Genomic DNA, 461,373 nt, shown 5'->3' on the forward strand with positions numbered 1-461,373 from the left:
CAGCAATCTCCATCCTGATGGGCGTGTTGATTATGAATGGCTATCCAGAATCTAGCCTTTGGCTTCCAGGAATGTTGATTGCGATTGAGTTGCTGTTGCAAGGCTGGTCATTGTTATTTATGGGCTTAGCAGCACGCTCACTTACTAAATAACATAGTAAGTAACTCAATAAATAAGCAAGTCACATAATCAAGCACAGCAGAGAAAAGAGTTTTCATCATGACAATGAAAAAAACCGATCTATATAAGAATTTGGCCTTGAAAACTGCGCAGGGAATGAAAAATGCTGCCAAGACTCCCAAGCTGGGCGCAGAAGAGAAGGCAAAGTCCAAAAAAGAGCTAGCAAGTGCCAATCCCTTGTTAGCTTCTCTGATGGGTAAGGCGAAGTCTAAGTAGTTGCTTGCTTAGGTATTTAATATGCGTCAGAGGATATTCTTTAGTTCTTGTTTTTTGACGCTTATTTTGCTTGTTGCGCAGGGCGGAGCAAATGCTCAAGTTGCCCCACCTCCAGATTACGATCAAAAGCTCAGCGATGTTGTCGTCAATGCAACACGTTCAGGTACTCCGCTTGATCAGATGTCTTTAAACACCACCATTCTGACAAAGGAAGTTTTAGAGTCCTCACCTGATCAAACGATTGATCAGGTCCTTAAGAATGTGCCCGGGGTTTTTCTAAATGATGTGCCGTACTATCAAAAAGATCCAACAGGTCAGAGCATTAACGTACGCGGTTTAGGTTATGGCCGCACTCTTGTCTTGATAGATGGTTTGCCGGCGAATGATGCTTTTTATGGAACGGTGCAGTGGAATTTGGTTCCAATGTCTTCAATTGAATCCGTAGAATTTGTACGTGGTGGCGTTTCTAGCTTATGGGGTAACTATGGCATGGGCGGCGTCATTAACATCAACACCAAGACACCCAAAAATAGCTCCCAAGATGTATCTGCCAGCTATGGATCATTTGGTACGGGGAATGTTGCAGCATCAAAAGATTTGATGGTTTCAGATGCTATGCAGATGCGCTTCTCGGCAGACTACTTCTCAAGCGAAGGGTTTCAGAACTACGCCACTATTTCACCGGGATCACCGAGCAACGTTAAGAATGGCATGGGGACAGATACCGTTAAGAATACCAATATTCGGTTGCAAAATTACTTTAAACCCACTCAAGATACGAATGCTTTTCTGAGGTTGGGCTACAGCACGATGGCCGATTTAAGTAATAACTATGCGATTGCCCCAAATTTGATTCAGATGGCGGATGTAGCGGGTGGCTCCACCACCAATCTTGATGTCGATAAAAAAGTGCAGGTCAATGTCTACTACCAGGCAACCAATTTCTATAAGCAAACCGCTAATAATTTAGCGGCGCCATCAAATAAACCATACATCAATGCCAATTACACTGATCCCTATTCCACAGTAGGTGCATCAGCGCAATATACGCATGATCTAAAGGTAGCTGGAATAGATCAATACATCGTTGGGCTTGATGCCAGAAATATTTCTGCATCGAACCAGACGAATAATCTTGCTGCATCAGGAGCTGTTAACACTGTAAGTTATGCACAGGGGCAACAAAACTTTTATGGTTTATTGGGCCAGATTAAATCTAGTGCAAGTGCAATTCCTCTTGAGGCAACTCTAGGTGCACGCGTGGATGCCTGGAACAGTCAAACCCCAACTTCATATAACGCTGGCGCCAATGGCATAAACCCTTTGTATCAAGCCATACCCAATCAGAGTAAAACGCAATTGAGTCCATCCTTGGGCTTGCTTTATAAGGCAACGTCAAATTGGGATTTTCGCGGCGCTGCTTATCAGGCCTTTCATGCGCCAAGTATGAATAACACTCTCCGCAGCTATGGCAACTCAGTGAGTGGCTATTCTTTAGCGAATCCAAATTTAACGCCCGAAACAATGACGGGCTATGAAGTTGGAACCGACTATCGATGGAAGAGTGGCTTTGCGCAATTAACCGCTTTCAATAATTACATTCAGAATGCAATTGCTAGTTACAAGATCACCAATGCAAATGTAGCTTTTGCAACTGGCCTATGTGCTGCAGCAGGTATTTCGGGTTGTGGTGCGAGTACGGGCGGCTTCACAAACGTCAGTTACTACACAAACCAGCAAAATTTATTAAGTCGCGGTATTGAGCTGCAGTATCACCATGATGTCAATGCGCAGTGGGCCTTGGACGGTGGTTATAGCTATACCAATACCATCCTGACATGGAGCGCTACAACGGACCCTACCAATACCCAGGTTGGTGGCGTACCAAGAAATATGGCCAATGCAGGGATTACTTATTACCCGGTCCCGCAAGCCAGCCTCACTACAACGGTTCGATATGTTGGTAATTCTTGGATGTCTACAGGCTCATTGCCGGTGCCAGCTTATGCGCTTGTAGGTCTTAGGGCCAATTATCAAGTAACACAGCAGGCCTCTGTTTTTGCTTCGGTAGTTAACTTATTTAACCGGCAGTACGTGACATTCAATATCGCCTCTCAAGCATCGGCTTATCAGGCTGGTATGCCTCAGGCAATTACTGTGGGTGCCCGACTTCAGTTTTAAGGAATTAATTTGTTGCGCTGCAGTAGATTGAATGGGTTAAATTAGATACACAAAAATGCTATAGCATTGCTTTATCCAAAAAATAAACAAAATCATGGGAGATTCAGAATGAAGCACAACACTCTTTACGCGCTAATGTTTGCTGCCGGTATGGCAGTTGTTAGCATTGCTGGCGCGCAGGCTCCGGCCGCTCCAGCAGCTAGCGGTATTCCGCCAACCTGGGCCCAAGGTAGAACAGCAGATGGTATGAATCCTTCATTGGCGCCTAATCCCCCTGGTATCTCTGCGATGCCTGCGGATGAAATTCCTGTTAGCAAACTGAAAGTTCCTGCTGGCTTTAAGGTAGAGCTGTGGGCATCGGGCATGCCTAATGGCCGTTCCATGACGGAGTCTCCAAGTGGCACTGTTTATGTGGGCACTCGCTTTACTGGAAATGTCTATGCGGTAGTGACAAAAGATGGCAAGCGCGAAGTGAAGACAATTGCCAAAGGCTTACATCGCCCTAATGGTGTTGCATTTGTGAACGGCTCACTTTACGTTGCCGAACTCTCGCGCATTATTCGCTATGACAATATTGAGCAGAATTTAGATAATCCGCCAGCACCGGTAGTGGTGTTCGATGCGCTTCCTAAGGATGAGCCGCATGGCTGGAAGTTTATGAAGCTCAGCCCTGATGGTCAATATCTGTATTTCCAAATTGGAACGCCTGCGAATATTGTTGTGCAACCAGTTACTCATGCCACGATCGTAAGACTGAATCTCAAAACCAATATTTTGGAAACAGTGGCATCTGGCGTACGCAATAGTGTTGGCATGGATTTTCAGCCGGGCAGCAAAGAGCTTTGGTTCACGAACAATGGACGTGACTGGGCCGCTGAAGATAAGCCAGGTGACACTTTGAATCGTTTGGTGCGTCCTAAAGGGATGAACTTCGGTTATCCGTTTTGTCATCAAGGAGACTTCTTAGATCCTGAGTTCGGCAAAGGTCGCTCATGCGAAGAGTTTGATAAGCCTGTTTATAACTTAGGCGCTCACGTAGCAGCACTAGGTATGCGTTTTTATAACGGTAAGCAATTTCCGGCAGATTACAAAGGCAATATTTTTATTGCTGAACATGGATCTTGGAATAAAACACAGCGCGTAGGCTACCAAGTTGTTCGCGTGGTATTGGATTCTAATAATAAGGTTGTTAAATCTGAACCGTTTGTTACAGGCTGGCTGGAGGGCGATAAGTTCTGGGGCCGTCCAGTAGATGTGCAAATGCTCAAAGACGGTTCTATGTTGGTATCCGATGATGAGACCGGTGCAATCTTCCGCGTGTCTTACGGTAAATGAAGTTTGTAATTAACACTAAGGCCATCCTCGGGGTGGCCTTTTTTACTATCCTGGGCTTATCACCAGTTGTCTATGCCGCCCCTCCGGATGCAGTAGCCGGAAAAGCAAAGGCACAAACTTGTTTTGCTTGCCATGGCGAAGACGGAATTTCTGTATCACCGGATATCCCTAATCTTGCTGCGCAACCACCGCTGTCTATTACTTATCAACTGATTCAATTTAGAGGGCAGCAGCGTAAGGGCGGGGCAATGGAGGCTCTTGCCGCACCACTTAGTGATCAGGATATGCGAGACATTGCTGCTTACTTTGCTAGCCTGCCTGCTCCGCCTGCAAAATCAGGCAATGCCGATCAAATTGCGAGGGGGCAGCAAATCTCCAATACACAGTATTGCAGCTCATGTCATGGCCCGCAGTTGCAAGGCCAAAAACATATTGCGCGTTTAGCCGGACAATCCAAGGAATATCTTATTGCGCAGCTAAAGAATATTCGTTCCGGAGCTCGCATCGATATGGATGGCACAATGGGAAGTGCTGCACGTGGCTTAAGCGATGAGGATATTCAAGACTTGGCTGCATATGCTGCCTCACTCAAGTAGGTCTTAACTAACCCTTTATCCAATTTTTTCATTGCAGTCAAAAAACCATTTTCTTCTCGTCGATTTTTTAAAGACCTTCGCAGCCTTAACTATCATCCTGCATCATTTCTCGAGTTATGGGCAAATTGCAGAAGATGCACGGTTATTACTCCCAGTGGCAATGACTTGGTTATTTGAGTATGGTCGTTACGCGGTGCAAATCTTTTTAGTGATGGGTGGCTATTTGGCAGCCCAATCATTGACCCGTTCGGCTGATCTGAAGAATGTCCGCAATGTATTGAAGGTAATCTTTAATCGTTACTTGCGATTGTTTGCACCCTATGTCGTAGCACTCATCCTGACGATTTTATGTGCCTGGATTGCGCGCTTTTGGGTTCAAGATGAATTTGTTGGTGAATCAGAAACTCTGGGGCAGTTTCTGGCCCATTTATTTTTTCTACAAGGCATCTTAGGTTTAGATTCGATTTCTGCAGGCGTTTGGTATGTGGCAATTGATTGGCAGCTTTATGCCATTCTGGCAATAATGTTGAGTATGTTTTCCGGTTTTCGTTCCTTGATATGGATTCTGTTGGTGCTCTGCGTAGCATCCTTACTATTTTTTAATCGCTCTGGTGCTTATGAAAACTACTTCATTTACTTTATGGGGGCTTATGGACTTGGGGTACTGGCACAGCTTTGTAAAAACTATCCCGACCCTAAGGTAAATCGATTTGCCAAAATGATGTTTGTAGGGATTGGTGTGGTTATTGTTGTTTCAAGCTTTCACCAATTTTGGCTCAGAAATATCTTGGCCTATATAGTTGCTATTGCCCTCATCCTTTGGGGAGACTCGGCCTACAAAGATCAGAAACAAGATCAGAAGCGTCCTCAACATCAGTCCAGAAAGCACAAGCTGGTAAATGTCATTCTATGGGGGAGTAGAAGATCCTACTGCGCTTTCTTAATTCATTTCTCGTTTGTATTGCTGGCAAATACGCTGTATATCGCTTGGGGAATGAGTCGCCCTCATGATGGTGTCATGGCGCTTGCCTTAATGTTGGTTGCTGTAGTGGCAAGCTGGTTGGTAGCAACCTATCTTTATCGGTGGATAGAAGTACCGGCCCGCAAGATTAAGCTTTAAAGACCCATGTCTTTAAGAACGCGGAAAATTTCACGATAAGCTTTAGGTGGTTTATTTTGCTCTTTCTCACGACGTGCATTACGAATTAAAGTGCGCATATTTTGAATATCCATATCGGGATACTGCTCAATCATTTTCGTGAAAGCTTCATCATTCGCAATCAGTCTATCGCGGTAGCTTTCTAAAAAATGTAACTTAGCTGTCTCCGCTTTACTAACGCCCTGAATCGCATCCAAGCGTTTCTGAATCGCATCTAATTCTTCGTCATCCAAAAAGCGCATGAGTTTGCCAAGGTATTGCTTATGACGACGAATTGCCTCAAAACTCTTAATCTTGTTTGTCTCAGCAATGGCAGCCTTAATTGCCTCATCCAAGGGGATGGTCTTTAAGGCATCGCTACTCAGGGCAGCCAAAACTTCCGCCAATTTCTGGCGCTCAGTCATTTGGCGCTTTAGCTCAGACTTGCTAGGCCCGTCGTCAGCTTCAACCAGCTTGGGAGTGCGATTCTTCTCATTAATATGCATATGGCTATTTTAGACGGGTATTGGGCTTTAACTATTCTTTGTCGATTTTCTGCTTCAGCAGTCTCAGATCAGCGCTAGAAAATAACTGGCTCCTACCAATGACTGAAGTAGGTTTTAATCTACCAGCCTGCACATATCTCCGCAAGGTCGGAAGTGAGATTTCTAAAAATTCTGCAGCTTCTTCTGATGAAAAAGTCGAATTTCTTAAGTGCCCAAATACCTGGTCATGCGTATAGTCAGGCTCTTGAAAGGCATTGATAGCAATTAAAGAGAAAAATTTAATGCGTTCTTTTGAGGGCATTTTTTGCACGTGAGCAAATAAATCCTCTGCTGTCATGGATTGAGTCATATTAAGCGCTCACTTTCTCTATTGAGGTGGTTTGAAGTCGTCATTTGAGTCGAATAGATTTTTTTAACTGGGTATAAAAATTTTCATGAGATCCAATTTGGCAAAACTCAATCCAGGTTATTTTTATTTCACCTGCAAAATGATCAAATTGGTAAGCCATCAAATATTCCTGCGCATTAAAGCGAAACTTGTAAACAAACACCCCCTGTAGATCCCCAAGCTTTTGTTGGCCTATCCTTGGGTTATCGCAAACCTCAGCTACTCTCATTTCGATTGCTAGCTGAAGAGGCTTAGAGGCCTTTTTTACAAATTGGGCAAAAGCTTTTTTAAACGTAGTTCTCATGATCTAATATTAGATCAAATATGATTCTATAACAAATCAACAAAAATGCCAATAAATACCTGAATTTTTGTATTGGTAAATAATAGGATCAACTTTGTTTTCAGCAGTGAATATATGACTCAAGCAATTACTTACGACTACATCATTATTGGGGCAGGCAGTGCCGGCTGTATGTTGGCTAAGCGTTTAACTGAAAATCCCAATAAGAAGGTCTTGCTGATTGAGGCTGGCAAAAACGATAACTACATCTGGATTCATATTCCGGTAGGGTATTTGTATTGCATTGATAACCCAAGAGCTGATTGGCGTTTCAAAACGGCTTCTGAAAAAGGTTTGAATGGTCGTTCCTTGCTGTATCCCCGCGGGCGCGTTTTAGGTGGATGCTCATCTATTAACGGCATGATTTATATGCGCGGTCAAGCAGGTGACTATGAGTCTTGGGTGCAAGCAACCGGCGATGAGTCTTGGTCTTGGGAAAACGCACTGAAGCGCTATAAATCATTTGAGGATTACCACAGTGCTGCTAATGAATGGCATGGCAAAGGCGGAGAGTGGACTGTTTCTAAGCAGCGCTTACGTTGGCCCATCATGGATCGATTTAAGGATGCTGCAGTTCAGGCAGGCATTCCGGCTTCAGAGGACTTCAATTGCGGTGACAACTTTGGAGTCGGTTATTTCGATGTGAGCCAACGCGCTGGTTGGCGCTTAAATACTTCCAAAGCTTTTTTAAGGGATGCTGCCAAACGTAGCAATCTCACTGTGATTACTGAAGCCATAGTGACTAAACTCAAAATTGATCCCGTCACTAAAAATTGTCTTGGGGTTGAGTATTTAAAGAGCGGGATTGCTAGTGAGGTGCTTTGTGCAATCGAGCGAGGTGGCGAAGTATTGCTAAGTGCAGGTGCAATTGGTAGCGTACAAATTCTGGAGCGCTCCGGTGTTGGTGCTGCTGCTCATCTAAATCAATTGGGTATTCCCGTGATCGCTGATCTCCCTGGGGTTGGTGAGAACCTGCAAGACCACTTACAGCTCCGAATGATTTACAAGGTGAATGGTATTAAGACTTTAAATACCAAAGCTAATACTCTTTGGGGCAAGATGATGATTGGCTTGGAGTATGTGCTTAAGCGCTCCGGACCAATGTCGATGGCGCCATCACAACTCGGTGCATTTGCATATAGCTCAACAGAACAACCGCGTGCTAATGTGGAATATCACGTACAACCTTTGTCATTAGAAAAGTTTGGTGAAGATTTGCATTCCTTTAATGCATTTACTGCGAGTGTCTGTAACTTGCGTCCCACTTCGCGCGGTAGTGTGCATATCAATTCAATTAACCCAGAAGCACCACCGGTCATTAGCCCCAATTATTTATCAACAGATGAAGACCGTAAGGTAGCAGCAGAATCTTTGCGCTTAACTCGTAAGATTGTGGAACAGGCTGCTCTGGGGCCATACACACCTGAAGAATATAAGCCGGGCATGCAATACCAAACTGATGCTGAATTAATTAAAGCAGCTGGTGATATTGGGACCACCATCTTTCATCCAGTTGGCACATGCAAGATGGGTCGTGATGATGATCCAATGGCGGTGCTTGACTCAGAGTTGCGCGTGAGGGGCATTCATCATCTTCGTGTAGTAGATGCTTCGGCGATGCCAACAATTACCTCGGGCAATACCGCCGCGCCTACGATGATGATTGCTGAGCGTGTCGCAGAATTGCTGACGAGTGCCTAAGACTTCGCAGAAGAGTTACTCGTTGCCAGCCAGTCATTTATTGCTGGCGCTCGCTATCGTGGCAGTGTGGGGCACGAACTTTGTAGTGATTAAGTTATCGCTTGATGCATTTCCACCATTTTTATTTGCCGCTCTTCGCTACACCTTCGCCTTTTTGCCTCTAGTGTTTTTTATGCCCAGACCTAAAGTGTCTTGGGTCAATTTATGTATTTACGGGTTGGCAGTTGGGGTGGGGCAGTTCGGTATCTTGTATTTTGCGATTGATGGCCGTATCTCTCCAGGGCTTGCTTCGCTAGTCATTCAGACACAGGTATTTTTTACCATCGGCTTTGCGATGTTTTTTGCCAAAGAGCGTTTGCGCACCTATCAGACGCTAGCAGTCCTCATGGCGATGACTGGTTTGGGAATTATTGCGCTGCACACTGATGCAAGTACCACCTTCCTCGGCCTAGCATTGGTGGTATTCACTGGTTTTTCTTGGGGCGTGGCAAATACTGTCAGTCGCAGGGCGGGTTCTATCAACATGCTTTCCTATGTGGTTTGGGCCAGCGCTTTTGCAATTCCACCCTTGTTTGTCATCTCCTTTCTGTTTGAGGGTGGGTGGGGGCACATGAATGCCTCATTAACCTCAGCTCCTGTAGGGGCATGGGCAGGAGTTCTTTGGCAGTCCTGGGCGAACACTATCTTTGGATACTCAGCTTGGGGCTGGTTGCTATCCAAGCATCCAGCAGCCGTAGTGGCCCCTGCGCCCCTACTGGTGCCTATCTTTGGCATGGGGGCAGCAGCTTATTTCTTGGCTGAGCCCTTGCCACTATGGAAGATCTTGGCGGCAGGGTTGGTCATTGCCGGATTGGTTATTAACCTCTTTTGGCCAAATATTGAACGGGGCCTGAAGAGGCGGCTTTCCTGAGTCTATGGGGCTAATGTAAAACCCTAATACAAGGCCCTTTTTTTGCCTTTGTATTAACAGTAAGATAACTGTTCGTTTGTGTTTTACCAATAAAAAAGTATTTATTCATTAGCAATTTTTAGTCATGGAGACTTTATGAACATTCGTCATCACATTTTTGCAGTAGCCGCTGCTGCAATGCTTACAACCGGCGCTTATGCTGCCGATATCAAACTTGGTGTTGCAGGTCCATTTACTGGTGGTTCATCCTCAATGGGTGTCAGTATGCGTGACGGTGTTCGCCTTGCTGCAAAAGAAATTAATGCTGCTGGTGGCATCAATGGCAACAAAATCGTTTTGGTTGAGCGAGATGATGAAGCGAAAAACGAGCGTGGCGTACAAATTGCACAAGAATTGATTAACAACGAAAAAGTAGTTGCTACTTTGGGTTACATCAATACTGGTGTTGCATTGGCCTCACAACGCTTCTATCAAGATGCAAAGATTCCAGTAATGAATAACGTTGCTACAGGTTCTTTGATTACTCATCAGTTCCCAAATGCCGCTGAAAACTATGTATTCCGTAATGCTGCAGCTGACAATATTCAAGCGCCAATGATCGCTAAAGAAGCGGTTGAGAAGCGTGGTTTGAAGAAGGTAGCAATTTTGGCTGACTCAACAAACTACGGTCAGTTAGGCCGCGAGGACTTAGAGAAGGCGTTGAAAGGTTACGGCGTAACTCCAGTTGCTGTTGAGAAATTCAACATTGGTGACGTTGATATGACTTCACAGTTGCTCAAAGCAAAAAATGCTGGCGCTGATGTTGTTTTGACTTACGCAATTGGACCTGAGTTGGCACAAATTGCTAACGGTATGGCAAAGTTGGGTTGGAAAAAACCAATGATTGGTAGCTGGACATTGTCTATGGCTAGCTTTATTGATACAGCTGGTAAAAATGGTGATGGCGCAACAATGCCAGAAACTTTCATTCAACAACCTGCAACAACTCCAAAGCGTAAAGCTTTCGTTGATTCTTACCTGAAAGACTTCAAGCCTAAGAATGGCATCATCGCATCCCCAGTGTCTGCTGCTCAAGGATACGATTCTGTTTATTTGTTAGCAGCCGCTATCAAGCAGGCAAACAGCACAGAGGGACCAAAGATTTTGGCAGCATTGCAAGATCTGAAGACTCCTGTTGAGGGCGTTGTGATTACTTATAACAAGCCATTCACCGCAACAGATCATGAGGCTATTAAGTCAAAAGACGTGGTTATGGGTGTGGTTGAAAGCGGCCGTGTTCAGTTCTTGAATGCTGAAGACGCAACAGCTAAAAAGAAGTAATTTAAGCTCTAGGGCAGGCAATCTAAATAATTATTTTGCACTGCAGCATTAGATAAAGCAAAACGCCGCCTACAAGCGGCGTTTTGCTTACAATGACGGATTCGTTAATAAAACAGTTTTTAGAATATTTAGGCCAATAACATGGACATGTTTGCACAAATCCTCTCGAGCGGCATAGCGGTGGGGATGATCTACGCGGTCATCGCTTTCGGCTTTCAGCTCACATTTGCCACATCTGGCACCTTGAACTTCGGTCAGGGTGAAGCGCTGATGCTAGGTGCTCTTGTAGGCTTAACCTGCGTAGATACTTTTGGTATGAACTATTGGGTAATGATTCCTGTAGTTTGTTTATTCGGAATGATCCAAGGTAGCTTTGTTGAGTTGATCGGCGTGCGTCCTGCAATCAAGATCAAATCCGAGTTTGGTTGGATTATGTCTACCATCGCGCTCGGTATTATTTTCAAGAACGTGGCTGAAAACATCTGGGGTCGTGATGCATTGCCATTCCCATCCCCGTTGCCAATGGAGCCAATGAATTTCTTAGGCGCCAATATTCTCCCGATGGAAATTTTGGTAGTAGTTGGTGCATTGGTCATGATGTTGTTGGTAGAGTTCTTTAACCGTAAAACGATTTACGGTAAGGCGGTTGTTGCTACTGCAAACGATCGTGATGCAGCTGGTCTCATGGGCATTAACACTAGCGTAGTTATTACGTTCTCTTATGCACTTTCTTCTTTGACAGCAGCGTTTGCAGGTGTATTGATTGCACCTCTAACCTTGACTGGTGCGACTATGGGCGGCGCCTTAGGTTTAAAGGCTTTTGCAGTTGCGATTATTGGCGGCTTATCTAGCGGCCTCGGAATTATTGTTGGTGGTTTGATTCTCGGTATCGTAGAAACAGCAACCGGTTTTTATATTTCTACTGGCTATAAAGATGTGCCTGGTTTGATTTTGTTATTGCTTGTGTTGGCGTACAAACCATCTGGTCTCTTCGGTAAATCTGCGATTAAGAAAGTTTAATGATGAAATTGAAGTCTCTATTACCCATATTAATTGCGATTGCTGGGCTGTTTGTATTGCCCCTATTTATCCATAATCCTTATTACATTCACTTAGTTGAAACGATTCTGATCTACACCATCTTGTTATTTGGTTTAGATATTGTGGTCGGTTATGTTGGCCAGGTTTCTTTGGGGCACGCAGCCCTTTTTGGAATCGGTTCCTATACCGCTGGTGTTTTGTATTTCCACTTTGGCTTCCCAATTTGGATCAACATTCCAGCTTCCATTATTGTGACTGCGATCTTTGGTGGAATTTTGGCTTTGCCAGCGCTGAAGGTAATCGGACCTTACTTGGCGATGGTGACCTTGGCTTTCGGTACGATCGCCCAGATTCTGATTAACGAAATGACTTGGTTGACTGAAGGTCCTTTGGGTATCAAGATTCCAAAGCCAGAGTTAATGGGCGTCCCAATGACTAAGGCTGAGTACTTCTGGTTAGTTTCTGCAGTTTTGATTATTTCCCTCATCGTAGTTGACCGTTTTGTGAAATCTCAAATCGGTCGTGCATTTGAAGCCTTGCGCGATTCCCCAATTGCTTGTGACTGTATGGGTGTATCCGTATATCGCTTTAAGGTGATTGCATTTGTGATTAGCGCTGGCTTTGCTGGTTTGGCTGGTTGCTTGTATGCCTACTCTGAGCAATATATTTCACCAAATACCTACAACAATGAATTGGCTGTTCTGTTCTTGCTCGGCATCATTATGGGCGGACGTAAGTCACGCTTAGGTGCGGTGATTGGTGCTGCCATCATTGTGTTGTTGCCAAAACTACTGGACGATATCTTCTTGTTCCGTATTGTGGCTTCGATTATTGCAATCGTAGTGGTAGCTGGTGCTGCATTGGCCTTGTCTAAGAAGGCGACTACCCCACGACGTGTTGCGGTTCCTATCGCAGGTGTAGTTGGTTTAGCTGCGTTCTCATTCTGGCTCAATAGCATCTCTGACTGGCGCCTGAGTATTTTCGGCTTCATGATTTTGTTGGTGGTTTACTACTTGCAAAACGGTATTGTTGGTTTTGCTAAGAGCTTCTACCAAACTATCGTTGGTAAAGCTAAAACCACTCGTGGCGGTGATGCTGAAGTGGTGGATGATTCCGTCAGCTTCATTAGCACTGTTGCCAATCAAAACACTGGCGCCGAGCTCCTGAAAGTGGACTCTGTATTAATGCAGTTTGGTGGCTTGAAGGCTTTGAATAATGTAGATCTAAGTATCAAGCGCGGCACTATTCACGGTTTGATCGGTCCTAACGGTTCCGGTAAGAGCACCATGATGAACGTGTTGACTGGTATTTATGTGCCTACAGCAGGTAACGTGTTGTACGCAGGTGAGAGCGTGGTTGGTAAGACTTCCTCTGACATTGCTTTGTCTGGTATTGCACGTACCTTCCAGAACGTTCAGCTCTTCGGTGAAATGACAGCGATCCAAAATATTTTGGTTGGCTTACATCACACCTTCAAATCAAACATGGTAGAGATCGCATTGCATCTGCCACGTTATAAGAAAGAAGAGGCTGAAGCACATGCTCGTGCAATGGCATTGCTCAAATTCGTTGGCTTAGATGATTTAGCGAATGAAGAAGCGCGTAACTTGCCATACGGTAAGCAGCGTTTACTGGAGATTGCTCGTGCCTTGGCATTGGACCCTGAGTTGCTCTTGTTGGATGAGCCAGCCGCAGGTTTGACAGCCCCTGACATTAAAGAGCTCTTGCGTATTATTCGTAAGATCCGCGATAGCGGTATTACCTTCATCCTGATTGAGCATCACATGGATGTGGTGATGTCAGTTTGCGATACCGTTTCTGTATTGGACTTCGGTCAGAAGATTGCAGAAGGTAAACCAGCTGAAGTTCAGGCAGACGAGAAGGTGATTCATGCCTACTTGGGTACTTAATCACTAGAACATATTGAATCGGTAAATACCATGTTATCTATTAAGAATCTTGAAGCAGGCTACGGCAAAGTCAAAGTCCTCCACGGCATCAATATTGATGTTCCTAAAGGACAGGTGATTACTTTGATTGGCTCTAACGGTGCTGGCAAAACCACCACTATGCGCGCTATCACCGGTATGATCAAACCAACGGCTGGTGAAGTCACATTAGGCGGCGAAAAAATTGACGGTTACGACTCTCATAAAATCGCTCGTTTAGGTTTGGCTCACAGCCCAGAAGGTCGCCGTGTGTTTACAACCATGTCTGTAACTGACAACTTGTTGCTTGGCGCATTTCCACGCTTTACAGGTAGCCGTCCAAAAGGCGATATTAAGAACGATCTGGAGAAGTCTCTCGAAATGTTCCCGCGCCTCAAAGAGCGTCGCAACCAGTTGGCTGGAACACTATCAGGTGGCGAGCAACAGATGCTGGCTATGGCTCGTGCTGTGATGTTGAATCCTGAGATCATTCTCTTGGATGAGCCATCAATGGGTCTCGCTCCAATCTTGGTTGAGGAAGTGTTTAAGATCATCTCTAACCTCAAGTCACAAGGCGTAACAATGTTGCTAGTTGAGCAGTTCGCTGCTGCGGCCTTGAATGTGGCTGATTACGGTTATGTACTTGAGAACGGTAAGATCGCTACTCATGGACCTGCTGCTAAGCTCAAAGATGATCCAGCTGTGAAAGCGGCTTACTTAGGTGGTGCTGGTGGCCATTAAGTAGCGCATCAAGCAGATCACTAAACTGCGAGTAATAAAAAAGCCCTTAGTAATAAGGGCTTTTTCTATTTCAGTGCCAACTTAATTGGAAATTAGCTTAATGGCCTCGCGTATCAAGAGTGCTCGGTATCCCATATAGATTGCCACCAAAGTAAATCCGAATAAAAAGAGTTTGGGGATGAGTGCGCCTTCGGCAACTAATTCACTATTAAGCAAGCCAATTGCCACTCCAAAGAAGAATAGGGCGCCCAACATCAGCACAAGCCAATTTTCATTACTAGTGACCTGCTGTGTTTGGTTGTTATAGGCGAGAACTTGAAAAGCGCCATCTTTTTGATATCCAGACACAGTGATTTGATCGCCCTCAGCAATCTGCATTGGGGCTGAAAACTTTGCTTCGATTGCTTCATCACCCAAGTTAAATTTGGAGATGAAGAAGCGTTTGTAGTAAACCGAGGAATGATCGTGCGTAGGCTTTTCGGGATTAACGTATTCAAGTAACTCATTATTGAGATTGCTAACGATCCCGGATATAGAGTTAATAGAGCTAGATAACAAAGAGCTAGGTTTGGATATCGACATCAGTAGAGCTCCTAACATGATGAATGCAAAAATATAGATAAAAGATGCCAATGGCCTTCTCATAGACTATTGACGCCTTTGAGAATTAGGCTGATAGCCACCACAAACGTTAGTATGGAAAAAATTTGCTGCAATCTAGGGCCGCTGAGTTTTTTACCAAATCCCCTGCCAATCAGTAGGCCAAGCAAGGCGCCTAATGCAAAAGGCGCTGCAATTACGAGATCAAGATTTCCGGTGATGGCTGAGAAAAGAGTGCCGCCACCCGCAATAATGGCAAGCACGCCCAATGAAGTAGCCACTATCGATTTCACTGGTAAATCGGTATAGCGCTTAAGTGCAGGAACAATTACAAAGCCTCCACCTACACCCAAGAGTCCGGATAGAAGACCTGCTAGTCCACCAGAAAACATGAGTGCTCTAGCGCAGGGAATATTCCAGGATAACTTTCCCCTGGAAGAATCAAGTAAGCATGGTGGTGGAGGCTTTCCTTCAAAATCAGGTATGCCATGAATTTCTTTATATGCTTGCCGATAAAGCCGAATGGAAACGTAGAACAGTGTGCAGCTAAAAAGAATTAACAGCGGAGCATTTGGAATGCGTTGCGATGCCCACAAGCCTATTGGAGAAAGTATCAATCCAAACATCGCCATAAATCCTGCGGCTTTATACCGAAGAATCTTATTTTTTAGTCCTAATAGGGCGCCAACCCCTGCGGAGAGTGCAATTGCTGAGAGAGAAATTGGAGCTGCTTCAGCTACCGGTAAATGCAGGATGAACACCAGCAAAGGAACTGACAGGATCCCGCCGCCAGCGCCGGTTAGGCCCATTAATAGGCCTACAAAAAGACCTAAGCAGGGGCTGATGAAGATTGAATAGTCCATTGCAATTAATTTTATATTAAGATAATATATAAATAAATATATTAATTACTCTTTTCAAGCGTAACTGCGATATTGTCAGGAAAGATTGCCATGAAATCAGATATTCAAGCCAATGTTAAGGCCTTTTTTGATCCAGAAACCTGGACTTTTACCTATGTCGTTTATGCAGGTAAGCAAAGCCCATGCATAGTGATTGATTCAGTGATGAACTATGACCCAAAATCAGGTCGAACCTTAACAAAATCTGCTGATGAAGTAATTGGTTTTATACAAAGCGAGCAATTGCAGCTAACTTGGGTTTTAGAAACCCATGCGCACGCAGACCACCTAACGGCAGCACCCTACATTCAAAGCAAGCTAGGCGGCAAGATTGTTATTGGAGATCACATCACTAGTGTTCAGAATGTTTTTAAAGGGGTCTTTAATCTAGATGATCAGTTTGCTGTTAACGGATCTCAATTTGATTATTTATTGAAAGATGGCGAATCTCTTGCATTTGGAGGCCTCTCCTTAAAAGCGCTGTATGTACCAGGACATACTCCTGCTTGTATGGCTTATGAGATTGGCAATGCCTTATTTGTTGGGGATACTCTATTTATGCCTGATGTTGGCACAGCGCGGTGCGACTTTCCTGGGGGTAGTGCTCAGACTTTATATAAGTCTATTCAGAAAGTATTAGCTTACCCTGATGAGACGAAGCTGTATATGTGCCATGACTATCCGCCTACAGATCGCCCTGCGGCCTATTGCACAACAGTTGGCGAAGAGAAAAAGTCTAATATCCATGTGCACGAGGGTATTGGTGAAGAGCAATTTGTACAAATGCGAAATAAAAGAGATGCCACCTTAGATATGCCCAATCTCATACTGCCATCGATTCAGGTCAATATTCGCGCAGGTCATCTTCCTGCGCCAGAGGCCAATGGCACATCATATTTAAAAATTCCGTTGAATGCTCTTTAATATGACTATTACAAAATCTGAACTGAAAAAAATGCAGGCTTCAGCAGCCGATGCCTGTAAGCTCATGAAAGTCTTATCCAATAGTGACCGCATGATGCTGTTATGCGAAATCGGCCAAGGTGAGAAATGCGTCAGTGAATTGGAGGATGCTTTAGATTTGCATCAACCTACTTTATCCCAGCAGCTAACAGTCCTGCGTAAGGAAAAGTTAGTAAAGACACGCAGATCAGGTAAGCAAATTTACTATTCTCTAGCTAGTGAGGTAGCCGTAGCCGTGATGAGCTTGCTCTACAAATACTATTGCAAAAGGTAATCGTTAAACCACATCAAAGTCTTTTTTTACCAAAAGGAGTTCAATATGAAATGCAATGTCGGCGGTATTGACCGGATTCTCAGAATTGCTGTAGGCGCATTATTGGTTGGCCTGGCTGCAAACGGTGTCGTGGGTTGGTGGGGTTGGCTTGGCCTCATTCCACTTGCAACAGGATTATTTCGTTTTTGCCCTGCCTATCCTTTATTGGGAATTAATTCGTGTGGAAGCGCTTCCAATAAAGACTCTTGCTGCAAGTAATCCTGAAATGGATTTAAGGGGTATGTGCTTAATGTGTATACCCTCTATTTTTGGCTACTTTAGGAATTCAACATGAACATGACCCATTACATGCAGTTATTGTCAGAGAACCAGCCTTGGAATCTCATGATCTTTATGGCGATTCCGATTGTGCTTGCTGAAACTTTAGCAATTACAGAGCTCTATATTTTATTTACCAGAAAATTTCATGGTTTTGGGTGGAGTCTTAACCGCTTCGCAGGTGCGGCGGTTGGTATTTACTTCATTGGAGTTATTGGCTATCTCTTGTTTACTGCGGTTATTCCTATCACCCAGGCAGGAGAGTGGAGAACAGTAATTGATGTGGTGGCAGTGGGGTCTTATTTAATTGGTGGATTGCCATTGATCTGGATTGCCTTGCAAGAAATGGGTTTCGTGAACAAGCAATTGGATCAAGAAGGTAAGCTCAAGATTCATGCAATCTGCGTTGCACTATTTTTAGTCTTTGGACACGTTGCGATGATTAGTGGAATGCTTGATCCGGGATTGCTTGGCTATCAGGATGGCATCCATGCGGTTGATGCACCAATGTCCTCTAGCCATGGGCACTAATGACGATGGCTATTTACACGTAGCTTAGTAAATGCGTGAAATATAAAAATGGTAAAAAATAGGAGGCCCACTATCCAGTGGGTATCTATCACTCCATCTCTTATCTCTTCAGGGCCGTAATACAGCAGAGCCCCGGAAATAAGTAGTACAGCAAGAAAACCCAGTTGACTAAAGCCGCTCCACCACTGCTTCTTGGACTTGTAGCCCGCCTTAATATGAAAGGGCAGTACTGAGCCAATAGCCAAGGTAGCTAGCATTGCCGCAATTCCATGGGCTACCAAGATACTATGCGTACCAAGAGCCGATCTTTGAATTTGGAATTGATGGCCTAGTAAGTACATCAGGCCTGTAAAGGAGCAAGTCATCAGGCCGCAAATGACAAATGTTCTTTGCCAGTTGGGCATCTTTCCAAGGCGGCTCATGCTGTAATCCTTAGTGCTTTTGCCGAGAAACGACTAAAGCAGGGGTGATGCTCATTATTGGATAAAGCCAAAACCTTAGTTAGTGCATCTGCATAAACACATTCTTTTGCAAGAATGGAGAATGATCCCGAAATCTCGGCATGAACTTCAGAACCATGCTGAGCTAGGGGGTTGATGATGTGACTCTTCTGGTTGTCTCGTTTTGCAAAGTAAAGACTACTAGTAGCAATAGCGCCATCTTTCAATGAGCCAACTTCAATTAACCCCTCAGGTATCTCGGGGTGGCGAATTTGAATGGGAAATGAGGTGCTTCCGAATACCCGCATGTCTCCACCAGCATTGACTGAACCAGATGTGATGCCCTCTGATATTAATACTCTTACTGCCATATCTACGGCAAACCCTTTAGCAATTCCACCAAGATCTAGACAAACCGGACGGTCAGACAGAATGAGGTCAGGCGCCAAGAAGTGAATATCTTCAATACCGCCGAGATCATGATTGGTGAAGGTAATGTGTTGCGGCAATAGCCCCGCAGCAACTAGGCGGTAACCGATTCCACAGTTAAATAAACCATCAGATTCAATATGAACCTCCTTTGCAATTTGGATAACTTGCGCAGTCCATGGATGAATTTCAACTGCTTCTGAGTGGGCGCGTTGATTAATTTGGCTAAGTTCACTTTGAGGGTTATGAAATCCCATAAGGTCATGAACATTTTGAATGGCTGCAAAGGCATTATCAATAGCCTCTTGCCCAACATCTTGATCTATAGAGATCTCAACAAAGGTTCCAAGGAGGGGTTTGCACCGAATCATTTTGCTTTAGATATCTGGGCTTGGGCCGCTGATGAGGAGATATTCTTCAGGGCCAAGTCATATAGAACCGTTATCCGCTTCACCCCATCAGTGAGATGCTTGCAAGATAGGGTGGCGCCGCCAATGTTCTGAATATCTTGATTGAGCTTAATAGGGTCGTTTGCTGTCTTGCCTACAAACTGTTTACGCCATTGTGCTTCTGCTACTTCATAGCCATAAGACTCAACGTATTCCAAAACTTCTATTCCAGCAACACTACCGTTGGGGTTGATGGCAACGGCATAGGTAATCATTTCATGCTTACCGACGACCTCGTCAATTACTAGCCAGCTACCATCAGATGCTTTCCAAATCCGATCCCCTTGAAAGGGGTGCCGGATGCTAGATGCGGAGCGCATCTTATCTTGTAGATCATCTGTAATGATGATGGGATTTTTTGTGAGTGTTTTGTTGGGGAAAAGAATTTTTTGTACCTGCTCAGCAGAAACATATATTTTTGCATGCGCAATGATGGGCACGCTAATCATGGCTATGCCAATAAGCGCTAAGGGGTTAGGTTTCCAGATCATCATTTCAATTTAGGTGGCAAGTAATTCGTTGGCTTCATTACATAGCGTTTGGATATCGGGGTTGATGTCTTTAAGGTTAGAGAGTGTTTCAAACATCATTAATGCTCTCTCCTTGGCTGTTTGGCATTGGGTGGCTTGAAACTTCAACAAGTGACTCAGGGCCGCAACTAATAGATTCTGTGTTTCCATAAGCTCTTTCATTTATTTTTCAGTTAAGAGGAAAACCAACTTTGACAATGAATTCATTTACTGAATGGCTATCCCAAACGCGTGCGTTAGAGCATTCCGCCTCACCGCCACCCATACAGGTTCCGCCGGCAAGTTGATAACGCCATGCGCCTGTTACCCACCAGTCCTTAGCTGCGTAGTGCATATTGGGGCCTACAAAAGTAGCTCTTTGCACTTGATTACGTAAGTTCAACTCTGAATAATCGTTATGAAAGCGCGCCTCTACGCCAGCGGACCATTTGGGAGCAAACCGATAGCTTGCGCCAACTAGGAAATCCAACATCGATTCTGGTACGTTTCCATTCTCGATAAACTTCAAGCGTTCGTTCGCAACCACAACGTTGCCTGCCAAAATCAAGCGGTCATCGATAAAATTCGATTGCAGCAATAATCTGGCTTCTAATTCATCTTTATTTCTACCCCATGTTGGCTCGAGATACAGTCCCACACCTACTGGCGAAGTGACTGGATTGGTGATGCGATAGATAGCCTCTAGAGAGCCACCTTCGATCCCACTTTTTTTATAGGCAGTCGATGGATCATGCGAGGAGGGAACTCCATACCCACCGGTACACGTTGGCGAGTCCCCGCATGCCTCAGGGTTTGTGTAATTTTGATTGGCGCTTGTGTAGTAAGAGTTGATATATCCAGCTATCTGCAAGTCATTAGTTAGTCCGTATTCCAACTCTGTTCTAGCAGTCCATGCATCGTAAGTTCCAGCCGCTTGTTGTTTATTCAGCTGCAGGCGCTGCTCAAACTCCAACTTACCCTTAGGCTGCAAATCAAGGGTGTATATCCAGCCAAATGCTCCCTCACCAGCGTGAGCAAAAGAACAATGCAGGGTGGCTACTAATAAAAGGCTAAATGCGAGAAGTCTATTAATGGTCAATTTCTTGGTCTCTTAAGGTTAATGGTTAAAAATCTAAATGAGAACGGTTCTCAATATATCATTAAATGAGAATGATTCTCAAATAGATAAATGACCATTACCAAGAAAATGGTGAAATCTTTAGGCCTATTCCGCTTTGCTTGTAAGATTCCCCCCAATGAACGCTGAGTCCTTGGAAAAATTGGTTTTAATGAAGATGCCCTTTGGGAAGCATGCGGGCCGAGCATTAGCTGATTTGCCTGGAAACTACCTGGCGTGGTTTGCTCGCGAAGGTTTCCCTAAGGGCGAGCTTGGTGAGTTATTGGAATTAATGCACACCCTAGACCACAATGGCCTACGTGGACTGTTAGCCCCAATACAAAGGGCTCATGGCTTGCAGGCCAAGTCTAAATTACTTTGAGCGAACGATCAGCGTAACGCGATTGCGTTCGTAAGTTGCGGTTGATGATTCTGGTGGACTGCTTTGCGTTAGGCTGGGTTGTAGCTTGGTTTGCGATTCTACTTGTGCTGCAATCTGCTTTGCCAAGGCTTCATTACGGTCATATTGAACTTGGATGCTTGCTACCTTGCCTGACTTGATATTGTTGATGACATCATTTAGCTTACTTGGGACATATTCATCAAAAAATACGGGATACCATCCACCAAGTAATTGCTTCTGACTCTTTATTTTTATGGGTTCTGACGCTATTAGGGATGGTTTGTTGGAATTGCGATCCACCGGCAAATGAAAATCTATCCCCGTTTTTTGTACCAACTCTGAATAAGAGATTGGTGGACTCATTCTGGCTTCATTGGTATTTTCGACCCAATAAGCCCAAGCTTCATTTTTATTGGGGTCATAAACCAGCTTATATAGATAGCTAGGAATAGTGACTTGTCCACGTCCAATGCTCCCGCTATTTCCAACCGACCCAGTAAATACGTAAACATCACCAGCAGCTCTTTTGACATAAGCTCTAGTGGGTTCCTCGACATTCTTGGCCCAGATGCCCTGATTATTCTGTCTTGCTTGGGGCATCATGTTGGCCAAAGAAAATGATTGGGCCATAGAGCGTTCATTGTTCATATCTCCAGCTGGAGCGTTATGACCTCGGTCATACCCGCTGCCACGGTAATCTGAAAGTAGAGCTCTTTCAGAGAAGGGTAGCCTAGCTTCTTCGTAGAACTGGTTGGTTCTGCGAGGGTGTGGAGCGGAAAGCCCCTCTTTATTGAGTTTCTCAACTGTATAGATCGGTTTCTTATCCCGCGGGGAGTAGTAGATCGCAAAACTATCAAAGCAAAGATCACGTCCAACTTGAGATGTGACTGGTATTTGCTGAGTTGGAAATAAATCCTTGCATTCCTCAAACGCAGCAAGAGCGTTGCAAGCAGCGGAGACCGCTACAAGGGCAAGAAGGTTGCGAAGGAATTTCATGGGTTATCAGTGTATGACCTCTGCTTTAGATTTCCTCATCTTTTTATCGTGGACTAGCTACAGAGCTAATAAGAATCGTGCCCCTCACCCTTTTTTCTAGGGGTAAGAATCTATTTTTCAACGCAAAGCCTTTGTTAAATAGCGCCTCTTAATAACTTTGGACTTGCTACTACCCCTAGAAAATCTCAGGAGTCAAAGCACTAGATGTATGGTTTTTGAAGCTAAATTTTTGGTCTAAAACGTAAAAAAGTCCTTTTTCAGCCAATTTTTTATAGAGTGAAATTAGTGTATCCTAACTTCTATAAGTGATTGATTTAATTGATTTATATATGATTTTTAGGGGGCATCTTCGGGATCTCCCGGATTTCTAGATCAATAAGTTATGGGTTTGATATTCCTTATTCTTGACTTGATATAAGAAACTTCTTAGGATGACCCATGTTTTTAAGATATTGCAATGCAGCATAAAACGATAGTCTCGTTTTTTGAGGTCTTGCAAACAATGAATGAGTAAATGTTTAACTAACAATTTGAGCGATATGCAGAACACGCAGCCAACGATGTTGACTGCCAAACAACTGCTAGCGCATGCCATGGCTCCAGTCTATCGAGTCATTAATGGCCTTCTCGTTGTTACCGTATTTATGGTCGTAGGTCTCTGGCTCTCAGGTAACGGCACCAATGCCGGTCCTTTTGACCTAGCCCGCATCCTGGTGCCTGATGAAGCTCGTCACATGGTTTGGAGCAATGGCTTTGGCATGCTCAACCAATATAAAGATTCCAATGAAGCAGTGGCTGCTCAAGTTGCCGATACTGAAATTGCTGCAGTTATCTATGGCAAATCAAAAGCGCAAGCTGCTACCGGCTTGGCAAGCGCTAAACAGCAAACAGTTGCTCTGTTAATGCCTTCTGTAGCGCAAATGCAGGTGAAGTCTATTTCTCATTTGTCTGATCGTATCCCGGTCTCGAAGATGGATCCCCAAGCTTTGGATAGTAATTTGATGGGCTCTATTCAAAATCAACGTGCTGTTGCTGACTTTTTCGAAAAGAAGTACAGCTTAGATCGCGCCAAGATTGAAGAGTATGTTTCAAACACGATCTTGATTGCTAAAGAAGTCAATATTGATCCAGTGCTTTTATTGGCAGTGATCTCAGTTGAATCTAATTTCAATCCAAACACGAAGAGCCATGCAGGTGCCGAAGGTCTCATGCAGGTAATGACTTCAGTGCACAAAGACAAGTATGCAATCTTTGGTGGAACTTCTGAAGCTGCTAAACCTGAAGTGAATATTCGGGTTGGCGCCTACATTCTTAAATACCTCATTGCTACTGCAGGCTCATTGCGTAACGGCTTGAAGTACTACGTTGGTGCTGCCAATGCTGAGGATGATGGTGGTTATGCTGACAAGGTCATGGCTGAAAGAAATCGTCTTATCGGCTTATGTCAAAATCGCTCGCCCAATCGCCTAACTCTAAATGGCAAGGATTTGCGCTCCTAAGAAGTTGGATCATTACTAAATCGCAGCATAAAAAAGCCACCCTCAGGTGGCTTTTGCTTTACTGCTATATCCGAATGCTTAGTTAACGCCGTGTAACTCCACATCAAATACCAGAGTGGCATTTGGAGGAATCACGCCGCCAGCACCGCGTGGACCATAGCCCATTTCAGAAGGGATGATCAGAGTACGTTTACCACCAATTTTCATGCCCGCTACGCCTTCGTCCCAGCCCTTAATCACATGTCCAGCGCCCAAAGGGAAGCTAAACAATTGACCGCGATCCAATGAGCTATCAAACTTCTGGCCTTTGTGGTCAGCAGCCTTCTCGTCAAAGAGCCAGCCGGTGTAATGTACGTCCACATGGTTGCCTGCGGCAGCTTCTTTACCCTCGCCTACAACGGTGTCTATTTTTTTGAGTTCACTCATGATGTTTTCCTATTTCACGCAAATTGAGCGGCTAGTATATTCTGAGCTTTGTAAATTATCTTGGTAGCCTTGATTTAGCTAAAACGTATGACAAATTATTGGACTAACTCTGCATATAGCACTCTGGAAATCAGTCCCGATCATCAGCTGTTGGTGACAGATGACTTTTTGCGGACGTATATGGAGAGGCCTGAGCTAGCGCTAGTACCTGAATCTTGCCCTGTTGAGCGCTCATTGCATCAGCGTCTGACCCAAAATCCTCGAGCTGAAGTGCTTGAAAATGATATTGCTGGAATGGCTGATGAGGATATTCAGGAGAACTATCGTGTTTGGCTGCGTTATCGGACGCGCCTATTGGCCTCAAGCTCTTTAGAAAGCTTTTATATGAGCTTGTTTAAGGGTGAAGGTGTCGATGTCCCGCCTTTATTTATTGCGCAGCTCGCACAGATTTTTATAAGACATATTCTGGGCGATCTTGCTCATCCATTAGAAGTGCGTATGGGCGAACTCTTTTTTAGAACTCAGAAAATCAGCGTTATCGAAGACGGTATCGTGATGGGTGCAGATGAAGAGGCTATTACACGCAATGCACAGGCCAGTGATACGGGCAACATCATGGATTTGCTGAAAGGCAAATCCATGACCATGCGTTCAGCCGATCTAGATGTCATTCATGAAGATAATGCAGAAACGTACTGGACTCGAAATGAAGATTTTGATTTAGCGGTCCAATTAAATTTTGGGCATGAGCCTATTAATTATTTTTGCCGTGCCTTAGAGAAGTGGGTCAAGCACTTCCTAGGTGTTAGCGTCCGCATTACACCGATGCAGCAAATTACTGACCCTAAGTGGTCGTGGCATGTTGGCTTGGATGCAGCAGCTACAGAAATATTGAATAAGCTCTATAACAAAGAGCTAGTTGAAGCTGACGAATTGCAAAAAGTAATTTGTTTATTCCGCCTGGACTTTATTGATGAGGCTGCTGTAGCCAAGACTCAGGCCGGCAAGCCGGTGTATATGGCTATTGCCATGAATGATCAACAGCAGTTGAAGTTAAAGCCCCAAAATCTATTATTTAACTTGCCGCTTGCAAAAACTTCTTAAGCTTTAGCCCGCAACATTTTGCGCTGTTGGGCGAGCCAGTAAATTGCTAGTCCGCTAACGACCACGGGAATGAGTGATCCCCAGTTGAGGATGTTCCAGCCCTGAGAGGTGATGAGGGCTCCTGAACCGAAAGAAGTGAAGGCCATCGTGCCAAAGACACAGAAGTTGATGACAGCCTGGGCTTTATCACGTTCGTTAGGTTGATATGCAGTCATTGCCAAAGAGGTGGCGCCTGTAAATAAAAAGTTCCAACCGACACCAAGCAAAAATAAAGCGATGAAGAATTGATGAAGATCCGTTCCGGTCAGCGCAATGGCAATGCAGATAAAGTTCAGCAGAACTCCGGTGCCCATAATTTTCAGGACCCCAAATCTCTGAATGAGAGATCCTGTAAAAAATCCAGGGGCAAACATACCTATGACATGCCATTCCAAAACTAATGCAGTGTCAGAAAATGGTAGCCCGCAAATTTGCATCGCCAAAGGGGTGGCAGCCATGAGAAGGTTCATGACGCCATAGCCCAATGCTGCGCCAATGATGGCAACCATGAAAGCAGGTTGTCGGAGGATGACCTTCAGAGGGCGTCCATCCGTCAGCGCATGCTGGGTCTTAAATTCTTGTGGGAAGTGAATGAACTGCATCACGAAGATACCAATGAACCCAGCGATGGATAGCGTTAGGTAGGCTCCAAGAAAAGCAGTGTCAAAGAGGTCTCGGGTCCACGATGCGAGATTGGGTCCAATAACGGCGCCAAGAATGCCGCCAGCCAAAACCCAAGAAACTGCTTTATCTCGTTGACTGACATCTGTTAACTCTGCAGCAGCGAAGCGATAGAGCTGGCCATTAGCGCTGTAATAGCCGGCAATAAACGTACCTAAGACCAATAGCCAAAAGTTCCTACTAACGGCGGCATAAGCGCACAACAGCGCTGACAGCATTGCTATGAGCAAGCCGAATTGGAAGGAAATCTTGCGCCCAAAGTAGTTTTGGGACTTGGCCACAATCGAGGTAGAAAACGCTCCGCCCACTACATAGCCCATAACGGGTAGGGTGGCCATCCAGCTTACCGGCGCTAGGCTAAGACCCACCAAGCCATTAATAGCGATAAAAGTGACATTATTGGTTAGGAATAGCCCCTGACAAATGATCAGCAGCACCAGGTTTTTATTGAGTAATGGATGCTTGCTGGTCATGCCTTGCAGTTTACGGCGAATTTATAGCCTCTGCTGCCTCGGTGGATTCCCTTAAATTGCCCCATATCGGGCGCTTTCGGGTGCAAAACCGCCATTTTTGCCAAGTCCGATGATTTAAAATAGATGTCTCGCCTCATTGGCAAAAGTGCGCTAAAAGCGACTTGCTCGGTGTGGATTTGAGGGCGACAGGGTAAAAACCTGACTCTGTAATTTTTTCAATATTGAGGAAACATTCATGGCTTCAGAGAAATCAAAGATTATTTATACGCTGACAGATGAGGCGCCGCTTTTGGCAACTTGTGCATTTCTGCCAATCATTCGTACTTTTACGGCACCTGCTGGCGTAGAGATTGTGACGAGCGACATTTCTGTTGCTGCTCGTATCTTGGCTGAGTTTTCTGATTGCCTTACCCCTGAGCAACAAGTGCCCGACAACTTAGGTGCCCTTGGCAAGATGACTTTATTGCCTGACACCAACATTATTAAGTTACCTAACATTAGCGCCTCTGTTCCTCAGCTGCTCGCAGCAATTAAAGAGTTGCAAGTTAAAGGCTACAAGATTCCAAATTTCCCTGAAGATCCAAAAACAGACGAAGAAAAGTCTATTCGCGCTCGTTACTCTAAGTGCTTGGGTAGCTCAGTGAATCCAGTATTGCGTGAAGGTAACTCTGACCGTCGTGCCCCTCCTGCAGTAAAACGTTACGCTCGTAAAAATCCACACTCCATGGGCGAGTGGAGCCAGGCCTCGCGTACACACGTATCTCATATGCATGGTGGCGACTTCTACTCTAGTGAGAAGTCAATGACTATGACTAAAGCTTGTGATGTGAAGATGGATTTAGTAACTCAGAGCGGCAAGACCATTGTCCTCAAGCCAAAAGTCTCTTTACTGGCCGGTGAAATTATCGACAGCATGAATATGAGCAAAAAAGCACTTTGCGAGTTCTATGAAAAAGAAATCGAAGATGCTTACAAGACTGGCATGATGTTGTCCTTGCACGTGAAGGCAACGATGATGAAAGTGTCTCACCCAATCGTGTTCGGTCACGCGGTGAAGATCTTCTATAAAGACGCTTTTGAAAAGCATGCCAAGTTGTTTGAAGAGCTAGGCGTCAATGCCAACAATGGTATGAGCAGCCTGTATGAAAAGATTAAAACTTTGCCAGAATCCAAGCGCGAAGAAATCATTCAAGATTTGCATGCTTGCCATGAGCATCGCCCAGCATTAGCGATGGTGGACTCTGCTAAAGGCATTACTAACCTCCATTCTCCAAGCGATGTGATCGTGGATGCTTCTATGCCTGCGATGATTCGTGTTGGCGGCAAGATGTGGGGCGCGGATGGTCGCTTGCATGACACCAAGGCCGTGATTCCAGAAAGTACATTTGCCCGCATCTATCAAGAAATGATTAATTTCTGCAAGACGCACGGTAACTTTGATCCAACAACGATGGGTACAGTGCCTAATGTGGGTTTGATGGCTCAACAGGCTGAAGAGTATGGTTCACACGATAAGACTTTTGAGATTCCTGAAGCTGGTGTAGCCCGTATTGTTGCTGACGATGGCACGGTATTGCTTGAGCAAAACGTTGAAGAGGGTGACATCTGGCGTATGTGTCAGTGTAAAGATGCGCCAATTCGTGACTGGGTGAAGTTGGCCGTGAATCGTGCGCGCCTCTCAAATACTCCGGCCGTGTTCTGGCTTGATGAGTACCGCCCACATGAAGCAGAGTTGATTAAGAAGGTGAATACCTACCTTAAAGACTATGACCTTAAAGGCGTAGATATTCAGATCATGTCTCAGACACGTGCAATGCGTTACACCTTAGAGCGTGTGATTCGTGGCAAGGACACTATTTCTGTGACCGGTAATATTTTGCGTGACTACCTCACTGACTTGTTCCCAATTATGGAATTAGGAACCAGTGCGAAGATGTTATCTATCGTGCCTTTGATGGCTGGTGGCGGCTTGTTTGAAACTGGTGCAGGCGGTTCTGCTCCTAAGCACGTTCAGCAGTTGGTTGAAGAGAACCATTTGCGCTGGGATTCACTGGGTGAGTTCTTGGCACTCGCTGTTTCTCTTGAGGATATCGGCGATAAGACTGGTAACAACAAGGTAAAAATCTTGGCACGTACTTTGGATGAAGCGACCGGTAAATTGTTAGACAACAATAAGTCACCATCACCGCGTACTGGTGAACTGGATAACCGTGGTAGCCAGTTCTACTTGGCAATGTACTGGGCCGAGGCATTGGCAGCTCAATCTGAAGATAAAGAATTGCAAGCCTTCTTTGCTCCTTTGGCTAAAACTTTAATTGAGAATGAGAAGAAAATTGCTGATGAGCTCAAGGCAGTTCAAGGTAAGCCAGCAGATATCGGCGGTTATTTTGTTGCTGATTCAGAGAAGTGCAAAGCGATAATGCGTCCTAGCACTACTTTCAATGCAGCTTTGAAGGCAGCAAGAGCGTAATAGGTATAAGCGATAAGTACCTAATTTTATCAATTAGGTTTAGCATCAAAAGGCAAACTTCCGAGTTTGCCTTTTTTATTCATACCCCCCCGTTGACATTGTTTGATTGATGGCAAAACCAAAAGACCTCGTTGAATTGAGTTATCTGAGCGAAGCAGTCTCGGATATGTCTTTTGTGGGCCTGATGCGATTGTTGGAGTCTGCACGCACCTTTAATCAGAAAAATGGAGTCACTGGCATTCTCTTATATGACAACCAGCAGTTTGGTCAAATTATGGAAGGTGAGCGAACTAGTGTGATGCGAGCTTGGAAGCGAATTCAGGAAGATAAGCGCCATCACCGTGTAGAGCTCTTGGAAATTCGTGAGATTACTGAGCGCAACTTTCCAGATTGGTTATTGCGCTTTTATGGCGGTGAAACACTTACTCGAGACTATCCTCATTTGGTTGAAATGGTGGGCGGTATGGATAAGCATAGCCTTGCTTTGATGAATAAGATGCGCAGCAGCCAAACTTAAGCAAGAAATCCCCATCGGTAGCAAAATAGGTCTATTACATTCCTTAAGGGGTTCGGTATGCGTTTTATCGATAAGACAATTCTTGCAAGCGACATCACTCCAAAAGAAGTTTTTGAAAACCGCCGCACCATCATCAAGACAGCAGCTGCAGGGGGCTTCGGAATGGCTTTGGCCCCTTGGTTTTCAAGAGAGGCGCTTGCTTCTACTCCCGAAAAATTAGCTGCAGCGCTAAATCCCGCCTTTGCGGATAAGGAAGGCCTAACCCCATATAAATTTGTCACTAGCTATAACAACTTTTACGAATTCGGTACAGATAAGGCGGATCCAGCAGCGCATGCAGAGAGCTTACAAACTCGTCCCTGGACAATATCCATTGAGGGCTTGGTAAAAAAACCAATGACGCTGGATATTGATGCCCTCCTAAAATTGGCCCCGATGGAGGAGCGTATTTATCGGATGCGTTGCGTTGAGGGTTGGTCTATGGTTATTCCTTGGGATGGTTACTCACTCTCCAAGTTAATTAGTAAGGTTGAGCCACTAGGATCGGCAAAGTATGTGGAATTTATTTCTCTAGCTGACCGCAAACAAATGCCAGGAGTCAAAAGCAACATCATCGATTGGCCTTATCGCGAAGGCTTGCGTATGGATGAGGCAATGAATCCATTGACGCTACTTACCTTTGGTTTGTATGGCGAGGTCTTGCCTAAGCAAAATGGAGCTCCAGTCCGCATTGTGGTGCCTTGGAAGTATGGTTTTAAGAGCGCCAAGTCTATTGTCAAAATTCGTTTTACAGAAGAAATGCCTAAGACTAGCTGGAATCAATTTGATGCACGTGAATATGGTTTTTATTCCAACGTGAACCCTCAGGTAGATCACCCACGCTGGAGTCAGGCGGTTGAACGTCGTATTGGCGATCCTAAAGGAATGTTTGCGCCTAAGATCAAAACCCAAATGTTTAATGGTTATGGTGAGCAAGTAGCCAGTATGTACACGGGGATGGATCTGAAGAAGTACTATTAGGAATGAGCAAAATTTATTCAGTATTTTTTAGTGCCTTCATTTTGTTGTTTGGCTTTTCTGCTTACGGGCAGGGAAGTGATATACCGGTAAAGACGATTCCATCGTTAGATGTACAGCGTTATCTAGGGACTTGGTATGAGATTGCCAAATACCCAAACTGGTTTCAGAAGAAATGCGCTAGCAATACCAAGGCGGTTTATTCGGCTAGGGCCGATGGAACTTTGAAAGTTTTAAATAGCTGCAAAACAGCTGATGGAGAGGTTTCAGAAGCTGAGGGAACGGCTCGACAGATCGGGCCTAAGGACTCTCCAAAGCTAGAGGTTCGCTTTGCACCGGCTTGGCTAGCCTTTATCCCAATGGTATGGGGTGATTATTGGGTAATTGATCTAGATTCTCAGTATCAAGTAGCGGTTGTAAGTGATCCACGTCGTGAATATCTTTGGATTCTGTCTAGAACTCCACAGATAGATAAAAAAGTCTACGAAGACACGTTACAGCGTTTGCAAGCGCAGCAGTTTGATACGCGGAAACTAGAGATCACTTCTCAAGCAAAGTAACTAAGGTATGACAACGCATTTATTACCGCCTGGCATTGAAGTATTTGAAAGAGGTTGGCTCTCAGCCAATAATATCCTGCACTTTAGTGATAATGATGTTGCTTTGGTGGACTCTGGATACTGTGCCCACCAAAATCTCACCGTAGATTTGGTTCGTAACGCTCTAAAAAAACATCAATTACCAAAGCTCAATAAGCTTGTGAATACCCATCTGCATTCGGATCATTGCGGTGGTAATGCAGCCTTAGCAACAGCATTCAATAGCGAAATATATATTCCTGCCGCTGAAGAGATTGCTGTTAAAAACTGGGATAGCACCTTATTGAGCTATGACAACCTAGGGCAAGAATGTCCACAGTTTGCTCATCACGCAGTATTAATTCCAGGCGAGGAGATCTTGCTGGGGAAATATATTTGGAAGATATTAGCTGCCCCTGGACATGATCCCCATTCGATCATGTTGTATCAGGCTGATCATCGCATCTTAATTTCAGCTGATGCATTGTGGGAAGAAGGCTTCGGAGTCATTTTTCCTGAGCTATGGGGTGAGGCTGGGTTTGAAGAGGTAGCGCAGACTTTGGATTTAATTGAAACAATCCCCGTGGATCTGGTAATCCCGGGGCATGGCGCACCATTTATCGATGTCGCAAAATCGCTGGCTACTGCACGCTCAAGATTAGATTATTTGGCATCCGATCCTGACCGCAATGCACGCCATGGCGCTAAAGTATTGTTGAAATATCGCTTATTAGAGTGGCGTAGTCGTGATCTTGCACAAGTAAATGATTGGATTGCTAATACTCCTGCACTTATCAGCGCAGCAAAACTACTCAATATGGATATGAATGAGTTTATTCAGTGGCTACCTAAAGCACTCGTGAAATCAGGTGCAGCAAAGCTAGAGGGGGGAACCTTGGTTGATCTTGCTTGAGATGCGTTCATAGGCTCTAAAATAGGGGCAAGGGAAAATTGCTCGACGGCCCACACTAAAGTGGCGTGCATGCATAAGCAGGCAAATGTCAGTAAGCGCAGGAATCCCACATAGGCATTAATATTAAATTACAAACCACCATTCACTAAAGATTTGAAGAGGAAGTATGAAACATACCGTATTAGTTACTGGCGCTACCGCAGGATTTGGAGAGGCAACTGCTCGCCGCTTTTTGGCCAATGGTCACCAAGTTGTTGCTGTTGGTAGAAGAGCTGAGCGTTTAGAGGCTTTAAAAAATTCCTTGCCAGCTGAGCAGCAGAAAAAACTACTCACGATGGTGGTGGATGTTTGCGACAGTGCTCAAGTCGATGCTCTGGCTAGTGCGCTGCCAGCAGAATTTTCTAAGGTATCTGTTTTGGTGAATAATGCCGGCCTTGCTTTGGGTTTAGAGCCAGCTCATAAAGCATTTTTGAGTGATTGGGATCAAATGATTGATACCAACATTAAAGGACTTGTTCATATGAGCCGCGCTTTCCTTCCAGGCATGGTAGAGCGCAAGTGTGGTCATGTCATTAATTTGGGCTCTGTAGCTGCAAACTACCCTTACCCGGGCGGTAATGTTTATGGCGGTACCAAAGCATTTGTTAAGCAATTTAGTTTAAATTTACGCGCCGATCTCATTGGTACTCCCGTGCGCGTGACATGCATTGAGCCTGGTATGTGTGCTGGCACTGAGTTCTCGAATGTTCGCTTTAAAGGTGATGACGAGAAAGCGGAGAAGGTTTATACCGGCGTTCAGGCTTTAAGTGCTGATGATGTGGCTGAAACTATTTATTGGTCAGCTACCTTGCCAAGCCATATCAACATCAATGTCCTTGAGGTAATGCCAGTCCAGCAAGCCTTTAATGCATTTAATGTGCATCGCGGTGAGTTTTAAGTCTTGGATTTATTCCACTGATAAAACTTAGGGTACACACGCATTACTACGGGGCCATCAAAGTCCCAAGATTTGCAGGTGCCTAAGTACAGCGGCGGTTTATCACTATCCGGATTAAAGAAGGCGCCTGGAACAGATTGATAAGCTGCCGTAGCAAGGCTGACGAGAAGCTCACGTAGATGAGTGCAGCCTTTGATGCCGCCAAGGTGAGTATCTATCGTTTTGCGCCAGCCTTTGCCTATCTGTGACCCAATCAAACCATCCATTGGTGGAATAGCGGTTGTGCATTCTGCATGAGGTTGCCCATCCATCACGGCTTCAATATCTTTGATGACAAATTCTTTATCAAGCGTGACTCGCACCCACATGTCATGAAAAGCTTCGCCCGGCTGCCAAGTTTTTGCGCTCGTTTGAAAAGGGTTCGTTTTGAAGTCTTTAAGGTGCCCTTCGATATCCCAAAGACCGTCGTCTCTTGCATACCCTTGAAAAGTAATTTCTCTAGTATGTAAAAGGGATCGTGGTTTTGGGGTGGAGAGCATCGTAATAGCGTCTATAAATGGCGGGAATACCCAATCATAATGAATTGTAGAAAATACCCTCAACTCAACGTAATTAGCCTCTGTAGTATCCTTTGCAGCATATGGCAAAACCGATCTCCCTAGAAAAAATACTTTTTAGCCAAGGCTTTGGTACTCGTCGCTACTGTAGTGATTTGGTCTACGCTGAGCTCGTAAAGGTAAACGGCGTATTGGCTGAGGATCCAGAAGAAAGAATTTCGACAGAAAATCTGATGCTCAATGTAGAGGGTAAGGACTGGGAATATCACGAGAAGGCTTATCTTGCCTTTAACAAGCCAGCCAATTACGAGTGCTCACATAAAACAACGCACCATCCTAGTGTTTATAGTTTGTTGCCGAGTCCTTTTGTAGAAAGAGGCTTGCAATGCGTAGGTCGCCTTGACTATGACACCACTGGATTGCTTTTGATTTCGGATGACGGTCAGTTCATCCATAAGATGACAACTCCCAAGAAAAATATTGGTAAGGTTTATGAGATCACGACACCCGAGCCCATTACTCAAAAACAAATCGATCACTTAATGAATGGCGTTGTGCTTGATGATGATCCTAAGCCTTGCTTTGCAACAGCGTGCCAACAAATTTCTGATCATGTGCTCGCTATGACGATAGTCGAAGGCCGATATCACCAGGTGAAGCGAATGATGGTTGCTGTTGGTAATCATGTTGACAAATTGCATCGTACTAAGATTGGTGCTTATCAAATGCCTGCTGATCTAGCTGAGGGTGAATGGCGTTGGCTCTATCCAGAGGATTTAAAGCATCTCTCACAAAGCGTTCCCACTTAAAGGTAATCCGTCTGAATGGTTGATAACTTCAATTTAGAGCAAGAAATACCCTTGTGGTCACTTGATAGCAGTGGCAAAAGGATTGTGCGGGAGTTTGCTTTTACAGACTTCAAGCAAGCATTTGAATTTATGACGCTCTGTGCGCAATATGCCGAAGAAATTGACCATCATCCTGATTGGTCAAACTCTTGGAATAAGGTGATGGTGGAATTGACCACCCATTCGGCTGGGACTTTAACTAAATTAGATATTCAGTTGGCAAAGGCAATGGATGCCTTTGCTTCCCAGGTTAAGCTCGGCTAATTAGTGCTCATCGCCTTCGTGTTCTTCCTCATTCATGCTCATGAGGATGGTGGCCAATAAACCATAGACCACTTCAGTGGAGATCATTCCATCTTCATCCAAATCATCAATTAAGTCGTTTAGGCGGTCCTCGGTTGGCTCGTTGAGCAAGGTCATCGCACACTCGCACCCATAGTCAAAATCTTCGTCGTTCTGGGTTTGGTTTTCTTCGGTCATATTTATCCTTAATTGGGTACTTAGGATAGCAAATTACAGCGCAATTCGATAGGGTTTTGCCCTAGGCCAAGACATTTATGTGCGAGCGCAAAAAGTCCAGAATGATTTATAGTCTTTTGAAAAGAAAAACCATAGGAGACAGCGTGCAATTAGATATTAATGGCCAGGTTCAAAATATTGACGTTGAGCCAAATATGCCCTTGTTATGGGCCATCCGAGAAGTGGTGGGGCTTACCGGCACCAAGTATGGCTGTGGTGTAGCGCAATGTGGCGCTTGTACTGTCTACCTCAATGGCGAGCCAGTGCGTTCTTGCTCTATTCCGGTGTCTGCAGTTGGTAAGGCCAAAATTACCACTATTGAGGCACTCTCTAAAAATAATACGCATCCAGTGCAGCAAGCCTGGATTGCACTGGATGTTCCTCAGTGCGGTTATTGTCAGTCTGGTCAAATTATGGCCGCTGCAGCACTGTTAAAGCGAAACCCAAAACCTACCGATGTTGATATTGATAACGCAATGGGAAATCTTTGCCGTTGCGGAACCTATCAAAAGATTCGGGATGGCATTCATGTGGCTTCTGGTCAAAAGAAATTAGTAGATGTTTTGGCCGAGTACAACGCTACTCCTGCGACTCGTGGTTAAGGAGAAAAACATGACAACAAAAAATCAAACTCCTATTTTAGAAAATGCTTTACGCCGTGACTTCATTATTAAGGGCACTATGCTGGGTGGTGGACTTATGCTGGGCATAGGTGCATTGCCTGATGCAGCATTTGCTCAGGCTGGCGCTAAGTATGATCCAAACACACCGCTACAAGCCGGTGAGGCTGAGGTAAATGCCTGGGTTAGCATTAAGCCAGACGATACCGTCTATATCAGAATTGCCCGATCAGAGATGGGTCAAGGGACGCGTACAGGCCTTGCCCAATTGGTTACCGAAGAGCTCGAGTGCAATTGGAAAAAAGTCAAAACACAGTCAGCTACTCCGGGCCAAAGTTTAGCGCGCAAGCGTGTTTGGGGTGAGCACGGTACAGGCGGTAGTCGTGGTATTCGGATCTCTGAAGACTATGTACGTCGTGGTGCAGCAGCAGCGCGCATCATGCTCATGCAGGCAGCCGCTAATCAATGGAATGTTCCTGTTTCAGAATTAATCGTGGATAAGGGTGTTATCACTCATACGGCAACAGGTCGTAAAACAACTTACGGAAAAGTAGCTGAGTTAGCTTCAACCTTAAATCCACCGGATCCTAAATCAATCACTTTGAGAGACCCAAGAAATTGGAAAGTGGCTGGACAACCTTATGCACGTATCGATACCGCCAATAAGGTCAATGGATCAAAAGTCTATGGCGTTGATTTGCAGCTCCCCGGAATGCTTTGCGCATCCGTAAAAGCGTGCCCAGTCTTTGGTGGCAAATTGGTGAGCTATGACGAAGCCAAGATCAAAGACATGCGCGGAGTGAAGAGCGTAGTCAAGATTGATGACAGCACTCTTGCGGTAGTGGCTGATACTTGGTGGCATGCAAACACCGCCCTGAATGCGCTACCAATCGTTTGGGATGAGGGTAAGGCTGCTAGCGTCTCACAAGATGGCATTAATAAAATGCTGCGGGATGGTCTAGATGAGCAGGGAGATTTCTGGCAGCGTAAGGAAGGGGATGCGCCTGCCGCTATTAATAGCGCCTCTAAGAAAGTTGAGGCTATTTATTACACACCTTATCGTGCCCACGTCACGATGGAGCCTATGAATGCCACCGTCAAGATCACAGGTGATCGTGCGGAGGCTTGGGTTCCAACACAAAATGGTGAAGGCTCACATGCAGCTTTATCTGAGGCGACTGGATTCCCACTCGCAAATTGCGAAGTATATAAATTAGATTCTGGTTGTGGCCTGGGTCGTCGCGGATCAACACAAGACTTCACTACATTTGCGGCTAAAGTGGCGCAAAAATTTCCGGGCGTACCCGTGAAAGTCATTTGGAGTCGTGAAGAAGATATGACTCATGATTACTATCATCCAATAGCGATGGCAAAGATGACTGCTGGTATAGATGGCTCTGGTAATTTGACAGGCATGCATATTAAGGTTGCGGGTCAATCTATTAATGCCACCTTGGCACCACAGGCTATTAAAAATGGTAAAGATGAACGTCAGCTCCAAGGCTTTTATGAGAAGGGTCCAGATGCTCAACTTGGTTATACCTTCCCGACACTCTTAACTGAGTATGTGATGAAGAATACCCATGTGCCCGTTGGCCCATGGCGTGGCGTGAATACCAATCAAAACGGCATCTTCATGGAATGCTTCATGGATGAGTGCGCTAAGGCGGCCGGCAAGGATCCTGTGAAATTCAGACAGGCACTCATGCAAAGCCATCCAAAACATTTGGGTGTTCTGAATGCTGCCGCCAAGAAGGCGGATTGGGATAAACCATTGCCAGCAGGAACGTATCGAGGTGTTGCTCAGTTCATGGGCTATGCCAGTTACTCTGCATGCGTAGCGGAAGTTACTGTGCAAAATAATGTAGTTAAAGTCACGCGCTTAGTATTTGCCTTAAATTCTGGTCATGTGGTTAACCCATACTTAACACGTGAACAAATTGAAGGTTCTGTGGCGATGGCATTGGGTGCAATCTTCTTGCCGGAGATCTCTGTCGAAAACGGCCGCATTAAACAGCAGAATTTGGATACTTATCCGCTTCTGAAACTGTCTGCGACACCAAGAATTGAAACAGTCTTGGTTCCGAGCTTTGATTTTTGGGGTGGGGTTGGTGAGCCAACCATCTGCGTAGTTGGCCCAGCTGTTGCAAACGCAATCTCTGCTGCAATCGGCAGACCGGTGCGGAACTTCCCACTCAGCAAGGAAGGTTTGAGCTTGGCTTAAGTTGTAACCTGATTGAAATTGATTAAACGACCCCATTGGTTCTAAATGAATGGGGTCGTTTAATATGTCTTATGAAGTTTATTAAGACCGCCGTCTTTCTCTTATCCCTCGCGCCACTAGCTCGCTTGATTTGGCTTGGTGCTTATGAGGGTTTAGGTGCCAACCCCATTGAATTTATCACCCGCTCAACGGGTACTTGGGCACTGGTCTTTCTCTGCATTACGCTAGCCATGACCCCCTTGCGCTTGTTAACGGGTATGACTACATGGATCAAGCTGCGTCGAATGTTGGGGCTCTTTTGCTTCTTCTACGCTGCTATTCATTTTTCAATCTGGTTCTGGTTGGATCAGAATCTAGATCTTCAATCCATGTGGAATGATGTCATTAAGCGACCCTTTATTACAATGGGCTTTTTGAGTTTGGTGCTGCTGACCCCCTTGGCCTTAACATCCAATCAATGGGCAGTCCGCCAGCTCGGTAGGCGTTGGAATTTATTACATAAGCTTGTGTACGTGATCGCATGTACTGCAATCGTTCACTATTGGTGGCATAAAGCAGGCAAGAATGATTTAGGAACAGTCTCCGTTTATGGAGTCGTTATTTTTCTATTGCTGATCTGCCGCATTCCAGCCATTAGAAATTTTCTTCAGAATATCCGAAGCAAATCTACTTAGAACTCGACGGTATAACGCGCGATCAGGCGACGTGTTTCGACAAATCCATTCTTGATTTCCATGTCACGACCATACTGGAGACTAATTCTGCCAAATGGGTAATACGCTAATGCGCTCAATAAGAAGCGTTGAGTATTCATAACATTATTTTGATAGGTATTACCAATCGTGGTGGCGCCGCCTGCTACATAAAAGTATGAGGCACCTAATGTGTAGGTCTGATTGATCTTGTAGATTGGACCCAGCTGCGTAGTCGTTAGTGGCTTCTGATTGAGGGAGGTATTATTTGCGGAAAAGCACGCTGCAGCGCACTGACTATTGCCTCCGAACCACATCGTATCAACGGCAATCATGCCATCCAGATTCTCAATAATCGGTTGTTGATAGCCCATCTGAATATCGGATCTATAGCGGTTCTCACTAACGTTAAAAGCTTGCTGGCTGTTATAGCTTCCAGTAGGAGCTGTTAAGTAAGCGGCCAAACCAAGGTACCTCCTCTTTTCCCTATCTGCATAGGGCCAGAATGCGGTCGCAAATGTGAGATCTCCAGCGCCAGTGCTTGGTGCGTAACTTGCCAATGACCCTGCTGGTTTAATCGTGCCATAAGGGATTTGAATGTAGGAGATAGCAGGTAGATCTTTCACTGCATAACTTGTGCTGATGCGGGCAATGGCGCTTTGAGTGCCAATATCTGGGCTGCCAAATGGTTTAGTAGAAACGGCTGCACCATTCCTATAAAAAGTACCATTCTCTGTATTTAGGTAACTGATCATGGCGTGGCTCTTGCCTGGTAATGGCGCCACAATATCATTAGGTTGCAAATCAATAGCGAAGGCAGCCGACGGTAGATTCAAAAGAGTAAGTGCGATGAAGCGACGTAAATTCATGCAAGTATTGTAATTAATATAAAAAGAATAGGTATCACGTACTACCCTACAATGGATCTCATGAAAACCTTCTTCTCAAAGTTAAGTCCACTTTTATTATTGGTGGGCCTTTCGGCTTGTACTAAAGCCCCTCCCCAGCCCCCTGGATCGACAACGTACTCCCCGTATACCTCGCAGCAGATCAAAGAGTTTAATAGCCAGACTCTTTCTCCGGTAGAGGGGCCATTTGGTCCAGTGGATCCAAGAGCAGAGGATCTTCGTATAGCCAAAGAGCGCACATTGGATTCAAAATTTTATAATCAGCCAGAGGGTGAAGAAGAGGCGGAGGCAATAGAGACTCAATCTGCCGATCCTTATCAAGCCACAAAACCTATTATTACTTTCTAGGCAGGTATTTAGCTGATCGTTAGTTCTGGAATAGAGTTCAGCTGTAGTAATTCTTGTGCTTCTTCAGGCGTGGCATTAAGCCAAGCGTTAAAAAGTTCGGGGCGCAATGGAACTACTGCACGTTTTTCATCCTCGGGTTTATGCATGCGCCGCATTACGGGGTGATCACTAGCATCGATAGTGAGCATAGAAAAAGAAACGATAAGCTCACCAGTTTCAGGTTCAGTCCAGGTATCCCAGATTGATGCAATCGCCATAGGTTCTTGATTGGCTTGTTGGATAGCAGTACGCACCGCTTTGCCTGATTCATAACAGGGCTCATAAAAAGCATCGGCTAAAGCAAGGGCGTAATGTCGACTTTTCCAGGCATGTTTATAAGAAGGCTTCTGCGCAACCGTTTCCGCTCTAGCGTTATACGTTTTTCTTCCGAAGGTTTCCTCTTTGGCCCAGGATGGCAATAAACCAAAACGAGCCAAACCAATGGCGGTGCGGTCAGTATTGTGGCTTTTGAGAACAATAGGCCCTGGGTAGGTCGGAAACACATCATGAGCATTTGAAGCCGGAAGAACCAGATCAAAATGGGTCTTAACCCAATCAGCATTGACGGTAGTGAGGTATTGAACGCACATGGCTTGATTTTACTGCTGCTTATGACTATTTAAGCTTGGCCTGCTGGTAACATTGAGGTTAATTTTTAGAAAGATACGTTCCTTATGAAACCTTTTGCTTCTGTATTTAATCCAATGGTAGTGCGCTTTATTGCTGCTGGCTTGTTGACGGGTGCGCTTGTAGGCGGCTCCTATGCACAACAAAGTGGTTTGCCAATTAATGCTGCAGCATCTGTTAACGGCGCCATCATTACTAATGACATGGTTGAGCAAGGAATTAAGGTTGCTATTTCTCAGGGGCAAAAAGATTCTCCAGAACTACGCAAAATGGTGATTGAGAAGTATGTTGAAGTGCTATTACTTTCACAGCAAGCAGAGAAAGATGGCTTGGCTAATTCTGAGAAAGCCAATACGCAACTCATGATGATTCGTCAAAATTATCTGGCAGATCTTGAGTTATCAACTTATATGGCTAAAAACCCAATCACCGATGCGGATATCCAAGCTGAATACAACAAAGAGATTTCTTCATTGGGTCCACAAGGCATGATTACTGAATATAAGGTGAGTGATATTGCAGTGGCCAGTGAGGCGGATGCGCAAGCTGCATTAGCACGCATTAAAAAGGGCGAGTCATTTGATAAGGTTGCCAAGAGCGTTTCATTGGCTCCGAACAAAGTTCAAGGTGGAGCTGTAGGATGGGTTCAGGCTGGCCAGGTAGGTCCTCAATTAGCCTCTGCCTTAGCCTCGCTATCTAAAGGCCAAGTTACTGCCCCGATCCAGATGCAGCAAGGCTGGTACCTCATGAAGTTGGAAGATAAAAAATCGAGCAAGCCGCCATCATTTGAGCAGGCAAAGCAGGCTATTCGTGCTGGAATGACGCAAAGAAAGCAATTTGAATTTTTAAGTCAGATTGCAAAAGATGCAAAGATTGTAGTTCAGTAAAAAGTAACTGCAAGACTATGCTGTAGAAAAAGGACTCCTCGGAGTCCTTTTTATTTGCGCTCTAAAGTAATAAAGCTAAAGGTGATATCGCCTTCGGAGCCAGGGGTGCGCTCAATCTCTTTCCAGGAGGATTCATTGGGCACCTCAAAGAAAGTATCGCCGCCTTCAATATCTAAATCGATTTCGGTAATGTAGAGACGATCCGCTTTATCAAAGGCTTGCTTAAATAGTTGTTCACCACCGATAACAAAAACACGCGGGAATTCACTCAAGCTCCTTAAGGCTTCATCAAGAGAGCCGACTAATTCGCCACCAGTAGCTTGATAGTTTGCATTGCGGCTCACAACGATATTGCGACGTCCAGGAAGAGGGCGTCCAATGGATTCCCAGGTCTTGCGACCCATGATGACAGGAAAGCCCATAGTGACGCGCTTGAAAAACTGTAAATCAGCCGATATTTTCCAAGGCATTTGGTTATCGCGGCCGATGACGTGATTGCGCGAGCGCGCAACAATCATGGAGATGGCAGGTTGAGTCATAAGTACGATTCTTAAATAGCTACAGGAGCTTTAATGTGGGGATGAGATTCGTAACCAACGATTTCGAAGTCTTCAAACTCATAATCAAATATTGAATCAGGTTTACGCAAAATATTAAGCTTTGGTAGTGGGAAAAAGTTCCGTGATAACTGAAGCTCTACTTGCTCCAAATGATTGCTATATAAATGACAATCGCCACCAGTCCAAATAAAATCACCGACCTCAAGATTGCATTGTTGCGCCATCATATGCGTTAACAATGCATAGCTTGCAATATTAAAAGGAACGCCCAAGAAAATATCAGCGCTGCGTTGATAAAGTTGGCAGGACAACTTGCCATCAGCTACATAAAACTGAAAGAAGGCGTGGCATGGTGCTAAAGCCATGCGTGGAATATCTGCAACGTTCCAGGCGGACACAATAATTCGGCGTGAGTCCGGATTTTTCTTGATAGTTTCAACTACTTCTGAGATTTGATCGATGTGCTGACCGTTAGGAGCAGGCCACGAGCGCCACTGATAGCCATAGATCGGACCTAAATCGCCATCAGCTGCGGCCCATTCATTCCAAATAGAAACACCACGCTCTTTAAGCCAGTTATTGTTAGTGCTGCCCTTGAGAAACCAGAGCAATTCGTAAATGATCGATTTGAGATGCAATTTTTTCGTGGTTACCATCGGAAACCCGTCGGCCAAGTTAAAGCGCATCTGGTGCCCAAATACTGAGACTGTGCCAGTTCCAGTCCTGTCAGACTTTTGAACCCCCTTGGCGAGGACTTCTTTCATGAGATCGTGATATTGATGCATATATATTGGCTAAAAATGGTTATTTAATAACGAATTAGAGATAGCTTACTCGAATGTGGGCGACTTCACTCCCAGGACCTTGTGAAGCTTGGGGGAGGTGGTCGTATATTGCAATTGAATCTGCTTTTCAGGGTGCAGGTACTCGGCGGCTGCAAAGGCGGCCAGCGCGGCCTCATGAAATCCAGATAGGATGAGTTTTTTCTTGCCTGGATAAACATTGATGTCGCCAACTGCATAAATTCCGGGGGTGCTGGTTTGGAATTTAGCGGTATCTACGCAAATTTGTTTGCGATCAATATTCAGACCCCATTCAGCAATAGGCCCTAGCTTTGGAGAGAGTCCATAAAACACTAAAAGGTCATCTAAGGGAATCCGTTTAGATTCACCATCAATATTAGTGAATGTAATTTCGGTAAGTAGATCATCCGTTGCTTCGTAACCGGTCACTTGTCCAATCAGAAGCTCCATCTGATGATTGGCGCAAAGCTCACGCATTCTGGCAATAGACTTTGGTGCTGCTTTGAACTCATCGCGACGATGAATCAAAGTGACGCTAGCTGTAATCTCTGCAAAATGAATTGCCCAATCTAAAGCTGCATCACCGCCCCCGCAAATGACAATTCTTTTGCCAGCAAATTGCTCGGGATTTTTAACGTGGTAGAAAAGATGTTTGCCCACCAGGGCTTCTATGCCTTCAAGGTTGATGGTGCGTGGCTGGAATGCCCCAACACCACCAGCAATAAAGACGGTTCTACTTAAAAAGTGATTGTCTTGTGAGGTGCTAATCAGAAAGCGGCCATCGGCTTGGGGCTCAAGCCTGCTAACCTCTTGACCAAGATGAAACTGGGCGCCAAAAGGTTCAATTTGCTTTAATAAATTATTGGTGAGTTCACGCCCAGTACAAACAGGGATCGCGGGAATATCGTAGATCGGTTTATCTGGATAAAGCTCGATGCATTGACCACCAACTTCTGGAAGTGAATCAATCACATGCACTTTAATTTCTAGCAAGCCTAATTCAAAGACTTGAAAGAGACCCACTGGGCCGGCGCCAATGATGACGGCATCGGATTCTATGGGTGAGTGTGACACGAATTTAATTAGCTAGAAATTACTTTACTAACTGGTCGAGTTTATTTTTAACATCTTTCCACTCTTCAGCATCTGGAAGTGCTGCTTTGGACTTGGTAATAGAAGTCCATGAAGGAGAAAGATCGGCATTCAATTTAATAAAAGCTTGTTGATCACCAGGTACGTCATCTTCAGCATAAATAGCATTGACTGGGCACTCAGGTACGCAAACTGCGCAGTCAATGCACTCGTCTGGATCAATCACTAAAAAATTAGGGCCTTCGCGAAAGCAGTCAACTGGGCAAACATCAACGCAGTCGGTATATTTGCAGCGGATACAAGCTTCGGTAACAACGTAAGTCATGGTGGATTTGTTTCATGAGCCCCAAAAAGCTGGGTGCTAAGTTATAAAAGCTCAATTTTAGCCGAAATAGCCTATTTTTCAGGCAAAACCCTTTATTTACTTAAGGTAAAGTTCCCACTATGAATACACAGTCCAATACCCAGGCAGGGATGCAAAAACCCAAAATTTTGGTGGCAAGAGCCATTTTTCCAGAGGCTTTAGCCAAACTAGAAGAATCCTTCGAGGTTCGATCTAATCAAGAGGATCGGATTTTTAGTCCCGAAGAGCTGCAAAAAGAACTCTCTGGTGTTGTAGGGGCTTTAGTGGCGGGCAGCGAAAGAATTGATGCGAATGCCTTGGCCCATGCCAAGGATTTGAAGGTGATAGCCAATATCTCTGTGGGATATAACAATTTTGATGTGCCAGCAATCACTGCTGCTGGTGTGATGGCAACCAATACACCAGATGTTTTGACGGATACAACGGCAGACTTTGGATTCGCATTGCTGATGGCAACAGCAAGACGAATTACCGAATCCGAACATTGGGTGCGTGCAGGCCAATGGGATAAGTGGTCGATTGTGAATAATCCCCTTGGGATGGATTTGCATCACAGCACTGTAGGCATTATTGGTATGGGCCGTATTGGTCAGGGCATTGCTAAACGTGCTTTAGGTTTTGGTATGAATGTGATTTATCACAATCGCAGTCACTTATCAGATGCTGATGAAAAAGCATGTGATGCGACATATGTTTCTAAAGAAGAATTACTGCGCACTGCAGATCATGTTGTCTTAGTATTGCCCTATAGCGCTGAGAGTCATCATACGATTGGCGCAAAAGAAATTGCCCTTATGAAACCGACGGCAACCCTGATAAACATTGCCCGTGGTGGTATTGTGGATGATACGGCACTAGCTCAAGCCCTCAAGGATAAAAAGATCTTTGCTGCTGGCTTAGACGTCTTTGAGGGTGAGCCTAAGGTGCACCCTGAGTTATTGAAATTGAGTAATGTAGTACTTGCTCCGCATATTGCTAGCGCTACAGAAAAAACACGTAGAGCAATGGTGGATTTAGCAGTAGATAATTTGCGCGCAGCACTTGAGGGTAAAAAACCGCCCAGCCTTATTAATGTAGAAATGTTTAAGGGCTAGTAGAGTTCATTGGGTTACGTAGGTAGTAAAAAATAAAGCCGAGCAATGCTCGGCTTTATTGCTTGAAGCGTAGCTTCGAATAAATACCAATTACTCAGCGTCAATTTCTTCTGGAAGTTCCCGCATTGCTAATTCAATACCGCCAAATTTTCCAGCAACCCAGTTATAGACTTTGCAGGCAATCCACAATAATCCAAAGCCAAGTAACGCATTGAGAATAAGTGCCGACAGCACAGTGAATCCAGGGATGGCGCCGTCACGTATGAAGGCCACAAATAGCGCCAATAAAACGATTGGAACAGAGAAGCAGAGGTAAACCAAAACTAAGGTTTTGGCGGTATGCATTGGGTCGAGAAAGACGAGTTCTTTTTTGGTGAGTTTCATGATGACGCAATCTTAAAGCAGTCCATCAAAAAGCGCTATATCTACCCAGTCTCCTGCAGCAACATTTCCTTGTTCGTGACCTAGGATGACAAAGCAATTGGCCTCACTCATTGAGCGCAAGATTCCCGCACCTTGGCTGCCAGTGAGTCTGACCGTTGGTTTGCCATCAGGGCTGCGTCCTAGGATAGCGCGTTGAAATTCTGTGCGACCTGGCTTTTTCCGGATAGGCGCTTCGGCAATGGCTTGGGTAAGAGGCGGTTCAGTTTGATTGGCGCCATTCAGCTGCAGAAGGGCTGCTCGGACAAATTGGTAAAAAGTCACCATGACTGCCACTGGGTTTCCTGGTAAACCAAAGAAAAGCGTTTTGCGAGTAGACGACTTTCCGGCTACGGGCTTAAGGACTCCAAAGGCCATGGGCCGGCCAGGACGCATGGCAATTTTCCAAAAACCGACATCACCCAACTCTTGCATGATCTGTTTCGTGAAATCTGCTTCGCCAACAGATACACCACCAGAAGAAATCAATACATCCGCCTTATTTGCTGCTTCAATAAATGCCTGCTTCAAAGAGGTGGGATCATCGCGCACAATACCGCAGTCAATGATGTCCAGATTTAAGCGGTTAAGTAAACCAGTCAGGCTGTAGCGATTGCTGTCATAAATGCTGCCCGCATCCAATGTTTGGCCTAGCGAACGCAACTCATCACCTGAAGACAGAATGGCAACCTTGAGCTTGCGCTTGACTGGCAATGAGGCAATGCCAAGTGAAGCAGCTAAACCGAGATCAGAGGGGCGTAGTAAACGACCAGCCGCAATTGCAGGTCTACTCTTTTGCAGATCTTCACCACGCAAACGCCTGTTCTCACCGGGCTTTAATTGATCCTGCTTGAATTCAATGGTGAATTCATCTTTTGCAGTTGTAAATTCTTGTGGAATAACGGTATCGCACCCAGTCGGCATTAGCGCACCAGTCATGATCTTCAGGCATTCTCCTAGACCAATACTGCCTTCATAAGGCTTGCCAGCCAGCGCAGTACCAGTAACTCGTAATTCAATAATGGCACTCTTGGTATTGAGACATTCGCCGTTAAATGCAAAGCCATCCATTGCAGAATTGTCTGCAGCTGGTACATCGATTGGTGAAAGTAGATCTGCTGCCAAGATTCGATTGATCGCTTGATCTAGTGCAACAGTTTCAATATCTGCAGGATCATTAATCGCTGCCGATTCTTGAATGAGGTCGTTGACCAGTCCTGCAATTGCCTTGCGTGCATCATCTACATGAAGTGATGAGGTTAAAAGAATAGGTTGGTTTGGTGAATGACTCATGCAGATACTTCTTCAAGAGACTTGAGTTCTTCAGGTGTATTCACATTCGCGAAAACTTGCGGGTCTTCAAAAATCACGGTACTGCTATGTAACTCTTTAAACCAGCGATCAATTTTGAGGTCGCCCTTCAGTAGAAAGTTCGCGAGAGAGTCTTGTAAGTTGGTACGCATTAAGCAAAACACTGGCTGTGCCCATACTTTGCCATCAGTTTCTCTGCTAGAGGCATACACCAGTTGAAAGTCATCTCGCTCCATCTCTGCACTCAATGCTTGGGCAAGATTATTCGGCAGCAAAGGGGAGTCACAGGGTGAGGTAAGAAGGTAAGGAGTTTTGCAAGCCTTTAGACCTACAGAGAACCCCGCCAAGGGGCCAGAAAAATCTGGCGTCTCGTCCATGATGACGGGGTATCCGTAGCCCGCATACTTTGTAATGTTGCGGTTGGCATTAATGATGATGGATTGTGTCTGAGTCTTTAGCTTGGCAATAGTCGACTCAATCAGCGGCTTGTTATGAAAAGAAATTAAGCCTTTATCGATGCCACCCATACGCTGGGCGCGACCGCCGGCAAGAATGAGTCCAGTAATGTCTTTAGTCAAAATCATTAGCCACCAATATAAGACATTTCAACCTTGCGATTACCAGAAGATAGGTTGGCGGTATGAGAGCCGCGAATCTCAGAATAGTGATCATCGCGAGTGGACCAGGTATTCATGACAGCATTGGCAATTTCTAAATTACTTTTTCCTGAGCGTAATAAAGTTTTGAAATCAAATCCTTCATTTGCAAAAAGGCAGAGATACATTTGCCCATCAGTAGAGATACGTGCTCTAGAGCATTCGTGACAGAAGGTTTGGGTAACGCTAGAGATCACGCCAATCTCGCCTGAGCCATCCACATAACGCCAGCGCTGAGCAACTTCGCCAGCATAGTTGGCCTCTACGGGCTCGAGTGGATACACTTCATTAATACGGGCAATGACTTCTCTGGACGGAAGAACTTGCTCCATATTCCAACCATTCGAACTACCCACATCCATGAATTCAATAAAGCGCAGAATGATGCCGCTACCTTTGAAGTGTTTGGCCATCGAAATAATCTCATGATCATTGGTGCCTTTTTTAACCACCATATTGACTTTAATATTCTCAAAGCCAACCTCTTGCGCCGCGGCAATTCCATCGAGCACATCTGCTACCGGGAAGTCGACATCATTCATCTTTTTAAAGATAGCGTCGTCTAGGCCATCCAGACTGACTGTCAAGCGATGCAGACCAGCCGCTTTTAGTGCAGCAGCTTTTTTGCGTAGAATGCTGCCGTTAGTCGTTAATGTCAAATCAAGTGGCTTACCTTCGGCTGTCTCAATTTTTGCCAACATCTCAATCAGTACTTCTAAATTCTTGCGGAGCAAAGGCTCCCCACCGGTCAGCCTAATTTTTTCAACGCCTAATGTAGCGAAGATAGAAGTAAGGCGAGTAATTTCCTCAAAGCTTAATAACTCTTTGTGAGCTAAGTAGGGATAGTTTTGATCGAACACTTCTTTGGGCATGCAATAGTTGCAGCGGAAGTTGCAGCGATCCGTTACGGAGATGCGAAGATCTCTTAGGGTACGTCCGCGGACATCTTTAGTGTGACTATGGGGCGTGATCAGTTGCGCGCCAATAGATGGCGACAGGCCTTTGCCTTCGTCAATACGGATGGGGATTACCTTTGGGTTTACTTTTTCAACCATGATCTCAATTATGGCTGTGAAACGGGGTTTCTGCCAAACCGCCAAATATCCTTTTGGGATAAATGGCGGTCTGGAGAAAAAGCTTAAATAAGCGTTAAACCGTTTTTTCTTGGCCGCCGGTTTCGACTAAAACCATTGGACCATCATGAAGGCTTGCTGCTGGTTTAGGCGCTCTGCCCAAGTTATGAGCAACAGGCTCTGCCTGAATCTGGCTTTGCGCTTCAGCATGCTTTGAAGAGTCAGTAGCAACCCAGATCATGCCAGCCGATTGCACAACGCTATGCAAAGGTGTTTCCTCAAGTGCTTGGAAAGCAACTTTAGGAAGTTCTGGTGCAGGCTTTGCAATCACTTCCAACTTCGCAGCCGCTACAGCAACAGGTGCTGGAGTAGATGCTGGTGCAGAAGTGGGCGCTGGAGCCGCAGCGGAATTTTGCGCAGGGCGATTGGATTGACGTGGAGGACGTGGTGCGCGCTCTTGTCTTTCTTGTTTCTCTGCAACAGGTTTTGCATTGCCAAAGCTATTGACGATATTCTGAATCGGCATTGAAGAAGATGCGCCGCCCATTCCAACTGGAGGGCCCGTAAATGGACTTGCAGACGCTGTAGTTGCCGGTGCATTAGTTGATGCACTAGCTGCGTCATTGCCGCCTTCAGTTCGCTCGCCGCGTTGACCGCGACCACGACCACGACGGTTGCGACCACGACCGCGACGCTCTTCACCATCTGCAGCTGGAGTAGTTTCACTACCAGGAGCCGCTTCAGTTGCAGGCGTTACTGCCGCTGGGTTAGCTTGACGTTCTGGTTTAGGACCATTTTGATTGCCCTGGTTACGGTTGCCGTTACGGTTGGTACGGTTGCGATTATTGCCCGTGCCTTCTGCTGGAGTGCCTTCAGCCGCATTTGCTGCTGGGCGCTCGGTGCGCTCAGTACGCTCGCCGCGACGGTTGCGACCGCGATTGCGATCGTTACCATTGCGCCCTTGATTGCGACCGCGTGGGTTACTTGGCGCTGGTTTCTCTTCAACTGCTGGTGCTGAACCAAATAGGCTCTTAATAAATCCAAAGAATCCACCAGTGCTTTCTGCTTTCGCTACTTTTTCAGTGCGTGCAGGACGTGGTTGGCTAATTGGCGCAGGCTGTGTTGGTGTAATACCTTTAACAGCAGCTTCAGGACGCACTTTTACATCAGCATCTTTTTTGCTTACTGTTGTGTCTGTCTCGAGTTCACGAGCAGCTTCTTCCGCCATCACATAGCTAGCTTTTTGATCATCAAGACGTGGATCGTCATGACGCAAGCGCTCTAGTTTGTAATGTGGAGTTTCTAAGTGCTTATTAGGAACCATCAAGACATTGACTTTGAAGCGAGTCTCGATCTTGATGACTTCAGCGCGTTTTTCATTCAAGAGGAAGGCAGCCACTTCGACTGGCACCTGAGTATGAATTGCTGCTGTGTTTTCCTTCATTGCTTCTTCTTGGATGATGCGCAGAACTTGCAAAGCAGAAGATTCAGTATCGCGAATGTGGCCAGTGCCGTTACAACGTGGGCAGGTTACATGGCTACCTTCAGATAATGCAGGGCGCAAGCGCTGACGAGACATTTCCATCAAACCAAACTTGGAGATCTTGCCCATTTGAACGCGAGCGCGGTCATGACGCAGGGCATCACGTAAGCGATTCTCAACGTCTTTCTGAGCTTTGCTGGACTCCATGTCAATGAAGTCGATCACGATCAAACCACCCAAGTCACGTAAACGTGCTTGACGAGCGATTTCATCAGCGGCTTCTAAGTTGGTGCGAGTCGCTGTCTCTTCAATATCAGAGCCACGGGTTGCGCGTGCCGAGTTAACGTCCACAGAAACCAAAGCTTCGGTGTGGTCGATCACGATTGCGCCGCCAGATGGCAATGGCACAGTGCGTGAGTACGCAGTTTCAATTTGATGCTCAATCTGGAAACGAGAGAACAAAGGCACGTCATCTTGGTAACGCTTCACGCGTGGCAAGTTGTCAGGCATCACTACAGACATAAATGCTGCAGCTTGTTCATAGATGTCATCGGTATCGATGAGGATCTCACCAATATCAGGCTGGAAGTAATCGCGAATTGCGCGGATTACCAAGCTGGATTCGAGGTAGATCAGTAATGGAGCGGAGTTGCCTTTTGCGGCTTCATCAATCGCTGTCCACAACTGCATGAGATAGCTTAAATCCCATTGCAATTCAGTAGCGTCGCGACCAATACCGGCTGTGCGAGCAATAATGCTCATGCCATCTGGTACTTGTAATTGGGACATTGCTTCACGGAGTTCTTGACGGTCTTCACCTTCAATACGGCGAGAAACGCCGCCTCCACGGGGGTTATTTGGCATTAATACCAAATAACGGCCTGCTAAGGAGACAAAAGAGGTGAGGGCAGCGCCTTTTTGGCCGCGCTCTTCTTTTTCTACCTGAACAATGATTTCTTGGCCTTCGCGCAAAGCATCCTTGATGGAAGCATTGCGAACGTCAATACCTTCTTTGAAGTAAGTGCGGGCTACTTCCTTGAATGGCAAGAAGCCATGACGTTCTTCGCCGTAATTGACAAAGCAAGCTTCGAGCGAGGGCTCAATGCGAGTAATAACACCTTTGTAAATATTGCCTTTGCGTTGTTCACGACCGGCAGCTTCGATATCGATATCAATGAGTTTTTGACCATCAACGATGGCAACTCGCAACTCTTCTTGTTGAGTTGCATTAAACAACATGCGTTTCATAACACTCTCCTATGGGGGAGGGCGTCGTTGCGCGCTGCGTTAGGGGACAAGTTAGATGCCGCTTGGAACTAAGCCCAAGGCGGTATATGAGTGTGGATCATGCAAATCTAAGCATTTTTTGCCTAGCTCACCCAGTTAACGGTTGGTTAAATCGGTGCCACACTTGACGATCGCCGCAGAGACCTCCTTTAGGCCATCAATGCAGGCGCGCGCCTGAAAACTGTCTTCTAATCGCGGGTCGCGGCATACGGCACACCAACCCTGCGCCTCATTACAACGGGGGAGGGGCAACCCCGGGAGTCTTTTAAAGGGCGACTCCAAGCTCCACGATTCAAACCTGACTTCAGGTTAGTCTCGGACCAATAAATTGGCTAGAGCGTTGATTATACGGCACAAGTTGCGTGACAATGGGGTATTGTTGAGTCCCTTGTCGTCCCTCGCCGGGGTCACAAGAGAGATAAATCATGAAATCCGAACCTATTTCCAAGCCTTTACAGGTAAAAACGCCCAATACTTCAGCGCCTGCTGCAGTGCACCTTCAGACCATTGGTCCAGAAGAGGCTGGCCAACGCTTAGATAATTACCTATTGCGCTGGGCTAAAGGGGTTCCTAAAAGCCACGTTTACCGAATTATTCGTTCTGGAGAGGTCCGGGTTAATAAAAAGCGGGCCGAGCCAACCACCCGTCTTATTGAGGGGGATGTGGTGCGCCTTCCCCCTGTGCGGATTGCCGAGCCAGCCCAAATGGCGGCAGTCAATTCTGCCCAAACCAAGTCACGGGCCCATGGCTACTCCGACAAAATGCCCATCCTTTTTGAGGATGAAGCCCTCTTAATAGTAAACAAGCCAACGGGTTTGGCTGTACATGGTGGCTCAGGAATCGCCCTTGGAGTCATTGAGACTCTGCGGATTACTCGTCCTGAACTCAAATTTCTGGAACTGGTTCATCGCCTAGATCGAGACACCTCAGGAGTTTTGCTACTGGCTAAAAAGCGAAGTGCTTTAGTGGAGTTGCATCGCCAAATTCGTGAAGGTCAAACCGATAAGCGGTATTTCTTGCTTGCACATGGTGAAATTGTTCAGGGCGCGCAAACAATGCAGCTTAAATATCCTTTGCATAAATATCTTCTCCCGAATGGCGAGCGTCGCGTGAAAGTCGATCCAGATGGGTTGCCAAGCCATACCGCACTAAGAGTGACTAAAACACTTAAGCGTGAGGATGCCACTATTACTTTGGCTGAAGCGCAACTGAAGACGGGGCGCACACATCAGATTCGGGTGCATTTACTAAAGTTAGGCCACGCGATTTTGGGTGACGATAAGTATGGCTTTGAGGATCTAGATAAAGCTATTAAATCAAAGCGCTTATATTTGCACGCTCATCTGGCGGGTTTCACTCATCCCCGCACCGGTGAGAAGATGCGGATTGAATCACCATTGCCCGCAGAATTTATCGCCATGATGAAAACCTTTGAGCAGTAAAAAATAAGAATCAAGTAGAAACAAGACAATGCCTCAAACGAATAAATCGAATCGACCGTACGACCTCATTGTTTGGGATTGGGATGGAACTATTATGGATTCCACGCCGACAATCGTGCATTGCATTCAGCAAGCCTGCCGCGACTTGGGTTTTAAGGCGCCAGATGACACCTTGGCAAGTTCAGTCATTGGTTTGGGAATTCAGGATTCATTGCGCAGGGCGGTACCTTGGGTTGAGCCGATTCATTTTCAAAAGCTCACCGAGCGCTTTCGCTACCACTACTTAGCAAAAGATCATGAGCTCGATTTATTTGTTGGGATCAGAGAGCTTTTACAAGAACTGCATGACCAACAGTTCCTATTGGGTGTTGCTACAGGTAAATCTCGTGTGGGATTGGATCGCTCGCTCAAGCATCATCAAATTGGGCACCTCTTTCATGAGACGCGCACAGCAGATGAATCTTTCTCCAAGCCACATCCAGGTATGTTGCTGGAGTTGTCAGATGTGACCCAAGTGCCGACTCGCCGCATGCTGATGATTGGTGATACAACACATGATTTGGATATGGCAGCCAATGCTGGCGTGGATGCAGTAGCGGTGACTTATGGCGCCCATCCCCCGAGTACGCTGAAGGAATCGCCATCATTGGTGCATGTTGATGATGTAGTGCAACTTTCCCAATGGCTTAAAAGTAATTTGTAATCTGATTAGCAACGCTAAGGAATTGATAGATGGAAAATAATCCAAACCCTAATTGGGAGCGCCAAGCTCTCGAGCATCTTCTCCTAGAGAATTTGAAGGAGACTCGTAAGGCACGTCGCTGGAAAGCGGTATTGCGCGTACTTACTCTGTTGGTATTGGTAGGCGCTCTCTTATCAATATTTGATTTTCATCTGCCAGGCAAAGGTATTGGGGTTGAAAAACATACCGCCTTAGTCACTCTCGAAGGGGAAATTTCCTCCAGCTCGATGGCTAATGCCATGGATATCAATTCTTCGTTGCTATCAGCATTTGAGAATGAGAATAGCGCTGGTGTTGTATTACGCATCAACAGCCCTGGAGGATCTCCAGTGCAAGCTGGCATGATTAATGATGAGATTCATCGCTTGCGCACACTCTATCCAAAGAAACCCTTTTATGTTGTAGTGGAAGATATTTGCGCATCAGGTGGTTACTACGTTGCGGTGGCTGCGGATCAAATCTTGGTTGATAAAGCTAGCCTAGTGGGATCCATTGGCGTGATCATGGAAGGCTTTGGGTTTACGGGTTTAATGGATAAGTTGGGCGTTACGCGTCGCATGATTACCTCAGGCTCTAACAAGGGCATGATGGATCCATTCAGCAAAGAAAATCCAAAGCAAGTAGAGATGGTCAAAACCATGATTGATGAGATTCATCAGCAATTTATTGCGGTGGTGAAAGAGGGTCGTGGCGATCGTTTAAAAGATGTACCAGATTTATTTTCTGGACGCATCTGGAACGGTGAACAAGCCGTCAAGATTGGTTTGGCTGATGGTTATGGCACGGTTGACACAGTCGCGCGCGATATCTTTAAAGCGCCTGATATTCTGGACTACACCATGAAAGAAAACTTTGCCGAGCGGGTTGCTAAGCGCTTTGGTGCAGAGGCTGGTGCTGCTGCTGGTAAAGCTTTAGTGAAGACGCCTGATCTCAAGTAAATAAAAAAACAAAACTAGAGTAGCAACAAATTTAGGCCAATAGTAGAAATACTGTTGGCCTATTTTGTAATGAGGCACAAGCGGCTTCATTCGGGTAGCGTTTGCGCCAATCCGCAATCGATAGTGTTGTGATCATTTCCGATGGCAGACTAAGGTCTACTCCAAGACAGAGCAAGCTTTGTGGCGCTAGTGAGTTGATGCAAGCCATCAGCATCGCGGTATTGCGATAGGGTGTCTCAATCCAAATTTGCGTTTGTTGTAATTTGCGAGACTCCACTTCTAATTGCTTTAGCTTGGCTGTGCGCTCATGAGTGTCATGCGGTAAGTAGCCCTGAAATGCAAAGCGTTGACCATTCAGTCCGCTTGCCATCAAGCCCAGCAAAATAGAACTAGGTCCAACCAGCGGTTTTACTTTGGCGCCCAGCTTGTGTGCGGCTAATACCAATTCTGCGCCTGGATCTGCAACACCAGGGACTCCTGCCTCAGACATTAAGCCCATATCATTGCCGGCGAGCAAAGGCTTGAGTAAATCAGCAGGTTTCACCGCATCACCGTATTTGGCATTGCGGGCGGCTCCACGCCATTCACTCATTTGCATTTCTTGAATAGTGCACACCAATGGGGAAACAGAATCGATTGCTTTTAATAGCGCCCGCGCTGTCTTGGCATCTTCAACAATCCAGTGTTTTAGCTTGGCTGATTGCGTAATCGTTTCGGATGGAAGCACCCAAGGCAATTGCTCAACGCGACCATCATCACCCAAGGTATTGGGAATTAAATATAGAGTGCCGAGTTTGCTCATAGAGAACTTCTTTTATTTTTTATTACTTAGTTTTTTGATGGAATTACAAAACCGGCATCACGCAGTAAGCCTGTTAATGCAATGAGCGGTAAACCAATTAAAGCGGTTGGATCATCACTCTTGATTGACTCTAGCAGGCTGATGCCAAGACCTTCCGACTTAGCGCTACCAGCGCAATCGTAAGGTTCCTCAGTAAGTAAATAGGCCTCTAGAACGTTATCTGGCAGTTTACGAAAGGTCACTTCGGTTGGAATGCAAACGGTAGTCTGGGTGTCGCCCCTCATCAAACACAGCGCTGTTTGAAAAGTCACTACTTGACCGCGCATAAGTTGTAGCTGTGCCAATGCTCTTTCAAAATTACCGGGCTTACCAATCGCTGCACCACACAGATCGGCAACTTGATCGGAGCCAATTACCCAAGCATCTGGGTATTGTTTAGCAACTGCTGCTGCTTTAGCTTGAGCAAGTCGAAGTGCTAAATCGAGTGTGCTTTCTCCGGTGAGTGGTGTCTCATCTACATTTGGTGAAATGACTTCAAAAGGAATGCGTAGACGCTCTAAAAGCTCACGGCGATATTTGGATGTAGATCCTAGGATAAGGGGTGGGTTTTGGAAACTACTCATTCTGTTCTGTGCTTTCTGGTGCGGCTTCATTTAGACTGATGACATGAATCGTAATCAAGTTTTACCTCAAGTCGAGCTATCTGCCGAGCCAAGTGCCTTAAAAAGGGTAGATTTTTGTGCCCCTCAATCTTATGAAGGCGCTGGTTTTTTAAGTATGTCAGATATGCCAAGATTGGCTGAGGAGGCTTCAACAGTCAATCCAGCTGATGGCTTCAATTGGTCAGTGAGGACCCATTTTGAGGATTCCCCAGGCAGTGAGCCCCACCAAATTCTGGAATTGGGCCTAAAAGGACGTCTGCACCTGGTCTGTCAGCGCTGTTTACAAGATTGCGCAGTGGATTTGGACGAAAAGCGTCGATTTGTTCTGGTTCTGACGGATTCTGAGGCTGATGAATACCCGGTTGAGGATGAAGAGCAAGAGCCTTTGGTGGTAAATCAGCATTTCAACCTTCTGGAAACCATTGAGGATGAGGTTTTGTTGTCACTGCCCCTTATTCCAAAGCATCCTGATGGGTTTTGTGAGCCCCATGCCTCTACCTTTGCGGATGAGGGTGAAGAAGGGGTGTCAAATGAGCGCGAAAATCCCTTTAACATATTGAAAAATATGAAGAAAAACTGAATTTAGGGGTCTTGTATCAGATGTTGTTTTGAGTACCTTTTGTCAATAAATCAAGCATTTAGGCGCATTTCCATGCTAGAATATCGCCTTGCTTAGGAGTTCAATATGGCCGTTCAACAAAACAAAAAATCACCTTCCAAACGTGGCATGCACCGTGCGCACGACTTCTTGACCGCACCTGCTACGGCTGTTGAAGCCACAACTGGTGAGGCTCATTTGCGCCACCACATTTCACCTAACGGCTACTATCGTGGTCGTAAAGTTGTTAAAACCAAAAACGACTAATTTTTTAGTCTAAACAGATAGAAGCGGCTCCAGTAAAAGCCGCTTTTTTCTTGGATAAATCAATTGCAGCAATCAATGAGCTTATGAGCGTTACTCTCGCTATTGATGCCATGGGCGGAGATCATGGAGTCGTCGTGACGGTTCCAGCTGCCTGCGATTTTTTAGAAAAACATTCTGATGTGAGGATTGCCCTTGTCGGCGATCCCGATTTAATCAAGCAAGCCTTGAGTAAATCTCCTAAAGCTCCTATGGAGCGCATTCATATTATTCCCGCTAGTGAAGTTGTCTTGATGGATGATCCTATCGAGGTTGCCTTACGTCGCAAAAAAGATTCTTCCATGCGTGTTGCCATCGAACAAGTGAAAGAGGGTACTGCTGATGCCGTGATCTCTTCTGGCAATACTGGCGCGCTCATGGCGATTTCTCGCTATATCCTGAAAACACTTGATGGCGTTGATCGTCCTGCGATTGCTGCCGCTATTCCCAATGAACTTGGGCTCGGCACAACCATGTTAGATCTTGGGGCTAATGCCGACTGTGAGCCTATGCACTTAGTCCAGTTTGCCGAAATGGCTAACGTGATGGTGCAAGTGGTGGATGGCAAACAAAACCCCTCAATTGGCCTTCTTAATATTGGCGAAGAAGTGATCAAGGGTAATCAGGTAGTGAAGCAAACTGGCGAACTACTTCGTCAAACCGCTTTAAATTTTTACGGCAACGTAGAAGGCAATGATATTTTCAAAGGCACTACGGATATTGTGGTGTGCGATGGTTTTGTTGGTAACGCTGTCCTGAAAGGCAGCGAAGGTTTGGCAAAAATGATGAGCGGATTGATTCGCCAAGAATTTAATCGCTCATGGCTTACCAAGTTAATGGCAATTTGCGCTATGGTGCCATTGCTGAGAGTTCGTAAGCGCGTTGACCATCGTCGTTATAACGGCGCGGTATTGTTAGGTTTGCGTGGTTGTGTGATTAAGAGTCATGGTTCTGCTGATCGCTTTGCCTTTGGCTTTGCTTTAGATCGCGCCTATGAAGCAGCTAAGAACCGCATGGTAGAGCGTATTGCTGCAGCATTTGTGGTGGAGACAAAAGAATGAGTATTTTCGCAAGAGTAGCCGGCACTGGAAGTTATCTTCCCGAGTTGCGCCTAACCAACCAGGATTTAGTTGAGCGTCTTGCCAAAACTGGCTTAGAGACCAGCGATGAGTGGATTAAAACGCGTAGTGGTATTTCTGCACGCCATTTTGCGGCTGAGAATGAACTTACTAGCGATCTAGCGGTGAAGGCTTCACAAGCTGCATTAGATAGCGCAGGCATTACCTCTGAAGATTTAGATCTGATTATTTTGGCTACGTCTACGCCAGACCATTTAGGTGGCTTTCCAAGTACGGCCTGTGTAGTGCAAGACAAATTGGGCGCACATACTGCTTGCGCAGCTTTTGACGTGCAGGCAGTTTGCGCCGGCTTTACCTATGCACTCGCCATTGCAGATGCGTTTATTCGTTCTGGTTCATACAAAAAAGTATTGGTGATTGGTGCTGAGACCTTCTCACGCATTCTCAATTTTCAAGATCGCGGAACTTGTGTATTGTTTGGTGATGGTGCTGGAGCTGTCGTACTAGAGGCCTCTAAAGAGGCTGGTATTTTGTCTACAGCACTTCATGCTGATGGTAGTCAGCGCGACATTTTGTGTGTTCCTGGGCGCGCTGGTAATGGGGAAGTGCATGGCTCTCCATTCATGACCATGGATGGTCCAGCGGTTTTCAAGTTGGCCGTGAAGGTCTTGGAACAAGTGGCTCACGAAGCACTTGAAAAAGCCAATCTCAAGGCCGAGCAAATTGATTGGTTAGTGCCGCATCAAGCCAATATTCGCATCATGGAAGGCACAGCCAAGAAAATGGGCATGTCGATGGATAAGGTCATTGTTACCGTGCATGAGCATGGCAATACCTCTGCCGCTTCCATTCCATTGGCATTAGATTCTGGTGTGCGCTCTGGGCAGATCAAGCGTGGTCAACATCTTTTATTAGAAGGTGTTGGCGGTGGCTTTGCTTGGGGCGCGGTTGCCATTAAATACTAAGAACAGTTCACCTTTTATTTACCCATCTCTTTAATTTCTTTTATTAGCGAATTAATCACATGACATTTGCATTCGTATTCCCAGGTCAAGGTTCTCAATCTGTCGGCATGCTCAACTCTATTTCTGAGCGTCCAGAGGTGCGTGCAACATTGCAAGAGGCTTCCGAAGCCCTGGGTGAAGATATTGCAAAGCTGATTGCTGAAGGCCCTGCAGAGGCTTTGTCATTAACTACCAACACGCAACCCGTGATGTTGACTGCTGGTGTGGCTTTTTATCGAGCCTGGTTGGCTGCGGGTGGTCCCGCTCCTACGGTGATGGCTGGTCATAGTCTTGGTGAGTACTCTGCATTGGTGGCTTCTGGCGTAATTGCTTTTAAGGATGCAGTGCCCTTAGTGCGTTTCCGTGCTGAAGCGATGCAAAGTGCGGTACCTGTTGGCACTGGTGGCATGGCAGCTATTTTGGGTTTGGATGATGCAACAGTAATTCAGGTTTGTGCTGAAGCGAGTGCAGTATCTGGTGGCGTTGTAGAGGCCGTGAATTTCAATGCCCCTGGTCAAGTGGTGATTGCAGGTGCTAGTGATGCTGTTACTAAAGCATGTGAGTTGTTGAAAGCCGCTGGCGCAAAACGCGCATTGCCATTGCCGGTGTCCGCACCGTTCCACTCCTCTTTATTGCAACCCGCTTCCGAGAAACTCAAGGGCTACTTGGCGAATATTGAATTTAAAGTTCCTAGCATTTCTGTTATCAATAACGTGGATGTTGAAATCTTGAATGACCCAGCAGCTATTAAAGATGCATTGGTGCGTCAGGCTGCTAAACCGGTGCGTTGGCAAGAAACTATTCAGGCCATGGCTGGGCAAGGCGTTACTCAAGTAGTGGAGTGTGGACCTGGCAAAGTATTGGCAGGCCTTACTAAGCGCATTAATGATCAAGTTACCGGCGTGCCAGTATTTGACGAAGCTAGCTTGAATGAAGTGCTGGCTAGCTTGAAATAAAATCAAGATACATAAAATATAGAAAATAGCGGAAGACAAATATGAATCTCGACTTAAGCGGACAAATTGCCTTAGTAACTGGTGCCTCACGTGGCATCGGTCAAGCAATTGCAGATGAGTTAGTGAAGTGTGGCGCCAAGGTGATTGGTACTGCTACATCCGAGAGTGGCGCAAAAGCCATTGATGATCGCTTGAACACCTCGGGCGGTGCAGGCAAAGTATTAAATGTCACCGCACCAAATGCGTGTGAAGAAATCATTGATTTGATTGTGAAAGAATACGGTGGCATCAATATTTTGGTGAATAACGCTGGCATTACTCGCGATAACTTGTCCATGCGCATGAAGTCTGAAGAGTGGACTGATGTGATTGACACCAACTTAAGCTCTGTATTCCGTCTTTCTCAAGCGGTGATGCGTCCAATGATGAAGGCTCGCAGTGGCCGCATTATCAATATCACTTCTATTGTTGGTCATATGGGTAACCCTGGCCAGGCAAATTACGCTGCTGCTAAAGCAGGCGTTTCAGGGATGACTCGTGCCTTAGCCCGTGAAATCGGCAGCCGTAATATCACCGTGAATTGTGTTGCTCCTGGATTTATTGATACCGATATGACCCGCGCTTTGAGCGAAGAGCAACAAAATGCCCTAAAAGTGAACATTCCTTTAGCGCGTTTAGGTAGCCCTGAAGATGTAGCCCAGGCAGTGGCGTTTTTGGCCTCTCCAGCAGCTGGTTACATTACGGGTAATACCCTACACGTCAATGGCGGACTCTATTTAGCCTAACGGCAAAGCAAGGATTTGGTCATTTTTAGGCGAATTTGCTAATTCGGTCCGCCAAACTGATAAAATCCTCTCATCGTTTTTTACAACCCCTGGGGAAATTAATGGACAACATCGAACAACGCGTTAAGAAAATCGTCGCTGAGCAATTAGGCGTCGCAGAAGGAGATATCAAGAATGAATCTTCTTTCGTGAACGACTTGGGCGCTGACTCTCTTGACACTGTTGAGCTGGTTATGGCTTTGGAAGATGAATTCGGAATCGAAATTCCTGATGAGGAAGCTGAAAAGATCACTACAGTTCAGCTCGCAATCGACTTCGCCACATCAAAAGCTCAGGGTTAATTCCCTAGCCTAGGTATTATTGTGTCAGCATCAAATGGCCGACGCCGGGTAGTAGTCACCGGCCTTGGCCTCATCTCACCTGTTGGTAATTCAGTTGATATAGCTTGGTCTAATTTGCTCGCGGGCAAATCTGGCATTGCTACCATCACGAAGTTTGACCACACTCCGCTTAGCGTTCATTTCGCTGGAGAGGTGAAAGATTTCAATGTTGAAGAATATGTTTCCGCCAAAGAGGCGCGCCATATGGATACGTTTATCCATTACGGTATTGCTGCTGGTACACAAGCTATTCGAGACAGCGGTTTAGAGATTACTGAACAAAACGCCGAGCGCGTTGGCGTCATGGTTGGTTCCGGTATTGGCGGCCTGCCGATGATTGAGGAAACAGGCGCTGAGCTATTGGCTCGCGGTCCTCGTCGCATCTCACCATTCTTTGTGCCAGGTTCAATCATCAACATGATTTCTGGCCACCTCAGTATCTTGTTTGGTCTCAAGGGTCCAAACGTTGCTGCGGTAACAGCATGTACAACCGGTTTGCACAGCATCGGTTTGGCAGCGCGCTTAATTCAGTATGGTGATGCGGATGTCATGGTTGCTGGCGGTGCTGAATCAACCATCTCTGCATTAGGTGTTGGCGGCTTTGCTTCAGCAAGAGCACTTTCTACTCGCAATGATGATCCTGCAACTGCATCACGTCCATGGGACAGAGATCGCGATGGTTTTGTTCTTGGCGAAGGTGCTGGCGTCATAGTGCTTGAAGAGTATGAGCATGCCAAAGCACGCGGCGCAAAAATCTACTGCGAATTACTTGGCTTTGGTATGAGTGGTGATGCGTATCACATGACTGCTCCAAATATGGATGGCCCACGTCGTTGCATGCTCAATGCAATGCGTGATGCGGGCTTAAATGCTGATCAGATTCAATACATTAATGCTCACGGCACTTCTACACCGTTGGGTGATAAGAACGAAACTGGTGCTATTAAGGCTGCTCTTGGCGACCACGCTAAGAAGACCTTGATTAATTCCACCAAGTCCATGACCGGCCACCTTTTGGGCGGCGCTGGGGGTCTGGAGTCTGTTTTCACGATTTTGGCTCTTCATAACCAAAAATCGCCACCTACTATCAATATCTTCAATCAAGACCCTGAGTGTGATTTGGACTACTGCGCCAATACCGCTAGGGATGTGAAGATCGACCATGCAGTCAAAAACAATTTTGGCTTTGGGGGTACTAACGGTACCTTGATTTTTGGCAAACTGACCTAATATTCTTAATATCTTCATTGTTGGTTTTTACCAAGTAGGTCTATAGCATTATGAAAAAGTACTTAATTGCGCTCATGGCTATTTTTAGTCTTGGGCAACTCTCGCTCATTTCAACAGCTTCTGCTCAAAATCCACGGGTGACCATTCCTGATTTTGCGGATTTGGTTGAACGTGCGAGTCCTGCAGTTGTGAATATTCGTACGACTGAAAAAGTGGTGGTGCAGCAAGCTCAAGGTGGCATACCTGGAATGCCTGAAGATCAAGCTGAATTCTTCCGCCGTTTCTTTGGCGTGCCTATTCCTGGAATGCCAAGCGGCCCTAAGCAGGCACAACCAAATCCTAGCAAACCACAAGAAGCAGATCGTGGTGTGGGCTCTGGTTTCATTATTGAATCCAATGGATTGATTTTGACCAACGCACACGTTGTTGAAGGTGCCACCACTATCTATGTGACTCTGACTGATAAGCGGGAATTCAAAGCCAAGTTACTGGGTATGGATAAGCGTACTGACGTAGCGGTAGTCAAAATTGAGGCGCGTGATTTACCAAAGTTGCCTTTGGGTGATTCATCCAGGGTGCGAGTGGGCGAATGGGTGCTGGCAATTGGCTCTCCATTTGGTCTTGAGAACACGGTCACTGCTGGCATTGTCTCGGCAAAGAGTCGCGACACTGGCGACTATCTACCCTTTATCCAGACGGACGTTGCGGTGAACCCAGGTAACTCTGGTGGCCCACTTTTAAATACTGCTGGCCAAGCGATCGGTATCAACTCTCAAATCTTTAGTCGCTCTGGCGGCTACATGGGGATTTCATTTGCGATTCCGATCGATGAAGCGATGCGTGTTGCAGATCAATTGCGCACTAACGGCAAGATGACCCGTGGTCGCATTGGTGTTGCTTTGGGTGAGATGACAAAAGAAGTGGCTGAGAGCTTAGGTTTAGGAAAGCCTCGTGGCGCATATGTGCGTAACGTTGAACCAGGCGGTCCTGCAGCTGTAGGCGGTATTGAAGCGGGCGATGTGATTCTGAGTTTCAATGGCAAAGATATTTCTAAATCAACCGACTTACCCAGAGTAGTTGGCGAAACTAAGCCAGGCACTTCCGTGCCATTGCAAGTTTGGCGCAAGGGTGGGACCCGTGACCTAACCGTCACCGTTACGGATGCTGAGTCTACTCAGGCAGCCAATAAGAAGCCAGATGCACCTACGGCGAATAGCAATAGCGCCAATACTCTAGGAGTTGCTGTCAGTGAGCTCTCGGATGCCAAAAAGAAGGACTTGAATATCAAAGGCGGGGTGGAGGTGACTGGTTTGGGGGATGGCCCTTTAGCTAGAGCCGGAATTCGGCCGGGAGACGTCATTATTCGGGTTGCAGACGCTGATATCACGAGTGTTAAGCAGTTTGAGGCTCTGGTGAAGGGTTTGGACACCAATAGGGCTGTTCCAGTCTTTATCCGCCGCGCTGACAGCACTTTGGTGGTCCCTGTCAGACCTAAATAACCCTATTTTGGGCCTAAAAATGGGGTTTGGTGCCTTTTTGGCGCCACCCATTACAATCACTTTAAGACGACTTTTTGCAGCGCATCATCGTGGTGCGTTCTGACAAGGCGTTTTTTGAATGACCTATTAAGACGCTATGGATTTAATCCGCAATTTTTCTATCATCGCCCATATCGATCACGGCAAATCGACGCTTGCTGATCGCATTATCCAACTTTGTGGCGGCCTCTCCGATCGCGAAATGGAAGCCCAAGTTCTCGACTCAATGGATATTGAGCGTGAGCGCGGCATCACTATTAAGGCTCAAACCGCAGCTTTAAATTACAAAGCTAAAGACGGCAAGATTTACAACATCAATCTCATTGATACCCCGGGGCACGTTGACTTCTCTTACGAGGTAAGTCGTTCCTTGTCTGCCTGTGAAGGTGCACTCCTGGTGGTGGATGCTAGTCAAGGTGTTGAGGCGCAAACGGTTGCAAACTGTTACATGGCTCTGGAGTTGGGCGTTGAGGTTGTGCCAGTCCTCAATAAGATCGACTTACCCCAAGCAGATCCAGAGCGCGCTAAAAAAGAAATTGAAGACGTGATTGGTATTGATGCGTCTGAGGCTATCACTTGCTCAGCCAAAACTGGCTTGGGCGTAGCAGATGTTATCGAGGAAATGATTGCTAGGGTGCCTCCGCCAAAGGGCAATGCAACGGATCCGTTACAAGCCTTGATTATTGACTCCTGGTTTGATAACTACGTAGGTGTTGTCATGTTGGTGCGGGTTGTAAACGGCACCTTAAAGCCAAAAGAAAAAATTACATTAATGGCTAATGGTTCAAGCCATTTAGTCGAGCATGTAGGCGTGTTTAGTCCGAAGTCAGTAGATCGTCCAGAGTTATCTGCAGGTCAAGTGGGCTTTGTGATCGCTGGCATTAAAGAATTAAAAGCCGCCAAAGTAGGCGACACCGTTACACATACTCCTGGACAGCAAGGCAGAGTTCCTGCTGCCGAACCGCTACCTGGCTTTAAAGAGGTGAAGCCCCAAGTTTTTGCTGGCTTATATCCAGTAGAGGCTAGTGAGTACGATCAGTTGCGTGAGTCTCTTGAAAAGCTCAAGCTAAATGACGCTTCACTCTTGTATGAGCCAGAGGTATCTCAGGCTTTAGGTTTTGGATTCCGTTGTGGCTTCTTAGGTTTGCTCCATATGGAGATCGTACAAGAGCGTTTAGAACGCCAGTACGGCATGAATCTCATTACGACCGCCCCAACAGTGGTGTATCAAGTAGAGCAATCTGACGGCACACTCATGATGGTGGACAACCCATCCAAGATGCCTGAGGCCAGCAAGATCAACACCATTCTTGAGCCGATTGTGACGGTCAATTTATACATGCCACAAGAGTATGTAGGGGCAATGATTACCTTATGCGTAGGTAAGCGTGGCATTCAGATGGATATGAATTACTTAGGTCGTCAGGTCAAACTCACATATGAGTTACCGATGGCTGAGATTGTTTTGGACTTCTTTGACAAAATGAAATCCATCTCGCGCGGTTATGCCTCTATGGACTACGAGTTCAAAGAATATCGCCCGGCAGACGTGGTTAAGGTCGACATCCTCATTAATAGTGAGCGTGTTGATGCCCTCTCTGTGATTGTTCATAGAAGCAATAGTCAGCATCGTGGGCGCGAAGTGGTTGCCAAGATGCGCGGCATTATTCCTCGTCAAATGTTTGATGTAGCCATTCAGGCGGCAATCGGTAGCAATATCGTTGCGCGTGAAAACGTCAAAGCTTTGCGTAAAAACGTTTTGGCTAAATGCTACGGCGGGGATATCTCTCGTAAGCGTAAGTTATTAGAGAAGCAAAAAGAAGGCAAGAAACGTATGAAGCAAGTAGGTAACGTGGAAATTCCACAAGAAGCCTTCTTGGCTATTTTGCAGGTGGAGGATTAATGAACTTTGCCTTAGTTCTCTTCATCTTGGTGATTCTTTCTGGAATTGCTTGGGTTGCAGATAAATTGCACTTTGCCCCGCAAAGACGTTTGGCCGGTAATGACCGTATGCCTTTGTGGCTTGAGTACACAGCGGGCTTCTTCCCTGTAATTTGTGCGGTATTTGTATTGCGCTCCTTTATTGCCGAGCCTTTCAAGATTCCTTCTGGCTCAATGATTCCAACATTACAAATCGGCGATTTCATTTTGGTAAATAAATTCACCTATGGAATTCGTTTGCCAGTGCTTAATCAAAAAGTGGTAGATTTGGGCACCCCTAAGCGTGGTGATGTGGTTGTGTTTCGCTACCCGCGTGATGAGTCGGTTGACTACATTAAGCGCGTAGTCGCATTGCCAGGCGATGAAATCACGTATGAAAATAAGCGTCTGATCATTAATGGGCAGCCTCTGCAATACAGTGGCGGCGAGCCTTATCTCGATCCTGAGAATATGCGTTATGCGAAGCGCTTCACGGAAACTTTCCCAGCAGATTTGGGTGGCAATCGTCATGACATTCTCAATGATCCTGATCGTCCAGCTAGCGTATTCCCGACTGAGCGTTTCCCGGGTTCTGAGTTCTGTCAGTACCAACAGTCTGGCGTGACTTGCAAGGTGCCTCCAGGACATTATTTTGCAATGGGCGATAACCGTGACAATAGCGCGGACTCACGTTACTGGGGTTTTGTCCCGGATAAAAATATTGTGGGTAAAGCCTTCTTCGTTTGGCTGAACCTCGGTAATCTTGGCCGTATAGGCGGATTCGAGTAAACATCATGAATGCGCGCGCCGTTATCGAAACTGGACCGCTGCAAGAGCGCCTTGGCTATACCTTCAAGAAGCCGGAGCTACTAAATCAAGCGTTGACTCATCGCAGTCATAGCAAGAAAAATAATGAGCGACTTGAGTTTCTCGGCGACTCTATTCTCAATTGCGTTGTTGCTGAAATGCTCTATGAACGTTATTCCGACTTAGATGAGGGTGACCTCTCTCGCGTACGCGCAAATTTAGTTAAGCAACAGGCTTTATACGAAATCGCACAGACTTTATCCCTATCGGATTACTTGCGTTTAGGTGAAGGTGAATTGAAGAGTGGTGGCTTTCGTCGTCCCTCAATTCTGGCTGACACCTTAGAAGCAGTAACTGGCGCGATCTTTATGGATGGTGGTTTTGAAGCGGCTAAGGCAAGCTTACGTAAGCTGTACTCCATTATCTTGGCAAACGTTGATCCTAAAACCTTAGGCAAAGACGACAAAACCTTATTGCAAGAGTGCCTACAAGGGTATCAATTGCCATTGCCCACTTATAACGTGACTGGTACTACTGGGGCTGCACATAACCAGCAGTTTGAGGTGGAATGCTTGATCCCAAGTCATAAAGTGGCAGTCAAAGGTGAGGGTGCCTCGCGCCGTGCTGCTGAGCAAGCAGCAGCAAAGTTGGCCTTGATTGCTATGCTCAAGGCTTTGCCGCAAGAATCTCGTAAACCCAAGAAGACTCGGTCGGCTAAAAAGAAGGCAGCCAAAAAAGAAGTGACCGAAGAGCAGTTCAATCTTAAGCTGAAGGGCTAATCGTGTTTAGATGCGGCACCATCGCCATTGTTGGGCGTCCTAATATGGGTAAATCAACTCTTCTGAATGCATTAGTCGGTCAGAAGATTAGCATTACCTCCCGTAAGGCTCAAACAACACGTCATCGCATTCTAGGAATTCAGAATCGTGAAGAAGCGCAGTTCATCTTTATCGATACGCCAGGCTTTCAGACACGTTTAATGAACACCTTAAACAAAGCGCTAAACCGAACTGTCACTACTGCTTTGCAAGACGTCAACGTCGCTTGTTTTGTAGTGGAGGCCGGTTACTTTGGAGAGGATGACAAGAAGGTATTGAAGTTGTTGCCAGATGACTTGCCGGTTGTCTTGGTTCTGAATAAATTAGACCTGTTTAATAGTCGTTTTCAAACTCCATCAGAGCGAGATCAAGCTTTGCTCAGCTTTATTAAAGACATGGCTCGCCCTTGGTGTGAACTGGGTGGCCATGAAGACCAGAAGTGTGAGTTTGCTGAGATCGTACCGATGAGCGCCAAGAGTCCTGGCGATATTGAAAGATTGTTAGATGTCCTTGAGGGCTACCTGCCTGAGGCTGAGGCTGTTTATGATGGTGACACCATCACGGATCGCAGTGAGCGCTTCTTAGCGGCTGAGATTCTGCGTGAAAAAGTATTCCGCTTTACTGGGGAAGAGTTGCCTTACACCAGCACTGTAGTAATCGACCAGTTCAAGATGGATGGCAAGATGCGTCGCATTGCGGCAACCATTTTGGTTGATCGCGACAGTCATAAAGCAATGATCATTGGGCAAAAGGGTGAGCGTCTCAAGAAGATTTCTACTGATGCTCGCATCGATATGGAAAAGCTCTTTGATGGCAAAGTCTTTTTAGAGACCTGGGTCAAGGTGAAGCGCGGCTGGGCAGATGATCGTGCTGAACTACGGGCACAAGGGTTGGAATAAGTTCTGATGGCCTCGATTCGCATTGCTGACGAGCCTGCTTTTGTATTGCATAGCATTCCCTATAAAGAGACCAGCTTAATTCTGGATGTCTTTACCCGGCAATATGGTCGTATGGCTTTGATTGCTAAGGGCGCTAAGCGTCCGCACTCAACTCTAAGACCTGTATTACAACGCTTTCAACCGCTACTCGTTTCTTGGAGCGGCAAATCAGAATTGCGTACTCTAACAAAGTCCGAGTGGGTGGGGGGTACGCCCTCCTTGGTTGGTGATGCTTTGCTCTGCGGCTTCTACCTCAATGAATTGCTGGTCAAATTCTTGGCGCGTGAAGATGATTATGAAAAACTCTACGATCGCTATGCCCAAACTATCAATGCCTTGTCTAATCTGGAGTTTGAATCTAAGGGTTTAGAAGAAATTCTGCGACCATTTGAGTTATCACTCCTGCAGGAGACGGGTTATGCAGCAGCCTTGGATTGCTGCGTTGAGACCAATGAAGCACCCTTAGCTCAAGAACAATACGTCTATCAACCAGAGCGGGGTATACGTCCTGTTCAGGTAGATGATCCTGGGCACTGGCCCGTTCTTACTGGAAAATCCCTTTTAGCGATTGCGGTGGGGGATTTTTCTGATCCCGAGACGCTGTCCGAAAGTAAGCAATTAATGCGCTTTCTGCTGGGCCTGCATTTACAGGATCAGATCTTAACGACTCGCCAGATTTTGATTGATTTGAAGAAAATCTAGTAATCTACAGAGATGAACAGTCCGCAAGCTATTGAATTAGGTATCAATATCGATCACGTAGCCACCTTACGTAATGCACGAGGCACGGTCTACCCTGATCCACTTAGAGCGGCAGCCTTGGCTGAAGAAGCTGGCGCTGATTTAATCACACTGCATTTGCGTGAAGATCGTCGACATATTAAAGATGCGGATTTACTAGCACTACGCCCACTCATTAAAACGCGCATAAATCTAGAGTGTGCAGTCACCCCTGAGATGATTGATATTGCATGCAAGGTAAAACCGCACGACGTCTGTTTAGTCCCAGAGAAACGTGAAGAGGTTACAACTGAGGGTGGTTTGGATGTAGTGGGTCACTTTGATGCAGTTAAAGCTGCTACCAAGAAATTAGTTGATGCTGGCATTCGGGTGTCTTTATTTATTGACCCAGAAGAAAAGCAAATACAGGCGGCCAAAGAAGTTGGTGCAACTGTAGTGGAATTGCATACCGGTCGTTACGCAGATTTATCTGGAGCTGATCAGGCGGTAGAGCTTGAGCGTATTCGTAAAGCGGCGATATTTGGAAAAAGTATTGGCCTGAGAGTCAATGCAGGCCATGGTTTGCATGAGGGCAATGTCAAACCAGTAGCAGCTATTGTTGAATTATCCGAGCTTAATATTGGCCACGCCATTGTTGCTGAGGCTTTGTTCAAGGGATGGCAAAAAGCAATCATTGATATGAAAGCGCTGATTGCCCAAGGCAGAGCCAGTGCTTAAGAGCTAACAACAAAACCATTTACATCACATGATCATTGGTATCGGCACAGACATTCTGCAGATTGACCGCTTACAAGCGGCTTACGATCGCACTAATGGTCGCCTAGCTGAAAAAATTCTAGGTCCCGATGAAATGTTGGTATTCAAACACCGCCTTGCCAGAAATCACAAGCGTGGGATTGCGTTCTTGGCTACCCGTTTTGCTGCCAAGGAGGCTTTCTCAAAAGCGATTGGACTTGGCATGAGAATGCCCATGACATGGCGCTCACTCCAAACCTTAAATGAGCCGAGCGGCAAACCAGTGACTAGCTATTTGGGTGCCTTGGCACAATTTATGCAAGAAAAAAATTGGGAAGCTCACGTCACGGTGAGTGATGAACAAGATATGGCAATTGCGCATGTCATCGTTACTCAAAAGTAAATAAAAAAATAGTTGAAATAGAGGAAAAAATGAGTAAGTCAACCATGGCACCGGGCCCAATCACCTTAGATGTAGTCGGTCTGGAATTAACCCCCGAGGATCGTCGTCGCATCCTGCATCCTCTGACTGGGGGTGTGATTTTATTTGGCCGAAACTTTGCCAATCGTCAGCAACTTACCAAATTAACGGCTGCCATTAAGGCACTGCGCCCTGATGTCCTGATATCTATTGATCATGAGGGCGGTCGCGTTCAACGCGCTAAGACTGATGGCTTTACCCATCTTCCAGCAATGCGTCAGTTAGGTCAATTGTGGAGTGCCAAAAATAAATCAACTCATGCTGCAGAGTCTGCTGCTATAGCGATGGCTGCTGCAACAGCTTGCGGATATGTGCTTGCTACTGAACTGCGTGCTTGTGGAGTTGACTTCAGTTTTACCCCAGTGCTCGATTTAGATTTTGGCCGAAGTGGCGTGATTGGCGATCGATCTTTTAGCCGCGATCCACAAATCGTTTTTGCTTTGGCAAAAAGTCTGAATGAGGGTTTACGTCTTGCTGGTATGGCCAATTGTGGCAAACACTTTCCAGGACATGGTTGGGCTGAGGCTGATTCTCACGTGGCCATTCCGGTAGATGAGCGTCCTTTAAAAGAAATCTTGAATGATGATGCCAAGCCGTATGAGTGGTTAGATCTAAGCTTGGCTTCTGTGATGCCGGCACACGTGATTTATCCAGAGGTAGATAAGAATCCAGCGGGATTTTCTAAGATTTGGCTTCACTCCATTCTGCGTCAAGAATTGGGTTTTGAAGGGGTGATCTTTAGTGACGATCTATCTATGGAAGGTGCAAGTGTTGCAGGATCAGTAGTGAAGGGTGCAGAAATGGCGCTAGAAGCTGGTTGCGATGCGGTACTCATTTGTAATCGCCCAGACCTTGCAGACCAGCTATTAAGTAAGCTAAAGGTGTCTAAAACCAAGCTAGAAGCGTCAAAAGCGCGTTTAAATAAGTTAATGCCCACTGCGCTTGCATTAAGTTGGAAAGAATTACAAAATGAGGCGGAGTATCAGCATGCTAAAGGCTTGCTAGAGCAGTTGAACTTAATTTAACAATAATTTATTTGGAGACGAAATATGAAGAAAACTGTATTTGCATTGTCTTTATTAACGACATCTACGCTTGCGTTTAGTGCTGGAGATACGGCCTGGGGTTATCAAGGAAAAGATGGCCCTGATAACTGGGGTAATCTCAGCCAAGAATTTGCGACCTGTAAGTTAGGTCAACAGCAGGCTCCGATTGATATCCCCGCCAAGTCTGCTGCAAAAGTAACAGCAGCAATTAAGACTAATTACAAAGCTTCTTCTGGCGATGTTATTAATAATGGTCACACGATTCAGGTCGCGCTATCTGATGCTGGTGGTGCAAATCTATCGGGTGTGGATTACCAATTTTTGCAAATGCACTTTCATGCTCCAGGCGAAGAAAAGGTGGATGGTCAATCCTTTCCATTTAATGCGCATTTAGTACATAAAAGTGCTGATGGGAAACTGGCGGTAATTGGCGTTTTCTTTAAAGAGGGCGCTGAGAATGCGGCTCTAAAAGATGTCTTTGCTCAGATGCCGAGTAAAGAAGGTAAAGCAGCCTTGAAGGGTAAGTTAGATCCAGCTAGCCTGCTACCTAAATCCCTTGCCTACTATAGCTATGCAGGATCCTTAACAACTCCTCCATGTAGTGAGGGCGTGACTTTTTACATTCTCAAGACCCCAATGGAAATGTCCAAGTCCCAGTTGGAGCAGTTTAAGAAACTCTATCCAATGAATGCACGTCCAACATTCCCGTTGAACGGTCGCAAAGTAACCGAAACTAATTAATGCAAGTTAGTTAATTGAGTTGCTCGTAAAGAAGTGGTAATAAAAAAGCCCGGCATGCCGGGCTTTTTAACATCTGTAGTTAGCTAATTAGTTAGCGCGGCTACGGTATTCACCGGTGCGAGTATCGATCTCGATCTTGTCACCAGTATTGCAGAACAAAGGAACTTGCAATTCATAGCCAGTGGCCAATTTTGCGTTCTTCAATACCTTGCCTGAGCTGGTATCACCCTTAACTGCTGGCTCTGTGTAAATAATTTCACGAACCAGTGAGTTAGGCATTGCAACAGAAAGGGCTTTACCTTCGTAGAACACCACTTCGCATGGCATGCTTTCTTCGAGGTAGTTCAATGCATCACCCATGAACTCAGCTTCAACTTCGTACTGGTTGTATTCAGTATCCATAAACACATACATTGGATCTGCGAAGTAAGAGTAAGTACATTCTTTCTTATCGAGAATCACAACATCAAACTTGTCATCTGCTTTGTAAACGCCTTCGTTAGGCGCGCCAGTTAACAAATTCTTAAATTTCATTTTCACAACAGAGGAGTTGCGGCCAGAGCGGCTATATTCTGCCTTTAAAACGACTTGGGCATCAGTACCAATCATGACTACGTTACCAACGCGGAGTTCTTGTGCTGTTTTCATCTTGCTATTCCTGGGGGCAGAGCTATTTTTCTGCGGTTTTTATCAAAAACAAGATTGTAACCGCCCGCAAGCCTTTATTGCTTGGGATTAGGTGACAAAGCGGATTAAACGCGCTGGCAAGCCACCATCCGCTTGTTTTTCAAGTAAATGCTTACGCCAGGCCTTCGCATGCGTATTCCAGCTGTTTAGGTCTTTAAACCATTCGCTGGGCATCGCCCAGGTCATGGCGGCAATCGTAGCTAGCCTTAATTCTTGGCTGGCTTGCTCTAGATATAGATCTAGAAAGGCGGCTAATTTCACTTCATGGGCGCGATCCTCTTGCGGATAGATATGCCAAATAAATGGCTTACCAGCGAGCTGCGCTCGCACAAAAGAGTCTTCACCGCGCACAATATTGAAGTCGCATTGTGAAAGCACCCAATCGTATTCATCCTGAGACACGAATGGCATGGAAAGTAATTGCAGATTTTTCGGCAGTACGATGGGTTGCTCGCCGTAAAGATTTAATTGTTCGGCGTGACCGTGTGCCAGCAGGACATCAATATCTTCGCCAAGGCGCCCTAAGTCAGCTAGCCATTTTTTGAGTGGTGCTCCTGGGTAACAGAAAACACTGATCCGCTGAGCGCCTGGTCGTAAGAGAGACCAGGTAGTTTTGAGATCTTTGGGGATTTGCTTTTTAACGAGCTGGCCTTCTACTGGTATGGGGTCGAGCAATAGCCCACCCACTTCATCCTGAAAGCCGGGAAAGAAGAAATACTTCGGAATGCCGTGTGACTGAGGTGACGCCTTGCCATGAAAATCCATCACCCAGGGCTCTGCGCTTAGGTATTCCAAGTTCATGATGATGGGTTTAATAGGGGCAATAAATAGGCCTGCAAGATAGCGTTCTGGTAAGTCGCAGCCAAATGCTTCAACCACTACGTCAGGCATTTGTACTGGATGGCGGGCGTTAGCATGGCTAGCCTCCCATGGTTGTAGATCAATTTTTTGCTTAATCGATAGATCCACTCCTGATGCGAGTAAATTAAGGGTTGGCAGATCATCGCAAAAAATACGGACCTCTTGCCCATGAATGCTTGATAAGCTTCGGGCTAGACGCCAGCAAACACCAGCATCACCATAGTTATCGACGATTTGACAGAAAATATCCCAACGCATGAGTAATTCGCTTTTCGAAACCCTTCAGCAGGATGTTAAACGGCTACCCGGATTGCCGGGGGTGTATCGCTTTTTTGATGAAGCGGGACATATTCTGTATGTAGGCAAAGCTCGTAACCTTAAAAAGCGTGTTTCTAGTTATTTCCAGCGCACCCAGTTATCACCGCGTATCGAGCTGATGGTGGGCAAAATTGCTCGCTATGAGACAACGGTAACACGGACTGAAACTGAAGCCCTCATTCTAGAGAACAATCTCATTAAAGAGTTGGCGCCACCGTTCAATATTCTGTTTCGTGATGACAAGTCTTATCCCTATGTGATGTTAACAGGGCATCAGTTTCCCAGGTTATCCTCATATCGAGGAAAAGTAGATAAGCGCAATCACTACTTTGGGCCATTTCCGAATAGCTGGGCAGTTCGTAACTCAGTGCAGATCTTGCAGAAGGTGTTTCGTCTGAGGACATGTGAGGATTCTGTATTCAAGAATCGTAGTCGGCCCTGCCTTTTGCATCAGATTCATCGTTGTAGCGCCCCTTGTGTCGGCCGCTTGAGTGTTGAACAGTATGGGCAAGACGTCGCTCAAGCTACTCGATTTTTAAAAGGTGATCACAGCCAAGTGTTATCCGAGCTTGAAAGAGAAATGCATAAGCATAGTGAGGCGATGGAATTTGAGATGGCAGCGGTATTACGTGATCGGATCGCAGACCTATCTAGCGTCTTGCAACAGCAGTCCATGGATACCGTTGCTGAAGGTGAGGGTGACGTGGATGTTATCGCTGTAGAGCAAATGGAGGGTATGGTTTGCGTTAATTTGGCGATGATACGTGGTGGGCGTCACTTAGGTGATAGAGCTTATTTCCCCAAAGGATTACGCTCTACCTCCGGTGAGCTGCCTTCCCCAGCAGAAATACTAGAAGCCTTTATCACTCAGCATTATTTGGAAGAGCATGCGGATGAGACTGCTGCCAACTTAATACCGCCAGTATTGGTTTTAAATCACGCCTTGCAGTCAGCAAGCGATGATCTTACCCAGTTGAATGAATCGCCACCCGAAGATTTGCATGAATTACTCAACGCACAAGCTGGAAGGAAAATTACTTTCTTACATCAGCCTCAAGGGCAAAGACGTCATTGGCTTGCAATGGCAGAAGGTAATGCGAAGATTGCTTTGACAAAGCGCCTAGTAGAGACGGGTGGGCAGTTAGCAAGAGCGCGTGCATTAGCTGATTTGTTGAGTCTTGAATTAGAAAGTCTTGAGCAGTTACGTATTGAGTGTTTTGATATTAGCCATACTTCTGGCGAAGCAACTCAAGCGTCTTGCGTGGTCTACACCAAAAATGCGATGCAATCGAGTGAGTATCGACGTTTCAATATTAATGACATTACGCCCGGTGATGATTACGCAGCAATGCGTCAAGTCTTGCAGAGACGTTATGCTAATTTTCAAGAGCTACCAATAGAAAAAATTCCTCAAGTGATTTTGATTGATGGTGGTAAAGGCCAGGTAGAGATGGCTCGTCAGGTCTTATCTGAATTTGGCATGGACATTGGTTTGATTGTGGGTGTGGCTAAGGGCGAAGGCCGCAAGGTTGGGTTGGAGACGCTCATTTTTGCGGATGGACGCGAACCGTTGGAATTGGGTATTGATAGTGCAGCCTTGCTATTGGTAGCCCAGATAAGAGATGAAGCGCATCGCTTTGCTATTACAGGCATGCGAGCTAAGCGCGCTAAGGCGAGGACGATTTCTCGTTTAGAGGAGATCGAGGGCATTGGCGCTAAACGTCGTCAAAAGTTACTCGCTCGTTTTGGTGGTCTAAAAGGGGTTGCTAATGCCAGCATTGAGGAGATTGCCAGCGTCGAAGGTGTCTCTTTAACGCTCGCAGAGCAGATCTATCGCCAGCTTCACTAGGCGTATTAACCGTTCTTGGTTTATGCTTATCCAATGCCATTTAATCTTCCCATCGCCTTAACCTGGTTGCGTGTTGCAGCGATTCCACTCTTAGTGGCGGTGTTTTATCTTCCGAATTCTTGGCTTACCCCGTTTGAGAAGAATCTGATTGCGGCAATCATTTTTATTTCTGCAGCGATTACCGATTGGTTGGATGGCTTCTTAGCACGTCGTTTAAAACAAGAATCCGCATTTGGTCAGTTTTTAGACCCTGTCGCAGACAAACTCATTGTTGCTGCTGCTTTATTGGTGCTCTTAAACATGGATCGCGTTCAGGTTTGGGTGGCACTCATCATTATTGGTCGGGAAATTACGATCTCCGCTCTACGCGAATGGATGGCCTTGTTAGGCGCTGGAAAAAGTGTGGCAGTGCACATGGTTGGCAAACTCAAAACGACTGCTCAGTTAGTAGCTATTCCGTTTTTGTTGCTGAATGACACCTTATTTGGCTGGCTAAATTGCGCGCAAGTGGGTACCTGGTTAATTTGGATTGCCTCATTTTTAACGCTTTGGTCGATGTTCTATTACATGAAAAAGGCTTTGCCTCAGCTCGCTGGAAAAATCGACTAAGTGTCATAAAGCCCAGCCAGATAAGACTTTTAGGGTTTTTCAATTCCCTTGCATCTAAGGTTTTACAAGGAATAATGCTTTCTTGGCGATTGTTTGTTAAACTACTGCCCTGTTATGCGGGAATAGCTCAGCTGGTAGAGCGATACCTTGCCAAGGTATAGGTCGGGAGTTCGAACCTCCTTTCCCGCTCCAAGTTCGATGGGAAGCCCTCAAAAGCTTCCCATTTTTGATTCAAGAGTATGGCGCGTTGGCCGAGTGGTTAGGCAGGAGCCTGCAAAGCTTCGTACGGGGGTTCGATTCCCTCACGCGCCTCCAGTAATTTGTCTTGACGAATTGGGTGCTTCACCTAAAATACTTTTAACTATCATCAGTTAAAAGCGTCAACTACCTCAATCAATTAAAGAACACATGATCACAATTCAAACTCTCAAAGTTAGCGCTCTTGCATTATTGATTGCGGTGCTCATCAGTGGGTGCGCTAGCTCAGGCGATTCTCCTTCTGGATCACCTCAAGAGGTTCAGGAAGTCCAATCACAGTTATTGGGAGATATGTTGTTGCCACAAGGTGCGCGGTTGAATGGCACTGATTCAATCATCATTGGTCGTGGGAATGAATGGGTTGGCAGAGCTGTTGTAAATGCATTGCAAGGCGCCACTGATGTTTACGCATTTTTCCAATCTGAATATCCAAAAAGTGGCTGGACAATAGTGACCGCAGTGAAAGCAAAAACCAGTATTTTGGTTTTTACAAAGGGTGATAGAACTGCAACGATTGAAATAGTCGATGGATCACTCGGTGGGCCAAAGTCAGTCATCGTCATTACCTCATCACCGAAAAATGCGAATGTGATTGCCCCAGTTCGCAAGTAATTCAGTTAAGCAACTGCAGTAAATAAAAAAGGCCTCTAACAAGAGGCCTTTTGCTTTATGGGCTCTAACTTATAGCCCTTCAGCCCTGATTAAGCCAACAGCCTGCCCTTCAACTGCAAAGTTGGGCTGACGATCATCTACCAAAATATTTTTGAAGTCTGGATTTTCTGCTTGCAATTCAATAACCATGCCGTTCGCAGTTTTCTTTTGCTGCCAGCGTTTTACGGTGACTTCATCATCCAGGCGAGCTACAACAATATCGCCATTGCGAACCTCAGTCGTTTTTCTAACAGCTAAATAATCGCCGTCCAAAATTCCAGCATCACGCATGCTCATGCCTTTTACTTTCAGTAAGTAATCAGCACCTTTGCTAAATAAACTTGGATCAATCGGAACATGTTTTTCAATATGCTCTACTGCCATGATTGGAGAGCCAGCGGCAACTCTTCCGATTAGTGGCAATGTCAGTTGTTGTAATGCGCCAGACGGTAAAGACAGCTGACGATATTTATTGCTGTTGTGCGATTGATTAAATCGTTGTGGAATACGAATGCCACGTGAAGTTCCTGGCGTTAATTCTATGTAACCTTTTTTCGCTAGCGCACGAAGATGCTCTTCAGCTGCGTTGGCAGAAGCAAAGCCTAACTGTGTAGCAATCTCAGCACGAGTGGGCGGGAGGCCGCTCTCATCGATGGCTTTAGTGATCAACTCCAAAATCTCATTCTGGCGTGGAGTGAGCTTGGGGAGGGCAGTCAGCTCCTCCGGAAAATCGACTGTGTTTATGTCCATACTGGGATTGTATACAGCAGTATTTGATAGATCAAGCTATTTAAGGGGGATAATGGGGTATGAGCTCACTACAAGACACTCCTGAAAATTCACCCCATATCCTGGTTTTGGGTATGGGTGGCACGATTGCTGGTTTAGCATCAAGCCCAGATGAGAATCCCATGAAGTATGAAGCTGGTCAGGTCGAAGTTGCCTCTTTGCTTGCCCATATTCAATCCGCTGTGCCAGAGGGAATTAAGCTAGTGTCAAGGCAGGTTGCCAACATCAATAGTCGCAACCTCACAGAGCCCTTGCTGACGCTTTTGGGTGAAACAGTGAGAGAGGCTCTAGCAAATACGTTGGTTAAAGGGGTAGTGGTCACTCACGGAACTGACACAATTGAAGAATCGGGGATCTTTTTGCAGCTGACTTGCGGAAAAAATGCCCAAAATTTAGGCAAAAGAGTCATCTTGACTGGCGCCATGTTGCCAGCAAACGCGCCTAAGGCAGATGGCCCCTCCAACTTGCTTGATGCCATTCGTTGGGCCTCCACTCCTATTGATAACTGCCCCGGTGGTATCTACTCCGTTATGGATGGCAGAGCTTGTTTAGCCATGGATCTAGCAAAACGCCATGGAAGTGCCCTGAATGCACCCATTCAAGCATCTCCGAGTAGCTCAGCCGGGCTAATTAATCCATCCTGGCTCTCGGGCGTAAAGGCGGTTCATGCTCTTTGGGCTGAAGATCTGCCTATTCCTAAAGAGGGTGAATGGCCTTGGGTAGAGATATTGACAAGCCATGCGGGCGCTCGCTCAGAGACGATTACCCATTGGTTGGGCTCCAAAGTAAAGGGCTTAGTCCTTGCGGGCTCTGGCATGGGAGGCTTTCATGATGCATGGAAAGATTCCTTGGTTGCCGCTGTAAAGCATGGCATTGCATTGGTAAGAACCACGCGAACTGGTGCAGGCGAAACACTGCCAGATTTGCCTGAAAAGGACATCTCTGGATGCTTGGCCTCAGGCAGTCTTACTGCCCCAAGGGCCAGAATTGCACTCCAATTGTCTTTGAATGCGGAAAAACAAGCTCAAGCTGCAGGTAAATCCCTGACTTGGCAGGATTTTTTTGCTAGAATAGCGGTCTTGCCTGTTATTCGGTAAGCGCTGAAAAGCGGCTGTAAAAGTGTTGTAAGCAGTACCTACAATTTGTTACTACCTTGTCACACTGGCGCTGAGTTCACAACCATCAGAACTCAGCAAGACGCCCAGGTGACTTAATCCTTAAGGAGTGTTAGATGCGTCATTATGAAATCGTCTTTATCGTCCATCCGGACCAAAGCGAGCAAGTGCCAGCGATGATCGATCGTTACAAAGCTACATTAGCAGCTGCGGGCGGCAAAATTCATCGTATGGAAGACTGGGGTCGTCGTCAGATGGCTTACATGATCGACAAGCTTGCTAAAGCCCATTACGTTTGCATGAACATTGAGTGCGACCAGAAAACTCTGGAAGAGCTCGAGCATGCGTTCAAATTTAACGATGCTGTTTTGCGTCACCTCATTATCAAGACTAAGAAAGCTGAAACAGAGCCTTCTATCATGATGAAAGAAGTGCAACGTGAAGAAGCGCGTAAATCAGCTCAAGCCGACGCTCCTGTAGCGGCAGCCTAAGTTAGAAATTTGAAGAGGAATACACAGACTAGAAAACGTATCAGAGAAGCGGAGCGGCGTTGAATCATTTCACCCTAACTGCAATCTTGGTATCTAAAGACGCGATTCGATTTACACCAGCAGGAATACCGGTGATGCATTGCCAGCTAGAACATAGCGGCCAAGCAAACGAGGTAGGAGTGGCAAGGAAAATTCAGATGAACGTTGAAGCCATCACGATAGGTCCGGTACAAAAGGATTTAGAGCGAATGGATTTAGGTACTGAGGCAGTGTTTGAGGGATTCTTAGCACCCAAGACTCTACGTAATCAAAGACTTGTTTTCCATATTACCCATATTCAATTGAAAAATTAAAGAGGAAATCATCATGGCGTTTGGAAAGAAACCCGATTTCAAAAAGAAACCAGCTCAGAACCCATTGTTCAAGCGTAAGCGTTATTGCCGTTTTACTGTTGCTGGCGTAGAACAGATTGATTACAAAGATGTAGACACATTGAAGGACTTCATTGGCGAAAACGCCAAGATCACTCCTGCTCGTTTGACAGGCACAAAAGCTAAGTATCAGCGTCAATTAGACACTGCTATCAAGCGTGCTCGTTACTTGGCTTTATTGCCATTCTCCGATCAACATAAGAAATAATTGGGAGCCCTCAATGCAAATCATTCTTTTAGAAAAAGTAACTAACCTGGGCAACCTTGGCGACGTAGTTCGCGTTAAAGACGGTTTCGCTCGTAACTTTTTAATCCCACAACGCAAAGCGCGTCGTGCAACTGAGGCAGCAATTGCTGACTTTGCAGTTCGCCGTGCTGAGTTGGAAAAATTGGCTGCTGAGAAATTGGCTGCCGCTGAAGCAGTTGGTATCAAGCTCAAAGACTTGGTTCTTGAAATTGGTCAAAAAGCGGGCGTTGATGGTCGTTTGTTTGGTTCTGTAACCAACCATGACATCGCCGATGCTTTGAAAGCTAAAGGCTTCATCATTGAGAAGTCTTCAGTTCGCATGCCTACTGGCCCATTGAAAATGGTTGGTGATCATCCTGTAGCGGTTGCTGTTCATACCGACGTAGTTGCAGACATCACTATTCGTGTTGTTGGCGAGCAAGCTTAAGTTTTAGCACTGTAAATAAGCCACATGGCTGAATCCCGTTCACGTTCCGTTACGCTGAATCCCGGCATGATGGGTTCTGGGGATCCAGTCGTGCAGGCTTTAAAAGTCCCGCCGCATTCTGTAGAAGCCGAGCAATCTTTGCTCGGCGGTCTACTGATCGATAACTCTTCTTGGGATAACCTGGGTGGAGTATTAAACGATAAAGATTTCTATCGCCCCGAACATGCTTTGATCTACAAAGCAATTGCTCGTTTGGTTGGCGACAATCATCCCGCTGACGTTATTACTGTTCATGATGCAATTAAGTCTGAACAGGGTGGTGACTTAGTTGGTATTGATTACCTAAATTCATTAGCGCAAAACACACCAAGTGCGGCAAACATTAAAGGCTATGCCGATATTGTTCGTGACCGCAGTATTTTACGTCGCTTGATCGAAGTGTCCGACAGCATTGTGAATTCTGCATTTGTTCCAGAGGGCCGCACAGTCAGAACCTTGTTGGATGAAGCTGAATCACGCATTCTTCAGATTGGTGAAGAGGGTAGTCGTAAGGCTGACTATCTTGAGATTGAGCCTTTGCTCAAAGCGGTGGTTGCCCGTATTGATGAGCTCTATAACCGCCAAGGCGGTAGTGACATTACCGGTATTGCCACAGGCTTTATTGATTTAGATAAGCAAACTAGCGGTCTGCAAAAAGGCGATTTGGTGATTATTGCCGGAAGACCGTCGATGGGAAAAACGGCGATGGCGTTGAACATTGCTGAAAACGTAGCTTTAGCCGAAGGTTTGCCGGTAGTTATATTTTCGATGGAGATGTCGGGTGAGCAATTAGCCGCACGTTTATTAGGTTCAGTAGGGCGCGTTGATCAAAGTCGCATGCGTACCGGTAAGCTACAAGACGATGAGTGGCCACGTGTTACTGATGCTATTGCGCGTTTAAGCAATACCCAAATTTTGATTGATGAGACTGGCTCTTTATCCAGCTTAGAGTTGCGTGCTCGTGCACGTCGTATCGCCAGAAACTTTGGTGGCACGCTCGGATTAGTGGTGATTGATTACTTGCAGTTGATGAGCGGCTCTGGTTCTGAGAATCGTGCAACTGAGATTTCAGAAATCTCCCGCTCACTCAAATCACTCGCAAAAGAATTGCAGTGCCCAGTAGTTGCGCTCTCCCAGTTAAATCGTGGTCTTGAGCAACGCCCTAATAAGCGTCCGATCATGTCGGACTTGCGTGAGTCAGGCGCTATCGAGCAAGATGCCGACTTAATTATGTTCATCTATCGTGATGAGGTGTATCACCCAGATACCACTACTGATAAAGGTATAGCTGAGATCATCATCGGCAAGCAGCGTAATGGCCCAATTGGAACTATTCGGGTAAGCTGGCAAGGTCCATATACTAAGTTTGATAACTTGGCGATGGGCTCTGTTGGTTATTCGTCTGGTGGTTATGAGCCGTTCTAAGCAAAAAAATAAACAGACACAAATAAACAGTCAAAGAAAAAGCCTCACAGTGTGAGGCTTTTTTAATGCAGAAAATTGGTCTGATCAAAATAGATTAAATAACTAACCTTATTTTGCGCCTTCACATTTCTTGATGGAAGCGGCCTTAGCTGCGCCATAGAGTGGTTTACCTTCTTTGCTTACCGCTTTAGCTTCACAATCATTCGGCTTTGCATCACCCATACATTTCTTAATGGATGCATCTTTAGCAGCACCATAGAGTGGTTTACCTTCTTTGCTTACTGCTTTAGCTTCACAAGCTGCTTGGTCAGCAAAGGCGTATGTTGGAACTGCAAAACTCAGTGCAATACTTAAAGCGATGATGATTTTTTTCATGGCAACTCCAGTTGTGAGTATTTCAGTTAATAGGCTACTTATAAGTACTGTAATCAAAATTTAAGTATTTGGAAACATAGGGAAAGTGCTATTCACCATAAAGTAGGCAATATCAGGGCACTATACGGCGTGCTTCAGTAAATTTAGCGGCCCAATATGGCGTAGTGATGTAATCGAGGCGCACAGTTCCACCAGCGCTAGGCGCGTGTACAAATCTGCCTTGCCCCACATAGATTCCAGCATGAGAGTATTTTTCTCCAGTGGTGTTGAAGAACACCAAGTCTCCTGGAGCCGGAGGTTGACCTTCAATACTTACACCCTTAGTACTCATCAATTGAATGGTGCGTGGTAGTTTGATCCCTGCCGCTTTGTTATAGACATACACAATCAGTCCGCTGCAATCAAAACCGCCTTTGGGGGTATTGCCACCATATCGGTAAGGAGCATCTACCAAGCCAACCGCTGCTATAGAAATATCCTCAGTACCAACACTCGTATCTTGTTTGAATTGAGAAACTTTTGCAGTGTTTGGCTTACCGCTGAATGTGCCGCATCCGCTTAGGATGAGTAAGCTACAAATAAAAATGCCGCACCCCAGGAGAGTGCGGCATGAGAGGGATTGCTTAGAGTGCGTCAGCAGCATGATCCGCAAGACGTGAACGCTCGCCGCGTGCCAAAGTCACATGACCACCATGACGCCAGCCTTTGAAGCGATCCACCACGTAGGTTAGACCAGACGATCCTTCGGTTAAGTAAGGAGTATCAATCTGAGCAATATTACCTAAGCAAACAATTTTGGTTCCAGGACCTGCACGAGTCACCAAGGTCTTCATTTGTTTAGGTGTGAGATTTTGTGCTTCATCAATGATGACAAATTTGCTGACAAACGTTCTGCCGCGCATAAAGTTCATGCTCTTTACCTTAATGCGTGAACGAATCAACTCTTGAGTCGCGGCACGACCCCATTCACCGGCACCGCCATCCTCATTACGTTGCAACACTTCGAGGTTGTCGTCAAACGCACCCATCCAAGGCTGCATTTTCTCTTCTTCGGTACCTGGTAGGAAGCCGATATCTTCGCCAACTGGCACAGTGGCACGAGTAATAATGATTTCGTTATAGCGTTTGCTATCCAGTACCTGTTCAAGACCAGCAGCCAAAGCTAGCAAGGTTTTACCGGTACCAGCTTGGCCTAGTAGGGTCACAAAATCGACGTCTGGGTTCATGAGTAAGTTCATGGCGAAGTTTTGCTCACGATTACGCGCTGTCACGCTCCAGACATTATTTTTCTGATGAGAGAAGTCTCTCAATGTTTGCAGTAGAGCGGTCTTGCCATTAATCTCTTTCACCTGTGCGTAGAAGGGTGTAGAGCCATCCGGATTTTCTTGATAGACAAACTGGTTGACCAACATGCTTTGTACAGTCGGTCCGGTGACTCGATAGAACATCGTGCCAGATTTAGAGTCAGCCCAGCTTTCCATATCCTTGCCATGCTTCGGCCAAAAATCTGCTGGCAATGACATCACACCGGCATACATTAGGTCACGATCTTCTAAGACCTGATCATTGAAGTAGTCTTCAGCAGGCAAACCTAGTGCGCGGGCTTTAATGCGCATATTGATATCTTTGGATACCAATACGACTTCTTGACCTTTGCGAGTTTTTTGCAGCTCACTCACTACAGCCAAAATCATGTTGTCACCCTTACCTTCGGGTAAGCCTTCAGGCAATGCTTGTGTAGAGAATTTGGTTTGGAAGAAGAGGCGACCAGTTACATCCTGGTTACCAAGCTTATTCAGGGGGATGCCTTCATCTAGAGTGCCGCTAGTGCCAGCAATCAGTTGATCTAAGGATCTGCTGACGGTACGGGCGTTGCGGGCTACCTCAGTCATACCTTTCTTGTGATTGTCCAGTTCCTCAAGAGTGGTCATCGGCAAGTAAAGGTCGTGCTCAGAGAAGCGGAATAAAGAGCTTGGATCATGCATCAATACGTTGGTATCGAGTACGAACAAGCTAGGAGGTCCGGTGCGAATAATCCGTTTAGGTTTCGCTGGCGCAGCTGCTTTGTTCTCGTTGCGCTCATTACGCTGATGATGAACAGGGCGATGATCCGCCTTAATTTTTTCAAGAGCCACTTCTGCTGCAGATAAATCTTCCTCTGCATCATTGGTCCAATCAACAGCTTCCACTACCACTGGTTTTGCTTGAGCAGGACGTTTCTTTAAGTCGGGAGTATCTTTGCGACTGAGCTTCACTTGATCAGCAATTTGAGTGGGGATTGGGGGCAGTGGCATGGGCTCTCCTAAAAGAAAAAACCGCCAAGCGGAGTGCGTTGACGGTTTATTACGAAACTAGTTGAAATGATATCTAAAAAACGGCGGGGGTTGCTCTCCAAGCCTGATCTGAGATATTCAGGTTTTTGATTCAAACGGATTGTCAGACTTTCCCGTCGTTTACGGTGCATATGAATCACTTTACCCCAAAATTTGGGGTTTGCAAGCACCTCAGATCAAATTGTTGTAAAAATTATTTAGTGGCTTGAGCCGCTTGTAATACCTCTGTCACATGACCTGGAACCTTGAGGCCACGCCACTCTTTTGCCAGCTTGCCAGAGGAGTCAAACAAGAAGGTGCTGCGCTCAACACCGCGGACTTGTTTGCCGTACATATTCTTCATCTTCATGACGCCAAAGATCTGGCAAAGCGTTTCTTCAGTGTCTGCAACCAATTCAAAAGGAAGCTCTAGTTTGCTGCGGAAATTGTCATGTGATTTGAGGCTATCCCGAGAAACTCCCACCACTAGAGTATTGGCTTTAGTGAATGCTTCAATATTGTCTCTAAATTCACCTGACTCAGCAGTGCAACCTGGAGTCATATCCTTTGGATAAAAATACAGAACCAGTTTTTTGCCTTTAGCAGATGATGGTGAAAACGTTAATCCAGAGGTTGCTGGAATCGCGCACTGTGGCATAGGTTGACCAATGGCTACTGTCATGATGATCCTTTGTTATGTGTCTCTAAGTTTTACTAAATTAGTTATTTTGAATAATCAAATCACCGCTGCGATTGGGAATTTCACCCCAGCTTAGCGGTAATACGGCTATTTTATCGAGTTGCTTGGTGGCTTCCCAGGATTTGTGAAGTTCACCCATAGTGACAAGGTCGTGACCTTGATTTAGCCATCCAGCCAATAGCTGCTCAAAGGCAGGCAATAGCTTTTGACCCTCTAGTTCAGCATGTAGCGTGAAGACTTGGTCATTTGGATTGCTTTGGGTGATTTCTAATAATTTTTTAACTGCGCCAAATTCATCTGCGCCATCGATGCCAATGAGTTCATCAAAGGTAGGGAGTGTGGTTGGGTACTGAACGTGCTTCGCTTTTCCTGATGACAAAGCAAGTCGATAGGGTATGAGATTGGGTTCGGCCCTACCATCGGATGAATAGGTAATACCCCACTGATCGAGTTGCTCAAAGGCAACCTCATTCATCTGCCATCCTGCTGCACCATAAGTGACTGGTGTATGACCGAAAATCTCTACGAAACGATCCCAGCTTTTTTGCATCATCGCTTTTGTCCAAGAGGCATCTTGATTGCGAACGGCATCTTGCCAGGCTACGTGATCCCAAGTATGAATACCCGTCTCATGACCTGCTTTATCAATTGCGCGCATTTCTGCAGCTGCTTTCTTGCCAATGTCTGGACCGGGCAGAAGGACGCCGTAAAGCAACGTCTTAATGCCGTAGTGCTCGACAACAGAAGTGCGACTTACCTTTTTTAGAAAGCCTGGACGAAAGACGCGCTTTAAGGCCCAGCCGGTATGGTCAGGCCCAAGACTAAACAGGAAGGTGGCTTTAAGACCAAAACGCTCCAGAGTGCGAGCTAGGTTAGGGACGCCTTCTTTAGTGCCGCGTAAGGTATCTACATCAACCTTGAGAGCTATCTTAGCCATGTACCTTTGGGTTTACTTTTACTTATTCTTTATCAACTAAGGTGCGAGCTTTTTCAACATCTTCACGATAGGCTTCGAAAATATTCTTGAGCGCATCGGTCATCGTTGTAGTTGGCTTCCAGCCTAATTCGCTCATCGTATTGTCAATTGCGGGAACACGGTTTTGAACGTCTTGGTAGCCTTCACCATAGTAAGCGCCAGAAGTGGTTTCCACAATCTTCACTTCATTAGCAGTCTTTGCATATTCAGGAATGCTACGAGCAATTTCTAACATCTGATTGGCTAGCTCACGAATAGAGTGATTGTTCTTTGGATTACCAATGTTATAGATCTTGCCGTTAGCAACACCATCTTTGTTGTCGATGATGCGCATCAAAGCGTCGATGCCATCATCAACATAAGTAAAGGCACGTTTCTGGGCGCCACCGTCAACAACGTTGATGGATTCGCCACGAACGATATGACCTAAGAACTGAGTCACAACACGGGATGAGCCTTCTTTTGGCGTATAGATGCTATCTAGACCAGGGCCAATCCAGTTAAATGGGCGGAAGAGGGTAAAGCGTAAGCCTTCCATGCCATAGCCCCAGATCACGCGGTCCATCAATTGCTTGGAGCAAGCATAGATCCAGCGCGGTTTATTAATTGGGCCGTAAACCATATTCGATTTAGCGGGATCAAATTCAGCATCTTCACACATTCCATAGACTTCGGAAGTTGATGGGAACACTAAATGTTTCTTGTATTTGACTGCTGAGCGCACGATGGGGAGGTTGGCTTCGAAGTCGAGTTCAAATACTTTTAGTGGTTGCTGTACATAAGTTGCAGGGGTTGCAATCGCAACTAAAGGCAAGATGACATCGCATTTGCGGATGTGATATTCAACCCATTCTTTGTTGATTGTGATATCACCTTCGAAGAAGTGCATGCGCGGATGATTTACTAAGTCACCAAGGCGATCGTTTTGCATATCCATGCCGTAGACATCCCAGTCGGTTGTCTCGAGAATGCGCTTGGAAAGGTGGTGACCAATAAAGCCGTTAACACCAAGAATGAGTACTTTTTTCATCTTTACTGCCTCGTTTTAATCTAATAAGAGTTGTTACTTAGTTGCCACTCAATTACTTCTTAATTGCTAGCTGGAAACCACTCCAATACTTCCACTGCTTGATGGTCGCCACAAATGCCGAATACCCGATTATCAACCACTTGGATACCGCAAACCCCAAGATTGAGCTCGGCTGGAAAAGGCCCTTTTAGGCTGGTACGGGCCACAATCAAGGTCTTGCCATCATGGGTGGTAAAAGCCCCTGGATAAGGGGGTGCAACCGCCCTAACTAGGTCGTGGACCTGTTTAGCCGTCTGATTCCAGTGAATTTGCCCGTCGGCAGGCTTACGACCGCCAAAATAACTGCCTTTTTGGAGCTCATTCGCCTTGCGGGGAACAAGTCCTTTTAAAAGGCTGGGTAAGGCTTGATCGATAACACTCACAGCGGCCTGGCTTACTTTGCCAAAGACATCGGTAGCAGTCTCATCTGGACCGATGCTCACGGCTACCTGCCCAACAATATCGCCTGCATCTGGTTTGGCTTCCATCACATGCAAGGTTGCGCCAGTCTCAGTTTCGCCATGCAGGATGGCCCAATTGACTGGCGCACGTCCACGGTACTTAGGAAGAAGCGAGCCATGCATATTCAGTGCGGCAATTTTTGCGCATTGCAAAATCTGCTCTGGAATCATGAAGCGATAGTAGAAAGAAAAAATATAGTCAGGATTTAAAGCTTGGAGTTTTGGAATTAAATCCACCAGCTCGGTCGCATTTGGAGTGACGTAAGAAATATTCTTTTCTTGGCAAAGTTTTGCAACGCTCCCAAACCAAACATTCTCATTGGGATCATCTTCGTGCGTAACTACTAAGTCAATCTTTAGACCAGCATTGAGAAGTGCCTTGAGGCAATTAACACCTACATCGTGATAGGCAAAGACGACTGCGTGCAATTATTTTTTCTCTAAAACGGTTTGCACAACATAGCGAGGCCGCTTACGTATTTGCTGATAGATACGACCAATATATTCGCCTAAAAGACCAAGTCCAAAGAGCATCACGCCAATGAGGAAGAAGGTCAAAGCGAAGAGGGTGAAAACACCCTCAACCTCAGCGCCTAGAACAAAGCGGCGCACTAGTAGGTAGACAAACAAGCTGCCAGCAGCAAGGGAGAGAAGCATGCCGAGAATTGAGAAGATCTGCAGGGGCATGACAGAAAATCCAGTCACTAAATCAAAGTTCAGACGAATCAATTGATATAGACTGTATTTGGATTCACCAGCAAAACGCTCTTCATGCTTAACAGTGATCTCCACTGGATTTGCGGAAAAGGTATAAGCCAGTGCTGGAATAAAAGTATTGCTCTCATCACATTGACGAACCAGATCAACAATGCGGCGACTATAGCCGCGCAACATACAACCTTGATCGGTCATCGTGATGCGGGTAATGTTTTCACGCAAACGATTCATGGCGCGTGAAGCAAATTTTCTAAAGAAACTATCGCGACGATCGGCGCGAATAGTGCCAACGTAATCATGACCTTTTAATAACTCTCCAGTCAAAGTATCGATTTCTTCGGGGGGATTTTGTAGGTCCGCATCCAAAGTGATGATATGTTCACCTTTGGCATATTCAAATCCGGCCATGATCGCCATATGTTGGCCAAAGTTGCTGTGAAATAAAACAGCGCGGGTGACATCAGGACGTAATTCAACTTGCTTAGAAAGAATGCCAGCAGAACGATCTTTGCTGCCATCGTTAACAAATACGATCTCGTAAGTGATTTTGCGCTTGGTAGCCAGTGCATCTAATGCTGGATAGAGGCGATCAAATAGAGCCTGAAGACCATCTTCCTCGTTGTAAACGGGAATAACAATGCTGAGTGTTGGGTTGGCAACTAAGTTTGCAGTCATCCCGCAATTTTGCCTGATTCTCTGGGATTAACCCAAGAACACTAGTTTTTGCGGTATTTCTGCAAAATTCCGACCAATCCCTTGGCTATACGGCCAATATCTTCATCTGCCATTGCAGGAAACAGGGGGAGGGTAAGGATGGATCGACCAATGCGTTCGGCAATGGGTGTGTCAGATGTTTTGTAACCTTGGTTTTTGTAAAGCGTGAAGCCGGTAATGGCGGGGTAATGAACGCCAGTACCAATGCCCAAATCTTTTAACTCGGCCATGATTTGGGCGCGATCGGTATTTAATTGCTCAAGCGGCAAAATGACTTGAAACATGTGCCAGTTGCTATCGGTAAAGTTTTCCACTGGAAGCTCTAATTGCAAACTTTCCAAGCCGGCAGATTTCAATTCAGCGCGGATGACATCAAAGTATTGGCGAGCAAGTGCAGCGCGACGCACTTGATAAGAGGGGAGCTGCTTCAGTTGTTCGAGACCAATGGCTGCGTTCACATCAGTCAAGTTATCTTTGCCACCCAATACATCAACATCCATACCGTCCATGCCTTGACGGGTTAATCCCTGAAGGCGGAACTTCTCGGCAAGTTTTGCTTCATCAGTGTTGTTGAGTACAAGGCAGCCACCCTCAACGGTGGTGAGATTCTTGTTGGCCTGAAAGCTAAAGCTCACCAGGTCGCCAAAGCTACCAATCTTCTTGCCTTGCCACAGTGAGCCAAAGGCTTGTGCAGCATCTTCAATCACGCGAAGATTGTGTTGCTTGGCAATGGAGTAAAGCTGTTCCATATTCACCGGCAGACCAGCTAAGTAGACTGGCATGATCGCGCGTGTTCTTGATGTGATTGCAGCAGCCACTTTATTCAAATCAATGTTGCGTGTAACTGGATCTATATCGACAAATACGGGTTTTGCACCCACACTTAAGACGACATTCGAAGTTGCAACCCAAGAAATCGGAGTGGTAATGACTTCATCGCCAGGGCCAATGCCTGCTACCTGCAAAGCAATCTTCATGGTAGCGGTGCCATTTGCAAAGCAACGCACTGGACGATCGCCAAAGTATTTGCTTAGGGTGGCTTCAAACTCCGCCAACTTTGGACCGGATGTCACCCAGCCTGAGCGCAGCACTTCCGAAACAGCATCAATTGTTTCTTGATTAAAGCTGGGGCGTGTAAAGGGGATGAATGCGGAATCAGAATTTGACATGGTGTCTTATATTACTTTACCGCGTCACTGTGTCAGATTGGATGCATCTGGATGTTTCACAATCACTCTACGAGAGTCGCGATCGACTTCTTGCATAGGGAGGTTTGTAGCTTTTAGCGCATCAAATTGCTCTGGAACCATTAAGGCGTAGGCCGTTTGATCTTCTTGCCAGCGGGTAATGAAGGCGTCTAAGGTTGGCATCCAAAGCTCTGGCTCTTGCTTAACTCCAAATTCAAGTTCGTCAGGAGACTCCACCATGATCATGGTTCTGCCCAAATAGAATGGCACAGTATGATCGAGGAGGCGCACTGAGTAGAAATTGACTTTCTCGGGAATAGAACTTTTTACGCGCTCTACAAGATCAATTCCAGAAACCGCGCGACCTAAAGTCTCGTGACCTGTTCCAGCGATGATGGCGCACAGAAAAAATCCACAAGCAAATCCCACAATACTTTGAATACCATTGCGTTTGCTTTGCCATGCAGCATAAGCGCTAAAACTCACTAGCGCTACCAATGCAGCAATCACCCAATGGGTATATTGTGCATACGCTTCAATTTCATCAGGCCTTGCTTGTTTGCCGATAGCATCTAAAAATAAAAATCCAACGAGGCCGAGGATTGCAAATCCAAGTGCTTGTAATTTCCATGGCAATGCCATCGTATTGGTATGGCTGAGCAAGCGATCTAATCGATTGCCGATAATCAAAGCAAGAGCAGGGAATACGGGGATGATGTAGCCAGGCAACTTTGAGCGAGACACGCTAAAGAACGCAAAGATCACGACAAACCAACATACCAATAACCAGCCAGCAGAAAACTCGCGACGGCGCTCGCTCCACGCTTGTGCAAGGGCTCCAGGGATTTGTAGTACCCATGGCAGCAGGCCAATCAGCAGAAGTGGCACGAAGTAGTAAATGGGGCCTGTTCTGCTATGCGCATCTTGTGTGAAGCGTTGCAGATGCTCATGAATGAAGAAAAACTCTAAGAACTCGGGATTGCGTTGTGCGACTAATACAAACCAGGGTGCAGTGATTGCCAAGAACAAAACAGTTCCACTAAATAAACGTAAGCGAGTCCAGATTTTCCAATCCCATGTACTGATGGAGTACGCAATGAAAACCATTGCAGGAATCGCTGCGCCAATGACACCCTTGGACAAGGTGGCAAGTGCCATGAAAGTCCAGCAAGCCCACATCCAATTTCGACAGCTATTTTTATTGTGAGAAGTTTGTGCCAATAGCAGACTGCATAGCGCAGCTACTAAAAAAGCAGATAGACCCATGTCCAAGGAATTGAGGTGGCCACTGATAATCCACATCGGGCTTGAAGCTAATACAACTGCTGCTAACCATCCTGCTCTGGCGGTATAAATTCGAGCGCCAGTAAATCCAACTAAAAGAATTGTCAGGAAGCCGGTTAATGCGGTCCACAATCTTGCTTGCCAATCGCCAATACCAAAGACTTGAAAAGTAGCTGCGGTTGCCCATGCTTGTAGTGGCGGCTTTTCAAAATACTTGTAGCCGTTATAACGAGGAGTAATCCAGTCACCAGTAACCAACATTTCTCGGGCGATTTCTGCATAGCGCCCTTCATCCGAAGGAATAAGGTGGCGATAGTTAAGTGTGCCAAACCAGAGTAGGGCGTAAATGATGGCCAACAGCAAAATCTTGCCTGGATGCAGGGCTGAAGACTGCCGAATTTGGCCAAATTGCATTAAATAGGTTCCACAATCAGGGCTAGTAAGACCTGGCGACCCTCGCCAACTAGGATGTTGTAGGTGCGGCAGGCAGCCTGGGAATCCATGATTTCGAAGCCAATTTTGGCGGAAATCAGGGCTTTTAGAAGCTCTGGTTTAGGAAATCGCTGGCGGCTACCGGTCCCAATCAGGACTAATTCTGGTTTTAAATCAACCATTTGGGCGAAATGGCCAGCCTCCAGACTGTCGAAAGTCTGGGCAGACCAATCGGTGATGGCGCCATCCGAACTCAGTAGTACCGCATGGGCGTAGGGGGTCTTATTAATCTCTACGTAGCCATCGCCGTAGCCAGTGATCGTATTCGCGCCGGAGTGGGGGTCAGATTGAAGCTTCAAGTGGACTCTCTGTCATAATTATGTGGATTATAGCTAGCTGTTTTTTCTCATATTTCAAGAACTTACCCTTAAATTTATTGTGAAACCGATCCTTAAGTCCCAAAAGCTCAATAACGTCTGTTATGACATACGTGGGCCTGTGCTCGAGCTTGCTCAGCGGATGGAGGAAGAGGGTCACAAAATCATCAAATTAAACATCGGAAACGTAGGGGTTTTCGGTTTTGATCCGCCTGAAGAGATTCAGTTGGACATGATTCGCAATTTAAGCAATGCCTCAGCCTACTCTGATTCCAAAGGAATCTTTGCTGCTCGCAAAGCCATCATGCAATATTGCCAAGAAAAAGGCATTCAGGGTGTGACTTTGGATGATGTCTATACAGGCAATGGCGTTTCTGAACTCATTGTTCTCTCCATGAATGCGCTGTTGAATGATGGTGATGAAGTATTGGTGCCAATGCCGGATTACCCGCTATGGACTGCTGCTGTGAGTTTATCTAGTGGTACGCCTGTGCACTATCTTTGTGATGAATCCAAAGAATGGGCTCCAGACTTAAGCGATCTGCGTAAAAAAATTACACCTCGCACTAAAGCGATTGTGGTGATTAATCCAAACAATCCAACTGGTGCGATTTACTCTAAAGAAGTTTTGCTGGAGTTGACACAAATTGCTCGCGAGCATGGTTTGATTTTGTTCGCCGATGAAATCTACGACAAGATGTTGTACGACGGCGAGAAACATCTCTCACTAGCCTCTCTGTCCACAGACGTAGTAACCATTACTTTCAATGGTCTATCCAAGAACTACCGTTCATGTGGCTACCGCGCTGGCTGGATGGTCGTCTCAGGTGATAAAGAAATGGTGCGTGATTACATCGAGGGCTTGAATATGCTTGCTTCGATGCGTCTCTGCGCAAACGTGCCAGGTCAATATGCAATTCAAACTGCGCTTGGTGGATATCAAAGTATTGATGACTTAGTGGGTGAGGGTGGTCGCCTTGCAAAGCAACGCGATCTAGCCTGGAAACTTATTACTGAAATTCCGGGTGTTACTTGCGTAAAACCAAAATCCGCTTTGTATTTATTTCCCAAGTTAGATCCAGAGATCTATCCGATTGAAGATGACCAGCAGTTTGTCGCTGATCTCCTAAAAGAAGAAAAAGTATTGTTAGTACAGGGCTCCGGTTTTAATTGGGCTAAACCTGATCACTTCCGTGTAGTGTTCTTGCCTCACGAAGATGTCCTCAAGGAGGCGATTAGCCGCCTTGCACGTTTTCTGGAGCGTTATCGTAATAAGCACAGCCGTAAGGCTTCTTCAACTGCAGCAAAGGCATCATGAAACCGATTCAAGTAGGTCTGTTAGGTATTGGCACCGTTGGTGGTGGCGTATTCACTGTTCTCGAGCGTAACCAAGATGAAATTACCCGTCGCGCTGGCCGTGGCATTCGCATTAATACAGTTGCTGATTTAAATGTAGAACGTGCCAAGGAGATGGTTAAAGATCGCGCGCAAGTGGTTAACGATGCTCGTGCAGTGATTAATAACCCAGAGATTGACATCGTTGTTGAGTTAATCGGTGGTTATGGGATTGCTAAGGACTTGGTTCTTGAGGCCATCGCTGCTGGTAAGCATGTTGTTACAGCTAATAAAGCCCTGATCGCCGTGCATGGTAACGAAATCTTTAAGGCAGCACACGCTAAAGGTGTGATGGTTGCCTTCGAAGCTGCTGTTGCAGGCGGCATTCCCATTATTAAAGCCTTGCGTGAGGGTTTAACTGCAAATCGTATTGAATGGATTGCCGGCATTATTAACGGTACAACCAATTTCATCTTGTCAGAGATGCGCGACAAGGGCTTAGATTTCGCAACAGTACTTAAAGAAGCGCAACGCCTAGGCTATGCAGAAGCGGATCCTACTTTCGATATCGAAGGTGTTGATGCTGCGCATAAAGCCACCATCATGAGCGCGATTGCATTTGGTATTCCAATGCAATTTGAAAAAGCGCACATTGAAGGCATTACAAAATTAGATGCCATTGATATTAAGTATGCCGAGCAATTGGGTTATCGCATTAAGTTGCTTGGTATTGCCAAGAAAACTTCATCAGGCGTTGAATTGCGCGTGCACCCAACCTTAATTCCTTCCAAACGTTTGATTGCTAACGTTGAAGGCGCCATGAATGCCGTTCAAGTATTTGGTGATGCCGTAGGAACTACTTTGTATTACGGTAAAGGCGCCGGCTCAGAGCCAACCGCTTCAGCAGTGATTGCTGACTTGGTAGATATCACGCGTTTGTTGAGTGCTGAAGCGGAGCATCGTGTACCTTACTTGGCTTTCCAGCCTGATGCTGTGCATGACACACCAGTATTACCAATTGGCGAGATCACCACTAGCTACTACTTGCGTTTGCGCGTAGCGGATCAGGCTGGCGTATTGGCTGATATCACGAAGATCTTGGCATCTCATGGTGTTTCAATCGATGCCCTCTTGCAAAAAGAGGCGGATGAAGGCGAGAGTCAAACTGACTTGGTTGCGCTGACTCACGAAACTAAAGAAAAGAACATGCTTGCCGCGATTAAAGAGATTCAAGCTCTCAAAACTGTTGCGGGCGAAGTAGTGAAGATCCGTTTAGAAAATCTGTCTTAAGTAAAACTCAGCAAAACTTAGCAAAATACATGCGTTACCAATCTACTCGTGGCAATAGTCCGCAACAATCCTTCTTAGAAATTTTGTTAGGTGGATTAGCGCCTGATGGCGGCTTGTATTTGCCTACCCAGTACCCAAAAGTCACTCCGACACAATTAGATTCTTGGCGTGGCTTGTCATATGCTGATCTCGCCTATGAGGTATTGAGTCTGTATTGCGACGATATTCCTGAGGCAGATTTGCGTGCACTCTTGCGCAAAACGTATACAGAGCAGGTCTACTGCAATGGCCGTCCACAGGACAATGCCAAAGACATCACGCCCATACATTGGTTGGGTGAGGAACATGGAACACGAATTGGTCTCCTGAGTCTTTCAAATGGACCAACTTTAGCTTTCAAAGATATGGCCATGCAATTGCTTGGCAATCTTTTTGAGTACGCTCTCAAGAAAAAAGGCCAGCATCTCAATATTTTGGGTGCCACATCTGGCGATACTGGTAGTGCCGCTGAATACGCCATGCGCGGCAAAGAAGGTGTGAAGGTATTTATGCTTTCGCCACGCGGCAAGATGAGCGCCTTCCAATCAGCGCAAATGTACTCCTTGCAAGATCCGAATATTTTTAACTTAGCAGTAGCCGGTGTCTTCGATGATTGCCAAGATATTGTTAAAGCAGTAAGTAATGATCACGCTTTCAAAGCGAAGAGCCAAATTGGTACAGTGAACTCGATTAACTGGGGTCGTGTAGTTGCTCAAGTGGTGTATTACTTCCAGGGCTACCTCCTGGCTACCAAGTCGAGTTCTGAGAAAGTCTCATTCACAGTGCCTTCTGGCAACTTTGGCAATATCTGTGCAGGTCACGTAGCCCGTATGATGGGCCTGCCTATCGAGCATTTGATTGCTGCTACAAACGAAAATGATGTGCTGGATGAGTTTTTCCGTACCGGCGTCTATCGTGCGCGTAAGTCTGCTGAGACATTGCATACTTCTAGTCCATCCATGGATATTTCTAAAGCAAGTAACTTTGAGCGTTTCGTATTTGACTTTATGGGTAAAGATGGCAAAGCTACTGCAGCCATGTTCAAGCAAGTGGATGAAGCGGGTGGTTTTGATATCTCGAAAGATGCAGTCTTTAAAGAGCTTGGTAAGTACGGCTTCCAATCTGGCCGCAGCACGCATGAAAATCGCCTAGAAACTATTCGCGACATTGATAAACGCTACGGCGTCATGATTGATACACATACTGCTGATGGCATCAAGGTAGCCCGTGATCATCTGCAGGCTGGCATTCCAATGATTGTTCTCGAGACAGCCTTGCCTATCAAGTTTGAAGAAACGATTGAGCTTGCTTTAGGTCGTCCTGCTGAATGCCCACCAGCTTTCAAAGACATTAAGTCCAAGCCGCAGCGCGTAGAGAATATCGATGCAGATGTAAATCAAGTTAAAGATTTCATCACAACGCATTTGGGTTAATTTTCAACCCACAACAATTGAAGTAATAAAGATCATTCTATGACCAAGCCACCAATGTTGACTGCGCAGCAGGCTTTAGACCATTTACTTTCTCATGCTCAAGTAGTTGCTGAGAGTGAGAGGGTTGCTATGCAGGCTGCTTTGGGTCGCGTGCTCTCTGAAAACGTGAGTAGCTTGGTTGACGTACCGCCATTGGATAACACCTCGATGGATGGTTATGCTGTTCGCACTGCGGATACTCAAACTACTGGAAGTATTCTCAAGATTGCTCAACGCATTCCAGCTGGCTCTATGGGTGTTCAATTAGAGCCAGGCACTGCCGCCAGAATTTTTACTGGCGCTCCCGTTCCTCCTGGTGCTGATGCAGTGGTGATGCAAGAGGATTGCTCGGTAGAAGGTCAAGCCGATCAAGTTGCTGTAAATATTACTCCAGTAGTAGGTCAATGGATCCGTCGTAAAGGCGAGGATTTAACTGCTGGCAAAACTTGTTTGACCGCTGGTACATTCTTGCGTCCTCAAGAGTTGGGCGTTGCTGCTTCAGCCGGACTAACTCACCTCAATGTAAAGCGTAAAGTGAAGGTGGCGGCATTTTTCACTGGCGATGAGTTAGCACTTCCAGGTGAGCCCTTAAAGCCAGGCGGCATATATAACTCCAATCGCGATACTTTATTGGCTTGTCTCAAGTCTTTAGGTTGTGACGCAACGGATTTAGGTATTGTTCCAGATCGCTTGGATGCAACACGTGCAGCATTGCGTAAAGCTAGCAAAGATCATGACTTGATTATCACTTCCGGTGGTGTTTCAGTTGGTGAGGAAGATCACATCAAGCCGGCAGTGACTGCCGAAGGTAGATTGGATCTTTGGCAGATTGCTATTAAGCCCGGTAAACCACTGGCTTTTGGTGCGGTTCGCAAATCGGATGAACCCAAAGATGGCGAGGCTTGGTTCATTGGTTTGCCCGGCAATCCTGTATCCAGTTTTGTTACCTTCCTGTTATTCGTGCGCCCTTTCATTTTGAAGCTGCAGGGGCGCGAAGCCAAGCTGCCGCAATCCTATTTCATGCGCGCTGATTTTGATTGGTCAAAAGCCGATCGTCGTAATGAGTTTTTACGTGTCAAGATTAATGATCAAGGCGGCTTAGATTTATTCCCTAATCAAAGCTCTGGCGTCCTCACAAGCGCTTCTTGGGGTGATGGTTTGGTAGATTGCCCACCAAACCAGCCAATTAAAGCTGGTGATCTAGCGAAGTACATTCCCTTTGATGCACTTCTCAAATAATCGGTTTACGATTAGCTCATGAAACTCGAATTACGATTCTTTGCCTCATTGCGTGAAGCTCTTGGCGTCTCACAGGAGAGCATCATCATTCCTGTAACAGTTAAAACTATTGCTGATCTTAGGGCGCATCTTATTGAGCGCGGCAATCCTTGGGCTGAAGTCTTGGCTGAAGGTAAGGTATTGCGCTGTGCTTTGAATCAGCACATGGTTGACGCAAGCACTTCATTGCAAGACGGTGCTGAAGTGGCTTTCTTTCCTCCGGTAACTGGAGGCTAATATGCCAATCAAAATCCAAGAAAGTGATTTTGATGTCAGTGCAGAAATAGCGGCACTACGCAAAGGTGACCCACGGGTTGGTGCTGTAGTGACTTTCTTGGGCACTGTGCGCGACATGAATGACGGCAGCCAAGTAAAAGGCATGACGCTTGAGCATTACCCCGGCATGACTGAGAAGGCGCTACAGGAAATTCTGGATCAAGCAAAAGCCCGTTGGGATATATATCAGACATTAGTGATTCATCGTGTTGGGCCTTTGTTACCCGAAGATCAAATCGTGCTGGTTGCGGTTACTAGTGCACACAGAGGTGAAGCTTTTACTGCTTGTGCATTCATCATGGACTACCTCAAGACTGCAGCGCCATTCTGGAAAAAAGAAGACACCCCTGATGGTGCTCGCTGGGTTGATGCCCGTGTAACTGACGAAGCAGCAATGGCTCGTTGGGCTAAAAAATAACTCTCCCAATTCAAAACTTTATTGTTTTATTTTTTATCGTGATGCTATTGGTGCAACCTCATGCATCAAAGTGTGTACTCATGCACCATCTATGGGAATTCCCTAGGAATTACCCGCAAATTTAGATCAAAATGTATTAACAAAAGCAATTAAGAAATTTTGATTAAACAATAAACCGGAGATTCGTATGACTTCAGCAGTAATGGGTGCGGAAAGCACCAGCAAGAACCCTCTAAAGTCGAAATGGGTGCAATTGGCTTTGGGCGTGATTTGTATGATGTCTATTTCCAGCCCTCAATATGTATGGGCCTTATTCACTAAGCCGATCATGGGTCAGCTCGGCGTTACTTTGACGGAACTGCAGATCACATTTTCGATTTTGATTGTGCTGCAGACTTTCTTCTCGCCATTCCAGGGTTATTTGGTAGATAAATTTGGTCCCCGCCTTTTGTTATCTATTGGCACCATTCTGACAGGCGCAAGCTGGGTTCTTTCGGCTAACCTCACCACCGTATCCAATCTTTACCTTACCTACGGTGTATTAGGTGGCTTGGGTACCGGTATTGTTTACATCGGCGTTGTTGGTTTGATGGTTCGTTGGTTTCCAAATAATCGTGGATTTGCTGTAGGTATGGTTGCTGCTGGTTATGGTATCGGCGCATTGCTAACTACTTTCCCCATCTCTACTAGTTTGACTGAGACAGGGATTCAGGGCACATTGACATTCTTTGGTTACATTATTGGCGCTGTTGGGTTATTGGCTGCACAAGGTATTCGTGTGCCGCACGCTGATCGCGTGCAAACAGCTGATCAAAAAGAGGCTGCTGCATCAGGAGTTGCGCCAAAGGTCATGTTGAAGACACCAGTTTTTTGGTTAATGTTTTTGATGATGTCCATGATGTCTACATCAGGATTGATGGTGATCTCTCAGATGGGTGCATTTGCAAAAGACTTTGGCATTACATCCGCCCTGGTTTTTGGTATGGCTGCCTTGCCTTTGGCCTTAACAATTGATCGCGTTACCAATGGTTTAACTCGACCAATATTTGGCTGGGTATCGGACCGCATTGGACGTGAATATACGATGACTATCGCTTTTGGTTTGGAAGCGGTTGCCATGTTTGCTTGGGTGATGACACGCTCTGATCCTGTGATGTTCGTTTTACTCTCAGGTATTGTGTTCTTTGGTTGGGGTGAGATCTTCTCCTTGTTCCCATCTACGTTGACAGATACTTTTGGCCAAAAGCATGCCACTACAAACTACGGTTTCTTGTATATGGCTCAAGGCGTTGGTTCCATTATCGGCGCTCCAGTTGCAGCCTATATTCATGGTGTAACTGATAGCTGGCTCCCTGTATTTGCCATCATGATCGTGTTGGATGCTACTGCAGCTATCCTAGCGTTCTTCGTACTCCGCCCAATGCGCGCTAAGTACATGAAGACTCTTACTGCATAAGTTTTAACTCAGATGTAATTTGAAATTCGAAGATAGAAAAAAGGCTACCAATTAGGTAGCCTTTTTTAATTTCACAAGATGATTGTTTAATGTTAGAACGAGCTCACTGCGCCATCGCTTCTAGGGTCCCATCCGCCTTGCAATATCCCAGATGGGTTGCGAATAATGCAACCTGCATGACCAACGGTTTCATCAAAGGCGTCTAGCATTTCAATTTCATGGCCTAAAGCATGAAGCTCTTTTGCGACTTCTGGACCAAAGCGTGATTCTAGTTTTAAGCTATCACTCGTTTGTCCCCAGGTGCGACCCAGCAACCAGCGCGGGCGACTAATAGCATCCTGTGGGTCAAGGCCATAAGTTGCTGTACGAGTAAATACTGCGCACTGGGTTTGTGGTTGGCCATCTCCGCCCATCGTTCCATAAACCATTGAGCGACCATCTTTAAATAAAGCCATCGCTGGGTTAAGAGTATGAAAAGGCTTGCGATATGGCTCAAGGTGATTCAGTGTATTTGGATCGAGAGAAAAACTGCAACCACGGTTTTGCCAGTTGACTCCTGAGGTAGGAAGCACAATGCCTGCGCCAAACTCGTGGTAGATGCTTTGAATGAAAGAAACGCAATTGCCATCACCGTCAATGACGCCCATCCAAATAGTATCTGCAGGACCTTTACCCTGGCCCCACGGAAGCGCTTTATTGGGATCAATATTCTTAGCTAACTTTTTCAGGAATGCAGGCGATAAGAAGGATTGCGCGTTCTTTGTCATATACGCGGGATCTGTTACAAACTGATCGCGAATCTTAAATGCTTGCTTGGTGGCTTCAACGCAGTGATGAACGTATTCTGGACTATCTACTTTGAAGCGTTTTAAGTTCAACTGGTCCAAGATGCCAATAATCATTAATGAGACTACACCTTGCGTGGGCGGAGTCATGTTGTAGACATTGCCCATACTATGTTTTAGCTCAAGAGGGTCTATGAGCTTTGCCTTGTGGCGATGCAGGTCGTCTAATCTCAGTGGACTTCCCAACTCAGCGAGTTCTTTTGCTAGTGATTGGGCTAGTTCGCCGCGGTAATAGTCATCCGTACCTTTTTTAGCAATCTGACGTAAGGTTTTTGCCAGACGCTCTTGTTTAAAGATACTACCGACGGCAGGCGCTTTGCCATCCACTAAAAAAGTCTCTGCAAAGCCTGGAATAGGGCTGAGTTCTTGACGCTTCTTTTCTGTAAGGCTTGTTTGGCTGAAGGTGACTGGTGTCCCAGCCTCAGCATAGTGAATCGCATCAGCCAGTAATCGGGACAGTGGCAGTTTGCCCCCCAATCCTTGTTTAGAGAGTTGATGAGCTGCGCCCCAACCAGAAATAGTCCCGGCAACCGTATTGGCTGCTACAGCACCACGAAATGGGATGGCTTTAGTAATGCCACGCTCTGCGTACCATTGCTTTGTCGCTAAACCGGCAGCTGCACCACAGGCATCAATTCCACCCATGGCCTTGCCTGGGGAGTGAATGACCCAGAAGGAGTCACCACCGATGGAGTTCATATGAGGATAGACTACTGCAATAGTCGCAGCAGCCGCGACCATTGCCTCTAAGGCATTGCCGCCTTCTCGTAAAACAGCTAAAGCTGATTCTGATGCTAGAGAATGTGGCGCTACCGCCATTCCTCGAGTTCCCCATTTTGGTTGCATGCTTAGTCTCCAGTTCAATAATAAGTTTTTATGCCTATATTGTAGGGCTCGTAAACATGCCAACCTACTTGTCATGCACAAATTTGGTTAGCCTGATATGGCTATTGATCAGTTTTAGTTCTTAAAGAAAGTCAGTTTTTGAGATCGCGGCAAGCTCTTTAAACGAAGCTCGGCTTTCGATGCCTCAGAGCGGTCGGGGTGTTCTTGTGTGGCTAAAAGGATGACTGGTCGACGAGATCTCGTATAACGTGCGCCTTGCCCACTATTGTGGGCTTCTAGGCGATGTTCTAGGCGGTTGGTAATGCCGGCATAGTAGGTGCCATCAGCGCATTCTAGGAGGTAAACAAGCCAGGTCAAAATAGGGAAATTAGGGTCAAAAGTGGGTTGGATGCTTGAAATAATTAATATTGCCCTTATATTCTATAGATAGATATAGATGGAGTTGATGGGGTACAAAAATGAGAATAGATAAATTAACAACCAAATTTCAAGAGGCCTTAAGTGAGGCCCAAAGCATCGCTTTAGCCAAAGACAATCAATACATCGAGCCAGCCCATCTGCTGCTGGCGATGTTGCGTGATTCCGATGGTGGCGCAAAGAGCTTGCTCACTAGAGCGGGTGTCAATGTCGCCGGCTTGGAAAAGGGTGTAGAAAAGCTCATCAGCAATCTTCCTGAAGTGCAGGGCACTAGCGGAGAGGTTCAGGTTGGTCGCGATTTAAGCAATTGGCTAAACCTGTGTGAAAAAGAAGCTAATAAGCGCGATGATCAATTTATTGCTGGCGAGTTATTTTTGCTGGTTGTGGCTGATGACAAAGGCGAGCTCGGAAAAGTGGCTCGTGAGAATGGTTTAAATCGTAAATCGTTAGAAGCGGCTATTGATTTAGTGCGCGGAGGAGAATCAGTGAATAGTGCAGATGCTGAAGGCCAACGTGAAGCCTTAAAGAAATACACAGTAGATTTGACTGAGCGGGCTCGTATGGGCAAACTCGATCCAGTCATTGGTCGTGATGATGAGATTCGTCGCACCATTCAGATCTTGCAACGTCGCGGTAAAAATAATCCTGTGCTCATTGGTGAGCCTGGTGTGGGTAAAACTGCGATTGTTGAGGGTTTAGCGCAGCGTATCGTTAATGGTGAAGTGCCTGAGACTTTGAAAAATAAGCGTGTCCTAGTCTTGGATATGGCCTTGCTTCTAGCTGGCGCCAAATACCGTGGTGAGTTCGAAGAGCGTTTGAAGGCAGTTCTCAGTGATGTCGCTAAAGATGAAGGTCAAACCATTATCTTTATTGATGAGATTCATACGATGGTAGGTGCTGGTAAAGGTGATGGCGCAATGGATGCCGGCAATATGCTCAAGCCCGCCTTGGCCCGTGGTGAATTGCATTGCATCGGTGCAACGACTTTGGATGAGTACCGCAAGTACATTGAAAAAGATCCTGCTTTGGAGCGTCGTTTTCAAAAAGTGATGGTGGAAGAGCCTACCGTTGAGGCAACTATTGCCATCTTACGTGGTCTTAAAGAGCGATATGAACTGCATCATGGTATCGAAATTACTGATCCAGCGATTGTTGCGGCTGCTGAGTTATCGCATCGCTACATTACGGATCGTTTCTTGCCAGACAAGGCGATTGATCTGATTGATGAAGCGGGTTCGCGCATTCGAATGGAGATCGACTCTAAGCCTGAAGTGATGGATAGGCTGGAGCGCCGCATGATTCAATTGAAGATTGAGCGTGAAGCGGTTAAGAAGGAAAAAGATGATGCTTCGCAAAAACGTCTAGGCCTCATTGAAGATGAAATTAAACGTCTGGGCGCTGAGTATGCTGATTTAGAGGAGGTTTGGAAGGCTGAGAAAGGGGCTGTGTTGGGCGCAGCTCAGCTGAAAGAGGAAATTGAAAAAGTAAGAGTAGATATTGCAAAGTTACAACGTGATGGCAAATTAGAGCAGGTTGCTGAGTTGCAATATGGCAAGTTACCTGAGCTCGAGGCTAAGTTAAAGTCTGCTGCCGCAGCGGAAGCCAAGGGCGATAAAGATGGCCTTGTGAAAAATAAATTACTACGCACTCAAGTTGGTGCAGAAGAAATTGCCGAAGTAGTTTCTCGTGCGACGGGTATTCCGGTATCCAAGATGATGCAGGGCGAACGCGATAAATTGCTCAAGATGGAAGAGTTATTGCATAAGCGCGTGGTTGGTCAGGAAGAGGCGATTCGTGCAGTATCTGATGCAATTCGTCGCTCCCGCGCTGGTTTGGCAGAAGAGAATCGTCCTTACGGCTCATTCTTATTCCTTGGGCCAACTGGTGTTGGTAAGACTGAGCTCTGCAAAGCATTGGCTGGCTTCTTGTTTGATAGCGAAGATCATCTAATTCGGATTGATATGAGTGAGTTCATGGAGAAGCATAGCGTTGCCCGTTTAATCGGCGCGCCTCCTGGCTACGTAGGTTATGAGGAGGGCGGTTATTTAACTGAGCAAGTTCGTCGCCATCCTTATAGCGTGATTTTGTTCGATGAGATTGAGAAAGCGCATCCAGATGTATTTAACGTACTCTTGCAAGTGCTTGATGATGGCCGCTTAACTGATGGTCAAGGCCGCACTGTGGACTTTAAGAACACTGTCATTGTGATGACCAGTAATATTGGTTCGCATTTGATTCAGTCAATGGTAGATAAGAAGCAAGCAGAAATTAAAGAAGCGGTATTTGAAGAATTAAAAAATCACTTCCGTCCTGAGTTCTTGAACCGTATTGATGAAATCGTTGTATTCCATGGTCTGGACAAAGGCAATATTGCTAATATTGCGAAGATCCTGCTTAAAAACTTGTCAGATCGTTTGGCTAAGGTCGATATGCAGCTTGAGGTCAGTGACGCCGCTCTGAATAAGATTGCCGAGGTGGGCTTTGATCCAGTCTTTGGAGCAAGACCGCTTAAGCGGGCGATTCAGCAGCATATTGAAAACCCAGTCTCCAAGATGATTTTGGAGGGCAAGTTTGGACCCATGGATGTAGTGCCTGTCGATGTCGATAAGGCAGGTGACTTTAGTTTTACCCGGCAGGTTCACTAAGCTTCATAAAGGCATTTCAGCAGGAATTATCCTGCGCCAGTAAACTTGGCACATGACTGTTGCGCTTAGTAGGCGTGCCAGTGATGTCCGGGTTATTGGTCTCATTAGCCTGGCTCACGGCAGCTCTCATTTCTTTCATTTAGTCCTTCCTCCCATGTTCCCATGGTTGAAGGATGCTTTTGCATTGAGTTATGCCGAACTCGGTTTACTCATGTCAGTCTTCTTTGTTGTGTCATGTATCGCTCAGGCAGCATCTGGTTTTTTAGTAGACCGTATTGGAGCTAGGCCAGTTTTATTTGGCGGCATTAGCTTACTTGTCATTGCAGCACTGGTGTATTCCCAAAGTAATGGTTATGCCATGCTCATACTGGGGGCAGTCATTGCTGGTTGCGGTAATGGCATTTTTCATCCTGTTGACTACACACTCATCAATCACAAGGTATCCCCACCCAATCTTCCATACGCCTATTCAATGCATGGTGTCACTGGATATTTAGGTTGGGCTGCTGCGCCAGCTTTTATGGTGGCGATTGCTCAATTGGCTGATTGGCGGATTGCATTCTTATCTGCAGCACTGCTGGAGGTTTTTGTCTTGGCGATTCTTTGGGTCAATAAAAATGACCTCTTAGACAATGTCAAAGAGCGTCATGAGAATACGCATGCAGGTACTCAGGCGGCCAATTCTGGTGTTGCTCAGGAGAGCCCATTTGCATTCTTGCGGTTGCCAGCAGTTTGGTTATGTTGGGTCTTCTTTTTCTTTAGTATGGCCTCCACCTCGAGCTTACAATCTTTTGCCCCAAGCGCACTCTTTAGTATTTATGAAGTTCCTCTGAATGTAGGCAGTTACTACATTACGCTTTTGGCATTAGGGAGTGCTGGAGGGGTTTTGTTTGGGGGTTACTTGGCGGCGAAGTTGCAGACTCCAGAAAGAATTGTCTCCACCTGCCTCTCTATTACGGTAGTGATGTGCTTATTGTTATCCACAGGATTTATTTCAATTGATCTCATTCCCATCATTTTCTTTGCTCTGGGATTCGGATATGGGGTGGTAGCACCTTCGCGAGATCTATTGGTGAAAAAGGCAACTCCACAAGGTGTGGCTGGACGTGTTTACGGAATCGTCTATTCGGGGATTGATTTAGGCGCAGCAGTTGGCCCATTTATTTTTGGCTTCTTTATGGATGCTGGTTTGCCCAAAGCCTTGTTCCTTGGAATCGTTGTATTCCAGCTCATGATTATTCCAACCGTTTTTCAGGTGAAATCAAAAAGCCGGCAAGCCGTCTAAATTAATGCGGCTTTAATCTTTTTCGCAAACTCAACTGCATGCGGATTGTCGCCATGAATACACAGGGTATCGGCCTGGATTTTGATTTCACAGCCATCAATTGCAGTCACTTTCCCATTCCTTGACATATCGATCGCTTGATTGAGTGCTTCGGATTCATTCTCAATGACAGCGCCCGCCTGACTTCGCGGAACTAGAAAACCTTCGTTAGTGTATTTGCGATCTGCGAATACCTCTTGCCATACCGGCACATTCAATTCTTTTGCAGCATCGATCATGCAGCTTCCTGCTAAACCATACAAAATGACTTCCGAGCCTAAATCTTTTACTGCCCGCGCTATTCCTCTAGCAAGTTTCATGTCTCTGGCTGCTTGGTTGTATAGGGCGCCATGGGGTTTGACATGATGCAATGTATTTCCGGCGGCCTTAACAAAAGCTTTTAAGGCGCCAGCCTGATAGAGAACGTAGTTATAAGCATCTTGCTCAGATATAGCCATCTCTCGTCTTCCAAATCCCTCTAGATCTGGAAGGCCGGGGTGCGCCCCAATAAGCACGCTTTTTTGGGTTGCCATTTCAACCAATTTCTTCATGCGGGCTGGATCGCCAGCATGCCATCCACAGGCGATATTGGTGGATGTAATGTAGTTAAGCAATAAAGCATCGTTACCCATTTCCCAGGCGCCAAAGCCTTCGCCCATATCGCTATTAATGTCCATTATGTATTTCCACTGGTTTGAATCATTGTTTGAATCGAGTTAATGGTTGATTGTTGTAACTTTAACGCTTCCGTATTCAAAAGATCTGCCTCCTGAATATCAATAGGAATAAATTGTATTTTTTCGCCCGGTCCAACTTGCGCTAGCTTCACCATATCAGAGCGAATAATTTCAGCTAAGCGTGGATATCCACCGGTGGTTTGGTGCTCTGCAAGCATCACAATAGGTTCATGTGATGGGGGGAACTGTACAGTTCCAAACGTAATTGCTTGAGATGGAATGTTGGGCAAATCCTTTTTTACCTTGAATTCACCTTGAAGACGCAGACCCATACGATTGCTTTGATTGCTCACTGTCCAAATGGTGGACCAAAATAATTCTCGCTCTTTAATTGAGAGGAAGGATAAATGCGGGCCTGCTAAACAGTAGACTGGAGTAACTGCTTTTAGAGGCGTAAAAGGTGATCTCACATGCCATTTTGTATAGCATGGCAAATGATCCTCTTTAAATAGGGACTTGAAGAAGGTGGATTTGAGTGGCGCGAGAGGGTTTGTGAGCGATAAGGCTTGGCCCTTTTCAATACGCTTTGGTCCAATGTCTGCGCTAATGTGTGATCCTGAGCGACCTAAAATCTCTGGAAGCTGCAGTCCACCACCGATCGCTAATAGCACTCGGAATCCGGAATTGAACGGCAAGAATTTAAGCGTACTTCCCTTTGCCAACCAAACGGGTCGATTTCCAGGGATGCGCTGTCCATTCACAATGCCATCGCAATCTGCTCCAACCCAGGCGATACAAGTTGCTTGATGAAATAGAAGAGTTGGGCCGCTAGACGTCATTTCTATAGCGGCCATTCCTATTGGATTACCCACTAAAGCATTAGCAAGATGCAGCGAGGATAAATCGCATGCACCTCCAGGGCCTACTGCCCAGTGTGAAAATCCCAATCTGGGTTCATCTTGAATGCTTGTAAAAGTTCCCGACTGCAAAACTTCAATAGATCCTTGAGGATTATTTTTATCAAGCGCACGGATAATTTCGTGATGTGTATTTTTCTGATCTAATTTTTGAAACTCATCTAATGTAATTTCTTGTATTTGCATTTGGTCTCCCGCCATGAATAATCCTGGCGGATGATTTTGAATATCAAACATTTGATTAGGAGATCTACCAATCAGATTCCATCCCCCAGGTGTAGTACGTGGATAAATTGCAGTTTGTAACTCTGCAATTGCCACACTACCTTTAGGTACTGTTGACCGGGGAGAGGGTAGGCGAGGCAGGAGTAACTTAGGGTTAAGGCCGCTGAAGTAGGCAAACCCAGGCATAAAGCCCAGAATATCTGCTGTATAGAGATTGTTCTTGTGAAGACGGATGGTCTCTTCAATGGATAGTTTGCAGGCCTTGGCGATGTCATGTAGATCTAATGCAACATCTGGGTGATAGCAAACTTGAATGCGGTGAATCTTAGCCGGATAAGTTGAGCGCTTCTTTAGCTTCTCTTGTTGCTTACTGACTTTTTCCAGATCTGCGAAAGCTTGCTGGCGCGTGAAACTTGGTTCCTCAATGCCACTCTGCAACTGGATGACCAATGAATCCAGTCCAGGCACGATTTCAGCAGCCCATATGGGTTTGTCGGCCAAGAGCAATTTACTAAGCTCGTGAATATCTTTTAAAGCTTGCTTTGATTTTGAGAAATCAATCGATATGCTGTGGTCGCCAATTAGTGTGCAATGCATCATGATGGAGTGTTAAGGGTTTTCTCTAGTTTGCTCTATAGCATGAATAATTGAGTTATAAAGATGGTACTCATTCATTAATTTAAAGCCTAAAAAATAAAGGAGACAAAATGAGTCAACAACCGGATACCAGTCTGACTGGTTTTTACAAAGTCATGAATCCCAAGGAGAAGAAAACCTTTTGGGGTTGCTTCTTAGGCTGGGCATTAGACGGCATGGACTTCATGATTTACCCCTTAGTAATTGGAACCATTATTGCAGTATGGCAGGTTGATCGGGGTATGGCCGGTCTTGCAGTAACAGGAACTCTTTTGGCCTCTGCTTTTGGCGGATGGTTTGCGGGTTATTTGGCTGATCGAATCGGTCGTGTTCGCACTCTTCAGTTCACGATTCTTTGGTTCTCCAGTTTTAGTTTGATTTGTGCATTCACACAAGACTTTAATCAACTCATGATTGCTCGCGCACTCTTGGGTTTTGGTTTTGGTGGTGAGTGGGCTGCTGGTGCAGTGTTGATGGGTGAAACTATTCGTGCAGAATATCGTGGCCGTGCTGTAGGTAGCGTGCAATCAGCATGGGCGGTAGGTTGGGGTGCTGCGGTCCTCCTGCAGGCCATTATGTTTAGCTTGTTACCAGCTGATATGGCTTGGCGTGCAATGTTTGTTGTGGGCTTCTTCCCAGCATTGCTTTTGCTCTACATTCGTCGTCATGTGGAAGAGCCTGAGATTGCTAAGATTGCTCGTGAAAAAGTTGTGGCAGCTGGGGAATCACCATCTATTTTTGAAATCTTCAAGCCTGGTATTTTAAAAACAACCATCCTTGCTTCTTTGTTAACCATGGGTGCACAAGGTGGTTACTACGCCATTACTACTTGGGTACCAACCTTCCTAAAAGCTGAGCGTAAATTGACAGTGGTTGGTTCTACTGGTTACTTGGCGTTCTTAATTGTTGGTAGTTTCGTTGGTTATCTAGTTGGCGCTTGGATGGCTGATCGCTTTGGCCGCCGGAAACTCTTTATGACTTTTTCATTGGGCGCAATTGTCTTAGTGTTGGCTTATACCCAGTTAGAAATCACGAATGAAATGATGATGTGGCTTGGCTTTCCTTTAGGATTTTTTGCCAGTGGTTATTTCTCGGGTATGGGTGCATTTTTAACTGAGTTATTCCCAACACGTTTGCGTGGATCTGGTCAGGGCTTTTGCTACAACTTTGGTCGTGGTATTGGCGCCTTATTCCCCGCTTTAGTTGGATACTTCTCGGCTCAATATGGATTAGCCATGGCGATTGCGATCTTTGCAGTCATTGCTTACGGTGTTTTCTTTATAGCTGCAGTAATTCTTCCTGAAACTAAAGGACGCGAATTACAGGCTAACTAACGGTTTTTTGTGACAAAAAAAGATATTCCGTTTTGCCCAGGACCGCCCGATCATCAGGGCGGTCCTTTTCCTTTTAAGATGCCTATTGGTGCCGTAGACACGCATGCACACGTCATTAGTGCTGCCAGTTTTGTGCCCGATCGTTCCTATACTTCTTCTGAGGCAACAGAGGAGCAATACATCCGAATGCTTGATGAGGTTGGGATGACTTATGGTGTCCTAATTCAAGTCAGCGTGAATGGTCAAGATAACGAGCCCATGCTGAGGGTGTTGAAAAATCATCCGCATCGCTTGCGTGGAGTTGCTGTACCGTTGCTTGGTCAAGCTGATTCTTATTACCAGCGAATGAAAGATGCTGGGGTAGTAGGCATTCGCATGAATCTCATGTTTTCTGGTGGTGGTTTAGATATTTCTAGGCTCGAAGAGTGTGATGCGCTAGCAAGAGACTGGGGGTGGCATATTCAATTTTTATTAGATGCAAATGATCTCCCGGTATTAATGCCGCGCATGCTGAAGTTAAAGTCCACACTAGTGATTGATCACATGGGCTACTTAAGAACTTCTGTTGGTCTGGATTCCCCTGGTTTTAAAGCGCTTGTTGATTTAGTGCGAGAGAGGGCGTGGGTCAAGGTGTCGGGTGCATACCGATTAACTGATCAAACACCCCCTTATCCAGAGGTGGTCCCTTATGCAAAAGTATTAATTGATGCCGCACCTGATCGTTGTGTCTGGGGTTCTGATTGGCCGCATGTGGCTAATTGGGGTGTGATGCCAACAGTGGCGCAGATGCTTGAAAGCCTCGCTTTGTATGCGCCAGACGAGTCCATACGCAATCGCATCCTCTGCACCAATCCGCAGAAGCTTTACTTTTCATAATGTGAAATTCCATTACGCTGCGTAAAATGCAGTGCAGCAAGTTACCCCTTATTTTATTGCAAGCAGTGGATGTGCGTTCCACATTGTAAAAATAAGAACATAAGTTATTGAATTTAAATAACTTAATATTTTCAAAAAAATCTCAAATTTCTCTTGCGTGCTTTATCGAACTGTCTAAACTCTTATATAAGACATAAGACTTGAAGAAGTCTTAAAGGTCCTCAAATTTTGAAGTACTTGTTTAACTTAGGGAGAAAAACATGGCAGATCGCAAAGCAGAAATCGCAGCATTACAAAAAGACTGGGATACCAATCCACGCTGGAAAGGCATTACTCGTGGTTACACGGCTGAGGACGTAGTGCGTCTTCGTGGTTCATTGAAGATTGAGCACACCTTAGCTAAGCATGGCGCTGAACGTCTCTGGGAATTGGTAAACAACGAAGCTTACGTTAACTGTTTAGGTGCCTTGACTGGTGGTCAAGCAATGCAGCAGGTTAAAGCAGGTGTACAAGCAATTTACTTATCTGGTTGGCAGGTTGCTGCTGACGGTAACTCATACGCAGCGATGTATCCAGACCAATCTTTGTATCCAGTAGATTCAGTTCCTAAAATGGTTGAGCGTATTAATAACTCATTCCAACGGGCTGATGAAATCCAAACAGCTAAAGGCATCAACAAAGGCGATGCTGGTTATATTGAATATTTTGCCCCAATCGTTGCTGACGCTGAAGCTGGTTTCGGTGGTGTATTGAATGCATTTGAATTAAGCAAAGCATTGATTAAGCAAGGTGCTGCTGGCGTTCACTTCGAAGACCAATTGTCATCTGTTAAGAAGTGCGGTCACTTGGGTGGCAAAGTATTGTTGCCTACTGCTGAATCAGTTCAGAAATTGATCTCTGCACGTTTGGCTGCTGACGTTATGGGCGTTTCCACTATCATTTTGGCTCGTACAGATGCAGAAGCTGCTGACTTATTGACGTCTGACTACGATGCAAACGATAAGCCATTCTTGACAGGTGAGCGCACCCCAGAGGGTTTCTACAAAACACGTAAGGGCTTGGATCAAGCGATCTCACGTGGTTTAGCTTACGCTGCATACGCTGATATGGTTTGGTGTGAAACTGGTACGCCGGACCTTGACTTTGCTCGTCAGTTTGCCGAGGCAATTCGTGCGAAGTTCCCAGGCAAGATGTTGGCCTACAACTGCTCACCATCCTTCAACTGGAAGAAAAACTTGGACGATGCAACGATTGCTAAATTCCAACGTGAATTAGGAGCAATGGGTTACAAGTATCAGTTCATCACATTGGCTGGTATCCACTCTATGTGGTACAACATGTTCGACTTGGCTCAAGACTACATGCAGCGCGGTATGACTGCATACATCGAGAAAGTACAAGAGCCAGAATTCGCTGCTCGTGACCGTGGTTACACATTCGTTTCACATCAGCAAGAAGTTGGTACTGGCTATTTCGACGATGTAACTACCGTTATTCAAGGTGGTAAGTCTTCTGTAACGGCATTGACTGGTTCTACTGAAGAAGAGCAGTTCCATTAAGCCTTAATAGATCCCTAAGTAGTTAGTAGTAAGCAGTAATACACCAATACTGCCGCGGCACCTAAATGACCCCACAAGGGTGACTTAGGTGCCGTTTTCGTTTACATTCTTCCCATGACCAATTGCGTACTTTGTAAAGACGAACTGAAGCCCGAAGAAGGGCAGCTTATTTGGCGCGGAGATGACTGCCGTGTCATTCTGGTAAACGACCCTGATCTGCCTGGTTTCTGCAGAGTGATTTGGAATCGACACGTAGCCGAAATGACCGATCTCAGTCATGGTGAGCGCGACCACTTGATGACTTTGGTATTTGCTGTTGAAGAGGCAATACGCCATGTCATGCATCCAGATAAGGTCAATATCGCCGCCCTAGGCAATATGGTTCCTCACATTCACTGGCATGTCATCCCCAGATTTAAGGATGATGCTTTCTTTCCGGGTTCAGCTTGGTCCAAGAAAACCCAAGAAACACAACCGACTGTGCTGGATGCCAGAAGAGGTAAAGCCCAAGAACTGCTTGTAGCCATTAAGGCTGCAATTGCTAATCTATCTTAAGGATTTAATGCGTAAGTTATTTTTTGTTTCTTTAATACTTGTAGCCAATGTATTGTCGGTTGGTTTTGTCAATTCAGCTGAGATTCAAGTAATTACTTCAGGTGCTTTTGCAGAGGCGCTAAAAGATCTAGCACCAGAGTATGAAAAGCAATCTCCTAACAAAGTGATTATTTCTTATGGCTCATCTATGGGATCTGCACCAGATTCCATTCCCTCTAGATTGGCCAAGGGCGAGAAATTTGATGTGCTTATTTTGGCTGCACCTGCCTTAGACGGGTTTATTAAAAACGGAGTAGTTCAGCCTGGGACTAGGGTGGATCTAGTGGAATCGGTCATGGGCGCAGTAGTAAAGACTGGCGCACCAAAGCCAGATATAAGTACTATGAGTGGCCTCAAGGCTGCCTTGCTCAACGCTAAATCAGTTGCCTATTCAGCCAGCGCTAGCGGCATTTATTTGTCTACAGAGCTTTTCCCAAAAATGGGTATTTCTGAGCAGATGGATAAAACCGCAAGAAAAATATATAGCGAAAGAGTTGCTTCAGTTGTCGCCAGGGGAGATGCGGATCTGGGCTTTCAGCAAGTAAGTGAGTTGCTTCCGATTCCTGGCGTAACCTTTATTGGTGAGTTGCCTCAAGAAGCGCAAAAGACAGTGCTATTTTCTGCGGGCATTACGAACAATGCTCAAAATGTAAATGCTTCAAAAGATTTAATTATGTTCTTAGCATCAACAAAGGCGGCGCCAACTATTCAAAAAGCGGGATTGAAGCCGGTATTGCCGACATTACCTTGGTAGGATAAATAGGAAAACAAGATGAAGCTATTTTCGAGAGTTGTTCCGGTTGCCTTTTCCTTTTTGGTGCTTAGCTCGGCATTTGCAGCTGATCCTTGGCCAAATCACCCCATTAAATTTGTTGTTGGGTTTGGTCCTGGTGGTGCTAACGATACGGTTGCAAGGGTGGTTGCTGAAGCGGCCTCAAAGCAATTGGGTCAATCCATCATTGTTGAGAATAAGCCAGGTGCTGGTTCTGTATTGGGCGCAGACTTTGTAGCAAAGAGCGAGCCAGATGGTTACACCTTCTTTGTTAGCGCCGGTGGAATCATTACTAACCCAATGATTAAGTCATCCATGCCATACAAGGAGGGTGATTTAGTACCAGTTGGATTGCTTGCAATAAGCCCATCCATTATTGTTGTCTCAGCAGATTCAAAAATTAATAGCATGAAGGATCTTTTGGTATTGGCCAAAGATCCAAAAGGCCTTAACTTCTCTACAGCTGGTACCGGCAGCACTCCACACTTTGTCGCGGAAATGTTGAAGGTGAAAGCAGGCGGTAAATATGAAATCATTCCCTACAAGAGTGGTTCCGAAGGAATGGTGGCCGTTATCTCTAATCAAGTAGATGCCACATCAGAAGCGAGTGTTGTAGTGATTCCGCAAATCCAAGGCGGCAAATTAAAAGCAATTGCTTCCACATGGAATAAAAGAATTGCCGCTCTGCCTGATGTTCCAACAACCAAAGAGCAGGGATACCCAGAAGTTTTCATTGGCCACTGGGCAGGTGTCTTTGCGCCTAAAGGAACGCCTGATGCTATTTTGGAGAAAATGAATCAGGCGATTAACGCGGGCCTAAAGACCGCTGCTGTTCAAAGCCGCTTAACACCACAGGGCATTGAGCCATCACCTGGAACGAGAGCCTCGTTTACGAAATTCCTCGCAGATGAGAAAGCAAGGCTAGAGCCTATTGTGAAGCGCGCCAGCATGAAAGAGGATTAAACCAATTTCTTAAGGGCTTCGAGATATTTCTCGGGATTAAGTGGTTGGGCTTCACGCTGCGCTTCCCACATCACTTGCCCGAGGCATTCCATCATGAGGTGTTGTGCCTCATGCATTGAACCTAGTTTTTGTGAAAGCTTATCTGCAATCTCTTTAATCCCGGGTGGCTGATTGATTGAGATCTGCTCGCTGATCGACAGATGCATTGACAGATGCAGGAATGGGTTGGTTTCGCCACGCTCTGGTGTGTAGTCTTGTCCTAAAGCGCCTTCTGGGTCTGCCAGGAGGTCGTGATATTCGGGATGCTCAACCATCCAGTCACTCGCGAGCGTCTCCATCGAATCAAGAATCTGATTCTCGGTCTTCTTTTTCCAGGTGTCACAGAAAAAGCGCCGTACTTCTTCACGAGTTGGGTTAAATATCGCCACGTACTTTGCCTTTGCCTGTTTTTTGTTTGAAGCCACATAGAGGCTCTACGATGCATTGTGCGCAATCAGGATTGCGTGCCTTGCAAGTATATCTACCATGCAAAATTAGCCAATGATGAGCGTCTAATAGGTATTCCTTGGGTACGCGCTTAAGCAATTGCTGCTCAACCTTGAGAACATCCTTGCCTGGTGCTAGGCCTGTTCGGTTAGACACTCTAAAAATATGAGTATCAACAGCCATAGCGATTTGTCCAAAGGCAGTATTGAGGATGACATTAGCTGTTTTTCTGCCAACGCCTGGAAGGGCTTCTAATTCTTCGCGGGTTTGAGGAACTTCTCCACCATGTTTTTCCAGGAGTAGTCGACAGGTCTCCTGAATATGTTTGCCTTTGGAGTTAAATAAGCCGATATGTTGAATGTAGGGTCTGACACCTTCCTCACCAAGATCTAGTAGGGCTTGCGGGGTATTGGCCACCTTAAATAGTTTACGCGTCCCTTTATTTACAGAAATATCAGTTGCTTGTGCGGATAGCAGTACTGCAATTAATAACTCAAATGGCGAGCTATATTCCAGTTCGGTTTCTGGCTTGGGGTTGTTGGCTTTGAGCTGCTCAAAAAAAGCACGACGCTTTTCTGGGTTCATCATTTCTTTTGTTGGGCTCTTGCGATAGCTGCAGCAATGATGGCGCGTTTGCGTTCTTGCTCTTTTAATTCATCAGCAGAGGAAGGAATTTCTGCATTAACCGCGGATAATTTGGCAGCAGCCTTTTTGGCTAAGCGATCATCATTATCTTTTTGCTCTCTATCAAGACGTTGTTCGCGGTCGTGATAACGCTGACGAGAAACATCGGCCAACTCCTCAGACCAGGCTTCCCAGCCAGTTTTATTGCCAGTGACATCAATCATGCTGATGCAATCGACTGGACACGGCGGAATGCAGAGGTCGCAGCCAGTGCACCACTCAGTCAATACCACATGCATCTGTTTGGATGCCCCAACGATCGCATCAACAGGGCACGCCTGAATACATAGAGTGCAGCCAATACACTTTTGAGGATCAATGAAAGCAACCGGCCTAGGGCGCTCAATTCCACACTCTGGATCAATGGTGGGGTGTAGCTCAAAGGCATCTTGAGGATAGATGGGTATCAGAACCTTACTCAAGCGCAAAATGCCCTCAATGCCACCAGGAGGGCATCGATTGGGTAGCGCATCGCCAGAGGCCATCGCCTCGGCATAGCCGCGGCAATCCGGATAGCCACACTTAGTGCATTGCGTTTGCGGAAGAATGTCCTCAAGTTGATCGATGAGGTTATTTGCTTGGCGCATGAAAATTGCTTGTGGAGATCTTCTTAAAATTAAAGGCTCCGTAGAGCCCTTAATTTATGCAGACTTAGTAGTCCGGGTAGCTGTTTTCTTCGTATTTTGATGCTCGCGAATAAACGTTTTGATTTTCGGATACACCTTCTCGCGCCAACGACGACCAGCAAAGATGCCGTAGTGACCAGCGCCAGCAACTTCATAGTGATCTTTGTTCTCTTTTGAGATGCCGGCACACAAAGCATGTGCTGAACGTGTTTGACCACTTCCAGAGATATCATCCAACTCGCCCTCAATAGTGAGCAGGGCAGTCTTTTTAATATCTTGAGGTTTTACGAGTTCGCCAGCAACTTCCCAAGTGCCGTTTGGCAATGAATAGTCTTGGAAAACAGTCTTGATAGTATCTAAGTAGAACTTAGAATCCAAATCCAACACCGCGTTGTACTCGTCGTAGAAGCGGATATGTGACTCCGCATCCTGTTCATCGCCGCGCACTAAGTTTTGGAAGTAATCCCAATGAGACTGCAAATGATTCTGTGGGTTCATGGCAATAAAGCCGGTGTGTTGCAAGAAGCCTGGGTATACACGACGGCCAGCGCCTGGATAGTTTGGCGGCACGTTATAAATCACGTGACTTTCAAACCACTCAAAAGACTTCTGATCAGCTAAGTTATTTACCGCAGTTGGTGACTTGCGTGCATCAATTGGGCCACCCATCATGATCATGGAGGCTGGAGTGGCTTCACCAGCTGATGCCATCAATGAGATTGCACCTAAAGTTGGAACAGTAGGTTGGCAAACTGAAATCACATGTAAGTCTTTTGCACCAATCGTGCGAATGAATTCTTGAACATAATGAACGTAGTCATCAAGACCAAACTCTCCATCTTCTACTGGCACCAATCTAGCATCGATCCAGTCGGTGATGTAAACCTTATGGTCTTGTAAGAGGGTGCGTACGGTGTCGCGTAACAAAGTGGCATGATGACCAGACATTGGAGCAACTACTAGTACGGCTGGATCTTCTTTGAGGCTCTTGATGGTTTCTACATCATCAGAAAAGCGCTTAAAACGAATCAGATTGCAGAAAGGTTTTGAGACGACTGTTCTCTCATGAATCGCAACTTCATGACCATGTGCTTTAACAGAGCGAATACCAAATTCCGGTTTTTTGTAATCTTTGCCTAGGCGATAGAGGAGTTCATAGCTGGCAGCTAATCGATCTGATCCCGGAACCTTAGACGCGGGATTGGAAGCATTGATAAAAGCTTCCGAAGCAGCGCGTGCCCATGAACTAACTGGTTGAAGTAAGGCTTTTTGAAATTCGTGTAACTGATATAGCATGGTACCTCCGGTAATTCAGTGTATCCGCTTATTACGCTTTAATTAAGCCAATACGCGGGCGATTGCTTTAGCCACTTTATCAATATTTTTGGTATTGAGGGCTGCAACACAAATGCGTCCAGTAGAAAGGGCATAAATGCCATCCTCTTTCTGTAAGCGCTCTACTTGCTCGGCCGTTAAGCCTGAGTAAGAAAACATGCCACGTTGCTTCTCGATAAAAGCGAAATCTTGCTTTACACCAGCAGCAGCGAGTTTTTGAACGAGACCTTGACGCATCGCTTTAATACGATCGCGCATTTCTGCCAACTCATCTTCCCAGAGCTTACGTAATTCTGGTGAATTCAAAACAGCAGCCGCAATTGCAGCACCATGAGTTGGAGGGTTGGAATAGTTGGTGCGAATCACGCGCTTTAATTGTGAAAGCACGCGAGTGGATTCATCTTTACTTTGTGTCACGATAGACAAGGCGCCAACACGCTCACCATAAAGTGAGAATGATTTAGAGAAAGAGCTTGATACAAAGAAAGACATGCCTGAGTCAGCAAAGAGACGAACTGCAATGCCGTCTTTTTCAATCCCATCAGCAAAGCCTTGGTAAGCCATATCTAAGAAGGGGATCAAGCCTTTGTTCTTGCAGATATCAATTACCTGACGCCATTGCGCTTCAGTAATATCTGCACCGGTTGGGTTGTGGCAGCAAGCGTGCAACAAAACAGTTGTGTTCTTTGGGAAAGACTCTAAAGACTTCACCATGCCATCAAAATCTACGCCACGGGTTTTGCCATCAAAGTAGGTGTACTCAACCACTTCAAAGCCAGCGGATTCAAAAATACCGCGATGATTTTCCCAGGTCGGATTGCTGATGGCGCACGGTGCGTTTAAGTTCAGGCGTTTAATAAAGTCAGCACCAACGCGTAATGCGCCTGTGCCACCAAGACACTCAGCTGTTACAACTCGGCCATCCTTAATAAGTGCAGACTCAGCACCAAACAATAAGTTTTGCACTGCGCTGTTGTATGGATTTGGACCTTCGATTGGGATGTAGCTGCGTGGTGAGTGCTTTGCAACAATCGCCTCTTCTGCTTTGATAACCGCTTTGAGAAGCGGAACTTTGCCTTCGTCTGTGTAATACACGCCAACACCTAAATTCACTTTGTCAGCACGCTGGTCTGCAACATAGGCTTCTGTGAGGCCAAAAATAGGATCTTTAGGGGCTAATTGAACTGAGGCAAACAGGGTCATTTGAGGTCGAAAGTGAGGGTTAGGGGGTAATTAAGGGCGGTTTTGCTTGTAATTGACGTTAGATTCAGTTTAATTGTCGGTTTTTGAGGCCAGAATCAACTATTTCCTAAGAAAAACGGCAAAATCATTGTTTGTACAAAATTCTCTGTGAAGAAGTCTCACAGGTGAAATGATAGCCGAGATGCCCTCTAAGTTGCCTAAAACTGGTCCAAATTCTGAAGTAAAAGTGGTAAATAAAAGCCCTGCAGCAGATCCGTTGGGCGAGGCTGGCCACGACCTCGATCCGACCAAGTTTGTCACCTTCCCGGACTCCCCCTATTTCCTTTATCAGCCATTTGCCCCCGCTGGAGACCAACCCCAAGCGATTGATGCCCTGGTTGAGGGTATTGAGGATGGACTGACCTTTCAGACGCTTCTCGGTGTGACTGGGTCTGGAAAGACCTTCACGATGGCCAATGTCATTGCTAGAACAGGCCGTCCAGCCATCATTTTTGCCCCTAATAAGACCTTGGCGGCCCAGCTTTATAGCGAATTTAGGGAGTTTTTCCCTAAAAATGCAGTTGAGTACTTTGTAAGTTATTACGACTATTACCAGCCAGAGGCTTATGTTCCTCAGCGTGACCTCTTTATTGAAAAAGACTCTTCCATTAATGAGCACATCGAGCAGATGCGTTTGTCAGCAACAAAGAGTTTGTTAGAGCGTCGTGACGTCATCATCGTTGCAACCGTATCAGCAATTTACGGTATTGGTAATCCTGGCGACTATCACAGCATGGTGATGACTTTGCGTCCGGGTGACAAGATGAGTCAGCGTGATATTTTGATGCGCCTCATTGCGATGCAGTATGACCGTAATGAAACAGATTTCAAGCGTGGTGTATTTAGAGTGCGCGGCGATACGATTGATATTTTCCCTGCTGAGCATAACGAGTTAGCAGTGCGCGTTGAACTGTTTGATGATGTGATTGAAAGTTTGCAATTCTTTGATCCTCTCACTGGCAAGATTCGTCAAAAGATTCCGCGCTTTACTGTGTACCCTAGTTCGCATTACGTTACGCCACGCGATACTGTTCTAAAAGCAATTGAAACGATTAAGACAGAGTTACGCAGTCGCTTGGATGAGTTTGTAAAAGACGGAAAGCTAGTGGAGGCGCAACGCCTAGAGCAACGTACGCGTTTTGATTTAGAGATGCTCAATGAGTTGGGTTTTTGTAAGGGGATTGAGAACTATTCCCGCCACCTCTCTGGGGCAGCCCCAGGCGAGGCACCACCTACACTGGTGGACTACCTGCCCAATGATGCCCTCATGTTCCTGGACGAGAGCCATGTCCTGATTGGGCAGCTCAATGCAATGTACAACGGGGATAAATCTCGTAAACATACCTTAGTGGAATTTGGTTTCCGCTTACCTTCGGCGATGGATAATCGTCCGCTCAAATTTACTGAGTTTGAAACCAAGATGCGTCAAACGATTTTTGTTTCAGCAACGCCTGCTGATTATGAGAAAGAGCATCAAGGTCAAGTGGTTGAGCAGGTTGCAAGACCAACGGGATTGGTGGATCCTGAGATTGAAGTGTTGCCAGCAAGTACGCAGGTTGATGATTTATTGGATCAAATTCATGCACGCGTCAAAGTGCATGAGCGAGTTCTAGTAACTGTATTGACCAAACGAATGGCTGAGCAATTAACAGACTATCTTTCCGATAATGGCGTCAAGGTACGTTATGTTCATTCAGATATCGATACAGTGGAGCGTGTCGAAATACTGCGTGACTTACGTTTGGGTGTCTTTGATGTTCTGGTTGGTATTAATTTATTGCGCGAAGGTTTAGATATTCCTGAGGTATCCCTGGTCGCAATTCTGGATGCTGATAAAGAAGGATTCTTGCGTTCAGAGCGCAGCTTGATTCAAACCATTGGTCGTGCTGCGCGTAACGTGCGCGGCAAAGCCATTTTGTATGCCGATCGAATCACGGACTCTATGAAGCGCGCAATGGGGGAGACCGAAAGACGGCGAACCAAGCAAATCGCCTTCAATAAGCTTCATGGTATTGAGCCTAAGGGCGTGAAAAAGCGCATCAAAGACATTATTGATGGTGTCTATGACGTCAAAGAGAAGCGCCAGGAGATGCAGGTCGAGCAGGAGCGGGCTCACTATGAAGATATGGGCGAGAAGGACCTAGCGGCTGAAATCAAGCGCCTGGAGAAGCAGATGAATGCTGAAGCCAAGAATTTAGAGTTTGAAAAGGCTGCTAGCACCCGGGATAGACTTACTAAGGTGAAAGAAATGGCTTTTGGGGCTAGGTCTAGGGACGCCGTCTAGGGGCTTAATCAGTTAATTCCTGACTTACAATGCGGTTTTTTGGGATAATTCCCGAGCAATTTGCTGGGGAATATGGTAAAGTTGAGTGGAATGGTCGGGTATTACCCGCCCGACTGTTAGCTGTCCATAACAATCCATTACCAAGGTGACATATGAGACTTACAACCAAAGGTCGTTTTGCAGTAACCGCAATGATTGATTTAGCCCTGCGTGAAACCCATGGCCCCGTAACTTTGGCCGGAATTAGCCAAAGACAAAAGATTTCCCTTTCTTACCTCGAGCAATTGTTTGGCAAATTACGCCGTTTCAATATCGTGGAGAGTACTCGTGGGCCTGGCGGTGGTTACACCCTAGCGCGACCATCTTCCGAAGTGAGTGTTGCTGACATTATTGTTGCAGTCGATGAGCCTCTCGATGCAACCCAATGTGGTGGCAAAGGTAACTGTCACACCGATGAAGAAAATCATGGTCGCTGCATGACTCATGATCTATGGAGCAATCTCAATTCCAAGATGGTTGAGTACCTCAGTTCCGTGAGCTTAAAAGACTTAGTTCAGCAACAAGAAGGGCGTGGCATTGTGATTCAAGATATGCGCCAAAAGAAAATTAAGGTTGAAAGCACTAAAGCAGATAAACCTGCTACAGCGCTTGCAGCTAAAAAAGAAGTAGCCCCTAAAGCGCCATTAATAAATTCAGTATTCAATTTGGCGCGACAGAGTTAATAACCACATTACCTATAAATAAGTAAATCATGAACGCACCACAAGCTTTGCCACAACAACCGGTTCCTATGTTTAGCCCTGAACACTTTCCTGTTTACATGGACTATTCATCTACTACGCCGATTGATCCTCGCGTGGTTGACAAAATGTTGCCTTATTTGCGCGAGCAGTTTGGCAATGCCGCTTCCCGTAGCCATGCTTATGGCTGGGCTGCAGAAGAGGCAGTGGAGTGGGCGCGTTCTGAAGTTGCTCAATTAGTGCATGCGGATCCAAGAGAAATTGTATTTACCAGTGGTGCTACAGAAAGCATTAACTTGGCCTTGAAAGGTGCTGCACATTTCTACAAAGATCGTGGCAATCACATCATCACCGTGAAGACTGAGCACAAAGCAACGTTGGATACATGTCGTGAGCTTGAGCGCGAAGGTTATGAAGTCACCTATTTAGATGTGCTACCGAATGGCTTGATTGATTTTGCGCAGCTTGAAGCTGCGATGAAGCCTGGCACGATTTTGGCTTCAGTGATGTATGTCAATAATGAAATCGGCGTAGTACAAGATATTCCTGCAATTGGCGACTTGTGCCGTTCACGTGGTGTGATTTTGCATGTGGATGCAGCGCAGGCAACTGGCAAAGTAGAAATTGATCTTGAAAAAGTCAAAGTTGATCTAATGAGTTTTTCTGCGCATAAGAGTTATGGCCCAAAAGGTATTGGCGCCTTGTTTGTGCGTCGTAAGCCGCGTATTCGTATTGAGGCTCAAATTCATGGTGGCGGTCACGAGCGCGGCATGCGCTCTGGAACCTTGGCTGTTCATCAGATCGTCGGCATGGGCGAAGCTTTCCGTATTGCCCGTATTGAAATGGCAGAAGAAAGCAAACGTATCCGTGCTTTGCGCGATCGCTTGTTAAATGGCTTGAAAGATATTGAAGAGGTCTATGTCAACGGCGATATGGACAATCGAGTTCCGCACAACCTGAACATTAGCTTTAATTATGTTGAAGGCGAATCTATGCTGATGGCATTGAAAGATTTAGCGATCTCTTCAGGTTCAGCATGTACTTCCGCCTCCTTAGAGCCATCTTATGTTTTACGTGCCCTAGGTCGCAATGATGAATTGGCACATAGCTCGATTCGTTTTACCTTGGGTCGCTTTACGACTGAAGAAGAAGTGGACTTCACTATTAAGTTAGTGAAAGAAAAGATTGCCAAGTTGCGTGAGTTATCTCCGCTCTGGGAGATGTACAAGGATGGAATCGACATCAGCACGATTCAATGGGCTGCACACTAAAACTAATACAAAGAAATTAAAGAGGAAATACCATGGCATATAGCGATAAGGTCATTGACCACTACGAAAATCCCCGCAACGTTGGTTCATTTGAGAAGGGTGATGATGCCGTAGGTACCGGCATGGTTGGCGCGCCTGCTTGTGGTGACGTTATGAAGTTGCAAATTCGCGTTAATGATCAAGGCGTCATCGAAGATGCCAAGTTCAAGACTTATGGTTGTGGTTCTGCGATCGCCTCATCTTCTTTGGTAACTGAGTGGGTTAAGGGCAAGACTTTGGATCAAGCGCTTGAGATTAAGAATTCACTGATCGCTGAAGAGTTGGCTTTACCACCAGTAAAGATTCACTGCTCCATCTTGGCTGAAGATGCCATTAAGGCAGCGGTAGCGGATTACAAAGAGAAGCATCCAGCGAAATAAAAGCTGAAATACAGAACAAAAAAATACGAAGTCAAAATTATGGCAATTACCTTAACCGACAAAGCAGCCGCACACGTAAACCGCAACCTAGAAAAGCGCGGTAAAGGTTGTGGCTTGCGCTTGGGCGTTCGCACAACCGGTTGTTCTGGTTTGGCTTATCAGCTGGAGTATGTTGACGAGCCTGCAGCTGAAGATCAAGTATTTGAGTCCAATGGTATTAAGGTATTTGTAGATCCAAAAAGTTTGGCTTACTTAGACGGTACGGAGCTAGACTTTGTGCGTGAGGGTTTGAACGAAGGGTTTAAGTTCCAAAATCCAAACGTAAAAGATGAGTGTGGTTGTGGCGAATCCTTCCGCGTCTGACGATTACTTTCGTTTCTTTGGATTTAATCAGCAATTCAATATAGATTTGCCTGCTCTAGAGCAGGCTTACCTTGCCATTCAAAAGGAAGTGCACCCTGACCGCCATGCGCGCGGGAGTGATGCAGACCAGCGTCTGGCTATGCAAATGGCAACTCTCGCCAATACTGCTTTGCAGACCCTGAAGAACCCGATTCAACGCGGCCTCTATATTTGCCAACTACATGGGGTTGATGCCAAGTTGGAAACGAATACTGCAATGCCTGCTGCTTTTCTGATGAAGCAGATGGAATGGCGTGAGAATTTGGATGAACAAGCAGAAGACTTGCCAGCACTTGAAGCTTTGATGGCTGAAGTGGAGCAATCGAAACAAGATACCCTTGCGGAAATTACTCAAGCCATTGACGGCGCTAAGAACTACCCGCGTGCCGCAGAGCTACTTCGCGGCCTACTATTTATCGATAAGTTTGCCATTGAGCTTGATGACACTATTGCAGCCTTAATCTAGCCCTCACTCAAGCTAAACTCATTACTTATGGCCTTATTACAAATTTCTGAACCCGGCAAGTCACTTGCGCCCCATCAACGCCGCATTGCTGTCGGTATCGATTTGGGTACTACTAATTCATTGGTAGCAATTGTGCGTGATGCTTTGCCTAAGGTGTTACCAGATTCACAAGGCCGTGAGTTGCTTCCCTCAGTTGTTCGCTATTTGCCAAATGGCAGAACACAAGCCGGCTTTGAGGCGCTTGAGAGCGTCGTAATTGACCCAAAGAACACCATTGTTTCGGTGAAGCGCTTTATGGGTCGTGGCTTGCTAGATGTAGAGAATATTGAAAGTGCTCCCTACGACTTTGTTGATCAGCCTGGCATGCTTAAGCTGAGAACGGTTGCTGGCGATAAGAGCCCAATCGAAGTCTCGGCAGAAATCTTGGCGCGTTTACGTCAACTGGCTGAAGATTCTGTGTCTGATGACATTGTTGGCGCTGTCATTACTGTCCCCGCATACTTTGACGATGCGCAGCGTCAGGCAACGAAAGATGCGGCAAAGTTGGCGGGTATTGAAGTATTGCGTTTATTGAATGAGCCTACTGCTGCTGCGATTGCATATGGATTGGATAACGCCTCCGAAGGTATCTATGCAGTCTACGACTTAGGTGGCGGCACATTTGATATCTCCATATTGCGCATGAGTCGTGGCGTCTTTGAAGTGCTCTCTACTGGCGGTGATTCTGCGCTGGGTGGTGATGACTTTGATCATCGTTTGTATTGCTGGGTGATTGAGCAAGCCAAGCTTCCGCCACTATCCATTCATGACCATCGAACACTCTTGCAAGCTTGTAAACATGCCAAAGAGTTGTTAAGCCACAACCCTCTAGCGCGAGTGCATGAGACTCTTGCGGATGGCACGGTAGTTAATGTTGGGGTTAGTCAGGCGCAGCTCTTCGAAATAACTCAAAATCTAGTTGCTAAGACCTTGATGGCTTGTAAAAAAGCTTTGCGTGATGCCGGCCTAAAGGCTGAAGATGTTAAGGGCGTAGTGATGGTGGGTGGCTCAACCCGTATGCCTAACGTGCAACGAGCGGTAGGCGAGTTGTTTGGTAGCAAACCATTGAATAACTTAAATCCTGATCAAGTAGTTGCACTGGGCGCAGCTATGCAGGCTGACTTGTTAGCAGGCAATCAAAGTAAAGATGATGAGTGGCTCTTATTGGATGTCATTCCTTTATCACTTGGTATTGAAACCATGGGTGGTTTGGTGGAAAAAATCATTCCGCGTAATACACCCATCCCAGTTGCTAGGGCACAGGATTTTACAACGTTTAAGGATGGTCAGACCGCCTTGGCAATTCAGGTGGTTCAGGGCGAGCGTGAGCTTGCACAGGACTGTCGCTCCTTAGGTAAGTTTGAGTTACGCGGTATCCCAGCAATGGCTGCAGGTGCAGCGCGTATTCGAGTAACCTTTCAGGTCGATGCTGATGGATTGCTCTCTGTTAGTGCTACCGAGCAAGGCTCTGGCGTAAAAGCATCGATTGATATCAAGCCTTCTTACGGTTTAACCGATGCAGAGATTACGCGCATGCTGCAAGACGGATTCTCATCTGCAAAAGAAGATTTACTTTCTAGGTCATTACGCGAAGAGCAAGTAAATGCACAGCGTTTGCTCGATGCTGTACAAACCGCATTAGCGAGCGATCGTACTTTACTGAGCACGGAAGAGCAGACAGAGGTTGATCAAGAGATGGCAACCCTACAAAAAATCTTAAATGAAGAAACCGATAGTGCGATTGTTCGTAAGGCGGTAGATCATGCTGCCAAAGCTACCGATGACTTTGCACAAAAGCGTATGAATGCCAGCATTCAAAAGGCTCTGTCTGGCAAAAATGTTGCTGAAATTTAAGTAAACAAAATACAAACCGAATACCCATAGAAAAGAATCATGACTCAAATCGTTGTACTACCGCATAGTGAATATTGTCCTGAAGGTGCAGTTGTTGAGGTTGCCCCAGGCACTTCGATTTGCGAAGCTTTGTTAGAGAATGACATTCCCATTGAGCATGCTTGCGATATGGTGTGCGCTTGTACTACTTGCCATGTGATCGTGAAAGAGGGCTTTAACAGCCTTAATCCTCCTGATGAGAATGAGGAAGACATGCTTGATCGTGCATGGGGGCTAAACCCACAGTCCCGTTTATCTTGCCAAGCTATCGTTGCCAAACATGATTTGGTGATTGAAATCCCTAAATATTCAATCAATCACGCCAAAGAGAACCACTAATGCACCAAAATAATGCATTAATGCCTACAATCATGCATCCCTAATACGGAGAGATTTCTGGCGGGACTAATATGAAGTTGTAGTTCATTCTTTAGGTAGTACCTCCAAAAAAAATCTTTTAAGCCATCCTTCGGGGTGGCTTTTTTCTTTTAGGGCGCGCCTAGCGCTTTGGTGGGGACGAGCTAGATTCACGAATAACCAAATTAACACTTGTTTTGATTTTTCTAGGAAGGTTATCCACACCTTTAATTTGGGAAATGAGGTGATTGGCCGCTTGCGCCCACATACCTATAGCATCTATATGGATGGTGCTCAGACTGGGTGTGATGTGTTGAGAAATTTCTAAGTCGTCAAATCCAACGATTGATAAGTCTCTTGGAATACGTAGGCCTTGCTTTTGAGCCTCAAGCAACGCTCCTAGGGCTAAGACGTCTTGACCGCAAATAATTGCAGTGATTTTGGGATTGTTGAGGAGCAATTTTTTTAATCCGAGACGCGCCTCATTTAAACCATAAGCACATTCCACTATCACATCGCTTTTGATCTGAATTTTCTTCTTAGTCAAAAGCTCGATAATCCCATCAACTCGTTCTCTAGCGCGATCATTGTGCGTAGTGATGCCTGCCAATATCCCAAAATGTTTATGTCCAAGAGAGAGTAGGTGCTGAACTCCGGGCTTGATCGCCTCTCGGTTATCAAAGCCGGAAGCATAACCGTTATAGGGTGCTGATAATGAGCCCACGTGTATATATGGAATATTGCGAGTTTTTAGAAGTTTTAATGCTTCGCGCCGCTGGCTAACGCCAAAGAGGGCAATGCCTTCAACGCCTCGAGTCAGTAAATTGGTTATTTGATTCGCTTCGATCTCGGGATCGTAGTTACTGCTTGCTACTAAAAGTTGATGCCCAGATTGATTTAGTTGACGTTGAAACTCTGCAAGCCCTTGTGCAAAAATTGCATTATCAAGGGTGGGAACAATTACGCCAATAGTTCCAGAGCGTTTAAGCATCAATGCGCGAGCCCCAGCATTGGGTATGTACCCCAATTTTTTAATAACACCGCTAATTTTTTCTTTTAGCTCAGCGCTAACTGCATCTGGATTATTTAAGGCTCTGGAGACGGTAGCGGTAGAAACTTTTGCTGCAGCCGCTACATGATCAATGGTGATAGAGCCTATTATATTTTTCATCAAAGTCTAAGGGAAAGCCCTAGTCAATTTAGGTTGGCGACGTTAATTTTGGAAGTAATTTATGGTTAGAATGAAAGCGCTTACATTTTATTCATTCTAAAAGGAATTGGAAATTTTTAGCAAGCTTTTATCCTTCTTTTTGTTCTGCGCGATTCTGCTGCTCGCTTGGTTTGGGTTGACAGAGTGGACTGGCACAATCTCGAGTGCTAGATTTCCATCGCCCACAGAAACCTGGAATTCTTTCAAGATTATTGCCTTGCAGGGTTATGGCAATGGCAAACTTCATCAGCATGTCTTACAAAGCGTGATCTTGGTTACCTCTGGATTTTTGGTTTCTTCCTCATTGGGAATCCTGCTTGGGATTTTGATGGGCGCGAATAAGAAAATTGAAGCCTTTATAAATCCAATATTTTTAACCTTGAGGCCAATACCCCCGTTGGCATGGATTCCCTTGGCTATTGTTTGGTTAGGGCTTGGTAACTCCGCTAAGGTGATGGTGATTTATGTAGCAGCCTTTGTGCCGGCAGTGATTAATAGCTTCACTGGTGTTAAATCAATAGAGATGCCGCAGCGAGAAGCTGCTGCTATGTTGGGTATTGGCCGTTTTGCTTACTATCGCGAAGTGTTAATTCCTGGCGCATTGCCGCTTATTTTCACTGGCTTACGCTTATCACTTCAGGCATCCTGGACCACTTTAGTTGCAGCGGAATTAGTCGGTGCAACTTTAGGTTTGGGGTCGATCCTAAATCAAGCGGCTCAAGATATTAATCCGGCAATGATTATGGTGGGCATGATTAGCGTAGCGATTTCTGGTTGGTTAATGACTCAGATATTGGCTAAGGCTGAGCGCTATGCCATGCCTTGGAGAGCGTAATGGCACGTCAAGAACGCTTAAATCAAGGTGAGTATTTATTGTGGACGGGACTAGGCATTGCTAGTTTTATTGGGATTTGGTATCTCTCGACGCTGCTGGGAGTCGTTCCAAAGCAGTTTCTTCCGTCGCCTCATGAAGTTTTTCTGAAGTTTATTCAACTGCTCAACGAGCCATTCTCTGGTTACACCTTGTTGGTTCATATTGCTTCCAGTTTTCAGCGCTTTTTATATGGATTCCTATTGGCAGTGGTGATTGGGGTGCCATTGGGGTTATTGATGGCTTTATCAAAGTATGCCAATCAACTAATCACACCATTTTTTGAAAGTATTCGCTTTGTTGCGCCAATTGCTTGGGTTCCATTTGCCGCTCTCTGGTTTGGAACCGGTATTGGCGGTCCGGTATTGGTGATTTTTATGGGGGCATTTCCTCCAGTCTTAATTAATACTTATCGCGGAGCAATTCACGTAGATAAAAAATACCTTGAAGCAGCCAGAATGCTTGGGTCGGGTAAGTTGCGTTTGATGACCGAAGTCCTATTTCCAGCGGCCATCCCATCCATCATTGCTGGCCTGCGGATATCTGCGGGCTTAGGTTGGCAATCCTTAGTTGGTGCTGAGCTTATTGTTGCATCTAGTGGTGTTGGTTACATGATGGTTAAAGGCCAGGCAAGTATTCAGACCGATATTGTGATGAGCGGCATGATTGCAATTGGTCTCATTGGTTTATTGATTGATGTGCTTTTAAGGCAGGCTGAAAAGTTCGCTGTTCACTATAGAGAAATTTGATTTATGGCAGATATTGTTTTCGATTCAGTAGAGCGCAGCTTTAAACAAGGCGGCAAAGAGTTTTTGGCCGTAGGCGGTGTTGACTTAACTGTTAAAGACAAAGAGTTTGTTGCGATCGTTGGCCCATCTGGTTGTGGAAAGACTACTTGCTTACGCATGGTAGCCGGCCTTGAAATGCCGAGCAAAGGGCAGGTACTTGTTGGTGGCAAAGAGGTAAAAGGTCCTGGACCAGACCGTGCAGTGGTATTCCAGCAATTCGCTTTATTTCCATGGAAAACAGTTCAGGAGAATATTGAGTTTGGCCTGAAATCCATGAGTATGAGTGCGACTGAAAAGCGAGATAAAACTGCCCGTTTAATTTCACTGATGGGTTTAGAGGGATATGAGCAGGCCTATCCTCATCAATTGTCTGGGGGTATGCAGCAACGCGTAGCGATTGCGCGCGCCTATGTCCTGGAGCCACAAGTACTTTTGATGGATGAGCCATTCGGCGCTTTGGATGCTCAAACTCGAGTGGTGATGCAGGAAGAACTTGTAAGGCTTGCTCGCAAAAATCCTAAAACTGTCTTATTTATCACCCACGCTGTTGAAGAGGCGGTGTATCTCGCAGATCGTGTCGTGGTGATGTCTAGGAGACCTGGTCTTATTCGAGATGTGATCGAGATTAAGCCCATTCGTGAAAAAGAAGGTTGGGACACACATACTCGTATTGAGGATGTCATGGATTTGAGCTCTTTTGTGCAGTTACGTAGTCAGATTTGGAAGTTGTTACGCGAACAAAACCTAGGTGTTGATCATTGATTCACTTTTGTAATGTCTAAAGGAGATAAAAATGCAATTTAAAAAATCACTAGTAAGTATTTTGGGGGCAACGGTACTGGCAGCAGCAAGTGTTGGTAATGTCTACGCGCAAGCAAAGCCTGCATTAACTGAGATTAAAGTGAGCTATCAGCCTGCTTTGTATTGGGCACTTCCATTTTTTGTAGCAACAGAAAAAAACTGGTGGGGTGAATTAGGTCTTAAGCCAGAATTTAGCACTTTCCCCGCTGGAGTTCCGCAAATTGCAGCCTCTGCCTCCAAGTCATGGGATGTAGGTGGCACTGGATCTGTTCCTGCTGTATTGGGTTATGTCCGCTTTGGTATTAAGACTATCGGATTGAGTAATGATGAGTCAGCAGGCAATGCCTTGTTAGCCACTGGTAAAGCTGCAGAGGCATTCGCAGCCAATCCTCAGTCATTAAAAGGACAAACTATTGTATTGACTGGTAACTCCACTGGAGATTACGCGGTTCAATCTTGTCTCAAGAAATATGGTTTAGCTAAGACTGATGTTGTTATCAAGAATATGGGTCAGGGCGAAATTATTTCTGCCATGTCTTCCGGTAATGCAGATTTTGGCGGCCTGTGGGCGCCAAATATTTATACGCTCGAAGAGAAGGCTGGAGCAAAGGTCATTTGTAGCGGTAAAGATGGTGGTGCTTTTGTTCCTGGTGCCTTGATCGTACGTGCTGAATATGCAAAAGAAAATCCACAAAATGTGGCTAAGTTCTTAGCTGTGTATTTGCGTGCTTGGAAGTGGATGAATGCCAATAAGCCGCAAGCAATTGCGATGATGAAAAAGTTCTATGAGCAAGGTGGCGTAACTATTTCCGAAGCTTCTATGAAGAAAGAGTTTGATACCCGTCCTAACTATGACTTGGCAACTGAGTTGAAGATCATGGATAACTCTAAGGGTCCATCACAGGTAGACGGTTGGTTTAATTCTATTGCCGCCTTTATGCAATCAACTGGCGCCATCCAAGCTATACCGCCAGCAAATGAATACATCACTGATGAATTTATGAAGATGGTAAATGCAGATAAAAAGCTTCGCGAATTTGCAAACAACTCTAAGTAGTCGATAAAGTAATCTAAAAAATGGGGGCAACCTCATTTTTTAGATAGAGACTGTAAGCGCTTACAAAACTAAGGTTAGAAATATGTCTATAGATTATTTAAAAAAAGCAGCCAAGACGCCAGAGACTGAGACTTCTACAGCTCAGCAGGTAGTTACGGAGATGCTTGCTAATATTGAGAAAAATGGTGAATCAGCTGTTAAGGATTACGCATTAAAGCTGGATAAATGGTCTGGCGATATTGTGATGTCAGAGCAGGCTATGAACGCCATTTTAGTTGATGTGCCAGCTACAGTGAAGCGAGATATTGATTTTGCTGTAAAGCAAGTCTATGACTTTGCCATTGCTCAGAAAAATAGTATTCAAGATTTCTCTACCACCTTACATGCTGGGGTTACTGCTGGTCAAAAGGTGTTGCCAGTAAATGTGGTGGGTTGTTATGCGCCTTCTGGTAGATATGCTCACATTGCATCCGCTTATATGACGGTAGCTACAGCAAAAGCGGCGGGCGTTAAAAATATCATTGCATGCTCAAGTCCTTTTAGGGGCGGTGGTATTCATCCTTATGTACTTTATGCATTTAAGGCTGCCGGCGCTGATGTCATCATGACATTGGGTGGTGTTCAGGCGATTGCTTCGATGGCGTATGGATTATTTACCGGCAAACCTGCTGACGTAGTTGTGGGGCCGGGTAATAAGTTTGTGGCTGAAGCAAAGCGCTCTCTATTCGGAAAAGTCGGAATTGATGTATTTGCTGGACCATCTGAAATTGCAGTGATTGCAGATGAAACAGCGGATCCAAAAATTGTAGCGAGTGATCTAGTTGGCCAGGCTGAACATGGACACGAATCTCCTGCATGGTTATTTACTACCTCAGCCAAATTGGCTAATGAAGTAATGGCATTGGTTCCTCAGATGATTGATCTCTTGCCGCCAACAGCAAAAGATGCTGCTGCCTGCGCATGGCGTGATTATGGCGAGGTTATTGTGTGCGGCACCCGAGAAGAGCTGGCTAAGATTTCGGATCAGTATGCAAGCGAGCATCTTGAAGTCCATGCAAAAGACTTAGACTGGTGGTTAAGCAATCTCACATGCTATGGATCTTTATTCTTGGGTGAAGAAACTACCGTTGCCTTTGGAGATAAGACTAGTGGACCAAACCATGTTTTGCCTACGAAGGGTGCGGCAAGATATTCAGGTGGTTTATCTGTTCATAAGTTCATGAAAACACTGACTTGGCAGAAGATGACTCGTGAGGGAAGCAAAGAAATGGCGCTAGTAACAGCTCGAATTAGTCGTCTAGAGGGAATGGAAGCGCATGCGCGTACTGCAGATGATCGTTTAGAAAAATACTTTCCTAACGAGAGGTTTGATCTTGGAAGTCCCGTAGAAGTATGAGTCAAATAATCCGTCAACTATTTGATCTGCAGGGTAAAACAGCTCTCATTACCGGTGGTAGTAGTGGCTTAGGTGAGGGCATTGCCCTCGCTTTAGGTTTGGCTGGTGCTGAAGTCGCTATTGCCGCCCGTAGAGAAGCTCCTTTGAAGGAAGCTGCAGAGCGTCTTATTACTCATGGCATTAAGGCCTCCTCATTTACTGCTAACTTAAGCGACTTAGAGCAAGCAGAGGACTTGTCCAAGCGCGTCTTAAGTCGGATCGGAAAGGTCGATATCCTGGTTAACGCTGCAGGCATTAACTTGAGAGAGCCCTACGGAGAAGTATCTCCACAGAGCTGGCAAGAGCAATTAAATGTGCAGTTAGCTGCCCCATTTTTTATGACCCAAGCCCTGGCTCCACAAATGCAAGCCCGTAAATGGGGGCGCATCATTAATATTGCGTCTCTACAGAGCTATCGTGCTTTTGCTAATAGCGCACCCTATGGTGCAGCAAAGGGTGGGGTCGTTCAGTTAACGCGAGCTATTGCGCAGGAGTGGTCAAAGTTTGGTATTGCTTGTAATGCTATTGGTCCTGGGTTCTTTCCTACGGCATTAACAGCACCAGTCTTTAACAATCCTGAACTAGTCAAAATGCATGCAGAAAAAACAGCGATAGGTCGCAATGGTGAGATGGCGGATATCTATGGTTTAGCCATCTTCTTATCAAGCGATGCCTCTGCCTACATTACTGGACAAACCATCATGCTCGATGGCGGTTACACCGCAATATAAGGATCGTAATTATGAAAGCCTTGGTCTATACACAGCCAAATGAAATGCAGATCTTAGATCGCCCTTATCCTTCGATGGATGTTGAGGAGGTGGTGCTCAAGATTGAGTCAGTGGGTATTTGCGGTAGTGATATGCATGCATTTCATGGTCATGACCCAAGAAGAAAACCAGGTTTAGTTTTAGGGCATGAATTTGCTGGAACCATTGCCGACAGCAGATCTTCCCTTTTCACCAAAGGGCAGAGAGTCACGGGCAATCCATTGATTACTTGTGGTCACTGCGAATATTGTCTGCAGGGAAGAAATAATTTGTGCGCTAATCGCGCCATGGTAGGAATGACAAGACCGGGAGCATTTGCTGAATATATGAGTATTCCTGCGAGCTCACTAATTGCCATACCCGAAGGTCTTAGTCTGGATACTGCTGCATTGACTGAGCCAGCAGCTACTGCTGTTCATGCAATTAACTTATCAATGCGAGTACTTCAAAGACCCATTCAAGAAGCTCGTGTTTTGATATTGGGTGGTGGCGCTATAGGCATGCTTTCTGCGCTGCTCTTGAAGCATTACGGGGTTGATGATTTAACGGTTGCTGAAGTAAACCCATTGCGCAGAAAAGCTATTGAACAATATGTTGGCTGCAAAACACTCAATCCCATAGACGAAAAAATTACCGAGAATTCTGTTGAGTTTGTGATGGATTGCGTTGGTGCTGTGGTTACTCGTAACACTGCACTGACTGCAGTTAAGCCGGGTGGTGTGATGATGCATGTAGGCCTTCAGGATTGGGCTAGCGAAATTGACATGAGAAAGCTTACGCTTGCTGAAATCACCTTGCTTGGAACCTATACCTACTCCACAGTTGATCTTCAAGCCACCGTCAATTTGCTCGCTCGCAATGCCTTTGGCGATTTGTCATGGGTAGAAAAGCGGTCTTTAGATGATGGGCCCCAGGCTTTTGGTGACTTACATGCCGGAAAAACGGCCGCTGCAAAAGTTCTCCTGAAACCATTTTAAATAATCATGGGATACTCAGTATGCAATTTGTCTTTCATTCCACGCCTTCTATTTTTATAGAAAGAGGTGGCTCTGCCAGCCTTGCAAAAAAAATTTTGGAACGAGGTGGTAAATCAGTTTTAATTGTTACCGACCCCGGCGTTCTTTCTGCGGGTTTGCTAGATAAAGCCCTTTCCAAATTTAAAGAGTTAAAGCTCCCATTTCAGATTTTTTCCGATGTTGAAGCTGACCCTCCTGTTTCCGTAATTAATCAAGCGGTGAAGGTGGCGCAGGACTGTAAAGCTGATTTCATTGTGGGCTTTGGTGGCGGTAGTTCGATGGATGTAGCAAAGCTTGTTGCTTTGTTAAGTCCTGGTACTGAAATTCTCGCCGACATATATGGCATTGGAATGGCAAAAGGACCAAGATTGCCTTTGATCCTGGTGCCTACAACTGCTGGTACCGGTTCTGAGGTAACTCAAAGCTCTGTAGTGACTGTTAGTGAGAATGAAAAGAAGGGTGTTCTCTCGCCACATCTATTGCCAGATTTGGCGATATTGGATGCAGAGTTAACGCTTGGCTTGCCTGCTCACGTAACAGCTGCTACTGGAATAGATGCGATGGTTCATGCAATAGAGGCATATACCACTAAGCATTTAAAAAATCCCATGTCTGATTGCGTAGCTAAAGAGGCGCTGCGTTTGCTATCAGGCAATCTTCATATGGCCGTTAACTCTGGAAGCGATATTGTTGCGCGTGAAAACATGTTGCTCGGTGCGTGTCTTGGAGGTATGGCATTTACCAACGCGCCAGTAGCAGGAGTTCATGCATTAGCATATCCTATTGGGGCAAGATTTCATGTGCCTCATGGCTTGTCCAACTCCTTAATGTTGGCACCAGTAATTCGCTTTAATATTGAAGTTGCACATTCTATGTATGCAGAACTCGGACAGATTATTAAGCCAGGTCTCAAGGGTTCAACTATCGAGCAGGCAACTGGATTGGCCGAGTATCTGGGTGGACTTGCTGGGGAGCTCGGACTGCCACAGCATTTAGTCGAGGTCGGTATTACAGAAAATGACGTAGATCAGTTAGCCAGGGATGCCATGTTGCAAACCCGCCTCCTAACCAATAGTCCACGTGAGATCACGCTGAGTGATGCTGCTACTCTATATCGAGAGGCGCTATAGAGTTGATAAAAATTGCTGCTTAATGAGTTGAGTAACATTTTGCCGGCTGTGTTTCTTCCGCTCTAATAAGCCTACTTTTCTGTAGATTGTTTTGCCAGATAAATTGCTAATCGATAGTAGTCGATCATTTTCCCAGGCAATATTTGCAAGCTTTGGGACTATTGAGTAGCCAAGACCTTGTCGTACTAATTCAATAATCGCTTCAACAGAGTTGAGCTCCATTCCCTCTTGAATCGAGAGCTTATTAGCTTTAATGGTTTGATCTACAAGGTGGCCTGTCCAAGTATTTCTTTCAAATCGAATGAAGGGAGGCTTAAGTTCAAATTGCACTAAGCTTGCATTGCGTTTTGATGGAGATGCTGGCGTAATCAAGATCATCGGCTCTTTGTATAGCTCGGTCCATTGGACGTTTTGCGGTAATGCATATGGAGACTCTGTGACAATTGCTGCATCAAGACTGCCATCCAACACCTGATCAAGAAAATTACTTGATAAGCCTGCAATCAGTTTCACCTCTAGACTAGGAAAGTTTTGCTTTAATTCATTTAAAGTTTTTCCGAATGCGCCCATCAGGGTGGATACGAGTGCTCCTAAAACAATAGTGCCGCTGAGATCTGATTTCAGGTTTGAGCCAAGAGCTTCGTAACGAGCCACAATTTCTTGGATGGGCTCAATCAAAGATCTTCCGTGCGCATTTAGCGTAAGAGATCGCTTGGTCCGATCAAATAGCTCAAGGCCAATTTCTTTTTCTAGTTGTTGTAATTGCTGACCAGCGGCAGCAGCAGTAAGACCGATTTCCCTGGCTGCGGCCGCAACACTCTTATGGCGAGTGATTGAAAGGAAGTTTTTGAGGGTTTTGATGCTGGACATGGGTTTTATTATAAATAAAAACTTTATCTCAATGAAAAATTAATTCGATTTATATTTTACTATTCCTCAATATAATGGATGCATGTTAAATACTGATCTTAAAGTAAGGGTGTGGCGTGGCTCCCAAGAAGGTGAGTTTGTTGAATACCTCGTGCCACGCAACTCAAATCAAACTGTTTTGGATGTGGTTACCTATATTCAGCGGAAACTTGATCCAACCCTGAGCTATCGCTTTGCTTGTAGGGTGGGCATGTGTGGCTCCTGCGCTATGACTGTTAATGGAGTGGCTCGCTGGACTTGCCGTACGCACGTATCTCAAATTCTTCAGGGTGATTCATTAGAGATCGCCCCCTTGAATAACTTGCCCGTCATTAAAGATCTTGCAGCTGATATGCGAGAGTTTTTTAATAAGTGGAAAGGTGCAGTTGGATTCTTTAAAGGCAATCAAACCCGACATGATGATTTTGCTAAGGTCGAACCAAATTCTGTAGAGCGTCAGTTAGCTAATGCAGGAATTGAATGTATTGGCTGTGGTGTTTGTTATGCCTCTTGTGAGGTTGTAGAGTCTAGGCCAAATTATCTGGGTCCGGCTGCATTAAATCGCGCCTGGACACTAACGAATGATGTAAGGGACATTCAGCAAGTTGAGCGTATGCGTGTCGTAGCAGGCGATGCTGGCTGCCATGCATGCCATACACAAGGCTCTTGCACTGAGCGTTGTCCGAAGGCTATTGAGCCGACAGCAAGTATTGCCGGCCTGAAAAAGTTGGTGGCAAAGGCTGCTGTTCGCGGAAGTAGGTGGGGCAAGTTATGAATACAGGCGTTCTGCAGGCAAAGCTTTGGTATGCACAGAGAATTAGTGCCATGGTGCTTGGGCTTTGTGTAGCGATTCACTTGCTGATCATTTTTTACGCTATTAGAGGCGGCTTAAGTGCTCAAGAGATATTGGGCCGCACTCAAGGCAACGTACTATTTGCCATTTTTTATGAAGTGTTTGTTATTGCCTGTTTTATACATGCGCCAATCGGCGTTGCGAATATTTTGCAGGAGACTTTTCCCAGGAGTGGGTTAGCTAGGCCTTTATCCTGGATTCTGGCTTTGCTAATTTTGGCTATTGGCACTTCAGCAGTCATTGGGGTATTTACAGGTGGTCAGTTATGAGCTCTAGGCCAAAGTTAGATTACCGCGCTAAAAGCCACTTGTCTTATTTCGCATATGTATGCCATCGCTTTTCTGGTCTGTTATTGGCATGCTTTATTCCACTGCACTTTTTAATGCTCTCCCAATCCTTGCGAGGCGCACAGGGCTTTGAAAAATCGTTAGCTTTAACGGATTTTTGGGTATTTAAGTTTGGAGAGTGGGCTCTAGTGATTTTGCTAGCCGTTCATTTGGCTGGTGGAATACGTCTTCTAATGATTGAGTTCGGACCCTGGAAAGGTTTACGCAAGGGTTGGATACAACTCTCTATCTTGTTCGCTATCGCTTGCGGGCTCTTATTTTTATATTTTGCTAATTGATTAGGCTGATATGCAATTACAAATGAATTTAGTGGAAGAGGCTTGTAAAGAGCTCTACATTCGCGCTCTGAAGGTTTTGCCTGACGATATTAAGGCCGGCATTAATAGATTGGATAAGGCTGAGACAGATTCGCGCGCTCAAGTGGTCTTAAAGACTATGATTACTAATATCACTGTAGCAGAGCGGGAAGACAATCTTCTTTGTCAAGATACTGGTCTACCAATCTACAACGTGAAGATTGGTAGTAATGTGCAATTTGATGGCATGGCTTTAAAGGCAGCAATTCGCAAGGGCTGTGAACGTGCTACTAAAGAGTATCCACTGAGATCCTCGGTGGTACATCCGATTACCCGTAAAAATAATCACACCTCTTGTGGCATTGATATGCCAGCCATTCATATTGATTTTTTTGATGAAGCGGAATCAGTTGAAATTGAAATGGTGCCAAAAGGAAGTGGCTCAGAGAACAATTCCTTTTTAAAGATGGCGATCCCTGCGGATGGTATTAATGGCGTCAAAGCATTTGTGATTGAGAGCGTTGTCTCTGCTGGTGGTAAGACTTGCCCGCCAACGATTGTAGGTGTTGGTATTGGCGGTACATCAGATCAATGCGTTGCTATGGCAAAACGAGCGGCAACCCGAGAGTTAGGAAGTGTATGTAGCGATGAAGAGGGTGCCAAGCTAGAGAGGGAACTTGGCGCTGCTGTAAACCAACTCGGAATTGGTCCTCAAGGGCTCGGCGGTGACGGAACTGCTTTTGCAGTGCAAGTTGAGCTAGCTCACACTCACATTACTTTGAATCCTGTTGCGGTCAATATGCAATGTCACTCAGCTCGTAGAGCACGCGCAACTTTTACGCTTACTGGCATAACCTACGGATTCTAGGAGGACGACTGATGGCACATTACAACCTAGCAACACCCGTAAGCGAAGAAGACATTCGAAAGCTTCGCATAAACGATACCGTAACTTTGCAAAAAACCTTGTTTGGTATTCGGGATGCTACGCAAATTCATATGTTTGATCATGATCGTAAAACGCGTTTTGATTTGAATGGCCACGCAGTTATTCATACAGCGCCAAATGTTCGTAAGGTGCCTATCAGTGACAAGTTTCCTGCGGGTTATGAACCTATTTGTATTGGCACGACTACATCTGATCGTATGGAGCGCTTTACTCGCCCTTTGATGACTCAAAACGGTGTGCGCATGATTGTTGGTAAGGGTGGTATGCGCGAGGGTTCTGCTGAGGCATTTAAGGAGCTGGGAGGTGTTTACTTGGCCATCATTGGCGGTACTGCAGCTCTAGAAACAACCTGGATTGAGCAGATTGAAGATGTAGATATGGATGACCTAAACCCAGAGTCACTGTGGCGTTTCAGGATCAAGGATTTTGGCCCATTACTTGTTGCGATGGATAGCCATGGCGGGAGTATCTATCAAGAAGTGAAGAGTGACGTTGCCAGCAAAAAAGAGGCAGTCCTAAAAAGTCTTGGAATTACTTCATGAATACGATCCCAGCAATAGATACCGATATTTTGATTCTGGGATCAGGAGGCGCAGGTCTCTTTGCAGCCCTGCACGCACATCAGGCGAATCCTAATTTAAATATCACGATTGCAGTTAAAGGATTGTTAGGAAAGTGTGGCTGTACCCGGATGGTGCAGGGCGGTTACAACGTGGCTTTGGCAGAAGGTGATTCTGTTGAGCGCCATTTCATGGATACGATTGAAGGTGGTAAATGGCTCTCTGATCAAGATCTAGCCTGGACGCTAGTTAGTAAGGCAGTTGAGCGTATTCACGAGCTAGAAAATGAATTGGGTTGCTTTTTTGACCGCAATCCAGATGGCACGGTTCATCAAAAAGCATTTGCTGGTCAAACATTTGACCGCACAGTTCACAAAGGCGACTTAACAGGTATTGAGATTATCAATCGTCTCGCTGAGCAAGTTTGGTCTCGCGGAATTAATCGTCTTGAAGAGCATCGCGCAATTGAGTTGATTCATAGTCAAGATGGCAAATCGCTTGCAGGTGTATTGATGCTTGATATGCAGACGGGTAAGTTTGTATTGGTGCGCGCTAAGGCTGTATTGCTGGCAACTGGCGGTGGTCCAACCATGTATAAGTACCACACACCGTCTGGCGATAAGAGTTGCGATGGTTTAGCCATGGCATTACGTGCCGGCCTAACATTGCGTGATATGGAAATGGTCCAGTTTCATCCTACCGGTTTATTGGCGGGGCCTGGCACTCGTATGACAGGTACAGTGCTAGAAGAGGGTTTGCGTGGCGCTGGTGGGTATTTATTGAATGGGAATCGTGAGCGCTTTATGGGCAATTACGATCCACGTAATGAGCGTGCTACCAGAGATATTGTGTCACGATCGATTAATTCGGAAATTCGCGCTGGGCGCGCTACGCCGAATGGCGGCGTTTATATTCAAATGAGCCATTTAGGCCCAGAGAATGTGCGTAAACAATTTAAAGGTATGGTTGAGCGTTGTGCAGATAGTGGCTTTGACCTTGCTAATGATTTAGTGGAGGTTGTACCAACTGCACATTACATGATGGGTGGTTTAGTCTTTAAGAAAGATTGCAGCACCGATCTTCCGGGGCTATTTGCGGCAGGTGAGGACACGGGTGGCGTACATGGCGCCAATCGCTTGGGTGGTAATGGCGTTGCCAATTCAACAGTATTTGGTGGAATTGCAGGGGAGGCAATGGCTAAGTGGGTTTCTTCTCAGAAGCTAGGCGACTGCAATATGGATGAGGTCGCAGCAAGCATTGAGGCGCATGAGGCGCCATTGAACAAAGTAGCCGGTGATATTGAAGCAATCCGCGACGCACTTGCCGAATGCATGTGGGATGACGTGGGTATTTCAAGAACAAAGGATTGTCTGTTACGTGCACGTCAAACTTTAAAGCAATTAGCTGACCAATTAAATCAAATAGGTGTGGGTGATATTCAGCGGGAATATAGCAATACTTGGCAAGATTGGATGAATTTACAAAACCTGATTTTGGTGAGTCAAGCCGTTACTGAGGCAGCTATAGCGAGGGAGAATTCTAGAGGCGCTCATTATCGGGATGACTTCCCAGAGCCGGGATCGCTAGAGGATTCTTATTTCACTGCAGTCAATTTCAAACGCCAAGAATTAAAGATTGAAAATCGTCCAGTTCAATTTACGATGATTAAGCCTGGTCAAACTATTTTAGTTGAGGCTTAATATTTTTGATCTGATTGACCCCATCCAGTTTGGAATGGCGATGCTGGTAATTTTTGTCGCCTATTTCATTTTTGGCATCTCAGGATTTGGGTCATCAATCATTTCTGTACCATTGCTGGTCCAGATGTACCCATTAAAAACTGTAGTGCCGATGATGGTCATCATTGATATCTGCGCCTCTCTATATGTCGGCAGAAAATCTTCTCAAGATGCCAATCTCAAGGAGCTCAAATGGCTCTTCCCATTTAGCCTGATTGGCATGATTCTAGGAATTTATTTGCTAGTGAAGGCGCCAAGTGAACCACTTCTAATTATCTTAGGCTCCTTTGCTGCGCTTAATGGTGCTCGAGTCCTTTGGCAGAGAAATTCAGAAATACTGGAGCCAATTAATAAATGGTGGGCTGCGCCGTTTGGATTTTTTGGTGGCACCTTTACAGCATTATTTGCCACGGGTGGACCAATCTATGTGTCTTATCTAGGATTGCGGATTAATGACCCTAAGGCATTGCGTGCCACGATGGCGTTTGCAATATTGATGCTGACTTTTTTGCGCCTGACTTTGATGCTGGTTACCGGCTTGATTCTGAGTTGGCCGGTTATTGGCTTGGCAATTTGTCTCATGCCGGCAACCTTCCTTGGGATTTGGTTAGGCACTCATGTTCACACCAAATTGAGTAATGCTGCCATGAGGGTGGCTTATGGATCAATTTTGATCTTTGCTGGAACGATGTTGTTGATTCGTCAGCTCTAAAACAAAAAGAGCGAAGATTTCTTCGCTTTTTTTTGATGATAAAAGTTATTTTTTACTGGGGGCTAATATTTCTGCCCTTAATCACCTTCTCCCAAACAACAGTCTCTGCTTTTACTTGAGTTTCAAAATCTTTCTGATTATTGACTACTGCAGTGAGTCCGTTTAAGTCTAAGCTAGTACGTAATGCTTCTGAATTCACTGCTTTAACGGTAGCTGCATAAATTTTATCGGTGATCGCTCTAGGAGTGTTTGCTGGTGCAATCAGTCCAAACCAGCCGGTAGATTCAAATCCAGGTATGCCTGACTCAGCAACGGTGGGAACTTCAGGCAATTGTTTTGAGCGCTTTAAGCTAGTGACTGCTAGTGGCTTAATTTGACCGGCCTTCGCAAAACCTGTCGCCGCTGTCAGGTTGCCCACCATGAAGTCAATCTGACCCGCCACTAGGTCGTTGAGAGCTGCCGACTCCCCTTTGTAGGGCACATGAGTTGCTGGGATATTCGCTGAGTAGGTTAAGTTTTCAGCGGCCATATGAACCTGGCTTCCGATGCCAGCCGAACCAAAGTTAAGATCTTTCGTTTTGGCATAGGCAATAAATTCAGCAAAATTTTTGACCGGTAATTTGGTGTTTACAGACACCAACATCGGACCACTAGCTACGTTTGTAATATATACAAAGTCCTTGGCATAGTTAACTGGCAATTTCTTATAGAGCGATGGGTTTACGGTGAGCATGCTCCCAGAAGCCAGCATGATGGTGTAGCCATCTGCAGGGGATTGCGCCACATACTCAGCGGCGATGTTGCCACCAGCACCAGGCTTATTTTCAACAATAACATTTTGACCAAGATCTTTGGTCAGTTGCTGAGCTAGTAGGCGCCCGAGTATATCGGTAGTGCCGCCGGCAGCAAAGGGAATGATAAGTTTGATAGGTTTTGTTGGCCAGTTTTGTGCATTGGCCAAAGGTGAGGCTAGTAGTGCTAGTGAGCCTGCAATCAATAGAAATTTTTTCCCCAGCTTGCTGATATGTTGCTTAAACATGCTTACTATCTCCGATGGTAATTTGATCTCAATATCTTATCTGCATATGCATCTAAAAAATCGTGCGATCTCTATTTATTAGTTATAAGCTTATGTATTACTAGTGTCTCCTCCAACCATTGTTTTATGCAATCGAATTCATAATCGCACTACACAGTAATTGGGGTCTTGCAAGATATCTAAATCATCTATATGATTTAGATATGTCATCTATTTTGATCTCTGAGTTCATTACAAGTCAAGCCCTAGAAACCCTGCGTTCTAAGCATGCAGTGGTTTACGAGCCAGAGCTTTATAAAGATCGTCCAGCCCTTATTGCTGCACTGCAAAATATCAAAGGGTTAATTGTTCGCAACCTTACCCAGGTAAATGAAGAGATTTTGGCTGGGGCGCCACACTTGAAGGTAGTGGGTCGACTCGGTGTCGGTCTTGAGAATATTGAATTACCTGCTTGTGCCAAACGCAATATCAAAGTTATTCCTGCGACAGGTGCTAATGCTGAGTCTGTCGCTGAGTACGTTGTAGGTGCTGCGGTTGCATTAACCAGGGGGTTCATTCCTGCGACGATTTCAACTTTGAAGGGCGAGTGGCCTCGCCCACGTTTCTCTAGTTACCATGAGTTTTTGGGTAAGACTATTGGGATCGTTGGTTTTGGAAGTATTGGCAGAGTGGTGGCTAAAAAAGCACATGCATTTGGCTTGCAGTGCCTTGCTTATGACCCAATGCTATCTGGGGAATCTGTTGAGCTTGATGGGTTCATAGTGCCTTTGCTGTCTTTAAAAGAGCTGCTTGCAAAAAGTGATGCGGTCACTTTGCACCTTCCATTTCTGCCAGAAACAAAGAACTTATTTAATGCTTCTACTCTCGATCAAATGAAGTCCGGTGCATGCCTGGTTAATACTGCGCGTGGCGGCATTGTTGATGAGAAGGCGCTGGCAGAACGCTTGCGCTCTGGGCGTCTAGGTGGCGCAGCTATTGATGTTTTTCAGAGTGAGCCGGCTAAAGATCTAAGTCACTTTGCTGGAATTGAGAATCTTATTCTCACTCCGCACATTGCCGGCGTGACCCATGAAAGTAATGAGCGCGTTAGTCAAATGATTGCTGATGAAGTTAATCGGTTTTTGGGAGTGTAAGATGAATTTATCCTATCAAGAGATGGTTGAGTTGGCTTCATCAGGATTGCGGGCGGCAGGTATTGGAGAGAAGGCAGCCTATGAGACTGCGCAATTTTTAGCACTGGCTGAACTTGATGGACTAGCTTCTCATGGGCTGGCGCGTGTTTCTCAATATGCTGGGCATGCTAAAAATGGCCGAATTGAGTTATCGCCAAAAGTGAAGGTGCGACCATTTAAAGCATCTGCTGCATTAGTGGATGCATGTGATGGTCTTGCATTTCCGGCGCTACGATTTGCTACTGACTTATCTGTGAACTTAGCCTCTAAGACTGGAGTAGGTCTTGTTGCCGTTACAAATAGCCATCATTTTGGGGTAGCTGGACACTTTGCTGAAGCAGCAGCGCGTGGTGGTTATATCTCTTTACTGTTTGGCAATACGCCAGCTGCTATGCCTATGGTTGGTGGTAGTAAAGCGCTATTTGGCACGAACCCCTTAGCCGCAGCATTTCCGGTTGCTAAGCGTGACCCGTTAGTAATTGATATGTCGCTCTCGGCAGTAGCTCGTGGAAAATTGTTAGTTGCCGCCAAAAAGGGTGAATCTATTCCAGAAGGTTGGGCATTAACAGCTGAAGGCAAACCAACGACCGACCCAAATGAAGGACTCAAGGGATTGATGGTTCCTTTGGGTGGCGATAAGGGTGCCTTGCTTGCTCTCATTATTGAGTTGCTGGTAGTTGGTTTGTCAGGAAGTCGATTCTCTTATGAGGCAGATTCATTTTTTGACGCCAAAGGCAATCGTCCGCGTATCGGTCAGCTGTTGCTAACAATTGACCCGGGCTTAGCGGGTAGTCAGGTATTTGCAAATAAGATGCAAGAGCTTTTAAAAACTATGGCATCTGATTCGGGGACCCGTGTTCCGGGACAAAGACGTTTTAAGCAGCGTGCATCAGGCTTTAAAGACGGTGTGAATGTTTCTGATGTAGTTGTAGAAGAAATTCGGGCTGGCATCCGCCAGTCATGGAGTTAGCAGTCAATCAATGGGATTAATGAGGAGAAGATAATGATCCATTTTGTCGTGCATGAGCCAGGAGATGGCGTAGGTGTAGTGGTTGTTGAGGGTGTAAAAGCTGGAGACGATTTGATTGGTTGGGTGATGGACGGAGACTTAACGCTCAATATGAAATCTGAGAGCGACATTCCAATCGGCCACAAAATTTCATTAAATGAATTTAATCCAGGTGATACGGTGATGAAGTATGGCGTGGACATCGGTAAGGTTGTAGCTCCTATTAAAAAAGGCGAACACCTTCATGTCCAAAACGTAAAAACTAAGCGCTGGTAATCCAGACTCTTATTCACCAATTCATTTAGAAAGAAAACAAGATGATTAATTTGAAAGACACGAGCTTCATGGGTTACCGCCGTGAAAATGGCCGCATGGGAATTCGTAATCACGTATTAATTTTGCCTTTAGATGATTTGTCCAATGCAGCTTGCGAGGCTGTGGCAAACAATATCAAAGGAACTCAGGCTATTCCTCACTCATATGGTCGCTTACAGTTTGGCGCCGACTTGGATCTACACTTCCGTACCTTGATTGGTACGGGTTCTAATCCAAATGTAGCTGCTGTAGTGGTGATTGGCATCGAGCCACAGTGGACAAAAATTGTAGTTGATGGCATTAAAGCTTCCGGCAAGCCAGTTGAAGGTTTCTGGATTGAAGGTAATGGCGATACAGCTACGATTGCTTCTGCTAGCAAAGCTGCATACCAAATGATGAAGCATGCCTCTAAGCAAAAACGGGTTAAAGCACCTTTATCTGAGTTATGGGTGTCTACAAAGTGCGGTGAATCCGATACAACATCTGGATGCGGTGCTAACCCAACAGTTGGTGATGCATTTGACAAGCTCTATGGCATTGGTTCTACTTTAGTTTTCGGTGAGACTACAGAGTTAACTGGTGGTGAGCATTTAGTTGAAGCCCGTTGCCGCACTCCAGAAGTGAAGAAAAAGTTCCGCGAAATGTTTGATCGCTATCAGGATGTTATTGAGCGTCATAAGACAAGCGACTTATCTGACTCACAGCCAACCAAAGGCAATATTGCTGGTGGTTTGACTACGATTGAAGAAAAAGCCTTAGGCAACATTCAGAAAATTGGTAAGAAATGTATCGTTGATAGCGTCTTGGATAAGGGCGAAGAGCCTAAGATCCCTGGTTTGCACTTTATGGATTCCTCATCAGCTGCTGCTGAGATGGTGACCTTATGTGCTGCTGCTGGATTTGCTGCACACTTCTTCCCAACAGGCCAGGGTAACGTGATTGGCAATGCAATTCTTCCTGTGATTAAGATTTGCGCTAATCCAAAAACAGTTCGTACGATGGGCGAGCACATTGACGTTGATGTCTCAGGACTTTTACGTCGTGAAGAGAATATGGATGATGCTGGTAATAAGTTATTAGAGTGCCTTGTGCGTACTGCTGATGGCGAATTAACTGCCTCTGAGATTCTCGGGCACCGTGAATTCGTATTAACTCGTTTATACGAATCAGCATAAGTCTTAAAGTATGAAGTCCCTGGCCGCTTATCAAGAGGTAAAGCAAAAGATCACCGAGGATCTGGTCAGGGGTCGATACCCCATGGGGCAGGCATTGCCTGCTGAAAAGGATCTATCAAAAGAATTGGATGTATCTATAGGAACCCTGCGCAAAGCGGTGGATGAGTTGGTTGCTGAAGGTATCGTGGTTCGTCGCCAAGGCAGGGGCACCTATGTTGCTGAGCATGATCTCAAACGTTTGTTGTATTACTTTTTCCATGTTGTAAAACATGATGCAGATAAAAAAACCAATCCAAGAGTTGAGCTAGTTTCATTAACAAGTGCCGTTGCAACCAAAGAAGAGGCTAGCAAGCTTCAAATCAAAGAAGGTGCAGCGGTATGGCGTCTAGTCAATTGCCTTTATCTCGAGGATAAATGTGTGATGATTGACCAGATTACGTTAGATAAGAAGCGCTTTCAGAAGCTCACGCGAGCCGATTACATCAATCGTGAGGGAAGTATCTATCAGTTGTATCAAATGAAATATGGTCAGACTGTCGTTCGGAGTAGCGAACGCTTAAGAGCGGGGCTTGTAAGCAAGCAACATGCTGAGTGGCTTGGCTTGAAGCCAGACTCACCGGTTTTGATTATCAGAAGGATTGCGCTCGGGATTCAGGATGAGCCATTGGAGTGGCGTGTTTCCACGCTCAATACCGAACACCATGAATACTTTAGTGAATTAGTGGTCTAGGATTTATGTACAACATTAGTAAGCGAAATTTACCTGGGCTATTAGTTTGCTTGGTAATTGCCATGTCAACCAGCTTTCTTTCTGAAAATTATGGTGGACCACAACTTTTATATGCATTGTTATTGGGCCTATCACTCCATTTTCTTTATCTTAATGAGGCTGTAAAACCAGGCATAGACTTTTGCGCAAAGACAGTTCTTCGCCTCGGGGTTGCGTTTTTGGGTATTCGAATCACCTTTGCAGATATTGGTGCAATTGGTCTGAACACTGGGTTTATGGTAATTGTGGCCGTTGCTTCAACGGTTTTGCTGGGCTTTGTGTTAGCAAAACTTTTAAAGTTATCCCCAGACTTTGGATTGATTGCTGGTGGATCGGTTGGTATATGCGGCGCCTCTGCTGCTCTCGCTGTTGCCTCAGTGTTACCAAAGTCAAAAGAAAATGAGCAATTTACCTTGCTGGTTGTCGTTGGTGTTACTGTGCTTTCGACGATTGCAATGGTGACATATCCTTTTGCATTACAGATGCTGAGTATTGACTCTCTTTCAGCAGGGATTTTTATCGGTGCCACTATTCATGATGTGGCTCAAGTGGTTGCTGCTGGCATGCTTTTTGGCCCAGAGGCGGGTGATGTTGCTACTGTAGTCAAGTTATTTAGGGTAGCCCTTTTACTCCCCGTTGTATTGGTAATCTCCATTTTCTTTGGCGCGCAAAAAAATACCAATAAATTGGGATGGGCTAGCCTGCGATTGATTCCAACCTTTTTACTGGGCTTTGTGGCACTTTCTATTGTGGCCTCTATGCAAATTTTGCCAACGTCTATTACTCACCAAATTGGCGGATTGTCTCGCTGGATGTTGGTGATCGCTATTGCGGCAGCGGGATTAAAAACGAATTTCCAGGAGCTGGCTAAACTAGGTTGGCAACCGGTGCTAATGTTAGTGGTTGAAACTCTATTTATTGCTATTTTTGGGCTCGTATTTATTTTGTACGCATCCTAGACTGAAATGAAATAGCATCTTTTTTGTGCATTAGTTGTATGCTTTAAAAAAATATAAGCTCATCAGCGTGTATAACGGAGGCAAAGCATTTATGTCTAAGAATGATGTACTTTCTAATCGCCGTCAGTTTTTAAAATCCTCGGTTGTGGCGGGTGCTAGCGTAGGTGGTGTAATCAGCGCCTCTTCTACTTTCGCTCAAAATCAAGAGAGTGGTTTTTTAGAGGTTGACCCTTGGACTAAAACTCAAGGATCTACTTTTGTAAATCCCCCTTATGGTTTGCCATCTAAATATGAAAAGAATGTGGTGCGACTGCTTCCTTCGCCAGCGCCAACCTTCCTAACGGGTTCAAGAACACCTTTGCAGAGTTTGCATGGGATTATTACTCCTAATGGCTTGGTCTTTGAGCGCCACCATGCAGGAGTTCCGGATATTAATCCTGATCTCCATAATTTGGTAATTCATGGAATGGTGGATCGCCCAATGATCTTTTCTATGGACGACATTGTTCGCTTTCCATCAGAGTCCAGAGTCTACTTCCTTGAATGTTCCGGTAACAGCGCAGCTGAGCTCAAAAAGGGTAGCAACCAAACTGTTCAGCAAATTCATGGATTGGTATCTTGCTGTGAGTGGACTGGCGTACGTTTATCTACAATTTTGCAAGAGTGTGGCGTGCAATCCGGGGCTAAGTGGGCTTTGGCAGAAGGTGCTGATGGTGCAGCGATGACTCGTAGTATTCCAATGAACAAGGTGATGGACGACGCCTTATTGGTCTACGCTCAAAATGGTGAGATGTTGCGCGCTGAGCAGGGTTATCCTGTGAGATTATTTTTGCCTGGATACGAAGGCAATATGAGTATTAAGTGGCTACGCAGAATTAAGTTGGGCACTGAACCTTGGCAAACCCGTGAAGAGACCTCTGCTTATACCGATTTGCGAGCAGATGGTAAGGCACTGCAATTTACTTTTGCAATGGAGGTTAAGTCAGTTATTACGCAACCTTCCGGAATGATGAAACTCAAATCCAAAGGTTTTTATGAAATCTCTGGTTTTGCATGGTCTGGTAATGGCAAAATTCGACGTGTTGAGGTTTCAACTGATGGTGGAAAATCTTGGGGAGAGGCAGCATTACAGGAGCCGGTGATGGACAAATCTCTGGTGCGGTTCCGTTTTCCATGGGTGTGGGATGGTGCGCCGGCAACATTGATGAGTAGAGCAATAGATTCAAGTGGTGAGATGCAGCCTTCGATGGATGCTGTTATCAAAGCCAAGAGTGCGAATACTTTCTATCACAATAACGCCATACAACCATGGCGCGTTGCGGCCAATGGGGAGATTACCAATGGTCGCTAATAACTTCATTAAGCTGGGCCTCTTCTTGAGCTCTATTGTCATAGTGCTTGGTTGCGCTAACAGTAATCGCGTCACTGGTCCAGTAGGTCTTGGAAAACCAATTTCTGAAAATCAAATTCTCGCCTGGAATATCGATGTTGGTTCAAGTGGATCAGGTTTGCCTCCTGGCTCAGGCACTGCAAGTATTGGAGAAAAGTTGTATCAGCAGCAGTGCGCATCTTGTCATGGAGATCAAGGACAGGGTGGACCGGCTAATCGCCTTGTGGGGGGTGGCGCATTAAATACAGATAAGCCCATAAAGACTGTAGGAAGTTTTTGGCCTTATTCAACTACTATTTTTGACTATGTCAAAAGAGCAATGCCACATCAAGCGCCACAATCTTTGACTGACGACCAAGTATATGCAGCTACTGCTTATATTCTATATCTCAATAAGATCATCGCAAAAGATGCGGTGATGGATGCTAAGACTTTGCCCTTGGTAAACATGCCCAATAAGGATGGGTTCATTTCTATTGAACGTTGAATGTTAACGTTGTATTAGGCGAAAGAGTCGGAAAACTCTTCCATCTTAATTGTGGTCATTAGAAAGAGAATGCGCCTTTGAAAACTTTTGCGCTCTTCAATTTGGTCATGAGATAGGCGATCATGCTCTCTTAGGAGGCTAGTAATAATTGGGTTGTAGTGTTCGCGTATGGGGGACATCACAGCTCCTTGGTAAATATCTTGTTGAGATCAATTTACCAAGATCGCTATATATCCACAAGAAATATATAGCGATATCTAAATTACTTTTAGATATAAAGAGGCTTGTTTGATTATTTCTCTACGAACGCGCGCTCGTAGACGTAGTCACCCATTTGACCAAGACTTGGGGAAACCTTGAAGCCTTTGGCATCTAACATCTCGGAGGTTTCTTTGAGCATAGATGGGCTGCCGCAAATCATGGCACGATCTACCGTAGGATCCAGCGGAGGCAGGCCAATATCTTTAAAGAGCTGACCAGATTCAATGGCAGTTGTCAGGCGACCGGTGTGTTTGAATGCTTCGCGAGTTACGGTTGGATAGTAGATCAGTTTTTCACGAATCAGTTCACCAAGGTACTCATCCTGTGCGAGCTCATTTTTAATGTAGTCACCGTATGCGAGTTCACTAACTAAGCGCACACCATGAATTAAAACAACCTTTTCAAACTTCTCGTAAGTCTCTGGATCGCGAATGATACTCATGAATGGTGCCAAGCCAGTGCCGGTACTAAATAAATATAGATGTTTTCCTGGATTTAGGTCATCCAATACTAAAGTACCAACAGACTTTTCGCTTACCAGGATTGGATCTCCGACTTGAATTTTTTGTAGTCGCGATGTCAATGGACCATCTTGAACCTTAATACTCAAAAATTCCAAATGCTCTTCATAGTTAGGGCTTGCAACGCTGTAAGCGCGTACCAGTGGTTTGCCTTCTACCTCAAGTCCAATCATTAAGAAGTGGCCGCTTCGAAAGCGTAGGCCTTTATTACGGGTGGTAGTAAAGCTGAAGAGGGTGTCGTTCCAGTGATGAACAGTGAGAACGGTTTCGGTGTTGTATGCGGCCATGAATGCTTGTAAATAAAAAAACTTGGTTTTAAAGAATGGCTAATTATCCCATCCCTTGGGGTATAAATTGCGCTCTATTAGCGCAGATATAGGATTAACTCGTGATATGCATCAAATTTTTAGTAATAAGGTTTATCTTCGCGACTTGCCTGCCAACAAGCTATGATCTCTCTATGGGCTCAGTGCGTTATCTTAATATCTCTTTATTCAGCCTTGGGTTGGTGATTTTTGCAGTCATACTGCAGCATACTGGCTATAAAGGGGTCAGCTTTTTACCCTGTCCTTTATGTATCTTGCAAAGGGTAGGTTATTTGGGCGTCGCGACTTTTTGCTTTTTGGCAGCGGGGATTGTCCCATTGCGCAAACCCTTCCACTTGCTGGCTCTTTTATCGGCTGCATATGGCGCTTCAGTGGCTGGGCGACAGGTATGGCTTTTGTCTCATCCAGAAGCATCTTGTGGGATCGATCCTTTGGAAATTTGGATTAATCAATTTCAACTTTCCCAGGGTATTCCTTGGTTATTTAAGGCGGATGGGCTTTGTAGTTCCAGGCTTCCAGCTATTCTTGGTCTTCAGGTGCCTGAATGGTCCTTATTTTGGTTTTCAGTACTTTTTTTGTTCTTATTAGTCAGTCTATTTAAGGAAAAAACCTAGTTTTAGGATGCTAGGTACGCTATATATCTAAAAGTACTTAGGATATGAGAAGTGCATCTTTTACAAATATAAGCCGCGACCATAAGATCTAAGTTATTCGAGATTAAAGGCTTTTATGACGTATTTTCAAGACAACTCACAAACCATTGGTAAAACACCATTGGTGCGCTTAAATCGCGTAACAGATGGCGCCAAAGCCACCGTGCTTGCTAAGATTGAGGGGCGTAATCCGGCTTATTCAGTCAAATGTCGTATCGGTGTTGCCATGATTAATGATGCGCAAGAAAAGGGGCTTTTGGTTCCTGGCAAAGAAATCGTTGAGCCTACATCGGGTAACACCGGAATTGCTTTAGCTTTTGTGGCTGCAGCACGGGGTATTCCTCTGACGCTCACCATGCCAGAGACTATGAGTATTGAGCGTCGGAAGTTGCTCACTGCTTTAGGCGCCAAGATCGTTTTGACGGAAGGTCCTAAGGGCATGAATGGCGCTGTTGCTAAAGCAGAGGAAATTGCCAAGTCTGATTCGAAGTATGTATTGCTTCAGCAATTTAGCAATCCTTCGAACCCAGCCATTCATGAAAAGACCACTGGCCCAGAAATTTGGGAAGACACTGACGGCAATATTGATGTGTTTGTTGCTGGTGTTGGAACGGGCGGAACGATTTCTGGTGTTGGCCGTTATATTAAGAATGTTAAGAAAAAGAATATTGAAGTGGTTGCTGTTGAGCCAACAACAAGTCCGGTGATTACTCAAAAGCTCAATGGCGAAGAGATCAAGCCAGCTCCCCATAAGATTCAGGGAATTGGCGCTGGCTTTATTCCGGATAACCTCGATTTATCCGTGGTGGATAAGGTTGAGCAGGTGAGTAATGAAGAGGCTATTGAATTTGCTCGCCGCATAGCTAAAGAAGAGGGCATTTTGGTCGGCATCTCTTGTGGTGCTGCTGCTGCAGTAGCAGTCCGCCTTGCCAAAAGACCTGAATATGCTGGAAAGACCATCGTGGTCGTTCTGCCTGATGCTGCAGAACGGTATTTAAGTTCTGCCTTATTTGAAGGTGTTTTTGATGAGAAAGGTCTACCAGCCTAAGGGCCGGTGAAAAATATGGCTATGATTCGCAAACCAAAAACAAACTCATTATTTTCTATTGCTCAGGTCATTATTGGGATTGCTTTGCTTGCATTATCCACACACCTTGCATTGGCGAGTGAGACCTATCTTGAGGTCCTTAACCAGGGTGGATTAAATCAATATCATGCGTTTGCACTGCTGGTATGTTTTAGCTTCTTCGCTGGAATTTTATTGATTGCCCAACAGGCCTTCAAGCAAGACTCACATCAGTTTGATGAGTTATCGTCTTACTGAGTATCTATTTCATGTTAAACAAAAGGCACCCTAGGGTGCCTTTTGTTGCCTTATTCTTCTTCGCGACGTAAGTGCGGGAACAGAATCACATCACGTATATTTGGCGCGTCAGTCAAAAGCATCACTAAACGATCGATACCAATACCGCAGCCACCAGTTGGAGGCATGCCGTACTCAAGGGCGCGGATAAAGTCATGATCAAAGTACATCGCTTCTTCGTCACCAGCTTCTTTTTGTTCAACTTGCTTACGGAAGCGATTAGCTTGATCTTCGGCATCGTTTAACTCGGAGAATCCGTTAGCAATCTCACGGCCAGTAATAAAGAGCTCAAAGCGTTCTGTAATACCTGGGCGCGTATCAGATTCTCTGGCGAGCGGGCTCACTTCAATTGGGTAATCAATGATGTAAGTAGGCTCCCAGAGATGCTCTTCAGCAACCAATTCGAAGAGGGCTAATTGGAGTGCGCCAATGCCGGCATTCTTAAGGGTTGGGGCATCTGGGTTCTCACCACCCTTTTTCAATTCGGCGCGAATGAAGTTGATGTCATCAAGTTGGGCTGCTTCATAGCTCTTGCCTGATTGACCGCAGTACTTGAGGATAGCCTCAGTAATGGTCAAGCGTTGGAATGGTTTGCTCAGATCAAGCTCACGACCTTGGTGAGTTAATACAGCCGTGCCTTGTGCATCCATTGCCGCTGCACGAATCAAGCCTTCCGTAAAATCCATCAACCAGCGGTAGTCTGTATAGGCCGCATAAAACTCCATCATGGTGAATTCTGGATTGTGACGTGGGCTAACACCTTCGTTGCGGAAGTTACGGTTAATTTCAAAGACACGTTCAAAACCACCAACCACTAAACGCTTGAGATAGAGCTCAGGAGCAATACGCAAAAACATTTGCATATCGAGTGCGTTGTGATGAGTAATAAAAGGCTTGGCTGCTGCGCCACCAGGAATTGGGTGGAGCATGGGTGTTTCTACTTCCATGAAGTCGGCGTCCAACATATGGCGACGTAAAGAAGCAATTGCATTGCTGCGCGCTTTGAATGTATTGCGACTTTCTGGATTAACAATGAGGTCTACATACCGTTGGCGGTATTTAGTCTCTAGGTCTGATAAGCCATGGAACTTGTCTGGCAATGGGCGCAATGATTTGCTGAGCAGGCGTAAGTTACTGCACTCAACAGACAGCTCGCCTTTATTGGTTTTAAAAAGATTACCCTCGGCGGAGATGAAGTCGCCCATATCCCAATGCTTGAAGGCGGCATGGACATCAGCCCCGCTAAGCTCATCATTGATATAGAACTGAATCTGACCACTGCGATCTTGAATAGTGGCGAAGCTCGCTTTACCCATCACACGCTTCAGTACCATGCGGCCAGCAACTTTGACGTGTACCTTCTTTTCAGCCAGCTCTTCTTTGGTTAAGCTGTCGTAGTGAGCATGCAAATCTACTGCTAAATGCGTTGGAACAAAATCGTTCGGAAATGCAACGCCACCAGCGCGAAGCTTGGCAAGTTTTTCACGGCGCTCTGCAATGATGTGATTTTCATCAACCGCTTCAGTGACTGGGGGTAAATTCGTTTTATCGTTCATATTCGTGATTAATTAAACGCCTTGCTTCAGGCTGGCTTCAATAAAGGCATCCAAATCTCCATCCAATACTTTTTGGGTGTTAGAGATTTCGACGTTAGTACGTAAGTCTTTAATGCGGCTTTGATCCAAAACGTAGGAGCGGATCTGATGACCCCAACCCACATCAGTTTTGCTAGCCTCTAATTTGTCTTGTTCAGCACGACGCTTTTGCATCTCATGTTCGTAAAGGCGAGACTTCAGCATGCTCATCGCTTCAGCGCGGTTACGGTGTTGGCTTCGGTCGTTCTGACACTGCACCACAATCCCAGTTGGAATATGGGTCAGACGCACGGCTGAGTCTGTTTTATTGATATGCTGACCACCGGCACCAGAGGCGCGGTAGGTATCCGTACGAATATCGGCAGGATTAACATCGATCTCAATCGAATCATCAATCTCTGGGTAAACATAGATAGAAGCAAATGAAGTATGTCGACCATTTGAGGAGTCAAAAGGTGATTTGCGTACTAGACGATGCACACCGGTTTCGGAACGCAGGTGGCCATAAGCATATTCACCATCGACTTTGATGGTTGCACTCTTAATGCCTGCAACATCGCCATCAGACTCTTCCAGGATTTCGGTTTTATAACCTTTGCGCTCGCAATACTTGAGGTATTGACGATAGAGCATGCTAGCCCAGTCGCAGGCTTCCGTACCACCAGCCCCGGCTTGAATATCGATAAAGCAATTGCAAGAATCCATCTCGTTGTGGAACATGCGGCGGAATTCAAGGTCACCAACAATCTTGCTGTAGCCCTCAACATCTAGCTCAATAGCAGCGATCGTTTCAAAATCGCTTTCTTCTTTAGCCATGTCAAATAGCTCAAGCGCGCTAGTAATATTGGTATTGAGATCGGTAAGGGTGGCAACTACGCCATCGAGCAATTTCTTTTCTTTGCCCAGCGCTTGCGCTTTCTTTTGATCATCCCAAATGGTGGGATCTTCCAGAATTGAATTAACTTCGGTAAGGCGACGTGACTTTACGTCGAAGTCAAAGATACCCCCGAAGAGCTTGCTCACGGGTGAGCAGATCGGACAAGGTATTCGAAATAGTATTGAGTTGTTCAGCTTCCATCCCCTAATTATAAGGGGGTTATTGCGCTACACCCTCAGGGGTTGGCTGCCTCATCATGGGCTTCAATCATCAGCTGCACTCGGGCTTGGCCTTGGTAGCGGTCCGTAACTAGGCGGTAGGCTAATTTGGCTTTAGCCGGCAGGCTTTGCGTGCGGTTGAACCAAACAGCGGTGAGTGGTTTGTCAGTTGCCTTGAGTTGAGAGCTTCCAATGGGTCTAACCATCAGTCGTAAATGCTTTTCTTTCATGAGGCTTTGCTGGGTAATTTCAAATTCCCCGTAGAAAACGGGCTGAGGGAAGCCTTGGCCCCAAATTTCTTCAGCGAGTAGATCGCCGATTTCAGGGGTAAATTCAGAGAGTTCCAAAGCGCCATCATGGGCATGGCGGCGCTCTAGTAACTCGTCAGTTAGTAAATCAGATGCAACTTTCTGAAAGCAGGTGTCAAACTTCTCAAAATCACTTTTCCGTATGGTTAAGCCTGCTGCCATTGCATGACCACCAAATTTCAGAATGAGTCCTGGCTCACGTTTGGAAACCAGATCTAGTGCATCTCTTAAATGAAAGCCTGTTAGCGAGCGACCTGAACCACGCAATTCTTCGCCCGTACTTCCATCGGCTGGTGCAAACACAATCGCTGGTCGATTGAATCGTTCTTTCAGGCGAGAGGCCACGATACCCACAACACCTTGATGCCACTCGGGATTCCATAAGCAAATACTGGTGCGTTCGGCCATGGTGCCATCAAGTTGGTCTTCTGCTAGATGGGAGAGTGCGGTTTCTTGCATCCCCGTTTCGATTACACGGCGTTCGCGATTGATACGATCAAGCTCATTTGCCAAATTCATGGCTTCATCGGTGTTATCAGTTAGAAGCAAACGGATACCTAAAGTCATATCCGCTAGACGCCCAGCCGCATTGAGCCTTGGCCCGATAGCAAAGCCTAGATCAAAGGTATTTGCTTTGCGTGGGTCACGTTTTGCAGCTTGAAACAGTGCTTGAATGCCTGGCTGTGATATCCCAGCTCGAATGCGCTTTAGACCATTAGAAACTAACACTCGATTATTGCGATCGAGTTGCGCTACGTCCGCAACGGTTCCTAAAGCTACTAGGTCGAGGAGATTCTCTACTTTAGGCTGAGTCTCATTAGTAAATTTTCCGCGCTTACGCAGTTCTGCACGTAATGCAACTAGCATATAAAACATCACGCCAACACCGGCAAGTGCTTTGCTCGGAAAACTGCAACCGGGTTGGTTAGGATTCACGATGGCTAGTGCTTTGGGTAAATGGTCACCGGGGAGATGGTGGTCAGTCACAATAACTTCCATGCCTAGTTCACGGGCGCGATCAACACCAGCTTCGCTTGCAATGCCGTTGTCCACGGTGATAAGGTATTTTGGTTTAGGGTTTTGCTGTGCAGCTAACTCAACTACCTCGGGTGTCAGTCCGTACCCCATCGTGAAACGGTTTGGAACCAAAAACTGAATCGGGGTCTCAGGTCCGCCCAGCATGCGAAGGCCCCGAAGGCCAACGGCACAAGCGGTGGCGCCATCGCAGTCATAGTCTGCAACGATGAGCATCGGCTCATTTTTCTCTAGGATGTCTGCAAGTAAAGAGGCAGTGCTAATACAATTTTTCAACTCAACTGGTGAAAGCAATTGTTTTAAGTCCAGCGAGAGTTCTTCGGGGGATTGCAGACCTCTTGCAGCATAGAGTCGAGCTAGCAATGGATGTAAGCCACTCTGTGCCAACCAAGTAGCAGTACGTTCTGAGAAGGGGCGTCGAGCAAATAAACTCATCCTTGAGTAATTTCTTTCCAAGTCAGTGGCTCTGATTTTTTCCAAAAGGCCCATGATTTTTTATTAAGGTCTCTTGCGGAGAAAATACGCTCCCGAACTTTCCCTTTTGGAAAATCGATAATAGCAACCTCATCTAACTGCTTATCTCGCAGTGCCGCACTGAGTTGTGGCCATGCTAACTGAGGTTGTTCAAGCCAAGCAAAAGCGCCAGTTAAATGTCTATCATCTAAAGTAATTTCATGCGGAATGCTTAATAGCTTCCCTAGGCCAGCCAGTATGGGGTGCAGACCTATTAGGCGCTGCGATTGTTTTAATACTGTGGGGGTTTGTACATCATTGAGCTTGCCAATCCCACTAACCCAGATTGAGTTGATGCTAGGCATGCCACGTTGTGCTCGCTCTTCATTGACTGGGCCAATATGCCAGAGCATCTGAATTTCATTTTGGAGTTTGCGCCAAAGTTTGGCAATGCCTTCTTTGTCGGTATCTCTAGGCATCCACCAGTCAATATTGCGTCCATGTGCTTGGTCTACGCTGTAAGTTGCTAAGCTAGAAAATGGACCAGCAGGAACAAACCAATAATGTCGATCATGAAAAAGTACAGAGCCTTGAAAATCTTCTTCAATAAAAGGTAGCGCTGCTTTGAGAAGTAGATCAGATTCTTCCGCTGTGAGATCGATCTGGTTTTGCCCCATCAAAATAAGGTGATCTCGCGTAGCATGGAGATGAACTGGCTGTAGGCAGGCAATATCTTCTTCGGGATTAACGGATTGATTGGATTGCCCAAGCAGTAAAACGGGGGCTAGGGGAACTAATTCCCCTAGCAAAAACCGCTCATGCGGAAGTCCTTGACTTGGGCCAACCCTACTATCGAGCTCATCTAAGATATCTTCCCCAGAAAGCATCAGGGTAAAGCGTCTCAGCGCGGCTTTGGTGGGGGTGGAATTTGCAGTCATTTCCCTGATTTTAGGTGGCATTTAGATATTCCATCAGTTTGTCCGCGCGATTCACTAAACTGTGACTATGTTGAGACTTCCTATAGAGCTAGAAATTGGCCTGCGCTACACCCGATCCAAGCGTCGCAAGACGGTAGGGAGGCGCGATGGCTTCCTATCCTTTATCTCTGGGATTTCCACTGCTGGCATCGCTTTAGGGGTTGCCTCGCTGATTGTGGTTTTATCAGTAATGAATGGTTTCCAGAAAGAAGTGCGCGACCGCATGTTGTCGGTGTTGTCCCATGTAGAAATCACTGCGCCTGATGGTTTAGCAAATTGGGAGCCTCTGGCTCTGAAGGTTGCAGCTCAACCTCACGTTATTGGGGTAGCGCCGATGGTGAGCTCACAAGGATTGTTGAGTCGTGAAGGCATGATGCGTGGCGTAGCTATTCGGGGTATCTTGCCTAACGAAGAAGGTAAGGTTTCGGATTTACCAAAACAATTTGTTGCGGGCAATATTGATGATCTCAAGCCAGGTAGTTTTGGTGTTGCTCTAGGCGCACAACTTGCAGCGATGGTTGGTGCACATGTCGGGGATCGCATTAATTTAATTGTTCCTGAAAGTGATTTAACTCCAGCAGGCGCAATGCCACGCATGCGAACTCTGCAGGTGGTCGGCATCGTTGACAGTGGTCATTATGAATACGATAGCTCCTTAGCCATCATGCACTGGAAAGACGCTGCAGCCTTATTGCGCTTGCGTGATCCATCTGGTCTCCGCGTCAAAGTGGATGATATGCAACGGGCCCCTGAGATCGCCAATGAGTTAGCAGGCATTGTTCCGCAGGCACTTTGGGTAACTGACTGGTCAAGATCAAACCGCAATTGGTTTGCAGCGGTTCAGACTGAAAGAAAAATGATGTTCATCATTCTGACCTTGATTATTGCTGTAGCTGCATTCAATCTAGTCTCCACCCTAGTAATGACGGTCAATGAAAAACAGGCTGACATTGCAATACTAAGAACCATGGGCGCAAGTCCCGGATTAATACAGAGAATATTTTTAATTCAAGGATTGGCAATTGGACTTCTCGGTTCCTTGGTGGGCGTTGCCTTAGGTTTATTGATTGCCCTGAATATTGATGTCATCGTGCCAGTAATTGAGGCTATCTTCCGCGTTCAGTTCTTGCCGCGCGAGGTGTATTTTATTAGCGAGTTACCATCAGATGTGAGGGCAAGTGATGTGCTGACAGTTGGCTTAATGGCTTTTGGGCTCTCTGTATTAGCTACGCTTTACCCTAGTCGTCGTGCGGCAAAAGTTCAGCCTGCTGAGGCTCTGCGTTATGAGTAATTTAGATCAGCTAGTTCTCAAGGCCAGAGGTTTGGCCAAGACTTATGGTCAAGGACCTACTGCAGTTGAGGTACTGAAGGACATCGATTTAGATGTATCTCCATCAGAGAAGGTGGCTATTGTTGGCTCTTCGGGATCTGGCAAAAGTACTTTGCTGCACCTATTGGGTGGTTTGGATAGCCCCAGTACTGGCTCTGTCATTTTAGCCGGCTCCAATTTGAACAGTTTATCAGTCAAAAAATTAGATCAGCTTCGCAATCATAGCCTTGGCTTTATTTATCAGTTCCATCATCTCTTGGATGAATTTAGTGCTGCAGAGAATGTGGCATTACCTTTACGTATTCGTGGCCTAGGGAATGATGAGTCGATGGATCGCGCTAGCAAGATGCTAAAAGCAGTGGGCTTGGCTGCGCGTGAACTTCATACTCCTGGAGAGTTATCAGGTGGAGAGCGTCAGCGTGTAGCTGTAGCACGTGCTTTGGTAGGTAATCCTGCTTGTGTTCTAGCAGATGAGCCAACAGGCAATCTAGATACTGAAACTGCCGATGGTGTATTTGATTTGATGTTAGATATTGCTCGCGAACAAGGTACAGCCTTTGTGATCGTGACGCATGATCCGGTGCGCGCTAAACGTTGCGACCGTATTTTGCATTTAGAGCGTGGAGTACTAAAGACGTTTTCGGCGTGAGTGCACATCCCATGTGGATTGATACCCATTGCCATCTAGATGCTCTCGAGTTTTCAGGCTCACTGGATGCAGTCATTCATGCGGCCGCTGAAAAAAACGTTAAGGCAATTCTGCTGCCTTCTGTTAGGACGGCTGATTTTTCTGCTGTTAAAGAGCTGACTCATCAATATAGTCAGCAAATTCCTGGGTTGGTCTATACGCTCGGAATACATCCTCTCTATACCAACCAAGCTCAAGAGGGCGATATTGAAACTCTTGAGAAACGGATTATTGAATCGCTTTCTGACCCTCGTTTTGTCGGTATTGGTGAAATTGGCTTAGATTATTTCGTAGAAGATTTAGATCCTCATAAGCAAGAATTCTTTTTCAATGCGCAATTGGATGTGGCACAGAAATATCAATTGCCTGTGATCCTGCATGTCCGGCGTTCACAGGATGCCATTCTGAAGGCTTTGCGTCGTCGCAATATTTCAGGTGGTATTGCACATGCCTTTAATGGCAGCTTTCAGCAGGCAGAGCAATTCATTGAGCTTGGATTTAAGTTGGGCTTTGGTGGCGCAGCTACTTATGAGCGAGCTCTGCAAATTCGCAGACTCTTAAAAGAGTTGCCGCTTGATAGCATCGTTACCGAAACCGATTCCCCTGACATTCCACCGGCCTGGCTCAGGGAAGAGGGTATTGCCTTTAACGAACCCGATTTTGTGGAGAGAATTGCAAAAGAGCTTGCCTTAGTTAGAGGTATCAGCGAGGTTGAATTTGCTTCTGCTGTCTGGCGTAACGCTATGCAGGCATTGCCTCGCTGGTCTGCATTATGTGCAGATATTCCAAGCCTTAACTTAGCCTCTTAAGTCTTTGCGCTTGGCTATTACGGCGTTTATCGCCGGGGGATCTCTCCTTCTCTTTTTGCCGCAAGTGCCAGAGTATTGGTTGTTTGTATGCATCGCAGTCGGCACCCCTTGTTTATTGACTTCTCTTTTAATTGTTCAAGAATCTCACTTCAAAAGATTTGCGGTAATTGGTTTGCTATTCACCATAGGGTTTGCATGGAACGCTCGCTATGCAGAAAACCGTTTAGAGAATATTCTTGCTATCGAGTTGGAGGGTAGGGAACTTGCCATTGAGGGTAGAGTGGTCGCGTTGCCTCAAAGCAGTTTATCGGGTGCTAAGTTTGCTTTTGAAGCGGATCAATTCTTCTCGGGGAAAGAGGCTATTAAAGACTTTCCAAAACGAATCTACTTAAGTTGGCAGCCCGCTTGGAGAAATCCCCAAGCGATCCCCGAAGTTATTCCCGGACAACGCTGGAAATTTAAAGCAAAGCTAAAGCGCCCTTATGGCTCACTAAATCCCTACACTTTTGATTTTGAGCGCTGGTCCTTTCATCAGGACTTTGGTGCTAGCGGCTCCATCAGGTCTGGAGAGTTGTTGCTGGATAAAGATATTGCCTGGACAGAGTTTGAGTTGCGTATGGAGCTTGCACGCTGGCACTTGCGTAAAAAGATTCAGTCGATGCTTCCAGGTGATGCACGCTATGCGGGAGTTTTAGTTGCATTGGTAATGGGGGATCAAAATGCCATCGATCAAAATGACTGGCAAGTATTTAATGCAACAGGTATTGGGCATCTTATATCCATATCTGGACTCCATGTCACTATGCTGGCGGGTGTGGGCGCATCTTTCGCTGCGTTTGTTTGGCGTAGACGTGCCTTCCCACTGATTACTCCCGTTGGCAAGGTTGCAGCAGTATCTGGATTTTTGACTGCATTCATCTATGCTTGGTTAGCAGGCTTTCAGATTCCAGCTCAAAGAACGATGTATATGGTTGGGGTAGTGGCATTTGCTTTATGGGCCGGAAGAAATCCTCGATCCTTTGATATTTGGTGGTGGGCTCTCGCTTTCGTTTTGCTGATCGATCCCATGGCTCCCTATACGCCAGGATTTTGGTTGTCTTTTGGCGCCGTGGCAGCCATTTTGTATGGGATGGGTGAGTCTACCGGCTTATTGGGTATTCCTACTGGCAAAGAATTGGAAGTGCACTGGCTCCATCGTACGATGCAAGCTGTACGTGAGGCTTGTCGTGTGCAAGCTGTTGTCACGCTAGCATTGCTACCATTTACTTTGTACTGGTTTTATCAAGTCTCTGTTGTTTCACCATTGGCCAATGCATTTGCTATTCCATTAGTGAGTTATGTTGTGACACCACTGGCAATTACTGCAGCCCTATTGCCAGAATTTATAGGCAAATGGCTTTTATGGCCAGCCCATGCATCTATGGAGTACTTGGGAATAGCGCTCGAATGGATGGCTGGCTGGAGTTGGGCTGTTATCTGGTCAAAGCAGCCAGAGTGGTGGATGCTGATTCTTTCTGGGGCTGGAATTGTGTATGCCATTCGTCCGGGCGATATTGGCGACTCGTGGAGGCCAAGGTTGCTCACCATCACCCTATCCACACCCTTATTAATTTGGCCAACTACATTAATTGAAAGCGCCGATCTCTCCCCGGGAGAATTTAGAGCAAGCATTCTTGATATTGGCCAAGGCACCGCAGTTCTTATCGAGACTGCCAATAGAAGATTGCTGTACGACACTGGGCCCATTCAAGGTAAGAAAGATGATGCAGGACAGAGAGTCATTCTTCCATATCTCCGCGGCAGGGGAATTAATCAGGTTGATCGCATGATCATTAGTCATAGTGATAGTGATCATGTAGGAGGGGCTGCAACACTTCTCAAGCATATCCGATTCGATTTTATGATGGGCTCATTACCCAGCTCCAATCCATTGCTACAAAATTTACGAGCAAGAAAGATTCCTGCTATCCCCTGTCGCTTTGGCCAACGCTGGATGTGGGATGGAGTGGATTTTATGATTTGGCACCCTAATTCTGAAACAGTATTTGCCGAACAATACCCTGGTAAGCCCAATGAAATGAGTTGCGTGCTTGAGGTAAGGGGTCGGCAAAGTTCATTATGGTTAACGGGCGATGTTGAAAAGCAAGGTGAGGCTGAAATTACTGAGCGGCTAGATCTGGAAATGCTGCAAGAAATTGGTGATAGGGAGCTGATATTCATGGCCCCTCATCATGGTAGCAAGACATCTTCATCTTTGGCCCTCTTAAAAAGATTGGAGCCTCATCACGCTTTTGCGCAAAATGGTTATCGGAATCGGTATGGGCATCCACACCCTGATGTGACTGCGCGATACAAAAATTTGGATATTCCTTTTTATCAAACGCCTCTAACGGGATCGCAGACTTGGATATTTAAAAATAACGCAAAGTCTTCGACACAATTTTGGCGGCATGATATAAAACGACTATGGCATCGAATAATGTGAAATTCAATAAAGGAGTTACATATGAATAAGCTAGTTGCTTTATGTTCTCTCGTTGTCACTGTGGCAGTCGGATGCGCTGGAGCGAATGTGCGCCCCTTGGTCGATATGAAGGGTGTTAATGAGGCCACCTATGAGAGTGATCTAAAGGATTGCCAAAACTATGCGCAACAACAATCGGGAATGGGCTCTACAGCTGCTAAAGGTGCCGGTGCTGGTGTAGTAGTCGGCGGCCTGTTGGGATTGGTTACTGGCGGTAACGGTTCAGGAATTGCACAGGCAGCTGGAGCAGGCGCTGTCATTGGCGGAGCTGGTGGTGCATTTTCTGGCAATCAAGCCCAAGAAGCGGTGGTCAAGAGGTGTTTGAGTGGGCGCGGCTATAAGGTTTTGAACTAAAACGGACCCTTACACAACCCAAGAGCCCGAGAAATCGGGCTTTTTTGATGTCCCAAAAAAGCAAAAAGCCCTTAAAAATTAAGGGCTTAGTACGTAATTCTTGGTTGCGGGGGCAGGATTTGAACCTACGACCTTCGGGTTATGAGCCCGACGAGCTGCCAGACTGCTCCACCCCGCGTCTGAAGCTGAAATTCTACCATTTTTTGGGGGTCTCTGTCGAGAGATTCCTCCAAATAACGCATAAATAAGCGGTTTTATGCGAGAAATTCTAGTTTTAATGAGTGCTAGCAAGGAGTAACATATTGCCACGCAACATCACTCTAAGGTTTATTAATGTCAGTTAGCAATCCAGAGTTTTCAGAATCGTCCTTACTAAGGCCAGTGGAAATTTCTCGAGAGGATCATCCCCATAAGAAGGGCGCCTCTATATCGCTCATGTTTGCCGCTATAGGCGTGGTGTTTGGCGATATTGGTACAAGCCCTCTGTACGCACTTAAAGAATGTTTTAGTCCAGAGCACGGCATTCCGTTTTCGACTGATGCTGTTTATGGTGTGATCTCAATGGTATTTTGGGCTTTTGCGATTGTGGTTTCGCTGAAATACGTCTTATTCGTAATGCGTGCCAACAACCATGGCGAAGGTGGTATTTTGGCTCTCATGGCCTTGGCACTAAGAACGGCACCTGCAAATTCCAAGCGTTCATTATTGATCATCATGGCCGGTGTATTTGGCGCATGCATGTTCTATGGCGATGCCATCATCACGCCTGCGATTTCCGTCCTCTCTGCTGTAGAGGGCCTCGAAGTGATATCTAGCGACTTCACTAGATATGTGATGCCAATCACCATCGTTATTTTGGTGGTGCTTTTTGTTATCCAAAAAACCGGTACTGATGTAGTTGGCAAGCTCTTTGGCCCAATCATGATTCTCTGGTTTGTGGCCATCGGATTGATGGGTTTAAACCAGGTGATTCAGAATCCAGCTATTTTTGCTGCTATTAACCCGCTATTTGCTATTCGCTTTCTGATTGAGCACTCGTTACAAGGCTTTATTGTTTTGGGAGCAGTATTTCTGGTGTTAACTGGCGCTGAAGCTTTGTACGCGGATATGGGTCACTTTGGTCTTAAGCCTATCCGTATGGGCTGGTTTTTTATTGTCATGCCTTGTCTGCTATTGAACTACTTTGGGCAGGGTGCGATGTTCTTGAATAATCCAGAAACAATCTCCAATCCCTTTTTCTTGATGGTGCCAGACGTATTGGTATTCCCATTGGTCATTTTGGCCACCATGGCAACAGTGATCGCTTCACAGGCAGTTATCTCTGGCGCTTTTTCAATGACTAGCCAAGCAATTTTGCTAGGCTTCGTACCACGCATGAAGGTGCGCCATACATCTGATAAAGAAATTGGTCAGATCTATATGCCATTTGTTAACTGGGTGCTATTAGTTCTGGTAATTGCCGTAGTCTTGGCGTTTAAGCAATCCGCAAACTTGGCAGCTGCTTACGGTATTGCAGTTACCACCACAATGATTGTGACTACATTCTTGGCAGCTATTGTGATGCGTGTTGTATGGCGCTGGAATACTCTTTTAGTCACTTTGATCATTGGTGCGTTCTTGATTGTGGATCTCGCTTTTTTGACTGCTAATCTGTTGAAAATCATGGAAGGCGGCTGGTTCCCTTTATTGCTTGGAGCAGTTTGCTTTATGTTTCTGATGACCTGGTATCAGGGTCGTAAGATTTTGCGTCAGAATGCAATGAACAATGGCATTGAGCTCAAGAGCTTCATTGACTCACTGATGATGCATCCTCCACACCGGGTAGAAGGTACGGCTATCTTTTTGACGGCACATGTAGATTATTTACCCGTCTCATTCCTGCATAACTTAAAGCACAACCACGTATTACATGAGAGAGTCTTTTTCTTAAAAGTGAGCATCTGGGATGTTCCTTACGTAAAAGATAGTGAGCGCATTACCTTGCGCGATCTTGGCAATGGAATATTCGTGGTGCGCGCAGTTTATGGTTTCAATGAGACTCCGGATATGAGGCAAATTATTGAGTTGATTGAAAAATCATCTGATTTGAAATTTGATGCAATGAATACCTCCTTCTTCTTGTCGCGCGATACCATTGTTTCTACCGAAATCCCTGGTATGGCTATTTGGCGCGAAAAATTGTTCTGCTGGATGTATCAAAATGCTGGACGTCAGTCTGACTTCTTCAAGATTCCCGCGAACCGTTTAGTTGAGTTGGGTGCAAAGGTAGAGATTTGAGAAAGAGTCTTCTGCTCCAATCAAAAATATTCATTTCAATATTTTTGATGGCCACTGCATTGAGTGGTGTTGTGCTTGCTACGCCTGCAGAAGAGGCGGAGCTTGAGCAATTAGATAAGATCGAGCAAGAGTTGGAGCTTCAGCGTGAGTGGTCCAAGTACCGCTGGGGTAAGGCTTCCTCTGAGTGCTATCAAAAGTATTGGGTTAACTCTTGCTTGAGAAGCGCTCGCGCTGAGTATCGCAAGGAAATCGATCCCATTCGTGAGCAAGAAGTGGCTTTGCATGAGGTGCAACGCAAGCTTCGTGAGAGCCTCAAGAATCAAGAAGATATTAAGCGAGCAGCTGAGCGTGCTTCCCCAGAAAAAGCAGCTGAGCGAGCTGCTAATCAGCGTGAATTTGATCAGAAGCAAAAAGATGCTGCAGCAAGAGCGGCTGATCTAGAGCAACGTCGTAAAGATGCTCCTAAGAGGGCTCAAGAAAATAAAGCGGGCACTCAGCTCGATTAATTTTTCTCCAATTTACTTTTTATTTATTTAGGTAATCCTTGGCTAAAGTCAAAACCGTTTATGTCTGCCAGTCTTGTGGCGGTACTTCTGCTAAGTGGCAGGGCCAATGTCCATCTTGTCAGGCCTGGAATACTTTGGAAGAGGGCTTGCCCGAGACAACCTCAAACGCTCGTTTTCAAGGCTTGGCACAATCATTGCCAAGACAAAAGCTGTCCGCAATCAGTGCTGAAGATCTGCCAAGATTTAGTACGGGCGTTGAAGAGTTTGATCGCGTGCTGGGTGGCGGCTTAGTGCCTGGCGGTGTTGTGCTTCTAGGTGGTGATCCTGGCATTGGTAAATCTACTTTGTTGCTGCAGGCATTGGCAGAGATGAGTTCGGCTGGCATGAATGTGCTTTATAGCAGTGGTGAAGAATCCGCTGCGCAGATTGCCTTACGTGCAAAACGCATTGCATTAGACGCACCCCAACTTGAAGTGTTGGCAGAGATTCAGTTGGAAAAACTCATTTCTATTATGGACACCGTTAAGCCACAAGTATTGGTGGTGGACTCTATTCAGACTTTATATTCAGAAGTATTGAGTTCTGCCCCTGGTTCTGTAGCTCAAGTACGAGAGTGCGCAGCCCAATTAACCCGCGCCGCTAAATCTAGTGGCATCTGCGTATTGATGGTGGGTCACGTTACTAAAGACGGTCATCTAGCTGGACCGAGAGTTTTAGAACATATTGTTGACACCGTTTTGTATTTCGAGGGTGATACTCATTCTTCCTTCCGTTTAGTTCGCTCTATCAAGAATCGTTTTGGCGCAGTTAATGAGTTAGGCGTATTCGCAATGACCGAAAAAGGTCTGCGCGGCGTAACCAATCCATCAGCAATCTTCTTGTCGCAACATGAGCAAATGGTTCCTGGTGCTTGTGTTCTGGTTACGCAAGAAGGCAGTAGGCCGCTGCTCGTTGAGATTCAAGCCTTGGTCGATACGGCACATGTCCCTAATCCGCGCCGTTTAGCCGTTGGCTTAGAGCAAGCCCGTCTAGCAATGCTCTTGGCAGTGCTGCATCGTCATGCCGGAGTGGCTTGTTTTGATCAAGATGTTTTCTTAAATGCCGTGGGCGGCGTTAAGATTTCTGAGCCTGCTGCTGACTTGGCCGTTCTTCTTGCGATTCAGTCGTCAATTCGTAATCGAGCCTTACCAAAGGAGTTGATCGTATTTGGTGAGGTTGGCTTGGCTGGTGAGATCCGTCCTTGCCCGAGGGGTCAGGAACGACTGAAAGAGGCTGCAAAGCTTGGCTTCACAGTAGCGATCATTCCTAAGGCCAATATGCCGAAGACTAAGATTCCTGGGTTAAAGGTGATTCCGGTCGAGCGAATTGATCAGGCGATTGCCGCTGCTGCAGAGTTAAGTTAACTCTTATTTGCTCAGCGCAAGTCTTCTGCTTGAATCAATAGAACTTGTTCTTCGCCTGCAGAAACCTCCATCCAGATTGCTGGAATTTGAGGGAATGCTTTTTTGAAGTTCTCATACTCATTTCCAATCTCCAGCAAGATAGCGCCGCGTTCAGATAAGTAATCTGGTGCTGAAACGAGAATGCGTCTGATTAAATCCATGCCATCATGACCGCCTGCCAAGGCTAGCTCAGGCTCTGCATGATATTCCGCAGGAAGCGCATTCATGGAAGTGGCATTGACATAAGGTGGATTGCAAATAATCAGATCGAAGAGGTTATCTTCATTAGGTTCTGGCAAAGCGTCCCAGAGATCTCCATTTAATAACTCGATTTGAGAGTCCAGGCTGTGACGATCGACGTTACGTGCAGCTACAGAGAGCGCGGGCATGCTGATATCGCATGCGCTCACATGAATATCCGGGCATGACAGAGCCAAGAGCACTGCCAGCGAGCCGTTACCCGTGCAAAGATCAAGCGCTTTACCATCAGCAGGTAGCCAAGGTTCGAGAGAACCATCTACGATGAGCTCTGCAATCCAGGAGCGCGGAACAATGCTTTGCTCGCTGCAGAAAAAAGGTACACCCATAAGCCATGCTTCACCCAGGATGTAGGCAAGTGGTTTGCGGGTAGAGATTCTGGTATCTGCAACGGTAGATGCTTTTTGCTTTTGCTCTTCGGTGATTGAATCATCTAAATGATCAAGTGCTTCTGCTGGGCTAAAGTCGAGTTGTTTGCTGACGATCCACAATGCTTCGCTTCGGGCGTCAATTGCCCCATGGCCGTAATGCAAATTTGCTGCTTTGAGTTTTTGTGCAATCTCATCGATGCACTGGTTCACGGTCAAGTGTTGCTGAGGCTCAGGGTCCATGATGGAAAAGGGTCTTTAGAAAAAAGTGAGCATGCAATTAAGCAATTAATTGCTCGAGAGTCTTGCGGTAGATATTTTTGAGAGGTACTACATCATTAACAATAACGCACTCGTCGATTTTGTGGCTAGTTGCATTGAGGGGGCCAAACTCGACTACCTCTTTGCAAATCTTGGCGATAAAACGACCATCACTGGTGCCACCAGTAGTAGAGAGTTCTGTATCAATATTGGTTTCTGCTTTGATGGCTTTGCGTAATGCTCCTGCCAAGTCGCCATCACCAGTAATAAATGGGCTGCCGCCTAATACCCAATCAATCTCAAAGTCCAACCCTGCGTCTTTCAAAATCTTCTCTAAGCGTTCACGTAATTGCTCTGGCTTACTCTCAGTAGAGAATCGGAAATTAAAGTCGATCACTAGCTCACCAGGTATGACATTATTTGCGCCAGTGCCAGCATGCACATTGGAGATCTGAAAGCTGGTAGGTTGGAAGTACTCATTGCCTTTATCCCACTCAGTTTCTACTAATGCAGAAATTGCTGGAGCAGAAAGGTGAATGGGATTCTTGCCAAGGTGAGGGTAGGCGATATGTGCCTGAATACCTTTCACCTTCAATTTGCCTGACAGAGATCCGCGACGACCATTCTTGATCATGTCACCGAGCTTATCAACTGAAGTCGGTTCGCCAATCACGCAGTAGTCCAAACGCTGGCCCTGTTTTTGTAAACGCTCACACATGATGACGGTGCCATCGTTTGCTGGACCTTCTTCATCGCTGGTAATCAAGAATGCAATAGAGCCTTCATGATCTGGATGTGCAGTGACAAATTCTTCTGTGGCAACAACAAAACCGGCGAGGGAGGTTTTCATATCCGCTGCGCCACGCCCATAAAGCATGCCGTCACGAATAGTTGGGGTAAAGGGATTGTTTGTCCACTTCTCCAATGGGCCCGTAGGCACTACGTCGGTGTGACCTGCAAATACTAAAACTTTGCCTTGATCGCCGACCTTACCTTTTTTAATTGCCCACAAGTTAGTGACCTGAAAATTTTCAGGGCCACTCACCACGCTCTCTGTATGAAAACCAATCGCCTGTAATCGTTTGGCAATTAAATCTTGGCAGCCACCATCAGCTGGTGTTACGGAATGGCAGGAGATGAGAGCTTCGGTAAGCTCAAGTGTGGCGCTCATGGATTTAACTTAGTCGCGAAGTAATTCGTTGATGGCAGTCTTGGCTCTAGTTTGAGCATCAACCTTCTTCACGATGATCGCTGCATATAAGCTGTACTTGCCACAAGCAGACGGAAGTGAGCCTGGGACAACTACAGAGCCAGCTGGAACGCGACCATAGTGCACTTCGCCGGTTTCGCGGTCATAGATCTTGGTGCTTTGGCCGATGTAGACGCCCATAGATAAAACAGCGTTTTCTTCGATAACAACACCTTCAACCACCTCAGAGCGGGCGCCGATGAAGCAGTTATCTTCAATAATGACTGGTCCAGCTTGAATTGGCTCCAAAACACCACCAATACCAACACCGCCAGAAAGGTGTACGTTTTTACCAATTTGGGCGCAAGAACCTACAGTTGCCCAGGTATCGACCATCGTGCCTTCGCCCACATAAGCGCCAATGTTGACGTAGGAAGGCATTAAAACAGCGTTTTTGCCGATAAATGAGCCGCGGCGGGCCATGGCAGGGGGAACTACGCGGAATCCACCAGCAGCAAAGTCAGCTGCCGTGTAGTTTTCAAACTTACTTGGGACCTTATCGTAGAACTGGGTATATCCCCCAGCGCCCATAGGTTTATTGTCTTCTAGGCGGAAAGAAAGCAGAACGGCCTTCTTAACCCACTGATTTACCTCCCACTTTCCGACATCACGGCGCTCAGCCACGCGAATGGTGCCGGCATTAAGGCCTTCCAAAACGGCATTTACGGCATTACGGACATCCCCAGGGGCGCTATCTGGAGACAGGTTTGCGCGGTTTTCCCAGGCTTGTTCAATGATGTTTTGTGGTGATTGGCTCATGCTTTTTAGTTAACTATCAGATTGTTAAGGGATTTTGTCCCTGGAGGTAGATTTATCATTATATAGATGGGGCAAAAACGCGTCCAAGCAGGCAAGAGCTTGCTATCATCTTCCCACTTTAGCTTTAATTTTTACCCCTTTATTTGAACCTCTTTTTTCCCTGCAAAGTACGCCGTGCAACTGAAATCCATCAAACTTTCCGGCTTTAAGTCTTTCGTAGACCCAACCCACTTTGAAATGCCTGGCCAATTGATTGGCGTTGTGGGTCCTAACGGTTGCGGAAAGTCGAACATTATTGACGCCGTCCGCTGGGTTTTAGGTGAATCCCGTGCCAGCGAATTGCGTGGTGAATCCATGCAGGACGTTATTTTTAACGGATCTGGTTTGCGTAAACCATCTGGCCGCGCTAGTGTCGAACTCATTTTTGATAACACAGAGGGTCGCGCTCAAGGTCAATGGAGCGCTTTTACAGAGCTGGGTATTAAGCGTGTTCTGACGCGTGATGGAAATTCTAGCTACTACGTAAATAACCAAGTGGTTCGTCGTAAAGATATTCAAGATATTTTCTTGGGTACCGGTATGGGTCCAAGAGGTTACGCCATTATTGGACAAGGCACGATCAACCGAATACTAGAAGCAAAGCCAGAAGAGTTGCGTGTGTTCCTTGAAGAGGCCGCTGGTGTTTCTAAATATAAAGAGCGTCGCAAAGAAACTGCTTCACGTTTGGAAGACACGGTAGAAAATTTAACGCGTGTTGAGGATATCTTGCGTGAACTTGATCAACAGTTAACTCGCCTGGAAAAACAAGCGACTGTAGCTGAGCGTCATGCTGAGCTTTCTACGCAAATGAAATCACAGCAGCAGCTATTGTGGTTTGTGCGTCAGACCGAGGCTGGTAAAGAGCAAGAGCGTCATGCCAATGGTATCCGCGATACTCAAGTTGGCTTAGAAGAGCAGACCGCTAAGCTACGCCATGTCGAAGCCGAACTCGAGACAATGCGTACACAACAGTACGCATTACAAGATAAAGTTTCTCAAGCGCAAGGCGATCTATATCAAACCAATTCTGATGTGAGTCAGGTTGAGTCACAGATTCTTTATGTGCAAGAAGCGCGTCAACGTTTGCAACAACAAACGCAAGACTTGCAAGCCCAGTTACAGCGTTGGACTGTGCAGGAAACTGATGCAGCACAAGCACAGCGTACTACCGAACATGAACTGTCTTTAGCTGCTGAAAAAGAACAAACACTCTTGACAGATTTAAGCGGTTTACAAGAGCAAATGCCAAGTCGTGAAGAGGCCTATCAAAACGCTTCACGTGAACTCAATAGCGCACGTGATTCCTTAGCCTCTATTGAACAACGCTTAGCGAGTTTAGGAGAGCGTTTGCGCTCTATGTCTGCTCAGTCAGATGAGTTGAAAGGGCGCGAAACTCGCCTCGTTGGTGAATTTGATGACTTACGTCGTCCCGACACTGAAGCATTGCAGACGGCGATAGATCGCCAGGTCATGGCAGCTCGTAAAGTGGAAGAAGCCAAGCAGCGTGCTGGCGAAACTCAACAACGTGTTCCAGCGGCTGATGAAGCCCGTAATACTGCTCAGCAACAGATTCAAGCAGCAAATCAAGATCTTGCTCAAACTGAAGCCAAATTGACAGCATTGACCGCCTTGCAAGCAAGCGTTCAAGCCCAAGGCAAGATTGGACCTTGGCTTGAAAGCAAGGGCCTTAAGGAGAGTAAGCGCCTATGGCAAGAGCTCAAAGTAGAGAGCGGTTGGGAAACTGCGCTGGAATCTGTACTGCGTGAGCGTTTAGCTGCGGTGACCGCAAAGAGTGTGCAAGAAACATTGGCATTGGCTAATGATGCCCCTCCAAGTCGTTTAGCCATTTTGCTTACAGAAGAAATTACCCCGGCACATACCACTGCGCCTTCTGACTTCACACCATTATTGAGTCGTGTGCAAAGTGCAGGCGCTGCAAGACTCACTTCAGTATTACAAGAGTGGTTAGACAATATATATATCGCTAGCAGTCTTGAAGATGCTTTGCATCGCCGTGAAAAATTACCAGCTGGTGGCGCATTTGTTACCCAACAAGGACACTTGGTGAGTCGCGTTGGTGTGCAACTTTACGCAGCAGACTCTGAGCAAGCTGGAATGTTGGCGCGCGCTCAAGAGATGGAAAGTCTAGAGAAGCAATTGCGTGCGCAACAACTGATGCAAAGCGAGCTCAAGGGCGAGTTGGATCAGTGTGTAGCGAACTATCAAGCAGCCCATCAAGCGGCAGAGCAGGCCCGCGAAAATGCTGAGCATGCTGTTCAAGAATCACATGGCTTTGAAGTAGAGAAAATGCAGTTGACTCAAGCTGAAGAGCAATACAGTCAACGCGCAGCGCAGATTCAGGGTGAGTTGAGCGAGTTGCGTCAACAGATGGAGCAAGTGAGTCAGACTCAAGAGCAGTCTGCTGCTGAATTGCTCGAGTCTGAAGAATCTAAACAAGGCCTGCAAGAAGCATTGCAAGTTGCGCAAGAAAAATTAGAGCGCTCTACCGAAGAGCGTGATCGTTTGCGTGAGTCACTTAGAGCTGCAGAGATGGCTGCTCAAGAAGCTGCTTTTGCAACCCGCTCTTTACAACAGCGTATCGCTGACTTGCAACGTGATCAAAGTACTGCGCGTACACAGATCATGGAGATTCAGGATAAGCATGATGCTGCTGCTCAAGAGTTAGAAACACTGAGCGATGAAGAGGCTCAAGATAAATTACAAGGCTTATTACTAGCCCGTAGTGCGCGTGAAGCTGCCTTAGCAAACGCGCGTACTGAACAAGATGCTTTATTGCATCAATTGCGTGAAGCGGATGAGTCTCGTATGCAAGTTGAACGTAGCTTGCAACCAATGCGTGACAAAGTCGTTGATTTGCAATTGCGCGAACAGGCTGCTCGTTTGAACTTTGAGCAATTTGCCACATTGTTATCTGATGCAGAGGCTGACCTCACGGCGCTTGAGGCGAATTTCAGTGCGGATCTGAAAGTGGGCGCTTTGCAGAGCGAAGTAAATCGCTTAAATACTGAGATTCAGTCTTTAGGCCCAGTCAATATGGCTGCCTTAGATGAGTTATCAAGCTCTCGTGAACGTAAGCAGTTCTTGGATGCGCAATCAGCTGACTTGAATGAAGCGATGCAGACTTTGACAGATGCAATTGCGAAGATCGACGCGGAAACCCGCGATCTCCTGCAGGGCACTTTTGATCAGGTTAATACCCACTTTGGCAAACTCTTCCCTGAATTATTTGGTGGTGGTCATGCTGAATTGGTGATGACTGGTGAAGAGATTCTGGATTCTGGCGTTCAGGTAATGGCTCAGCCCCCAGGTAAGAAAAATAGTTCTATTTACCTCCTGTCAGGTGGCGAGAAGGCTTTGACAGCGATTGCCTTAGTGTTCTCACTCTTCCTATTGAACCCAGCTCCATTCTGTTTGCTGGACGAGGTTGACGCTCCGTTGGATGATGCAAACACCTTGCGTTATGCAAATCTTGTTGCCAAAATGTCCGATAAGACACAGTTTTTGTTCATCTCACATAACAAGATCACAATGGAAATCGCACATCAGTTGATTGGTGTCACGATGCAAGAGCAGGGCGTATCCCGTATTGTTGCGGTGGATATTTCTTCTGCTGTTTCAATGGTGGAGGCCGCTTAAGTGTACGTAGAACAAATCATGACGATGTTGGGTTTGTCTGATTTGCAATTTGCACTGGCTGCAATTGGTCTGCTGATTCTGATAGCAGTAGCCATTCTGAATATTAAGTATGCGCGGGCTCGTCGTAAGGCAAAAGATCAAAGTGAATATTCTCTGGATGATCGCTTTGGAAAAGAGCCTAGCTTTGGCCAAGGTTTTGCTGACGGCAATACGGCCGGTAGATCGGAGCCAAGTTTTGGCGAGCCGTTAACAACGATATCAGCACCAGAAAAATACGCCATTGATCCTCGGATTGATTGCGTCATCACATTGCGCTTTGATGAAGGTATTAGTGGTGCAGAAATTCTTGATGAAATCAATGCCTGGACGGATCTCGAGGCTCAATCAACTGCACGCTGGATGTGCGAGGGCTTAAATGCCAATCTAGATGTTGCTGAAGATTGGGAAGAGTTGCATCCTGACTCCACATATTCCGATCTGCAATTGGCTATCCAGTTAGCTAGCCGTAAAGGCCCTATTGGCGTTCTAGAGTTATCTGACTTTTGCTCGCGCGCACAAGCACTTGCAGAGACCTTGGGCTCGCAAATTGATATGCCGAGCGTGAGTACGATGTTAGATGGCGCTAAAGAGTTGGATGTAATGGCTGCAGAAAGTGATATTCAATTGAGTATCAATGTGCTATTTGACGAGCCATGTCCATGGGGTAACTTTGATGCCCTCATGCGTCAACGTGGTTTTAAACTCGCTCGAAACGGACGCCATTACGAATACCTCAGTAAAGGTATGGTAATTTTTAGTAGCGCTGACTTGGATCCGAATAAATCAGTAAGTCAAGCTACTCTATTGCTTGAAGTTCCATTAGTGCCCCAGGAAGAGCGCGCATTTGAAAGAATGCTCGCCGAAGGTATTGAGATTGCACAAGCCGCCCATGGTCGCTTGGTAGATGACAATGGCATCAACCTGAGCGAGGCTGCGGTAATTAGTATCCGTCAGCACCTCGATATTCTCTATGCCAATCTTGAGAAATCTGGCGTTCCTGCTGGATCTTCTACAGCTAGCAGACTATTTAGCTAGGAAATCACTTTGTCGTCCACTAGTCCGACAAATTTAGCGGAGCGTTACGTATTCTTGCAAGCAGAGCTTGCTCGTCTAGAGCATGCTTATTACGTTTTAGACAATCCGCTTCTGCCTGATATCGAATACGATCGTCTCTATAGAGAGTTGCTCGAGATTGAAGCTGCTCATCCCGAATGGATTACACCAGAATCCTTATCTCAGCGCGTAGGTGGTACGGCTTTAAAAGAGTTTGATTCGGTTACCCATGCAGTGCCAATGCTTTCTTTAAATAATGCATTTGAAGATGCAGAGCTAATTGCTTTCGATCGTCGTTGCCGCGAGGCTCTACATGTTGACCAAGTAACCTATGCAGGTGAATTGAAGTTCGATGGTCTAGCGATTTCTCTTCGTTATGAAAATGGCTCGCTGGTAACGGCGGCAACTCGAGGCGATGGTGCCAGCGGGGAAGACGTCACAGCCAATATTAAAACGATTCGTGCGATTCCACTAAAACTTACCGGAAAAAATATTCCGAGTATTTTGGAGGTGCGCGGTGAAGTCTTTATGTACCTAAAAGACTTCGAGAAAATGAATAAACAGGCTGCAGAGTTGGGTGAGAAAGAATTTGCCAACCCTCGCAATGCTGCAGCAGGCAGCCTTCGTCAATTGGATTCCAAGATTACGGCTAAGCGTCCTTTATCTTTCTTTGCTTATGGCTTAGGTGCACTGGAGCCTCAGTCTTGGTTGCCCAAAACCCATGAAGAATTGCTCAACGCTTATGCAGAGCTGGGTTTGCCGGTATGCGCTGAGCGAAAAGTGTTGCACTCAGTAGAAGAGATCTTAGCTTTTTATAACGAGATTGGCACCAAGAGGGATTCTTTGCCGTATGACATTGATGGTGTCGTCTATAAGGTGAACTCATTTGCTGAGCAAGCTAAGCTAGGCTTTGTCTCGAGAGCCCCTAGATTTGCACTTGCCCATAAATATCCCGCTCAAGAAGCGCTCACTACAGTTCTGGGTATTGATGTGCAAGTAGGGCGCACAGGCGCGATTACACCGGTAGCAAGACTTGCTCCTGTAGAAGTTGGTGGCGTCACTGTTACCAATGCCACACTGCACAATGAAGATGAAGTTAAACGCAAGGACGTACGTATTGGCGATACCGTATCAGTACGTAGAGCGGGTGATGTAATTCCAGAGGTTGTGTCGGTGATCAAGGACCGACGTCCAGCTAATGCAGCAGAATTTGTAATGCCCACTAATTGCCCGGTATGTGATTCGCATATTGAGCGTCTAGCAGATGAGGCGGTAGCCCGTTGTAGTGGTGGACTTTTCTGTGGCGCGCAGCGTAAGCAGGCTTTAATTCACTTTGCCCATAGAAGAGCGCTTGATATTGAAGGTCTAGGTGAGAAGATTGTTGATCAGCTGGTGGACAACAATCTAGTTAGAACTCCGGCAGATCTCTACAGATTAGGCTTCACTGCCTTGGCTAACCTAGAGCGCATGGGTGAGAAGTCTGCAGACAATCTCATTCAGGCAATCAACCTATCCAGAAATACCACCTTAGCCAGATTTATCTTTGCCTTGGGTATTCGTCACGTAGGTGAGACTACAGCTAAGGATTTGGCTAATCATTATCAATCGATGCATGCTCTCATGGATGCAAATCTCGAAGACCTGCTGACTGTAAAAGATGTGGGTCCCGTTGTTGCGGACTCTATCACTAGCTTTATGCAAGAAGCACATAACCGAGAAGTCATTGAACAGCTGCTAGCCTCAGGAATGCAGCTTGCTGTTGAAGAAAAAGTCATTAGTGCTGCCGTTGCGGGTAAAACTTTTGTTCTAACCGGAACATTCCCAACGATGACAAGAGATGAAGCTAAAGATCTCCTCGAAAAAGCGGGCGCAAAAGTTGCTGGATCGGTCTCGAAGAAAACCGACTATGTAGTTGCTGGAACTGATGCGGGCAGCAAGCTAACCAAAGCAGAAGAGCTAGGCTTGCCAGTGATTGATGAAGCGGCAATGTTGGAATTGTTGAAATAATTTCTTTCGAGATGGATATTTTTTCAGCAATAGCCGTTCAGGCGAGCGGTACCAGTCACTATACCAAGTGTGATGTGATTCTTGCTTCCTCAAATCCATTTTCTCGCTCAATAACCCATGGCCACATTACAGCTAGCGGTTTAGTAATTAAGAATGGTAGGGTTCTGTTGATTTTTCACCCGCACATCAAACGCTGGTTTCAGCCTGGAGGCCATATCGAAGAGGGCGACTCTCCAATAGAAGCCGCTATCAGAGAGGTGCATGAGGAAACTGGATATGTCTGTGAGCTAGATTCTGAAAACCAAGACCCCATTGATATCGATATTCACGAAATTCCCGAGAACCCCAAGAAGGGAGAAAGCGCTCATTTGCATATTGATTTGCTTTATCAGCTAAGAGTCTTGCGAGAAGAGCAGTCTCTAGAGGACATTGAGTGTAGGTGGTTTGCTTTTGCTGATGTTGAAAGTATTCGCATCCAGCGTGCTTTAGCTAAATTGGTCTAAGCGCCTAAAGCCTCCAACAGTTCAGTCTCAAGTTGTATTTGTAGCTTGGGATTCTTACCTAAGTTAGCGGCGTCCAAGAGTAGGATGTCTTCCACTCTTTCGCCAAGCGTATTTATCCTGGCGGTATGAATGGATACCTGATGTTTCGCTAACACTCTAGAAATTGTGTAGAGCAAACCAGTGCGGTCACTTGCCGATAGTGCCAGCGTGTAATACCTGCCACGATCGTCTGGAACCATGTGAACCCGTGGCTGAATTGGGAAAGTGCGTGATTGTCTTGATAGGCGGCCCATACTTGGATTAGGTAGTGGCTCTGTGTTGGTGAGCGCCTCAGTCAACTCAAATTCAACGAGTTGGATAAGGTCACGATAGCTGCCACCCTCATCCACTAAGTTACTGCCAGAGATTTGGAAAGTATCTAGAGCGTAACCATGGCGTGTTGTATGAATACGCGCATCCCAAATGGAGAAACCATGCTTTTCAAAGTAGGCGCAGATTCTGGCAAACAGATCTTCTTGATCTTTAACGTAGACAGCTACCTGCAGTCCTTCGCCAATCGGAGACAATCTTGCTCTCACAATGGGTTGATCGCTATTGACCTTGTTATATAGATGGCGTGTAAGCCAAGCAATATCAGAGGAGTCTTGCCTTAAGAAGAAGGCAACATCTAACTGCTTCCATAAATCTTCATAAGATTCATCATTGATGCCATACAGTCTTAATTTAGCTTTAGATTCTTCTTGGTGTTGCGCTAACTCTGATGAGGCATCGGGTTTTGCCCCTCCCAATACCCTGAGTGTTGCGCGATACAGATCCTCTAAGAGCTTGCCTTTCCAGGCATTCCACACTTTGTGACTAGTTCCGCGAACGTCAGCAACTGTTAACAAATATAGTGCGGTGAGGTGACGCTCATCACCCATCTTCTTGGCAAAAGCGCGTATTACATCAGGATCCGTAATATCTTGCTTTTGTGCAAATTGACTCATATTGAGATGTTCAGCCACTAGCCAGACTAGTAGTTCGGTATCTTTTTTATCTAAACCATGCTCTCTAGCAAACTGACGCATGTCAGCCTTGCCTAGTTCTGAGTGATCACCACCGCGTCCTTTAGCAATGTCGTGGAAAAGGGCGGCAATGACCAGTAACCAAGGCTTCTCGAAATTGGCAATCAAGCTACTGCAGAACGGAAACTCATGAGTATGCTCAACCACCATAAAGCGTCGGACATTGCGCAAGACCATCAGAATATGTTGATCAACTGTGTAGATATGAAATAAATCATGCTGCATTTGGCCAACTATTTTTCTAAATGCAGGTAAGTAGCGGCCAAGCACGCTGGTGCGGTTCATTAACTGAAATGCACGACTGACTCCATCAGGCTCTTTCAGTATCTCCATAAAAAGCGCTCGATTGACTGGGTCTTTGCGCCATTGGCTATCCATTGTCTGGCGCGCGTTATAGAGCGCTCTGAAAATGGTGGCTGATAAGCTTTTAACATTCGCAGTTTGTGCAAAAACCAGGAAGGTCCGCAGAATCTGCTCTGGATGCTTCTGAAAGAGTTCGGGATCAGTGATATCCAAAACGCCTTGACGTTCAATGAAGTGCTCGTTACCTTCGCCGGGAATGGCAAGAATTGTCTTAGACTCTTGCGAAAAAAGCAGGGCTTCAATGTTCTGCAGTAGAACGTCATTTAGCTGTGTAACAGCCTTAGCCGCCCAGTAGTAGCGACGCATGATGGCTTCACTCGCTTGACGCGACGATTCTTCTGTAATTCCCATTGATGCTGCTAATGCTGCCTGCAAATCAAATGCGAGAACATCTTGTCTGCGCCCTGCTAGCAAATGCAAGTTAGCACGCAGGGTTTCTAGGAATCGTTGATTGCGGTTGAGTTCAGTTAGCTCACGCTTCGTTACGAGACCGGCCTCATTGAGGTCCTTAAAGGTATCGCCTAATAATGCGGCCTTACTTACCCAAGAGATCACCTGTAAATCACGTAATCCGCCAGGACTCTCTTTGCAATTGGGTTCTAAGGCGTAAGGGGTGTCTTGATACTTGTAATGGCGCTGAATTTGTTCTGCTTGCTTAGCCTGGAAGAAAGCCTTGGGATCCAATGCCGCTTCAAAGGCTTTTGCGAAGTCTTTGAAGAGCTGTCTTTTGCCACAAATCAGTCGTGCTTCTAAGAGAGATGTGCGCACAGTAATATCTTGCTCAGATTCTGACATGCATTCAGCCACACTTCTGACTGAAGAGCCAATTTCCAATCCTGTATCCCAGCAGCTTGCAACAAATTGCTCAACTTGTTTTGATAAAGTCCTAGCCTTTTCTTCATCAGCTGGTAGCAGAATTAATATATCAATATCGGAGTAGGGAAATAAAGCGCCTCTACCGAAGCCACCCACTGCAACTAAGGTGGCTTCATTGTTTAAGCCGCAATTACTCCATAAGTGGCTAAGGAGTTGATCGCTCAACTTGGAAAGTTGTTTAGTTAATTTTCCTACCGACTGTGTTTTCTTAAACTCGTCGTAAGCAATTTCTCGAGCGGCGCGCAGGCTAGCTGCATCAACAATATTGCTGGCTGCCTGGGGCTTGCTCATCGTATTAAGCGCTTGCTACTAAAGGTCTAAAAGACAGGCCTTTAACGCAATCTGGCGGTGGGTTGCTGCCTTCTGACCAGGTAAGTACTTCAACACCAGTCTGAGTAACGAGCAAGGTATGTTCCCACTGAGCAGACAAGCTGCGATCTTTTGTTTTTACAGTCCACTGATCGGGCATAGTGCGAATATCGCGTTTGCCAGCATTAATCATTGGCTCGATTGTGAAGGTCATGCCAGCTTCTAGTTTTTCGCCGGTACCTGGACGACCATAGTGGAGAATTTGTGGGTCTTGGTGAAACACTTTGCCAATGCCGTGACCGCAGTATTCGCGCACTACTGAATAACCTGCTTTTTCTGCATGAGTCTGAATCACGTGACCAATGTCACCAAGTGACGCACCCGGTTTAACTTGAGCAATGCCAAGCCACATACACTCAAAAGTAATTTGAGTGAGACGCTTTGCCATGACTGACACTTCGCCCACCATAAACATGCGACTAGTGTCACCGTAGTAGCCATCAGGGGTAATCACGGTAATGTCTAAGTTGACTACATCACCGGTTTTGAGAATCTTGTCACCAGGAATTCCATGGCAGATCACATCGTTTACAGAAGTGCAGATGGATGCTGGAAAAGGAGGGTAGCCAGGCGGTTGATAGTTCAGTGGAGCTGGGATGGTTTTTTGGACATCACGCATATATTCATGGCAAATCCGATCTAATTCGCCCGTGGTGACGCCGGCTTTGACGTGGGGAGCCACATGATCAATCACTTCGCTAGCTAAGCGGCCAGCTTCGCGCATCCCTAGGATGTCTTTTTCTGCGGTAAATACACTATTCATGCCTTGATTATCAACGACTTGGATAGTTTTGGCTTGATCATATTGCCTAAAATTTAGGCAAATAGCCCGTTTTTGGGGCTTCTGGAGGTCATTTTGAGGGCAGGCCCCTTTTACTACTTAGGGGTGAGGGTGGCTAGAGCATTGATATTTAAGCTATAATTTCGGACTCAGGTCTATTTTGGACTTGAAATCGCGAGTTGAGCCTTCCAGGGTGGCGTTTTTTAGCGCAGCTAGGACTCAACTTTAGAAACAACCCTTAGGAGAAGTTATGTCAGTAACTATGCGTCAAATGCTGGAAGCCGGTTGCCATTTTGGTCACCAAACCCGTTTCTGGTCCCCAAGAATGGCCCCTTACATTTTCGGCCATCGCAACAAAATCCACATCATCAACTTAGAAAAAACATTGCCAATGTTTCAGGACGCCCTGAAATTTGCAAAACAAGTTGCTTCTAATCGTGGCACGATTTTATTTGTTGGTACTAAGCGTCAATCACGCGAGATCATTGCTGAAGAAGCTGCTCGTGCTGGTATGCCTTACATCGACAGCCGTTGGTTGGGTGGCACACTCACCAACTTCAAAACCGTTAAAGGTTCCCTCAAGCGTTTGAAAGACATGGCAGTTGCTAAAGAAGCTGGCGACTGGGAAAAGCTTTCTAAGAAAGAAGCTTTGACTAATGACCGTGATCTCGACAAGTTGCAAAAAGCACTTGGCGGTATTCAAGATTTGAACGGTGTTCCTGATGCTATTTTCGTAGTGGACGTTGGCTATCACAAGATTGCTATTACTGAAGCTAACAAGCTTGGTATTCCAGTGATCGCAGTTGTAGATACTAACCACTCACCAGAAGGTGTTGATTACATCATCCCTGGTAACGATGACTCCAGCAAAGCTGTTCTCCTTTATGCACGTGGTATTGCTGACGCAATCCTCGAAGGCAAAGCTAACTCTGTTCAAGAAATCTTGACAGCAGTTAAAGAAGGCGAAGAAGAGTTTGTTGAAGAAGGGAAAGCTGAATAATGGCCGCTATTACCGCTGCAATGGTTGGCGAGTTACGCGCCAAAACTGATGCTCCGATGATGGAGTGCAAAAAAGCTTTGACTGAGGCTGATGGTGATATGGCTCGTGCAGAAGAGATTTTGCGCGTTAAGCTAGGTAGCAAAGCTGGTAAAGCAGCTTCTCGTGTAACGGCTGAAGGTATCGTTGCTGCTTCTATCAATGGCACTACTGGTGCTTTGTTAGAAGTGAACTGCGAAACTGACTTCGTTTCTAAGAACGACGACTTCTTGGCATTTGTTAATGACTGCGTGAAGTTGGTTGCTGAAAAGAATCCAGCTGACGTTGCTGCATTGTTAGCATTGCCATTGAATGGTCAAACTGTTGATGAAGTTCGTAGCGCATTGATCGGTAAGATCGGTGAAAACATCATGCCACGTCGCTTCAAGCGTTTTGCTGGTAGCAATAAGTTGGTTTCCTACCTCCACGGTACTCGTATCGGCGTAATGGTCGAGTTCGAGGGTGACGAAACTGCTGCTAAAGACGTAGCAATGCATATTGCTGCAATGAAGCCAGTGGCTTTGTCGATGGCTGACGTTCCTGCTGAAGCAATTGCTGTTGAGCGTAGTGTTGCCGTTCAAAAAGCTGCTGAATCAGGCAAACCACCAGAAATCGTTGAAAAGATGGTTGAAGGCTCTATTCAGAAGTACCTTAAAGAGGTTTCTTTGTTGAACCAGACTTTCGTAAAGAACGATAAGCAATCTGTAGAGCAAATGCTCAAAGCTGCAAATACAACAATCAAGGGTTTCACCATGTTTGTTGTAGGCGAAGGCATTGAGAAGCGTCAAGACGACTTTGCAGCTGAAGTAGCTGCACAAGTGGCTGCCGCATCTAAAGCAACGGCTTAATAGGCTAGTTTGGGGCTTGCCCCACTGCTTGGTAATACCCAAAAGGGCACAGAAACCTTAGTTTCCGTGCCCTTTTCTTTGATCCCTCCCAAGCCCTTTATAATTTGGCAGAGATATTAAAAAGTGCTTAAAGATCAATAAGCTAAGTAAGTAAATTACTTAGCAAATTACGGAAAATAAAAAACATGCCAGCCTACAAACGAGTCCTCCTAAAACTATCTGGTGAAGCCCTTATGGGCGATGATGCTTTTGGCATCAATCCAGTCACTATCGATTCCATGGTTAAGGAAATCGCTGATATTGTGAATATCGGAGTGGAGCTAGCGATTGTGATTGGCGGCGGAAACATTTTCCGTGGTGTTGCGGGTGGTGCAGCCGGCATGGATCGTGCAACGGCCGATTACATGGGTATGCTGGCAACTATGATGAATTCCTTAGCATTGCAAGATGCGTTGCGTCAAAAAGGTGTTGAGGCGCGCGTGCAATCCGCTCTTCGCATGGATCAAGTAGTTGAGCCTTACATTCGTCCGCGTGCTATTCGTGCGATGGGCGAGGGCAAAGTAGTCATCTTCGCCGCTGGAACTGGAAACCCATTCTTTACCACCGACACCGCAGCTGCTCTGCGTGGGGCTGAGATGGGCGTTGAGATCATGCTCAAGGCAACTAAGGTAGATGGCATCTACAGCGCTGATCCAGTAAAAGATCCTTCAGCAACTTTATATAAAACGATTACGTTTGACGAAGCTTTAATCAAGAATCTACAAGTCATGGACGCGACTGCATTTGCATTGTGTCGTGATCGCAAATTACCAATCAAAGTATTTTCAATTCTCAAGCCAGGCGCATTGATGCGTGTAGTGCAAGGTGAACCTGAAGGTACTTTAGTACACGTTTAATAGGAGGCCTGATGTCTGCAGCAGAAATTAAAACCAATACCGATCAAAAGATGCAAAAGTCTCTTGAGGCTTTGAAGACCAATTTGGCCAAGATTCGCTCTGGCCGTGCTAACCCAGGAATTCTGGAGCACATCCAGGTGGATTACTACGGTAACCCCACTCCATTAAGTCAGGTTGCGAGCCTAGGCTTGGCGGATGCGCGCACCATTAATGTTCAACCATTTGAAAAGACGATGGTTGCAGTCATTGAAAAAGCGATTCGTGATTCTGATTTAGGTTTAAACCCAGCATCCCAGGGCACGGTAATCCGCGTACCAATGCCTGCTTTGACTGAAGAGCGCCGTCGCGACCTCACTAAGGTTGTGAAGAATGAGGGCGAGGAAACGAAGATTGCTGTTCGTAATTTACGTCGTGATGCGAATGAGCACCTCAAACGCTTAACCAAAGATAAAGAAATCTCAGAAGATGAAGAGCGTCGTGCTACTGATGAAATTCAGAAGATGACTGATAAAGCAGTGATCGATGTTGATAAGATCGTTTCTGAAAAAGAAAAAGAGATCATGACGGTTTAAAGCCGTCCTGAATTTTTAGCTTTTCATGACTCAACATTCCAGCTCAACTCTAGCCATCCCAGAGGTCAGCGCTGTACCTCGCCATGTTGCAATCATTATGGATGGCAATGGGCGTTGGGCAAGCAAGCGCATGATGCCCCGCGTTGCCGGGCACTCCGAAGGGTTGAGCGCAGTACGCAAGATTGTTGAAGAATGCCGTAAGCTAGGCGTTGAATATCTCACTGTATTTGCCTTTAGCTCTGAAAACTGGCGTCGCCCACCGGAAGAAGTGGGTTTCCTAATGAAGCTTTTTCTAAAGTCACTCAAAGGCGAAGTGTCGCGTTTAGCTGAGAACGATATTGCTTTACGTTTAATTGGCGACTTAAGTCGTTTCGATTCTGCGATTCAAGAGATGGTGGAGTTTTCGGAGAAAAAGACAGCTGACTGTAAGGGGTTAACTTTTACGATTGCAGCAAACTATGGTGGCCGTTGGGATATCTTGCAAGCAATGCGTCAATGTCTTACTGCCAATCCCAACCTGAAGCCGGAGCAGGTAACTGAAGAATTACTTCAGCCCCATCTTTCGATGGCTTACGCTCCAGAGCCTGATTTGTTTATTCGAACTGGCGGCGAGCAGCGTGTGAGCAACTTCTTGCTATGGCAATTGGCTTATACCGAGTTGTATTTCACAGATATCTTGTGGCCCGACTTTGACGAGAAAGAGCTGCACAAGGCGTTTGACTGGTTTAGCCAGCGTGAGCGCCGCTTTGGTCGTACTAGTGCTCAGCTTGCTTCGCAAGCTATGAGCGATGCAGTTTGACGTAGTTCATTACTAAGCGCACTTCCCATGCTAAAAACCAGAGTCATTACCGCCCTTATCTTATTGGCGGTATTGCTGCCCATCTTGTTTCTGCTGCCCCAAATTTATATCGGCGCTTTCTTTTTGGCGGCTTTGTTAGCTGCCGCTTGGGAGTGGAGTCGCTTACTTAATCCTGGGGCAGGGCGTGCCTCTTGGGTATACGCATTATTTTGTCTGGCCATTATTTTGCTGTTACTAGGTATGCAAAATGCCTCATGGCAGTTTGCCCTATTGCTTCTAGCTGTGATTTTCTGGTTCTTCATTGCCCCATTTATATTGGCCAAAGGAATGAATCTCTCGCTGGATAAGTTAAGGCCTTTTTATGTAGTGCTTGGTTTAATTGTGCTACCGGCCACTTGGTTTGCATTGGTGTTCTTGCGTGAACTCGGCCTCATCTTTTTGCTTAGCACCATGGCATTAGTATGGGTTGCAGACATTGGCGCTTACTTTGTTGGCAAGGCTTTTGGTAAGCACAAGCTTGCAGTGCAAATTAGCCCTGGAAAATCCATTGAGGGTGCTATTGGCGGCTTAATACTTTGTTACGCTTACGCTTTCCTATGCGTTTACTTTTTGTCTTTTGAGTCAACCTTATTTGGCGCGTGGGCTATCCGTTTTGGCTGGGTTCCAATGTTCATGATGGTTACGGTATTGACAGCCTTCAGTATTTTTGGAGACTTATTTGAGTCCCAATTAAAACGGTTGGCCGGCGTTAAGGATTCCAGTCATTTGTTGCCTGGCCATGGTGGAGTATTAGATCGCGTAGATGCTTTGATTCCAGCTATGCCAATCGCAGCACTCTTGGCAGGATTGGTGTGATGTCAATCAAGCAGGTTGCCATTCTAGGTTCTACGGGGTCTATCGGTGTCAATACCCTAGATGTAATCCGTGCACACCCAGATCGCTTTAAGGTGGTAGCACTTACTGCAGCAAAACAGGTTGATCTACTCGCACAGCAGTGTATTGAATTTAAACCTGCTATTGCTGTAGTGGCAGACGCAGATGGCGCTGCCCGCTTAAGCAAGCTTTTGCTTGAGAAGCAAATCAGCACTCAAGTTTTGCATGGCCCACAAGCTTTAGTTGCCTCTGTTACCGAATCGCATTGCGATACTGTGATGGCTGCCATTGTTGGGGCTGCAGGCTTGGTCCCTGCCTTGGCTGCTGCCAAAGCAGGCAAAAGAGTGTTGCTCGCTAATAAAGAAGCATTAGTGATGTCTGGTGATTTGTTCATGCAGGCAATCAAGCAGGGCGGAGGTCAATTACTCCCTATTGATAGCGAACATAATGCAATCTTTCAATGTCTACCAAGCCAGTTTTCTCAAGATCCTGATTCTGCGTTAGGCGTTGAAGAGCTTTGGTTAACTGCATCGGGTGGCCCCTTTAGAGGTACACCCCTCGATCAATTGGCAAGCATCACTCCAGAACAAGCTTGCGCACATCCTAACTGGGTGATGGGTAGAAAGATTTCTGTAGATTCAGCAACGATGATGAATAAAGGCCTGGAGGTCATCGAGGCCTTTTGGTTATTTGGTTTGCCTTTAGAGAAAATTAAAGTATTGATTCATCCGCAAAGCGTGGTTCATTCAATGGTCCGTTATCGCGATGGGTCAGTGTTGGCTCAGTTGGGTCAACCAGACATGCGAACTCCTATCGCCTATGGGCTGGCTTGGCCAGAGCGTATTGATGCTGGTGTAGCACCATTGAGTTTGACGCAACTAGCATCTTTGAGTTTCTCAGAACCAGAGCTAGAGCGTTTCCCTTGTCTTTCTTTGGCATTTGCTGCCGCTAAGGCGGGTGGTACAGCACCCACGGTTCTGAATGCTGCTAATGAAATTGCGGTTGCAGCATTCTTGGATGAGGGCTTGCCTTATTTACAGATCTCAGCTGTAGTAGAGAATGTGTTGAATGCGATTCCTGCAGTCAATGCAGACTCACTTGAATTGATTTTGGATGTTGATGCACGTACTCGTCAATATGCACAAGCAGTAGTGAGGAATATTCTTTGCAAGCATTAATTACTCTTGCTGCATTTTTATTGACCCTTGGGGTGTTGGTCAGCTTCCATGAGTTTGGACATTTTTTTGCAGCTCGGTGTTGCGGTGTTCGTGTACTGCGCTTTGCAGTTGGTTTTGGTAAACCTTTATTCACTTACCACGCTAAAAATAAAACAGAGTGGGTATTGGCGTCTATTCCCTTGGGTGGCTATGTCAAGTTGCTCGATGGTCGAGATCCTCAACAGACTATTGCTCCTGATGAAGCGTCTCAGGCCTTTGATCGGAAGCCGCTGTGGCAGCGCTCCTTGATTGTGGCGGCAGGTCCATTCGCAAACTTTTTTCTAGCAATTATCTTTTTTGCTCTTATCTACGTATCCGGTGCGCCTCAACTGCCAGCGGTATTGCAGAGCCCCCCTGAGCATTCGGTTGCCGCCACACTTGGATTGACCGGGGGAGATCGGGTGATTGGCTGGCAGGATTTAGGCTCTGGACAGGATGTTGTGCCCCTTTTTGGTGATTTTGAACGTGTTCCAAGTTGGAATGCCTTGCGCTGGAATTTGATGGATGCGCTCACCGGCGAGAATGGGTTTGCTCTGGAGTTGGAAACCCCTGCTGGCGCTAGCCTAGTGAAGTCCTTTTATGCCAAGGATTTGCCCAAAATCAACCCCGATAAGGACCCTATGTTGGCGCTGGGCATTTTGCCTGCGTTAACCCCTTTGGCGGAGTGGCAAGACCTGAAATTAGGGCCAATAGATGCGCTTCTTTTTGCATCCAAAAGGGTCTGGGTGATTACTAAGGTTTCTGCAAGGCTAATGGCTGGATTATTTACCGGAAATACCTCCCTAAAACAGTTGGGTGGACCCCTCAGTATTGCTGATATGGCAGGCAAATCAGCCCAGGTAGGGTGGCAGCCATTTTTAGCCTTTTTGGCACTTATGAGTATTAGCATTGGTTTACTCAATTTGCTCCCTTTTCCGATGCTAGATGGGGGTCAGCTACTGTATGATGCATGGGAGTTGGTAGCCGGTAAGCGGATTTCGACATCAATGCAGGAGCAACTCCAAAAAGTGGGCTTCTTTCTGCTGATTTCTATGTCATTACTGGCCTTGTTTAACGATTTACAACGCTATATTTCGCCTTGAATTCTCTGACACATTCTTTCCGTTTTTTTGCCCGCTTCATTGCCCAAATCTTGATATTTTGTGCGCTTGGGTTGAGCTTGAGCGCATCTGCAGCAGACTCATTTGTGGTGAAAGATATTCGTGTTGAAGGTTTGCAGCGCGTAGAACCCGGAACAGTATTTAGCTATCTACCCGTTCAAGTAGGCGAAACCTTTACTGACGAAAAGGGCGCTGAGGCAATTAAGGCTCTCTACAGCACGGGCTTCTTTCGAGATGTTCAGATTCAGGCTCAAGGTAACGTGCTTATTGTGATCGTTGAAGAGCGCCCAACTATTTCTCGTATTGAATTTACGGGAATGAAGGAGTTTGATCCTGAAGTTATTCGTAAATCATTAAAAACAGTTGGCGTAGCTGAAGCGCGTTTTTACGATAAAGCCTTAATTGATAAAGCAGAGCAAGAATTAAAGCGTCAATATGTTGGTAAAGGCATGTACGCAGCTGAAGTGGTTGCAACGGTAACGCCTGTTGAGCGTAATCAAGTAGCTATTTATTTCAACGTTGACGAAGGTCCTGTAGCGAAAATTCAAGAAATTAATTTCATTGGAACATCCGCTTTCAGTGAGAGTACTTTAAAGAGCGAGATGCAGCTCAAAACAGGCGGCTGGCTCTCTTGGTATAGCAAAGATAATCTTTACTCCAAGCAAAAATTAACTGCGGACTTAGAGTCCATTCGTTCGTACTACCTGAATCGTGGTTACCTTGAGTTTGTGATCGAATCTACTCAGGTATCAATTACTCCCGATAAAAAAGGCATCTACCTGACAATCAGTATTAGCGAAGGAAAAAAATTCACCGTGAAGGATATGCGTTTAGCCGGTGAAACTCTTGGTAAAGAAGCGGAGTTAATGCAGTTGGTTGTTTTGAAGCCTGGAGATACTTTCTCGTCAGCTAAATTAACAGAGAGCACCAAAGCAATTGCTGAGATCTTGGGATCCTATGGATATGCATTCGCAACGATTAACCCGCAACCCGATATTCGCCGTGATTTAGCTGAGGTAGACCTTACTTTGGTTATTGATCCGGGGCGCCGTATATATGTTCGTCAAGTAGCTATTTCTGGTAACGCCAAAACTCGCGATGTGGTGATTCGTCGTGAGATGCGTCAATTTGAAAGCTCATGGTTTGATAGCGACAAGATTGATTTATCCAAGAAACGTTTAGGCCGCCTTGGTTATTTTACTGAAACCGACATCACTACCGAGGATGTTCCAGGATCTCCCGATCAGGTTGACGTAAATGTCAAAGTGACCGAAAAGCCAACGGGGGCTATCACTGTCGGTGCAGGTTTCTCCTCCACCGAGAAGTTGATTTTATCTGCGGGTATCAATCAAGATAACGCATTCGGTACTGGAACTGCGATTGGATTAAATGCTTCCCTAGGCAAAATTAATCAAAATCTGACGCTTTCAAATTACGATCCGTACTTTACGGAAGATGGTATTAGTCGTTACACGGATTTGTTCTATCGTTCATCCAAGCCTTTGTATTACGTTGGCGATCCTGATTACCAAATTAAATCAATCGGCTCAAACATTAAGTTTGGCGTGCCCTATACAGAAGTGGATCGAGTATTTTTTGGTACGGGTTTGGAGGTATTCCAAATCAAGACAACCAACAATACTCCACAACCGTATCTGAACTATGCGATGAGTTATGGAGTGGCTTACCCGGGTTACCCTGGAACCGTTACAACATATAACGTACCAATTACTGTAGGTTGGTCCCGTGATGGTCGTGATAGCACTTTGATTCCATCGACTGGCTCTTTGCAGCAGCTCTCCGCTGAGGTTGGTACGCCTGTTGGAGATCTCACTTTCTATCGTGTTTATGGCCAATACCAAAAATACCACTCGTTCTCAAGGGGCAACATCCTGTCCTTTAATGGCGAGGTTGGATATGGTGAGGCCTATGGCAATAAGCCGTTCCCAATTACCAAAAACTACTATGTGGGCGGCATTGGTTCTGTTCGTGGCTATGCGCCTGGGTCCCTGGGGCCTCAGTATTACAACACTGTGATTGGCGCATATCAGCCAACAGGTGGTCAGTCCAAGATTGTTACAAACGTGGAATACACCTTCCCTGTTCCTGGCTCTGGCGTCGATAAAACCCTGCGCCTCTTTACCTTCGTGGACGGCGGTAATGCCTTCGGGGAAAACATCAATTTAGTTCTGAGATATTCCTATGGATTGGGTTTATCATGGATATCACCGCTAGGGCCTCTGAAATTTAGCTATGGCATACCGTATAAGACGCAGCCAACGGATAATGTCCAGCGTTTGCAGTTCCAAGTGGGAACAGCGTTTTAATTGTTTAAGGAAAGTTTTATGAAGCTTTATCAATCTTCCAAGTGGATTCAGGCCGGTATCTTTGCTGCAGTAGCAGCATTAGTTGCGCCACAAGTTTTTGCCCAAGATGCTGGCACACGAATTGGAGCCGTTAACGTTGACAAGGTATTTAGTGAGTCAAATATTGCAAAGCAAAGTCAGGCTAGATTAGAAAAGGATTTTGCTAAGCGACAAAATGATATTAGAGATAGTGTTGAAAAAATTAGAGCTGCAGCCGAAAAGCTTGATCGCGATAGCGCGGTGATGAGTGAATCTGAGCGTGTTCGCCGCCAGCGTGAGTTAGCCGAGCAAGACCGTGATTTACAACGCAGGCAACGTGAGTTTACTGAAGACTTAAATCAGAGAAACCTTGAGGACCGCACTAAGATTGCGGGAAAAGCTAATATTGCACTCAAACAAGTGGCCGAGCAAAAAAAATTGGATATCATCGTACAAGATCCTCCTTATGCCAATCCTAAGATTGATGTTACGGACGACATCATCAAGGCTTTAAATAGCCAGAAGTAAGCTTTATGCCTACTGCTATTGAGCTGGCCGAACAGTTTCAATCAAGCTTGGTGGGAGATGCTTCCCATGGATTTACTGGCCTCGCTCCTTTGGAGCGGGCGCAGTCAAATCAAATATCATTTCTCTCTAATCCACTTTACAGACAGCAGGCTAGTGATAGTGCTGCTGGAGCATTGATTGTTAGTAAGTCGGATCTGGAATTTTTGCAGGCTAATCCCAGTGTAAATTCTGCCAAGCGGGTGTACTTTGTCTCAAAAAACCCGTATGCCACTTTTGCCAGAATGGCTCAGCACTTTGCAAAAGTAAGTGCTCCAACTTATCCAGCCGGGATTCATCCAAGTGCGGTAATTGACTCCACTGCGATTGTTCCTGCCTCTTGTCACATTGGCCCATTTGTCCACATTGGCGCTGGCGTAAAACTTGGTGAGCGTGTTTCTATTCTGGGAAATACCAGCATTGCCAAAGATACTGTCATAGCAAGTGATACGCTGATCTATCCTTCGGTTTCGATTTACTACAACTCTCAAATTGGTGAGCGCTGCATTATTCATAGCGGCGCAGTCATTGGTGCCGATGGCTTTGGTTTTGCCCCTGATTTTTCTGCGACGGGCGGCGAGTGGGTCAAAATTCCTCAGACTGGTCGAGTGGTGATTGCTAATGATGTGGAAATTGGCGCTTCTACTACGATTGATCGTGGCGCAATGAGCGACACCGTGATTGGTGCTGGTACTAAGATCGACAATCAAGTCCAAATAGCGCACAACGTTGTGATTGGTAGTTGCTGTGTCGTTGCCGGTTGTGCTGCAATTTCTGGTAGCACCAAGATTGGTAACTTCTGCATCATTGGCGGCGCTGCCAACTTTGCGGGGCATTTAACTATTGCCGATAGAACTACGGTTTCTGGTAACACTTCTATTATTCGCTCCATTACTGAGCCAGGTCAGCACTTTACAGGCGTTTATCCATCGATGCTCCACAGTGCATGGGAGAAAAATGCCGCTATTTTGCGTGGCCTAGATAAAATACGCCAGCGCTTGCGCTTACTGGATAAAAACAAAAGCACAGAGTCATAAGACTCTGTTATCTAAAACGAATATTTACTTTTCAGCAGGCCATTTATGAGCACACCAATCGCAATTGATATCAATAAGATTCTGAAATTGCTTCCGCATCGTTATCCATTCCTATTGGTGGACCGCGTACTAGAGATTACTCCTCGTGAGAGTATTACTGCGTTAAAAAATGTCACGATGAATGAGCCTTTCTTTCAGGGTCATTTCCCCGATTTTCCTGTAATGCCAGGAGTGTTGATTATTGAGGCTTTGGCTCAAACAGCTGCCTTACTCACTTTCTCGGAAGAGCGTGCAGAAGATGCGATCTACTACTTTGCCGGTATTGATGGCGCGCGCTTTAAGAAGCCAGTGTTACCTGGTGACCAACTCATTATGACTGCCACGCTAGAGCGCGGTCGTGCCGGTATTTATAAGTTTGCTGTTAAGGCAACCGTTGATGGTGAGATTGCCGCAGAAGCCAATATCACTTGTGCGGTTCGCACGAAAGGCGCGTAATGACTCGGATTCATGCATCTGCTGTAGTAGACAGTAAGGCTGAACTGGCCAGCGATGTTGAAGTTGGCCCATATTCTGTTATTGGCCCTAACGTCAAAATTGGCGCTGGAACTAAAGTAGGCTCTCATACTGTTATTGAGGGCTACACCACCATTGGTAAAGAAAATACCTTTGCCCACTTTGCAGCTATTGGTGGCCCTCCACAGGATATGAAATACCGTGGGGAGCCGACTCAATTAATTATTGGTGATCGCAATACCGTTCGTGAGTTCACGACGATTCATACTGGCACCTCGCAAGATGAGGGTATTACTCGTATCGGTAACGACAACTGGATCATGGCTTATGTTCATATTGCCCATGACTGTCAGGTCGGCAATCACACGATCTTCTCAAGCAATGCGCAAATTGCTGGGCATGTACAAGTTGAAGACTGGGCCATCATGGGTGGTATGTCAGGCGTGCATCAATTTGTTCGTATTGGTCAGCATGCGATGCTAGGTGGCGCTTCTGCGTTAGTACAAGATATCCCGCCATTCGTGATTGCTGCTGGAGATAAAGCTTCTCCTCATGGCATTAATGTTGAAGGCTTAAAGCGTCGTGGTTTCTCAAGCGAAACAATTTCTGCTTTGCGTCAAGCTTACAAAGTGCTCTATAAAGATGGCCTTAGCTTTGAAGAAGCTAAAGTAGAAATTCAGAAGATGGTAGTTGCATCGGCAGCCGATGCCGCTACTGCTGAAAAGCTAGCGCAGTTCCATGATTTTATTGCCGCTTCTACGCGCGGCATTATTCGGTAACGGAACTACCTTGCCAAAGTTAGCTTGTGTAGCTGGCGAACCTTCTGGTGATCTATTAGCAGCGCCAGTTCTAAGTGCGCTGAACCAAATACCAGACATGTCTGGCCTTGACGTCTATGGCATTGGCGGTCCCCGCATGCAGGCAGAGGGCATGCGCTCTGATTGGCCAATGGAAACCTTAAGTGTGAGAGGTTATGTTGAGGCTATTAAGCAACTTCCAGCGATCCTGAAGCTTCGCAAAGAACTCATTCAAAATCTCCTCAATGAAGGCAGGCCCGACGTCTATCTTGGAATTGATGCGCCTGACTTTAATTTAGGTGTTGAGTTGGAGTTGCGCAAGGCAGGTATTCCGACTTTGCATTTCGTATCTCCCTCGATCTGGGCTTGGCGGGCAGGACGCATTAAGAAGATCTCCCAAGCGGTAGAGCGCATGCTCTGCATCTTCCCCTTTGAAACAGAGATCTATGACAAAGCTGGTGTTGCTTCTACATATGTGGGGCACCCATTGGCCAGTGAGATTCCACTTGAGCCTAATACCCATCAAGCGCGAGAAAAATTAAGTCAACACCTCCAAATTCCTGCCGCATCACTTGAGGGATTAGTAATTTCTGTCCTCCCTGGAAGTCGTGGTTCCGAGATTGAATTGATTGCCCCGGTCTTTTTTGAAACGATGCAGCTATTGATTAAGAGACTAAAGGGCCAAAAGCTCAATTTCTTAATTCCTGTAGCTACCCCAAGACTACGTGAGCCTCTTGAGCAGCTTTTGCTCGAGGCAAAAAATAGTAATCCAGATATTCAGATTCATTTGCTTGATGGTATGGCTGATGAAGTACTTGAAGCTGCCGACGTAGTGTTGATTGCCAGCGGCACAGCTACTTTGCAGGCCGCATTATGGAAAAAGCCCATGGTAATTTCATATAAGGTGCCTTGGTTGACGGCTCAGATCATGAAGCGCCAAGGTTATCTACCATATGTAGGTTTGCCAAACATCCTTTGTGGCGAGTTTGTTGTTCCAGAACTTTTACAGCATGATGCTACGCCTGAAAAATTAGCCAGTGCCGTGCAAGAGTGGATAGAGCACCCAAGTAAAGTTGCCAAACTCAAAGAACGTTTTGCACAAATGCACGAAACGCTGCGTCGTCCCACCGGTTTATTAGTTGCCCAAGCCGTAGCGCAAACCATTGCCAATCAACGCAAGAATAAAAAAAGCGTATGAGTCTGATTTGGGTCTGTGGTGTTGATGAGGCAGGGCGCGGACCATTGGTTGGTGCAGTGGTTGCTGGTGCGGTAGTGCTCGATCCCAATAATCCAATTGAGGGTCTAAAAGACTCTAAGAAATTAACTGCTGCCCGTCGAGAATATCTTTATGAGCAGATCATGGAAAAGGCCAAAGCTTGGGGTGTTGGTGAAGCTAGTCCAGCTGAGATTGATGAGATTAATATTTTGCAGGCGACGATGTTGGCAATGCGTCGCGCAATAGAAGATCTCACTACTCGCTTGGGTGCTTGGCCTGATAAAGCATTGATTGATGGTAACCGTTGTCCAGAATTGCCGATCGCTGCAGAAGCGATTGTGAAGGGTGACTCTAAAGAGCCTGCAATTTCAGCTGCTTCGATCGTAGCTAAAGTAACGCGTGACCGACAGATGATGTCTTTGCATGATCTTCATCCAGAGTATGGCTTTGCTCAGCATATGGGTTATCCGACGGAAGCCCATTTTGTAGCTCTTAAACAATTTGGCGCCTGTGATCAACATAGAAGAAGCTTTTCGCCAGTGCGAAAAGTTCTAGAAAACCAAAACCACTAAGCCATGAACTTTGATCTCATTACCTCCAAAGAGAATCCGCTATTTAAGGAGATTCGCAACCTGCAAGCTACCGGCTCAAAAGGGCAGAAGGCTAGGCTGGCGAGCGGCCAAGCTTTGTTGGAAGGCATTCATCTAGTCCAAACTTGGGTGGGCGATCCAGCTTTAAGAATCCTTCTAAGCTCTGAAGTGGGCCTGAAGAATACAGAAATCTCTCAAGCCGTTTATGAGCACTTAGAGATTTGTCCGGACACCAAAGTATTTCAATTGGATAGTGCTCTGTGGGATCTGCTGAGTGATTTAGTCAATGCACCGCATATTGCTGGATTACTGGATTTACCAAAATCTACGATAGCCACACCCCAATCCATTGCAACCTTAGAAGGTGATGTCGTGATATTGGATCGCGTACAAGACGCGGGTAATGTGGGTTCTATCTTGCGCACTGCAGCTGCTGCTGGATTTACCCAAGTGATTGCTTTATCGGGTTGCGCTCACTTATGGTCTACCAAAGTATTGCGTGCAGGTATGGGTGCCCACAAACTGCTAGATTTATATGAAGGTTGGTCCAATCAACAGGTATTGAGCGCAGTCACCGCACGGCTATTAGCAACTACCGCAGATGCAGAACAAGATCTCTACTCCCTCAAAAAAGAACTATTGCATCCAGTTGCTTGGGTAATGGGTAGTGAAGGGCAGGGCGTATCCGAAGACCTGCTCGCTCAAGCCAAAGGTATCTCTATCCCCATTGATCCAAGAGTGGAATCGCTTAATGTATCCACGGCAGCGGCAGTATGTCTGTTTGAGACCCTGCGCGTAAGACGTACTTAAGACTTTAGTGTGAAACTTACCCTAGTATTGTTTTATCTGACTTAATTGCCTGTAGTACGGTGGTAGCAATTTCTTCGATGGACTTGCTGGTAGTGAGCACCCAAGGAATGGATTGTTTTTTCATCATTGCCGTTGCTTCATTAATTTCATAACGGCAGTTTTCTAGCTTGGCGTAATTGCTGCCTGGTCTGCGTTCATTTCGTATTTCTGAGAGACGCTCTGCATCAATCATCAGGCCAAAGATCTTCTGGCGATAAGGCACCAAATCTTTAGGTAGTTGCCCGCGCTCAAAGTCTTCGGGAATCAGGGGGTAATTTGCTGCCTTTAATCCGTACTGCATTGCTAAGTACAGACTGGTTGGTGTTTTACCCACCCGTGAGATTCCAATGAGGATAACGTCTGCTTCGGCTAAGTTTTGATTGGATTGGCCATCATCATGGGCCAAGGAATAGTTAATTGCCTCAATTCGGTTCTTATAGGCCTCAGTATCGGCGTTGTGGTGAAGGCGGTTCATGGCATGGGTCGATTTCATACCCAAAGCTGCTTCTAGTGGGGCCACAAAAGTCTGGAACATATCCAGGATTAGACCGTTTGCTTTCCCGACAATGGCGTTAAGCTCAGAATTCACCAAAGTGGTGAAAACGATGGGCTGGACACCATATTTATTAGCCGCCTGGTTAATGCTGCTAACGGCGTCATGGGCCTTATCGACACTATCCACAAAAGGCACCCGAATGTGCTTAAAAGTGGCCTCAAATTGAGCCAAAATCGACTGGCTGAAGTTCTCGGCGGTAATGCCGGTGCCGTCAGAGACAATAAAAACAATACGGGTTTCGTTAGACATGGATTTGGCTTAAAAGTCAGGGTCAGCACTACAATAGAATCATATTAAAGCATGCCCTGTTTAGGGTGGCCGCTATACCAGTTTCCTTATCTTTTGAGAGTATTTTATGTCCAACCAACAGCAACAAAATAGCAGTATGGCTAATGCCTATGTTTTGCCTTTTGAGCAACTTCGCATGACTGATGTTGAATCCGTCGGCGGTAAGAATGCTTCCTTAGGAGAGATGATTTCTCAGTTAGCGTCTACTGGGGTTCGTGTTCCTACAGGTTTTGCAACTACTGCATTGGCGTTCCGTGATTTTTTGAATCACAACAATCTGACTGAGCGCATTCAACAGCGTTTAGAAGGTTTGAATATTGATGATGTGCGTGCCTTAGCGCAAGCTGGTGCAGAAATTCGTAACTGGATCGAAACAGCCCCTTTTCAGCCAAAGTTAGACGAAGAGATTCGCAAAGCATTCGCAGTCTTGGACGACTCTGGAAAAGGCTCTTTTGCTGTGCGTTCTTCAGCAACCGCAGAAGACTTGCCAGACGCTTCCTTTGCAGGTCAACAAGAAACTTTCTTGAACGTCGAAGGCATTGATGATGTTCTGAAGAAGATTCGTGAAGTATTTGCTTCCCTATATAACGATCGCGCTATCTCCTACCGTGTTCACAAGGGCTTTGCCCACGCTGAAGTAGCCTTATCCGCTGGTATTCAGCGCATGGTGCGTTCTGATTTAGGCGCCGCTGGCGTAATGTTCACTTTGGATACCGAGTCTGGTTTCGAGGATGTCGTTTTCATTACCTCAAGCTATGGCTTAGGTGAGACTGTGGTGCAGGGTGCAGTAAACCCAGACGAGTTTTATGTTTTCAAAACCACTTTAGCCCAGGATAAGAAGGCAATCATTCGCCGCTCATTGGGTTCCAAGTTAATTCAGATGCAATTTGCTCCTAAGGGCTCTGCAGAAAAAGTGCAGACAGTCGATGTGTCTCCAGAAAAGCGGAATCGTTTTTCTTTGGAAGATGCGGATATCACTGAGTTGGCAAAATATGCAGTGATTATTGAGAAGCACTACGGTCGTCCAATGGATATCGAGTGGGGCAAAGATGGTCAAGACGGCCGCATCTATATCCTCCAAGCGCGTCCAGAAACTGTAAAGAGTCAGGCAGCTGGCCAAGTAGAAATGCGCTACAAGTTAAAGGGTAGCTCTAAGGTATTAGCAAAAGGTCGCGCAATTGGTCAAAAGATCGGTGCAGGCCCTGTGCGCATTATTCGTGACCCAAGCGAGATGGATCGTGTACAGCCAGGCGATGTATTGGTTGCTGACATGACTGATCCAAACTGGGAACCAGTAATGAAGCGCGCTTCTGCGATTGTGACTAATCGTGGCGGTCGTACTTGCCATGCGGCAATTATTGCCCGTGAGTTAGGTGTGCCAGCGGTCGTTGGTTGCGGTGACGCTACTGAGCATTTGCAAGACGGCATGATGGTGACAGTTTCTTGCGCAGAAGGTGACGAAGGTCATATCTACGATGGCTTGATTGAAACTGAAGTCACTGAGGTGTCTCGTGGTGTGTTGCCAGAGATTCCAGTGAAGATCACTATGAATATTGGCAATCCTCAGTTGGCATTTGATTTCTGTCAAATCCCAAATGCGGGCGTTGGCCTTGCCCGTCTCGAGTTCATCATCAATAACTATATCGGTGTGCATCCACGCGCTGTATTGGAGTATCCAAATATTGATCCTGACCTGAAACGTGCAGTGGAGAGCGTGGCCCGTGGCTATGCTAGCCCACGCCAGTTCTATGAGGACAAATTGGTTGAAGGCGTAGCAACGATTGCTGCTGCCTTCTATCCAAAGCCAGTCATCGTGCGCCTATCCGATTTCAAATCAAATGAGTACAAGAAACTCATTGGTGGTTCACGTTATGAGCCGGATGAAGAAAATCCAATGTTGGGCTTCCGTGGCGCATCACGTTACGTATCTGAAGATTTCGGTGAGGCTTTTGCTCTCGAGTGCGCAGCAATGAAGCGTGTACGTGAAGATATGGGCTTAGATAACGTAGAAATCATGGTGCCATTCGTGCGTACCATTAACCAGGCTAAGCGCGTGATCGACATGATGGAGAAGTTTGGCCTCAAGCGCGGCGTGAATGGTTTGCGCCTCATCATGATGTGCGAGATTCCATCGAATGCAATCTTGGCTGATCAGTTCCTTGAGTACTTCGATGGCTTCTCTATCGGCTCAAACGATATGACCCAGTTAACGCTTGGTCTAGATCGTGACTCTGGTATGGAATTGTTGGCAATAGACTTTGATGAACGTGATCCAGCAGTAGAGTTCATGATTGCCCGTTCAATTGATGCTTGCCGCAAACAAAATAAATACGTTGGCATTTGCGGTCAGGGCCCTTCAGACCACCCAGACTTTGCTCGTTGGTTAGTTGAGAAAGGCATCACCTCAATCTCATTGAACCCGGATAGCGTAGTGGCTACTTGGGAAATGTTAGGTAAGAACTTAAAAGCCTAATCAACATCGCAAGCACCAAAGCAAAAGGCCTAGATTCTTCTAGGCCTTTTTGTTTATGGATGCATCCAACGCGCGATTGCTAGAGGCTTACTTTTTCTTAGTAGCCACCTTCTTCGTTGCAACTTTCTTTACAGGAGTTGTCTTTGGTGCTCTTGCCTTTGATGGGGGATGATTAATCGGAACGATCCCCATTTTTTTAGCTGGTGTAGAAATGTCACTCGACTTATTCGCGCCACTCCAACTTGGTTCCGCTATTGAATTAAAAGCCTCGCGTAGCTTCTCACCCCATGCTTGGTGAATCATTGCGAAATAAGGGTTTGCATCATCTAGAGTGACTAGCTTGGTAGCTTTTAGAGAATTTTTTTCATAAACCAGCATATCCAAAGGTAGTCCAACTGAAATATTACTTTTCAGAGTGGAGTCCATGGAGATGAGGGCGCACTTGGTTGCCAGGTTGAGTGGCGTATTGAAATTCAGCACGCGGTCCAAGATTGGCTTTCCATATTTAGATTCGCCAATCTGGAAGTAACAGGTCTCCGGAGTGGCTTCAATAAAGTTTCCTGCCGAGTAAACATTGAATAAGCGAGGTTTTTCGCCTTTCACTTGGCCACCAAAAATCATATTGCAATTAAATTCGAGGCCAGCTTTTTCAAGGGCCAAATGATCTCGTTCATAAACTTGTTTAATAGCGTTACCCACAACGACCGCAGCTTCGTATGAGTTTTTAGCCTCCCACAGGTTCTTGCCTTTAAAAAGTTGGCCCTGAAGTAGGATTTCTTTAACGGACTGAGTAATAGCAAGATTGCCAGCACTCATTAATGTAAAGAAGCGATCCTTGTTTTGAAACAAGGTCATTTTTCTAAAGGTGCCAATTTGGTCTACACCAGCATTAGTGCGTGTATCCGATAAAAAAACAAGACCATCTTTAAGGCAAAGCCCAATGCAATACGTCATACCCAAACCCTCTTCATTATTTCTTGAGATTATCTCTTAAAAGACAGGTAGACCTAAGCAAGCTGCTGAATAGAGATGTTGGCGCTGAGCTCTTCTCCGCCGCCGCCGGTACGCACTCCCTTTACGGGGGCTGCAGAGTAGTAATCCCGGCCAATAGCAAGTCTGATATGGCGTGAATCTATCAGGCAAGCGTGAGTAATGTCCACACTAATCCAAATGCCCTTTTCAATATCACTGCAAAAGTCTATCCAAGCATGGCTTGCGAGGTTTGGGGATTCTTCGGCAAAGAAATAGCCGCTGACGTAACGAGCTGGGATATGCGATGCCCGGCAAAGACTCAGCATCACATGTGCGTGGTCTTGGCAAACACCCGATTTCATGGCAAAGGATTGAGCTGCAGTCGTAGCAAAGTTCGTTTGTCCTGGAGAGTACACAATTAAGCCCTGAACCGCCTCAGCAAGTCTAAGTACTTGATCAACAGAGTTTTTCTTTGGAAGGCTATAAGAAAAATAATCCAACATTTCTTCTGTTGACTCGGTCAGGTTAGTTTGCTGTAAAAGATAGTAGGGAGATACTGCCTTAGCATCATCAATAAACTCAAACGCATCTTGCGTACGGACCTCGCCTTCTGCCTCAATCATCATTGAGGTGTATGGAGTTTCTTGTACAAATACGCTACAGGCGTTACCGAATGTATCTATTGAATTAGAGGCTTTAATTGGAGTACTAATCTTCCACTTATCTATTTGCTGGCCTGCAATTGTCGGCGGAGTTAAGCGCAATTCCTGAATGGAGTAACGCACTGGCGCCTCATAGCGATACTCGGTGCGGTGACGAATCTTTAAGTGCATATAATTAATTTCTTAGGCAACGGCCAGTGGTATGAGGTAAGCGCTACTGAACTCATCAGCCACATGATTGATGCGCTCGAGGAAACTCTCAATAAATTCTTCTAGACCTTGTCCAAATACCTCATCAATATCTGAATAATCCAAGCTTGCCTTGAGTTTGCCAAGTAAGCGCTCAATTTCTTTAGATTGCTGATTCTTTACTTCTGAAATAAGAGGAATGAGTTCATTGACGCAACACACTAAGGAGCGTGGCATCTGCTTATTAAAGATCAGTAATTGTGCAACTTGTTTTGGAGTGACTTGATCAGAATAGATTTGACGATAGATCTCAAATGCTGACACAGAGCGTAGTAGGGCTGCCCAATGGTAAAAATCAAAGAACTCGCCATGGGTGCCATCATCCGAGGGCTTCTTGCCAGCTAAATCCTTCAGCGTAGCTTGATCCTCGTACTTAGTCTCCAAAATACGGGCGGTATTATCGGCGCGCTCGAGCAGTGTGCCAATGCTGATGAAGTCAAAGGATTCGTTTTTGAGCATCGTTCCATAAAGAACGCCCCTGAATAGATGGCAGCGGTGCTTCACCCACTCTAGTAGACGGCTAGGATCGGCTTGATGCCTTGCTTCTAAGATACGTTGCAGCTCAAGCCAAGTAGTGTTTTGGGTTTCCCAAACTTCAGAAGTAATCTTGCCGCGAATAACGCGCGCATTTTCTCGTGCCGCATATAAACAGGAGACGATGCTGGAGGGATTGCTAGTTTCATAAATCATGAAATCTAGAACATTCTCACGATTAACCACATCATATTTACTTAGAAAGGCTTCCTCTAACTTAGAAATCGTCAATAATTTTTTCCAGCTCTGCTCTAAAAACTCTGCAGGCTGTGGCAATAGTGATGTTTGATGATTTACATCGAGCATGCGGGCAGTATTCTCTGCGCGTTCGGTGTAACGGGCCATCCAATAAAGACAATCAGCGGTACGACTTAACATGTTTACTCTTCCCTTATTTCTCTAACACCCAGGTATCTTTAGTGCCGCCACCTTGGGAGGAGTTCACTACTAAAGAACCTTCTTTGAGTGCAACCCTGGTTAGCCCGCCAGGAACCATCTTGATGGTTTTCCCTGAAAGTACAAAGGGCCTTAAATCGATATGCCTTGGCGCAATTCCCGACTCTACAAAAGTAGGACAGGTGGAGAGCGCTAGGGTGGGCTGAGCAATATATTTATCTGGATTAGCTATCAGGTGTGTTCTAAATTCTTCAATCTCTGCTTTTGTGGATGCTGGACCAACCAACATGCCATAACCACCAGCACCATGAGTCAGTTTGACAACCAACTTATCTAAATTTGCTAAGGTGTAGGCTAGGTCATCAGTCTTGCGACACTGGAATGTGGGGACATTGTTGAGAATTGGTTTCTCACCAAGATAAAACTCGATCATCTCGGGAACGTATGGGTAGATGGATTTATCGTCAGCGATACCGGTGCCAATAGCATTGGCTAAGGTCACATTACCAGCGCGATGTGCTGACAATAATCCGGCAACTCCCAGGGTGGAATCGGAGCGGAATGCTAATGGATCTAAGAAATCATCATCAACACGACGGTAGATGACGTCTACACGCTCAGGCCCTTGGGTGGTACGCATAAAGACTTGTTCATTCTTGACAAATAAGTCTTTACCTTCAACAAGCTCAACACCCATTTGCTGTGCAAGATAGCTGTGTTCAAAGTAAGCGGAGTTGTACATACCAGGTGTGAGTACAACCACATTTGGTTTTTTAACATCATCTGGTTTTACAGACTTGAGGCACTCCAACAAAAGATCTGGATAGTGCTCTACAGGAGCAATGCGATATTTTTGAAAGAGGTCGGGGAAGAGGCGCATCATCATCTTGCGGTCTTCAACCATATAAGAAACGCCAGAAGGAACACGCAAGTTATCTTCTAATACATAGAACTCGCCTTCACCAGCGCGCACGATATCGATGCCGGCAATTTGTGCGTAGATGTCGCGAGGCACACTAACGTTGCGCATCTCAGGACGATATTGCGCATTGTTATAAATCTGTTCAGCTGGAACAATGCCCGCCTTAATAATTTCTTCATCGTGATACACGTCATAGATGAAGCGGTTAAGTGCTTTTACACGTTGACGTAATCCCGCTTCAAGCTGTTCCCATTCTTTGGCGGTAAAAATGCGAGGCACTTGATCAAAGGGGATGGTTCTTTCTGACCCCAGGTCATCTCCGTAGACGGCAAAGGTAATGCCCACCCGTCTAAAGATCAGGTCGGCTTCAGCGCGTTTGAGACCCATAAGGGTGTCGCTTTGCTGCTTCAGCCAATTGTGAAAAATTTCGTAGTGGGGGCGCGCTTTGCCTGCGGCGTCGAGCATTTCATCAAAAGGCAATTTCATAGTTACCAAACTAATGCCTTTATAAAAGCTGGAATGAATGATTTGAAGCGGCTTGGTGCTATATTGCACCATTAAAGTGCATAAATGCTCAAATAATTGGGTTAAGTGCGGTCTACCCCAGTTTTTAAGGGCTTAAGCGGGAAATTAGGCGTTTAGATCGCCTCTTGCAATACGTCCTTTTTGAACTTCCCATTCCCGCTCTTTGGTGGCTGCTCGCTTGTCATGCTGCTTTTTGCCTCTGGCAAGGCCAATTTCACATTTCACGTTGCCCTTAGAGAAGTGCAGGTTCAGTGGCACCAAGGTGTAACCCTTTTGCTCTACTTTGCCGATGAGCTTGCGGATTTCAATAGCATTGAGAAGAAGCTTTCTAGTACGGGTGTTGTCTGGAACGATATGGGTAGAGGCTGAGAGTAGTGGGGTGATGTGGCAGCCGATCAAAAATAGCTCCGCCTTGCGAATGACGACATACGCTTCTTTAATGTGCACGCGACCTGCGCGGATGGCTTTCACTTCCCAGCCTTCCAGCACAAGCCCTGCCTCAAAGCGTTCCTCGATAAAATAATCAAAGAAGGCTTTTTTGTTATCGACGATACTCATATTTATTTAGCTCTCAAGAACGATTATGGCAGACGTCTACAAGACCGTTTTAATTGGCCAATCAGCCGACCGTATGTACGGCCTAGTGACCGACGTCGCCCGTTATCCTGAGTTCCTGCCCTGGTGTGGCGGGGTAGAAATTTTTGAGCAGACCGAGACAGTGCTCGACGCCAAAATCAACATCAATTTCAAGGGTATTACCCAGTATTTCCATACGCGTAATGTCAATCACCGCCCAGAAACTATTGATATGGTCTTTGTGGATGGCCCGTTTAAGCATTTTTCTGGGCAGTGGAACTTTATCCCCTTGCGAGAAGATGCTTGCAAAGTAGAGTTCAAGCTTCACTGGGAGTTCAAGAGCGTCATTCTGGATAAGATTATTGGCCCAGTATTTGGCCATATCGCCGGCACCTTTGTTGATTGCTTTGTAAAGCGTGCCGAGGACCTCTATGGCTGAGCAATCACTTGAACTGATTCTCTGTGATGCTAGGTTGGGTGAGCCAAAGCTGCAGTCGTTCAAACTAGTTCTGGCTGCCGGGGAGTCGGCTACGGTGGGTTTGGCGCTGGTTAAGGCAGGCTTCGCCCTTGGCCCAGATGACCCTGTTTTGGATAGGAAAGGCTGCTTTGGGGTCTTTGGCAAACGCAAGGACTGGGATAGCCCTATTTATGCTGGAGACCGCTTAGAGCTGTATTCCTCGCTATTAATCGACCCTAAGACGGTTCGGCGCAAGAAGGCCAATCAGAACCAGGATGCCAAATTCCAGGCTGCCGCAGCTAAAAGAAAGGCCAGGAGGCTATAATCGATTTTTGCGACTAGGGGTTTTGCATGCGACTCATTCAAAAAGCACTCACTTTTGACGATGTGCTCCTCGTACCGGCCTATTCATCGGTACTCCCTCGAGATGCCAGCTTGGCAAGTAAGTTAACTCGAGATATTTCACTCAATACACCATTGGTGTCCGCAGCTATGGATACCGTCACCGAAGGTCGTTTGGCAATTGCCATGGCCAGCGAAGGTGGAATTGGCATTGTTCATAAAAACTTAAAGCCTGCCGAGCAAGCTCGTGAAGTGGCTAAGGTGAAGCGTTATGAATCTGGCGTACTACGTGATCCGATCACGATTAGTCCAGATGTCACTTTGCGTCAGGTGATTCAACTTTCTCGTGAACATGGTTTCTCAGGATTTCCAGTTCTCGTTGGCAAAGAGGTTGTCGGAATTATTACGAATCGCGATTTGCGTTTCGAAGAAGATTTAGATGCGCCAGTAAAAACGAAGATGACTCCACGTGAGCGTTTGATTACTGTGAAAGAGGGTTGTTCATTAGAAGAAGCAAAGCGTTTAATGAGTCAACATCGTCTTGAGCGCGTACTTGTTGTCAATGACAAGTTTGAGTTGCGCGGTCTCATTACCGTTAAGGACATTCTGAAAGCTACTGAGCATCCTAACGCTTGTAAAGATAGCGAAGGCAAGCTACGCGTGGGCGCAGCTGTTGGCGTAGGCCCTGATAACGATGAGCGTATTGAGTTGTTAGTACGTGCAGGTGTTGATGTGATCGTGGTGGATACTGCGCACGGCCATAGCCAAGGTGTACTGGATCGGGTGAAGTGGGTGAAGAAAAACTATCCTCACGTTCAAGTCATTGGCGGAAACATTGCTACTGGTGATGCTGCCAAGGCATTGGCTGATCATGGCGCTGATGGTGTCAAGGTAGGCATCGGTCCAGGCTCAATTTGTACGACTCGTATTGTTGCTGGTGTTGGCGTTCCACAAATCACAGCGATTGTGAATGTGGCTACCGCACTTAAGGGTACTGGTATTCCTTTGATTGCTGATGGTGGTGTGCGTTACTCGGGTGACGTTGCTAAAGCATTAGCAGCCGGTGCTAGTTCAGTCATGATGGGCGGTATGTTTGCTGGTACTGAAGAGGCTCCAGGTGAAGTGTTCTTGTATCAAGGACGTTCATACAAGAGCTATCGCGGCATGGGTTCTTTGGGCGCGATGGCTGATGGCTCTGCTGATCGTTACTTCCAGAGCGACATTGTTGCGAATGCAGAAAAACTGGTGCCAGAAGGCATTGAAGGTCAGGTACCTTACAAAGGTAGCGTATTGGCAATCTTGCATCAGCTTACTGGCGGTATTCGTTCTTCCATGGGTTACCTCGGCTGTAAGACTATCGCCGAACTCCATGAAAAAGCAAACTTTGTAGAGATTACATCTGCGGGTGTACGTGAGTCACACGTGCATGATGTGAAGATCACTAAAGAAGCGCCAAATTACCATATTGATTAACAACTAAAAAAAGCTGAAATAAAGGCTGATCTTTTCGTGCACGACAAAATACTGATTCTCGACTTTGGTTCACAAGTAACTCAACTCATTGCCAGGCGTGTGCGTGACGGGCGTGTGTATTCAGAGATCCATCCCTACGATTGCGACCCTGAATTCATTCGTAAGTTCATTCAAGAGCAGGGTGGCAAAGGCATCATTCTTTCTGGCGGCCCTAGTTCGGTAACTGAAGACGGTAGCCCACGTGCGCCACAAATTGTTTTTGAGCTTGGTGTACCTGTTTTGGGAATTTGCTACGGTATGCAAACCATGGCCACTCAATTGGGTGGTGCGGTAGCCTCCGCAGAATCATTGGGCAAGGCCCGTGAGTTTGGCTATTCAGAAGTGCGTGCACATGGTCACACCAATTTACTCAAAGGTATTCAGGACTTCTCTACCAGCGAAGGTCATGGCATCTTGAAGGTGTGGATGAGTCACGGTGACTCCGTCACTGCATTGCCGCCAACATTTAAGTTGATGGCCTCGACTGAGTCCTGCCCAATTGCCGGCATGGCCGATGAAGAGCGTCGCTTTTATGCATTTCAGTTTCACCCTGAGGTAACTCATACTATTCAAGGCACTGCAATCATTGAGCGTTTTGTCCATGAGATTTGCCATTGCAAGCCTGACTGGGTCATGGGCGATTACATTGCAGAAGCGGTTGAGAATATTCGTAGGCAAGTTGGGGATGAGGAAGTCATTCTTGGCTTGTCAGGTGGTGTTGACTCTAGCGTTGCCGCAGCCTTAATTCATCGCGCGATTGGTGATCAGCTCACCTGTGTATTTGTAGATCACGGTCTACTGCGCTTGAATGAAGGCGACATGGTGATGGAAATGTTCGCACGCAATTTGGGTGTGAAGGTGATCCGCGTTGATGCTAAAGAAAAATTCATGGGCGAGCTAGCTGGCGTGGCTGATCCTGAGGCAAAGCGTAAGATTATCGGCAAAGAATTCGTAGAAATTTTCCAAGCTGAATCTGGAAAAATTCAAAATGCCAAATGGCTTGCTCAAGGAACCATCTATCCAGACGTGATTGAGTCTGCGGGTAAAGGCAAGAAGGGTGCGCATACGATCAAGAGTCACCATAACGTAGGTGGCTTACCTGATGACATGCATCTCAAATTGCTTGAGCCACTACGTGAGCTTTTTAAAGACGAAGTACGTGAACTTGGTGTTGCCCTGGGTCTTCCGCGCGAGATGGTCTATCGTCATCCATTCCCAGGCCCAGGTCTTGGGGTTCGTATCTTAGGTGAAGTAAAAGCGGAATTTGCTAGCTTACTACAACGCGCTGATGCCATCTTTATCGAAGAATTGCGCAATACGATTGATGAAGCAACTCAGAAGTCTTGGTATGACCTCACGAGCCAAGCCTTTGCCGTTTTCTTGCCGGTCAAGTCTGTTGGTGTAATGGGCGATGGTAGAACCTATGAATATGTTGTTGCGCTCAGAGCAGTGCAAACCCAAGACTTCATGACGGCGCATTGGGCCCATTTGCCACATGAACTTCTTGGCAAGGTATCTAACCGCATCATCAATGAAGTGCGTGGTATTAACCGTGTCGTATACGACATTAGTGGAAAACCGCCTGCAACGATTGAGTGGGAATAAGGAATAGGCGATTTAAGCCTATCAACACCCATGCTTGAGTTACGCGAAGCTGCACTCGCAATCTTGGCAAGTGCTGATGCACAAGACAAAGTAAGTCGCTTACTCAAGTTGTTTGATGAATATCAGCAGCAACGAGTGGCCCTTGATGTTTCTCGCAAGCTTGAATCTCAAAACCTTATCCTTCCCGGTCGCCCAGTAAAGCCAGAGCTTGTACTTCCTAAGCTAGTTCCCAAAAGAAGAATGGATACGCCAGAAGGTAGGGCGGGTTTGTTGCACTCACTTGCCCATATTGAATTTAATGCTATGAATCTTGCATTAGATGCCATTTGGCGCTTTCCTGATATGCCTCAGGAATACTATGAGGATTGGCTAAAGGTTGCGAAAGAAGAGGCTTATCACTTCAGTTTAGTAAATGAGCATCTGCATACACTGGGTTTTTCTTATGGGGACTTTCCGGCTCACAATAGTTTGTGGGAGATGGTCGAGAGAACAACGGATTCAGTCATTGCCCGCATGGCGCTGGTACCCAGAACAATGGAGGCTCGGGGATTGGATGCTGTGCCTTCGATTCGGGATCGCTTTAAACAAATAAAAGAAGTTCGTGCGGTTGAAATTCTAGAGATTATTCTCAATGATGAAATCGGTCATGTACTGATTGGTAATCGCTGGTTTAACTTCTTATGTAGCAAAGATAATCTTTCCCCGATTTCTGCTTATCGAGAATTAGCCGCCCAATATCGTGCACCTGTTCTAAAGGGGCCATTTAATATGGAGGCACGTAAGCAAGCGGGTTTTTCAACAGAAGAGTTAGATCTTCTTGGGGCATAGCGAATGAGTATGAAGGTATTAAGCCTCATCCCACCTATGACTCAGCTGAATACGCCGTATCCTTCTACGGCGTACATCACAGGGTTTTTGAGATCACGCGGCATCGATGCTGTTCAAGAAGATCTCGCACTAGCTCTTGTACTCAGTTTTTTTACTCCAGAAGGTATGACCGAGATTCGAGCTGAGGCTCTTGGTGTTCCTGAAGAGGGTCGCAGTGCCAGCGTAAATTTTTTCTTAGATTATTTTGATTCTTATCAAGCTTCTATCTCACCAGTTATTCATTTCTTGCAGGGTCGTGACAGTACCTTAAGTCACCGTATTAATACCCGTGATTTTTTGCCTGAGGGTCCCCGCTTTGCTGCGCTCGATGTCTTTGACGATGAGGAAGCTGCTGATTCATTGGCTTGGGCCTTCGGCGCTCTTGGCTCACAGGATAGAGCCCGTCATTTAGCAACCCTGTATCTCAATGATTTGTCTGATGTGCTGCGTGATGCAGTGGATGATCGTTTTGAGTTCGTGCGCTATGCTGAATCTTTGGCTAGCAGCCAGCCTACATTTACCCCCCTGGCTGAGGCTCTTCAAGCAGAACCAACGCTCATGGATTTGCATTTACAGGCACTTGCCACTCAAGCAATTGATCGCCATCGACCAAACTTGGTACTTCTGTCCGTGCCTTTCCCGGGCGCAATGTACGCCGCTTTGCGAATAGCCCAAGTGATTAAGGGTGCTCACCCAGAAATCAAAATTGCCTTAGGCGGTGGATATGTCAATACAGAACTGAGGGAGTTATCTGATCCTCGTATTTTTGATTATGTTGATTTCATCACGCTAGATTCAGGTGAGAGGCCTTTGCTCGCTTTGCTTGAGCATCTCAATGGCAAGCGTTCTGCTGAGCGATTGGTGCGCACTTTTCTTCGTAATTCTAATACGCAGGTGCAATATCTAAATTGGCAAGAGCCGGATGTGCCTTTTGAGGAGGTGGGTACCGCTACTTGGGATGGCCTGCCACTAGATTCTTATCTATCGCTTCTGGATATGTTAAATCCAATGCATCGCTTGTGGAGTGATGGCCGCTGGAATAAGCTGACTGTTGCGCACGGATGTTATTGGAAAAAATGCAGCTTCTGCGATGTGTCGCTTGACTATATCTCTCGTTATGAGACTGCATCAGCCAGTTTATTGGTGGACCGCATTGAGCACATTGTTGCTGAGACTGGGCAGACAGGTTTTCATTTTGTAGATGAGGCCGCACCTCCGAAAATATTAAAGGCTTTGGCTGAGGAGCTTATTCGTCGTAAGGTGCTTATCTCTTGGTGGGGAAATATTCGCTTTGAGAAAACCTTTACCCCTGAATTAGCTGAGCTTTTAGCGCGGAGTGGTTGTATTGCTATGTCTGGCGGCCTTGAAGTTGCTTCCGATCGCCTCCTAAATCTAATGAAAAAAGGTGTATCCGTGGAGCAGGTGGCTCAAGTTACCAAAGGGTTCTCGGACGCTGGCATCTTAGTGCATGCCTATCTGATGTATGGCTTTCCTACTCAAACTGTACAGGAGACGGTGGATGCTTTGGAGTATGTGAGACAGCTTTTTGAGCATGGCTGCATTCAAAGTGGGTTCTTTCATCGCTTTACTTGTACCGTGCATTCTCCAGTAGGTCAGAACCCTCAAGAATATGGAATTGACTTGATTCCATTGCCAGAAATCACTTTTGCTAAAAATGATGTGCTCTTTATTGATCCCACCGGGGTTGATCATGACGCACTAGGGCAGGGTCTAAAGAAGGCTATCTATAACTATATGCATGGCGTAGGATTTGATATTAAGACCCAGTCCTGGTTTGATGACTTGGGTATTGCTATTCCCAAGACAAAAGTACCAAAGAATTTTATTGAAAACGCGTTATATCGATAGCGCTCAAGAATAAGTCAGATATACAATTATTTTGTATGGTTCTAAATTAACGTAGGAGCAACAAATGAATTTATCGCGACGCACATTCATAGCATCAGCTGCTTTAGCTCCAGTCGCATGTGGTGTACCGTTGGCATATCAACGCGGTACTCCCGTTGCTCAGCCAAACCCCGCTCCAACTATTAGGGCTCCTCAGGTAGGGCAGGAGTGGACCTACATTAAGCGTGACGTTTTTGATGGCAAGATTCGTGGCGTCATTACCGAGCGTGTTTCTAGTGTTGGTTCAACTATTGTGATTGAGCGCTCTGACGAAAATGGTGGCCAATTGGCCAGCGAGATACAGGGTCCTTGGGGTATGGTGCAGATTGATACTGCTTGGCCACGCTTACTGAGTTTTAAGCCGGCTATTCCGTTATGGCCGCAAGAATTATCTTCTAGCTGGAGCAAGCAGTTCACTACCAAATATAGCTTGGGTGGGTACTCTGATAACTCCTATAACTGGCAGGAATACATGAGTGCCCATGGTTGGGAGCAAATTACGGTGCCTGCTGGAACCTTTTTAACTTTACGTTATCAAAATCTCATTAACTACGAGAGTGAAGACGATAACAAAGTGAACTGCATACGCAAAGAGACTATTTGGTTTGCGCCTAGTATTGGTCGCTGGGTAGCCCGTGAGTCTTCTGGTTCCTACATGATCCAAGGTCAACTAGGTATGCCAAATTTAGAGGATAGTTTGCAATGGCAGCTCAGCTCTTACAAGTAATACGCACCTATAGTGTTGCATGTTTCTTAGCACCATTTTTTTTGGTGGGGTGTATAGCTACGCAGCCCTACCCCAAGGGTGTAGCAACCACTCAACCAATACCAACTCCTAATGTCAGAGCGCCTAAGGTAGGGCAAGAGTGGGTATATCAAGTTCGTAATGTATTTAATCAAGAGATAGTCGATACGATTACTGAAAAAGTTGTTTCAGTGGGTAGTGAAGTGCGTATAGCGCGCTCTGGAGTGAAAGCGGGACCGCTCCCTGATGAAATTCAATCAACCTGGGGTTTTGTGCAGCAAGATCCCCATTGGAACCCACCCCAGAAATTTTCAAAACCTATTCCTCTCTGGCCTCAACAATTGCAAGTGGGTTGGAATGGATTTTTCACAACCCAATATCAAGTGCCCACTTACCCAGATGGAAGTTATTACTGGGGTCTAGGGATGACCGCGACTCAATGGGAGCGCATAAAGACGCCAGCCGGGGAGTTTTTGGTATTGCAATTTCATAATGAAATACCAAATTTTGTAAGTAATGATGTATTTAGGGTCGGCAATGCTCGGCAAGAGGACCTCTGGTTTTCGCCTGAGGTGGGTCGTTGGGTGATTCGGAGAGGTTCTGGGCGCTACATCACCGCAGGCGTGTATTGGGTGAATGCCTACTGGGAGGATTACCTGGAGTGGGAGTTAATCTCCTGGAAATAGGCATTGCGCTTAAAATAGGTGCATTGTTATGTATACCGTAAAAGAACTATTCCCCACGCTCCAGGGCGAAGGTGCCCACGCTGGTAGAGCGGCAGTATTCTGCCGTTTTGCTGGATGTAATCTTTGGAGCGGGCGCGAAGAAGATCGTGCCACAGCCATTTGTCAGTTTTGCGATACCGATTTTGTGGGTAGCGATGGCTCTGGTGGTGGTAAGTTCGAAACCGCAATTTCACTTGCAGATGCAATCGAGACTTCATGGCGAAGCACCTCTGCCGGACCTCAACAGCGTTATGTGGTTTTCACTGGCGGAGAGCCGCTCTTGCAGCTGGATGATGAGTTAATTGACGCGCTTCATCAAAAAGGCTTTGAAGTGGCGATTGAAACCAACGGCACGATTAAAGTTCCTAAAGGGGTGGATTGGATTTGTGTAAGCCCTAAAGCTGGCGCTGAGTTGATTGTTCTTCAGGCAGATGAGTTAAAGCTCGTGATTCCACAAGCTAAGCATCAACCATTAGAAAAGCTCATGGCGCGTTTTGAGGGAATGGATTATCGCAATCGCTTCTTACAGCCTATGGATGGCCCAAACCTTAAAAGCAATACTGAATTAGCTGTAAGCTTGTGCCAAAAGCGCCCCCTGTGGAGATTAAGTTTGCAATCTCATAAGCTGATTGGGATTCGGTAAATTAGATAAGCGTTAGCTAAATGCAAATTCATTAAATAAGTATCCAATGACAAATAAACAACCAGCCATTTCCATTACTCGACGTCTTGAGTTTGACTCAGGACACCGCATTCCTAATCATGATGGTCAATGTCGTCATCTGCATGGACATCGTTATGCAATCGAAGTGACGCTCGCTGGAGAAGTGGCGGACCATCCTGGTAAGGCAGACGATGGAATGGTGCTTGACTTTGGGGATATCAAGCGCTTAACCAATCAATATGTTGTTGAGCCTTGGGATCACGCATTTTTGGTGGCTAAAGAGGATGAAGGTTTGGTAGCTTTCTTGGGAACTTTGCCCAACCATAAGACCGTCATCATGGAGCATGTGCCCACTGTAGAGAATTTGGCAAATGCTGCCTTTGCTATTTTGCAACCAGTCTTTAGTAAAGCATTTAGTGGTCGCTTGGAACTTGCTTCCATTCGTCTTTATGAGACGCCCAATTGCTGGGCAGATGTTCATTCTGCTTAAATGACCCAAGTAGAGCTTGACCAGCAATTTATGCGCATGGCAATTGAGCAAGCTCAGTTGGCAGCGCAATCAGGCGAGGTTCCTGTAGGTGCCGTGTTAGTTAAGGATGGTCAGGTGATTGCCAAGGCATTTAATAAGCCGATTGCTAATCATGATCCTAGTGCGCATGCCGAGATGTTGGCTATACGTGAGGCTTCCCTAGTTGAGGAAAATTACCGCATCCCTGGAAGTGCTCTATACGTTACCCTTGAGCCTTGTGCAATGTGCTCGGGTGCAATGCTTCATGCTAGGATTGATCGAGTTGTATATGGCGCGCCAGACCCTAAAACAGGGGCTGCTGGTAGCGTATTAGACCTATTTTCTTCTAAACAAATTAATCACCAGACGAGCGTCGAGGGTGGCATTATGAGCGAAGAGTGCGGTCAATTGCTACGTGATTTTTTTAAGGGGCGACGTTGAAATCCATTCACCTCATTGCTCCATCTGGAGCAAGCTTAGATAATAAAAGTCCTTTGGCTGGTATCGACTGGCTAGAGAGGCAATCTATAGCTGTCCAGAATCAGGATTGCGTTCAGCGAGTGTATGAGCGATTTGCGGGTAGTGACGAAGAACGTCTTGCTGAGCTAAACCATCTTTCTAAATTAGAGCCCCAGTCCTTAGTGATGGCTATGCGAGGTGGTTATGGCCTTCATCGCCTGCTTCCTGGTATTGAGTGGGATGCTGTTGCAAATGCAATTCAGAAGGGCCTGCAAGTATGCGGCCATAGCGACTTTACAGTCTTTCAGTTGGGATTATTGGCAAAAACAGGCGCTATTACATTAGCCGGTCCGATGCTTAACTATGACTTTGGGCGACTGGGTGATGATGGGGCAGCAGTGGTCCCTGATGAATTCATGTGGAAGCATTTCCAGGCTGCTGTTCAAGACCGCAAGCTCGATTGCAAAGTGTCAGATCCGCAATCTTTTTTAGGTAAAGAAAGCTCACGTTCTTTGAAGGGGCTATTGTGGGGTGGCAATTTAACGGTACTAGCTGGTTTAGTTGGCACGCCGTATCTACCTTCAGCCAAGCAAACGCATAGCGGTATCTTATTTCTGGAGGATGTGAATGAGCATCCTTATCGAATTGAAAGAATGTTGATGCAACTTTTGGATGCAGGCATTCTTTCCAATCAGGGCGCAATTTTATTAGGCGGCTTTTCTGCTTACCGTCTTTACGATAACGATAAAGGCTACTCGCTCGAACGGGCTATTGAGGCTATCCGCAAACATCTTCCAAAAGAAATTCCTATCCTCACTGGCTTACCCTTTGGTCATCAGGCAAATAAATTAACCTTACCCGTTGGCGCTCAAGCCGACTTAAATTTCAATTCAAGTGGATTTGAAATCAAAGCGCAGTGGTAATGTTTAGCGGCCATCGTTTAAGCCATTCTTTCTTGAAGGGCGCCCTCATTTCGATTGCGCTTACATTTGCGGGAGCATCAATGGCAACTGAAGAACCAAAATATTCCGTACTCGAAAAGGAACCCCCTTTTGAAGTCCGTGCTTATGCCTCCATGATTGTGGCCGAGGTACAAGTCGACGGTGATTTAGACGAGGCCTCTAGTCAGGGGTTTCGCTTGATTGCAGCCTATATTTTTGGCCAGAATCAAGTGAGCGAAAAAATTGCCATGACTGCCCCTGTGATGGTAGAGGATCAAAAACAAAAGAGTGCCAAGATCGCCATGACTGCCCCTGTTGGGATTGAATCCAATGCTGGCAAGTGGACTGTGTCATTTGTAATGCCTGCTGAGTACACCATGGAAACAATTCCGAAGCCAATCAATCCACAGGTGCAATTACGTCAAATTCCTGGAGTAAAAAAGGCGGTAATCAGTTTCACGGGTTTTTATAACCAGCAAAAAGTTGCTGAGAAAACGCTAGAACTCGAGCAGTGGATGAAAACCAGAAATCTTCAGGCTGCTGGAGCCCCTAATTTTTCACGATACAACCCGCCCTGGACTTTGCCCTTCATGCGGCGTAATGAGGTCATGCTTAACCTGCGTGACTAGTTCTTCGCTTCAAAGCTTTTTAATACAAATTGGCCACCACCATTTATGCCTAGGGCCTTGGTCAAAACCGGTAGAGCCTGCGCCAAGTGTTTTTCTAGAGTCCATGGCGGATTAATGATGAACATACCGCTTGCCTGCAAGCGACGCTCACCTGGTGCATTTTCAACACGCAACTCTGTATGCAGCCAAGAACGCTTATGAGCTGCTGCAATCTTTTTGAGACGATCAGGTAGGGCTGCAGATTCTCTTCTAGAGAGTACGGGGTACCACACCGCATAACAGCCGGTAGCAAAGCGTTGTAGAGCTTCTTCCATGGCAACTTCAAGGTAGCGATAGTCTTGCTTATCTTCGTAAGAGGGATCAATTAACACTAACCCACGTCTACTGGGGGGTGGGACCAAACCCTTCAGTCGTGCAAAACTATCCTCGGCATAAATATCGGTCTGCTTGGACTGTTTCAGTTCACGAATATTGTGGCGCAGAATATCAATCTCTTTAGGGTGTAGTTCAAATAGCTTGAGGCGGTCTTGAGGGCGTAATAAGCGCGCCAGAATAAACGGAGAGCCTGGGTAAGTGGAGAGCTGTCCCTCAACATTCTCGGCTTCAATGCATCCTAGATACTCTTGAATACTCTCTGGTACTGGCGTGTTAGCGTGCTTGCAAGTGTCGATATATTGCATCAAGCGAAAAATACCGCCATCAGCCTCTTTACTTACTGTGGAGAAACCATCCTGCAGGCTGTATATACCAGCGCCTGCATGGGTATCCACCATCGTGATTGCGCCAGGCTTCTCTTGGAGGTAATTCACCAAATGAATTAAGGTCAGATGCTTGAGAATGTCTGCGTGACTTCCAGCATGAAATGCGTGTCGATAGCTAAACATCTTTAATTACTGTGCCTTGCCAGGTGTTTGGGTAAATTGCGCCTTTATATAAAAGACGAGAGTAGTAGCCACAATGGCAATAGATAAATATTGCAATGGAAGATTGAGCTCTAAATCCATCACTTGAGTCAGGTGGGCATACATGGCCACAACACCACCAAGCGCAATCAGGTGCGCCCAAATCTTTCTTGGTCCTAGTTGGGCCTCCGGCAATTGGTTTGCTATTAAAGCCCCAATCATTCCGCACCAGATGCCAAAGCCTGCGCCCCCTAGAACATCAGTAAGCCAGTGAGCTCCTACAGCGCTGCGTGAAAGTCCCACTAATAATGCCAGTAAAAATAGCGGCAACAATAGTGTGCGCTTGCTCTTTTCAGTAGAAAAATAAAAGGCACTTGCAATAGCAAATACAGTCAGCGTATGGCCTGAGGGAAAGGCTTTATAGAAAAGTGCTTCACCAATGCGATAAAAGCTTCCATCGGTCAAAACACCGGCAGGTCTTGGTAGATCAAAAGCTCTTTTTAATAAGGCGCTCGATATAGCCGCTATCGCACCAGAAAAAATGCCTGCTGAAAGTAGGCGGGGGGCAATGAGCAACAGTGGGAAGGAAAGTGCAAACAATCCCCAGCCGTTACCAAAAAAAGTTAGCCAAGCCCAAACAGTGTCAGGTAGTAGTTGTGTAAAGCCATTAATAAATAAAAAACTACTACTTTGAAATTCGCCGAAGTAGATTAGAGAGGCGAGCGCAAGAGGGGCTAGTGGAATGAACCAAGCAAATGTAGGAATTGCTTTGTTACTCATCCAGTTTAACGAGCCTTCTCTTTATCAGCATCATCCAGTTGCTTAATTACCTTATCCAACACTTGTGTGACAGTAATAGCTTGCATGCACACATTGTCGTGACAAGGTGTTTTGCGATGATTTGCAGCGCTCACACAAGGTGAGCAGGCAAGGTTAGCCGTAATGGCGATGGAGTTGCCTACAGAACCATACAAAGCAGGAGTCTCAGGCCCAAACAGAACAACAGTTCTCAATGGTGTTACTGCTGAGAAGTGACCAGGACCAGAATCATTTGTCACCATGACATCTGAGAGGGTATAGAGCGGTGGCAACTCGCCAAAGCTGACCTGACCGGCAAAGTTCAATGCATTTTTAACATTCGCCACGGCACGAACTTTTTCTACGTACACAAATTCAGCAGGTGAGCCAGTGATCAAAATGAGATCCCTTGGATATTGCTGATGAATTGCTTGAATCAATTCAGAAAAGCGTTGTTGTGCCCAGCGACGCTGTGGAAGTAAGTCGCTTGCATTTGGATTGATCAGAATCAAACGATTTTTGCCGGGGGTGTAATCGATGCGAGCTTCCTTGGCCATTTTCTCAATGCGCTCACGCACCTTTTGTAGAGCCTCTGGATTAATGATGGCCTGCTCTAAACGCACCTCAGAATCTTTAATCTCAATCTTGCTAAAAGGAACTTCAATCTTTTGAGCAAAGGCTGCATGAATTAAAGACAGGAAATTCTTGGTGATATGAATGTGTGGGTTGTAATGCACCTTGCGGGTCAGCATGAACCCACGCCATAGGCCTTCACCGTGATAGATGTGATAGCCCACGCGACGACGTGCACCGCACATCCCGGTAAGTAAGGCGGTAAATCGGGAGAATAGTTCTAAGTCAATAACGGTATCAATACGGTGCTTACGAGCAAGAATCAAAAAGCGCAGCGTATCCTTAATGAGGCCACCCAAGCTCGATGAGTCAATGGTGAAAATATTTTCTGGCTTGACGGTATTGAGTAAAGTGAGGCTAGCGCGATTACTTTTGAAGATTAAGAAAAATAACTCTGCTCCGCGTGCTTTTGCATTACGCATTGCTGGGTCAACCAAAATGGCACTTCCCATTTCAGAGAGTTCAATAAAGAGTAATTTCTTTGGTGTCTCTGAGCTGCGACTGAAAATATTTTTTACGCCGTCAATAAGAGCGATAAATGGGCTGACGATGGCACAAAGAGGTACACCAACCCAGTGATCAATGGCGCGCATTGTGTTGACGCTAATAGTCATAGTTTTACTCTACAGAATTATTTTCGTTTTAATAAAAAATAGGCGCCAGGCAGAACTGACAAAACAGTAATTGCTCCATAGCTAATGGAGGCTAGTACTGTTAATGATGGGTTGACACCCCATAAGGCTAATACTGATGATAGGGTGGCTTCGCGTAATCCCCATCCTGAAATGCTAATGGGAAGCATCAGCAATAAACTCAAGGCAGGCAAGCCAATCATTAAACCTTCAATTGGTGCATCTACTCCGTAAGCTTTTAGACAAAACAGCAGAGTCAAAATGGTGAGAAAGTGAATACCAATTGCTAGGCATGCTTGAGCAATATTATTTGGCCACGCGAATGCAAGCTTGATACCAGGCATCGCATTATTCATATTGAAACGATCTAAGAATTTTTGCAGGAGTTGCTTGCTAGGATCCCAGGCTAAGATGAGGGCGATTGCTACGCCCGCCAATAACATTACCGCCATGACTGCATAGCCCAAGTCCTGGCCCCAGGTGGCTAAAGTGGCGCCGCCTAATATCAGGCCAATTCCGCCAAGTAAGTTATTGCCAGCCAAACCAAGAAGGCGGTCGACAAGCACCATCGAAAAACTTAAACGCAATTTAGGGGTAGCTTGCTCAAGATCTACTGAATGATGAAGTTCATCATCCAATTCTTTTGTTTCCGATAAATTACCGGTGCTGGTTAAATGCGTTGCAGTGATAGCACGATAACTATCGCCACCTAATGTACTTGGCAAACCTTGGTTAATCAGGCCGCCTGCAAAATAAAGACCAATGTATGAGCGAATGCGGCGTGGAAATCCTACCGCTTGCATAAATAATCCCCAACGATAGCCACCGCAAATAAATGCACACATCATGCTTGCCAAAGCCGCTAAGAACCAAAGGGGTTGCATCTGAATGTGGCTATCAAATAATGAGTGCCAATCAATTCCACTCGTGGCTTTCCAGAGTAGGGCGATGGATAGCAGAACACGAATTGTGGGCCAAGCTCGCTTGAGAATGGATTTCCACCCCGATTGGGTTTTGGGGGTGGACTGGGCTTGTGAACTCATAAGCGTAAGGATAATGCTTTGGGCGCCTAAGGTCTTGAATTTGGGGGAATTACTCCGTCCGGCTGGACCCCTGCCAATTACTGCATAGGCTAAAGTCAAATTTTGATAAAACTCGGCCAAAACGCTCAATCTCTAAGCTGCCTAAGGGCTCACAAGCCTCAAAAGCCGATTTATTACCCACCGGCACAGGGTGAGGCATACCCGACCAGTTAATAAGTAGCACATTTGCGCCTTTTGGCAGGTCTCCAAACCAAAGATCGAACTGATCTTGTCGCTGATCTAATACAAATACCGGGGTAGGGGCGGCATACCAGGCAGCGCGACTACCTAGCGTCCAGTTTTGAACAGCTATGCCATCGGCTTTGGTGGCCTTGCTTAGGGTCGCAGCTTTTTGGCCTGCTGCTTTCCAGCCATATAAATCTGCGATTGGATTGGATTTGATTGATGCTGAGCTAATGCCGCCAGACAATACATATCCAAAGCCAATGCAGCACAGAGCTAATTGCAAGATGAATAAGAAACGAATCCAACGACGATGCTGTGTAGCCCATGCTTTTGCTAAACCAATTCCAGCAAACGGCGCGAGACAAAACCATGCAGGTGAAGTCCAGTGAGGAAGTCCTCCTCCACCGGATAAGCTGACAAAGATTGCGAATGGAATCAAAAAGAATCCGAAGAGCGCAAGCAATGATATTTTTGTAGCGTGCATGCAGTCTTTTAGGAATACAAAAGACCCAAATATAAATAGTGGACCAAAGACGAGTATTTGGATTCCAATATAGGCACCTAACCTGCGCCATAGCCATTGGCTGCCGCCGCCGTGGGCCAGCTGGTATTTAAAGGAGATCCAATCATTTGTCCAATTCCAATACAGGACTGGGCTGATAAACACTAGGGCAACAAGTACCGCCAACCAAAAACCAACTTTAGTTAGCCATGATTTTTTGGGTGTACTCAGGAAAACAAATAAAAACGCTAATGCAGTAAAAGCAGCAGTGTATTTACTAAGGCCAGCTAGCCCCAGTAAGACGCCGGTAATCATCCAGTCATTAAAACTAAATTGATCTTTACTCAACCAGCGCAAAGCCATCAACATTAAACCCAAGCTTAAAGGCGCCAGCAGAGTATCAGGCAGCAAACCGATTGCCAGAATATGCAACATCGGTGCAGCGATAACAACCAAGACTGCCATCAATCCACATAAGTTCGCTGATGGTAAGGCACTGGTGAGATAGCCTGAATTTCGTCCGCGAATAAAGTGATGCAACTCAGTTGTGACTTGATAAACCAAATAACAAGCAATCATCCAGAGTAGTTCTGGAATAAAGCGAATGATTCCCTCGGATGAAGTAAGGGCTATTAGAGGCCACTGAATCCAGCCTACCAAAGGCGGGTGATCAAAATAGCTCCAGGCTAGATGTTGGGCATACAGTGCATAGTGAGCCTCATCAACCGAGAACTCTATTGAAAAGCCTAAAGCCAGATGCACTACTGCGGCAATAAAGACGCAGATCGCGGCCCAGCTAGAAGGTGATTGTTGGCGCATTGAGTGATTTTAGACTCACGGAGACCATTCTTTGGGACAATTGAGTTATGTTCAAGCGAGCCTCCTCATTTTTCATTCTCAGCACAGTCCTATTTCTAGCTGGGTGTGCTGGGCTAGGTGGCGATTCTGTGCAAAACGAAGCTGGACAGCCATTTAATGCGGATCAATTACCAGCCCAAGAAGAGCTGCCTAAATTCTCAGCGGAAACTGCGCGTGAGGGTATGCCCAATGGTTGGAATTTTTATCGCATCGCCCCATTTAAAAAGAATACGGTGTATCGCCTTGAAAGTTATCAAGGCAAAACAGTGCTCAGCGCAAACTCCAAAACATCTGCTTCTGGGTTGGCTGTCAAGTTACGCCCGCGCCAGGCAGCTAATTTATTTCTGCAATGGGAGTGGAAGGCGCTAAGCCCAATTACTAATGCTGATAATGCCGATGGTTATACAGACGATGCTCCGCTTCGCATCTTGGTAGCGTTTGATGGCAACAAATCCAAGCTCCCCTTAAAGGAAAAAATGACTTTTGAGATGGCCAATCTCATTAGTGGCCAAGAGATGCCTTATGCCACCTTGATGTATATCTGGTCTGGAAAATCACCTGTCGATACCATCATTACCAATGCGCATACCTCTCGAGTCAAAATGATTGTGGTGGATTCTGGTTGGGACAATTTAGGTCAGTGGCATAAACATCAACGTGATTTATCTGCGGACTATAAGCGTGCTTATGGCGAAGCGCCTGGTGAAATCATTGGCATTGCCCTCCTGACAGATACAGATAACACTAAGTCAGAAACACGTGCCTTTTACGGCGATATTGAATTGATTCGCAAGAACCAAAAGTAATCTCTATCTATTGATGCGTAGGGCGCCAACGTTTCAGCAGTAGTGCATTGCTGAGAACGCAAAAGCTCGATAGCGCCATAGCGCTTCCAGCCAGCATAGGTGAAAGATAGCCCAGTGCAGCCAGGGGGATGCCAGTAGCATTAAAGATAAATGCCCAGAATAAATTTTGCTGAATCTTTTTCCAGGTCCGCTTAGATATATCAATCGCATTTGCGACTAAATTGGGGTCACCTCTCATTAAGGTGATGCCAGCAGCTTGCATGGCTACATCAGTGCCGGTGGACATTGCCATGCCGACATCTGCGGTAGCCAGGGCAGGCGCATCGTTAACACCATCACCCACCATTGCCACAAATTGGCGTTTACCATTGTTGGATTGAAGTTTGCGAATAATGTCAGCCTTATCGCCCGGCATCACTTGCGCAAATACTTTTTCAATACCAATTGTTTTTGCAACACGATTGGCGGCTGCAGTATTGTCACCAGAGAGCATCACTGTACTAATATGGAGCTGATGCAAAGAGCTCATTGCTTGTTTGGCATCGTCTTTAAGTTCATCTCCAAAGGCAATGATGGCAATGGGTGTTGGGGACGCTAAGGATGAATCGTTGCTCATTAGCACGCTAACGGTTTGCCCACCATCAAAACAGGCTTGCGCTTTTTCTAGTATTTCAGAGTGATGAATACTGCTCTCCAAGGATGCGATGCTTTGTAGGCTAAGGCTTTGATCTGCGAAAATACCCGAGCTTGGTTTGCCACTAATACCAATACCAGGCAACGCTTTGCTGTCGGTTGGGGTGATCGGGCCCAAGCCTTTTTGTTTGGCAGCATCCAGCAGTGCTTTTGCAAGAGGATGTTCACTTCCGAGTTGCAGACCTGCAGCAGTTGCCAAGATGTCATCCTTGGTAACCATGCTCGAAAGAGGAATGATCTCTAGTAGTCGAGGTTTGCCAATGGTGAGTGTGCCCGTTTTATCAAAGGCAACTACGTTTAAGCGATGCGCTAACTCTAGAACCTGAGGGTCTTTTATAAGAATGCCAAAGCGTGCTGCTACTCCAGTACCAGCCATGATGGCTGCTGGTGTTGCAAGGCCTAAAGCACATGGACAGGCAATTACAAGAACAGAGACTGCTCTCAAAATGGCAAGCGATGCATCGTCTAAATAAAACCAGTTCGCTAATCCAGTGATGAGTGCAATCACAATCACACTCGGTACAAAAATAGCGCTGACTTGATCAACTAATTTTTGTATAGGAGCCTTTTGAGTCTGCGCATCCTCTACCATGGAAATAATTTTGGAGAGAACACTCTCCACCCCTACTGCTTGAGCCTCTATGACCAGTAACCCTTCGCCATTGAGGGCGCCGCCGATGACTTGTTCGCCAGCATGTTTTTTGACGGGATCACTTTCGCCGGTGAGGAGGGACTCATCAATATGACTGTTGCCAAGCAAGATAATTCCATCCACAGGGATGCGTTCACCAGGCAATACCAGTATGCGATCTTTTGGAAATACTTGGTCCAGAGGGAGATCGCGAAATTGGTCTAGTGGTGAGTCATCGGCAATGATGACATTTCGATTAATTACTTTGGCGTGCTCAGGCCAAAGTTTTTGTAGTGCGCGAATTGCTTCGCTAGTTTGCTGCTTTGCTCTAGCTTCCAACCATTTGCCAAGCATGACCATGCAAATGATGACTGCCGATCCTTCAAAATATAGTTCGTGACTTGCATGAGGAGATGCAATCATTTGATACACACTTAATCCATATGCTGCGCTCGTACCAAGTGCTACCAATAAATCCATATTGCCAACACCCGACATTAGAGATTTGAAGCCCGCCTTATAAAAGCGCCAACCTAAGAAGAATTGCACTGGTGTCGCAAGCAGGAGTTGCCATTTTGGTGACAGTGACCAATGAATGCCAAAAGGCATTAAGAACATGGGCAAAAAAAGTGGGGCGGAGAGAGCAAAGCCCAGAATGACTCGACCCAGGCCATCAGTCCCCCAAAACAATTTAGAGGGCGCTAATTCTGGAATGGCATGGGATTTGCTGATTTTGGCCGAATAACCCGTTTTTTCTACCAAAGCGATGATTTCATCGACTTTGACCCCGGAATCAGCTTTTAGGCGAATTTTGGCTTGTTCGGTGGCTAAATTCACGTTAGCCGCCTCAATCCCCGGAATTTTGTCTAATGCTTTCTCAACCCTGCCAACACATGAGGCGCAGGTCATGCCGCCGATATCTAGAGTAAAAAGCTCCGGATTAGTGTCTTTTTGGGGGTTCATATAGAAGATAATCTACTCCATGCAAGTCATATTCACATCTAAAAGGCCTATATGTTGAGTTTGAAAGTATCTGGTATGACCTGTGGAGGCTGTATTAATGCCGTAACTCGGGCAATTCAGGCAGAGGACCCGCAAGCAAAAGTGCAGGCGGATTTGGCGAGTCAGACTGTCACTCTTGAAACAACTCTATCTCCTGCTCAGGCAAGCAAGTTGGTAACAGACGCTGGATTTCCTGTAACAAATTTAGCCTAGAACGTACCGATATTGGCGCTGATAAGCAATTTTTTGCTGGCGCGGTTAATCTACCCGTTATTCACAATTAAGTAATTCATCATTCTGAGGCCATAGCCTCGGATTTGCACATCATAGGAGAAGGTAGTGTCAGTTACTGTAGAGGCTGTGCAAAGCGCACTCAAAAACTTAGTCGATCCCAATACGAAGATTGATTTTGTTACTGCAAAGAATATTAAAAATCTTCGCGTAGAAGATGGCAATATTTCTTTGGATATCGTGCTGGGCTATCCCGCCAAAAGTCAGTTTGACTCAATTCGTAAATCAGTGATCAATGCATTGCGTGAGTTACCAGGCGTAAAAAATGTTAGCGTCAATATCTCCAGTCAAGTTGTTGCGCATGCAGTGCAACGTGGCGTCAAGTTATTGCCTGGTGTCAAAAATATTATTGCGGTAGCCAGTGGCAAGGGTGGGGTAGGGAAGTCCACAACAGCTGTGAATCTGGCTCTAGCACTTGCGGCTGAAGGTGCGCAGGTCGGCATTTTAGATGCGGATATCTATGGACCCAGCCAGCCAATGATGTTGGGTATTACCGGTAGACCAGACTCAATTGAAGAAAATACGATTGAGCCAATGGAGGCTTATGGTTTGCAGGCAAGCTCAATTGGCTTCTTGATCGACGATGATGCACCGATGGTGTGGCGTGGTCCTATGGTGACCTCTGCGCTAGAGCAGCTGCTTCGTCAAACTCGTTGGCGTGATTTGGATTACCTCATTGTGGATATGCCGCCTGGTACAGGTGATATTCAGCTGACTTTAGCGCAAAAGGTTCCTGTTACTGGATCCGTCATTGTTACAACGCCGCAGGATATTGCCTTATTAGATGCTCGTAAGGGCCTGAAGATGTTTGAGAAGGTGGGCGTACCTATTATTGGCATCATTGAAAATATGAGCACTTACGTTTGTACAAAATGCGGGCACGAAGAGCACGTATTTGGCACTGGCGGTGGCGAAAAAATGTGTAAAGAGTATGCAGTGGATTTCTTAGGCTCTTTACCGCTCAATCTTTCAATTCGTGAACAGGCGGATGCAGGACGCCCGACGGTAGTTGCTGACCCAGATGGCGCCATTAGCGCCATTTATAAAGGCATTGCTAGACAGGTTGCTATCCGTGTTGCTACTCTATCTAAAGATATGAGCAGTAAATTTCCGAGCATTGTGGTTCAAAACACTTAAGGCCCTGAATATTTATGCGCTTTGCAGTTCTAATGCGTAAGCAAAATATTGATAACCCATGGGTCTCATACCGATGGGCACCTCAGGAAGTGTTACCTGATTTTGGGCAATTCAGTAGCAATCAAAGCAATTCCATCTCGGGTCAGTTTCTTGGGCGAGATGACGATGGAGAATCCTGGTTATTCACAGGCTATGAACTTGACCTATTCCCAGACGAGGCTGAGGGCTACTATCTCAATGTTTCTGCTAAATCTCCAAGTTGGTTTGTGATGTGGCGTCTAGAAGAAGACGTTGAGCGTTACGTTGATGAGGAGTCTATAGCTTTGGCTAAGACCGAAGCATCCTTTGCAGTTCCACATCGTATTTGCGTAAGCTACAACGAAGCTGCACGCTTGCTTGATGGTGGTGAGTCGGTTGATACCGTTCCCATGATTGACGAGCATGCTGCTTGGTTGCAAGAGTACGTCAATGACAACTATCGACCAGAACCCAAAAAACGTCATAAGCCTGCATCGTTCAAGGGTGCCGAGCGCCCTAGGGAGGAATAATGGCTGACGGATTTTTAGGTCGTTGGTCTAAGCGTAAGGCGGGCAAGGAAGTCAACGAAGTTGATCCGCCAGAAAAAAAATTAGATATTCCCAATGAATCTGCGCAGGCATCACCTGTTGAGATCGCTCCAAAAGAGGTTCCACCGCCTGCTACCTTGGAAGACGTAGCCAAGATCGATCGTCTTGACCCAGATTTTTCTGCTTTTATGAAACCAGACGTAGATCCAGCGGTTCAACAGGCCGCCCTAAAGAAGATGTTTACCGATCCTCACTTCAACATCATGGATGGATTGGATATCTATATTGATGACTACAGTAAGCCAGATCCATTGCCGCCGGGAATGCTTGAGAGAATGGTTCAGAGCGATATGCTCAATCTATTTCGTAAATCGAGCGAAGAGATTGCTCAGGATTCCCAGCAAAGCGCGAGCCAGGACCCTAATCCACAGCTAGAGGGTGACGCATTGGCGGCTCAACAGCAAAGTGATTTAACATCCACACAACAAATACCAGCTCCATTGGATGAAGTGCCGAATGAAGTACCGAACGAAGTACTCAGTGAGTCATCCATTCAGCCCAAACAGAAAAAAACCTAAGAAGATAGCGCATGAGTCAAAAATTAGTCTGTAACTGCAATGGCACTATGCCCTTAGATGCAAAAGAAATGGGTGTGCCAGTACATCAATCCTTATGCAGGCAGGAAGTGGGCTCTTTCTTAAAAGCGCTAGATGGTTCTGATTCATTGGTAATAGCATGTACTCAAGAGGGTGCACTGTTTAGTGAGTTGGCTGATCAAGCTGAAAAGCCTTTGGTTGCCCCATTACGTTTTGTGAACATTCGAGAGGTTGCTGGTTGGACGCAAGAAGCTAAAACATCCGGCCCGAAAATAGCTGCATTGCTGGCTTTGGCGGATATGCCTGAGGCTGAGCCTGTTCCAGTGGTTAATTATGAAAGCCAAGGCAGACTACTGATCGTTGGCGCTGGCTCCCAAGCGATTCCTTGGGCTGAAAAACTGAGTCAATCTTTAGACGTTTCTGTTTTATGTACTGAGCCAGGTGACTTGCCTCTTACTCGCAGCTATCCAATCTTTACTGGCGCAGTGACCAAGTTGGATGGTTATTTAGGAAACTTTTCGGTTAACTGGGACCTGCAAAATCCGATTGATCCAGAGATGTGCACTCGCTGCGGTGCTTGCGTTGAAGTCTGTCCTGAAGGTGCCATCGATCTTTCCTTTCAAATTGATTTAAGTAAATGTAAATCTCATCGTGATTGCGTAACAGCATGCGCCAGTATTGGTGCGATTTCTTTTGATCGAAAAGAGCGTGAGCGTAATTCAGAATTTGATCTCATTTTGGATTTAAGAGTAGATCCCAAAATGCGTATGAGCCAAACACCGAAAGGCTATTTCGCTCCTGGTATAGATCCCTTGGATCAAGCGCTGGCAGTAAATCAATTGTCAGAGATGGTGGGGGAGTTTGAGAAGCCTAAATATTTTGTCTATAACGAAAAAATTTGTGCGCATGGGCGTAATGGCAAGGTAGGCTGCAATGCTTGTATCGACGTTTGCTCAACTGGTGCCATTGGTTCAATCTTTAAAAATGGCCAAGGCACTGTAGAGGTCAATCCAAATCTTTGTATGGGTTGTGGGGCCTGCGCCACCACTTGCCCGTCCGGTGCAATGCGTTACAACTACCCAAGTGTTGCTCATCAAGGCAAAGAGCTGAAAACAGTTGCGAGTGTCTTTACCGCCGAAGCCAAAAAGATAAATAAAGCAATGGCTCCAAGCTTGCTTTTGCATACCCTCAAAGCCGGCACGCAAATGATTGATGGCCTGGGTAGGTCTTCACACATCATGCCAAAGCGCTTTGAAGGCCTTCCTTCATTTGTCATACCTTATGGCATTGAACACATCGCTTCAACAGGCTTGGACTTGTGGCTTGGTGCTCTGACATATGGTTTTGCCGAGGTGACCTTGCTATTAAGTGGTGATGAAGATCCTGCATATCGTGCTGCACTTGAAGAGCAGGCAGATTTAGCCAATAGCATTCTGAAGGCGTATGGCTTTGATGAGCGTATTCACTTGATCCTGGCGAGTTCTGCAGAAGATCTATCAACCCTATCAAAAGCAATGGGGGCGTTGCGTCAGCGCGGTTCACTTGCCCCTATCTGCACGCCTGCAAGCATTGGTTTATCGAATCAAAAACGAGAAACGCTAGAGGCAGCTTTAGAGCATTTGCAAAAACAGGCCAAGACTCCATTACCTGAAACAGGAGTAGCTCTTCCAAAGTCTTCCTTATTGGGCGGTCTGACAATCAATAAAGATGCTTGTACCTTGTGTATGTCTTGTGTCAGCGGCTGCCCTGAGGGCGCGCTTTTAGACAACCCTGATGAGCCCATACTTTCGTTTATTGAAAAACAGTGTGTTCAGTGTGGCATCTGTGTGCAAACCTGTCCTGAGAAGGCCTTAACCCTTGCCCCTCGTTTGCAAACAGTGGAGCAACGCAAGCAACGAACCACCTTAAATGAAACACAGGCCTTCCATTGCATTAGCTGTGGCAAGCCTTTTGGAACACTCAAGATGGTTGATCTCATGCTTACCAAACTAGGCGCGCATGGCGCATTTGCTGGTGCCGCAATGGATCGATTGAAGATGTGTAGTGATTGTCGGGTTGTAGATATGGTGAAAAAAGAAACATGAGTGAAATAGAAAAAGAGAATTTATCTGCAGAAGTAGGGGATGTTGGCTTACCAGAGGATCTAGCGCGCGCAGATTTGTATGGCTTGATCGCTCGTTTTTTTCAGATGCCTCCTGATCAAGAGCTTTTAGATCAAATTGCGGCGACCGCAGATCAATACGATGCCGCTGATGACGCGCCATTAGCTAAAGTCTGGATGGACGTAGTTGAGGTTGCTAAAAATAATCCCGCCAAGGCCTGGCATGATGAGTTTGATTTGAATTTCATTAGCGTTGGTAAGCCCAACGTCGTTTTGAATGGCTCCTTTTATATGGCGGGTCATTTAAACGAGAAGCCTTTAGTCAATATCCGCAAAGCTTTGGCTGAGTTTGGGCTTGAGGCTGCTCAAGAAATTACAGAAACCGAGGACCATATTTCTGCTCTTTCTGAGGTGATGCGATACCTGATTGCAGGTGATGATGTCGAGATCTCAAACCTTACAAATCAAAGGGTTTTTTTTAACCAACACATTCGCCCCTGGTATGACGAATTGTGCGATGCAATAGAAGGCATTCCGGAGATGCATCTTTACCACCCAATCGCCTCGCTAACTCGAGAATTCCTAGCGATTGAAGGGCAGGGCTTTGACATGATTTAATGTTGCATCGCAACATAGGGAATCCCTTAGATGCATTCTGTTACAACGATATGTCAAAAATGCAATAAACAATTACACTTGACCCGAATCAAGAAAAATCAAATAGGAGCATGCTATGAGCACTAAATCTACCGTCGCCTTAAGCGAAGAAAACAAGCCGTCGCGCCGTAAGTTCTTTATTGGTGCAGGCGCCGCTGTCGGTGCTGTCGCTGTCGTTAGTCAAACTCCAGTTGGTAAAGCAGTTATCCAGGAAATTACTGGCACCAAAACAGTGAAAGATGTTGGTCAAACCATGACCGCTCACATGCGCAAGTATTACGAAACTACTTTGATTTAACGATCTTTGTTTGCTTTAACTGTTACTCAATAAATACAAAAACTTTCTCAGGGACAACATATGAGTCTGACTCGTAAATCCAATACCCCACAAAGCAGTCGTTCAACATCACGCCTGATTGGCAGCTTGTCACGCGGCTTAAAAGCTGCCGTGCCAACGATGGATCGCCGCTCATTCCTTAAACGTTCAGGCGTAGGAGTTGGAGCCGGTATCGCTGCTAGTCAATTAAGCTTCGTGCAAAAAGCTTCTGCTGAGCAAAGCAAGGCAATGCTTGATGGCAAGGGCAAGATTGAAGTGAAGAGATCAATCTGCACCCACTGTTCAGTAGGCTGCGCGGTTGACGCTACAGTTGAAAATGGTGTTTGGGTTCGTCAGGATGCCGTGTTTGATTCCCCAATTAATATGGGTGCTCACTGCGCTAAAGGCGCCGCCTTGCGTGAGCACGGCCACGGTGATTACCGTTTACGTTATCCAATGAAGTTGGTTGATGGAAAGTACCAACGCATTTCTTGGGATCAAGCCTTAACTGAAATTACTGCGCAGATGAAGACTATTCGTGAGAAATATTCTCCGGATGCGATGTTCTTTATCGGCTCCTCTAAGCACAACAATGAACAGGCCTACTTACTCCGTAAGTGGGTCTCTTTCTTTGGCACAAACAATACAGACCATCAGGCTCGTATTTGTCACTCCACAACAGTTGCCGGTGTTGCTAACACCTGGGGCTATGGTGCGATGACCAATAGCTACAACGACATGATGAATTCCAAGGCTGCTTTGTACATCGGTTCAAATGCTGCTGAGGCTCACCCTGTTTCAATGTTGATGCTTTTGCACGCAAAAGAAAATGGTTGCAAAGTGATCGTGGTTGATCCGCGCTACACCCGTACTGCTGCTAAGTCAGACCAGTACATCCGTATTCGTTCTGGTACTGACATTCCATTCTTATTTGGCATGCTGTATCACATCTTTAAAAACGGCTGGGAAGACAAGAAGTACATCAACGACCGTGTTTATGGCATGGACGAGATTCGCAAAGAGGTGATGGAGAAGTGGACTCCTGCTGCAGTTGAAGAGGCATGTGGTGTTCCTGAAGCACAGGTTTACCAAGCAGCTAAAACGATGGCAATGAATCGTCCTAGTACAGTTGTTTGGTGTATGGGTCAAACCCAGCACACCATTGGTAACGCCATCGTACGCGCGTCCTGTATTTTGCAATTGGCCTTAGGTAACGTAGGTAAGTCTGGCGGCGGTACAAATATTTTCCGCGGACACGATAATGTTCAAGGCGCAACTGACGTAGGTCCTAACCCAGACTCATTGCCTGGCTACTATGGCTTGGCTGCCGGTTCATGGAAACACTTCTCAACTGTTTGGGGTGTTGACTACGAATGGATTAAAGGTCGCTATGCACCTGACATGATGGAGAAATCAGGTACTACTGTTTCTCGTTGGGTAGATGCGGTTCTTGAGAAGAATGACATGATTGACCAGCAAACAAACGTTAAAGGTTTGTTCTTCTGGGGTCATGCACCTAACTCACAAACTCGCGGCCTTGACATGAAGCGTGCGATGGATAAATTGGATCTCTTAGTTGTTGTTGATCCATACCCAAGTGCTACCGCTGCAATGGCTGCAATGCCTGCTGCAGAAGGTCAGGCAGTTAATAAGAATCGTAATGTGTATTTACTGCCAGCGGCAACGCAGTTTGAGACCTGTGGTTCTGCTACAGCATCAAACCGCTCATTGCAATGGCGTGAGAAAGTTATCGATCCATTGTTTGAGTCTGTTCCTGACCATGTGATCATGCAAGCATTTGCTGATCGCTTAGGTTTCGGCGAAGAGCTCTCCAAGAACTACAAGATGCTCAGTTCTAAATTTGCCGGTAAGCAATGGAAAGAGCCACAAATTGAAGACATCTTGCGCGAGATCAATCGCTCATGCTGGACCATTGGTTACACCGGTCAAACTCCTGAGCGCCTCAAAGCGCACATGAGAATGGTTGCTACATTTGATCCGAAGACTCTCAAGTCTCGCGGCGGCGTCGATCCAGTCACTGGATATGACACAACGGGCGACTACTATGGCTTGCCTTGGCCTTGCTACGGCACAGCAGCAATCAAGCATCCTGGTTCACCAAATCTGTATGACACCAGCAAGAGCGTCATGGAGGGTGGTGGTAACTTCCGCGCCAACTTCGGTGTTGAGCGTGAAGGTAAGAGCTTGTTGGCGGAAGACGGTTCCTACTCTAAGGGTTCAGCGATTACCACTGGTTACCCAGAGTTCGATCACGTATTAGTGAAGAAATTAGGTTGGTGGGATCAGTTAACCGACGACGAGAAAAAACTCGCTGAAGGAAAAAACTGGAAGACTGACTTATCCGGCGGTATTCAGCGCGTGGTAATGAAGAACGGTTGCCATCCATTTGGTAATGCAAAAGCACGTGCCGTAGTTTGGAACTTCCCTGATGCGATTCCAACTCACCGTGAAGCGCTTTACAGTACAAATGCGCCAATGATGCGTAAGTACCCAACTTCTGCTGATAAGAAGAATTTCTGGCGCTTGCCAACTCTCTATAAGACTGTTCAAGATCAAAACTTGAATCAGAAGTTATATGAGAAGTTCCCAATCATTCTGACCTCTGGGCGTTTGGTTGAGTACGAGGGTGGTGGTGATGAGACTCGTTCTAATCCATGGCTGGCAGAACTCCAACAAGAAAACTTTGTGGAGATCAATCCAAAGGCTGCAGCGGATCGCGGTATTAAGAACTGGGATTATGTTTGGGTGAAGTCGCCAACGGGTGCCAAGATTAAAGTTCGCGCAATGGTTACAGAGCGTGTTGATCAAGGAACTGCTTTCGTTCCATTCCACTTTGCTGGTTGGTGGCAGGGCGAAAACATCCGCAAATACTATCCAGAAGGTGCGGCCCCGGTAGTTCAGGGTGAGGCGGTGAATACTGCAACAACGTATGGTTACGACCAGGTCACGATGATGCAAGAAACCAAAACCACTATGTGCCAAATCGAAAAATTTGCCTAAGTCAAAAAATAAAGTCAGGAGAACACAATGGCAAGAATGAAATTTATTTGCGACACAGAGCGATGCATTGAATGCAACGGTTGTGTCACGGCCTGTAAAAATGATAATGAAGTGCCTTGGGGTGTTAATCGCCGCCGCGTTGTTACGGTAAACGATGGCATCATCGGTCAAGAAAAGTCAGTTTCAGTTGCATGTATGCACTGTAGTGACGCTCCTTGTATGGCGGTATGTCCAGTAGATTGTTTCTACCGCACAGATGAGGGTGTTGTACTGCACGATAAAGATATCTGTATCGGTTGTGGCTACTGCTCTTTCGCTTGCCCATTTGGCGCACCACAGTTCTTAAGCAAGGGTGCCTTTGGTTCCCGTAGCAAAATGGATAAGTGCACATTCTGTAGTGGCGGCCCTGAAGAAAATGGCAGCGTTGCAGAGTTTGAGAAGTATGGCCGTAATCGTTTGGCAGAAGGCAAGTTGCCACTCTGTGCTGAGATGTGTTCAACCAAGGCATTGATCGGTGGTGATAGCGATATTATTTCTGGCATCTTTAATAATCGTGTTGCGACACGTGAGAAGAATGGCAAGTACCCAGGATCCAAGGCTTTCGGTTGGAATACTGCGTACGGTGGACCAGATGCGCCAGCGCCTACACCAACACCTGCTGCAAAAATTCCAGGAGCTAAATAATGAAAGTGAATTTCAAAACTCTCGGTTTATGTTTTGCAGCAGCGACGTTGTTGGCCGCCTGCTCTGAGCCTCCAGAAATTGCTGCTAAAGCTGCTAAGCGTCCAGACGTAGCTCCTTATATGGGTGCTAATAATGGATTCGTGACTAAGGGTTGGACGCCAGGCAATCAGGCTAGCTGGACTGAGTCAGTTGACAAGCGCACTCAGGGTCAAAACGAATACAGTCGCGTTAAGTGATCAACTAAATAACAATAAATAAAACGAAAACGTTTAAGGACATGTGTATGAAACGATCATTTTCTAGAGTTCTACGCACTTTGGTGGTGGCTGCTGGTTTGTCGCTGACTATGGCAAGTGGAATCAGTTTCGCAGAGCGCGCGCCGATGTTGCCTTTGCCATCTGCTAGCGGAGTGGATATTCCGCCTTCGTCAGTGCCTGCAAATCCAAATGCTTTGGCTAACGGAACTCAAGCCCAGTCTCAGCCAGCAAACCCTTCTATCTTTACTACCGCAAACAGCGATCCATATAACTTCGTTAGCATTCCTGATAAAGAGGCTAGCGTTTTAATTCAGCGCTCAGGTCAAGAATGGCGCTTGATTCGCAATGGCGTTATTACTGTATATGGCGGCTGGTTATTGGCGATTGCCTTCTTTGGCATTATTGCGATGTACACAGTAAAGGGTTCAATCAAACTGCATGAGCCAATGTCAGGCATCAAAATCAAACGCTTTAGCGCCTTTGATCGCTTAGTGCACTGGTTGATGGCTTTTAGCTTTTTAGCCTTGGCCTTCACTGGTTTATTGATTCTTTACGGTAAGTACTTTGCTATGCCATTGATGGGCGGTGCAGCTTATGGCTCTTTCCTAATGGTTTGCAAAAACATCCATAACTTCACAGGTCCTTTATTTACCATTTGTATCGTGATCTTCTTCTTACTCTTTGCACATAAGAACTTGCCTGGCAAAGGTGACCTGCAATGGTATTTAACCTTTGGTGGAATGTTCAGCGGTAAGCACGTGCCAGCCGGCTTCTTTAATGGCGGTGAAAAGATCTGGTTCTGGTTTGGTATGACATTCTTGGGTCTGGTAATTTCAGCATCCGGATTTGTACTCGACATGATCGTGCCATTCATGACTATTGAATACACTCGTGGCACGATGCAGATTGCTAACATCATTCATAGCAGTGCTGCTATCTTGATGTCTGCGATGGCAATGGGTCACATCTATATCGGCACCATTGGTATGCAAGGTTCAATCGATGGCATGAAGACTGGTTACGTGGATGCTACTTGGGCTAAAGAGCACCATGAGCTCTGGTATGACGAAATCAACAAAAAGGGATAAGCCATGAAAAAAATCATTGCTTTTACATTCTGCGCATTTGCTGCATCTTCTGTATTTGCAGCTCTGCCGCCGTTGACTCCTGAGCAGGCAGAGGCAGCAGCTCTAACCAAAGCTAAAACTGCTTATGGCGATAGAGTTGGTGCATATCAGTTATGCCAAGCACAAAATCGCGTCGCGGATCGTTTTAAAGTAGCTGGGACTGCTGCACCTGCTGCATGTGTAGCGCCTCCACCATTTGTTCCGCCAGTAGTTGCTGCAGCGGCTGCTCCAGCAGCTCCTGCTGCTCCAGCAGCGGCAGCAACACCCGCAGCGCCAGCAGCTAAGTAATTAATCGCTGAGCAATTCTTGACGCAGGTAGCGTTTCGCTGCTTGTGTTTGAGGATCAGCAAAGAAGGGGCCTACGGGTCCCTTTTCTTTTATCTCACCTTGGTCAATAAAAATGATGTGCTCAGCAATTCTCTGTACTTGAGCGAGTTGGTGAGATGAAAAAATGACATTCGCCCCTTGTTGATCAAATTGACGGATGAGCTCTTCAACCTGTTCGGTAGTGCTCGGGTCTAGGTTAGCGGTAGGTTCATCTAACAAAACTAAGTTGGGTCTTTGAAGAATGGCTCTGCCAAGACAAAGCTTTTGTCTTTCACCTGCGGATAATTTATGTGCTGGACTATTGGCTAGCTTGCTTAAGCCAACTTGATTCATTACTCGGTCTAGATCGTCCTTGCCAATGGAGTGGTCTGCATCCCGCACCATTCCAAGATTAGTTGCGGCCGATGCTTTAATCATTGGGGTGTGATGCAACACTAATGCGCTCTTTGTTTTAAAGGAATAACTTACTGTTCCACTATCTGGTTTAATCAGGCCATCAAGAAGCTTCAAGAGGGTAGTTTTGCCGGCACCATTCGGCCCAATGCAAGCAGTAATTCTATCGGCCGGAATAATAGCGTGAGGGATATTGAGAATCGTTCTGCCATTACTCTTGACAACGATGTCTTTAAGTTCAATGAACTTTTCAAAAGTTTCTACTGAATTAACCATAGCGGCGCTCCGCAATTTGGCGAACTGCAAAAGTAAATAGATTGGCAAGCAGAACAATGGTTAACAGGACTATGCCAAGGGCGAGAGCCAAAGGCAAATCACCCTTGCTAGTCTCTAAGGCAATGGCGGTAGTCATCGTTCTGGTGGAGTGATCAATATTGCCGCCAACAATCATGACCGCTCCAACCTCGGATATTGCCCTTGCTAGACCAGCAAGGACCGCAATAGTAAGGGAGAAGCGGCAATCCCAAATAAGCCACTTAAATCGCGACAAGGGAGGAAGTCTGAGGCTCAGGAATGAGTCGCGGTGTATTTTCCAGGAGTCTTCCAGTATTTGCCGGCTGAGGGCGGCGATTAATGGGGTTGTGAGCAACGTTTGGGCAACGATCATGCCTTTGACTGTAAAAAGCCAGCCCCACATGCCAAGGGGGCCTGTGCGTGAGAGCATGAGATAAACCAAAACGCCAACAATGACCGTGGGGACACCCATTAGCGTATTGAGGGTCACAATAATGGTCTTTTTACCCGCAAATCGTTCGGTTGCCAGAAGGGCGCCGATCGGCAGACCCAGGAGTGTGCCTATTAGAAGGGCGGTCAGGCTAACCTGGAGGGAAACCAATACGATCCCCAGCACACCTGCATCTAGGTGAGCAAGAAGGGAAAGGGCATCCTGAAAAGCTTTCAACATGCGCTAGATTCTATCAAGGCAGTGGCAAAATGACTGTAATGAGATTGATTCCCCTATTTTTGACCTATGGCTGAAGCGGTTTGCCTCTGCAACGAGGTCCTCGACGTGGATTTGCGTGAGTATTTAGATACCCACCCGATAGACTCAATTGACGAGTTAAGAGAGCAGGCGTCAATTTGTAATAAATGTATGCAGTGCCAGGAGTTGGTTGAGGGTGAAATCTACTTAGCGCGTGTTCGACGACAGCGCGCAGCGGGACAGTTTTAATGAGCGTCAATAAAACGACCCGTTTTACAGTATTGAGCATGAATGTCCATAAAGGCTTATCACCGCTGCACCGACACGCCACTATTTATCAGCTGCGCCAAAAAATGCGCAGTCAACATCCAGACCTCCTTTTTTTACAAGAGCTGCAGCAAGAGCATCGAGGAAGAATTCGGCGTTTTAGCCAATGGCCCCTGACAGAGTTGACGCACTTTCTTTCTGAGGATTTTTGGCATGACTGGCATTACGGAAAAAATGTCGAGTATCGCGATGGTCATCATGGCAATGCCATCCTGTCCAAGCATCCTCAACAAAAGGGAAATAACTACGACATATCAGCATATCGTTTTGAAAATCGTGGACTACTTCATAGTGTGACAAAACTAGATGGTTTAGATCAACCTATTCATTGTTTTTGTGTGCATTTAGCACTCTTTGAGCGGGGGAGAGAGCGCCAGCTAGAAGCCATCATTGGGCATATTCAGGATTTAACTCAAAATGGCCCCACCATTGTGGCGGGGGACTTTAATGACTGGCGCAATCGTGTGAGTGCACCTATGAAGGCTGCTGGTTTTGATGAAGTCTTTGAGGTGCTGACCGGTTCACCGGCAAAAACATTCCCAAGCGTGAAGCCGTTGCTCGCTATGGACCGCATTTATGTTCGTGGATTAAAAATTCATTCTGCACAAATTTTGCATGAATGGTTAAAGCTATCAGATCATCTAGGCATTACAGCCGAATTGGAACTTAAATGAATGACTTATTAGGAATTTTTATTAATACGCAATCTGTGTTCAATTTGAGATTGATTTTATTAATTCATTTTTTAATGGTGACCTACTTTATTGGTGTAATCATTTCAGTTAGAAGACCAGTAGGAGTTGCATTTGCGTGGATTTTTATTGTGATGACTTTTCCACTATTGGGGATTTCTTTATATGTATTGATTGGTGAGCGCCCCGTAGGTCGTAGTTTGACGCGAAAAATTAAACGTATGAATCTAGAGTATGCGCAAATTACTCAACAGTTATGTAGAGAATTTGCGAGTGAAAGATCAAAATTGCCTGTAGAAGCTAGGGCCTTAAGTATCTTGGCTGAATCAAATAATGGCACTCCCGTTGTCGATGGCAACAAAGTTGAGCTTTACACAAAGTCACTCGACATTCTTCAGTTATTTATTGATGAGATTAATCAGGCTCAAAAGACTCTGAATATGGAGTTCTATATCTGGGCTTTGGGAGGAGATGCTGATCGGGTGGGGGAGGCTGTCATTGCTGCTTCAAAACGGGGCGTGGCTTGTCGTGTTCTATTGGATTCTCTCGGTAGCAAAGATTGGTTCAAGTCGTCATGGCCCTCTCGCTTCCGAAGTGCGGGCATTGACGTGACAGAAGCATTACCGATTCAGATTGGCCGCTTTCAGTTCCGCCGTGCAGATTTGCGTTTGCATCGGAAAATATTTATCGTGGATGGCTCGGTAGTGTGGACTGGCAGTATGAATTTGGTTGACCCTCGAACCTTTAAACAAGATTCAGGTGTTGGTGAATGGGTTGATGCGATGGTCCGTGTAGAAGGGCCTGTTGCAGCGCAGTTTGAATTAACTTTCTCCTTTGACTGGAGTGTTGATAATCCCAGGGTCACTCACTTTAATGACCGCTCCCCTCCACCTGCGCCAAGAGAGGGCGGGGTTATCGCACAGGAGTTCGCATCAGGACCGGTATATCGTGATGACATTTTGTATCAAGTGATGCTCTCAGCCATTATTGATGCACGTGAAGAGTTGACTATAACGACGCCTTACTTTGGTCCAGATGATGGCTTGCTTCAAGCACTCATGGCTTCCGCAAGGCGAGGTGTCAATGTCACCTTAATTGTGCCAAAACTGAATGACTCGACCTTAGTGGCGTGGAGTAGCAAAAGCTTCTATCAGGATTTAATGACCTCTGGGGTCAAGATTGCTGAGTTTAAAGGTGGGCTGTTGCATACCAAGAGTCTTTTGATTGATAAGCGCATTGCAATTTTTGGTTCAGTCAATTTTGACCAGCGTAGTTTGCGTTTGAACTTTGAAATTAGCTTGATTGTTTATGACAACGATTTCTGCGCCAACCTGGAGAGGTTAATTCAGTCCTACTTGGAGCAGTCGGACTATGTTGATCCTAAAGCTTGGGCAAAAAGACCAGCATGGCATCGCTATCTTGAGAACGCTGCCCATCTCACTTCGCCACTGCTTTAAATCGCTCCGCTTGCCCGCATATCTGCAATGTCAGACTCCGCTATTCCGAGTTCTTTCAGGATGGAGTCGGTATGCTCTCCAACAGCAGGAATGGGGTCCATGCGATAGTCGTAGCTGTCATTGAGGCCGGGTGGTAACAGGGCTGCAATAGCACCATTGGGTGTATCGACTTCGGTCCAGCGATTCCGCGCTTTCAGCTGCTCATGTTTCCAGAGGCCCTCCATATCATTGAGATGGGCATTTGCAATTTGTGCCTTCTCAAGTCTGGCGATTAGTTGTTCGGACGTAAGCTTGCTAAAGCAGGCATCAATAATTTCTAAAAGTTCAATCCGTTTTTCATTGCGCTTGAAGTTACGATCAAACCGCTCATCCTTTGCTAATGCTGAGTTCTCTAATACAAGCTCGCAAAACTGCACCCATTCACGTTCATTTTGAAGTCCCAGCATGACGGTCTTGCCATCACCTGCTTTGAATGGGCCATACGGATAAATAGTGGCATGAGATGCACCATTTCTTGGCGGTGGTTCTGCGCCCTTGTAGGCGTAGTACATTGGAAAGCTCATCCATTCGCCAAGGGATTCCAGCATGGAGATATCAATCACTGAGCCTTTACCTGTTTTTCCTCTTTGCAAAAGTGCCGCCAAGATATTGGTATAGGCATACATACCTGCAGCGATATCAGCAATAGAGTTACCGGCCTTGCTAGGTATTTCAGGGGTTCCGGTAACCGATAAGAATCCTGCTTCACTTTGAATGAGTAAGTCGTAAGCTTTTTTATCTCGATAGGGGCCGTCACTGCCGTAGCCTGAGATATCACACAGAATGAGTTGCGGATTATCCTTTTGTAAGACCTCTGCAGTCAGTCCCATGCGTGCAGCAGCGCCTGGCGCGAGATTTTGCACTAAGACATCAGCGGTCTTTAGTAAAGTCTTCAGTGTTGCAATGGCTGCTGGTTGCTTGAGATCTAAGGTCAAACTTTCCTTGGAGCGATTTACCCAAACAAAGTGAGAGCACAGTCCATCCACCTGCGTGTCATATCCTCTAGCAAAGTCACCCCCACCAGGGCGCTCCACCTTAATTACTCTTGCACCCAAGTCGGCTAATTGGCGAGTACAAAAAGGAGCTGCAATTGCATGCTCTAAAGAGACAACAGTAATCCCATCTAGTGGACGAATACTCATCAGAACATTCCCTTAGAAAGATCTTGGTAGGCCAAGAACGTGCTCGGCAATGTAGGAGTAAATCAAATTCGTTGAGATCGGTGCTACTTGATATAGGCGGGTTTCTCTGAACTTACGCTCTACATCGTATTCATTGGCAAAGCCAAATCCACCATGAGTTTGTAAACAGACATTGGCTGCTTCCCATGAAGCTTTGGCAGCTAGGTACTTAGCCATATTGGCTTCAGGCCCACAAGGCTGATGATTGTCAAATAATTCACAAGCCTTAAAGCGCATCAGATTAGCGGCTTCAGTTTCGATATAGCTATCCGCAATCGGAAATTGAATACCTTGATTTTTGCCGATAGGGCGATCAAATACTACGCGGTCATTGGCATAGCGACGAGCGCGATCAATAAACCAATAGGCATCGCCTATACATTCGGCTGCGATTAGTACGCGCTCTGCATTGAGGCCATCCAGAATGTATTTAAAGCCTTGCCCTTCAGTGCCAATGAGGTTCTCAGCGGGGATTTCAAGATTATCAAAAAACACTTCATTGGTTTCATGGTTGACCATATTGGCGATCGGTCTTACTTCCATGCCTTTACCAATAGCATCAGCTAAGTTCACGATAAAGATCGACATGCCCTCTGACTTGCGTTGCACTTCGCTTAGTGGGGTGGTGCGAGCTAGCAGGATCATGAGATCAGAATGCTGTATGCGTGAAATCCAAACCTTTTGACCATTCACTACATACTTATCACCCTTTTTTACTGCAGTAGTTTTGAGTTTGGTGGTGTCAGTTCCGGTAGTGGGTTCAGTAACAGCCATGCTTTGGAGGCGTAACTCACCAGATGCAATTTTCGGAAGGTACATTTTTTTCTGTGCTTCGGAGCCGTGACGCAATAAAGTACCCATGTTGTACATTTGCCCATGACATGAACCTGAGTTGCCGCCTGAAAAGTTAATTTCCTCCATGATCACGGAAGCCTCAGCTAAGCCCAAACCAGAGCCGCCATATTCTTCTGGAATTAAAGCGGCCAACCATCCAGCCTTAGTCATAGCATCTACAAAAGCCTCTGGATAGCCACGCTCGTGATCAATCTTTTGCCAGTAAGCAGAATCAAAAGATCCGCAGAGGTCGCGCAATGCTTCACGCATTTCTTGGTACTGGTCAGGTTTCGGAATAGGGTGATTCATGGAAGTCTCAATTTATAGGTTTTATGGCTTATTCACCATTTCAGGCATTAGTTTAAGCAAGATTTGAAATTCATGGAGATTGCCCAAAACAAGGCAAAATAGACTACATGTGCCCCAAAGAAACCCTCCTGTATGCCTGCAGCCTAAAGGTCATTACTTAATGGAGCATATGTTCGAGCATTTTTTTGGATGGTTTGAGATGCCATCGGTTGGTTTGCCGGCAGTCTTCATCAGCGCCTTTATTTCTGCGACCTTAATACCTGCCGGTTCGGAGCCCATCCTATTTGGTTACATCACCTTGAACCCGCACTTATTTTGGGTTGCCATTATGGTTGCCACTGTTGGCAATACCCTGGGTGGGATGGTGGATTGGTGGCTGGGAGTGCTGGCACGCAACCGTTTTAAGGCGATGGATGAGCCGAGCAACAGTCGACTTAAGGGTTGGCTTGGGGAGTGGGGCCCCAAGCTGCTGCTGCTATCTTGGCTGCCTGGATTAGGCGACCCCTTATGCCTGGCGGCAGGGTGGTTAAAGCTGCCTTGGCAGCCGTGCCTGATTTATATGTTCATTGGTAAGCTATTCCGTTTCATTGCGCTTACCTGGCTGCTTACATTAGTCCCTGATAGCTTTTGGCACCAGCTGGGACATTGGCTGCATCTGATTTAAACCGCGCAATACTTCTGCTGAATCTCATCATTGTTTAAAAGATTCTGTGCAGTGTCATGAAACACAATTTCACCCTGATCCAAGATGTAAGCACGGTCAGAAATCTTTAGGGCTTGTTGTACGTTCTGCTCTACTAGCAAAATTGTTAAACCTTGCTGCTTTAATTTAGCAAACAACTCAAACATCTCTTCAACCAAGACCGGCATGATACCCTCCGAGGGTTCGTCGAGCAGAATGACTTTAGGTTTCCCGATCATGGCCCTGGCAATGGCGAGCATCTGTTGTTCGCCACCCGACATGGAAGTGCCATCTTGGTGAAGTCGCTCTTTGAGTCTTGGGAAAGTTTCAGCAATCTCATCAACCAGTGCACTCATGTCGCCTGCTTTTTTCTTGGCAATTACTCCAAGCTCAAGGTTTTCCTTAACGGTAAGGCCAGGAACAATGCGACGATCCTCTGGAACATAAGCGAGACCTAAGTGAAAGCGTTCATGTGCGGGCAAATCTAAAAATGACGTGCCATCAATAGAGGCTTTACCTTGACGCTTGGATAATAGGCCCATTAATGAGCGCAAGGTAGTGGTTTTACCGGCACCATTGCGGCCCATTAAGGTCACAATTTCACCTTTATTCACTTCAAGTGAGACGCCTTGTAATACGTGACTACGGTCATACCACGCGTTTAAGTTTTCTACACGCAACATAGTTTGCTTTCTATTTAACCTTGACCCAGGTACACACGACGTACCTCAGCATTGTTTTGAATTTCCTCTGGAGTGCCTTCAGCCAAGAACTCGCCGTGATGCAGAACAATGATGCGTTTGCATAAACCCATAATGAGTTTCATCTTGTGCTCAACCAAAATCACCGTGCGCTCATTAGCGAGGGTGCGAATAAGCTCCATCATGACCAGCGTTTCTTCTGGCGACATACCGGCAGTCGGCTCATCTAGTAGCAAGAGGCTAGGGTTGCAGGCCAAAGCCATGGCAATTTCTAGTGCACGCTGTTGGCCATGGGCTAGGTCACCGGTTTTCTTATTTCGTAAGTGCTCTAGATTAACTCTGCGGAGTAATTCATCGGCAATCTCAATTGGCTTTGGATAACTTTGAGCATTACGGAAGAAGTTGTAGCGCGCTGTCTCCATCTGTGCAGCAACACGGACGTTCTCATGAACGCTCAGTTGTTTAAAGACATTCGTAATCTGAAAGCTTTTGGAGATCCCAATACGAGCGAACTCATGCTGCTGCATACCGGTTATGTCTTTGCCATTGAATAGGATTTGACCGCTTGTAGGGGGGAAAGCGCCACTCAAGACATTAAAGAAGGTACTTTTGCCTGCGCCATTCGGTCCAATGATTGCGGTCAGTGTTCCCGGCATAAAGCTAGTGGATACATCTTGCAATGCCTTGAACTTACCAAAGCTCTTGCTGACATGACGTGCTTCAAGAATAGGAGTGGTAGTTGTGCTATTCATTATTTCGAATCCTGATTAATCTGTAGCTTGCTCAGAATGGTGCCCCAGATACCTTTAGGGAAGAACAGCACAAAGAACATAAAGACTAAGCCAACAACTGCCATCCAGTGCTTAGTGAAGGTGGTGACGACATCTTCCAGATAGAGCATGACTGCAGCACCAATAAATGGACCAAAGAATGTACCCATACCGCCCAGAATACTCATCATGACTGCTTGACCAGACTGAAGGTAGTGCAGTGAATCAATTGGCACGATAGAGAGGTGAAGGGCGCGTAATGAGCCAGCTAAACCGCAAATCGCTGCAGACAATACGAACACCAATAGCTTGGTTCTCGCTACATCGAATCCACACGCTGCTGCACGTTTTTCGTTCTCACGAATTGCTTCCATCACTGCGCCTAATGGCGAGCTCAGAATACGAGAGATTAGCCAAATTGCAATGACTACAAAGAAAAGAATGATGTAGTACTTCACCAATGGATTTAAGAAGTCTACTGGGATGCCCAGGACGTTGAATTCATCTACACGGACACCACGTAAACCATTCTCGCCACCGGTAAGGCTCTCTGCCTTGTAGAAGATGTAATACACAATCTGACCAAGGGCTAAGGTCACCATGGAGAAGTAGATGCCACGAGTGCGAATGGCAAGGTAGCCCATGATGAGACCACCTATAGCCGCGCCAATAATGCCAATCAGAATTGCAGCTCCCCATGGCATGCCATAGTGAACAATGCCTATCCCAGTAAGGTAGCTACCAATACCTAAAAATGCTGCATGACCAAAGGATAGTAGGCCCATGTAACCAAACAGCAAGTTAAAGCCCATGGCAAACAAACCAAAGATCAAAATATTGATCGCCAAGGCTTCGTAGGGCATGATGAACGGAAATATTGCCAAGAACAGCGTGCTAGCTAGAACGCGATGACGTGCAATGAGTTGGAAAAATGAATTCATAAATATACGGAGCCTTAGCCCATCGCTCCTGCTTTACCAAATAAACCTTGTGGGCGAATTAACAGTACTACTGCCATCAAAACAAAAATGGAGAGCTCTGCTAAGTCAGGGAAGAAGAGGGAGGTCATACTGTAGACAATGCCTACCAATAAACCGGCAACGACTGCGCCTACTGGTGAACCCATACCGCCAACTACAGTCACCACAAAAGACTCTGCCAAAATGGGGATGCCCATTTCTGGGTTTACTGAGCGTGTTGGTGAGGCTAGGATTCCAGACAAGCCCGCAATTGCACAGCCCAATCCAAATACTAATAGCCAAACCTTGGCGATATCAACGCCAAGGACTTTGACGATTTCTTGATCGGCAGCACCGGCCTTGATGATGAGGCCGTAGCGCGTCTTCTGAATGAAGAACCAGACGCCCAAAATAATCACGGCGGTAGCGGCAATTAAGAAGAGGCGGTATTTAGGAAAATAGCCAATGCCTACGTTCATGGTTCCGCCAAGACCTTCTGGAGTAACTGAAGGCAGACCTTCAATGCCAAAAGTAACGCGCATGACTTCGATCAAAACATAAGAGAGACCAAAGGTCAGTAGCAGAGGGTAATCAAGGCCACGCCCATACAAAGGCCGTACCAAGAAGCGTTCAGTGACAAGACCTATGCCACCAGTGAGCAATGGCGTCAGCACCAAGCTAAACCAAAAGCTTCCAGTGACACCCAAAAAATACACGCCTAAAAATGCGCCCACCATAAAGAAGGCGCCATGGGCGAAGTTCACCACATTGAGCATGCCAAAAATAAGGCATAAGCCCAGGGCTAAAAGTGCATAAATACTGCCTAAGGCGATGCCTGTAAGCAGCTGCATGCAAAGAAGTTCAAATGAAAGACCGGTCATAAATGTACTCAGAAAAAACTCCCCTCAACCATATGGTGTTGGGGAGTGAATCAGGGTGAATGAGATATCCACCCTGAAATTTTTGGATTAGGCTTTATGGCCTAGCTCTGCGCAAGAGCGCATGTTTTTCTCAGTAGTAGGTTCAATCGTCAAAATATTGAAGACGTCATACTTGTCTTTCATATTCTTAGACTTAGACTCTACGATGATGACGGTTTGCACGGCCTGATGGTCGCACTTACGATAGTACTCAGGTCCTTTGTACCAGTCGTACTTCATATTCTCCATGGCTGCAACCACTTTTAGGGTGTCAGTAGATTTTGCAATCTTCACCCCAGCCAAGACGCTCTTCACACCAGCGTAGCCTAGTGCGCCGTAGTCAGATGGCACGGAGCCGTTATACATTTTGCGGAAAGCATCGTTAAATGTTTTGGCGGTTGGGATGCGATCTTCTAGACCCCAGTAATAAGAAGTGCCACCAATGATGCCTTCAAAGGCCTCTGGTCCACCAGCAAGACGTGATGTGTAGAGAAGCACTGGCGTAACAATCTTCATGCTAGATTTAAGGCCAAAGTCGGTACATTGTTTTGCTGCATTGACTAAGTCGCGACCAAAGTTACAGAGAACCAAAATATCTGGATTCAAAGCTTTGATGCGTGGCAAGAAAGCGGAGTAATCAGATGCGCCCAATGGATGACGGATGTCGGCCAAGGTAGTGGCACCCATTTCCTTGCCTGCACGCTCAAAAGCGCGAACCATTTCGTGGCCGTAAGCATAGTCAGCCGTGAGGAAAACAATTTTTTTACCAAAGCGAGGAATGGAGTAGCGCGCTACGGCACCAGCAGTCATAGTTGGGTTAAGCGCTTCGTGGAATGTATAAACACTCCAATCTTTTGCTTCGTTAATTGCATCAGATTGACTGATGGAGTTAAACAAAACTTTACGCTCTTTACATACGGCGTTAATTGAGAGTTGAGTTGCTGCAGAAAGTGAGCCAACTACAAAGTTGACTTTATCTTTTTCAATTAACTCTAAAGTGCGAGTAGCTGCTTCACCAGGGTTTAGTTTGTCATCACGCACCAAGAGTTCTGCTTTGCGACCATTAAATCCACCGGCATCGTTAAATTCTTTGATGGCTAATTCAGCTGCCTTTACTTGGTCCTGCGCCTCAGCAGAGAATGGACCTGTCAATGGGGTTGGAAAGCCAATCTTAATAGTGTCGGCTTGAGCGTTTGCAACATTTAGCCAAAGTGGTGTGCTTGCAGCTGCAGCTCCACCAATCAACATCTGTCGTCTTGTTTGATTCGTTACTTTTTGTTTCATGGTTGTCTCCTCCATATAAAACTTAGTTAAATAAGCATACTTTTTGTTTTTTAAATCTTAACTGAATGCGCCTTTTAATGTGCAGATTCAGGCACTGCTTTCCCTTGAGCTAATAGATCGCTGATATCAATCGCGGTTTCCGCCATGACAGTATCGGCGTTTCTTTTGAGCTTCTCGTTATCCCTATCGCCCTTGCTACCCTGGGCTTGCATATAGCGCCCCAAATATTGGGCCCTGGCAACTACTTGCTGACCTAATTTGAGTCGTTCCTCTCCATACGCATTGAGTGCATCTGGAGTAGCGCCGAGTGCAGCAATATGCTTTGCAATTGCAATAGCTTCATCACCAGCCTTAGTAACGCCCATCCCAACATGCGGCCTACCAACAAAGGCCGCATCACCCATTAACGCAATCCTGCCAAAGACAATCTGTTCGGAGCGAACGTCATAAATAGCCTGTAAAAATGGCATGGCTGTTTTTTCAAGAATCTCAGCATACTGAGGCGCCAAAATTTCTCGCGCTACTTTGCGCATGTGGGCAATATGCTTCCAGGAGACTTTCAGAGGTGGAATGCCGGTAGGGTAGTAATGTCCGTTGTCATCAGTTAAAAGGCTGACCAAATCTTCATGCTCTGACGCTGGTCGATACCAAACAAAGTTATAGCGACGCTTACCAGGGCGCGTGTCATTACCCGAACCCGCCACTGGGTAGCCGAGCATTTGCTCACCATTGGGCAGGCAAAAACCAAAGCGATTAAATAGGGTATCAAGTGTGTAGTTTGATAAGCAGGCCTCATCACATACGCCGCGCCAAGCTATATAGCCAGCGTATTCAGGCTGAATCTGTGGCGCAACTTGCGCTCGCACTGCAGAGCGAATGCCATCAGATGCAATCAGTAATTCAGCATCGTATTGGCTACCATCTTCACAAATCACCTGCACAGCGTCCGCATCTTGTGCAACCGACTTTACTGTCTTGCCTTGAAGATAGCGCTCACTCGGAAAGCTTTCCTTCAGCATCTGATACAGGCGACTCCAGGAGGTAAGTACTTGCGGTAACTCCATCTCACCCAGACTTTGCCCATCAGCGCCTAAAGTAATGCGCTTGGTAACGGGAACGCCCAATGTTTCATCAACGGTGACTCCGGCGGCTTTTAGCGCTTGGGCTAGAGCATCATGGGTCACAATGCCAGCGCCGCGTCCATCCAGAGATCCAACTGTCTTTTCTAGTAGGGTGACGTCATTGCCTTGGCGCAGCAAGATATTCGCTGCGAACAAGCCGCCAAGAGAGCCGCCAATGACTAGAATTTTTGCCATGAATGAGGCCTATGCTGCTTTCGCATCTAGGGCAGTTTTTTCGGATGCTGGATAGTTCAATTCAATGACAATGCCATTGGGATCATCCAAAAATATTTGATGGAGCCCTATTACTGGCACGGTTCGCTCGCGATAGGAAATCTTTAATTCTTTAAGCAAGTTAATCTTCTCTTCTAAGCCGGTTGCAAAAAAAGCAATGTGATCAACCGCGCCAGATCCGTATAGGGAGCTAGGATCGCGCTCCCCTAAATATTTTTTTAGTCCGTTTGGATCATTCTTATCAATAGCAATCAGGTGTAAGACTGCATTTGCCCAGCTACTCTCATCACCGTTGTAAAGCCAAACGCCTGGAAACGGAAACTCTGGTCTTGGGCCGACCGTTAGACCTAATAACTTGCTATAGAAGTCAGTAGTTTTTTCGATCTCGAGACTGCGAATAGAAAAGTGATTCAGGCTTAAATTAGACATGGTGACCTTTTAGATTAGGCAAATAGGGATTTAGCGGAATGAAGGTAAGACTGCACACGATCGCGAATGATTTCTTGTTCTGTATTGGGGCTCTCAGCGGCATAGATAGCTTGCCCATAGATCCAGCGCCTCATGCCGATATAGAAGACGCCGCCATGCAGGCCCATAAGAAATTCAAGTTCACGCTGGGTAGGCTTTGATGTATCAGGCCTGCCACAATACTTACGAGTTTCGCGAATGAGTCTTGGTAATAAGCGAGTACGTAAGAGTTCAAAGAAACGATCGCTAATGGAATGATCACTTAAACCAGAGAAAATCAAGATACGCACAAAGTCATAAGTGAGGACTGTGTTGGAATAATCCAAATAGAAAGCATTAAATTTTTCCTCTGGAGTGAGGGACTCATCGTCTAGTAACTCTTCCCACTCTGGCTTCCATCTGGATTCAAAGACTTCTTTGTAAACCTCTTGAATCAGCGCATCTTTGGTTGGGAAGTAGTGATAGAGCAGGGTATGGGTGATACCTAATTCTTTGGACAAATTCCTTAATTGACCATCGATGCCATTTCTGGCAAAAAACTGAATAGCGCTATCCAATATTTGGCGTTTACGCTCGGCGGTTCCCATTCTTTTTCGGATAGGCGCCATTGAGCCTTCTGAAATTTCAGCAGTATTTGGGCTGGTAACGCTATCTTCAGTAAAACGCATGGTTTCTCAGGGTTTATCCGAATTTGGACTTATTGACCAAAAGTTAAATAATGGTACATTGTTGAACAATTGGTAGATAAGACTCTATTCGTACAAACCCCAAGGAGATCAAATGGAATTAAATGGCGAGCAACTCATATCGGCTCCAATCCCTGAAGTGTGGAAGGGTTTGAACGATATTGACGTTCTAGCCAAGTCTATTCCAGGCTGCGAGGAAATTAGCCGCATCTCCCCAGAAGAGATTCATGCCAAGGTGATGTTCAAGATTGGGCCAGTTAGAGCGCGTTTTGCCGGGAAATTGTTCCTTAGCGATATCGTTCCAGACCAGTCCTGTTCTATGGCCTTTGAGGGATCAGGTGGGGCGGCAGGGTTTGCCAAAGGCAAGTCACGGGTAGAGCTAAAGCAGGCTGAAGGCGGTACTTTGGTTTCGTACACAACCGAAGCCTCCATTGGCGGCAAATTAGGTCAAATTGGTGGTCGCTTGATTAGCGCATCGGCAAAAAAGATTGCAGACGACTTTTTTCAGAAGTTTGCAAAGGAATTAGGCGGGGAGACAGAAGCGTTGGAGTCAGACGCTGGTAGTAAATAAAAGAGCAGTCATTAGGCTCTAAAAATAAGACTCAAAAATAAAACTATAAAAAGCAGTTGCAGTAAATAGGTAGTGCAAAAAAATAAATAGCTATCAACGCTAAATACATTGGTGGTGGAGGAGACGTAATGAAATCTGCAGCATTTGATTATGTAAAGCCTAAGGCATTACAAGAGGCCCTGTCTTTGCTTGAGCAGGGTGGCGATGATGCCCGCTTAATTGCAGGCGGACAGACTCTATTGGCTACATTGAATATGCGCTTGTCTGAACCTAGCGTATTAATTGACATCACTGATATAGCTGAGCTCAAAGGTATTTCTATTGTTGGTGACAACCTGCGTATCGGTGCGTTAGTAACGCATACCGAAATTGAAGATTCAGAATTAGTGGCAAAACATGCACCACTTTTAAAAGCAGCAGCTCCACACATTGCGCATCGTGCGATTCGAAATCTGGGTACATGGGGCGGGTCCTTGGCTTATGGTGATCCAGCGGCCGAATGGCCCGCTTGCAGCTTGACTTTGCGGGCGACAATGATCATTCATGGTCCTGCAGGCGAGCGCCGAATTTCAGCTCAAGATTTCTTTATTGATCTGTACACAACTTCATTAGAGCCTGATGAAATTTTGGTCGCTACTGAGATTCCTCTTGCAAGTAAGCAAGAGGTATTCTATTTTCATGAGCTTGCCAGACGTCATGGGGATTACGCGGTTGCAGGACTGGCAGCAGTTGCGCAAAAGCAGGGCGATGTTTTAACCCACTGCGCATTCACATTCTTTTCTGTTGGCGCTACACCAGTGATGGCAACAAAATCTCAAGAATTAGTGGATGGTCAAAAGTTAACGGATGAAGTCATTGCTAAAGCGGTGGCCGAAGCTCGCAATGAAATCGAAGCGATTGCGGATATCACCAATAGCGCAGAAGCTAAACAACATTTAATTGGTGTACTACTTGAGCGCGGACTCAAGCAGATGATTGCTTAAGCTCAATCAATAAAAGAATTCGGAGATCAGGATGAGTTTGAAGAAGAAAATTTCAATGACCGTGAATGGTCGACTTGTAAACGCAGAGATTGAGCCACGTAGACATCTAGTGGATTTTTTGCGTGAAGATCTTCACCTCAAGGGCCCTCATTTAGGCTGCGAGCAGGGTGCGTGCGGGGCCTGTACCGTCAAGGTGAATGGGCAAATCATTCGAGGCTGCCTCTTTTTAGCGGTTCAAGCCGATGGTGCTGTAGTTGAAACCGTCGAAGGCCTCACCAAAGACGGCACTTTAACTGACTTGCAAGAATCATTTATGCGCCATAACGCTATGCAGTGTGGTTTCTGCTCTTCCGGCATGTTGTTGGCTGCAGCAGAGTTGATTGAGAAGCAACCCAAAGCTACGCGCGAAGAAGTGCGCGAATGGATCTCTGGTAATTATTGTCGTTGCACTGGTTACCACTCCATTGTGGATGCGATTGTCGACGTATTGGATGCTCGCGCTAAGGGTCAAAAAATTAAACCTGTCCTTGCTAACGCCTAAGGTACTGAGGAAAACGCATTATGAATAAGCCAAGTGATTTAAAGGGAATGGTGCTTGATCCAGTAACAAACGATCAGCGTTATATCGGCCATAGCGAACCAAGACATGGAGCTCGCCGTCTGCTAGAAGGTCAGGGCACTTATATTGATGACATTCATTTGCCACGTATGGCCCATGTGGTTTTCTGGCGCTCTCCTGTAGCGCACATGAAGATTGGAAAAATACATACAGAGCACGCTAGCAAAATGCCTGGTGTATTAGCGGTTGTAGATGGTGTGCAAATGGCAACAATTTGTAAGCCATGGGTTGCAACCTTAGGTCACCTAGCTGGCATGAAGTCAGCGCCTCAGCATGCATTAGCAATTGATCGTGCATGTTGGCAGGGTGAGCCAGTGGTGGCGGTGGTTGCTGAAACTAGAGCGCAAGCGGAAGATGCCTTGCAGCATGTTGATGTTGAGTGGGAAGAATTGCCAGCCGTGGTTTCCATGGAAACTGCACTGGATGCAGATACCCCTGTAATTCACCCCGAACTTGGCGACAATTTATGCTTTACTCGCACCTTAGACGTCGGTAATGTAGATGAAGTATTTGCAACAGCAGATGTAGTTGCTGAAGCTACTTTTGGATTTGGGCGCCATACCGGGGTAACGCTTGAGCCACGCTGTCAAATTGCAGATTACAACCCAGGCGATCGTCGCTTGACGGTATATCACTCACAACAAGCGCCACACATGATGCAAGATTTATATTGCCGTCAGTTTGGGCTTTCAGAATCTGATGTGCATGTGATTTGTAAAGATGTAGGCGGCTCTTTTGGTATCAAAGTTCACGCGTATCCAGATGACTTTGCAACTGTGGGTCTGGCAATGATGCTTGAGCGCCCTGTAAAGTTTGTTGCAGATCGCCTGGAATCATTTACGAGCGATATTCATGCACGTGAGCACCGCATTAAAGGCCGTATTGCTGCCAATAAGGCAGGAGATATATTGGCCTTTGAGATTGATGACTTAACAGCCATCGGTCCTTACTCCATGTTCCCTAGAACCAGTGCTATTGAAGGCAACCAGGTTGTCAACTTGGTGGGTGGTCCATACAAACATCAGAACTATCGCGCTCAATTGAATGTGGTCTTCCAGAATAAAACGCCAACTTGTCAGTATCGTGGGGTAGGTCATCCTATTGCCTGCGCGGTTACTGAAGGCTTGGTCGACTTGGCTGCGCAAAAATTACAGATGGATCCACTTGAGTTCCGTAAACGTAACGTGATTCCAGATGATGCTTATCCATGCTCCGGAATCTCTGGTATTAAGTTAGAAGTTCTTTCTCATGAGCAATGCTTGCAAACCATCGAGAAAATGATGGACTATCCAGCATTGCGCAAAGAGCAGGCTGAGTTACGTAAGAAGGGTATTTATCGCGGCATTGGATTTGCAACTCTGATTGAATTAACCAATCCAAGCCCTGCCTTCTATGGAGTAGGTGGTGCTCGCATTGCTTCTCAGGATGGCGCTACAGTGCGTATGGATCCAAGTGGTGTGATCTCTGTATTAATTGGCGTAGGAGAGCAGGGTCAGGGTACTGAAGGTATTTATACCCAGATTGCAGCGGATGCGGTTGGTGTTCCAATTGATCAAGTTCGCATTGTTACCGGCGACACTGATGTCACTCCTTATGGTGGCGGTACTTGGGCATCGCGTGGCGCTGGCGTAGGTGGCGAGGCTGTTCTACTGGCTTCCCAAGCCCTGCAAGAAAACATTATTAAGCTTGCTGGCGCTATTTTGAATCGACCTGTTACAGAGCTCACTGCACGTCGTGGCTATATCTTGGATAAGGCTACCGGTGAACAGTTGATGCCGTTTAGTGAAGTGGGAAGAGTAGGTTATTTCCGTACCGATACTTTGCCAGCTGGTTTCTCTGCTGATCTGATGGTGACACGTCACTATACACAAAAAGAATATCCCTTCATCTTTACGAATGGCGTACAAGCTTCTTATGTTGAGGTTGACCCAGATACAGGCTTCGTCAAGTTACTCAAGCATTGGGCTGTAGAAGACTGTGGGCGTGTCATTAATCCTATGTTGGTAAATGAACAAGTGCGCGGCGCAATTGTTCAGGGTATTGGTGGCGTTCTATTCGAAGAGTGTCTCTATGATGAAAGTGGTTTGCTGCGCAATGGCAGTATGGCTGACTATCTAGTGCCTATGGCTAATGAGATGCCCGATATTGAAGTGGCTCACGTAGAGACTCCAACTCAATCCTCAAAATTGGGGGCCAAAGGAGCGGGGGAAGCTGGCACTGCAGGCGCGCCAGGCGCTGTTCAAAATGCAATCAACGATGCCTTAGCGCCATTTAACGCAACCGTCTTTGACCAGCCTATTACCTGCGAAAAGATCCTGCGGGCACTAAAGAAAATCTAATTTCTAGTGGCCTTGACCACCCTGGCGCATGACCTGCTGGGGTGGGTTAACACATCCTGTAACATCAAGTTTTGGGCAAAGCATTTGAAGAGCCCCTGGTTAACTTGATACGGTAAAAGATATGTCCACATTAAAAGGTAAAACAGCCTTAGTCACTGGCTCCACTAGTGGTATTGGCTTGGGAATGGCCATTGCATTGGCAAAGCAGGGCGTCAATATTATGGTGAATGGTTTTGGCGAAAAAGACGAAGCTATTGCCAAAATTAAAGCCTGTGGAGTGGAGGTGGATTATCACGGTGCAGATATGAGTAAGCCCGCTGAAATTGAAGATCTCATCAAGCAAACAGAAAAGCGATTTGGATCATTAGACATCCTTATTAATAATGCTGGCATTCAGTACACAGCCAATATTGAAGAGTTCCCAACGGATAAATGGGATGCCATCATTGCTATCAATTTAAGTTCAGCCTTTCATACGACACATCATGCATTGCCTGGTATGAAAAAACGCAACTGGGGCCGCATCATCAATATCGCTTCAGTCCATGGCTTGGTAGCATCTACACAGAAGGCGGCCTATGTTGCAGCTAAGCATGGCATTGTGGGTCTCACTAAAGTGACAGCCCTGGAAAATGCACGCACTGGTATTACTTGCAACGCAATCTGCCCAGGTTGGGTATTAACTCCACTGGTTCAAAAACAAGTGGACGCCCGCGCTGAGCGTGAAGGCATTTCTAATGAGGCGGCTAAGACTGCCTTGGTTTCAGAGAAGCAGCCATCAGGAGAATTTGTCACCCCAGAGCAATTGGCAGCCTTGGCAGTATTTCTGTGTGGCCCTGACGCTTCTGAAGTTCGTGGCGTGGCTTGGAACATGGATGGCGGTTGGACTGCACAATAAATCGAGCTAAGTCTCTATTTTTAGTAAGAATTCTGGATTTTGGGGTACACATACAAAATTACCAGAATCGTTTATAGTTAGACCCATCTTTACTCATAGGAGATCCTTTAATGGCATCAATCTTGACCTCTTTGGGACGCACCGTTTTGGCGGGCTTCGTTCTTCTCGTTTTAATTATTTTCGCTTTGGGCGGCAACTTTAGCTCTGCAGAGCTCCCATTTATTTTCCGTTGGTTGCACGTGATGTTTGGCGTGATGTGGATTGGCTTGCTTTGGTACTTTAACTTTGTGCAAATTCCTTCTATGCCAAAGATTCCTGATGAGCAAAAACCAGCTATCGGCAAAGTGATTGCTCCAGCAGCATTGTTCTGGTTCCGTTATGCAGCTTTGTTTACTGTGGTCACTGGTTTGATCGTTGCTGCATTAAATGGTTACTTGCATCAAGCTTTCACATTGCAAGCTCCATTCCGCGCAATCGGTTTGGGTATGTGGATTGCTTTGGTAATGGCCTTCAACGTTTGGTTCATCATTTGGCCAAATCAAAAACGTGCTCTTGGCATGGTTACTGTTGAGGCAGATGTAAAAGCAAAATCAGCTCGCGTTGCGATGTTGACCTCCCGCTTGAATACATTGCTATCAGTACCAATGTTGTTCTTGATGGTTGCACAATCACACAACACTACTTGGTTCGTGATCGTTTCTTAATCACTGCCTGCTGCATATATAAAAGGCCCGCATTGCGGGCCTTTTTGTTTCTTCCTTTCCCGTTGTAGGGTAGGGGGGGGGTGGGGGGATTTACTTAAGCCAGAATAGCAGGAAGCTCTTTGGTGAGGGTGCTACGTTGTGCTGTGGCAGCACCCATGAGTGCAAAGCCCAATAACTTTCCATCGTTGGACTCAAAACGCGCTTCTAGACCGCCTTCAACAGGTGTTGTGGTCCACTTACCTTCCGCGCCCTTAGCAGGAGGCGAAACGATTGTGGCCAATGCCGGTGTTTTAACCATTACAGGCATTGCGGGATAAGTTAATGCAGTGGTTTGCCCAATTAAGGTGGGCGCCAAAGCTCTTGCTGCTTGCATGATGGGCATCACGTAAGGCAAAACCAAACCATTAACCTCTGCACAATCTCCAATGGCAAAGATGTTCTTAAGATTGGTTTCGAGTTCGCGATTTACCTGAATACCAATATCAGTCTTGATGCCAGTAGCTTTTGCTAATTCAAGTCTGGGCTTTAGACCAACAGCAGATAAAAAGACATCACAAGAAATAGTATTGCCATTTGCAAGTGATACCTGAAGAGAGTCTCCCTGGCGATCAATTGCTTGAACGGTCGTTGAGAGGTGCCAACGCACACCAGCGGCACTTAATTTACTCTGCAGTTCAAGCGCTGCAGCTTCGGGAAGCAGTCGACCTAAGGCTTGTGGGGCTAGGTCAATCACATCTACTTCATAACCACCCAATACAAGATCATTTGCAAATTCACAACCAATGAGACCGGCACCTAGAATGGCTACCTTCTTTTTTCCAGAGATAGCATTACGGAAACGTGCGTAGTCCTCTAAATCATTGACCGTGATGACTTCGCTGGCAGCATTACCTTGAAGCGGCAAACGAATTTGATCGGCACCCAAAGCCATGATGAGCTTATCGTAAGAAACTTCACCTTTATTGGTTTGAATAGTTTTTTTGCTAGCATCAATTGAGCTGACATTACAGTCCGCTAAAACAGTTAACTCTAGTTGTGTTGCCATACCATCAGCTGGAGTAGAGATTAATTGCGCAGCTTCTTTCTTGCTAGCAAGTGCGGTAGAGAGCATAGGCTTGGAATAAAAATATCCAGGCTCCCGAGTGACCAAAGTAATGGGAACTGCTTTATCCAGTTTACGGATTTCACGAATGAGGGTGTAGCCAGCCAATCCGCTGCCAATGATGACAATTGCGGATTGGGATTGAGGGGTGGTTTGATCCAAAGCTGGGCTCTCCAAATAAGAAAAAAGTAAACGGTTGAAGTGGGTGGGGCTAAATGGGTCTTAGCTTACCTGAACCATTTCAAAGTCGGCCTTGGCAACGCCACAGTCTGGGCATTCCCAGTCTTCGGGCACATCAGCCCAAAGGGTTCCAGCAGGAATGCCATCTTCTGGGATACCTTTAGCTTCGTCATATATATAGCCGCATACGATACATTGATAAGTTTTCATCTTGATTCCTTAAATAGTGATTCGATTTTAAATTTAATTTCTAAATATTTCTGCGTTGCCCTTATTGAGCGGCAAATACCTTTGCCTTTTCCAAGGCCTGTTTGTAGTGGTTTGCATGGCGTTCTTCAACATTAGCCAACGCAGCGAAGCGTTTTGCTGCTTTAGCTAATACCGCCTGAAATTGCTCTGCGTGCTCTTTGGATTCTGCAATTTGCTCATCAATTTCTTGTATGGCAGCAGCGTTACCTTCCTCGACTGCCGTTTTACGAAACGAAGGGTACATTTCGGTGTACTCATAAGTTTCACCTTCAATGGCGATCTCTAATGCGCGTGCTGGGGTAATAGTGCCAGCAGGGTAGAGTAAGTCTAGGTGGCCAAAAGCATGCATGACTTCTTGGTCGGCAGTAGCCTCGAAAATCTTTGCAGTTTCCTCGTCGCCTGCAGCACGAGCCAATTTTGCAAAATAACGATACTTAATATGGGCCATGGATTCACCAGCAAAGGCGGATTCTAAGTTGTGGATGGTTTTGATTTCTGGGCGTGTCATTTTGATTCCTTTAATAAGACGTTCGGTTTGTTGAGTCATCTTTACTGCTTTCTCAACCATGAATGCAGTGTGCGCCTTATTTGTTTATCAGTCCAATGAATCATTATGATAGTATTAATCTAATTATTCGATAAAGGAGTGGTAATGGCCTATCTACCGTCTTTAAGACAACTAGGATATTTCGTTGCCCTGGCAAAAGAACTCAATTTCACACGCGCAGCCCAGGCCTGTTTCGTGGGTCAATCTACTTTAAGTGCTGGGCTAAAAGAATTAGAGGACGCTCTTGGGATCCATTTAGTCGAGCGTGACCGACAGAACGTTTCCCTCACCCCAATCGGGTTGGAGGTGCTTGAGCGCGCCAAAGTCATCTTGGCAGCATCAGAAGATTTAGTGGAGTATGCAGGCGCAACCGGCAAGCCCATGACCGCTACGATTCGATTAGGTGTCATTCCAACTATCGCACCATTTTTATTGCCTGCTGTTTTACCGGAAGTTCGTAAACGTTTTCCGGAACTGAAGATCACCCTTAGAGAAGATCTCACAGCAAATTTACTTTCCAGATTGGCCGAGCATAAATTGGATTTTGCTTTGATTGCGCTGCCATATGATGTAGATGGTCTTCTGGTGCAGGAGTTGTTTGACGATCATTTTTGGTTGGTTGCTAAAGAAGGTGATCCCGCCTTAAAAGGAAAAGAGGTAACTTTGCCGGCCAAGATGGCTGAGCGACTCTTATTGCTAGAGGAGGGGCATTGCTTGCGAGAACATAGCTTGCAAGCTTGTAAGCGCGCTGATATTCGTAAGGCTGAAGGCTTGGAGGCCACTAGCCTTCTAACCTTATTGCAAATGGTGGAGTCTGGCCTTGGAATTGCATTACTTCCTGGAATGGCAGTCAAAAGTAGTTTATTGAATAACTCTGCATTAGTAGCAAAAGAGTTGGCTGCACCAGCCCCCAAAAGGGTTATCGCATTAGTTGCAAGACCATCTACCGCGCATACTCAGGAATTTAGTGCGCTGGCCAACTGCATTCGTGAGCAATTTGGGGTAACTTAAATGCTTCCTTGAAGTGCTCTGCAAAATAGACAAATTCTTGTTACAGTCACCCATCTTATTTATTACTTAATAAAAGGCAGCAAATGTCAGGCAAAGAAATCATGTTCACTCCGGTAAGTCTCGGATCCATTCAATTAAAAAATCGTTTAGTAATGGCGCCTCTTACCAGGATGCGTGCAGTCGACGGAGATGTACCAAGCCCTCTGGCGAAAACGTATTACGCACAGCGAGCGAGTGCTGGACTCATTATTACCGAGGCTACACAAATTTCTGCTTTGGGTAAGGGTTACCCAGCGACACCTGGAATTTATTCTGCAGAACAAACTGCGGCCTGGAAAGAGATCGTTGCAGCAGTTCATGCTAAGGGCGGCGCAATTGTTGCTCAGCTGTGGCATGTGGGTCGCATCTCCCATTCTTCTTTGCATCCAGAGCAGGGTGTGCCTGAGGCACCTTCAGCAATTGCTGCGGCCGGTCAAACCTATGGCGCCGATTGGCAGCTGCATGACTATGAGACGCCAACGGCAATGACGACAGCAGACATTGCTCGTTTGCTTAAAGAGTTTGAGGCAGCTGCACAAAATGCCAAGACAGCCGGATTTGATGGTATTGAAATTCACTCGGCCAATGGTTATTTGTTAGATCAGTTCCTGCAGGACAAAACGAATCAACGTACTGATGAATATGGTGGCTCGATTGAGAACCGCCTGCGCTTATTGGGTCAAGTCATTGAGGCAGTTAGCAAGGTATTTCCAAGTGATAAGGTGGGGGTTCGTCTTTCGCCATACGGCACCTTTAACGATATGGGTGATAGTGATCCAGTCGCTTTATTCACTGCTGCAATTACTAAACTTAATAGCTATCACTTAGCTTACGTTCATATGATTGAGCCACGCTCAACCAGCGCTGGCGGTGGCGACCAGGTGCTTGAAGATGCTCCAATTACCTCTGAAATGTTCCGCGCAGCCTATCAAGGCAAGTTCATTACTGCTGGTGGCTATGACCAGGCGATGGGCGAGAAAGTATTGGAAGATGGTTTGGCTGATGCAGTTGCTTATGGACGACTCTATATTGCTAATCCAGATTTGGCAGAGAGATTCCAGCAGGGCGCTGCTCTCAATCCTTATAACCGCGCTACTTTTTATGGCGGTAAGGAAGTAGGTTACACAGACTATCCAAGTCTGTAATACAAACCCCAAATCTTGGGGTCCTTAATAGTAATCCCACCTAAGCAGGTGGGATTATTTTTTGTCTTCAGGATCTTTTAAAAGATCGTATTGATTAGCCACTAGTAGTAAGGCCAGAGATGCACAACCCATTGCAAAGAATTGCCACTGGTGCAGCATCGCAGTTCCCACGACAGTCATTAAGACTGTCCATCCTATTGCCATTTTGGCTTTTTTAGAGAGTGGCTTCATTTACTTATTACTCCAGCTTTAGTTTAGGCACGTACTTTATTCAACATACGACGAAGTGTATCGTCCTTGATGACGTAATGTTGCCACAAACCAGCTAAGGCATGGATACCAATTAAAAAGTAGAGTGAGTTTCCTAAAAACTCATGAATGCCTTCCACTACTTTTTTCATCTCTGGATTGGGGGTAACGAACTGAGGCCACACCAAGCCAAAGAAGTGGATTTCTTTGCCGCCATACTGAAAATACAAGAGGCCAAAGATGGGGGATATCAAAAGCAGGGCATAGAGCAGCCAATGCATTGCAGTTGCTAAGGAAACAAACAAGCGTTTTGGGTTTGTAGGCTTAGGAACGCCATAAGTGAAGCGCACTATCAGGCGCAGAGCCATGGCTAAAAAAATGAGCTGCCCGATTACGCCATGGATTGTTTTGCATAGCTCACGAGGCTCGCTCCCCTTTGGAAACTGTCCTTTGAGTTCAATGATTACAAAAGCAGCTATTACCAAGAGGAAAACAAACCAATGGAAGAATATGGAGACTGGGTGGTATTTAGTTCTTGTCATGGGCGCTAATGATTAAGTAGATTCATTATAAATGATAATGAATCTCATTAACATTAGCAATATTGGGGGTATTCCCCTCCAATATCCGTCAAATGTCAGTTATTCAGTCTTACCTTGGCGCTGAGCTCGTTGGCTGCTCCGCGTTTATCTACCTGGGAGAGTCTCAGGGCTTCAACTTCAAAGTCTAGCTGTCCAGGATGAAATTCTTCGTCATTTTGAAGGTGAATGACATAGGTCCAGACTAGCTCACGGCCACGGTTTTTAAAGACATCCACTACACGTTTCATCTGTACCGCCTTTATGGTGAAGCTTATTTATTGCTGATAGATGGGCTGCTTGCATCCATCTGTTGAGTTAAGTTAGCTTTTAATGCCACTAAGTTTCTAGCTTCAATGCGGATAATTCCGCCCCTGGGACTATCAATGTCAGCGATTAAAAAGAAGGACACTGAGATGACGAATGGGAAGATCATGAATAGACCGACATTCTTCTCAAAATTACGAGCACCAAATCCAACTAGGAGGTTAGCGCAGATGGCGATCGCTGCCATTAAGGCCCAAGCGGTCAAGGGAATGCGATTCCACCATGCTGCTTGAACATAACCCTGAGAATTCAGAACATCATTCATGCCAGAAGTAACTAGCGCCATGACGGGCGTGTCTTTCGTTTTAACGGCCGGTAGAATTTCATTCCAAAGGGCAGTTTGCAGCTGATCTGTTTTATTGCGAATCTCTTGAATTTTTTCCGGAGTCTGCTTTGAATAAAACAAAATACGTTGATCTGTATATTGCATGAGTAATACTTTTGTGGCCGCAGATGCCTTAGGGGGTAGTAGATCTGCCCTCAAGAATTCAGTGCCGATGGCATTTGCTTCACCCTCCTCAAATATCTCTCGCTGATCATGGCGATCAATAGCCATTGAGAAGGTAAACCCGATAATCAAGGCCAACAAGGTTAGGGTGGCAGTCTGAATGATGCCCAGGTCTGCAGAGGTCTCGGTATCTTTAGTGCGGTAACGGCTCAGTACGTCATGCCCAAACCAAACTGAGAACGCAAAGACTAGGAATGAGATTCCAAAAACGGCAAGAGGGTAATTTAAGAGATGAAAAATTTAAAAGGTTCCTGGATACAAAATATCTTTAGTCACATTCTGGATATCGCGATGGCCTGTAAATGCCATAGTGATATCTAGCTCATTGTGAATCAGCTCGAGACACTTAGTGACACCAGCCTCACCCATAGCGCCTAAGCCATAAAGGAATGGACGACCAATCATCGTACCGCGTGCACCAAGGGCCCATGCCTTGAGAACATCCTGCCCTGAACGAATACCGCCGTCCATCCAAACTTCAATGTCCTTGCCAACGGCATCCACAATTCCAGGTAAAGCTCGAATGCTAGAGATGGCACCATCTAATTGGCGACCGCCGTGGTTGGAGACAATCAATGCGTCAGCGCCTGAGTTTGCGGCTAAGCGAGCGTCTTCTTCATCTAGGATTCCTTTGATGATCAGCTTTCCGCCCCAAAGTTTTTTGATCCACTCCACATCACCCCAATTAAGGCCTGGATCAAACTGCTCTGCAGTCCAAGAGGATAGGGAAGACATGTTGCCTACGCCGGTAGCGTGCCCAACAATATTGCGAAATGTTCTACGCGGCGTCATTGCCATACCCAAACACCAGCGTGGCTTGGTTGCCATATTGATCATATTGGCAATGGTTAGTTTAGGAGGTGCCGAAAGACCGTTTTTTAAATCCTTGTGTCGTTGACCTAGGATTTGTAAATCTAATGTGAGTACTAGCGCAGAACATTTGGCTGCCTTAGCGCGTTCGATCAAGCGCTCAATAAAGCCGCGATCTTTCATAACATACAGTTGAAACCAAAATGGTTTTGTAGTGCGCTCCGCCACATCTTCAATTGAGCAAATGCTCATGGTAGATAAACAGAACGGCACGCCAAACTTTTCAGCAGCCTTGGCTGCCAAAATTTCACCATCAGCATGCTGCATTCCAGTCAGACCAGTAGGAGCGAGCGCAACTGGCATAGCCACTTCTTGGCCAACCATAGTGGTCTTGGTGGTGCGGTTGGTCATGTTGACCGCTACACGCTGGCGAAGCTTGATCTTTTGAAAATCGGATTCATTGGCGCGATAAGTTGACTCAGTCCATGATCCGGAGTCAGCATAGTCATAGAACATCTTGGGGGTGCGTTTTTGATGGAGGACCCGCAAGTCTTCTATATTGGTAATGATTGCCACAATGTTTCCTTCTATTTAATGCTATTTTGTTGAAGCAAAAGCTTAATTTAAGCTCTATCTTAGCAATACCGGGGATTTGTTTCTACAATGCTAGGGTATCCCTTGCTTTGAGACCTCAAATAACTACTTCCCCAATAAGCCCCTGAATGTATCAGCTGAATTTATCCACGATTTTCTCCTTGCTCACGGCTACGGCCTTGTGGGCGGGTAACGCAATTGCAGGGCGCGTATTGGTGGGTAGCATCTCTCCGATTACCTTAAGTGCCGTGCGTTGGGGATTGGCCGCTTTGTTATTGCTTCCTTTGGGTTGGCGTGTCTTTATGCCGGGAAGTGCCTTATGGCAAAACAAGAAGCGTTTTCTACTCTTGGGTTTATTTGGAGTTGGTAGCTACAACGTGCTGCTCTATCTCGCACTCCAAACCTCTACTGCTATTAATGTCACCTTGATTGGTGCCAGTATGCCGATTTGGATGTTATTTATTGGAGCGGTGTTTTATCAGGTAAAGCCAAGCATCTTGCAAATGATTGGGGCAGTAGTGAGCTTGCTAGGTGTTGGCATTGTGCTCACGCGAGGAGATCTGGCAGCCTTGCTGTCGATGGAGATGGTAGTAGGCGATCTTTTAATTATGTTGGCCACAATCTTGTGGGCTTTTTATAGTTGGATGTTAAGTCGTCCAGGTTCTAGTACGGAACGTCAATGGCCGTGGGCTGAATTTTTAATGGCGCAAGTAACAGTAGGTCTCTTGTGGACAGGTTTTTTTGACGGCTTTGAAATTGCTGCTGGACATGCCTTTTTGGATCTCAATTGGTGGACCGCATCTTTAATTATCTTTGTTGCAATTGGCCCCTCGCTCATCGCTTATCGTTGCTGGGGTTTAGGTGTGAACGGAGCGGGCCCTACGGTTGCTGCCTTTTTTGCTAATTTCATTCCCCTGTTTACTGCGCTTTTATCGGCCGCCATGCTGGGTGAGCCGCCACAACTATTTCATGGCATTGCCTTTACTCTGATTGTTGCGGGCATTGTGATCTCCTCCAAAAAGGGAGGGTGACACGTTAAAACAGGCAAAAATGCCGTTTTAAAGGGGGTTTTGGTCTTAAGACCCCAAAAAAAGTCTTAAATCGGTATCATTTAGGGCTAATCACTGAAATCCCTAGGAAATTACTATGCCAGGCTTACTTCCCAATGTTGATCCAGACGGATTATTAGAGTTCTCGGTCGTATACACCGACCGCTCTTTAAATCACATGTCTGAAGAGTTCAAACGCGTAATGGTTGATATTTCTAGCGTTCTTAAGGACGCTTACAACGCCAGCTCTGCAGTTATCGTTCCTGGGAGTGGTACTTTTGGTATGGAAGCAGTTGCCCGCCAATTTGCCACCAATAAGAAATGCCTGGTATTGCGTAATGGCTGGTTTAGCTATCGCTGGACACAAATCTTTGACATGGATAGTTCATTCAAAGATATCTCTATTTTAAAAGGTCGACAAGTAGACAACTCTGCTCAAGGCGCTTTTGAGCCTGCTCCGATTGAAGAGGTAGTTGCTTTTATTAAGAAGGAAAAGCCTGCGGTTGTTTTTGCACCGCATGTTGAAACTTCTGCGGGAATCATCCTTCCCGATGATTACATCAAGGCTGTTGGCGAAGCAGTCCGCTCTGTTGATGGCATCTTTGTATTGGACTGCATTGCCTCTGGTGCAATGTGGGTTGATATGAAGGCGTGTAATGTTGATGTATTGATTTCAGCGCCACAAAAAGGCTGGAGCAGTTCACCATGTTGCGCCTTAATTGCGTTGGGTGAAAGAGGTCGTGAACGTATTGACTCTACTCAAAGCACTAGCTTCTCGATGGATCTGAAAAAATGGTTACAGATCATGGAGGCTTATGAAAAGGGCGGTCATGTGTATCACACCACCATGCCTACTGATGCCTTAAAGATTTTGCGCAATGTGATGAAAGAAACTCAAGCCCTTGGCTTTGCAGCACTGAAAGCTAAGCAGATTGAGCTGGGCACCAAGGTCCGCGAACTCTTGGTCTCTAAAGGTTACCCATCTGTGGCGGTTAAAGGTTATCAATCTCCAGGCGTCATAGTGAGCTTCACTAAAGATCCGGATATTCAATCCGGCAAGAAGTTCATTGCTCTTGGTTTACAAACTGCTGCAGGCGTTCCTTTGCAGTGCGACGAGCGCTCTGATTTCCGTACGTTCCGCCTGGGATTGTTTGGTTTGGAAAAGTTAACGCATGTTGATCGCACCGTTGGACATCTCGCAACCGCATTAGAAAAGATTACTGAGGCTGAAGCGCAGCCTGCTTAATCAACTCAAGTAGTTCTGAGTTAAAAATAAAGGCCATCAATTGATGGCCTTTATTACATCAAGCGACATAAATTGATGCTTACTGGAGGCTTATCTAGCCAATGGATTGGGAGTGGCTTCACCAATCTTGTGGAGCACATTGTTATCTACGTGATGAAACAACTCCGCCTGATCTTTAATCTTCATGACAGTGTCTTGCTCATAAGACCAAGTGTCATCATCGTTAATAGAAACCTGAATACGAAACTCAACCGTTCTGAATGCGTAATTTAAGAATGGGTTAGATGAGATGCCGGCGCAAGGATCATTCTCCTTTGCGTGCAGCTCAAATTGTTTTGCATCCGGCGCCGCTTTTCCACTTGCCATCGTAATCATGCCGCGTGGTATGGAGAGTGTATGGATCACGCTACCAGTCGCAGGCTCCCATAACCAATAGCCCACTTGATCGTGATAGGTCTTTACTTGATCGGGCTTAGTAATGTGGGTGTGATATCTCAGGCCATAAAACAGTTGCGGCCCATTGGTCTGAGGGTCAATTGGCTGAAGCTCAATGCGTTCCACATAGGCTTGCTTCTTGGGCCCCTCTGCCTTGGGTTTGACGTCCAAGCCACGGATACCTTCCCAGATTCCGGCCATACCTGTCAAGGGGCCGAGCTGTTCTAGAGTGTTAACGGAATACCCTTGAGGTTCGGTAAAGATGTCACTCGGGAATTCACTCATAACCAACCTTTTAAAAATGAAGCATTAATATCAAATTTTTGAGTATTATCAAATTATCCACAAACTTTCTTGGAGAATCACATGATTTCACGTATTGCGCGCCTGAGCCTAGCCTCCCTTGTTTCTGCTGCTATCGGGATTACTCCAATTTCTGTGATGGCTGCTGACCCAGCTCCCGCAACAGCTCCAGCTGCTGCACCAGCTGCGGCTCCAATCGCTGTGCCTGCTTCAACTCCAGCTGAGAAATCTGCTGATAAGAAGGCGAAGAAAAAAGCAAAGAAAGAAAAGAAGGCTGAGAAAAAATCAAAAAAGAAATCTAAAAAGAAAGCCAAGGCAGCTGCCGACGCCGCAGCTCAGTAAGATAGATAAACGTCCCTCTTAATTGAGGGGTTCTGCACCATCAAAGTCATCAGATCTTTTTGTGTCTGGTGACTTTTTTGTTGGGGCATCATTGCGAACTAGTAGCCACATCGCTGCAATAACCAAAGTCATGCCGCTAATTTGCGTCCATGTAATAGGTTCTGACAACACTAAGTACCCCATGAAGATGGTTGATACGGGGCCCAGTATTCCTGCTTGAGCTACCAGTGGTGAGCCAATGCGATTAATGGCAATCATGATGAGTAGCATTGGAATGACAGTGCACAAACTTGCATTCAGAAGGCTAAACCAATAGATCTGCGGTACTTGTTCAAAAATAGCCGATGGATTATGAATGGTTGACTGCGTAATGCTCAAAATAGCAGAAGCTGAGCTGGCATAGACAACCAAACGTACGCTACCGATACGTTTCACCATCTCGCCAGCACCAATCATGTAGGCCGCATAGGAGCAGGCGCTTCCAAATACGAGAGCCATCCCTAGCCAGGCACTTATTCCAGTAGAGCTCGCATCTTGAATAAAGACAATAAAAACCCCGATGTAGCCAACGACTAGCGCGTACCACTGTAAGCGGGAGATAGGTTTCTTTAAAACAAAATAAGAGATCACCAAAACAATTGTCGGTGTGAGATACAAAACAATTCGCTCAAGACCAACCGAGATGTATTGAAGTCCTAAGAAGTCGATGTAGCTTGATAGGAAGTACCCTAAAAAGCCAAGGAAAAATAATTTACTGCGATCGAGCCAAGTAATGGGGCTCATTTTTTTGCGGCGGGATTCCCACCAGAAGATTCCCCAAAACAAGGGCAGGGCCATCAGCATGCGCAAGGCCAAAAGTGTTTCTGCGTTCGCTCCGTACCCAAATGCAAGCTTCACTAAAATGGCTTTTCCAGAGAAAAGCATAGAGCCTACCCCGGCCATCAAAATGCCATAGAGGTAGCGTCGATGATGGTGGGCTGCGCTTACGGAATGCATACCGATTTATAACAGTTTATTGAGGAGCGCCCGCATTTCTAAAATGGTCTCAGAAGGGGTTAGGCCAATAGGGCCAACTCCTTTGCCCACTAGGCTATCTGCAGCTTTGGCATGGAGCTCAACCGCAATCCCAGTGGCTTGCCATAGATCTAGCTTGTGGCGTATGCCTTGGCCGGCAATAGCAGCAATACTTCCAGTCAAAATATCTCCCATGCCGCCAGTGCCCATTCCGGGATTGCCTGCAAGGCATTGAACAGGTGAATGATGTGGTGAGGCAATGAGGGTGTGCTGCCCCTTGAGAACCACAATCGATTGCGTGAGCTCAATGAGTCCTTGTATTCCATCTACGCGATTGGCTTGAACTATTTCTGTCGTGGTCTTTAACAGCTTGGCTGCTTCGCCGGGATGAGGGGTTAGAACGGTAAGTCCTGGAAAATCAGCGTTATGTTTCTGTAAGCTGCTCAATAACTCCTTGGAATCTCCAATCAAATTGAGTGCATCTGCATCAATTACCATGGGAATGTTTGGGTATGAAAGTGAAGCGTGCAAGCATTGTCGCGCAAAGGTAGATTTGCCAAGGCCTGGACCTATGGCAATGACGTCAGGCTTTGAGGTAATGAGCGTTTCATGAATATTTTCGGTAGCAAGGCGAATCATCAACTCCGGTTGATTGGCGTCAGCATGCGCTGATGCAGGGTCAAGCATTTCTAGGATGGTCCAACCAGCCCCTAGGTGTAAGCAAGCATTCCCCGCCAAAATAAGAGCACCGGCCATGCCTGGTGCACCACCTATTAAGACGACTTTGCCAGCATTGCCTTTATGTTCTGCTGGCTCACGTTTTAGGCGCGCAGCGAGAGCAAGACTGTTGAGTGGGTTGAGGGGAGTCATAAGTACAGTATCGTACTAAATTGAGTGCCAACCCACTAATCTATGTGAATTTATTCGGCTACTTTTGCGCCTTGGATATTGTGTCGTTTCATGGCTTCAGCAATAAATCCAGATTGCTTTAATTCTGTGATGACATTGCTCAAATAAACATTTGTACTTTCGTAGTTAGGTCTAGCCTTCGGAATACCAATCGCTTGATTGATCACCATGAAACGTCCAGGAAGCATCCGCAGTCCTTCATAGCGCTTTGCATCACTTTCTAACTGTTGCTTTACGCCGGCCGCCACGTTGCCTTTGCCAGACATAAAGTCATCAATGACGGTTTGCGAGCTTACTGAACGTAATAGGGTGGCATTTTTAATCTCGCGCGTTAGATAAAGATCGTAGGCGCTTCCTTTGCCAACCACAATTTCATTGCCCGCAATATCTACCTCATCATTTCTTTTGAGGGGCGAGTTGGCTTTCGCCATATAAGCCCCTTCAATTTGTATGTATGCCGGTGTATAGCTAATATCGGCGCCTCGAACGGGATCAATTGCCACAAATACTAAGTCGATATCTCCTGTCTTCACTGCATCCACCGTTGCACTCGCAGTCTTAAATGGAATCAGTTGCACCGGCATTGAAATGCGTTTACCAATTTCATTGGCTATATCAATCGTCACACCATACACATTTTTTGAAGTGGAGTCTTCACTTGCAAGAATCGGATTTCCTAAATTAATGCCGACACGCAGAGTGCTGGTTGGCGCAAAAGAGGAAAGTGATTTTGAGTCTATAGTTTTCATAGCAGGAGATGACTGGCTATTAGCCAATTGAGGTAAACAGAGAAGTGCAAAAGATATGACTAGTGAAGAAATTGGTTTCATCAAAATATGGGGATAAAAAAACCGCGGAAGACCGCGGTTTTATATGCAAAAGAAGAAATTACTTCTTAGCGTCAGCCGCAGGAGCAGCAGCTGGAGCTACTGGAGCTGCTGGAGCTGCTGGAGCATCTTTCTTAGCTTCTTCCATGTGCGCAGCTTCTGCACCATGCTTTTCGCCACCCATGTCAATGTCGCCATCGCCTTTGAGGAGTAAGTAGGCTGTGGCACCAACTAATACTAGTACCATGATGATGATTGAACGGTTGCTCATTGCTTTTCCTTCGGTTTAGTTGAAATTACGCCAATATTAACTCGGGATAGGCCCTGGGTAAATCCCAACAATCCCTAGAGTCGCATATCTTTGGCCTAACTAGGTATTAACACTAATTTAGGGCACGAGTTAAGATGACCTCATATTCACCAAGAGGGTTGCAATATGAGTCCAAAACTCCCCGTTCATAACTCACAGACTATTACTGAGTTTTTGAATCTTCATCAAAGTCAAATATCAGAAGAGGATTCAGATGACTCTTATAAGTTTGCTTTTGACGATGAAGCCTTTTTGGCTCGTAGAGAAACAATGGGCATTCGCTTTGAATTAGAGTTGCTCAAGCCAGAAGTCCTGCTCAAAGAGCATGGCATCGAACATACGATTACCGTTTTTGGTTCAACCCGTTTTGTGAGTCATGAACAGGCAATGGAGTTGAAAGAGCGAGCTAAAACCCCGGAAGAGATTGCGCTTGCTAATAAGGCTTTACTGCATAGTGAGTATTACGAGTCTGCAAGACAGTTCGGTTCAGTAGTAGCTCATTACAACGCCACCCAAAAGAGTAACTCCAATAAGCTTCATATCTGTACAGGTGGTGGTCCTGGCATTATGGAGGCTGTCAATCGTGGAGCATTTGAAGCTGGCGATAAAACTATTGGTTTTAATATCAGCCTTCCTAGAGAGCAGCAACCCAATCAGTACATCAGTCCGGGGCTTAGCTTTCGTTTTCATTACTTTGCACTACGCAAGATGCACTTTATGTTGAGGGCTAGGGCAATCGTTGCCTATCCAGGGGGCTTTGGCTCCTTTGATGAGCTGTTTGAGGTCTTAACTCTGATTCAGACTAAAAAGGTTGTGCCAATTCCGGTGATATTAGTAGGTAAAAGCTATTGGAATGAGATGTTGAATTTCAAGCAGATGGTGGAATTTGGCGTGATCGATGAAGAGGATATGCAAAGTATTCACTTTTCAGAGACGGCCGAGGAGGCTTGGCAGGTCATTCAAGATTGGTATCGGTTAGGCTAAGAGCGCTAGCCCCTGTAAAATCAAAACATGAATCCCTCGCAAACTAGCCTGGCAACCTCTCTAGATCTTCCCGGTTATCTCCTGGGTGGTGCCATGCTTTTGTTGGTCATGGTTTTCCATGGCGTCGCATTGCTTCAGATTGCTAAGCGGTATGAAGTAAAAACCTTTCTGTACTTGGCTGAGAAGAAATACTCTGCTGTCGCACTCTGTTTTTATATTAGCGTCTTCTGCTTATTCTTGACACACATTGCTGAAATACTGATTTGGGGCATTGCCTTATATACATTCAAGTTACTGCCCGCATTAGGTCAAAGTATTTTGTTTAGTGGCAGTACGTACACCGCTATGGGTTTTATGGAAGACACTCTTCCGGATGGTTGGAAGATGCTTGCGGTCATCATCGCCTTTTCTGGAATGTTTTCCTTTGCATGGACTGCATCAGTCATGATCTCGATGACCAAGAGCTTCCGCCAAGCCTATACCAAGCTGCACATGAGAAAACTCAACATCTCATCTGACATCATTGATCGATTTGAGTAAATTATGAGTAAGCATGGGTAAAGTATGGGATGCCATCATTGTCGGTGGCGGTGCTGCAGGTCTATTCTGTGCCGGGGTTGCTGGCCAGTTGGGCAAGAAAGTACTCGTTCTGGATCATGCAGAAGTTTTAGGTGAGAAGATCCGTATTAGCGGGGGCGGCCGTTGTAACTTCACCAATCTTCATAGTAGCCCGGCAAATTTTCTCTCTCGCAATCAGCATTTTGTTAAGAGTGCGCTTGCCAGATACCCCTCCATGGAATTCATTAAGCTGGTAGCTTCCTATGGAATTAATTATCATGAGAAACATCAGGGCCAATTATTTTGTGATGACTCTGCTAAACAAATTATTGACTTACTCTTTGCTGAATGCGCCAAAGGAAACGTCACTATTCGTAATCCAGTCACCGTTCAGTCAATTGAGCAAGAGGGTGATCAATGGAGGGTTGCTACTAGTGCTGGTACTGAAAAGTCTAGGTCGGTAGTCATGGCAACGGGTGGTTTACCAGTGCCTGCGATTGGCGCCACTGCTTATTCCTTAGATATTGCCAAACAGTTTTCATTAAATGTGATTGATCCAAGGCCTGCTCTAGTACCGCTGTCTTTTACTGCAGATAATTTTGGTAATCTCAATGACTTAGCTGGCCTGAGCGTTCCAGTCAGAATTGCTTCTGGCTCAAAAGGCCATCGTTATGGTGCTTGTAGGTTTAACGAAGATCTCCTGCTTACCCATAAGGGACTGTCTGGTCCGGCAGTTCTTCAGGCTAGTAGCTATTGGGAAGAGGGCGAGCCGATTCATATTGATTGGCTTGGGGCTATCGAGCGCCCTGGCGGATTTAATTGCGACGAACTATTTAATAATGAAGAGAATCGTTTGAAATTAACCGAGACGATTCTGGCATCAGTTCTACCGCAGCGTTTAGCAAAAGCATTTGCAGATCAAAAAGGTTTAACCGGTCGCAAATGGGTTGAAGTTTCTAAAAAGGATCGTCAAGCCCTCAAGGAGCTCATTACGAACTGGTCAGTAAAGCCGGCAGGCACCTTGGGCTGGAAAAAGGCTGAGGTGATGCTAGGTGGTGTAGATACTAAAGAGCTTGATGGCCAAACTATGATGTCACGCAAACATCCAGGATTATTCTTTATTGGTGAATGCGTGGATGTTACTGGCCATTTAGGTGGACATAACTTCCAGTGGGCCTGGGCAAGCGGTTTTGCTTGCGCACAGGCCGTATAAAAACCAGCCCTTATCTGGTTTGCTTCTTCTTTTCTCGCGAGCGGATATTTAAAAGCTCGACTGATAGTGAAAACGCCATAGCGACGTAGACATATCCTTTGGGAATATGAACACCCATACCCTCAGCGATCAGCACTACACCCACAACCGTCAGAAAAGATAGGGCTAGCACTTTAATTGAAGGATGGCGATGCACAAAATCCCCAATGGGTTTTGCTGCAATCAACATAATCAGGACGGATGCTAGAACTGCAGCAATCATGACGCTAATCTGATCAACCATACCTACAGCAGTGATTACGCTATCTAGAGAGAAAATAATATCTAGCAGTCCAATTTGTAGAACAGAGCCAATAAATAAAGAGAGCATAGACTTGGCATTCTTTTTTCCGTTAGATTCGCCTTGCTCATCGCCATGTTCTCCAACTTCGACCTCTACATAAATTTCTTTAGATGCTTTCCAGATTAAGAAGAAGCCACCAAGTAGCAAGATTAAATCTCTACCGCTAATAGATTTCTCGGCAATACTAAAAAGCGGTTCTGTAAGGCCCATGACCCAGGAAAGACTGAGTAATAAAAGAATACGAGTGACTAAGGCAAAAATCAGACCAAAGCGACGAACCTTCTCGCGAATCTCTATGGGAAGTCTATTGGCGATAACGCTGATGAAAATGATGTTGTCGATGCCTAGAATAATCTCCAGGGCAGAGAGTGTCAGAAAAGCGATCCAAGCATTGGGGTCGCTTAGAAGTTGCATAAAACTTTCGATCATTTTTTACTTTGCAGTTGTGGCCTTAAGGTAAAGTGTATCCAAGTAAATGAAATGCATCTCTTAATATATAAGCCCATACAGAATATCGGGATATTGCTTGGGCTAATTACTAGTTTGGATGATTTCTCATCCAGTCAGCAGTATTGAAAAAGGATTCTTCTAGTTGCTTGGCAGCGCTGCCCTCAATGCAGCAATCTTCCATGGCCTTATACATGCAGGCTAGCCATTGATTGCGTTCTTTTAGGCCAATCTTAAATGGGAGATGGCGGGCTCTTAGCATTGGGTGACCATATTTGGGGGAGTAGATATCGGGGCCACCCATCCACCCAGTTAGGAAGAATTTGAGCTTCTCACGAGAGTTCGAAAGGTCTTGGGGGTGCATAGCTCGAAGATCCCCAAAATTCGGTTCTAGGACCATTAAATCATAAAAACGATCGACTAATTCGTCGACTTTATCGATGCCCCCAATAGCCTCATAAATGGATTGTCTGTCAGTCATTCCCTTATTTTAATGTGTTCAAGCGGGGGAATTGGCAGTTACACAAATTCGGTATAGAGTTGAACATCGAAGTTTCATTAACCCTTGCTTATAGGAGCGTAGAAATGGATGCTAAAGAATTACAAAAATGGCAACGTGAAAAGGCTAAAGAGCTTTTTGATTACTCACATACTCTTTTAGAGGCTGCCAAGAAATTGAGTGAACATCATTTGGCTGAGGTTGAATGGGGAGTCAAAAATGCCTTAGACAGCGCCAAGTCAGCTGCGAAAAATGATTTAGCTAAATTAAAAGACTTGCAGGAAGAAGCTGCCAAGGAAGCTGCTAAACGTGCGGCTGCCTATCAAAAGAAAGTGAAGTCAGTTTTGAAAGAGCTTGGTGATGGGGCTGCGGATGAAACTGAGAAGCATCTAGAAAAAGTGCGCAGTTCTTTAGTGGGCTGGCTTGAGGATGCTGAAAACAAAATACCGGCTCATGCCGATAAGCTCTCTAAAGTTGTTCATGAAATGTCTACTACAGGACAAAACATGTTTAAAGAGGGGCGCCGCATAGTTAATCAAGTGGCGGAGACTGCAGAAAAAAATATTGATGACTTGGTTAAAAAATCTGGAGCCAAAAAGAAGTCGGATGAATAGTAACCTTTACTGATGTGAAAACGAAAACCGCCTCATTACTGGGGCGGTTTTTTATTGCCAACCCTGTAGCCAAAGCTCACTATTGGTGAGGTCGCGCCAGGCGATTTGCGTGGTCTTCTTAGAAAAGACTGCCTCAATTTCTACAAACTCAATTTTTTCACTTGGAGGCTCGGGAAGAATGACTTTGCTGACTAAGAAATGCTTTTGTTTGGCAATGGGATTTACTGCTGTCCACTTAGTTAGGAGTAGCTTCTTGGGGCTTAATCGATTCATGATGAGTTTTTTCAGCAATTCTTATAAAGCAGTGCACTGAAACTCTTGTCCATGGATCAGTAGTAATCCAGAGGAGGGTGTAAATGTCGCGCTAGACTGAGTGGTTTGGCCTGGACACTGTTGATCAAAGAAGCTTTCATTACCCAAGCTGCCACAGTAATCCAATTTATCACCTTTAAATTCCATTTGGGCTTTGCGAAGCACCATGGGAATCTTTCCATCGCTAGTGGAGCTGCAATTCCAGCTGGTGTAGACCTCTCGCTCACAGGCGCACAAGCCCAGGAGGATGGCGAGGCAGGCCAGTAGGCGAATACAGGGAGTTATATGGATAAGAGGCATGTCCTAAGAATAGTGATTTTTTCAATATTCTGCCCAAGACCGGAGTTTGGTATTAATATTTACGGCAGATCGTTTAGAGAACGTATCGGCACTAATAAAACATTAATAAAAAGATTGAAGGAGACGCTGTGGATACAAATCGAAGAGATGCGCTGAAATTGGGCGCTACTGCTGCTATGAGTGGCATGTTTATTTCTAATGCCATTGCTGCGCCAGATGGCCAGCCACCGATCGTGGTCGAGCCTTTAACTGGCAAGGCTGGACTCAGGGTTGCTAACTACCTACCAAAAATGGGCGCTACTTCCAGATTAGGTTTAGTAACAAATGACGGCATGGTAGTGGATATTCCTGCTGAGGCTGCTCGTCAAAAAGTGCAATTGTCATTTGATCCGACTTCAATGATTTCTTTGGCTGGTTCAGGCAATAAAGGTTTGCTTGAGTTAGCGGCATTATTTAAGGGTCGCGGAACTAACTTACAGAACGTGAATCAAGTAATGTTGCTTTCGCCTATTCCTAAACCACAAAGCAATATTTATTGCGTGGGTTGGAATTATCTTGACCATTTTGAAGAGGGTCTTAAGCACCGCGCTGATACCGCTGTAAAAGAGTATCCAAAGGTCCCAGTGCTGTTTACTAAAGGCACTCAAACCATGAATGGCCCATTCGATAACATTCCTTATGATGCTGGCATCTCCACCATGATTGACTGGGAGGCTGAGCTAGCAGTGGTGATTGGTAAAAAAGGTAAGAATATCTCTGAAGATAACGCCATGGACTATGTCTTTGGCTACTCTGCTTACAACGACACTACAGCGCGTGACATTCAGCAAAAACGTCAGTCTGGACAATGGTTTAAAGGCAAGAGCTTGGATGGTCACGGCCCAATGGGTCCATGGGTTGTTACTGCCGGTGGCGTCAATTTGGATGACACTCGCATTATTTGTCGCGTGAATGGTGTTGAAAAGCAAAATGCTAGTTACAAGCAAATGTATTTCAAGATCCCAGCAATTATTGCTGAGCTATCGCGTGGCTTAACATTACTACCCGGCGATATCATTGCCACTGGCACCCCATCTGGTGTTGGCTCTGGAAGAACTCCTCAAGAGTTTATGAAGCCGGGTGACGTAATGGAAACCAACATCACCGGCATCGGCATCATTCGCAACAAGATTGCTTAACTAATTAACTCGGTTAGATTTACTGACAACAGCAAGGACTTAGAGGACCCAGAAGTGGTGGGTTCCGTCCTTGCCTAGTTGTTCTACTAAACCAAACTCCCAATCAAGATAAGCCTGCATTGCTGCGGGATCTACGCTAGTACCCTCATAAGGGCGCTTATAGCGATCCAGAGGAGGCGAGGCTAAATGACTTGGGCCTTTCTCTAGCTCCAGCCCTGCTTTTACCCAGGCCGCATTTCCACCTGCGAGAATCAACACCTCGGCATCGGTAAGCGTTTTCAGTTCTTGGGCAGCAAAGGAGCTGAGTTCACTTGGTGCGCTGGTGATGACATAGCGATCTACCTGAGGAATCTTTTTCAAAGCTTCAGCCAGTTGTGAGCGTAGGGCATACCAACTTCCAGGAATATGCCCCTTAACGTAGTTGGCGTGTGTACTGAAATCAATGGCAATCGTATTGCTATCTGATTTGAGCCAATTAGAAACCGTCTGAGCATCTACGGTTTCTATTGTTGGAAGAGTTGGTAGAGGCGTCTTCCAGACTCCTTTTTCGGTGAGGTCAGAAGTATTTGCTCCATCGAGCACGTAGACATCCCACGCCATTTGTGCCAACCATGAAGCAGGCATATTAGCTCGCACTCCACCACCGCTCGGGTCAACCAAAACAATGCGGGCGCCACGAACTGGGGCAACCATCTCTGTTTCTTGAACCAACTGTCCGCCAGGTACGGATCTAAATCCGGAAAGATGTCCAGCTTCATATTCTTCTGGGGTACGAGTATCAAAGAAGTAGGTAGTGCGATCGGATTGTGCTTTCCAAGTTTGGACATCACTAAGACTGGCGCGCTTGACGCCTGCTCTATCGGCAACACTGCGAGCACGCTCTGCTGCATCAGTCTTAGTAGCTTCACTTACTTCCTGAAATTTCCTACTTTGACCTTTATCTAGCTCTTGTCCTGCTAAGGTCCAGCCGATCGTACCGTTACGCAGTGCATTGACCTCATTAGGAATGCCAGCATTAATCAATGACTGAGTACCAATGATGCTACGTGTTCTGCCAGCGCAGTTCACAATGACTTTGGTCTTTGGGTTGGGGGCTAGCTCAGGAAGACGTAGGACGAGTTCAGCGCCTGGAACGCTAATCCCTGTCGGAATGCTCATGGTGTTGTATTCATCAAAGCGACGGACATCCACAACCACGACATCTTCTTTGTTATCAATTAACTGCTTTACTTCTTGAGCTGATAGGGAAGGGGTGTGACGTTTAGATTCAACAAATTCACCAAAAGACTTGCTAGGAACATTAACGTCTTTGAATACCTCGCCACCTGCAGCCTTCCATCCTTTTACGCCACCCTCAAATACAGAAACATCAGAATAGCCAAGATGAATTAAGCGTTCTGCAGCCAGCCTTGCAAATCCTTCGCCGTCATCTAGTGTGACGATGGGTACATTCTTCTTTGGCAGCTTGGCGTAAGCGTCGATCTCAATTCTGGAAAGAGGGAGGTTTGCAGCAAAGAGGGGATGTTCTTGTGCGTGAGGATCTTCTTCCCGGACATCTAATAATGCAATCTCTTCTTTGTTAAGAAGTTTATTGCGAACAAATGAATAATTTTTAGTCTCAATGCTCATGCTGTCTCTTAATTGTTTTTTAATATTTCTTTTATGAATCTATTGTATTTAATCTAACTTGGCACCAGACTTTTTAACTACTTCACCCCAGCGTGTAATTTCCTGATTGATGTAGGCAGCAAGTTCGGGGCGTGTCATCTTAGGAACAGTTGCTCCCATAGCCGCCCAGCGCTCTTTGATCTCAGGTGAGGCAAGCGCTATCTGCACTTCGGCGCTCATCTTATCGACGATATCCTTAGGCGTGCCTTTGATTGCCCACATGGCATACCAGCTCGAGACGATGAAATTACTGATTCCTAATTCTTGAGCAGTCGGCACATTTGGAAATGCATCAACTCTTTTGGAGGTGGCTACTGCAACCGCAATCAGTTGACCATTCTTAATGAAAGGCGCTGCGCCTGCTAGTGTGTCAAACATCATATCTACTTGGCCCGCCACGAGATCTTGCAGCGCTGGTCCAGTGCCGCGATAAGGAATGTGCGTAATGAACAGTTTGTTCTGCATCTTAAATAGCTCACCGGTTAAATGCTGTGATGTGCCATTGCCTGTAGATGCGTAGTTATATTTCCCTGGATTCTTGCGAATCTCTTCCATGATGGATTTCAAATCATTCTTTGGAAACTTAGTTGGATTCACAACGATGACATGGGGAACGCTACCAATGATCGCGATAGGTTCAAAATCTTTGGTGATGTCATATGACAGGTTGGTGTACATGCTTGGCGCAATCGAATGATGCACTGCACCAAGAAGCCAGGTATAGCCATCAGGAGCCATTTTTGCTGCAACTGCAGCGCCCAAGGTCCCGCCTGCGCCACCCCGGTTATCAACCACAATAGAGTCGTTTAATTGGACTGAAAGTTGCTTAGCTAGAGGGCGTCCAAAGGCGTCTACAGCACCGCCTGGTGGGAAAGGGTTAATAAAGGTAATTGGCTTGTTAGAAGCCGGCCAGGAGCTGGTTTGAGCGCTGGCTGAAAGTGTGATTAGTCCGCCAATCAACAGTAGAAGGACATTTCTGAGCATTTTGCGTGTCTCCAAGCTATTTATGAGGATGTGAATCTATTGTGGCTGAACACGCCAATATAAGAGTTATCCCTGATTTGGGGGGCGATTTTCTATGCTTTTTATGGGGATATACTGACTCCGCTGTCAGTATAAATATTCATTTGTTAACAGGAGACGAGATGTCACAACACGATACATTGTTAGCTGCTTTTGAAACTTACAAAGCTGAAAACGAAAAATTCATTGAAAAAGGTATTAAGGCATCTGCTGCTCGCGCACGTAAGGCCTTGCAAGAAATCGCTGGCGCCTGCAAAGAGCGTCGTAAAGAAATCACAGCCGCAAAAGAGGCGATGGAAGCTAAGAAGTAATTCTCACTCCAGACTGATTGATAAGCCTAGCTTTTACGAGCTAGGCTTTTTTCTTTCTAGAACGCTAGCTAATATTAAATTTAGATAGCTACGCTAAATAGAGTGAGCTTCATAGCTTTGCTACGAATAGGAACAAGTGCTTGGTACTCTGGACTATTTGCCCATGTGTGAGCATCCTGTGCGCTTGGAAACTCTAGTTCTACAAATGTTTTGAAGGGTGCAATCTTGAGTTCATTCCAGAATAGCTCGGAAATCGATCCTCGATTTTTGATTGAGCCCTTGTACAGCTCAACTGTTTGACCCACTTGGGAACGGTATTGCTCAAAAGCACCTTGATCTATCAGCTCCATCAGTCCAATTACCTTAACCATCGTGACTCCCCATATAGATTACTGAATCTCAGAGAGTATATCCAGGCTATAGTGATGGTATGGATACAGAGCAATTTTTACAGCTCCTTCATCAGGATGGGTTTCCTGAGCCGGTTGAGGTTCAGCAGCCTGTTAATGGATATCTAAATGATCATGAGCATCCTTTTGAGGTAAGGGCACTAGTTATTCAGGGCGGTATCACCATCATCACTAATGGTCAGAGTAAGGCTTACAAGGTTGGCGATATATTTCAGTTGAGTTTTAAGCAGCCTCATGCAGAATCGTATGGACCAGAGGGTGTTACATACTTGGCCTCCAGAAAACAATAAAACTAGGAACATTATGAAAATCGGATTTGTTGGACTTGGCAATATGGGTCTACCAATGGCCCTCAACTTAATCAAAGCAGGACATCAAGTCACTGGCTTTGATTTAGTAAAGAGTCAGCTCGATGCATTTGCTGCTGCAGGTGGCATCGTTGCAGTCGATGCAAACGCCACCGCAAAAGATGTTGATGTATTGATTAGCATGCTGCCTGCATCCCGCCATGTGGAGCGTTTGTACCTTGGCGATACCGGCTTGCTAGCAAATGCGAATCCAAAGACGCTCCTCATTGATTGCTCAACGATTTCACCAAAGGTGGCACAAACAGTTGCTGCTGCGGCCAAGGCAAAAAGTTTTGTCATGATCGATGCACCAGTCTCAGGCGGAACTGCTGGCGCGCAGGCAGGCACATTAACGTTTATGGTCGGTGGTGATGCGAGCGCTGTTGAGTGCGCGCGTCCATTGCTAGAGAAAATGGGTAAGAACATCTTTCATGCTGGCACCAATGGGGCGGGGCAGACCGTCAAAGTCTGCAACAACATGATGTTGGGTATTCAGATGCTGGGTACTAGTGAGGCATTACGATTAGGAATTGCCAATGGCATGGACCCTAAGGTGCTCTCCGACATCATGTCAAAAAGTTCTGGGCGCAATTGGGCTTTGGAGTTATATAACCCATGTCCGGGCGTTATGGAAAACGTGCCATCCTCAAAAGGTTATGCAGGTGGCTTTGGTGTCGACCTGATGCTCAAAGACTTAGGTCTGGCAGTGGAGAATGCGGAGAACCTAGATGCTAGCGTCCCACTAGGAAAGCTAGCCCAGCAACTGTATGAAACTCACAGCAAAGCAGGCAATGGTCAGCTGGATTTCTCGAGCGTATTTAATCTCAAGAAATAATCTAAGAAACCACCAAAGGTTTTTCTTGGCGCTTACTCATTTGACCAATGACGCGGGCACCCAAGAAGTGATGCTGATTGAAAATATCCAACACTTCTTTCACGCTGTCAGGACTACAGGACACCAATAAGCCGCCACTAGTTTGTGGATCGGTTAATAAGGCACGTTGAGCTGGTGTGAAGTCTGCGGGAATGCCGACTTCATCGCCGTAGCTGAGCCAGTTTCTATCTGAGGCGCCAGTAATAACGCCATCATCAGCAAGTTTTTGCACGTTTGATAGCAGGGGCACTTGGCTCCAATCAATATGCGCTGTGCAGTTGGATCCTCGTGCTAACTCTAAGGTATGGCCAGCCAATCCAAACCCAGTAACGTCAGTTAATGCATGGACACCAGCAAGCTTGGCTAAATCAGGGCCTGCAGAATTCAGCTTAGTGGTATTCGAGATCATCTCGCGATATCCGTCTGAGCCTAATAAATCTTTTTTCAGGGCAGCAGATAAAACACCAACACCCAATGGTTTTCCTAGGATAAGAACGTCACCTGGTTTAGCGCTAGCATTACTCTTCACACGCTTAGGATCAACGATACCTATTGCCACCAATCCATAGATAGGCTCTACTGAGTCAATGGTATGTCCACCAGCAATAGGGATACCGGCACTGCGACAAGCTTCGCTACCACCCTCTAAGATTCGAGCAATCGTTTGATTGGATAACACTTTAATCGGCATACCGACTAAAGCAAGCGCAAATAAAGGGGTGCCACCCATCGCATAAATATCACTAATCGCATTAGTAGCAGCAATTTTTCCAAAATCAAATGGATCATCAACAATCGGCATGAAAAAATCGGTTGTTGCTACGATCGCCTGAGATTCATTAATTTGATAAACAGCTGCATCGTCAGACGTCTCAATGCCAATCAGTAATTCTTTTGGGAAAGGTAGTTGTGGAACGTTCTTCAGGATTTCTGAAAGAACGCCCGGGGCAATTTTGCAACCGCAGCCACCGCCATGCGAGAGGGAGGTAAGACGAGGTTCGGTGGTTAATGTATCCATGATAAATATTCTAAACGCATGCTCATTAGCGGTTAAAGCTTCTTTTGGGTGGACTACTACGTTTTGCTGGAGCCTTCTTTGCTGGCGCTCCGCCTGATCCGGCGGGCCTTGGCTTTCTGGATTGCTGGTGTTGCTGACTACGTAACTGAATTGGCTGAGCCACGGCATTAGGATCTGGCTCAAAACCAGCGATCACTTCCTGCGGCAGCTTTTGCTTAATGAGTTTTTCGATATCTTTGAGCATTTGATGTTCATCAACGCACACCAACGATACGGCTACACCATTTGAACCTGCGCGACCTGTACGTCCAATACGATGAACATAGTCTTCAGACACATTCGGAAGGTCGTAGTTCACGACATGGGGGAGCTGGTCAATATCAATACCGCGTGCAGCAATATCAGTGGCAACTAAGGCGGTTAACTTACCTGCTTTGAAGTCAGCCAATGCTTTAGTTCGTGCAGATTGGCTTTTGTTGCCATGGATGGCCATGCTGGTAATGCCATCCTTTTCTAATTGAGTCACTAATTTATTAGCGCCATGCTTAGTGCGAGTAAAGACCAGTACCTGCTTCCAGTCATTACTCTGAATGAGATGGGCTAAGAGGGGGTGCTTCTTTGCTCTATCTACCGGGTGGATTAACTGGGCAATCGCCTCATTAGTGCTATTGCTGCGAGCCACTTCAATCAACTCAGGCGCATTTAATAAGCCGTCGGCTAAAGCCTTGATTTCTGTTGAGAAGGTTGCTGAGAATAATAAGTTCTGACGCTGCTTTGGAAGGACGGCCAAGATTTTCTTAATGTCACGCAAGAAGCCCATATCGAGCATGCGATCGGCTTCATCGAGAACCAAAATTTCAATATCCTTGAGGGATACACAATTTTGCGACATCAAATCCAATAAGCGACCTGGGGTAGCAACCAAAATATCTAATCCGCCAGCGATGGCTTTAATTTGGGGGTTGGCACCAACGCCACCAAAGATAACCGTGGACTTCAGACCGGTGTATTTGCCATAAGTCACTACCGACTCTTGCACTTGAGCTGCTAGCTCACGTGTAGGTGTCAGAATTAAGACGCGCAACAGACGTTTGCCTGAGCTTGCTTTGCTTGAAGTTAATCGTTGCAGAATCGGCAGGGTAAAGCCGGCAGTTTTGCCTGTGCCAGTTTGTGCTGCAGCTAAAAGATCGCCGCCTTTGAGAACGGCGGGAATCGATTTTGCTTGAATCGGGGTAGGGCTGGTGTAGCCTTCTTCAGCAATAGCACGAAGAATGGGTTCTGATAAACCAAGATCTGTAAATAACATAGGGACCAATAAAGTATTGACCCGTATTCAACGTATTTAAAAATCGACTATCCCGGTCAATGGGGTGAGCTGCTGCGCTAGCGCGTTTGCAGTAAGAGGATCTATTTTAAGTCATTGACCTCAAATACCAGAGAATTGCCCGATTAAGCTGGGTTCCAGAGATTTGGAACGACAGTATTTGCGTAACCAGACACAAAGGATTTTTCTACTCCAGTGACAGGATCAAAGACTGAGCGATGAATACGCCCGATATTGCCACCATACACATGAATGCTGATTGATGTCTGATCGCTTAGACTGTTCTCCACCACATGAATGTCATGGGTGCCTGGTGACACAGTGTCAACGTGCCCGGGAGGGCTGATACATGGATCTCCTGCCTTGAAGCTGCCATCGGTTTGGCGATAGTAAGGTGTGCCGGTTTCTTCACCACGCAGCTGGCCGATCATTCCCCAAACAGTGTGATTATGCAGAGGTGTTTTTTGCCCAGGACCCCATACGAAGCTCACGACAGAAAATCGATCCAACGGATCTGCATACAAGAGATATTGTTGGTAATACTGTGGATGGGGTTTGGTAAATTCTTCAGGCAACCAATCGTCTATTGCAATCAGTTGCTCCAGCATTTTTTTGCCGTCAGTAAAAACTACCTCTTCGCTTGGTTGCTTCTCAAGTAGGGCACTCAAGCCTTTAACAAAGGTCAGTAATTTTCCATCAGGCATATTTTGCTCCATTACATTACTCGTCCTGAAAGACGCAATCAGGCCAAGCTTTGGGTTTGAGTGTGTTGGTATCAACACAAACAATATGTAGTGTGGCGCTCGCAATGACTTGGAATTCTTCGCTGTCAGGAAGCTTTCTTTGTGCAGTTTGCTTAACGGTCACCTGTGTGCGGCCACGATGCTCAATCACTTGATCTATGTAAAGTAAGTCATCTAGGCGCCCTGGTTTATAGAAGTTCATTGTGAGCTCGCGCAAGGGCATAACCATTGTGAATTCATTCGCAAGCTTAGTGGGGCTCAGTCCTCGTTGGGCAAGCCACTCTGCACGACTACGTTCAAAAATCTCTAGATAGCGTCCGTGATAGACAAATCCAGCAGCATCAGTATCGGAATAGCAAACGCGATGTTTGTAAATAAAGGCAGGGGAGTTTGGATTGCTAGTAGTCATTGCTTATTAAATCAAATTTGGTAATAAAAGAATCATATTACGATGAGGAATGCCTGCCTCCTCATAGATAGAGCCCTGCGCCTGAAAGCCGAGTTTTTCATAGAAGGGGATAGCAATCACCTGAGAATGCAGGATGATGGATTTTGCCTCTTGCACTTTAGCTAGGGTAATCAACGTTTCTAGGATTTGCTTGCCTATTCCCTGATTTCTGAATGGGGCTAAAACCGCCATGCGGCCAATTTGAGCTTGTCCCTTACCCAAATCTACTAACCTACCTGTACCAATACAGCTTCCATCTAGGTAGGCGAGGGCATGGGCAGCCAATGGGTCGAATTCATCCAGCTCGAGTTCAGCTGGAACCCTTTGCTCCTGGATAAAAACCTCCTGGCGCACCAAAAAGGCACCTGTCTCAGCTTCTTTCCACGGTTTTATCTGTATTTCCAATGGGATGTAGTCTCGAAGGGCTATTAATAAGCTCAATTTACCAAAGAAGGGGATTGTCTGGGCTATATATATAGTTCGATGCCGCACAAAAAGGACCGCTTTCCGTGGTTACAATGAATTGTGGCTCTGAATCGAGCCCACCCAAAACCTTTTACTCAATTAGGAGTTATCTTGAAGAAATCTTTATTAGCTGGTTTGTTTGCTGCAGTTGGCATTACCTTTGCAAGCTCTGTTTTTGCACAACTTCCTGCAAAGATGTTGCCTTTAGCAGCTGACGTTGTAGTTTTGAGCGCAACCGTTGATTCAGTGGATGCCAAAAAGCGCATCGTTGTGTTGAAAGACGCTAATGGTAATTTGGTGCAAATGAATGTATCTAAATCTATCAATGATTTGGATAAAGTTAAAAAAGGCGACGTGTTCTTGGTTGAGCATGCACAAGCGATTGCAGTTGGCTTGACTGCTGTTGGTAAAGATCAAAAACCAGGCGTTTCTGGAGTGCGCTCTGTAGTTGTGGCCGGAAAAGGTTCTGCTAAGCCATTTGAAGAAACTACAGAAACGGTTTATGCCACTGTAAAGATTTCAACAATTGATCAAAAAACACGTATCGTTACTTTCACAATGCCAAGTGGCGAGAAGCAAAAAGTTAAAGTGGATCCAGCTGTTTTAGGTCTTGAGAAATTCAAAGCCGGCGATGATGTGATGGTTGAGTTCGTTGACGACACAGCTATTGGTTTCGTTACACCAAAGAAATAAGTATCAAATAGCATTCAATTGCCCGGGTAGTCTACCGGCAATAAAAAAGCCCGCATCTGCGGGCTTTTCTACTTATTGGGCATGCTATTTCTTGGCATTCGGAAAGAAAAGCTGCTCGCCATCAATCTTGTAGCTGGCAATCACATCTTGACCATTCTTAGAGATGAGCCAATCAATAAATTCTTGACCCTGTGCTTTTTTCACATGAGGGAATTTAGCGGGGTTTACTAACATCACGCCATACTGATTGAATAGTTTTGGATCACCTTGCACCAAGATGACGAGATCGCCGCGATTCTTAAAGCTTAACCAGGTACCACGGTCAGCCAAGATGTATCCGTTCATTGCGGAAGCGGTATTGAGAGCAGGGCCCATGCCAGAACCTGTTTCTTTATACCAAGCTTGGCCAGGGGGAACTGCAATGCCTGCGCCTTTCCAATAGCGAAGCTCAGCTGCATGTGTACCACTTTTGTCTGCGCGAGAAACAAATGGAGCTTGTGCCGCGGCAATTTTTTGAAGTGCAACTTGAATATCTTTACCACCAGCGATTTTTGCCGGATCGGACTTGGGCCCAATGAGAACGAAGTCGTTGTACATCACTTCGTAGCGTTTGGTTGAAAAGCCTTCTTCGACAAACTTTTCTTCTGCAGGTTTGTCATGTACAAACACCACATCAGCATCTCCACGGCGACCAATGTCCAATGCTTGACCAGTGCCTACGGCGACTACTTTGACTTCAATACCCGTCTTCATCTTGAAAATAGGCAGCATGTAATTGAAAAGTCCAGACTGCTCTGTGGAAGTGGTAGAAGACACCACAATACTTTTCTCTTGGGCATAAGCCTGTGTCATTGGCACAGAGAGCGTTAGTAGGGTGGCGAGGAGTAGTCTCTGAATTATTTTTTTCATGGCTGCACTCTAATTGGGGTTGATTAAAGTCTTATGATCGCATACATTAATACTTATTGAATATGCAAAAGATTACATATGCAGATTGAAGTACGCCCAACCCTGATAGTTAAAACCCAGTCCGACGGAAAGAGCTCTGTAGACCTGATCTGGCTATCCCAATTGCTCAAGGATATTGGCCGGGGCAGTTCTTTAGTGGTCGCCAGTAAAAAATCAGGCACTTCATATAGAGGCGCCTGGGGCAAAGTCAATCAGGTTGAAGATGCCTTGGGTATGCCTTTGATGATTCGTACCAAAGGCCACGGATCTGAGCTTACGGAATTTGGAACCTTTTTGATTCAGTTTATTGAGGATATGCAGGCAGGATATTTAAAGCATGACGCTCAATATCACGAGATTCTGCTAAAAGAAATTAAGAAAATCCAAAAGTCAGAAAGTCTCCGGTGGAAATTTTTCTCTAGTAGTGATTCAGTCATTCAAAAGGCGGCTGGAGAAGTGGCTGGAATAGATTTGAAAATTGCCGGCTCAGGAGAGTCTCTAGAGAGACTTTTAAATAATGAAGCGCATATCGCCGGATATCACGTCTCCGATCAAAGGAGTTCAAAAGCAATCTACCAGCGCCTCTCAAAAAATGACATTGAAATTTACCCGGTCATGAAGCGAATCCAGGGATTGATCGTGAAGAAGGGGAATCCCTTGCAGATTCGCTCGATTGAAGATTTGGTGGACAAAAAAGTCCGCTTCATTAATCGACAGATTGGGTCCGGCACTAGGCTCTTATTAGATACCTTGCTCATGGAGGAGGGTATTGATCCCTTAGAGATCAATGGTTATCTGGCTGAGGAATTTACACACTCGGCTATTGCCAATGCTATTTTGGCTGGTAAGGCAGACGTAGGTTTGGGCGTCAAGAATATCGCCCTAGAGAATGGCTTGGGTTTTGTGCCGCTTAAGGATGAAATTTTCTTTGTCGCCATGAGCAAAGAGATGGCTGCGCAATCAGAATCATCAAAGCTGATTCGAAAGATACGGAGTACTTCTGGAGAGACCCCGGGATACAAGGCAGTTAGCCTCAATCGGCAAATACAAGATTGGCTATAGCTTGTCGGTTGAGACATCAATGGTGAGCATATCCGCTAGAATGCATTTCATATGACTATACGTCTTGCCACTTTATTTACAGCACTTGTATTTTTTTCGGGCGGTGCATTTGCACAGGCTGCCACTGTTGCTGTTGCTGCCAATATGAAAGATGCCTTTGCGGAGATCTTGATGGCATCTCAATCTTCAGGCAAACCAGAGATGAAAGTAGTCTACGGCTCGTCCGGTAACTTTGCCACGCAAATTATGAATGGGGCACCATTTAGTTTATTTATTGCAGCTGATGAGAAATTCCCACTTGAGCTTTTTAATAAGGGCAGAACAATAGATGAGGGCACGGTATATGCCATTGGTAAGTTGGCCATCATCACTAAAAAATCATCTGGCATTGCTTCCTTAGATAGCAAATCAGATATAGCTAAAGCTATTACTGGGGCGAATAAAGTCGCCATTGCAAAACCTGACCTAGCTCCCTACGGTAAGGCAGCGGTGCAGTATTTAAAAGCAGAGGGCCTTTGGGATATCGCTAAAGATAAACTGGTTTATGCCGACAATATTGGGGCGGCCACTACTTATGTAGTTAGTGGCGCTGCTGACATTGGCTTTACTGCATTGTCATTGGCCAAGTCACCCGAGGTGGCAAAACAAACCAGCTTTTTGGTGGCCGATGCAAAACTATACGAACCTATTAAGCAACGCATGGTTCTTATGAAGGGCGCTCCGCCGCAGGCAGTTGATTTGTATCGCTTTATGCAAAGCCCTCAAGCCAAATTGATTCTGCAAAAATATGGCTACACCACTCCTTATTAGCTAGTTCTTGGGTGTCTTCATATATTGAAGCATTTCTTGTAAAGCTTCTTTTGGCGATTGGCGAAGCTTTTCGACAACCGCATCATAGTCGCCCGCAGGACGGTTTTGACTCAGTTTAAATTTCCCAACTAAGTGCTTGATGTCAATCTCGATGCCAATAATGACTTGGAGCATGGTTTGCACATAATCTTCGGGGGCATCTTCAAGTTTCCAGCTTGATTGATAGGTTGGCTCATGAATATTTGTCATTTGTGCGACGTGACTTCTAAGCCATTGAGGATCTTCGATCAACTTGATGGCACCCTGTGCATGAACTGCAGCATAGTTCCATGTGGGAACCACTTTGCCACTTTCTTTTTTAGATGGATACCATGAGGGGGTGACATAGGCATTGGGCCCATTAAAGATCGCCGTAACCGATGTATTGCTACTGCTCGCTACTTTGGTAAGCGGATTCATTCTGGCGACATGTCCGTAAAGCTTGGTTTTGTCAGTACTGAACATCAGCGGTAGATGGTTAATTTCAAAATGGCCATCTAGATTCGCAACGATAGTCGCTAGTGGATACTCTGAAATGAGTTGCGCCAATATCTCTGGATCTTCAACTGAAAAATGTTTTGGTAGGTACATGGACTAAATGGATTCAATAGGGTATGAATAAGTATCCATTAATCACCCCTTTTTTGTTTTACATCAAGCCCTGATGGGCCTATATGGCCCATTATTGCTAATTAAATACCCCTTTAAACGAATGATATTCATTCTCATTTGTCGTTATAATGGCCCCTACACCAGCTAAAAAGCATATTGCATGAATTTAGACCAAGTCGACTTAGGCAGTCTTTATCGCGTTAGTGACATTAATGCCCCCAAGGGTGCTCCTCAAATTAAGGGGCAGTTGGAAGATATTGGCTTTTTACCTGGTGAGCAAGTGACCGTATTGCGCAAAGGTCTTTTGGGAAAAGGGCCTTATATGGTTCGAGTAGGCGCCTCCACTTTTGCTTTACGTCAATCAGAAGCGCGCATGATTATGGTTGAATCTCTCCCGCATGTCTGAATCTAAGGTTCACTTTTATTCGAACGAGCCACTCGTTGCGTTATTGGGTAACCCCAATTGCGGTAAAACTGCTTTATTCAATTTACTCACTGGTAGTCGTCAAAAGGTAGCGAATTACTCTGGCGTCACTGTTGAGCGTAAAGAGGGGCGTTTAGCTCTCGAGTCCGGTAAAAACATTCGCGTTCTCGATTTACCGGGTGCATACAGTCTTTATCCACGATCGCTCGATGAAAAAGTTACTTGCAATGTATTGCTTGGCAGGGCTGAAGGAGAGAAGCGTCCCGACTTGGTGATCTGCATATTAAGTGCCATGAATTTACGCCGCAACCTGCGCTTGGTATTGGCTGCAAAGCGTCTCGGCTTACCCTGTATTGTGGTGTTGAATATGTTGGATATCGCCAAGCGCCAAGGTCTGCAGATCGATACTGCCGCCTTATCTAACGAGCTCGGGTTGCCAGTACTCACTAGCATTGGTATTCAATCTAATGGTGCTGATGAGATCAAAGAGTTTTTATCCAATCTGGATTGGCGCAATTTGAATGGCTTGCGCACAGGCACAAGCGATGCCACTCTTGAGAATGTTGCTGCTCATATTGCTCATACAGAAACCGATAACATTCAAGTCCAAAGAATTCTGCAAAGCCTCAAGCTCGATCGCATTATTCCTGATCAATTAAGCGATCGATTAGATGCAGTGCTATTGCACCCAGTATTTGGTCCGATTATTTTGGTGGTGCTACTCTTTTGCATATTCCAAGCAGTCTTTAGTTGGGCAACAGTGCCCATGGATCTGATTAAGAGTGCAGTGGAATACCTTGGTGGTCAGATCGTTGAGTTTTTGCCTAATGGTTGGTTGCGTAGCTTGCTAATCAATGGCATTTTGGCGGGCTTGGGTGGCGTGGTGATTTTCTTGCCGCAAATTTTGATTCTGTTTTTCTTTATTTTGCTGCTTGAAGAATCTGGTTATCTTCCAAGGGCTGCATATTTACTAGATAGGGTGATGGGATCAGTAGGACTCTCTGGTAGATCCTTTATTCCGCTGCTGTCTAGTTTTGCTTGCGCCATCCCTGGGATCATGGCCACTAGAAGCATTTCAAATGCTCGTGATCGCATGGTGACGATTTTGATTGCGCCCATGATGACGTGTTCCGCGCGACTTCCTGTTTATGCCTTGCTGATTTCTGCGTTTATTCCAGAACAAAAGCTATGGGCTGGTATTGATTTGCAAGGTCTCGTATTGTTCTTGCTCTATCTGGCGGGAATTTTGGGCGCCATGGTAGTTGCTTGGATTCTGAAGCGCTTTACTAGTGAGCAATTCAAGATGAATGCGCTGATGATGGAGTTGCCTAGCTATCACTTGCCACGCCTGGGTAACTTGGCTATCAGTCTGTGGCAAAGAGCAGAAATATTTTTACGTCGGGTTGGTGGAATTATTTTGCTGATGACAATTGGCTTATGGGTACTGTCTAGTTTTCCATTTCCGCCTGAAGGAGCTACGGGATCGCCGATTGAATATAGCTTTGCCGGAATGATTGGTCAGGCCTTAGCCCATGTGTTCTCGCCTATCGGCTTTAATTGGCAAATCAGCATTGCTTTAGTGCCTGGTATGGCAGCTCGCGAAGTGGTGGTGAGCTCTTTAGCAACGGTTTATGCGTTATCGAGCTCTGGCGTAGATGCGGCTGATGCACTGATTCCATTGATTTCTAGTGGATGGTCTTTGGCAACCGCACTTTCTTTGCTAGCTTGGTTTGTATTTGCACCGCAGTGTCTGTCTACTATTGCAGCAGTCAAGCGCGAGACTGGGGGCTGGAAAATCCCAGTCATCATGCTGAGTTATTTATTTGGCTTAGCCTATCTGGCTGCCTTCATTACCTATCAAATAGCTAGCGCCCTTGGCTTAGCTTAATTGCTTCTGATTTGCCGTAAAGCAGACATTTGTAATTTGAGATACATTCTTAAGCATTCATTCATTAAGAGGGTGCCCCAGTGCGCTTTAAGTCCTTTTTCTTCGCCTTGCCGATCTTGTTTTGCGCTGCATTTAGCCACTTAGCTAGCGCACAGTCAGGTGAGAACACCTATAAGCAAGTCTGCGCAAATTGTCATGGCGCAGGCGTTCTGAATGCTCCTAAATTTGGCGATAAAGCCAAATGGAAGCCATTGATTGCTGAGGGCCAAGTAGAGCTTACTGGACATGCATATTTTGGTGTGCGAGCAATGCCCCCTAAGGGCGGCAACCCCAACCTTAGCATCGAAGGTTTTGCAGATGCTTTGGTTTATATGGTGAATAACTCAGGTGGTAATTGGAAGTCGCCAGATGCTAAAACAATCGCTGCTATTAATAAAGAAGTCGAAGCACGTAAAGCAGGTTTGAAAAAATAACCACCCTTGCATGTACTCAACTTGAGGTAATGAGATTGGTGAGGCTATCTTTGCGTTGGAAGTGATTGAGAAATCGATTGGATGTTCATGTTGGCTTTTGAGTGAGCACGTCAAGAAATCCTAATCCTTGTTAAACTCACGCATCATGCAGATGCAAGCTCATCCCCTGAAGAAAGCGCTTATTAAGGGGTTGCTACTAACTACGCTCATTCTTTCGCCATCTGTCAGCATGGCAATACTGCAAGATGAAATTCAGGTTTACGACGATGAAATTAATGCCAAGGGAGAAGCTAGTCTTGAGGTGCATTTAAACAGTACTCCCAGAGGCATTCAAAGCCCCTCCTACCCAGGTGAGGTGATGAGCAATAATGGGGTGCGGGTGACCCCAGAGTTTGCTTATGGCTTAGGCCATGACCTCGAAGCAGGTTTGTACATCTCTTATGTGAACTATGACAATAAGTTTCAATATGCGGCAACGAAAATACGCATGAAATGGTTGCCAATTCGCGAAGATAAGGGTGACTCTTTTTTCGCAGGCGCAAATCTAGAGTTGTCTAACGTACAACCTCAGTTTGATGAATCCCGATATAACAGTGAAGTACGTTTCATTATCGGAAAGCATTTTGATGAGTGGCTTTTCTCATTTAATCCCATTGTGGATATGCCGCTCTCCCAACCCTATGTGCACCAGTCACCTTATTTCTCCACGGCAACACGTTTATCTAGGGAGGTAACTCCTGAATTGGCTCTTGGGGTGGAGTATTACTCCAACCTGAATCAACTTGGTCAGCCTATTAACTATCAAAATACACAGCAACTGGGTTTCTTGATGATGTACTACGATGGCAAACCACTTTCGTTTCAGGCTGGAGTAGGCAAAGGCTTTTCTAACAGCACAGATTCATTAACGCTTAAAGCGATCTTTTCCATTCCATTAAATTAGAGTCATCTGCCTTAGTCAGGCTTGATGTTGGCGTCTTTAATGACCTTGCTCCACATATTCATCTCTCGTGTAATCCGTTTGCTGGAATCTGCAGGCGAAAGGTAGTTCACATAAACACCAGCCGCTAGCATCCGCTCTTGAACGTCAGGACGTTGCAAGATGATCTTAATGTCTGCACTAAGCTTGTCGATGATTGGTTTAGGTGTTCCTGCAGGCGCCAAAATACCAAACATACTCACTACATCAAAGTTCGGTAAGCCAGTGGCTTCAGTGACTGTGGGTACATCAGGCAATTGGCTAATACGCTTTGCAGTTGTCACTGCAAGAGGTCTTAACTGACCAGACTGAATAAATTGCAATGCTGCAGGAACGGTCTCAGACATAGTCAAGACCTGGCCACCGACTAAATCAGTCATAGCAGGACCACTACCTTTGTATGGTACATGCAATAAATCTAAGCCAAGCTGGTAGCGAAACATTTCCATAGCAAGGCGTTGCGGGGCTCCGGCACCAGATGAGGCAAAGGTCAGTTTGCCTGGATTTGCTTTTGCATAGGCAATGAACTCTTTCATGTTCTTTACAGGAACTGAAGGATTTACTACAAATACCAGCGGCACTACGCCAACTACATCAACCGGTGTGAAATCTTTTTCTAAGTTGTATCGGATCTTGTCTTTATCAAGATTGGCATTTATGGAGTGCGATGTGAGCGCACCCATTAATAAGGTGTAGCCATCAGCCGGAGACTTTGCAACCATGTCAGCGCCGATATTGCCACTATCTCCAGCGCGATTGTCTGGAATTACTTGTTGATTCAGTGATTTGGATAGTTCTTGCGCCATGATGCGCCCAATGACATCTGTTGCTCCACCCGGTGGATAGGGAATGACCAGCTTAATGGGCTTGTCAGGGTAGCTTTTGATGGCGGCCGCATTAGTTTGGGCAAGCAGCGGGGCGCTGATTAAGCTGCTGCAAAGGAGTAGGCCTAGGCCTTTAATAATGTGTTGTCTCATTTTGTATTTTTAGTGGTGAGTTGAGTTACGATTTTCTATTATCTACAGTAATAAAATTCATGCGCTGCGTCAATGATTTGGCAATTTCCCTAACTACAATCGATAAATGACTCTAGAGCCCCACCACATCGAAATTATTGGCTATTGCGCTGCTTTTTTGACCACGATTGCCTTTTTGCCCCAGGCGATACAGTCCTGGCGATCCAGGGATCTCTCTGGAATTTCCTTGGGGATGTATTCCCTGTTTACGGCAGGAGTTGGTTTGTGGCTGGTTTATGGCCTCGTTATCGAAAAGTGGCCCCTCATCTTAGCCAATGCTCTCACCTTTGCCTTAGCACTTAGCATCCTGTTATTGAAATTGCGTCATACTTCTAGAAAACAGTAATAGTGTATTTACTTATCAAAATTCATAGAAAGGTTTTTTATGTCTTCAGCATTTGTGATTGATCCACCAGCAGTTATTTCGCTGCCGGTAACCGGCGATAGCCGTCGCTTTGCCGTTAATCGCATTTACTGCGTGGGACGTAACTATGCAGATCATGCGCGTGAGATGGGTCATGATCCCGATCGTGAGCCGCCATTCTTTTTTATGAAGCCCGCTAATTCGATTGTCACGGATGGTAAAGATATGGCATACCCAAATCTATCTAGCGATGTACATCACGAAATTGAAATGGTTGTTGCGATTGGTAAGGGTGGTGCAAATATTGCTGCTGATAAGGCTCTAGATCATGTCTATGGTTATGGGGTGGGTTTAGATATGACTAGACGTGATCTTCAGGGTGAAGCGAAAAAGATGGGACGTCCTTGGGATACAGGCAAGGCGTTTGATCAATCTGCACCCTGTGGTGAGATTACTCCAGTGGCTCAATGTGGTCATCCTGCTAAGGGCGCCGTTAAGCTATTAGTGAATGGGGAAGTTCGTCAAGAGGGCGACCTCAATCAGTTGATCTGGAATGTTCCAGACACAATCGCTTATCTATCAACCTTATTTACCTTAGAGCCGGGTGATTTGATTTTCTCGGGCACTCCAGCAGGAGTGGGTCCTGTGAAAAAGGGTGACGTACTTGAAGGTAGCGTTGCTGGCTTACCAAACTTAAAGACCAAAATTAGCTAAATGCAAAATAGGGTTGCTATCGGGAGTCTGTTTCAGAGATTAGCGTTGATAGGTGCTGCGATTGCCGTACCTATTCTCTTAGTTTCCTGTGCTAGCTCCGAGCAAGTAGCTTCAACTCCCTCAGCAAGTCTTTATGCCAATGCAAGTCCTTTGGATTTGCGCTTAAGTAAATGGCCTTACCCATACCCCGTAAAAGAATTTAAGACTTCTTTACAAGGGCAGCCAGCCAGCATGATGTATATGGATGTCGCTGCACTCGGTAAGCCAAAGGGTGTTGTGCTGTTGTTTCATGGAAAGAATTTTTCCAGTGATTATTGGGCGCCAACAATTGCAGGTCTTTCAAAGGCTGGTTATCGGGTTATAGCACCTGACCAGATTGGCTTTGGTAAATCCTCTAAGCCAGATGTTGAATATCACTTCGATGATTTAGCTGCCAACACACAAGCTTTGTTGAAGTCTCTCAATATTGCGCGAGTTTCAGTGATTGCCAATTCAATGGGCGGCATGGTGGGCATACGCTTTGCTCGTCTCTACCCACAGACTGTGCAAAAGCTCATACTTGAGAATCCATTAGGTCTGGAGGATTACAGTAAAGATATTCCTCCGCAGAAAAATGATGATTTACTGAAGCTAGAGATGGCCCAAACAGAAACGACTTATCGCCGTTTCCTGCAAACGTATTTTCCAAGCTGGCAACCGAGCTATGAAAAGTTCGTGGAGGTTTATGTACGCGTTCAAAAAGGCTCCGACTATCCAGCTTATGCAAAGACATCTGTTTTAACGTATCAAATGATTGCTGAAAAGCCAGTGGTAAATGATTTGCCACAGTTGAAAATGCCGGTCTTATTGGTCATCGGTCAAAAAGACCGTACGGTATTTGGTAGACGCTTTGCACCGCCTGAAGCTGTAAAGACCTTAGGTAATTTTCCTGAGCTAGGTAAGAAGGCGCAAGCGGCTATACCAAATGCAAAGCTTGTCCCCATTGATAACGTCGGTCATGTACCCCATGTTGAGGTGCCCGATCAGTTTGTGAAAATCGCAGTGGAGTTCTTAAACTCCAAGAGTTAGGGTTGGGTTTATTCCCCAGCCCACTTTGGCGAGCGACCCTCTAGAAAGGCGCTCACACCTTCTCTGAAGTCTTTGCTATTGTAGGTCTCACGCATGAGCTCAGTGCAGTCTGGAAGATTGCTTTGAAGTAAACGCGCTAGAGTCAGTTTGCTGGCTTTTTGAGTGATGGGTGCTAGAGCTGCTAACTTCTGCGCAAGTATATTAACGGCAACCTGAAGATCTGTCGCCTCTGCTGTTTCATAAAGGTAGCCAGACTCTAATAATTCTGGCGCTTTAATAAGTTCCGCTGTCAGCAGCATTTTTTTGACCGTTGGAATTCCGAGGTGAGCTGCAAGCCAGGATAGATTGCTTGGTGATAAACAGTTTCCCAAAGTCTTGGCTACTGGTATGCCGAAACGAGCATCCTTAGTTGAGATACGAAAGTCGCAAGCAGTCGCCATTAAAAGTCCACTACCTACAGCTAAACCTTCAATCATGGCAATGGTTGGCATGGGCAATTGCTGCAAAGAAGCAAAGATCTGATCAACAGCTATTTCATAAGCCTCATCCTTTTGAAGATCCACAAACTGTTGAATATCGCTCCCCGAAACAAATGCCTTATCTCCGGCCCCTCTAAAAATAACTACCCGAACCTCGGAATTGCTTGCTAGTGAGTCGCAGATCTTTTTGAGCTCTTCGTACATTGGCCAGGTCAGGGCATTACGAGCAGCAGGGTTATTGAATGTCACCCTGGCAATCTTTCCATCGATGTCTAAATCGATACAGGGCGTGGTAGAGCTTATGTTCATAGACCCATTCTAAACAAAAGACCTTTCTCTGGGCTCTGCATTTACAGAATTACCCCTATCGGGATAGTCCTGCGCTAGAATAATCTCATGTATATGTTTCTCCCTTTTCTGACGGCTTTTATCGGACTTGTTTTAGTCTGGTTTGAAAAACGTCTTGCGGGTTTGATAGTTTTGGCCATTACTGTCGGCATCCTGTTACTTTGGTTCCGGGTTCATGCAACCGACCATCTCAATATCAGCTTGTAATTGATCGTGAGTAGAAATTCTCCCCCTTCATTAGCAGCGCTAGGCAATCAACTGGCATTGTTGGCTGTTGTTGGCATGCTTTCTTATGCATTTGTAGATCAGCTTTATTTTGGCGAGTTACCTTGCCCTCTATGCCTAATGCAACGCATTGGGTTCGTGATTATTGGTTTTGCATTGGTTTTGAATATTCGTTGCGGTGCTCACTCTTCTCACTACGGATGGGGCATCATTGGCGGCCTAGTGGGCATGATGGTTTCTCTCCGTCAGGTGTTCTTACACATTCTGCCGGGTGACAAGGGATTTGGAAAAACATTTTTAGAGTTACATTTCTATACCTGGGCATATGTTGGTTACACAGGACTATTAATGGGTCTGGCAATTCTCTTAATGCTGCCCAATCGCGAAGTCCGCTCACGCTCTTGGTTTGCAAATATCTTGATCATTGCTTTCATTCTTTTGGTTTTCGGCAATCTTGTGTCTACACTTCTAGAGTGTGGCATTGGCCCCTGCGCTGATGATCCAGTGAAGTATGAGGGCTGGTTGTGGCTACGCTCTCGCTTTGGCTTTTAATCTAGACCACTTGGTCTAGCTCTGAGTTTTAATATGCCATTCTCCAAAGTTCTGAAGAGCTTCTTCATTGCAGCCGTCATGTGGTCTATTGGGATCTCGGCTCATGCACAAGTTACCCAGAAAAGTAATGCCTGGCCCAAGCAAGCCATACGCATTATTGTTACTTTTACCCCTGGTGGTGCCCCCGATATCCTGGCACGTGTTTTGGCGGAAAGCTGGCAACAAAGTTTAGGTGTGCCGGTACTAGTTGAGAATCGCCCTGGATATGGTGGCAATATTGGCGCTGATCTAGTTGCCAAGAGTGAGCCTGATGGTTATACCTTGCTGATTGGTACGGTGGGCATTCATGCAATTAATGGCGCGCTTTATGAAAAGATGTCTTTTGACCCCGTGAAGGATTTCACACCCATTAGTTTTTTAGCCAGCACGCCGAATGTATTGATCGTTAATAAAAAATTAGGCGTCACCAATCTCCATGAGTTAATTGAACTTGCAAAAGCAAAGCCTGGCCAATTCACTTTTGGTTCATCCGGTGTCGGCACTTCGCTGCATATGTCTGGTGAATTATTTAAAGAAATGGCAGGCGTGCAGATTCGACATATTCCGTATAAAGGGCGAGCACAATCATTGCCCGACCTTCTGAGTGGCCGCATCTCAATGTTGTTTGATAACCTTTCCTCTTCTTTAGCCCTGATTAAAGCTGGGGAGGTTCAGGCTTTGGGGGTCACCACCTTGAAGCGTTCACGTGCTGCCCCTGAAATTCCGACTTTAGCCGAGCAAGGTCTAACTGGTTTTGAGGCGATCTCCTGGTTTTCTTTAATGGCACCTGCAAATCTACCGCCCAATATTCAAAAACGCCTCAATCAGATGGTGCATCAAACCCTTAGCAACCCAGAGGTCAAGTCACGACTTTTGGCTAGCGGCTTAGATCCGGCTCCAGGCAGTCCGAAAGACCTATCTAGGCTGATTGCTAGCGAAGCAAGCAAATGGGGTAGGGTAGTGCAGCAATCGGGTGCTAAATTAGAGTAACAACGGATTTTCTTGTCAGCCCCAGCCTATTTTCAAGCGTTATAGATATGAGAACTATTTGCTTGAAATCACTTTCCACTCTTTATCTCATTTCCAAACCTCTAAATTTGCCTAAATTTTCAGCATTAGACTTTTCTAAATTCGGGACGACTTTAGTGGCTTGCTTGTTGGTGGGTTGCGCTACGCAAACCCAGCAAATCAAAATGAATGAGTCAAAGGAGCAGTTTAAGAATGGTGATCTGCAAAACACAGCAGCCGCTATTCAGGGGGCATTTAAAGATAAGAACACTTTGTACTACATGGAGATGGGTGAGGTCCAAAGATTACAAGGCCCCACTCAGATTCCAAGTAGCACACAAAACTTACTGGCAGCAGATCAATTGGTTAGTCGTTGGGAGGTGACTACTAGCGACAGGTTGAGGCGCTCTTTTTCAGGAGCCAGCTCCTATGTTCTGTCTGAAGGCTTTAGCAGCGAGTACGATCCCAAGCCTTATGAAGTGAGTATGTTGAGTCAGACCCTGGCGTTAAATCATATCTCTCAAGGTCGATGGAATGACGCTATGGTGGAAGCCAAAAAAATGGCGCAGCGTGAGAAAGTCATTGAAGAATTGATCCAAAGTCAGGTTGCTGCCGTATCCCAAGTGGAGCGTGAGCAACAAAATAATCCCAATACTCAGGGTGCCACAAGCCGTATTCAAAATATCAGTGGCTACCCCATTAATTTATTGGACGATGAAGAAACACGTAGCCTCAAGAATTCTTATCAGAACCCCGGTGCGTATTACCTATCAGGTTTTATTCATGAGTCTCAAGGGGAGGCTAGCCTGGCTGCTCCAGGATATCGCCTGGCAATTGAGTTAAGACCCCAGGTAAATTTCTTTAAAACCAGTATTGCTAAGCTTGACTCCAATATTGCAAATCAGAGTAAAAAATCCTTTGCTGATACTTTGATCATTATTGATACGGGATACATGCCTAAAATTATTCCTTATCAAATCAGCCAATCTTTTCCTATAAGCGGTAATCCAAAATTAATCACTTTAACTTTTCCAGTCATTGAAAGGTCTACAGAACGTTTTAGGCCTACCATGATTCAGTTAGGTGATCGGGTTGCCAGCCCCGAGCTGGTAGCAAACATCGATGCTATGGCTCGCAAGAACTTACGCGATGAAATGCCGGCCTATGTTTTAAGAGCTTCCTCTAGAGCATTAGTTTCCTTAGCCGCTCAATACGCTGCAGATCGCGCGGCACAACAAGCAGCCAATAGAAGGAATCAGAATAGCCAAAACAATGGCAACGCAGCTCTCATTGGCGCTATTGCCGGAATGATTACGGGTTACACCCTGCAAGCAATTAATGTGACCGATGTGCGCCACTGGTCAACTTTGCCTGCGCAGACCTATATGACCAGAATGGGTTTGCCAATAGGGCCTACTGTACTCAAATACACTTTGCCCTCTGGAGTGACAGCTTCGCAGACAGTCAATTTAGTAGGGGGCTATAACGTGGTTTATATCCGGATGTTCAGAAATCGAGCAACTGTACTTACTTCGAATGATCCGGCCGCACTTCCACCTAAGGCTCCAGTGCCATCGGCTCCCACAGCTGTCATCCCAGTAGCCGGCAATCCGATGCCTGCTCAAGCCACAAGCGTCTTACCTACCACCCTAGAGTCCAGGCCCCCTGAAGGTGCTTTTGCGGGCTTCAAGAAGTTATGGGGAGGTTTTCAGGATCCTCAAGCTGTCGAGCCTGCCCCAGTAGTGCCGGCGGCGATACAGATTGTCCCGGTCTCTAACCCCAATCCCGACCCCAGCAAGAGTCCTGCTAGCAGTAATATAGAAGAGGCAAAGCCTTACGAGCCACCCAATCTGCTGAATAGCTTTCAGCAGCTTTTTAATTAGGAAATATCCAGATGAAAAAATACTTTGCAATCCTAATGACCGCACTTGCTTTAGTAGCGTGCAGCTCAACCCCATCGATGAAAGATATGACGGTGCGTATGGGTGATACGGATAGCATTCAAATTACAGATATGCGAAGTCTAGTGCGCAATGGTGTGCTGACTGCGCAAGTGACCATTCAAAATGACAGTAAATCGAATCTCGTTTCTTATCGATTCAAGTGGCTTGGTAAGAATGGCATGACTGTGACAGATGAAGAGGCATGGAAGCCTGTGACAGTAGGGAAGGGGCAGTCGACCGTTATCATGGGTATTGCCCCAACGCCAGACGCTACCGACTTTCGCTTCGAGTTAAACCAATACAAGTAAATATCAACAAAGATTAAATTGCTATTTAATATACAAATGAATTTGAGCATATTAAGGATGATCATGAACACCAAAACTATTCGCTTATCTGCCATTGCATTATCAGTAGCAGCTCTTTCAGCTTGCTCTGGTCCACAAGTTCGTTATGGCGATGCTAAAGCTGTTGAAACAGTGAATGCCAACTATGGATCTACAGATCTGCAGATGATTGCCGAGTCAATGACGAGATCACTGCTGCAATCAAAAGCGATTTCTGGAAGTAAGGATGCGCCGATTGTGACGCTGGCGGATGTCAAGAACAAGACTTCTGAATATATCGATACCCGCGTTATTACCGATAAGATCCGTACGCAACTGATGAAGAGTGGCCAAGTACGGTTTGCGGTCAGTATTACTGAAATGCAAAACCAAACTGATGAGCTCAAGCGGCAGAACCAGTCAGGACTATATAAGAACAGCACGATTGCCAAGACTGGCAATATGCAAGGTGCGCAATATCGCATCGAGGGATCGATTGCATCCATTGTGAAGAGCACCAAGGATGTTAAAGATGTGTATTACGTCTTTAATTTGAACCTCATCAATAATGAATCTGGCTTACTCGAGTGGGCTGATGAAAAAGAGATTCGTAAGACTGCTACACGCTAATACGCTACTCAACACCATAAAGAATTGAGCAATACATGAAAAAAATCTTATTAGCTAGTGCAGGTGTGAGTCTCCTTTTCTTGGTTGGGTGTGCTTCTAAGCCACCTGCACCAGTGGAGTCTGTAATGGTGGGTCAAGTGCCAGCAGATCCGCCAAAGAACCCCGTGATTAGTGCAGAAGCACTGAAGGCGGATTCCAAATCAATCGCTGTTACAGATATCTACTTTAAAAAAGAAGGTAAGAACTTAACGTATATTGAAGAAACAAGGGTAACAACTGATAACAGTATTTCATCTACGATTACGCCTAAGACAATTGAGATTGATGCCGATAAGGCCAATGCTTCTGCCATTACCGGCGGTGCAAATTCTTCTGCGTTTCCAGTGAAGTTCACTGATTTATCGGATCCAAAGACAGCTAGCCCCGGCACAGCATCACCTCCTACACCCGCAGTGGATGCCACAACGCCGAGTAATAGCACTACAAGTGCCAATACCCAAAGCATGAAGAAGTCAGGCTATCAAAGCAATAATGAGTATGGTGAGTTGCGCTATCTAGCCAACCCGATTCGTGGCTTACTCATTAAGTCTGGTTATAAAGTGGTACAGGCTAAATCTACGCCTGCAGTCCCTAACCAAGGCGACGAGTACTTTGATATCGTGAAGCGCATTAAGGCTGGCGATTTTGGCGATGCTGATTATGTGTTGTATGGCGTTTTAGCTGAAATCTCTAGTGTCGATAATGTCGCGGATATTCCTGGAACTAAATCTACCTCGCAACAGGTCACCCTCGAAGTAACGGTGGACTTTAATATCGTCGATACCAAAACCACTCAAATTGTTGCCTCCTTTGTAGCATCAGGAGAAGGTAAAGATGTCCAAATTGATGGCAGAGATACGGCGCATAAGCCGAGCATGGCAAAGCTGATGAAGTTGGCCTCTTTAGATTTAGCAGAAGATGTTCGCAAGCACTTAGCTGATCAAAACTTTATTACCAACAATCCTGGCTCAGCAGGGCAGATGCGTAATCTCAAAAGACGCCTAGATGACGATGCATCTACATTGAAGGTGTATAAGTAACCAAAACTAGCAAGTAGTTTGGATCAAACCTCTACAGGCGGATGCGTTTTCTCATGGCGCTCCGCCGTTCTTCTAAAGAGGTAGAGCAAGAAGCACGCAGCTAAGCCTAGGCTTAAGCTATTACCAGCCCAAAAGCCATTGGCACCTTGTAAGAATGCAGGTGTATTGCCCAGTACATTAAAGCCCATCAGGTAGCCGCCACCAAGGCCTACGCCCCAGAGTGAGCCGGCATAAATCACCATAGGTAAAAACGCAATACGATAGGCCCGCAGAATAAATGCTGCAGTGATTTGCAGGGCATCAAAGACTTGGTAAAAAGCAATAAACAAAAACAGAGGAATAGAAAATGCTTTTACCTCTGCTGGCGGATCGTACAAATCAAGTAATTGAATTCTGAATATCCAGACGGCGATACCGATACTGATGCAAAGTGCCGTTGTAAAAAATACAGACGACCAACCAATCTCTTCTGCGCGCTCGGGTTTATTGGCGCCAATCGATTGCGACACTAAAGTCATGGTTGCAATGGAGAGTGATAGGGGAACCATATAAATGACAGTGCCCATATTAGCCACAATTTGATGACCAGCTAGTGCTGTAGTTCCGAGGCGAGCAATAAACAAAGACATAAAAGTGAACGAGGTCACTTCAATTAAGTAACTAAAGCCGATGGGTGCGCCTAGCTTGAGCAATGTCCAGATACGGTGCCAATCAGGTGCGCTAAAGCGGGCAAAGATCTTAAATGGCCTGTAAAAGCGATCAAACATCACAAAGCCAAGAGTCATTAACAGCCAAGACCAGTTAATGATGACGGTGGCAACAGCGCATCCTGGGCCGCCCATACCCTCGATGCCAAAGCCACCATAAATAAAGAGTAGGTTCAGGGGAAGCTTTAGCGCTAAACCAATAATCTGAACTACTGTAATAACAGTGGGGCGCGAGACAGCGTTATGCAGCGCCATTAATACACGCATTGCCATGCTGGCTGGTAAACCGATTGCTAAGATATTGAGATATAACTTCGCTTTGCCTTCGATAACATCACTCACTTGTGAGATGGCTAGCAAGCGATCGGCATTGAGCAAAATAAAGCAGCCCAATACAGTGAGTCCTAAAGCAAGCCACGTTGCTTGTCTAACTTCCTCGCCGATTTCTCCAAAGCGCTTGGCACCAAAGAGTTGGCCGGCGATTGGCGCTAGAGCCGAGATCACTCCTGTTAAGCCAACGTAAATACTAATGAAGATGGCTGAAGCCATTGCAAGCGCAGCAAGATCCTCGGCAGAATAGCGTGCAGTCATAGCGGTATCTAGCACGCCAAAGGCAATAACAGCGAGCTGACCAATTAATAAAGGTCCAGCTAGCTTTAGTAAAGAGGGGATATCCTCGCGTAGACGCGATAATTTAAAGTGCAGCACGATTTATTCTGGGATAACTTCGTAGAGGCGCAGGCGCTCATCACGATCAGCTGCGCGACGGTCTTCCCACAGCAGGGTCAGTTTTTTATTATTTAGCTGTGCGTATGCTTTTGCTTCTGATTGGCTATGTGTCAGCATCCAAGGGCAATTAGGATCATCGCGTAAGTTGAGTTTAGAGAAGTACTCAAAAGAGGCCAGCTGGGCAAAGCCTAAGTTGCTAGTATTGATGCAGCCCCCACCTGACGGGATTACTTGAGCCAAGCGTGCAGATACATGGCGATAGGTTTTCGCAAAGTTAATAGTTGGTAGCCATAAGCTCATGAGCAATACCCACATCAATGTAGTGCCCGATGCTGAGATGATGAGGCAGCGCCAAATTTCTTTAGGAGCGCGAGAAGTTCTCCAGCGCACTACCGCCAACCATATACCGGTAATCGCTAGTGCAACGATGAATCCCAATACATTGAATTGACTTTCGAAACCTGGGAGTAAGCGCGCAATATTTGCCGCAGTAGTCTCTGGATAGCCAGTCACTTTTGCTAACCAAATAATCCAAATAGCCAAGGCAATCAGCGTGAAGCTGAACATCGCAAACCAATCAATAAAGCTAATCACACTGCGCTTAAGTACAGGTAAGCTAAATGCAGCAATGATCGAAAGACTTGGAATCAAGATCATTAAGTCGTGTTCATTTGCCTCTAAGCGGAACAGAACATAAATTAAGCTGCCAATAAATAAACTTAATGGGATGGCTAGGTGTGGAGCGCGCCATGCACCTGCTTCCTTAACGCGACCCCAGTGTGCGAGCGAAACAATCGCGAGTGGCCAGACGGGCCAAGCGTATGCCCAAAAGTTCACACTTAAGAAACCCAATGATTCGATTGATGGGGTGGCGCGCATTTCTGGCATATTGCGCCAACCTTCTTCGGCAATGTGTCGCCATTGCACGGGTAGATCGGATACATACCAAATAAGAGGCCAAATCGCAAAACCAATTAAACCTAGAACAGTACTCGTCAGCGTCCACCGAAAGCGCAACTTGGCATTGCTAGCGATCACTGCAATGATGGTGGAGGTCACGATGATTAGGCTGAGTGTGAGGTTGGAGGATAGCGCCACAATAGCGATCCCAAGACCAGTCCATAAACCACCTTGCCACGGCTTATCTAAACCACGAACTGTGCCGTAAAGAACAATACTGATACCCATGAGCTGCGCCATCATGGGAGTAGTTTCATGAGCTCGCTGAGCAAGACCCACACATGCCAAGAAGATCAGTAGCGCACCATCTGCCAAGGTCATGCCGTAACTCTTTAGGTCTGGCTGACCGCCAACAGCCAATGCCATTGGCTGGACTTCGCGACGGCGCCCTAATAAATAGGTTGCATACCAAATTGCCAATGCGGCAGCGAAGAAGCAAATGGCTGCATATAAACGTGCTGCATTAGCAGCGCCAATGAATGGGCCAAACCATTTAATTAATGTGGCACCCATCCAATATGGCAGTGGTGTGCCAAGTGAGATGTCGCGGCCGGCCAGGTGCGGAACAACCCAGTCAATCGAGTTACCGCGAAAGAGGGCCCACATACCACCAAAGCCAATCGCGTCTTCATTCTTCCAGGGATCCCGAAAGAAGAGGCCAGCAAAACCATAAATCAAGGTCAACGCAAAAATAACAATGCGCGGAATGGATTTAGTGGCGGCAGCAGTAAGTTTGACCATGGGTGAAGTTCAAAATAAAAAAGGCAGCAAACGCTGCCTTGATTATCTCGCAGAGCAGGTATTTAACATACCCCGCGAATAGAAGTGGTTTAAGCCTTCTTCTTAGCTGGCTTTTCAGCAGCTTTAGCTTCTGCAGCAGCAGCTTTTTTCTCAGCTGTTTTAGCGGCGCCATCACCGGTAGCTTTAGCAACAGCTTTAGTACCGAATTTCTGACGGAATTTCTCAACACGACCAGCTGTATCCATGATTTTCTGGGTACCAGTGTAGAAAGGGTGTGATTCAGATGAAGTCTCGATCTTGGCCAATGGATATTCATTGCCATCTTCCCACTTGATTGTCTCTTTAGTAGACATAGTGGAGCGAGTCTTGAAGCTGAAGTTATTGGAAACGTCTACAAAGACGATTTCGCGATATTCGGGGTGAATGCCAGGTTTCATGTTGAGTCCTATGAGCGGGTAGCCGTTTTAGCCAAATTGACTGAAATACTTTCCCAGGTTTTAAAAGCAGCCACAGATGTAGCAAAAGAGAAATTATGCCATGAAATCAACAACAAAGCGCTGTTTAGGTGTGCAAAAGGGGCTAAAAAGCCCCCATTTGCAGTAAATCCCGATTTAGATGCCCTCTAGGGGCGCCTAAATTAGCCTCCGCGACGCATCAAGTCGAAGAATTCACCATTGTTTTTGGTGGATTTGAGCTTGTCTACGATGAAGTTCATTGCCTCGATATCGTCCATATCTGCCAGCAATTTACGCAATACCCAGATCTTCTGGAGGTTCTCGGCTTTAACCAAGAGCTCTTCACGACGGGTGCCAGACTTATTGAGGTTAATAGAAGGGTACACACGACGTTCAGCCAAGCGACGCTCAAGATGGACTTCCATATTGCCGGTGCCTTTGAACTCTTCATAAATGAGGTCATCCATACGACTACCGGTTTCAATCAAAGCAGTGGCGATGATGGTTAATGAGCCACCTTCTTCAATATTACGAGCGGCACCGAAGAAACGTTTTGGACGTTGCAATGCATTGGCATCCACACCACCAGAGAGTACTTTGCCTGAGGAAGGAACGACTGTGTTGTATGCACGTGCAAGGCGAGTAATCGAGTCAAGCAAGATGATGACATCTTTGCCCATCTCTACTAAACGCTTGGCTTTTTCAATTACCATCTCTGCAACTTGAACGTGACGCACTGCTGGCTCATCAAAAGTAGAGGCAACGACTTCACCACGAACAGAGCGTTGCATCTCGGTAACTTCTTCAGGGCGCTCATCTACGAGCAACACAATCAAAATCGCTTCAGGGTTGTTGGCCGCAATTGCGTGGGCAATGTGCTGCATCATCACGGTCTTACCGGATTTTGGTGAAGCCACGATCAAGCCACGTTGGCCGTAACCAATCGGGGAGATCATGTCGATGATGCGGCCAGTAAGGTTCTCTTCGGCCTTGATATCACGCTCTAAGCTGATTACACGATTTGGGTGTAATGGCGTTAAGTTCTCGAACATGATGCGGTTCTTGAGGGCCTCAGGAGCCAAACCGTTGATCTTGTCTACTTTGACTAATGCAAAGTAACGCTCGCCATCTTTAGGGGTACGTACTTCACCTTCAACGCTGTCACCAGTGTGTAAGTTAAAGCGGCGAATCTGCGCAGGGGAGATATAAATATCGTCAGGAGAAGCCATGTAAGAGGCCTCAGGGGAGCGCAAGAAGCCAAAGCCATCAGGCAATACTTCCAAGGTGCCGTCACCGAAAACAGTTTCACCAGCCTTCGCACGTTTTTTCAGAATGGCAAACATTAATTCTTGTTTGCGCATCCGTTGAGTATTTTCAATCTCCAAGCTAGCTGCCATTTCGAGCAGAGCGGATACGTGGAGGACTTTGAGTTCAGTTAATTGCATGTGGTTCTCGGGTGTTGATAAATATGAATATGGGAATTTGTTTTGGGGTATCGCTGCGCTGATTTAGATCACGCAGATGTGGAAAAACAGAATTTGGGATTTTGCTAAAAGATGGGGGAGGTAAATTGCTGAAAATCGGAGCACTGATTAGTGCGTTTGAGTAATACTACACCAAAAAATCAGTGTGACAAGCCTCTAGACCGGTAAAAGCCACAGGCTCAACTGGTGAACCTGTGGTTTGAGGCTATTTACAGATGACTATCAATGAATGCAGTTAACTGCGATTTGGCCAAAGCGCCTACTTTTTGAGCAGCTACTGTGCCATTTTTGAAGAGAATCAGGGTTGGAATGCCGCGAATATTGAACTGGGCAGGAACACCTTGGTTTTCATCCACGTTCATTTTTGCGATCTGTAGCTTGTCGCCGTACTCACCAGAGAGCTCTTCTAGGATTGGACCAATCATTTTGCAAGGACCGCACCACTCAGCCCAAAAATCGAGCAGAACAGGTTTATCGGACTTGAGGACGTCTTGTTCGAAAGAGGCGTCAGTTACATATTTAATGCCGGCAGACATGAAAATTCCTTATTTAGACTTATTTAGCGTATTTAGTTATTGCGTTACAACGCTTATATTAGCAATAAGCGGAACGTTCTGCTCAAAATAGATAAATTACCTCATTCATGTCCAAGCCGTTTCCCTCCCTTTCTGATCTAAAGCAGCCGCAACAGTGGGCGATTACGCCCAATGCTGGCGCGCTTGCCCAATTGGCAAAAGGGATCTGGGATTGTGCAGTGCAAACCAATCGGCGCCCCCTGGTGGTGCTGAGTACAGCGGGACCATTAATCGGGGTGAGAGCGGCTTTGGAGCAAAACCGACCAAAAGATCTGCCAAGCAATATCGCATTTTTACCTCAGGTAATCAGTTTTACGGATTGGTTAGAAGCTGCGCCTGGTGCATGGAAGTTCCCAAAGAAGCAAACGGATTTAGAGAGATGGTTATCCGTGTTTGTGAATTTACGCAAACACAAAACTTTGCAAACGTGGTTCAAAGCAGAAAGTGAAGCAGGGGCTTGGGGATTGGCACAGGCTGTTATTGACGCATGTGACTCATTATCTGAAGTCGTGGTTCCGCAATTACAAGGCGAGCTCAATGAATTGCTACAGACCCATTCATTTGATGTCGATATTTGGCTTAAAAAAGTAGAGCTCGTTTTAGATCAGGCTATTGCAAAAGCATATGTAGGTCTCTCACGCAATATTGTGGATGAAGAGTCAGCGGTCCTATTAACTTTCTGGCGCTATCTCACTGGCGTAGGCGATCCTATTATTCGCAAGCATTTGGCGATGGCTGCGCATATGCATCTTGCAAAGACAAATGCAAAAAATGATCGCAGCATGACGCGTCCATTTATCTGGGTGCAAACTGCAGACCCCAAACCTATTGATCAAGAATTAATTGATCAATACCTCATTGATTACGCTCAGTTCGCGCCAGTGCTGCGCGTAGACTTAGATTGGGAATCAGTCGCATTATGGCCGGAGGCGCTTTGTGGGCTTGATTCAAATGGTCATATAGCTCACGCCAATCCCGCAGAAGAATCTCAAGTGATTCACAATATTCAGATGAATCAACGCGAGGGCTGGCGTCTATTGGCCGCAAGGCGTTTTGAAGAATTGGCTTGGACTGCCACTAAATCTATAGAGTCCCATCTTATTGCCGGCAAGAAAAATATAGCCTTGGTTGCGCAAGATCGTTTGGCGGCCCGTAGGGCGCGAGCATTGCTTAGTCGCCTGGGTAGTTCGCTTCGTATTCGTGACGAAACAGGTTGGAAGCTTTCTACTACCAGAGCAGCAGCAGCTTTTGATAGTTGGCTTGAAGTTATTCGCGCTCCCAAAGAAGGGCCCAGCGCCAGCACTTTGCTGGAGTTTTTACAGAATCCTTATATTGATCTTGCCCACTGCCTTGATAAACCAGCGGAGTTATGTATCGGGCTAGTTGCTCAGCTTGAAGATATATTGATTGCTAGTCAAGCGAAGTCAGGCTGGGAAACTTTCATCATGGCTATTGAGCGGGCGAACAAGCACGCAGCAGCTAACGGCGGATCTCCTAACGAGCATTTAATTGATCTGATTAAGTTCATTAGGCGTTTGCATGCTTTCTGGCAGCAACTATCGGTAGATAGCACTAGCGCTTATGGGCTTTTGCAAAAAAATCTTATAGAAACAGGGATGGCAGGGCGCTTAGAGAAGGATGCTGCAGGCAAACAACTCTTAGAAGTGCTGAAGACTTTTGATCTTGGTGCTGGCGTCTATAAAGATGTCAAGATGCGCCTACCAGAATGGTTGAGCCTATTAAAAACCGTTATTGAAGAAGCGACCTATGAAGAAGCTGGTAAAGAGGCGCAGGCAACACTCAGTATTTTGCCGCTTAGCTCTACGCGCTTACGTCAGTTTGATGCGGTAGTGTTTGTTGGATGCGATGAGCAACAGCTCCCCGCATTCTCAGAACCGCCATTATTTTTCTCGGACACGCTAAATCGTTACCTCAAGTCCTCCACGATTGATGCTCAATACGTACAGCAGGCTAGAGATCTCTCCCAATTGCTAGTGTCTTGTAAGCACGTTGATCTGCTATGGCAAAGCAAAAGTAAGAGCGGCGAGCCTCTTAGACCATCGGCTTGGATTTTGCGACTGCAAATTCAATTAAAAGACTGGCGGGCAATTGATGTAAAGCCAGAAGTCTATGAGGGTCAATCACAGCCAATACAGATGTCAGTGAGCACCCCAGATAAAGATTTAGCTATTCCCGTAACGGTATCGCCCAGTGCTTATAAGGCTTTGCGAGATTGCCCTTATCGGTATTACGTGAGTAGCTTATTGGGTTTGCGTAAGGCAAAGGAATTCGAAGAAGGTTTTGATGCCTCCTTAGCAGGCCAGACATTACATGCCCTTCTCAAAACTTTTTTCCAAGCCCTCAAGACTGAGGAAGGAAAGCCCCATTCTCCAGTTCATCGAGGTGCCGAAGTACGTCGCCAGTGGATGATTGATCACCTTATGAAGTGTTCAGAACAAGAGTTCGAGCGCCTAATTGCTGGTGATGCAAGAGTGCTAGGGACCTTGAGAGATTGGCAGAAGCAGATCCCTAGCTTCATTGATTGGCAGTTGCACAGAGAAAACGAAGGTTGGCGTTATCACGATGCTGAGTTGACTGTTGGCTTTAGATTGAGCTTGAGTGATCCCGATGGTTTGGAGCATGAGATTCAGATTGCTGGGCGCGCTGACCGATTTGATATTCATCAATCTGATGGCACAGCAGCTGCAGTGATTGATTACAAGAATCAAAAGAGAAAAAAGATCGTGGATCGCGCCGAGAATATTTTGGATGATCCACAGCTTTTAATCTATGCTCGCGCAGCCAATGAAAATGCCATCGCCGCCCGCCTCCCAGGGCGTAGGATAGATCAGGCTGAGTGGGTGACACTCAAAGCAGATCTTGATAAGGCTGAGGATAAAAGTATTCGAGTTCATGCAGTGGAAGATATGCCAAATATGATGGAGCAATTTTCCGAGCAGATTGTGAATGATTTAAGTGAGCTTTGGGCGCGTAAGCCCATGCAAGCATTTGCACCTGATAGCGTTTGCCAATATTGCGAAGCTAGGGGCATTTGTAGAAAGGGGATGTGGTGAGCGAAGAGTTCAATTACCCCTTAGCTTGCAATCCTGAAAGATCGGTCATAGTTTCTGCTTGCGCGGGTAGTGGCAAAACCTGGTTATTGGTAGCTCGCATGATTAGGTTATTGCTGGCAGGTGCTAAGCCTCAGGAAATCTTGGCGCTGACTTTTACGCGTAAGGCTGCACAAGAAATGCGTGACCGTCTCTACGGCTTGCTCGAAGCGTTTTCAACGGCCGATGATGCAACGCTCATACGTGAACTAGAAATTAGGGGGCTAGCAAAAGAAGAGGCAGTGCAGTTGCTGCCTCAGGCCAGGGCTTTGTATATCAAGGTCTTATCGAGCCCACAGGCTATTGTGATTGATACTTTCCACGGCTGGTTTGGACGTTTGCTCGGCGCCGCGCCTGTATCAGCAGAGATTCAACCGGGCTTTAATCTGCGAGAGGATGCAAAGCGCCTGCAAGAAGAATGCATGGAAGATTGGTGGGGCAATCTACCTGAAGATTTAAAAAAACACTATGACGTATTACTGGCCGAGTTTGGTGCAAGTGAAACCCAAAAGTTTTTGATGGGTAACTACAGTCTCTTTAAGCAAAGGGGTGCATGGACATTCTTTCGTGAGGCCTGTGTCTCTAAAAACATCAAGCCAATTGATTATTTAGATAGGGTTTTGCCGTGCCTGAAACAGAAAAATCCACTAGAGGTATTTTGGGCGCGCCCTGAAACCCAAGAAAATCTTAAAACGCTCCATAAGTGTTTTGACAATGGCACACCAACACAAAAAGAGAAAGCCCCTTTTCTTGAGGAGGTGATAGCGCATCATGCAGCAGGCGGATCAGTGATGGATATTTCTGAGAAATTCCAATCCTATTTTCTGACTCAGTCCCGCAACCCCTTGGCAGATATTGCCAAAACTTCTGCTCCTATACTCAAATATCTCGAAAAATCGGGCGGTGATCCTAGGCAAATTACAGGCATTCGGAATGGTTGGGTACAGGCCTACCAGTCTTTTTTTGCTTGGCAAGGCGAGCACCTGATTCATGATCTTAATGAGGCTTGGCTGGCTATGAGTGAGGCAATGCTAAGTCATATGGAAAAAGCCAAAGAATCTATGCGAGTGCGTGACTTTGATGATCTGGAAATTGGCGTAAGTCAGCTGATGTCAAGCTCTGTCAATGCTTCTTATTTGCAAGCCCGTATAGATGCCAAGTACAAACATATCCTCATTGATGAGTTTCAGGACACCAATCCATTGCAATGGCAAATCTTGCGCGCATGGTTAGATGGTTATGGCGATGATAGTTCGATGCCAAGCGTCTTTATTGTGGGTGATCCTAAGCAATCGATTTATCGTTTCCGCCGCGCTGACCCAAGGCTCTTTGATAGCGCTAGAGAGTTCTTGGTTAACAAACTCAATGCCGCAGCTTTGTCTCAAAATAAAACCCGTCGAAATGCGCCAACAATTAATGATGCGGTTAATCAGCTGTTCTTGGCAGGTCATTTGCCAGAGAGTTATCAATACACCCGGCAAACAACTGCGTGGAAGCCTTTGCAGGAGGGCTTGCCAGTAGAGCTTTATGCATCCGAGGGTGAGGCCTATTTATTGCCACTAATTGAACGAGTAGAAAGTGAGCAGCCAGAGCGATGCGGTACAGCGTTAGATGCGGCGATTAAGGACTCCAATCAAACAAGCGATGTCCAGCAGCGCTATGAAGAGGGCAGGCAAATCAGTCGCTTAATTCATCACGTCATGGCAACGCGCCAAGTGATGGATAACAAAGAGGGTAAAGAGAATTGGCGTCCAGCAAGGGCGAGTGATTTCATCTTATTAGTCAAGCGGCGTAAATATTTGCCGCAGTTTGAGAGAGCTTTACGTGAAGCAGGGCTTGCATATGACAGCACCCGCCTAGGTGGCCTCCTAAATACTTTAGAAATTGACGACTTAATTGCATTGCTGACCGTCCTAGTTTCCCCGAGACACGATTTGCCATTAGCTCAAGTATTGCGTAGTCCAATCTTTGCTTTTACTGAGGCGCAGATGCAGGAGCTTAGTAAGAGCATTGGCAGTAGTGGACAAGGTTATCGCTCTTGGTGGGATGCATTGCAGGATAGTCAGAGTCCAGATATTCAGAGGGCCGCGCGTTACTTAGAGCATTGGCGTAGTCTAGGCGAGGCGCTACCGGTGCATGACTTACTGGATTTGATTTACCACGAGAGTAATTTGCGGGTGAATTATGCTGTTGCCGCGCAGAATCTTGCGCGAGCACAAGTCTTAGCAAACCTGGATGCATTTTTAGAACTCGCCTTAAATCAAGATGGCGGTCGCTATCCAAGCTTAAGTCGCTTCATCGATGACATGAATGCAATGCGTCGTGGCGAAGATGATGAGACACCCGATGAAGGTGATGTTGAGGCAGAGGCTGAGGCTACTGAAGATATTGGTGAAGTGGATGAGTCGGGCGAAATGTCGGATGAAGATAGGCATAAGCGTGTACGCTTAATGACTATTCATGGCGCCAAAGGATTGGAGTCGCCTTTTGTCATTGTGCTTGATGCTAATAATACGGAGTGGCGTGCGCCACATCGCGGCGTCCTATTGGACTGGTCTCCAGACCAGGCTAGCCCAACCCATCTTTCCCTGTATACAAAGAAGACTCTTACGGGTGAGCGCAATACTATTTTCGATAAAGAGAATGAAGTTAGCCAGAATGAAAATTGGAACTTGCTCTACGTTGCTATGACTAGAGCTAAACAGGGTCTATGGATGAGCGGCGCAGCTAGCAGTAGTAAGACGGGTATCAATGAGCGCTCATGGTTCGGTAGGGCACTGGCTGCAGGTATTCCGGTAGCAGATATCAGCGCCCTTGTGGATACCTCTACGCAACAAGCTAATATCAAACTTGAGTTAGGAAGTATCCCATTCAAAATAGATCACTTCAATATTGCATGGGATCAGGCTACGGCGCATCACCAAGAAAATCTTTCTAAGATCGAAAGTGGGGCACTAGCGCAAGAGCTCGCAGAAAAGTCTTTGGAGCAAGAACAAGAAGAGCTTGATCCAGAAATTTTAGAGGAAGGCACCAACTTCCATAAATTACTAGAATTCTTAACAACGGATTCCAATAATCCAACTAAGTCTGCAATGCCAAGTGAGCAAGAGCTCATGAATTGGCTCGGTCTGGAGCAGGAGCATGCGAAAACATTACTTGCTCGTGCCAAGACAGTGCTAGAAGCTGCAGATCTCAAGCCTTACCTCACTTCAGGTGAATGGCTTCAGGCATGGAATGAGTTAGATATTGCTAGTGAGGAGGGTAAAAGCTACCGCATGGACCGCTTAGTTGAGTTTGATGATCACTTGGCAATACTGGATTACAAACTCACCATCCCGCATTCGGGTAGTGAGAAGTATGAAAAGTATCGCAAGCAGTTACAGGGCTATCAGGCTGAGTTAACCCGCATTAGAAAAGACAAGCCGAATAAAGCATATTTGATCTCGTCTAAAGGTGAAATAGTGGAGGTGAAGTAAGCTATTAAGCAGCAACCTTAAATTTGTTGGTCAATATGGTTCCTTTGCTCAACTTCTTTTCAACAGTCGATATTGATTTGGATTCTCTTTTCACCTCACCAAGCACTTGATTGATAAAAGTTTGCCAGCCTTCACCTTTAGATTTATAAAAATCTAAAATATCTTTATCAATTCTTAGGGTAACCTGCTCTTTGGCTCCGCTACCTAAGGGCCTCCCTCTGCCCCGAACCACTCGGTGTTTAATTTCACTCCACTCTTCTTCTGTGATGGGCAGGTTGTCAGGATCGGATAGAGCTGCCTTGGTAATTGCAGCATCCTCTTCAGCACTCGGTCTAATTAGTTTTTTCTTCATAAAAATTTACCTCACGGGAATTTGCTTTTCTTAGGCTAATAATTCTGATTTCATTTTTTGATTCAACATAAACCACGCAATACACGCGTTGATTATTTGGAATCAGGGCAATGCGCCTTTCTTCACCATAATCTTTTCTTTGGTCAACCCAGCTATAGGCGGCACTCCAATCAAGCAGCTTTGCATCTGAGAGGGGAAGACCATGTTTTTCAATGTTTGAGTCATTTTTTGCCGAATCATAAATAAATTTCATCGGAAATATTGTAGTTACGTTAAATCATAACATCAATGAATTAATATAACTACAAAAATTAAGGGGATTCCAATAAGAACCTGCTTTTAAGGGGTATTAAGCGCTATCATTTAGGTATGGAACGCTTCCCCATCATCATCGAGCTAGTAGAAACTGTGCAGCCTTGGTTTTACCGAGCCAGCATTTATCTATCCAATGCTTTTCTGGATGATCCTGCGATTCTGGCATTTGCTTTTTGCTAAAACAGAAAGTAAGCGCCCAATAAAAAACCACCGATGCGGTGGTTTTTTATTTGAGACTAAAGAAAAAATCAAAGTAGAGGGCTTAAACCTTATTTAATCATTCCTGCATTCTTGGCATCATCCATGGCTTGAGCCGTTTTCTCTTTCATGAATGCTGGCATTTTTGCCAAAGGTACATCCACAATGACAAAGCCAGCATCTTCCAGCTTCTTCTTGGTTTCAGGATCAGCATTAAGTTGCGCAAAGTAATCAGACATCTTTTGTTGCAATACCAATGGTGTTGCTTTTGGCACCGCTACACCACGGTAAGCGCCGTCTACCCAGTTCAGGCCTAACTCTTTAAAAGTGGGCACGTCTGGTAGAGCGGGATTGCGTTTCTCAGTGGCGATTGCCAGGGTGCGTACCTTGCCTTTTTGCTGAATGGCTAAAGGTAGATAGCCCATAGCGCCATCAACGTGCATTCCAATCAAGGCAGTGATTAAATCGCCTGTACCTTTAAAGGGTACGTAATTGATTTTGACGCCCGCTAATTTATTGAGTCGCTCCACTGCCATATGGTTGGCAGAGAATTGCGCTGAGCCAGCTAAAGACATCTTGCCTGGCTCTTTTTTGGCTGCTGCAATAAATTCTTGATAGGTCTTATAGGGGCTGTCGGCCGATACCATCAAAGCGTCCGGAGTGAAGTGGTAGTAGTAGATCGCATTAATGTCTTCGGTTTTGTACTGGATACCTTCTTGTAGTGGCTGCAAGATCGTATGCGGGATATTGACACCCACTACCGTTGCGCCATCGGCGGGATAGGTATTCATGGAGCTCCAAACTAATGCACCACCAGCACCAGCTCGATTCATCACCACCATCGGTTGCTTAAACTTCTTGGCGGAAATATCAGCCTGATAGCGCGCCACTAAATCTGATTCGCCAGCAGCGGGGAAGGGGATGATGTACTGAATGGTTCTGTCCGGGAAGGGTTGAGCATTTGCACCTGATAGCAATCCGAATGAAATCAAGCACGCACCCAGTAGGACACTTAAAGACTTAGGTAATTTCAATAGCTTCATTTGGAGATCTCCTCAATCACTGCATTAGTAACGTCACTCATCATGGCTGTACCGCCTAAATCGCGAGTATGTAACTTTGGATTGGCTGTCACTTTTTCAATAGCTGCCATTAGCTTTGCTCCTAGCGCTTTCTCACCGAGGAAGTCGAGCATCATCACCGCTGACCAGAAGGTGCCAATCGGATTGGCGAGTCCTTTACCCATGATGTCAAAGGCAGAACCATGAATCGGCTCAAACATCGAGGGATAGCGACGCTCTGGATCTAGGTTGGCAGTTGGTGCAATACCTAGGCTGCCAGCCAATGCGGCTGCTAAATCACTGAGCACGTCGGCGTGTAAATTGGTGGCGACGATCGTGTCTAGTGATTCTGGGCGATTGACCATGCGCGCAGTAGCAGCATCAACCAATTCTTTATCCCAAGTTACATCTGGAAAGTCTTTAGCAACGATATTGGCAATCTCATCCCACATCACCATGCCATGGCGCTGTGCGTTGGATTTAGTAATCACAGTGAGATGCTTGCGAGGGCGTGACTGCGCTAGCTTAAAGGCGAAGCGCTGTACGCGCTCAACGCCAACGCGGGTCATGATGCTCATATCGGAAGCTACTTCAATAGGGTGGCCTTGGTGGGCTCTGCCGCCTACACCAGAGTATTCGCCTTCGGAGTTCTCACGCACAATCACCCAATCGAGTTGATCGGGCTTGCAATTACGTAGTGGAGTTTCGATACCAGGAAGAATGCGAGTAGGGCGTACGTTCGCATACTGATCAAAGCCTTGGCAGATTTTGAGGCGCAAGCCCCACAAAGTAATGTGATCCGGAATCTTGGGATCACCAGCTGAGCCGAACAAGATAGCGTCTTTAGAGCGCAAAGGCTCAAGACCATCTTCAGGCATCATGATGCCGTGCTTACGGTAGTAATCGCCACCCCAATCAAAGTGCTCGAATTGGAAAGCGACTTCAGGATGTTTTTTGCTTAAGGCATTCAATACCTTTTCGCATTCTGGGATAACTTCTTTACCAATGCCATCGCCCGGGACGGACGCGATCTTATACGTCTTCATGTGTCTCCTACTGTTCTTTTTATATGAGCTACTGAATCACTTCCGCAGTAGCTTCTAGGCCCATTATGCAATTCCTTAGGGGTCAATATGAGTAGGGTGAACTCGGGGTTTATGACTAGGGAGGGGTAGAAAAAAGAGGGGGCAGGAGGGGCTGATGGCCCCAAAACAACAAAAATAAGGCCATTTTTGCGGTTTTTACATATACTGTATAAACATACAGTATATTAATGACTATGACGCAAGTAATGAACCCCGCAAAAGTAACCCTGAGCCAAGCACCACAAGCCTTGGCAGGCCATTTTGCCGCTTATGAGCTCAAGCTCCTCAGTCATCGGATGTCAGCGGGATTCCCTAGTCCAGCGGCAGATTACGCCGAAGACGGCCTCGATCTGAATCATTACCTCGTCCAAAACAAGCCAGCTACCTTCATGTTCACTGTGAAGGGGGATTCGATGCTGGGTGCCGGAATTTGTGATGGCGACAAGGTCGTTGTTGATAAAGCGCTTAAGCCAAAACATAAAGACATCGTTGTGGCCGTTGTTGATAGCGAGTACACCATCAAGCGTCTTTATCAGTTGCGTGGCCGTATTGAGCTTCAACCAGAAAATCCCAACTATCAACCCATTACCTTTAATGAAGGCAGCGAGCTACAAATCTGGGGTGTAGTTGTCGGGGTAGTGCGTAAGTACAGTAATGCTAGCGGTCGGAATGGGAAGTGAGATGAACTCGAATTCACAAACCACCTCAACTCCACTCTTCGCGCTCGTAGACGTAAACAACTTCTATGTTTCTTGTGAGCGCGTATTTCAGCCAAAGTTAGAAGAGGTACCGATGGTGGTGCTTTCCAACAACGACGGATGTGCCGTAGCGCGTAGTGCTGAAGTCAAAGCGCTTGGTGTGAAGATGGGAACACCTTGGTTTCAGATGAAAGACTTGGCTAAGAAGCACGGCATTCAGGCTTATTCATCCAATTACACCTTGTATGGCGATATGAGTAGCCGCGTGGTCCAGGTGCTCAGAGAGTTCACACCAAACCTAGAGGTTTACAGCATCGACGAGAGCTTTTTGCAAATCGAGACTGTCCTCAAGCAATACCAAGACACTATTGAATTGGGTCAAAAGATCAAGCAGCAGGTTAAAGATACTACTGGCCTGCCAGTATGCGTGGGCATTGGCGCTAGCAAGACCTTAGCCAAACTAGCCAATCATTTGGCTAAGAAGCACAAGCAGTTCGTTGGCGTGTGTGATGTGAATGCTATGGCAAAAGAAGAGCTCTATCAGTGGATGAGCGAGACTGAAGTGGGCGAGGTTTGGGGTGTTGGTAAACAAATCGCCAAGAAACTCAAAGCCCAAAATATTCAGAGCGTATTTGATCTCTTACAAGCTTCACCACAAGCCATGCGTCAACAGTTTGGTGTAGTGATGGAGCGCCTCTGTTATGAGTTACGTGGCACATCTTGTTTACAACTAGAGGAAGTAGCGCCAGCCAAACAGCAAATCATCGCCTCACGTAGTTTTGGTAAGTTAGTTACCAGTCAAGTAGAGCTCGCTGAATCCGTTGCCACCCATGTGGCGCGCGCTGCTGAAAAACTCAGAACGCAAAACGGTACTACGGGCGCGCTCACGGTATTTATCCAAACCAATCCGTTTAAGCAAAACGAACCACAGCATCACCAGAGTGTCACGATTCCACTGGCAGACCCAACAGATAACACACTGACCTTAACCAATGCAGCGCTAGCGGGTCTCAAACAGATCTATCAAGCCAACTTCCGTTACAAGAAGGCGGGCGTCATCCTCAATCTGATTAGCGATAAGCCAACAGCTCAGCAATCCTTGTTTGAGGATATTGAGACCAGAGGTAAATCAGCGCATCTCATGAAAGCAGTGGACGAGATCAATACCCGCTTTGGAAATGCAGTGATCAGATCCGCGGCAGCAGGAACTAACGGCACTAAGGGAGAGTGGCAGATGAGATCAAACAATCGATCACCGAACTACACCACCAAGTGGGATGAGTTGCCGGTAGCGAGATAAAGAATTTAGCAATAAACCAATTAACTAGTAAATAGCACGTAATAACCCATAAAGGAGAAACAAATGAACACAATCAGCAACTTGATGAATAACTTTAACGGCATCTCATTGGCGGTGATCATGATCCTGTCTTACTGTGCAGTGCTGAAAAATACCAAGCGTAATGAAAATGAAACAAAGCAGGTATTTAATCGTCGTTATCAGTAAATAAACAATAAATAAAAAACAAGCAGTAGGCCTGGAAGGGGAATAAGGAAATCACGGATTCCTTATTCCCTTATTCTTTTTAGGCGGCCTTTAGTTCAAGCTTAATTCTCTTTCCCAGGGCAGTCGCTGCACTGGCTAGTGTAGTTAATGTAAGGCTGGTATCGCTTTCATCAAGCAAGCGATTTAAAGCTGCGCGACTAGTATGCATTTTCTTAGCCATAGAGGTCTTGGTAATTTGTTGTTTCTCCATTTCACGCTCAATTTGCCAGGCTATGACACGTTTTACTGCTACGGCAGTTGAGTGCTCAAGGAGGGATTCTTCTTTTAAGAATTCGTCAAAATTGCTACCAATATGCTTTTTCTTCATACAGATCTCCTTAACTGCTTTACTCTAATTTTTGCTAAATCTAAATCTTGCTTGGGTGTCTTTTGCTGTTTCTTCATAAATCCATGAATTAATATCATTGTGCTGTTCTCTAATACAAAAAGAATTCTCGCAATACCACCACTGAGTCTGCAGCGAATCTCCCAAATTTCGCCATCAATGTGTCTGACAAGGGGCATCCCAAGAGGCCAGCCAAATTGAACAGTTTTAATATCTTCACCTATGCGCTTTTTATCCTTAACAGTCTGCAATTGAAGCCAACTTCTAACGGGCTCATTATTTGTTTCTGTTTTAAAAAAGCACACGTCTAATATGGGGGTCTTCATCCATATAGCGTACCAATAATGATACACTTATTGCATCAGAAATTACTGAATTTGATGTAGGACTATTTAGCCTGCCTAATGGGCGGGTTGAGGGGGCGCTACAAGCCTTAATTACTTAGCTTCTAAAGCTTTACGCAAATAACCAGAGACATTGTCTTGGCGTAGTAGCCATTGCTTGTAATCACCAGGCACTTGGCTGATCAGCTCGCCCTTATGTTTTCCATAAGGCATCGTTGTTGGAATTCTGGCTTTCTCAGACATCTCCCATAAAGAATCCAAAGAAACGGGGTGTAACTTATCGATAATCTGAGTAACAATTTTTGAGCAGATCCATACATCAGCTAAGGCGCTATGCGCATTGCGCAGTTGATCTCTAGCAGTATCACGCTCAAAGTAATAAAGAAGGGCGCTTTGAGTATGACTATCTAATTCAGGCCACAGACTGCGCGCAAGTGCCAGCGTGCAGATGCGCTTCACATCTGGACTGCCAATGGCAACCCAATCAAAATCAATGTTGTGACCAATCAGATATTTAGTGCCGGCCGGTAATCTAAAAGAGCTGCTTGCTGGGCAATTGACTAATTCCTCATCCATGATGTGATGAGTGGCAAGTGCACCTAGGCTAATAGGCTTACCTGGGTTGTAACGCTGCACCCAGGGATTGCCCACTTCAAATGGATTGAGGGAGGTGACATCGAGTGAGGCTGCTTCAATAATCACTGCATCGTTCTTATCGGTCGCTTCTACGTCAAAAATAATGGCTTGGGGCATATGGGGGTCTGTTGGGATTGAGTCATTCTATTGTGCCTCGAATTCATTTCTTTCCATGGGCGTTAAATAAGAAGGTCCCATACCTCAAACGCCCTTTTTCTGAGATCATTAATGAATAGGCGGTGGTTTATCATGAATTCATCGCTTATTTACCCATATTCAATCCAAGGAAGCATCGTGAAATCATTGTTAGCAATCGTATTGGCATCCATTTTTTCCATGGCATTTGCTCAGCAAAAAATAGCCATCATCCAGACGGATCAGATGCAGCAGGCGGTTGCTCGCGGCGCGATTATTTGGGATGTACGCGATGAAAAAAGTTACTTAGATGGCCATATCCCGGGAGCAATCAATATTGGTGAGATCGGTAACGTGCTGCGTGACCCGAATAAGGAAGACTACATCCCTACAGAGCAAATACAAAAGATTTTTAACGCTGCTGGTTTAGATGTGAACAAAGATGTTGTAGTTTATGGCGCACGCGGAAATCCATATACTTATTTTGGCCTGTACACAATTAATTATTTTGGCGGGAAAGATGCGCAGATTTACCATGATGGTATTGACGGCTGGAAACAAGCTGGCCTGCCAATTCAAAAAGAGCGCCAAACCTTGCCACCAGTATCAGTAGTGTTAGTACCCCAGCCTCAATTGGTTGTTAGTAATGAGGAGATGCTCAAGCTTGCCCAATCCAAATCTGTACAAATTATTGATGCCAGAACACCTGATGAGTTTTCGGGTAAGGACGTGCGCACGATTCGGGGTGGTCATATTCCCAATGCTACTAATATTCCCTATGAGGACAATTGGCAAGATCCAGCAACTGCGATCAAGCTGGGCAAGAAACAGGTTGCCGATAACTCTGGCATGGCGCTTAAAAATCAAACGGATCTAAAAAAACTGTACGCCAATCTCGATCCTGATAAAGAAACTGTGGTCTATTGCCAAAGTGGTGTGCGGGCCGCTGAGACTGCAACGGTATTGAAGTCCTTGGGCTTTAAGAAGGTCAAGGTATATGACTCGTCATGGCTGGGTTGGGGTAACAACCTTAAGGCGCCAGTTGCTGATGAAACATTCTTAAATGTTGGCGCACTTAATGCGAAGATGACTGCGATGCAAAATAAAATCAGTCAGCTAGAAGAAGCTTTAAAAAATAAAAACAATTAAATGGATATGGGATGTAGGAGGACCTGATTCTTGGTTGCTCTTGTACTGCGCCAAGATTTCTTTCTTCTTACATCCAATTCATCCTTAATCTCTATGCATCGCCACATCGAACCTCTACGCTGAATATTTCTATTTAGAGGGGTCTGCCTTGCGAGTTTCTATTGAGTGCTCCCATAAGCATCTGCAGTTATTCAGAATCTCGCTAGACGCTCGAACCGTCCTAGTTTTGCTAATTATTTGGATGATTTGGGGGATTTTGAGGATTCTGAAGATATTCTGAATCACGCATTTTGATGGGGAAAGGGTGGATGAGCCAAACCCCCGGCACTGGCAGAAATTGGGTTTGGCTGCTTCGTTCCCGACCTGACCAGGTTATCCAACCCACCATGCGGGGAGGCCCATCCAATTCCATTTTAGCTTGTTAGAATGTAAGACATGACAGCATTGGCATTAGCCCGTTCGTGGCGCCCTAAAACCTTCTCTGAATTAGTAGGCCAAGACCATGTGGTTAAGGCCTTGACGCATGCTTTGGACCAAGGTCGCTTGCACCACGCATGGCTCTTTACAGGCACCCGTGGGGTAGGTAAGACAACAATTGCCCGGATTATGGCCAAAGCCCTCAATTGCACGGGATCCGATGGATCCGGCAAGATGACTTCAGAGCCTTGTGGAAAATGCCCGGCCTGTATGGAAATCGATGCAGGGCGTTTTGTTGACTATATAGAGATGGATGCTGCAAGTAATCGTGGTGTGGACGATATTGCCTCTCTCTTAGAAAAGGCTGCTTACGCACCAAGCAATGCACGCTACAAGGTCTACATGATTGATGAGGTGCACATGCTCACCAATCATGCCTTCAATGCCATGCTTAAAACTTTGGAAGAACCTCCAGAGCACGTTAAATTTATTCTAGCTACTACCGATCCACAAAAGATCCCAGTAACTATTCTGTCGCGTTGCTTGCAGTTCAACCTCAAGCAAATGCCAGTACCACTCATTGTTGAGCATTTAGAAAAAGTACTCGCTGCCGAGAAGGTGGAATGCGAAGTCAATGCCTTGCGCGTTCTCGCCAAGGCAGCACAAGGCTCCATGCGCGATGCCCTATCGCTGACTGATCAAGCTATTGCCTATGCGGCGGGCAAAGTGTCTGAAGAATCTGTACGTGGCATGCTTGGCACATTAGACGATGCTTATCTCATTCGTATTTTGGATTGCCTTATTGCTAAAGATGGCGCAAGCCTACTTGCAGTTGCAAATGAAATGGGTGAGCGCAGCATGTCTTTCTCATTAGCGCTGCAAGATCTCTCGAGCCTATTGCAAAAGATTGCAGCAGCACAAGTTGTTCCAGAGTCTGTTCTAGAGGATTGGCCAGAAGCAGGCGAGATTCGTCGCTTAGCTGGTCAACTTACAAAAGAAGAGGCGCAACTCTTTTATCAAATTACGATTACTAGTCGTCCAGATTTATCACTAGCTCCCGATGAACAAACTGGCTTTGCCATGACACTCTTGCGTATGTTGGCATTTCGCCCCGGTAGTGGTGGTGGAGGCAACTCCTCTCCGGCACCTTCATCGCCCTCGGCCCCACCAGTAAATACTGCTCGTCCAGTGCCCTCAATGCCAGCAGCTAGAACAGCTACTCCTGCGCCAGCAGCACCTGCCGCTAAAGCAGTAGCTACAGCACCGGCAGCTACGGTATCTGCCCCTACTGCTTTGGCTAGCTCAGCTGAGCGTCCAGACTGGCATGCATTGATGCGTCAGTTACCCGTTAAAGGGATGGTGCAGCAGTTAGCATTTCAGACAGAGTTACAGGATTGGAATGATTCAGCGGCTGGAGTGCGCGCAACGATTGTGACGCCAATGCCGCAGTTAGCTTCTGATGCATCTGTTGGTCGCTTAGCTGATGCACTTACTGCTCACTTTGGTAAGCCAGTAAAGATCGTGATTGAGAAGGGTGAAGTAGAGGGCAAGACGGTTGCTAAGGTTGATGCCCAGATTCATCAAGAGAAAAGAATGAATGCGGAGCAGATGATTGCTGCTGATCCATTTATTCAGCAACTGGAAAAAGAGTTTGGCGCCAAAGTAGTTGGTGGCTCAGTGAAACCTCTTTGATGCGGCCACTGCAATACAAGCCCTTTAAATAAATATTAATATTCAAAAGCACTAAGGAAATAAAGCGATGATGAAAGGTGGACTTGCTGGCCTCATGAAACAGGCTCAGCAGATGCAAGAGAAGATGAAAACTGCGCAAGCCGAACTGGCTGCGTTGGAAGTGACTGGCCAAGCAGCTGGTGGCTTAGTTAAAGTAAGTATCTCTGGCAAATACGAACTCAAGCGTGTGCAGATTGACCCAGGCGCAATGGATGATCGCGAGATGTTGGAAGACTTGATCGTGACTGCCTACACAGAAGCATTCAAACAGGTTGAGGCTGCGAGTGCACAGATGATGTCTGGCGCTACTGCTGGCATGCCTATGCCTCCTGGCTTCAAGTTGCCTTTTTAATTCAATAGACAGTTAACTATTTAATGGCCCGTATAGAAGCCCCTCAAGATGCGCTCGGTCGTTTGATCGAGGCATTACGCGTTCTGCCTGGGGTAGGGCCTAAGTCTGCTCAGCGCATGGCGTTCTATCTTCTGCAGCATGATCGCAATGGTGCAGCTGTACTCGCTCAATCATTAGGTGAGGCAGTTGAGACAGTAGGGCACTGTGCTCGTTGCAATACTTTTTCAGAAACACAGATTTGCGGTACGTGCTCTGATGGTCGTCGTGATCCATCGCTGCTGTGTATTGTGGAAACTCCTGCTGACCAAATCATGGTGGAGCAGACCTTAAGTTTCAAAGGCAATTACTTTGTATTAATGGGGCGCCTCTCACCACTTGATGGCATGGGCCCAAACGAAATTGGCTTTGATCGCTTACTCAATCGCATTGAGGCTCCCGATACCGGTATAGCTATACGAGAAGTTGTCCTTGCAACCAACTTTACTAGCGAAGGCGAAGCAACTGCTCATTACATCGGTGAAGTGCTTAAAGCCAAAGGCATCAAAGTCACCCGTATTGCACGGGGAATTCCAGTTGGCGGCGAACTCGAATATGTCGATGCTGGTACCTTGGCCCGCGCCTTAATGGACCGCCGTTAATCTTCTGATTGATCCGTGAGTTGTTTTCAGGGCACAAGCCTAGCCTAATCTAGCAGCGATCCTTTCCCGATCTGTCATCTTGTTGCCATAAAGACTAGGTAAATTGCCTCTTTTTGGGGATAATTTGGTCTGCACCACCCTTGAGCTTCAATCTCAAGCTGTGTTTGCCTAGTTTTCTCCATCGGCATGTTGCCATTGCATTGCACTGGCATCCCCATTAGAAATTGTGAATGACCTGCAAGATTTATCTACTTCTCCTGTTGAGCATTATGTGTACATTTTTCGGGGCAACTGCGTTCGCGCAGAAGGCGGGATCAGGCTCGGACCAAATCGCGAGTTTTGCTGAGGCTATTCATGGCTTGCCAACTGAGGGCGAGCTCTTTGGTTTGCCGGTAAACGTGCATGGCCAAACAACTTATATTAATCAGCGTTACAACAACTTTACCTCCAGCTATTCTGGTCAGAACAGTATGTCTTCGCTGAAGTCGATGAGCTATACCTGGTCTGGAACTTTATTCTTTGGCGCGCGCATAGCTCCGAATACTGATATTTATTTCAATCCTGAAGTGATTTCTGGCGTGCCATTTTCTGGTCTCACTGGACTTGGTGGATTTACGAATGGTGAAGCAACCAAAGCGAATGGTGCCCAAGCAAAGTTTTATTCTGCACGCGCATTCTTGCGCCAGACAATTAATCAAGAGGGTGACAAGATTGTTCTTGAAAATGAAGCCAATCAAATTACCCAAACAGTTAGCAGTAATCGCGTAGTAGTTACTGCAGGTCAGTTTTCTACTTTAGATATTTTTGACGACAGTCGTTACGCTAAAGATCCTCGCGTACAGTTCATGAACTGGGGCAATATGACCTATTTAGCCTATGACTATGCTGCCGATGCACGCGGCTACAGTACTGGCTTAGCGGGTGAATGGTATCTCGGTAATTGGGTTATGCGCGCCTCACGTATGTTGGCTCCAAAGGCTCCGAATGGCCGCGATCTCAATTGGCAAATTTTTAATGCGTATGGCGATCAAGTAGAAGTAGAGCGTCAGCATCAAATTGCTAACTTGCCTGGTAAGGTGAGTGTGCTGGCTTATCGCAACAGAATGATGCTAGCGCGTTTTCAAGATGCAACAAATTATGTTGTGGCAAATAATGCGCAAGGCACACAAGCCATTAATAATGTGCGTAATAACTACCAATATAAAACCGGTATTGGTCTTAACGCAGAGCAGGCCTTAACTAATGATCTTGGGATCTATGGACGCGCCTTTACATCTGATGGTCATACAGAGACGATGTCTTTTACTGAAGCTGATAACTCTTTATCAGTAGGTCTGGGTATGAATGGCACGAGCTGGAGTCGTCCAAAAGATAGTATCGGCATATCAATGATGCAAAACGGACTCTCTAGTTTTAGAAGAGGCTATCTACAGGCTGGCGGAGTGTCTTACTTTATTGGCGACTATGCTGGACCGGGTCAGGCGATTTCTTATCGTCCAGAGCGTATCGGCGAGCTGTATTACAACGCTACCGTGATTAAGAATGTACTGGCTGGATTGAACTTTCAACACATCAATAATCCGGCCTATAACGCAGCCCGTGGCCCTGTGAATATCCTGTCTTTTAGGATTCATGCCGAGTTTTAAGAGATTTGCCGGCTACAGATGCAATGAGTCTTAATTATTATCTTTAGAATCAATAACATAGAGATTCTCAATTATTCGACTTTTAGCTTTTGTCCCCTATAATCCTTAAAACCCCCTGAAATGGGTGTGGATAGGTTCTAAATCTGCTTCTGGGGCTATAAAAACAGCATTTTTGATTTAGAGGCAGCAGGATTTGTTGATTCTGGGTAAACACAAAACTAGCGTAGTTCAACCGTTCAATAGCGCGACTCCATTTGTAATGGCCGCTTTTGTTGTTTGCGCCCCCGTCTTTTCTGTTTCTGCGTTTGCTCAACCGGCGATGGACGTTGCTCCAGCAAGCGTGACTGTTCAGTCTGGTGATACATCATTAGCTGCACCGCCTTCGATTGGCTCACAACTTGGCGGAACCTCTAAAGCTACAGAAATGTTTGCTCCAGTAACAAAGGCAAATACTCCGAAGATCTATACCAAGCCTGTTTCATCCGGGCCAACAGAGATGGATTTGCGTCAACTGTGGAATGAGTTAAGGATTAACAATCCACAACTATCTTCCTTGCGTGAGTCTTACTTATCTGCCAAGGCTACTGTCCCACAAATTAATGCACCCGCTAATCCACAGGTTGGATTGGTATGGTCTGGTATGCCGGTGAATTCTCCGTTTGCATTAGGTGGAGCAAATGCCCCATCACAACAATACCCTGGTGGCATCAGTAGCAATAACGCGATTTCTGTAGCGCAACCTTTTCAGTTTCCAGGTAAGAAGAGTCTGGCAGCAGATATTGCTGATACCAATGCAGAGGCATTGTTAGCAAGTTCTGAATCTACCTATCTACAGTTAGGCGCCCAGCTCTCAACCCTGTACTACAACGCCCTTGCTGCTCAAAAGCAATTACAAGTTCTTAAAGAGTCTGTAATGCGCTTAGAGATGATTAAGAACGTAGCAAAGGCGCGATACGCTAATAATGCTGCAGCCTATGTAGAGTTCTTAAATGCTCAAGTGGCACAAAGTGCTGCACAGGCAGACCAATTTAATGTAGAGCGTCAACTCGATGTCGCCTTGAAAAACATTAATACTTTGGTCGGTCGCCACTCTCGTGACAAACTAATATTGCGTGCTGATGTCCGTCGTGCAATGAATGCTGTGCCAACTTTAATTGAATTAGAAGACTATGCAGAAACCAGTCATCCATCCCTAAAGAGTTCAGCATTGCAATTAGATGCTGCGCGTAAGGGTGTTGATTTGGCAAAGAAAGCATACTTGCCGGACTTTCAGGTGATCGGTTCATCTTTTACACCGCGCGGTCCATTTTCCGCAAACAATGGTGCGATGTTCTATCAATTTGAATTGGATCTGATTATTCCTTTGTACTTCTTTACTAAAGAAAAGTATGGGGTGGAGCAGGCGCAGCGCAATCAAGCAGCTGCTGAGGCCGGTAATATTTCTAATCGCCAGCAAATTGTGCTGGCCGTGAATACTGCTTATGCTGCTTATGAGCAAGCTAAGAACCAAACCCAGTTTTTGAGAGATCGCCAAGTACCTCAAGCAGATGCTGCCTATAAGGTTGGCTTAACGCAGTACTCAAATAACGGCCAAGGATTTAATGATTTGTTGACTGCGCAAACGCAATTGCGTAACTTGGAGATTGCATTGGCTCAAGCTGAGAGCAATCTTTTGCAGGCACAAGCGGTATTGATGGTTTCAGCGGGTAAAGAGCCCTTTTAAGGAGTAGTTTTGAAAGACAAAATTCTTTCGTTTCTGAAAAATATATCTGAAAAGGCAAAGCCGATTCTGCATAAGGGCGCACATCATGGTGCGCATCATGCAAAAGTAGCTGCTGCTGGGTTAGTAGGTTTGTATTGGAATCTCACTCCGCAGAATCGTCATCGAGTACGCTTGGCTGCATTTGCATTTGCGATTCTTTCGCTGGGCATTGTTGTGGGTCGTGTCACCAACGTGAATCGCGCAGTAAAGATTGAATCCTCCGACAAGGCTTTAAGGGTAGAGAAGAGTGGCGTATTAGAGTTGAGCCTTCCTGGCGTCACGTTGAATCCAGAGATTTATGTATTTCAATCGGCAGAAAAAGTGCAAGTACCAGTCAACATCAAAGTGCCTGGGCGTTTGGCGTTTAATGCCGAAAAATCAAAAGTACTCTCAGCCCGAGCTCCTGGTCGCGTAGAGCGTATTTATGCTTTCGATGGCGCTCAGGTAGACATTGGCTCACCTATTGTTGAGATGTATAGCCCAGAATTTTTATCTGCACAGCAAGAATACTTGCTTTCCTCTAAGACGGCTAAAGTGCTTGAGACAAGTAAAACAATGAGCGACTTACTGGGGGATGCACGTATTACCCAGCAGGCGGCAGCTAACCGAATGAGAAATCTCGGCGCTGGTGAAGGCGACATTAAGAGTATTGAAAATACTGGTAAAACGACTAGCAATTTAGTGATGCGCTCACCTTTGAAGGGTGTTGTCGTTAAGCGTAATGTAGAACCTGGCTCCGCCGTAAACGCTGGTGATGTGATTGCAACCTTAGCCGATCCAAAACAGCTTTGGTTCTTGGGTAATGTATTTGAGCAAGACTTTAGGATGATTAAGCAAGGTCAGAAAATGGTCTTGCGTCTTGAAGCTTATCCTGAAAAAGAATTTATTGCTTATGCAAACTATATTGCGCCAACTATTGATCCGCAGACACGCGCTTTATTAATTCGCGCTGATGTAGAAAATACTGATGATTTATTGCGGCCTGATATGTTCGCATCTGGTTTGCTTACGACTGGGAATACTGATGCTGTTGTTGTTCCTCAGACTGCTATCGTCAGAGTGCGTGAAAGCCGCTACGCGATTATTAAAGTTGGTCCAGAATCATATCGTCGCGTTCCTGTTAAAGGCTACGACCTCAATAGCAAGAGCTTTGCTATTACGGAGGGTGTGGAGCAGGGATGGAAAATACTAGCTCAAGGCGCTGTTTTGTTAAATGATCGCTTTGCTAAGCAGGAGGATTAATTGAGCATTTTTACCTCCTTTATTCGAGGGGTTGTTGAGAAGCGCGCGCTTGTCATATTTGCTTCGATCGTATTGCTTGGTTTAGGCGTATTCAGTCTAAGCAAATTGCCTATTCAGCCATATCCAGGTGTGGCTCCTTTAACCATTCAAGCAATTTCTCAATGGCCAGGTCGAAGTACTGCTGAAGTAGAGCAACAAGTTACTATTCCGGTCGAGAATGCCTTGGCCGGTATTCCGGGGTTGCAGGCTTTTCGTTCGGTATCGCTATTTGGTTTATCTGTGGTTACTCTGAAATTTACGGAGACTACGGATTCATTTAAAGCGCGACAAATATTTATTAGTAACTTAAATGGCGTGAATTTTCCGCCCGGTGTTACCTCCAGCATCAGCCCTGATTCAGATGCGATTGGTGAAATTATGCGTTATGAGGTGAGGTCTGACTATGCCTCATCCACGCAGTTAAAAACATTACAGAACTATGAGATCTATAAAGAGCTAAAGCAGACGCCTGGAGTGGCTGATGTTTCCTCTTTTGGCGGCAAAGTGCGTCAGTATCAAGTCGTCGTGAGTCCTGAGAGTCTTCAGGCAAAGGGCGTATCTGTTAATCAGTTGATTGATGCTTTAACGAACGCTAATAGCAATACTGGTGGGGGACTACTGCCGACCGGTGAACAGCAGTTTGTAGTACGTGGTGTCGGCCTCTTGAAAAATATTGACGATATCAAACAGGTAGTCATCACAATCAATAACGGCGTACCAATTCGTATAGGAGATGTGGCGAAAGTCGAAATTGGAAATGCTCCTCGCTTGGGAATGTTCCAATTCAATGACAACCCAGACTCCGTAGAGGGCATCATTTATTTACGCCGCGGTGAGAACGCTACAGAGGTTTTAGCTCGCGTGCGAACCACCATTGAAAATATTAATAAGCATGTATTGCCTCCTGGTATCGAAGTAAAGCCATTCTATGACCGACAAGCTTTGTTGGATATCACGATTGGTACCGTTAAACATACCTTACTCATCGGTATCTCACTGGTTCTAGTCGTCCTGTATTTATTCTTAGGCAATTTGCGCGCTGCAGCAGTAGTTGCGGCAATCATCCCTCTGTCACTATGCGTTTCATTTATACAGATGCACCTATGGAGTGTCCCAGCGAATTTGATTTCCTTGGGGGCAATTGACTTCGGCGTCATTGTTGATGCGGCAGTGATCTTATGTGAAAACGTGATGCGTCATTTGGAAGAGGGCGGTAAGCGCCTAAACCAAAGCATTATTCTTGCCACCAGTGAAGTACAGCGTGCCATGATTTATTCCACAGGAATCATCATCGTTGCTTATTCACCATTATTTTTTATGGGTGGCGTGGAGGGCATTATTTTTAGACCAATGGCTTTCACCATGGGTTTTGCCTTACTTGCCGCAATGGTATTGAGCTTAACCTTTTTACCGGCAATGGTTTCTTTGGTCTTTGGCGAAAATCTGCATCACAAGCCACCAGCATTTATTACGAAGTTAATTGCAGGCTACAAACCATTGTTGCGTAGGTTGATGGATCGTCCGCTAACCGTGTTTTCAGTTACCGTTTTTGTATTGGCTATTACGCTATTGAGTATGACCCGCCTTGGAACAGCGTTCTTACCTACGCTTGAAGAGAACAATATTTGGTTGCGCGTTACCCTACCCAATACAGTTGACTTGGATTATTCAATTAAGATCGCCAATCAATTGCGTCAAAACTTCATGGAGCGCCCTGAAATTGATCGGGTTGCCGCTCAGATTGGCCGTCCTGATGACGGCACTGATTCCACAGGAGTGTTTAATCAGGAGTATGGCCTTTACCTTAAGGGCCCAGACAAAATGCCTGCCGGTTCGTCCAAAAAGTCGTTGATTACTCAGCTGGAAAAAGAGCTCGATACCATTCCTGGGATTACTTATAGCTTCTCTCAATATATTGAAGATAACGTCAATGAGGCTTTATCAGGCGTTAAGGGAGAGAACTCCGTAAAGATTTATGGCTCAGATTTAGATATATTGGATCAGAAGGCACATGAAGTAGTTGCGCAGCTTAAAAAGGTCCGTGGTGTTGCAGATGAGGGCGTTCTTAAAGAGCTTGGTCAGCCTACCTTAAATATCCAGATTGATCGTGACCGTGCTGCACGTTATGGTATTAATGTTAATGACATCCAGACTGTGGTTGCCAATGCTATTGGCGGCGCTGCAGTAACAAACTTACTTGAAGATGAAAAGACCTTTGGTATTGCCATTCGCCTTAACGAGGGTAGTCGTAATGATGTGGCGGATATCGGCAATCTATTAGTCGACGCCCCAAGCGATACTAAGATTCCATTGTCTATGGTGGCGACAGTGAAGCTTACTGATGGACCATTTTTTATCTATCGTGAAGCAGGTAAGCGTTATATCGCTATTAAATTTAGCGTTCGTAATCGTGATTTAGGAAGCGCCGTGGAGGATGCTCAGTATCTGGTGGAGAAGAATATTACTTTGCCGCCAAATTACTCCATCAGTTGGGATGGCCAGTTTAATCAAATGAAGCAGGCACATAAAAAGCTGATGGTCATTGTTCCTTTGGCTCTAACTGGCATCTTCCTATTACTTGTTAGTGCATTTGGTAATTTCCGTGATGCCTTCATTGTGATGATTAACGTACCGTTTGCTGCCATTGGAGGTGTGATTGCATTGCATCTCGCAGGTGAGACTTTGAGTATTTCTGCTTTCTTTGGATTCTTGTCTCTCTTTGGTATAGCAATTCAGGATGGGGTGATTCTGATTTCCTTCATCAATAAAACTACCGCCAAAGAACATGGTGAAATGAAGGATGTGATGGTTGACGGTGCCGCTCTTCGGGTGCGACCTGTATTAATGACCGCAATCCTTGCGGGCTTAGGTCTTTTACCAGCCGCCCTGTCTCACTCAATAGGTTCTGAGGCGCAAAGACCTTTAGCGCTTGTCATTGTTGGCGGCATGGTCTCCACAATTATTTTGACATTGCTTGTATTGCCAGTGATTTATAGCTGGTTTAGAGGTCGCGCTCTAAATGCAATGCAAAATATCTAAAATTCAGAAAGCCAATTTTTATGAGCAATCGTCAACCTCACATCTTGGTTTCCAATGATGATGGCTATTTAGCTCCTGGCTTATTGGCTTTAGTAGAAGCGGTGCGTCCTTTGGGTCGTATTACTGTGATTGCTCCCGAGCAGAACCACAGTGGCGCATCCAACTCATTAACGCTTTCTAGGCCCCTCTCGATTCATCGCGTAGCTGGTGGTGAGCGTGATGGCTTTTTCTTCATCAATGGCACACCCACAGATTGTGTGCACGTTGCCATGACGGGTTTTTTGGATGAGAAGCCTGATCTTGTGATCTCCGGAATTAATCAAGGTGAGAATATGGGTGAAGATACGCTCTACTCTGGCACTGTTGCTGCTGCGGTGGAGGGTGTCATGTTTGGCGTGCCCGGTATTGCTTTCTCACAAATTGATCGTGGCTGGAATCGCATTGAAGATGCCGCTAAAGCTGCGCATGATGTTGTGGCTCAAATGCTGGTTTCTGCTTTAAGCAAAAATCATGCTGATGGGGTAGCAACACTACTCAATGTCAATATTCCCAATCGTCCCTATGCTGACTTATATCGTTGGCGGGTTACTCGCTTAGGTAATCGGCATCATTCACAGCCGGTAGTAGTGCAAGATAGCCCTCGCGGCGAGAAGATCTATTGGATTGGTGCTGCAGGTGATGTCAAAGAAGGTTCTGAAGGTACAGACTTTCATGCGATTGCGCAGGGGTGTATTTCTATTACTCCAATGCAGCTGGATTTAACACACCATGCACGCTTAGCTGCAATGCGTGCCAATGGTTGGGATCGCGGTTGAAGGCACCCACCGAACGCTTTGCTGCCTATCGGCAGGCCCTGGCTGCAAAAGTGCATGCTGGTGGCGTAAAGCACGGTAAAACTCTAGAGGCTATTGCCACAGTTCCTAGGCATGCATTTATGGACGCAGGTTTGCATCCACAAGCCTATGAAGACACTGCACTCCCCATTGGGCATGAGCAAACTATTTCTAAGCCATCCGTAGTGGCGCGCATGATTGAATTACTTCATAAGCCAAAACATAAACTCGGTAAGGTTTTGGAGATAGGTACTGGCTGTGGTTACCAAGCTGCCGTCTTGAGTTTATTGGCAGATGAGGTTTACTCCATCGAGCGTATTCGTCCGTTGCATGACATGGCTAGAGCGAAGTTGCGCCCATTTCGAATTAATAATCTACGCCTAATCTATGGTGATGGTATTTTGGGCTTACCTCAGGCAGCCCCATTTGATGGAATTATCTTGGCAGCGGCAGGTTTAGGTATTCCGGATGCTTTGTTAGATCAGTTATCGATTGGAGGGCGTTTGGTTGCGCCAGTCGCTAAAAATGAGAAAGAGCAGCAACTGGTGATGGTTGAGCGAATGAGCTCCCAGCGCTATCAAAGAACCGTGCTGGACGAGGTCTTTTTTGTCCCCTTACAATCAGGGGTAGTATGAGAATGATGGTGAATTCACTAATTCAGAACCCAATTTGATGTCACACACTTTATCTAAAAGCTTCTTCATTGTATTTATCTCGGCATCTTTGATGTTGCTGGTGGGGTGCTCGACACCACGCTCTAAGCCTGCAAGCGTCACTGATCGAAGCGGTGGTTCAGTTGAGCCAACGCCCGCTGGTTACTATCGGGTTAAAAAGGGCGATACCCTGGCCCGCATTGCTTTGGATAACGGACAAGCGCCACGCGATGTAGTTCAGTGGAATAAGGCAGCCAATCCGAGCTTCAATCCTAATGTCATCGAGGTTGGTGACTTGATCTTAATCAAGGCTCCCGCTGGTTCTAAGTCGGCGCAAGTGATTGAGAAAAAATCAGCTACTGATAAATTAGTTACACCAGTACAAACACAGGTGCCAGCAACCCCATCTACTCCTGAGATTGCAAAAACAGAAGTCGTTGCAGAGCCGGGCATTCGTTTATCTTGGCCCGCTAAAGGTAAGGTCACTGGCGAATTCAGTGAAACCAATAAAGGTATCGATATTGCGGGTAAGGTTGGAGAGTCCGTTATAGCGGCATCTGATGGCAAAGTAGTTTATGCGGGCAATAGTTTGCGTGGTTATGGCAATCTGGTGATTGTTAAGCATGACAATACCTACCTCACTGCTTATGCCCACAACAGCAAGCTCTTGGTAAAAGAGGGTGATGCCGTGCGTAAGGGTCAAAAAATTGCTGAGATGGGTGATACAGACGCCGCCTCACCTAGATTACATTTTGAGTTGCGCGTTAACGGTAAACCAGTTAATCCAACGCCATATCTGCAGTGATGCTGTAGTAAGTACGCATGGCCACTGTACTCGTATTCGACATTGAAACTATTCCAGATGTAGCGGGTTTGCGTCGCCTGGAAGACTATCCAGATTCCATGAGTGACTCCGAAGTAGCTGCAAAAGCTATGGCAGATCGAGCCGCTAAAACCGGTAGTGAATTTCTGCCCCTATTTCTACAAAAGATTGTTGCCATTTCTTGTGTCATTCGCAGAACAACCAAAGAGGGCTTGCCCCAAATTAAAGTTGGCACCCTAGGAACTCCACAAGATGACGAGAAGGTCTTAATACAAGCCTTCTTTGATCTGGTTGAAAAATATACCCCCCAACTGGTTTCTTGGAATGGAAGCGGCTTTGATTTGCCAGTTTTGCACTATCGCGCTTTGGCTAATCATGTGCAAGCGCCGCGTTATTGGGAGATGGGTGAGAGTCAAGACTCTGATAGCCGTGAATTTAAGTGGAACAACTACATCAGCCGTTATCACATGCGCCATCTCGATATGATGGACCTGCTAGCCAAATTTAATGGCCGAGCTAATGCACCATTGGATGGTTTAGCCAAGCTCTGTGGTTTCCCAGGCAAGATGGGTATGGATGGTAGCCAAGTATGGCCTGCTTATCAAGATGGCAAGATCAATGACATCCGTCGCTACTGCGAAACCGATGTGGTTAATACATATTTAATGTATTGCCGCTTTCAGTTGCTGCGTGGCGGCTTTTCTCTTGAGGAATATCAAGAGGAAATTGATTTTGTAAAAGCCTATCTCGAAACAGAATCCAAAGAACCCAATGGTGGTCAATGGCAAGAGTACCTTCAGGGTTTTGCAGCGGATGCGTAGAGGGGATAAGCCGGTCAACATTGAAGTTGCCGAGCCAATTAAAGTTGAAGCACTAGATTTAGATGCCCAGGGAATTGCTCGTCTAGCCCCTAATGAGGAAGAGGCCGCTCAAGGTCAAAGCGGTAAGGTCATCTTTATCAAAGGCGCATTGCCAACCGAGTTGGTGACTTACACCATCACCAGCGATAAAGCCCGTTTTAGCAAAGCTAAAGTACGTAGCATTCTTAAGCCCGCAGTATTTAGAGCGGAGCCGAAATGCAAAGCCTTTGGCGTTTGTGGTGGCTGCACGATGCAGCACTTAGATATTCGTGCTCAAGTGGCTATGAAGCAGCGTGTACTCGAAGATGACCTGCAACATATCGCGAAAGTAAAGCCGCAAGAAATTCTGCGCCCAATGGGAGGGCCCACTTGGGAGTACCGTCACCGCGCGCGCTTAAGTGCTGTAAATCGCTCCATTAAAAAAGGCACGGTACTCATCGGCTTTCATGAAGGCAAGAGTGGTTATGTGGCTGATATGCTGGCATGCGAGATCTTGCCCAAGCATGTATCGGATTTATTGCCAGAGATGCGTAAATTGGTAATGGGTTTATCCATTGTCGATCGCATGCCTCAGATTGAGATTGCGGTTGGTGAACCAGAAGACCCTAACTCTGATGACCCCAAGAAAAATAAGCCGGTTACCGCTTTAGTATTCCGGAATCTCAAGCCACTAACAGCAGAAGACGAACAGCTCTTGCGGGCATTTGCTGATGAGCATCAGGTTTGGATATGGCTGCAGCCCAAGGGCATAGAGACCGTAGCGCCGTTTTATCCAGAGACTGGCAAGCTCTGCTACCGCTTACCAGAATTTGAGATTGAGATGCCATTTAAGCCTGCGGATTTCACACAGGTAAATCACATGATGAATCGCGCGTTAGTGAGTAGGGCGATTCGCTTGCTAGAAGTGAAGTCAACGGATCGTGTGCTCGATTTATTTTGTGGCATTGGTAATTTCACACTACCCCTCGCGAGAAAAGCAAAACAAGTTTTAGGGATTGAAGGCTTAGAGAGTTTGACGACTCGAGCAAAAGCCAATGCAGAACATAATGGCTTGGTTGATAAAGCTAGCTTCATGCAAAGTGATTTATTTCTAGTCACAACAGAAACCATTGCGTCGTGGGGTAAAGCAGAGCGTTGGCTAATGGATCCACCGCGTGAAGGTGCGATGGAGATTTGCAAGGCACTTGCAGAATTGCATTTGCAGCAAAGTGATTTACTGCCGCAACGCATTGTGTACGTCTCTTGTAATCCCAAAACCTTAGCGAGAGATGTCGAGATCTTGTGCCACCAGGCGGGATATACCTTAAGCAGTGCAGGCATTATTAATATGTTTCCTCACACTTCCCATGTGGAGTCTATGGCGGTATTTGACCGTCAGTAATGCTGCAAATCCCTGATTTAGAATCGTTTTCTATAATTTCTGCCCAAAATAAGTGCATTAAGCATATTTAGAGTGCATGAGGTCGGAGTGCTTGTCTTACAGAAGAGTAGATTGAACTTGTAGGTAGAAGTTTCTTGAATGCCTACATATTCATTAACTACTAGGAGTGGATCATGAAAGCCTCAGATAGTTTTGCCCTCTTATTGATTTTGATGGCACTGTCTTATGCTGTGAGTATGTTTGTAGCGACCTAATTATTTAGCTATAAGCAGAAAAGAAAAAGGCGCCCGCAGGCGCCTTATGAGAACAACACACTAAAGATCTTAGTGTGTATTAATCCCTCTTAATCTCGATTACCACCAACAATGCCCAACAGAGCAAGTAAGTTGGTAAATACGTTATATACATCCAAATAGATAGCTAAAGTAGCCATGATGTAATTGGTTTCACCACCATTGATGACGCGTTGTACGTCAACCAAAATGAATGCTGAGAAGATGGCGATAGCCAAGACCATTACAGTCAACATCAAAGCAGGCAGCTGTAACCAGATGTTTGCCAGGGAAGCCACGATCAACAGCAGAACGCCAACCATCAACCATTTACCCATGCCGGCAAAATCACTTTTACTTACAGTAGCAATCGTTGCCATAGCGGCGAAGATTGCAGCTGTTCCGCCGAAGGACAGCATGATGAGGGTGGCACCGTTGCTATAGCTATTTAATGTGTAGCCAATTAAGCGAGACATCATGATGCCCATGAAGAAGGTAAAGCCCAGGAGTAAAAGTACGCCTACACCGGTATCTTTATTCTTTTCAATTGCCCAGAAGAAGCCAAACGCAACCGCCATAAATACGATAAAGCCAATAAATGGGCTACCGGAGAACAGGTCTAGCCCCATTGCAACCCCGAGCCAAGCACCGATCACAGTTGGAACCATGGAGAGCGCTAAAAGGGCGTAAGTATTGCGGAGTACGCGGTTGCGTACCTGGACGGTGCTAATTGAGCCGGTTTGGCCAAAGCCGTAAGAGTTCAGATCACTCATATTGACTCCTTCTTTTTCATTGTTATTACAAGAGCCCACAAAGGGCTGTTGAGAGTAAGTATAGACAAAATGCCCTAATTTCAAGTCTCCATAGAAAAGACCTACAAATTGAAGGCTTATGCCCTGTAAATTCAAGGGCTTAGCCCTACGGACATAGGGGTAAATACGGTCAAGCAATGTATAATTCGGGGGTCGCTGGAGTGGGGTGCTTTATTGACCTTTCCTGGCAAATACCTTTGAAATCACTATTGGAGTCTTGCATGGCAATTGAACGCACCCTTTCTATTATCAAACCTGATGCTGTCGCTAAAAACGTCATCGGCAAAATCTATGACCGTTTTGAGTCTGCTGGTTTGAAGATCATTGCTTCCAGAATGGCGCATTTGTCACAGAATGAAGCCGAGCAGTTCTATGGCGTTCATAAAGATCGTCCTTTCTTCAAAGACTTGGTGAGCTTCATGATCTCTGGTCCTGTAATGATTCAAGTGTTGCAAGGCGAAGGCGCTATTGCTAAGAATCGTGACTTGATGGGCGCTACCGATCCTAAGAAGGCAGAAAAAGGCACAATCCGTGCTGACTTCGCTGACAGCATCGATGCAAACGCAGTTCACGGTTCTGACGCTCCTGAAACAGCTGCTGTGGAAGTTGCTTTCTTCTTCCCTGGCATGAATGTTTTCAATCGTTAATCCACGATTGCTAACGAATAACCTATTTAATATATAAGTAGGCGCATTGACCTCCCCGCGCGTAAATCTCTTAGATTTTGACGCTGACCAAATGGCAGCGTATGTCGCGGGGTTGAATGAAAAGCCCTTCAGGGCGAAGCAACTCATGCAGTGGATACACCAACGCGGTGTAGGCAACATTAATGACATGAGTGATTTAGCTAAAAGCTTTAGAGCAACTTTGCTAGATAAAGCAGAAGTACTTTCTCTCCCCGTTATCAAAGATGAGCACGCCGCAGACGGTACCCGCAAGTGGTTGCTGGACGTAGGTGCTGGTAATGCGGTCGAGTCCGTTTTTATTCCTGAGGATGATAGAGGCACTCTGTGCATCTCTTCTCAGGCAGGCTGCGCAGTCAATTGTCGTTTTTGCTCAACTGGGCATCAAGGCTTCTCACGCAACCTGACTTCTGGTGAAATCATCGGACAACTTTGGTTTGCCGAACATCTTTTGCGCAATGACCCTCTGGCTATTCGCAGGATAGAAAAGTTTCCAACTCCAGGTTGGGAGCACACCGGTCGCGTCATCTCCAATGTGGTGATGATGGGTATGGGCGAACCGTTGCTGAACTACGACAACGTTGTTTCTGCATTGCGTTTGATGCTCGACGATAGGGCGTATGGTTTATCACGTCGTCGCGTAACGGTATCAACATCGGGCGTTGTACCGATGATTGATCGCCTTGCGCAAGATTGTCCAGTGGCACTAGCAGTATCTTTGCATGCACCGAATGATGCATTGCGTGATCAATTGGTACCACTCAATCAAAAATATCCTTTACGTGAATTACTAGATGCTTGTGAGCGTTACTTACCGTTTGCACCAAGAGATTTCTTAACCTTTGAATATTGCATGCTCGATGGCGTCAATGATTCTGATATTCAGGCTAAAGAGTTGGTTCGCTTGCTGAGAAATATTAAGTGCAAGATCAACCTCATTCCATTTAATCCATTTCCAGAATCTGGTCTAAAGCGTTCCTCAGCTCAGCGCGTAAATGCTTTCGCTGGCATCCTGTTAGATGCAGGTATGGTTGCCACAGTTCGTAAGACTCGCGGGGATGATATCGCTGCCGCCTGTGGTCAATTGGCGGGAGATGTAGTGGATCGCACTAGGGTTCGTGAGCGTGATGTCCATAGTGCTGAGATCGAAATCGAAGAAGTGGAATCCGATGAGCGGTCAAATGAGCACCCCATTGAGTGGCTCAAAAAATTAAACTAAAGATTAGATCCCGATTATTTCAATGAGCTCTAATAATTTATTACCACCTCTACCGTTAGGACCATCCCCTAAGCGAGCAACTCGCCAGGCAACTGTTGCATGGAAGACCAACATCATTACTGTTGGTGGTGATGCACCAGTTCGTGTGCAGTCAATGACCAATACCGATACGGCCGATGCTATTGGCACTGCAATTCAAGTAAAAGAATTAGCCCGTGCAGGTTCGGAGATGGTGCGTATTACTGTCAATACACCAGAGGCAGCCGCTGCCGTTCCTTATATTCGCGAACAGCTAGATAAGATGGACGTGTTGGTGCCCTTGATCGGCGACTTCCATTACAACGGTCACACCTTATTGAATGATTTTCCAGATTGCGCAAAAGCGCTCTCTAAGTATCGTATCAACCCAGGTAATGTTGGTAAGGGCGCCAAGCGCGACCCCCAATTTGCGCAAATGATTGAAGCTGCCTGCAGATATGACAAGCCCATTCGTATTGGTGTGAACTGGGGAAGCTTAGACCAAGAGCTCTTAGCGTCCATCATGGATAGCAATGCGGCCTTAGCAGTTCCAAAAACTGCGCAAGAGGTAATGATTGAAGCCTTAATTCAGTCAGCGTTGCAGTCCGCAGAAAAAGCAGTTGAGTTGGGAATGAATCCCGATCAAATTTTGCTTTCATGCAAGGTTAGTAATGTTCAAGATTTAGTGGCTGTGTATCGTGATCTCTCACGTCGCTCAGACTACCCATTGCATTTAGGTTTAACCGAAGCAGGCATGGGTAGCAAGGGAATTGTTTCCTCTACAGCAGCGATGGGTATCTTGTTGCAAGAAGGTATTGGCGATACGATTCGTGTTTCATTGACACCTGACCCAGGCGCTCCCCGTGAGAACGAAGTCATCGTCGCCCAAGAAATACTGCAAACCATGGGCTTACGCAATTTCACGCCAATGGTGATTGCTTGCCCTGGTTGTGGAAGAACCACCAGCACAACATTCCAGGAATTGGCAGCCAATATTCAATCGTATTTGCATCAACAAATGCCGGTTTGGAAGAAAACCCATCCTGGCGTTGAGAATATGAATGTTGCCGTGATGGGGTGCATCGTCAATGGCCCAGGTGAGAGTAAGCATGCCAATATTGGTATTTCATTGCCAGGAACAGGTGAAACTCCAGCTGCACCGGTATTTGTAGATGGAGTTAAAGTAAAAACACTGCGTGGTGAGAAAATTGCCGAAGAGTTTCAGGTAATCGTTGACGAGTACGTTAAGCAAAATTACGCCGCCAAGGGTTAAGTAAGTTTAAGAAAAGCAAAAGCAAAACAATAATAAAAATGACCGATCAAAATAAAGACATCAAAGCACAAGCGGGGCAAGCTAAGGTCCAGAAGATCAATGGCGTTCGCGGGATGAATGATTTGCTACCTGCGGATGCAGCGCAGTGGGCACATCTTGAGCATGTCCTGCGTGATCTAACGCGTGCTTATGGTTATGAATTTTTGAGAACGCCAATCGTTGAAGCAACTGCAGTATTTCAGCGTGGTATCGGCGAAGTCACCGATATCGTTGAAAAAGAAATGTATTCCTTTGAAGATCGCCTCAATGGTGAGCAACTCACCTTGCGTCCCGAAGGTACTGCTGCGTTAGTGCGATCCGTCATTGAAAACAATTTAATTTACGAAGGCCCTAAGCGCCTTTGGTACACCGGACCGATGTTCCGTCACGAGCGTCCACAGCGTGGTCGTTATCGTCAGTTTCACCAGTTTGGTGTTGAGGCCTTAGGTTTTGCCGGTCCTGATATCGATGCGGAAATCATTCTCATGGGCCAACGCCTCTGGGACGAATTGGGTTTGAAGGGCGTACGCTTGGAGATTAACTCTCTAGGTCAAGCTCCTGAGCGCGCTCAACATCGCGCTGCATTGGTGACTTACTTTGAGCAAAACAAATCACAACTCGATGAAGATTCACAGCGACGCCTAATCTCAAACCCATTACGTATTCTGGATTCTAAAAACCCAGAAATGCAGGCATTGATCGAAGGTGCGCCAAAGCTATTGGATTTCTTGGGTGAAGAGTCGCTCAAGCACTTCAATGCAGTACAGGCTTTAATCAAGGCAAATAACATCCCTTGCAAAATCAATCCTCGTTTAGTGCGTGGCTTGGATTATTACAACCTCACTGTATTTGAGTGGGTTACCGATGAATTAGGTGCTCAAGGCACGATTGCCGGCGGGGGACGTTATGACCCGTTAATTGAGCGCATGGGTGGCAAAGCAGCGCCTGCTTGTGGTTGGGCAATGGGCATGGAACGCGTGCTCGAGTTGATGAAGGTCTCTGGATCCTTGCCTGAAGCTCAGGCTCAATGCGATATCTTTGTTTTGCATCAAGGTGGCGAGACCTTAACTGCCGCCATGATTATTGCTGAGCGTCTCCGTAGTGCAGGTATTGATACCGTTCTTTTCTGTCCTCCAGATGGTCAATCAGCCAGCTTTAAGTCCCAAATGAAGAAGGCTGACAGCAGTGGGGCAGCCTTTGCAGTCATTATTGGCCCTGATGAATTGGCTGGGAATGAGGCAGCGCTCAAGGACTTACGTGGCACGGGGGAGCAGAAATCCGTTCCTTTGGACGATGTCTTGGGGGCAGTTATTGATGCCCTGGTTGGCGCCTCCGAATAGAATTAAGCAATTACTTATAAATTACCTTTTAATTACCCATTAGTGAGTTTGGATTGACATGCCTTTAGATCTAGAAGAACAAGAACAATTAGACCAATTCAAAGCGTTTTGGCAAAAGTACCGCAACATCATTACTGGGGTAGTAACAGCCGCCTTATTCGCTTACGCTGCTTACAGCGGATATCAGTGGTGGCGCAATAGTCAGTCACTTGAAGCTTCTAAGCTTTATGAAACGATGGTGGGTGCAATTGCAAAAGGCGATAAGGATCAGACTTTGCGCGCAACTGACGATTTGCAAAAAGACTTTGGACGCACTCCTTATGCGGCAATGTCTAGTTTGATCGCTGCGCGTATTGCATCGGATGCAGGCGATAGCGCAAAGGCTTTAGATTATTTACGTTGGGCCTCTAAGAATGCATCAAATGATGGCTATCTTGCTTTGGCTAAATTGCGCTTAGTGACTCAATTGATTGAACTGGGCTCTGAAAAAGATTTTGCAGAAGCCGATCAAATTTTGAAAGAAAAGCCTATTGCTGGTTTTGAGTCTTTATGGCTTGAGCGTCGTGGTGATTGGTATTTGGCGCAAAAGAAAAATGAACAAGCTAAAGAAAGTTATCAAGAGGCTTGGAAAAAGTTAGACCAAGCCAAGGAATTTCCTGAAGAGGCGCGCCGTCTCTTAAAGGTTAAATTGGATGCCGTTGGAGGAGTTGCTCAGTGATGACTAAAGTGATGACTAAAGAAATGAAGCGTTTGCCGATGCGCATAGGCACTGCCTTAGTGTTGGGTTCCGCGGTAATTGCTCTAGTTGCTTGCTCCGGTAGTTCAAAGGTCAGAAAGCCTGCTGAATTAGCGGCAGTTACCAATCAATTTGATCTTCGACCAGTATGGTCAAACAGCATTGGATCATCGGAAACCTTTAACTTTCATCCGATCGTTGCTGGCGATGCGGTATATGTAGCCTCCCACCGTGGGAACTTGGCTAGGATCGATTTAGTGTCAGGCAATAAAACGTGGGAAGTATCCGTGCCTGATCGCTTATCTGTTGGCCCTGGCTCGGATGGACGCACTACTGTTGCGGTGAGTACTAAAGGCATGGTTTATGCCTATGACGATACTGGCAAGCCTATTTGGAATGTGAGTGTTGGCAGTGAAGTATTAAGTGAGCCCGTAGTTGCTGCTGGAGTAGTAGTTGTGCGTGCACTTGACAATCGTTTCATTGGATTGGATGCGCAAACTGGCGCACGTAAGTGGACTTATCAGCGTCAGCAGTCTGCTTTGTCATTGCGCGTGGGCTATGGCATGTTAGCTATTAATAACGAAGTGATTGTCACTGGTTTTGCAGGCGGTCGTTTTGGCATGATTGCAATTGCGAATGGCGGCTTAGTTTGGGAAACCCCGGTGTCCTTTCCTAAAGGCTTTTCTGAAATCGAGCGCTTGAACGATGTCACTGCTAAACCTAGTATGGAAGGCGATATTATCTGTGCAGTTTCTTATCAGGGCCGTGTTGGTTGCGGCCAAGCCCGTACTGGCAGCCTTCTCTGGTTTAAGGATTATTCAAGTTATACCGGTACCTCACAAAGTTCCGATATGGTTTTCTCGGCAAACGACAAATCCTATGTCACTGCTTTTGCGACCAAAGACGGTACCCAAGTTTGGGAAAATACGCAGCTGACATTCCGTGATGTAGGTGAGTCACTTGCAGTTGGCAGAGTTTTGTTGATGGGTGACGCTCAAGGTTATATCCATGCATTTTCACAGGCGAATGGCGAGATGGTTGCGCGTATTCGTCACGACAGTAGTCCAATCTCGGCTGCCCCCATTGCGGTAGGTGGCCTCATCTTGGTTCAATCTCAAGGTGGAAAAATAGCGGCGTACAGTCCAAAATGAATCCAGTTATCACTATCGTCGGCCGTCCTAATGTGGGGAAGTCGACCCTCTTTAATCGCTTAACGCGTTCTCGTGATGCATTGGTGGCCGACTTTTCTGGTTTAACCAGAGATCGCCACTATGGCAAGGGCCGCATCGGCGAGCGCGCATTTATCTGCGTAGATACCGGCGGTTTTGAGCCAGTAGCGAAGACCGGCATCGTCGCCGAAATGGCAAAACAAACTAAGCAAGCAGTTGCCGAATCTGACATTGTGATTTTCTTGGTTGATGGTCGCTTAGGTATGGCGCCTCAGGATCGGGTGATTGCCGATTTCTTACGTAAGACTGGAAGACCAGTCATTCTGGCGGTAAATAAAACTGAGGGTATGCAGGCTGGCGTTGTCACTGCAGACTTTCATGAGCTTGGTTTGGGTGAACCTTTCCCAATTTCATCTGCGCATGGCGATGGTGTGCGTGGTCTGATTGATGACGCATTAGATTCTCTAGGCATTGCAGAGCCAGATGAAGACGAATTAGCCAACGATCCTAATCGCCCAATGAAGATTGCGGTAGTGGGTCGTCCAAACGTTGGTAAATCTACATTGATCAATAAGTTGATCGGTGAAGAGCGCGTGATTGCCTTTGACATGCCGGGCACTACACGTGATGCGATCGAAGTGCCCTTTGAGCGCAACGGCAAGCCCTATATCTTGGTTGACACTGCAGGCCTGCGTCGCCGCGGTAAAGTATTCGAAGCCATTGAGAAGTTCTCGGTGGTAAAAACATTGCAAGCAATTGCTGACTGTAATGTGGTGATTTTGATGCTGGATGCCCAGCAAGATATTTCCGAGCAAGATGCACACATTGCTGGATTTATCGTTGAGGCTGGGCGCGCATTAGTAGTTGCAGTGAATAAGTGGGATGGTCTAGATGCTTACGTTAAAGAGCGCGCTCGCTTAGAGATCGCACAAAAACTACGCTTTCTGGATTTTGCAAACGTTCATCCGATCTCCGCCAAAAAGGGTACAGGTCTTAAGGATCTCTTTAAGGATGTGGACTCTGCTTATGCCGCAGCGATGGCAAAGCTACCAACCCCACGTTTAACCCGAATCTTGCAAGAGGCTATCGAGCATCAGCAGCCAAAACGGGTTGGTATGGGCCGTCCAAAATTACGCTATGCCCACCAAGGGGGCATGAATCCCCCAATTGTGGTCATTCATGGCACATCCTTGAGTGGGGTGACTGATAGCTACAAGCGATACTTGGAAGGTCGCTTTAGGGATGTCTTTAAATTGCGCGGTACGCCTTTACGGATTCAGATGAATACCGCTAAAAACCCTTACGTTGATGACGATAAGGGTAAAAAGGGCAAAAAGCGCTAATTTGGGCTAAGCTTTCAAGCTCATGCCGAATTGGGCTTGATTTTTTAGAAAATCAGCCCAATATAGAGAGCTTGAAGAGTCGCTGGTTCCGGTAGTTTGCATTGAGCAGTATGTATTTAGTCATGTGCAGTGAAAATGAATATTGAATAAAAAAAGCAAGACTCCCAAAAAAAGTAGTTATCAAAAGATAAATAAGGAGCAGTATGAGTAATAGCAACCCCAACAAAATTCAATTGCTTCAGGATCCGTTCCTCAATGCTTTGCGCAAAGAGCATGTTCCTGTTTCGATCTATCTCGTAAATGGCATTAAGTTGCAAGGCAATATTGAATCTTTTGATCAATATGTTGTGCTCTTGCGTAATACGGTGACGCAGATGGTTTACAAACATGCAATCTCGACGATCGTTCCTGCTCGTGCGATTGATTTTCGTTTAGAAGAAGCTAGCCCTGTATAAAACCGGAGTAGATGCGGCACGCGCTGTTCTGGTTGGTGTAGACACGGGACGCGAAGACTTTGCAGATAGCATGGCCGAGCTCAGCCTGTTGGCTGATAGCGCAGGCTCTATACCCGCAGCCACTGTTATTGCCCGCAAGGGAAGAACTGACCCCGCTTTGTTTATCGGCTCAGGCAAGGCGAATGAACTCAAGCGAGTAATGGAAGAGCAGGGCGCAGAACTGGCCATCTTCAATCATCCACTCTCCCCAACTCAGCAACGCAATTTAGAGCGCCATATTGGTTTTCATGTGATGGACCGCACCGGTTTGATTTTGGATATCTTTAGCCAAAGAGCGCAAAGTCATATCGGTAAGACACAGGTTGAGCTGGCGCAAGTGCGCTATCGCATGTCTCGTTTGGTTAGAGCCTGGAGTCACTTAGAGAGACAACGTGGTGGTATTGGTGTGCGTGGCGGTCCTGGTGAAACTCAAATGGAGTTGGATCGCCGTATGCTAGCCACCAAAGCCAAGCGCTTAGAAAATGAGTTAGAAAAACTCCAGCGCCAACAAAGAACTCAAAGACGAGCCCGCAATCGCAAAGATGTTTTCTCGGTCTCTTTGGTTGGGTATACCAATGCCGGTAAATCGACCTTATTTAATGCCCTAACCAAAGCAGGGACTTATGCTGCTGATCAGCTGTTTGCCACCCTAGATACCACTTCTAGAAAAGTCCATCTGGACGGAGTTGGGTCGATTGTGGTCTCTGATACGGTGGGTTTTATCCGGGATTTGCCTCATCAGCTGGTGGAGGCCTTTAGGGCAACTTTGGACGAAACCATCCATGCGGACCTCATTTTGCATGTTATTGATGCCTGTAGCCCCGTCGCCAGGGAGCAAAAGGCTGAAGTTGAGGCTGTTTTGGAGGAAATTGGGGCTGATGACATCCCTCGTATCGAGATCATGAATAAGATCGACCAAATGCCCCAAACCTTCACCCGTGGGGCTGTTTTAGAGCGAGATGGGCAGGGCTTTCCAAGCCAGGTTTTCCTGTCAGCCAAGACGGGCTTAGGCCTTGATTTACTTCGCTCGGCCCTAGCCGAATGCTCTCAAATGACTGATAGAATAAGGGTCGAGCACAACCGTGCCAAGAAGCAATTGGCCCCGGATGAGTTTTTAGAACCTTTACCTGAACGACCAGAAACTTCTGAATTTAATCCGATTGCCAACCGAAGCTATTTATCTAATGACGCGTAAATTTCTAGACCTTTTTTCGGTGAATGATCCAGGTTGGGGCAATAGCCACAATTCTGGTGGATCCAAGGATGCCAAAGATGGGCAGGCAGAAGGTCAAGCTCCAAAAGTAGATCCAGAAACTAACCAGCCAGTAGATGCAAAACCAACAAACCCTGTAACCAAGCCAGATGGCCCGCCGGATTTGGATGAGTTGTGGCGTGATTTCAATGACAGAATTGCTGGCATCTTTGGTGGTAAGAAGAAGCCTGGCGCAACAAGTAACCCCGCTAGCAAGCCAGCGAATAAACCCAGTAGTACTGATATTCCGCCGCCTTCACAGCGCGGCAATGGTGGCGGTAGTGGCGGCGGTGGCAATGGTGGTATCAGCGCACCTAACTTTAATTTCAGCAATCCATTTGGCTCTAAGGCGAGCTTTCTGATTGCTGGAGCGGTTGTCTTCTTTATGTGGGTTTGCAGTGGCTTCTTCATTATTCAAGAAGGTCAAGCTGGCGTCATCCTTACTTTTGGTAAGTACGATTACACCGCTAAGCCAGGTATTAACTGGCGTATGCCTTGGCCGATTCAGTCTGAAGAGACTGTGAACCTATCAGGAGTTCGCTCTGTAGAAGTAGGGCGCCCTGTATTAATCAAGGCTACCAATCAAAAAGATTCTTCAATGCTTACTGAAGATGAAAACATCATCGACGTACGCTTTGCTGTGCAATATCGCTTGAAGGATCCTACTGATTATTTATTCAATAACCGCGATCCCGATGCGGCGGTAGTGCAAGCTGCCGAAACAGCAGTGCGTGAAATTGTTGCTCGTAGCAAGATGGATACCGTCTTATACGAAGGCCGTGAAAAAATTGGTATTGATTTAGCCAATTCAATACAAAAGATTTTGGACAGTTACAAAACGGGCATCTACGTAACTAGTGTGACCGTACAAAATGTTCAGCCCCCAGAACAGGTTCAGGCTGCGTTTGATGATGCTGTCAAAGCAGGGCAAGACCAAGAGCGTTTGAAGAGCGAAGGTCAGGCCTATGCCAACGATATTATTCCGCGCGCCAAAGGTACAGCAGCTCGCCTGATTCAAGAGGCGGAGGGTTATAAGGCCCGTGTAGTGGCTACCGCTGAGGGTGATGCCACACGCTTTAAGCAGATCTTGGTTGAATACTCTAAGGCGCCTCAAGTGACTCGTGATCGCATGTATATCGATAGCATGCGTGAGATGTACAACAACGTTACCAAGATCTTGGTTGATACCACCAAGAGCAATAGCTTGTTATATCTCCCGCTCGATAAGATCGTTGCGCAAGTCAGTGCGGAAAGCGCTCAAGCGGCCAGTGCACAAACAAGTTCTTCAGGCGCAACCACTCCAACTGGTAGCGTTACGGTTGGTGGTGCAACAGGTACAAATACAAATCCTGCAAGCTCGTCTTCTGCCTCTACCTCTGCTCCTGTAGCGCCAGTAACGAATAGCGCTGCAGATAAACGCGATGGTCTCCGTAGTCGTGATCGGGAGTCCAGATAATGAATGCTAATCGTTTAATTGCAGCTGGCATTGGCTTTATTGCGCTGATCTACGTTTTGTCTTCCAGCGTTTTTGTGGTGGATCAACGTAAGTTTGCTGTGGTGTTCTCATTCGGGCAGATTGTTCGCGTGATTGAGCAGCCGGGAATTCAGGTGAAGCTCCCAGCCCCATTTGAGAGTGTTCGCTTCTTTGACCGTCGTATTTTGACGATTGATAATCCGGAAGCAGAGCGCTTCATTACTGCTGAAAAGAAAAACTTATTAGTAGACTCTTATGTGAAATGGCGCATTGTCGATCCACGTAAGTTCTTTATTAGCTTTAAAGGTGATGAGCGTTTGGCGCAAGACCGCTTAACTCAGTTAGTTCGTTCAGCCCTGAATGAAGAGTTCACCAAGCGCACTGTTCGTGAGTTGATTTCTGATCAGCGCGAAGAAGTGATGCAGGGTATTCGCAAGAAAGTTGCTGATGATGCCTCTGACATCGGCGTTGAAATTGTTGATGTTCGCTTAAAGCGTGTTGACCTTTTAGCGGAGATCAGCGACTCTGTTTATCGTCGCATGGAAGCAGAGCGTAAACGTGTAGCCAATGAGTTGCGTTCTATGGGCGCAGCAGAGTCTGACAAGATTCGCGCAAATGCAGAACGTCAACGTGACACGATCTTGGCAGAAGCTTATCGTGATGCCCAAAAGATTAAAGGGGCAGGGGATGCTAAGGCCACTGCACTTTATGCAGAAGCATTCGGGCGCGATCCACAATTTGCTCAGTTCTATCAAAGCCTGGAAGCGTATAGAAGCTCCTTTAAGGATAAGAAGGACATCATGGTGGTTGAGCCGAATGGCGAGTTCTTCAAGTTCCTGCACAAAAAATAAGAAAGCAAATAGTTCACATCATGAATCGCTGGTTACTTCCTGAAGATATTGCAGATGTTTTGCCTGCTGAGGCTCGCAAGGTTGAGTCTTTGCGTCGTGCCGTCTTGGACTTGTATCAGTCTTATGGGTATGAGTTGGTTGCCCCGCCGATTCTGGAGTTCTTGGATTCTTTGTTGACTGGCACTGGCTCCGATCTCAATCTGCAAACATTCAAGCTGGTAGACCAGTTGTCTGGTCGCACATTAGGTTTACGTGCAGACATGACTCCGCAAGTGGCTCGCATCGATGCCCACCTATTAAATCGCGCTGGCGTTACCCGTCTTTGTTATGCCGGATCTGTGGCACACGCTCGCACCCCGGTTGGCAGCTCAGCGCGCGAAGAATTACAGCTTGGCGCCGAGATTTATGGGTGCGCAACCTGGGAAGCTGATCTTGAGGCAATTACCTTATTGCTAAAAACCCTTTCTATTGCTGGCATTAAGAAGGTGTATCTAGATTTGTCGCACGCTGGCATTCTGGCTGGAATCTTGGATGGTCAGAACTTAGATCAAGTAACTGTCGAAACTTTATATAGTCTCTTGCAAAGCAAGGATCGTCCTCGCCTGAGTCAATGGGCGACTTGCTTACCTCCAAAGGTTGCTCAAGCACTGATGGCATTGACTGAGCTCAATGGTCCTTGCTCTGAAGTATTGGCAAATGCTCAGAAAGTATTGCCTAAGCATGCAGCAATTGATCAGGCCTTGGCAGATCTTGGGCGTTTGGTTTCTGCTGTAGCGAAGTTATCTAGCACTTTAGAACTCAGTATTGATCTGGCTGATTTGCGTGGCTACCAGTATCACAGTGGTGTCATGTTTGCCGCTTATGTTGACCAGTTCCCACAACCAATCGCAAGAGGCGGACGCTATGACCATGTGGGCCAAGCCTTTGGTCGTCCACGTCCTGCAACGGGCTTTTCTTTAGATCTATTAACTCTAGCGAATTTATCGCCATTGAGTATCCGCAAGTTGGCTATCTTGGCGCCTTGGATTGAAGATGCTGAATTAAGTACGGTCATCGCAACCCTGAGAAGTAAGGGCGAGGTGGTTATACAGATTCCAGCGGGCACGACAGTGGAAGCTGCTGAATATGAATGCGATCGAGAGTTGATCAAGCAGGGTAACTCTTGGGAAGTAAAGAAGAAGTAAATTAAAAGTACAGCGGAAATAAAGCAATACATTTGGCATTAAGCAGTTAACTTATTTTGTAATTATCTTTTTGGATTTCACTATGTCTTCAAAGCAGCAAACTAAAGGTCGTAACGTAGTTGTCATTGGCACCCAGTGGGGTGATGAAGGCAAAGGTAAGGTAGTTGATTGGTTGACTGATCACGCGCAAGCGGTGGTTCGCTTCCAAGGTGGCCACAATGCAGGTCATACCCTCATCATTGGCGACAAGAAGACTATTCTGCGTTTGATTCCTTCTGGAATCATGCATAAAAATGTAATCTGCTACATCGGTAATGGCGTGGTTCTCTCGCCAGAGGCGCTCTTCAAAGAAATTGGTGAGCTTGAGTCTGCCGGTTTAGATGTGCAATCGCGATTGAAGATCTCAGAAGCAACCACTTTGATTCTTCCGTATCACGTGGCGATTGACCATGCGCGTGAGAAAAAGCGTGGCGAGGCAAAGATTGGCACTACTGGTCGCGGTATTGGGCCAGCATATGAAGACAAAGTAGCGCGCCGTGCATTGCGCGTTCAAGATTTGTTCTACCCAGAAAAATTTGCAGAGCAGTTGCGTGAAAACTTGGAATATCACAATTTCATGCTCACCAATTACTATGGCGCTGAACCAGTAAATTATGAAAAAACACTAGCTGAGGCAATGTCTTACGCTGAGCGCCTGAAGCCTATGGTGGTAGATGTCTCTAGCGCTTTATATGCTGCCGAGCAATCTGGCCAGAATTTGTTATTCGAAGGTGCGCAGGGAACATTGCTCGATATCGATCACGGTACTTATCCATATGTCACTTCCAGTAACTGCGTAGCAGGTAACGCTGCTGCTGGTTCAGGTGTTGGTCCAGACTCATTGCAATACATCTTGGGTATTACCAAAGCCTACTGCACACGCGTAGGCGCTGGCCCATTCCCAAGCGAACTCTACGATCATGACAATCCTGCTAAGCAGGATCCGGTTGGTGTTCGTTTGGCTGAAGTTGGTAAAGAGTTTGGTTCTGTTACCGGGCGACCACGCCGTACAGGCTGGTTGGATGCTGCTGCATTGAAACGCTCCATTCAGATCAACGGTTTATCTGGCCTTTGCATCACCAAGCTGGATGTTCTTGATGGTTTCGAAACGATTCGTTTATGCGTTGGCTACAACTTGGATGGTCAGAAGTTAGATGTATTGCCACGCGGTGCAGAATCCGTTGCTCGCTGCCAGCCAATCTATGAAGATTTCCCTGGCTGGAAGGGAACGACTTTTGGTATTCGTGAGTGGAACAAGCTTCCAGTCGAGGCACAAAACTTCCTACGCCGTATTGAGGAAGTTGCAGGCAAGCCAATCGCTATGGTATCTACAGGCCCAGAGCGTGATGAAACCATCCTCCTCCAGCATCCATTTCAGGATTGATGGAAAATAATCGATTCAGTATTTAACTACCCAATTTATTAACTTTTTGTTTACGAAGATATCAACATGACTGCGCGCACTACCTGCAATAGCCTCCAAGTGGCAACCCCTTTATATCGATTTATCGAAGACAAAGTACTTCCAGGCACCGGTATTAAGAGTGCCGATTTTTGGAAAGGCTTTGATGAGATTGTTAAGGACCTAACCCCTAAAAATGATGCATTGCTTGCTAAGCGTGATCGCATTCAATTGGATTTGGATAAGTGGCACCAAGCTAATCCAGGCCCAATCACAGATATGCCTGCATATCGTAAGTTCTTAAAGGAAATTGATTACTTGGTTGATGTCCCAGGAAAAATTACCGCTACAACTCAGAATGTAGATGATGAGTTGGCACTTCAAGCTGGCCCTCAATTAGTAGTTCCAGTATTGAATGCACGTTATGCGTTAAATGCTGCCAATGCACGCTGGGGTTCTTTGTACGATGCTCTCTACGGTACTGATGTCCTTTCTGAAGAGGATGGCGCTACCAAGGCAGGTGCCTACAACCCAATTCGTGGTGCAAAAGTAGTTGCTTATGCCCGTAATTTCTTAGATCAAGCGGCTCCATTGGCTAAAGGGTCACACCGTGATTCAGTAGCTTACTCAGTAGACGGCAATAAGTTGTCCGTCAAGTTAAAAGATGGCACTTCTACTGGTTTAGCTGATGAGAAGCAGTTTGTGGGTTACCAAGGTGATGCAGCAGCTCCAAGCTCTATCTTGTTGCGCAATAACGGCGTGCACATTGATATTGAAATCAACAAGAGCAAAACGATCGGTGCAAGTGATCCTGCTGGCATCAATGACGTAGTTCTTGAGGCAGCACTTTCTACGATCTTGGATTTGGAAGATTCTATTGCTGCAGTAGATGGTGATGACAAGGTTCTTGCTTATGAAAACTGGCTAGGAATTCTGAAGGGTACATTGGTTGAGGAAGTGAAGAAGGGCGACAAGACAATTACGCGCGCTCTTAACCCAGATCGTAAGTACAAAGCTGGCATCGGCGCTGTTGATGCAAAAGACGGCATCGTTACGTTGCATGGCCGTTCACTCTTGTTCCTCCGTAACGTTGGTCATTTGATGACTAACCCAGCCATCATTACTGGTGAAGGCAAAGAGATTTACGAAGGCATCTTAGATGCAGTAGTAACAGTATTGATTGCCTTGTATGACATCAATCGCCCAGCAAGCCAAGCGATTGGTAATACTCGCAAGGGTTCTGTATATATTGTGAAGCCAAAAATGCATAGCCCTGAAGAAGTGGCTTTTGCAGGTGAATTGTTTGGTCGCGTTGAGAAATTACTCGGCTTACCAGCTGATACCGTCAAGCTCGGCATCATGGATGAAGAGCGTCGTATGAGTGCCAACATCAAGGCAGCCATTGCTGCTGCAGGTGCACGTGTAGCCTTTATTAATACTGGCTTCTTGGATCGCACTGGCGATGAAATGCATACAGCAATGTATGCAGGTCCAATGATGCGCAAAGGCGATATGAAAACCAGCAAGTGGTTATCTGCTTATGAGCGTCGTAACGTTTTTGCAGGTTTGGATTGTGGCTTACGTGGTCGCGCTCAAATCGGTAAAGGGATGTGGGCAATGCCGGACATGATGAAGGCTATGGTTGAGCAGAAGATTGTTCATCCTAAAGCAGGTGCAAATACTGCATGGGTGCCATCACCAACGGCAGCTACCTTGCACGCGCTTCACTACCATCAAGTAAACGTAGCAGAGCTCCAAAAAGAAATGGAAAAGCTCGATACGCAGGCTGAAGCTGAAGCATTGATCAATGATTTACTGACTATTCCGGTAGTTGAAAAGGCCAACTGGTCTAAGGAAGAAATTCAGCAAGAGTTGGATAACAACTGCCAAGGTATCTTAGGATATGTAGTGCGTTGGATTGATCAAGGCGTTGGTTGTTCCAAGGTTCCTGATATTCATAACGTAGGTTTGATGGAAGACCGTGCGACTTTGCGTATCTCCAGCCAGCATATTGCTAACTGGTTGCTCAATGGCATTGTGACTGCTGATCAAGTAAACGAAACTTTGCAACGTATGGCTAAAGTGGTTGATGGTCAAAATGCTGGCGATTCTTTGTATCAACCAATGATGCCTAACTACAAAGATTCATATGCCTATAAAGCGGCTAGCGATCTGATTTTCAAAGGACTTGAGCAGCCTAACGGTTACACCGAGCCTTTGTTGCATGCTTGGCGTTTAGAGGTCAAGAAGGCGCACGCTAAGTAATTTAGCCAACGCCCTAGATAAAAATGGATTTGCCCACAAAGCAAATCCATTTTTTATTGGTCGCAACTTATTAACTATTGAGCATGTTCGGATTTCTAAACCCTTTCTCCAAAGCGCATTCCCAGTTTCCATTTCAATTGAATGATGGCGGCAGGGAGAAGGCTGGATTTAAAGGTGGAGCGGGGGATTGTGTTGTGAGATCCATTGCCATTGCTGCAGATCTTCCCTACATGCAGGTGTATGAAGATTTAAGGCTTGCAAATGAGAACTACGCCCAACTCAAGAATGATCGCTTAGCAAAGAGGCTTAGCGCTAAAGGTTCATCCCCCAGAAATGGCAACCATCGCAATGTATTTCACGACTATATTTTGGGCCTTGGTTTTGAATGGGTGCCCACCATGAAAGTAGGAGCAGGCTGCCAAGTTCACCTACGACCAGAGGAGCTACCCAAGGCAATACTGATTGCCAAGGTTTCCAAACATCTCACTGCAATTATTGATGGGGTAATTCATGACACGCATGATCCATCTAGGGGTGGCAGTCGTTGTGTCTATGGCTACTACATTAAGAAGCGCTAGGATCTTTCTGGTGATGCTTGATGTTCCAGGCTGCCTTAAAGGTGCCCGTCATTCCAATCATTGTGGAAGTAGTCCATGCGATTGAGAATAATCCCGAAAAAGAAATAAAGAAGGCAAGACTTTTCCAGCCAGTTGGCAGGATGTCTGAGACGAAGCCTACTGTGGTGTAGCAACTTCCAACGAAGAGCAGGGTTTGTAAACCATCATCAATTAATTTGAGTTGGGTGATATAAACGGTCCAGATGATAATTTCCGTAAGATGGATAAGGGCGATGATTAAAAAGGAGGAGTAGAAGTGATAAAAAACGCGGTCGTATTGCTTCTTCTTCAGATTTTGATTGGTTAATCTCTCAAAGCGAATCATGACGTAATTAATCAGGCCGCCATGAAAGGCAATGACCATAATGAGACCCAGCAACCCATAAAGCGCATCTCTTATGAGCGGCAGAAGTGGGATGCCAGCTATGGAGGACTGGATGATGACTTCAGTGGAGATAGGCATAAATTGGCTGGATCTTCAAAAGGATTAGATAGGCAAACATCTTCATCAGGGATGATAATGTCATATTGAATAGCCCATGTAAAGTAGCCCTTGATTAACACCACGCATGCCATCGAAACAAAGAAGAAAGAACGCTTCTTTTTGTTTTCATTGGCGGGTATTCAGTTCACCCATATCTTAGATTTCATGATCATGATGCCTTTGGGGCCTGAGTTCATTCGGGTGCTCAATATTAATACGCATCAATTTGGTTTATTGCTATCTTCTTATACTTTTGCTGCTGCAATCGCAGGCGTATTTGCTACCTATTACATTGATCGATTTGAACGGAGGCAATTGCTTCTTCGTTTATATGTTTGCTTCATTATTGCAACCATAGCCTGTGGGTTTGCCCAAAACTATCACATGCTATTTATTGCCCGTGCCTGCGCAGGTGCCTTCGGAGGCATCTTAGGATCATTAGTGCAGACGATTGTTGCTGATTCCATTCCTTTTGAACGTAGAGGGAAAGCGCTGGGTACAGTCATGGCTGCTTTCTCGGTTTCAACTGTTGCTGGCGTGCCTTTAAGTTTGTTTTTAGCAAACCACATTAGCTTTTTAGGTTGGCGTGCCCCTTTTATGTTTATTGGCCTCATCTCTATATTGATTTTGTTTATTGGATATCGCTATATCCCTAAAATTTCTGGACATTTGCATCACGTCCAGGAGGGTAGTCGCTTTAGACAAATCTATGACATTCTGATTGCACACAAACATGCGCGCGCATTTGTGTTTATGGGGCTAATTATGATCACTGGATTCTCAGTGATTCCCTATATTGCCCTGTTTCTCACTTCTAATATCGGCGTTGCCAATTCCTACATTTCTTTAATTTATCTATGTGGTGGCATTGCCACTCTAATGAGTTCAAGGTTAATAGGTCAAATGGCCGATAAATATGGCAAAGTGCGGGTATTTAGAATTCTGGCGATTGTCAGCTTAATACCTCTGATAGTGACAACCAATCTTGTGCCGGTTCCCCTTTGGGTTGTCTTGATTAATTCGACATCATTTTTTATCTTAATTTCAGGGCGCATGATCCCAGCCATGGCGATTGTGAGTCAGCTTGTGGAGCCAAAGATCCGGGGAACCTTTATGAGTCTAGTAGGCTCAACTCAGATGCTAGCTTCTGGAATTGCATCCGTTGTTGCGGGCCTGATCGTTACCATTACGCCGGATGGAAAGATGGAGCATTACAACTTGGTCGGCTATGGCGCAGCCATTTGTGGATTGCTGACATTCTGGCTGGTAGGATATATTCATTCTGATACGAAAAAAGCATAAGGAGTTCCTATGATTGAATTTAAAAGACCCGATGGGCAGTTATTAAATGGTTACTTGGCAGAGCCAAGCGATAAAGCAAACGCCCCTGGGGTGGTCGTTATTCAGGAGTGGTGGGGTCTCGATGAAGAAGTTAAAGCCGTTGCTGATCGGCTGGCTAAAGCGGGTTATCGCGCTCTAGTTCCAGATTTGTATCGCGGTAAGTTAGCCTTGGAGGCTAATGAGGCTGAGCATTTAATGGGTGATCTCAATTTTGGTGATGCCGCCGGACAAGATATTCGTGGTGCTGTTCAGTACTTAAAAGCTACTGGCAGCAAAAAGGTTGCTGTGACCGGCTTCTGCATGGGCGGTGCCTTAACTATTCTGGCGGCATGTAATGTGCCAGAGTTAGATGGCTCTATTGTTTGGTACGGCAACCCACCGCTTGATTACGTTAATGCTGAAGCCATCACTAAGCCGATGCTCGGGCATTGGGCCTTGCATGATGAGTTTTTCCCGATCGCAGGCGTAGATCAGCTTGAGGAAAAATTAAAAGCAGCAGGCGTCAATTATGAATTTCATCGCTACGATACGAAGCATGCCTTTGCAAACCCCAAGTCCGATTCTCGTGACTTGCCGCCACTGAAGTACAACGATGAAGCGGCCAAGCTCGCCTGGGATCGAACCCTCAATTTCTTGCAAAAATATATTAACAGCTAGATAAACCTTTTTGTCTGTAATTAACATAGCCATAACATCGCAATGCACTTATTTTCTGAAAACCTTGCAGTAGAAATTTCTAGTTATTACCGTAACTTAGCCTTGGGCCATGGCGTTGTTCCTAAGGTCTTTACCTTGGTCAATGCAGAGGGCGATCAATACCTTTTCTTTATTGATGATCTTCCTATGGGCAGTGATGACGAGAAGAATCAGTTTCTTGCATACATAGTACAAGCACATGAGGCAGTTTGCTATGCCCGCGGCACTTTGGTTATTGTGGAAAAGAATCAGCAGTTTATTGAGTTTGCAGTGATTGACCGAGATGATACGGATGCGATTGTCTGCTCTGCAGAGCTGACGAGGGACATGGACGATAAGCCGATTAGCCTGAGTGAATTTGATAAGACCCTAGTAAAGAAGGGCTCTATCATTTTTGGCGGCCTCTTCGAGCCAGTGCAGTTATCTGAAGAGAAGGTCGAGGATTTTGAAAGCCTCTGGTTAGAAATGAAATCGAAAATCTTGCACCGCTCAATGGGGCTTTAATTTCTTCCTGAGAAATTTACGGGAAGTTGCTTCAATAGCAAAAGATCCAACTAAAGCAATCGCTAAAGCGATTGCGCTATTAGGTGCTGTTTCGACCACGTTCAAAAATAAAGTAGCAAACAAGCCCAGATTAATGATGATTGCCGCCCAGAGTGGCCATAGCTTTGCGCCTGTTTGATTTCGCACACGAATATGTCCCCAAGTAATGGCAGCATAGACCAATAAAAAGGCAAGGCTAGCCATTTTTCCAACGACATCCAATGGAAATGCTAGTACTAAAGCAATCACCAAGATCGCTGATATGGTTAGCGCACGAAACTCAGTATTTAAGACCTCATCACCTAAGGCCTGTGAAACTGAGCTCTTGCGCGTCATATCGGCTGCAATATTCGATGCGGCAAAGATGGTGGCATTGAGTGCGGCCGCACAAGCTAGGAGTGCAGATGCACCAATCACAATAAAGCCTGTTTTGCCGGCTACGATTTGGGCTGCATCAGCCAATACATGACCGTTGTACACCGCCATTTGGGCGGGGGTAAATAGTAGGATGACTGCGCTACTAACAAGTACATAGGCAATCGTTACCAAAATCAGTGCCGAGAACATAGCGATTGGCAATTCTTTGTGGGGCGCATGCATAGCATCAGAGGAATTAGTTACAACCCCAAAGCCCTGGTAATTGATATACAAAATACCGGTAGCAATAGCTATTCCATTAATGGACCAGCTCGACATCTGGAACGCACCAACATCAGCCACATGAATGCCTCCAGCTGAAAACAGTAAAAGAGCAAGTGTCACAAATCCAATGGCTAGCGTTTCAGCTGTGCCAACAATATCGGTGCCAAGTAAATTAATACCAGCACAAAAAATAACTATGCCGGCACCTACAAGCTTAATTTCAAGCGGAGATAAATTTCCACCCAGCAAAGTATTGGCGTATTCGGAAAACCCAGCGGCATAGAGTGCTGCTGCAATCAGGTAGCCAATGTATTGAAATATATTAAGCCCACCAGAAATCACTCCAGGCCCAAAGCTCATTACCGTAAACGTAGCAGCACCTCCGCTGCTGGGAAATGTGGCGCCTAGTTTGGCGTATGAATAGACCGAGAATGAGGCGGCAATTGCGCCCAGTAAAAACGCCAAGGGGATGTGTGAGCCGGCATGAGCGCTTGCAGTGCCCAAAAGGGAAAATAACCCAGCACCCATCATTCCGCCAATGCCAAGGGCAGTAGCAGAAAACAGGCTAATGCCTTTGGCTTTCTTGCTCTCTTTTTTGAGTAGGGAGGGGTTTGATTGATTGGTCAAGGTTGCGGAAAGCTTACTTATTAGTGAGTACCCTATATTAAAGCTATTTAGGCTCAGTGAGGGCCATTAGACATAATGGAGAATCATTCGGCGCTGTTAAAATTCAGAATGAGCTTACCCATAAATTTCAAGGTCAAACCATGCGCCATTTAAATCGAATTCTCTTAGCAACCTTATTCTTATCTGCTCAATCTGCTATTGCAGCTGGCAACGCTGATGTCATTTTTTACGGTGGCGATATTGTCACTATGAATAAAGCCCAACCTGTAGCAGAAGCTGTAGCCATTCAGGGTGGAAAGATTATTCAGGTCGGCTCTTTGTTAAAGACAAAGTCTTTACAAGGTAAAGATACCAAGCTCATCAATCTAAATGGTCAAACTTTAATGCCTGGTTTCGTCGAGCCCCATGTGCATATCTTTGGTACGGCATTCTCAGAAGAACTTTGGCAAAACATGTCCAACTTCGAGATGCCACATGACACCTTAGACAGTTTGGTTGCAAAGCTGACAGCGTATAGTAAGAATGTTAAAGACGGAGAGTGGGTTACTGCATTCGGTGTAGACCCATCAAGGACTGATCCATTTATGGCTGAGTTGACGGCCGATATCTTGGACAAGGTATCTACAACTAAGCCAATCTTTGTCATGAACCAAAGTATGCATATTGCTTATGTAAACCATAAGGCTTTAGAGATGGCGGGGGTTACTGACTCCACTCCAGATCCTAAGGGCGGAAAATTGCTAAAAGATAGCAAGGGGCGTTTAACGGGCATAGTTTATGAGGTGCCATCTTTCTATTTGTTCTTAAAAAAGATGCCTGTACCTAACCAGGATTTAATTGAGCAAGCGGTTGCAAAAGTTGGTCAGAGAATGGTGCGCAAGGGCGTTACTACTTCAGCAGAAATTTCTCTCGGTGGTTACCTTGGCGTTGATAAGGAAAACGCTTTATTAAACGACATGACTCACGGCGGGAAGCTTCCTGTTCGCGTTAGGGGGTATATCTATTCAAATGCATATCCACTTACTAACAATAGCTATAAGCCAGGTCAGGGTGATGATATCTATAAGCTGATTGGCGTCAAGATTGTGTCTGATGGATCCGATCAAGGTCTCACTGGTGCAATGATTCAACCCTATGCATATCCTGCGGGGACTAAAAATACAGGCAACCTCAACTTTACTGAGCAAGAGCTCTATGATCTTGCTAAACCGAGATTTGATCAGGGTTGGCAAATCTCTGTGCATTCCAATGGCGATAGAGCAATTGAGCAAACTCTGAATGTTTTTCAGAAGCTAGTTACCAAGCCAAGTGACGCTAAGACTAGATTAAGGATTGAACATTTCACTGTTCCCACTGAGGCGCAGATTACAAAAGCAGCAAAATTAGGCGTTGTTCCTGGCTTTACTGTTGGTCATACGGATTATTGGGGTGAGGCATTTCACGATCATTTACTTGGACCTGAGAGAGCTAATCGTATTGACCCAAGCGCTAGCTTGATTAAGAATGGCATGCATTTTGCGTACCATAGCGACTCTCCAGTTTCTCCGATCCACCCATTGAAGTACGCTTCTGAGGGTGCCTCGAGGCTTTGGCAAGTAGCGCCGCAAAAGGTATTAAATGCCAATGAAAAGGTATCCGTTAATGATGCTTTAAAAGCGGTCACTATAGATGCTGCATATCAGGTGAAGATGGATGACAAGATTGGGTCTATTGAGGCTGGCAAGTACGCTGACTTCGCCATCGTTGATCAAAATCCTATGAAAACAGATGCCTATAAGATCAGAGATATTCAAGTCAACGAAACCTGGGTAAATGGTCAGCAGGTATATAAGAAAAACTAAAGATCTTTTGCTGGTAGTTTCAGATCTTTAAGCCGCCTTCGGGCGGTTTTTCTTTGGGGGCTGGAGCATCAGCCTATTGAAAATGAGAGCTACAGACCCCATATAGGTCTTTGTAGGTGTATTTGGTGCCCAGGAAGGGACTCGAACCCCCACAACCTTACGATCGCCAGCACCTGAAGCTGGTGCGTCTACCAATTTCGCCACCTGGGCATGCCTCTATTATAGGGGGATGGGCGTTTTTAGGCATTTTGAACCCCATTTTGGCTTTTTCCCTTCAGACTTGGTGGTTTGATACAGTAGCCTTATTCATAACAAAAATAGATATCACTAGATATATACAGGGCATGTATTGCCGAAGGAATTAAATGCGTAAAGCAAAAGACTTGATGCCACGTGAGGCTGACCGCTTAGGGACAGTTCAAGGGCATCGAGATGGATTTGGATTTGTTATTCCCGATGACGGTGGTGAGGATATCTTTTTATCAGAAAGAGAAATGTCACGTGTCATGCATGGTGACAGGGTCAACGTCAGAGTATTGGGAACAGATCGACGTGGTCGTCCAGAGGGGCAAATTGTCGAGGTGGTTCTGCACGCCAATAAGGTAGTGATCGGGCGCCTATTAAATGAAAACGGTGTTTTGATTGTTGCGCCTGAAGATAAGCGCATTGGTCATGACATCTTAATTCCGCCTAAAGGTCAAGGGCAAGCAAAGTTAGGCCAAGTAGTGAGTGTGGAGATTATTGATTACCCAGATAGCTATCGCCAAGCAGTTGGTCGAGTAGTTGAAGTCTTAGGTGAGATTGATGATCCTGGTATGGAAATAGAAATTGCTGTGCGCAAGTACGGCGTGCCACATGAGTTTTCTGCCGCTGCCATGAAAGAGGCGGCTGCATTGCCAGATACAGTGCAGCAGTCCGATCTGGAGGGTCGTGTTGACCTTCGTGACGTACCATTAGTTACTATTGATGGTGCTGATGCACGTGACTTTGATGATGCGGTTTATTGTGAGCCCGTCATGTACGGCCAGACTAAGGCCTGGCGCTTGATAGTGGCAATTGCTGACGTATCTCACTATGTGAAGCCAGGTCAGCCATTGGATGACGAAGGTTTGTTGCGCGCGACTTCTGTGTATTTCCCAAGACGCGTTATTCCGATGCTTCCTGAAAAGATCTCCAATGGTCTTTGCTCACTTAATCCAGGCGTAGATCGTCTGTGTATGGTGTGCGACTCGGTTGTCGATAACAACGGTATTGTTTTGGCTTACCAGTTTTATCCAGCGGTAATGCATTCAGCACAACGCTTTACTTACGATACTGTTTGGGAGATTCTCTCGAATAGCAAAGGTCCAGAAGCAACGCGTTTTGCACAGTTCCGTCCGTTGTTGGGTAACCTGTATTCACTTTATAAGATTCTGTTGGCTGCTCGTGAGAAGCGGGGCGCCATTGAGTTTGAAACAACCGAAACTCAAATCATTAGTAATGAGCTTGGTAAGATTTTGCGCATTGAGCCACGTCTTCGTAATGATGCCCATCGCTTAATTGAAGAGTGCATGCTCACGGCGAACGTTTGCGCTGCTGACTTTATTGAGAAAAATAAGCACCTTAGCCTGTATCGTGTTCACGGTGAGCCGTCAGAAGAGAAGTTGGTGACTTTGCGCCAAGTACTGAGAACTTCAGGCTTGTCATTGGGCGGTGGCGAGAAGCCAAAGCCACGTGATTACGCTAAGTTGATGCGTGAAATTAAAGAGCGACCTGATGCCAATATGTTGCAGTCGGTAGTATTGCGCTCTATGCAGCAGGCGATGTACCAGCCGGATAACGAAGGTCACTTTGGTTTAGCTTACCCAGCGTATTCTCATTTCACGAGCCCGATTCGCCGTTATCCAGATTTGCTGACGCATCGCGTGATTAAATCGATTCTCCAGAAAAAACCATACGTACCTGTATTGCCACCGAAGGTACCGCTCAATCTGACCTTGCCGCGTAAAGGCAAAGGTCGAGAGAATGCAGTCAATGCCAAGAAATCCCAAAGTGATGCCAAAGCAGGGGCAGCCAAAGGCACTAAGCCACCTAAGGGTGCTAATGCCGCATTGCCAATCTGGGGTCAGTTAGGTGTTCATTGCTCATCTAATGAGCGACGTGCTGATGAAGCATCTCGTGATGTAGAAGCCTGGTTGAAGTGTTACTACATGCGTGATCATTTAGGTCAAGAATACGCTGGTACAGTCACAGGCGTTGCTAACTTTGGCTTATTTATTCAATTGGAGAATCTATTCGTTGAGGGCATGGTGCACGTCACTGAGCTTGGCGGAGATTACTTCCAGTATGACGAAGCACGTCAAGAGTTGCGTGGAGAGCGCACCGGTATTCGCTATCGCTTAGGTGATCGAGTGCATGTATTGGTCAGTCGTGTTGACTTAGATGCACGCAAGATTGAATTTAGCCTTGTTAAATCCGTTGGCGCAGAGCCTGGCGGCTCTTCCAACCGTCGTCAGCTAATCTTAGCAACCGATACGGGCAGGCCTAATAAAAAGGCAGCTCCTCAAAGGGGTCGCTCTGATAATAGGGTTCCGCAAAAGCCCAGTGGTATCAATGTCAATGCAGCCAAATCCGCAGGAACTCTAGGGGCTAACCAATCAAAGAGTAAAGCCAGTAAAAATAGTAAGAACGGCAAGTCTGCCAACCCGGGTAGGTCTGTTGGCAAGCCGGCAGGTAGTAAGCCCCCAGTACGCAGCACTAAAGCACGCCGTAAATAAAGATTAATTAGAAAAATAACAAAAAAGTAAGTTCAAAAAATAAGATGAAGCAAACCAAATGAAGCAAATACTAGTAGGTTTTCATGCAGTGCAAGCGCGTTTACGAGTAGATCCAGATAGCTTGAAGTCTGTGTACTTTGACTCTGGTCGTCGTGATAGACGTATGGGGGATTTCTTAAAACAAGCCGAAGAGATTTTAGGTGAGCGTTTACATGCCGCTGATGCTGAGCGTTTGCATAAGCTGACAGGCCATGATCGTCACCAAGGTGTTGTTGCCTTAGCTGAAAAAATGACCGTTGCACGCACTATTACTGAAGTGGTTGAAGATGCCGAGAGTGCTCAGAAGAAGCCATTGTTCCTAGTGTTAGATGGTATTACTGATCCCCATAACTTTGGTGCTTGTCTACGTGTAGCGGATGGTTCTGGCGTAGATGCCGTAGTGGTTCCTAAAGATCGCTCAGCATCTATTAATGCCACTGTTAGTAAAGTGTCTAGCGGTGCATCAGAGGTGATTCCAGTCATTACGGTTACCAACCTCGTACGTAGTATGAAAGAGATGCAAGAAGCTGGTGTTTGGCTCATCGGTACCGATGACGAAGCCACCAAATCAATCTATGATCTCGACCTCACAGGCCCGATTGCGATTGTGATGGGTGCTGAAGGCGAGGGTATGCGCCGCCTAACAAAAGAAACCTGTGATGAGCTCGTCCGGATCCCAATGCAAGGTGCTGTCTCAAGTTTGAATGTATCCGTTGCAAGTGGCGTATGCTTATATGAGGCATTAAGACAGCGCCTAGCTAAAGAGAAAGAAAAAGCTGCCAAGTAAAACAAGGAGCTTCATATGAAATGCAATATCGGACACACTGATCGCGTTTTACGAATGACTGTCGGGATCACGCTGATGGGTCTTGCTGGCTTTGGTATTACAGGCCCTTGGGCTTGGATCGGCATCATTCCATTATTAACAGGAATGATCGGCAATTGCCCAGCTTATTCAATACTGGGTATTAATACTGCCAAGAAGTAGTTGAAAGGAATGCTACTGCTTAATCACTGAGCCAGTAGCACTTCCAATTTCTCTGTATCCACGCAGAAGTTCCGAATCCCTTCAGCCAATTTCTCTGTTGCCATAGCATCATTGTTCAATTGCAGGCGGAAACTAGATTCATCTAGTTTTAGCGGCGTAATACCTTCAGCCTGTAAAGCTGTTTGCGCATTAGCAGTATTCAGTTTTTTCTCAACAGCCGCATTGCTGCTTTGAAGTTCAGCCAATAGCTCTGGACTGATGGTCAAAAGGTCACAACCAGCGAGCTCTAGGATCTGGCTGGTATTGCGAAAGCTGGCCCCCATGATTTCAGTAGAGATGCCAAAGTACTTGTAGTAGTGAAAAATTCTCTTTACTGAGGTCACGCCAGGATCATTTGCTCCACCATTAGCACTATCACTCCAGTTAGCGCCTAACTTGGCTTTATTCCAATCGGTAATTCGACCCACAAATGGCGAAATGAGTTTTGCGCTAGCTGCGCCACATGCTGCTGCCTGAATTAAAGAGAAGAGCAGAGTCATATTGCAATGAATCCCTTGCGCCTCTAATTCTTTTGCGGCAGCAATACCTTCCCATGTGCCTGCCAGCTTAATCAAAATGCGCTTGCGATCAATACCATGAGATTCATATAAAGCAATTAAATGCTTGGCCTTAGTTACGGTACCTTTGGTATCGAAAGATAGTCTGGCATCTACCTCGGTAGAAACACGTCCCGGAACAATCTTCAGAATCTCTAAGCCAAAGGCAACCAAGATGTAATCTACCAATTCAGTGGGACTCATACCTGGGTGAGCTGCTTTAACTGAGTTCACCAAATCCTGGTAATTGCTTTGCTGGGCAGCCTTTAGGATCAAGGAGGGGTTGGTAGTCGCATCTTGCGGCTGAAACGCCTGCATACGCTCAAAATCGCCCGTATCGGCCACAACCGTGGTGAGTTTCTTCAGTTGTTCCAGTTGGCTTAGTGACGAAGGGGTGCTATTCATGGGCTTGCTCGCTGCTCTAGGGTAGTTTTCTGATAGATATCATATGATAGATGGATTAATTACTCAGTTCCAGTAAAGGCATTTGATAGCTATATGAATCAAGATCAATTAAAGCAAATGGTGGGCGAAGCAGCTAGAGACGAAGTACTTAAGCTGCCTGCCGGGCAGGTTTTGGGTATTGGCACAGGCTCGACTGCAAACTGCTTTATTGATGCGCTTGCTCCGTTTAAAGATCATTTTGTGGGCACGGTATCAAGCTCTAATGCGACTACCGAACGATTACTGAAGCATGGATTTAAAGTGCTAGACCCAAACGATGTGCAAGGACTTCCTGCATACGTAGACGGCGCTGATGAAATTGATCCTTTGGGCCATATGATTAAGGGCGGCGGCGGGGCGCTTACACGAGAAAAAATTATCGCCTCCATGGCTAAGCAATTTATATGTATCTGTGATTCATCCAAGCAAGTGCCGGTGCTGGGCAACTTTGCATTGCCAGTAGAGATCATTCCACTCTCACAGGGCGTAGTTAGTCGTGAGTTAGAAAAATTAGGTGGCAAGGTCAGTCTGCGTTTAGCAAAGAGTACAAGAGCTGATCTCAATCAAACGCCAAGCGAGCCCTTTGTAACCGATAACGGTGGCTGGATCTTGGATGTAGCGGGTTTGAAGATTGCTGATCCCTTAAAGATGGAAGTGCAAATCAATCAAATCGCTGGAGTGATTACCGTCGGTCTGTTCGCAAAAGAGAAAGCCAATATTTTGTTGGTTAGCAATTCTGCAGGCGTTGAGAGAATTGCACTTTAGATATTAAAAAACCCGACGGGGTATGCCCATCGGGTTTGTCTGCCATGGTATGCATGGCGCAGGCTCTCGGAAGGTATTTAGTTCCTTAGCCTATAAGTACATAGATGTACTTATTTGAAGTGGCTTTCGCCAATGTAGCGAAGCACTATAACTGCCTCACCACAACTTCATCCTACGCTTATCTTTGGCGGTGTCAACACCCCAAATCAATAATTAATTAAAAGCTAATGAATATTTATTCTGCTGGAGGCACATAACCTTGCGCCATGTCAGCTCCACCCTCAAAGAAGTACTTTTCTACCTGCTTTAAGAGGTACTGACGTGCGCGGGGGTCTGCCATATTGAGGCGGTTTTCATTAATCAACATCGTTTGGTGTTTTAACCAAGCCGCCCAAGCCTCTTTAGAAACCTGATTCCAAACCTTTTTACCTAGCTCGCCCGGAAGCGGGGCAAAATCCATTCCCTCAGCTTCTTTATTGAGTTTGATACATTGAACCATGCGTGCCATCTGTAATACCTTTCTAGTAATTCTTAAGTTGCTTGGATTGCTTATAGATCTTTAGTTAAAACCATGGACTTGCGATCCCAGTTATAAATTTGCTTTCTTTCTTCTGGCAGATCATCTACTGATGCTCGTTTAAAGCCACGCTTTAAGAACCAATGCTCGGTTCTAGTAGTAAGCACAAATAATTTTTTAATGCCTTCTTGTTTAGCGCGCATTTCAACACGCTTCAATAGACGCTCACCATCGCCAGATCCTTGAACATCTGGATCCACAGCAAGACAGGCTAATTCACCAACGCCATTTGGAAATGGGAAGAGGGCAGCACAACCAAAGAGAACACGGTCATGCTCAATGACTGAAAAGCGCTGAATATCACGCTCAATCACGTCTTGACCACGCGCTGCCAAGATACCTTCATCCTCTAGTGGCATAGTCAATTGCAAGATGCCACCAACGTCATCTTGATTGGCTTCCCGTAGGTTCTCAATATCGGATGAGGCAAGCATCATGCCAATACCATCATGGGTAAAGAGCTCTTCTAGGAGTGCGCCATCTTGATTACATGGCAGGAAGTGAACGCGGCTCACGCCCGCACGTATAGCTCTACCAGAGATATTCAGTAGGCTCTTCATACCCTGATCCATATCTTTGTTCTGCGACACATATTCATGCAGTTGCGGCATGGAGAGTTCGGTAATGAAATCACCCTCAGTATCTTTTAAACCTGCATACGGACTTAAGAAGATCAGCTTATCTGCTTTTAGAGCTGCAGCAGTAGATGCAGCTACATCTTCGTATGCCAGATTAAATGCTTGACCTGTTGGTGAGAAGCCTAAAGGCGACAACAACACAATCTTGTTGCTATCTAAAGACTGCCTAATGGAGCTAGAGTCAACCTTACGTACTAATCCAGTATGAATGTAATCGGTACCCTCTACAACACCTACAGGCATTGCGGTAATAAAGTTGCCAGAGATCACAGAAATGCGTGAGCCAGCCATTGGTGTATTTGGTAAGCCACGGCTAAATGCCGCCTCAATATCGAGACGCAATTCACCAGCAGCTTCTTTAACGCACTCTAGCGCAGCTGCATCGGTAATCCGATAGCTGTGTAGGGCGCTCTTACCAAACTTGCTTTTGATATTCCGGAGCATCAGTTGCTCTTCAATCTGTGGGCGGATACCATGAACCAGAACAATACGCATACCCATCGCATGGAGCATGGCGATATCTTCAATTAGGTTCTCAAGACCGATTTCTTGGACTAGTTCACCTGCAAACGCAATCACAAAGGTCTTCTCGCGGAAGCTATGAATGTAGGGCGCAACATCGCGCAACCACCCTACGAAAGGGAAGTTGGAGGTCGTTTCTGCGGCCATTAAGGCCTGGTTCGGTGCATTTGTTGGCATAGTGAGAAAATTATAGGGTGCAAGAGCCTATAAACCAACAAAAACCCAAAGCAATGTCACAGCCTGTGCCTGCTTCCAACACCCCACGTAGGCTGGAAATTCGGTTTCCGGAGGAATTACCGGTCTCAGGTCAGCGTCAGTTGATCAAGGATGCCTTGCAGAGCCACCAGGTGGTGATTGTGTGTGGAGAGACGGGATCAGGTAAGACTACCCAGCTGCCGAAGATCTGCCTGGATCTGGGGCGAGGCACGATTAATGGTGGCAAGCTGATCGGTCACACGCAGCCTCGCCGGATTGCAGCAACTGCCACCGCCAAGAGAATTGCCCAGGAGTTGGGCTCACCCATTGGTCAAGATGTGGGTTACCAAGTTCGCTTTGCTGACAAGACTAGCCATACCGCTTCTATCAAGCTAATGACAGACGGCATTCTTCTGGCAGAAACTCAGCGCGATCCTCAGTTACGTGCCTATGACACGCTCATCATTGATGAAGCGCACGAACGAAGTCTCAATATTGATTTCTTATTGGGGTATCTCAGACAACTACTTCCCAAGCGACCAGACCTCAAGCTGATCATCACGTCAGCAACGATTGATGCCCAGCGATTTGCTGAGCACTTTGCGATCAACGGCAAGATTGCCCCGGTAATCGAGGTGAGTGGCAGATTGTTTCCGGTAGAACAGCGTTACTCACCGCTAGAGCCAGACGCAAAGCCCGATGGTAAAAAAGAATCCAAAACTGCAAAAGAAATTCCAGATGCGGTCACCGAAGAGATTGCGAGTCTATGGCGTGAAGGCGCTGGTGGTGCCGGTGATGTATTGGTTTTTTTGCCGGGGGAGCGAGAGATACGTGATTGCGCTGAAGCGTTACGCAAGGACCATGTCCTGCAGCAACGTTTTCATCCGGAGATCCTCAGTTTATTTGCACGTCAATCAGTAGCTGAGCAGGAGAGAGTATTTAGCCCAGGCAATGGGCGACGTATTATTTTGACAACCAACGTTGCAGAGACATCGTTAACCGTTCCCAACATTCGATACGTCATTGATAGTGGCTTAGCGAGAGTTAAACGCTACTCCTATCGTAATAAGGTAGAGCAGCTTCAGATTGAGCCTATCTCCCAAGCGGCTGCCAATCAAAGGGCTGGGCGTTGCGGCCGTGTATCGGACGGTATCTGCGTGCGCTTGTATAGCGAGCAAGATTATCAAGGTCGCCCCAAATTTACTGATCCAGAAATCCTCCGCAGTTCATTAGCTGCCGTGTTATTGCGCATGAGTTCCTTGCGTTTGCCTAAGATCCAGCATTTCCCCTTCATTGATAAGCCCTTGGGTAGAGCGATTGCGGATGGTGTGCAACTACTTGACGAGTTAGGCGCTATTGAATTTGATGAATCGGAGCCAGCGGGTTCTAAGGATATTGGCAAGGACATCAACAACAGCTTCAAACTCACTGCGACTGGCAAGCAACTAGCAGACTTACCCCTGGATCCACGCATAGGCAGAATGTTGCTAGCAGCTAAAGAGCAGAATGCTTTAAAAGAAGTCACCATCATTGCTTCCGCTTTGGCCACACAAGATCCGCGTGATCGACCTATGGATCAAGCTGCTGCAGCTGATCAAGCGCATCTGCAGTTTGCGGACGAGCGCTCTGAGTTCCTCAGCTTTGTAAAGCTCTGGAATTGGTATCAAGATGCTTTAAAGCATAAGAGCAGCAATCGTCAGCTCGAAAATCTATGTAAGAGTAAATTTCTGTCACCGCGTCGTTTGCGAGAATGGCGTGATGTGCATGGCCAATTACATACCATGCTCGGCGAAAAGGGTTGGAAAGAAAATGGCATAGCCGCAACCTATGAAGAAGTTCACCTCTCTTTATTAACGGGCCTACTCGGATATGTAGCCAAAAAAGAAGAGGATGAAAAATCCCAAGATCGCAATAGCAAAACAGGTGGTTACGTTGGGGCGCGCGGCATTCGTCCATTCATCTGGCCGGGCTCTACTATCGGCAAAAAAGCAGGCGCTTGGATTTTGGCGGGCGAATTACAAGAAACCAACCGCATGTATGCTAGAACGATCGCTAAGATCGAGCCGCAATGGGTTGAGCGCGTCGCCGCACACCGCTTGATCAAGTCTTTAAGTGACCCGTTTTGGGATAACCGCCAAGGTGAGGTTATGGCATTTGAGCGAGGCACTTTGTATGGCTTGCCGATCTATCATGGTCGCAGGGTTCGCTATGAACCACATAATCCCGATGAAACAAGGGAACTATTTATTCGCCAAGCTTTGGTTCAGGAGGAAATGTTTGGGCGCATGGATACACCTGTGCTTCAACGCGAAACAGAAACCGATGCTAAAAAGAAATACCCTAATGTATTTGGATTCTTTTGGCATAACCGCCGCCTAATTAAAGAAATCGAAGCCTTAGAGCATCGCTCACGTCGACCGGATGTATTGGTAGACGATGATTTGCTTTTTGCTTTTTATGAGTCTCGCCTTCCCAAGGAAGTGCGTAGTCGAGAAAGTCTCAAGGCATGGCTAGCGAAAGATAAAGCCAAGGACAAAGATCTGGATGGCCAACTTCGCTTAGAAAAAGCAGATTTGATGCGCCATGAGGCGGCTGGCATTACCGTAGATCGCTACCCAAAAACCATGTTGGTCGGTGGTGCGCAGCTGAGTCTGACCTATCACTTCGAACCCGGTAGTCCGAAAGATGGAGTAACTCTAGTTGTTCCTTTGACTCAACTGAATCAAGTGGACGGACGCCGTTGCGAATGGCTCGTTCCTGGAATGTGCGAGGAGAAGGTGCTCTTACTTCTCAAATCATTGCCACAAAAACTCAGACGTCATTGTGTGCCATTGCCAGATTATGCAAAATCCTTCCTCGAGCGCAGGCTAGATGAAAAGCAGTTTGGCATTGGTGACTTTTTGGATAGCCTGATTGGTGATATTCGTAAGGAGCGTGGCCTTGAAATTAAACGCACGGATTTCAGACCTGAGGCCTTACCTTTGCATTCATCGATGAACTTCCGTTTGATTGATGAGCATGGGCGTCAGCTTGAGGTAGAGCGCAACTTAGCTCGCTTACGTTCCGAGTATGGGCAGACGGCCCGAAATGCCTTCCAAGCAATTGCTCAGGAGACTGCGCATATCGAGTTGGGTTTAGAGCCACCGGTAGGTGAATCAAAGCCCAACGCTAGTCATTCTGAAGCGACTCGAAAGGTTGAGCAGGGCGGTTACCGCGCTTGGGAGTTTGGTGAGCTACCAGAAACTTTAGAAATCCAAAAGGGCAATAAAACCTTATTTGGATATCCTGCTTTAGTGGATCGCGTTGACTATTGCGATCTTGAGGTATTTGATGATTTAGAAGAAGCCCGTAAACAGCATGCCTTAGGATTACGTCGCTTATTTGCCTTGAGCAATAAAGATACGCTCAAAGCATTACAAAAACAGCTGCCAGGTATCCGCGAATTAGGTTTGCTATTTATCAATGTGGGCTCAGTAGAGGGATTGATAGAGCAGATTCTTAATATCGCTCTTGAGCGTGCATTTATGGGTGAGCCACTGCCAGTCAATGCTGAGCAATTTGCAGAGCGTTTACATGCAGGAAAGCCGAGATTGGCACTGATCGCCCAAGAAATCTCTCGCCATGCCTTAAATGCATTACAAGCCCATGCGGATCTGCAGAAAAAAGTAGTTAGTGCAAAAGCCGCTTCACCGGCCGCCTATACCGATATTCAGACACAGATGCAGGGTCTGATATTTCCGAAGTTCGTTGCTGAAATACCATACGCCCAATTGGTTCATGTGCCTCGCTACTTAAAAGCGATTGCAATGCGGATCGATAAATTACGCTCCAACCCCAGCCGTGATGCTCAATGTCAAAAGGATTGGGAGTCGGTGGCGCGTCCATGGCAAAAGCTGGTCCAGGGCAATAAAGGGTCGGCCTCCTACGCGATGGCTGAAGATCCAGCTTTAGTGGATTTCCGTTGGCAGTTGGAAGAGTTGCGGGTTGCTTTATATGCCCAGGAGCTTAAAACGACCACCCCTATGTCCTTAAAGCGCCTTGAAAAGGTTTTGGCAAGCTTGCGCTAAGTCAAATCCACAGCCATATCAATTAGATTTGGAGGACTATTAAGTCTCCTCAATTGCTTACAATGGAGGTATGCACAAATTTATCAAGATTAGAGGTTTTCGCATTCTTGCGACCTCCGCTTTAATGGGTCTGCTGTTAGCCAATCAATATTCTTTGGCTCAGCCTAGCAATGCCGCTGCGTCTGCAACCTCTACCAATCAACCGAAGCTGGCTGTCATTCTGAATTCTGGATCTGCATCTGTAAGCCTCATTGATATGAATACTCGTGAGGTGATTAAAACAGTTCCCGTTGGCAAGGAACCTCATCACTTGATGATTACGCCTGATCAAAAAACACTCTTAATTGCCAATGCAGCGGGCAATGATGTTGTTTTGATGAATCCAACGACTGGCGAGTTGACTGGCAAGATCCCCAACATTATTGATCCCTACCAAATTGGTTACTCACCAAACCATAAATGGTTTGTAGCAAATGGTAATCGCCTAGATCGCGTAGATATCTATGCTGCTGATGGCGCTAATCTCAAATTGGCTAAGACGGTGAAGCTAGCCAAGACGCCAAGTCATATTGCTTTCACATCTGACAGCAAAACTGCATTCATCACTTTGCAGGATTCCAATGAGCTTGCCGCAATTGATCTAGAAACCCAAAACGTATTGTGGACCATGCCTACAGGAAAAGTTCCTGCTGGTTTGTGGATGACGCCTGGAGATCAATATCTCTTGGTTGGTATTACCGGCGACGATTATGTTCAGGTGATCGATTGGAAAACGCGTAAGGAAGTAAAGCGTATCCCTACAGGTAAGGGCGCCCATAATTTCCGCCCTTTGGGTGATAAAAAGCATGTATTCGTGAGTAACCGTATTGCTTCCACGATTAGCTTGCTGAATATGCAAACCCTCGAGAAGGTTGGCGATGTCACCGGACTGCCGGCGGGCCCTGATGATATGGAAATCACACCTGACGGTAAAACCTTGTGGGTGACTTTCCGCTTTTCCAAGAAGGTAGGGGTGATTGATATTCCAACGATGAAGTTGGTAACAGTCATTCCCGTAGGTAAATCTCCTCATGGCGTGTTCTTTACCCCGAGGGCTGGGTGGGAATAAGCATCACTATGAAGCTCATCAGTCCCAACGCATTTATTCGTATCGCATTCATCCGTACCGCAGCCGTGCTATTGCTCGGCTGTTTTTCATTAGGCGCTATTGCTCAAGCAGAATGCAGCAAGAAGATTTACCTCACCTTTGATACTGGCAATATGTCGGTAGCAGAAAAAGTTGCAGAGATTCTGAAACGCCAAAATGTGAAGGCAACTTTTTTTCTGGCCAATGAGAAAACCTTTCGTGGTGATTTTTCTTTAGATGATTCTTGGAAAGCGTATTGGCAGGAACGCGTTAAAGAAGGTCATCACTTTGGCAGCCACACCTATGACCATACTTATTTTATAAAAGATGGCCCTAAGGGTGAGGTCTTTGAGAGACCTCAGTTTGGTCCTAAAGCAGGCATGTCCATTTTGTATAACGAAGCAGCGATGTGTAAGGAGATCCGTCGGGTGGATCAGCGCTTTCAAGAACTCACCGACCATCCCATTCAAAAGATTTGGCGCGCTCCCGGCGGTAAAACTTCGCCTACTTTGATTCGGATGGGCGATATGTGTGGCTATCAGCACATTGGCTGGGCTCCTGCTGGCTTCCTGGGGGATGAATTGAATTCGGATAAGCACCCCAATACCAGTCTTCTAGATAAAGCGTCGAGAGACCTAAAGGATGGCGACATCACCATGGCCCACCTAGGGATTTGGTCAAGAAAAGACCCTTGGGCGCCAGCTGTTTTGGAGCAGCTGATTGTGAATCTCAAGGGGCGGGGGTTTTGCTTTGGGCTGTTGCCCAAAAATTCTGTAAATCCATCAAAATAAGGCATGGACTTCGGCATCTTTACCTCATTCATGACTAACGCCTATGCAGGCGTTCAAGAATTCATTTTTTCCAATGTAGTAGGTCCAATTCTGTATCAATTGGATTTAATGGCTTGGGCTGAGGATGTATTTGATGGCATTGATTGGTTTTTGTTTGGCTGCATTCAAATTTTCTTAATCATTGTTGTATTGAGAACATGGGAGCGATTGGCTCCAGCAGAATCGCAAGAGCGCTTTGCAAAAACGAGTAGAGCAGACGTTTTCTATACCCTGTTTCATCGATTAGGGATTTTTCATGGAATCATCTTTATTGCCCTGTCTGGATTCTTCTTTGAGATTGATTCGATCTTGCATGACTTTCGGTTTGACCGATTAAACGTAGAGTCTTGGTGGCCTGGAGTGAGTTCAATCCCAGTCGTTAGCTTCTTGATTTACTTGGTGCTATTGGACTTTGTTGACTATCTATACCATCGTGCCTCGCATACGTTTAACTGGTGGTGGCAGCTGCACTCTTTGCATCACAGTCAAACTGTCATGACCGCTTGGTCTGATAATCGCAATCACATCATCGATGACATCATGCGTGCCACCTTCATGGCCTTCTTTGCGTTGTTATTTGGCGTGTCTCCTGGCCAATTCATTATGCTGATAGCGCTCAGTCAATTTATTCAAAGTTGGCAGCATGCCAATATTAAGGTCCACCTAGGGTCTGCTAAATATTTACTGATTTCTCCGATGTTTCATCGCATGCACCATGCAGTCGGTTACGGTCATGAGGCCAAGGGCAAACCTGGAGTTTTAGGCGGCTGTAATTTTGGTATTTTGTTTCCGTGGTGGGATATGGTTTTTAGAACCGCCATCTTTCCTAAAGAGGTCTATCCTACGGGAGTAAGGAATTTAACAGTTTCACAAAATATCCTCACTCAGCAATGGCAGGGATTGGTGCGTGCCGTTAAAGAATTCAAGCCTAAGTAGACAGCAAGTCTGCAGGCAATAGGAGTTGTATGGTCGGATTACCGCAAGTATTTAAATCATTTGGAATGGCCTTGGTTGGGACCATGCATCCACGAATGTTGTGGCTGAGCTTAAGACCATTTTTAATCGTCTCGGTTTTATGGGGTTGCCTCATTTGGCTTACTTGGACGCCAGCGCTTGAGGCCTTGAGCGTTTTTCTGACGACTTCTATCTTTACCAGCTGGATACAGGAGGGTCTCATTTGGGCGGGCTTTGAAAATGCCAGAGCATGGATTGCGCCACTATTTTTTGTGATGTTGATTATTCCTTTGATCACAATCAGTTTGCTGGTGTTCGTTGCTTTTTCAACAGTGCCTTCGATTGTGAAGATTGCTGCTAGGCAGTCGCAGTTTCATGATCTGGAATGTAAGCGAGGCGGCGGCTTCTTTGGCAGCTTGGTTTACACCTTGTGGTCTGCACTGATTTGTTTGGCTTTAGTCATGTTGACCTTACCCGTCTGGTGGGTTCCACCATTAGTAGCTGTATTACCTCCGCTCCTCTGGGGTTGGTTAACTATGCGTCTCATGTCCTATGATGTTCTTGCTAAACATGCCAGCACTGAAGAACGCGATCTCCTGCTTGAAAAATATCGCTGGCCTTTACTCTGCATGGGGATTGCTTCGGGAATGTTGGGCGCAGTACCTACCTTCTTTTGGGCAACCTCTGCTTTAGCCTTAGTTTTATTTCCGATTGTGAGTTTTATCGCGCTCTGGATTTATTCTTTGATTTTCGTGTTTGCAGCCCTATGGTTTAGTTATTTTTTGTTAGATGCTCTCAAGCAGTTGAGGGAAGAAGAATTAGATCAAGCGCTCACAGTGCAATCACGTGTTGTTGATATGGAACTTCCTTACCATGGTTGATGCAATTAAAAAAGTTGAAATAGACAAGCCAGTAGACATGCCGACTGCGGCTAGGCGCTTTGGTTTAATTGTGATTGGTGATGAGATCTTGTCAGGGCGCCGCCAAGACAAGCACATGAGTAAGCTGATTGAGCTTCTCAATGAACGCGGGCTCAGTCTGTCTTGGGCTAAATATGTTGCCGATGATCCTGCGCAAATTACCGCTACCTTAAAAGAAAGTTTTGCGAGTGGGGATGTTGTGTTTAGTACCGGTGGTATTGGTGCAACCCCAGACGATCACACGCGTCAATGTGCAGCGCTTGCACTGGGCACTAAAACGCAATTGCATCCAACGGCTCAAGAATTGATTGCGGGACGCATTCAGTCGATGGCAGAGGGTGACCCCATTAAGGCGGATTTAAATACTCCCGAGAATCAACATCGCTTCAAGATGGGGGAGTTTCCGATTGGCAGTGAAATTATTCCCAATCCTTACAACCAAATACCTGGCTTTCGAATTCAAGAGCATCACTTTGTGCCTGGCTTCCCTGTAATGGCTGCGCCGATGATGGCATGGTGCCTAGATACTTATTACAAAGACCTATTTCATCAAGAGAACTGGGCTGAGCAGAGTTTTATCGTGCCAAAGGGTATTGAGTCGACTTTGACGCCCTTAATGGAGCGTATAGAAGCCAATTTTCCTGGCGTGAAGGTCTTTAGTCTCCCGTCAGTAGGTGATGCCGCAAGGGGTGGTGTGTACGCTCAGCGTCATATTGAATTGGGTATTAAAGGGAATGCCAACCTTCTAGAAAGCGCTTGGATTGCCCTCAGAGCGGGCACCCAAGAGTTGGGCTATGAAATCCACGACATAAGCTAACCCTATTTGCACTAAAAAGGTGCAAATAGGGTTATTTGAGCTTATACGAGGGGTATTTGGGCACTTAAACAGTGCAATAATGAGCGTTCCCATTTGTTTGCTTCAGTAAATTACATACATCCATTAGGCATGTTTGATGCCTGGAATAAACAAGGGTGTATGCCTTAAGTTTTGATTCCGAATTTAGTTAATAGAGGAGATTTGCATGACGAAGACCGTCGCTGATGTGATGAAGTTAGTTAAAGAGAAAGAATGTACTTTCGTTGATTTCCGCTTTGTGGATACAAAGGGTAAAGAACAGCACACGACAGTTCCTATCTCTGCTTTTGACGAAGACAAATTTGAGAGCGGTCATGCATTTGACGGTTCTTCTATTGCTGGTTGGAAGGGTATTGAAGCTTCTGACATGTTGCTTAGACCAGATCCAACAGCTGCCTACATCGATCCATTCTATGAAGAGCCAACTTTGGTTCTGACATGTGACGTTATCGAGCCAGCTGATGGCAAAGGTTACGATCGCGATCCACGTTCTATCGCTAAGCGCGCTGAAGCCTATTTGAAGAGCACTGGCTTAGGTGATGCTGCTTACTTTGGTCCAGAGCCAGAGTTCTTTATTTTTGATGGCGTTCGTTGGGGCGCTGACATGCAGGGTTGTTTCGTGAAGATTGATTCTGAAGAGGCTCCATGGTCTTCAGGCGCAGAAATCGAAGGCGGCAACACTGGCCACCGTCCAGGTAAAAAAGGCGGTTACTTCCCAGTTGCTCCAGTAGATACATTCCAGGATATGCGTTCTGAAATGTGTTTGATTCTTGAGTCATTAGGTATTCCAGTTGAAGTGCATCACCATGAAGTTGCTGGTCAAGGCCAAAACGAATTGGGTACTAAGTTCAGCACATTGGTACAACGCGCTGACTGGACTATCTGGCAGAAGTACGTTGTTCAAAACGTAGCTCATGCATACGGCAAGACAGCTACATTTATGCCTAAGCCTGTAGTTGGCGATAACGGTTCTGGTATGCACGTTCACCAATCTATTTGGAAAAACGGTGAGAACTTGTTTGCTGGTAACGGCTATGCAGGTTTGTCAGAGTTTGCATTGTTCTACATCGGCGGCATCATCAAGCACGCTAAAGCATTGAATGCGATTACTAACCCAGGCACAAACTCATACAAGCGTTTGGTTCCAGGTTTTGAGGCTCCGGTGAAGTTGGCTTACTCAGCACGTAACCGTTCTGCTTCTATTCGTATTCCACACGTTCCAAATCCTAAGGGTCGTCGTATTGAAACTCGTTTCCCAGATCCATTGGCTAACCCATACCTCTGCTTCTCAGCATTGATGATGGCTGGTTTGGATGGTGTTCAGAACAAGATTCATCCAGGCGAAGCTGCTGACAAGAACTTGTATGACTTGCCACCAGAAGAAGATGCAAAGATCCCAACCGTTTGCGCAAGCTTGGAAGAGGCGTTGGATGCATTGAAGAAAGATCACGAGTTCTTGACTCGCGGTGGTGTATTCACTGAGTCCATGATTGATGCATATATCAATTTGAAGATGGAAGATGTCACACGTTTCCGTATGACTACTCATCCTATCGAATTTGATATGTACTACTCCCTGTAAGCGAAGGAGAGAACTTGAGCGCAGGTCTGTTGCGCAATTCGTTCAAGGGAGCAGCTTCGGCTGCTCCTTTTTTTCCGACATTGCTTGATCAGATGCCCAATGCCATCGTGGTATTTGAGGCCGAGAACCAACAATTGGTGTACGTGAACCCAGCTGCTGAGTCAGCGCTGGATCTCTCGCGTAAATCGCTTGAGGGTCAGGCTGTGCACAATTTGTTTGGCGATAACGTTGCATTAAATGACATGATTTCTGAGGTGAAGTTAGGGCATGTCCTCGCGCAACGCCAAGAAATGATGTTGCATTCACTGCCAGGAAGCATTCATCAAGATTCCATTCCTGCGCACGTAGTGGTAGCAGCCCTAGAAGATCCCAACCTCATCATGATGGAGTGGTTTCCTATTGATCAACAGTTGCGAAGTGAGCGCGATGAACGCGTGACGCAGCAAGTTGAGGCAAACAAGCAATTGATGCGCAATTTAGCGCATGAGATTAAAAATCCATTGGGCGGTATTCGTGGGGCAGCTCAGTTGCTCGAGTTTGAATTGCCTGATAAGGGTCTACGTGAATATACCCAAGTCATTATTAAGGAATCTGATCGCCTCCAGACTTTAGTGGATCGCCTCTTGGCGCCACATCGTAAGGCACATGTGATGGAGTCCTTCAATGTGCATGAAGCCTTAGAGCGTGTGCGCAGTCTAGTCTTGGCCGAGTTTCCAAAAGGTCTGCGAATTATTCGTAACTACGACACGAGTCTTCCAGATGTGTTGGGGGATCGTGAGCAGTTGATTCAAGCAACCTTAAATATTGTTCATAACGCAGCACAAGCGCTTAGCGAAGAAATTAATAGCGGTGTTGCGCAAATTGAGTTGAAAACCCGCGTCGCGCGCTCAGTCACCATTGCAAAGCATCGCTATAAGTTGGCAATGGATCTGCATGTGATTGATAACGGCCCCGGCATTCCAGAAGAAATTATTGAGCGCATCTTCTTCCCGTTAGTTTCCGGCAGAGAAGGCGGCAGTGGGCTTGGTCTAACCTTAGCGCAAACCTTTGTTCAGCAGCACCAGGGCTTTATTGCTTGCAATAGTCGACCTGGACGTACCGATTTTCATATTCAAATTCCATACCGTAGGCAGGAGAAAGCATCATGAAACCAATTTGGATCGTCGACGATGATCAATCCATTCGTTGGGTCTTAGAAAAAGCATTGGCGCGTGAGAATATTCCGCATAGGAGCTTCTCAAACCCAAATGACGTACTGAATGCTTTGGAAAAAGAATCTCCACAGGTTTTGATTTCCGATATTCGCATGCCACGTGGCAATGGATTGGATCTGTTACAGCATGTGAAGGCGAGCCACCCGAATTTGCCAGTCATCATCATGACGGCCTACTCCGATTTAGATTCTGCGGTCTCTTCCTTCCAGGGCGGCGCCTTTGAGTACCTCACAAAACCTTTTGATGTAGAAAAAGCGATTGAGTTGATTCGTCGTGCGGTAGAGCAGGGCATTCGCAATGACTCTGGAGCAAAAGATCTCAGCGCTTGGAGGCAAGATGCCACCGAGATTATTGGTCAAGCACCAGCAATGCAGGAAATCTTCCGCGCCATTGGTCGCCTGGCTCAATCTAACGCCACAGTACTTATTACTGGCGAGTCTGGTACCGGCAAAGAGATGGTTGCGCATGCGCTGCACAAGCACAGTCCGTGCGCAAAGGGCCCATTTGTTTCTCTAAGCACTTCCGCTGTACCAAAGGACTTATTAGAGTCTGAATTATTTGGCCATGAGCGTGGCGCTTTCCCGGGAGCCCAAACCTTACGTCGTGGTCGCTTTGAGCAAGCTGATGGTGGTACTCTATTTCTAGGTGAGGTAGGCGATCTACCATTTGATCTGCAAACCCGTTTACTTCGCGTTTTGACTGATGGGCATTTTTATCGCATCGGCGGTCAAGATCCGATCAAGGCAAACGTTCGCATTATTGCCTCAACACATCAAAATCTGGATGCCAGAGTGGCAGCTGGATTCTTCCGCGAAGATTTATTGCATCGCTTGAATGTCATTCGTTTGCGTATGCCTTCATTGCGTGAGCGTAGTGAGGATATTCCGATGTTGGCAAGACATTTCATGTTGAGCTGCGCTAAATCATTGGGTGTTGAGCCTAAAAAATTGTCGGATGAAGTTTTAAAAGAAATGAGCGCAATGCCATTTTCAGGAAACGTTCGTCAATTAGAGAACTTATGTCACTGGTTAACGGTGATGACGTCTGCAAATGTGATTGGCGTAAGTGATCTTCCAGCTGACATCGTTGCAGAAGCAAGCGAGCAACCTATCGTTATTCATGGTGAGTCTTCTCCAAGCAATCCCGTTGCTACTAAGGTGGCTGTAGGTGATTGGGAGGGTGGACTAGGGCGTCTTGCTGTCAAGATGTTGCAGGATGGCGATAAAGAGGTTTTTGATGCTTTGACTGCACGCTTTGAAAAAGCAGTGCTACAAGCGGCGCTTGAGGTGACAAGGGGTAGAAGGGTGGAGGCTGCACAACGCCTTGGCATTGGGCGTAATACGATCACCCGTAAGCTGCAAGAGTTAGGTATTGATGACTGATTTTGTTCGAATAGCGGCGTGGAACGTGAACTCTTTAAAAGTTCGCCTTCCACAAGTCTTGCGTTGGCTGCAAGATCAGGAAAAAAAGAAACAGCCAATTGATGCGCTTTGTTTGCAAGAGTTAAAGCTCACGGATGATAAGTATCCCCATAAGGAACTCGAGGATGCTGGTTATTTAAGTTTGGCTGCTGGGCAAAAGACTTATAACGGTGTTGCGATCATATTGCGCAAAGCAGCGCTAGCACCAATTTCTTCTGATATCGAGACGGCGTTTCTCAAGCCCATCAGAAATATTCCAAACTACCTAGATGAGCAGCAGCGTATTCTTGCTGCGACAGTGTGTTTTGCCGGTACGCAACCAATGCGACTGGTGTCGGCCTATTTTCCCAATGGGCAATCGCCTGACAGCGATAAGTTCCAATATAAACTGGGCTGGTTGAGCGCATTACAAGCTTGGCTAACAGATGAGCTTCAACAGAACCAGCGATTGGCGCTCTTGGGGGATTTCAATATTGCTCCAGCGGATGAGGATGTCCATGACCCTAAAGCGTGGGAAGGGCAGAATTTGGTTTCTCCACCAGAGCGTGATGCGTTTCAAGAGCTCATTAAGCTTGGGTTTACGGATTCTTTCAGAATGTTTGAACAGGCACCCAAAACCTTTAGTTGGTGGGACTACCGCATGATGGGTTTTAGAAGGAACGCCGGAATGCGTATTGACCATATCTTGCTGAGTGAGACTCTCAAAGAGCAATGCTCCGCCAGCATGGTGGATAAGGAGCCTAGAACCTGGGAGCAGCCATCTGACCATGCTCCAGTGATTGCCCAGATCAAAAAGTCTTAATACGGCAGCTCCAGCCTTGCATTGGCCCGGCATTCTGAATCTTGCTTTATCCTTATGATAAATATCAATAATTTCTTGCCCTTAGGCCAAGTAATCCGTTTGAAAATAAAGCCCTTGAATGCTATTCACTAGAAACACGATTACACATGCATTAATCATTTCCGGCACTTTGATGCTTGCCGGTTGCATGATGGTTGGTCCTGATTATGCAAGACCTCCGGTTAAAGCTGCGAATGAATATAAATCAACCACTCAAACTGAATTTACAGAATCTTTGGGTGAAAACTCAAACAAGATTCTAGATCCCGTAGAGTGGTGGCAGAGCTTTAATGACCCAACGCTCGATATCCTATTAAAGCAAGCAACAGCTCAAAACCTGACGCTGCAGCAAACTGCCTTGCGGATATATCAATTGCAGGCCCAACTTGGAGTGAGCGATGCTACGTTATTGCCATCCGCCAATCTAACCGCCTCTTATTCGAATAGCCGCAATAGCGCAATTCAAGAGGCGATTAATGATTCTAATAATCTAGTCTCTAAAAATGCCTTAATTCAAATGAGTTGGGAGCTAGACTTTTGGGGAAAGAATCGCCGCGGCATTCAAAGTTCTTTGACTTCTTATTTATCTGGGGTTGCTGCCTACTATTCGGCTGATGTTTCTTTAACTGCAGACGTCGCTAATACCTATATCAATATTCGCAACTATGAAGAGCTAATTGAGGTTGCCAAAACCAATCTGGCTTTGCAAAAGGAAAGTTTACGTATTGCAGGCGCCCGTTTTAAATATGGCGCCACTTCGATGTTAGACCTGAGTCAAGCACAAGCCCAGTATGAACAGACAAAGGCCCAGATTCCAGCATTGATCGCGAATTTAAAGAAGAATCAGCATGCCATGAGTATTTTGCTTGGCGAGCCTCCTGAGTACTATGAAAAGACTTACGGAAACACCAAAGGAACTCTCAAGCCTCCAACTGCCCTGGGGGTCGGTATGCCAAGGGACTTGTTGCGTCGTCGCCCTGATGTACTTCAGGCTGAGTTCGATGCTGCTTCTAAATCTGCCTTAATTGGCGTAAGTAAGGCGCAACTATACCCATCATTTACCTTAACTGGCATCTTTGGTTATGCCACCTCAAATTACGGAACTTTGTCCTCTGCGAATTTATTTAGTTGGGGTAATAACTCTACTGGGGTAAATGCTGGAATTTCCTTACCGCTGTTTTATCGGGGGGCGATCGTGGATCAGGTCCGAGTACAGGATGCTATCTTTCAGCAGAGCCTTTTGGCCTATCAAAACCAAGTATTGAATGCACAGAAAGAGGTTGAAGATTCGCTCATTACTATCTCGACCACTAAAAGTTCAAAAGAAGATTTAGCCCGCGGCGTGATCGCAGCGCAAAGTGCTGCAGATTTAGCTCTTGAGCGTTACAAGGCGGGGCAGAATGATTACACCACGGTGATCACGGCACAGCAGAATCTATTGAATATCCAAAACTCTTTAGTCCAAACTTCATCTAATGAGCTCATCGGCTATGTGGGCGCTTTTAAAGCGCTTGGCGGCGGCTGGACTGCAGACATGGCTCCTCCTAAATTACCAGACCAGATGATTGCTGATATGACCGATCGAACCGATTGGGGTTCTGTCTTGACAAGAGCAGGTGACCCATTAACAGTTAAGGTTGGAAAATTTTTGGTAGATGCTCCGGATCCCTCAAAGCCTGCACAAACTGCAGTGCCAGCAAAATCGAACACACCCTCAAACACACCTATTACGCCGAATCAGGGAAGTACTGCGCCATGAAAGAACTATTAATAAAAGCCAAACTTTTGCTGATGCCCTTATGGGAGAAGCTTGTAATTCTATGGGGTTCGCTCTTAGGAAAGTGGAATACGTTCCTTGGAAAATTGAGTACGGTTGAAATTCCTATTCTCAAAAAGAAACTTTCACCTCGGACGATTGGCGTATCTTTCTGTGTTCTGATCGCCTTGATTGTGATTATTTGTTTGAAGTCCTGTGGCAAAGAAGTGAAGCAGATGCCAATTCCAGTGACCACTGCGCAACCGCTTTCTCAAGAGATTCGTAGCTTTGCAACTTTTGATGGTTTGGTAGACCCATACCTCACCGTAAACCTGGATGCACGGGTTAAGGGTTATCTCACTAAGATTGGTTTCGCTGACGGAGCGATGGTCAAGAAGGGCGATCTTCTATTTGTCATTGAGCAAGACCAATATATACAAGAGGTGAAATTAAAGCAGGCAATTTATACCGAAGCGAAGCTTGAGTATGGCCGACAGAAATCTTTGCTGAAAGAAAATGCAACCTCTCAGGCTGCCGTTGATAAAGCCTTATCCCAATTTCAGCAATCGGAAGCTAATTTAACCCTCGCAAAGATTAATTTGGGTTATACCGAAATCAGGGCACCATTTGATGGGCTTATGGGAAGACACTTATTGGATGTCGGCACCTATTTAGATAGCACTACCAAAGGCGTTCAACTCTCCACCATTCAGCAGATCTCACCAATTTATGTCTACTTCTCTATTAATGAGAGGGATTACTTAAAGTTTCAAAAGGGTCAAGATGCAAATGCAGAACGCAAGTCTGAAGTCAATACTTTGCCTATCTATGCAGGTCTGCAGGGTGAAGTTGGATATCCTTTTGAGGGCGTTTTGGATTACGCTGCCAATTTAATTTCAACCGATACTGGATCCTTGCAATTACGCGCAATCTTTAAAAACGAGAAGTATGAGTTGATCCCTGGATTGTATGCACGTGTCATGGCCCAGTATGGCCCCCCAAGACAAGCCTTGTTGTTACCCAAGACTGCTGTAATGACAGATCAAGTAGGTGACTATGTCTTTGTTTTAGATGAGGCAATGCGCGCTCAACGCCAAGACATTACTTTGGGCCAGCGCTTCGAAAAGAATGTTGAGATTACTAAAGGTCTAACGAATACTAGTAAGGTAGTTATTAATGGATTTATCAATCTCAGTATTAATCAGGTTGCTAAACCAACAGAGGTCACGCTTGAGGCAATGCCAGCCCGATAACTATGCTCTCTAAATTTTTTATTGAACGGCCGGTACTGGCCAATGTGATTGCTCTAGTCATGTTGTTGATTGGAGCTGTATCCATTAATGGCCTGCCGATTGCTCAGTATCCGAATATTGTTCCGCCTACGATTCAGGTAACCGCAAGATATCCAGGCGCAAGTGCTACGCTTGTTCAGCAATTGGTTGCTAGCAATATTGAAACTCAGGTCAATGGTGTGGATGGGATGCTCTATATGGAGTCTGCATCCACCAATGACGGAAACTACACGCTAACCGTTACCTTTAAGGTTGGAACAGACCCAAATTTAGCCCAGGTTAACGTACAAAATCGGGTGGCTATTGCGCTCCCCTCATTGCCTCAGGCAGTGCAAAAGCAGGGTGTTACTACGAAGACACAATCGACTGCCATTTTGCAGTTCGTTACCCTGACTTCATCCAATCCAAACCATGACGGCTTATTTTTAAGTAACTTGGCAAACCTCAAGCTGCAACAGCGCTTAGCCCGTATACCAGGTGTGGCTGCTGCTAACGTCTTTGGCGTCGGTAACTACAGTATGCGAGTTTGGCTTGATCCAGCCCAGCTCAAGATGCGCAATCTCACTCCAAGTGATGTTATTGCGGTCATTAATCGGCAAAACGTGCTGCTCACAGCCGGTCAAATTGGCGCCCCACCAACACCATTGGGCCAAGATTTTCAGCTGACACTCAATGTCACTAGCGCTATGACAACCCCTGAGCAGTTTGGCAGAATTGTTGTCAAGGCAGGCAATAAGGCGGAAATAACTTACTTAAGAGATATCGCCAGAATTGAAATGGGTAGTCAGAACTACAGTCAATTCTTCAAGATTGATGAACAGCCTGCAGGTGGTATTGCTATCTATCAAATGCCTGGCGCTAATGCCATTGCAACTGCACAAGCAGTTCAAGATGAAATGAAGAGTATCGCCAAGACACTTCCAAAAGAAGTTTCTTGGGCCATTCCATTTGATACCACGATGTTTGTGAAGGCCTCAATTCATGAGGTTTATAAAACGCTCTACGAGGCAGGCATCCTAGTTTTGCTAGTGATCATGATCTTCTTGCAGAACTGGCGTGCTACGCTGGTTCCTGCCACAACCGTGCCTGTCACGATTATTGGCGCATTTGCTTGTATGGCCGCTCTTGGCTTCTCAATCAACTTGCTTACCTTGTTTGCGATCGTGTTGTGTATCGGTATTGTGGTGGATGATGCGATTGTGGTCGTTGAGGCAGTATCTAAGAAGGTGGAAGAGGGCGAAGATCCTAAGCAAGGTGCGATTGATGCCATGACTGCTTTGATGGGTCCGATCATCGGTATTACCTTGGTATTAATGGCGGTGTTTATCCCCGCTTCATTTATTGCGGGTATTACCGGGCAAATGTATCGACAGTTTGCCTTGGTGATTGCAGCCACAGCTTTAATTAGCGGTATTAATGCGATCACTCTGAAGCCAACCCAGTCAGCCCAGTATTTAAAACCAATTGACCCTAATGCGGTTAAAAATAAGCTCTATCAAAAATTTGATTTGTATTTCAATCGCTTGGCAACTTGGTATGGGCACAAGATTGAAGGCTTGATGAAGAATCGAGCTAAGGCCTCAATGGTGGGTATTGGAATTATTGTTGCCTCTCTCATTGGTTTGATGTTTGTCCCAACAGGCTTTATTCCAAACGAAGACCAAGGCTATTTAGTCGTATCAACTACCTTGCCTGACGCAGCCTCTTTGCAGCGTACTGAAGAGGGCATGAAAAAAGCGGTTGAAGTGATTAAGAAGGTTCCTGGTGTTGATACAGTTGTGGTGATCGGCGGCATTAATTTACTGAACAACAGTAGCTCCCAGTCTAATGCTGGTGGCCTGTATGTCATTATGAAGAAGTGGGATGAGCGAGGCAAGGGTGAGGGCCTGCGTGATATCTATAACAATATGAATCAAGGGCTCAAGCAGGTTCAAGAACTTAAGTCGTTTGTGCTTCTGCCACCAGCTATTCCTGGTTTGGGTCTATCGGGTGGCTTTGAGTTGAGATTAATGCTGACGGATGGCAGTAATAACTTTGCAAAGTTAGATGCCGCTACTAAGGCTTTTATTGCTGAAGCACAAAAACATCCAGAGATCATGATGATCTTTACGCCATTCCAAAATAATGTGCCGCAGCTACAGCTGAGTTTTAATATAGGTAGAGCCGAAACTTTTGGTGTCGATATTGGCGATGCTTATGATGTATTGCAATCCTATCTAGGATCTTCCTACGTAAATCAATTCTTTAAATACGGCCAAACCTACCAAGTGTATGTGCAGGCCGATGGCAAATATCGTAATGCTATAGAGCAGATAAATCGTCTCTATGTCAAAAATAAGAGTGGCAACATGGTGCCACTGGGATCCTTTATTGATGTTAAAGACACTACTGGGCCTGCCTTTGCGTCACAGTTCCAGCTTTATCCGTCTGCTGCGGTCCTTGGAGCGGCCAATGATGGCTATAGCTCTGGACAGGCGATGAAGGCCCTGGAACAAGTAGCTAAAACTTTGCCAGATGGCGTCACCTACCAATGGGCCGGCATGTCCTATCAAGAAAATTTGGTAGGTAATACCGTCATCCTCATCTTTGCACTTTCGATCTTGTTGGTTTACTTGGTGCTTGCAGCCCAATATGAGACTTGGATAGCGCCGCTAGCTGTTTTAACGGCAGTTCCGCTTTCTTTATCGGGAACGGTCTTGGCTTTACTGCTTACTGGACTGCCAAATAATATTTACGTTCAGATTGGCCTAGTGCTAATGATTGCTCTTTCTTGTAAAAACTCGATTTTGATTGTTGAAGTCGCCATTGAGTGCAGACATAAGGGTATGAGTTTCGTAGATGCAGCTCTAGAGGCATCTAGAGAGCGCTTTAGACCAATCGTTATGACATCGATTGCATTTATTTTGGGTGTTATGCCCTTGCTAACATCTACTGGTGCTGGTGCAGCTGCACGTATATCTCTGGGTATTACGGTGTTTAGCGGCATGATCGCTTCAACCTGCCTTGCGGTCGCATTGGTCCCCATCTTCTATGTGGAGATTGAAACCTTCTTTGAAAACCGTGCCAATAAGAAAGCCAATAAGAGTGTTTAATGGCAGATCAATTCCCATTTAAGTAAAAATGCGTTTCAAGAAAAAGCCACTCAAAAAGTGGCTTTTTCTTTGTCATCAACTCTTAAGTTACTGCCATTATGAAAACCGCACCGAGTATCAATATCTTAATTAGTCTTCAGACTATCAAACATGCGCAAAGATTCTTGGAGTTTAAGGGGCTCCACTGGATTCCAGCCGCGGTAGGGTGACACACCGATAAATAGAAAGATGACTGCCGTCACAATACACAATGAGGCGATCGATAAAGACACTTTCATTGCCTTAATGCTTCCCAGGTGGACTATGCCGACCGACAACAGCAGCAAGAATGAGAAGACTGGTATCGATGGCCATTTTTTTAAGCTATCGTTGTCATATGCCAGTGATTGCCTAATTTGTCTGTCATGGCGCATGGTTCCGATGGCTGACAGTAGCTGATTCTCGACGCTGCTTCGTTGATTGGGTTGATAGGCGATATCACTAATAATTTTATTTAAAGCCATAAATTCAGGGGTCGCAATTTCCCGTTTACTAACATCTCTACTCTCCATAGCAGGCCATTCTTTTTCAATGACTGCAGATAAATAATTTTTAAGTCCTGAGTGGATCTCTATTTGATCTTTCTTAGGGAGGATAGTTGCCGTACTAATAATAGTTTCGATCGCATTTGATTCAGTGATTAAGTTTGAAATGGCTGACTGATGATGATCAAATGAATAGCCCGCTAAAGTCGAAATCGCAAGGCCAAAGATAAAGGAAGTGATTGATAGAAATGATGGCACAACCGCATCTGAATCATGAAGCCATCGAGCTATTGGCGAGTCATTGAGCGCCCAGTAAATCGCATAAGCAACACCAGCAGTTATGAGTGTTACTGCGACAATCAATATTAGTAATTCAGTAGTGAAGAGGCTCATTGAGTATGTATAGATCAGTTATTTAAGGGTTGAAACCATTCATCTTGTGGTTAGGTGAGCCCGCCATGACGTAGCAAAGCATCAATACTGGGCTCTCTGCCTCTAAAGGCTTTAAAGGATTCAGCAGCAGGGCGGCTGCCACCAACCTCTAAAATCTCTTCGCGATAACGAGTGCCTGTTTTTTCATCCAAGACGCTACCAGTGATTTTTGCCGCCTCTTCAAAGGCAGAGTAGACATCGGCAGATAGCACTTCGGCCCACTTATAACTGTAGTAACCAGCTGCATATCCACCAGCAAAGATATGGCTAAAAGTATTAATCCAGCGTGAGATCTTAGGTTGCGGAATAACGTTGAACTGATCAGCGATTGATCTAGATAGTTCCAGCACCGCTTGGCCTTGGGCATTCTTTGCATCAAAGCTCGCGTGCAGACGCCAATCCGTTAATGACATCACAATCTGACGCAGAGTCATATAGCCATTCTGGAAGTTCTTGGCTGCCAGGATCTTGTCAAACAATTCTCGAGGGAGTGGTTTGCCTGTCTCAGCATGCGCTGTCATCTTTTCTAAAACCTCCCATTCCCAGCAGAAGTTTTCCATAAACTGACTTGGTAACTCTACGGCATCCCACTCAACACCATTGATGCCGGATACACCTAAGGCACTAACTTGAGTCAAGAGGTGATGCAAACCATGACCACTCTCATGGAAGAGGGTAATCACATCATCATGAGTAATGGTGGGCTGGCGTAAAACACCGTCTACTTTAACTGGCGGTGCAAAGTTGCATACTAAGTACGCTACAGGGACCTGAATCTCGCCATTAGGCAGTACTCTACGACCACGGGCATCATCCATCCAGGCCCCACCACGCTTACCTGGACGTGCGTACGGGTCTAGGTAAAAATAAGCGACGATATTACCCCTGGCATTTTTCACTGAGAAGGATTGCACATCTGCATGCCATGTAGGCAAGTCAGCAGCTTCAATCTTCACGCCAAATAATGTCTGAATGACTTGGAAGAGTCCATCCAATACTTTAGGTAGTGGAAAATATTGCTTGAGCTCATTCTCAGAAAAAGAATAACGCTCTTGCTTCAATCTTTCTGACGCAAAGGCAACATCCCATGGTTCCAATCCATCGGTAATGGAGAGTTCAGTCTTGGCAAACTCAGAGAGCTCTTGCCAATCTTTTAATGCAAAGGGTTTTGCCTTCTGCGCAAAGTTAGTCAAGAAAGAATCTACTTCTTCAACGCTACTAGCCATCTTCGGCGCCAAACTTAGGGCTGCATAATTTTTGAAGCCAAGCATGCGTGCTTCTTCATCACGTAGTCTTAACTGCTCCAACATATTGTGAGTATTGTCCCAATCCAATTTGCCCTTGGCAAACTGGGGAGCCAGCTCTGAAGCCCGAGTTACATAGGCTTCATACAGGAGGCGACGTAGCGCGCGGTTCTCCGAGTACTGCATGACGGGGTAGTAGGAGGGGAAGTGCAGCGTAAAAGCCCAGCCCTGCAGATTCTTCTGCTGGGCAGTGTCGGCGGCAGCGGCAATCGCATCCTCAGGCAGGCCTATTAATTCAGATTTATCGGCGATCAGATGAACAAAACCATCAGTAGCATCTAATACATGATCCGAAAAGGCTTTGCCTAATGTTGCTTGCTCATCCTGAATTTGGGAAAAGCGAGGCTTATCAGCATCACTAAGCTCTGCGCCACCCAAACGAAAATCTCGCAGGGAGTTTTCAATTACCTTCTTCTGCGCTGAACTCAGCTTTGAAAAGTCAGGGGCCTTGCTCAATTCTTTAAACTTTTTGTAGAGCTCTAAATTTTGTCCAAGGCTTGAGAAGAAGGCTGTGACCTTAGGCAACATCTCACCATAGGCAGCACGCAACCCTGGTGTATCCGCAACACTATTGAGGTGAGAGATCACGCCCCAAGATCTGCCTAAAGATTCTGTAGCATCTTCCAGGGGTTCGGCTAAGTCATCCCAGGTAGATGGAGTGCTTGGATTAACAGCTAGATCAACCGCATCTTGCGCATGCTTGAGGAGGTATTCAATAGCAGGCGCAATATGCTCAGGCTTGACTTCTGAATACGCGGCAATACCACGCCCAAAAGTGGTTAGGGGGTTGTTTTGTAGTTCGGCGGGGAGGCTATTTGTGAGGGATGTAGTCATCCCTCTAGCTTAATGGACTGGGAGCAATTTTGCCAAAAGTCCCAGTAAATCCTTAGCGCCAAGTCGGTTAGTGCTTGGCGGCCTTTTCAGCAGCTTCCAGGGTGTTCATGAGCAGCATAGTGATGGTCATTGGACCAACACCGCCAGGAACAGGGGTAATCCAGCCAGCTACATATTTGGCCGCATCAAAATCGACGTCGCCACACAATTTGCCATCCGGCAGGCGGTTGATACCAACGTCAATGACAACGGCACCATTCTTCACCATATCACCGGAAATCATTTTAGGTTTGCCTGTTGCGACCACCAAAATATCGGCGTCTTTTGTATGGTGGGCTAAGTCACGTGTCTTGCTGTTGCAAATAGTGACAGTTGCACCAGCTTGCAGCAGCAGCATTGCCATAGGCTTGCCTACGATATTAGAGGCGCCAACAATTACCGCACGAGCGCCACGAATGGGGTATTCAATACTTTCCAGAATCTTCATGCATCCATAGGGAGTACAGGGTTTGAACTCTGGTTGGCCAACCATCAAGGCGCCAGCATTGGCAACGTGAAAGCCATCCACATCTTTTTCCGGGGCAATCGCCTCAAGAACACGCTCAGATGCAATATGTTCTGGTAAAGGGAGTTGTACCAAGATCCCGTGTATCGCAGGATCCGCGTTGAGGGTGGCAATACGAGCGAGTAATTCTTCTTCACCTAATTCAGCAGAGTAGCGCTCTAAAACAGAATGAAAGCCAACATCTTCACAGGCTTTTACTTTGTTACGCACATATACCGCGCTGGCAGGATTATCGCCAACCACAATCACTGCTAAACCAGGTCTTGTGCCTTTGGCGGTAACAATAGCGCCGCGTGCAGCAATCTCTGTGCGTAGTTTTTTAGAAAGGGCGTTTCCGTCTAATAATTGAGCTGGCATTGAGAACCCCAGTAATTAATTAGGCTGAGGATCAGATAAAGCCAAGCGGAGCAGGTCTGCAACCGTATTGACGTTGAGCTTTTCCATGATGTTGGCACGGTGTGCCTCAACAGTCTTAATAGAAATGCCAAGATCATCAGCAATTTGTTTATTTAAGCGACCAGCAACAATGCGCTCTAGAACTTGACGCTCACGTCCAGTCAACTTGCTGAGCAAGCTCTGGGTAATCTTGCGCTGACTAGCTTGTGAATAATCAATTCGTGCTTTAGCAAGCATACGGTCTACCAAACCACACAGATCATTTTCTTTGAAAGGTTTTTCAATGAAATCTACTGCACCACGTTTCATGGTGGAGACTGCCATGGAGACATCACCATGACCAGTAATGAAAGCAACTGGCATTGGTAAGTTTTCGCTCGTGAGGCGCTCTTGTAATTCGAGGCCAGACATACCAGGCATGCGCACATCCAAAATGGCGCAAGAGATAGTGGACTTATCAGTGCTTTGCAAAGACTGCAAGAAGCGTTCTGCGCTTGCATGGCAGCGGACAACGTAACCATTGCTTTCTAAGAGCCAAGTAAGCGAGTCTCTGACTGCTTCATCATCATCAACTACATAGACCACTTCAGCTTGGTTTGGTTTTGCAGCAGTGCTTAAGTTCATATCAGTTCTCGTGAGGTAAATCCGTTAAACATTGGCCTTGGGTTGCGTCGATTCCAGGGGTAGAAGTATTGTAAAGGTGCAGCCCGCCAGCTTAGTCTGTTCTGAGTCTTGGACGTTGGTAGCCCATAGCCTGCCATGGTGGGATTCAATAATAGAGCGGCAAATATTGAGTCCCATGCCCATTCCATCCGATTTTGTGCTGAAAAACGGCTCAAACATGCGTTCCAGTACGTTTTCAGAGATGCCGCCCCCGGTATCGGAGACTTGGATTCGGAGCATGGCCGGGAAAATGCTGGTGTCTAAATCTGCACTAATCCGCACTGGCGGAGCCGACCAACGGGAGGAGAGGGGGTATGCCTCACGAACGCTATCTAGTGCATTTTTGAGTAGATTGACTACAACCTGCAGGATCAGGACTGGGTCGAGATTGACTACCGGTAGATTTTCAGTAATTTCAGAGGCAATGGTTAAGCGATGGCGATGAGCTTCAATTTCCACCAAGCCAACGGCATCATTAATGATTTCGGCAATATTGGATTCTTTACGTTGAGGCTCGCTACGTTTTACAAAACCGCGAATACGTTGAATGATGGTGCCCGCTCGATGCGCCTGTTCAGAAGCCTTCTCGAGAGCGGGCAAGATTTCTTTATTCAATGCAGGCTCTAAGTTGCCCTCTAAACGTTTCGCAACACCCATGCAGTAGTTGGAAATGGCTGAAAGAGGTTGGTTTAATTCGTGAGCTAAAGAGGATGCCATTTCACCCATCGTAGTGAGACGGCTAGTGAACTGCATACGCTCCTGTTGTTGTAATGCCAAATCATCTGCTTCTTTGCGAGCGGTAATGTCGGTGGCAATTAATAATTGCGCAAGATGTCCGTCAACCCATGGGATAAAGCGACGTCTCACTTCAAACCATTGATTGCTATCGTCGTTGAGCTGAACTTCTTCCGATTCGGAATCTTGGTATAAGAATGATGTTGGAATTCCAGGTGGAGAGTCCTCTAGATCCTCGGCAATATCTCGCATCGTTGTGTTAGTTGAATCACTGCCGGCTAGCTGGTAATGACCTTTGGAGTCATCCCCAAAGCGCTCTCGATAAAAACGATTGGCAAATAGTAGGGCGTTAGTCTCCAATGAGACTACGGACACAGCTGCATCTAGACTTTCTAAAACAGTGGTGAAGCGTTCTTGAGAGGCAGCCAATTCTTCACGAATCTTTTTAGGCTCCGAAATATCAATCAGAGAGGTCACCCAACCAGTCTGCTTGTCCTTTTCATTAATCAGGGGAGCAATAAAAGTACGCGTCTGAATTAAGGTGCCGTCTCGCTTTAAGATCGCACCCTCAATGCCAACCCTCATCATGAGATTAATCTCTGATTTCATCGCCCGATTCATCTTCTCGACGAGCTCATCTCTTCTGCTATCAGGCCAAAATGGAAATGGCGGAGTAAGTCCTATTAGCTCTTCCGCGGTCCAGCCCGTCATTTCACAAAATGCTCGATTCACATAAGTGATGCGCTTTTGCATATCGTGCGCACGAATACCCACTGGAGTGGAGTTCTCCATGGCATTACGAAATCTTGTTTCTGCACGAAGACTCGCTTCGGCCTCTTGACGCACTTGCATCTGTTTGAGAACTGACCACAGACTCCAAACCACGAAGGCACTCAATCCGAGCACAACCCCAATCAACATCCTGAAGGTCAGATTGGTTGGCGGAGGGTAGGTATCAATACGTAAAGTGAGGTTGGGGCTTAAGACTCCAATATCCAAGCTTGTTTGATTGCTAAACGCTCTTTTCGGAGTGTTCTTGTCAGAAGAGATGCCCAATACTCTCTCATCATCAGTGAGTAGGGTGAAGCGGTAATTCGATTTCAGCTCTCCCGGAATGACATCTAATATGCCTTGCGTGGTGTAGAGGGCTGCTAAGAATCCAACTATTTCTCCGCCAACAATATTAGGAACTACTTGCCATAAAACGATTCTTCTCTCTGCAGAGATTAGTTCATAACCCGGGAGGTTTAAAGAGACAAATTGACTGAAAGCTGCCCGACTGGTGACGCGGCTCAGCTCGATTGTTGACGCAAGGCTGGAATTAATCAGTTGATCGTTTTGGGTTTTGCTAATCCAGTCGGATTTACCGCTTTCAACTGGAACAACCCATTCACGCTGTTGATTATTGTTTAACCAAATGATTTTGATAATTTCATGATTATTGACAACGAGATCTTCTGCTTGCTCTCGAGCAATTTGCCTTAACTTAACCCGATCTTCACTAGCTGCAACTTCTCGATTGATAGTGGTCAATGCATCAAGATTGCTAGCAAAGCGAGTTTGAATTCGTTGTTTGGCAAAAGAGAGCTCTCTAAATAGAGCGGCCTCTTGCTGGGTCTTTTCCTGCAAATGCAGTGTGCCCAAAATAATGCCCATTACTGCCGTAAACAGAACAATCGCAAGTAATGGTGTGTAAACAATCCTAAATCCGCGTATTTTGCGGAGCCATCTGATGGGACTGAGGATTAGTCCGGAAAAGGCCGTTTTTTTCATGAATGTGATGATTTTGCCTTATTTACCCACTCTGAACTGCAATCTTGCCTATTGAAGAGTCTCTTATTTGCAGCGCAATAAAATACCACATTATGAGAAATATTATCATTATGTGGAAAATTGCTTGTTTACACCCATATACCTTCCTAGAATATTGCCTATAGAGTTAATGACAAATTAAGCACTATTTAATGGAGACAAAAGATGGCAGCAGTTCCAGACCAAATATTAGGTAAACAGAACCCGCAGGATGCTGATCCGGGGGAGACTCAGGAATGGTTGCAAGCGCTCGACGGCGTCATTCGCAACGAGGGCCCTGAAAGAGCTGCCTATCTTATTGACCAACAAATTTCTCATGCACGTGTCAACGGAGTAGTGCAGCCTTTCCATGCTGAGACTCCTTACATCAACACCATTCCCGTTGAAAACCAAGCGCGTTTACCTGGTGATCAAAACGTAGAGCACCGCATTCGTTCCTACACTCGTTGGAATGCTATGGCGATGGTTCTGCGTGCAAACAAAGATACGAACGTTGGCGGACATATCTCTTCTTTTCAGTCGGCAGCTACTTTGTATGACGTGGGCTTTAATCATTTCTGGCATGCACCATCTCCTGAGCATGGCGGAGATTTAATATTTGTTCAGGGTCACTCAGCGCCAGGTGTGTATGCACGTGCATATATGTTGGGTCGCCTCGAAGAAGGTCAACTCAATAACTTCCGCCAAGAAGTAGGCGGTAAAGGCATCTCTAGTTATCCACATCCTTGGTTGATGCCAGACTTCTGGCAGTTCCCAACAGTGTCGATGGGCCTAGGCCCCATCATGGCGATTTATCAAGCTCGCTTTATGAAGTACCTCACTGATCGTGGCTTTATTCAGGAACAGGGTCGCAAGGTCTGGGCTTTCTTGGGTGACGGCGAAACCGACGAACCAGAATCATTGGGTGCGATTGGCATGGCCGGCCGTGAAAAACTCGATAACCTGATTTTCGTTATTAACTGCAACTTGCAACGCTTAGACGGACCGGTGCGCGGTAACGGCAGCATCATTCAGGAACTCGAGAGCGAGTTCCGCGGTGCAGGTTGGAACGTGATCAAGGTAGTGTGGGGCGGTCAGTGGGATGCTCTTTTTGCGCGCGACAAGAAGGGTATCTTGATGCAACGCCTGGGCGAGATCGTCGATGGCCAGTATCAGACTATGAAATCCAAGAACGGCAGCTACGTTCGCGAGACAGTATTTAACACTCCGGAATTAAAAGCTTTAGTAAGCGACTGGAGCGATGATGAGATTTGGCAGCTCAATCGCGGTGGTCATGACCCCCATAAAGTTTATGCAGCGTTCCACGCAGCGGTAAATCACAAGAAGCAACCTACGGTGATCCTAGCCCACACCATTAAAGGTTATGGCATGGGTGGCTCAGGTGAGGCGATGAATATTGCTCACCAAGCAAAGAAGATGAATGACGACGACGTACGTCGTTTCCGTGATCGCTTTGAGATTCCGGTAAAAGATGAGCAATTAGATGAAATGCCTTTGGTGAAGTTTGCTGAAGGTAGCCCCGAATTAGAGTATATGAAGGCGCGTCGCCAAGAGTTGGGTGGTTACTTGCCGCAGCGTCGCACTAAAGCCGAGAGCTTGCCGGTGCCTTCACTAGAAACTTTTGCTGCATTGCTTGAGGCAACTAGCGAGGGTCGTGAGATCTCCACAACCATGGCATTCGTGCGCATGCTCAATACGGTAGTACGCGATAAAGTCTTAGGTAAGCGCGTGGTTCCGATTGTTCCAGATGAGTCCCGTACCTTTGGTATGGAAGGCATGTTCCGTCAACTCGGCATTTGGAATCAATTAGGTCAGCTCTACACCCCAGAAGATCACGATCAATTGATGTTCTATAAAGAGGACAAGACTGGCCAAATTCTGCAAGAGGGTATTAACGAAGCGGGTGGTATGTGCGACTGGATCGCTGCTGCAACTTCATACTCTACGCATGGCGTACCGATGTTGCCTTTCTATATCTTCTACTCAATGTTTGGTTTCCAGCGAATTGGCGACTTAGCTTGGGCTGCAGGAGACATGCGTAGCCGTGGTTTCTTGCTAGGCGGTACAGCCGGTAGAACGACCTTAAACGGTGAAGGCTTGCAGCACGAAGATGGCCATAGTCATTTGTGGAGTGGCGCAATACCAAACTGCATCAGCTATGACCCAACCTTCTCATTTGAATTGGCAGTAGTGATTCAGGATGGTATGCGTCGCATGCTGGAAGTGCAGGAAGATGTTTATTACTACGTTACCTTAATGAATGAAAACTATTCACATCCGGCAATGCCTAAGGGTGCAGAGAAAGACATCATCAAGGGCATGTATAAGCTCAAGTCAGTTGGTGATGACAAGGCGAAGCTGCGTGTACAGCTCTTAGGTTCCGGAACTATCTTCCGTGAAGTGATTGAGGCAGCAGAAATTCTCCACAAAGACTGGGGCATTGCTTCTGACTTGTGGGGCTGCCCAAGCTTTACTGAGCTTGGACGCGATTGGACTGCGGTACACCGTAGCAATCTATTAAATCCAACTACTGCTCCAACTTTGTCTCATGTTGAAAAGTGCTTGAAAGATACTTCAGGCCCAATCGTTGCCGCTACTGACTATGTCCGCTTGTTTGCTGAGCAGATTCGTCCAGCGATTCAGCATATGGGTCGTCGCTATGAAGTCTTGGGCACTGATGGCTTTGGTCGTTCCGATACTCGTGAAAAACTTCGTGACTTCTTTGAAGTAGATCGCCGTTGGGTAGTTCTGACTGCATTGAGATCTTTGGTTGACTCTGGTCAGCTTGATCGTTCTAAGTTGGCTGAAGCGATTAAGAAGTACGACATCGATACTACTAAACCAAACCCAATGACGGTTTGATAAGAGACAAATACTATGAGTCAAATAATTGAAATCAAGGTCCCGGATATCGGCGACTATAAAGATGTGCCAGTCATTGAAGTATTGGTGAAGGTTGGTGACAAAGTTGAGAAAGAGCAATCCATTGTTGTGCTGGAGTCTGATAAAGCCACCATGGACGTTCCTTCATCCCACTCTGGCATTGTGAAAGAAGTCAAAGTCAAGATAGGCGACAACCTTTCTGAAGGATCTTTAGTAATCACTTTGGAAGAGGGTGCTGCAACTACAGCTGCAGCCCCAACTCCAACTGTAGTCAGTGCACCAGCACCTGCAAGCGCTGGCGGGGCTCCAATTGAAATCAAAGTCCCGGATATCGGTGATTACAAAGATGTGCCTGTAATCGAAGTTCTGGTTAAAGCTGGTGACAAAGTTGAGAAAGAGCAATCCATTGTTGTGCTGGAGTCTGATAAAGCCACCATGGACGTTCCTTCATCCCACTCTGGCATTGTGAAGGAAGTCAAAGTCAAGATAGGCGACAACCTTTCTGAAGGATCAGTAGTTGTGATCTTGGAAGGCGGAGCTTCAGGCTCTGCATCCGTATCAGCGGCACCAGCAGCCATGGCAGCACCGGCAGCTCGAGCAGCTAAGGCTGTTGAACCGCCAATCGCGCGCGCACCAGCACCCCCTCCTATCAGCAATACACCTCCACCAGTAGATGCTGCAGCTAGTCATGCAAGCCCATCCGTGCGTAAGTTTGCGCGTGAACTTGGTGTCACTATTAACCAGGTAAAGGGATCTGGCCCTAAAGGTCGCATCACCCAGGAAGATGTCCAGGCATTTGTGAAGGCCGCCATGAGTGGTGGCGCAGCTAGCCCTGCAGCCGCTTCAACTGGCGGTAGTTTAGGTGGCTTGAATTTAATTCCTTGGCCGAAAGTCGATTTCACAAAGTTTGGTGAGATTGAGCGTCAGCCGCTCAACCGGATTAAGAAACTCACTGCTGCTAATTTGGGGCGCAACTGGGTAATGATCCCAGCTGTGACTTATCACGAAGATGCTGATATCACCGACTTAGAGGCTTTCCGTGTTCTCACCAATAAAGAGAATGAGAAGAAGGGCGTCAAGATCACCATGCTCGCTTTCTTAATGAAAGCTGCAGTAGCTGCATTGAAAAAGTATCCAGAGTTCAATAGCTCTTTGGATGGAGATGATCTGATTTTGAAGAAATACTTCAATATTGGTTTTGCAGCAGATACTCCAACCGGATTGGTTGTGCCAGTTATTAAAGATGCTGATAAGAAAGGCATCTTTGAGTTGGCTAAAGAAACTTCTGATTTGGCGGCACTCGCTCGTGATGGCAAATTAAAGCCAGACCAGATGCAAGGTGCTAGCTTTACGATCTCCTCTCTAGGCGGTATCGGTGGTACGTATTTCTCACCTATCGTCAATGCTCCAGAGGTAGCCATTATGGGAGTGAGTAAGGCGGCTATGAAACCAGTTTGGGATGGCAAGCAATTTGCGCCACGCCTCATTTGCCCATTGTCTTTATCAGCGGATCATCGCGTGATTGATGGTGCCTTAGCTACGCGTTTTAACGTGTACATTGCTCAGCTCTTGGCCGACTTCCGTCGCGCTAGTCTGTAAGGGGGATCTATGGCAAAGCAAATGATCCTTGTTCCGGATATTGGGGACTATGCAGATGTGCCAGTGATTGAGGTGCTGGTTAAAGTGGGTGATGTGATTGAAAAAGAGCAGCCACTATTAGTTCTTGAGTCTGATAAAGCGACTATGGAAGTGCCGGCTGATGCTGCAGGCACTGTTACTAGCATCGCAGTTAAGCTAGGCGACAAAGTAAGCAAGGGTTCTGTGATTGCGGAGATTGAAGCTAGTGGTGCTGCACCTGCAGCTAAACCAGCTACGGCATCCACTCCGGCGCCAGCAACACCTTCACCAGCGATAGCACCCGCACCAGTAGCGGGGCAGTACAACGGCAAAGTAGATCATGAGTGCGAAGTATTGGTACTTGGCGCCGGCCCTGGTGGATATAGTGCAGCATTTCGAAGTGCTGACTTGGGTATGAATACCGTCTTAGTAGAGCGCTATCCAACACTGGGTGGTGTTTGCTTAAACGTGGGCTGCATCCCTTCAAAAGCATTGCTGCATACAACTTCAGTCATGGATGAAGTTAAAACCATGGCTAAGCATGGCATTACTTTTGGCGCACCCAAGATTGAGATTGATCAATTGCGTGGTTACAAAGAATCTGTGATTGCTAAATTGACTGGCGGTCTTGCTGGTATGGCAAAAGCTCGTAAAGTAAAAGTAGTACGCGGCCTAGGCAAATTTTTAGATGCAAACCATGTCGAAGTAGAGTTAACCGATGGCACTGGCCAGGATCTCACTGGCAAAAAAGAAGTAGTGCGCTTTCAGAAAGCCATCATTGCCGCTGGTAGTCAGCCTGTGAAGTTGCCTTTCTTGCCAGAGGACCCACGGATTGTGGATAGTACCGGCGCCTTATTACTCAAGAGTATTCCTAAGCGTATGCTCGTCATTGGTGGCGGCATTATTGGTTTAGAGATGGCAACTGTTTACAGCACGCTTGGTTCACGCATTGATATTGCCGAGATGATGGATGGTCTCATGGCTGGTGCTGACCGTGATTTAGAAAAAGTCTGGGAGAAATTTAATGCCGGACGTTTTGAAAAAATCATGCTCAAGACTCGTGCAGCCAAAGCAGAAGTAAAGCCCGATGGCATTCAGGTGAGCTTTGAAGGCGATAACGCACCGGCAGAACCGAAAACCTATGACTTAGTATTGGTTGCAGTAGGGCGCACTCCGAATGGCAAGAAGATTGATGCTGGTAAAGCGGGTGTTCAAGTAGATGAACGTGGCTTTATTTCTGTCGATAAACAAATGCGCACCAATGTCCCCAATATTTTTGCAATTGGTGACTTGGTTGGGCAGCCAATGTTGGCACATAAGGCGGTGCATGAAGGCCACGTTGCTGCAGAAGTTGCCGCTGGTGAAAAATCTTACTTTGATGCCAAACAAATTCCATCTGTTGCCTATACCGATCCTGAAGTAGCTTGGGCTGGTTTGACAGAAGAGCAGTGCAAGGCTCAAGGTATTGCGTATGAGAAGGGCTTGTTCCCTTGGGCTGCCAGTGGCCGTGCGATTGCCAATGGGCGCGATGAAGGTTTCACAAAACTCATTTTTGATGCCACAACTCATCGCATTATTGGTGGCGGCATTGTGGGTACGCACGCTGGTGATTTAATTGGTGAAGTGTGCTTGGCAATCGAGATGGGTGCTGATGCAGTAGATATCGGTAAAACGATTCATCCGCATCCAACGCTAGGTGAATCAGTTGGATTAGCCGCTGAAGCAGCGCACGGTCATTGCACCGACTTGCCGCCAGTGAAGAAGAGGTCTTAAGCAGCTTCAGGTGCACTAAAGAAAAAGCCCCGAGAGATCGGGGCTTTTTGCATTAAAGCTATTTTACGAGGGAGTGCTAAGAAATAAGATTGGCATTTAGCTCGCGAATGCGCTCATCGACATAGTAGCCCCCGCACTCTGTATATCGAAGGTACTTGCACCCACAATGCTTGCATTCATAAACATCAGACTTGTTGTATGGGTGATAGGAGATTGAGATAGGAGCATCTTGAGACCACATATTGGTTCCCATCGGGTGATCCTCCTCCCAACATTCCGGGGCATCTTCTACCCTAAGGGTGCCAATGCACTCTAGAGAATCTGTCATGAAGCCACCAGGGACACTTTCCCAGCCGCCACACTTCAGTGACTGGCAGTCAGGGCATTTATCTTTTGAATCAAAAGACTTCGTAATTAATAGTAAGTCGTCTCTATTGAGGCTTTTGGTCATTTCAATGGGTTTTTGTATAAAAATGCGCTGAGTAAGGTATATTTTTACTAAAGAATAGATCTTAGCCTATGCCTTATTCGGATAGGTGAATAAAGAGAGAATATAAATAATGAAGAGACAGCTATTTTTAGTAATGGGACTTTGCTTATTGCTATCGATGCAGAATGCAAAATCCCAGAGTGCCTACCCTTGCCCAACAGTTAAATTTGTTTCGCCTTACCCACCAGGGGGTACAACGGACATCTTGGCAAGAATGTTGGTCCCAGGATTGATTAAGCAACTTGGTACAAACGTGATTGTCGAAAACAAAGGTGGAGCTAGTAGCAATATTGGGACTGAGTATGTTGCAAATTCAGCTTCAGATGGTTGCACCTTATTGCTCGGTAATAACACTGGTGTCGTGATTAATCAAAACTTATATAAATTAAAGATCAATCCTTCAAAAGACTTGGCAGCTGTAGCTGAAGTTGCCTCAGTTCCATTAGTGCTTTATGTCAACTCTGCGGTACCAGCAAATACTGTGGGCGAACTGATTGAGTTGATTAAAAATAATCCAGGCAAATATAGCTATGCATCAGGTGGTAGTGGGAGCCCGCAACATCTCATGGGTGAAATGCTGAAGGTGGAAAAGCAGCTTGATCTCACCCATATTCCCTATAGAGGCCAGGGGCCAGCAATGGCAGATGTGCTCGCTGGCCAGGTGCCAATAGCATTTGAGACGACAACTGCAATTGCTGCACAAATATCCTCAGGCCGCATTCGGGTATTGGCAACAACGGGAGCAGTAAGGCCAAAAAACTTTCCTAACGTACCAACTATGAAAGAGCTTGGCTTTAGCGGTTTTGTGATTGAAAACTGGTATGGCGTTTTTGTGGCAGCCAAAACCCCCTCAGTTTTAATTGCGAGACTAAATAAAGCGATCAATGTGGTGATGAAAGAGCCTGAGGTAGCAACAAGTCTTAATAAGATGGGGTCAAGTGATGTTGCTGGTACGCCAGAGCAATTTACACAATTTATTAATAAAGAGATTCCTTACTGGGAATCCTTGGTTAAGCGCACGGGCGCAACAGTAGATTAAAAAATTTAACAGGAATGTATATGAATAATGGTTATGAAATCAACCCAAGAAAAGAAGCCTTTAAAGAGGGTATTGCAGCTTTAACTGGGCTAGCCACTTCAGTAGTGAGTGATGTGCTTGGGCGAACCATAGGCGCAGTGGGTATCTTGCCGGTAAATAAGTCACCAGTAGCTGTCTGTGGCAACGCAGTTACTGTTAGTGTTCGATCTGGCGATAACCTAATGCTCCATAAAGCACTGCAAATTCTGAAGCCGGGCGATGTATTGGTAGTAGACGGAGGTGGCGATATTTCACGGGCTCTGTTTGGCGAAATCATGATGACGGTTGCTAAATCCAGGGGGGCAATTGGCGCCGTATTGGATGCAGCAATACGAGATCTTGAGGCTTTTGAAAAACATCGCTTCCCATGCTGGGCTCGCGGTGTCAATATGCGCGGCCCCTTCAAGGATGGCCCGGGTAGCATTAATGTACCAGTCACAATCGGTGGGATGGTGATACACCCTGGCGATGTAATTTTGGGTGACTGTGATGGCATCATTGCGTTGTCTCCTGCTATAGCGCTGGAAGGTGCGCGACTAGGTAAGGAAAAAGAAGGTGTTGAGCGCAAAACAATCCAGTCTATTCATGATGGCAAATACGATGATGCATGGATAGATATAGCACTAAAGCAAAAGGGCGTCTTATGAAGTTTAGGGTAGCTCTTACGCTCTTGCTAGGCGCCTTAGCTTTAAATTCATTTGCTGCCTATCCTGATAAATCGATTAAGTTCTTGGTTCCCTGGCCTCCAGGTGGAGCAACGGATCAGGTTGCTCGTCTCTTGGTTCAGCCTCTAACAAAAGAGTTAGGTGTTTCGGTATTTGTCGAGAATAAAGGCGGCGCTGGAGGCAATATAGGCACCCAAGCATTTTTGCAAGATAAGCCAGATGGCTATTCAATTTTGATGGCAACCAGCTCTACGAATGCAGCGGGACCACACCTGTTTGCAAATCAGGGGTTCGATGCCTCTAAAGATTTCACGCCAGTAGTTTTGGTATGCACCATTCCAAATATCATGGTTGTTCCGGCTTCTTCGCCTTGGAATAGCCTAAAAGATTTAACGACTGATGCAAAACAAAACCCAGGCAAGTTCACTTATGGGTCTGCAGGCATTGGCGCCTCACAACATCTAGCGGGTGCCCAATTTAAAACGGTGACGGGTTTGGATATTCGTCATGTGCCATACAAGGGTAGCGGTCCTGCGGCAGTCGATCTGATGGCAGGCCATATCGACATGATGCTCGACACAGGTTCCATGGCAAATATCAAAGGCGGCAAACTAAAGGCTTTGGGTGTTGCTTCTGAGAAGCGTATTCCTGAGCTACCTAATGTGCCAACAATGAAAGAGGCTGGTGTACCGATGGTTGCTAATGCTTGGTATGGAGTGATGTTGCCAGCTGGTGCACCAAAGGATATTGCGGAAAAACTCAATGCGGCATTTAATAAGGTTTTGAAAGATCCTGAAGTTAGAAAGAGTCTTCAGGGTATCGGCGCTCAAGTCGATGGAGGGTCGGTCGCTGAATTTACAAAGTTCTCGCAGTCTGAAATTAAGCGCTATGAAGGCATTGTGAAAATGTCAGGGGCACCTAAAGAGTAATTTTGATGCATAAAATCATCTTTAGTTTTCTGGTTACCCTTAACTTGCTATTCTCCAGCAATGTTTTGGCGCAGGACTATCCAAATAAACCGATTAAATTTTTAGTGGGCTACGCCCCTGGCGGTGCTGTCGATTTAGTGGCTAGGACTTTGGGGCAAAGCTTGTCGGCTTCAGTGGGGCAGCCGGTACTGATTGAAAACAAACCAGGAGCGGGGACAAATATTGCGGTTAAGCAATTGATCGATAGTCCTCCCGATGGTTATACCTTGATGGTTGCTGCGAATGCTTTAGCGGCCAATATGTCTTTGTACAAACCGCAACCTTTTGATATTGATAAAGACATCACGCCAATCGCGCTAATTGGGCGGGTGCCAGTAGTGATTGCCACTTCTGCTGATAGTAAGTATCAAAAATTATCAGATTTGATTAAAGCAGCAAAAGCCAATCCTGACTTCATTACTTATGGAACGCCGGGAAATGGTGCTACGCCACACATGGCAATGAAATTTTTTGAGCAAGTAGCGGGAATTTCTTTAAAGCATGTGCCCTATAAGGGTGGTACCCCAGCAATTACAGATCTGATTGGGGGTCAGTTAGATTTGGTTGCCGTGAACATGTTAGAAGTGGCTCCCCACGTCAAAAGTGGCAAGTTAAAAATTGTTGCCGTTATGAGTTCTAAGCGCTCACCATTATTTCCGGATGTGCCTACGGTAGCGGAGTCAGGTTTTCCGGGTTTTGAAGCTTCTGTTTGGTATAGCTTAATTGCACCTGCTAAGACTCCTCCATCCATTGTGAAGATGCTTCATGCCCAGGTTGAGAAAGCATTGCAATCCAAAGAGATGATGGAGCGATTGGGTTCAGTAGGGGGTGAAGTTAGCCCAGGAACGACTGCACAATTTACGGCGTATTTGAATTCAGAGCGTAAGCGGTACGAGAAATTAGTACGTGAAGCTAATATTCAACCGGATTAACTTAAGGCTGTTCAATGGAATTAAAGGGAAATACTAGATGATTATTGATTGTCATGGCCACTACACTACAGCGCCAAAAGCCTTAAAAGCTTGGCGCGATGACCAGGTGGCTAACTTAAATACGCCTGAGTTGGGTCCTAAAGTATCGGATTTAAAAATAAGCGATGATGAAATTCGTGAATCAATTGAATTAAATCAGCTGGCTAGAATGAAAGAGCGGGGCATTGATGTCACGATCTTTTCGCCCCAAGCAAGCTTTATGACCCATCATATTGGTGACTTTAATACCTCGGCAACTTGGGCGGCTCTTTGCAATGAACTGGTCTATCGAGTAACGCAATTATTTCCCCAAAACTTTGTTGGTGCGGCAATGCTCCCTCAGTCACCAGGCGTTGATATCAGCACTTGCCTTCCTGAGATGCGTAAATGCATTAATGAGTATGGCTTTGTGGGGATTAATCTCAATCCCGATCCCTCTGGCGGACATTGGCGAGACCCGCCACTAAGCCACGAATACTGGCATCCGATCTACAAAGAAATGATCGCCTTGGATGTGCCTGCGATGATCCATGTGAGCACAAGCTGTAACGATTGTTTTCATACCACTGGTGCACATTATTTAAATGCTGATACGACAGCTTTTATGCAATGCTTAACCTCTGATTTGTTTGAGCAGTTTCCAGCCTTGCGATTCTTAATTCCACATGGGGGTGGGGCGGTGCCTTATCACTGGGGTCGATTCAGGGGTCTGGCAAAGGATATGGACATCCCAGACATTCACCAGAAGCTTCTTAATAATATTTATTTTGATACTTGTGTCTATCACCAGCCGGGTATCAACCTGCTGACAGAAGTTATTCCAGTTAAAAACATTCTATTTGCATCTGAAACCTTTGGGGCTGTCAAGGATATTGATCCCGACACCGGCTTCTTTTTTGATGATACCCGTCGTTATCTGAATGCTGTTGATAAATTAAGCGATAAAGAAAAACAAATGATTTTTGAAGGCAACGCTCGCAAGATATTTTCTAAAATTAACAACAGAATTCCAAATTGATTGAGGGCATGATGACATCTGAAGAGTTTGATCAACTTTATAGGCGGCGTTTAGAAAAACTAGCGACCTCCAATTTAAGTGATGCATTGGATAAGCTTGGAATCGCTGCTGCTGTGATTGGCATTGTTCCTCAATGGGGTAAAACTAAAGTAATTGGTAGAGCAATTACGATACGCATGATTGCCGCTGGTGCAGCGCAAAGCAATGCACATCTTGGGGTCGATGCCATATTTTCCGCGTCGCCTGGGGATGTCATTGTGATTGATAACCGTGGAGATCTGAACAATAACTGCTGGGGTGAAATTCTTTCAATGGGAGCTTTGAAAAACAAGATCTCTGGCGTGATAGTGGATGGTGCGGTTCGTGATGTAGATACCTGCGAAGAGTTTGGCTTTCCAGTTCACGCAAGGGGTACAGTCCCAATTACTGCTCGAGGTCGAATTGTTCAGGAGGCTTGGAACATTCCTATTAGAGTTGGGAATATACCGGTGCTACCTGGAGATGTCATTGTTGCTGATGTCAATGGTGTGGTAGCAATACCGGCGGGCAAGCTTTGTAATGTTTTGGATGAGGCAGAGGCAATTGCTGCAAAAGAGCTAGCAATGGTAGAGGCCTTAAGAGCAGGTCAATCCATTATTGAAGTCGATAAGCAGTTTAACTATGAGCAGATGCTAAAGAGCTAGGAGTTAGGAACCAGATATGAATACAACGTACATTCACAGAAGATTTTTGAAGATTCTTGGCCTAATCTGCTTTGGATTAGCTACTCCATTGGCTTATGCCCAGTATCCATGCCCTGTTATCAAAATCGTCTCTCCATATCCTCCGGGAGGGGCGAGTGATGTGCTTGCGAGAATGCTGGTCCCCGGACTCTCTAAGCAGCTGAATGTCAGTGTGATCGTTGAAAATAAAACAGGAGCTAGCGGCAACATTGGTACTGAATTTGTTAGCAGTGCTGCTGGTGATGGTTGCACTTTATTGCTTGGTAATAGCACCGGCATCGTTATTAATCGAAATCTGTACAAGCTTCGTAATGACCCAATTACTAATTTAAGGCCTGTAGCAGAGGTCGCTGCGGTACCGATGGTGCTCTATGTCAATTCATCAGTTCCTGCCAACTCTGTTGCAGAGTTGATTGCTTTAATTAAAAAGGAGCCTGGTAAATATAGTTTTGCTTCCCCTGGTAGCGGCAGCACTCATCATCTTTTAGGGGAACTTCTTAAGTTAGAACAAAAGCTTGATATGACTCACATACCGTACAGAGGATCTGGTCCGGCCATTGCTGATGTTCTGGCTGGACAAGTGCCTATGGCATTTGAATCCACTGGCGCAATGGTTCCTCATCTCAATAGTGGTAAGGTCAGGGCACTGGCCACAACCGGGGCAGTCAGGGCAAAAAATTTGCCAGATGTTCCTACAATGAAAGAGCTTGGCTACCCCAAATTTGTTGTAGAAAATTGGTATGGAATTTTTGCTCCAGCCAAAACACCAACAGCACTAGTTAACCAGTTAAATAAAGAGATCAACAAAACTTTATCGTCAGGCGATGTGGCCGAGAGCTTGTCTAAGATGGGATCGTTAAACGGCGAGCAAACGCCTGAGCAATTTGCTGCGTTCATTAAAAAGGAGATTCCTTACTGGGAGCTTCTGGTGAAACAATCTGGCGCCACTGCTGAATAAACTCAGATCTAGAATAGACTGACAGGAATAAAAAAGCCCCGATTTGTCGGGGCTTTTCGTTGACAGGTTTTCTGCAGTATTTATTTCTTATTTCTTCTTTTTTGCTTTGCTCGCTGTTTCGGCAGTCTTCAATACTGTTTCAGTGGCGCCACTCAGGTTGGTTTGCGCAACTTCTACTGCATGCTTTACTGCCTTTTGGCTGGTTTCAAATACATTGTTCGCAGAAGCAATTGCTTGCTTCATAGCTTGTACAGCAGCATCAGATCCAGCCGGAGCATTTTTTGTCCACTCCTCAACTAAAGAGTTGATTTTCTTTTGACCGTCTTGAAATTCTTTTTCAGCTGACTCGGTGAAGCTATTTTGTGTTTCATGCGCCAAATCGTAAAGATGACGGCTATAGGCCATAATTTTTTCTGCCATTGGCTGCACTGCTTCCGCCTGATGGGCGAGTAGTTGTTGAATGTCTTTTACTTCTAAGGCTTTCTTGGCGCTATTCATGCTATCGCTCAAGCTTTGCTTGGCAATCTGCATATTGAGCTCTACTAATTTTTCAATGCTTTGCAATGCTTGATTGGTTAATCCACTCAAGGTCTCTAAGTTTGCTTTTTGTGCTGCTGCAATTTGTTCTGGAGTTAAATTCATGTCCATCTCTTTTTTCTTTGACTAGTTTCTTTATTCTGATTGAAGGCTTTTGCTTAATGTACTCTCTTTGCACTATTGTATTGCATATATGTTGCGTTGCAGCATTCTATCCCTTGGATGCATCTGAGAAGTCTATTTGCGAAAAGAGCCTAAAATCGGGGGCGCAGTAAGAAATCTCAATATTTTCAGTAAGTTACCCATGAAGCTCTCGCTCGATAACGCCATTGCACCGATATTTGTACTCATTTGGAGTACAGGCTTTGTGATTGCGCGTTTAGCGATGCCATATGTTGAGCCTGCTACCTTTCTATTTTGGCGATTTGCAGGCGTTTTAGCTGCAATGGCAGCCCTGAGTCTGGTGTGGAGAATCACCTGGCCCAGTTGGTCACAAATCAAGCATATCGCCGTTGCTGGCATCTTGCTTCAGTTTGGCTATTTGCTGGGAGTTTGGTTTGCAGTTAGATTGGGGATGACAGCAGGGCTGGTAGCCATCATTGTTGGACTACAACCAATTGTCACGGCATGGTTTGCTGCTTGGATTTCAGAAAAGGTAACACCGCGTCAGTGGATAGGTCTGGGCTTTGGATTTGCAGGCGTTGCCTTGGTGGTGGCCGAGAAGATTGGTTTTGTACACATCCCTTTAGTGAGCTACGTATTGGCATTTATTGCGCTTCTATCTATTACGTTTGGAACGCTCTACCAAAAGAAATTCTGCCCTGTGTTTGATCTGCGTGCTGGATCCTCTATTCAGTTTGGTGTGTCGGCAGTGCTGTGCTTTATTTGTATGTATTTATTTGAGTCAGGAGAGATGGTCTGGAATCTTCCTGTCACCGGCGCCTTGCTTTGGGCCATCTTCCCTTTATCCATTGGATCGATTAGCTTGCTATTTATGATGATTCGAAAGGGAGCTGCCACTAAAGTGACTAGCTTTCTCTATTTAGTACCCCCGACAACTGCTGCAATGGCTTGGATGTTGTTTGATGAGCCGTTCACATTACTAATGGCGGTAGGCTTGTGCTTGACGATGACTGGTGTGGTGCTGGTAAATGCCCGCCAGACCAATACAGTAGCGACGATTGCCGAGTAGGGCATTTCTTTAGTGGGATGAATTACCTAGATTGGGGCTAATAAAACCGCCTTACCTTGGGAAATTAATTATCATTCCGTATGTTGAAAGTTTTGGAAGGTATTTTGGGATGCGTTTGAATCGATTTTGGGCTGCCGCCTTGGGGACACTTTTTGCTGTTGGCACCTTAGTAAGCGTACCCGCCATTGCTGCTAATAGCAAAGATAAGCAGACGAGCAAAACTACCAATAAAGTCGTTGTTAAGACAACTGCTAAGACTGCGAAGAAGCCTAAAACAGTTCGTGTAACAGTAACGCGTTCAGCTGAACCCATCATTCCGGCAAGACCATCTCTTGCAACTGCATTAGGTCTACGTGGCCAACACGATGAACTTAGTCTGAAATCAAGCGTAGCAATGGTGGTAAACCAAGACACTAAAGAAGTGTATTTTGAAAAAAATCCTTCAGTGAGCTTACCGATTGCCTCCATTACTAAATTAATGACAGCGATGGTGGTGTTGGATTCCAAATTACCTCTAGATGAAACACTCATTATTAATGCGGATGATGTGCATATTTATCGCACCTCACGCTTAGCTGGTGGTACCGTTTTAACTCGTGAAGAAGCTTTGTTGTTAGCTTTGATGTCCTCTGAGAACCGTGCGGCATATACCTTAGGCAGAAATTATCCAGGTGGCATTCCGGCATTTGTGGATGCAATGAACCGCAAAGCAAAAGAGTTGGGCATGGATCACTCCCATTTTGCAGATCCAACTGGACTCTTAAGTGAGAATGTTGCTTCAGCGGAAGATCTCACGCGCATGCTGAGCGCTGCATACCAGTACAAAACCATTCGTGAGTTCTCTACTTGGCCTGACTTAACGATGGTGATTGCAAAACGCCCACAGAAATTTTTGAACACCAATCGCTTAGTGCGCTCTGGTGATATGAATATCGGCCTTCAAAAAACGGGCTTTATTAATGCAGCTGGCAAATGCTTGGTAATGCAGGCTAGAGTAAATAACACGCCACTTTTATTGGTCTTCTTGGATTCCGTAGGAACACAATCGCGTTTTGCTGATGCTGTGCGTGTGCGTGATTGGTATGAGCGTATGCCTTCTGGTGGAGCTCACCCAATACGTCGCCTGATGTAACTGATTGAGTTATTGGCTTGCTGAGCCTGGCTCAGTAGACTTGGGTTTAAAACCCATCCCTTTGGATATCTGTAGGGCGGTTTCTTGTAAGGCGCGTAGCCAATCTGCCTGAATACGATCGGTTGGGGCACTCAAAGATAAGCCAGCAACCAGCTTTCCGGTGTCATCCAAAATAGCGGCAGCCAAGCAGCTTACACCCAGCTCTAATTCTTCATCATCACGAGCGCTGCCGACTTTGCGAACGTGATTGAGCTCAGTTTCGAGTTTGCCTAGTTCGGTAATGCTATTACGTGTGTGACCGGATAAACCAGTGCGAGTGACATAGGCGCGCACTTGACCTGGATCATCGCTAGCTAAAAAGAGTTTGCCAACAGATGTGAGATGCAATGGGGCACGGCCACCAATTGCACGTACTACTTGCATGCCTGAGCGTTCGCTATAGGCACGGTCAACGTAAACGATCTCATCACCTTGGCGCACAGATAGGTTCACAGTTTCACCGGTGAGCTTATGAAGGGTGCGCATTGGTAGTTGAGCAGCCTCACGAACCGAGAGACGTGCTTTGACTAGGTTACCAAGTTCTAAAAGCTTTAGACCTAGACGATAAGTTCCACCATCGCCACGCTCAACCAGGCGGCAGGCAACCATGTCGTTCAGAATTCGATGGGCGGTGGAAGGGTGTAAACCGGTGATCTCAGCCAGATTCTTCAGACTGCTAGAGTCCTCTTGATCGGCAAGCGCGTCCAGCAGATTCATCATACGCTCCACTACCTGAATGGCAGTTTTGCCAACTTCGCCAGTAGATCTAGGAGTTTTGACGGTTTTGCTGGTGTTCATAGCCCTTATTGTAGCGATTTCAGATGAAATTGCATAATATGAAATCCCATTTAATGGGGGCTATCCCAGCAATTAAGGGTACTTCTAAGGCTGTCCTAAGGCTGTATTAAGGCTGTCTTAAGGCCTTAGCGCACTCATTCACAAGATCTGGGCCGCGATAGATGAGGCCGCTATAGAGTTGGACCAGGCTGGCACCAGCCATGACCTTCTCACGGGCATCGGCGCCCGATAGGATGCCGCCAACGCCAATGATGGGTAGCGCATTACCTAATCTGGCTTTTAAAGCCTTAATCACTACGTTCGATGCAATGCGTACCGGTGCGCCTGATAGACCGCCAGCTTCAGTAGCAAATTCCATACCCTGAACTGCATCTCTCGAGATGGTTGTATTTGTTGCAATCACCGCATCTATTCCAAACTCCATCAGAAGATCGGCAATCAAGTTGATGTCGCCATGATCTAGGTCTGGTGCAATCTTCAGAAAGAGTGGCTTGCGAACTCCATAGCGATCGCTTAAACGTTTTCTAGCCTCATCCAGACTTCCCAATAATTCGCGAAGCATTTCTTCGCCTTGTAAGGCACGCAGATTTTGAGTGTTTGGAGAGGAGATATTAACGGTGATGTAAGTAGCAATTTCGTAGACTGCTTCCATTGCCAGAACATAATCACGCGATGCTTCTTCAATTGGTGTGCTGGCATTCTTGCCAATATTCATTCCAAGTACACCACCGTTCTGCCAGAACTTCGAGCGACGAACTCTGGCAACGCAGGCATCAACGCCATCATTATTGAAGCCCATGCGATTAATAATGGCCTGAGCTTCAGTTAGGCGAAACATGCGTGGCTTGGGATTTCCCGGTTGTGGTTTTGGGGTAACTGTACCGATTTCCAAGAACCCAAATCCCAGCGCAGCGAGTGCATCAATGTGTTTGCCGTCTTTATCTAATCCTGCAGCCAATCCAACAGGATTCGGAAATTGAATGCCACAGAGTACTTGTGGATCATTAATCGGCTTGCTAACCAGGCGCTCTAATAATCCCCAGCGCTGTAAGCGATCCATATTGCCCAGTGTGAGGTTATGTGCTTTTTCTGGGTCTATACAAAAAAGCCAGGGGCGTAGAAGGGAGTAGCGATCGATCATGGGTAGATATTATGACTCAGACAGCGGCTGCCAATGATCATCAATCAAACCCTCCATCGGCTGAAATTTCACCTTATATGACATCTTGTCGCTTTCCTTGATGTAGTAACCAAGATAAAGGTAAGGCAGGCCTAGTACGCGGGCTTGTTCAAGCTGCCACAAAATGCTGTAGCTGCCATAACTCGCAGATGGGATTGAAGTGTCATAAAAGGTATAAACCGAGGAGATGCCTTGCTCCAATATATCGATCATGCTCACCATACGCAATCGACCAGGATGGGAGTCGTGTGGACCATCGCGAAACTCGACAATGCGTGAGTTCACTCGACTTTGTAATAAAAACTGCATGTATTGATCTTGATCATCGCTATCCATATCGCCACCAGCATGCCGTTGAGTTTGATAGCTTTGATAGAGTTGGTAGTGCTCTTCTTGATAGCCTAGATTGAGAACAGAGGCTTCAAGGCCGGCATGTTTTTTCTGGGTGCGACGTTGACTACGAGAGGGCTCAAACTGATTTACCAGGAGACGTGTGGCAATACAGGCTTTACATTCATCACAGTAGGGTCGATAGGTATACAAACCACTGCGTCGAAATCCAGCATTGAGTAAATCATTGTAGACATCTGCATGAATGAGATGGGATGGCGTGGCTACCTGCGAGCGAGCGGTCTTATTTGGAAGATAACTACAAGCATATGGCGCAGTTGCGTAGAACTGCAGTGTGGTTAGAGGGAGTTCTTTAAGCTGGGTCATAGCCAGTGAAGCAAGATGGTTTTATTAAAAGTCCAGGATTGTTCAATATTAGTTTGATTTATGGATATTTGCAGTTGTTCTAAAAAAGCCTGCCTAGGGATTGGGGCTGCGCCCAACGAGAGGAGGTGGGCTGTTTCTTGCTGGCAGTCGATCATCCGAATATCAAGACTCAGACACCAAGCGCTGAGGGCGGCTAATGCTATTTTGGAGGCATTAGTCTTGTGGCTAAACATGGATTCACCAAAGACCATTCCTCCAAAAGATACGCAATAGAGGCCGCCAGTGAGTTGACCATCTTCTATTACAGCAATGCTATGAGCATTTCCTTGTTCATGAAGCGCAGTGTAGGCATCAATAATTTCGTGCGTAATCCAGGTGCCGTCTTGATCTTTGCGGGAGCTAGTAGCGCATGAGCGTATGACTGCGCCAAAGTCATCGTCTACCACTATCTGAGATTGGGAATCTTGACAAAAGGAGCGAATGATTTTCCGTAAAGAGTCGCTGCATTTAAATTCTTGAGGCTTTAACACCATTCTAGGATCTGGCGACCACCAGAGGATAGGTTGATTATCTGAGTACCAAGGAAAAATACCCTGCTGATAAGCGCGAGCAAGTTGCCCTGGATAAATATGTTCACTGACTGCAATTAAGCCAGGTACGCTAGGGTCAGGATCTGCCTCTAAGAGGGGGTTTGGAAAAGGATCCTGAGGTCCCAGCCAAGCAATCTGACTCATGCCGACTTAAATTCGTTCAGATGGCAAAATATCGCGACTGCGAACATGAAACTCTTTGCCTGAATCTAAGATGCCGGCAGCGCGATCTGCAAAGAACCATTCAAGTGTTTGCTTAACGGTGGGGAAGGCTAGCTTATCCCAAGGAATTTCATGTTCGTCAAAGAGCGCCACTTCTAAACTCTCTTCGCCAGCACAAAACTCCGGGGTTGGCATTTTAGCTAGATAGAACAAGTGAACCTGTTCTGCATGGGGCACATTGAGTAATGAGTAGAGTGGACCAATTTCCACGACTGCCCCGGCTTCTTCAAGGGTCTCGCGTGCAGCGCCGTGACTAGTGCTCTCACCCAACTCCATAAATCCAGCAGGCAAGGTCCAAAAGCCATGACGTGGTTCAATCGCTCGGCGACATAAAAGAATCTGTTTGCCATATACCGGAATGCTGCCGACTACATTACGAGGATTTTGATAATGAATGCTGCCGCAGGCTTCGCATACATGACGCTCGCGCGAATCATCCGCCGGAATTTTGATCGTTAATACAGAGGCGCAGTTGGAGCAATACTTCATACTGACTTTCTAAAAGTGGGCTTTAATGGCGCCACGCAGGGCATTGCTAAGAATAATCTCTTCTGCCATTGAAACATCTTTAATAGTCAGGTTGGCTTCACGGGCATTCAGAGAGGGGTCGGCAAGCAATGCTGCGCGCATCACCCCAGGCAGAAGGCCTGCTGAAACTGGCGGCGTGAGCCATTCAGAACTACCTGAATGTTTGATAAAAATGCTAGTCCTGCCACCTTCAGTAACAAGACCTTGTTCATTCACAAACAGGGCATCAAATCCACCTAGCTTCACGGCCTCTTGCCATGCGAGATCATAAAGAGTGCGATTGCTAATTTTGTGATGCAACAAAGCATCCCCAGAAAACATCGTTACATTCCCCGGAAGAATATCTTTCGCCCAGAAAATTTTGACAGGTTCTTTTGCTTGGTGAATAACAGCACTTGCAACGGAAAGCTCGCCATCAGGCGCCAGATCAAGTCTTAGTCGATATGACTGGTTTTTATCAAGTGATGTACAGGTGCTCGTAATCAAATTCTTTGCACTCTCTAAATTGAAAGCAATTCTCAGAGAGTGGGCGGAGTTTTGCATTCTCTGCAGATGCTCCTCAAGTCGCATTGCCTCACCCTGAGAGATCGCAATGGTTTCAAACAAGCCTGTAGTGCTCGGAAGATCCATCAGGAATGCAGCTTTAATGCGGCACTCTTGCCATTCCAGATCGGCAATGGAGTCGTTCGTAATGCCAGCACCAATGCCAAGTGTGAAATGAGATGCATGAGACTCTTCATCCTGATAAATCTCTACTGTCCGAATAGGAACGCTAAAGGCAAAATTGCCATTTGGGTCAAGCCAACCCAAGGCGCCACAGTAATAGCCACGATCTTCAGGCTCTAACTCTTGAATAATTTCCATGCTGCGTTTTTTGGGCGCACCTGTCACAGATCCACATGGAAACACCGCTTTAAAAATATCGAATAAGGAGGTTTCAGGTTTGATCTGACCCTGCACAGTGGAAGTCATTTGCAAAACATCGCCATGCCTTGCCACTTCAAATAAATTGGGTACAGTGACTGTGCCTGGCAAAGAGATGCGACTCAGATCATTGCGTAGGAGATCCACAATCATGACATTTTCTGCTTGATTCTTTGGGTCATCGGATAGGGCGCTTGCCACCGAAGATAAAGCACTGGCAGTGCCTTTCATTGGCATGGCTTTTAAGGTATCACCGTCCCTTGCAATAAACAGTTCTGGTGATTGGGATAGAAGAAAGCTTCCATCATGCTCTATAAACGCACCAAATCGTCCAGGCTGTCGATCTCTTAAACGGCTATACAGTGCAAGTGGAGCGCCGTAGGTTTTGCCTTTGATGCGATAGGTGTGATTGATCTGGTAGGTATCACCATTGCGAATGTACTCCTGTATCGCTGCAATATCACTAGAGAATTGCGCTTCATTCAGGGATTCCTGAATACCCATCACCCCAGCATTTCTCTGAGATTGATCAAGAGAAGCTAGCTTTTGTTTAATGCAGAGGTCTACATCTTGCTTTGATAATTTTTTGAAGTCTGCAAAAGACCAGGCCTCGATCAGCGGGTGGTGATTATCTGGCTGGTTGGCTCGTTGAGGTAGCTTATGAATTTGCCTACCTAATTCATAAGCAAAAGCAGCAACAACAAATTCACCCCTAGCCAATGCGGCTGATATTTCCTCTAAGCTAGTTTGGACTGCTGCTAAATCTTCATCTAGATTGTTGCTGGGAAGTACGCGCCAGCTATGAAGGGCCTTCTCATAAAGGCGGCTGGTAGGTGAGGCCGCGGTGCTTTGCGCATCATCGAGCAAAATCATCGCGGCTGACCTAGAGCGCTCTATTTACTTCAGAATCGTTGCAGATTCGATAGTGACAGTCTTGCTTGGAACATCAGCCATTCTGCCCATGCGCGGAGCAGGTGCAACCATGGTTGGTACTTTGCGGATGGCATCAATAGTTTGCGTGCCAGAGATCACCTTGCCAAATACGGTATATCCATTACCCATGGCGTTAGGGTAGTCCAGTGCAGCATTGTCTTTCACATTGATGAAGAACTGTGAAGTTGCTGAATCCGGATCAGATGTACGAGCCATCGCAATCGTATAAACATTGTTCTTCAGTCCGTTCTGCGCTTCAGAAACTACTGGAGCATCTGTTGGTTTCTGATTTAAGTCAGCAGTAAAGCCGCCGCCCTGAATCATGAAGCCATCAATCACGCGATGAAAGATAGTGCCGTTATAAAAACCACTCTTTACGTAATTCAAAAAGTTGGCCGTTGTCTTAGGTGCTTTTACATCATCGAGCTCTACTACGAAATTACCCATCGTGGTTTTAAATTCCACCTTTGGCCCTGCAAATGCTGCATGACTAGCAAAACAGGAAATGGTAACAACAAGGGCAGCAAATAGCTTACGCATTAGAACTCCTTAAACAAGATAAAAATAGGTGATATTTGATTGTATTGCTCAATAACGTAGGAAGGGTAAACCGTCTCAGGATCGTCAGATTAGTCCGTTAGGGACATTGCTGGCATAGGCATAAGAAGCCTCTTCAAACATGCCAGGTCTTGCAAGGTAGTCAAGAACCCAGTCAATGGTGTCTACACCCCAAAAGCAGTGTTGGTTGACAATTAAGGCAGGCACCCCAAAAGCACCATCGGCTTTGGCTTGATTGGTGTTGGCAATCAGCTTAGCTTTTACTTCTGGACTCTCAGGTTTAGGTGTATCTGTCGTTAAGCCTAAGTAAGTGCAAAATTCTGGCCAAGATAAATTGGGGTCTTTCCCCTCTACCCACACATAATCAAAGGCGCGCTCAACCATCGCCCAGTCGGCATTCTTTTCTACCATGAGGCGTTGGGCAGCAACAGTCATGAATGGATGGTGCTCAGGAAAGCGAAAAGGAATACCTAACTTTTCTGCTTGCCATACGCAGAACTGATAAGTATGTGGACGTTTAGCAGCCACTTCTCCTGGGCCCTTGTTCTCAGAGGCTCTAAGTAGGCCGCCCAGCAGAATGGGAACAGGCTTGATATCTAACTTACTCTCAAGAACTTGTCTTTGCTTAATGTAAAGATAGGCAAACGGCGAAACAATATCGTAATAGAAGGAGGCCGCAATCTTTGTGCTCATATTGTCTTCATTGTCATTTAGCAATGCATTGTTTATTTCTTCTTGTGCTCTTCATCGAGCTTTTTCAAGAAAGCCAATTTTTCCTTAATCTGCATCTCAAGTCCGCGCTCAACTGGCTCATACCAATGCGGTTCTTTCATGCCCTCTGGTAAATAGGATTCTCCAGCAGCATAGCCATGTGGCTCATCATGGGCATAGCGATACTCTTTGCCGTGGCCAAGCTCTTTCATGAGTTTGGTTGGTGCATTGCGTAGATGATTAGGAACAGGTTTAGATTGATCATTCGCCACATAAGCGCGAGCAGCATTAAAGGCGTTATAGCTGGCATTGCTCTTGGAGGCGACAGCAAGATAAACCACCGCTTGTCCAAGCGCCAGCTCACCCTCAGGAGAGCCCAGTCGTTCATAGGTTTGCGCTGCATCGTTGGCCAATTGCATTGCTCTTGGATCTGCCAAGCCAATGTCTTCCCACGCCATTCGAATAATGCGTCTGGCTAGATAACGGGGGTCAGCGCCACCATCGAGCATCCGGCAAAACCAATACAAGGCTGCATCTGGATTGGATCCTCGAACGGATTTATGTAGAGCAGATATTTGATCGTAAAAGTGATCGCCACCTTTATCAAAACGCCGCGCTTGAGCGCTCAGGGCATTTTCAATAAATGACTGATCAACTAATTTAACCTCAGCATTTGGCGTGAGGACTGCATTGCGTACCTGCTCAACCAGGTTGAGAAGGCGTCGCGCATCGCCATCCGCATTTGAAATAAGGATGTTGATTGCAGCGGCATCAAACTGCACATCGGGCATTGCATGTTGATGCGCACGTTCAAAGAGTAATTTCAGTTCTTCAGGGGTGAGCGACTTCAAGACATAGACCTGAGCACGCGATAGAAGTGCTGAGTTCACTTCAAATGAAGGATTCTCGGTAGTAGCGCCGATAAAGGTAAAGAGACCTGATTCCACATGGGGCAAGAGGGCATCTTGCTGGCTTTTATTAAAGCGATGAATCTCATCGACAAACAAAATCGTTTGTTTGCCATATTGGGCCATATTTTGTTGGGCCTGCTCAATGGATTCGCGGATTTCTTTAACGCCAGCTAAAACGGCAGAGATGGCTATGAACTCACGATCAAATGCTTTGGCTGAAAGACGGGCTAGAGTTGTTTTACCAACGCCTGGAGGCCCCCACAAAATCATGGAGTGAGGCTTGCCAGAGGCAAACGCTAGATTGAGTGGCTTACCACTTGCTAATAAATGCGTTTGTCCAATGACCTCTTCAATCGTTTTTGGGCGCAATGCTTCTGCTAAGGGTGGAGGCGGCGCGCTCTCAAAAAGATTACTCATTGCATCATGCTTGAATAAAGAGAATCACTAAAGACGCCCAGATTAGGCATCCGGCAGCAACATAAGTTAAGCGATTGCGCATCGTCATAAAAGCCAAGCGTGCGGCATCATCTGAAAAATAATATTGATAAGTGTTCTGATCAATATTGCGCTGAATGATTAATGTCGAGGCCAAAATGACCAAACCTACTGGAATATAAATATGGAGTGCTAACCAAGCCACCAAAGCTGGAATAACACCCCAGATCCAAGCGTTGCGGTCTTCCCACCGATCGCCAGCAGGTGCTTTGCCTAATAGGTGCAAATTAGCCCCCCAATGTAAGGCGCCCATAAAGGAAGTGATTACGGCACCATAACCCGCTAAAGATTCAGCGCTTAAGTAATTTAATGGGGTCGGAGCTAGCTGCACCATTAAAGCCAGTCCAATAAATGGAATCAGGCCGGCATAGCCAAGTTTACGTACTAAGGATGGAATGGGATTCACGATAGAAGTTTCTAGGTTAATAAGATATGAATCAAATTATTTGTCGTAGGTATAAACGCCGCGGCCGGTTTTGCGTCCGAGATATCCGGCAGCGACCATTTCACGAAGTAGTGGGCAAGGACGGTATTTGGAGTCACTGAAGTTTTCAAAATAGACTTCCATGACTGCTAAGCAAGTATCGAGTCCAATCAGGTCTGCCAAAGCGAGGGGGCCAATCGGTTGATTGCAGCCCAACTTCATACCAGCATCAATATCCTCTGGGCTAGCGAGCCCCTCTGATAAAACAAAGAACGCCTCGTTAATCATTGGCAACAAAATACGATTGACTACAAAGCCTGGAGAGTTTTTGACAGTGATGGGCTCTTTGCCAACACGCTTAGCCATATCAATAATGGCAGCGTGTGTAGCATCACTAGTTTGCAAGCCACGAATTACTTCCACCAAAGCCATTAGCGGCGGCGGATTAAAGAAGTGCATACCAATAAAGCGGGCAGGGTTAGAGTCCAATGCTGCCAGTTTAGTAATGGATAAGGATGATGTATTGGTTGCGATGATGGTCTCTTTGCTCACAATCTCATCGACTTGTTTGAGAATCTTTTCTTTGATTGCTTGATTCTCGGTAGCCGCTTCAATGACTAGACCCAATCCTTTAAAGTCGGCATAAGAGGTGCTGCCTTTAATGCGCTTGAGGGCAGCTTCCTTTGCGTCACTTGTTAGCGTCTCTTTCTTGACGAGGCGATCTAAGCTCTTGCTAATTTGCTCGAGACCACGTTGCACAGCAGCCTCGTTAATATCAACCATAACCACATCAAGGCCAGCAACCGCACACACTTGTGCAATTCCGTTGCCCATAGTGCCTGCACCGATAACGCCTACTGATTGAATACTCATCCTATTTCCTCTTTTGATACTGGGTGGAACCAAACAACTGCTCTCTAGCCTTGTCATCATGCAAAGGCTTGCGTAATGCCGTTAATACTTCGCAACCTCGTTTTACAGCTGGTCGCGCACTAATCTTTTCAAACCATTTTTTGAAATGCGGGTAGTCGTTGATGTCGATACCTTGATTCTTCCAATTACGCGTCCATGGGTAAATCGCAATATCAGCAATCGAGTAGGATTTGCCAGCAATATAGGGATTATCTTTCAGTTGACCATCCAATACCCCATAGAGGCGCTTGGCTTCATTGGTGTAGCGATTGATGGCGTATTCAATTTTCTCGGGTGCGTAGAGGCGGAAGTGGTGGTTTTGTCCAAGCATAGGGCCCAGGCCACCCATTTGGAACATCAACCACTGCAACACCTCATACTTGCCACGCGTATCTTGCGGTAAAAACTTCCCAGTTTTGCCTGCGAGATAGAGCAGAATGGCGCCAGACTCAAAAACATCGATAGGCTTACCGTCTGGCCCATTGGGATCAACAATGGCGGGAATCTTGTTATTGGGGCTGATTTTTAAAAACTCAGGCTTGAATTGATCTCCTGCACCAATATCAATCGGGTGGGCGATCCAGTCGCGTCCCAGACGATAGCCACATTCTTCAAGCATGATGTGAACCTTGTGACCATTTGGTGTTGGCCAACTGTAGACATCAATCACGCTATTGGATTTTGGGTTTGCCATCTTTTCCTCTATAAAGTTTGTAAGCGCTGGAGCGCATGCGCAAGAGTCTGCTCTTGCTTTGCAAAACAAAAACGAATGACGCCAGACTCGGTAGCTTGATCATAAAAAGCGGAGACTGGAATAGCAGCTACGCCAACTTCAGTAGTAAGCCATTTACAAAAATCAGCCTCGTTTAATTTGGCTTGAGGGATGCCCAGCGCGGAGTAATCAGCGCATTGAAAGTAACTCCCTGGAGTAGGAAGTAGTTTGAATTTGGTTGGATTCAACCCCGCCCTAAAAACATCTCGCTTAGCCTGATAAAAGGCTGGCAAATTTAAATACTGTTTTTCATCTGAAAGATAACTGGCTAGGCCGTATTGCATTGGCGTATTGACGGCAAATACGTTGAATTGATGTACCTTGCGAAACTCTTTTGTTAAGGAGGGTGGTGCGGCTACATAGCCTACTTTCCAACCGGTAACGTGAAAGGTTTTCCCAAAGCTAGAAACCAGGAAGCTCCTAGCTGCCAGCTCAGGGTGGGATGCAACGCTGTGATGCTTGGCACCGTCATAGACCATATGTTCATAGACTTCATCACTCAGAATTAATGCAGAAGTATTGCGAACTAAAGCTGCCAAACGATCAAGGTCTGCTTTATCCCAAACCATCCCAGTTGGATTGTGAGGGGTATTAATTAAAACGAGACGTGTTTTGTGATTGATGGCATTTGCCAGCAAATCCCATGGAATTTCATAGGCAGCAACTTGTCCAGCTTCATTGCGTACTACTTGCAAAGAAATCGAAATTGTTTTTCCTCCGGCCAAATCAATTGCGGGGCGGTAGCAGTCGAAAGCGGGTTCTATGATGATGACTTCATCGCCAGGACTAACGCAAGAAAGTACGGCTGTAAAAATAGCTTGTGTACCACCAGCGGTAATTGTGATTTCCGTATCAGGATCGTAGTGGTGACCGTACAAGGTTTCGATCTTCTTACTAATGCCATTGCGAAGCTCTGCAACCCCGGCCATGGGTGCGTATTGATTTCGATCTGCCAGCATCGCAGCATTTACTTCAGCAATCAGTTTGCGGTCACACGGAAAGTCCGGAAAACCTTGTCCGAGATTAATTGCTTGATGCTCTGCAGCAAGGGTGGACATTACCGTAAAGATCGTAGTCCCTACCTTTGGGAGGCGACTAGGAAAAGAAGGGGTCACTAATGGGTTCATGGAGTTAGGGGCAGTGACGGTCTTTTAAAGCGGATATATCCGGTAGTCGCTAGAATGGTAAAAATACATTAACAAATTGTGCCATGCTGATCGTTCTCTCACCCGCTAAATCTCTGGATTACAAGACCCCCGTAAAGGTCAAGGCACCAACCTTGCCTGAGTTTGTCTCAGAATCGGCCAAACTGATTGCAGATCTCAAGAAACTAGCGCCACAAGACGTTGCCAAATTGATGGGCTTGTCCGATCAGCTGGCCACTCTAAATGTCGGACGCTATCGAGACTGGTCCAAGAAGTTCACTGAAGAAAACAGTAAGCCAGCAATTTATGCTTTTGATGGGGATGTCTATGATGGGTTTGATGTCAAAACCCTTAATGCCAAAGCCGTGACGTTTGCTCAAGACCATATTCGCATTTTGTCGGGCCTATATGGCGCACTGAAGCCACTGGATTTGATGCAGCCTTACCGCTTGGAGATGGGTACGGCATTCAAAAACCCCAGAGGTAAGGATCTCTATGCCTTTTGGGGGAGTCGCGTAACTGATTCTATTAAGAAGGATCTAGAGAGGCAAAAGAAGCCTGCTCTCTTGAACTTAGCTTCGGAAGAGTATTTCAAGGTTCTCCAGCCCAAAGAGCTGGACTGCCAAGTGATCTCCCCGGTGTTTCAGGACGCCAAGGACGGCAAGTACAAGATTATTTCTTTTTACGCCAAGCGTGCACGCGGCTTAATGGCGCGCTACGTAGTTGAAAACCGAATTACTGATCCAGCAGAATTAAAAGGCTTTAATTTAGATGGGTATAAATACTATGCTGCAGAATCTACAGTAGATAAGCCAGTATTTAGAAGGGCAGAAAGAAAATAATGGCCGTGCATCGCACCAAATCATCGCAACGCAATTCTCCTGAAGTCGAGAAGTTAGTGGCAGACGCTATTTCCTTGGCAGCTTCTGGCAGTCAGGTTGAGGATCGTTTTTGGGAAGAGCGTTTGAATGTGCGTTTAATGCGTTTACTCAAAAGTCAAAATCAAAATGTCATTGATGCTGCTTTAGATCAGACCTTTCGCATTAATACCGTGGCTTTTGAAGTGCTCGCCGATATTGCTGAAACATTGGCTGAGTCATTGAGGGTTGAGCATGAAGGGCAAGAGTGGGATGTGTTGTTGCTCGCAATGCCTATCGTTGCCCACACGCGTTATCAGATTCCATCTGGACCATTGCCAGTGAATATCATTGAGTCAACTGCGCAGGCTTTGCATAGTGCTATTGCCTCAACGGATACGCGTATAGCCATTGTTCCTTGGCTTTATAGTATTGATCAAATGCCGCATTCGCATTGTCAAACTCGCATCCTGACTGAGGCCCTAGCAACTGCCGCAATCTCCGGAAAAGACGTCAAGCTTGAGTTGCGCGATATGTCAGAAACCATTGCCGTATTAGCAGACCCTCGTTTTATTATTGCCGCCTTAAGTGCGCCGAGTGGTTCGCCAATATTTCGTTGGCAAGCAGAGCCACCAGCGCGTCAAGAGCGTGGTGTCAGTTTGATTGGTTGGCAAAATGCCATGCAAGATCCGATTGCATCCTTATTGCCTGGTTGTGAGTTCGAATTGCTGCTACCAGAGGCCTACTTCACAAACTGTCGCTTAGCGGATAAACATGTTCGACCATTGAGCATTCGTGCGGCAGTCAATTTCCTAGAAAGTACTCTTGGCATAATGCCTGCGGGCTTGTCTTGTGTAGTGGGTGCTTTTGGCGAAGAGCAGGCAGATGAATACCGCATTTCTTTCAGCGCAAAGGGATCTTCTGAAGTGATGTACGGGGTTATTTGGCCCTTATATGACCGCGAGAGCGTGGCGAGCGATGCTTTAAATGATTTATCGGATGACGAAAGTCCGATTAAAAAGATTTGTGATGCCCTACATGATGCGGGAGTAGAGGATGTATTCCGTCATGCCATGCTCTTTGATCCTGAGCTCTGCGATGACTGTGGTGCCCCTTTGTTTCCGGATCGTTCTGGCGAGGCTGTGCATGCTGAAATGCCAGATGACGCACCATCACAACAGCCTTTGTTTCACTAGACCAAGATAGTTTAGATAACAAAAAAGCCGAGGATGCCTCGGCTTTTTTGTTTAATGCAGTTTCAGAAATTAATTCTGGACAAAAGGTTCCGTACCGGCAAACAAATGCGGCAACTTACCGGACTTCATCTCTGCTGTTTGGCAGAAATCGGCAAGACGAACACCTGCTTTAATGTTGAATAGCATCGCCTTATTACCCAGCACCACAAGGTCGAAACCAGAGTTCATATTTTTGTAACGTAAGCTTCCCGGTAGGGAAGTTTGGCGCTCTAAATCATATGTTTTTGATTCCCAAGTTAAGCGAACCTTTTCATTGACGCCAGAGGTTTTGAACTGCTTACCCTCTTGGCATGTCCATGTAAATGCTTCTTCATTAGCGCTCACGTTTGCTGCGCCCAAAAGGCTTGCAAGTGCGATGCTAATAGCGAGAAGATTTTTCTTCATCTGTTTTTCCTTATGAGAGCAAGTGCTTAACGCCAGCCTGCTCTTCGAGTAATTCATTCAATGTGTGTGTCATACGCTCACGAGAGAATTCGTCGATCTCTAAACCTTCGATCATTTTGTATTCGCCGTTTTCGCATACTACTGGGAAGCCATAAATGACTTCAGCAGGAATGTCGTATTCGCCCTTAGACGGAATACCCATGGTTACCCACTTGCCATTTGTGCCCAGCACCCAATCATGAATATGATCAATCGCTGCATTCGCTGCAGAGGCTGCAGAAGAAAGACCGCGAGCTTCAATGATGGCTGCGCCACGCTTACCAACGGTAGGAATGAAAACGTCTTTATTCCATGCTGCATCGTTGATGGAATCTTTAACTGATTTGCCATCGATTGTTGCGAAGCGATAGTCTGGATACATTGTTGGGCTGTGGTTACCCCAAACAACTAATTTCTCAATATCAGCAACTGGCTTATTCAATTTGTTGGCCAACTGTGAGAGCGCGCGGTTGTGATCGAGGCGCAACATTGCTGTGAAGTTTTTCGCAGGAATATCTGGAGCTGATTTCATGGCGATGTAAGCATTGGTGTTTGCTGGGTTACCAACAACCAATACTTTTACAGTTTTCTTAGCAACTGCATTCAATGCTTTGCCTTGAGCTGTGAAAATTTGTGCGTTAGCTGAGAGCAAATCTTTGCGCTCCATGCCAGGACCACGTGGACGTGCGCCAACCAAAAGGGCAACATCAATATCCTTAAAAGCAGTCATTGGGTCAGAGTGTGCTGTCATACCTGCCAAAAGCGGGAATGCGCAGTCTTCGAGCTCCATCATCACGCCAGTTAAGGCTTTTTGAGCTTTTTCATCAGGAATCTCAAGCAATTGCAGGATTACGGGCTGATCTTTGCCCAAAAGGTCGCCATTGGCGATACGGAATAAAAGGGAATATCCGATTTGACCGGCTGCACCGGTTACGGCGACACGCATTGGGGCTTTTGCCATTACTGAGAACTCCAAATGAAGGTTATGTGGGTTAAATAAAGAAAACTTTTCTATTATCCATTCAAGTGTAGGGACTTTAGCTTTACACTGTCAATGATGTCTTATATAAGACTAGAATTACCTAGAATTTTATCCAATTGACGCGGTCTGGAGTTAATTTGTCTGATTTGACTTTGCCCATTGCCTCATTTAGCCCTCTGTACGAGCAGATTAAAGCGATGATTTTGGCTAGCTTGCAAGCCTCGGAGTGGCTGCCAGGGGATGCTATTCCCAGTGAAATGGAGCTTGCAGCCCGTTATGCCGTTAGTCAAGGCACCGTTCGCAAGGCCATTGATGAGCTTGCAGCTCAAAATCTCTTAGTTCGAAGACAAGGGAAGGGCACCTTCGTAGCCACTCATCAAGAGGATGACTGGCAATACCGTTTTTTACGTTTGGCCCCGGATTCGGGTGAAAAGTTCCACCTCACCAATCAATTTTTATCCTGCGAAAAGACTAAAGCATCAGCCTATGTGGCCAATTTGCTTAAATTAAAGGCAGGTGACCCCATTATTCATATTGATCGTGTACAAAGCTTTGCAGGCAAACCCATTGTTTTTGAAGAGATTTTTCTGCCTGGCGTCCGTTTTAAGGGCCTGGATTTGGAGGCTCTTCATGCTTGGCATGGGCCGGTTTACGCATTTTATGAGGGTCACTACGCTACCCACATGGTTCGCGCGGAAGAAAAAATTAAGGCTGTGGCTGCTGATGAGGTGTTGTCCAAACATCTCCACCTGAAGGAAGGTGCCCCGCTCCTTTCGGTAGAGCGTGTGGCTTTTACCTACGGGAATAAACCAGTAGAAATTCGGCATGCAAGGTACGACACTTTAGAGCAGCATTACGAGAACAAATTGAACTAATTTATAGAAGATCTGCAGAAGAAGTACAGAGCAACTACAGAAGAGCAAAATCAGTAAAAACCAGTAATTCACCCCTTTAAACGCTAAAAAATCCCCACCACCCCTAAGGTTTCCAATAGAATATGTTGCGATACAACAAAACCACAATGAACCTCCACCTAAAGATAGAGATTACCCATGGTTGATTCACAGCAAAACGTAAAAAAAGATAGACCGGTCTACCGAAATATTGGTCTGGCCCAATTGATTAAATACCGCCTTCCTTGGGCTGGTAAGGTGTCAATTCTTCATCGTATTAGTGGGGCAGCGCTGTTTTTGATGTTGCCTTTCCTGCTTTATCTTTTAGATCAAAGCTTAGCCTCAGAAGTGAGCTATCAAACGTTCCAAGCAATTACCGGCCATGTGCTGGTGAAAATTATTTGCCTTGGATTAATTTGGTGTTTCTTGCACCATTTCTGCGCCGGCATTCGTTATCTCCTTTTGGATTTAGAGATTGGCGTTGAAAAAGTAGATGCAAATCGCTCAGCAATCTTTGTGTTTTTCTTGGGTCTGGCTTTGACCGCGGTTGTTGGTCTCAAATTATTCGGCGTGTACTAAGCGCACATCATTTAAGGAAATTTCATGCCTATTTATCAAATTGGACCAAAGCGCTTAGTTGTAGGCGCCCACTACGGCCTTAAAGAATGGATCATTCAACGCGTTACTGCGATCGTGATGGTGGTTTTCACAGTTGTGTTGTTGGTTGATTACTGCATTACTGGCAGCGCGACTTATGAAGGCTGGGCTGCTTTGTTTAGCAACCAATTCATGAAGTTACTGACGCTCTTGGCATTCATTAGCTTGTTCTATCACGCGTGGATTGGTATCCGTGACATTTGGATGGATTACATCAAACCCGTCAGCGTTCGTTTGACACTACAAGTGTTGACCGTTTTGTATCTCGTAGCCTGTGCGGCCTATGCCGTTCAAATTTTGTGGAAAGTGTAATTCGATGACTGCAATTCAAAAATCATTGCCACGCCGCCGTTTTGATGCGGTGATTATTGGTGCGGGCGGCTCAGGCATGCGTGCTTCATTGCAGTTGGCTGAAGCCGGCTTGAATGTTGCCGTGCTTACTAAGGTATTCCCAACACGCTCACACACTGTTGCTGCGCAAGGTGGTATCGGCGCTTCATTGGGTAATATGAGTGAAGACAATTGGCACTATCACTTCTATGACACCATCAAAGGTTCTGACTGGTTAGGTGACCAAGACGTGATCGAGTTCATGTGCCGCGAAGCTCCAAAAGTAGTTTATGAGTTAGAGCACTTTGGTATGCCTTTTGACCGTAATCCAGATGGCACGATTTATCAGCGTCCATTCGGTGGCCACACAGCAAACTATGGCGAGAAGCCAGTACAACGTGCTTGTGCTGCTGCTGACCGTACTGGTCATGCAATGTTGCACACTTTGTATCAGCGTAACGTGCGCGCAAAGACGAATTTCTTTGTTGAGTGGTTGGCGCTAGATTTGATTCGTGATGATGCTGGCGATGTAGTTGGTGTGACAGCACTCGAAATGGAAACCGGTCAGGTATACATCTTGGAAGCCAAGGTTGTGATGATGGCAACCGGTGGCGCAGGTCGTATTTGGGATGCATCTACTAACGCCTTTATTAATACTGGCGACGGTATGGGCTTGGCTGCTCGTGCAGGCATTCCATTGGAAGATATGGAATTCTGGCAATTCCACCCAACTGGCGTAGCTGGTGCGGGCGTATTGTTAACAGAAGGTTGCCGCGGCGAAGGCGGTATCTTGCGTAATAAGGATGGCGAGCGTTTCATGGAACGTTATGCGCCAACTTATAAAGATTTGGCACCACGCGATTTCGTATCACGCTGTATGGACCAAGAAATCAAAGAAGGGCGCGGTTGTGGCCCTAATGGTGACTATGTTGTGCTCGATTTGACGCACATTGGCGCTGAGACAATTATGAAGCGTTTGCCATCTGTGTATGAAATTGGCATTAACTTTGCAAACGTTGATGTAACCAAAGAACCCATTCCAGTAGTGCCAACTATTCACTATCAGATGGGTGGCATTCCTACGAACATCCATGGTCAGGTAGTTGTGCCAGCAAACGGCATTCATAATGAAATCGTGAATGGCTTGTATGCCATTGGTGAGTGTTCATGTGTATCTGTCCACGGCGCTAATCGCTTGGGCACGAACTCATTGCTCGACCTCTTGGTATTTGGCCGTGCCGCTGGTAACCATATCGTTAGCTTGAATCTGAAGGATCGCGAGTTCAAGGCCTTGCCTAAAAATGCTGGTCAGCAAACTTTGGAGCGTATTGCCAAGTTGGATAACTCCACTTCTGGTGAATATGCACAAGACGTTGCAAATGATATTCGTAAGTGCATGCAGAAATACGCTGGCGTATTCCGCAATCAAGAGTTGATGGACGAAGGTGTTCGTCAAATGGCTAAATTGACTGAGCGCGCTAAGCACTTATGGGTTAAGGACAAGTCTGAGATCTTCAATACAGCACGTATTGAGGCTTTGGAAGTGGCTAACTTGGTTGAGACTGCAAACGCAACCATGATTTCTGCAGCTGCTCGTAAAGAGAGTCGTGGTGCGCATTCGCATGATGACCATCAAGAGCGTGACGATGAGAATTGGATGAAGCATACCCTTTGGTATAGCGAGGGAAATAAGCTGACTTACAAGCCAGTGGTATTGAAGCCTTTAACTGTTGAGTCCTTCCCACCTAAAGAACGTACTTTCTAAGCGAAGAGAAATAGAAAATGAGTGATATCCGTATATTCGAAATTTACCGCTACGATCCAGATGTCGATGCTGCTCCACGCATGGAACGCTATGAGTTAGAACTCACTGGTGAGCGTATGTTGTTGGACGCTTTGATTTCTTTGAAGAAGCAAGATGAAACGATTTCTTATCGTCGTTCATGCCGTGAAGGTGTGTGCGGTTCAGATGCAATGAACATTAACGGTAAAAATGGTTTGGCTTGTTTGACCAATATGTTGACTTTGCCTAAGGTCATCACATTGCGCCCATTGCCTGGCTTGCCAGTAGTGCGCGACTTGATCGTCGACATGACATTGTTCTTCAAACAATATCTATCTATCAAGCCTTACTTGGTAAATGACAATCCAGCTCCTGAAAAAGAGCGTCTCCAAAGCCCAGAAGAGCGTGAAGAGTTGAACGGTTTGTACGAGTGCATCTTGTGCGCATCATGCTCAACTTCATGCCCATCATTTTGGTGGAATCCAGATAAGTTCGTTGGTCCGGCTGGCTTATTGCAGGCCTATCGCTTCATTGCAGATAGCCGTGATGAAGACACTAATCAGCGCTTGGATAACTTGGAAGACCCATACCGCTTGTTCCGTTGCCACACCATCATGAATTGCGTAGATGTATGTCCTAAGCACTTGAATCCAACCAAGGCAATTGGCAAGATCAAGGAGTTGATGGTTCGCAGGGCAGTATGACCCTCGGTAATGCAGAGTTATATCGTCTAAAGAGTGATGCTCGCAGGGGCTTACTAGAGAACGATTTAATTCTGCAGCGCTTCTTTGAGCGTTACGGCACTCAATTAAGTGTAGAAGACGGAAGGGTTTTGAGCCAGTTATTGGCCTTAGATGACAACGACTTAATGGACTTATTAATTGGTCGTAAAGACTCAGTAGCAAGTTTGGAGAAAGAGATGCAAGCCGACTCTTTCAAAATGATTTTACAAAGGCTGAGAGAGAAGTAATTCAGCGGTTGGGTGCAGTGGCTGTATAGACGCATGAACGAATAGTGTATTAATCATAATTTTGAATGACTAAGGATTAGAAATGATTGAATCGGACATCAAGGCAAAACTCTCGTTTTCGGATGGCACGCCAGATATTGATCTGCCAATTTACAAAGGGACAGTTGGTCCTGACGTAATCGACATTCGTAAGCTTTATGGTCAGACTGGTAAGTTCACCTACGATTCAGGCTTCTTATCTACGGCGTCTTGTAATAGCAAAATTACCTACATCGACGGCGATAAAGGTGAGTTGCTCTATCGCGGCTATCCAATTGAAGATTTGGCGCACAACTGCGACTTCTTGGAGACTTGCTACTTATTGATTAACGGTGAGTTGCCAAACGCTACCGAGAAAAAAGATTTTGAAAATATGGTCATGCACCACACCATGGTTCATGAGCAAATGCAGTTCTTCTTGCGTGGCTTCCGCCGTGATGCACATCCAATGTCTGTATTGACTGGCTTGGTTGGGGCAATGGCTGCCTTCTATCATGACGCGATTGATTACAGTCAGCCTAAGGCGCGCGAAATTGCGCAAATTCGTTTAATTGCGAAGATGCCTACTTTGGTTGCCATGGCATATAAATATTCCGTAGGACAACCATTTATCTATCCAGATAACTCTTTGTCATACACGGCAAACTTTATGCGCATGATGTTTGCAACACCATGTGAAGAGTACAAAGTAAACCCAGTATTGGTTCGCGCTTTGGATCGCATCTTCACATTGCATGCAGACCATGAGCAAAATGCTTCAACTTCAACTGTCCGCTTGTGCGGTTCATCAGGCACCAATCCATTTGCTGCTATCTCAGCTGGTATTGCTTGCCTATGGGGCCCAGCACACGGTGGTGCAAACGAAGCCTGCTTGCAGATGTTGAATGAGATCCAGGCTAACGGCGGCGTAGACAAGATTCATGAATTCATCGCTCAAGTAAAAGATAAGAACTCAAGCGTTCGCTTGATGGGCTTTGGTCATCGCGTTTACAAAAACTTTGACCCACGCGCGAAGTTGATGCGTGAAACTTGCTATGAAGTATTAAATGAGCTCGGTCTCCAAGATGATCCATTGTTCAAGCTTGCAATGACTCTTGAGAAGATCGCTTTGGAAGATGAATACTTTGTGAGTCGCAAACTCTATCCAAACGTAGACTTCTATTCAGGAATCGTGCAACGTGCACTTGGTATCCCAACAGAAATGTTCACCTGTATTTTTGCATTGGCAAGAACAGTAGGTTGGATTGCTCAGTGGGAAGAAATGATTACTGACCCTGAGTACAAGATTGGTCGTCCACGTCAGTTGTACGTTGGTGAAACAACCCGCAAGGTTCCAAACATCTCAGTTCGTAAATAAGGTAATTAAGGTCACTCATGTCTCGTACGCTTTATGAAAAATTGTGGGATGACCACGTTGTTTACTCTGAAGAAGATGGCACAGCCACGATTTATATCGACCGTCAGTTGCTTCATGAGGTAACCAGTCCTCAGGCATTTGAAGGATTGAATTTGGCTGGCCGTCCAGTTTGGCGCATATCCGCCAATTTGGCAGTTTCTGACCACAACGTACCAACAACAGATCGCTCAGAAGGAATCGCTGATCCAATTTCTAAGTTACAAGTAGATACCTTGGATCAGAACTGTGATGCCTTTGGTATTACTCAATACAAAATGAATGACACCCGCCAAGGGATTGTTCATGTCATCGGGCCGGAGCAGGGCGCCACTCTGCCTGGTATGACTGTCGTTTGTGGCGACTCCCATACAAGTACTCATGGCGCCTTTGGTGCCTTGGCTTTTGGTATTGGCACTTCTGAAGTCGAGCATGTATTGGCAACTCAAACCTTGCTCATGAAAAAGAGCAAGAACATGTTGGTGCGTGTTGATGGTCGTTTGCAACCAGGTTCAACCGCTAAAGATATCGTACTTGCTGTTATCGGCAAGATTGGTACTGCGGGCGGAACTGGCTACACCATTGAGTTTGCTGGTGAAGCGATTCGCAACCTTTCCATGGAAGGTCGCATGACAGTTTGCAATATGGCAATTGAAGCTGGCGCCCGCGCTGGTTTAGTTGCTGTAGATGAGACTACGATTGAATACATACAAGGTCGCCCATACGCACCTAAGGGCCCTGCGATGTTGCAAGCATTGCAATATTGGAGAACCTTGCATTCAGATGCTGATGCTAAGTTCGATGCAGTAGTAGAGTTGCGCGCAGAAGAAATTGCTCCACAAGTGACTTGGGGTACATCGCCTGAAATGGTACTTGCTATTAGCGAACGTGTTCCTGATCCAGAAAAAGAACGCGATCCAAACAAGCGCTCAGCAATGGAGCGTGCTTTGGAGTACATGAATCTCGTGCCCAATACACCGTTGAGCAGTATTGCAATTGATAAAGTATTTATTGGCTCTTGCACCAATAGCCGCATCGAAGATATGCGTGCTGCTGCTAAGGTAGTTGATCGCCTTGGTAAAAAAGTAGCGGCGAATGTCAAATTAGCATTAGTGGTACCTGGTTCTGGTTTGGTAAAAGCCCAGGCAGAACGTGAAGGTCTAGATCGTATCTTCAAAGCTGCTGGCTTTGAATGGCGTGAGCCTGGTTGTTCTATGTGTTTGGCGATGAATGCTGATCGCCTCGAGCCGGGTGAGCGCTGTGCCTCAACATCCAATCGTAATTTCGAGGGCCGTCAAGGCAACGGTGGTCGCACCCATTTGGTTAGTCCTGCTATGGCAGCTGCTGCTGCGATTGAAGGCCACTTTGTTGACGTTCGTAAGATTTCATAAGGAAACCGAGCAATGAAATTTTCTTCACTCTCTTTGATTTCTAGGTTGGCAATTATTGGCGCCGTTGGAGTCATTATTTCTGCCTGTAGTAGCACCATGGAAGGTGTTGGCAAAGACTTGCAGAATATGGGAACGTCCATGGGTGGATCGAGCAACACACAACAAAACAATCAATCACAAACCAAGGGTAAAGATGTTGTCATTACCCCTGTGAAGTAATTAATAAGTGCAAATAGAATAAAAGTCGAATCATGGAAAAATTTACGGTATACAAAGGTTTAGTTGCTCCGCTTAATCGCGAGAACGTGGATACCGATGCCATTATTCCGAAGCAGTTTCTAAAATCTATCAAGAAGACGGGCTTTGGTCAAAACCTCTTTGATGAATGGCGTTATCTTGATCATGGTGAGCCCGGTCAAGATTGCAGTACGCGTCCCATCAACCCCGACTTTGTTCTCAACCAACCACGCTATAAAGGCGCAGGGATTTTGTTGGCACGCAAAAACTTTGGCTGCGGTAGTTCGCGTGAACACGCCCCTTGGGCCTTGGATCAATTTGGCTTTAGAGCCGTAATTGCCCCTAGCTTTGCAGATATTTTCTACAACAACTGCTTCAAAAACGGTGTTTTACCGATCGTTTTGACTGAAATGCAGGTTGATCATCTTTTTAATGAAACCCAAGCTTTTAACGGCTATCAATTAACAATCGATTTAGACGCTCAGCAGGTGGTTACCCCTGATGGCACGGCTTATAGCTTTGAAGTGGCTCCCTTTAGGAAGTATTGCCTGCTCAACGGCTTAGACGATATTGGCTTAACTCTGCAACATGCAGATAAAATCAAGGCTTATGAAGCCGAGCGCATTCTCAAAATGCCTTGGCTTGCTACACAATTGCCGTAATTTCGTTGATTTAAAGGCCTTTCATGAAAATTGCAGTCCTACCGGGCGATGGTATCGGCCCGGAAATCGTTGCCCAAGCCGTTCGAGTGCTCCAAGCGCTTGGCCCTAAATTTGATTTAGAGGAAGCACCAGTTGGTGGTGCTGCTTATGACGTTGCTGGCCATCCTTTGCCACCAGCCACATTAGAGTTGGCTAAAAAAGCAGATGCTATTTTGTTTGGCGCAGTCGGTGATTGGAAATACGACACACTTGCACGCGAACTACGTCCTGAACAGGCCATTTTAGGTTTACGTAAGCATCTCCAACTATTTGCGAACTTCAGACCTGCTATTTGCTACCCAGAACTCACGGCTGCATCAAGTCTTAAACCAGAAATTATTGGCGGCTTGGACATTTTGATTGTGCGCGAGCTCAATGGTGATATTTACTTTGGTCAGCCACGTGGTATTCGTACTTCAGAGTTGCCTTTATTTAAGGGTGCGCGTGAAGGCTTTGACACCATGCATTACAGCGAACCAGAAGTAGAGCGCATTGGTCATGTTGCATTTGAAGCAGCGCGTAAGCGTGGCAAAAAAGTATGTAGCGTAGATAAAGCCAACGTTTTGGAAACTTCGCAGCTCTGGCGCGAGGTGATGATTCGCGTTTCTAAAGAGTACCCAGATGTTGAGTTATCTCATATGTATGTAGATAACGCTGCTATGCAATTGGTAAAAGCGCCTAAAGCATTTGATGTGGTAGTAACTGGCAATCTCTTTGGTGACATCTTGTCTGATGAGGCTGCTATGTTGACTGGCTCTATTGGTATGTTGCCATCTGCATCCCTAGATAAGAACAACAAAGGCTTATATGAGCCAAGTCATGGTTCAGCGCCTGACATTGCTGGCAAGGGTATTGCTAATCCATTGGCAACCATTTTGTCTGCTGCAATGATGTTGCGTTATTCCTTGGGCATGCCTGCAGAGGCAGATCGTATTGAAAAAGCGGTACAGAAAGTATTGGCGCAAGGATTACGTACTGCCGATATCTACACCGAAGGCACGAAAAAGGTATCAACGGTTGAAATGGGCGATGCTGTAGTTGCAGCGTTAGCTTAGTAGAAAAAGCGAAAACATTAATTCTTATTTAAGAAAACAAATTCACTAGATAGTTAATCATCATGGCAAATACAAATACACCTTTGGTTGGTTTAGTTGGCTGGCGCGGTATGGTTGGTAGCGTTCTCATGGAGCGCATGCTTGCCGAGAAAGATTTTGATCTCATCGAGCCTGTATTTTTTAGTACCAGCCAAGCGGGTGGTGAAGTGCCGCTCCTCAATGGTAAAAAAGTGACTAAGAGTGAAAGCACTTTGCAAAATGCCAATGACATTGCAGCATTGTCACGTTGCGACATCATTCTGACTTGCCAAGGTGGTGATTACACCAATGAGATCTTCCCTAAATTGCGTGCAGCAGGGTGGAATGGCCACTGGATTGATGCAGCTAGCGCATTGCGTATGAAAGATGATGCGGTATTGATTTTGGATCCTGTCAATCGTCCAGTAATTGATAAGGCTTTGGCTTCAGGTGGTAAGAATTGGATCGGCGCCAATTGCACTGTGAGTTTGATGATGATCGCTATGGGCGGTTTGGTTAAGGCTGACATGGTTGAGTGGATCAGCGCGATGACTTATCAAGCTGCTTCTGGTGCTGGTGCACAAAATATGCGCGAGCTATTGCTACAGATGGGTGCCTTGCGCGACAGCGTAGCTACTGAGTTGGCTGATCCATCCTCTTGGATATTAGATATTGATCGCAAAGTGACTGAGACATTGCGCTCAGCCGATTTTCCGAAAAAGAACTTCCGTAATACTGCATTAGCGGGTAGTTTGATTCCGTGGATCGACGTACCAGTTGAGAATGGTCAAACTAAAGAAGAGTGGAAGGGTGGCGCTGAGTTCAATAAGATTTTGGGTCGTCCGGCATTCCGCACTCCTGGCAGTATTCCAGTTGATGGTTTATGTGTACGCGTAGGCGCGATGCGCTGCCATTCACAAGGTTTAACTGTAAAGCTCAAAAAAGATATTCCGCTCAAAGAGATTGAGGCGATCTTGGCTGCTGATAATCAATGGGTCAAAGTGGTTCCGAATGATCGTGAAACTACTGAGCGTGATTTGTCGCCTGCAGCAGTAAGCGGTACATTAACTGTGCCTATCGGCCGTTTACACAAAATGGCAATGGGCCCAGAGTACTTAGGTGCTTTCACGGTTGGCGATCAACTCTTGTGGGGTGCTGCCGAGCCATTGCGCCGTATGCTGCGTATCTTGCTTGAGAAGTAATTCAACTTCTATGTCTCGTATTAGCCAGCTAGGCTTATTAAAGCTTCTTTGCTTTGTTTTGCTTAGTTGGTCTGCTGTAGCTGGCGCAATCACCCTAGGTGCTCCACAGCTACAGTCGCGTCCTGGTGAGCCACTACGCATAGAAATTCCGATTCGGGTGGGGACGGATGAGCAGAGTGCCTTATCTACTCTAAATGTAGCAATGCCCAATAAGCTAGCTTACGAGCGTTTAGGAATTTCTCAAAAGATTCTTGAGCTCAATCCACAGGCGATGGTTTACCGTAATCGCCAAGAGCAACTCATGGTGCTGGTTGAGACTGTGAATTCAGTTCCGATGACTGATGATCCATTCTTCGATGTGCTAGTGAACCTCAATTGGGCAAGCGGTAGCCTTACAAAAACATTTACATTGCTACTGGGTGACGTGCAGAAGGTAACGGTAAAGCCTGGTCAAACATTGTCTGAGATTGCCGCCATCATTGCACCTCAATTGGATGGCGCTACTTTAGATCAAACCATGATGGCTTTATACAAAGCCAACCCTGATGCCTTTGCCAGTGGCAGTATTAATCGTTTGGCTGCTGGCGCTGAACTAACAAAACCAAGCCAGGCTCTATTGCGTTCGATCAGTCCTGCAGAAGCAAATCAGTTTGTTGCCGATGCTAATGAGCAGTGGCGCAAAGAGCATGGTGATAAGGAGGCGGCTACAGGCTCTTCCAAATCCACTAACGCTAAATCTACCGAAGCTTCACCTAGGGACCGTCTCAAGATTGGTTCGAGCGCTGATGGTAACGAACAAGAGCGTCGCTATACAGAAGAGTTGGTAGCTCAGGAGAAAATGCTGGAGCAAACCAAAGCTCGCGTTGCTGAGCTAGAAAAGAATATCGCTGATCTACAAAAACTACTGGATAAATCTAAAGAGAAGAAAGCGGTAGACAATAATTTTGGCTTGAGCGGATTTGGTCCGGCCATACTGGCGATTGCGTTAATTGCATTGACTGGTTTATTGCTGTGGGGCTTAGCTCGCAATGCTCGACGCTCAGAGCTGCCAAGCTTTCACGCGGATGCTCACCCTGTAGCCAAAGATGAAAAGCTTGCAGTAGGTACTCATTTTGAAATGCCAGCTCGCGCAAAGGCATTGTTTGAAGGAATCGATCTCGATCTTACAAAACCTGCAAAAGAAGTGCCTGCAGCAGTAAGTATTCCTGTAGCCAATCCTTTGGCTGATACCTTACGTGTCAAGTTGAATTTAGCGCGCGCCTACATCACGATTGAGGACTTTTCTGCAGCTAAAAAGTCTTTGGATGAAGTGCTCCGAATGAGTAATTCGGTTGACCCTGCAATTACGATTGAAGCGCAGGGTTTGTTGGCAGAGATTTCGCATCGTAATACCTAGATTATGCGCATAGCCCTTGGCCTCCAGTACAACGGCAGCTTATATTCAGGCTGGCAAACGCAGGTCAATCACAATACGGTACAAGACCAATTAGAAAAAGCGATATCTGCTTTTGTAGGCGAGCAATCCAGTGCTCAATGTCCTATCCATACCATTACTGCTGGCAGAACCGATACTGGTGTGCATGCGCTAGGGCAGGTGGTGCACTTTGATACCAATGTAGAGCGCGAAGACTTTTCATGGGTGAGGGGAGTGAATTCTTTTCTGCCGTCATCGATTGTGGTGAACTGGGCAAAGCCAGTTAGTGATGAGTTCAGTGCGCGCTTTTCTGCTTATGAACGTGAATATATTTATGCCTTACAAGCAGGTCCTTGTCGTTCGCCAATGGCTGATTCACGTGCTGGCTATTTAATGTTGCCGCCAAATCAGTGGCTTAATGTTGAGGCGATGAAAAAATCAGCCGAGTGTTTAATTGGGCAGCATGACTTCAGCTCATTTAGATCATCGGAGTGCCAGAGCAAGACTCCGATTAAAACGATTTATTCGATTGAGATTATTTCTGAGCAGCCATGGCTGTATTTTCGGATTCGGGGTAATGCCTTCTTGCATCATATGATTCGTAATGTGGTTGGCTGTTTTTTACAGATAGGCCAAGATAGACAAAAGCCCGAATGGATGGCCGAAGTCTTGGCAGCAAAGAATAGGCAAATCGCAGCTCCTACATTTATGGCGGATGGTTTGTATTTGGCCAAAATCACCTACCCTGAGGAATTTGCCATTCCGCAGCCTTGGCTAGAAAACTCTTGGCTGCCAGCCCAGGTCATCGGAAAGCCAAATAAAGAGCAAAAGAAAGCGCAAGGGAAATAAAGGCCCTTGGCCTTATCATTCATTTATGGGTTTACTGACATACTCTCCGGACCGAACTAGGGTCAAAATCTGCGGTTTAAAGACGGCGGCAGATGTGGATTCTGCTGTTTCTGCAGGGGTGGATGCAGTTGGCTTTGTTTTTTACCCTCCTAGCGTACGCGCTGTAAGCCCTAATATCGCAGCCCAGCTCATCTCTAGACTCCCAGCAGGGGTAGATGCTGTTGGACTCGTTGTAAATGCCACAGATGAGCAATTTGCCGCGATACGGGCTGCTGCCTCGATTACCCTATGGCAGTTTCACGGGGATGAGACCCCAGAGCGCTGTGCCCAGCTTGCCGCAGGCGAGCCCTGGATGAAGGCTGCCCGTGTAGGCACTGGCTTCGCTTTTGATGATTTTTCCCTACAATATGGGGATGCAAACGCTTTTCTGCTGGATGCCCTCGTTGAGGGATATGGTGGCGGAGGCGTTCCTTTTGATTGGCAAGGAATTCCACAGACATGGGTAAGCGAAAACGCGCCTCGGGTCGTTTTGAGTGGTGGATTGAACACGCACAACGTGGGCGAGGCAATTGCACGCCTACATCCTTGCGCGGTTGACGTCAGCAGTGGCGTAGAAAGCAGCAGGGGTGTTAAAGATCCTGCGCTGATGACTGAGTTTGTAAAAGCAGTGCGCGCAGCAGATGCCAAAGCATCATCTCAATAATTTGCTGTAGATAAATCAAAAGAGGTAGCTATGTACGACAAGCCAGATGCACGAGGACACTTCGGTCCATACGGTGGCGTGTTTGTTTCTGAGACATTGATGTTTGCATTGAATGAGCTTAAAGAGGCTTATGCAAAATATCAAAATGATCCAGAATTCATTGAAGAGTTTCATTACGAGCTCAAACACTTCGTAGGTAGACCATCACCGGTCTATCACGCTAAGCGTTGGAGTGAAATGCTGGGTGGGGCGCAGATCTATCTCAAGCGTGAAGATTTAAATCACACTGGCGCACACAAGATTAATAACGTCATCGGTCAAGCCATGCTCGCTAAGCGCATGGGCAAGCCTCGCATCATTGCTGAAACAGGCGCTGGTCAACATGGGGTTGCTACAGCAACCATCTGTGCCCGCTTTGGCCTGGATTGCACGGTATATCAAGGATCTGTTGATGTGGCTCGTCAGGCGCAAAACGTATTCCGTATGAAATTACTTGGTGCCAAGGTGGTTCCAGTGGAGTCTGGCACTAAGACTTTGAAAGATGCTCTCAACGAGGCAATGCGTGATTGGGTTACCAACGTAGACAACACTTTCTACATCATCGGCACGGTTGCTGGTCCTCATCCTTATCCAATGATGGTGAGAGATTTCCAAAGCGTCATAGGTGAAGAGTGCAAGGTGCAAATGCCAGAGATGACTGGTCGTCAGCCTGACTATGTTTTAGCTTGTGTTGGTGGTGGTTCTAATGCGATGGGTATCTTCTATCCATACATTGATTTCCCAGAAGTGAAGCTCATTGGCGTTGAAGCAGCAGGTCACGGTCTAGGAAGTGGCTTACATTCTGCTGCTCTATGCGTAGGTAAACCAGGTGTATTGCATGGCAATCGTACTTATTTATTGCAAGATGAGAATGGTCAGATTTCGGAAACACATTCAGTCTCTGCTGGTATGGACTACCCAGGTGTTGGACCTGAGCATGCTTGGTTGAAAGATTCTGGTCGCGCAGATTATGTAGCAATTACGGATGAAGAAGCGCTCCAAGCATTCCATGATTGCTGTCAGATTGAAGGCATCATTCCGGCTCTTGAGTCCTCTCATGCCATTGCCTATGCCTGCAAGCTCGCTAAGACTTTGCCAAAAGATAAAACCATCTTGGTCAATCTATCTGGCCGTGGTGACAAAGACATGCATACCGTTGCACAGGCAACAGGCTCCGAAGGCTAAGCAGAAAATAATAAAAAAACAAAAATAGAAAAACGAATTAGCTATGTCAAAAATTACTGCGCTCTTTAAGGAGCTAAAAGCAACAGGTAAAAAAGGATTGATTCCTTTTATTACTGCTGGCGATCCAGATCCTAAACAAACGGTTGAGTTAATGCATGCATTAGTTCGCGGTGGTTCAAGCGTAATTGAATTGGGTGTGCCATTTTCAGATCCAATGGCTGATGGTCCTGTGATTCAAAGATCATCAGAGCGCGCATTGACCCAAGGTGTTACTTTGCGTAGTTGCCTAGAGATGGTGAAAGAGTTTCGTCAGAAGGACACCAATACACCGGTTGTTCTGATGGGCTATGCAAACCCTGTGGAACAAATGGGTGCGGAGCGTTTTGCAGCTGAAGCTAAGTCCGCTGGAGTCGATGGCGTTCTCGTGGTGGACTACCCACCAGAGGAGTGTGTGGACTTTGCAGCTCGTATGCGCGCTGCCGGTATTGATCCGATTTTCTTATTGGCACCAACCTCATCTCATGAGCGGATTAAAGACGCTGCGAAAATTGCATCTGGTTATATCTATTACGTCTCTATGCGAGGGGTTACTGGCGCCTCCAACCTTAACACTCAGGATGTGGCCAGCATTATTCCAAAAATTCGTGAAGAAACTGATATTCCCATCGCTGTTGGCTTTGGGATTAGTGATGCAGCCAGCGCCAAGGCGGTATCAGTGAGCGCTGATGCAGTCGTGATTGGCAGCCGCATTATTCGCCTTTTAGAAGATGCGCCCCCTGGGCAGGCAGTACAATCACTGGAAACCTTCATTCGTGAGATTCGCGACGCATTGGATAGTTAAAAACTAATGAGCTGGATAGATAAATTACTCCCACCCCAAATTCAACATACTGACCCTGCAAATCGCAAGTCAGTACCTGAGGGATTGTGGGTTAAGTGCCCGAGTTGCGAGACTGTTCTCTATAGCACTGACATTGAAGCGAATTTATCGGTATGTCCAAAATGCAGTCATCACATGCGCATTGGTGCGCGTCTGCGCTTAGATAGTTTGTTGGACGAAAAAGGGCGCTACGAAATTGGCGCTGACATCTATCCAACCGATCCTCTCAAATTTAAAGACTCCAAAAAATATCCAGATCGCATTAAAGAAGCAAACGATGCTTCTGGTGAATCTGAGGCCCTCATTGTGATGGGTGGCAAGATTGAAACTATTCCAGTGGTGACAGCTTGCTTTGAATTCCAATACATGGGTGGTTCGATGGGCTCTGTAGTGGGTGAGCGCTTTGCCCGCGGAGTACAAGAAGCAATTAATAAGAAGTGTGCTTTCATTTGTGTAACCGCTACTGGCGGTGCGCGTATGCAAGAGAGTTTGTTATCCCTTTTTCAGATGGCCAAGACCAACTCTATGTTGACCTTGTTGGCCAAAAAAGGCTTGCCTTATATCAGCGTGCTTACTGATCCAACGATGGGCGGTATCTCTGCTAGCTTTGCCTTCATGGGTGACGTTGTAATGGCGGAGCCAAAGGCTTTAATTGGCTTTGCTGGCCCGCGTGTGATTGAGCAGACTGTGCGTGAGAAATTACCAGAAGGATTTCAGCGTTCGGAATTCTTAATGCAAAAAGGCGGCATCGATATGATTGTTGATCGCCGTCAAATGCGCGGTGAAATTGCCCGTTTGTTGGCGCTACTACAAAAGCTTCCTGAGCCTGCAATAGCGGGTAGCGCAGCCGTTTAAGCGCTTGAGCTCAGCACACCAAGCCCCCGTATGTTTTCTAGCCTAGAGGCTTGGCTTAGCCACCTCGAAACTGCTCACCCTGTTGGTATCGACATGGGGTTGGAGCGCATCAATCGCGTCAAAGCCGCAATGGATCTACATTTTGAATGCCCAGTCATCACTGTTGCTGGTACAAATGGCAAAGGATCTACCTGCGCTTTCTTGGAGAGCATTCTCTTAGCCTCCGGTTATAGAGTGGGTTGCCATACCTCACCACATTTACTCAAATTTAATGAGCGTGCTCGCATCAACGGTGAGGATGTTAAAGACAATCTCTTGCTTGAGCATTTTGCTGCCGTTGAAAAAGCCCGTGTGAGTTTGGTAGATGCGCCAACCTTAACCTATTTTGAGTTCACTACTTTAGCCATCATGCATTTATTTGCGAAATCGAATTTAGATGCAGTTGTACTAGAGGTGGGAATGGGTGGCCGTTTAGATGCGGTCAATATCGTGGATGCAGATTGCGCCATCGTGACTAGCATCGACATCGATCATGCGGATTTCTTGGGCGGCACACGCGAAGCAATCGGTCTGGAGAAGGCGGGCATTTTCCGTCCGGGGCATATTGCAGTATGTGGTGACCCTGTGCCGCCACAATCACTCATTGACCATGCTGAAAAGCTGGGCTGTGATCTCTGGTTGCAGGGGCGCGATTACAACTTCCAGGGTGATAAGCAGCAATGGGGTTGGGCAGGGCGCAAAAAACGCTTTAGTGGACTTGGGTATCCAGCACTGCGTGGCGCCAATCAGATTCTGAATGCTTCAGCAGTCATAGCTGCTTTGATGGCGCTTCACCAGCGCTTACCAGTCAGTGCCCAAGATATTCGCAATGGCTTTGCGCTGGTTGAGTTGCCAGGACGCTTTCAGGTCTTGCCGGGTCAACCTACTATCGTATTAGATGTCGCCCACAACCCCCATGCCGCAGCTACTTTGGCCCAGGGGTTGGATAAGATGGGTTACCACCCCTATACCTATGCCATTTTTGGGGCAATGGCTGACAAGGATATTGAGGGCGTGATTAAACCTCTTCTCAATATCGTGGATTTCTGGTTTTGTACCGATTTGCCGACCTCTAGGGCTGCCAGCGCTAAGGTCTTGGCCGAGAAGCTCGAAGCTATGGGTGTAAAGCCTAAAAATGGGGCTGATGGCGGCATTGAATGCTTCCCAGAACCTGCTTTAGCGTATCAAAAAGCGCTATCTTTGGCAGGTGAGGGTGATAGAATTGTGACCTTCGGATCCTTCTATACCGTTGCAGGCGTAATGACTTACCGAAACAACCAGGCCCACTGATCCATGATTCGTTTACCAAGCTTTTTTAAGCGAAAAACCCAGTCTGATGACCTTGAATTAGGTTCAAGGGGTAGTCGCACCGCTAAACGAGCGGCCCCCCGTAGTTTTCAGCGCGCAGCTGAAGCCGAAGAGCTGGCCCTTACTGAAGATCCAGAACAACAAAGAGCGCGTCATCGTCTGATCGGCGCCGCTGTCTTGGTATTAATCGCCGTTGTTGGCTTGCCCCGTATTTTGGATAGCAAACCAAAGTCAGCGCCAAACGATATCGCTGTCAACATTGTGACCAGCTTGCCAATTCCTGGTACTGAAACCAAGCTAGAAGAAAAACCAAAAGCTGAGACTCCTGTTGAGTCTGCTAAAGAAGCTCCTAAAGCGGCAGTTGCACCTGCACCAGAAGCTAAAGCAGAAACTAAGGCTGACGTTAAAACAGAATCAAAATCAGAAACTAAACCAACACCACCTGTTGCAAATAAATCTGCAACACTAGGATTGGCGGCTGGTGAAGAAGTGGTTGCGGCAAGCACTCCTAAGGCAGACGCTAAGTCTAAGACAGAAGATACGCCTAAGCCTGCCGCTTCAAATGGTTCAGGTAAATACGTTATTCAGATTGGCGCCTTTGCATCCGAGGCTAATGTAAAGGCCTTGTCCGCGAGACTCAAAAATCAAAACATTCCAAGCTATACCTTGAATAAAGCGGGAGCTGATGGAGGCAAGATTTTCCTTGTGCGTGCAGGGCCCTTTACCGACAAAGATGCTGCAGAAACCGCAGAAAAGAAAATTAAGGCGATGGGTCTTACACCAAGACTCGTCGAATCCGGTAAGCAGTAATGGAATATTTATCCACCCTCAAGCTAACATCGGTGGATTACTTCACCTTAGTTGTGCTCTTGGTTTCTGCCTTGGTTGGCATTTCTCGTGGATTATTTAAAGAAGTTCTCGCTTTAGCCTCATGGTTCGCAGCTGCTTGGGTTGCTTACCACTATAGCAACTACCTCTCCACAGAATGGCTGTCTACATTTCATCTAGATGAGCTACTTAGCTTGGGCATCAGCTTCCTCATCCTCTTTATCCTGACTCTGATTGTTTGCGGTTTGTTTGGTGGAGTAGTGCAAAAAATTATTTTGTCGGTCGGTCTGAGTTTGACTGACCGTTTCTTGGGTTTGATCTTTGGCGTGATTCGTGGCGGCTTGATCGTGGTGGTGCTTGCGACTCTCGCTGCACTCACGCCCATTCCGCAAAGTATGGCCTGGAAGAATGCCATTACCAGGCCAGCAATTGATATGGCAACCGGTTTAATTAAAGGTTGGCTTCCTGCCGACTGGGCAAAGCAATTAGGTGATGCAATGCCTAAAGTTACCCCTACCATTACTCCTAAAATAACAATAGGAATCTAGAGATATGTGCGGCGTCGTCGGAACTGTTTCCCACTCACCAGTAAATCAACTTCTCTATGATGCCTTGTTGCTTTTGCAACATCGCGGTCAAGATGCTGCAGGCATTGCAACCATGAACGGTAATTCGTTCACGATGCATAAAGCCAATGGCTTAGTTAGAGACGTCTTTAGAACTCGCAATATGCGCAGCTTGGTAGGTAATGCTGGCATCGGCCAGGTGCGTTATCCAACTGCCGGCTCTGCAAGTAGCGAAGAAGAAGCGCAACCTTTTTATGTCAGCGCTCCTTACGGCATTATCTTGGCGCATAACGGCAACTTAACTAACGCACCAAGCTTGCGTGTAGAGATGGCCTATCGTGACCGTCGTCACATCAATACCAGTTCTGATACTGAAGTGCTGCTCAACGTATTAGCGGATGAGCTCCAAAAAGAAACGAATAGCGTAGCTCTCGACGAGGGCGCGATGTTTAATGCAGTAACTGCTGTAACCAATCGCGTTAAAGGTTCTTACGCAGTAGTTTCTTTAATAGCAGGCTATGGCTTATTGGCCTTCCGCGATCAGTATGGTATTCGTCCTCTTTGTATTGGTCGTATTGATACACCTCAAGGTCCCGAGTGGATGATTGCATCTGAGTCTGTAGCGCTTGAAGGTCTAGGATTTACATTCGTGCGCGATGTGAATCCAGGCGAAGCAATCTATATCGACTTAGACGGTAATTTCTATTCACGCCAATGCGTACCTAATGCCGTATTAACACCGTGTATCTTTGAATACGTCTACATGGCCCGCCCAGACTCCACGATTGATGGCGTCACTGTCTATAACGTGCGTATGCGTATGGGTGATTACTTGGCCGAGAAGATCCGCAAGGAGACTGATGTCTCTGAGATCGATGTAGTCATGCCAATTCCAGACTCAAGTCGTCCAGCAGCAATGCAGGTAGCAAAGAACTTGGGTGTGGATTACCGCGAAGGCTTCTTTAAGAACCGTTATATTGGCCGCACCTTCATCATGCCAGGACAGGCTGTTCGTAAGAAGTCTGTTCGTCAAAAACTCAATGCTATGCGTATTGAGTTCAAAGACAAGACGGTCTTAATTGTGGATGACTCGATTGTTCGTGGAACCACTTCCTTTGAGATTGTGCAGATGGCTCGTGAATCTGGTGCCAAGAAAGTGATCTTTGCTTCTGCTGCGCCGCCAGTGCGCTTCCCGAATGTCTACGGTATTGATATGCCAACCCGCAGCGAATTGGTTGCCTATGGCCGCACCGATGAAGAAATCAATAAGATGATTGGTGCCGATCAATTAATCTATCAAAGCATTGAAGATATGAAGCAGGCAGTTAGGGACGTGAATCCAGACATTAAGAACTTTGAGGCTTCTTGCTTTGATGGTTTCTATGTAACTGGTGACATCACCGAGTCCTATCTAGATGCTTTGGAAGCTGCCAGAAATACCTCGGCCGCTAAAGCAGATCGCCAAAAGGATTCGAGCGACTTTGCTCGTTCACAACTCCATCTGCATTTGGCTACCGAAGACTAAAAAGCCACAGGAATTTGCCTCACTCGAGGCAAATCTCCAATTCGGTGTCAAAATAGCAGGATGAAGAGTAAAACTACCCGCAAAAAACCAGATTTTTCTAAGCTAGCGCTTGAGACCTTAGCGGTTCGCGCCGGTACCCGTCGCACAGCTGAATACCAAGAACATTCAGAGGCGATGTTCCTCACTTCTAGTTTTTGCTTTGATAGTGCTGAACTAGCGGCTGATGGTTTTGCTCATGCTGACCAGGGCTTTATCTATTCACGCTTCACCAATCCTACAGTTAGCATGTTCCAGGATCGCTTGGCTGCTTTGGAAGGTGGCGAGGCTTGTATTGCGACTGCTTCCGGCATGTCCGCCATTCTCACAATGGCGATGGCTCATCTACAAGCGGGCGATCACGTGGTTTGCTCGCGTTCGGTGTTCGGTGCAACGATTCAGTTGTTCACTAACATCTTAGGCCGCTTCGGCATCACAACCACTTATGCAGATTTGGCTGATACCAAATCATGGCAGGCTGCAGTGCAGCCAAATACCAAACTCTTTTACCTGGAGACACCTTCCAACCCTTTAACTGAGATTGCTGATATCAAAGCCATTTCAAAGATAGCGAAGAAGGCAGGCGCATTATTTGCTGTTGACAACTGCTTCTGTACGCCGGCATTGCAAAAACCATTGGCACTCGGTGCTGATGTCGTGATTCATTCGGCTACCAAGTACTTGGATGGACAAGGCCGGGTAGTGGGTGGAGCAATTGTTGGTAGCAAAGATTTCATCATGGGCAAGGTATTTCCATATGTTCGTACCGCAGGACCAACGCTCTCCGCATTTAATGCTTGGGTATTCCTGAAGGGCTTAGAGACTTTAGAGCTTCGTATGAAGCAACAGAGTCAAAATGCACTCGCCTTGGCTCAATGGCTAGAGAAGCAGCCAGGTGTTGAACGTGTTTATCACCCAGGCCTCAAATCACACCCCCAACATGCTTTGGCAATGCGCCAGCAAAAAGAAGGTGGGGCAATTCTTTCCTTCACCTTGAAGGGTGGCAAGAAGGCTGCGTTCAAACTGATCAATCAAACCAAGCTTTGCTCGATTACTGCAAACTTGGGTGATACCCGCACGACCATTACTCATCCAGCCACAACAACGCATTGCCGCGTGACACCAGAGGCTCGTAAAGCTGCTGGTATTTCAGATGGCTTGGTGCGCATTGCAGTTGGACTTGAAAACATCAATGACTTAAAGAATGATCTCGTTGGTGGACTCAAAAAATAATCAAGTACACCAAGATAAGCCCATGGGTTTTTCTGATGCTACGCAATTTTGGAATGAGCGCTTTGATAAGGCAGAGTTCATCTTTGGCAAAGAGCCAAATGAATATCTGGTTGAGAAAACAAAGCAATACCTAAAGCCCCAAGACAAGGTTTTATGTATTGCTGACGGCGAAGGGCGCAATGGCGTCTGGCTTGCTAAGCAAGGCATGCAAGTAGTCGGCTTTGATGCATCGGATATTGCCCTAGCCAAGGCAAAGCAATTCGCGAAAGACAATCAAGTCGAGGTTGATTACTCCTTCTCTGATACGGACAGTTACGCTTGGTCCGAAAATACTTATGACGCAGTGATTGGTATCTTCATACAGTTCGCTGATCCAGTGATGCGAGCCAGAATCTTCCAGCAAGCATATAAGGCGACCAAGCCAGGCGGACTCTTCATTTTGCAGGGATACACCCCAAAGCAGCTCGAATACAAAACTGGTGGTCCAAGCCTAATAGAGCATCTGTACACAGAAGAGTTGATTAGAGATTTATCTAAAGAGTTTCAGATCCTGGAACTCGTTAGCTACGAGAAAGAGCTCTCTGAAGGTCCAAGACATACTGGTATGTCGGCTATTCTAGGTTTGGTTGTGCGCAAATAAATCAATATACTGATACTCTAGTGTTGTGAAGATAATAGAAATTAAAAATGCATGGCAGGGTAATAGCGACTGCAACGCATGCTCCATTCGAAGTTCGGCGCTCTTCGCTGAATTGAATGAGGAGGATTTTTCTAAGATTCATTCGCCCATTGATGATATGAGGTTTGAGGCTAATGCCAGTCTTTATACTCAAGGCGATGAAGCGGAATATCTGTATACCCTGCGTGAAGGGTACATCAAGCTGTTACATATCAATTCTGACGGCTCAAATAGAATAGTACGCTTGGTAATGCCTGGTGATTTATTTGGTATGGAGGCTTTGCTCGGTCAGACTTACTCCCATTCAGCTGCTGCTTTATCTAATGTGCATCTCTGCCGTATTCCTAAAGCAATTATCTCCAGCTTGGGGGAAGAGTCGCCACGCTTGCATAGGCAAATCGTCAAGAAATGGGGTGAGGCTTTAGCTCAATCAGAGTCCTGGTTCTCTGAAATCAATACTGGCAGAATTGAAATTCGCTTAGCTAGATTTTTCTTACGTATAGCCAAAGTTTCTGGCGATATGGCAGTTGCACCACTCTTTAAAAGAGAGGATATGGGCTTAATGATGGACGTCAAGTTTGAAACTATCAGTAGAGCCCTTGCTTCTATGGCGGAACAGGGCTTAATTTCCAATATCGGAAAGTTAAGTATTCAAATTCCGAGTATAAAAAAGCTTGAAAGCTTTTCTCAAGCTGGCGCTTAAAAATAAAAAAGACTGCCTTGGCAGTCTTTTTTAGTTATCGAAATGATTCGACTAAAACTAAATTGCTAACTTAAGCTTTCTTGGCGTAAGCAGAGCACCAACCTTTACCTGCAACCTTCTTTGTTCCAAATAATGAACAGCCACCAGTTGCATCGCCTGCTTTGCCTTGGAACAATGCACAGTTATCGCACTCTTGGCCGGCAGCGTATTTTGCATACTTTGCTTTATCAACGGTTGTTGCGTTAGCCTTGTAACCCAATGCAGCAGCTTGTGGATCAGTTTCTGCAACCATAGCTTGAGCTTGAACTTTACCGTTCAATGCAAGGGTGCAGGCACCAGCAGCAGACAAAATCATAAATTGGCGACGACTATTTTTCATAAGAGTTCCAGTGTTTGGGTAAATAAAAAATCTAAATAACTAGCTATACGGCATATTAAAGGGGATAGCTCCACCATCAATAGGGGTTTCTCAGTATTAAGTTTAGCCAGACTTGGGCTCACACTACGCAAATATGCATAAATGCGTATAGAAGCATTTAAAACAGGTGTTTATCCAAATTAAGGGGTTTTATGAAAAAGTTTCTTTCTCTTGGCCTGATGTTGTTTTCAGGTCTCGCCGCAGCGCAAACCAGTGCGCCAGCCAATCCAGAGTTGCTACAAATTATTGATAAGTCCACCAACTTCGTGGTTAAAACAGCCAAAGGTCCAGTTGAGATCACACGCGTAATGACACCTTGTGCGAAAAATAAAGGTTGGCTACAGCCTTTAATTCCAATTAAGGGTGTTGTGCCGGTTGATGAAATTGATGTTCTTAACGCATTAAATGACAAGGATTCGCTAGTAGTTGATATGCGAGTGGTCGATGATCGCGTTAAAGGCACTATCCCAGGCTCTATCGGTATTCCTTACACTGAAGTGGCTATGCGCATGGATGAATTAGGTTGCAAAAAGCCAGCGACTGGCTCCACTAAATGGGACTGCTCTAAGGCGAAGAAGGTTTATGCTTTCTGTAACGGTCCTGTTTGCCCACAAAGTCCTATGGCGATGGCTGCTATGACGCGTGATGGTTTTCCTGCTACTAAGATTTATTACTACCGTGGCGGCATGCTTGATTGGGATGCATTGGGTCTAACCACCATTAAAGGTGAGTTTTAAACTGAGCTTTATTGATATTGATGCGAAAAGGGGGCTTAGGCTCCCTTTTTTATTGCTCTCAAGCTGAATTTCATGATGTAGATCAAATATTTCATGCTATTTGGTTTCAATGTCTTGACTTTGTATTCAAGTTATATAGTATACAAATATATATATTATTAAATATTTAAATGAAATGAGAAAATATGGTTAACAAGGTAGAGCAGGTTAAACCGGCGCCGTATATGAACCCACTTTTAGCAGGAATCCTTCTTGGAATGGTTTTGTTAGCCACTTTTGTAGTTACTGGCCATGGGCTGGGAGCTACAGGCTTTACGACACGCTTAACAGCGTGGGTTGGAATGTACGTTGCGCCTGTGGCAACCAATGCAAATGATTATCTGGGTGGGATGATTGAAGAAGGTAAGCCACTAAATGCATGGATTACTTGGCAAGTCATTGGCGTAGCTCTTGGAGCGCTTATTTCTGCATTTTTTGCGCACAGAATTCAATTCAAGATGGATGGAGCAAAGTTTTTAGGTGGATCTAAGCGTCCATGGACAGCTCTTTTTGGTGGCGTGCTTGCAGGTTTTGGTGCAAGGATTGCAGCTGGCTGTACTAGCGGCCTTGGTTTATCTGGTGCGGCAGTTCTGAGTTTGGCCGGTTTTACTTTCCTAGGAACATTCTTTGCGGTAGGTTTATTGACAAGCCGCTTCTTGAAAGAGGTGAAATAAGATGAGTGAAATTCTCTCTGGGCTTCTATTGGGTGGTGCTTTTGGCTATGTCTTGGAACGCGCCGGATTCGGTAATCCTAATAAGTTGACTGGCCAATTTCGCTTAACAGATTGGTCTGTGTTTAAGGTGATGTTCACCGCCATTGTGTTTGCTGCTGTTGGCCTCTTATTTTTGGAGCGGGTGGGCTATGTAGATGCTGGTAATTTATTTGTACCACCTGCATTTTTAGGCGCTGCCGCTCTTGGTGGAGCATTTGTTGGTGCAGGCTTTGCAATTGGTGGATATTGCCCTGGAACCTCAGTCGTCGGTTTGATGTCTGGACGCATTGATGCGGCCATATTTTTGCTTGGCTTATTGTTAGGGACCGTATTGTTTGCTGGCATCTATCCAAGCATCGAGTTTTTGACGACTTTGGGTGAATATGCAAAAGCAGATTCATTGCCTGACGCATTCCACATATCCGGTATATCAATCGATGTTGGCTTGATTATTGCGGCCGTCGGAGTATTTATCTTGGGTTCTTGGATGGAGAAGAAGTCCAAAGGCCCGGTTAGTTCCCAGGTTTAATCAATTAAAAGGAAAGTTATGTCTAAGAAATCAACAGTAGCTGCGTTGGCAATGGCTTTAGCTGGTTTGGCGGCTGCGCCATTGGCACATTCAGCAGATGCCCCTGCTAATCCATCAGGCGCAGAGCAGAAGAACCCCTGCGGTCCTAAAAAAGAGTCGGCAAATCCTTGCGGCCCTGCAAAGAAAAAAGCAGCTAACCCATGTGGCCCTGCAAATCCTTGCGGCCCTAAAAAGCGTAAAGCTGCAGAGTAATTAAATATATATGCTTACTCAATCTAATCTCTGGTTGGCCGCACAAGCGCTAGCAAATATTCAGATGCGATATGCCGAAACCGGGCGCACCTTGAATGAGGCTGCTTTATGTGGCGCCAAGGATTTTATTGAGTGGCAGCACTATCCAAGTAATGATCTTGTGGATGAGCATAGTGGTTATGAGTTCTACTACCATGCGCATTCTGCAAATGAAATGCCTAATGGTGAGCATGGCCATTTTCATGTAATTAAACGTGATGCAAATGTCTTTCATCATCTTATTGGCATTTCTTTAGACCAGAAGGGTTTGCCAGTTCGCTTATTTACCACTAACCAGTGGGTTACCGGCGAAGAGATGGCTAATTCGGACATTGTCATCAAACTCGCTAAAGAGTTTCAAGTGACCACAAAAGGTCGTATGGCTCCAGTAAGCAATTGGATTAGCGCTTTAATTCAATTATTTGCTGCAGAGATTGAGGGTTTGCTTTTGGAGCGAGATCAAAAGATTGCTCGACTAGTGGAAGAGCAGGGCAATCGTGAGCTGGTATTGAACTCAAAAAAGCATCATGTTTTAACGGAATGCAAGATTGATTTGATGGGTCGTCTTTCAGACAATTTGTTGGTAGTAAATTCATAAGGGAGTAGAGATGAAAAAAATTAAATTGCTTTTGGCATTTGCCCTAACCGGCTTGGTGAGCCTAGTTCAGGCAATTACTTTGCCTAGTCCAGTAGTCAGTGCCGATTGGTTGTCTAATAATCTATCTGATGTGCAGGTAATTGAAGTCAGAACAGATTTGGCAAGCTACCTCAGAAACCCTGAATTTGATACCGACAAAAAGACTGGAAAGAAGTTCCTGGTAGAAGTTGGTGGCCATATTACTAATTCCACTCTCTTGGATTTTAAGAAGGTGCGTGTAGAGCGTCTGGTAGATGGAAAAAAGATTAAGTTTCTGATTCCAGAAAAAGCAGATTTTGAGAAGTTGGTTCAATCTTTAGGCATCAACTCTGATAAGCCGATTGTGCTCGTGCCTATTGGGCAGGATATGTCCGATATCGACGAGGCATTAAGAACCTATTGGTCATTCAAGGTGTATGGCGAAGATCAAGTAGCTGTATTAGATGGCGGAATTGCTGGTTGGCTTGGTGAGGGACGTGAATATGTAACTACCAATGCTCAAAAGGCAACTGGTAATTGGTCTGCGAAAGCATATCGCAAAGAATTAATCGCTAGTTCAGATGATGTGGCTGCTGCGTCTAAAGCAGGCAAGCCACAATTATTGGATGCGCGTCAGCCTGCCCAATACTTGGGCCTTGCAAAACGTCCGGATGTATTGACCTTTGGTCATATTGCTGGTTCAAAAGAGTTGGCACCCGAGTTATTGGCAAAGCCAAGCAATGGCGCATTGTATTTCTGGCAAAAGAATACTTACGATGCGTTGATGTCAGCCAATGGTTTAAGTGTTAATGGGTCAACAATTGCCTATTGCAATACCGGCCACTTAGCGGCTGGTGGTTGGTTTGTTATGTCAGAGTTGGTGGGCAATAAATCTACTAAGTTATACGATGGCTCTTTGTATCTTTGGACACTTGAAGGTCGCCCATTGGTCGGTGTTCCACTGAACTAAGAGCTCAAATCATGCCAGTTCTTAAAGCCAGTATTAATTTAAAGAAGATGCAGTCATCAGCAGACGACGCTTGTCGTTTGATGAAGGTGCTCTCAAATAGAGATCGTATGCTGTTGCTGTGCCAGATAAGTCAGAGGGAGATGTGCGTTGGTGAGCTCGAGGAATGTCTTGATATTCATCAGCCTACCTTATCTCAGCAACTCACCGTTCTTAGAAATGAAGAGCTGGTCCAAACCAGAAGAGATGGTAAGCAAATCTATTATTCACTTTCTAATCGGATTGCTTTGGAAGTGATGAATGTGCTTTATCAAAATTACTGCAGTAAATAACCAAAAGGGGTCTTAATATGAAATGCAATGTCGGTGGTGTTGATCGTATGTTACGTATGGTGGTTGGCTTAGTGTTAATTGGCCTAGCCGTAACCGGAACTGTTGGTGTATGGGGTTGGATTGGTGTTGTACCTCTCGCAACAGGTCTATTTAGATTTTGCCCAGCGTACCCACTCCTAGGAATCAATACTTGCGGTACTGATTCTTCATGTGGCGGCGGCGGTTGCTGTAAATAAGAGCGAAGCTATAACGCTGAAATCAGAAAGAGTTTGTAGATCTTGCATTACTCTTTCTGAAAATCTCTAGTTGCTATCAATAAATCGTCTAGGATCATTGATTGGTCGCAACGGCATGATGTGAATTTGATTGCCATCTAATTCAATATGCATTTGACTTCCAACTTCCATATTCAGTCTTCTCACTTCGGATGCCGATGCAACCCATTCAATTTTATGTACGCTATTTTGAATTTGTAGTTGGATCACCGCAATTTGACCCAAGACACTAATCTCTACGGCGATGGCGGGAGTGCTGGTCGGGGTTGGTGCGTTATGGACACTTAAACCATCTTGCGGAATCACCCAAGCCACTTGTGCATTTGGAGGAATTTTGCCTTTATCTGCCACGGTAAAGGTTTTATCGCAGCCATCCCAAGTGAGATTGCCTGCATTAAATATTCCATGAAATAAATTGCTGATACCAACCAACTCGGCTACACGCGAGTTTCTGGGTCTTTGAAATAGCACTTGGGGTGCAGCCGTTTGCAAGCTGATGCCGTTATCAATCACGGTAATGCGGTCGGCAAGTAAGTCGGCTTCACGTAAATCATGTGTAACCAACACTATCGGAATGTTTAAATCCTTGCGTAAATCGGCAAGAGTTTTATATAAACCTTGTCGCGTTGGCGCATCGACAGCGGAAAATGGTTCGTCTAACAACAAGATCTTTGGCTGTCGTGCCAATGCGCGAGCGAGTGCTACGCGTTGCTGTTGTCCGCCTGAGAGTTGGTGTGGAAAACGATGGGCAAGTTCAGCAATCCCCATACGACCAAGCCAGTCCCGAGCAATGGCTTTACGTTCAGCCACCTTATGTGCAGAATTCTGCAAAGGGATGAGGACATTCTCAAGTGCCGATAGATGCGGAAAAAGGGCGTATTGCTGAAATAAAAATCCGCAAGAACGTTGTGTGGGAGACAGGTTTTGTATTACTCCTGCAAGTTCGTTAGCCTCAAACCAGGTTTCACCATCACATTCAATTTTTCCAGTCTTCGCTTGGCTGAGTCCGGCAATCGTTCTCAGAGTGCTGGTTTTGCCGCTACCAGATGGTCCTACAAGCGCATGTAATTGACCAGCCGCACATTCCAGTGTGATCTGGAGAGGGTTGGGAAGGGCTTGGCTCATTTTGAGTTTAAGCATCAGCCTCTCCGATGGCGCTGTTGGGAGATGCTTTTGCCAAAAACACCATATGAAAGGGCAATTGCAATCAGGGATATGCCAAGTAGCAATAAGGCCAGTGCGCCGGCGCCTGAGGTATCAAAACTTTGCACTTTGTCGTAGATCGCAATCGATACCGTTTTGGTTTCCCCGGGGATCGCACCCCCAACCATGAGAATGACCCCAAATTCACCTAGGGTGTGAGCAAAAGTTAGTACTGCGGCACTGGTAATGCCTCTCCATGCCAGTGGAAGCTCAATCAAGCGAAAAATTTGCCAATTGGATAGACCGCTTACTTGGGCAGCCTCAATAATTTCTGGGTTAATGGCTTCAAATGCACGCTGAATCGGCTGTATTGCAAAAGGCAGGTTGACTATGAGGGAGGCAATAAGGATTCCGGCAAAGGAAAACACCAGCGGAATACCTAAAAAAGTCTTGCCGCCTAAGCCAATCAAAAGGTAGTAACCCAAAACCGTAGGGGGTAAAACGAGCGGCAAGGCTAGGGCAGCTTCAACCCAGGGTTTGCTTCTATTGAGCCCTAAGAGGCTATGAGCAACCCAAACTCCAAATGGAAGGATGAGGACCAGGGTCCAAAGCGCTAGCTTAAGCGAGAGAAGGATTGCATCCATGTCCATTGTTTGATTGTATTGCTAAGCAATATAGGGTATCTCACTATACCGATTTATCTACTTAGAGGGTCAAATATATGCGTATATATGCATATATTTAAAGGCTGGTGGAATTGAAAGCTAAAGTACAAAAAGCAACAAAAAACTTATCTCCAAAACAGATGGAGAAAGTATTTTCTCAGGTTGCAGCCTATTTCAATGTC

General features: G+C 46.0%; 468 protein-coding genes, 4 tRNA genes, 1 other RNA gene and 2 pseudogenes (2 of these 475 running past the window's edge). 311 read left to right on the forward strand and 164 right to left on the reverse strand.

Annotation, left to right across the window (positions count from 1 at the left end; translation table 11 throughout):
* The 6 genes from ICN20_RS05965 to ICN20_RS05990 form a co-directional block, all read left to right on the forward strand.
* Positions 1-152, forward strand: partial view of an HdeD family acid-resistance protein gene (locus ICN20_RS05965; protein WP_216238775.1) — the final stretch only. 427 nt of this gene lie to the left of the window's left edge; the window shows 152 of its 579 coding nt (coding positions 428-579); its start codon lies off the left edge, out of view; its stop codon occupies positions 150-152.
* 67 nt (positions 153-219) lie between these two features.
* Positions 220-396 (forward strand): hypothetical protein, encoded by a 177-nt coding sequence (locus ICN20_RS05970; RefSeq protein ID WP_216238777.1) that lies wholly within the window; start codon positions 220-222, stop codon positions 394-396.
* A gap of 21 nt (positions 397-417) precedes the next feature.
* The gene (locus ICN20_RS05975; RefSeq protein ID WP_216238779.1) at positions 418-2,577 is read left to right on the forward strand and encodes a TonB-dependent receptor; all 2,160 of its coding nucleotides are present in this window, start codon (positions 418-420) and stop codon (positions 2,575-2,577) included.
* 108 nt (positions 2,578-2,685) lie between these two features.
* Positions 2,686-3,912: a sorbosone dehydrogenase family protein gene (locus tag ICN20_RS05980; RefSeq protein ID WP_255534665.1), complete on the forward strand. Its 1,227-nt coding sequence runs from the start codon at positions 2,686-2,688 to the stop codon at positions 3,910-3,912.
* Positions 3,913-3,944: 32 nt separating this feature from the next.
* Entirely contained in the window at positions 3,945-4,508 is a 564-nt protein-coding gene (locus ICN20_RS05985; RefSeq protein WP_216238781.1) for a c-type cytochrome, read from the forward strand.
* 31 nt (positions 4,509-4,539) lie between these two features.
* Complete coding sequence (locus ICN20_RS05990; RefSeq protein ID WP_216238791.1) at positions 4,540-5,628, forward strand: acyltransferase; 1,089 nt, start codon at positions 4,540-4,542, stop codon at positions 5,626-5,628.
* On the opposite strand, the gene yjgA is transcribed toward ICN20_RS05990, so the two are convergent.
* The 3 genes from yjgA to ICN20_RS06005 are packed head-to-tail and all read right to left on the reverse strand — an operon-like array spanning position 5,625 to position 6,844.
* Complete coding sequence (yjgA, locus tag ICN20_RS05995; protein WP_216238794.1) at positions 5,625-6,152, reverse strand: ribosome biogenesis factor YjgA; 528 nt, start codon at positions 6,150-6,152, stop codon at positions 5,625-5,627. The genes ICN20_RS05990 and yjgA overlap by 4 nt on opposite strands.
* Before the next feature lie 31 nt (positions 6,153-6,183).
* The gene (locus ICN20_RS06000; RefSeq protein WP_255534667.1) at positions 6,184-6,501 is read right to left on the reverse strand and encodes a helix-turn-helix domain-containing protein; all 318 of its coding nucleotides are present in this window, start codon (positions 6,499-6,501) and stop codon (positions 6,184-6,186) included.
* 40 nt (positions 6,502-6,541) lie between these two features.
* Positions 6,542-6,844 carry a type II toxin-antitoxin system RelE/ParE family toxin gene (locus ICN20_RS06005; RefSeq protein WP_216238795.1) on the reverse strand — a complete coding sequence of 101 codons (303 nt, stop codon included), beginning with the start codon at positions 6,842-6,844 and terminating at the stop codon, positions 6,542-6,544.
* A 114-nt stretch (positions 6,845-6,958) separates the two neighbouring features.
* Here ICN20_RS06005 and ICN20_RS06010 point away from each other — a divergent pair, with 114 nt between their 5' ends.
* The 6 genes from ICN20_RS06010 (at position 6,959) to ICN20_RS06035 (ending at position 14,524) form a co-directional block, all read left to right on the forward strand.
* Positions 6,959-8,584: a GMC family oxidoreductase gene (locus ICN20_RS06010; protein ID WP_216238797.1), complete on the forward strand. Its 1,626-nt coding sequence runs from the start codon at positions 6,959-6,961 to the stop codon at positions 8,582-8,584.
* A gap of 22 nt (positions 8,585-8,606) precedes the next feature.
* The gene (locus ICN20_RS06015) at positions 8,607-9,494 is read left to right on the forward strand and encodes an EamA family transporter (protein ID WP_216240320.1); all 888 of its coding nucleotides are present in this window, start codon (positions 8,607-8,609) and stop codon (positions 9,492-9,494) included.
* 135 nt (positions 9,495-9,629) lie between these two features.
* A complete protein-coding gene (locus tag ICN20_RS06020; protein ID WP_216238799.1) occupies positions 9,630-10,814 on the forward strand; it encodes an ABC transporter substrate-binding protein in 1,185 nt (394 codons plus the stop codon).
* 141 nt (positions 10,815-10,955) lie between these two features.
* Positions 10,956-11,834, forward strand: coding sequence for a branched-chain amino acid ABC transporter permease (locus tag ICN20_RS06025; protein WP_216227097.1), 879 nt, complete (start codon positions 10,956-10,958; stop codon positions 11,832-11,834).
* Positions 11,835-11,836: 2 nt separating this feature from the next.
* Complete coding sequence (locus ICN20_RS06030; RefSeq protein ID WP_216240322.1) at positions 11,837-13,765, forward strand: ATP-binding cassette domain-containing protein; 1,929 nt, start codon at positions 11,837-11,839, stop codon at positions 13,763-13,765.
* A 30-nt stretch (positions 13,766-13,795) separates the two neighbouring features.
* Positions 13,796-14,524: an ABC transporter ATP-binding protein gene (locus ICN20_RS06035; protein WP_215348454.1), complete on the forward strand. Its 729-nt coding sequence runs from the start codon at positions 13,796-13,798 to the stop codon at positions 14,522-14,524.
* Between the two features lie 81 nt (positions 14,525-14,605).
* Here the strand turns inward: ICN20_RS06035 and ICN20_RS06040 are convergent, their stop codons facing one another.
* Both ICN20_RS06040 and ICN20_RS06045 read right to left on the reverse strand, forming a co-directional pair.
* Positions 14,606-15,106 carry a hypothetical protein gene (locus ICN20_RS06040; protein ID WP_216238801.1) on the reverse strand — a complete coding sequence of 167 codons (501 nt, stop codon included), beginning with the start codon at positions 15,104-15,106 and terminating at the stop codon, positions 14,606-14,608.
* A gap of 59 nt (positions 15,107-15,165) precedes the next feature.
* Positions 15,166-15,987 (reverse strand): sulfite exporter TauE/SafE family protein, encoded by an 822-nt coding sequence (locus ICN20_RS06045; RefSeq protein ID WP_216238802.1) that lies wholly within the window; start codon positions 15,985-15,987, stop codon positions 15,166-15,168.
* 90 nt (positions 15,988-16,077) lie between these two features.
* On the opposite strand from ICN20_RS06045, the gene ICN20_RS06050 reads away from it, so the two are divergent.
* The 4 genes from ICN20_RS06050 to ICN20_RS06065 all read left to right on the forward strand — a co-directional run bounded on the left by ICN20_RS06050 (position 16,078) and on the right by ICN20_RS06065 (position 18,112).
* On the forward strand, positions 16,078-16,950 hold the full coding sequence (locus ICN20_RS06050; protein ID WP_216860191.1) for an MBL fold metallo-hydrolase: 873 nt from the start codon (positions 16,078-16,080) through the stop codon (positions 16,948-16,950).
* A gap of 1 nt (position 16,951) precedes the next feature.
* Entirely contained in the window at positions 16,952-17,263 is a 312-nt protein-coding gene (locus ICN20_RS06055; RefSeq protein WP_216238805.1) for a metalloregulator ArsR/SmtB family transcription factor, read from the forward strand.
* A gap of 45 nt (positions 17,264-17,308) precedes the next feature.
* Positions 17,309-17,521 carry a DUF2892 domain-containing protein gene (locus tag ICN20_RS06060; protein WP_216238807.1) on the forward strand — a complete coding sequence of 71 codons (213 nt, stop codon included), beginning with the start codon at positions 17,309-17,311 and terminating at the stop codon, positions 17,519-17,521.
* A gap of 72 nt (positions 17,522-17,593) precedes the next feature.
* Positions 17,594-18,112 (forward strand): DUF6803 family protein, encoded by a 519-nt coding sequence (locus ICN20_RS06065; protein ID WP_216238809.1) that lies wholly within the window; start codon positions 17,594-17,596, stop codon positions 18,110-18,112.
* On the opposite strand, the gene ICN20_RS06070 is transcribed toward ICN20_RS06065, so the two are convergent.
* The 5 genes from ICN20_RS06070 to ICN20_RS06090 are packed head-to-tail and all read right to left on the reverse strand — an operon-like array spanning position 18,109 to position 21,038.
* Complete coding sequence (locus ICN20_RS06070; RefSeq protein WP_216238811.1) at positions 18,109-18,534, reverse strand: hypothetical protein; 426 nt, start codon at positions 18,532-18,534, stop codon at positions 18,109-18,111. The two genes, ICN20_RS06065 and ICN20_RS06070, sit on opposite strands and share 4 nt — an antisense overlap.
* Entirely contained in the window at positions 18,531-19,352 is an 822-nt protein-coding gene (locus tag ICN20_RS06075; protein ID WP_216238814.1) for an FAD:protein FMN transferase, read from the reverse strand. The genes ICN20_RS06070 and ICN20_RS06075 overlap by 4 nt, the downstream gene beginning before the upstream one ends.
* Entirely contained in the window at positions 19,349-19,924 is a 576-nt protein-coding gene (locus ICN20_RS06080) for an FMN-binding protein (RefSeq protein ID WP_255534668.1), read from the reverse strand. The genes ICN20_RS06075 and ICN20_RS06080 overlap by 4 nt, the downstream gene beginning before the upstream one ends.
* Before the next feature lie 6 nt (positions 19,925-19,930).
* Complete coding sequence (locus ICN20_RS06085) at positions 19,931-20,110, reverse strand: hypothetical protein (protein ID WP_216238816.1); 180 nt, start codon at positions 20,108-20,110, stop codon at positions 19,931-19,933.
* A 19-nt stretch (positions 20,111-20,129) separates the two neighbouring features.
* Positions 20,130-21,038: a DUF6662 family protein gene (locus ICN20_RS06090; protein ID WP_216238818.1), complete on the reverse strand. Its 909-nt coding sequence runs from the start codon at positions 21,036-21,038 to the stop codon at positions 20,130-20,132.
* Between the two features lie 157 nt (positions 21,039-21,195).
* Between ICN20_RS06090 and ICN20_RS06095 the strand changes: the two genes are divergently transcribed.
* Positions 21,196-21,438: a DUF3820 family protein gene (locus tag ICN20_RS06095; RefSeq protein ID WP_215359302.1), complete on the forward strand. Its 243-nt coding sequence runs from the start codon at positions 21,196-21,198 to the stop codon at positions 21,436-21,438.
* Here the strand turns inward: ICN20_RS06095 and ICN20_RS06100 are convergent.
* Positions 21,430-22,455 carry a DNA/RNA non-specific endonuclease gene (locus tag ICN20_RS06100; protein ID WP_216238822.1) on the reverse strand — a complete coding sequence of 342 codons (1,026 nt, stop codon included), beginning with the start codon at positions 22,453-22,455 and terminating at the stop codon, positions 21,430-21,432. The genes ICN20_RS06095 and ICN20_RS06100 overlap by 9 nt on opposite strands.
* 539 nt (positions 22,456-22,994) lie before the next feature.
* Between ICN20_RS06100 and ICN20_RS06105 the strand changes: the two genes are divergently transcribed.
* Positions 22,995-23,954, forward strand: coding sequence for a transglycosylase SLT domain-containing protein (locus ICN20_RS06105; RefSeq protein ID WP_255534669.1), 960 nt, complete (start codon positions 22,995-22,997; stop codon positions 23,952-23,954).
* Positions 23,955-24,032: 78 nt separating this feature from the next.
* Here ICN20_RS06105 and ICN20_RS06110 read toward each other — a convergent pair whose 3' ends face one another.
* Positions 24,033-24,380 carry an FKBP-type peptidyl-prolyl cis-trans isomerase gene (locus ICN20_RS06110; RefSeq protein WP_215362092.1) on the reverse strand — a complete coding sequence of 116 codons (348 nt, stop codon included), beginning with the start codon at positions 24,378-24,380 and terminating at the stop codon, positions 24,033-24,035.
* Positions 24,381-24,467: 87 nt separating this feature from the next.
* Between ICN20_RS06110 and ICN20_RS06115 the strand changes: the two genes are divergently transcribed.
* Complete coding sequence (locus tag ICN20_RS06115; RefSeq protein ID WP_216238824.1) at positions 24,468-25,484, forward strand: DUF6352 family protein; 1,017 nt, start codon at positions 24,468-24,470, stop codon at positions 25,482-25,484.
* Here ICN20_RS06115 and ICN20_RS06120 read toward each other — a convergent pair.
* Entirely contained in the window at positions 25,481-26,677 is a 1,197-nt protein-coding gene (locus tag ICN20_RS06120; RefSeq protein ID WP_216238825.1) for an MFS transporter, read from the reverse strand. The genes ICN20_RS06115 and ICN20_RS06120 overlap by 4 nt on opposite strands.
* Positions 26,678-26,912: 235 nt before the next feature.
* Between ICN20_RS06120 and ICN20_RS06125 the strand changes: the two genes are divergently transcribed.
* The 6 genes from ICN20_RS06125 to ICN20_RS06150 all read left to right on the forward strand — a co-directional run bounded on the left by ICN20_RS06125 (position 26,913) and on the right by ICN20_RS06150 (position 33,109).
* On the forward strand, positions 26,913-29,147 hold the full coding sequence (locus ICN20_RS06125; protein WP_216238827.1) for an NADP-dependent isocitrate dehydrogenase: 2,235 nt from the start codon (positions 26,913-26,915) through the stop codon (positions 29,145-29,147).
* A gap of 109 nt (positions 29,148-29,256) precedes the next feature.
* Positions 29,257-29,664, forward strand: coding sequence for a BLUF domain-containing protein (locus ICN20_RS06130; protein WP_216238829.1), 408 nt, complete (start codon positions 29,257-29,259; stop codon positions 29,662-29,664).
* A 57-nt stretch (positions 29,665-29,721) separates the two neighbouring features.
* On the forward strand, positions 29,722-30,684 hold the full coding sequence (msrP, locus tag ICN20_RS06135) for a protein-methionine-sulfoxide reductase catalytic subunit MsrP (protein WP_216238831.1): 963 nt from the start codon (positions 29,722-29,724) through the stop codon (positions 30,682-30,684).
* Positions 30,685-30,686: 2 nt separating this feature from the next.
* Entirely contained in the window at positions 30,687-31,241 is a 555-nt protein-coding gene (locus tag ICN20_RS06140; protein WP_216238833.1) for a lipocalin family protein, read from the forward strand.
* 7 nt (positions 31,242-31,248) lie between these two features.
* On the forward strand, positions 31,249-32,172 hold the full coding sequence (locus ICN20_RS06145) for an MBL fold metallo-hydrolase (protein WP_216238835.1): 924 nt from the start codon (positions 31,249-31,251) through the stop codon (positions 32,170-32,172).
* A 166-nt stretch (positions 32,173-32,338) separates the two neighbouring features.
* Positions 32,339-33,109: an SDR family oxidoreductase gene (locus ICN20_RS06150; protein ID WP_216238837.1), complete on the forward strand. Its 771-nt coding sequence runs from the start codon at positions 32,339-32,341 to the stop codon at positions 33,107-33,109.
* Here the strand turns inward: ICN20_RS06150 and ICN20_RS06155 are convergent.
* Positions 33,106-33,648, reverse strand: coding sequence for a DUF2889 domain-containing protein (locus ICN20_RS06155; protein ID WP_216238839.1), 543 nt, complete (start codon positions 33,646-33,648; stop codon positions 33,106-33,108). The genes ICN20_RS06150 and ICN20_RS06155 overlap by 4 nt on opposite strands.
* 101 nt (positions 33,649-33,749) lie before the next feature.
* Between ICN20_RS06155 and ICN20_RS06160 the strand changes: the two genes are divergently transcribed.
* Complete coding sequence (locus tag ICN20_RS06160; protein WP_216238841.1) at positions 33,750-34,475, forward strand: pseudouridine synthase; 726 nt, start codon at positions 33,750-33,752, stop codon at positions 34,473-34,475.
* Positions 34,476-34,490: 15 nt separating this feature from the next.
* Positions 34,491-34,778 carry a 4a-hydroxytetrahydrobiopterin dehydratase gene (locus ICN20_RS06165; protein WP_216238843.1) on the forward strand — a complete coding sequence of 96 codons (288 nt, stop codon included), beginning with the start codon at positions 34,491-34,493 and terminating at the stop codon, positions 34,776-34,778.
* On the opposite strand, the gene ICN20_RS06170 is transcribed toward ICN20_RS06165, so the two are convergent.
* Positions 34,779-34,994, reverse strand: coding sequence for a hypothetical protein (locus ICN20_RS06170; protein WP_216227074.1), 216 nt, complete (start codon positions 34,992-34,994; stop codon positions 34,779-34,781).
* Between the two features lie 101 nt (positions 34,995-35,095).
* On the opposite strand from ICN20_RS06170, the gene ICN20_RS06175 reads away from it, so the two are divergent.
* From ICN20_RS06175 to ICN20_RS06185, 3 genes are all read left to right on the forward strand, one after another.
* Positions 35,096-35,635: a (2Fe-2S)-binding protein gene (locus ICN20_RS06175; RefSeq protein ID WP_216238845.1), complete on the forward strand. Its 540-nt coding sequence runs from the start codon at positions 35,096-35,098 to the stop codon at positions 35,633-35,635.
* 10 nt (positions 35,636-35,645) lie between these two features.
* Entirely contained in the window at positions 35,646-37,877 is a 2,232-nt protein-coding gene (locus ICN20_RS06180) for a molybdopterin cofactor-binding domain-containing protein (RefSeq protein ID WP_216238847.1), read from the forward strand.
* A gap of 71 nt (positions 37,878-37,948) precedes the next feature.
* Positions 37,949-38,551, forward strand: a complete 603-nt coding sequence (locus ICN20_RS06185; RefSeq protein WP_216238849.1) for a sulfite oxidase heme-binding subunit YedZ — start codon at positions 37,949-37,951, stop codon at positions 38,549-38,551.
* Here the strand turns inward: ICN20_RS06185 and ICN20_RS06190 are convergent.
* Complete coding sequence (locus ICN20_RS06190; RefSeq protein ID WP_216238851.1) at positions 38,548-39,438, reverse strand: transporter; 891 nt, start codon at positions 39,436-39,438, stop codon at positions 38,548-38,550. The two genes, ICN20_RS06185 and ICN20_RS06190, sit on opposite strands and share 4 nt — an antisense overlap.
* A 60-nt stretch (positions 39,439-39,498) precedes the next feature.
* Here ICN20_RS06190 and ICN20_RS06195 point away from each other — a divergent pair, with 60 nt between their 5' ends.
* On the forward strand, positions 39,499-39,825 hold the full coding sequence (locus ICN20_RS06195; protein WP_255534671.1) for a hypothetical protein: 327 nt from the start codon (positions 39,499-39,501) through the stop codon (positions 39,823-39,825).
* An 8-nt stretch (positions 39,826-39,833) separates the two neighbouring features.
* Here ICN20_RS06195 and ICN20_RS06200 read toward each other — a convergent pair whose 3' ends face one another.
* The gene (locus ICN20_RS06200) at positions 39,834-40,454 is read right to left on the reverse strand and encodes an SOS response-associated peptidase (RefSeq protein WP_216238853.1); all 621 of its coding nucleotides are present in this window, start codon (positions 40,452-40,454) and stop codon (positions 39,834-39,836) included.
* Positions 40,455-40,538: 84 nt separating this feature from the next.
* Between ICN20_RS06200 and ICN20_RS06205 the strand changes: the two genes are divergently transcribed.
* Complete coding sequence (locus ICN20_RS06205; protein WP_255534672.1) at positions 40,539-41,378, forward strand: peptidylprolyl isomerase; 840 nt, start codon at positions 40,539-40,541, stop codon at positions 41,376-41,378.
* Between the two features lie 50 nt (positions 41,379-41,428).
* On the opposite strand, the gene ICN20_RS06210 is transcribed toward ICN20_RS06205, so the two are convergent.
* Genes ICN20_RS06210 through fdxA form a run of 4 tightly spaced genes read right to left on the reverse strand, consistent with a single transcriptional unit; the run spans position 41,429 to position 44,158 of the window.
* On the reverse strand, positions 41,429-41,917 hold the full coding sequence (locus ICN20_RS06210) for a dihydrofolate reductase (RefSeq protein WP_216238859.1): 489 nt from the start codon (positions 41,915-41,917) through the stop codon (positions 41,429-41,431).
* 11 nt (positions 41,918-41,928) lie between these two features.
* A complete protein-coding gene (locus ICN20_RS06215) occupies positions 41,929-42,723 on the reverse strand; it encodes a thymidylate synthase (RefSeq protein ID WP_216238860.1) in 795 nt (264 codons plus the stop codon).
* A gap of 45 nt (positions 42,724-42,768) precedes the next feature.
* Positions 42,769-43,815 carry an FAD-dependent oxidoreductase gene (locus ICN20_RS06220; RefSeq protein WP_216238861.1) on the reverse strand — a complete coding sequence of 349 codons (1,047 nt, stop codon included), beginning with the start codon at positions 43,813-43,815 and terminating at the stop codon, positions 42,769-42,771.
* A gap of 19 nt (positions 43,816-43,834) precedes the next feature.
* Positions 43,835-44,158, reverse strand: coding sequence for a ferredoxin FdxA (fdxA, locus tag ICN20_RS06225; protein ID WP_216238862.1), 324 nt, complete (start codon positions 44,156-44,158; stop codon positions 43,835-43,837).
* 149 nt (positions 44,159-44,307) lie between these two features.
* Here fdxA and ICN20_RS06230 point away from each other — a divergent pair, with 149 nt between their 5' ends.
* Positions 44,308-45,291, forward strand: coding sequence for a D-glycerate dehydrogenase (locus tag ICN20_RS06230; RefSeq protein WP_216240333.1), 984 nt, complete (start codon positions 44,308-44,310; stop codon positions 45,289-45,291).
* A gap of 90 nt (positions 45,292-45,381) precedes the next feature.
* Here the strand turns inward: ICN20_RS06230 and ICN20_RS06235 are convergent, their stop codons facing one another.
* The 5 genes from ICN20_RS06235 to ICN20_RS06255 form a co-directional block, all read right to left on the reverse strand.
* A complete protein-coding gene (locus ICN20_RS06235; RefSeq protein ID WP_215400911.1) occupies positions 45,382-45,675 on the reverse strand; it encodes a hypothetical protein in 294 nt (97 codons plus the stop codon).
* Between the two features lie 12 nt (positions 45,676-45,687).
* Positions 45,688-47,004 (reverse strand): gephyrin-like molybdotransferase Glp, encoded by a 1,317-nt coding sequence (gene glp, locus ICN20_RS06240; RefSeq protein ID WP_216238863.1) that lies wholly within the window; start codon positions 47,002-47,004, stop codon positions 45,688-45,690.
* Positions 47,001-47,606 carry a molybdenum cofactor guanylyltransferase MobA gene (gene mobA / locus ICN20_RS06245; protein WP_216238865.1) on the reverse strand — a complete coding sequence of 202 codons (606 nt, stop codon included), beginning with the start codon at positions 47,604-47,606 and terminating at the stop codon, positions 47,001-47,003. The genes glp (ICN20_RS06240) and mobA overlap by 4 nt, the downstream gene beginning before the upstream one ends.
* Positions 47,606-48,733: a GTP 3',8-cyclase MoaA gene (moaA, locus tag ICN20_RS06250; RefSeq protein WP_216238867.1), complete on the reverse strand. Its 1,128-nt coding sequence runs from the start codon at positions 48,731-48,733 to the stop codon at positions 47,606-47,608. Before moaA ends, mobA begins: the two co-directional genes overlap by 1 nt.
* A gap of 94 nt (positions 48,734-48,827) precedes the next feature.
* Positions 48,828-51,482, reverse strand: a complete 2,655-nt coding sequence (locus ICN20_RS06255; RefSeq protein ID WP_216238868.1) for an Rne/Rng family ribonuclease — start codon at positions 51,480-51,482, stop codon at positions 48,828-48,830.
* 464 nt (positions 51,483-51,946) lie between these two features.
* Between ICN20_RS06255 and ICN20_RS06260 the strand changes: the two genes are divergently transcribed.
* Genes ICN20_RS06260 through sppA form a run of 3 tightly spaced genes read left to right on the forward strand, consistent with a single transcriptional unit; the run spans position 51,947 to position 54,643 of the window.
* Positions 51,947-52,963 carry an RluA family pseudouridine synthase gene (locus tag ICN20_RS06260; protein ID WP_216238869.1) on the forward strand — a complete coding sequence of 339 codons (1,017 nt, stop codon included), beginning with the start codon at positions 51,947-51,949 and terminating at the stop codon, positions 52,961-52,963.
* Between the two features lie 28 nt (positions 52,964-52,991).
* Complete coding sequence (locus ICN20_RS06265) at positions 52,992-53,666, forward strand: HAD-IA family hydrolase (RefSeq protein ID WP_216238870.1); 675 nt, start codon at positions 52,992-52,994, stop codon at positions 53,664-53,666.
* A 29-nt stretch (positions 53,667-53,695) separates the two neighbouring features.
* Positions 53,696-54,643 carry a signal peptide peptidase SppA gene (gene sppA, locus ICN20_RS06270; protein ID WP_216238871.1) on the forward strand — a complete coding sequence of 316 codons (948 nt, stop codon included), beginning with the start codon at positions 53,696-53,698 and terminating at the stop codon, positions 54,641-54,643.
* Between the two features lie 31 nt (positions 54,644-54,674).
* On the opposite strand, the gene ICN20_RS06275 is transcribed toward sppA, so the two are convergent.
* Together ICN20_RS06275 and ICN20_RS06280 are read right to left on the reverse strand one after the other, a co-directional pair.
* Positions 54,675-55,445: an SAM-dependent methyltransferase gene (locus tag ICN20_RS06275; RefSeq protein ID WP_216238872.1), complete on the reverse strand. Its 771-nt coding sequence runs from the start codon at positions 55,443-55,445 to the stop codon at positions 54,675-54,677.
* Between the two features lie 26 nt (positions 55,446-55,471).
* Positions 55,472-56,068: a Maf family nucleotide pyrophosphatase gene (locus ICN20_RS06280; protein WP_216238873.1), complete on the reverse strand. Its 597-nt coding sequence runs from the start codon at positions 56,066-56,068 to the stop codon at positions 55,472-55,474.
* 43 nt (positions 56,069-56,111) lie between these two features.
* On the opposite strand from ICN20_RS06280, the gene ICN20_RS06285 reads away from it, so the two are divergent.
* The 18 genes from ICN20_RS06285 to ICN20_RS06370 all read left to right on the forward strand — a co-directional run bounded on the left by ICN20_RS06285 (position 56,112) and on the right by ICN20_RS06370 (position 72,207).
* Positions 56,112-56,687 carry a DUF177 domain-containing protein gene (locus ICN20_RS06285; RefSeq protein ID WP_216238874.1) on the forward strand — a complete coding sequence of 192 codons (576 nt, stop codon included), beginning with the start codon at positions 56,112-56,114 and terminating at the stop codon, positions 56,685-56,687.
* 105 nt (positions 56,688-56,792) lie between these two features.
* Positions 56,793-56,972: a 50S ribosomal protein L32 gene (gene rpmF / locus ICN20_RS06290; protein WP_011902241.1), complete on the forward strand. Its 180-nt coding sequence runs from the start codon at positions 56,793-56,795 to the stop codon at positions 56,970-56,972.
* A gap of 83 nt (positions 56,973-57,055) precedes the next feature.
* The gene (plsX, locus tag ICN20_RS06295) at positions 57,056-58,069 is read left to right on the forward strand and encodes a phosphate acyltransferase PlsX (protein WP_216238876.1); all 1,014 of its coding nucleotides are present in this window, start codon (positions 57,056-57,058) and stop codon (positions 58,067-58,069) included.
* The gene (locus ICN20_RS06300) at positions 58,066-59,052 is read left to right on the forward strand and encodes a beta-ketoacyl-ACP synthase III (RefSeq protein WP_216238878.1); all 987 of its coding nucleotides are present in this window, start codon (positions 58,066-58,068) and stop codon (positions 59,050-59,052) included. Before plsX ends, ICN20_RS06300 begins: the two co-directional genes overlap by 4 nt.
* A gap of 59 nt (positions 59,053-59,111) precedes the next feature.
* Positions 59,112-60,047 (forward strand): ACP S-malonyltransferase, encoded by a 936-nt coding sequence (gene fabD, locus ICN20_RS06305; protein WP_216238880.1) that lies wholly within the window; start codon positions 59,112-59,114, stop codon positions 60,045-60,047.
* 41 nt (positions 60,048-60,088) lie between these two features.
* The gene (fabG, locus tag ICN20_RS06310; RefSeq protein WP_216238881.1) at positions 60,089-60,832 is read left to right on the forward strand and encodes a 3-oxoacyl-ACP reductase FabG; all 744 of its coding nucleotides are present in this window, start codon (positions 60,089-60,091) and stop codon (positions 60,830-60,832) included.
* 101 nt (positions 60,833-60,933) lie between these two features.
* Positions 60,934-61,173: an acyl carrier protein gene (acpP, locus tag ICN20_RS06315; protein ID WP_011902246.1), complete on the forward strand. Its 240-nt coding sequence runs from the start codon at positions 60,934-60,936 to the stop codon at positions 61,171-61,173.
* 21 nt (positions 61,174-61,194) lie between these two features.
* Positions 61,195-62,442, forward strand: coding sequence for a beta-ketoacyl-ACP synthase II (fabF, locus tag ICN20_RS06320; protein WP_216238882.1), 1,248 nt, complete (start codon positions 61,195-61,197; stop codon positions 62,440-62,442).
* A 50-nt stretch (positions 62,443-62,492) separates the two neighbouring features.
* On the forward strand, positions 62,493-63,941 hold the full coding sequence (locus ICN20_RS06325; RefSeq protein WP_216238883.1) for a DegQ family serine endoprotease: 1,449 nt from the start codon (positions 62,493-62,495) through the stop codon (positions 63,939-63,941).
* 136 nt (positions 63,942-64,077) lie between these two features.
* Positions 64,078-65,883, forward strand: a complete 1,806-nt coding sequence (lepA, locus tag ICN20_RS06330) for a translation elongation factor 4 (RefSeq protein WP_216233655.1) — start codon at positions 64,078-64,080, stop codon at positions 65,881-65,883.
* Positions 65,883-66,689, forward strand: coding sequence for a signal peptidase I (lepB, locus tag ICN20_RS06335; RefSeq protein ID WP_216238884.1), 807 nt, complete (start codon positions 65,883-65,885; stop codon positions 66,687-66,689). The genes lepA and lepB overlap by 1 nt, the downstream gene beginning before the upstream one ends.
* Before the next feature lie 5 nt (positions 66,690-66,694).
* Complete coding sequence (gene rnc / locus ICN20_RS06340; protein ID WP_072583134.1) at positions 66,695-67,486, forward strand: ribonuclease III; 792 nt, start codon at positions 66,695-66,697, stop codon at positions 67,484-67,486.
* Between the two features lie 44 nt (positions 67,487-67,530).
* Positions 67,531-68,424 carry a GTPase Era gene (gene era, locus ICN20_RS06345; RefSeq protein WP_216860192.1) on the forward strand — a complete coding sequence of 298 codons (894 nt, stop codon included), beginning with the start codon at positions 67,531-67,533 and terminating at the stop codon, positions 68,422-68,424.
* Between the two features lie 6 nt (positions 68,425-68,430).
* Positions 68,431-69,165, forward strand: coding sequence for a DNA repair protein RecO (gene recO / locus ICN20_RS06350; RefSeq protein WP_216238886.1), 735 nt, complete (start codon positions 68,431-68,433; stop codon positions 69,163-69,165).
* Positions 69,166-69,177: 12 nt separating this feature from the next.
* Positions 69,178-69,921, forward strand: coding sequence for a pyridoxine 5'-phosphate synthase (gene pdxJ / locus ICN20_RS06355; RefSeq protein ID WP_216238887.1), 744 nt, complete (start codon positions 69,178-69,180; stop codon positions 69,919-69,921).
* Positions 69,922-69,949: 28 nt separating this feature from the next.
* The gene (gene acpS / locus ICN20_RS06360; RefSeq protein ID WP_216238889.1) at positions 69,950-70,342 is read left to right on the forward strand and encodes a holo-ACP synthase; all 393 of its coding nucleotides are present in this window, start codon (positions 69,950-69,952) and stop codon (positions 70,340-70,342) included.
* A gap of 29 nt (positions 70,343-70,371) precedes the next feature.
* The gene (gene nagZ / locus ICN20_RS06365; protein ID WP_216238891.1) at positions 70,372-71,445 is read left to right on the forward strand and encodes a beta-N-acetylhexosaminidase; all 1,074 of its coding nucleotides are present in this window, start codon (positions 70,372-70,374) and stop codon (positions 71,443-71,445) included.
* A gap of 24 nt (positions 71,446-71,469) precedes the next feature.
* Entirely contained in the window at positions 71,470-72,207 is a 738-nt protein-coding gene (locus tag ICN20_RS06370) for a carbonic anhydrase (protein WP_216238894.1), read from the forward strand.
* An 87-nt stretch (positions 72,208-72,294) separates the two neighbouring features.
* On the opposite strand, the gene efp is transcribed toward ICN20_RS06370, so the two are convergent.
* Both efp and earP read right to left on the reverse strand, forming a co-directional pair.
* Positions 72,295-72,855, reverse strand: a complete 561-nt coding sequence (gene efp, locus ICN20_RS06375) for an elongation factor P (protein WP_072583128.1) — start codon at positions 72,853-72,855, stop codon at positions 72,295-72,297.
* An 87-nt stretch (positions 72,856-72,942) separates the two neighbouring features.
* Entirely contained in the window at positions 72,943-74,013 is a 1,071-nt protein-coding gene (gene earP / locus ICN20_RS06380; protein WP_216238895.1) for an elongation factor P maturation arginine rhamnosyltransferase EarP, read from the reverse strand.
* On the opposite strand from earP, the gene uvrC reads away from it, so the two are divergent.
* From uvrC to ICN20_RS06405, 5 genes are all read left to right on the forward strand, one after another.
* Positions 74,012-75,922, forward strand: coding sequence for an excinuclease ABC subunit UvrC (uvrC, locus tag ICN20_RS06385; protein WP_216238896.1), 1,911 nt, complete (start codon positions 74,012-74,014; stop codon positions 75,920-75,922). The two genes, earP and uvrC, sit on opposite strands and share 2 nt — an antisense overlap.
* Before the next feature lie 33 nt (positions 75,923-75,955).
* Entirely contained in the window at positions 75,956-76,531 is a 576-nt protein-coding gene (pgsA, locus tag ICN20_RS06390; protein ID WP_216151773.1) for a CDP-diacylglycerol--glycerol-3-phosphate 3-phosphatidyltransferase, read from the forward strand.
* A 116-nt stretch (positions 76,532-76,647) separates the two neighbouring features.
* Positions 76,648-76,723 (forward strand) — tRNA-Gly (locus ICN20_RS06395).
* A gap of 49 nt (positions 76,724-76,772) precedes the next feature.
* Positions 76,773-76,846: transfer RNA gene (locus ICN20_RS06400), tRNA-Cys, on the forward strand.
* Positions 76,847-76,939: 93 nt separating this feature from the next.
* Positions 76,940-77,401 carry a hypothetical protein gene (locus tag ICN20_RS06405; protein WP_216238900.1) on the forward strand — a complete coding sequence of 154 codons (462 nt, stop codon included), beginning with the start codon at positions 76,940-76,942 and terminating at the stop codon, positions 77,399-77,401.
* A gap of 69 nt (positions 77,402-77,470) precedes the next feature.
* Here ICN20_RS06405 and lexA read toward each other — a convergent pair whose 3' ends face one another.
* Positions 77,471-78,190: a transcriptional repressor LexA gene (gene lexA, locus ICN20_RS06410; RefSeq protein ID WP_216238901.1), complete on the reverse strand. Its 720-nt coding sequence runs from the start codon at positions 78,188-78,190 to the stop codon at positions 77,471-77,473.
* 59 nt (positions 78,191-78,249) lie between these two features.
* Between lexA and ICN20_RS06415 the strand changes: the two genes are divergently transcribed.
* The 6 genes from ICN20_RS06415 to dnaB all read left to right on the forward strand — a co-directional run bounded on the left by ICN20_RS06415 (position 78,250) and on the right by dnaB (position 82,404).
* Positions 78,250-79,326: an asparaginase gene (locus tag ICN20_RS06415; RefSeq protein WP_216238902.1), complete on the forward strand. Its 1,077-nt coding sequence runs from the start codon at positions 78,250-78,252 to the stop codon at positions 79,324-79,326.
* A 134-nt stretch (positions 79,327-79,460) separates the two neighbouring features.
* On the forward strand, positions 79,461-79,835 hold the full coding sequence (gene rpsF / locus ICN20_RS06420) for a 30S ribosomal protein S6 (protein WP_215361101.1): 375 nt from the start codon (positions 79,461-79,463) through the stop codon (positions 79,833-79,835).
* 59 nt (positions 79,836-79,894) lie between these two features.
* Complete coding sequence (gene priB / locus ICN20_RS06425) at positions 79,895-80,188, forward strand: primosomal replication protein N (protein WP_216238906.1); 294 nt, start codon at positions 79,895-79,897, stop codon at positions 80,186-80,188.
* Positions 80,189-80,201: 13 nt separating this feature from the next.
* Complete coding sequence (rpsR, locus tag ICN20_RS06430; protein WP_011902267.1) at positions 80,202-80,474, forward strand: 30S ribosomal protein S18; 273 nt, start codon at positions 80,202-80,204, stop codon at positions 80,472-80,474.
* A 13-nt stretch (positions 80,475-80,487) separates the two neighbouring features.
* The gene (gene rplI / locus ICN20_RS06435) at positions 80,488-80,940 is read left to right on the forward strand and encodes a 50S ribosomal protein L9 (protein ID WP_216238907.1); all 453 of its coding nucleotides are present in this window, start codon (positions 80,488-80,490) and stop codon (positions 80,938-80,940) included.
* A 24-nt stretch (positions 80,941-80,964) separates the two neighbouring features.
* Entirely contained in the window at positions 80,965-82,404 is a 1,440-nt protein-coding gene (dnaB, locus tag ICN20_RS06440; RefSeq protein ID WP_370623405.1) for a replicative DNA helicase, read from the forward strand.
* A 108-nt stretch (positions 82,405-82,512) separates the two neighbouring features.
* Here the strand turns inward: dnaB and ICN20_RS06445 are convergent, their stop codons facing one another.
* The 11 genes and pseudogenes from ICN20_RS06445 to ICN20_RS06495 form a co-directional block, all read right to left on the reverse strand.
* Complete coding sequence (locus ICN20_RS06445) at positions 82,513-82,779, reverse strand: hypothetical protein (protein ID WP_216238908.1); 267 nt, start codon at positions 82,777-82,779, stop codon at positions 82,513-82,515.
* A gap of 115 nt (positions 82,780-82,894) precedes the next feature.
* Positions 82,895-83,278, reverse strand: a pseudogene (locus ICN20_RS06450) (C40 family peptidase); the annotation flags it as partial.
* A 124-nt stretch (positions 83,279-83,402) separates the two neighbouring features.
* Positions 83,403-85,073: a PhoH family protein gene (locus ICN20_RS06455; protein WP_216238911.1), complete on the reverse strand. Its 1,671-nt coding sequence runs from the start codon at positions 85,071-85,073 to the stop codon at positions 83,403-83,405.
* A gap of 232 nt (positions 85,074-85,305) precedes the next feature.
* Positions 85,306-85,773 (reverse strand): peroxiredoxin, encoded by a 468-nt coding sequence (locus tag ICN20_RS06460; protein WP_216238912.1) that lies wholly within the window; start codon positions 85,771-85,773, stop codon positions 85,306-85,308.
* A gap of 37 nt (positions 85,774-85,810) precedes the next feature.
* On the reverse strand, positions 85,811-86,728 hold the full coding sequence (locus ICN20_RS06465; RefSeq protein WP_216238913.1) for a polysaccharide deacetylase family protein: 918 nt from the start codon (positions 86,726-86,728) through the stop codon (positions 85,811-85,813).
* Between the two features lie 22 nt (positions 86,729-86,750).
* Positions 86,751-87,797 (reverse strand): bifunctional UDP-4-keto-pentose/UDP-xylose synthase, encoded by a 1,047-nt coding sequence (locus tag ICN20_RS06470; RefSeq protein ID WP_216238914.1) that lies wholly within the window; start codon positions 87,795-87,797, stop codon positions 86,751-86,753.
* A 59-nt stretch (positions 87,798-87,856) separates the two neighbouring features.
* Positions 87,857-88,726: a formyltransferase gene (locus tag ICN20_RS06475; protein WP_216238915.1), complete on the reverse strand. Its 870-nt coding sequence runs from the start codon at positions 88,724-88,726 to the stop codon at positions 87,857-87,859.
* Positions 88,727-89,689 (reverse strand): glycosyltransferase, encoded by a 963-nt coding sequence (locus ICN20_RS06480; protein WP_216238916.1) that lies wholly within the window; start codon positions 89,687-89,689, stop codon positions 88,727-88,729.
* Positions 89,690-89,730: 41 nt separating this feature from the next.
* Entirely contained in the window at positions 89,731-90,897 is a 1,167-nt protein-coding gene (locus ICN20_RS06485) for a DegT/DnrJ/EryC1/StrS aminotransferase family protein (RefSeq protein WP_216238918.1), read from the reverse strand.
* Between the two features lie 24 nt (positions 90,898-90,921).
* Positions 90,922-92,613: a glycosyltransferase family 39 protein gene (locus tag ICN20_RS06490; RefSeq protein WP_216238920.1), complete on the reverse strand. Its 1,692-nt coding sequence runs from the start codon at positions 92,611-92,613 to the stop codon at positions 90,922-90,924.
* The gene (locus ICN20_RS06495; RefSeq protein ID WP_216238922.1) at positions 92,613-92,990 is read right to left on the reverse strand and encodes an Mth938-like domain-containing protein; all 378 of its coding nucleotides are present in this window, start codon (positions 92,988-92,990) and stop codon (positions 92,613-92,615) included. Before ICN20_RS06495 ends, ICN20_RS06490 begins: the two co-directional genes overlap by 1 nt.
* Positions 92,991-93,069: 79 nt before the next feature.
* Here ICN20_RS06495 and ICN20_RS06500 point away from each other — a divergent pair, with 79 nt between their 5' ends.
* From ICN20_RS06500 to oxlT, 7 genes are all read left to right on the forward strand, one after another.
* The gene (locus ICN20_RS06500) at positions 93,070-94,326 is read left to right on the forward strand and encodes an aminotransferase class I/II-fold pyridoxal phosphate-dependent enzyme (protein ID WP_216238923.1); all 1,257 of its coding nucleotides are present in this window, start codon (positions 93,070-93,072) and stop codon (positions 94,324-94,326) included.
* On the forward strand, positions 94,323-95,633 hold the full coding sequence (locus ICN20_RS06505; protein ID WP_216238924.1) for a homoserine dehydrogenase: 1,311 nt from the start codon (positions 94,323-94,325) through the stop codon (positions 95,631-95,633). The genes ICN20_RS06500 and ICN20_RS06505 overlap by 4 nt, the downstream gene beginning before the upstream one ends.
* 29 nt (positions 95,634-95,662) lie before the next feature.
* Positions 95,663-97,105, forward strand: a complete 1,443-nt coding sequence (thrC, locus tag ICN20_RS06510) for a threonine synthase (RefSeq protein ID WP_216238925.1) — start codon at positions 95,663-95,665, stop codon at positions 97,103-97,105.
* Between the two features lie 54 nt (positions 97,106-97,159).
* Entirely contained in the window at positions 97,160-98,383 is a 1,224-nt protein-coding gene (gene glp, locus ICN20_RS06515) for a gephyrin-like molybdotransferase Glp (protein WP_216240335.1), read from the forward strand.
* Between the two features lie 18 nt (positions 98,384-98,401).
* Positions 98,402-98,659: a molybdopterin converting factor subunit 1 gene (gene moaD / locus ICN20_RS06520; RefSeq protein WP_216238926.1), complete on the forward strand. Its 258-nt coding sequence runs from the start codon at positions 98,402-98,404 to the stop codon at positions 98,657-98,659.
* Between the two features lies 1 nt (position 98,660).
* Positions 98,661-99,116, forward strand: coding sequence for a molybdopterin synthase catalytic subunit MoaE (gene moaE / locus ICN20_RS06525; RefSeq protein ID WP_216238927.1), 456 nt, complete (start codon positions 98,661-98,663; stop codon positions 99,114-99,116).
* A gap of 187 nt (positions 99,117-99,303) precedes the next feature.
* Entirely contained in the window at positions 99,304-100,572 is a 1,269-nt protein-coding gene (gene oxlT / locus ICN20_RS06530) for an oxalate/formate MFS antiporter (RefSeq protein ID WP_216238932.1), read from the forward strand.
* 92 nt (positions 100,573-100,664) lie between these two features.
* On the opposite strand, the gene ggt is transcribed toward oxlT, so the two are convergent.
* Complete coding sequence (gene ggt, locus ICN20_RS06535) at positions 100,665-102,263, reverse strand: gamma-glutamyltransferase (protein WP_216238933.1); 1,599 nt, start codon at positions 102,261-102,263, stop codon at positions 100,665-100,667.
* 114 nt (positions 102,264-102,377) lie between these two features.
* A complete protein-coding gene (locus ICN20_RS06540; protein WP_216238935.1) occupies positions 102,378-102,620 on the reverse strand; it encodes a GIY-YIG nuclease family protein in 243 nt (80 codons plus the stop codon).
* A 101-nt stretch (positions 102,621-102,721) separates the two neighbouring features.
* On the opposite strand from ICN20_RS06540, the gene clpB reads away from it, so the two are divergent.
* Together clpB and ICN20_RS06550 are read left to right on the forward strand one after the other, a co-directional pair.
* On the forward strand, positions 102,722-105,325 hold the full coding sequence (clpB, locus tag ICN20_RS06545; protein ID WP_216238937.1) for an ATP-dependent chaperone ClpB: 2,604 nt from the start codon (positions 102,722-102,724) through the stop codon (positions 105,323-105,325).
* A gap of 52 nt (positions 105,326-105,377) precedes the next feature.
* A complete protein-coding gene (locus tag ICN20_RS06550; protein WP_216238945.1) occupies positions 105,378-106,610 on the forward strand; it encodes an MFS transporter in 1,233 nt (410 codons plus the stop codon).
* Here ICN20_RS06550 and ICN20_RS06555 read toward each other — a convergent pair.
* A complete protein-coding gene (locus ICN20_RS06555; RefSeq protein ID WP_216238947.1) occupies positions 106,607-107,326 on the reverse strand; it encodes a 5-oxoprolinase subunit PxpA in 720 nt (239 codons plus the stop codon). The genes ICN20_RS06550 and ICN20_RS06555 overlap by 4 nt on opposite strands.
* Positions 107,326-109,068: an urea amidolyase family protein gene (locus ICN20_RS06560; protein ID WP_216238949.1), complete on the reverse strand. Its 1,743-nt coding sequence runs from the start codon at positions 109,066-109,068 to the stop codon at positions 107,326-107,328. Before ICN20_RS06560 ends, ICN20_RS06555 begins: the two co-directional genes overlap by 1 nt.
* Before the next feature lie 107 nt (positions 109,069-109,175).
* Here ICN20_RS06560 and ICN20_RS06565 point away from each other — a divergent pair, with 107 nt between their 5' ends.
* The 6 genes from ICN20_RS06565 (at position 109,176) to ICN20_RS06590 (ending at position 115,202) form a co-directional block, all read left to right on the forward strand.
* Entirely contained in the window at positions 109,176-110,438 is a 1,263-nt protein-coding gene (locus ICN20_RS06565; protein ID WP_216238950.1) for an MFS transporter, read from the forward strand.
* Between the two features lie 9 nt (positions 110,439-110,447).
* Positions 110,448-111,314, forward strand: coding sequence for an amidohydrolase (locus tag ICN20_RS06570; RefSeq protein ID WP_370624529.1), 867 nt, complete (start codon positions 110,448-110,450; stop codon positions 111,312-111,314).
* 260 nt (positions 111,315-111,574) lie between these two features.
* Entirely contained in the window at positions 111,575-112,873 is a 1,299-nt protein-coding gene (aceA, locus tag ICN20_RS06575; protein ID WP_215359457.1) for an isocitrate lyase, read from the forward strand.
* 114 nt (positions 112,874-112,987) lie between these two features.
* Positions 112,988-113,428: an HIT family protein gene (locus ICN20_RS06580; RefSeq protein ID WP_216238951.1), complete on the forward strand. Its 441-nt coding sequence runs from the start codon at positions 112,988-112,990 to the stop codon at positions 113,426-113,428.
* Positions 113,429-113,435: 7 nt separating this feature from the next.
* The gene (locus ICN20_RS06585; protein ID WP_216238953.1) at positions 113,436-114,221 is read left to right on the forward strand and encodes a substrate-binding domain-containing protein; all 786 of its coding nucleotides are present in this window, start codon (positions 113,436-113,438) and stop codon (positions 114,219-114,221) included.
* Positions 114,222-114,239: 18 nt separating this feature from the next.
* Complete coding sequence (locus ICN20_RS06590; RefSeq protein WP_216238955.1) at positions 114,240-115,202, forward strand: tripartite tricarboxylate transporter substrate binding protein; 963 nt, start codon at positions 114,240-114,242, stop codon at positions 115,200-115,202.
* Here ICN20_RS06590 and ICN20_RS06595 read toward each other — a convergent pair.
* Genes ICN20_RS06595 through ICN20_RS06615 form a run of 5 tightly spaced genes read right to left on the reverse strand, consistent with a single transcriptional unit; the run spans position 115,199 to position 119,536 of the window.
* Entirely contained in the window at positions 115,199-115,630 is a 432-nt protein-coding gene (locus tag ICN20_RS06595; RefSeq protein WP_216238957.1) for a DUF1841 family protein, read from the reverse strand. The genes ICN20_RS06590 and ICN20_RS06595 overlap by 4 nt on opposite strands.
* Entirely contained in the window at positions 115,617-116,273 is a 657-nt protein-coding gene (gene nth / locus ICN20_RS06600) for an endonuclease III (protein WP_216240339.1), read from the reverse strand. The genes ICN20_RS06595 and nth overlap by 14 nt, the downstream gene beginning before the upstream one ends.
* The gene (rsxB, locus tag ICN20_RS06605) at positions 116,273-116,959 is read right to left on the reverse strand and encodes an electron transport complex subunit RsxB (RefSeq protein ID WP_216238959.1); all 687 of its coding nucleotides are present in this window, start codon (positions 116,957-116,959) and stop codon (positions 116,273-116,275) included. Before rsxB ends, nth begins: the two co-directional genes overlap by 1 nt.
* Positions 116,960-117,013: 54 nt before the next feature.
* Entirely contained in the window at positions 117,014-118,294 is a 1,281-nt protein-coding gene (locus ICN20_RS06610; protein ID WP_216238961.1) for a polyhydroxyalkanoate depolymerase, read from the reverse strand.
* 42 nt (positions 118,295-118,336) lie between these two features.
* Entirely contained in the window at positions 118,337-119,536 is a 1,200-nt protein-coding gene (locus tag ICN20_RS06615) for an amino acid aminotransferase (protein WP_216238963.1), read from the reverse strand.
* A gap of 181 nt (positions 119,537-119,717) precedes the next feature.
* On the opposite strand from ICN20_RS06615, the gene uvrB reads away from it, so the two are divergent.
* The 8 genes from uvrB to fdx all read left to right on the forward strand — a co-directional run bounded on the left by uvrB (position 119,718) and on the right by fdx (position 127,428).
* Positions 119,718-121,859 carry an excinuclease ABC subunit UvrB gene (gene uvrB / locus ICN20_RS06620; RefSeq protein ID WP_370624530.1) on the forward strand — a complete coding sequence of 714 codons (2,142 nt, stop codon included), beginning with the start codon at positions 119,718-119,720 and terminating at the stop codon, positions 121,857-121,859.
* Between the two features lie 152 nt (positions 121,860-122,011).
* Positions 122,012-122,581 carry a Fe-S cluster assembly transcription factor gene (locus ICN20_RS06625; protein ID WP_216238964.1) on the forward strand — a complete coding sequence of 190 codons (570 nt, stop codon included), beginning with the start codon at positions 122,012-122,014 and terminating at the stop codon, positions 122,579-122,581.
* Between the two features lie 29 nt (positions 122,582-122,610).
* A complete protein-coding gene (locus tag ICN20_RS06630; RefSeq protein WP_216238966.1) occupies positions 122,611-123,870 on the forward strand; it encodes an IscS subfamily cysteine desulfurase in 1,260 nt (419 codons plus the stop codon).
* A gap of 32 nt (positions 123,871-123,902) precedes the next feature.
* Positions 123,903-124,289 carry a Fe-S cluster assembly scaffold IscU gene (gene iscU / locus ICN20_RS06635; RefSeq protein ID WP_216238968.1) on the forward strand — a complete coding sequence of 129 codons (387 nt, stop codon included), beginning with the start codon at positions 123,903-123,905 and terminating at the stop codon, positions 124,287-124,289.
* Between the two features lie 39 nt (positions 124,290-124,328).
* Positions 124,329-124,652: an iron-sulfur cluster assembly protein IscA gene (gene iscA / locus ICN20_RS06640; protein ID WP_012357505.1), complete on the forward strand. Its 324-nt coding sequence runs from the start codon at positions 124,329-124,331 to the stop codon at positions 124,650-124,652.
* A complete protein-coding gene (hscB, locus tag ICN20_RS06645) occupies positions 124,618-125,157 on the forward strand; it encodes a Fe-S protein assembly co-chaperone HscB (protein WP_216860193.1) in 540 nt (179 codons plus the stop codon). Before iscA ends, hscB begins: the two co-directional genes overlap by 35 nt.
* 27 nt (positions 125,158-125,184) lie before the next feature.
* Positions 125,185-127,050, forward strand: coding sequence for a Fe-S protein assembly chaperone HscA (hscA, locus tag ICN20_RS06650; protein WP_216238971.1), 1,866 nt, complete (start codon positions 125,185-125,187; stop codon positions 127,048-127,050).
* A 39-nt stretch (positions 127,051-127,089) separates the two neighbouring features.
* A complete protein-coding gene (gene fdx, locus ICN20_RS06655) occupies positions 127,090-127,428 on the forward strand; it encodes an ISC system 2Fe-2S type ferredoxin (RefSeq protein WP_216238973.1) in 339 nt (112 codons plus the stop codon).
* Between the two features lie 160 nt (positions 127,429-127,588).
* Here fdx and ICN20_RS06660 read toward each other — a convergent pair whose 3' ends face one another.
* Positions 127,589-128,617, reverse strand: a complete 1,029-nt coding sequence (locus ICN20_RS06660) for a LacI family DNA-binding transcriptional regulator (RefSeq protein WP_216238975.1) — start codon at positions 128,615-128,617, stop codon at positions 127,589-127,591.
* A gap of 106 nt (positions 128,618-128,723) precedes the next feature.
* Here ICN20_RS06660 and ICN20_RS06665 point away from each other — a divergent pair, with 106 nt between their 5' ends.
* The 8 genes from ICN20_RS06665 (at position 128,724) to ICN20_RS06700 (ending at position 136,524) form a co-directional block, all read left to right on the forward strand.
* On the forward strand, positions 128,724-129,491 hold the full coding sequence (locus ICN20_RS06665; protein WP_216238978.1) for an ABC transporter permease: 768 nt from the start codon (positions 128,724-128,726) through the stop codon (positions 129,489-129,491).
* Positions 129,491-130,276 carry an ABC transporter permease gene (locus tag ICN20_RS06670; protein ID WP_216238980.1) on the forward strand — a complete coding sequence of 262 codons (786 nt, stop codon included), beginning with the start codon at positions 129,491-129,493 and terminating at the stop codon, positions 130,274-130,276. The genes ICN20_RS06665 and ICN20_RS06670 overlap by 1 nt, the downstream gene beginning before the upstream one ends.
* A gap of 3 nt (positions 130,277-130,279) precedes the next feature.
* The gene (locus ICN20_RS06675) at positions 130,280-131,077 is read left to right on the forward strand and encodes an ABC transporter ATP-binding protein (protein ID WP_216238982.1); all 798 of its coding nucleotides are present in this window, start codon (positions 130,280-130,282) and stop codon (positions 131,075-131,077) included.
* A gap of 31 nt (positions 131,078-131,108) precedes the next feature.
* Complete coding sequence (locus ICN20_RS06680; protein WP_216238984.1) at positions 131,109-132,173, forward strand: ABC transporter substrate-binding protein; 1,065 nt, start codon at positions 131,109-131,111, stop codon at positions 132,171-132,173.
* Positions 132,174-132,255: 82 nt separating this feature from the next.
* The gene (hisD, locus tag ICN20_RS06685; RefSeq protein WP_216238986.1) at positions 132,256-133,569 is read left to right on the forward strand and encodes a histidinol dehydrogenase; all 1,314 of its coding nucleotides are present in this window, start codon (positions 132,256-132,258) and stop codon (positions 133,567-133,569) included.
* Positions 133,566-134,339, forward strand: a complete 774-nt coding sequence (locus tag ICN20_RS06690; RefSeq protein WP_216238987.1) for an SDR family NAD(P)-dependent oxidoreductase — start codon at positions 133,566-133,568, stop codon at positions 134,337-134,339. Before hisD ends, ICN20_RS06690 begins: the two co-directional genes overlap by 4 nt.
* Positions 134,340-134,350: 11 nt before the next feature.
* On the forward strand, positions 134,351-135,355 hold the full coding sequence (locus tag ICN20_RS06695) for a galactitol-1-phosphate 5-dehydrogenase (protein WP_216238988.1): 1,005 nt from the start codon (positions 134,351-134,353) through the stop codon (positions 135,353-135,355).
* Between the two features lie 20 nt (positions 135,356-135,375).
* On the forward strand, positions 135,376-136,524 hold the full coding sequence (locus tag ICN20_RS06700; RefSeq protein ID WP_216238989.1) for an iron-containing alcohol dehydrogenase: 1,149 nt from the start codon (positions 135,376-135,378) through the stop codon (positions 136,522-136,524).
* On the opposite strand, the gene ICN20_RS06705 is transcribed toward ICN20_RS06700, so the two are convergent.
* Entirely contained in the window at positions 136,519-137,394 is an 876-nt protein-coding gene (locus ICN20_RS06705) for a LysR family transcriptional regulator (RefSeq protein ID WP_216238990.1), read from the reverse strand. The genes ICN20_RS06700 and ICN20_RS06705 overlap by 6 nt on opposite strands.
* Positions 137,395-137,476: 82 nt before the next feature.
* On the opposite strand from ICN20_RS06705, the gene ICN20_RS06710 reads away from it, so the two are divergent.
* From ICN20_RS06710 to ICN20_RS06740, 7 genes are read left to right on the forward strand one after another with little or no spacing between them, the layout of a single operon-like run.
* Positions 137,477-138,208, forward strand: coding sequence for a succinate dehydrogenase/fumarate reductase iron-sulfur subunit (locus tag ICN20_RS06710; protein WP_216238995.1), 732 nt, complete (start codon positions 137,477-137,479; stop codon positions 138,206-138,208).
* Complete coding sequence (locus ICN20_RS06715) at positions 138,205-138,555, forward strand: succinate dehydrogenase (protein ID WP_216238996.1); 351 nt, start codon at positions 138,205-138,207, stop codon at positions 138,553-138,555. Before ICN20_RS06710 ends, ICN20_RS06715 begins: the two co-directional genes overlap by 4 nt.
* Entirely contained in the window at positions 138,552-138,911 is a 360-nt protein-coding gene (gene sdhC / locus ICN20_RS06720; RefSeq protein WP_215283922.1) for a succinate dehydrogenase, cytochrome b556 subunit, read from the forward strand. Before ICN20_RS06715 ends, sdhC (ICN20_RS06720) begins: the two co-directional genes overlap by 4 nt.
* 10 nt (positions 138,912-138,921) lie before the next feature.
* Positions 138,922-139,797: a fumarate hydratase gene (locus ICN20_RS06725; RefSeq protein WP_216238998.1), complete on the forward strand. Its 876-nt coding sequence runs from the start codon at positions 138,922-138,924 to the stop codon at positions 139,795-139,797.
* 11 nt (positions 139,798-139,808) lie between these two features.
* Complete coding sequence (locus tag ICN20_RS06730; RefSeq protein ID WP_216238999.1) at positions 139,809-140,420, forward strand: fumarate hydratase C-terminal domain-containing protein; 612 nt, start codon at positions 139,809-139,811, stop codon at positions 140,418-140,420.
* Positions 140,417-142,138 (forward strand): L-aspartate oxidase, encoded by a 1,722-nt coding sequence (locus ICN20_RS06735; protein WP_216239000.1) that lies wholly within the window; start codon positions 140,417-140,419, stop codon positions 142,136-142,138. Before ICN20_RS06730 ends, ICN20_RS06735 begins: the two co-directional genes overlap by 4 nt.
* 40 nt (positions 142,139-142,178) lie before the next feature.
* On the forward strand, positions 142,179-142,889 hold the full coding sequence (locus tag ICN20_RS06740; RefSeq protein ID WP_216239001.1) for a sulfite exporter TauE/SafE family protein: 711 nt from the start codon (positions 142,179-142,181) through the stop codon (positions 142,887-142,889).
* A 52-nt stretch (positions 142,890-142,941) separates the two neighbouring features.
* Here ICN20_RS06740 and ICN20_RS06745 read toward each other — a convergent pair whose 3' ends face one another.
* A complete protein-coding gene (locus ICN20_RS06745; protein ID WP_216239002.1) occupies positions 142,942-143,928 on the reverse strand; it encodes a tripartite tricarboxylate transporter substrate binding protein in 987 nt (328 codons plus the stop codon).
* Between the two features lie 203 nt (positions 143,929-144,131).
* Here ICN20_RS06745 and ICN20_RS06750 point away from each other — a divergent pair, with 203 nt between their 5' ends.
* From ICN20_RS06750 to ICN20_RS06785, 8 genes are all read left to right on the forward strand, one after another.
* Positions 144,132-145,061 (forward strand): hydroxyacid dehydrogenase, encoded by a 930-nt coding sequence (locus tag ICN20_RS06750; RefSeq protein WP_216239003.1) that lies wholly within the window; start codon positions 144,132-144,134, stop codon positions 145,059-145,061.
* A gap of 1 nt (position 145,062) precedes the next feature.
* Positions 145,063-146,070 (forward strand): Ldh family oxidoreductase, encoded by a 1,008-nt coding sequence (locus ICN20_RS06755; protein ID WP_216239004.1) that lies wholly within the window; start codon positions 145,063-145,065, stop codon positions 146,068-146,070.
* 33 nt (positions 146,071-146,103) lie between these two features.
* Positions 146,104-146,385 (forward strand): flagellar biosynthesis protein FlgA, encoded by a 282-nt coding sequence (locus ICN20_RS06760; RefSeq protein WP_216860194.1) that lies wholly within the window; start codon positions 146,104-146,106, stop codon positions 146,383-146,385.
* A 41-nt stretch (positions 146,386-146,426) separates the two neighbouring features.
* Complete coding sequence (locus tag ICN20_RS06765; RefSeq protein ID WP_216860195.1) at positions 146,427-147,599, forward strand: UxaA family hydrolase; 1,173 nt, start codon at positions 146,427-146,429, stop codon at positions 147,597-147,599.
* A gap of 10 nt (positions 147,600-147,609) precedes the next feature.
* On the forward strand, positions 147,610-148,329 hold the full coding sequence (locus ICN20_RS06770) for a GntR family transcriptional regulator (protein WP_216239006.1): 720 nt from the start codon (positions 147,610-147,612) through the stop codon (positions 148,327-148,329).
* A gap of 5 nt (positions 148,330-148,334) precedes the next feature.
* Entirely contained in the window at positions 148,335-149,327 is a 993-nt protein-coding gene (locus ICN20_RS06775) for a YeiH family protein (RefSeq protein ID WP_216239008.1), read from the forward strand.
* Between the two features lie 91 nt (positions 149,328-149,418).
* The gene (gene soxC, locus ICN20_RS06780; protein ID WP_216239009.1) at positions 149,419-150,678 is read left to right on the forward strand and encodes a sulfite dehydrogenase; all 1,260 of its coding nucleotides are present in this window, start codon (positions 149,419-149,421) and stop codon (positions 150,676-150,678) included.
* Positions 150,668-151,204: a c-type cytochrome gene (locus ICN20_RS06785; RefSeq protein WP_216239012.1), complete on the forward strand. Its 537-nt coding sequence runs from the start codon at positions 150,668-150,670 to the stop codon at positions 151,202-151,204. Before soxC ends, ICN20_RS06785 begins: the two co-directional genes overlap by 11 nt.
* A 14-nt stretch (positions 151,205-151,218) precedes the next feature.
* Here ICN20_RS06785 and ICN20_RS06790 read toward each other — a convergent pair whose 3' ends face one another.
* Both ICN20_RS06790 and ICN20_RS06795 read right to left on the reverse strand, forming a co-directional pair.
* On the reverse strand, positions 151,219-151,383 hold the full coding sequence (locus ICN20_RS06790; RefSeq protein WP_216239014.1) for a hypothetical protein: 165 nt from the start codon (positions 151,381-151,383) through the stop codon (positions 151,219-151,221).
* 113 nt (positions 151,384-151,496) lie between these two features.
* Positions 151,497-152,273, reverse strand: coding sequence for a ferredoxin--NADP reductase (locus ICN20_RS06795; protein WP_216239016.1), 777 nt, complete (start codon positions 152,271-152,273; stop codon positions 151,497-151,499).
* A gap of 101 nt (positions 152,274-152,374) precedes the next feature.
* Here ICN20_RS06795 and ICN20_RS06800 point away from each other — a divergent pair, with 101 nt between their 5' ends.
* From ICN20_RS06800 to ICN20_RS06810, 3 genes are all read left to right on the forward strand, one after another.
* Positions 152,375-152,926, forward strand: a complete 552-nt coding sequence (locus tag ICN20_RS06800) for a disulfide bond formation protein B (protein WP_370624531.1) — start codon at positions 152,375-152,377, stop codon at positions 152,924-152,926.
* Between the two features lie 115 nt (positions 152,927-153,041).
* Positions 153,042-154,013 (forward strand): cysteine synthase A, encoded by a 972-nt coding sequence (gene cysK, locus ICN20_RS06805; protein ID WP_216239017.1) that lies wholly within the window; start codon positions 153,042-153,044, stop codon positions 154,011-154,013.
* 21 nt (positions 154,014-154,034) lie between these two features.
* Complete coding sequence (locus ICN20_RS06810; protein WP_216239019.1) at positions 154,035-154,289, forward strand: hypothetical protein; 255 nt, start codon at positions 154,035-154,037, stop codon at positions 154,287-154,289.
* 50 nt (positions 154,290-154,339) lie between these two features.
* Here the strand turns inward: ICN20_RS06810 and lysS are convergent, their stop codons facing one another.
* The 4 genes from lysS to ICN20_RS06830 all read right to left on the reverse strand — a co-directional run bounded on the left by lysS (position 154,340) and on the right by ICN20_RS06830 (position 159,752).
* The gene (gene lysS / locus ICN20_RS06815) at positions 154,340-155,884 is read right to left on the reverse strand and encodes a lysine--tRNA ligase (RefSeq protein ID WP_216239021.1); all 1,545 of its coding nucleotides are present in this window, start codon (positions 155,882-155,884) and stop codon (positions 154,340-154,342) included.
* A gap of 12 nt (positions 155,885-155,896) precedes the next feature.
* Positions 155,897-157,001 (reverse strand): peptide chain release factor 2 gene (gene prfB, locus ICN20_RS06820; protein ID WP_216239023.1). Its coding sequence is split into 2 segments (ribosomal slippage): positions 155,897-156,928 and positions 156,930-157,001, totalling 1,104 coding nucleotides; the frame shifts between segments, so codons are not numbered across the junction.
* Between the two features lie 34 nt (positions 157,002-157,035).
* A complete protein-coding gene (gene recJ, locus ICN20_RS06825; RefSeq protein ID WP_216239025.1) occupies positions 157,036-158,796 on the reverse strand; it encodes a single-stranded-DNA-specific exonuclease RecJ in 1,761 nt (586 codons plus the stop codon).
* Positions 158,793-159,752 carry a hypothetical protein gene (locus tag ICN20_RS06830; protein ID WP_255534677.1) on the reverse strand — a complete coding sequence of 320 codons (960 nt, stop codon included), beginning with the start codon at positions 159,750-159,752 and terminating at the stop codon, positions 158,793-158,795. The genes recJ and ICN20_RS06830 overlap by 4 nt, the downstream gene beginning before the upstream one ends.
* Before the next feature lie 67 nt (positions 159,753-159,819).
* On the opposite strand from ICN20_RS06830, the gene ICN20_RS06835 reads away from it, so the two are divergent.
* From ICN20_RS06835 to ICN20_RS06855, 5 genes are all read left to right on the forward strand, one after another.
* On the forward strand, positions 159,820-161,082 hold the full coding sequence (locus ICN20_RS06835) for a lipoprotein-releasing ABC transporter permease subunit (RefSeq protein WP_216239029.1): 1,263 nt from the start codon (positions 159,820-159,822) through the stop codon (positions 161,080-161,082).
* A complete protein-coding gene (locus ICN20_RS06840; RefSeq protein WP_216239031.1) occupies positions 161,075-161,770 on the forward strand; it encodes an ABC transporter ATP-binding protein in 696 nt (231 codons plus the stop codon). The genes ICN20_RS06835 and ICN20_RS06840 overlap by 8 nt, the downstream gene beginning before the upstream one ends.
* Positions 161,771-161,781: 11 nt before the next feature.
* Positions 161,782-162,618 (forward strand): TatD family hydrolase, encoded by an 837-nt coding sequence (locus ICN20_RS06845; RefSeq protein WP_216240351.1) that lies wholly within the window; start codon positions 161,782-161,784, stop codon positions 162,616-162,618.
* Between the two features lie 115 nt (positions 162,619-162,733).
* The gene (locus tag ICN20_RS06850; RefSeq protein WP_370624532.1) at positions 162,734-165,103 is read left to right on the forward strand and encodes a DNA internalization-related competence protein ComEC/Rec2; all 2,370 of its coding nucleotides are present in this window, start codon (positions 162,734-162,736) and stop codon (positions 165,101-165,103) included.
* Between the two features lie 21 nt (positions 165,104-165,124).
* Positions 165,125-165,496, forward strand: coding sequence for a glycine zipper family protein (locus ICN20_RS06855; RefSeq protein WP_216239033.1), 372 nt, complete (start codon positions 165,125-165,127; stop codon positions 165,494-165,496).
* Positions 165,497-165,597: 101 nt separating this feature from the next.
* Here ICN20_RS06855 and ICN20_RS06860 read toward each other — a convergent pair.
* Positions 165,598-165,674, reverse strand: a tRNA-Met gene (locus ICN20_RS06860).
* Positions 165,675-165,829: 155 nt separating this feature from the next.
* Here ICN20_RS06860 and ICN20_RS06865 point away from each other — a divergent pair.
* Genes ICN20_RS06865 through radA form a run of 3 tightly spaced genes read left to right on the forward strand, consistent with a single transcriptional unit; the run spans position 165,830 to position 169,682 of the window.
* Positions 165,830-167,773, forward strand: coding sequence for a potassium transporter Kup (locus ICN20_RS06865; RefSeq protein ID WP_216239035.1), 1,944 nt, complete (start codon positions 165,830-165,832; stop codon positions 167,771-167,773).
* A gap of 47 nt (positions 167,774-167,820) precedes the next feature.
* Positions 167,821-168,279 carry a hypothetical protein gene (locus ICN20_RS06870; protein WP_255534678.1) on the forward strand — a complete coding sequence of 153 codons (459 nt, stop codon included), beginning with the start codon at positions 167,821-167,823 and terminating at the stop codon, positions 168,277-168,279.
* A 38-nt stretch (positions 168,280-168,317) separates the two neighbouring features.
* Positions 168,318-169,682, forward strand: a complete 1,365-nt coding sequence (radA, locus tag ICN20_RS06875; protein ID WP_216239038.1) for a DNA repair protein RadA — start codon at positions 168,318-168,320, stop codon at positions 169,680-169,682.
* Between the two features lie 11 nt (positions 169,683-169,693).
* On the opposite strand, the gene prmB is transcribed toward radA, so the two are convergent.
* Genes prmB through dapD form a run of 3 tightly spaced genes read right to left on the reverse strand, consistent with a single transcriptional unit; the run spans position 169,694 to position 172,616 of the window.
* Positions 169,694-170,590, reverse strand: a complete 897-nt coding sequence (prmB, locus tag ICN20_RS06880) for a 50S ribosomal protein L3 N(5)-glutamine methyltransferase (protein ID WP_216239047.1) — start codon at positions 170,588-170,590, stop codon at positions 169,694-169,696.
* A 37-nt stretch (positions 170,591-170,627) separates the two neighbouring features.
* Complete coding sequence (gene dapE, locus ICN20_RS06885) at positions 170,628-171,779, reverse strand: succinyl-diaminopimelate desuccinylase (RefSeq protein ID WP_216239049.1); 1,152 nt, start codon at positions 171,777-171,779, stop codon at positions 170,628-170,630.
* 9 nt (positions 171,780-171,788) lie between these two features.
* Positions 171,789-172,616 (reverse strand): 2,3,4,5-tetrahydropyridine-2,6-dicarboxylate N-succinyltransferase, encoded by an 828-nt coding sequence (dapD, locus tag ICN20_RS06890; RefSeq protein WP_215392242.1) that lies wholly within the window; start codon positions 172,614-172,616, stop codon positions 171,789-171,791.
* A gap of 174 nt (positions 172,617-172,790) precedes the next feature.
* On the opposite strand from dapD, the gene smc reads away from it, so the two are divergent.
* The 4 genes from smc to ICN20_RS06910 are packed head-to-tail and all read left to right on the forward strand — an operon-like array spanning position 172,791 to position 179,914.
* Entirely contained in the window at positions 172,791-176,312 is a 3,522-nt protein-coding gene (smc, locus tag ICN20_RS06895) for a chromosome segregation protein SMC (RefSeq protein ID WP_216239051.1), read from the forward strand.
* Positions 176,313-177,386 carry a cell division protein ZipA C-terminal FtsZ-binding domain-containing protein gene (locus ICN20_RS06900; RefSeq protein ID WP_370624533.1) on the forward strand — a complete coding sequence of 358 codons (1,074 nt, stop codon included), beginning with the start codon at positions 176,313-176,315 and terminating at the stop codon, positions 177,384-177,386. It abuts the gene before it with no gap.
* A 9-nt stretch (positions 177,387-177,395) separates the two neighbouring features.
* Positions 177,396-179,411, forward strand: a complete 2,016-nt coding sequence (gene ligA / locus ICN20_RS06905; protein WP_216239052.1) for an NAD-dependent DNA ligase LigA — start codon at positions 177,396-177,398, stop codon at positions 179,409-179,411.
* An 11-nt stretch (positions 179,412-179,422) separates the two neighbouring features.
* The gene (locus ICN20_RS06910) at positions 179,423-179,914 is read left to right on the forward strand and encodes an NUDIX hydrolase (RefSeq protein ID WP_216239054.1); all 492 of its coding nucleotides are present in this window, start codon (positions 179,423-179,425) and stop codon (positions 179,912-179,914) included.
* Here the strand turns inward: ICN20_RS06910 and ICN20_RS06915 are convergent.
* The gene (locus ICN20_RS06915) at positions 179,911-182,508 is read right to left on the reverse strand and encodes a [protein-PII] uridylyltransferase (RefSeq protein ID WP_216239055.1); all 2,598 of its coding nucleotides are present in this window, start codon (positions 182,506-182,508) and stop codon (positions 179,911-179,913) included. The genes ICN20_RS06910 and ICN20_RS06915 overlap by 4 nt on opposite strands.
* Before the next feature lie 4 nt (positions 182,509-182,512).
* On the reverse strand, positions 182,513-183,349 hold the full coding sequence (map, locus tag ICN20_RS06920; RefSeq protein ID WP_216239056.1) for a type I methionyl aminopeptidase: 837 nt from the start codon (positions 183,347-183,349) through the stop codon (positions 182,513-182,515).
* Between the two features lie 268 nt (positions 183,350-183,617).
* Between map and rpsB the strand changes: the two genes are divergently transcribed.
* The 16 genes from rpsB to ICN20_RS07000 all read left to right on the forward strand — a co-directional run bounded on the left by rpsB (position 183,618) and on the right by ICN20_RS07000 (position 198,580).
* On the forward strand, positions 183,618-184,367 hold the full coding sequence (rpsB, locus tag ICN20_RS06925; protein ID WP_215359531.1) for a 30S ribosomal protein S2: 750 nt from the start codon (positions 183,618-183,620) through the stop codon (positions 184,365-184,367).
* Entirely contained in the window at positions 184,367-185,251 is an 885-nt protein-coding gene (gene tsf / locus ICN20_RS06930; RefSeq protein WP_216239057.1) for a translation elongation factor Ts, read from the forward strand. The genes rpsB and tsf overlap by 1 nt, the downstream gene beginning before the upstream one ends.
* Before the next feature lie 185 nt (positions 185,252-185,436).
* A complete protein-coding gene (gene pyrH / locus ICN20_RS06935) occupies positions 185,437-186,147 on the forward strand; it encodes a UMP kinase (RefSeq protein ID WP_215392248.1) in 711 nt (236 codons plus the stop codon).
* An 11-nt stretch (positions 186,148-186,158) separates the two neighbouring features.
* Positions 186,159-186,719: a ribosome recycling factor gene (gene frr / locus ICN20_RS06940; protein ID WP_072583035.1), complete on the forward strand. Its 561-nt coding sequence runs from the start codon at positions 186,159-186,161 to the stop codon at positions 186,717-186,719.
* Positions 186,720-186,744: 25 nt separating this feature from the next.
* A complete protein-coding gene (locus ICN20_RS06945) occupies positions 186,745-187,518 on the forward strand; it encodes an isoprenyl transferase (RefSeq protein ID WP_216239058.1) in 774 nt (257 codons plus the stop codon).
* 27 nt (positions 187,519-187,545) lie between these two features.
* Positions 187,546-188,373 (forward strand): phosphatidate cytidylyltransferase, encoded by an 828-nt coding sequence (locus ICN20_RS06950; protein ID WP_216239059.1) that lies wholly within the window; start codon positions 187,546-187,548, stop codon positions 188,371-188,373.
* A gap of 5 nt (positions 188,374-188,378) precedes the next feature.
* On the forward strand, positions 188,379-189,569 hold the full coding sequence (ispC, locus tag ICN20_RS06955; protein ID WP_216240357.1) for a 1-deoxy-D-xylulose-5-phosphate reductoisomerase: 1,191 nt from the start codon (positions 188,379-188,381) through the stop codon (positions 189,567-189,569).
* Positions 189,557-190,690, forward strand: a complete 1,134-nt coding sequence (locus ICN20_RS06960; RefSeq protein ID WP_216239061.1) for an RIP metalloprotease — start codon at positions 189,557-189,559, stop codon at positions 190,688-190,690. Before ispC ends, ICN20_RS06960 begins: the two co-directional genes overlap by 13 nt.
* Positions 190,691-190,728: 38 nt before the next feature.
* Complete coding sequence (gene bamA / locus ICN20_RS06965; protein ID WP_370624560.1) at positions 190,729-193,035, forward strand: outer membrane protein assembly factor BamA; 2,307 nt, start codon at positions 190,729-190,731, stop codon at positions 193,033-193,035.
* A gap of 18 nt (positions 193,036-193,053) precedes the next feature.
* Complete coding sequence (locus ICN20_RS06970) at positions 193,054-193,581, forward strand: OmpH family outer membrane protein (RefSeq protein ID WP_216239064.1); 528 nt, start codon at positions 193,054-193,056, stop codon at positions 193,579-193,581.
* 5 nt (positions 193,582-193,586) lie between these two features.
* Positions 193,587-194,654 carry a UDP-3-O-(3-hydroxymyristoyl)glucosamine N-acyltransferase gene (gene lpxD, locus ICN20_RS06975; RefSeq protein ID WP_216239065.1) on the forward strand — a complete coding sequence of 356 codons (1,068 nt, stop codon included), beginning with the start codon at positions 193,587-193,589 and terminating at the stop codon, positions 194,652-194,654.
* Between the two features lie 45 nt (positions 194,655-194,699).
* On the forward strand, positions 194,700-195,149 hold the full coding sequence (fabZ, locus tag ICN20_RS06980; protein ID WP_215392257.1) for a 3-hydroxyacyl-ACP dehydratase FabZ: 450 nt from the start codon (positions 194,700-194,702) through the stop codon (positions 195,147-195,149).
* A complete protein-coding gene (lpxA, locus tag ICN20_RS06985; protein ID WP_216239066.1) occupies positions 195,149-195,946 on the forward strand; it encodes an acyl-ACP--UDP-N-acetylglucosamine O-acyltransferase in 798 nt (265 codons plus the stop codon). Before fabZ ends, lpxA begins: the two co-directional genes overlap by 1 nt.
* Positions 195,906-197,162, forward strand: coding sequence for a lipid-A-disaccharide synthase (gene lpxB / locus ICN20_RS06990; protein ID WP_216239068.1), 1,257 nt, complete (start codon positions 195,906-195,908; stop codon positions 197,160-197,162). Before lpxA ends, lpxB begins: the two co-directional genes overlap by 41 nt.
* Positions 197,159-197,752 carry a ribonuclease HII gene (gene rnhB / locus ICN20_RS06995; RefSeq protein ID WP_216239070.1) on the forward strand — a complete coding sequence of 198 codons (594 nt, stop codon included), beginning with the start codon at positions 197,159-197,161 and terminating at the stop codon, positions 197,750-197,752. Before lpxB ends, rnhB begins: the two co-directional genes overlap by 4 nt.
* Before the next feature lie 3 nt (positions 197,753-197,755).
* The gene (locus tag ICN20_RS07000; protein ID WP_216239071.1) at positions 197,756-198,580 is read left to right on the forward strand and encodes an RNA methyltransferase; all 825 of its coding nucleotides are present in this window, start codon (positions 197,756-197,758) and stop codon (positions 198,578-198,580) included.
* A 16-nt stretch (positions 198,581-198,596) separates the two neighbouring features.
* Here ICN20_RS07000 and ICN20_RS07005 read toward each other — a convergent pair whose 3' ends face one another.
* Positions 198,597-199,424 carry a pyruvate, water dikinase regulatory protein gene (locus ICN20_RS07005; RefSeq protein ID WP_216239072.1) on the reverse strand — a complete coding sequence of 276 codons (828 nt, stop codon included), beginning with the start codon at positions 199,422-199,424 and terminating at the stop codon, positions 198,597-198,599.
* A gap of 106 nt (positions 199,425-199,530) precedes the next feature.
* Between ICN20_RS07005 and ppsA the strand changes: the two genes are divergently transcribed.
* Positions 199,531-201,936 (forward strand): phosphoenolpyruvate synthase, encoded by a 2,406-nt coding sequence (gene ppsA / locus ICN20_RS07010; protein ID WP_216239073.1) that lies wholly within the window; start codon positions 199,531-199,533, stop codon positions 201,934-201,936.
* 87 nt (positions 201,937-202,023) lie between these two features.
* On the opposite strand, the gene ICN20_RS07015 is transcribed toward ppsA, so the two are convergent.
* From ICN20_RS07015 to smpB, 5 genes are all read right to left on the reverse strand, one after another.
* Positions 202,024-202,890: a peptidase gene (locus ICN20_RS07015; RefSeq protein ID WP_216239074.1), complete on the reverse strand. Its 867-nt coding sequence runs from the start codon at positions 202,888-202,890 to the stop codon at positions 202,024-202,026.
* 53 nt (positions 202,891-202,943) lie between these two features.
* Positions 202,944-203,741, reverse strand: a complete 798-nt coding sequence (locus ICN20_RS07020; RefSeq protein WP_216239075.1) for a transglutaminase family protein — start codon at positions 203,739-203,741, stop codon at positions 202,944-202,946.
* Positions 203,742-203,753: 12 nt separating this feature from the next.
* Positions 203,754-204,731, reverse strand: a complete 978-nt coding sequence (locus ICN20_RS07025; RefSeq protein WP_216239076.1) for an alpha-E domain-containing protein — start codon at positions 204,729-204,731, stop codon at positions 203,754-203,756.
* A 13-nt stretch (positions 204,732-204,744) separates the two neighbouring features.
* Positions 204,745-206,157: a circularly permuted type 2 ATP-grasp protein gene (locus tag ICN20_RS07030; protein ID WP_216239078.1), complete on the reverse strand. Its 1,413-nt coding sequence runs from the start codon at positions 206,155-206,157 to the stop codon at positions 204,745-204,747.
* A gap of 144 nt (positions 206,158-206,301) precedes the next feature.
* Positions 206,302-206,754 (reverse strand): SsrA-binding protein SmpB, encoded by a 453-nt coding sequence (gene smpB / locus ICN20_RS07035; RefSeq protein ID WP_068321829.1) that lies wholly within the window; start codon positions 206,752-206,754, stop codon positions 206,302-206,304.
* A 25-nt stretch (positions 206,755-206,779) separates the two neighbouring features.
* Between smpB and ICN20_RS07040 the strand changes: the two genes are divergently transcribed.
* The 13 genes from ICN20_RS07040 to ICN20_RS07100 all read left to right on the forward strand — a co-directional run bounded on the left by ICN20_RS07040 (position 206,780) and on the right by ICN20_RS07100 (position 218,134).
* A complete protein-coding gene (locus tag ICN20_RS07040; protein ID WP_216239080.1) occupies positions 206,780-207,211 on the forward strand; it encodes a type II toxin-antitoxin system RatA family toxin in 432 nt (143 codons plus the stop codon).
* The gene (locus tag ICN20_RS07045) at positions 207,204-207,554 is read left to right on the forward strand and encodes an RnfH family protein (RefSeq protein WP_216239082.1); all 351 of its coding nucleotides are present in this window, start codon (positions 207,204-207,206) and stop codon (positions 207,552-207,554) included. Before ICN20_RS07040 ends, ICN20_RS07045 begins: the two co-directional genes overlap by 8 nt.
* Before the next feature lie 26 nt (positions 207,555-207,580).
* Positions 207,581-209,044, forward strand: a complete 1,464-nt coding sequence (gene guaB / locus ICN20_RS07050; protein WP_216239083.1) for an IMP dehydrogenase — start codon at positions 207,581-207,583, stop codon at positions 209,042-209,044.
* A gap of 36 nt (positions 209,045-209,080) precedes the next feature.
* Positions 209,081-210,688: a glutamine-hydrolyzing GMP synthase gene (gene guaA, locus ICN20_RS07055; protein WP_216239084.1), complete on the forward strand. Its 1,608-nt coding sequence runs from the start codon at positions 209,081-209,083 to the stop codon at positions 210,686-210,688.
* A 30-nt stretch (positions 210,689-210,718) separates the two neighbouring features.
* Entirely contained in the window at positions 210,719-211,516 is a 798-nt protein-coding gene (locus ICN20_RS07060; protein ID WP_216239087.1) for a ferritin-like domain-containing protein, read from the forward strand.
* Positions 211,517-211,525: 9 nt separating this feature from the next.
* Positions 211,526-213,424, forward strand: a complete 1,899-nt coding sequence (locus tag ICN20_RS07065) for a radical SAM protein (RefSeq protein WP_216240359.1) — start codon at positions 211,526-211,528, stop codon at positions 213,422-213,424.
* 64 nt (positions 213,425-213,488) lie between these two features.
* Positions 213,489-214,190, forward strand: coding sequence for a hypothetical protein (locus tag ICN20_RS07070; protein ID WP_216239089.1), 702 nt, complete (start codon positions 213,489-213,491; stop codon positions 214,188-214,190).
* Entirely contained in the window at positions 214,166-214,894 is a 729-nt protein-coding gene (locus tag ICN20_RS07075) for a hypothetical protein (RefSeq protein ID WP_216239091.1), read from the forward strand. The genes ICN20_RS07070 and ICN20_RS07075 overlap by 25 nt, the downstream gene beginning before the upstream one ends.
* A 28-nt stretch (positions 214,895-214,922) precedes the next feature.
* On the forward strand, positions 214,923-215,576 hold the full coding sequence (queE, locus tag ICN20_RS07080; RefSeq protein WP_216239093.1) for a 7-carboxy-7-deazaguanine synthase: 654 nt from the start codon (positions 214,923-214,925) through the stop codon (positions 215,574-215,576).
* A gap of 46 nt (positions 215,577-215,622) precedes the next feature.
* Complete coding sequence (gene queD, locus ICN20_RS07085; RefSeq protein ID WP_216239095.1) at positions 215,623-216,087, forward strand: 6-carboxytetrahydropterin synthase QueD; 465 nt, start codon at positions 215,623-215,625, stop codon at positions 216,085-216,087.
* Positions 216,088-216,546, forward strand: coding sequence for a tRNA adenosine(34) deaminase TadA (gene tadA / locus ICN20_RS07090; RefSeq protein WP_216239097.1), 459 nt, complete (start codon positions 216,088-216,090; stop codon positions 216,544-216,546). It begins immediately after the preceding gene.
* The gene (locus ICN20_RS07095; RefSeq protein WP_216239099.1) at positions 216,543-217,487 is read left to right on the forward strand and encodes an LD-carboxypeptidase; all 945 of its coding nucleotides are present in this window, start codon (positions 216,543-216,545) and stop codon (positions 217,485-217,487) included. The genes tadA and ICN20_RS07095 overlap by 4 nt, the downstream gene beginning before the upstream one ends.
* A complete protein-coding gene (locus ICN20_RS07100; RefSeq protein ID WP_255534679.1) occupies positions 217,487-218,134 on the forward strand; it encodes a heme-binding protein in 648 nt (215 codons plus the stop codon). Before ICN20_RS07095 ends, ICN20_RS07100 begins: the two co-directional genes overlap by 1 nt.
* Here ICN20_RS07100 and ICN20_RS07105 read toward each other — a convergent pair.
* Genes ICN20_RS07105 through ICN20_RS07125 form a run of 5 tightly spaced genes read right to left on the reverse strand, consistent with a single transcriptional unit; the run spans position 218,131 to position 223,688 of the window.
* On the reverse strand, positions 218,131-219,018 hold the full coding sequence (locus ICN20_RS07105) for a 23S rRNA (adenine(2030)-N(6))-methyltransferase RlmJ (protein ID WP_216239101.1): 888 nt from the start codon (positions 219,016-219,018) through the stop codon (positions 218,131-218,133). The genes ICN20_RS07100 and ICN20_RS07105 overlap by 4 nt on opposite strands.
* A gap of 6 nt (positions 219,019-219,024) precedes the next feature.
* Positions 219,025-219,816 (reverse strand): phosphatase PAP2 family protein, encoded by a 792-nt coding sequence (locus ICN20_RS07110; protein WP_216239103.1) that lies wholly within the window; start codon positions 219,814-219,816, stop codon positions 219,025-219,027.
* Positions 219,817-219,821: 5 nt separating this feature from the next.
* Entirely contained in the window at positions 219,822-221,081 is a 1,260-nt protein-coding gene (locus ICN20_RS07115; RefSeq protein WP_216239105.1) for a glycosyltransferase family 9 protein, read from the reverse strand.
* 17 nt (positions 221,082-221,098) lie between these two features.
* Positions 221,099-222,142 carry a lysylphosphatidylglycerol synthase transmembrane domain-containing protein gene (locus ICN20_RS07120; RefSeq protein ID WP_216239107.1) on the reverse strand — a complete coding sequence of 348 codons (1,044 nt, stop codon included), beginning with the start codon at positions 222,140-222,142 and terminating at the stop codon, positions 221,099-221,101.
* A gap of 49 nt (positions 222,143-222,191) precedes the next feature.
* Positions 222,192-223,688 (reverse strand): glycosyltransferase family 39 protein, encoded by a 1,497-nt coding sequence (locus tag ICN20_RS07125; protein WP_216239109.1) that lies wholly within the window; start codon positions 223,686-223,688, stop codon positions 222,192-222,194.
* Positions 223,689-223,816: 128 nt separating this feature from the next.
* Between ICN20_RS07125 and ICN20_RS07130 the strand changes: the two genes are divergently transcribed.
* A complete protein-coding gene (locus ICN20_RS07130) occupies positions 223,817-224,533 on the forward strand; it encodes a DUF3047 domain-containing protein (RefSeq protein WP_370624534.1) in 717 nt (238 codons plus the stop codon).
* 7 nt (positions 224,534-224,540) lie between these two features.
* On the opposite strand, the gene ICN20_RS07135 is transcribed toward ICN20_RS07130, so the two are convergent.
* Positions 224,541-226,820 carry a cation-translocating P-type ATPase gene (locus tag ICN20_RS07135; protein ID WP_216239111.1) on the reverse strand — a complete coding sequence of 760 codons (2,280 nt, stop codon included), beginning with the start codon at positions 226,818-226,820 and terminating at the stop codon, positions 224,541-224,543.
* A 51-nt stretch (positions 226,821-226,871) separates the two neighbouring features.
* Between ICN20_RS07135 and ICN20_RS07140 the strand changes: the two genes are divergently transcribed.
* The 12 genes from ICN20_RS07140 to ICN20_RS07195 all read left to right on the forward strand — a co-directional run bounded on the left by ICN20_RS07140 (position 226,872) and on the right by ICN20_RS07195 (position 237,900).
* Entirely contained in the window at positions 226,872-227,072 is a 201-nt protein-coding gene (locus ICN20_RS07140) for a heavy-metal-associated domain-containing protein (RefSeq protein WP_216239112.1), read from the forward strand.
* Positions 227,073-227,198: 126 nt separating this feature from the next.
* Positions 227,199-228,287, forward strand: coding sequence for an iron-sulfur cluster carrier protein ApbC (gene apbC / locus ICN20_RS07145; protein WP_216239113.1), 1,089 nt, complete (start codon positions 227,199-227,201; stop codon positions 228,285-228,287).
* A gap of 32 nt (positions 228,288-228,319) precedes the next feature.
* Positions 228,320-228,835, forward strand: a complete 516-nt coding sequence (locus ICN20_RS07150; RefSeq protein WP_370624535.1) for a DUF3305 domain-containing protein — start codon at positions 228,320-228,322, stop codon at positions 228,833-228,835.
* Positions 228,835-229,431, forward strand: a complete 597-nt coding sequence (locus tag ICN20_RS07155) for a DUF3306 domain-containing protein (RefSeq protein WP_216239116.1) — start codon at positions 228,835-228,837, stop codon at positions 229,429-229,431. The genes ICN20_RS07150 and ICN20_RS07155 overlap by 1 nt, the downstream gene beginning before the upstream one ends.
* 11 nt (positions 229,432-229,442) lie before the next feature.
* Positions 229,443-231,533: a 4Fe-4S dicluster domain-containing protein gene (locus tag ICN20_RS07160; protein ID WP_216239118.1), complete on the forward strand. Its 2,091-nt coding sequence runs from the start codon at positions 229,443-229,445 to the stop codon at positions 231,531-231,533.
* The gene (locus tag ICN20_RS07165; protein ID WP_216239121.1) at positions 231,530-232,168 is read left to right on the forward strand and encodes a molecular chaperone; all 639 of its coding nucleotides are present in this window, start codon (positions 231,530-231,532) and stop codon (positions 232,166-232,168) included. Before ICN20_RS07160 ends, ICN20_RS07165 begins: the two co-directional genes overlap by 4 nt.
* Before the next feature lie 115 nt (positions 232,169-232,283).
* On the forward strand, positions 232,284-232,505 hold the full coding sequence (locus ICN20_RS07170; protein WP_216239123.1) for a hypothetical protein: 222 nt from the start codon (positions 232,284-232,286) through the stop codon (positions 232,503-232,505).
* A 60-nt stretch (positions 232,506-232,565) separates the two neighbouring features.
* Positions 232,566-235,544 (forward strand): formate dehydrogenase subunit alpha, encoded by a 2,979-nt coding sequence (locus tag ICN20_RS07175; RefSeq protein WP_216239124.1) that lies wholly within the window; start codon positions 232,566-232,568, stop codon positions 235,542-235,544.
* A 27-nt stretch (positions 235,545-235,571) separates the two neighbouring features.
* The gene (fdh3B, locus tag ICN20_RS07180) at positions 235,572-236,228 is read left to right on the forward strand and encodes a formate dehydrogenase FDH3 subunit beta (protein WP_215392297.1); all 657 of its coding nucleotides are present in this window, start codon (positions 235,572-235,574) and stop codon (positions 236,226-236,228) included.
* Positions 236,228-236,464: a hypothetical protein gene (locus ICN20_RS07185; protein ID WP_215392298.1), complete on the forward strand. Its 237-nt coding sequence runs from the start codon at positions 236,228-236,230 to the stop codon at positions 236,462-236,464. The genes fdh3B and ICN20_RS07185 overlap by 1 nt, the downstream gene beginning before the upstream one ends.
* Positions 236,465-236,511: 47 nt before the next feature.
* The gene (locus ICN20_RS07190; protein ID WP_216239126.1) at positions 236,512-237,573 is read left to right on the forward strand and encodes a formate dehydrogenase subunit gamma; all 1,062 of its coding nucleotides are present in this window, start codon (positions 236,512-236,514) and stop codon (positions 237,571-237,573) included.
* A gap of 3 nt (positions 237,574-237,576) precedes the next feature.
* Positions 237,577-237,900, forward strand: coding sequence for a hypothetical protein (locus tag ICN20_RS07195; RefSeq protein WP_216239128.1), 324 nt, complete (start codon positions 237,577-237,579; stop codon positions 237,898-237,900).
* Here the strand turns inward: ICN20_RS07195 and ICN20_RS07200 are convergent, their stop codons facing one another.
* Together ICN20_RS07200 and ICN20_RS07205 are read right to left on the reverse strand one after the other, a co-directional pair.
* Positions 237,901-238,608, reverse strand: a complete 708-nt coding sequence (locus ICN20_RS07200) for an ATP-binding cassette domain-containing protein (RefSeq protein ID WP_216239130.1) — start codon at positions 238,606-238,608, stop codon at positions 237,901-237,903.
* Positions 238,601-239,296, reverse strand: a complete 696-nt coding sequence (locus ICN20_RS07205) for an ABC transporter permease (protein ID WP_216239131.1) — start codon at positions 239,294-239,296, stop codon at positions 238,601-238,603. Before ICN20_RS07205 ends, ICN20_RS07200 begins: the two co-directional genes overlap by 8 nt.
* Positions 239,297-239,562: 266 nt before the next feature.
* On the opposite strand from ICN20_RS07205, the gene ICN20_RS07210 reads away from it, so the two are divergent.
* Entirely contained in the window at positions 239,563-240,315 is a 753-nt protein-coding gene (locus tag ICN20_RS07210) for an endonuclease/exonuclease/phosphatase family protein (RefSeq protein ID WP_216239133.1), read from the forward strand.
* Positions 240,312-241,790: a cardiolipin synthase gene (gene cls / locus ICN20_RS07215; RefSeq protein ID WP_216239135.1), complete on the forward strand. Its 1,479-nt coding sequence runs from the start codon at positions 240,312-240,314 to the stop codon at positions 241,788-241,790. The genes ICN20_RS07210 and cls overlap by 4 nt, the downstream gene beginning before the upstream one ends.
* On the opposite strand, the gene ICN20_RS07220 is transcribed toward cls, so the two are convergent.
* On the reverse strand, positions 241,787-242,971 hold the full coding sequence (locus ICN20_RS07220; protein ID WP_216239140.1) for a CaiB/BaiF CoA-transferase family protein: 1,185 nt from the start codon (positions 242,969-242,971) through the stop codon (positions 241,787-241,789). The genes cls and ICN20_RS07220 overlap by 4 nt on opposite strands.
* Before the next feature lie 12 nt (positions 242,972-242,983).
* On the reverse strand, positions 242,984-244,153 hold the full coding sequence (locus tag ICN20_RS07225; RefSeq protein WP_215392306.1) for an acyl-CoA dehydrogenase family protein: 1,170 nt from the start codon (positions 244,151-244,153) through the stop codon (positions 242,984-242,986).
* 160 nt (positions 244,154-244,313) lie between these two features.
* On the opposite strand from ICN20_RS07225, the gene ICN20_RS07230 reads away from it, so the two are divergent.
* Positions 244,314-244,817 carry a YqaA family protein gene (locus ICN20_RS07230; RefSeq protein ID WP_216239142.1) on the forward strand — a complete coding sequence of 168 codons (504 nt, stop codon included), beginning with the start codon at positions 244,314-244,316 and terminating at the stop codon, positions 244,815-244,817.
* On the opposite strand, the gene ICN20_RS07235 is transcribed toward ICN20_RS07230, so the two are convergent.
* From ICN20_RS07235 to ICN20_RS07270, 8 genes are all read right to left on the reverse strand, one after another.
* A complete protein-coding gene (locus ICN20_RS07235; RefSeq protein ID WP_216239144.1) occupies positions 244,814-245,518 on the reverse strand; it encodes an ABC transporter ATP-binding protein in 705 nt (234 codons plus the stop codon). The genes ICN20_RS07230 and ICN20_RS07235 overlap by 4 nt on opposite strands.
* Positions 245,519-245,532: 14 nt before the next feature.
* Complete coding sequence (locus tag ICN20_RS07240) at positions 245,533-246,288, reverse strand: ABC transporter ATP-binding protein (protein ID WP_216239146.1); 756 nt, start codon at positions 246,286-246,288, stop codon at positions 245,533-245,535.
* On the reverse strand, positions 246,288-247,247 hold the full coding sequence (locus tag ICN20_RS07245) for a branched-chain amino acid ABC transporter permease (protein ID WP_215392310.1): 960 nt from the start codon (positions 247,245-247,247) through the stop codon (positions 246,288-246,290). The genes ICN20_RS07240 and ICN20_RS07245 overlap by 1 nt, the downstream gene beginning before the upstream one ends.
* 14 nt (positions 247,248-247,261) lie before the next feature.
* Complete coding sequence (locus ICN20_RS07250; RefSeq protein ID WP_255534680.1) at positions 247,262-248,116, reverse strand: branched-chain amino acid ABC transporter permease; 855 nt, start codon at positions 248,114-248,116, stop codon at positions 247,262-247,264.
* Positions 248,117-248,233: 117 nt separating this feature from the next.
* A complete protein-coding gene (locus ICN20_RS07255; RefSeq protein ID WP_251367287.1) occupies positions 248,234-249,469 on the reverse strand; it encodes an ABC transporter substrate-binding protein in 1,236 nt (411 codons plus the stop codon).
* A 74-nt stretch (positions 249,470-249,543) separates the two neighbouring features.
* Positions 249,544-250,785, reverse strand: a complete 1,242-nt coding sequence (locus ICN20_RS07260) for an FAD binding domain-containing protein (protein ID WP_216239148.1) — start codon at positions 250,783-250,785, stop codon at positions 249,544-249,546.
* Between the two features lie 9 nt (positions 250,786-250,794).
* Positions 250,795-251,253, reverse strand: a complete 459-nt coding sequence (locus tag ICN20_RS07265) for a VOC family protein (RefSeq protein ID WP_223146556.1) — start codon at positions 251,251-251,253, stop codon at positions 250,795-250,797.
* A 14-nt stretch (positions 251,254-251,267) separates the two neighbouring features.
* Positions 251,268-251,960, reverse strand: coding sequence for a TetR/AcrR family transcriptional regulator (locus tag ICN20_RS07270; RefSeq protein ID WP_216239150.1), 693 nt, complete (start codon positions 251,958-251,960; stop codon positions 251,268-251,270).
* Between the two features lie 112 nt (positions 251,961-252,072).
* On the opposite strand from ICN20_RS07270, the gene ICN20_RS07275 reads away from it, so the two are divergent.
* The 6 genes from ICN20_RS07275 (at position 252,073) to ICN20_RS07300 (ending at position 258,092) form a co-directional block, all read left to right on the forward strand.
* Positions 252,073-252,549 carry a CoxG family protein gene (locus ICN20_RS07275; protein WP_216239152.1) on the forward strand — a complete coding sequence of 159 codons (477 nt, stop codon included), beginning with the start codon at positions 252,073-252,075 and terminating at the stop codon, positions 252,547-252,549.
* A gap of 128 nt (positions 252,550-252,677) precedes the next feature.
* Positions 252,678-253,532, forward strand: coding sequence for a xanthine dehydrogenase family protein subunit M (locus ICN20_RS07280; RefSeq protein ID WP_216239154.1), 855 nt, complete (start codon positions 252,678-252,680; stop codon positions 253,530-253,532).
* Between the two features lie 31 nt (positions 253,533-253,563).
* Positions 253,564-254,073, forward strand: coding sequence for a (2Fe-2S)-binding protein (locus ICN20_RS07285; RefSeq protein ID WP_216239161.1), 510 nt, complete (start codon positions 253,564-253,566; stop codon positions 254,071-254,073).
* 20 nt (positions 254,074-254,093) lie between these two features.
* Complete coding sequence (locus ICN20_RS07290) at positions 254,094-256,490, forward strand: xanthine dehydrogenase family protein molybdopterin-binding subunit (protein WP_216239162.1); 2,397 nt, start codon at positions 254,094-254,096, stop codon at positions 256,488-256,490.
* A gap of 121 nt (positions 256,491-256,611) precedes the next feature.
* The gene (locus ICN20_RS07295) at positions 256,612-257,388 is read left to right on the forward strand and encodes a 3-hydroxybutyrate dehydrogenase (protein ID WP_216239163.1); all 777 of its coding nucleotides are present in this window, start codon (positions 256,612-256,614) and stop codon (positions 257,386-257,388) included.
* A gap of 110 nt (positions 257,389-257,498) precedes the next feature.
* Positions 257,499-258,092 (forward strand): urate hydroxylase PuuD, encoded by a 594-nt coding sequence (locus tag ICN20_RS07300; RefSeq protein ID WP_216239164.1) that lies wholly within the window; start codon positions 257,499-257,501, stop codon positions 258,090-258,092.
* 94 nt (positions 258,093-258,186) lie between these two features.
* Here ICN20_RS07300 and ICN20_RS07305 read toward each other — a convergent pair whose 3' ends face one another.
* The 3 genes from ICN20_RS07305 to ICN20_RS07315 all read right to left on the reverse strand — a co-directional run bounded on the left by ICN20_RS07305 (position 258,187) and on the right by ICN20_RS07315 (position 260,191).
* On the reverse strand, positions 258,187-259,356 hold the full coding sequence (locus ICN20_RS07305; protein WP_216239165.1) for an NAD(P)/FAD-dependent oxidoreductase: 1,170 nt from the start codon (positions 259,354-259,356) through the stop codon (positions 258,187-258,189).
* A 60-nt stretch (positions 259,357-259,416) separates the two neighbouring features.
* On the reverse strand, positions 259,417-259,584 hold the full coding sequence (locus tag ICN20_RS07310) for a rubredoxin (protein ID WP_068321654.1): 168 nt from the start codon (positions 259,582-259,584) through the stop codon (positions 259,417-259,419).
* Positions 259,585-259,645: 61 nt separating this feature from the next.
* Positions 259,646-260,191 (reverse strand): rubrerythrin family protein, encoded by a 546-nt coding sequence (locus ICN20_RS07315; protein WP_255534681.1) that lies wholly within the window; start codon positions 260,189-260,191, stop codon positions 259,646-259,648.
* A gap of 84 nt (positions 260,192-260,275) precedes the next feature.
* On the opposite strand from ICN20_RS07315, the gene ICN20_RS07320 reads away from it, so the two are divergent.
* Complete coding sequence (locus ICN20_RS07320; RefSeq protein WP_216239167.1) at positions 260,276-261,181, forward strand: hydrogen peroxide-inducible genes activator; 906 nt, start codon at positions 260,276-260,278, stop codon at positions 261,179-261,181.
* Between the two features lie 83 nt (positions 261,182-261,264).
* Positions 261,265-262,365 carry an alkene reductase gene (locus ICN20_RS07325; protein WP_216239173.1) on the forward strand — a complete coding sequence of 367 codons (1,101 nt, stop codon included), beginning with the start codon at positions 261,265-261,267 and terminating at the stop codon, positions 262,363-262,365.
* A gap of 54 nt (positions 262,366-262,419) precedes the next feature.
* Here ICN20_RS07325 and ICN20_RS07330 read toward each other — a convergent pair whose 3' ends face one another.
* From ICN20_RS07330 to ICN20_RS07350, 5 genes are all read right to left on the reverse strand, one after another.
* Complete coding sequence (locus ICN20_RS07330) at positions 262,420-262,596, reverse strand: hypothetical protein (RefSeq protein ID WP_216189937.1); 177 nt, start codon at positions 262,594-262,596, stop codon at positions 262,420-262,422.
* 23 nt (positions 262,597-262,619) lie between these two features.
* Positions 262,620-263,156 (reverse strand): cytochrome b, encoded by a 537-nt coding sequence (locus ICN20_RS07335; RefSeq protein ID WP_216239174.1) that lies wholly within the window; start codon positions 263,154-263,156, stop codon positions 262,620-262,622.
* Between the two features lie 95 nt (positions 263,157-263,251).
* Positions 263,252-263,443, reverse strand: a complete 192-nt coding sequence (locus tag ICN20_RS07340) for a hypothetical protein (protein WP_215392325.1) — start codon at positions 263,441-263,443, stop codon at positions 263,252-263,254.
* A 23-nt stretch (positions 263,444-263,466) separates the two neighbouring features.
* On the reverse strand, positions 263,467-264,099 hold the full coding sequence (locus tag ICN20_RS07345) for a hypothetical protein (RefSeq protein WP_255534682.1): 633 nt from the start codon (positions 264,097-264,099) through the stop codon (positions 263,467-263,469).
* A gap of 168 nt (positions 264,100-264,267) precedes the next feature.
* Positions 264,268-265,413 carry an alpha-hydroxy acid oxidase gene (locus tag ICN20_RS07350; protein ID WP_215361341.1) on the reverse strand — a complete coding sequence of 382 codons (1,146 nt, stop codon included), beginning with the start codon at positions 265,411-265,413 and terminating at the stop codon, positions 264,268-264,270.
* 146 nt (positions 265,414-265,559) lie between these two features.
* On the opposite strand from ICN20_RS07350, the gene ICN20_RS07355 reads away from it, so the two are divergent.
* On the forward strand, positions 265,560-266,462 hold the full coding sequence (locus ICN20_RS07355; protein ID WP_216239175.1) for a DMT family transporter: 903 nt from the start codon (positions 265,560-265,562) through the stop codon (positions 266,460-266,462).
* A 115-nt stretch (positions 266,463-266,577) separates the two neighbouring features.
* Positions 266,578-267,726 carry an aminotransferase class V-fold PLP-dependent enzyme gene (locus ICN20_RS07360; RefSeq protein ID WP_216239178.1) on the forward strand — a complete coding sequence of 383 codons (1,149 nt, stop codon included), beginning with the start codon at positions 266,578-266,580 and terminating at the stop codon, positions 267,724-267,726.
* A gap of 90 nt (positions 267,727-267,816) precedes the next feature.
* Here ICN20_RS07360 and ICN20_RS07365 read toward each other — a convergent pair whose 3' ends face one another.
* Entirely contained in the window at positions 267,817-268,446 is a 630-nt protein-coding gene (locus tag ICN20_RS07365; protein ID WP_216239179.1) for an FABP family protein, read from the reverse strand.
* 81 nt (positions 268,447-268,527) lie between these two features.
* Between ICN20_RS07365 and ICN20_RS07370 the strand changes: the two genes are divergently transcribed.
* Positions 268,528-268,806: a protein tyrosine phosphatase gene (locus ICN20_RS07370; RefSeq protein WP_216239180.1), complete on the forward strand. Its 279-nt coding sequence runs from the start codon at positions 268,528-268,530 to the stop codon at positions 268,804-268,806.
* An 18-nt stretch (positions 268,807-268,824) separates the two neighbouring features.
* Here ICN20_RS07370 and ICN20_RS07375 read toward each other — a convergent pair whose 3' ends face one another.
* The 4 genes from ICN20_RS07375 to ICN20_RS07390 form a co-directional block, all read right to left on the reverse strand.
* Positions 268,825-269,802 carry a DMT family transporter gene (locus ICN20_RS07375; RefSeq protein WP_216239181.1) on the reverse strand — a complete coding sequence of 326 codons (978 nt, stop codon included), beginning with the start codon at positions 269,800-269,802 and terminating at the stop codon, positions 268,825-268,827.
* A gap of 6 nt (positions 269,803-269,808) precedes the next feature.
* Positions 269,809-270,690, reverse strand: coding sequence for an NAD(P)H-hydrate dehydratase (locus ICN20_RS07380; protein WP_216239182.1), 882 nt, complete (start codon positions 270,688-270,690; stop codon positions 269,809-269,811).
* Positions 270,691-270,740: 50 nt separating this feature from the next.
* A complete protein-coding gene (locus ICN20_RS07385) occupies positions 270,741-271,478 on the reverse strand; it encodes an ABC transporter substrate-binding protein (protein WP_216239183.1) in 738 nt (245 codons plus the stop codon).
* 139 nt (positions 271,479-271,617) lie between these two features.
* Complete coding sequence (locus ICN20_RS07390; protein WP_216239184.1) at positions 271,618-271,827, reverse strand: hypothetical protein; 210 nt, start codon at positions 271,825-271,827, stop codon at positions 271,618-271,620.
* 165 nt (positions 271,828-271,992) lie between these two features.
* Here ICN20_RS07390 and ICN20_RS07395 point away from each other — a divergent pair, with 165 nt between their 5' ends.
* From ICN20_RS07395 to ICN20_RS07405, 3 genes are read left to right on the forward strand one after another with little or no spacing between them, the layout of a single operon-like run.
* On the forward strand, positions 271,993-272,850 hold the full coding sequence (locus tag ICN20_RS07395; RefSeq protein WP_216239186.1) for an LOG family protein: 858 nt from the start codon (positions 271,993-271,995) through the stop codon (positions 272,848-272,850).
* A gap of 27 nt (positions 272,851-272,877) precedes the next feature.
* Entirely contained in the window at positions 272,878-273,390 is a 513-nt protein-coding gene (locus ICN20_RS07400; protein WP_216239187.1) for a hypothetical protein, read from the forward strand.
* Positions 273,391-273,403: 13 nt separating this feature from the next.
* Positions 273,404-274,621, forward strand: a complete 1,218-nt coding sequence (locus ICN20_RS07405) for an NAD(P)/FAD-dependent oxidoreductase (RefSeq protein ID WP_216239189.1) — start codon at positions 273,404-273,406, stop codon at positions 274,619-274,621.
* 10 nt (positions 274,622-274,631) lie between these two features.
* Here ICN20_RS07405 and ICN20_RS07410 read toward each other — a convergent pair whose 3' ends face one another.
* A complete protein-coding gene (locus tag ICN20_RS07410; RefSeq protein ID WP_255534683.1) occupies positions 274,632-275,378 on the reverse strand; it encodes a TerC family protein in 747 nt (248 codons plus the stop codon).
* Positions 275,379-275,502: 124 nt separating this feature from the next.
* Positions 275,503-275,892, reverse strand: a complete 390-nt coding sequence (locus tag ICN20_RS07415) for a group II truncated hemoglobin (protein ID WP_216239192.1) — start codon at positions 275,890-275,892, stop codon at positions 275,503-275,505.
* A gap of 104 nt (positions 275,893-275,996) precedes the next feature.
* On the opposite strand from ICN20_RS07415, the gene ICN20_RS07420 reads away from it, so the two are divergent.
* The gene (locus ICN20_RS07420; RefSeq protein ID WP_216239193.1) at positions 275,997-276,524 is read left to right on the forward strand and encodes a phasin family protein; all 528 of its coding nucleotides are present in this window, start codon (positions 275,997-275,999) and stop codon (positions 276,522-276,524) included.
* A gap of 51 nt (positions 276,525-276,575) precedes the next feature.
* On the opposite strand, the gene ICN20_RS07425 is transcribed toward ICN20_RS07420, so the two are convergent.
* Together ICN20_RS07425 and ICN20_RS07430 are read right to left on the reverse strand one after the other, a co-directional pair.
* Entirely contained in the window at positions 276,576-276,797 is a 222-nt protein-coding gene (locus tag ICN20_RS07425) for a TIGR02450 family Trp-rich protein (RefSeq protein ID WP_216151962.1), read from the reverse strand.
* 21 nt (positions 276,798-276,818) lie between these two features.
* On the reverse strand, positions 276,819-277,136 hold the full coding sequence (locus ICN20_RS07430; RefSeq protein ID WP_216239194.1) for a hypothetical protein: 318 nt from the start codon (positions 277,134-277,136) through the stop codon (positions 276,819-276,821).
* 128 nt (positions 277,137-277,264) lie between these two features.
* Between ICN20_RS07430 and ICN20_RS07435 the strand changes: the two genes are divergently transcribed.
* The gene (locus ICN20_RS07435; protein WP_216239195.1) at positions 277,265-278,314 is read left to right on the forward strand and encodes a fumarylacetoacetate hydrolase family protein; all 1,050 of its coding nucleotides are present in this window, start codon (positions 277,265-277,267) and stop codon (positions 278,312-278,314) included.
* 39 nt (positions 278,315-278,353) lie between these two features.
* Here the strand turns inward: ICN20_RS07435 and ICN20_RS07440 are convergent, their stop codons facing one another.
* Both ICN20_RS07440 and ICN20_RS07445 read right to left on the reverse strand, forming a co-directional pair.
* Entirely contained in the window at positions 278,354-279,943 is a 1,590-nt protein-coding gene (locus ICN20_RS07440; protein WP_216239196.1) for a rhodanese homology domain-containing protein, read from the reverse strand.
* Positions 279,944-279,991: 48 nt separating this feature from the next.
* On the reverse strand, positions 279,992-280,966 hold the full coding sequence (locus ICN20_RS07445; RefSeq protein ID WP_216239200.1) for a tripartite tricarboxylate transporter substrate binding protein: 975 nt from the start codon (positions 280,964-280,966) through the stop codon (positions 279,992-279,994).
* A gap of 161 nt (positions 280,967-281,127) precedes the next feature.
* Here ICN20_RS07445 and ICN20_RS07450 point away from each other — a divergent pair, with 161 nt between their 5' ends.
* Complete coding sequence (locus ICN20_RS07450) at positions 281,128-281,316, forward strand: hypothetical protein (RefSeq protein WP_028819023.1); 189 nt, start codon at positions 281,128-281,130, stop codon at positions 281,314-281,316.
* Between the two features lie 80 nt (positions 281,317-281,396).
* On the opposite strand, the gene ICN20_RS07455 is transcribed toward ICN20_RS07450, so the two are convergent.
* Positions 281,397-281,687 carry a DUF1330 domain-containing protein gene (locus ICN20_RS07455; RefSeq protein ID WP_216239202.1) on the reverse strand — a complete coding sequence of 97 codons (291 nt, stop codon included), beginning with the start codon at positions 281,685-281,687 and terminating at the stop codon, positions 281,397-281,399.
* 59 nt (positions 281,688-281,746) lie between these two features.
* Between ICN20_RS07455 and ICN20_RS07460 the strand changes: the two genes are divergently transcribed.
* Together ICN20_RS07460 and mmsB are read left to right on the forward strand one after the other, a co-directional pair.
* On the forward strand, positions 281,747-282,016 hold the full coding sequence (locus ICN20_RS07460) for a cupin domain-containing protein (RefSeq protein WP_216239204.1): 270 nt from the start codon (positions 281,747-281,749) through the stop codon (positions 282,014-282,016).
* Between the two features lie 13 nt (positions 282,017-282,029).
* Positions 282,030-282,908, forward strand: coding sequence for a 3-hydroxyisobutyrate dehydrogenase (mmsB, locus tag ICN20_RS07465; RefSeq protein ID WP_216860197.1), 879 nt, complete (start codon positions 282,030-282,032; stop codon positions 282,906-282,908).
* A 1-nt stretch (position 282,909) separates the two neighbouring features.
* Here mmsB and selD read toward each other — a convergent pair whose 3' ends face one another.
* The 5 genes from selD to ICN20_RS07490 all read right to left on the reverse strand — a co-directional run bounded on the left by selD (position 282,910) and on the right by ICN20_RS07490 (position 286,921).
* Positions 282,910-283,965 carry a selenide, water dikinase SelD gene (gene selD, locus ICN20_RS07470; protein ID WP_216239206.1) on the reverse strand — a complete coding sequence of 352 codons (1,056 nt, stop codon included), beginning with the start codon at positions 283,963-283,965 and terminating at the stop codon, positions 282,910-282,912.
* A gap of 25 nt (positions 283,966-283,990) precedes the next feature.
* A complete protein-coding gene (locus tag ICN20_RS07475) occupies positions 283,991-285,271 on the reverse strand; it encodes a DEAD/DEAH box helicase (protein WP_216239207.1) in 1,281 nt (426 codons plus the stop codon).
* Between the two features lie 143 nt (positions 285,272-285,414).
* Entirely contained in the window at positions 285,415-285,993 is a 579-nt protein-coding gene (locus tag ICN20_RS07480; protein WP_216239209.1) for a hypothetical protein, read from the reverse strand.
* A gap of 16 nt (positions 285,994-286,009) precedes the next feature.
* Complete coding sequence (locus ICN20_RS07485; protein ID WP_216239212.1) at positions 286,010-286,441, reverse strand: YbgC/FadM family acyl-CoA thioesterase; 432 nt, start codon at positions 286,439-286,441, stop codon at positions 286,010-286,012.
* 6 nt (positions 286,442-286,447) lie between these two features.
* The gene (locus tag ICN20_RS07490) at positions 286,448-286,921 is read right to left on the reverse strand and encodes a GNAT family N-acetyltransferase (protein ID WP_255534684.1); all 474 of its coding nucleotides are present in this window, start codon (positions 286,919-286,921) and stop codon (positions 286,448-286,450) included.
* Between the two features lie 135 nt (positions 286,922-287,056).
* Here ICN20_RS07490 and ICN20_RS07495 point away from each other — a divergent pair, with 135 nt between their 5' ends.
* A complete protein-coding gene (locus ICN20_RS07495) occupies positions 287,057-287,638 on the forward strand; it encodes a hypothetical protein (RefSeq protein WP_255534686.1) in 582 nt (193 codons plus the stop codon).
* An 84-nt stretch (positions 287,639-287,722) separates the two neighbouring features.
* Here ICN20_RS07495 and ICN20_RS07500 read toward each other — a convergent pair whose 3' ends face one another.
* The gene (locus tag ICN20_RS07500) at positions 287,723-288,547 is read right to left on the reverse strand and encodes a substrate-binding domain-containing protein (RefSeq protein WP_216239214.1); all 825 of its coding nucleotides are present in this window, start codon (positions 288,545-288,547) and stop codon (positions 287,723-287,725) included.
* Between the two features lie 78 nt (positions 288,548-288,625).
* Here ICN20_RS07500 and ICN20_RS07505 point away from each other — a divergent pair, with 78 nt between their 5' ends.
* On the forward strand, positions 288,626-289,648 hold the full coding sequence (locus ICN20_RS07505; protein WP_216239220.1) for a substrate-binding domain-containing protein: 1,023 nt from the start codon (positions 288,626-288,628) through the stop codon (positions 289,646-289,648).
* 51 nt (positions 289,649-289,699) lie between these two features.
* Positions 289,700-290,458 carry a molybdate ABC transporter substrate-binding protein gene (gene modA / locus ICN20_RS07510; RefSeq protein WP_216239224.1) on the forward strand — a complete coding sequence of 253 codons (759 nt, stop codon included), beginning with the start codon at positions 289,700-289,702 and terminating at the stop codon, positions 290,456-290,458.
* On the opposite strand, the gene ICN20_RS07515 is transcribed toward modA, so the two are convergent.
* Positions 290,459-291,088 (reverse strand): FMN-binding negative transcriptional regulator, encoded by a 630-nt coding sequence (locus ICN20_RS07515; RefSeq protein WP_216239231.1) that lies wholly within the window; start codon positions 291,086-291,088, stop codon positions 290,459-290,461.
* A 181-nt stretch (positions 291,089-291,269) separates the two neighbouring features.
* Here ICN20_RS07515 and ICN20_RS07520 point away from each other — a divergent pair, with 181 nt between their 5' ends.
* The 4 genes from ICN20_RS07520 (at position 291,270) to ICN20_RS07535 (ending at position 294,837) form a co-directional block, all read left to right on the forward strand.
* A complete protein-coding gene (locus tag ICN20_RS07520; protein ID WP_216151982.1) occupies positions 291,270-291,515 on the forward strand; it encodes a FeoA family protein in 246 nt (81 codons plus the stop codon).
* Positions 291,508-293,421, forward strand: coding sequence for a ferrous iron transporter B (locus tag ICN20_RS07525; protein WP_216239232.1), 1,914 nt, complete (start codon positions 291,508-291,510; stop codon positions 293,419-293,421). The genes ICN20_RS07520 and ICN20_RS07525 overlap by 8 nt, the downstream gene beginning before the upstream one ends.
* Positions 293,422-293,501: 80 nt before the next feature.
* Positions 293,502-293,894 (forward strand): c-type cytochrome, encoded by a 393-nt coding sequence (locus ICN20_RS07530; RefSeq protein WP_216239234.1) that lies wholly within the window; start codon positions 293,502-293,504, stop codon positions 293,892-293,894.
* Between the two features lie 145 nt (positions 293,895-294,039).
* On the forward strand, positions 294,040-294,837 hold the full coding sequence (locus tag ICN20_RS07535; protein WP_216239236.1) for a transporter: 798 nt from the start codon (positions 294,040-294,042) through the stop codon (positions 294,835-294,837).
* 11 nt (positions 294,838-294,848) lie between these two features.
* Here the strand turns inward: ICN20_RS07535 and ICN20_RS07540 are convergent, their stop codons facing one another.
* The gene (locus ICN20_RS07540; RefSeq protein ID WP_216239239.1) at positions 294,849-295,850 is read right to left on the reverse strand and encodes a tripartite tricarboxylate transporter substrate binding protein; all 1,002 of its coding nucleotides are present in this window, start codon (positions 295,848-295,850) and stop codon (positions 294,849-294,851) included.
* 106 nt (positions 295,851-295,956) lie between these two features.
* Here ICN20_RS07540 and ICN20_RS07545 point away from each other — a divergent pair, with 106 nt between their 5' ends.
* The 3 genes from ICN20_RS07545 to ICN20_RS07555 are packed head-to-tail and all read left to right on the forward strand — an operon-like array spanning position 295,957 to position 298,035.
* The gene (locus ICN20_RS07545; RefSeq protein ID WP_216239241.1) at positions 295,957-296,235 is read left to right on the forward strand and encodes a SemiSWEET transporter; all 279 of its coding nucleotides are present in this window, start codon (positions 295,957-295,959) and stop codon (positions 296,233-296,235) included.
* Positions 296,236-296,274: 39 nt separating this feature from the next.
* Positions 296,275-296,967 carry a fumarylacetoacetate hydrolase family protein gene (locus ICN20_RS07550; RefSeq protein WP_216239249.1) on the forward strand — a complete coding sequence of 231 codons (693 nt, stop codon included), beginning with the start codon at positions 296,275-296,277 and terminating at the stop codon, positions 296,965-296,967.
* Positions 296,968-298,035: an alpha/beta fold hydrolase gene (locus ICN20_RS07555; RefSeq protein ID WP_216239250.1), complete on the forward strand. Its 1,068-nt coding sequence runs from the start codon at positions 296,968-296,970 to the stop codon at positions 298,033-298,035.
* An 8-nt stretch (positions 298,036-298,043) separates the two neighbouring features.
* Here ICN20_RS07555 and ICN20_RS07560 read toward each other — a convergent pair whose 3' ends face one another.
* A complete protein-coding gene (locus ICN20_RS07560) occupies positions 298,044-298,823 on the reverse strand; it encodes an enoyl-CoA hydratase/isomerase family protein (RefSeq protein ID WP_216239251.1) in 780 nt (259 codons plus the stop codon).
* A gap of 87 nt (positions 298,824-298,910) precedes the next feature.
* Here ICN20_RS07560 and ICN20_RS07565 point away from each other — a divergent pair, with 87 nt between their 5' ends.
* The 7 genes from ICN20_RS07565 (at position 298,911) to ICN20_RS07595 (ending at position 304,664) form a co-directional block, all read left to right on the forward strand.
* Positions 298,911-299,069, forward strand: a complete 159-nt coding sequence (locus ICN20_RS07565) for a DUF5993 family protein (protein WP_216239252.1) — start codon at positions 298,911-298,913, stop codon at positions 299,067-299,069.
* A gap of 6 nt (positions 299,070-299,075) precedes the next feature.
* A complete protein-coding gene (locus ICN20_RS07570; RefSeq protein WP_216239253.1) occupies positions 299,076-299,639 on the forward strand; it encodes a disulfide bond formation protein B in 564 nt (187 codons plus the stop codon).
* 33 nt (positions 299,640-299,672) lie between these two features.
* Positions 299,673-300,668 carry a tripartite tricarboxylate transporter substrate binding protein gene (locus ICN20_RS07575; RefSeq protein WP_216239254.1) on the forward strand — a complete coding sequence of 332 codons (996 nt, stop codon included), beginning with the start codon at positions 299,673-299,675 and terminating at the stop codon, positions 300,666-300,668.
* Positions 300,669-300,871: 203 nt separating this feature from the next.
* Entirely contained in the window at positions 300,872-302,569 is a 1,698-nt protein-coding gene (locus ICN20_RS07580) for a COG3014 family protein (RefSeq protein WP_255534687.1), read from the forward strand.
* Between the two features lie 11 nt (positions 302,570-302,580).
* A complete protein-coding gene (locus tag ICN20_RS07585) occupies positions 302,581-302,937 on the forward strand; it encodes a YcfL family protein (protein ID WP_216239255.1) in 357 nt (118 codons plus the stop codon).
* A 57-nt stretch (positions 302,938-302,994) separates the two neighbouring features.
* A complete protein-coding gene (gene lpoB, locus ICN20_RS07590) occupies positions 302,995-303,585 on the forward strand; it encodes a penicillin-binding protein activator LpoB (RefSeq protein WP_216240372.1) in 591 nt (196 codons plus the stop codon).
* Between the two features lie 35 nt (positions 303,586-303,620).
* On the forward strand, positions 303,621-304,664 hold the full coding sequence (locus tag ICN20_RS07595) for a hypothetical protein (RefSeq protein ID WP_216239256.1): 1,044 nt from the start codon (positions 303,621-303,623) through the stop codon (positions 304,662-304,664).
* A gap of 23 nt (positions 304,665-304,687) precedes the next feature.
* Here the strand turns inward: ICN20_RS07595 and ICN20_RS07600 are convergent, their stop codons facing one another.
* The 5 genes from ICN20_RS07600 to trxA all read right to left on the reverse strand — a co-directional run bounded on the left by ICN20_RS07600 (position 304,688) and on the right by trxA (position 310,276).
* A complete protein-coding gene (locus ICN20_RS07600; protein ID WP_216239258.1) occupies positions 304,688-306,079 on the reverse strand; it encodes an MATE family efflux transporter in 1,392 nt (463 codons plus the stop codon).
* 3 nt (positions 306,080-306,082) lie between these two features.
* The gene (locus ICN20_RS07605) at positions 306,083-307,801 is read right to left on the reverse strand and encodes a glycosyltransferase family 39 protein (RefSeq protein ID WP_216239260.1); all 1,719 of its coding nucleotides are present in this window, start codon (positions 307,799-307,801) and stop codon (positions 306,083-306,085) included.
* A gap of 89 nt (positions 307,802-307,890) precedes the next feature.
* A complete protein-coding gene (locus ICN20_RS07610; protein WP_215361427.1) occupies positions 307,891-308,238 on the reverse strand; it encodes a type B 50S ribosomal protein L31 in 348 nt (115 codons plus the stop codon).
* A gap of 200 nt (positions 308,239-308,438) precedes the next feature.
* Entirely contained in the window at positions 308,439-309,701 is a 1,263-nt protein-coding gene (rho, locus tag ICN20_RS07615; protein ID WP_011903147.1) for a transcription termination factor Rho, read from the reverse strand.
* 248 nt (positions 309,702-309,949) lie between these two features.
* A complete protein-coding gene (gene trxA, locus ICN20_RS07620) occupies positions 309,950-310,276 on the reverse strand; it encodes a thioredoxin TrxA (RefSeq protein ID WP_068948270.1) in 327 nt (108 codons plus the stop codon).
* 107 nt (positions 310,277-310,383) lie between these two features.
* Here trxA and ICN20_RS07625 point away from each other — a divergent pair, with 107 nt between their 5' ends.
* Together ICN20_RS07625 and ICN20_RS10340 are read left to right on the forward strand one after the other, a co-directional pair.
* Positions 310,384-313,389, forward strand: coding sequence for a PD-(D/E)XK nuclease family protein (locus ICN20_RS07625; protein ID WP_216239261.1), 3,006 nt, complete (start codon positions 310,384-310,386; stop codon positions 313,387-313,389).
* Complete coding sequence (locus tag ICN20_RS10340) at positions 313,386-316,901, forward strand: UvrD-helicase domain-containing protein (protein ID WP_370624536.1); 3,516 nt, start codon at positions 313,386-313,388, stop codon at positions 316,899-316,901. The genes ICN20_RS07625 and ICN20_RS10340 overlap by 4 nt, the downstream gene beginning before the upstream one ends.
* A gap of 4 nt (positions 316,902-316,905) precedes the next feature.
* Here the strand turns inward: ICN20_RS10340 and ICN20_RS07635 are convergent, their stop codons facing one another.
* Positions 316,906-317,253, reverse strand: a complete 348-nt coding sequence (locus ICN20_RS07635) for a BrnA antitoxin family protein (RefSeq protein WP_216239265.1) — start codon at positions 317,251-317,253, stop codon at positions 316,906-316,908.
* Positions 317,234-317,506, reverse strand: coding sequence for a BrnT family toxin (locus tag ICN20_RS07640; RefSeq protein WP_216239267.1), 273 nt, complete (start codon positions 317,504-317,506; stop codon positions 317,234-317,236). The genes ICN20_RS07635 and ICN20_RS07640 overlap by 20 nt, the downstream gene beginning before the upstream one ends.
* Positions 317,507-317,622: 116 nt before the next feature.
* Between ICN20_RS07640 and ICN20_RS10295 the strand changes: the two genes are divergently transcribed.
* A complete protein-coding gene (locus tag ICN20_RS10295; RefSeq protein WP_255534690.1) occupies positions 317,623-317,748 on the forward strand; it encodes a hypothetical protein in 126 nt (41 codons plus the stop codon).
* Positions 317,749-317,837: 89 nt separating this feature from the next.
* Here ICN20_RS10295 and ICN20_RS07645 read toward each other — a convergent pair whose 3' ends face one another.
* Both ICN20_RS07645 and ICN20_RS07650 read right to left on the reverse strand, forming a co-directional pair.
* On the reverse strand, positions 317,838-318,809 hold the full coding sequence (locus ICN20_RS07645) for a tripartite tricarboxylate transporter substrate binding protein (protein WP_216239269.1): 972 nt from the start codon (positions 318,807-318,809) through the stop codon (positions 317,838-317,840).
* Complete coding sequence (locus tag ICN20_RS07650) at positions 318,806-319,873, reverse strand: tartrate dehydrogenase (RefSeq protein WP_216239270.1); 1,068 nt, start codon at positions 319,871-319,873, stop codon at positions 318,806-318,808. Before ICN20_RS07650 ends, ICN20_RS07645 begins: the two co-directional genes overlap by 4 nt.
* 227 nt (positions 319,874-320,100) lie before the next feature.
* Between ICN20_RS07650 and ICN20_RS07655 the strand changes: the two genes are divergently transcribed.
* The 3 genes from ICN20_RS07655 to ICN20_RS07665 all read left to right on the forward strand — a co-directional run bounded on the left by ICN20_RS07655 (position 320,101) and on the right by ICN20_RS07665 (position 322,117).
* The gene (locus ICN20_RS07655; RefSeq protein WP_215359798.1) at positions 320,101-320,592 is read left to right on the forward strand and encodes a LexA family transcriptional regulator; all 492 of its coding nucleotides are present in this window, start codon (positions 320,101-320,103) and stop codon (positions 320,590-320,592) included.
* A 1-nt stretch (position 320,593) separates the two neighbouring features.
* Entirely contained in the window at positions 320,594-321,910 is a 1,317-nt protein-coding gene (locus ICN20_RS07660) for a Y-family DNA polymerase (RefSeq protein ID WP_216239271.1), read from the forward strand.
* 63 nt (positions 321,911-321,973) lie between these two features.
* Positions 321,974-322,117 (forward strand): hypothetical protein, encoded by a 144-nt coding sequence (locus ICN20_RS07665; RefSeq protein WP_216239272.1) that lies wholly within the window; start codon positions 321,974-321,976, stop codon positions 322,115-322,117.
* Between the two features lie 79 nt (positions 322,118-322,196).
* Here ICN20_RS07665 and ICN20_RS07670 read toward each other — a convergent pair whose 3' ends face one another.
* The 3 genes from ICN20_RS07670 to ICN20_RS07680 form a co-directional block, all read right to left on the reverse strand.
* On the reverse strand, positions 322,197-322,484 hold the full coding sequence (locus tag ICN20_RS07670; RefSeq protein WP_216239274.1) for a helix-turn-helix domain-containing protein: 288 nt from the start codon (positions 322,482-322,484) through the stop codon (positions 322,197-322,199).
* Complete coding sequence (locus ICN20_RS07675) at positions 322,481-322,828, reverse strand: type II toxin-antitoxin system RelE/ParE family toxin (protein WP_216239276.1); 348 nt, start codon at positions 322,826-322,828, stop codon at positions 322,481-322,483. Before ICN20_RS07675 ends, ICN20_RS07670 begins: the two co-directional genes overlap by 4 nt.
* A gap of 111 nt (positions 322,829-322,939) precedes the next feature.
* The gene (locus tag ICN20_RS07680; RefSeq protein ID WP_216239279.1) at positions 322,940-323,599 is read right to left on the reverse strand and encodes a putative quorum-sensing-regulated virulence factor; all 660 of its coding nucleotides are present in this window, start codon (positions 323,597-323,599) and stop codon (positions 322,940-322,942) included.
* A gap of 132 nt (positions 323,600-323,731) precedes the next feature.
* On the opposite strand from ICN20_RS07680, the gene ICN20_RS07685 reads away from it, so the two are divergent.
* On the forward strand, positions 323,732-324,766 hold the full coding sequence (locus ICN20_RS07685) for a sulfurtransferase (RefSeq protein WP_216239281.1): 1,035 nt from the start codon (positions 323,732-323,734) through the stop codon (positions 324,764-324,766).
* Positions 324,767-325,070: 304 nt separating this feature from the next.
* On the opposite strand, the gene ffs is transcribed toward ICN20_RS07685, so the two are convergent.
* Positions 325,071-325,169: signal recognition particle sRNA small type (ffs, locus tag ICN20_RS07690), an RNA gene on the reverse strand.
* A gap of 32 nt (positions 325,170-325,201) precedes the next feature.
* Between ffs and dnaX the strand changes: the two genes are divergently transcribed.
* From dnaX to rlmD, 12 genes and pseudogenes are all read left to right on the forward strand, one after another.
* On the forward strand, positions 325,202-326,875 hold the full coding sequence (gene dnaX / locus ICN20_RS07695; RefSeq protein WP_216239282.1) for a DNA polymerase III subunit gamma/tau: 1,674 nt from the start codon (positions 325,202-325,204) through the stop codon (positions 326,873-326,875).
* Between the two features lie 67 nt (positions 326,876-326,942).
* The gene (locus tag ICN20_RS07700; RefSeq protein WP_215321825.1) at positions 326,943-327,266 is read left to right on the forward strand and encodes a YbaB/EbfC family nucleoid-associated protein; all 324 of its coding nucleotides are present in this window, start codon (positions 326,943-326,945) and stop codon (positions 327,264-327,266) included.
* Positions 327,267-327,289: 23 nt separating this feature from the next.
* Positions 327,290-327,904 carry a recombination mediator RecR gene (gene recR, locus ICN20_RS07705; RefSeq protein WP_216239285.1) on the forward strand — a complete coding sequence of 205 codons (615 nt, stop codon included), beginning with the start codon at positions 327,290-327,292 and terminating at the stop codon, positions 327,902-327,904.
* A gap of 230 nt (positions 327,905-328,134) precedes the next feature.
* Positions 328,135-329,550, forward strand: a complete 1,416-nt coding sequence (locus tag ICN20_RS07710) for a carbohydrate porin (RefSeq protein ID WP_216239295.1) — start codon at positions 328,135-328,137, stop codon at positions 329,548-329,550.
* A 259-nt stretch (positions 329,551-329,809) separates the two neighbouring features.
* On the forward strand, positions 329,810-331,273 hold the full coding sequence (locus ICN20_RS07715) for a TolC family protein (protein WP_216239296.1): 1,464 nt from the start codon (positions 329,810-329,812) through the stop codon (positions 331,271-331,273).
* 9 nt (positions 331,274-331,282) lie between these two features.
* Positions 331,283-332,554: an efflux RND transporter periplasmic adaptor subunit gene (locus ICN20_RS07720; RefSeq protein WP_216239299.1), complete on the forward strand. Its 1,272-nt coding sequence runs from the start codon at positions 331,283-331,285 to the stop codon at positions 332,552-332,554.
* A complete protein-coding gene (locus ICN20_RS07725; RefSeq protein ID WP_216860199.1) occupies positions 332,555-335,632 on the forward strand; it encodes an efflux RND transporter permease subunit in 3,078 nt (1,025 codons plus the stop codon).
* Positions 335,633-335,652: 20 nt separating this feature from the next.
* Positions 335,653-336,447 (forward strand): 5'/3'-nucleotidase SurE, encoded by a 795-nt coding sequence (surE, locus tag ICN20_RS07730; RefSeq protein WP_216239300.1) that lies wholly within the window; start codon positions 335,653-335,655, stop codon positions 336,445-336,447.
* Between the two features lie 29 nt (positions 336,448-336,476).
* A pseudogene (locus ICN20_RS07735) lies at positions 336,477-337,100 on the forward strand (protein-L-isoaspartate(D-aspartate) O-methyltransferase); the annotation flags it as partial.
* A gap of 37 nt (positions 337,101-337,137) precedes the next feature.
* Complete coding sequence (locus tag ICN20_RS07740; protein ID WP_216239303.1) at positions 337,138-337,923, forward strand: peptidoglycan DD-metalloendopeptidase family protein; 786 nt, start codon at positions 337,138-337,140, stop codon at positions 337,921-337,923.
* A 17-nt stretch (positions 337,924-337,940) separates the two neighbouring features.
* Positions 337,941-338,762, forward strand: a complete 822-nt coding sequence (locus tag ICN20_RS07745) for a 3'-5' exonuclease (RefSeq protein WP_216239305.1) — start codon at positions 337,941-337,943, stop codon at positions 338,760-338,762.
* Entirely contained in the window at positions 338,755-340,182 is a 1,428-nt protein-coding gene (gene rlmD, locus ICN20_RS07750; protein WP_216239307.1) for a 23S rRNA (uracil(1939)-C(5))-methyltransferase RlmD, read from the forward strand. The genes ICN20_RS07745 and rlmD overlap by 8 nt, the downstream gene beginning before the upstream one ends.
* 343 nt (positions 340,183-340,525) lie before the next feature.
* On the opposite strand, the gene ICN20_RS07755 is transcribed toward rlmD, so the two are convergent.
* Positions 340,526-341,227 (reverse strand): Bax inhibitor-1 family protein, encoded by a 702-nt coding sequence (locus tag ICN20_RS07755; RefSeq protein ID WP_216239309.1) that lies wholly within the window; start codon positions 341,225-341,227, stop codon positions 340,526-340,528.
* A 260-nt stretch (positions 341,228-341,487) separates the two neighbouring features.
* Between ICN20_RS07755 and ndk the strand changes: the two genes are divergently transcribed.
* From ndk to ICN20_RS07830, 15 genes are all read left to right on the forward strand, one after another.
* Positions 341,488-341,913, forward strand: coding sequence for a nucleoside-diphosphate kinase (gene ndk / locus ICN20_RS07760; RefSeq protein ID WP_071465494.1), 426 nt, complete (start codon positions 341,488-341,490; stop codon positions 341,911-341,913).
* 46 nt (positions 341,914-341,959) lie between these two features.
* Positions 341,960-343,168 carry a 23S rRNA (adenine(2503)-C(2))-methyltransferase RlmN gene (gene rlmN / locus ICN20_RS07765; protein ID WP_216239310.1) on the forward strand — a complete coding sequence of 403 codons (1,209 nt, stop codon included), beginning with the start codon at positions 341,960-341,962 and terminating at the stop codon, positions 343,166-343,168.
* Positions 343,169-343,190: 22 nt separating this feature from the next.
* A complete protein-coding gene (ispG, locus tag ICN20_RS07770; RefSeq protein WP_216239311.1) occupies positions 343,191-344,459 on the forward strand; it encodes a flavodoxin-dependent (E)-4-hydroxy-3-methylbut-2-enyl-diphosphate synthase in 1,269 nt (422 codons plus the stop codon).
* A 38-nt stretch (positions 344,460-344,497) separates the two neighbouring features.
* Positions 344,498-345,838 (forward strand): histidine--tRNA ligase, encoded by a 1,341-nt coding sequence (gene hisS / locus ICN20_RS07775; protein WP_216239312.1) that lies wholly within the window; start codon positions 344,498-344,500, stop codon positions 345,836-345,838.
* A gap of 58 nt (positions 345,839-345,896) precedes the next feature.
* Positions 345,897-346,556 (forward strand): tetratricopeptide repeat protein, encoded by a 660-nt coding sequence (locus ICN20_RS07780; RefSeq protein ID WP_216239313.1) that lies wholly within the window; start codon positions 345,897-345,899, stop codon positions 346,554-346,556.
* A complete protein-coding gene (gene bamB / locus ICN20_RS07785; protein WP_255534691.1) occupies positions 346,556-347,725 on the forward strand; it encodes an outer membrane protein assembly factor BamB in 1,170 nt (389 codons plus the stop codon). The genes ICN20_RS07780 and bamB overlap by 1 nt, the downstream gene beginning before the upstream one ends.
* Positions 347,722-349,086: a ribosome biogenesis GTPase Der gene (gene der, locus ICN20_RS07790; protein WP_216239315.1), complete on the forward strand. Its 1,365-nt coding sequence runs from the start codon at positions 347,722-347,724 to the stop codon at positions 349,084-349,086. Before bamB ends, der begins: the two co-directional genes overlap by 4 nt.
* A gap of 203 nt (positions 349,087-349,289) precedes the next feature.
* Positions 349,290-349,541 carry an RNA chaperone Hfq gene (gene hfq, locus ICN20_RS07795; protein ID WP_072582173.1) on the forward strand — a complete coding sequence of 84 codons (252 nt, stop codon included), beginning with the start codon at positions 349,290-349,292 and terminating at the stop codon, positions 349,539-349,541.
* A 28-nt stretch (positions 349,542-349,569) separates the two neighbouring features.
* Positions 349,570-350,775 (forward strand): GTPase HflX, encoded by a 1,206-nt coding sequence (gene hflX / locus ICN20_RS07800; protein ID WP_216240378.1) that lies wholly within the window; start codon positions 349,570-349,572, stop codon positions 350,773-350,775.
* Complete coding sequence (gene hflK / locus ICN20_RS07805; RefSeq protein WP_216239317.1) at positions 350,765-352,288, forward strand: FtsH protease activity modulator HflK; 1,524 nt, start codon at positions 350,765-350,767, stop codon at positions 352,286-352,288. The genes hflX and hflK overlap by 11 nt, the downstream gene beginning before the upstream one ends.
* Positions 352,288-353,157 carry a protease modulator HflC gene (hflC, locus tag ICN20_RS07810; protein WP_216239318.1) on the forward strand — a complete coding sequence of 290 codons (870 nt, stop codon included), beginning with the start codon at positions 352,288-352,290 and terminating at the stop codon, positions 353,155-353,157. Before hflK ends, hflC begins: the two co-directional genes overlap by 1 nt.
* 20 nt (positions 353,158-353,177) lie before the next feature.
* Positions 353,178-354,341, forward strand: a complete 1,164-nt coding sequence (locus tag ICN20_RS07815; protein ID WP_216239319.1) for an ATP phosphoribosyltransferase regulatory subunit — start codon at positions 353,178-353,180, stop codon at positions 354,339-354,341.
* Positions 354,342-354,423: 82 nt separating this feature from the next.
* Positions 354,424-355,764, forward strand: coding sequence for an adenylosuccinate synthase (locus tag ICN20_RS07820; RefSeq protein ID WP_216239321.1), 1,341 nt, complete (start codon positions 354,424-354,426; stop codon positions 355,762-355,764).
* Positions 355,765-355,830: 66 nt separating this feature from the next.
* Positions 355,831-358,047 (forward strand): malate synthase G, encoded by a 2,217-nt coding sequence (locus ICN20_RS07825; RefSeq protein WP_216239322.1) that lies wholly within the window; start codon positions 355,831-355,833, stop codon positions 358,045-358,047.
* A gap of 83 nt (positions 358,048-358,130) precedes the next feature.
* Positions 358,131-358,625: a hypothetical protein gene (locus ICN20_RS07830; protein ID WP_216239324.1), complete on the forward strand. Its 495-nt coding sequence runs from the start codon at positions 358,131-358,133 to the stop codon at positions 358,623-358,625.
* Here the strand turns inward: ICN20_RS07830 and ICN20_RS07835 are convergent.
* Positions 358,612-359,127, reverse strand: coding sequence for a hypothetical protein (locus ICN20_RS07835; RefSeq protein ID WP_216239326.1), 516 nt, complete (start codon positions 359,125-359,127; stop codon positions 358,612-358,614). The genes ICN20_RS07830 and ICN20_RS07835 overlap by 14 nt on opposite strands.
* A gap of 90 nt (positions 359,128-359,217) precedes the next feature.
* Here ICN20_RS07835 and ICN20_RS07840 point away from each other — a divergent pair, with 90 nt between their 5' ends.
* The 3 genes from ICN20_RS07840 to ICN20_RS07850 are packed head-to-tail and all read left to right on the forward strand — an operon-like array spanning position 359,218 to position 361,689.
* Positions 359,218-360,450 carry an MFS transporter gene (locus tag ICN20_RS07840; protein ID WP_216239327.1) on the forward strand — a complete coding sequence of 411 codons (1,233 nt, stop codon included), beginning with the start codon at positions 359,218-359,220 and terminating at the stop codon, positions 360,448-360,450.
* Between the two features lie 9 nt (positions 360,451-360,459).
* Positions 360,460-361,146, forward strand: a complete 687-nt coding sequence (locus tag ICN20_RS07845; protein WP_216239329.1) for a dienelactone hydrolase family protein — start codon at positions 360,460-360,462, stop codon at positions 361,144-361,146.
* 42 nt (positions 361,147-361,188) lie between these two features.
* A complete protein-coding gene (locus tag ICN20_RS07850) occupies positions 361,189-361,689 on the forward strand; it encodes a hypothetical protein (protein ID WP_216239333.1) in 501 nt (166 codons plus the stop codon).
* Here ICN20_RS07850 and ICN20_RS07855 read toward each other — a convergent pair.
* Positions 361,675-362,997: an APC family permease gene (locus ICN20_RS07855; RefSeq protein ID WP_216239335.1), complete on the reverse strand. Its 1,323-nt coding sequence runs from the start codon at positions 362,995-362,997 to the stop codon at positions 361,675-361,677. The two genes, ICN20_RS07850 and ICN20_RS07855, sit on opposite strands and share 15 nt — an antisense overlap.
* Positions 362,998-363,137: 140 nt before the next feature.
* Between ICN20_RS07855 and ICN20_RS07860 the strand changes: the two genes are divergently transcribed.
* Positions 363,138-364,838, forward strand: coding sequence for an amidohydrolase (locus ICN20_RS07860; protein ID WP_216239336.1), 1,701 nt, complete (start codon positions 363,138-363,140; stop codon positions 364,836-364,838).
* Positions 364,839-364,961: 123 nt separating this feature from the next.
* Here ICN20_RS07860 and ICN20_RS07865 read toward each other — a convergent pair.
* Positions 364,962-365,048: transfer RNA gene (locus ICN20_RS07865), tRNA-Leu, on the reverse strand.
* 155 nt (positions 365,049-365,203) lie between these two features.
* Here ICN20_RS07865 and rnr point away from each other — a divergent pair.
* The 3 genes from rnr to ICN20_RS07880 are packed head-to-tail and all read left to right on the forward strand — an operon-like array spanning position 365,204 to position 368,621.
* On the forward strand, positions 365,204-367,594 hold the full coding sequence (gene rnr / locus ICN20_RS07870; RefSeq protein ID WP_216239343.1) for a ribonuclease R: 2,391 nt from the start codon (positions 365,204-365,206) through the stop codon (positions 367,592-367,594).
* 58 nt (positions 367,595-367,652) lie between these two features.
* The gene (rlmB, locus tag ICN20_RS07875) at positions 367,653-368,420 is read left to right on the forward strand and encodes a 23S rRNA (guanosine(2251)-2'-O)-methyltransferase RlmB (RefSeq protein ID WP_216239346.1); all 768 of its coding nucleotides are present in this window, start codon (positions 367,653-367,655) and stop codon (positions 368,418-368,420) included.
* 15 nt (positions 368,421-368,435) lie between these two features.
* A complete protein-coding gene (locus ICN20_RS07880) occupies positions 368,436-368,621 on the forward strand; it encodes a DUF2892 domain-containing protein (protein ID WP_216239347.1) in 186 nt (61 codons plus the stop codon).
* Between the two features lie 23 nt (positions 368,622-368,644).
* Here the strand turns inward: ICN20_RS07880 and tal are convergent, their stop codons facing one another.
* Positions 368,645-369,622: a transaldolase gene (tal, locus tag ICN20_RS07885; RefSeq protein WP_216239353.1), complete on the reverse strand. Its 978-nt coding sequence runs from the start codon at positions 369,620-369,622 to the stop codon at positions 368,645-368,647.
* Positions 369,623-369,715: 93 nt separating this feature from the next.
* On the opposite strand from tal, the gene rpiA reads away from it, so the two are divergent.
* Positions 369,716-370,426: a ribose-5-phosphate isomerase RpiA gene (gene rpiA, locus ICN20_RS07890; protein WP_216239355.1), complete on the forward strand. Its 711-nt coding sequence runs from the start codon at positions 369,716-369,718 to the stop codon at positions 370,424-370,426.
* A 235-nt stretch (positions 370,427-370,661) separates the two neighbouring features.
* On the opposite strand, the gene ICN20_RS07895 is transcribed toward rpiA, so the two are convergent.
* Positions 370,662-370,934 carry an oxidative damage protection protein gene (locus tag ICN20_RS07895; protein WP_046330271.1) on the reverse strand — a complete coding sequence of 91 codons (273 nt, stop codon included), beginning with the start codon at positions 370,932-370,934 and terminating at the stop codon, positions 370,662-370,664.
* Between the two features lie 41 nt (positions 370,935-370,975).
* Positions 370,976-372,340, reverse strand: a complete 1,365-nt coding sequence (gene argA, locus ICN20_RS07900; protein ID WP_216239357.1) for an amino-acid N-acetyltransferase — start codon at positions 372,338-372,340, stop codon at positions 370,976-370,978.
* Between the two features lie 53 nt (positions 372,341-372,393).
* On the opposite strand from argA, the gene hrpA reads away from it, so the two are divergent.
* From hrpA to ICN20_RS07965, 13 genes are all read left to right on the forward strand, one after another.
* Positions 372,394-376,425, forward strand: a complete 4,032-nt coding sequence (gene hrpA / locus ICN20_RS07905) for an ATP-dependent RNA helicase HrpA (RefSeq protein WP_216860200.1) — start codon at positions 372,394-372,396, stop codon at positions 376,423-376,425.
* A gap of 70 nt (positions 376,426-376,495) precedes the next feature.
* Complete coding sequence (locus ICN20_RS07910) at positions 376,496-377,533, forward strand: cytochrome D1 domain-containing protein (protein ID WP_255534692.1); 1,038 nt, start codon at positions 376,496-376,498, stop codon at positions 377,531-377,533.
* A gap of 8 nt (positions 377,534-377,541) precedes the next feature.
* On the forward strand, positions 377,542-378,342 hold the full coding sequence (locus ICN20_RS07915; RefSeq protein WP_216239359.1) for a polysaccharide deacetylase family protein: 801 nt from the start codon (positions 377,542-377,544) through the stop codon (positions 378,340-378,342).
* Positions 378,343-378,345: 3 nt separating this feature from the next.
* The gene (locus ICN20_RS07920) at positions 378,346-379,317 is read left to right on the forward strand and encodes a sterol desaturase family protein (RefSeq protein WP_216239361.1); all 972 of its coding nucleotides are present in this window, start codon (positions 378,346-378,348) and stop codon (positions 379,315-379,317) included.
* Between the two features lie 29 nt (positions 379,318-379,346).
* The gene (locus ICN20_RS07925) at positions 379,347-380,216 is read left to right on the forward strand and encodes an EI24 domain-containing protein (protein WP_216239363.1); all 870 of its coding nucleotides are present in this window, start codon (positions 379,347-379,349) and stop codon (positions 380,214-380,216) included.
* 37 nt (positions 380,217-380,253) lie between these two features.
* On the forward strand, positions 380,254-381,072 hold the full coding sequence (locus ICN20_RS07930; RefSeq protein ID WP_216240384.1) for a molybdopterin-binding protein: 819 nt from the start codon (positions 380,254-380,256) through the stop codon (positions 381,070-381,072).
* 205 nt (positions 381,073-381,277) lie between these two features.
* Positions 381,278-382,693 carry a type I glutamate--ammonia ligase gene (gene glnA, locus ICN20_RS07935; RefSeq protein ID WP_216239365.1) on the forward strand — a complete coding sequence of 472 codons (1,416 nt, stop codon included), beginning with the start codon at positions 381,278-381,280 and terminating at the stop codon, positions 382,691-382,693.
* Positions 382,694-382,719: 26 nt separating this feature from the next.
* On the forward strand, positions 382,720-383,841 hold the full coding sequence (gene glnL / locus ICN20_RS07940; RefSeq protein WP_370624561.1) for a nitrogen regulation protein NR(II): 1,122 nt from the start codon (positions 382,720-382,722) through the stop codon (positions 383,839-383,841).
* Positions 383,838-385,289, forward strand: a complete 1,452-nt coding sequence (gene ntrC / locus ICN20_RS07945; RefSeq protein ID WP_216239367.1) for a nitrogen regulation protein NR(I) — start codon at positions 383,838-383,840, stop codon at positions 385,287-385,289. The genes glnL and ntrC overlap by 4 nt, the downstream gene beginning before the upstream one ends.
* Complete coding sequence (gene xth, locus ICN20_RS07950) at positions 385,282-386,130, forward strand: exodeoxyribonuclease III (protein WP_216239368.1); 849 nt, start codon at positions 385,282-385,284, stop codon at positions 386,128-386,130. The genes ntrC and xth overlap by 8 nt, the downstream gene beginning before the upstream one ends.
* A gap of 118 nt (positions 386,131-386,248) precedes the next feature.
* A complete protein-coding gene (locus tag ICN20_RS07955; protein ID WP_216239369.1) occupies positions 386,249-387,928 on the forward strand; it encodes an efflux transporter outer membrane subunit in 1,680 nt (559 codons plus the stop codon).
* The gene (locus ICN20_RS07960) at positions 387,925-389,178 is read left to right on the forward strand and encodes an efflux RND transporter periplasmic adaptor subunit (RefSeq protein ID WP_216239370.1); all 1,254 of its coding nucleotides are present in this window, start codon (positions 387,925-387,927) and stop codon (positions 389,176-389,178) included. The genes ICN20_RS07955 and ICN20_RS07960 overlap by 4 nt, the downstream gene beginning before the upstream one ends.
* A 2-nt stretch (positions 389,179-389,180) precedes the next feature.
* Entirely contained in the window at positions 389,181-392,309 is a 3,129-nt protein-coding gene (locus ICN20_RS07965) for an efflux RND transporter permease subunit (protein WP_216239372.1), read from the forward strand.
* 125 nt (positions 392,310-392,434) lie between these two features.
* On the opposite strand, the gene ICN20_RS07970 is transcribed toward ICN20_RS07965, so the two are convergent.
* The 5 genes from ICN20_RS07970 to ICN20_RS07990 form a co-directional block, all read right to left on the reverse strand.
* A complete protein-coding gene (locus ICN20_RS07970) occupies positions 392,435-393,226 on the reverse strand; it encodes a hypothetical protein (protein ID WP_216239374.1) in 792 nt (263 codons plus the stop codon).
* Positions 393,227-393,276: 50 nt separating this feature from the next.
* On the reverse strand, positions 393,277-395,403 hold the full coding sequence (locus tag ICN20_RS07975; protein WP_216239375.1) for a M3 family metallopeptidase: 2,127 nt from the start codon (positions 395,401-395,403) through the stop codon (positions 393,277-393,279).
* A gap of 67 nt (positions 395,404-395,470) precedes the next feature.
* The gene (gene folD, locus ICN20_RS07980) at positions 395,471-396,325 is read right to left on the reverse strand and encodes a bifunctional methylenetetrahydrofolate dehydrogenase/methenyltetrahydrofolate cyclohydrolase FolD (RefSeq protein WP_216239378.1); all 855 of its coding nucleotides are present in this window, start codon (positions 396,323-396,325) and stop codon (positions 395,471-395,473) included.
* Positions 396,326-396,340: 15 nt separating this feature from the next.
* The gene (locus ICN20_RS07985) at positions 396,341-396,988 is read right to left on the reverse strand and encodes a response regulator transcription factor (RefSeq protein WP_216239380.1); all 648 of its coding nucleotides are present in this window, start codon (positions 396,986-396,988) and stop codon (positions 396,341-396,343) included.
* A gap of 24 nt (positions 396,989-397,012) precedes the next feature.
* Positions 397,013-399,535: a PAS domain-containing sensor histidine kinase gene (locus tag ICN20_RS07990; RefSeq protein ID WP_216239381.1), complete on the reverse strand. Its 2,523-nt coding sequence runs from the start codon at positions 399,533-399,535 to the stop codon at positions 397,013-397,015.
* Positions 399,536-399,739: 204 nt separating this feature from the next.
* Between ICN20_RS07990 and aceE the strand changes: the two genes are divergently transcribed.
* The 3 genes from aceE to lpdA are packed head-to-tail and all read left to right on the forward strand — an operon-like array spanning position 399,740 to position 405,847.
* Entirely contained in the window at positions 399,740-402,436 is a 2,697-nt protein-coding gene (aceE, locus tag ICN20_RS07995) for a pyruvate dehydrogenase (acetyl-transferring), homodimeric type (protein ID WP_216239383.1), read from the forward strand.
* A gap of 15 nt (positions 402,437-402,451) precedes the next feature.
* The gene (aceF, locus tag ICN20_RS08000) at positions 402,452-404,056 is read left to right on the forward strand and encodes a dihydrolipoyllysine-residue acetyltransferase (protein WP_216239384.1); all 1,605 of its coding nucleotides are present in this window, start codon (positions 402,452-402,454) and stop codon (positions 404,054-404,056) included.
* Between the two features lie 9 nt (positions 404,057-404,065).
* Positions 404,066-405,847: a dihydrolipoyl dehydrogenase gene (gene lpdA / locus ICN20_RS08005; protein ID WP_216239386.1), complete on the forward strand. Its 1,782-nt coding sequence runs from the start codon at positions 404,066-404,068 to the stop codon at positions 405,845-405,847.
* 76 nt (positions 405,848-405,923) lie between these two features.
* On the opposite strand, the gene ICN20_RS08010 is transcribed toward lpdA, so the two are convergent.
* On the reverse strand, positions 405,924-406,298 hold the full coding sequence (locus ICN20_RS08010) for a hypothetical protein (protein WP_216239387.1): 375 nt from the start codon (positions 406,296-406,298) through the stop codon (positions 405,924-405,926).
* Between the two features lie 109 nt (positions 406,299-406,407).
* Between ICN20_RS08010 and ICN20_RS08015 the strand changes: the two genes are divergently transcribed.
* The 7 genes from ICN20_RS08015 to ICN20_RS08045 are packed head-to-tail and all read left to right on the forward strand — an operon-like array spanning position 406,408 to position 412,717.
* Complete coding sequence (locus ICN20_RS08015; protein ID WP_216239390.1) at positions 406,408-407,376, forward strand: tripartite tricarboxylate transporter substrate binding protein; 969 nt, start codon at positions 406,408-406,410, stop codon at positions 407,374-407,376.
* Positions 407,377-407,396: 20 nt separating this feature from the next.
* Entirely contained in the window at positions 407,397-408,062 is a 666-nt protein-coding gene (locus ICN20_RS08020) for an RraA family protein (RefSeq protein ID WP_255534693.1), read from the forward strand.
* The gene (locus ICN20_RS08025) at positions 408,059-409,009 is read left to right on the forward strand and encodes a tripartite tricarboxylate transporter substrate binding protein (protein ID WP_216239395.1); all 951 of its coding nucleotides are present in this window, start codon (positions 408,059-408,061) and stop codon (positions 409,007-409,009) included. The genes ICN20_RS08020 and ICN20_RS08025 overlap by 4 nt, the downstream gene beginning before the upstream one ends.
* 5 nt (positions 409,010-409,014) lie before the next feature.
* Positions 409,015-409,980 carry a tripartite tricarboxylate transporter substrate binding protein gene (locus ICN20_RS08030; protein ID WP_216239397.1) on the forward strand — a complete coding sequence of 322 codons (966 nt, stop codon included), beginning with the start codon at positions 409,015-409,017 and terminating at the stop codon, positions 409,978-409,980.
* Positions 409,981-410,017: 37 nt separating this feature from the next.
* Positions 410,018-411,037 carry an amidohydrolase family protein gene (locus tag ICN20_RS08035; RefSeq protein WP_216239398.1) on the forward strand — a complete coding sequence of 340 codons (1,020 nt, stop codon included), beginning with the start codon at positions 410,018-410,020 and terminating at the stop codon, positions 411,035-411,037.
* A gap of 8 nt (positions 411,038-411,045) precedes the next feature.
* Entirely contained in the window at positions 411,046-411,720 is a 675-nt protein-coding gene (locus ICN20_RS08040) for an RraA family protein (RefSeq protein ID WP_216239400.1), read from the forward strand.
* A gap of 16 nt (positions 411,721-411,736) precedes the next feature.
* Positions 411,737-412,717 (forward strand): tripartite tricarboxylate transporter substrate binding protein, encoded by a 981-nt coding sequence (locus tag ICN20_RS08045; protein WP_216239404.1) that lies wholly within the window; start codon positions 411,737-411,739, stop codon positions 412,715-412,717.
* 87 nt (positions 412,718-412,804) lie between these two features.
* Here the strand turns inward: ICN20_RS08045 and ICN20_RS08050 are convergent, their stop codons facing one another.
* Positions 412,805-413,365 carry a phasin family protein gene (locus ICN20_RS08050; RefSeq protein WP_370624537.1) on the reverse strand — a complete coding sequence of 187 codons (561 nt, stop codon included), beginning with the start codon at positions 413,363-413,365 and terminating at the stop codon, positions 412,805-412,807.
* A 193-nt stretch (positions 413,366-413,558) separates the two neighbouring features.
* On the opposite strand from ICN20_RS08050, the gene ICN20_RS08055 reads away from it, so the two are divergent.
* Both ICN20_RS08055 and ICN20_RS08060 read left to right on the forward strand, forming a co-directional pair.
* Complete coding sequence (locus ICN20_RS08055) at positions 413,559-414,446, forward strand: DMT family transporter (protein ID WP_216239413.1); 888 nt, start codon at positions 413,559-413,561, stop codon at positions 414,444-414,446.
* Between the two features lie 109 nt (positions 414,447-414,555).
* Positions 414,556-415,578 (forward strand): serine hydrolase, encoded by a 1,023-nt coding sequence (locus ICN20_RS08060; protein WP_216239415.1) that lies wholly within the window; start codon positions 414,556-414,558, stop codon positions 415,576-415,578.
* 9 nt (positions 415,579-415,587) lie between these two features.
* Here ICN20_RS08060 and ICN20_RS08065 read toward each other — a convergent pair whose 3' ends face one another.
* The 13 genes from ICN20_RS08065 to ICN20_RS08125 all read right to left on the reverse strand — a co-directional run bounded on the left by ICN20_RS08065 (position 415,588) and on the right by ICN20_RS08125 (position 427,419).
* A complete protein-coding gene (locus tag ICN20_RS08065) occupies positions 415,588-416,415 on the reverse strand; it encodes an IclR family transcriptional regulator (RefSeq protein WP_216239416.1) in 828 nt (275 codons plus the stop codon).
* Between the two features lie 106 nt (positions 416,416-416,521).
* Entirely contained in the window at positions 416,522-417,556 is a 1,035-nt protein-coding gene (locus ICN20_RS08070; protein ID WP_216239418.1) for a quinone-dependent dihydroorotate dehydrogenase, read from the reverse strand.
* Between the two features lie 9 nt (positions 417,557-417,565).
* Positions 417,566-418,312: an arginyltransferase gene (locus ICN20_RS08075; protein WP_216239420.1), complete on the reverse strand. Its 747-nt coding sequence runs from the start codon at positions 418,310-418,312 to the stop codon at positions 417,566-417,568.
* Positions 418,309-419,046 carry a leucyl/phenylalanyl-tRNA--protein transferase gene (gene aat / locus ICN20_RS08080; protein WP_216239424.1) on the reverse strand — a complete coding sequence of 246 codons (738 nt, stop codon included), beginning with the start codon at positions 419,044-419,046 and terminating at the stop codon, positions 418,309-418,311. The genes ICN20_RS08075 and aat overlap by 4 nt, the downstream gene beginning before the upstream one ends.
* Positions 419,047-419,052: 6 nt before the next feature.
* Complete coding sequence (locus ICN20_RS08085; RefSeq protein WP_216239426.1) at positions 419,053-419,613, reverse strand: NUDIX hydrolase; 561 nt, start codon at positions 419,611-419,613, stop codon at positions 419,053-419,055.
* 9 nt (positions 419,614-419,622) lie between these two features.
* Entirely contained in the window at positions 419,623-421,449 is a 1,827-nt protein-coding gene (locus ICN20_RS08090) for a bifunctional chorismate-binding protein/class IV aminotransferase (RefSeq protein WP_216239428.1), read from the reverse strand.
* A gap of 24 nt (positions 421,450-421,473) precedes the next feature.
* On the reverse strand, positions 421,474-422,049 hold the full coding sequence (locus tag ICN20_RS08095) for a peptidylprolyl isomerase (RefSeq protein WP_216239429.1): 576 nt from the start codon (positions 422,047-422,049) through the stop codon (positions 421,474-421,476).
* An 84-nt stretch (positions 422,050-422,133) separates the two neighbouring features.
* Entirely contained in the window at positions 422,134-422,760 is a 627-nt protein-coding gene (locus tag ICN20_RS08100; protein WP_216239431.1) for a 2-hydroxychromene-2-carboxylate isomerase, read from the reverse strand.
* Positions 422,761-422,792: 32 nt separating this feature from the next.
* Positions 422,793-424,106, reverse strand: coding sequence for a replication-associated recombination protein A (locus ICN20_RS08105; RefSeq protein WP_216239433.1), 1,314 nt, complete (start codon positions 424,104-424,106; stop codon positions 422,793-422,795).
* Between the two features lie 4 nt (positions 424,107-424,110).
* Positions 424,111-424,590 (reverse strand): DUF3429 domain-containing protein, encoded by a 480-nt coding sequence (locus tag ICN20_RS08110; protein ID WP_370624538.1) that lies wholly within the window; start codon positions 424,588-424,590, stop codon positions 424,111-424,113.
* A 36-nt stretch (positions 424,591-424,626) separates the two neighbouring features.
* Positions 424,627-425,481, reverse strand: coding sequence for a 3-hydroxybutyryl-CoA dehydrogenase (locus tag ICN20_RS08115; RefSeq protein ID WP_216239435.1), 855 nt, complete (start codon positions 425,479-425,481; stop codon positions 424,627-424,629).
* 1 nt (position 425,482) lies between these two features.
* A complete protein-coding gene (locus ICN20_RS08120) occupies positions 425,483-426,190 on the reverse strand; it encodes a glutathione binding-like protein (RefSeq protein WP_216240388.1) in 708 nt (235 codons plus the stop codon).
* 32 nt (positions 426,191-426,222) lie between these two features.
* A complete protein-coding gene (locus tag ICN20_RS08125) occupies positions 426,223-427,419 on the reverse strand; it encodes a methionine aminotransferase (protein WP_216239437.1) in 1,197 nt (398 codons plus the stop codon).
* Between the two features lie 83 nt (positions 427,420-427,502).
* Between ICN20_RS08125 and yaaA the strand changes: the two genes are divergently transcribed.
* Positions 427,503-428,279 (forward strand): peroxide stress protein YaaA, encoded by a 777-nt coding sequence (yaaA, locus tag ICN20_RS08130; RefSeq protein WP_216239439.1) that lies wholly within the window; start codon positions 427,503-427,505, stop codon positions 428,277-428,279.
* On the forward strand, positions 428,279-429,490 hold the full coding sequence (locus ICN20_RS08135; RefSeq protein ID WP_216239440.1) for a DUF2863 family protein: 1,212 nt from the start codon (positions 428,279-428,281) through the stop codon (positions 429,488-429,490). Before yaaA ends, ICN20_RS08135 begins: the two co-directional genes overlap by 1 nt.
* Positions 429,491-429,559: 69 nt before the next feature.
* Here ICN20_RS08135 and ICN20_RS08140 read toward each other — a convergent pair whose 3' ends face one another.
* The gene (locus ICN20_RS08140) at positions 429,560-429,934 is read right to left on the reverse strand and encodes a hypothetical protein (RefSeq protein ID WP_216239441.1); all 375 of its coding nucleotides are present in this window, start codon (positions 429,932-429,934) and stop codon (positions 429,560-429,562) included.
* A 10-nt stretch (positions 429,935-429,944) separates the two neighbouring features.
* Positions 429,945-430,934, reverse strand: coding sequence for a malate dehydrogenase (locus ICN20_RS08145; protein ID WP_216239442.1), 990 nt, complete (start codon positions 430,932-430,934; stop codon positions 429,945-429,947).
* Between the two features lie 158 nt (positions 430,935-431,092).
* On the opposite strand from ICN20_RS08145, the gene ICN20_RS08150 reads away from it, so the two are divergent.
* The 25 genes from ICN20_RS08150 (at position 431,093) to ICN20_RS08270 (ending at position 454,466) form a co-directional block, all read left to right on the forward strand.
* Positions 431,093-431,830: a GntR family transcriptional regulator gene (locus ICN20_RS08150; RefSeq protein ID WP_216239443.1), complete on the forward strand. Its 738-nt coding sequence runs from the start codon at positions 431,093-431,095 to the stop codon at positions 431,828-431,830.
* Between the two features lie 177 nt (positions 431,831-432,007).
* Positions 432,008-432,427, forward strand: coding sequence for a succinate dehydrogenase, cytochrome b556 subunit (gene sdhC / locus ICN20_RS08155; protein WP_216239445.1), 420 nt, complete (start codon positions 432,008-432,010; stop codon positions 432,425-432,427).
* 24 nt (positions 432,428-432,451) lie between these two features.
* Positions 432,452-432,817 (forward strand): succinate dehydrogenase, hydrophobic membrane anchor protein, encoded by a 366-nt coding sequence (gene sdhD / locus ICN20_RS08160; protein ID WP_216239447.1) that lies wholly within the window; start codon positions 432,452-432,454, stop codon positions 432,815-432,817.
* A 4-nt stretch (positions 432,818-432,821) separates the two neighbouring features.
* Complete coding sequence (sdhA, locus tag ICN20_RS08165) at positions 432,822-434,600, forward strand: succinate dehydrogenase flavoprotein subunit (RefSeq protein ID WP_216239449.1); 1,779 nt, start codon at positions 432,822-432,824, stop codon at positions 434,598-434,600.
* Between the two features lie 17 nt (positions 434,601-434,617).
* Complete coding sequence (locus ICN20_RS08170; protein WP_216239451.1) at positions 434,618-435,322, forward strand: succinate dehydrogenase iron-sulfur subunit; 705 nt, start codon at positions 434,618-434,620, stop codon at positions 435,320-435,322.
* Positions 435,319-435,588 (forward strand): succinate dehydrogenase assembly factor 2, encoded by a 270-nt coding sequence (locus ICN20_RS08175; RefSeq protein ID WP_216227763.1) that lies wholly within the window; start codon positions 435,319-435,321, stop codon positions 435,586-435,588. Before ICN20_RS08170 ends, ICN20_RS08175 begins: the two co-directional genes overlap by 4 nt.
* 82 nt (positions 435,589-435,670) lie before the next feature.
* Positions 435,671-436,984, forward strand: coding sequence for a citrate synthase (gene gltA, locus ICN20_RS08180; protein WP_216239453.1), 1,314 nt, complete (start codon positions 435,671-435,673; stop codon positions 436,982-436,984).
* 17 nt (positions 436,985-437,001) lie between these two features.
* Positions 437,002-438,411 (forward strand): 3-isopropylmalate dehydratase large subunit, encoded by a 1,410-nt coding sequence (gene leuC / locus ICN20_RS08185; protein ID WP_216239456.1) that lies wholly within the window; start codon positions 437,002-437,004, stop codon positions 438,409-438,411.
* Positions 438,412-438,423: 12 nt separating this feature from the next.
* Positions 438,424-438,630, forward strand: a complete 207-nt coding sequence (locus ICN20_RS08190; RefSeq protein WP_216239458.1) for a hypothetical protein — start codon at positions 438,424-438,426, stop codon at positions 438,628-438,630.
* Between the two features lie 32 nt (positions 438,631-438,662).
* Positions 438,663-439,310, forward strand: a complete 648-nt coding sequence (gene leuD, locus ICN20_RS08195; RefSeq protein WP_216239459.1) for a 3-isopropylmalate dehydratase small subunit — start codon at positions 438,663-438,665, stop codon at positions 439,308-439,310.
* Positions 439,311-439,333: 23 nt separating this feature from the next.
* Positions 439,334-440,404 carry a 3-isopropylmalate dehydrogenase gene (gene leuB, locus ICN20_RS08200; protein WP_215392485.1) on the forward strand — a complete coding sequence of 357 codons (1,071 nt, stop codon included), beginning with the start codon at positions 439,334-439,336 and terminating at the stop codon, positions 440,402-440,404.
* A gap of 62 nt (positions 440,405-440,466) precedes the next feature.
* A complete protein-coding gene (gene asd / locus ICN20_RS08205) occupies positions 440,467-441,624 on the forward strand; it encodes an aspartate-semialdehyde dehydrogenase (RefSeq protein ID WP_216239460.1) in 1,158 nt (385 codons plus the stop codon).
* A 10-nt stretch (positions 441,625-441,634) separates the two neighbouring features.
* On the forward strand, positions 441,635-443,020 hold the full coding sequence (locus tag ICN20_RS08210; protein ID WP_216239461.1) for a FimV/HubP family polar landmark protein: 1,386 nt from the start codon (positions 441,635-441,637) through the stop codon (positions 443,018-443,020).
* A gap of 3 nt (positions 443,021-443,023) precedes the next feature.
* The gene (gene truA, locus ICN20_RS08215; RefSeq protein ID WP_216239465.1) at positions 443,024-443,887 is read left to right on the forward strand and encodes a tRNA pseudouridine(38-40) synthase TruA; all 864 of its coding nucleotides are present in this window, start codon (positions 443,024-443,026) and stop codon (positions 443,885-443,887) included.
* Between the two features lie 25 nt (positions 443,888-443,912).
* Positions 443,913-444,590, forward strand: a complete 678-nt coding sequence (locus tag ICN20_RS08220; protein WP_216239466.1) for a phosphoribosylanthranilate isomerase — start codon at positions 443,913-443,915, stop codon at positions 444,588-444,590.
* A gap of 30 nt (positions 444,591-444,620) precedes the next feature.
* On the forward strand, positions 444,621-445,814 hold the full coding sequence (trpB, locus tag ICN20_RS08225; protein ID WP_215392490.1) for a tryptophan synthase subunit beta: 1,194 nt from the start codon (positions 444,621-444,623) through the stop codon (positions 445,812-445,814).
* 43 nt (positions 445,815-445,857) lie between these two features.
* A complete protein-coding gene (trpA, locus tag ICN20_RS08230; protein WP_216239468.1) occupies positions 445,858-446,655 on the forward strand; it encodes a tryptophan synthase subunit alpha in 798 nt (265 codons plus the stop codon).
* Between the two features lie 6 nt (positions 446,656-446,661).
* On the forward strand, positions 446,662-447,549 hold the full coding sequence (gene accD / locus ICN20_RS08235) for an acetyl-CoA carboxylase, carboxyltransferase subunit beta (RefSeq protein ID WP_216239470.1): 888 nt from the start codon (positions 446,662-446,664) through the stop codon (positions 447,547-447,549).
* 30 nt (positions 447,550-447,579) lie between these two features.
* Positions 447,580-448,878: a bifunctional tetrahydrofolate synthase/dihydrofolate synthase gene (gene folC, locus ICN20_RS08240; protein WP_216239472.1), complete on the forward strand. Its 1,299-nt coding sequence runs from the start codon at positions 447,580-447,582 to the stop codon at positions 448,876-448,878.
* 3 nt (positions 448,879-448,881) lie between these two features.
* On the forward strand, positions 448,882-449,706 hold the full coding sequence (locus ICN20_RS08245; RefSeq protein ID WP_216239477.1) for an SPOR domain-containing protein: 825 nt from the start codon (positions 448,882-448,884) through the stop codon (positions 449,704-449,706).
* The gene (locus ICN20_RS08250; RefSeq protein WP_216239478.1) at positions 449,706-450,272 is read left to right on the forward strand and encodes a CvpA family protein; all 567 of its coding nucleotides are present in this window, start codon (positions 449,706-449,708) and stop codon (positions 450,270-450,272) included. Before ICN20_RS08245 ends, ICN20_RS08250 begins: the two co-directional genes overlap by 1 nt.
* A 4-nt stretch (positions 450,273-450,276) precedes the next feature.
* On the forward strand, positions 450,277-451,815 hold the full coding sequence (gene purF / locus ICN20_RS08255) for an amidophosphoribosyltransferase (RefSeq protein ID WP_215392495.1): 1,539 nt from the start codon (positions 450,277-450,279) through the stop codon (positions 451,813-451,815).
* Between the two features lie 60 nt (positions 451,816-451,875).
* Complete coding sequence (locus tag ICN20_RS08260; protein ID WP_216239479.1) at positions 451,876-453,084, forward strand: O-succinylhomoserine sulfhydrylase; 1,209 nt, start codon at positions 451,876-451,878, stop codon at positions 453,082-453,084.
* A gap of 22 nt (positions 453,085-453,106) precedes the next feature.
* Positions 453,107-453,724, forward strand: coding sequence for a bifunctional 2-polyprenyl-6-hydroxyphenol methylase/3-demethylubiquinol 3-O-methyltransferase UbiG (locus ICN20_RS08265; protein WP_216239480.1), 618 nt, complete (start codon positions 453,107-453,109; stop codon positions 453,722-453,724).
* A 25-nt stretch (positions 453,725-453,749) separates the two neighbouring features.
* Positions 453,750-454,466 (forward strand): Crp/Fnr family transcriptional regulator, encoded by a 717-nt coding sequence (locus tag ICN20_RS08270; RefSeq protein ID WP_215349368.1) that lies wholly within the window; start codon positions 453,750-453,752, stop codon positions 454,464-454,466.
* Between the two features lie 70 nt (positions 454,467-454,536).
* Here ICN20_RS08270 and ICN20_RS08275 read toward each other — a convergent pair whose 3' ends face one another.
* Positions 454,537-454,845, reverse strand: coding sequence for a high-potential iron-sulfur protein (locus ICN20_RS08275; protein WP_215349370.1), 309 nt, complete (start codon positions 454,843-454,845; stop codon positions 454,537-454,539).
* Between the two features lie 191 nt (positions 454,846-455,036).
* Between ICN20_RS08275 and ICN20_RS08280 the strand changes: the two genes are divergently transcribed.
* From ICN20_RS08280 to ICN20_RS08315, 8 genes are all read left to right on the forward strand, one after another.
* Positions 455,037-455,621: a rhodanese-like domain-containing protein gene (locus ICN20_RS08280; RefSeq protein WP_216239481.1), complete on the forward strand. Its 585-nt coding sequence runs from the start codon at positions 455,037-455,039 to the stop codon at positions 455,619-455,621.
* 185 nt (positions 455,622-455,806) lie between these two features.
* The gene (locus ICN20_RS08285) at positions 455,807-456,334 is read left to right on the forward strand and encodes a YeeE/YedE thiosulfate transporter family protein (RefSeq protein ID WP_216239483.1); all 528 of its coding nucleotides are present in this window, start codon (positions 455,807-455,809) and stop codon (positions 456,332-456,334) included.
* 1 nt (position 456,335) lies between these two features.
* Positions 456,336-456,902, forward strand: a complete 567-nt coding sequence (locus ICN20_RS08290) for a DUF6691 family protein (RefSeq protein WP_216239486.1) — start codon at positions 456,336-456,338, stop codon at positions 456,900-456,902.
* Positions 456,903-456,920: 18 nt separating this feature from the next.
* Positions 456,921-457,154 carry a hypothetical protein gene (locus ICN20_RS08295; protein ID WP_215321932.1) on the forward strand — a complete coding sequence of 78 codons (234 nt, stop codon included), beginning with the start codon at positions 456,921-456,923 and terminating at the stop codon, positions 457,152-457,154.
* 10 nt (positions 457,155-457,164) lie between these two features.
* Positions 457,165-457,791, forward strand: coding sequence for a hypothetical protein (locus ICN20_RS08300; protein WP_216239488.1), 627 nt, complete (start codon positions 457,165-457,167; stop codon positions 457,789-457,791).
* A gap of 10 nt (positions 457,792-457,801) precedes the next feature.
* Complete coding sequence (locus ICN20_RS08305; protein ID WP_216239490.1) at positions 457,802-458,779, forward strand: sulfurtransferase; 978 nt, start codon at positions 457,802-457,804, stop codon at positions 458,777-458,779.
* Between the two features lie 11 nt (positions 458,780-458,790).
* On the forward strand, positions 458,791-459,108 hold the full coding sequence (locus ICN20_RS08310; RefSeq protein WP_216239492.1) for a metalloregulator ArsR/SmtB family transcription factor: 318 nt from the start codon (positions 458,791-458,793) through the stop codon (positions 459,106-459,108).
* Positions 459,109-459,125: 17 nt separating this feature from the next.
* Complete coding sequence (locus ICN20_RS08315) at positions 459,126-459,344, forward strand: DUF2892 domain-containing protein (RefSeq protein WP_215349389.1); 219 nt, start codon at positions 459,126-459,128, stop codon at positions 459,342-459,344.
* Between the two features lie 66 nt (positions 459,345-459,410).
* Here ICN20_RS08315 and ICN20_RS08320 read toward each other — a convergent pair whose 3' ends face one another.
* Together ICN20_RS08320 and modB are read right to left on the reverse strand one after the other, a co-directional pair.
* The gene (locus tag ICN20_RS08320) at positions 459,411-460,523 is read right to left on the reverse strand and encodes an ABC transporter ATP-binding protein (RefSeq protein ID WP_216239494.1); all 1,113 of its coding nucleotides are present in this window, start codon (positions 460,521-460,523) and stop codon (positions 459,411-459,413) included.
* On the reverse strand, positions 460,523-461,170 hold the full coding sequence (modB, locus tag ICN20_RS08325) for a molybdate ABC transporter permease subunit (protein ID WP_370624539.1): 648 nt from the start codon (positions 461,168-461,170) through the stop codon (positions 460,523-460,525). Before modB ends, ICN20_RS08320 begins: the two co-directional genes overlap by 1 nt.
* A gap of 113 nt (positions 461,171-461,283) precedes the next feature.
* Between modB and ICN20_RS08330 the strand changes: the two genes are divergently transcribed.
* Positions 461,284-461,373, forward strand: partial view of a helix-turn-helix transcriptional regulator gene (locus ICN20_RS08330; protein WP_216239497.1) — the 5' portion only. Its footprint extends 246 nt past the window's final position; the window shows 90 of its 336 coding nt (coding positions 1-90); the start codon lies at positions 461,284-461,286; its stop codon lies off the right edge, out of view.

The organism is Polynucleobacter sp. JS-Polo-80-F4 (assembly GCF_018881965.1).
GTDB lineage: Bacteria > Pseudomonadota > Gammaproteobacteria > Burkholderiales > Burkholderiaceae > Polynucleobacter.

Coding starts and splice junctions, on each gene's coding strand:
- ICN20_RS07385 (WP_216239183.1), bottom strand. CDS start 271,478: ATGAAAACTATAGACTCAAAATCACTTTCCTCTTTTGCGCCAACCAGC.
- ICN20_RS07700 (WP_215321825.1), top strand. CDS start 326,943: ATGATGAAAGGTGGACTTGCTGGCCTCATGAAACAGGCTCAGCAGATG.
- ICN20_RS07920 (WP_216239361.1), top strand. CDS start 378,346: ATGGACTTCGGCATCTTTACCTCATTCATGACTAACGCCTATGCAGGC.
- ICN20_RS07245 (WP_215392310.1), bottom strand. CDS start 247,247: ATGAATTCATTTTTCCAACTCATTGCACGTCATCGCGTTCTAGCTAGC.
- smpB (WP_068321829.1), bottom strand. CDS start 206,754: ATGAGTATCGTCGATAACAAAAAAGCCTTCTTTGATTATTTTATCGAG.
- recO (WP_216238886.1), top strand. CDS start 68,431: ATGGCCTCGATTCGCATTGCTGACGAGCCTGCTTTTGTATTGCATAGC.
- ICN20_RS07685 (WP_216239281.1), top strand. CDS start 323,732: ATGAATTCATCGCTTATTTACCCATATTCAATCCAAGGAAGCATCGTG.
- ICN20_RS06170 (WP_216227074.1), bottom strand. CDS start 34,994: ATGACCGAAGAAAACCAAACCCAGAACGACGAAGATTTTGACTATGGG.
- ICN20_RS06155 (WP_216238839.1), bottom strand. CDS start 33,648: ATGCTCTCCACCCCAAAACCACGATCCCTTTTACATACTAGAGAAATT.
- ICN20_RS08280 (WP_216239481.1), top strand. CDS start 455,037: ATGAAAAAGTTTCTTTCTCTTGGCCTGATGTTGTTTTCAGGTCTCGCC.
- ICN20_RS06125 (WP_216238827.1), top strand. CDS start 26,913: ATGGCTTCAGAGAAATCAAAGATTATTTATACGCTGACAGATGAGGCG.
- hrpA (WP_216860200.1), top strand. CDS start 372,394: ATGTCACAGCCTGTGCCTGCTTCCAACACCCCACGTAGGCTGGAAATT.
- era (WP_216860192.1), top strand. CDS start 67,531: ATGGGTAAATCAACTCTTCTGAATGCATTAGTCGGTCAGAAGATTAGC.
- ICN20_RS05970 (WP_216238777.1), top strand. CDS start 220: ATGACAATGAAAAAAACCGATCTATATAAGAATTTGGCCTTGAAAACT.
- ICN20_RS07270 (WP_216239150.1), bottom strand. CDS start 251,960: ATGCGTTTTACTGAAGATAGCGTTACCAGCCCAAATACTGCTGAAATT.
- fdx (WP_216238973.1), top strand. CDS start 127,090: ATGACTCAAATCGTTGTACTACCGCATAGTGAATATTGTCCTGAAGGT.
- ICN20_RS06580 (WP_216238951.1), top strand. CDS start 112,988: ATGACCAATTGCGTACTTTGTAAAGACGAACTGAAGCCCGAAGAAGGG.
- ICN20_RS06465 (WP_216238913.1), bottom strand. CDS start 86,728: ATGGCTAAGATAGCTCTCAAGGTTGATGTAGATACCTTACGCGGCACT.
- lpxB (WP_216239068.1), top strand. CDS start 195,906: ATGATTTTATTGCCGCTTCTACGCGCGGCATTATTCGGTAACGGAACT.
- ICN20_RS06565 (WP_216238950.1), top strand. CDS start 109,176: ATGAGTCAACAACCGGATACCAGTCTGACTGGTTTTTACAAAGTCATG.
- ICN20_RS07985 (WP_216239380.1), bottom strand. CDS start 396,988: ATGAACTTAAGCACTGCTGCAAAACCAAACCAAGCTGAAGTGGTCTAT.
- ICN20_RS06770 (WP_216239006.1), top strand. CDS start 147,610: ATGAAGTCCCTGGCCGCTTATCAAGAGGTAAAGCAAAAGATCACCGAG.
- ICN20_RS08050 (WP_370624537.1), bottom strand. CDS start 413,365: ATGGACATGAATTTAACTCCAGAACAAATTGCAGCAGCACAAAAAGCA.
- ICN20_RS07075 (WP_216239091.1), top strand. CDS start 214,166: ATGGCAGCTCAGCTCTTACAAGTAATACGCACCTATAGTGTTGCATGT.
- ICN20_RS06610 (WP_216238961.1), bottom strand. CDS start 118,294: ATGCTATATCAGTTACACGAATTTCAAAAAGCCTTACTTCAACCAGTT.
- ICN20_RS07205 (WP_216239131.1), bottom strand. CDS start 239,296: ATGTTGAAAGCTTTTCAGGATGCCCTTTCCCTTCTTGCTCACCTAGAT.
- ICN20_RS06085 (WP_216238816.1), bottom strand. CDS start 20,110: ATGGAAACACAGAATCTATTAGTTGCGGCCCTGAGTCACTTGTTGAAG.
- ICN20_RS06040 (WP_216238801.1), bottom strand. CDS start 15,106: ATGTCGATATCCAAACCTAGCTCTTTGTTATCTAGCTCTATTAACTCT.
- ggt (WP_216238933.1), bottom strand. CDS start 102,263: ATGCAACCAAAATGGGGAACTCGAGGAATGGCGGTAGCGCCACATTCT.
- ICN20_RS07665 (WP_216239272.1), top strand. CDS start 321,974: ATGAACACAATCAGCAACTTGATGAATAACTTTAACGGCATCTCATTG.
- ICN20_RS06180 (WP_216238847.1), top strand. CDS start 35,646: ATGACAACAAAAAATCAAACTCCTATTTTAGAAAATGCTTTACGCCGT.
- ICN20_RS06070 (WP_216238811.1), bottom strand. CDS start 18,534: ATGAGCCGCCTTGGAAAGATGCCCAACTGGCAAAGAACATTTGTCATT.
- lysS (WP_216239021.1), bottom strand. CDS start 155,884: ATGAACGATAAAACGAATTTACCCCCAGTCACTGAAGCGGTTGATGAA.
- plsX (WP_216238876.1), top strand. CDS start 57,056: ATGAGCGTTACTCTCGCTATTGATGCCATGGGCGGAGATCATGGAGTC.
- ICN20_RS08190 (WP_216239458.1), top strand. CDS start 438,424: ATGAAATTTTCTTCACTCTCTTTGATTTCTAGGTTGGCAATTATTGGC.
- ICN20_RS06865 (WP_216239035.1), top strand. CDS start 165,830: ATGTCAGTTAGCAATCCAGAGTTTTCAGAATCGTCCTTACTAAGGCCA.
- fabD (WP_216238880.1), top strand. CDS start 59,112: ATGACATTTGCATTCGTATTCCCAGGTCAAGGTTCTCAATCTGTCGGC.
- ICN20_RS07710 (WP_216239295.1), top strand. CDS start 328,135: ATGACCTGCAAGATTTATCTACTTCTCCTGTTGAGCATTATGTGTACA.
- ndk (WP_071465494.1), top strand. CDS start 341,488: ATGGCAATTGAACGCACCCTTTCTATTATCAAACCTGATGCTGTCGCT.
- ICN20_RS06230 (WP_216240333.1), top strand. CDS start 44,308: ATGCAAAAACCCAAAATTTTGGTGGCAAGAGCCATTTTTCCAGAGGCT.
- ICN20_RS07275 (WP_216239152.1), top strand. CDS start 252,073: ATGGAATTAAATGGCGAGCAACTCATATCGGCTCCAATCCCTGAAGTG.
- ICN20_RS06480 (WP_216238916.1), bottom strand. CDS start 89,689: ATGACTGCAAACTTAGTTGCCAACCCAACACTCAGCATTGTTATTCCC.
- ICN20_RS07395 (WP_216239186.1), top strand. CDS start 271,993: ATGAGTCCAAAACTCCCCGTTCATAACTCACAGACTATTACTGAGTTT.
- ICN20_RS07740 (WP_216239303.1), top strand. CDS start 337,138: ATGTCACACACTTTATCTAAAAGCTTCTTCATTGTATTTATCTCGGCA.
- ICN20_RS06150 (WP_216238837.1), top strand. CDS start 32,339: ATGAAACATACCGTATTAGTTACTGGCGCTACCGCAGGATTTGGAGAG.
- ICN20_RS07680 (WP_216239279.1), bottom strand. CDS start 323,599: ATGCCCCAAGCCATTATTTTTGACGTAGAAGCGACCGATAAGAACGAT.
- ICN20_RS07300 (WP_216239164.1), top strand. CDS start 257,499: ATGGCATCAATCTTGACCTCTTTGGGACGCACCGTTTTGGCGGGCTTC.
- ICN20_RS08245 (WP_216239477.1), top strand. CDS start 448,882: ATGATTCGTTTACCAAGCTTTTTTAAGCGAAAAACCCAGTCTGATGAC.
- sdhD (WP_216239447.1), top strand. CDS start 432,452: ATGCCTATTTATCAAATTGGACCAAAGCGCTTAGTTGTAGGCGCCCAC.
- ICN20_RS06725 (WP_216238998.1), top strand. CDS start 138,922: ATGCAATTACAAATGAATTTAGTGGAAGAGGCTTGTAAAGAGCTCTAC.
- ICN20_RS07650 (WP_216239270.1), bottom strand. CDS start 319,873: ATGAAGACGTATAAGATCGCGTCCGTCCCGGGCGATGGCATTGGTAAA.
- ICN20_RS06370 (WP_216238894.1), top strand. CDS start 71,470: ATGAAGAAAACTGTATTTGCATTGTCTTTATTAACGACATCTACGCTT.
- guaB (WP_216239083.1), top strand. CDS start 207,581: ATGCGACTCATTCAAAAAGCACTCACTTTTGACGATGTGCTCCTCGTA.
- map (WP_216239056.1), bottom strand. CDS start 183,349: ATGAATAGTGTATTTACCGCAGAAAAAGACATCCTAGGGATGCGCGAA.
- ICN20_RS07315 (WP_255534681.1), bottom strand. CDS start 260,191: ATGGTTGAGAAAGCAGTAAAGATGACTCAACAAACCGAACGTCTTATT.
- ICN20_RS06165 (WP_216238843.1), top strand. CDS start 34,491: ATGGTTGATAACTTCAATTTAGAGCAAGAAATACCCTTGTGGTCACTT.
- ICN20_RS07200 (WP_216239130.1), bottom strand. CDS start 238,608: ATGGTTAATTCAGTAGAAACTTTTGAAAAGTTCATTGAACTTAAAGAC.
- ICN20_RS06285 (WP_216238874.1), top strand. CDS start 56,112: ATGAATCGTAATCAAGTTTTACCTCAAGTCGAGCTATCTGCCGAGCCA.
- aat (WP_216239424.1), bottom strand. CDS start 419,046: ATGAGTCAGATTGCTTGGCTGGGACCTCAGGATCCTTTTCCAAACCCC.
- ICN20_RS08290 (WP_216239486.1), top strand. CDS start 456,336: ATGAGTGAAATTCTCTCTGGGCTTCTATTGGGTGGTGCTTTTGGCTAT.
- ppsA (WP_216239073.1), top strand. CDS start 199,531: ATGTCCAACCAACAGCAACAAAATAGCAGTATGGCTAATGCCTATGTT.
- selD (WP_216239206.1), bottom strand. CDS start 283,965: ATGGATACATTAACCACCGAACCTCGTCTTACCTCCCTCTCGCATGGC.
- ICN20_RS06065 (WP_216238809.1), top strand. CDS start 17,594: ATGAACATGACCCATTACATGCAGTTATTGTCAGAGAACCAGCCTTGG.
- ICN20_RS06190 (WP_216238851.1), bottom strand. CDS start 39,438: ATGAATTTACGTCGCTTCATCGCACTTACTCTTTTGAATCTACCGTCG.
- surE (WP_216239300.1), top strand. CDS start 335,653: ATGAGCAATCGTCAACCTCACATCTTGGTTTCCAATGATGATGGCTAT.
- ICN20_RS08300 (WP_216239488.1), top strand. CDS start 457,165: ATGCTTACTCAATCTAATCTCTGGTTGGCCGCACAAGCGCTAGCAAAT.
- ICN20_RS07440 (WP_216239196.1), bottom strand. CDS start 279,943: ATGAGCATTGAGACTAAAAATTATTCATTTGTTCGCAATAAACTTCTT.
- ICN20_RS08315 (WP_215349389.1), top strand. CDS start 459,126: ATGAAATGCAATGTCGGTGGTGTTGATCGTATGTTACGTATGGTGGTT.
- lpxA (WP_216239066.1), top strand. CDS start 195,149: ATGACTCGGATTCATGCATCTGCTGTAGTAGACAGTAAGGCTGAACTG.
- oxlT (WP_216238932.1), top strand. CDS start 99,304: ATGACTTCAGCAGTAATGGGTGCGGAAAGCACCAGCAAGAACCCTCTA.
- ICN20_RS08265 (WP_216239480.1), top strand. CDS start 453,107: ATGGGTTTTTCTGATGCTACGCAATTTTGGAATGAGCGCTTTGATAAG.
- ICN20_RS06660 (WP_216238975.1), bottom strand. CDS start 128,617: ATGAAAAATATAATAGGCTCTATCACCATTGATCATGTAGCGGCTGCA.
- ICN20_RS07425 (WP_216151962.1), bottom strand. CDS start 276,797: ATGAATCGATTAAGCCCCAAGAAGCTACTCCTAACTAAGTGGACAGCA.
- acpP (WP_011902246.1), top strand. CDS start 60,934: ATGGACAACATCGAACAACGCGTTAAGAAAATCGTCGCTGAGCAATTA.
- glnA (WP_216239365.1), top strand. CDS start 381,278: ATGACGAAGACCGTCGCTGATGTGATGAAGTTAGTTAAAGAGAAAGAA.
- ICN20_RS07830 (WP_216239324.1), top strand. CDS start 358,131: ATGTTCGGATTTCTAAACCCTTTCTCCAAAGCGCATTCCCAGTTTCCA.
- ICN20_RS08145 (WP_216239442.1), bottom strand. CDS start 430,934: ATGGCAAAAGCCCCAATGCGTGTCGCCGTAACCGGTGCAGCCGGTCAA.
- mobA (WP_216238865.1), bottom strand. CDS start 47,606: ATGATTTTGACTAAAGACATTACTGGACTCATTCTTGCCGGCGGTCGC.
- rlmB (WP_216239346.1), top strand. CDS start 367,653: ATGAAGCAAATACTAGTAGGTTTTCATGCAGTGCAAGCGCGTTTACGA.
- ICN20_RS07340 (WP_215392325.1), bottom strand. CDS start 263,443: ATGAAACGTGTAGTGGATGTCTTTAAAAACCGTGGCCGTGAGCTAGTC.
- ICN20_RS08140 (WP_216239441.1), bottom strand. CDS start 429,934: ATGAAGAAAAATCTTCTCGCTATTAGCATCGCACTTGCAAGCCTTTTG.
- ICN20_RS06455 (WP_216238911.1), bottom strand. CDS start 85,073: ATGCCACTGCCCCCAATCCCCACTCAAATTGCTGATCAAGTGAAGCTC.
- ICN20_RS07370 (WP_216239180.1), top strand. CDS start 268,528: ATGATTTCACGTATTGCGCGCCTGAGCCTAGCCTCCCTTGTTTCTGCT.
- ICN20_RS08295 (WP_215321932.1), top strand. CDS start 456,921: ATGTCTAAGAAATCAACAGTAGCTGCGTTGGCAATGGCTTTAGCTGGT.
- ICN20_RS07235 (WP_216239144.1), bottom strand. CDS start 245,518: ATGTTGCGTGTAGAAAACTTAAACGCGTGGTATGACCGTAGTCACGTA.
- ICN20_RS06670 (WP_216238980.1), top strand. CDS start 129,491: ATGGCACGTCAAGAACGCTTAAATCAAGGTGAGTATTTATTGTGGACG.
- ICN20_RS07715 (WP_216239296.1), top strand. CDS start 329,810: ATGGCCGCTTTTGTTGTTTGCGCCCCCGTCTTTTCTGTTTCTGCGTTT.
- ICN20_RS06060 (WP_216238807.1), top strand. CDS start 17,309: ATGAAATGCAATGTCGGCGGTATTGACCGGATTCTCAGAATTGCTGTA.
- ICN20_RS07825 (WP_216239322.1), top strand. CDS start 355,831: ATGACTGCGCGCACTACCTGCAATAGCCTCCAAGTGGCAACCCCTTTA.
- ICN20_RS07040 (WP_216239080.1), top strand. CDS start 206,780: ATGGCAGACGTCTACAAGACCGTTTTAATTGGCCAATCAGCCGACCGT.
- ICN20_RS08250 (WP_216239478.1), top strand. CDS start 449,706: ATGGAATATTTATCCACCCTCAAGCTAACATCGGTGGATTACTTCACC.
- ICN20_RS06235 (WP_215400911.1), bottom strand. CDS start 45,675: ATGAAACTCACCAAAAAAGAACTCGTCTTTCTCGACCCAATGCATACC.
- ICN20_RS07325 (WP_216239173.1), top strand. CDS start 261,265: ATGTCAGGCAAAGAAATCATGTTCACTCCGGTAAGTCTCGGATCCATT.
- mmsB (WP_216860197.1), top strand. CDS start 282,030: ATGAAAATCGGATTTGTTGGACTTGGCAATATGGGTCTACCAATGGCC.
- ICN20_RS06625 (WP_216238964.1), top strand. CDS start 122,012: ATGAGACTTACAACCAAAGGTCGTTTTGCAGTAACCGCAATGATTGAT.
- ICN20_RS10295 (WP_255534690.1), top strand. CDS start 317,623: ATGGAACGCTTCCCCATCATCATCGAGCTAGTAGAAACTGTGCAGCCT.
- ICN20_RS07595 (WP_216239256.1), top strand. CDS start 303,621: ATGAAAAAAATCTTATTAGCTAGTGCAGGTGTGAGTCTCCTTTTCTTG.
- ICN20_RS06550 (WP_216238945.1), top strand. CDS start 105,378: ATGACTGTTGCGCTTAGTAGGCGTGCCAGTGATGTCCGGGTTATTGGT.
- soxC (WP_216239009.1), top strand. CDS start 149,419: ATGTCTAAGAATGATGTACTTTCTAATCGCCGTCAGTTTTTAAAATCC.
- clpB (WP_216238937.1), top strand. CDS start 102,722: ATGAGAATAGATAAATTAACAACCAAATTTCAAGAGGCCTTAAGTGAG.
- ICN20_RS08015 (WP_216239390.1), top strand. CDS start 406,408: ATGAAGAGACAGCTATTTTTAGTAATGGGACTTTGCTTATTGCTATCG.
- ICN20_RS07140 (WP_216239112.1), top strand. CDS start 226,872: ATGTTGAGTTTGAAAGTATCTGGTATGACCTGTGGAGGCTGTATTAAT.
- ICN20_RS06470 (WP_216238914.1), bottom strand. CDS start 87,797: ATGAAAAAAGTACTCATTCTTGGTGTTAACGGCTTTATTGGTCACCAC.
- yaaA (WP_216239439.1), top strand. CDS start 427,503: ATGCTGATCGTTCTCTCACCCGCTAAATCTCTGGATTACAAGACCCCC.
- ICN20_RS07100 (WP_255534679.1), top strand. CDS start 217,487: ATGTTTAGCGGCCATCGTTTAAGCCATTCTTTCTTGAAGGGCGCCCTC.
- prmB (WP_216239047.1), bottom strand. CDS start 170,590: ATGGACCCTGAGCCTCAGCAACACTTGACCGTGAACCAGTGCATCGAT.
- ICN20_RS06560 (WP_216238949.1), bottom strand. CDS start 109,068: ATGATGCATTGCACACTAATTGGCGACCACAGCATATCGATTGATTTC.
- ICN20_RS07500 (WP_216239214.1), bottom strand. CDS start 288,547: ATGAAAAAAATAATTCAGAGACTACTCCTCGCCACCCTACTAACGCTC.
- ICN20_RS07000 (WP_216239071.1), top strand. CDS start 197,756: ATGAACTTTGATCTCATTACCTCCAAAGAGAATCCGCTATTTAAGGAG.
- queE (WP_216239093.1), top strand. CDS start 214,923: ATGTATACCGTAAAAGAACTATTCCCCACGCTCCAGGGCGAAGGTGCC.
- rpsR (WP_011902267.1), top strand. CDS start 80,202: ATGGCGTTTGGAAAGAAACCCGATTTCAAAAAGAAACCAGCTCAGAAC.
- dapE (WP_216239049.1), bottom strand. CDS start 171,779: ATGAGCGCCACACTTGAGCTTACCGAAGCTCTCATCTCCTGCCATTCC.
- ICN20_RS07420 (WP_216239193.1), top strand. CDS start 275,997: ATGGATGCTAAAGAATTACAAAAATGGCAACGTGAAAAGGCTAAAGAG.
- tsf (WP_216239057.1), top strand. CDS start 184,367: ATGGCCGCTATTACCGCTGCAATGGTTGGCGAGTTACGCGCCAAAACT.
- ICN20_RS06030 (WP_216240322.1), top strand. CDS start 11,837: ATGAAATTGAAGTCTCTATTACCCATATTAATTGCGATTGCTGGGCTG.
- leuD (WP_216239459.1), top strand. CDS start 438,663: ATGGAAAAATTTACGGTATACAAAGGTTTAGTTGCTCCGCTTAATCGC.
- ICN20_RS07960 (WP_216239370.1), top strand. CDS start 387,925: ATGAAAGAACTATTAATAAAAGCCAAACTTTTGCTGATGCCCTTATGG.
- ICN20_RS06075 (WP_216238814.1), bottom strand. CDS start 19,352: ATGATTCGGTGCAAACCCCTCCTTGGAACCTTTGTTGAGATCTCTATA.
- ICN20_RS06000 (WP_255534667.1), bottom strand. CDS start 6,501: ATGACTCAATCCATGACAGCAGAGGATTTATTTGCTCACGTGCAAAAA.
- ispG (WP_216239311.1), top strand. CDS start 343,191: ATGAGCTCTAATAATTTATTACCACCTCTACCGTTAGGACCATCCCCT.
- ICN20_RS06445 (WP_216238908.1), bottom strand. CDS start 82,779: ATGAAAAAAATCATCATCGCTTTAAGTATTGCACTGAGTTTTGCAGTT.
- iscU (WP_216238968.1), top strand. CDS start 123,903: ATGGCATATAGCGATAAGGTCATTGACCACTACGAAAATCCCCGCAAC.
- ICN20_RS07455 (WP_216239202.1), bottom strand. CDS start 281,687: ATGGTTAAGGTAATTGGACTGATGGAGCTGATAGATCAAGGTGCTTTT.
- ICN20_RS07295 (WP_216239163.1), top strand. CDS start 256,612: ATGTCCACATTAAAAGGTAAAACAGCCTTAGTCACTGGCTCCACTAGT.
- ICN20_RS06745 (WP_216239002.1), bottom strand. CDS start 143,928: ATGTTTAAGCAACATATCAGCAAGCTGGGGAAAAAATTTCTATTGATT.
- lepA (WP_216233655.1), top strand. CDS start 64,078: ATGGATTTAATCCGCAATTTTTCTATCATCGCCCATATCGATCACGGC.
- hscA (WP_216238971.1), top strand. CDS start 125,185: ATGGCCTTATTACAAATTTCTGAACCCGGCAAGTCACTTGCGCCCCAT.
- ICN20_RS07195 (WP_216239128.1), top strand. CDS start 237,577: ATGAAAAAAATCATTGCTTTTACATTCTGCGCATTTGCTGCATCTTCT.
- ICN20_RS08135 (WP_216239440.1), top strand. CDS start 428,279: ATGGCCGTGCATCGCACCAAATCATCGCAACGCAATTCTCCTGAAGTC.
- ICN20_RS08310 (WP_216239492.1), top strand. CDS start 458,791: ATGCCAGTTCTTAAAGCCAGTATTAATTTAAAGAAGATGCAGTCATCA.
- ICN20_RS06615 (WP_216238963.1), bottom strand. CDS start 119,536: ATGACCCTGTTTGCCTCAGTTCAATTAGCCCCTAAAGATCCTATTTTT.
- dnaB (WP_370623405.1), top strand. CDS start 80,965: ATGGCTGAATCCCGTTCACGTTCCGTTACGCTGAATCCCGGCATGATG.
- ICN20_RS06010 (WP_216238797.1), top strand. CDS start 6,959: ATGACTCAAGCAATTACTTACGACTACATCATTATTGGGGCAGGCAGT.
- rpsF (WP_215361101.1), top strand. CDS start 79,461: ATGCGTCATTATGAAATCGTCTTTATCGTCCATCCGGACCAAAGCGAG.
- ICN20_RS07120 (WP_216239107.1), bottom strand. CDS start 222,142: ATGAGTTCACAAGCCCAGTCCACCCCCAAAACCCAATCGGGGTGGAAA.
- leuC (WP_216239456.1), top strand. CDS start 437,002: ATGTCTCGTACGCTTTATGAAAAATTGTGGGATGACCACGTTGTTTAC.
- ICN20_RS07330 (WP_216189937.1), bottom strand. CDS start 262,596: ATGAAGCCACTCTCTAAAAAAGCCAAAATGGCAATAGGATGGACAGTC.
- ICN20_RS07520 (WP_216151982.1), top strand. CDS start 291,270: ATGAATTTAGACCAAGTCGACTTAGGCAGTCTTTATCGCGTTAGTGAC.
- ICN20_RS06945 (WP_216239058.1), top strand. CDS start 186,745: ATGACTCAACATTCCAGCTCAACTCTAGCCATCCCAGAGGTCAGCGCT.
- ICN20_RS07285 (WP_216239161.1), top strand. CDS start 253,564: ATGAGTTTGAAGAAGAAAATTTCAATGACCGTGAATGGTCGACTTGTA.
- ICN20_RS06095 (WP_215359302.1), top strand. CDS start 21,196: ATGAACGCTGAGTCCTTGGAAAAATTGGTTTTAATGAAGATGCCCTTT.
- nagZ (WP_216238891.1), top strand. CDS start 70,372: ATGAGTAAGTCAACCATGGCACCGGGCCCAATCACCTTAGATGTAGTC.
- ICN20_RS07045 (WP_216239082.1), top strand. CDS start 207,204: ATGGCTGAGCAATCACTTGAACTGATTCTCTGTGATGCTAGGTTGGGT.
- ICN20_RS07895 (WP_046330271.1), bottom strand. CDS start 370,934: ATGGCACGCATGGTTCAATGTATCAAACTCAATAAAGAAGCTGAGGGA.
- ICN20_RS06175 (WP_216238845.1), top strand. CDS start 35,096: ATGATTTATAGTCTTTTGAAAAGAAAAACCATAGGAGACAGCGTGCAA.
- ICN20_RS07390 (WP_216239184.1), bottom strand. CDS start 271,827: ATGAGCAACCGTTCAATCATCATCATGGTACTAGTATTAGTTGGTGCC.
- ICN20_RS07515 (WP_216239231.1), bottom strand. CDS start 291,088: ATGTACCTACCAAAACATTTTTCAGTTGAAGATCCAGAGATATTGGCG.
- ICN20_RS06130 (WP_216238829.1), top strand. CDS start 29,257: ATGGCAAAACCAAAAGACCTCGTTGAATTGAGTTATCTGAGCGAAGCA.
- rnc (WP_072583134.1), top strand. CDS start 66,695: ATGAATGCGCGCGCCGTTATCGAAACTGGACCGCTGCAAGAGCGCCTT.
- ICN20_RS07335 (WP_216239174.1), bottom strand. CDS start 263,156: ATGACAAGAACTAAATACCACCCAGTCTCCATATTCTTCCATTGGTTT.
- pdxJ (WP_216238887.1), top strand. CDS start 69,178: ATGAACAGTCCGCAAGCTATTGAATTAGGTATCAATATCGATCACGTA.
- ICN20_RS08125 (WP_216239437.1), bottom strand. CDS start 427,419: ATGAACCCATTAGTGACCCCTTCTTTTCCTAGTCGCCTCCCAAAGGTA.
- ICN20_RS07545 (WP_216239241.1), top strand. CDS start 295,957: ATGACTCTAGAGCCCCACCACATCGAAATTATTGGCTATTGCGCTGCT.
- ICN20_RS08025 (WP_216239395.1), top strand. CDS start 408,059: ATGAAGTTTAGGGTAGCTCTTACGCTCTTGCTAGGCGCCTTAGCTTTA.
- ICN20_RS06775 (WP_216239008.1), top strand. CDS start 148,335: ATGTACAACATTAGTAAGCGAAATTTACCTGGGCTATTAGTTTGCTTG.
- dapD (WP_215392242.1), bottom strand. CDS start 172,616: ATGAGCCAATCACCACAAAACATCATTGAACAAGCCTGGGAAAACCGC.
- ICN20_RS06185 (WP_216238849.1), top strand. CDS start 37,949: ATGAAGTTTATTAAGACCGCCGTCTTTCTCTTATCCCTCGCGCCACTA.
- ICN20_RS06110 (WP_215362092.1), bottom strand. CDS start 24,380: ATGAGTGAACTCAAAAAAATAGACACCGTTGTAGGCGAGGGTAAAGAA.
- ICN20_RS07125 (WP_216239109.1), bottom strand. CDS start 223,688: ATGCGCCAACAATCACCTTCTAGCTGGGCCGCGATCTGCGTCTTTATT.
- ICN20_RS07320 (WP_216239167.1), top strand. CDS start 260,276: ATGGCCTATCTACCGTCTTTAAGACAACTAGGATATTTCGTTGCCCTG.
- uvrB (WP_370624530.1), top strand. CDS start 119,718: ATGCCCTCTAAGTTGCCTAAAACTGGTCCAAATTCTGAAGTAAAAGTG.
- ICN20_RS06325 (WP_216238883.1), top strand. CDS start 62,493: ATGAAAAAGTACTTAATTGCGCTCATGGCTATTTTTAGTCTTGGGCAA.
- ICN20_RS06750 (WP_216239003.1), top strand. CDS start 144,132: ATGTCATCTATTTTGATCTCTGAGTTCATTACAAGTCAAGCCCTAGAA.
- ICN20_RS07860 (WP_216239336.1), top strand. CDS start 363,138: ATGCGCCATTTAAATCGAATTCTCTTAGCAACCTTATTCTTATCTGCT.
- ICN20_RS07780 (WP_216239313.1), top strand. CDS start 345,897: ATGCCTTTAGATCTAGAAGAACAAGAACAATTAGACCAATTCAAAGCG.
- ICN20_RS06675 (WP_216238982.1), top strand. CDS start 130,280: ATGGCAGATATTGTTTTCGATTCAGTAGAGCGCAGCTTTAAACAAGGC.
- sdhC (WP_216239445.1), top strand. CDS start 432,008: ATGGTTGATTCACAGCAAAACGTAAAAAAAGATAGACCGGTCTACCGA.
- hscB (WP_216860193.1), top strand. CDS start 124,618: ATGAGTGTGGTTGTGGCGAATCCTTCCGCGTCTGACGATTACTTTCGT.
- ICN20_RS07070 (WP_216239089.1), top strand. CDS start 213,489: ATGAATTTATCGCGACGCACATTCATAGCATCAGCTGCTTTAGCTCCA.
- ICN20_RS08020 (WP_255534693.1), top strand. CDS start 407,397: ATGAATAATGGTTATGAAATCAACCCAAGAAAAGAAGCCTTTAAAGAG.
- ICN20_RS06145 (WP_216238835.1), top strand. CDS start 31,249: ATGACAACGCATTTATTACCGCCTGGCATTGAAGTATTTGAAAGAGGT.
- ICN20_RS06785 (WP_216239012.1), top strand. CDS start 150,668: ATGGTCGCTAATAACTTCATTAAGCTGGGCCTCTTCTTGAGCTCTATT.
- ICN20_RS06590 (WP_216238955.1), top strand. CDS start 114,240: ATGAAGCTATTTTCGAGAGTTGTTCCGGTTGCCTTTTCCTTTTTGGTG.
- ICN20_RS06910 (WP_216239054.1), top strand. CDS start 179,423: ATGGATATTTTTTCAGCAATAGCCGTTCAGGCGAGCGGTACCAGTCAC.
- ICN20_RS07925 (WP_216239363.1), top strand. CDS start 379,347: ATGGTCGGATTACCGCAAGTATTTAAATCATTTGGAATGGCCTTGGTT.
- ICN20_RS08090 (WP_216239428.1), bottom strand. CDS start 421,449: ATGATTTTGCTCGATGATGCGCAAAGCACCGCGGCCTCACCTACCAGC.
- ICN20_RS07835 (WP_216239326.1), bottom strand. CDS start 359,127: ATGCCTATCTCCACTGAAGTCATCATCCAGTCCTCCATAGCTGGCATC.
- queD (WP_216239095.1), top strand. CDS start 215,623: ATGACAAATAAACAACCAGCCATTTCCATTACTCGACGTCTTGAGTTT.
- ICN20_RS07505 (WP_216239220.1), top strand. CDS start 288,626: ATGCAGATTGAAGTACGCCCAACCCTGATAGTTAAAACCCAGTCCGAC.
- ICN20_RS07310 (WP_068321654.1), bottom strand. CDS start 259,584: ATGAAAACTTATCAATGTATCGTATGCGGCTATATATATGACGAAGCT.
- der (WP_216239315.1), top strand. CDS start 347,722: ATGAATCCAGTTATCACTATCGTCGGCCGTCCTAATGTGGGGAAGTCG.
- ICN20_RS06790 (WP_216239014.1), bottom strand. CDS start 151,383: ATGTCCCCCATACGCGAACACTACAACCCAATTATTACTAGCCTCCTA.
- ICN20_RS07485 (WP_216239212.1), bottom strand. CDS start 286,441: ATGACTACTAGCAATCCAAACTCCCCTGCCTTTATTTACAAACATCGC.
- earP (WP_216238895.1), bottom strand. CDS start 74,013: ATGCGTTGGGATATTTTCTGTCAAATCGTCGATAACTATGGTGATGCT.
- tal (WP_216239353.1), bottom strand. CDS start 369,622: ATGAATAGCACCCCTTCGTCACTAAGCCAACTGGAACAACTGAAGAAA.
- tadA (WP_216239097.1), top strand. CDS start 216,088: ATGACCCAAGTAGAGCTTGACCAGCAATTTATGCGCATGGCAATTGAG.
- ICN20_RS08170 (WP_216239451.1), top strand. CDS start 434,618: ATGAGTGATATCCGTATATTCGAAATTTACCGCTACGATCCAGATGTC.
- ICN20_RS07955 (WP_216239369.1), top strand. CDS start 386,249: ATGCTATTCACTAGAAACACGATTACACATGCATTAATCATTTCCGGC.
- nth (WP_216240339.1), bottom strand. CDS start 116,273: ATGAACCCAGAAAAGCGTCGTGCTTTTTTTGAGCAGCTCAAAGCCAAC.
- ICN20_RS08175 (WP_216227763.1), top strand. CDS start 435,319: ATGACCCTCGGTAATGCAGAGTTATATCGTCTAAAGAGTGATGCTCGC.
- ICN20_RS07280 (WP_216239154.1), top strand. CDS start 252,678: ATGAAATCTGCAGCATTTGATTATGTAAAGCCTAAGGCATTACAAGAG.
- recJ (WP_216239025.1), bottom strand. CDS start 158,796: ATGAGTTTATTTGCTCGACGCCCCTTCTCAGAACGTACTGCTACTTGG.
- ICN20_RS06845 (WP_216240351.1), top strand. CDS start 161,782: ATGTGGATTGATACCCATTGCCATCTAGATGCTCTCGAGTTTTCAGGC.
- fdxA (WP_216238862.1), bottom strand. CDS start 44,158: ATGACTTACGTTGTTACCGAAGCTTGTATCCGCTGCAAATATACCGAC.
- ICN20_RS06735 (WP_216239000.1), top strand. CDS start 140,417: ATGAATACGATCCCAGCAATAGATACCGATATTTTGATTCTGGGATCA.
- ICN20_RS07535 (WP_216239236.1), top strand. CDS start 294,040: ATGCAGATGCAAGCTCATCCCCTGAAGAAAGCGCTTATTAAGGGGTTG.
- ICN20_RS07110 (WP_216239103.1), bottom strand. CDS start 219,816: ATGAGTAACAAAGCAATTCCTACATTTGCTTGGTTCATTCCACTAGCC.
- ICN20_RS07375 (WP_216239181.1), bottom strand. CDS start 269,802: ATGCATTCCGTAAGCGCAGCCCACCATCATCGACGCTACCTCTATGGC.
- ICN20_RS07550 (WP_216239249.1), top strand. CDS start 296,275: ATGTCTTCAGCATTTGTGATTGATCCACCAGCAGTTATTTCGCTGCCG.
- ICN20_RS06020 (WP_216238799.1), top strand. CDS start 9,630: ATGAACATTCGTCATCACATTTTTGCAGTAGCCGCTGCTGCAATGCTT.
- rnr (WP_216239343.1), top strand. CDS start 365,204: ATGCGTAAAGCAAAAGACTTGATGCCACGTGAGGCTGACCGCTTAGGG.
- trpB (WP_215392490.1), top strand. CDS start 444,621: ATGTACGACAAGCCAGATGCACGAGGACACTTCGGTCCATACGGTGGC.
- ntrC (WP_216239367.1), top strand. CDS start 383,838: ATGAAACCAATTTGGATCGTCGACGATGATCAATCCATTCGTTGGGTC.
- ICN20_RS06120 (WP_216238825.1), bottom strand. CDS start 26,677: ATGACCAGCAAGCATCCATTACTCAATAAAAACCTGGTGCTGCTGATC.
- ICN20_RS07815 (WP_216239319.1), top strand. CDS start 353,178: ATGAATCGCTGGTTACTTCCTGAAGATATTGCAGATGTTTTGCCTGCT.
- ICN20_RS05980 (WP_255534665.1), top strand. CDS start 2,686: ATGAAGCACAACACTCTTTACGCGCTAATGTTTGCTGCCGGTATGGCA.
- ICN20_RS08260 (WP_216239479.1), top strand. CDS start 451,876: ATGAAGAGTAAAACTACCCGCAAAAAACCAGATTTTTCTAAGCTAGCG.
- rnhB (WP_216239070.1), top strand. CDS start 197,159: ATGAGTCTGATTTGGGTCTGTGGTGTTGATGAGGCAGGGCGCGGACCA.
- ICN20_RS06950 (WP_216239059.1), top strand. CDS start 187,546: ATGCTAAAAACCAGAGTCATTACCGCCCTTATCTTATTGGCGGTATTG.
- ICN20_RS07445 (WP_216239200.1), bottom strand. CDS start 280,966: ATGCTCAGAAATGTCCTTCTACTGTTGATTGGCGGACTAATCACACTT.
- ICN20_RS07380 (WP_216239182.1), bottom strand. CDS start 270,690: ATGACTCCCCTCAACCCACTCAACAGTCTTGCTCTCGCTGCGCGCCTA.
- fdh3B (WP_215392297.1), top strand. CDS start 235,572: ATGGCAAGAATGAAATTTATTTGCGACACAGAGCGATGCATTGAATGC.
- ICN20_RS07115 (WP_216239105.1), bottom strand. CDS start 221,081: ATGACTATTAGCGTCAACACAATGCGCGCCATTGATCACTGGGTTGGT.
- ICN20_RS07610 (WP_215361427.1), bottom strand. CDS start 308,238: ATGAAACCTGGCATTCACCCCGAATATCGCGAAATCGTCTTTGTAGAC.
- folC (WP_216239472.1), top strand. CDS start 447,580: ATGTTTTCTAGCCTAGAGGCTTGGCTTAGCCACCTCGAAACTGCTCAC.
- ICN20_RS06630 (WP_216238966.1), top strand. CDS start 122,611: ATGAACGCACCACAAGCTTTGCCACAACAACCGGTTCCTATGTTTAGC.
- ICN20_RS07745 (WP_216239305.1), top strand. CDS start 337,941: ATGGCCACTGTACTCGTATTCGACATTGAAACTATTCCAGATGTAGCG.
- ICN20_RS07355 (WP_216239175.1), top strand. CDS start 265,560: ATGTATCAGCTGAATTTATCCACGATTTTCTCCTTGCTCACGGCTACG.
- purF (WP_215392495.1), top strand. CDS start 450,277: ATGTGCGGCGTCGTCGGAACTGTTTCCCACTCACCAGTAAATCAACTT.
- ICN20_RS08030 (WP_216239397.1), top strand. CDS start 409,015: ATGCATAAAATCATCTTTAGTTTTCTGGTTACCCTTAACTTGCTATTC.
- ICN20_RS07060 (WP_216239087.1), top strand. CDS start 210,719: ATGCTTGAGTTACGCGAAGCTGCACTCGCAATCTTGGCAAGTGCTGAT.
- ICN20_RS06265 (WP_216238870.1), top strand. CDS start 52,992: ATGCCTCAAACGAATAAATCGAATCGACCGTACGACCTCATTGTTTGG.
- ICN20_RS07990 (WP_216239381.1), bottom strand. CDS start 399,535: ATGAAAAAAACGGCCTTTTCCGGACTAATCCTCAGTCCCATCAGATGG.
- ICN20_RS07150 (WP_370624535.1), top strand. CDS start 228,320: ATGCGTAAGCAAAATATTGATAACCCATGGGTCTCATACCGATGGGCA.
- rlmD (WP_216239307.1), top strand. CDS start 338,755: ATGCGTAGAGGGGATAAGCCGGTCAACATTGAAGTTGCCGAGCCAATT.
- ICN20_RS07210 (WP_216239133.1), top strand. CDS start 239,563: ATGAGCGTCAATAAAACGACCCGTTTTACAGTATTGAGCATGAATGTC.
- ICN20_RS08055 (WP_216239413.1), top strand. CDS start 413,559: ATGAAGCTCTCGCTCGATAACGCCATTGCACCGATATTTGTACTCATT.
- ICN20_RS08275 (WP_215349370.1), bottom strand. CDS start 454,845: ATGAAAAATAGTCGTCGCCAATTTATGATTTTGTCTGCTGCTGGTGCC.
- ICN20_RS07405 (WP_216239189.1), top strand. CDS start 273,404: ATGGGTAAAGTATGGGATGCCATCATTGTCGGTGGCGGTGCTGCAGGT.
- ICN20_RS07525 (WP_216239232.1), top strand. CDS start 291,508: ATGTCTGAATCTAAGGTTCACTTTTATTCGAACGAGCCACTCGTTGCG.
- ICN20_RS07240 (WP_216239146.1), bottom strand. CDS start 246,288: ATGAATAGCACAACTACCACTCCTATTCTTGAAGCACGTCATGTCAGC.
- ICN20_RS08305 (WP_216239490.1), top strand. CDS start 457,802: ATGAAAAAAATTAAATTGCTTTTGGCATTTGCCCTAACCGGCTTGGTG.
- ICN20_RS07365 (WP_216239179.1), bottom strand. CDS start 268,446: ATGAGTGAATTCCCGAGTGACATCTTTACCGAACCTCAAGGGTATTCC.
- ICN20_RS06280 (WP_216238873.1), bottom strand. CDS start 56,068: ATGAGTAGTTTCCAAAACCCACCCCTTATCCTAGGATCTACATCCAAA.
- ICN20_RS06045 (WP_216238802.1), bottom strand. CDS start 15,987: ATGGACTATTCAATCTTCATCAGCCCCTGCTTAGGTCTTTTTGTAGGC.
- trpA (WP_216239468.1), top strand. CDS start 445,858: ATGTCAAAAATTACTGCGCTCTTTAAGGAGCTAAAAGCAACAGGTAAA.
- recR (WP_216239285.1), top strand. CDS start 327,290: ATGGCCCGTATAGAAGCCCCTCAAGATGCGCTCGGTCGTTTGATCGAG.
- ICN20_RS06405 (WP_216238900.1), top strand. CDS start 76,940: ATGATCACAATTCAAACTCTCAAAGTTAGCGCTCTTGCATTATTGATT.
- sppA (WP_216238871.1), top strand. CDS start 53,696: ATGGAAAATAATCCAAACCCTAATTGGGAGCGCCAAGCTCTCGAGCAT.
- sdhC (WP_215283922.1), top strand. CDS start 138,552: ATGAGCTCTAGGCCAAAGTTAGATTACCGCGCTAAAAGCCACTTGTCT.
- ICN20_RS07585 (WP_216239255.1), top strand. CDS start 302,581: ATGAAAAAATACTTTGCAATCCTAATGACCGCACTTGCTTTAGTAGCG.
- ICN20_RS07165 (WP_216239121.1), top strand. CDS start 231,530: ATGAGTGAAATAGAAAAAGAGAATTTATCTGCAGAAGTAGGGGATGTT.
- ICN20_RS07560 (WP_216239251.1), bottom strand. CDS start 298,823: ATGAACATAAGCTCTACCACGCCCTGTATCGATTTAGACATCGATGGA.
- ICN20_RS06460 (WP_216238912.1), bottom strand. CDS start 85,773: ATGACAGTAGCCATTGGTCAACCTATGCCACAGTGCGCGATTCCAGCA.
- iscA (WP_012357505.1), top strand. CDS start 124,329: ATGGCAATTACCTTAACCGACAAAGCAGCCGCACACGTAAACCGCAAC.
- aceA (WP_215359457.1), top strand. CDS start 111,575: ATGGCAGATCGCAAAGCAGAAATCGCAGCATTACAAAAAGACTGGGAT.
- hfq (WP_072582173.1), top strand. CDS start 349,290: ATGAGTAATAGCAACCCCAACAAAATTCAATTGCTTCAGGATCCGTTC.
- ICN20_RS07015 (WP_216239074.1), bottom strand. CDS start 202,890: ATGACGTATTGCATTGGGCTTTGCCTTAAAGATGGTCTTGTTTTTTTA.
- ICN20_RS06830 (WP_255534677.1), bottom strand. CDS start 159,752: ATGACTGCAAATTCCACCCCCACCAAAGCCGCGCTGAGACGCTTTACC.
- ICN20_RS06490 (WP_216238920.1), bottom strand. CDS start 92,613: ATGCAATTTGGCCAAATTCGGCAGTCTTCAGCCCTGCATCCAGGCAAG.
- ICN20_RS08210 (WP_216239461.1), top strand. CDS start 441,635: ATGTCTCGTATTAGCCAGCTAGGCTTATTAAAGCTTCTTTGCTTTGTT.
- hisS (WP_216239312.1), top strand. CDS start 344,498: ATGACCGATCAAAATAAAGACATCAAAGCACAAGCGGGGCAAGCTAAG.
- ICN20_RS06485 (WP_216238918.1), bottom strand. CDS start 90,897: ATGTCAAATTCTGATTCCGCATTCATCCCCTTTACACGCCCCAGCTTT.
- ICN20_RS07155 (WP_216239116.1), top strand. CDS start 228,835: ATGGCTGACGGATTTTTAGGTCGTTGGTCTAAGCGTAAGGCGGGCAAG.
- ICN20_RS06200 (WP_216238853.1), bottom strand. CDS start 40,454: ATGTGCGTTCAATACCTCACTACCGTCAATGCTGATTGGGTTAAGACC.
- ICN20_RS06555 (WP_216238947.1), bottom strand. CDS start 107,326: ATGGACATTAATAGCGATATGGGCGAAGGCTTTGGCGCCTGGGAAATG.
- ICN20_RS07975 (WP_216239375.1), bottom strand. CDS start 395,403: ATGACTACATCCCTCACAAATAGCCTCCCCGCCGAACTACAAAACAAC.
- ICN20_RS08045 (WP_216239404.1), top strand. CDS start 411,737: ATGAATACAACGTACATTCACAGAAGATTTTTGAAGATTCTTGGCCTA.
- truA (WP_216239465.1), top strand. CDS start 443,024: ATGCGCATAGCCCTTGGCCTCCAGTACAACGGCAGCTTATATTCAGGC.
- ICN20_RS07450 (WP_028819023.1), top strand. CDS start 281,128: ATGTCACAACACGATACATTGTTAGCTGCTTTTGAAACTTACAAAGCT.
- ICN20_RS08075 (WP_216239420.1), bottom strand. CDS start 418,312: ATGACCCAGCTTAAAGAACTCCCTCTAACCACACTGCAGTTCTACGCA.
- thrC (WP_216238925.1), top strand. CDS start 95,663: ATGCGTTACCAATCTACTCGTGGCAATAGTCCGCAACAATCCTTCTTA.
- ICN20_RS06730 (WP_216238999.1), top strand. CDS start 139,809: ATGGCACATTACAACCTAGCAACACCCGTAAGCGAAGAAGACATTCGA.
- ICN20_RS07265 (WP_223146556.1), bottom strand. CDS start 251,253: ATGTCTAATTTAAGCCTGAATCACTTTTCTATTCGCAGTCTCGAGATC.
- accD (WP_216239470.1), top strand. CDS start 446,662: ATGAGCTGGATAGATAAATTACTCCCACCCCAAATTCAACATACTGAC.
- ICN20_RS08085 (WP_216239426.1), bottom strand. CDS start 419,613: ATGAAGTATTGCTCCAACTGCGCCTCTGTATTAACGATCAAAATTCCG.
- ICN20_RS07930 (WP_216240384.1), top strand. CDS start 380,254: ATGCCGACTGCGGCTAGGCGCTTTGGTTTAATTGTGATTGGTGATGAG.
- ICN20_RS07845 (WP_216239329.1), top strand. CDS start 360,460: ATGATTGAATTTAAAAGACCCGATGGGCAGTTATTAAATGGTTACTTG.
- ICN20_RS06840 (WP_216239031.1), top strand. CDS start 161,075: ATGAGTAATTTAGATCAGCTAGTTCTCAAGGCCAGAGGTTTGGCCAAG.
- sdhA (WP_216239449.1), top strand. CDS start 432,822: ATGACTGCAATTCAAAAATCATTGCCACGCCGCCGTTTTGATGCGGTG.
- ICN20_RS06695 (WP_216238988.1), top strand. CDS start 134,351: ATGAAAGCCTTGGTCTATACACAGCCAAATGAAATGCAGATCTTAGAT.
- folD (WP_216239378.1), bottom strand. CDS start 396,325: ATGCCAGCTCAATTATTAGACGGAAACGCCCTTTCTAAAAAACTACGC.
- ICN20_RS07670 (WP_216239274.1), bottom strand. CDS start 322,484: ATGAAGAAAAAGCATATTGGTAGCAATTTTGACGAATTCTTAAAAGAA.
- ICN20_RS07135 (WP_216239111.1), bottom strand. CDS start 226,820: ATGAACCCCCAAAAAGACACTAATCCGGAGCTTTTTACTCTAGATATC.
- lpoB (WP_216240372.1), top strand. CDS start 302,995: ATGATCATGAACACCAAAACTATTCGCTTATCTGCCATTGCATTATCA.
- ICN20_RS07655 (WP_215359798.1), top strand. CDS start 320,101: ATGACTATGACGCAAGTAATGAACCCCGCAAAAGTAACCCTGAGCCAA.
- ICN20_RS06105 (WP_255534669.1), top strand. CDS start 22,995: ATGCAGAACACGCAGCCAACGATGTTGACTGCCAAACAACTGCTAGCG.
- glp (WP_216240335.1), top strand. CDS start 97,160: ATGTTGACTGCGCAGCAGGCTTTAGACCATTTACTTTCTCATGCTCAA.
- ICN20_RS07675 (WP_216239276.1), bottom strand. CDS start 322,828: ATGAAGACCCCCATATTAGACGTGTGCTTTTTTAAAACAGAAACAAAT.
- ICN20_RS06705 (WP_216238990.1), bottom strand. CDS start 137,394: ATGTCCAGCATCAAAACCCTCAAAAACTTCCTTTCAATCACTCGCCAT.
- ICN20_RS08285 (WP_216239483.1), top strand. CDS start 455,807: ATGGTTAACAAGGTAGAGCAGGTTAAACCGGCGCCGTATATGAACCCA.
- rsxB (WP_216238959.1), bottom strand. CDS start 116,959: ATGCGCCAAGCAAATAACCTCATCGATCAACTTGAGGACATTCTTCCG.
- modB (WP_370624539.1), bottom strand. CDS start 461,170: ATGGATGCAATCCTTCTCTCGCTTAAGCTAGCGCTTTGGACCCTGGTC.
- lpxD (WP_216239065.1), top strand. CDS start 193,587: ATGCCTACTGCTATTGAGCTGGCCGAACAGTTTCAATCAAGCTTGGTG.
- msrP (WP_216238831.1), top strand. CDS start 29,722: ATGCGTTTTATCGATAAGACAATTCTTGCAAGCGACATCACTCCAAAA.
- ICN20_RS08115 (WP_216239435.1), bottom strand. CDS start 425,481: ATGAGTATTCAATCAGTAGGCGTTATCGGTGCAGGCACTATGGGCAAC.
- ICN20_RS07970 (WP_216239374.1), bottom strand. CDS start 393,226: ATGAGCCTCTTCACTACTGAATTACTAATATTGATTGTCGCAGTAACA.
- ICN20_RS07660 (WP_216239271.1), top strand. CDS start 320,594: ATGAACTCGAATTCACAAACCACCTCAACTCCACTCTTCGCGCTCGTA.
- ICN20_RS06055 (WP_216238805.1), top strand. CDS start 16,952: ATGACTATTACAAAATCTGAACTGAAAAAAATGCAGGCTTCAGCAGCC.
- ICN20_RS06050 (WP_216860191.1), top strand. CDS start 16,078: ATGAAATCAGATATTCAAGCCAATGTTAAGGCCTTTTTTGATCCAGAA.
- leuB (WP_215392485.1), top strand. CDS start 439,334: ATGAAAATTGCAGTCCTACCGGGCGATGGTATCGGCCCGGAAATCGTT.
- ICN20_RS07360 (WP_216239178.1), top strand. CDS start 266,578: ATGCCAGGCTTACTTCCCAATGTTGATCCAGACGGATTATTAGAGTTC.
- ICN20_RS07755 (WP_216239309.1), bottom strand. CDS start 341,227: ATGAGTGATCTGAACTCTTACGGCTTTGGCCAAACCGGCTCAATTAGC.
- ICN20_RS07410 (WP_255534683.1), bottom strand. CDS start 275,378: ATGCAACTTCTAAGCGACCCCAATGCTTGGATCGCTTTTCTGACACTC.
- ICN20_RS07250 (WP_255534680.1), bottom strand. CDS start 248,116: ATGCAGCTGCTTACAGGCATCGCCTTAGGCAGTATTTATGCACTTTTA.
- rpmF (WP_011902241.1), top strand. CDS start 56,793: ATGGCCGTTCAACAAAACAAAAAATCACCTTCCAAACGTGGCATGCAC.
- rplI (WP_216238907.1), top strand. CDS start 80,488: ATGCAAATCATTCTTTTAGAAAAAGTAACTAACCTGGGCAACCTTGGC.
- ICN20_RS06690 (WP_216238987.1), top strand. CDS start 133,566: ATGAGTCAAATAATCCGTCAACTATTTGATCTGCAGGGTAAAACAGCT.
- ICN20_RS06765 (WP_216860195.1), top strand. CDS start 146,427: ATGATTAATTTGAAAGACACGAGCTTCATGGGTTACCGCCGTGAAAAT.
- ICN20_RS08040 (WP_216239400.1), top strand. CDS start 411,046: ATGATGACATCTGAAGAGTTTGATCAACTTTATAGGCGGCGTTTAGAA.
- ICN20_RS07065 (WP_216240359.1), top strand. CDS start 211,526: ATGAAGGTATTAAGCCTCATCCCACCTATGACTCAGCTGAATACGCCG.
- ICN20_RS07430 (WP_216239194.1), bottom strand. CDS start 277,136: ATGCCTCTTATCCATATAACTCCCTGTATTCGCCTACTGGCCTGCCTC.
- ICN20_RS06710 (WP_216238995.1), top strand. CDS start 137,477: ATGTTAAATACTGATCTTAAAGTAAGGGTGTGGCGTGGCTCCCAAGAA.
- ICN20_RS06025 (WP_216227097.1), top strand. CDS start 10,956: ATGGACATGTTTGCACAAATCCTCTCGAGCGGCATAGCGGTGGGGATG.
- ICN20_RS07605 (WP_216239260.1), bottom strand. CDS start 307,801: ATGGTCAAACTTACTGCTGCCGCCACTAAATCCATTCCGCGCATTGTT.
- ICN20_RS07640 (WP_216239267.1), bottom strand. CDS start 317,506: ATGAAATTTATTTATGATTCGGCAAAAAATGACTCAAACATTGAAAAA.
- aceF (WP_216239384.1), top strand. CDS start 402,452: ATGAGTCAAATAATTGAAATCAAGGTCCCGGATATCGGCGACTATAAA.
- ICN20_RS06260 (WP_216238869.1), top strand. CDS start 51,947: ATGAAATCCGAACCTATTTCCAAGCCTTTACAGGTAAAAACGCCCAAT.
- cls (WP_216239135.1), top strand. CDS start 240,312: ATGAATGACTTATTAGGAATTTTTATTAATACGCAATCTGTGTTCAAT.
- ICN20_RS08060 (WP_216239415.1), top strand. CDS start 414,556: ATGCGTTTGAATCGATTTTGGGCTGCCGCCTTGGGGACACTTTTTGCT.
- ICN20_RS07645 (WP_216239269.1), bottom strand. CDS start 318,809: ATGAAGCTATTGAAATTACCTAAGTCTTTAAGTGTCCTACTGGGTGCG.
- uvrC (WP_216238896.1), top strand. CDS start 74,012: ATGAGTAATTCGCTTTTCGAAACCCTTCAGCAGGATGTTAAACGGCTA.
- ICN20_RS06255 (WP_216238868.1), bottom strand. CDS start 51,482: ATGAAACGCATGTTGTTTAATGCAACTCAACAAGAAGAGTTGCGAGTT.
- dnaX (WP_216239282.1), top strand. CDS start 325,202: ATGACAGCATTGGCATTAGCCCGTTCGTGGCGCCCTAAAACCTTCTCT.
- efp (WP_072583128.1), bottom strand. CDS start 72,855: ATGAAAACAGCACAAGAACTCCGCGTTGGTAACGTAGTCATGATTGGT.
- ICN20_RS07170 (WP_216239123.1), top strand. CDS start 232,284: ATGAGCACTAAATCTACCGTCGCCTTAAGCGAAGAAAACAAGCCGTCG.
- ICN20_RS07020 (WP_216239075.1), bottom strand. CDS start 203,741: ATGCACTTAAAGATTCGTCACCGCACCGAGTATCGCTATGAGGCGCCA.
- ICN20_RS07625 (WP_216239261.1), top strand. CDS start 310,384: ATGTCCAAGCCGTTTCCCTCCCTTTCTGATCTAAAGCAGCCGCAACAG.
- ICN20_RS06115 (WP_216238824.1), top strand. CDS start 24,468: ATGACAAATTATTGGACTAACTCTGCATATAGCACTCTGGAAATCAGT.
- xth (WP_216239368.1), top strand. CDS start 385,282: ATGACTGATTTTGTTCGAATAGCGGCGTGGAACGTGAACTCTTTAAAA.
- ICN20_RS07575 (WP_216239254.1), top strand. CDS start 299,673: ATGCCATTCTCCAAAGTTCTGAAGAGCTTCTTCATTGCAGCCGTCATG.
- yjgA (WP_216238794.1), bottom strand. CDS start 6,152: ATGCATATTAATGAGAAGAATCGCACTCCCAAGCTGGTTGAAGCTGAC.
- moaD (WP_216238926.1), top strand. CDS start 98,402: ATGAAACTCGAATTACGATTCTTTGCCTCATTGCGTGAAGCTCTTGGC.
- ICN20_RS08010 (WP_216239387.1), bottom strand. CDS start 406,298: ATGACCAAAAGCCTCAATAGAGACGACTTACTATTAATTACGAAGTCT.
- fabG (WP_216238881.1), top strand. CDS start 60,089: ATGAATCTCGACTTAAGCGGACAAATTGCCTTAGTAACTGGTGCCTCA.
- ICN20_RS06300 (WP_216238878.1), top strand. CDS start 58,066: ATGAGTATTTTCGCAAGAGTAGCCGGCACTGGAAGTTATCTTCCCGAG.
- ICN20_RS06160 (WP_216238841.1), top strand. CDS start 33,750: ATGGCAAAACCGATCTCCCTAGAAAAAATACTTTTTAGCCAAGGCTTT.
- ICN20_RS06005 (WP_216238795.1), bottom strand. CDS start 6,844: ATGAGAACTACGTTTAAAAAAGCTTTTGCCCAATTTGTAAAAAAGGCC.
- ICN20_RS06505 (WP_216238924.1), top strand. CDS start 94,323: ATGAAACCGATTCAAGTAGGTCTGTTAGGTATTGGCACCGTTGGTGGT.
- ICN20_RS06585 (WP_216238953.1), top strand. CDS start 113,436: ATGCGTAAGTTATTTTTTGTTTCTTTAATACTTGTAGCCAATGTATTG.
- gltA (WP_216239453.1), top strand. CDS start 435,671: ATGATTGAATCGGACATCAAGGCAAAACTCTCGTTTTCGGATGGCACG.
- ICN20_RS07635 (WP_216239265.1), bottom strand. CDS start 317,253: ATGAAGAAAAAACTAATTAGACCGAGTGCTGAAGAGGATGCTGCAATT.
- ICN20_RS06100 (WP_216238822.1), bottom strand. CDS start 22,455: ATGAAATTCCTTCGCAACCTTCTTGCCCTTGTAGCGGTCTCCGCTGCT.
- ICN20_RS06855 (WP_216239033.1), top strand. CDS start 165,125: ATGAATAAGCTAGTTGCTTTATGTTCTCTCGTTGTCACTGTGGCAGTC.
- frr (WP_072583035.1), top strand. CDS start 186,159: ATGTCTGCAGCAGAAATTAAAACCAATACCGATCAAAAGATGCAAAAG.
- ICN20_RS06915 (WP_216239055.1), bottom strand. CDS start 182,508: ATGAGCAAGCCCCAGGCAGCCAGCAATATTGTTGATGCAGCTAGCCTG.
- fabZ (WP_215392257.1), top strand. CDS start 194,700: ATGAGCACACCAATCGCAATTGATATCAATAAGATTCTGAAATTGCTT.
- ICN20_RS07255 (WP_251367287.1), bottom strand. CDS start 249,469: ATGAAACAAAAAGTAACGAATCAAACAAGACGACAGATGTTGATTGGT.
- ICN20_RS07915 (WP_216239359.1), top strand. CDS start 377,542: ATGAAGCTCATCAGTCCCAACGCATTTATTCGTATCGCATTCATCCGT.
- ICN20_RS06195 (WP_255534671.1), top strand. CDS start 39,499: ATGAAAACCTTCTTCTCAAAGTTAAGTCCACTTTTATTATTGGTGGGC.
- ICN20_RS08070 (WP_216239418.1), bottom strand. CDS start 417,556: ATGATCGATCGCTACTCCCTTCTACGCCCCTGGCTTTTTTGTATAGAC.
- ICN20_RS06210 (WP_216238859.1), bottom strand. CDS start 41,917: ATGACTCAACCTGCCATCTCCATGATTGTTGCGCGCTCGCGCAATCAC.
- ICN20_RS07555 (WP_216239250.1), top strand. CDS start 296,968: ATGCAAAATAGGGTTGCTATCGGGAGTCTGTTTCAGAGATTAGCGTTG.
- ICN20_RS06680 (WP_216238984.1), top strand. CDS start 131,109: ATGCAATTTAAAAAATCACTAGTAAGTATTTTGGGGGCAACGGTACTG.
- ICN20_RS07565 (WP_216239252.1), top strand. CDS start 298,911: ATGTATATGTTTCTCCCTTTTCTGACGGCTTTTATCGGACTTGTTTTA.
- ICN20_RS07910 (WP_255534692.1), top strand. CDS start 376,496: ATGCACAAATTTATCAAGATTAGAGGTTTTCGCATTCTTGCGACCTCC.
- rho (WP_011903147.1), bottom strand. CDS start 309,701: ATGCAATTAACTGAACTCAAAGTCCTCCACGTATCCGCTCTGCTCGAA.
- ICN20_RS07580 (WP_255534687.1), top strand. CDS start 300,872: ATGAATGAGTCAAAGGAGCAGTTTAAGAATGGTGATCTGCAAAACACA.
- rpiA (WP_216239355.1), top strand. CDS start 369,716: ATGAATCAAGATCAATTAAAGCAAATGGTGGGCGAAGCAGCTAGAGAC.
- pgsA (WP_216151773.1), top strand. CDS start 75,956: ATGCCATTTAATCTTCCCATCGCCTTAACCTGGTTGCGTGTTGCAGCG.
- acpS (WP_216238889.1), top strand. CDS start 69,950: ATGATCATTGGTATCGGCACAGACATTCTGCAGATTGACCGCTTACAA.
- moaE (WP_216238927.1), top strand. CDS start 98,661: ATGCCAATCAAAATCCAAGAAAGTGATTTTGATGTCAGTGCAGAAATA.
- asd (WP_216239460.1), top strand. CDS start 440,467: ATGGCAAATACAAATACACCTTTGGTTGGTTTAGTTGGCTGGCGCGGT.
- ICN20_RS07290 (WP_216239162.1), top strand. CDS start 254,094: ATGAATAAGCCAAGTGATTTAAAGGGAATGGTGCTTGATCCAGTAACA.
- trxA (WP_068948270.1), bottom strand. CDS start 310,276: ATGTCTGCCGGCATTAAATATGTAACTGACGCCTCTTTCGAACAAGAC.
- ICN20_RS07540 (WP_216239239.1), bottom strand. CDS start 295,850: ATGAGACAACACATTATTAAAGGCCTAGGCCTACTCCTTTGCAGCAGC.
- ICN20_RS08105 (WP_216239433.1), bottom strand. CDS start 424,106: ATGAGTAATCTTTTTGAGAGCGCGCCGCCTCCACCCTTAGCAGAAGCA.
- ICN20_RS06755 (WP_216239004.1), top strand. CDS start 145,063: ATGAATTTATCCTATCAAGAGATGGTTGAGTTGGCTTCATCAGGATTG.
- bamB (WP_255534691.1), top strand. CDS start 346,556: ATGACTAAAGTGATGACTAAAGAAATGAAGCGTTTGCCGATGCGCATA.
- lpdA (WP_216239386.1), top strand. CDS start 404,066: ATGGCAAAGCAAATGATCCTTGTTCCGGATATTGGGGACTATGCAGAT.
- ICN20_RS07190 (WP_216239126.1), top strand. CDS start 236,512: ATGAAACGATCATTTTCTAGAGTTCTACGCACTTTGGTGGTGGCTGCT.
- ICN20_RS07025 (WP_216239076.1), bottom strand. CDS start 204,731: ATGTTAAGTCGTACCGCTGATTGTCTTTATTGGATGGCCCGTTACACC.
- ICN20_RS06810 (WP_216239019.1), top strand. CDS start 154,035: ATGATTCGCAAACCAAAAACAAACTCATTATTTTCTATTGCTCAGGTC.
- ICN20_RS06970 (WP_216239064.1), top strand. CDS start 193,054: ATGAAGCTTTATCAATCTTCCAAGTGGATTCAGGCCGGTATCTTTGCT.
- ICN20_RS06035 (WP_215348454.1), top strand. CDS start 13,796: ATGTTATCTATTAAGAATCTTGAAGCAGGCTACGGCAAAGTCAAAGTC.
- argA (WP_216239357.1), bottom strand. CDS start 372,340: ATGCCAACAAATGCACCGAACCAGGCCTTAATGGCCGCAGAAACGACC.
- aceE (WP_216239383.1), top strand. CDS start 399,740: ATGGCAGCAGTTCCAGACCAAATATTAGGTAAACAGAACCCGCAGGAT.
- lexA (WP_216238901.1), bottom strand. CDS start 78,190: ATGGACATAAACACAGTCGATTTTCCGGAGGAGCTGACTGCCCTCCCC.
- ICN20_RS05975 (WP_216238779.1), top strand. CDS start 418: ATGCGTCAGAGGATATTCTTTAGTTCTTGTTTTTTGACGCTTATTTTG.
- lepB (WP_216238884.1), top strand. CDS start 65,883: ATGAACTTTGCCTTAGTTCTCTTCATCTTGGTGATTCTTTCTGGAATT.
- ICN20_RS07220 (WP_216239140.1), bottom strand. CDS start 242,971: ATGAGTATTCGTCCACTAGATGGGATTACTGTTGTCTCTTTAGAGCAT.
- ICN20_RS07480 (WP_216239209.1), bottom strand. CDS start 285,993: ATGCCTGATGGAAAATTACTGACCTTTGTTAAAGGCTTGAGTGCCCTA.
- rpsB (WP_215359531.1), top strand. CDS start 183,618: ATGTCAGTAACTATGCGTCAAATGCTGGAAGCCGGTTGCCATTTTGGT.
- ICN20_RS06080 (WP_255534668.1), bottom strand. CDS start 19,924: ATGATGATCTGGAAACCTAACCCCTTAGCGCTTATTGGCATAGCCATG.
- cysK (WP_216239017.1), top strand. CDS start 153,042: ATGACGTATTTTCAAGACAACTCACAAACCATTGGTAAAACACCATTG.
- ICN20_RS06870 (WP_255534678.1), top strand. CDS start 167,821: ATGGCCACTGCATTGAGTGGTGTTGTGCTTGCTACGCCTGCAGAAGAG.
- ICN20_RS07475 (WP_216239207.1), bottom strand. CDS start 285,271: ATGTTATTTACAGATCTTGGTTTATCAGAACCCATTCTTCGTGCTATT.
- ICN20_RS07230 (WP_216239142.1), top strand. CDS start 244,314: ATGGAGCATATGTTCGAGCATTTTTTTGGATGGTTTGAGATGCCATCG.
- ICN20_RS07175 (WP_216239124.1), top strand. CDS start 232,566: ATGAGTCTGACTCGTAAATCCAATACCCCACAAAGCAGTCGTTCAACA.
- ICN20_RS07400 (WP_216239187.1), top strand. CDS start 272,878: ATGAATCCCTCGCAAACTAGCCTGGCAACCTCTCTAGATCTTCCCGGT.
- ICN20_RS06715 (WP_216238996.1), top strand. CDS start 138,205: ATGAATACAGGCGTTCTGCAGGCAAAGCTTTGGTATGCACAGAGAATT.
- ICN20_RS06140 (WP_216238833.1), top strand. CDS start 30,687: ATGAGCAAAATTTATTCAGTATTTTTTAGTGCCTTCATTTTGTTGTTT.
- ICN20_RS08220 (WP_216239466.1), top strand. CDS start 443,913: ATGGGTTTACTGACATACTCTCCGGACCGAACTAGGGTCAAAATCTGC.
- ICN20_RS07105 (WP_216239101.1), bottom strand. CDS start 219,018: ATGTTTAGCTATCGACACGCATTTCATGCTGGAAGTCACGCAGACATT.
- ICN20_RS07185 (WP_215392298.1), top strand. CDS start 236,228: ATGAAAGTGAATTTCAAAACTCTCGGTTTATGTTTTGCAGCAGCGACG.
- moaA (WP_216238867.1), bottom strand. CDS start 48,733: ATGGTTGAAAAAGTAAACCCAAAGGTAATCCCCATCCGTATTGACGAA.
- ICN20_RS07880 (WP_216239347.1), top strand. CDS start 368,436: ATGAAATGCAATATCGGACACACTGATCGCGTTTTACGAATGACTGTC.
- ICN20_RS07820 (WP_216239321.1), top strand. CDS start 354,424: ATGTCTTCAAAGCAGCAAACTAAAGGTCGTAACGTAGTTGTCATTGGC.
- ICN20_RS08095 (WP_216239429.1), bottom strand. CDS start 422,049: ATGCGTAAGCTATTTGCTGCCCTTGTTGTTACCATTTCCTGTTTTGCT.
- ICN20_RS07160 (WP_216239118.1), top strand. CDS start 229,443: ATGAGTCAAAAATTAGTCTGTAACTGCAATGGCACTATGCCCTTAGAT.
- hflC (WP_216239318.1), top strand. CDS start 352,288: ATGAATGCTAATCGTTTAATTGCAGCTGGCATTGGCTTTATTGCGCTG.
- ICN20_RS06205 (WP_255534672.1), top strand. CDS start 40,539: ATGAAACCTTTTGCTTCTGTATTTAATCCAATGGTAGTGCGCTTTATT.
- hisD (WP_216238986.1), top strand. CDS start 132,256: ATGTCTATAGATTATTTAAAAAAAGCAGCCAAGACGCCAGAGACTGAG.
- ICN20_RS06760 (WP_216860194.1), top strand. CDS start 146,104: ATGATCCATTTTGTCGTGCATGAGCCAGGAGATGGCGTAGGTGTAGTG.
- ICN20_RS08065 (WP_216239416.1), bottom strand. CDS start 416,415: ATGAACACCAGCAAAACCGTCAAAACTCCTAGATCTACTGGCGAAGTT.
- ICN20_RS07460 (WP_216239204.1), top strand. CDS start 281,747: ATGGATACAGAGCAATTTTTACAGCTCCTTCATCAGGATGGGTTTCCT.
- ICN20_RS06835 (WP_216239029.1), top strand. CDS start 159,820: ATGTTGAGACTTCCTATAGAGCTAGAAATTGGCCTGCGCTACACCCGA.
- ICN20_RS07225 (WP_215392306.1), bottom strand. CDS start 244,153: ATGAATCACCCTATTCCGAAACCTGACCAGTACCAAGAAATGCGTGAA.
- ICN20_RS07415 (WP_216239192.1), bottom strand. CDS start 275,892: ATGACTGACAGACAATCCATTTATGAGGCTATTGGGGGCATCGATAAA.
- ICN20_RS07030 (WP_216239078.1), bottom strand. CDS start 206,157: ATGAAATTGCCTTTTGATGAAATGCTCGACGCCGCAGGCAAAGCGCGC.
- ICN20_RS06215 (WP_216238860.1), bottom strand. CDS start 42,723: ATGCATCAATATCACGATCTCATGAAAGAAGTCCTCGCCAAGGGGGTT.
- glp (WP_216238863.1), bottom strand. CDS start 47,004: ATGAGTCATTCACCAAACCAACCTATTCTTTTAACCTCATCACTTCAT.
- ICN20_RS06415 (WP_216238902.1), top strand. CDS start 78,250: ATGAGCTCACTACAAGACACTCCTGAAAATTCACCCCATATCCTGGTT.
- ICN20_RS06700 (WP_216238989.1), top strand. CDS start 135,376: ATGCAATTTGTCTTTCATTCCACGCCTTCTATTTTTATAGAAAGAGGT.
- ICN20_RS07965 (WP_216239372.1), top strand. CDS start 389,181: ATGCTCTCTAAATTTTTTATTGAACGGCCGGTACTGGCCAATGTGATT.
- modA (WP_216239224.1), top strand. CDS start 289,700: ATGACTATACGTCTTGCCACTTTATTTACAGCACTTGTATTTTTTTCG.
- ICN20_RS08320 (WP_216239494.1), bottom strand. CDS start 460,523: ATGCTTAAACTCAAAATGAGCCAAGCCCTTCCCAACCCTCTCCAGATC.
- hflK (WP_216239317.1), top strand. CDS start 350,765: ATGACGCGTAAATTTCTAGACCTTTTTTCGGTGAATGATCCAGGTTGG.
- ICN20_RS07260 (WP_216239148.1), bottom strand. CDS start 250,785: ATGGCAAAAATTCTAGTCATTGGCGGCTCTCTTGGCGGCTTGTTCGCA.
- pyrH (WP_215392248.1), top strand. CDS start 185,437: ATGCCAGCCTACAAACGAGTCCTCCTAAAACTATCTGGTGAAGCCCTT.
- ICN20_RS07850 (WP_216239333.1), top strand. CDS start 361,189: ATGCACTTATTTTCTGAAAACCTTGCAGTAGAAATTTCTAGTTATTAC.
- ICN20_RS08100 (WP_216239431.1), bottom strand. CDS start 422,760: ATGAGCACAAAGATTGCGGCCTCCTTCTATTACGATATTGTTTCGCCG.
- ICN20_RS07005 (WP_216239072.1), bottom strand. CDS start 199,424: ATGTCTAACGAAACCCGTATTGTTTTTATTGTCTCTGACGGCACCGGC.
- ICN20_RS08035 (WP_216239398.1), top strand. CDS start 410,018: ATGATTATTGATTGTCATGGCCACTACACTACAGCGCCAAAAGCCTTA.
- ICN20_RS06795 (WP_216239016.1), bottom strand. CDS start 152,273: ATGGCCGCATACAACACCGAAACCGTTCTCACTGTTCATCACTGGAAC.
- ICN20_RS06740 (WP_216239001.1), top strand. CDS start 142,179: ATGCTGGTAATTTTTGTCGCCTATTTCATTTTTGGCATCTCAGGATTT.
- ICN20_RS06275 (WP_216238872.1), bottom strand. CDS start 55,445: ATGAGCAAACTCGGCACTCTATATTTAATTCCCAATACCTTGGGTGAT.